Below are 461,373 nucleotides of genomic sequence, written 5' to 3'. Positions count from 1 at the left end.
CCGCGCAAGGAACTCGGCGGCAACGACGAACAAGCGCTGCTGGACTCCCGCGTCATCCTCTGGCACGGGTTCTGCTCAGTCCACAAGCGCTTCAACGTGGGCCAGATCGAAAAAGCCCGCTTGGACTTCCCGGGCGTCAAGGTGATCGTCCACCCCGAATGCCCCATGGAGGTAGTGGACGCCGCCGACTCCGCCGGTTCCACCGATTTCATCAAGAAGGCCATCGCTGCCGCCACCGAACCCACCACGTTTGCCATCGGCACCGAGATCAACATGGTGAACCGGCTCGCCGCTGAAAACCCGCAACACACCATCTTCTGCCTCGATCCCGTCATCTGCCCGTGCTCCACCATGTACCGCATCCACCCCGGCTACCTCGCCTGGGTCCTTGAGGAACTTGTGGAAGGACGCATCGTCAACCGCATTACCGTGGACGACTCAGTTCAGGAAAACGCCAAGATTGCGCTGGAGCGCATGCTGGCTGCCAAGCCCGCCTAAGCCAGCTGAGCACCCCACCAGAAAGATCACACCGCACTAGCCGAATCGAGCCTCACATGACTACAGCGAGCGTTGCTGGAGGACCCGCCCCCAAGCGGCTGATCGTCGTCGGAAGCGGAATTGCCGGACTGTACTCCGCGCTGCTTGCCGCAGAAGCCGGCGCGGAAGTGGTGCTGCTGACCAAGGGTGCGCTCGCGGACAGCAACACCTACTATGCCCAGGGTGGGATCTCTGCTGTGCTGGACGAGCCTGCCCCCGGTGACACGGTGGCTGCGCACATTGCTGACACCCTCAAAGCAGGGGCGGGCCACTGCAACGAAGAAGCAGTACAGGTGTTGTGCGCCGAGGCGCGGTTGGACATCGCGGGGCTGGGACGGTTCGGCGTGCAGTTCGACCTCGACGACGACGGCGACCCCGCCTTGGGTCTCGAAGCCGCCCATTCAGCTCCGCGCATCCTGCACGCCGGCGGCGACGCCACCGGCGCCGGGGTGGCGGCCGCGCTGATCAGGACAGTCCTGGATTTCCAAGCCGCGGGCAGGATCCAAGTCATCGGGCATGCCCAGGTTACGTCGCTCTCGCTGGGCGGACCACAGGGCGGCCGCGTTGTGGGAGCAAATTTCCTCCACGACGGACGCCACCTTGGCGTCCACGGCGACTCCGTCCTCCTCGCAACAGGCGGAGCCGGGCAGCTTTTTGCCCAAACCACCAATCCTGCTGTAGCCACGGCAGATGGCTTGGCGCTCGCATGGCGTGTAGGAGCGGCCGTTGCGGACCTTGAGTTCTTCCAGTTCCACCCCACGTGCATGGTGATCCCGGCCGCGGCAAGGGAAGCAGAAGGGAACACAGACCCGCTGCTGATCTCCGAAGCAGTGCGGGGCGAAGGTGCCATCCTGGTCGACGCCAACGGGCACCGGTTCATGCCCGACTACCACCCCGACTCAGAACTTGCGCCAAGGGACGTCGTCTCCCGCAGCATCGCCCTGCACCTGGCGGAACTCGGCGACCCCAACGGCCATGTCTTCCTCGACGCCACCGTGATCGAAGAACAGCGAGGCCAAGGCTTCCTGGCCAAGCGCTTCCCCACCCTCAGCAAACGGACGCGCCAGGCCGGCGTCGACTGGACCCGCCAACTTGTTCCCGTCGCACCAGCGGCCCACTACTGGATGGGCGGTGTGGTGACCGACCTTCACGGCCGGACATCTGTTCCTGGTTTGCTCGCTGCCGGTGAAGTCGCATGTACTGGTGTGCAAGGTGCAAACCGACTGGCCAGCAACTCCCTGCTTGAAGGCCTCGTTTTCGGGCGGCGGGCTGTGGAAGCGTTCCTCGGGGGTAGTTCCACAGGTCCCTTGGCGCCTGCGCTCGAGCCTCGTACCGGCGATCGCCTCGCAAGCTCGGCGGCCGGTTCGGGCGCTCACTCGACAACGGCGCTGTCGGGACCTCCGGAACTACCGGTTGTTGACAGCGGACGTCCGCTGTCGGGGCCTCCTGCGCCGCTGGATGATGTGGCTGGTTACGTGAGCGCTCAATCGGCAGAGTCCGGTGGGTTTTCGCGGCAGGCACTTCGCCGCCTCATGACGGCCAAGGCCGGCGTGCTCCGGAGCGGGGAGTTGTTGGGTGAGGCCGCCGAAGCTCTTGGCGAGTGGGAGAGTGGGGTGCTGCCATTGAATGTTCCGGACTCCGTTGATGCCCGGGAGCATGAGGACTCCAATTTGATGTTGGCGGCACAGTTGCTCGTCCATGCGGCCCGGGAGCGTCGGGAATCGCTGGGTGCGCACTACCGCAGTGACAGCGTAAGCGAACCAGCCGCCGTCGAGGATTTTGACAAGCGTTACACCATGAGTCGGAAAGCGAGCCTAGTCCATGACTAACCTGACCCTCCCCGCAGCCCCCGTCCGGGACATCCTGGAACGGGCATTCGCCGAGGACGCACCCAGCGGAGACATCACCTCGCAACTGCTGATCCCCGCCGACGCGCGGGCCGATGCCGTGCTGAATGCTCGCGTCCCGGGAATCTTCAGCGGCGGTACGGTTTTCCGCGACGCCATGAAGCTTGTGGACCCGGACACCCAGGTTGAGCTGCTGATCGCTGACGGTGATGCGTTCGACGCCGGAACCCACCTCGCGCGGGTCAGCGGCAGGGCCCGTTCAGTGTTGCTTGCCGAAAGAGTGGGCCTGAACCTGGTGCAGCGGATGAGTGCAATCGCCACCAAGACCGCGGAATTCGTGAGGCTCGTGGAAGGGACGCGTGCGCGGATCACTGATACCCGCAAGACGACGCCCGGACTTCGTGTCCTGGAACGCTACGCGGTTCGCTGCGGTGGGGGAGCGAACCACCGCTACAGCCTTTCCGATGCCGTTCTGGCCAAGGACAACCACTTGGCCGTCATGACCGGAGGCGATCCCACCAAGCTGACCGAGCTGCTGGTTGCCGCCAAAGCCCAGCTCGGCCACACCACACACTTCGAAGTCGAAGTGGACAGAGCCGAGCAGATCGAACCGGTGCTGGCGGCCGGTGTGGACACCATCATGCTGGACAACTTCTCCTTTGACGAGCTCCGGGCCGGAGTCAAGCAAGTGGACGGGCGGGCTATCGTGGAAGCCAGCGGCAACGTGAACATCAACACCGTCACCGAAATCGCTTCGACGGGCGTGGACGTCATCTCCATCGGAGGCCTGACCCACAGCGTGACCGCGCTCGACCTCGGACTCGACATCGAACTCAAAGCCACACAGAACTGAAGGCGTTTCCGCCATGATCTTCCTCGACGCCGCAGCCACCACTCCGGTCCGCCGCGAGGCCCTCGAAGCCATGTGGCCGTATCTGAGCGGCGAGTTCGGCAACCCCTCCAGCCATCACAGCCTGGGCGAAGCGGCAGCAGATGCGCTCGCAGAGGCGCGGTCCGGCGTCGCGAAGGTCCTGAACTGCCGTGCCGGTGAGGTGACCTTCACCTCGGGAGGCACGGAGGCGGACAACCTTGCCCTCAAAGGCATTGCTTTGGCCCGCCAGGCGTCCGACCCTTCGCTGAACAGGGTGGTCATCAGCGCAATCGAGCATCCCGCGGTGGAAGAGTCGGCCCGCTACCTGGAACGAGTGCACGGGTTCGCCGTGGACGTGCTTGCAGTCGATGGAGAAGGCCTGGTGTCGATCGACGACCTGAGAGCGACGATTAGGCCTGAAACCGCTTTGGTGAGCATCATGTACGCCAACAATGAGATCGGAACCATCCAGCCGATTGCCGCCTTGGTAAAGCTGTCGCGGGAGCACGGCGTGCCTTTCCATACTGACGCGGTTCAGGCCGCCGGATGGTTACCGCTGGACGTCAAAGCGCTTGGCGTGGACGCATTGAGTATGTCCGGACACAAACTTGGTGCGCCCAAGGGATCCGGTGTGCTGTTCACCAAGGGCCGTCTTCGCGTGGAACCACTGGTGCATGGCGGGGGCCAGGAGAGGTCAAGGCGCTCTGGCACAGAGAACGTGGCCGGGGCCGTGGCACTGTCCACGGCCCTCAGGCTTTCCCACGCCGAGCAACCCGAACAGGCCCCGCGGGTTTCCGCTCTGAGGAATCAGTTCATCGATCAGATCCTCGCCACCGTACCGGACGCCGTGCTCACGGGTCACCGTAGCCAACGGCTGCCCTCAGTGGCTTCTTTCTGCTTCCCGGGCACCAGCGGCGAGTCTGTGCTGCTTGAGCTTGAGCGGCTTGGTGTGCTGTGTTCCAGTGGCTCAGCCTGCGCGGCAGGATCGGACGCGCCCTCACCGGTGCTGGTTGCCCTCGGCATCGCCCCTGAAACGGCACAGACTGCGGTGCGTTTCAGCTTCACGTCAACTGTCACTGACGCCGAACTGGAACAGGCCGCTGTTGCCGTGGAAACCGCCGTCGGACGTGTCCGGAACCTGGCGGCACCGCAGCCAGGCTAGAACCGGCGGCCGGGCTGGCTATACGTGCCGGGCTCGCCGAAAAATCCAGTGCCGCAACAGGGTAAACCGTACGGCCGTGGCCACGAACCCGGACAAAGTCGTGGTCCAAAGCTCTTCCGTGACAGTGGCTTCGGGCCGGAGGAGATGCAGGACGCCCAAGCTCCCGCCGGTAATGATCAGCGCAATGCAGATCACGATCACTCCACTCAGGTGATCCTGCGTGCGCTTCTTGCGGCCCGTGATTTTGAAAGTCAGGCGGCGGTTCAGGGCCGTGTTCATCAGCGACGTCAGGATCAGTGCCACAGCGTTGGCCAGTTGGGGATCAATCCAAGGCCGCAGCAAAGCATAGATGGCCAGGGAGCTTGCCGTGCATACGACACCAACCCCGGTGAAGCGGATCAATTGCCGGACCACTGGGTATTTCAGGACGCCGCGATGCCGCTTGCGTGGGAGTTTAGGGGAGGGAGGCGGGCGCAGCTCAGTGGCTTCCGCAGCTATCTCCATGGAGTTAAGCCTGACACACTATGCAGTCAGGTCTTCCCAGGAAGCGCCTGTGACGGGGTTGTGAAGCTCGCCGATTCCTTCCACACGGCACACTACGGTGTCGCCGGGTTGGATTCGGGCACACTCTGCCGGGAACCCTGTGAGCACAAGGTCGCCGGGTCGGAGGGTCATGAACGAGGTCAGATAGACCATGATCTCGTCCACTTTCCAACCGAGATCCGCTGAACTGGCCGTCCTGAGGGAGTGGCCGTTGTGGATAATGCCGATTTCAAGGTTCGAGTCATCCAGGTCCGTGACCATCCACGGGCCGACGGGCGTGAACGTGTCCTGGCTTTTGGCGCTGATCCAGAGTTCGTCGGTCTTCTGGAGGTCTCGGGCGGAGACATCATTGCCGATGGTGTATCCAAGGATTGCGGACCGCGCCGTTTCCAGGGTCAAACCTCGCGCGGCACGCCCGACGACGACGGTCAGTTCAGCCTCCGGGTCCACATAGCCCACGGTGGAGCTCAGTTGGATTGCTTCACCGGGGCCGATGACGCTGGATGCTGCTTTGTGGAAGGCCTGGGGAGGCAGGTCCCTGCCAGGCTGCCCGGTGTTGTGGGCCATGCCGAAGACGTTGACAGGTAACGACGGGGCCAGGAAGTTGAACGAATCCTCGCTGACCACATCGCCAAGCTCCCATCCCTCCCTGTCAGGACTGTTCGCGTTCGCCCTCGATCCCGGGAAAGGGGACTCCACCACGGTCCACTGTGTTCCGGCGAACGAGTCGAACTCCGTAGCGTCATTGGCCACGAAGAACTGCTCGTCGGTTGCCTGGGGAGAGGTGGGCCGGACACGGGCGATGCGACGGGGAAGTGGTGAAGTCATGAGGACATCCTACGTCCTCCTTGGGCTTCACCCGACGTTGCGAGGCCTGTTTTACGCCCTTCGACACAACTTTGGCGCGCAGAGCGGGCCTTCCAGCGCGTCAGGTCAGTGGAGCCGATCCGAACGCAACGCTGAAGCGGTCGCACCATAGGACCACAGACATCAGCCCGGCGACGTCGGTCCCAGCAGGGATGGCGTAGTTGTGGTTGCCGTGCGTGGCTTTGATAGCACCCAGATCCACGTATCGTCCGGAACGGTACTTGAACCAGTCACCGCCGGCCTCCAGGCTGCTCAACCAGACTTTGACGTCCGGACCGTCGCTGCTGGCCAGGTTCTCGAGTCGCAGCAGATGGCTACCATCGGCGAGCTTCACCAGATGGGCCGTGCCATTGGTCTCATGCTCCTGGGATTGGAAAGTACCCGAGCTAAGAATCACCGGAGTTACAGGGGCGGGCGGTGTGGGAACCGGCGCCGCGGGAACGGACCCTGCGGACGGCGTTGAGCTTGAGGCTGCGGGTTTGTCGCTAGGTCCCGAGCCCGCAGAAAACGGTGCAGCGGGCAGCGCTTCATTGAGGCTGCTGCTGGTGAAGAGGCGCCACGGCTGGAACAACGCGGCTCCCGCCACCACCGCTAAAAGGATCACCAAACCTGCCACGGCCGCAAGGATCCTGTGGGCCCGGACCAGTCTCCGGAATCGGATCATGCTCCACAGTGTGTTCATGCTCCAAGGCTAGGCTTCGCAGGACCGATGCGGGTGCTCCAAGGCTTACGGTTCGATGACGCGTTGTCCTCGTGGCGCGGAGGAAGGACACAGGGGCCGGGCTTAGAATCCGTTCCATGCGTCTGGCGATCATTGGGTTGGTCCTCCTTGTGGCTGGTGGGATCACCGTGGCCACGGGTGTCCTGCCATGGCAGGAAGTGGCGGTGCTGGTGGACCGGGTGGCACCCATCCTTGGCTTCGTGGTTGCCATGACGGTGGTGACAGAACTCGTCAGTGAGGCCGGCGCCTTCCAGTGGATAGCCCGCCATCTGCGCGGTTGGGGGCGTGGGAGCAGCATCCTTCTGTGGTTGCTTTTGGCTTTGTTTGCGACCTTGAGCACTGTCTTCCTGTCGCTGGATACGACGGCGGTGCTCCTCACTCCCGTAGTGGTCACCGTTGCCCGCCAAGCGGGCCTGCCCGTCCTTCCCTTTGCCCTGACCACGGTGTGGCTCGCCAACACGGCCAGCTTGTTGCTTCCCATCTCCAACCTGACCAACCTCTTGGCGCAACACAACCTGGGCGGAATCAGTCCCGCAGAGTTCGCCCAACTGATGTGGGCGCCGTCGTTAGCAGCCGTCCTGGTCCCTTTGGTGTTCGTGGCCATCGTTTTTCGGCGCGAACTGCGCAAGACCTATGCGCGTGATTTCACCCGTCCAGCCCAAGGAACTTCGTCCACGGCAACCACCGACAGGGTCTTGCTGATCCTCAGCGCCGTGGTCCTGTTGCTGCTGTTGCCGGCTCTGGTATCCGGAGTTGCCATCTGGATTCCTGCCGGGGCAGCTGCGGCCACCCTCGCGGTAGCGTTCGCAGTCCGTAGGCCCAAGGTGCTCAGGGTGACGTTGATTCCGTGGTCGCTGTTGCTGTTTACCTGTGGCCTCTTCCTGGTAGTCGAGGCAGGCCAATACCTTGGAGCGTCACTGCTTCTTGGCCAAGTGGCCGGGCAGGGGGAGGGGTTCCTTGAACTACTGAGACTGGCCATGACGGGAGCCCTTGGCTCCAATGTGGTCAACAACCTCCCTGCCTACCTGCTGGCCGAGCCACTGGCAGGAAACCCCGAGAGGATGGCCGCCCTTTTGGTGGGAGTCAACGCGGGGCCCTTGATCACGCCCTGGGCATCACTGGCCACCCTGTTATGGCACGACAGGTTGGTGCGGATGAACGTGCTGATCAAGTGGAGGGGATACGCGCTCTTCGGCCTGATTGTGGCGCCCCTGACAATACTGGCCGCCGTTGCGGCGCTCGTATTTTTTGGCCCTGGTGGGCTGTTCGGCTAGCCCAGGTAAAGTTCCCCCACAGGTACTTCTGCCGCCAAGCGGTTGGCGGGTCCAGCCAGCGGGCACGCCCAAGCTTCGTTGTAGGCGCACGACGGGTTGTACGCAAAGTTGAAATCCAGCACGAGCTCTTGCCCGGCACCGGTTTCGCGCGTCCCATGGAACGAGCCCTTGACGGTGTCCAGCAGATATCTTCCCGCTCCGTAGCTTCCGCCGTCCCTGCCGGATGTCGAGTCACGGAAGGGCACGAAGATGCCGCCGCCATAGCTCCGTAGACGCCAGGCCGCCAAGGAGCCCAATCCAGGTAGCTCAAGGGTGCCGATCCTTGTGAACGGCACCACGCCGTCAGTCCCCGTTTCGACATTCATCTCCTGGCCGGCTCCTTCGGGCGACAAGGCGGCATACATGCGGAAGGAGGGATCGTAGTCAGCGGTCCGCAGCCCGGAAAATGAGGCTTTCATCTCTGCTGTGAGTGCTGACGCGGGATGGGTTGCGAACATCAGGTCCCGTTCCTGCCGCCAAAAGACATGCGCGTCGAACGGGTTGGTGGCTGCGAGTTGACGCACCTTGTCATAGAGAGCAAACGTCCTCAGGCGCCAGTCGGCAATATCAACCGCTGACATAGTGGGAATGTCGTCCTCGAAATAGTCATGCTGATCGGGAGCCATACCCTCAGCCTAGTCCTGTGCGTGTCGCGGGATCGCCGCAGCTAGGCTGTGCTCATGAAGGGCATCCTGAACCTGCGCCGCATTCCGATGCAGTTCGCTGCCGTGGTACTGGCGGGTTCCGTACTCGCGGCCACCACCTCCTGCTCCGCTGAAAACAAAGGCCCGCAAGTAACCTCCACGGCCAGCTCCCAGCCCAACAGTTCGGAATCAGGGACAGGCACTGCGGAAAGCACGACGCCGGCAACGGGCTCCGCGGCCGGCTCGCCGTCCGTATCCCCTGGCGCAGACGACAGCGCGTCGGCCAGCGCGGAACCCAGCCCGGCCGCAACGGCGGTGTCTTGGAAGACGTACACGGACTCCGCCAAAACCGTCAGCTTTGAGCTACCGCAGGAGTGGATAGCCCAATCGGTGACGCCGGAGGCCGGCTCTCTGGCCCACGCAGTGAAGGTGGAGGTCAAGGATGCTGAAGGACGCTATATCGCCACCCTCCAAACTGGCCTGCCCTCGGCTGCGCCCGTTGCCTGTCCCGCCGGGCGGGCCCGCCCGTACGTTGTGATCAGCAGCGTTCCCTTGGACGTCCCGCACTCGGATGGCCCGGACACCATTGATCCGCGAGTGGTTTTCCGCGTAGTCCAGGGTTACAAGTTTTTTGGCTCCTACGGCATCACCAATATGGTGGCTGGTGTGGACGGGCAGTCCTGCGAACTGAGGAACAGGGTGCTCGGCCCTGCCGGAAAGGGCGATATCTCCTTTGGTGACGTCCTGGCGATCCACGCCTTCGCCGCGGACGAGAAGGTGGCCCCGGCCAAGGCTTTCGATACTCTGGACCTGGCCGCGAAGTACGCGGTCCACGGATCTGAATTCGCCAATGTCCAGCGGATGCTACTGTCTCTGAAGGTCAATCTGTAGTCCTGCGATTGGCTGATTCACAAACACGGCGGCGATGGGGATGCCCGCCGAAACCCACCCCGGAGATCAATGGAACGCAATGTTGCTGCCTCGCTCGTTTTCAAGACTGCAGCCAACACCAAGGTGGCCATGGCCATAGCTGTGGCCAAAAACCATGGCTACGACGCAGTGGAGGAAACCCTGTCCATCACCCTGGACGGTGCTGAGGTTCCCTTTGCCGAACTCAGCGACCACCATGGCGGCCGCTTTCACTACCTGGAGTTCACTGAGCCCAGCGAGGTAACAGTGGACTATCGGGCAACGGTTCATGGCTTTGGAGAGCCGGATACATCCAGCCCGATGGAGCTCATCAGGTATGTCAGACCCAGCCGGTACGCGGAGTCAGACAGGCTGCTGCCTACTTCCTATGCCGAGTTCGGCAGCCTTCAAGGTCCCGAACTGCTCCAAGCTGTACGCAACTGGGTGAACGGGGAATTGCGGTACGTCAGCGGTTCGTCCCGGGGAACTGACGGAGCCGTGGAAACTTTGCTCCACCGTAAAGGCGTGTGCCGGGACTTCGCGCATCTGGCAATCGCCCTGTTGAGGTCCAAGGACGTTCCTGCGCGCCTGGCGGCGGTGTACGCTCCAGGGCTGAGTCCCATGGATTTCCATGCTGTTGCCGAGGCACACATTAACGGAGCCTGGCACATCATCGACCCCACCGGACTCGCTCCCCGTGAATCCATGCTCCGCATCACTGCCGGACGCGATTCATCGGATACCGCGTTCCTGTCCACCGTAGGCGGCAGCCTGACCTTGAAAACGCTCAAGGTCAGTGCGTCGGTAAACGGAGAGCTCCCGGTGGAGGACCCCCGGGAGCTCGTCAGCTTGCGTTAGTGCCGGGCGAATTGCGTCAGTGCCCCGCTACCGAGGCGCGGAGTTTCTCAGTCAGTCTTAGAAGCTCCCGCTGCTCCTCGGCCGTGAGCGCAGGCGCCACCAGGTGCGCGATGTCCCGCACATGTTCCCGGCCGATGGTTTTTTGAAGCTCACTGCCCGCTTCGGTGAGTGAGAGCAGGACTCCTCGACCGTCGTCGGGCGCTGTTGTTCTTTCCACCAAACCGCGCTTCTCCAAACGGTCCACCAAGCGGCTCAAACTGGATTGGCTCAGCAGGACTTTGTCGTTGATTTCATTTAGCCGAAGCTGGCCCGAAGGGCATTTGGACAACGTGAAGAGCACGTCGTATTCCTTGACGGGCAGGGTCTTGAATGCCGGTCCCGACTGTAGCTTCCGCATCACCGCCACCTGGGAGCGGAACAACGACTCCCAGGTTTCGGCGGCGAGGCGAACGGCGGAGGAGGCCGAAGGGCTGGACATCAGGCGTCCTGCCCCGCAGCACCAGCAGTGGCGGATTCGCTGACCGTGGCTTCCAACGCGGTGGCGACGCGTGAGGCGTGCGTCGGTGCGTCCGGCACGTGCGCCGGCTTCATGGCGGCGTATTCCTTACGGAGTACCGGCAGGACTTCTTCGCCAAAGAGGTCCAGCTGCTCCAGCACAGTCTTCAGGGGCAGGCCGGCGTGGTCGATCAGGAACAGCTGCCGCTGGTAGTCACCGAAGGCCTCGCGGAATGTCAGTGTCTTCTCGATGACTTCCTGCGGGCTGCCCACGGTCAGTGGAGTCTGCGAAGTGAAGTCCTCCAAGGACGGCCCGTGCCCGTAGACCGGCGCGTTGTCGAAGTACGGGCGGAACTCCTTGACCGCGTCCTGTGAGTTCTTCCTCATGAAGAACTGACCACCAAGGCCAACAATTGCCTGGTCTGCCTTGCCGTGTCCGTAGTGCTCGTAGCGCTCGCGGTACAGGCCGATCAGCTGCTGGTAGTGCTCCTTGGGCCAGAAGATGTTGTTGGCAAAGAACCCGTCGCCGTAGTAAGCGGCGACCTCTGCGATCTGCGGCGTCCGGATGGAGCCGTGCCACACGAAGGGGGCCACGCCGTCGAGCGGCCGCGGTGTTGAGGTGAAGTTCTGCAGGGGTGTGCGGAACTTGCCGGACCAGTTCACCGTGTCCTCATCCCACAGTTTGCGGAGCAGGCTGTAGTTCTCAATGGCCAGTTCGATGCCGTCCTGGATGTTCTTGCCGAACCAGGGGTAAACCGGTGCCGTGTTGCCACGACCGAGGACCAGATCCACGCGGCCATCGGAGAGATGCTGGAGCATGGCGAAGTCTTCGGCGATCTTGACCGGGTCATTGGTGGTGATCAGGGTGGTGGCCGTGGACAGCGTGATGCGCTCGGTCTGGGCTGCGATGTAAGCCAGGGTGGTGGTGGGGGAGGAGGAGAAGAAGGGCCGGTTGTGGTGCTCGCCCAGGGCGTAGACATCCATGCCGATTTCTTCCACCTTCTTGGCGATGGCGACGGAGGCCTTGATGCGTTCGTTCTCAGTAGGCGTGCGGCCCGTGGTGGGGTCGGTGGTGATGTCGCTGACGCTGAATACGCCGATCTGCATGATGTGCCTTTCTCCCTGCCCGAGGTCCCGGGCTCTGTAAACAGTGTACCTCAAACTAGATGCATTTGCATGTATCGATACCTGTAACAGGGCAGGGCCTGGAATTGTTCCCGGCCCTGCCTATCGAGGGGCTGATGCGTTGGGGAGCCCGTTATTCTCCGGGATTGTGCGCTGCACGGCGGCCCGTGACGCGCGGAATCATTCCAGTGGTCCAGTCCTGGAACTCGCCCGATCCGTTGCTGGAGCTACCGTTGCTGCTGCTGTCACTGCCGCCGGGTCGGTCGTCACGTGTCGTCGTCGGCTTGTCCTGCAGGGCTTTCAGTAAATCCTTCTTCTCGCGGCGACCCTCCACAAGCTTGTAAAGGACCGGGACCAGGACCAGCGTCAAGGCAGTGGATGAAACCAGTCCACCGATCACCACGATTGCCAGTGGTTGCGAAATGAACCCTCCGCCACCCGTGAGGCCCAGCGCCATGGGAGTCAGGGCGAATACGGTGGCCAGTGCAGTCATGAGGATGGGACGCAAGCGCTGGCGTGCACCTTGCGTGATGGCATCGGCAACATTCATGCCCGGACTGCCATCATGTGGTTTGCGGTATTGGTTGATGAGGTCGATCAACACGATGGCGTTGGTGACCACGATACCCACCAGCATCAGCATGCCGATCAGTGACGGCAGGCCCAACGGAACGCCTGTCACCAACAGCAGACCCACTGCACCGGTAGCAGCGAAGGGTACAGAGACCAACAGGATCAGCGGCTGTATGAGTGATTTGAACGCGGCCACCATGATCACGTAGACGATCGCGATGGCTGCCAGGAGGGCCAGGCCAAGCTGCCGAAAGGACTCAGCCTGCTGGGTGGTGGCACCGCCGATAGTTGCCGTGACCCCGGCGGGCAGTTCCACAGCTGCCAGCCGTTCCTGCACTGCGGCGCTGACGCTGCCAAGGTTGGAGCCGGAAGGCGTCACCGTCACCCTCGCGGTCCTCTGCCCATTGCTGCTGGTGATGGATACGGGGGTGTCAACCTGCTCGACGGCGGCAATCGTCTCCAGGGCGACGCCACCGCCGCCTGTGGGGAGCTGGAGCGCACGGACTGCGGCAATGCTGGTGAAGCGCGTGCCCTCGCCAATTTGCACCGGATAGTCGTTTGTTTCGATCCGCACCGTACCGGCGGGAATGGGGCTTACGGTGGATGCCAGGAAGGCGCCTACCTGCTCCTCCGTCAGTCCTGCTGCCACCGCCTTTGCCCGGTCAACGCGAACCTGGACCACCGACTGCTTTGAAGCGAGGTTCGTGGCGACTTCGGAGCTGCCGGGGACGCCTTCCATGGCTTTCACCATGGCATCGCTTGCTGTCTGTAGGTCTGCGGAGTTCGCTGCCCTGATGGTGATGTCCACAGTAGAGGAAGTACCGAATCCTCCCTGCTGGGATCCAACGGTGACTTTACCGGCGGCCCCCTCCAGCCTGGCGCGGACCTCGTCCTGGAGTTTGCCTTGGTTTACTTTCTCGTCGGTGACAATGGTGAACGTCGAGTTCGAGGAGCCGGTTGACGTAAGGGCGGCGAAGCCCGTTTGGGCATTCCCTGAAGTGACCTGCACGTCCTTGATGCCCTGAATGCCCTTGAGGGATTCCTCAATCTTGGACGCTTCATCGCTGGTGGCCTGCAGGCTGGTACCCGGCGGCAGGACTTGGCGCACCGTCATGCTGTTCTCTCCGGAACGGCCGAGCAGGTCGGTGGCCAGAAGTGGTGAGACGGCGATGGTCGCCACCAACACCAGCGCTGCCGCGGACAGGGTAATGACCGGATGCTTTTGAGTCTTCGCAAGAATGGGAAGGTAGCCGCGCTGGAGGCGAGTCCTCTGTTCGGCTTCACGGGCCTTCTCGGCAGCTTCCTTGGCAGATGCCTGTGCCTCAGCGCCTTTTCCGGGGGAGGACAGGAACCAGTAGGCCAGGACCGGAACGATCGTCAGGGAAACCAACAGTGACGACAACAGCGCAATGGTCACTGTCAAAGCGAAGGGACGGAACAGCTCTCCGGCGAGGTCGCCCACGAAAGCGATAGGGAGGAAAACGGCCACGGTGGTGAGGGTGGAAGCCGTGATGGCTCCGGCCACCTCGCGGATGGACGTCAGGATAGCTGTTAGCTTGTGTTCGCCGTAGCTGAGGTGCCGCTTGATGTTCTCGATGACCACGATGGAATCGTCCACCACGCGCCCGATCGCAATGGTGAGGGCACCCAGTGTAAGGATGTTCAGCGAATAGCCTGTGGCGGAGATGCCGATAAACGTGATCAACAGGGACAACGGGATGGATACGGCCGTGACCAGGGTGGAGCGCACGGACATCAGGAAAACCAGGATGACGGCGACAGCAAAGCCCAGGCCGAGGAGCCCTTCGGTAGTGAGATCCTTGATGGACTTCTCAATGAAGGGTGCTTGGTCGAAGACCGGCGTGAAGGTCGCGTTGTTGCCGAGCTCGTCTTCCATGGGGCCGACGGCGTCCCGCACCGCATGCGAAATCGCCACCGTATCGCCCTCGGGCTTCTTCGTGACGGACAGCGCCAGGGTTGGCTTGCCGTTGGTACGGGTGATGGAAGTAGCAGCGTCGTCTTCAATACTGACGTCGGCCACGGCTCCGATGGTTGCAGCACCCTTGGCGCCGGCCAAAGGCAGTCCCTTGATGATGTCCAGGGAATCCACGGGGCTGCCGAGCTGGAGGGACAGGGTCTTGCCTTGATCCTCGATGGTGCCGACAGGAACCAAGGTGCCGTTATTTTTCAACGCATTGCTGATGGACTGGAGCGAGGCTCCTGTTGTTGCGAGGTCCGCGGGGCGGGGCTGTATCAGGATGTGTTGGCTGGATCCGCCGGTCACATCGGCGCCGCGGACGCCGTCGATCTTCTGCAACCGGGGAACGCTGAGCCGCAGGAGGTCAGCGTTGAGTTCGCTGAGGGGTTTGTCTGAGGACACCGCCAAATAGACGATCGGGAAGTCGCTGATGTTGCCGGCAATGGACTGGGGTTCGACGTCGGCGGGCAGTACCCGCTTGGCATTGGAGATCGCCCGGTCAATCTGGTTGCGCGCCCGGTCCAGGTTGGATCCGTACGTGAACACCATGGTGATCTGCGAGACGCCGTTGCGGGACGTGGATGTGGTGGACTCCAGACCCTCAACGCTGTTCAGGGCGGTTTCCAATGGCTGGCTCAACTGCTTGTCCACAACCTCCGGGGAGGCTCCGGGCATGGAGGTCACCACGGTGATCTGCGGGAACTCGATGGACGGAATGAGTTCCTGCTTGAGCGACCCCATGGTGATCACGCCGAACACCGCCGCAAAGACGGTGATCAGCGCGATCAGGGCCCGGTTTCCCAGGGACAGTTTGGCCAAGCGGAACATTGCATTGACTCCTGCGGTCTACGTAGCGATTCGACTGACGGGAACCGGCCGCAGCCCCGGGTGTGGCCTAGCTTTGGATAGCGTTGGCCACTTCCAATTGCAGCGACCTGGCGGTGCTTGCTTCCAGTTCCACGGCCAGGTCCGGATTCTCGTTGAGCTTGACGCCGTAGCCCGGCATCATGTCCTTGAGCTTGGACTGCCATCCCTTGAAGTTCTTGGGGAACGACTTTTGCAACAGTTCGATCATGATGGGCACGGCGGTTGAAGCACCCGGGGAAGCGCCCAGCAGGGCGCCGATGGAACCATCGCGGGAAGCGATGACTTCAGTGCCGAACTGCAGGACGCCACCCTTCTGAGGGTGCTTCTTGATGATTTGTACACGCTGGCCGGCGGTGATCAGTTCCCAATTGCCTCCTGCTGCCTCGGGGTAGTACTCGCGCAGGGCCTCCACCTTGGCCTCGTGCCGCTTGGCAACCTCCTTGATGAGGTAGACGGTGAGGTCCATGTTGTCCTTGGCTACGGCCAACATGGGAATGATGTTTCCCGGTCGGATGGACAGTGGGAGGTCCAGGTAGCTGGAGGTCTTCAGGAAGTTGGTGGAGAAACCTGCATACGGGCCGAAGAGGAGGGAACGCTTGCCGTCCACGTAGCGGGTGTCCAGGTGCGGGACGGACATGGGCGGCGCGCCGACGGATGCCTGGCCGTAGACCTTGGCGCTGTGCTGGGAGGTGATGGCGTCATCGGTGCAGCGGAAGAACTGGCCGGAGACGGGGAACCCGCCGTATCCCTTACTTTCAGGAATACCTGACGCCTGAAGCAGGTGGAGGGCACCGCCGCCGGCTCCGACGAAAACGAACTTTGCATGGATACGGCCGTGTTCGCCGGACTTGGGGTGCTTGATGGAGAGGTCCCATCCACCACCTGCTGCGCGGTGGATGTTGGTGACGTCGTGTCCGTAGTTGACCTCGGCACCGCTGCTCTGCAGGTAGCCGGTCAGTTCGCGGGTCAAGGCCCCGAAGTCGACGTCGGTGCCTTCCGCCGCGCGGGTTGCGGCAACGCGCTGCTTGCGGTCGCGGCCCTTGACGATCAAGGGTGCCCATTTGGCGATGTGGTCCTGGTCCTCGGTGTATTCCATGCTGCGGAACAGCGTGTTGGGCTTCAGGGCCTCGTACCGGGTCTTCAGGAAGTCCGCGTGGTCATCACCAATGACGAAGCTCATGTGCGGGACGGTGTTGATGAAACCCTTGGGGGACCCGATCACGTTGCTGTCCACCAAGTGGGACCAGAACTGGCGGGACAGCTGGAACTGCTCGTTGATGTGCAGGGCCTTGGAGGGGTCTACGGAACCGTCTTTTGCTGCGGGAGAGTAGTTAAGCTCACACAGCGCAGCATGGCCGGTGCCGGCGTTGTTCCATGGTCCGGAACTTTCGAGCCCTGCTTCGTCGAGTCTTTCGAAGAGGGAGATGGTCCAGGTGGGTTCAAGTTGCTTGATGAACGCACCAAGGGTGGCACTCATGATTCCACCGCCAATAAGGACGACGTCGGCATGTTGAGTCTTGGAAATGAAGGTCACGATCAATCTCCGTTAGCGGCGGCACTGGCTGTCACAGAATATCCCCGCGCAGACTCAATACTGAAATTGCGGGGAATCGTCAAGGCTTTAGGCGGACGTTTGTGAAAACTTCGTTGAGGACGGGGGAAGCCGGGTAGCTTTCCACCTTGTTGGACAGCGCCAGGGCCGAGATGGGGAAGGCGATAGGCACAGCCGGTACCGACGCCGCGATCTCCGCGTTGATGGCTTGATATTGGGTGTTGCGGTCGTCACCTTCGGGCATGGCCCGCGCGCGTTCTATCTTGTGGAAGACTTCCGAGTCCGCGTAGCCGAACTCGGCCCGTGATTCGCCGAACAAGGGTCCCAGGAAGTTGTCCGCGTCCGCGTAGGAGCCATTCCAACCGAGCAAGTGCAGGCCGCGGTCACCGGCCGACTGGACCCGTTGGAGGTAGCCGTCTTCCCAATCGATGGGAACCGGCTTGATGTTGAAGCCGACGGCCACGAGTTGGCGACTAAGTTCGGCGTAGATCTTTTCCGGGGTGGGCATGTAGGCCCGTGTGGCGTTGAGCGGGTAGTAGAACTTCAGCTCTTCACCCTTGTAACCGGCCTTCTTCAAGAGCTCTTTTGCCTTCTCCGGGTTGTACCCCAAGGAGGGAGCATTGTTGTTGAAGCCACTCAGTTTGGGCGGCACGAACTGTGATGCCTGCGCAGTGTTGTCGATGAAGAACTTGCGGATCAACGCTTCCTTGTCGATCGCCATTTCTATCGCTTGGCGGACCTCGGGCTTCTCTAACGGCGCGACTGCCTGGTTGATGCCGAGGTACATCACCGAGAACGGATCGCGCTGGATGATCTGGACACCCTTCTTGACCAATTGGTCAAAGGTCCCGGAGGTCACAAGATCGTAGGCGTCAATTTTGCCGTCCAGCAATGCCTGTTGACGCGTTTCCGCGCGATCGTAAGGGATGAAATTGATGGTCGCTATCTGTCCTCTGTTGCCCCAATAGCCCTTGTAGCTGGACAAGGTGATCTTCTTCTCGTCCCAGCCAGTGAACTCATACGGACCCGTACCAACGGGATGACCGGCGTAGCTGGACATGGTTTGGCCATTCCGGACCTGGTCAAGGACGTTGGCCTTTTGTGCCTCCAGGGCGGCGGGAGAGGATATTGCGAAGGCAGGCAGTGTCAAAGCCTGGAGGAATCCCGTGAAGGGCCGCGTCAGATTGATCCGGACGTCGCTGGCCGAGACCACTTTGCAGTCTTTGAAAATGGAGAACACCGGCTGGTCGGAGTAGGCCTTGAACACGCTTTGGAAGGAGATTCCGGGTGCTTGCTTTCGGAGGTCCTCGGGGAAGGTGAACCAGCGGTTGAAGTTGGCGCATACTGCGGTTGCGTCCAGTGGAGTGCCGTCGTGAAATGTCACGTCGGACCGGAGCGTGAAGTCGTAGCTCAGCCCGTTGTTGTTGTCCTTCCACTCCGTGGCCAGGAGGGGAGTGGTTTGGCCTGTCTCGCCGTCTACCCCCACGAGTCCTTCGAGGACTTGACGGGTGACCCGGTAGGACTCGGAATCAGCGGTGACTGCAGGATCGAGGCCCAACGGCATGGACGCCGTACCGAAATTGAAAGTTGCCGAGGGTTCGACGGCGGGGGAGTTGCTGGCGGATGTGGACAGTGCGGGGCCTGGTGTTCCTGTGCATCCTGCCAGTCCCAAAGCCACTACGGCAGCTCCGAACTGAATGCTTAGGCGCCGCCTTTTGCTGCTTGCCACTCTTGTCCCCTCAAGCCGGTTGGAAGTGCTGTGGCCGGCTTCGGCCAGACCGCATTCCAGTCTAGTTGAACGTCCTGAGTGCACTTCCCAGCGCACCTTCAGGATGGCCCCGTCTGCTTGAGGAGAAAAATACCCCCGGTCCTGCAACCGGGGGTATTTGTGTATCTGTGCGCAAGGGGGGACTTGAACCCCCACGCCCGAAGGCACAGGAACCTAAATCCTGCGTGTCTGCCAATTTCACCACTCGCGCTGGCTGGCAACCAGACCGCCCGTTGGACGGTCGATCCCATATACCGGCCTCCAGTGTACCCGCTACTTGTCCAGCTTGAGGTCCCGCCGGAGCTTGGCAACGTGTCCCGTAGCGCGCACGTTGTATTGCGCCAAGGAGAGCCTTCCATCGGGATCAACCACAAAGGTGGATCGGATCAGCCCCATATAGGTGCGGCCGTAGTTCTTCTTCTCGCCCCAGGCGCCATACGCCTCGGCAACGGAGTGGTCCTCGTCCGAGAGCAGGCGGAACGTCAGTTGTTCTTCCGCGCTGAACTTGGCGAGTGCTTTGACGGGGTCGGGGGAGACGCCAACAACTTCATACCCCGCAGCTTGCAGGGACCCGAGCGTGTCGCGAAAATCGCAGGCCTCCTTGGTACATCCGGGAGTGGATGCCGCGGGGTAGAAATAGAGGATGGTTTTCCGTCCCCGGAGGTCCCTCAAGCTCATGCTTTTGCCGGTTTCGTCCTGAAGTGTGAAGTCCGGGGCGATGTCTCCCGGGATAAGTCGTTCAGCCAAAATGTGCTCCTTGCCAGTGATCGCGATTTCCCAGTTTAGTGGGAGAAGCCGCGTCCTCACCGCTTCCACGCATATACTGTCGGCATGCCAGATATGGAGAGATGGCCCACCACCCGATTGCTTTCGACAGCTGCACGCCTGGTGGAAATCTCGTGGAACGAAAAATTGAAGTCCATCGGCCTTACCCACGCCGGTGTCATTGCCATGCAGGTATTGGCTGCCAAGGGTGCCATTACGCAGGCGGCTTTGGCCGAAGTTGCGCGGGTCAAAGCCCAAACCATGGGAACCACGCTCGCGAGGCTTGAGCTGCACGGGCATGTCACCCGACAACGTAGTGATTCCGACCGCAGAAGTCACGTGGTGACCCTTACCGATGCGGGTATTGCCGCTCTTGCTGAAGCAGTAAAGCTTGAGCAGGATGTTCTGTCGCCTGTCGCCGTGGACACCGCACGCCTCCGGGAGGAACTTCGGATCGTTGTCCGGGGCCTTGCCGGGCTGCCGGCGCCGGAATCGCACCAGATGGACACCGACCTGCCTCAAGTCTGACCCAAGCCTGTGGCCGGGGTTTCCTTCGCGAAAGGAACCCCGGCAAGGAAACAGAAAGGCTCCGGATCGTAGATACGATCCGGAGCCTTTCCTGTATGGTGCACCCCCCGGGACTCGAACCCGGAACCCATTGATTAAGAGTCAATTGCTCTGCCAGTTGAGCTAGAGGTGCAGCTATTGTTTCGGCTTACCCGGGAAATTTACATTCCCCGTTGACCTCCGCAACGACAAATAACTCTACACCACTATTTGACTACCGGAGACCAAAAGGGACAATCCGTGATGCACGCCATTTGATTGACCTTGAAAGAGTATTGAACAACAAAAAAGGCCTTGGAGTGATATTCACTCCAAGGCCTTTTGCTTGGTGCACCCCCCGGGACTCGAACCCGGAACCCATTGATTAAGAGTCAATTGCTCTGCCAGTTGAGCTAGAGGTGCAGCTGTTGATTTTGATCAAACCCGGAAGCTTTTCTTTCTCCGGCGATCTCCGCAACGACATGTAACTCTACACGACTTCCCCCGAAGAGGGAAATCGGCGCCTTGTCGCCTGCGGCCTCACGGCCCAACCTTCAGAATCACCGCAAAATCAGGGTTTCTGTTGTTGCTGATGACCCAGAGGGTGCCGTCTGGAGCCCGGGTTACGTCCCTGAGTCGCCCGTATTGTCCTGTGAAATAGGCCACAGGGGTGCCCGCGTTCTCGCCCTCGAGCGGAACCGCCCATAGTCTTTGGCCACGAAGCGCACCTGTGTAGGCAATGCCGTCCACGATTTCGAGGCCGCTTGGTGAGGCGTCGGACGTTGATGGCCAGACGACCTTCGCATCGATCAGTCCGCTTCTGGCCGGCGCGCCGGTCACTGTAGGCCAACCGTAATTTCCGCCCGGGATGATCAGGTTCAGTTCGTCATCCACATCCGGCCCGAATTCGCTGGCCCAGAGGCGTCCGTCGCTGTCCCACGCGAGGCCCTGCACGTTCCGGTGCCCATAGCTGTAGACGGGGTTATCGCCGAAGGGATTTCCCGGCGCCGGGCGTCCTTCCGGTGTGAGCCGAAGGATTTTGCCTCCCAGGGCGTTTGTATCCTGGGGTTGTTCCCGGCGCTGTGAGTCCCCGGTGCCTACGTAGAGGAACCCATCGGGGCCAAAGCGGATACGACCACCGTTATGGGTTGACGCCTTGGACATTCCGGAAAAGATCACTTCAGCCTCGCCCAGGACCAATTGACCACCGGAGTCCTCGGTCAGCTTCATTCGTGCAATCCGGTTATCGCTTGGCGAGGTGAAGTATGCGTACAGCCAGCGGTCCGTTGTGAAGTCAGGCGAGAGGGCCAGGCCGAGTAATCCGCCTTCTCCGCCGGGGTCGACGCCGGACACCTCGCCAATGGTGGTGGCCTGGCCGTTGTGGATGCCCTTGATTCGGGCGGAGTCCCGCTCGGAGACCACAGCTGTGCCGTTTGGCAGGAAGACGACCGACCACGGCAGCTGCAATCCGACGTCGAGCTTTTGAGCGACTTCCGGGATCTGTGGCGCTGCGGGCATCGTTTGGGCGGTTCCGGGGGCGGACGTCGCTGGACTGGTTGTCCCCTGCCGGGTCGCTGACGCGTCGGGTGTTGCCGCGGTGCCCGGCGACGATGGACTGCCAGTGCATCCCGTTAGCGACAGGACAAGCACAAGCGCAGAGGCAGGCGCCAGTCGTCCATGCCGTTCCGGAGAGCGCCTGCCCATGTTCCTTCCCGCCTGTATTCCTGGCTGCGCGGGGTTTTTCTCAGTGCCTGCTGCGGCGGGGTGGGCGGAAACCGGCAGCCTCCGCGTGTGCGGATGATTCGAACCAGACATCGGCAGCAGCGTCGTCATACCCTGCTGTGTCTTCGTCGTGGTAAGTCATGGCCGAGGCGTCGGCCTTGACGGGATACGCATCCCCTGGCGCGCTGGATGATCCGGTGCCGTAGGGATGCTCGACTGCCAGGTGACCGGAGCCGGCCGAATCTTCGGCTGCTGCTGACTCTGCTCCCGGCAGGGTGGGGGATTGGGCATCGGTGTACTCGTGATGATGGACAGGGGCGCCGCTCTCGTCTGTCCAGGAAGACTCCCACTCGGCCTTATCTGCTGCCTCATCTGCTGCCTCGTTGGAGGCGGCGGCGGGAGAACCTGAGTCCCAGTCGTCAACGTCGCCAGCGTCGGGGCCACCGGCGTCGGCGGCATGGATCTTCGTGTCCGTGTCCACAACGGGTTCGTCCACAACGGGTTCGTCAATCACGGGCTCGGCCACCGCGGGGGGTGCGATGACTGGTTCGGCCACTGTCAATCCGGGTGTGGTGGCCGGCTGGACATCGGAGGCCGCAAGAGCTGGTGAATCGTCGACGGCGGTGCGGGGCCAGGCTTGCGTGTCATCAGTGACGGGGGAGGCGCCGTGGATTTCTTCAGATGGACCGGGCTCGGAACGGTGGGGTTCGGGGGTGCCGGGTTCGGCAATGTCTGGTTCGGCAATGTCTGGTTCGGCAATGTCTGGTTCGGCAACCCTTGGTTCGTCGACAGTCGGGCCGCTGCCTTCGGCGGCGGTCCTGCCCAGGTTGGTCACTCCAGCCAGGCCGGCCACCCCTGCCGCCGTTGCGGCGGGGTCCGGCATGGAAGCTGTGTTGCTGGGTTCCATCGCTGCCGGAGCAGTCGTGCTGGATGGCCCGGAAAGGCGATCATCCGCGGGAGCTTGGCTCGGGGTGGTATCTATGTTTCCTGTCTTGTTGCGGTTCATTAGCCACCAAACAATTGCGACGACCAAAACAATGACAATGACCCAAATTAACCAGTCCATGGTGGAGGCCCTTCTGCTCACTGGGGTGAAGCTCGTGGTAATCCCGACGTTACGTGCCTGCTTATGGGCTGTCCAGCGTTTGACCTGCTGCTTCGCCTAATTTGACAGTCCCCTTACTAATTTAGGGCCTCGGGAAATCATGGTCAGGTAATTCTCCGCGAGTCGCCTAGTCTGACTCCATGGACTTCAAAAGGCTGCAGATTCTGCGCGAATTAGCGGACCGGCAAAGTGTCGGCGCCACCGCCGAGGCCATGAATGTCACAGCCTCGGCCGTTTCACAGCAGCTGAAAACACTCCAGGCGGAGATCGGTGTTGTCCTTGTGGAGAAGGTGGGTCGGGGCGTTCAGTTGACCGAAGCAGGGATGGCCATGGCGGCAGCAGCATCGGATATAGCCACAGCCATGGCCCGGGCGGAGTCCACCATTGACACCTACCGGAAGGGTTGGCAAACACGCGTTACGGCTGCGTTCTTTCCCAGTGCAGCGGAAATGCTCCTTCCGGGAGTGCTGCACCGCGTCTCCTCCGTGGACGGGCTGACTTTCGATGCACATTTCGAGGATCCGGGAACCGCCCACTTCGCTCCCTTGGTAGCGGACTACGACATCGTGCTGGCCCACAGCGTGGACGGGCCGGAAGTTTTTGCCCGGCGGGGCCTGACTGTAGTGCCGCTTTTGGAGGAAGCCCTGGACGTTGCCATGCCGGCCGGCCATCCCCTGGCATCAAAAGCCCGGCTAAGCCCCCAGGATGTTGTTGATTACCCGTGGATCGGCGTCCCCGAGGGCTTCCCCTTCGACACCGTCCTCCGCCAGATCGAACTCCATGCTGGCCGGCAGGCCCTGAGGGGTCAGCGATATCCGGATCTGAGGGTGCTTGAGGCTTTGGTGGGCGCGGGGCATGGCATCTGCCTACTGCCTCGGTACACTGCCCGGGCAAGTGCGCGGCGGGGGCTCGTTCTTCGGCCTCTTACAGACGTTAAGGCAAGCAGAAGCATCGTGGCTTTGTCGCGGCAGGAAGTTGCCGCGCGGGCCACCATTGCCAGCGTCCTGGACATGCTCAAGAGCGAAGCTGAATCCATTGCCAGGGAACTCAATGAGTCACATCCCACCGCGTGAGATGCGGACCGCCTGGGCGCGGACCATTGCTTGCGGGCAGGATGGCCGGAAAATCGCAACATTCGGCAGTTTGGGCTTAACCCTGCGTGCGGCAACGTTCGCAGCCGCCCGGTGCACATAGACTTTGGACCATGAGTGACACCACCCGAATTGCGACAGACAATACGCCGGACATCAAACCACGCAGCCGGGTGGTGACCGACGGCATTCACGCGGCGCCCGCCCGTGGCATGTTCCGTGCTGTGGGCATGGGCGACGACGACTTCGCCAAGCCCCAAATTGGTGTTGCCAGTTCGTGGAACGAAATTACGCCCTGCAACCTTTCCTTGAACCGCCTGGCGCAAGGTGCCAAGGAAGGCGTCCACGCCGGTGGTGGCTTCCCGATGCAGTTCGGCACTATCTCGGTCTCGGACGGTATTTCCATGGGCCACGAGGGCATGCACTTTTCCCTGGTTTCCCGTGAGGTCATCGCCGATTCCGTGGAAACTGTGATGCAGGCCGAGCGCATCGACGGCTCCGTGCTCCTGGCCGGCTGTGACAAGTCCCTTCCGGGCATGCTCATGGCTGCTGCCCGCCTGGACCTCGCGTCGGTGTTCCTTTATGCGGGCTCCATCATGCCGGGCTGGGTCAAGCTGGAGGACGGCTCGGAGAAGGAAGTCACCCTCATTGATGCCTTCGAGGCCGTGGGTGCCTGTGCCGCCGGCAAAATGAGCATGGAAGATCTTACCCGCATTGAAAAAGCCATCTGTCCCGGCGAAGGTGCCTGTGGCGGCATGTACACGGCCAACACCATGGCCTGCATCGGCGAGGCTTTGGGTATGTCCCTTCCTGGTTCAGCCGCCCCGCCGTCGGCAGACCGCCGTCGTGATGATTTCGCCCGCAAGTCCGGCGAAGCGGTAGTAAACCTGCTGCGCTTGGGCATCACGGCCCGGGACATCATGACCAAAAAGGCGTTCGAGAACGCCATCGCCGTCACCATGGCCTTTGGTGGTTCCACCAACGCTGTACTGCACTTGCTGGCGATTGCCCGCGAAGCCGAAGTCGAGCTGACCCTGGACGATTTCAACCGCATCGGCGACAAAATCCCGCACTTGGGGGACCTTAAGCCCTTTGGGCGCTACGTTATGACCGACGTGGACAAGATCGGCGGCGTACCGGTCATCATGAAGGCGCTGCTCGATGCCGGACTGCTGCATGGTGACTGCCTCACCGTTACTGGCAAGACCCTTGCCGAAAACCTCGCCTCGATCAACCCGCCGGACCTTGATGGCAAGATCCTCCGCGCCTTGGACAACCCCATCCACAAAACCGGTGGCATCACCATCCTTCACGGTTCCATGGCCCCCGAAGGCGCCGTTGTGAAGAGTGCCGGCTTCGATGCTGACGTCTTCGAAGGAACTGCACGTGTCTTCGAGCGCGAGCAGGGCGCCCTCAGTGCGTTGGACAACGGCGAAATCAACAAAGGTGACGTCGTGGTCATCCGCTATGAAGGCCCCAAGGGCGGCCCCGGAATGCGCGAGATGTTGGCCATTACCGGAGCCATCAAGGGTGCAGGCCTTGGCAAGGATGTCCTGCTGCTTACCGATGGCCGCTTCTCCGGAGGCACAACGGGCCTGTGTATCGGCCACGTTGCGCCGGAAGCCGTCGACGGCGGGCCCATCGCCTTCGTGAAGGACGGCGACCGCATCCGCGTGGATATCGCTGCCCGGTCCTTCGACCTCCTGGTGGACGAAGCCGAGCTGGAGGCCCGCAAGCAGGGCTGGGAGCCGCTGCCAGCCAAATTCACCAAGGGTGTGCTTGCCAAGTACGCCAAGCTTGTCCACAGTGCCTCCACGGGGGCGTACTGCGGGTAGTTCCTGCTTTGGACTTCGGCTGCCGAGAGGCGGCCGGAGTCCGGCAGGCGGACATTGCTGTCCAAATAGTGAGATACGATAGTGGTCAATTGACACGTATCTCACTTTGAGGGAACACTGAACGCATGATCACATTCGTTACCGTCGGCATCGTCGTCCTTACCAAGCGCGTGGCTTAGCCCGACTGGTAACGAACCGTCACGCGCAAACCCCTCGAAGAGCCGGAAGGCTGAGGGGTTTTTTTATTCCCCGAAGCAAGACCCACCTATTGAAGATCCACTAAGGAAGAGTCCGATGAGCAAAGGATCGCCGATCAGCCCCTCGCTGATGGCTGCAAAGTCCGCTGGAGCCCACAAAGCTCCGGAAAAGGTCGACCGTACGGCTGAGTCCGTCGTCGTCGACGCTGCTGCACCTCTCTCTCCTGTACTTGGGCCGAACACCGTTGTACCCCCAACGGTGATGTCCGGCTCGCAAGCAATTGTCCGTTCGCTCGAAGAACTCGGCGTGGACGATATTTTCGGTTTGCCCGGTGGCGCGATCCTGCCCACCTACGACCCCTTGATGGCCTCCAGCATGAATCACATCCTGGTCCGTCACGAACAGGGAGCCGGCCACGCCGCGCAAGGCTACGCCATGGTTACCGGACGGGTTGGCGTTTGCATCGCCACCTCGGGACCCGGTGCCACCAACCTCGTTACCGCCATCATGGATGCCCACATGGATTCCGTGCCGATGGTGGCCATCACCGGCCAGGTCTCCAGCGGAGTCATCGGCACCGATGCCTTCCAGGAAGCGGACATCGTGGGTATCACGATGCCCATTACCAAGCACTCGTTCCTGGTGACCGACCCCAACGACATCCCGCATGTCATGGCAGAGGCTTTCCACCTCGCGTCCACTGGCCGCCCCGGCCCCGTCCTGGTGGACATCGCCAAAGACGCCCAGGTTGGCCAGATGACTTTCTCTTGGCCGCCGAAGGTGGATTTGCCGGGCTACCGCCCTGTAGTGCGTGGCCACAACAAGCAGGTCCGCGAAGCTGCAAAGCTGATCGCTGCCGCCAGCAAGCCGGTCCTCTATGTGGGAGGCGGCGTGGTCAAGGGCCATGCCTCCGCAGAGCTCATGGAGCTCGCGCTGGCTACCGGCGCTCCCGTGGTCACCACCTTGATGGCACGCGGCGCGTTCCCTGATTCGCATCCGCAGCATGTTGGCATGCCCGGCATGCATGGCTCTGTCTCCGCCGTGACCGCGCTTCAGCAGGCCGACCTCCTGATTACCCTCGGTGCGAGGTTCGATGACCGTGTTACCGGCGTGCTGAAGACCTTTGCCCCCTTTGCCAAGGTCATCCACGCTGACATCGATCCTGCGGAAATTTCCAAGAACCGCACCGCCGATGTCCCGATCGTTGGCTCGGTTAAGGAAATCATTCCCGAACTCACCGAGGCCGTGAAGACGCAGTTCGAATTGAGCGGGACCCCGGACCTGGACTCGTGGTGGGCCTTCCTGGGCAACCTTCGCGACACGTACCCACTGGGATGGACCGAGCCCGAGGACGGGCTCACCGCCCCGCAGCGCGTGATCAAGCGCATCGGCGAGCTCACGGGTCCCGAAGGTATCTACGTAGCCGGTGTGGGCCAGCACCAGATGTGGGCCGCCCAGTTCATCAAGTACGAACGGCCTCACGCCTGGCTGAACTCCGGTGGCGCAGGAACCATGGGATACTCGGTTCCGGCTGCCATGGGTGCCAAGGTCGGTGAACCGGACCGCGTGGTCTGGGCCATCGACGGTGACGGCTGTTTCCAAATGACCAATCAGGAGCTGGCCACCTGCGCCATCAACAACATCCCGATCAAGGTCGCCATCATCAACAACTCCTCGTTGGGCATGGTCCGCCAATGGCAGACGCTGTTCTACGAGGGCCGCTATTCGAACACGGATCTGAACACAGGCCACGACACCATCCGGATTCCGGACTTCGTGAAACTGGCCGATGCCTACGGTTGCGCTGCACTGCGTTGTGAGCGCGACGAAGACATCGATGCCACCATCCAGAAGGCACTCGAAATCAATGACCGTCCCGTGGTCATCGACTTCGTGGTCAGCCCCAACTCGATGGTGTGGCCGATGGTGCCTTCGGGCGTCAGCAACGACCAGATCCAGGTTGCCCGCAACATGACCCCGGAATGGGAAGAGGAGGACTAGGCATGAGCCGTCACACACTGTCCGTTCTGGTAGAAGACAAGCCCGGCGTGCTGACCCGCGTGGCCAGCCTCTTCGCCCGGCGCGCGTTCAACATCAATTCCCTGGCTGTGGGACCCACCGAGGTTCCTGGCATGTCCCGCATGACGGTTGTCGTCGACGCCGACGGCGACCTCATCGAGCAGGTCACCAAGCAGCTCAACAAGTTGGTCAACGTCATTAAGATTGTTGAGCTGACTTCTGAATCTTCCGTACAACGTGACCACATCCTGGTCAAAGTACGTGCGGATGCCGCGACACGTCTGCAGGTTACCCAGGCTGCAGACCTGTTCCGTGCCGCCGTCGTCGACGTGTCCACAGACTCGTTGGTGATTGAGGCAACCGGTACCCCCGAGAAGCTTGCTGCGCTGCTTTCAGTGCTCGAGCCGTTCGGCATCCGTGAAATCGTGCAGTCCGGCACCTTGGCCGTTGGACGGGGATCCCGCTCCATGAGTGACAGGGCGCTGCGCTCCGCGTGAGCGTTGCGTCCAGTACCGCAGCACCACTATCAATATCTAAGAAACCACTCAAGAGGAGTTACGCAAGTGACTGAAATGTTCTACGACGACGACGCAGACCTGTCGATCATCCAGGGCCGCAAGGTAGCCATCGTTGGCTACGGCTCCCAGGGCCACGCCCACGCACTTAACCTGCGCGATTCCGGCGTCGATGTTGTTATCGCGCTGAAGGACGGCTCCAAGTCGGCCGCCAAGGCACAGGACGCAGGCTTCACTGTCAAGAACGTTGCGGACGCCGCCGAATGGGCAGACGTCATCATGATCCTGGCACCGGACCAGCACCAGCGCTCCATCTACAACGACTCCATCAAGGACAAGCTGACCGAGGGCAAGGCACTGGCCTTCGCCCACGGCTTCAACATCCGTTTCGGCTACATCGAAGCTCCGGCAGGCGTTGACGTCATCCTGATCGCCCCGAAGGCTCCGGGCCACACCGTGCGCCGCGAATTCGAAGCCGGCCGCGGTATCCCGGACATCATCGCTGTTGAGCAGGACGCAACCGGTTCTGCTTGGGACCTGGCGAAGTCCTACGCCAAGGCCATCGGCGGAACCCGCGCCGGCGTCATCAAGACCACCTTCACGGAAGAGACCGAGACCGACCTCTTCGGCGAACAGTCCGTTCTCTGTGGCGGCGTTTCCCAGCTCGTCCAGTACGGCTTCGAAACCCTGACCGAAGCCGGCTACCAGCCGCAGATCGCCTACTTCGAGGTTCTCCACGAGCTCAAGCTCATCGTTGACCTCATGTGGGAAGGCGGCATTGCCAAGCAGCGCTGGAGCGTCTCCGACACCGCAGAGTACGGCGACTACGTCTCCGGCCCGCGCGTCATCACCCCCGAGGTGAAGGAAAACATGAAGGCTGTCCTCGCTGACATCCAGAGCGGTGCTTTCGCCAAGCGCTTCATCGACGATCAGGACAACGGTGGCACCGAGTTCAAGGAACTGCGTGCCAAAGCAGAGCAGCACCCGATCGAAGAGGTCGGCCGCGAACTGCGTTCCCTGTTCTCCTGGCAGCAGCAGGACGCTGACTACGTTGAAGGTTCCGCAGCACGCTGATCCTTCGGTGCCGGCCTAAACAGCCGGCGCACTACGACGCCCGTCCGGACAACATAGCCGGGCGGGCGTCGTCGTTTCTCCACCGACACCATTTTCTCCAGTGAATTGCCCAGCCTCTTGGGCTGTGAACTTCTTCACAACAGCTACCGGTCCGGCCGTAACATCCCTCCCCGGCACCGGAAACCCCGCCCGGATTCGATATTCTGGGCTGGTCCCGGCGCCGCGCCCCGGGCCACGCATCCGCTCCTTGTCCAGTTCTGTCCAAAGTTGTCCAAAGTAAGGTGCCACCCCGTGTCAGTCAGCAAACCCATTGTCCTCCTCGCCGAGGAACTTTCGCCCGCCACAGTCGAGGCATTGGGCCCGGACTTTGAAATCCGACAGACCGACGGCGCCGACCGTTCCCAGTTGCTGTCCGCCATTGCCGACGTCGACGCCATCCTGGTGCGTTCGGCCACCCAGGTGGATGCCGAAGCCATCGCTGCGGCCAAGAACCTCAAGGTCATCGCCCGCGCCGGCGTGGGGCTGGACAACGTTGACATCAAGTCCGCAACCCAAGCGGGCGTCATGGTGGTCAACGCCCCGACGTCCAACATCGTTTCTGCCGCAGAGCTCACTGTGGGCCACATCCTTAGCCTCGCCCGCCACATCCCGCAGGCCAGCTCTGCGCTGAAGAACGGCGAGTGGAAGCGCTCAAAGTACACCGGCATTGAACTATTCGAGAAGAAGATCGGAATCATCGGCCTTGGCCGTATCGGTGCACTGGTGGCGGCACGCCTGCAGGGATTCGAAACCGAAATCCTCGCCTATGACCCCTACATCACGGCTGCACGCGCAGCCCAGTTGGGCGTCAAGCTTGTCACCCTGGATGAACTGCTGGAAAACGCCGACTTCGTCACCATCCACATGCCCAAGACACCGGAGACGGTAGGCATGCTGGGTGCTGACGCCTTCCGGAAGATGAAGGAATCAGCGTATGTCATCAACGTGGCACGTGGTGGCCTGGTGGACGAGGAAGCGCTGTACACCGCTCTGAAAGAGGGCCAGATCGCCGGCGCCGGCGTGGACGTCTTCGTCAAGGAACCCAGCACCGACCTTCCGTTCTTCGAGCTCGATAACGTAGTTGTCACCCCGCACCTCGGTGCCTCCACGGATGAGGCTCAGGAGAAGGCCGGCGTGTCAGTGGCCAAGTCGGTTCGCCTTGCCCTTGCAGGCGAACTGGTGCCCGACGCCGTAAACGTTGCCGGGGGCGTCATCGCTCCGGATGTTCGTCCGGGTATCCCGCTGATCGAAAAGCTGGGCCGGATCTTCACGGCGCTAACCCACGCGTCCCTGACCCAGATCGACGTAGAGGTGGCCGGCGAAATTGCCGCGCTGGACGTCAAGGTACTCGAACTGGCCGCGCTGAAGGGCGTCTTCGCTGATGTGGTCACGGAGCAGGTCTCCTACGTGAATGCTCCGGTAATCGCTGAACAGCGCGGCATCAACACCCGTCTGATCACCACCCCGGACGCCGAGGACTACCGCAATGTCCTGACCATCCGTGGTGCCCTCAGCGATGGTTCGCAGATCTCCGTTGCCGGTACCCTCACGGGTCCCAAGCAGGTGGAGAAGCTCGTAGGCGTCAACGGATACGACGTCGAAATTCCCATCAGTGAGCACCTGGTTGTTGTGGCCTACGCGGACCGTCCGGGTGTGATTGGCACCATCGGACACATTCTTGGCATGAACAACATCAACATCGGCGGGATGCAGGTTGCCCGCCAGACCGAAGGCGGCCAGGTTCTCGCGCTCCTGACCATCGACAGTTCTGTTCCGCAGCAGGTGCTCGAAGCCATCAAGGCCGGTATCGGCGCAGAGATGGTTCGCGAAGTGGACCTGGAGGACTAGCACCGATCTTCATCAGCCAGGTTCGCGTGCCGGCGACACACCTGGCACGCAGGAGTGGCCGGTCTGCTTACAATGGCTGGGTCCGGGATTCGGACCCGGCAGCAGGCCGGCCACAACTTTTTGCACATACAGCCCGGTCTTCCTCTGTGTCTTTTGAGGAATCACGGTGCGTGTGTGCGCGCCCGCAATCAAGGTCTCAGGGAGCCCAATGAACGCCGTCCAAAGGTTCATCAGAAGCCGTGTGCTGCTGCTGACCGCGGCCATTTTGATCGTCGCCATGTGCTTGTCCGTCCTCGTCCAGAGCCAGTCGCAGGCGGCTCTGAACAGGACAGTGGACGAGAACTCGCGGGGACTCTACGACATCCTGGTCCAGGCAAAGCCTGACCAATCACAAGATGGCGACGGCGGTGCATTGATTCAGCCGGAAATCGCCAACGGCCAAGGCGGCATTAGCTTTGAGCAGCTGGAGAAGATCCGGACCATGGGCCAAACGGCCGTGGCCGCACCCATCAGCCTGGTCTCGCGTGTATCGCAGAACCTTGAAGCTCCGCGCCTCAACGCCATGGACTACCTGGGCTACAACGCGGGCCTTGCCGGCGCAGTGACTGCCGGGGATCCATCCGCCATGGATGCCAGCAAGTGGCCTGCAGCGGAATCGGTACTGCCTGATTCCCCCAAGAAGTACCGCCTGACCGCCTCGGCCACGAGTTCGGACGGAGCTAGCGAGAAAACCCTTTTCAAGACCAGCGCTGAAGGCACCTTGGGCAAGGGCCGACTGATCCAGGAACAGACGGCAGGTGGCACCAACGTTCGGATCGCCGGCCCCGAGGGCGAGACAGGCGTTAAGTTCCCGGCCCCGGCCCTGGGCTCGGAGCACAACCTTTTTAATCTCTCCGTTGCGCTTCCCTTGGCGCCTGAGGTGACAGAGTCCGTCGTCGCCGTCGACCCTGCCGCTGAGCGTGCGCTGCTGGGCTCGGCAGGAGACTTCCTGGCACCCTTGGAGAAGGCTCCTCCGGCGGACGCCCGTGACGCGGGCGCCATCGGACGCCACTTCGAGAGTCTCTTCACCACCGGCCTCAGCATGGACCAGTTGGAAGAAGGCCCTGATTTCCTGGGCGTCAAGCTCAAGCACTGGGCGCCGCTGATGACGCAGTACCAGCAGGCCAAGCGCGACGGCCTGTTGACTGAAGATTCCAAAGCCATTCCGCTGATTGTCCGTTCAGGCACATCCCTTGACCTGCAGTACTCGGTGAAGATCGAGGAACTTGACGCAAGCGGCAAGGTAGTCAACGAAGTGGGCACTGTAACGCGTTCCCTGGACAAGGACTACCTTCCGTTCGTGTCCAAGTCCCCGTTCGCCCTCGAATGGCCCGGATCCACCGATCACAGCAAATTGCTGGGCAGCACGGCCTCCTTCAGCCAGGGTTTGTACAACCCGGCCACGTGGAGCACCGCATTTGCCGCAGCACCTCAGTACAAGGACGGCGACGAAGCCTCCAACGGCGCGTCGGACAAGAGCGCCACACCGGGGGACTGGGTAACGGTGAACCGCCTGCCGGAGAAGTCGTCCTTCGGGGCCCCCGTAGACCAGACCCAGCGTAAGCCCGTTGACGAGCGCTCCTACCGGGAAGACCTGGAAACAGGCAAGAAGCCGGCCACGCCGCTGCCCATGGTGTACGGAACCTTCGACCCTGCCGCGGTGAAGTCAGCTGCCGGGGATGTCAATAAGCTGCCCCTGGGCGGGTACGATCCCACGCCGATGACTCTCACCAAGGACTCTGAGGGCAAAGAGGTTGAGGGCACGGAACTGAAGCCATCGCTGAGTGCTACAGGTTTGGTCAGCCAGTCCGCCGGCGCCATCACCGACTATTACGGTCTGGCAGCCGCACGTGGTTACGACACCAATGCGGACGTCATCGACGCTATCCGTGTCAAGGCGTCAGCAACCGGAAACTGGAAGACGGCACAGCCCGAGGTTGAGAAGTTGGCCACCCAGATCCGCGAGCTCGGCCTGGAGGCTACCGTCGTGGCTGGTTCCGCACGTGAAGATGCCAATATCTTTGTCCCCGGCTACAGCAAGGACGACGCCGGCAAGGAATCACCCCTGGGCACCGTGCAGCAGTCGTGGGTGCGCCAGGATGCGGCCGATGCCGTGTCGGGCTCCCTTACCGGAACCAACATCACCCTTCTTTTCCTCACGCTGCTTGGTGCAACTCTCCTGACAGGCGCTTCCACAGTCAGCTACATCCGACAACGCCGAAGCGAAGCCGGAATCCTCCGCGCCATGGGTTGGACCCAGAAACGGATCCGCTCCTGGGTCCTGGAAGAATTCGCTGTGGGAGCTGCAGCCCTCGCAGCAGCGGGAATCATCCTCAGCTTGCTGAGCTGGAACATTGCCACCGTGATCGTCTCGGTCACGATGCTGGTCATCTACAGCGCTGCCGCCTTGCTCGCCGCGCAGCAGCTGCGCCACCGCGTGGTGATTGATCAGGAACCGCAGCACGACGAACGCCTGGTGACCGTTGACTCGCCCCTGACGTTCGCCAACAGGCAGCTCACCACCAACCGCTTCAACTCCATCTCCCTGGCTGTGGCTGTGGGTGTGTTCGGCGCCGCAGTCGGTGCCCTGATCGCCCTCCTGATCGACATTCCCCGAGCAGCAGGCGCCAGCGCTTTGAGTGGTCTGGCCGCTGCCAGCATCGCCTTGCCGAGCGTCATCCTCGCTGTGTTCGGTGTGGTTGTTGGCCTCCTCCTGACCTTGGTCACTGGTCGCTTCGAACTGCATGCCAAACGGGAGTACCTCGGTACTTTGCGTGCCATGGGCTGGAACCCGGACATGCTTGGCCAGGTCCGCTTCTTCGAAAACGCACTTGTGGGCACAGTGGCACTTCCCTTGGGTGTCCTTGGTGCCCTGGGGCTGGGACTGCTCCTGGCTCCCTACGCGGCTCTTTGGGCCGGTCTGGCCGGTCTGCTGGCCGTAATTTGCTGGATTCCGATTGCAACGAAAGTAGTCAAATGACTGACAACCTCAACCCCGAGCTGAAGGCCACCCCGGAATCCGCGGACGAGTCGCTGCAGACCCGTGCCAACACCATCGTGAGGGCCACGGACCATGCAACTCCTTTGGAACTGAGCCGGGTCACCATTCATTACGGTGGCGACAAGGGCGGTGCCGAGGAAGTGGACGTCGTTGACGACTTCAACCTCACCCTTCACGCCGGCGAGATGCACTGCGTCGCCGGACGAAGTGGTTCCGGTAAGACCAGCATCCTGACGGTGAGCGCAGGACTGACGCTTCCGACGTCGGGCAAGGTCTTCTGGGAAGGCCAGCCGCTGGACACTATGGGCGACGACGAGATCGCGGACCGCCGACGGGCCCTGATTGGTTACGTGGATCAAGGCGGCGCCTTGATCGATGGCATGAGCGCCTTGGAGAACGTCCTGCTCCCCGCCGTACCCGATGGCGAAGTGGAACAGCGTACGGAGATGGCGAAAGACCTCCTGGACCTGGTGGGCCTCGGACGCCGTATGCGCCACCGTCCGGCGCAGCTGTCCGGTGGTGAACGCCAGCGTGTCGCCATTGCCCGTGCGCTGATTCTGGGCACCCGTGTTCTGGTGGTGGACGAGCCTACGGCCAGCCTTGACCGTGCAGCGGCCAACCGCATCATCGGCATTCTCAAGGACACCACCAGTGATGGCATTGCCGTTCTGGTTGCCTCCCACGACCATGAGTTGGTCCGGCTCAGCGATACGCTGACCGAACTTAACTAAGCTATTTCATCCCAAAAAAAGGTAACTTCTTAGAGTGACGTCTCCAGAGAAATCCCCGTTCTACATCACCACCGCAATCAGCTACCCCAATGGTGTGCCCCACATCGGCCACGCCTATGAGGTCATCGCGACTGATGCCATGGCGCGATTCAAGCGCCTTGACGGCCATGAGGTGTTCTTCATGACCGGAACGGACGAGCACGGACTCAAGATGCAGCAGTCCGCCGAGAAGGAAGGCATCACAGCCAAGCAGCTCGCGGACCGCAACTCGGCCGCCTTCAAACAGATGAGCCAGGACTTGGGGATTTCCCACGACCGCTTCATCCGCACCACGGATAAGGACCACTACACGGCTTCCCAGGCAATCTGGAAGAAAATGGAAGCCAACGGTGATATCTACCTGTCCAAGTACGAGGGCTGGTACTCCGTCCGCGACGAGGCATACTACGTCGAGGATGACACCGTTGTGAAGGATGACGGGCTCCGCTACTCCAAGGAGACGGACACCCTTGTCACTTGGACTGCCGAGGAAAGCTACTTCTTCCGGCTCTCCAACTACCAGGACAAACTCCTTGCCCTGTATGAGGAACAGCCTGAATTCGGGGCGCCGCAGTCCCGCTTCAATGAGGTCATCAGCTTTGTGCGGCGTGGTCTGGAGGACCTGTCCATCAGTCGCACGACCTTTGACTGGGGCGTCCCGGTCCCGGGCGACGAGAAGCACGTCATGTACGTCTGGGTTGACGCGCTCACCAACTACCTGACCGGCGTCGGCTACCCGGACATCGAGTCGGAATCCTTCAAGAAGTTCTGGCCCGCAGACGTCCATGTCATCGGCAAGGACATCTCACGCTTCCACGCCATCTACTGGCCCGCGTTCCTCATGAGCGCAGGGCTGGAACTGCCTAATCGCGTCATGATTCATGGCTTCCTCACCAATAACGGTGTGAAGATGTCAAAGTCCTTGGGGAACGTTGTGGCACCCCAGGATTTCGTGGCGCAGTACGGCCTGGACCAGTGCCGCTACTTTTTCCTCCGTGAAGTTCCGTTCGGGGCGGATGGCAACTACAACCACGAAGCGATCGTGGGTCGCATGAACTCGGACCTGGCCAACAACTTCGGCAACCTCGCCCAGCGTTCGCTGTCCATGGTCGCGAAAAACTGCGAAGGCAAGGTTCCCGTTCCAGGCGCGTTGTCACCTGAGGACAGCGCCTTGCTGGCCCAGGCGGGCGAATTGTTGGGCACTGCACGTGCTGCCTTCGATAAGCAGGAATTCAGCAGGGCCCTCGAGGCGATCTGGACTGTCCTCGGCGACACCAACGCCTACTTCGCGGAGCAGGCTCCGTGGGTGCTGCGCAAAACCGATCCGGTACGTATGAACACGGTCCTGTACGTCACCTTGGAGGTTGTCCGCATCGTGGCGATCCTCGCCCAGCCGGTCATGCCGTCGTCGTCCGCGAAGCTCCTTGAGGTGCTCGGGCAGCCTGAAGGCGAGTCGCGTCAGTTCGCCGCCGTCGCCACCCCGATTGTTGCCGGCACGCAATTGCCCGCACCGACGCCGGTTTTCCCGCGCTACGAAGAACCTGCCGAGGCATAGGCCCGCTTTCACATAAGAGCCATAAACACGAAACGCTCTCTCACTTCCTTCCGGTCCGTCCGGGAAAGTGAGAGAGCGTTTCCTGTTACAGGGCGACGATGTGGGAGAGGGTCTAGGCCGTGGCCAGTCCCTCCACCGGTGACAAGCGTGCCGCGCGCCGCGCAGGGACCACCGAAGCCAGGAGGCCGGCCACCACGGCGACCCCAAAGACAGCCGCCAACTGGAGCCACGGCACGGCCGGAACAACAGTGGCGACACCTCCCAGGCTTGCCTGCGCGCCGAGCCAGCCATAAACGATGCCCAAACCGGCCCCCATGATCGCAGCCACCCCGGCGACGAGCACGGCCTCGATGGCCAGCATGCCGCGGAGTTGACCCCGGGTCAGCCCCAGGGCACGGAGCAGCGAGTTCTCGCGCGTCCGTTCAAGGACCGAAAGCGACAATGTGTTGGCCACACCGATCAACGCGATCACTACCGCGACGCCAAGGAGCCCTGTGACTACCAGCAACAGGACATCGATGATGCTGTTGAAGGTCACCCGCTCAATCGCGGCACCGCTGACGGTGCGCTCATGTACGCCCAACTCTGCCGCGATCTCCTTTTGGATGGCCTGAACACGGTCCGCGGCTACGGAATCGTCCAGTTTCACCCACACCATGCCGGGCGTTTGGGGCAACGTACCGGCGGAGATGCTGGAGCTTTCCACGAAGGCAGGCACGTGGCGGGTACGCAGCACTATGGCATCGAGCGAAACGGTGCCGGCCGCCGTCGTGATGCTTGCCGGGCCTTCGGGGGAGTCCTCAGGCAGGTAAACGGTGCCCGTGGACGGCTTCAGGTGGTTATCACGAACCACGGATGCGGCGTCGGCGGCGGAGAGACCATAGATGGTCATGCCGGCGTCGGGCGTCGCATTGTCATTCATCGTTCCCACTGGCTGCAACAGCACCGCAGCGCTGACGCCGTCGAGCGCTTTGATCCGGGATACAGCCTGGGCGGGATCGTTCGCGTCCACTGCGGTCTGCGCGGACAGGTCCACCGGGTAGTTTTCTGCCAGGGTGTCGTTGAAGGCGTGCCTGGAGGTAGCCGCTCCGGTCATCATGAGGGAAACCAAGGTGACGCCGATCAGCAGCGCGGCGGCAGTAGCGGAGGTACGGGCAGGGTTTCGCATGGCATTGACCGCGGCAAGCTTGCCGGGAACACCCGCTGGTGCGGCCAGCCGGCCGGCCAAGGCCACCACGGAGGGGATGAACAGGGTGGAGCACAGCAGAATGCCCACAAACGAGACAGCACCACCGAGCAAAGCCACCAACAAGGAAACAGTCATGCTGCCGTACACCAGCAGGGCTGTTCCGCCCAGCAGGGCCACCAGGCCCAGGACAAGGCGGACCTGGCCACGGCGGTTGCTCACTGCGGCGTCGTCGGCGGGGCGGAGGGCGGCAAGTGGTGCGACGGCGGTGGCCGCTTTCGCGGGCACCAGCGCAGCGACTACGGTCAGTAGCGTTCCAGCCACCAAGCCGGCAATGATGGCCGACGGCGGCACCGCCAACGTAGCGAAGGCCTGCTCGGGCTGGGACTTGGCCCACGCGATCAATCCGGTCATCAGTCCTGTGGCAGCGAGGACACCCAACACTGAAGAGATGAAGCCAACCACGACGGCCTCCAGCATGACCGACCCGCGGATCTGTGCCCGGCCGGCGCCCAAGCATCGGAGCAACGCCAACTCCCTGGTCCGCTGAGCCACAAGGACGGAAAACGTGTTGGCCACCACCAGGGTGGAAACAAGGATGGCCACTCCTGCGAAGGCGAGAAGCACAACGGTCAGCTGGTCCTGGCCCGCACTGAGCATGGCCACGGTGGAGGTGACCTTCTCCTGTGCCGTTTCCAGCACGGGCGCAACAGCACCTGCCGATTCCATACGGTGTGCGATGTAGTCCTTGGCGGCGGTGTCGTCTTCGCCGGGCTTGAGTGCGAACTGTAGCCCGGAGTACCCGGCGCCCGCGTCCTGGACCGCATTCAATACCGACTCAGAAGCCACCAGCTGGGAAGCCGACGACGTGAAGGGATCATTGGTTGCCTTGGTCAGGCCCGAGATAGTCACTTTTGCAGTCTTGACGGGTCCTGCACCGCGCAACTCCAAAGTGCTGCCGACTGTGAGGCCCAGATGATCGGCCGTCTTGACGTCAACGACGACTTCCGAGGCACTCGATGGCATGGACCCGGAGGAAAGCACTGCACCCTCCAGGGAAGACGGCGCCGCATTGCGCAGCCGGCCGTATTGTTCACCGCCGCCAGCCTCGAACGTTACGTAGGTGGAGCGCTCGGCATAGCTGTCCTGCACGGCAGGCGAGGAAACCGCCGCGTCCACCGCTGCCTGGGTGAACGGCTCCCCGTTCTTGGACGTAGCCACAACATCGGCGTTGCGATACGCCTCGCCGATGCTCGCGCCCAATGATGCATTGGTGCTCGCGCCCACCATTAGCGTGGACGAGAGGAACATGACGGACAACATGACGGCAAGCCCGATAGCGAGGAAACGCCGGAAGTGGGTGGTTAACTGGGAAAGGGCAACACGCAACATGCTTCAGGCCCCCAGCTTGCCGAGGGCAGCGAGCACAGTGTCGGCAGTGGGATCGTGGATCTCGCCCACCAGGCCTCCGTCGCTCATCAGCACCACGCGGTCCGCGTAGCTCGCTGCCACGGGATCGTGGGTGACCATGATGATGGTTTGCCCCATCTCCTGGCTGCTCCTGCGCAGCAACGCCAGCACTTCACCGCCCGCCCGTGAGTCCAGGTTTCCGGTGGGTTCATCGCCGAAGACGACATCGGGACGCGTCAGCAACGCCCGGGCTACAGCCACGCGCTGCTGTTGGCCGCCCGAGAGCTCATGGGGCCGGTGCTTCAAACGGTCCTTGAGCCCAAGCGTTGTGACAACCGTGTCCAGCCACCCGGCGTCGGCGGTGGTTCCGGCCAAAGCGAGCGGAAGTGTGATGTTCTGCTCGGCGGTCAAAGTGGGCACCAGGTTGAACGCCTGGAAAACGAAGCCGATCCGCTCCCGGCGCAGAGCGGTGAGCTGACGGTCATTGAGCCCCGTCAATTCGGTGCCGCCCAGCAGAATTCGTCCGGAATCGGCCGTGTCCAAGCCGGCAAGGCAGTGCATCAAGGTGGACTTGCCGGAGCCGGATGGTCCCATGATGGCAGTGAACCTACCCGCGTCAAAGCTCACTGACACTTTGTTCAAGGCAGTGACGGTGGTGTCAGCACGGCCATAGCTCTTAGTTAGCTCATGCGCCTCCACGGCGGGACGGGCCTGGGCGTTTTCCGAGCCTGCGGGTCGATCGGTTCCTGACGGGTGGGGGAGAGGCGTGAATGTTGTCATGGTTCCACGCTATGTTTCCGGCCCGCCCTGCCGGATCGGGCTGCAGGCCCATTCTCCGGGAGGCTTGCTCATACCGTGGTCTGAGTTGCTAGGTACCCGGGGCTACAACGCCGGTCTCATAGGCGATGACCACCACCTGGACGCGGTCCCGTGCGCCAAGCTTGGCCAGGATGTGCCCCACGTGGGTCTTTACCGTGGCCTCGGATAGAAACAGCCCCGCAGCGATTTCCGGGTTTGATTGTCCCTGCGCGATCAGCTGGAACACCTCGCGCTCGCGGGTTGTCAGGCGCTCGACGGCGGCAGCATGTTCAGTCTGCTCCGGCGTCTGCGTCCGCAGGAGTGGCGCCACGTGGTCAAGCAAGCGTCGCGTGGTGGAAGGTGCGATCACGGCGTCCCCGCGGTAAACAGTGCGTATGGCCTCGAGCAATTCCTCCGGCGGTGCATCCTTCAGGAGGAATCCACTGGCACCGGCTTGGATGGCAGCTAGAGCGTACTCGTCAAGGTCAAAGGTGGTGAGGACCACGATTTTGACATCTGCCCGCTGTGAACCGACGGGCTGTACCGCTGCCTGTTCGAGGATGCGACGGGTGGCTTCAATCCCGTCCATCCCTGGCATGCGAACATCCATCAGGACCACGTCGGCAGCGGTGGCGCTCAGGGCTTGGACCGCCTCGATCCCATTGCCGGCCTCAGCAACTACTTCAAGGTCCGGCTGCGAATTGATGAGCATGCCAAAACCCGATCGGACCAACTGCTGGTCATCAACGAGAGCCACCCGGATGGGTGTTGGAACGTCAGGCATGGATCAGGCCTCCGAATACGGGATAAATGCGGACACGCGGAAACCGCCGCCCTGTTCAGGTCCCGCGGTCAAGGAACCATCGTAGAGGGAGACGCGCTCACCCATTCCCAAGAGTCCGTTACCGCCCCCTGCCGTGGGGGGATCGGCAGCGGCTCCCCGGCCGTCGTCGATGATGTCCAGCTGCAGGCCGCGGGCCTGCCACGTCAGGCTGACACTCGCCGTCGCCTTCGGTCCTGCGTGTTTCATCACGTTGGTCAAGGCTTCCTGGATGATTCGATAAGCCGTGAGTTCCGCGCCGGCTGGTAGGGCCCTGCGAGGCACACCGGTCTGTTCGAAAGCCACCTGCAGTGTGGCGGCGCGGAAGCCGAGCAGGAGTTCGTCCAAGTCGGAAAGCCGGGGTTGAGGGCGCGTAGGTGAGTCGTCGTCGGAGCGGAGGACGCCCAGCAGTCTTCGCATCTCGCCCAGCGAGTCACGGCCCGTGGCCGCAATTGTGGCCAATGCCTCGGTTGCGAGTTCGGGTTTGGCGGCCGCCGCATAACGGGCTCCGTCGGCCTGGGTGATGATGACGGACAGCGAATGCGCCACGATGTCGTGCATTTCCCGGGCAATGTGGGATCGTTCGTCGGCGGCCGCCAGCTTGCGCTCCTGCATCTGCTCCACTTCAAGCCTTCGCGTGCGGTCTTCAAGAGCCTGAAGCTGTAACCGGCGTACGCGTGTGAGGTCGCCCAGCGTCCAGCTCACCAGCACGAGCATCCATATCAGGACGGTATAGAGCGCACCGATGGTGAGGCCCAGGATGCCGGACTCAGCGGTGGTTGAAAAGAGCCGGGTAGTGAGCATGACCCCACCCAGCAGTCCGGCCAAAAGAACCGTCCGACTCGCCCACGCTGGGCCATAAGCAGCCGTCGCGTAGATGACAAGGGGGACGGCTATCTGTCCGGCTACGGGTTCGGCACCCACCGCCCACTGGATAAGGCACACAATGATGACGACGCCGGCCGCCACTGCCGGGCGAGTGCGTCGCCATGCGAGGGGAAGCAGGAGGCTGCAGGACAAAAGGAACAGCCAAGGCCGGTCCGCCACCAGATAAACGGGACCGAAGAGGAGGATAAGGAGGCACGTGGCCGTCATATCAACTTTGAAGCGGTTGATCCGGAACCATTCGTATATCTCGTGCCTTCTATCCACGCTATGACTCTATGTGCTCGCTCGCCGCGGGGGCATCATGCCGTGGTCTGAGTCCCACCCGGGCTGCAGTAGGGGCAGTGTTCGAAGAGTGAGACGATTTTGACCAGCATGTGGATTGCTTGGCTAGATAGAGCTATGAGTGCAACGTCCATCAATCTCGCTGTCATCCCTGGCGACGGCATTGGCCCTGAGGTCATCGCCGAAGCCGTCAAGGTCCTCGAAAAGGCTGTCGCCGCCGAAGGCGTTGCCCTCGAGCTGACCAACTACAAGCTTGGCGCCCAGCACTGGCTTGAGACCGGCGAGACCCTCCCGGACGCGGTCTTGGAAGACCTCCGCACGCGTGACGCCATCCTCTTCGGAGCAGTGGGCGCAGCTCCGGGAGATACCCGCATCCCTTCCGGAATTATCGAACGCGAGATGCTGCTCAAGCTCCGCTTCAGCCTGGACCACTACGTGAACCTGCGCCCGTCCCGCTTGTACGGCACCGTCGGCAGCCCCCTGGCAAACCCCGGCGCCATAGATTTCATCGTGGTCCGCGAAGGCACCGAAGGTCCGTATGTGGGAAACGGTGGCACCCTGCGCGGCGGAACACCACACGAAGTGGCCACGGAAGTTTCCCTCAACACAGCTCACGGTGTGGAGCGCGTCGTCCGCGATGCCTTCCGCCGCGCCAACGAGCGTCCGCGCAAGCACGTCACGCTCGTCCACAAGCACAATGTTCTGGTCTTCGCCGGCCACTTGTGGAAGCGCACAGTCGAGGCCGTAGCCCGGGAATTCCCCGAGGTTACCCACGACTACCTCCACATTGATGCCGCCACCATCTTCATGGTCACTGACCCCTCCCGCTTTGATGTCATCGTCACCGACAACCTGTTCGGCGACATCCTCACCGACCTCGCCGCTGCCGTCACTGGCGGCATCGGCCTGGCGGCATCAGGCAACATCAACATGGACCGCACCGCACCGTCCATGTTCGAGCCCGTCCACGGCTCAGCCCCGGACATCGCCGGACAGCAGAAAGCCGATCCCACCGCGGCCATCCTCTCCGCGGTGCTCCTCCTGGACCACCTTGGCTACACCACGGCGGCCCGCAAGATCGAAGCGGCTGTAGTCGCCGACGTCGAAAGCCGCACCGGTGAGCCACGCAGCACGGCTGCTATTGGCGATGCCATTGCGGCCGCACTTTAGGCCCATTTCTCAGGCGTAAGCTTGTGTTGAATTATTTACCTGCTTCCCTGGTCCATCGCTGAACCACACCCTTTTTTGGGGCCCGGTTCGCCCTGCCAGGTAGCTGACTGTGGAGGAAACATGACTCAGACTGCCCATGGCGTCGAATTCAGCCAGCAGCTTTCGGATACCCCGAAGTCTGCTGAGGAGCGTGCAGCCGTCCTGGCGAACCCGGGCTTCGGCGACTACTTCACCGACCACACCGCCGTCGTCGACTACAAAGTTGACGCCGATGGCAATGGTGGTTGGCAGAATGCCAGGATCGAGCCTTACGGACCCATCTCCCTGGACCCCTCGGCTGCTGTCCTGCATTACGGCCAGGAGATCTTCGAGGGCCTGAAGGCCTACCGTCACGCTGATGGTTCGGTTTGGACTTTCCGGCCCGAGGCCAACGCCGCGCGCTTGAACAAGTCCGCGCGTCGCCTTGCCCTCCCGGAGTTGCCCGAGGAGTACTTCCTGGGCGCCATCCGCGAACTGGTGCAGGCGGACAAGGAATGGGTTCCTTCCGGTGACGGTGAAGCCCTTTACCTGCGCCCGTTCATGATCGCCACGGAGGCGTTCCTGGGTGTGCGTGCTGCCCGTGAAGTGTCCTTCCGCGTCATTGCTTCTCCTGCCGGGAACTACTTCGGCGGCGAGCTCAAGCCCGTGTCCATCTGGATCTCCCGCGAATACGCCCGTGCCGGTCGTGGCGGTACTGGTGCTGCCAAGTGCGGCGGCAACTACGCAGCTTCCCTGATCGCTCAGCAGGAAGCCGAAGCGAACGGGTGCAAGCAGGTCCTTTTCCTGGACCACTTCAATGACGACGCCGTGGAAGAACTCGGCGGCATGAATGTCTTCTTCGTCATGAAGGACGGCTCCCTGGTCACTCCCGCCTTGAGCGGCACCATCCTCGAAGGCGTTACCCGCATGTCTGTTATCCAGGTGGCCAAGGACATGGGCCGAGAGGTGACCGAGCGCAAGATCACCCTGGACGAGTGGCGCGACGGCGTTGCCTCCGGTGAGATCACCGAGGTCTTCGCTTGCGGCACTGCAGCTGTGATCACGCCGATCGGTGTGCTCAAGGACGCTACCGAATTCATCGGCTCCGAGGACGCGAAGGCCGGGGAAACCACCATGGCTATCCGCCGGCAGCTCCTGGGCATCCAGACCGGAACTGTCGAGGACGCCCACGGCTGGCTGACCCGCCTGGTTTAAGTTTTCGGTTCAACAGAACGCACGACGGCGGCCCTTCCACTTGGCAACAAGCGGAAGGGCCGCCGTTCTGCTTCCTCGGACGCTCTATCACCTCCCTCGGGTTTGGGGCGGACGCTCTATCAGGTCCCTCGGGTTTGAGCCCTACGCTCTTTCACCGTCCGAGGGGAGGCTGTCGAGTGGCGACGACGGTGGGGGTGTGAGTGAGGGTTGGTGGGAAGGGCTTGGGGTGTGAGTGAGGGTTGGTGGGAAGGGCTTGGGGTGTGAGTGAGGGTTGGTTCAATGCCAAGATGGGACAGTGACTTCAGAATCAACGGCGACTTCCAATGGCAGTTCCCTGCAGCGCAGCAGCGAACTCACCCGCTTCCGATTGGCACCCAACCCCGGCCCAATGAGCCTGGACGGCACTAACTCGTACGTCATCGGCGCCCCGGGATCCCGTTATGTGGCGGTGGTAGACCCGGGCCCTGAAGACGAACAACATTTGGCTGAGTTGGCAGCGGCAGGTGTTGTGGATGTAGTTCTCATTACGCACCGGCACGCGGATCACACTGAGGCGTCGGCACGTTTTCACCAGATTACCGGGGCGCCTGTCCGTGCTGCATTACCGAAGCATTGCCACGGCGGCGAGCCGCTGATGGACGGCGAAGTCGTGACGGCGGGCGGCGTGGAAATCCGCGTAGTGGCCACCCCGGGTCATACATCGGACTCCGTCTGCTTCCATCTCCCGGATGACGGCCCCAGCGGATCCGTTCTCACCGGCGACACGATTCTGGGCCGTGGAACTACTGTGTTGGACTATCCGGATGGCCGGTTGGGCGACTATCTTGCAAGCTTGGACCGGCTGGAAGCGATAGGACCCGCAACACTGTTGCCCGCACACGGCCCTGTACTCCCGGCCCTGGACGAAAAGTGCCGTGAGTACCGTGATCATCGTGAGCAGCGCCTCGATCAAATCCGGACGGCGTTGAAACACCTCGGTACGGGTGCATCCATCGCTGCGGTTACGGATGCCGTTTATCCCGACGTCGACCCTTCCGTGAGGTGGGCGGCAGAGACTTCCGTTGCGGCCCAGTTGGATTACCTCCGAAGCTGAACCCGGACTGTAGGCTTGAGCCCATGCGTATCGCCCGGTTTGTAGTTGATTCTGATCCCCTTTACGGCGTTGTTGAAGGCGAGCCCGGCAGTGAAGAAATCACTGTCATCAACGGTGACCCCTTCTTCAACGGCGTCGAACGTACCCATGTGAAGCACAAGCTGGAGGACGTGCGGCTCCTCGCCCCGATCATTCCCCGCAGCAAAGTCATTGGCGTCGGCCGGAACTTCGCGGAGCACGCCGCCGAGCTCGGTAACGAGGTTCCCCAGCAACCGCTGCTCTTCCTGAAGCCCAACACTTCGGTGATCGGCCCGAACGATCCCATCATCCTTCCCGAGTTCTCCGAGGAAGTTTCCTTCGAAGCCGAGCTCTGCGTAGTCATCGGCCGGATCTGCAAGGACGTTCCCGAGGACCGGGCGGACGATGTGATCTTCGGCTATACCTGCGGCAACGACCTCACCGCCCGCGACGTCCAGAAGACCGATCTTCAGTGGGCACGGGCCAAGGGGTTTGATACCTCCGCGCCGCTGGGTCCGTGGATCGAAACCGAGCTCGACCATGAGGACCTCTCCATCCAGGGACGGCTCAACGGCGAACTCCGCCAGGATGGCAGCACCAACCAGATGATCCGCGGTGTACGCGAGCTCGTCTCGATCGTTTCGCACGCGTTCACCTTGCTTCCGGGTGACGTCATCATGACCGGCACCCCTGCCGGCGTCGGCCTGGTCAGCGAAGGCGACCGCTTTGAAGTGGAGATCGAAGGCATCGGCCGGCTCTCCAACCCGGTGGTTCGCCGCTAGGCTCCCAGCCATGCCTTGGACCTCGACGGCGGCACGCAGCTTTTGCACGAAAGGTGCGTGCCGCCGTCGAGCGTTCCCATGCGGGATTCCGTGGCAACGCCAAGCGGTAAAGTTGGAACCACTATGACTACTGCTTCTGCGTCGAACGCTGCCTCCAGCGCCATTCCTGCCGTCAACGCCGAGACCCCGGTCCGCGTCCGTTTTTGCCCGTCACCCACGGGAACGCCGCACGTTGGCCTGATCCGCACCGCCTTGTTCAACTGGGCCTATGCACGCCACACCGGCGGCAAGCTGATCTTCCGCATCGAGGACACGGACTCCGCCCGCGACAGCGAAGAGAGCTACCACCAGCTGCTGGACGCGCTCAAGTGGCTCGGCATCAATTGGGATGAGGGCGTGGAGGTTGGCGGACCGCATGAGCCGTACCGGCAGTCGCAGCGTGGCGACATTTACCAGGACGTTATCGCCAAGCTCAAGGCAGGGGGACACGTCTACGAGTCCTACTCCACGCCCGATGAGATTGAAGCCCGTCACAAGGCGGCCGGCCGCGACCCGAAGCTGGGCTATGACGGTTTCGACCGCCACCTGACGGATGAGCAGCTGGCACAGTTCAAGGCCGAGGGCCGCGAGGCCGTCCTGCGTCTCCGCATGCCGGACGAGGACCTGACATTCAACGACCTCGTCAGGGGCGAGATTACTTTCAAGGCAGGCTCGGTTCCCGACTTTGCCGTTGTCCGGGCCAACGGTGCTCCGCTCTATACGTTGGTGAACCCCGTTGACGATGCCCTCATGGGAATCACCCATGTCCTGCGTGGCGAGGACCTCTTGAGCTCCACTCCGCGTCAGATTGCGTTGTACCGGGCGCTTTACGCCATTGGCGTGGCCGAGTATATGCCGGAGTTCGGCCACCTTCCCTATGTCATTGGCCAGGGAAACAAGAAGCTTTCCAAGCGCGACCCGGAGTCGAGCCTCTTCCTGCACCGCGAGCGAGGGTTCATCCCAGAAGGCCTGCTCAACTACCTGTCGCTGCTTGGCTGGTCCCTGAGCGCGGACGAGGACATTTTCACCGTGGAACAGCTCGTGGCTAACTTCGACATTCATGATGTCCTGGGCAATCCCGCCCGTTTCGACATCAAGAAGGCCGAAGCCATCAACGGAACGCACGTGCGGATGCTCGCGCCCGAAGACTTCAAGGAACGTCTGGTTCCCTACCTCCGCGCTGCTGGTTTCGTTGGGGAAATCCTGACTCCGCGCCAGGAAGAAATCCTGGCTGAGGCAGCTCCTCTGGTCCAGGAGCGCATTACCCTCCTGGGTGAAGCTCCCGAGATGCTGGCTTTCCTGTTCAAGGCCGATGACGCCATCGATGTCGCGGACGATGCCCGCAAGGGTCTTCCGCAGAACCTGGAAGAAGTACTGGATGCTGCCTTGGCGGCGCTGGAACCCATCGGGGAGTGGACCGCGGAGAACATCCAGACGGCTCTCAAGCAGGCTCTGGTTGAGGACTTGGGTATCAAGCCGCGTGCGGCGTTCGGGCCAGTGCGCACTGCCATCTCAGGGCGACGCATCTCGCCGCCGCTTTTCGAGTCGATGGTGATCCTCGGCAAGGATTCCTCGCTCGCCCGCGTCCGCGCCTTCCGCGGCTAGCAACGGAAGCAGTCATGGCTATCTCAAGTACTTTCGGCACCATCCGCGGTGTCCTCTTCGACATTGATGACACCTTGGTGGACCTTGAGTACGCCATGACAACAGCGCTCCGCGATGTTAGCGAACATCTCCTGCCCGGCCTGGACCAGGCCGGGTGGGTGAAGTTCGGACGCATCTTTACCCACGAAACCACGCACTTCTACGACCGCTACCTGGCTGGTGAGCTGACATTCAACGAGCAACGCCTGCTGCGAGGCAGGGCTGCTTTGGGCCATTTTGGTGTGGAGCTTCAGGACGGCGAGGAGTCCCAGGCGTGGGTTGCCGAGTATCACCAACGCCAGACGGCGTATGTCCGGGCTTTTGACGACGTAGAAGGTGTATTGGACGCACTCGACGCTGCGGGCATCCCCTACGGCGCGGTCAGCAACAATGTGCATGATTATCAGCGGGCGAAGCTGGACGGTGCCGGGCTTTCAAGGATCAAGGTCCTCGTGGGTACGGACACGGTAGGGGTGCCGAAGCCGGATCCGGCGATCTACCTCGAAGGCGTGCGCCTGCTGGGCACCCGTCCGGGGGAGACCCTCTATGTGGGTGATAACAGGCTGCTTGATGCTGACGGCGCAACGGCAGCGGGCCTCATAGGTGTGTGGCTCAACAGGACGGCAGAAGTGGTGGAGGAGTTCACCGGCCGCCAAGTGGACTCACTGTCGCGGTTGCTGGTCAAGGCGGCTACCCCGGCGTAGGAACCGTGTGATGCAGGTAACGGCTTTCCGATTTGTGCAGGTGGCAAGACTCCGGTAGAGTCATTACTCGTGCTGAGGGGCACGGAGGGAAAAGCTGAGGGAAACCAAAGCGCTGAACTTCGGTCCGAAAGCCGCTTTGGGATATGGTGTAATTGGCAACACTACGGTTTCTGGTACCGTCATTCTAGGTTCGAGTCCTGGTATCCCAGCTCTGAAAATCCGCGTAAACACGCTGGAAATTCAGAAGTTTCAAGTCGCTGAGTCGATTTGGAGTGCAGCTGAAAGTATGAAATACTCATTCAGCTTGATCGCCGGAAACGGTGACAAAAAGTGCAAGGCCCCATCGTATAGCGGCCTAGTACGCCGCCCTCTCACGGCGGTAACGCGGGTTCGAATCCCGCTGGGGTCACAAACAAATCCCCCGGAACCATGGTTCCGGGGGATTTCTTTTTCCCCATTTCTGTCGTCTGTGCCTGCGCCGCACCTGTGATGGGGATCGGGCTGGCATGATGATGCTGTGACCGCAAATGATGATGAGACAACACCCCGGGCCACCCAAGCTGCCCAAGGTGCGGCAGCCGCCGTCGAGGCCTTGGAAGCTGCCCGCGCGGAACTCGCGGCCACAACCCTTCCGCTCGCGGTGCCGGAGGTCCGGGAAGCCCGCCAGTGGATCCGTGAGTCCCTGGCCCAGCTCGACGACTACGTGATTCCCCGTTACCGGAGCCTTGACGCTCCGCTGCTGGCGGTCGTAGGCGGTTCCACCGGCGCAGGCAAATCCACGCTGGTCAACGCGTTGGTCGGCTACCCGGTGACCCGTGCCGGCGCTATCAGGCCCACTACCCGCCAGCCCATCCTCCTGCATCATCCTCTGGACGCAGGGTGGTTTGAAGGTCACCGGATACTTCCCAGCCTGGACCGTATCCGTGGCACGGTGTCTGCGAGTCCTCTGCCGGCGCATCAGGCGGGGGCCGCTCCGGACGCGCAGGCCATCACGTCTTTGGTACTGGTGGGACACGAGTCAGTGCCCCAAGGCATCGCCCTGCTGGACGCGCCTGATGTCGACTCAATCTCCGATGACAACCGCAGGCTCGCCGGTCAGCTGCTTGCTGCCGCTGACCTCTGGGTGTTTGTCACCACGGCAAACCGCTATGCCGACGCCGTACCTTGGCGCCTGCTCCTTGATGCAGCTTCGCGGGATATCACCGTAGCGGTTGTCTTGGACCGCGTGCCCGCGGCTGCAGAGGATGAAGTCAGGACTGATCTCCAGGCGATGCTCGACCGACAGGGGCTGGCGGACGCGAAGCTCTTCGTCGTTCCAGAGAGTGCGTTGGATGGACTGGGCATGCTTCCTGAGGAGTCCGTGGTTGGCTTGCGTCAGTGGCTGGGTGCCTTGGCAGCCGATGCAGTCGGACGCGCGGAGGTGGCCAGGCGGACACTGAACGGCGCAGTGAAAGCCGTCAGCATCCGGTTGGAGGGTATCGCGGGTGCCGCTGCGGCCCAGGATGCGGCTGCCCACGACCTCCAGGCAACGTGCGTTGACGAGTATGAGCAAGCTCTCTCCCGCATTCTGGAGGCCACCAAGGACGGGGCGTTGCTCCGCGGTGAAGTGTTGGCGCGGTGGCAGGACTTCGTGGGAACAGGGGAGTTCTTCCGGGCACTCGAGCAGAACATTGGCCGCATGCGGGACCGTGTAGGGGCCTTCTTCCGAGGCGAGCCCGCTCCCGCTGTGAAGGTTGAAACCGCGATCGAGACCGGGTTGCAGGCGGTGATCCTGGACGAAGCCGCGAACGCGGCCGAAAACGTGGACAGGCGCTGGCGTTCGGACCCTGCTGGTCGGGAACTTCTTGGGTCCGAAGATCTTTCTGGCACCAGTGAGGGTTTCCATGCGAAGGCCGCAGCAGCTATTCGGTCCTGGCAGGAAGGACTGATGGAGATGATCCGCACACAGGGACAGGGAAAGCGCACCCAGGCCCGGTGGTTGTCCTTCGGCGTCAACGGGCTCGGCGCTGCGCTCATGGTGGTGGTGTTCTCCATGACCGCCGGCTTGAGTGGCTTGGAGATCGGTATTGCAGGCGGAACGGCCGTCGTTGGACAGAAGCTGCTGGAAGCCGTGTTCGGCGAGGATGCAGTACGCCGCTTGGCCCAGCAGGCCAGGGAGGATCTGCACACTCAGTGCCAACGGCTTCTGGACGACGAGAGGCAAAGGTTCCTGGACCGGCTTGAAGCGGCCCACCCGAACTCCGGAGACGACCTCGCCCGGCATGCCCAAGCCCTGCGCAGCCTGGCAGGGGTCGCATGAGCCGCCACGGCCAGGTTTGCGAGTCGTCCCAGCTGCAGCGCAGGCTTGAATCGCTGAACACTGCCAGGGAACTGGCCGAGGGCGTCCTGCCGGACCCCGATCTGCAGTCTGTGTATGACGTTTTGGAGCGTGCTACCTCGCGGCGGTCATTGTCAGCAGGGCATACCGTGGTGGGGTTTTTTGGGGCGACGGGTAGCGGAAAATCGTCGTTGTTCAATGCAGTATCAGGCAGCGAGCTCGCAACTGCCACTGCGCGGCGTCCCACAACGTCTGCACCTTTGGCAGGCATCTGGGGCGAAGAAGGCAGCGGCCCTTTGCTTGATTGGCTGGACGTCAAGGAGCGGCATGCCCTTCCGCCGGTTCCCGGGCTCGCAGACGAGAACAGCGGCCTGGTGCTGCTGGACCTACCCGACTTCGATTCCACCAAAGTGGAAAACCGGGAGATTGTTCAGCGCATGGTGGGCATGGTGGATGTGCTGGTGTGGGTCCTGGACCCGCAAAAGTACGCCGACGCTGCGGTGCATAACGACTTCCTTCGACCCATGGCCTCCCACGGTGCCGTCACGCTGGTTGTCCTGAACCAGGTGGACAAACTCAACGCAGCCGACGCAACTGCCGTGATGCAGTCCTTGGAAGGGATCCTGGCGCGGGATGGACTGGGCAAAGTCAAGGTCCTCAGTGCGTCGGCGCTAACCGGCGACGGAGTGCCGACTCTCCGCGGGGCCATACGGAACGTCGTGGTCCAACGGCAGGCAACAACACAGCGCCTATCTGCAGACGTCACCAAGGCCGCGGCGGAACTCGCCCGGGCCTCCGGCGAGGGCGAAGCCCGTGGCATCAAAGGAAGCGCGAAGGGCCGCCTGGCCTCTGAACTCTCGACGGCGGCAAACGTTCCAGTGGTGGTGGACGCCGTACAGCGATCTTTCGCGAGGGAGTCCGCCAAGAGGACCGGGTGGCCCGTCACCCGGTGGCTGTTGCGTTTCCGACCCGACCCATTACGGAGGCTTAACCTTGGCCGGGACGACACCAAGCCTGAGTTGAGCCGCACATCGCTGCCTCCCGCGGGTGCGCCGGAGAGGGCGCGGACAGATGCCGCCGTCAGGGACTTTGCCGATGAGGCTTCTGCCGGCGCCCCCGGTCCATGGCGTGCAGCCATACGCAGCGTGGCCAGGGACGGGCGGGAACAGCTGCCTGACGCGTTGGATCAAGCTATTGCAGGCACCGACCTAAAGACGGGCAAACGTCCCCTGTGGTGGGTTCTTTTCAATACCCTTCAATGGATTGCGCTTCTGCTCGCAGTGGGTGGCCTTGTGTGGCTGGGTGTGTTGGCCGTACTCGGCTACTTCCAAATGCCAGTGCCGGAGGTCCCTCGAACTGAAGGGTGGCCATGGCCTACGCTGATGGTCGCAGGGGGAGTCGTGCTGGGAATCGTCCTTGCCATCACCGGAAGGATTCTTGGAGGCTGGGCTGCCCGGGTCAGGGCATCTGGGGCAGCCAGGCGTTTGAAAGCTGCCGTGGCAACAGTTGCCGAGCAACGGATCGTGGAGCCTGTCGAGGTTGAAATTACGCGCTTGAAAGCGTTCAACGCGGCGCTGAAGGCCGCCCGCTCCGGCTAGGGCAGGTGCTGCTTGCCGAACGTGCAGTTTAGAGGGCCGCAGCAGCGTCCCTGACTTTGATGAGCGTGCGCAGGTTCCTTGTAGTAGTGCTGGCTTTGTAGCGTGCCTTGGCCGAGAGCTTGCTGAAGGGGCTGTCCAGCGTGCCGCCGGCGGGAGCCAGCCATGCGGAGGCTTCCGGGCCCAGCCGCACTTGTTCCACGCCTTCCAGCGCTTCGCCTGCCTGAAAAAGTTCATCGAGCATAGCTGTGTCGGAAGTGAGGGTGATGTAGCTGTGCGTGGTTTTGTCGTCCGCCGGGTACGGGCACGCGTCCACCAGTTCCGCTACCCGTTCGGCAGTGAGGACAACCACCCAGGCGTCGTAACCAAAGGTTTCCCGTAGGCACTTCTCGAACTGCGCCTTGACGTCCTTTGCGCTGAGTTCACTCTGAAGCACCACATTTCCACTGGCCAACAGGGTCTTGACCTTGGTAAATGGGCGGTCCTTGAGGGCTGATGCCAGATCGGCCATCTTGATATTGATGCCGCCCACATTGATGCCGCGGAGGAACACAGCGTAGTTGTGCACGCTAGTCATTGTTCTTGCGCAGGGCGTCGGTCAAAACCCGGGCGGCGTTGCAAACCACCTCGGCGTGGAGGCGGCCTGGCTGACGGGTGAGGCGCTCTATCGGACCTGAAATGGACACAGCCGCGATGACCCGGCCTGACGGTCCGCGAACGGGGGCTGAAACCGAGGCGACCCCGGGCTCGCGTTCGCCAAGGCTCTGGCCCCAGCCCCGGCGTCGTACGCCTGCAAGGACGGTGGGCGTAAAGCGGGCGTTTTGCAGCCCTTCGAGGAGGCGGTCGTGGTCTTCCCATGCCAGCAGGACCTGCGCGGCAGAGCCGGCCTTCATGGAGAGTTGAGTGCCCACCGGGATGGTGTCCCGCAAGCCGATGGGGCGTTCTGCGGAGGCCACGCAGACACGCCAGTCGCCTTGGCGGCGGAAGATCTGCGCGCTTTCGCCTGTGGCGTCCCGGAGCTGAATGAGAACGGGTCCTGCGGAGGCAATCAGTCGGTCTTCGCCGGCAGCGGATGCGAGCTCCACCAACCGGCTACCCAGGACGAAGCGTCCTTGGATGTCGCGGCTCACCAGTCGATGGTGAACCAGAGCAAGCGCAAGGCGGTGAACTGTGGGCCGGGCAAGGCCCGTGGCCGCTACAAGTTGCGCGAGAGTCGTGGGCCCTGCCTCAAGGGCATCAAGTACTTGGGCCGCTTTATCAATGACACCGACTCCACTAGAATTGTCCATGTAATGATATTGCCGTCTCAATATCTGAGATGCAAGTTGTTTCGCTGGCCTATTTTGCGGCGGTGCTGCTTCAGTGGAACAAGAACAACGCAACAAGCCAACCGCAGTGAAGGGAGCAAGGCCGTGGGAAAGACACTGGCCGAGAAAGTCTGGGACGCGCACGTAGTGCGCAAGGGTGAGGGCGAAGGAGCCAACGCCCAGCCAGACCTTCTCTTCATCGACCTGCACCTCGTCCATGAAGTGACGTCCCCACAGGCGTTCGAGGGCCTGCGCTTGGCTGGCCGGCAGCTACGACGCGTCGACCTGACCATCGCTACGGAGGACCACAACACTCCCACGCTGGACATCGACAAGCCAATCGCGGACCTGACCAGCCGCACGCAGATTGAGACCCTGCGTGCCAACTGCAAGGAATTCGGCGTCCGGCTGCACTCCCTGGGTGACAAGGAACAGGGGATCGTGCACGTCGTGGGGCCGCAGCTGGGACTGACGCAGCCGGGTATGACAGTGGTCTGCGGTGACTCGCACACCTCAACCCACGGCGCCTTTGGTGCGTTGGCCATGGGTATCGGCACATCCGAGGTGGAGCACGTCATGGCCACCCAAACCCTGTCCTTGAAGCCGTTCAAGACCATGGCCATCAATGTTGAAGGCACCCTGCGTCCCGGCGTCACCGCCAAGGACATCATCCTTGCCGTCATCGCCAAGATCGGGACAGGAGGCGGCCAGGGATATGTTCTCGAATACCGTGGTTCTGCCATCCGTGCCCTGTCGATGGACGCCCGTATGACCATTTGCAACATGTCCATCGAGGCCGGTGCACGCGCCGGCATGGTGGCTCCGGACCAGACCACGTACGACTACATGCAGGGCCGCCCCCACGCGCCGGAAGGCGCCGACTGGGATGCCGCCGTCGAGTACTGGAACACGCTCAACACGGACGCTGACGCAACCTTCGACGTCGAAGTTGACCTGGACGCCGATACCCTGGAGCCGTTCGTTACCTGGGGAACCAACCCGGGCCAAGGTGTGTCGCTGTCCTCAAAGGTACCGTCGCCGGAGGACTTCGGTGATGAGAATGCCAAGGCAGCTGCCGAGCGCGCCTTGCAGTACATGGGCTTGGAAGCCGGCACCCCCATGAAGGACATCCGCGTGGATACCGTCTTCCTGGGATCCTGCACCAATTCACGCATCGAGGATCTGCGCGCTGCTGCCGATATCATCCGTGGCCGCGAAAAGGACCCCAAAGTCCGCATGCTGGTGGTACCGGGCTCCGCACGTGTCCGCTTGGAGGCAGAGGCGGAAGGCCTGGACAAGGTCTTCAAGGAATTTGGTGCGGAATGGCGTTTTGCCGGCTGCTCCATGTGCTTGGGAATGAACCCGGACCAGTTGGAACCGGGGGAGCGCTGCGCTTCAACATCCAACCGCAACTTTGAGGGCCGCCAGGGCAAGGGCGGCCGGACGCACCTGGTCTCGCCTGTCGTGGCGGCGGCTACCGCTGTCAGGGGCACGCTGAGTTCACCGTCGGACCTCGAGTCCGCTGCCGCAGGCACACTGACCGGAATCGCAGTCTAGGAGGATCCCATGGAAGCATTCACTACCCACACCGGCATCGGCGTTCCACTGCGCCAGAGCAACGTGGACACCGACCAGATCATCCCCGCTGTGTACCTCAAGCGCATCACCCGCACCGGGTTCGAAGACGCCTTGTTCGCTGCTTGGCGGAAGGACGAGTCCTTCATCCTGAACCAGGCCCCGTTCAATGCCGGCTCCGTGCTGGTGGCCGGCCCTGATTTCGGTACCGGGTCATCCCGTGAGCACGCTGTCTGGGCGTTGAAGGACTATGGTTTCAAAGCCGTTCTGTCCTCCCGGTTCGCCGATATTTTCCGCGGCAACTCCGGTAAGCAGGGACTGTTGGCGGCCCAGGTGGCTCAGGATGACATTGAACTGATCTGGAAAGTGCTGGAAAACCATCCGGGCACCGAGGTCAAGGTTGACTTGGTCTCCAAGACGGTCGAGTGCGGCAATGTGGTAGCGCCGTTCGAGATTGACGACTACACCCGTTGGCGCCTCCTGGAAGGCCTCGATGACATCGGCCTGACCCTTCAGCATGAGTCGGACATCACGGCGTACGAGGCCACGCGCCCATCCTTCAAGCCGAAGACGCTTCCGGCGAAAGTTGATGCCCGATAACCCCTCATACCAGGCCGCAACGCTGCGGATAAAGGACCGGCAGGCCTCTCTTGGGAGCGTCTGCCGGTCCTTTTTCCTTTGAGAACATCGCATGCCGGATACGCGGGGTGTCGGGCGGTTCCATTTCGGATCGGTAAAGCGAGCTTCTATGCTTAGCTGGAGCCTTTGTAAGTTTGGGGGGCGAGTAGTCGTGAGGAAACCGGTATAGATGAGTAGTGTTCTGACAATCCGCGGTGGCGTCCCTTTGACCGGGCGAGTGACCGTTCGCGGTGCCAAGAACCTGGTGCCCAAGGCCATGGTGGCGGCGTTGCTGGGCAGCGAACCATCGGTGCTGAGGAACGTGCCGGAAATCAAGGACGTCGAGGTTGTCACCAGCCTGCTGCAGCTGCACGGGGTGACCGTTGTGAAGGATCCGGTATCGGGAGACCTCACCTTGGATCCCAAAGAGGCAAAGACAGCCTCCAGCACGGCAATTGATGCGCACGCCGGCGACTCACGGATTCCCATCCTGCTGTGCGGACCGCTGATTCACGCGATCGGCGAGGCCTTCATCCCGGATCTGGGTGGCTGCAAGATCGGTGACAGGCCCATCGACTATCACCTGAATGTCCTGCGGCAATTCGGCGCCGTGGTGGAAAAGCGCCCGGGTGGCATCCACATTTCTGCCCCGAACGGTCTGCATGGAGCCAAAATCTCGCTGCCGTATCCATCGGTTGGGGCCACCGAGCAGGTGCTCCTGAGTGCAACGCGTGCCGAGGGCATCACCGAACTCATTGGCGCGGCCACCGAACCCGAGATCATCGACCTCATTGCGGTCCTGCAGAAGATGGGCGCCATCATCAGCGTCCAGACTGACCGGACCATCCGGATTGAGGGCGTCAAGGACCTGCGTGGCTACAATCACCGGGCACTGCCGGACCGCAACGAGTCCGCGTCCTGGGCCTCTGCTGCATTGGTTACCCGCGGTGACATATTTGTTGAGGGTGCTTCGCAGCGCGACATGATGACGTTCCTGAATACCTACCGCAAAGTTGGTGGCGGCATGGATATCGGCGACGACGGTATCCGTTTCTACCACCAGGGCGGTAAGCTCTCCCCGCTCGTCCTGGAGACGGATGTCCACCCGGGATTCATGACGGACTGGCAGCAGCCGCTGGTGGTTGCCTTGACCCAGGCAGAGGGCGTTTCCATCGTCCATGAGACTGTCTATGAGAACCGCTTCGGATTCACGGAAGCCCTTGCACGGATGGGTGCGAACATTCAGGTACACCGCGAGTGCCTGGGTAGTGTTCCCTGCCGGTTCGGACAGCGGAACTTCCTGCACTCGGCAGTGATTTCGGGACCCACTCCGCTCAGGGGCACCGATATTGACATCCCCGACCTCCGGGGTGGTTTCAGCCACCTCATCGCAGCGCTGGCTGCTACGGGCACGTCACGCGTTACGGGCATCGACATCATCAACCGCGGTTACGAGCGCTTTACCGAGAAGCTGGCCGGCCTCGGCGCCGATTTCGATATCACCACCACCAAGTAGCGGGGGCTCCTTTGAAGGAATCGGCCAAGAGCCGTGCAACGTTCATGCTGCTGGCGGGCCTGGCGCGTCCCTTGATGAACATCCTGATGGCAAAAAAGTGGGAAGGTGTGGAAAACCTTCCGCCCGGCGGCTTCATCGCAGTACCAAACCACTGCACTGAAATAGACCCCATCGTCATCGGACACATGGTCTACAACCAGAAGCGGCCGCCGCACTTCCTGGCGAAGACGGGTCTCTTCAAAGTTCCCGTGCTGGGCGGCCTACTGCACGCCACCAGGCAGATTCCGGTTGAACGCTCGACGGCGGGTGCGAACCGCTCGCTTCAAGTGGCCAAAGAGGTGGTGGACGCCGGTGGTGCCATCATCATCTACCCTGAAGGCACTCTCACCCGCGACCCCGATCTTTGGCCGATGAAGGGCCACACCGGTGCCGCGAGACTCGCCCTGCAGACCGGAGCCCCTGTGGTGCCCATGGCGCATTGGGGTGCACAGGAAGTTTTCCCGCGATATGCCAAGCGGTTCCACATCTTCCCGCGTAAAACTGTTCGCGTACTTATTGGCAAGCCCGTTGATCTCAGTGCGTTCAGGGAGCGGCCGCTGGACCGTGCGACACTGACCGCGGCCACTGAAGTCATCATGGCCGCCATCACCGAACTCCTTGAAACCCTTCGAGGTGAACCTGCCCCTGCAGAACGCTGGGATCCGGCTGTCCACAAACAGTCCAAGCACGGCCGCTTCATTCAGGGTGGTTCTCCTGATGCCCGCGAAGGGGAGGACGGGAAATGACTGCAGCCGAAACGAGCGTGTCCACACCGAATATCGTGGCTGTTTTGGGCGCAGGTTCGTGGGGAACCACGTTCGCCAAGGTCCTGGCCGATGCCGCGACGGCGACCGGATCTGAACGTAGTATCCGGATCTGGGGTCGTCGGGCGGAAGTCGTGGAGCAGATAAACTCTTCCCACCGCAATGAGCAGTACCTTAAAGACATTGAGCTTCCACCGTCTGTAACAGCATCCACGGATGTGGAGGAGGTGCTCAAGGATGCCACCCTGGTGGTCCTCGCCGTGCCTGCCCAGTCGCTTCGGCCCCAGCTCGGGGAGTGGAAGGCCTTCCTCGCGCCCGACGCCGTGGTTGTTTCCCTGATGAAGGGCCTGGAACTGGGCACCGACGCCCGGATGAGCGAAGTCATTGCTCAGGAGTTGGGTCTTCCCGCTCCCCGCGTGGCAGTAGTGTCGGGCCCCAACCTGGCCATGGAGATAGCCCGGGAGCAACCAACAGCGTCAGTTGTTGCCTGCAGTGACGCAGACACTGCTGCTGCCATAGCGCTGTGCTGCACGGCGCCGTACTTCCGGCCATACACCAGCACTGATGTTGTGGGGGTGGAAATCGGCGGGATTGTGAAGAATGTGATTGCGCTTGCTGTAGGCATTTGTGAAGGCCGGCAGATGGGCGATAACACTAAAGCTTCGGTGATCACGCGCGGACTCGCTGAGACGTCCCGGCTTGCGCTTGCCCTGGGCGGAGAAGCCCACACCATGGCTGGACTTGCCGGACTCGGCGATCTCGTTGCCACCTGCTCTTCAGCACTCTCGCGTAATCACACCGCTGGCAGGTTGCTTGGTGAAGGCCTCAGCCTTGAGCAAGTGGCCGAACAGATGACGCAGACTGCGGAGGGCATAAAATCCGGCCCCGCTGTGCACGAGCTGGCCGGCAAGTTGAATGTTGAAATGCCCATTACGGCCGCCGTCGTGGCGGTGCTTGAAGGCAGAATGTCCGTTGATGACCTGGGGCCACGACTGTTGGCCCGGGCACTGAAGTCCGAAGGCGACTACTGATGGTGACTGACCAATCCACCCCTTTGACGGGCCGCCCCCGTGTAGCGATCCTCTTTGGGGGGCGCTCCAGCGAGCATGCCGTCAGCTGTGTCACCGCAGCTGGCGTCATGGGGGCGATCGACAAGAACAAGTACGAGGTCATACCGATTGGCATCGCCAAATCAGGGCAGTGGGTACTGGCCTCGGGCGACACCAGCGACTGGTCCTTGAGCTCTGCAGCGCTTCCCGAGGTGGCGCCGTCGGGCAAGACCGTGACCTTGGCTGAAGTGGGTGGTGAGCATCAACTCATCGTGACCGAGCCCAACGCCGTTCCCCAGGAACTTGGTTCCGTGGACGTTGTTTTCCCCCTGCTTCATGGGCCATGGGGCGAGGACGGAACCATCCAAGGCCTCCTGGAGCTTTCAGACACGCGCTATGTCGGCGCCGGTGTGCTGGCCTCGGCCGTGGGGATGGACAAGCATTACATGAAGGTGGTGTTTGAATCCGCCGGACTGAGCGTCGGACCGTACGTAGCTGTAACAGATCGCGAATGGACCACGGACGCCGAGGCTGTCCGTAAGCGGGTGGACAAGCTCGGATACCCTGTGTTCGTTAAGCCTGCCCGCGCGGGTTCGTCCATGGGTATCTCCAAGGTCGACTCGATGGAAGGGTTGGACGCTGCCATCGAGGAAGCCCGCCGCCATGACCTGAAGCTGGTCATTGAGGCCGGCATCGTGGGCCGCGAGATCGAGTGCGCTGTCCTGCAGGGCCGCGGCACGTCGGCCCCCCGTACTTCCATGCCGGGTGAGATCGCGGTGGCAGCCGGTGAGCACCAGTTCTATGACTTTGCTGCCAAATACGTTGAGGACGGCGCCGCCGCCCTGAGTTGCCCGGCTGACATGCCGGACGAGGCAATCGCACGCGTGCGTGAACTTGCCGCCGTCGCTTTCGACGCCGTCGGGGCCGAAGGCCTCAGCCGTGTTGATTTCTTCTACACCCCTGCGGGCGAGCTGATCATTAATGAGATCAACACCATGCCCGGCTTTACGCCCAAGAGTATGTACCCGCAGATGTGGGCGGCTTCCGGGCTGGCTTACGGGGACTTGATCGACGAACTGATCCATCTGGCTCTGACACGCAAGACGGGGCTGCGCTAAAGCACTACTGCGCGGATGGCAGGTTCTGCAGATCTTCCTGGCCCACGCACTTTCCGGTTGCCTTGATCTTGCCAACCGCGGCTGCCAACTCAGTCAGGACAGTTGCTGAACTGATATTCGCGGCCTCTAGTTTGACCGGATCTATCAGGATCTCCGTAGCTGGTTCGCGGCCGAATGTGGTCAGGGTGTAAACGGGATCGCCTTCCTTGATGACCCAGTCGATGTCGTTGACGCTCACACAGCGGTCCGTGGTGGGTCCGGGGACGTTCACTCCGCAGCGAAGGATGACCTGCGAAGGATCTCCCCAGGCAGCCGTCGCCTGGCTGTTGGTTTTGCGGAGGGCAGCATCCCCGATCTGGTCCGGCAGAGCCACCATCATTGGCGCGCAGGCAGGATTGGCGGCGTCGGAGGCTGCAGTGACGTCCACGGCTGGCGCGCAGGCCGATAAAGCGGTGACGGAGACGGAGGCCAAGGCGAACGCCAGGGCGGTCCGGGGAAGGGTCTTTTGGTGCATCTATCCAGCCTATCCCGCAAGCGCTGGCAGGCAGATTCGGGTTGCCCGGGTCACATTCCCGCCGAAACTGCCGTTGAGAGCCGCATTATTCTGTCGGTGGATCGCGATAGCGTAGAGCGGTGCCATGAGAAGACACGGGCGCCGTGCCAAGAGAAGAGTTGACAGCAGTGCCAGAAGAACCGTTGACCGTCCAACACCTGTCGGAGTCCGAGCTCCTCGCACGGATTTTTCCGCGCCTGCACCATAGCCCCGGCGTTTTGCTGGGACCCGGCGACGACGCCGCCCTGATAGCAGCGCCGGATGGCAGGGCGCTCATCTCCATCGACACCCAAACTCAGGACCAGGACTTCAGGCTTGAGTGGCGTAACGGCTACCGCACCACCGGATTCGACGTCGGCTGGAAGGCCGCAGCGCAAAACCTCAGTGACATCAACGCCATGGGTGGCAGCGCCACGAGTCTCGTGGTAAGCCTCACCATGCCGCCGGAGACGCCCGTCGAATGGGTTGAAGCGTTTGCTGATGGGCTCACTGCTGGAATTGTTGGCTTGGGCGCTTCGAATTGCTCGGTGGCCGGCGGAGACCTTGGAAGGGGCCGCGAGCTGGCGGTGACCGTCGCCGTCGTCGGAACGCTTGCCGGTATGGCGCCAGTGCTGAGGTCCGGTGCCAGACCCGGGGACGTCGTGGCAGTTGCGGGGACGCTGGGAAGAGCAGCTGCGGGCTGGGCGTTGCTGGAAAGCGACATTCCGTTCGGCAGCCTGTCTCCTGAGCTGCGGAGCTTGGTGGACAAGCAATGCCGGCCAATGCCACCACTGGCAGCCGGACCGCTGGCTGCGGCTGCGGGTGCCACAGCCATGATGGACATTTCCGATGGCCTGCTGCGTGATGGCAACCGCCTGGCCGGGGCCAGCAACGTGGTCCTCGATTTCGATCCCGTTGCTTTGAAGACGCACGCAGCCTCACTGGAACCAGCAGCTGCCCTTCTGGGAGGGGAAGCCATGCGGTGGGTGCTTGGCGGGGGAGAAGACCACGGTTTGCTTGCTACGTTCCCAGCAGGAATTCAGCTGCCGCAGGGCTTCACTGCGATAGGCTCGGTGCAAGCCGTTGTCGAGCCGCCAGGCAGTGGCGTCCGGATTGCCGGGCAAACTGCTGACACCGTTGGATGGGATCACTTTGCAGACTAAGATCGCCGCGAATGCACACGCCATGAAACGTTGGCTCGGCAAGGCGGAGGTGGTCCTCGGCAACCACAGCGACCGTCTCAATGCGATCAACATCTTCCCTGTCGCGGACGGTGATACCGGAACCAACCTTTATCTCACTGTTCGGGCAGCTGTTGCTGCCCTAGGCGGAACTGCGTCGGACTCTACAGAAACCGGCAACGACGTCGGCGCTGTACTGTCCAGCGCCGGGCAGGCCGCCATGGAGCAAGCCCGAGGCAATTCGGGCACACTCTTCGCAGTGTTCCTATGCGCCGCTGCCGAACCCCTGGCCGGAAAAACCCGCCTCAGCGCACCCCTGCTTGCCACCGCGCTGAACAGGGCACAGATCCGTGCCTGGTCTGCCTTGAGTGAACCTGTGGCAGGCACCATGCTTTCGGTTTTGGAAGCGGCCGCTCATGCCGCTCAAGCCGTCGACGCATCCCAAAGCGGCGACGACAGCAACCATGCATTGGGGCTCTCGCTCGACGCTGTGGTGGAGGCAGCCTACCAAGCCGTCGTCCGGACAGAAGATGAGCTGGCACAACTCCATGAAGCACATGTTGTGGACGCAGGGGGCGTCGGGATGCTGCTGGTGCTGGATTGCCTCCGTGCCGCAGTCCTCGGTGAGGAACTCCAGGAGGAGCTGCTTGACGGCCTCCACGGCTATAAATTGCAGGATCCCCACATCCATGAACACATGCCGGTCGATGACGGTGTGGAAGTCATGTGCACCATCAATCTCTCGCCCCTGAATGCGGCCATCCTTCGGCAACGCCTGGACGAGATGGGCGATTCCGTCATCATGAGCCAAGTTGGCGGTGCCCAAGGCACCGATGATGAAGACGACGAATCCATTGTGGAAATCAGCTACCGTTGGCGCGTTCATGTCCACGTCGCCGACCCGGAGCCGGCCGTGGCATTCATTCGCTCGCTGGGAGAACCGACTGATATAGCGGTAAGCCAGTTGGCAATACCCCGTGATGACGTGCAGCACCCGGCTGTCACACAGGAACCCGACGGCAGCGAATCCGCCAGCATCAGTGAAGCTTTCAATGTCTCAGGCCAGTCACGGCATGAATACTGAGCTGGACCTGCCCCTCGAACGCAGGATCGGCAAGCGGTCCGCGGCCGTCATAGACAAGCACTTGGGCCTAAAAACGGCCGGAGCCTTGCTGAACTACTTTCCTCGCAGGTACTTAAACCGCGGAGAGTTGACGCCCATCAGCAAGCTCCCGCTGGATGAAGAGGTCACGCTGATTGCCCGGGTGCTGTCCAACAGCACCCGCCAGATGAGGGCACGCCGGGGTTCGATCACAGATGTGGTGGTGACGGACGAAGCCGGTGGTGCCGGTGTTCCAGGTACGTTGAAGGTCAGCTTCTTCAACGGGTTCCGGGCAAAGGCTGAACTCCTTGCTGGTCGTCGGGCCATGTTTTCAGGCAAGGTGACCCGTTACGGCGGAGCCCTCGGCCTGACCAACCCGGACTTCCTTCTGCTGGACGAGGACCCGGAAGCGGAAGGGTCTGTAGACCCGGAAAAACTCGCAGCCATGCCCATCCCCATCTATCCGGCAACGGCCAAGCTGACCAGTTGGTCCATCCACAAAGTCATCACTGCCCTGATCCAGACCATGGACCTTGATTCCCTGGAAGATCCGCTTCCGGCAAGCATCGTCCGAAGGGACGGCCTGCTCAGTGTCGCTGAGGCCTACCGCTTAATCCATTCACCCGGGACTGCCAAGGACTGGCAACGCGCTCAGGAGCGCTTCCGATACCAGGAAGCCCTGGTGCTGCAAACGGCCCTCGCACGCCGGCGCGCCCAGCTGGCTGCTGAAGAAGCCACTGCGCGCCGTCCGCGCGTGGGAGGTTTGCTCACCAAGTTCGATCAAAACCTGCCCTTCACCCTGACTGCCGGCCAATCCGCCGTCGGAAAGACGCTGGCTGAAGAGCTCGGGCGCGACACTCCCATGAACCGGCTGCTGCAGGGCGAAGTGGGCTCGGGAAAGACGATCGTGGCCTTGCGGGCCATGTTGCAGGTAGTGGATGCAGGTGGCCAGGCAGCACTCCTGGCGCCCACGGAGGTCCTGGCGGCCCAGCATTTCCACTCCATCCGCAAGACGTTGGGTGCGCTCGCCGGCGACCACATCTTTGGCGGTGCCGGCATGCTTGGCGGCGACTCCACTCAGGAAGCCGTTCAAGTGACGCTCCTGACCGGTTCCATGCCCACCGCTGCGCGGAAACAGGCAATGCTGGACGCGGCCTCAGGAAATGCGGGAATTGTCATTGGCACGCACGCTTTGCTGAGCGACAAAACCAGCTTCCAAGACCTCGGGCTGATCGTGGTGGATGAGCAGCACCGCTTTGGCGTGGAACAGCGCGATGCCCTCCGGGCCAAGGCGCAGCGGCCTCCACACTTGCTGGTCATGACAGCCACACCGATTCCCCGCACGGTGGCCATGACGGTATTCGGGGACCTTGAGACCTCCATCCTTGATGAGCTTCCGGCCGGGCGTGCGCCGATTGCCACTCACGTAGTGGGGCTCGCGGAGAATCCGGGCTGGGTGGACCGAATATGGAAACGTTCCCGCGAAGAAGTCGATTCGGGTCACCAGGTTTATGTGGTGTGCCCCAAGATCGGCTCCGACGACGACGGCGACTTCAGTCCGGGCGAAGCGGAACCCAGCGATGCCGACCTGGCGGACGAAGGCCCGGCGCGGGAACTCGCCTCGGTGACCGCCGTCGTCGAAAGCCTCCTGCAGGAGCCTTCGCTGGCTGGTGTCCCGGTAGCGCCGCTCCATGGGCGGCAGGATCCGCAGGTGAAGTCAGAGACGATGGCCTCCTTCGCCTCCAACAACACCAAAGTGCTGGTGTCCACCACTGTCATTGAGGTGGGCGTCGATGTCCACAACGCCACCCTCATGGTGATTCTCGATGCCGACCGCTTTGGAATCTCACAGCTCCACCAGCTGCGCGGGCGGGTAGGCCGTGGAGGTTTGCCCGGCACTTGCCTGCTTGTGACAACGCTGGAACCCGGGCATCCGAGTCGTCGCCGGCTTGATGCCGTTGCTTCAACGACGGATGGATTTGAGCTGTCCCAGGAAGACTTGAAACTCCGCCGTGAAGGCGACATTCTCGGTGCTTCGCAATCCGGCGGACGCTCCACCCTGAAGTTGCTTCGTGTACTTGAACACGAAGACATCATTGCCCGGGCACGTACCGACGCCCAAGGCCTGGTGTCGGAAGATCCTGCCCTGCAACAACAGCCGGCACTTGCTGCTGCAATAGATGATTATTTGAACCCTGAGAAGGAGGCGTTCCTTGAACGCGGTTAGAGATCCATGGAAGCGCGTTCATGGGGAATCCCTGTGAGCCGGATCATCGCCGGGGTTGGTGGCGGGAACCCGCTGGCCAGCGTCCCCGGAACGGCGACGCGTCCCACCACGGACAGGGTCAAGGAGGCGCTCTTTTCCCGCCTGGAGTCCTTGGCAGTCATTGAAGATGCCCGGGTCCTGGACCTTTATGCAGGCTCTGGATCCTTGGGCATCGAAAGTGCCAGCCGAGGGGCCAGGACTGTGGATCTGGTGGAGTTCGATGCCAAGGCAAGCGATGTCTGCCAGCGCAATGCGGATTTGGTGAACCAACTCCTGGGCGGGAAGAGGGTCTCAGTCCATCGTTCCAAGGTGGAGTCATTCCTGGAGCGTGCGGCTGACGCGGACATCTGGGATCTCGTCTTCCTTGATCCGCCTTACCCCTTGGACGAGCCTGCCTTGAGTGCTGTGCTGGCAAAGTTAGGTCCCCATTTGGATGATGCGGCCGTTGTGGTGGTGGAGCGGAGTTCGCGGAGCCCTGAGCCTGAGTGGCCCGACGCCTTGGAATGTTTCGCCGACAAGAAGTACGGCGAGACCAAGCTGTGGTTCGCTGAGCCGGCCTAGCGGATCCTCTCTTCAGCCCGTAATGCTGTCGAGTTCCACGCCCGTGAGGACGGTTGCAGGATGGGGGCCACGCGCCAGCAGTTGCGCTGTCCAGTCCGGGGACCACGGTTTGCATGTGCCTACCAGGACGATGTTGCCCGGGTAGCGGCCACCGAACATTCCCGTTTCAGCGAAGGCTGCGACATCCGGCATGGCTTGGCGCAGCGCTGCCACCTGGCTGCGGACGAGCGTCAGCGCAGGTTCGTCACCCACGTTGATGATCAACACCCCATCCGGCCGGAGCCTACTTGCTGCTTCCTCATAGAATTCCCGGCAGGCAATATGGGCTGGGGCCTCCGGCCCGGAGAAGATATCGAGAATCACGACGTCGAACATCACCTGTGCGGGAAGCTCCGCCAGTGCGTCGCGGGCGTCACCGATGTGAGTCGTCAACGAGGTGCCGTCAGGCATGGGCAGCTTCTGAAGTACGAAGTCCAAGAGCTCACGCTCAAGCTCAACAGCGTATTGCTCCGAGCCCGGACGGGTGGCTTGGATGTACCGCGCCAAGGTGAGGGCACCGGCGCCCAAATGCAGGGCGCTGATGGGTACTCCGGGTTCTGCAGCCAAGTCCACCACATGCCCGATCCTGCGGAGGTATTCGTAGAAGATCTCCGAAGGATCAGCCAGGTTCACGTGCGATTGTTCGGCACCACCAATACTCAGGACGAAGCCGCCCTCAACGAGGGTGTCTTCCCCGATGGTCGCGTGTTGTCCTGTGGTTCGGAGGAATCGTGTGGCTTGGTGCTGGCCGGAGCCCCTGGCGTTCAGAGCCGGTCCTTCAGTGTGGCAAGGCGTTGGGCGGCTTCCTGCAGGACGCCGGTCTTTTTACAGAAGGCGAAACGCAGCAGGCTTCGCGTACGCTCGGCTCCCTCCGGATGGCAGAATACCGGGACCGGGATGGCTGCTACGCCTACGAGCCCTGGCAGGCGTCTTGCGAGGTCAACGGAGTCGCGGATGCCCAGGGGTGCCGTGTCCACGTTGATGAAGTAGGTGCCGCTCGGGTTATGAACGCCGAAGCCTGCGGCCCGGAGGCCTTGGGCGAGAATGTCCCGTTTGCGGCGCAGCTGATCGGCGATGCCTGTATAGAACTCATCGGGAAGGCCAAGGCCCACTGCGATGGCGCTCTGGAACGGGGTGCCTGAACTATAGGTAAGGAACTGCTTCACCGTACGCACTGCCGCCACCAAGTGTGCCGGACCAGTGAGCCAACCGATTTTCCAGCCGGTGAAGGAAAACGTCTTTCCGGCGGAGGAAATGGTGATGGTGCGTTCGGCAGCGCCAGGAAGCGACGTAATCGGTAGGTGCGGTACGCCGAAGGTGAGGTGCTCGTAGACTTCGTCGCTGACGATGATGGCGCCGTACTTCGCTGCCAATTCAACAATCTTGGTCAAGATGGATTCCGGAAAGACGGCGCCCGTGGGGTTGTGGGGGTTGTTCAGGAGGACAACTCTGGTGCGGGTGCTGAAGGAGTTTTCCAACGTCGCGAGGTCGGGTAGGAAATCCGGGGCCAACAGGGGAGCGGTGACGTGTTTGGCTCCAGCCATGCTGATAATGGCCCCGTAGGAGTCGTAGAAGGGTTCGAAGGTCAGGACTTCGTCGCCGGGTTGGATAAAGGCGAGCAGCGTCGCTGCGATCGCTTCTGTTGCGCCCGTAGTGACAAGGACTTCAGCATCTGGATCCGGGTTCAGTCCGTAAAAGCGCTGCTGGTGTGCGGCAATGGCTTCCCTCAACGCGGGAATGCCTTTGCCGGGCGCATATTGGTTTGCTCCAGCGGCGATGGCGGACTGGGCTGCCGCTTTGATTTCCGCGGGGCCGTCTTCATCGGGAAAACCCTGGCCGAGGTTGATGGCACCGGTGGACAGTGCCAAGGTGGTCATTTCCTCGAAAATGGTCACTCCCAGCGTTCCTTCGGGGGAGAGCAGGTTGGCACCCCTGGCCGCGCGCTCCCATGGTGTTGCGTCGGTACCTGCGGTGGTTCCCGCGCTCATATCAAGGGAAGAATTGCTGCCTGCGGATGCCATGTCAGACATGGTATCCCGGCGAAGCCATGGGGTAGGTTCGTCTCATGAGACGCGCGGTATGCCCTGGATCCTTTGACCCTATCCACAATGGACATCTCGAAGTCATCGCCCGGGCCGCCGGCCTGTTCGACGAAGTCATCGTGGCCGTGTCCACCAACTACGCCAAGAAGTACAGGTTCAGTCTTGAGGACCGAATGGAGATGGCGCGGGAAACCTTGGCCTCCTTGCGCGGCATCATCGTTGAGCCGATGGGTGAAGGCCTGCTGGCGGAGTACTGCCGCCACCGAGGTATCTCGGCCATAGTCAAGGGTCTTCGTTCATCGTCGGACTTCGATTACGAGTTGCCCATGGCCACCATGAACCGCCAGTTGGCCGGCGTCGAAACGGTCTTCCTGCCTGCGGAAGCGCATTACGTGCACCTTTCCTCCACCTTGATAAAAGAGGTCAACGTCCTCGGTGGAGATATCTCCGATTTTGTCCCCAAATCGGTGCTGAAGAGGCTCCTTGCTGGCGAGCCGCCAACAGAACCGCCGCGCAAGGGGTAGGCTTGTCGGGTACCTTGCGCCTTCGCGCAGAGTTCCCCAAGCTGAAACCACCGCGCATTCACGCGCGCCCGGCGTCGGTTTGAGTCCTCAAGCGTGATCAGGCTAAGATGGTACGTCGGTCATATGTTCTACAGGAGTTCTCATTAAGCGAGATGCAAGTTCGCCCTTGGCGCTGGTAGTCAAGGACCTTGGACGTAGTCCAGGGACCATGCGGACACTCAACGAGCATGTACCTGCGCCAAGTGACCTTGGTGTGGCGCTCATTGGCGTAAAGGAAGGCTCGGATATCGAGCTGGATCTTCGTCTTGAGGCCGTACACGAAGGAATTCTGGTATCCGGAACCGTAGTCGTCGAAGTAACCGGCGAATGCGGTCGATGCCTGGATCCCCTTGCGTATGACCTCGAGGTCAATGTGCAAGAACTTTTCTTCTATGAAGGCGTTGAGCTTTCAGGCGAAGAAGACGATGAAGAGCAACGTCGAGTCGAGTACGATCTAATCGATCTTGAGCCGGTGTTGCGGGACGCAGTTGTCACTATGCTGCCGTTCCAGCCGGTGTGCCGGGAAGACTGCCAGGGCCTGTGTTCCGAATGTGGAGCGCGCCTGGAAGACGAGCCGGGGCACCACCACGAGGTCATTGACCCTCGCTGGGCTGCCCTAGCTGATCTGGCTAAGACTGACCGGCAAACCGATTAGTAAGTGTTCGTCTAAGAGAGAAATGAGATAGCCGTGGCTGTTCCCAAGCGGAAAATGTCTCGCGCAAATACACGCGCCCGCCGTGCCCAGTGGAAGGCAACTGCCCCCAACTTGGTCAAGACCATCGAAAACGGTCAGGTTACTTACAGCCTGCCGCACCAGGCAAAGGTCGTCACTGACTCTGCCGGCACCGCGCTGTTCCTTGAATACAAGGGCCGCAAGGTCGCAGACGCCTAATCTGCCGTACAGGCTGACTAAGGATGTCTTCAACTGAAGAGCTTCTGAAGCGTCTCGGTGTCTCGATTGACACCGAGACGCTTCGTCTTGCTCTGACACATCGCTCATACGCGTATGAGAACGGCGGGATTCCCACCAACGAGCGCCTCGAGTTCCTCGGCGACTCCATACTGGGATTCTCCGTGACCGACTCTCTCTACCGTGAGAACCCCTCGCTGCCCGAAGGCGAGCTCGCAAAGCGACGCTCGGCCGTCGTCAGTACGCGCGCACTGGCCGGGATTGGCCGGCAGATTGGCGTGGGCGAGTTTATCTACCTCGGGCAAGGCGAGAAGCTTACCGATGGCAAGAACAAAGCCTCCATCCTGGCTGACACCATGGAAGCCCTGATCGGTGCCACGTATCTCTCGAACGATATCGAGACCGCACGCCAACTGGTCATGCGCCTGGTAGGACCGCTCCTCAAGGATGCAGGTGCACTTGGGGCGGGAACTGACTGGAAGACGAGCATCCAGGAACTTACGGCCAGTCGGCAGCTGGGCGCCATCCACTATGCTGTGGAAGGTTCAGGTCCGGACCATGCCCGGACGTTCGAGGCAGTACTGAACATCGGCGGAACTCCCTACGGCCGGGGCTCGGGTCACTCCAAGAAAGAAGCGGAGCAGGAAGCTGCAGCTGATGCGTGGCGTGCTCTGACCGCCCTGGATCCCACTACTGCCGGTCCTGCTTCCTCCTGAACCCGGATGCCTGAACTTCCAGAAGTAGAGGTAGTCCGACGCGGCTTGGCCCGTTGGGTCCGTGGCCGAACCATCACCGGCGTGGATGTCGTCGACCCGCGCTCCATCCGACGACACACACTCGGAACCGAAGACTTCATCGGCAATCTTGAGCAAGCGACTGTGATGGACGTCGTGCGGCGGGGGAAATTCCTTTGGATGCCCCTGGCCATGTCCGGCTCGCCCGAAACCGACCCAGGAATTTCGCCGGACCTCAGGGACGGCCTCCCGAAGGTCGCGTTGATGGCGCATCTGGGAATGAGCGGCCAATTGCTGATGCAGGACCCCGAAGTTCCGGATGAAAAGCACCTTAAAGTCAGGATCAGGCTCAGCCCCGTAGACGGTATGCCGGAGCAGTTGCGGTTCGTGGACCAAAGAATTTTCGGCGGCCTGTTCGTGACGTCCCTGGTGCGGACTGCCGACGGCGGCCCTGGCGGCTTGGGCGAAACGCCCCTGCCGGAAATCGCAGAAGAAGCATCACACATCGCCAGGGATCCGCTTGACCCCTACTTCTCGTTCGACGCGTTCTACCGCAAAGTCCGGGGCCGTAAAACCGGCCTTAAGCGGGCGCTGCTGGACCAGTCGATTATTTCAGGCATCGGCAACATCTACGCGGACGAAGCGTTGTGGCGCGCCCGCCTCCATTACGCCAGGGCCACGGACACACTTCGCCGCGCGGATGCTGAGCGGCTGGTAGAAGCAGTGAAAGACGTCATGAACGCTGCCCTTGCCGCGGGAGGGACTAGTTTCGACTCGCTTTACGTCAATGTAAACGGTGATTCCGGGTACTTCGCGCGGTCACTCAATGCCTACGGACGTGCTGGTGAATTGTGCGGTCGATGCGAGGCAATAGGCCTCCGCAGCACCATTAAGCGGGAACAGTTTATGAACCGTTCTTCCTATACCTGCCCCGTATGCCAAGCGCGGCCCCGGAATGGACGTTGGTAGGGGCAGTACTGTTCCAAAGATCGGGACCGGATCCAGCCGTGACCGAACAGAAGTTCAAGTCCAAACCGGATCACAGGAACGAATCCGCTAAGTATCCCTTTGCAGGCAGTAGATTTAGGGGATACAGACACCCGGGCCACCCAGGAGAACCGAAGCGCCTTGCACCTGAAAAGTTTGACTGTCCGAGGATTCAAGTCGTTTGCGTCGGCCACGACGTTCGACTTTGAGCCGGGCGTCACCGCCGTCGTCGGTCCCAACGGCTCGGGCAAATCCAACGTGGTGGATGCCCTGGCTTGGGTCATGGGAGAGCAGGGCGCAAAAACCCTCCGTGGCGGCAAGATGGAAGACGTCATCTTCGCAGGCACCTCAGGCCGGCCACCGCTGGGCCGAGCCCATGTAGCCCTGACAATCGACAATGCGGACAACGCGCTCCCCATCGAGTACAGCGAAGTCACCATCTCCCGGACCCTCTTCCGGACGGGTGGGTCCGAGTACGCCATCAACGGTGCACCCTGCAGGCTTCTGGATATCCAGGAACTCCTCTCCGATTCCGGCCTCGGCCGCGAAATGCACGTCATCGTTGGACAGGGCCAGCTGGACCGCGTCCTCCATGCCACCCCTGAGGACCGCCGCGGCTTCATCGAAGAAGCCGCAGGAATCCTTAAGCACCGTCGCCGCAAGGAAAAGACTGTCCGCAAGCTGGAAGCCATGCAGGCCAACCTCGCACGGCTCGGTGACCTCACTGCAGAGATACGGCGGCAATTAACCCCCTTGGGCAAGCAGGCAGAAATAGCCCGCCGTGCCCAAACAGTCCAGTTCGATGTCCGTGATGCCCGCGCCAGGCTTTTAGCAGATGACCTCGTGCAACTGACCACAACCCTTGAAAAGGACGTCGCCGACGAAGCAGCGCTCAAGGAGCGCCGCCAAGTGGTTGAGGCAGAGCTGGGTGTGGGGAGGCGACGCCAAGCTGCCTTGGAGCAACAGGCTGCCGAGGCCACACCACGGCTCAACGCCGCTCGCGACCATTGGTACCAGCTATCAGCGAACAGGGAACGACTCCGCTCACTAGGGTCACTGGCCACCGAGCGCAGGAGGCTCCTGGGATCCTCGGAGGTCCCCGCCGACACAGGACGCGACCCCGAGCAACTCGAACGCCAAGCCGCCAGGGTCCGTGAGGAACAGGCCGCACTTGAGCACGACATCCTTGCAAAGCAAGCGGCGCTCCTGGAAGCCACGGTTGCCAAGGACTCGGTCGAAGCACTCGCAGCTGCGGAGGACAAGCGCTTGACGGCCATGCTGAGGGCAGCCGCTGACCGACGGGAGGGGCTGGCCAGGCTGGCAGGGCAGGTGGCCGCGGCCAGGTCCAGGGCTGAAGCTGCCGAGGCCGAACGTGGTCGCCTCAGGGAATCTCTTGCTGCCGGTGATGAACGGCGCCGCAAAGCCCAGAGCGAGTTCACTGCCCTCGAGTCGCAAGTGGCCGGCGTTGAAGATGGGGAAGAGAGCCTTGACGCTGAGTACGAGGATGCCAATGACGTCCTGGACGCAGTCCTGGCGGAAATCGAGGAACTAAAAGCTTCTGAGCGGGAAGCCGTCCGTGAGCGGGACGCGCTGACGGCGCGACGCGATGCGCTTCAGCTTGGGCTCAACCGCAAGGACGGCTCCGGAAGTCTGCTCACGGCCGAGGGCGTGCTTGGACCTCTGGCCGCGCTGGTCTCCATTGAGCCGGGCTACGAGGCCGCCATTGCTGCTGCCTTGGAGAGTGCCTCCGACGCCTTGGTGGTTGCCGATACGGATATGGCTGTAGCCGCCATTCGATTGTTGAAGGAAGACGACGGCGGACGGGCAGCACTGCTTCTTGCAGGTGGTAACACCGCCGGTAAAGACGAGCAAGCCGACCCCGCGCTTCCCCGAGGTAGCCGCTGGGCGGCGGATGTTGTCACGATTGCTGATCCCGCTGCCCAAGGGGCGCTCAAGCTCCTGGCCCGAACCGCCGTCGTCGATGATCTGGAGGCGGCGGCAGCATTCATAGCGAAACAGCCTGACCTCAGGGCCGTCACCCGGGAAGGTGACATCCTCACCTCCCTGACCATCACAGGAGGATCGGCCAACGCGCCGTCGCTGCTTGAGGTCCAGGCAGCAGTTGACGACGCCGTTGCCCGGCTTCAGGAGGTCACAGCCCGTCTGGAACGTGGACGCTTCGCCCTGGCCGGGGCTCAATCGCGTCGCGCTGAAGCGCAGGACCGCGCCGACGCCGCGTTGGAGAGGCTGCACGAATCGGATGCGCGGCTTGCAGCGGTAGCCGAGCGCTTGGGCCACCTCAATTCGGTTCTTCGCAGTGCCGTTGGCGAAAGCGAACGGCTCGCAGCTTCCATGGCCAAGGCTGAGGCGAACATCGCCGAAGCTCAACTGGACCTCGAAGTTGCGGCGGAGCGCCTCGCCGCGGCCCAGGAAGCTCCGGACGAGGAACCGTCCACAGACCAACGGGACGAACTCGCCGCCAGGGCCAGAACCGCCCGGGCACTGGAAACGGAGGCCCGCCTCGCCCTCCGCACATCCGAGGAGCAGTTGGGGGCCATCAGCAACAGGGCCGCGTCGCTTGAGCGGGCAGCAGCGACCGAACGTCGCGCCCGTGAAGAAGCCGCACGGCGGGCTCAACGCCGACGCGCCCAGGCCCAGCGTGCCGCGGCAGTCGCGTCAGCTGTGGAACAGACCCTCCGGTTCATCGATATTTCGGTGGATTTGGCTGGTTATGATCGAGACCTTGCCGAGCAAAAGCGGGAGCACTTGGAAAAGGAACTCAGCGAGGTCCGCACGGTGAACGATGCCCTGGCCCGTGAGCTTGCCCAACTTACCGACTCCGTTCACCGGGACGAGATGGCCCGGACGCAGCAGCGGCTCCGCATCGAGGCCTTGGAGACGCGGTCCATCGAAGAACTGGGCCTCTCCGCTGAACAACTCATCGCAGACTACGGTCCCGATCGACCGGTGCCGCTGCCCCCTGGTGCCACCACCGACAAGTGGGCTGAACTTAGAGCGCCCGTTGATGAGAACGGCGAGGCCATCATTGAGGGAATTCCGTTCGTCCGGGCAGAGCAGGAGAAACGGCTGAAGAAGGCCGAACGGGAACTGGCGGCGCTGGGCAAAGTGAACCCCCTCGCGTTGGAAGAGTTCGCTGCTTTGGAAGAACGGCACCAGTTCCTCAGTTCGCAACTCGAGGACCTCAAGTCAAGCCGCAAAGACCTGCTGGACATCATCAAAGAGGTGGACAACCGTGTCCAGCAGGTATTCACTGAGGCATTTGCTGATACTTCAGCGCAGTTCGACCACGTCTTTGCCCGGCTTTTCCCCGGCGGCGAGGGCAGGCTGGTGCTTACTGATCCTGACGACATGCTCACCACCGGAATTGAAGTAGAAGCCCGGCCGGCGGGCAAGAAAATCAAGAGGCTCTCGCTGCTTTCCGGCGGGGAGCGCTCACTCACGGCAGTGGCGCTGCTGGTGGCCATCTTCAAAGCACGTCCATCGCCGTTCTATGTCATGGACGAAGTGGAGGCGGCCTTGGACGATACGAACCTGGGCCGGCTCATCACCATCTTCGAGGAACTGCGTGAGTCCAGCCAGTTGATCGTCATCACCCACCAGAAGCGCACCATGGAAGTGGCCGACGCGCTTTACGGAGTCACTATGAGGGGCGACGGCGTCTCTACGGTCATCAGCCAGAGGCTCGGTGCCGGGGCATAGCTTTATGAGAAGGTAGGGGAGTGAACGATTTCCTACCCATAATTCTGTCCATTCTCGCTGCGCTCGTAGTGGTCGGCGGACTCGTGCCGGTACTGATGAAAGCCCGGAAGACCGGAGCCAAGTACCCCGGAACACGCGACGCGAACGACCCCCTTCAGTCATCGGCAGCAGGCGGCGGAACCCTTGTGGAGGACCGCCCGGATGCGGTGCAGGTCCCGGCTCCGACCTTCGACGGGACCGTCGAGGATACGGACGTCCCGGATGACGCCGCCGGGCTCGAAACCATCGCGATTGACACTCCGGCGCCGGTGGAAGGCAGGCTCACCCGCCTCCGTGCCCGCTTGATCAAGTCCAATAACATCCTGGGCAAAGGCCTCCTGGCTCTGCTGTCGGGCGACAAGATCGATGAAAACGTCTGGGACGAGGTGGAGGAGACCCTTCTCCTGGCCGATCTCGGCACCGAACCCACCATGCAGCTGGTCGATGCCCTGCGTGAGCGCGTCAAGGTGCTGGGCACACGCAGCCCCGAGGACGTCAAGGCGATGTTGCGTGAGGAGCTCATCAAGCTGGTTGATCCTTCCATGGACCGATCCCTGAACGTCGAGCGCAAGGCTGACCGTCCCGCCGTCGTGCTTGTTGTTGGCGTGAACGGCGTGGGCAAGACCACCACAGTGGGCAAGCTGGCTCGTGTGCTGGTAGCCGAAGACAAGGACGTCCTGTTGGGCGCCGCTGATACTTTCCGCGCAGCTGCTGCGGAGCAGTTGGCCACGTGGGGTCAGCGCGTGGGCGTGCCCACCGTCAAGTCCGACATTGACGGCGCCGATCCCGCTTCCGTGGCCTATGAAGCAGTCAAGGCCGGCATCGATCAGGAAGTCGATGTGGTCATGGTCGACACCGCAGGACGCTTGCAGAACAAGACGGGCCTCATGGATGAGCTCGGCAAGGTCAAGCGGGTAATTGAGAAGCTGGCCGAGGTTGATGAGGTCCTGTTGGTCCTGGACGCCACCACCGGACAGAACGGCCTCAATCAAGCCCGCGTCTTCGCCGAGGTGGTGAACATCACGGGCATCGTGCTGACCAAGCTGGATGGAACCGCCAAGGGTGGCATCGTCGTGGCCATCCAAAAGTCACTGGGCGTTCCGGTGAAGCTCATTGGGTTGGGTGAAGGTCCGGACGACCTCGCACCGTTTGACGCTGAAAGCTTTGTGGACGCACTGCTCAACTAGCGTCGTCACCGGAGGGGGAGTGCTTCGAGGGCTCGCGTGCCGGCAGCCATGCCACTGCGGTGAGGATAAGCACCCCTCCGGTGATGCCGAACGCCCATCCGTAGCCGAGGCGGTCAGCGAGCAAGCCGGCAACAATTGGACCGACAATAGCACCCGTGTCGGCCGCCATCTGGAAGATGGCGAGTACTTTCCCTCCCGAGCGTCCGCGGCCGATAACATCAGCGACGGCCGCTTGTTGTGCCGGGCCCAGTAAGCCTGAACCGAAACCCGCTACCGCGGACGCGATGAGGAATGCCGTCAGGTCGGTGGTGAGCCCGATGACGCCGGTGGCTGCGCCCGTGATCAGCAGGCCCGGGATAAGCAGGGGCTTACGTCCCCAAGCGTCGGCGAGCCGCCCGCTGAAGGTCAGCGCCAAGGCGTTGCCCACGGCAAAGATGGCCAGCGCCCAAGCGGCGGTCTCCGGCGCTGACTGCAGGACCGCAACTGCGAAGAGCGGGATGGTGGCCATTCGGACACCGAAGGTCACCCAGCCGTTGCCGAAACTCGAAAATATGGCGGCGCGGTAAGCGGAGTCCGCCAAGGCTTCCTTGAGCGTCATGGCCGGGACCGGTGTAGCGTCCTCGGCTGCCTTGCCTTCCCCGCTGAGCATGGTGCGCACCACCAAAGCGGCCACCAGCAGTGCTCCAGCGTAGGCAAGGAACGGTACCCGGAGGCCGAAGCCTGCCAGCAAACCTCCCACGACTGGACCCAGGACGCTTCCGATCAGGAATGCGGAGGCGTAAGCCCCGGACACGCGGCCCCGACGCTCGGGCGGTGCGAGACGAATGAGGAGTCCCATGGCGGCAACGGTGAACATCACAGAGCCGGCCCCTCCAAGGCCCCGGAAGATTAGTAGTTGCCAATAGTCCTGCGCGAAAGCGCATGCCGCGGTGGAGACGGCCACGATCAACAAACCGGTGACGTAGACGTTCCGCTCACCGAACCGTCCAATCAAGGCGCCGCCGGCAGGGGCGAAGACCAACCGCATGAAGGCGAAAATGCTGACAATCACGGCGGCGGCCGTGGCCCCAACATCGAATGTCGTAGCGAACTGCGGCAGAACCGGGGCCACCAAGCCAAAGCCAAGCGCGATCAGGAATGCCGCGACCAACATCACCTTGATATCGCGCGGAAGGGGAGCTTTCTCGGGCCTGATCCTTGGGGCTTTGACGGATCTGGGCGACTCGGTCATACGGTGATGGTCCTTCTGGTGGGATTTCTGTTGATGCTTCTGGGGATATTGAGGTGTATGTGGTCGGAAACCGGGTATTTCCTGTGAAGTCCGACGCCTGAAACATATCCGTAACATCAGGGATATGCACCATTTACGTTGGGGAGGTTGTTGTAACGAGCCCGCAATGTAAAACCTGCGCAGGTGAAACACGGCGGCACAAAACTCTTAAGCAGGACGCAAACGGCGTCAGGACAGCGGTTGAACCGCAGATCTAGCAAGAGAGGAACGTGCACCATGGAACTTACCGCAGGTCACGTATGGGTCATGGTGGCGGCGGCGCTTGTGCTGTTCATGACACCTGGTCTGGCATTTTTCTACGGCGGCATGACACGCGCCAAGGCAGCCTTGAACATGATGATGATGAGCTTCATCTCCATCGGCATCGTGGGCGTCGTCTGGGTGCTGTGGGGCGCTTCGATGAGCTCCGGCGAAGGTTTCATGCAAATTGTGGGTAACCCGTTTGCTGCCTTCGGCCTTATGGGAGTTGAAACCACTCCGGACGCAATGATCAAGATCGGATACGCGGCAACGTTTGCCATCATCACCGTCGCCCTGATCAGCGGTGCGATCGCTGACCGCGCCAAGTTCGGTGCCTGGAGCATCTTTGTTCCGGTCTGGGTCACCTTGGTCTACTGCCCGCTGGCCTACATGGTCTGGGGAGGCGGACTTTTCGGCGCCGAAGGCGCCATTGGCAAGGCACTTGGCCCCGCCATCGACTTTGCCGGAGGCACTGTTGTCCACATCAACGCTGGTGTTGCGGCCCTGGTTCTGGTCCTCATCATCGGTAACCGCCGCGGCTTCGGCAAGGACCCGAACCACCGTCCCCACAACATCCCGTTCGTGATGCTCGGCGCTGCGATCCTCTGGTTCGGCTGGTTCGGATTCAACGGCGGCGCAGCAACCACCGCCGAGCAAGCGGGCCTCATTTGGATCAACACCTTGGCAGCCCCGGCAGCAGCCATGATCGGCTGGCTCATCACTGAACGCATTCGTGACGGCCACCCGACCTCGCTCGGCGCAGCATCAGGTGTCGTAGCCGGTCTCGTAGCCATCACCCCGGCTTGTGCAAACGTGGATCCCATTGGCGCCCTCGGCCTGGGTGTCGTTGCCGGTGTCGCCTCTGCCCTGGCAGTTGGCCTGAAGTTCCGTTGGGGATTCGATGACTCCTTGGACGTTGTAGGCGTCCACCTCGTCTCCGGCATCATCGGCACTGTGGCACTGGGCTTCATCGCCAAGTCCACTGACGGAGTCGGCGGCGGCCTCTTCTACGGCGGCGGCTGGACCCAGATGTGGGCACAGCTCGCAGCGGCAGGCATCGCGATCGCTTTCTCGGCCATCATGACGGCCATCATCGCCTTCGCCATCCACAAGACCATGGGCTTCCGGGTTTCCACGGAGCAGGAGAACGTGGGCGTCGATCTCAGCCTCCACGCTGAGACGGCCTACGAGTTCGGAGTCAACGGCCACGGTGGTAGCTTCCAGCCGCTGCACAATGCCGTGACAGGAAAGTCCGACCCCGCTGCAGCCAAGGCCCCCGCAGAAGGCAAGGAGAGTGTCCAGGCATGAAGCTCATCACAGCGATCGTCCGTCCCGAAAAGCTTGAAGCAGTCCGGGAAGGCCTCGAATCATACGGGGTCCAGGGCCTGACGGTCAGCGCAGCCAGTGGCTACGGCCGCCAGCGCGGCTACACCGAGGTGTATCGCGGGGCCGAGTACAACGTGGACCTCCTGCCAAAGATCCGCATCGAGGTCCTGGCTACCGACGAGCAGGCAGACGACATCCTGGATGTCCTCATCGCCAGCTCAAACACAGGCCGCGCCGGTGACGGCAAGGTGTGGACCGTGGATGTCTACGAAGCAGTTCGGGTCAGGACCGGAGAGCGCGGCGCAGCCGCAATCTAAGTCCTTCACGGAAACAAAAAGCGGGCCGGGTACCAGTCAAGGTACCCGGCCCGCTTGCGGTGCTGCAGTGCCTAATTCACACCTTCTTTAGTCCTCGACGACGGTGGGCCAGTCCGCCGGCCCCGCGCTGCCGGCGTCGTACTCCTCCAACGGGACGTCGCCACCCTCCCAGGCGCGAAGAACAGGCTCGATGATCCGCCAGCAATCCTCGGCTGTATCGCCGCGAACGGACAACAAAGGGTCTCCGTTGAGGATGCCTTCCAGCACTTCTCCATAGGGCAGCATTCCGGCTGCGTTGAGCTGGGCCACCAAACTAGCGCGGTCCAGCGTGAATATATCGCCTGGGCCATTCACATCGACGTCGAGTTGGAGCACGTCCGGACCGAAGCCGATCCGCAGCTGGTTGGGGGAGTCCACGCCCGAAAATCCCTTGGGAAGGTGGGGGACCGGACGGAAGGTAATCACGGCCTCCTTGCGCCGGCGTCCCATGGCTTTTCCTGAACGGAGGATGAACGGCACGCCCTTCCAACGCCAGTTGTCGATGTCCACCCGGACCTCGGCAAGCGTTTCAGTATTGCGGGCCGGGTCCACGCCGTCCTCGGCAGCGTAATCCGGCACTGCTCGTTCTCCGAGAGTTCCCGCAGCGTATCGGGCCCGGCGTGTGGAATCGGTGTACGGGGCTTTGATGCTGCTGGCCCGCAGGACCGTCGCCACGGCGTCACGTAGGTCCCTTTCCTCGATGGTGGCCGGGGCATCGATGGCAAGGAAGGCCATGATGTGCAGGAGGTGGCTTTGGATCATGTCGCGGAGCGCCCCGGCGGTGTCGTAGTACCGGGCGCGGCCCTCAAGTGCCAGGTCCTCGTCAAAGATGACCTCTACTTTTTCGATGTGATCGCGGTTCCACACCGGTTCAAGGAACCTGTTGGCAAAACGAAGACCCAGGATATTCAACACCGTGGCTTTGCCAAGGAAGTGGTCTACGCGGTGGATGTGGTCCTCGGGCACCAGTGCGGCGAGTGTCTTGTTCAGCTCATGCGCAGATTCTGTTCCCGAACCGAATGGCTTCTCCATCACCAAACGCGTTCCCGCGGGCAGCTGATCCCGGTGGAGAACCTCGCAGGCCTTCTGGCTGACGTGGGGCGGCAAAGCGAAGTAGATGGCTACCGGACCTTCCAACCTGGCCAGCAGTTCCGCCAAAGGCCCGTCTGCCGTGACATCCAGCTGATGGTATTCGGTTGCTCCGGCTACTGCAGCCAGAGCAGCGCGGCCTTCTACGTCGGCTGCATCCAGCGCCGCAGCAAAGGCGCCATGCACCCGTTCCTGCCACTGTTCAGGGGACCAAGGGTCAGAACCCGCCCCCACCAGTCGAAGCCCGGGCGCACGGCCGGAAGCCAGGAGCCCGGCTAGCCCGGGCAGGAGCAGCCTGCCTGTCAGGTCCCCGGACGCGCCGAGGATGAGCAACGTTTTTACAGTTGTTTTGCTGGTCACTGTGCCAGCATGCCATCTTGCAGGTGCGACTTGGTACCCTAGATAGTCGAGTCCCGTAGTTGAGACATATTTGCCGGGGCAAGAATCGTCAAGACTATGGCGTGCCGCATTGGCCGCCATTCGTAGACCATCGAAAGAAGTGCACGGCGCGTGTTCAATTCACTCTCTGACCGGTTGACAGCTACCTTCAAGAACCTTCGTGGCAAGGGCCGCCTCACCGAGGCTGATGTCGACGCCACCGTTCGCGAGATTCGCCGTGCCTTGTTGGATGCGGACGTTGCCGTATCCGTGGTCCGCGAGTTCACTGGCCGTATCCGTGAACGCGCTTTGGGTGCCGAAGTCTCGGGAGCACTGAACCCGAGCCAACAGATCGTGAAGATCGTCAACGAGGAACTCAAGGAGATCCTTGGTGGCGAAACCCGCCGCATCCGCCTGGCGAAGACCGGCCCCACCATCATCATGCTTGCCGGCCTCCAAGGTGCCGGTAAGACCACCCTCGCCGGCAAACTGTCCAAGTGGCTCAAAGCCCAGGGTCACAGCCCCATGCTGGTGGCATGTGACCTTCAGCGCCCCAATGCAGTCACCCAGCTTCAGGTTGTTGGTCAGCGCGCGGGCGTCCCCGTGTTCGCTCCGCACCCCGGTGCTACGTCCGAGCTCGAGCACCCTGCCGGTGACCCGGTAGCAGTGGCCAAGGCCGGCGTCGAGGAAGCGCGCCAGAAGCTGCACGACGTCGTGATCGTTGACACCGCCGGCCGCCTTGGCGTCGACGCCGAGATGATGGATCAGGCTCGCCGCATCCGTCAAGCGATCATCCCCAACGAAGTCCTTTTCGTCATCGACTCCATGATCGGCCAGGATGCCGTCAACACGGCGATGGCCTTCGATGAAGGCGTCAACTTCACGGGTATCGTGCTCTCCAAGCTCGACGGCGACGCCCGCGGTGGTGCCGCGCTTTCGGTAGCGTCCGTGACCGGTAAGCCGGTCATGTTCGCATCCACCGGTGAAGGCCTGGACGATTTCGAACTGTTCCACCCTGACCGCATGGCCTCCCGCATCCTGGACATGGGTGACGTACTCACCCTGATTGAACAGGCGGAGAAGGCGTGGGACAAGGACGAAGCCGCCCGGATGGCGAAGAAGTTCGCTGACCAGGAAGACTTCACCCTGGACGATTTCCTCGCCCAGATGCAGCAGATCCGCAACATGGGCTCCATGAAAAAGATGCTCATGATGATGCCGGGTGCGCAAAACATCCGGCAGCAACTGGAGAACTTCGACGAAAAAGAGATCGACCGCGTCGAAGCAATCGTCCGCTCCATGACACCGCACGAGCGTGTGGCTCCGAAGATCATCAACGGTTCCCGCCGCGCCCGTATCGCCAGGGGTTCCGGTGTGCACGTGTCTGAGGTCAATGGCCTGCTGGAGCGGTTTGCCCAGGCCCAGAAGATGATGAAAAAGCTCGCTCAGGGCGGTGGCATGCCGGGCATGCCCGGGATGCCCGGCCTTGGAGGCCCCGGCGGCGGACGCAAGGGAGGCAAGAACGCCCCCAAGAAGAAGGCGCGCTCGGGCAACCCTGCCAAGGCAGCCCAGGAGCTTCGTGATGCCGAAGCCAAACGGGCAAACGCAGCCTCGGCAGCCCCCACGGGCGCAGCGTTCGGGCAAGGGGCAGCAGACTTTGATCCCTCATCGCTCAACCTCCCCAAGGGCTTCGACAAGTTCCTGGGCAAGTAGTCCGTGGCTGACATCCCAACCGCGTCGCAGTTGGGATGTCATAGCCGTGGAATAGGCTGAACCAATGCATAAGCAGCGCGTAGTCTTCGTCCACGGCCTCGGAAGTTTCGGTGCTGCGGCATGGCCGAAGCAGCATGGTATGGCACTTGCATATGATGCACTCTTCCTTCGACGGCACGGCTTTGACGCCGTAGCCGAACCGGTGGAATCCAACGTGGCGGCCGACGTCGCAATCTTGATCAATGCCTTGGCCGATACCGGCGGCGGTCACATCGTTGCCCACGAGCAAGGCGCCATTTCCGCAATGCTGGCAGCCGTCGAGCGCCCGGATCTGGTGCACTCACTTTGTTTGGTAGAGCCTTCCTGCTTGTCCCTGACCGCTGAGCTTCCGGCGACCGCTTCCTATCGGGCCCTGATGGAACCGCTGTTCGACGTGCGAAGCCAGCTAAACGACGCCGATTACCAGCGTGAGTTTTACCGGCGTGCTTTTTCTGCCGAGACCGGCGGACTGGACAGTCCGGAGGCGCGGCGGTCAGCACGCAGGCTCCGGCTCCAAGCACCGCCATGGGAGGCCCCGCTTCACATTGTGCCGGGCGTTCCCACGCTTGTTCTTACGGGCGGTTGGGAGCCCTTGTACGAGGAAATCGCCGGCTACCTCCAGGAGACCGGCGCCCTACGCCGCGTGGCAGCGGGTGGACACCGGCCCCAGGATTCCGTTGATGGCGATCAGGCAATCCGCTCATTCATTGCGGACGTCGGACGAGCCATGTCAGCTCAGGCTTCCTGAACTGCTTCCGCTTCCACTCAGGTCCGTCGGGACCTGAAGTTCCGGCAGGTAGACCTTTCCACCTGAGGCAAGGAACTCCTGGCTCTTTTCCCGCATCCCGCTGTACATTCCGGCGATTGCGGCCTGCGATTCTGCCGAACCGTACTCGTCCCGGATGTCCTGGCTGATGCGCATCGAACAGAACTTGGGGCCGCACATGGAGCAGAAATGGGCGGTTTTCGCGGGTTCGGCGGGCAGGGTCTCGTCGTGGAAGGATTCTGCCGTGACCGGGTCAAGGGACAAAGCGAACTGGTCCCTCCAGCGGAACTCGAACCGTGCCTTTGAAAGAGCATCGTCACGCTCGTGGGCCCCCGGATGTCCTTTGGCGAGGTCAGCTGCATGAGCCGCGATCTTATACGTGATGACTCCCGTCTTGACGTCGTCCTTGTTGGGAAGCCCCAGGTGCTCTTTCGGGGTCACGTAGCAGAGCATTGCGGTGCCGTAGCGCGCAATTTCGGTGGCGCCGATTGCTGAAGTGATGTGGTCATAGCCAGGGGCGATATCCGTAACCAGCGGCCCCAAGGTGTAGAACGGCGCACCTTTGCACAGCTCCTGCTGACGCTCCACATTTTCCCGTACCAGATGGAAGGGAATGTGCCCGGGTCCCTCCACCATGACCTGGACGTCGAAATCCCACGCCCGCTGTGTCAGCTCCGCGAGCGTATCAAGCTCGGCGAACTGCGCGGCATCGTTGGCATCGGCGATGGAACCCGGGCGTAGACCGTCTCCCAGGGAGAACGCGACATCGTATTTGGCGAAGATTTCGCACAACTCGTCAAAGTGCGTGTAGAGGAAGTTCTCTTGGTGGTGTGCCAGGCACCATCCGGCCATGATCGAACCGCCGCGGGAAACGATGCCCGTGACTCGGTTGGCGGTCAAGGGCACGTACCTCAGCAGAACGCCAGCATGGATGGTCATATAGTCCACACCCTGCTCACATTGCTCGATCACGGTATCGCGGAAGATCTCCCACGTCAGCTGGTTGGCCTCCCCATTCACCTTCTCAAGTGCCTGGTAGATGGGCACCGTTCCGATCGGAACGGGCGAGTTGCGGATGATCCACTCGCGAGTGGTGTGTATGTCGTCTCCCGTGGAGAGGTCCATCACTGTGTCAGCGCCCCACTGGGCTGCCCACTGCAGTTTGTCCACTTCCTCTGCAATGGAGCTGGTGACTGCGGAATTGCCAATGTTGGCGTTGATCTTGACCAAGAATGCCTTGCCAATGATCATCGGCTCGGATTCAGGATGGTTGATATTGTTCGGGATAATTGCCTTTCCCGCGGCAACTTCGCTGCGGACCAGCTCAACGTCGCAGTTCTCCCGCAAAGCGACAAACTGCATCTCCGGAGTTACGACGCCTTGTTTCGCGTAGTGCATCTGCGTGACGGTCCTACCCACAACAGCGCGGCGCGGCACCGGTTGCGCGCCCTTCCACTCAGCTGACGCGGCTCCACGCCGAACCGCGGACTTGCCGTCGTCGAGCAGGTTCCGTTCCCGCCCATAATAGGCCTCCGTGTCTCCGCGGGCTTCGATCCATGGCGCGCGGAAAGGCTCCAGGCCAACCACGGGATCGCGGCCGGGGCCCGCTGTTCGGTAAACCTGCAGAGGCTTGTTGGCTTGGCCATTGGGGGAGGGCTCCAAGGCGATTTCCGTCACGGGGACCCGTATGCCGTTGTTTGGATCTTCCAGCCAAGCCAACGAATGCGACTTCAAGGATTGCGTTACGGCTTCCACGTCGGTCTGGTTTTGGCCCGTGTTGATCTGGTTTCGGCCCGCGTTGATCTGGTTTCGGACAGGGCTGTGCTGTGTTTCTGTGGTGCTCAAGGGAATACTCACTTCCTTCGCCGGCATTACCCGGACAGGTTCAACGGTCGCAGACTGCGTCAGTCCGATCTCAGCCCCTGCAGGGGCCCCCGTGTGGTCGTAGACGAAGCTACCACAGCTCCCAACGGGCTCCCAGTCACATGCATGCAGCAGGCTCCAATGCGCCGCCCCCCGCTACGCTTTTGCCATGGCCAACATCATCGAATTCAGCGGACCTGTGCTTGTATCGGCAGGCGAAGAGCGCCATGGGCTGTGGTCCGTAGACGGCAGACTGACGTTTGAGCGTCCTGTCGCGGCGCCGGACAGGGTGTTGGCTGGCTGGGTCCTGCCCGGTTTGGTTGATGCCCACTGTCACATCGGACTCGGCGTTGGAGGCGCGGTAGACGAGCAGGCCACACGTGCCCAGGCCCAAGCAGACCTCGACGCCGGCACGCTACTGATCCGCGATTGCGGTTCGCCCGCCGACACCCGCTGGGTGCAGCAACGAACGGGCCTGCCGCGACTGATCAGGGCCGGTCGGCATATCGCCCGGAGTCGGCGATATCTCCGCGGATTGGGTCATGAAATTGAGCCCCGGGAACTAGTGGAAACGGTGCGAAAGGAAGCCCGGGACGGCGACGGCTGGGTAAAACTCGTGGGTGATTGGATCGATCGCGGTGTTGGAGACCTCGCTGCCTCGTTCCCTGCAAAGACCGTCAAGGAAGCCATCTCCGCGGCCCACGATGAAGGTGCCCGGGTGACCGCCCACTGTTTCGGCGAGGACACCATAGATGACATGCTCGACGCCAATATCGACTGCATAGAGCACGCCACGGGCCTCCTTCCCCGCCACCTGCCGCGCTTGGTGGAACAGGCAGTGCCTATCGTGCCTACCTTGGTCAACATTGCTACCTTCCCGGATATCGCAGCCCAGGCGGGGCCTAAATTTCCGGAGTACGCGGCCCACATGATTCGTCTCTGGGAGCGTCGTCGGGAGCGTGTGCTGGAGGCCTTCGAAGCGGGGGTTTCCATCTATGCAGGTACTGATGCCGGCAGCGTGATCAAACACGGGCGGATTGCGGACGAAATGATGGAACTGCACGACGCCGGCCTTCCGCCGGTGGCGGTCCTGCACGCGGCAGCCTGGGGTGCCCGTGAGTGGCTGGGAGTCGAGGGCATCAGCGAAGGCGCAAGCACCGACGTCGTGCTGTGCAGTGACGATCCCCGCCGTCATCCGGGTACCGTCGCGGCGCTTAAGCACGTCGTGCTCAGGGGCAATGTCGTTCGTTAGGAATAAATTGAAGCTTCAAGTAATTTAGATAGGTAAGAAGGTGCCGATGCGCGGCCACCTCAGAACCGGGAGCTTCACATGACCTCATCATTCAGCCAGGATCTTCTGCCTGCCGAACTCACCATGGGCACTGTCATGCTCAAAGTGGGCGACATGAAAGTCATGAGTGACTACTATCAGCGAGCACTTGGCCTGGAGGTCGTGGCTGAGCAGGATGGTGGCCTGTACCTGGGGCGCGTAGCCAAGCCCGTGGTCCACCTTGCCCCCGCTGCCGGGCTGCAGATTCCCGGGCGCGGAGAGGCTGGTCTGTTCCACACGGCAATCCTGTTCCAGGATCAGCCGTCCCTGGCCGCGACTATTGCTACGGCTGCGGAGTACGAACCTCGCGCTTTCGCGGGCAGCGCCGACCACTTGGTTAGCGAAGCGTTCTACTTCACTGATCCCGAGGGCAACGGAATTGAGCTTTACTACGACAAGCCGCGCGAGCTTTGGCAGTGGGACGGCAAGAACGTTGTGATGGACAACGTGGCATTACCTCCGCAGCGATTCCTCCAGCAGCATCTGAGTGAAGCTGCCGTGGCGGGTCAACGCGGGGCTGCTGCCGGGATAGGGCACGTGCACCTGCAGGTGGGCGACGTTGAAACTGCGCAAAAGTTCTACGTGGAGACCCTCGGCTTCGAGCGAACCGCAGGCTGGCACGGCCAAGCACTCTTCGTTTCCGCCGGCGGCTACCACCATCACATGGCCATGAACGTCTGGAACAGCCGCGGAGCCGGCCCCCGAAAGGACACGCTCGGCCTCGGGGAGGTTCTGATTGAAGTCCCTGGCAATGATGACGTCGCAGCGCTGGCCGATCGCTTGAAGGTTGCAGGGGTGCAGAATCATCACACAGGGGCTGAGCTTCAGTTTGAGGACCCCTGGCGGAACAAGCTGCGGGTTGCCGTCCGCTAACGGCTTGCTGCTTCCCCTGTGGGGGCTTTCTCCTGCGCTGGCCTGCACTAGGCTGGGCAGTGACGGCGCGGAGTCATTCAGATTCGCGCCGCCGCCCCGTCAGCACGAAGGAATGAGAGTACTTTCCATGGGCTTTGCCGAAATTTTTGTAGCCACCCACGATGAAGCACTCAAGCGGGCAGCTGCCCTTGAAAAGGGGGCCGATGTAACCGGCCCCGCCGTGAGGATCGACGGCATCACCGACTTCGAAGTCGAACAGTTGGGCGACCTCGCGGGACAAGCTGTCCACGCTGCCGGAGCTGACTATGAGCTTGCCCTGGTTGATGTCACCAGTGATGCCCTTCTTGGCGTTCCTGAAGCCATGGTGCGGGCCTTGGCCGAACTGCTCACGTATGAGAGCGAAGGGGACGCGAATGTCCTCGATGACGTTGCTGCTGCCTGGGCTGCCCAGGACGATATGCCGTTCGACGCTGCCCAATCGCGCCAGTACGTTCAGCAGTTGGCCGCCTTGGCCACGGACGTTGAGAAGGCGGAGCGTTCCGGGCTCTTTGTCTGGTCTGAATGAGGCATTGACCCGCACAGCACGGCACGTTTAATCCGGCGCGTAGGCAAGAACACGCCGCTCGACGCGGGCCAAGTCGTATTTGCTCCGGGCATCTGGCACAATAGACAGGTACTCGATCAGTGCGGCCCCTCTCTCCGTGCTCGTATCTTGTCCTTCGAACCGTCAAGTATGGCCCGCCCCACGGGTGCAAAACGTCGGGTTCACCTCGTTTCAGAAACAGGAGTGACCACAAAAGTGGCCGTAAAGATTCGCCTTAAGCGCTTCGGTAAGATGCGCGCACCGTACTACCGCATTGTCGTCATGGATGCCCGCGCCAAGCGCGATGGCCGTGCCATTGAAGAAATCGGCAAGTACCACCCCACCGAAGAGCCGTCGTACATCGAGGTAGCTTCCGAGCGCGCCCAGTACTGGCTTTCCGTTGGTGCCCAGCCCACCGAGCAGGTTGCCGCGATCCTCAAGATCACCGGTGACTGGCAGAAGTTCAAGGGCCTGCCGGGCCAGGAAGGCACCCTGAAGACCAAAGCTCCGAAGGAAGCCTTCGTAACCCCGGAGAAGGGTTCCGTCATCATTCCGGAAGCCATCACCAAGAAGGCCAAGAAGGACGAAGCCGAAGCTCCGGCCGAGGCTGAAGCAGAGACCACCGAGGCTGAGTAAGTTGCTGGCAGAAGCGCTCGAGCACCTGGTCCGTGGGATCGTTGACAGCCCTGAGGATGTCAAGGTCAGTGCCAAGAACAACCGCCGCGGGGAATCCCTCGAGGTGCGCGTTCACCAGGAAGACCTCGGACGGGTGATCGGCCGTCAGGGACGCACCGCACGCGCATTGCGCACTGTGGTTGCAGCCTTGGCTGGTGGCGAGCAGGTCAGGGTCGACGTCGTCGACACCGACCGTCGCCGGTAAAGCGCTCAGCACTACTTGTCTTAGGTCCGGCCCCTTCACCGAATATGGTGGAGGGGCCGGATTGCTTTATCCACATTTTCCTGTCCGTTGCCGCCCGATGGCGCGGGCACTACAAGAATTCAGAGGAACCCATGCAGCTCCAGGTGGCCCGGATCGGCAAACCCCATGGCATCCGCGGCGAGGTTACAGTGCAGGTACTCACCGATGCCCCCTCCGAGCGCTTCGTCGCGGGAACGGAGTTCGTTGTCGAGCCCGCCTCCGCTGGACCTTTGACCATCCGCAGCGCCAGGTGGAACAAGGACATCCTCCTGCTTGGCTTCGAAGAAATCGCCGACCGTAATGCCGCCGAAGTCATCCGTGGTGCGAAGCTCTTCATCGAAACCGAGGAACTCGACGACGAAGATGACGACGAGGGCTGGTACGAGCACGAGCTAGTTGGCTTGGAGGCCAGGGTCGGTTCGCGAGTAGTGGGCAAGGTTGCCGCCCTCACCACACTGCCGGTCCAGGATCTGTTGACTGTTAAGACCGACGACGGCAAGGAAATCCTGGTTCCCTTCGTCGAGGAAATTGTGCCCGAGGTCAACGTCGAGGGCGGATACATCCTTATCACCCCGCCAACAGGGCTCTTTGAGATCAACGACGACAACCCCAAGGAGCCCAAGGATGATGCCGGGGATGATGTTGAATGAGGATCGATGTCGTCAGCATTTTTCCTGAATACCTCGCACCGCTGGAGCTCTCACTCATAGGCAAGGCCCGCCAGGACGGATTGTTGGAGCTCAACGTCCTCGATCTACGCACCTTCACCACGGACAAGCACCGTACTGTAGATGACACACCGTATGGCGGCGGCGCCGGAATGGTCATGAAGCCGGAGCCCTGGGCGCAGGCGCTCGAATCGGTCGCGGCCGCCCGCGAGGGCTCCAAGCCTGTGCTGATTGTCCCTTCGCCGGCAGGGGAGAAGTTCAACCAGGCTTTGGCTTATGAGCTAGCCGAAGAACAGCAGTTGGTCTTCGCCTGCGGACGCTACGAAGGCATCGACGAACGCGTCATCGATTGGGCGCAGGAACACTTCACGGTCCGGCCCGTAAGTCTCGGTGATTACGTCCTCAACGGCGGCGAGGTGGCCGTGTTGGCCATGGTCGAGGCCATTGGCCGCCTTCTTCCCGGCGTCGTTGGCAACCCTGAATCCTTGGTTGAGGAGTCCCACTCCGATGGCCTTTTGGAGTATCCCGTTTACACCAAGCCGTCAGCGTGGCGGGAACACGACGTTCCCCCGATCCTCCTCAGCGGTAACCACGGCAAGATTGCGCAGTGGCGGCGCCACGAGCAGTTCCGCCGGACCGCTGAGCGCAGGCCTGATCTTATGGAGGGGTTCGACGCCGGTGGGTTGAGCCGCGCGGACCGGAAGGCTCTCGCGGACCTCGGGTACGACGTCGTTGAGGGCCGCCTCCGGGCCAAGTCCGGCGGCGACGCCGAAAACTAAGTCCACTTCCCGCCGTCGAACGTCGCCGTAGCCATGGCAGTTGGCCGGATGGTGGCGACTATGGCAGAATTAACCCTTGTGTCTACTGGGCTGACACCTGCCACAGGGGGAGTTCAGCCAACAGTCGGACAACCCGGCGACGCCAATCAGTGGCGGAGCTGGACACTAAGAAACTTCGGCGGAGATTTCCGGTTGCTTTCATGCCCGGGCTTGTCTGCCGTAACCCAAAGTGAATGACCTGTGGCGTTCACCAGGAGTGGATTAATGCATATCCTCGATAGCGTAGATGCAGCCTCGCTGCGTAACGATGTTCCGGAGTTCCGCGCGGGCGACACCCTCAAGGTTCACGTCAACATCATCGAAGGCAAGAACTCCCGTGTCCAGGTATTCCAGGGCTTCGTCCTAGGCCGCCAGGGTGACGGCGTTCGCGAAACCTTCACCGTGCGCAAGGTTTCCTTCGGTGTCGGCGTAGAGCGTACCTTCCCGGTACACTCCCCGATCATCGACAAGATCGAGGTCGTCACCAAGGGTGACGTCCGCCGCGCGAAGCTTTACTACATGCGTGCACTGCGCGGTAAGGCTGCGAAGATCAAGGAAAAGCGCGACTTCGCCAAGTAAGTCCTGCGACTTACGCAACGGGTCCAGGATTCGTGCCCGGTAGTTCCGGAGCAATCCGCAACGCAACAGGGATACGAGTCATGGACACATCAGAACGCCAGCCCCGTAAACAGGGCTGGCGTTTTGTTTTGCTCGCACTGGTGCTGGCCGTGGCGATCAGCGGCTTGGTCCGATCCTTGTGGCTGGATGTTTACTACATTCCTTCCGAGTCCATGGAGCCCCTCCTGATTGAAGGGGACAGGATCCTGGTCTCGCGGACGGCATTCAACTCCGAGCCGATTCGCCGCGGGGACGTTGTGGTCTTCGATGGCCGCGGTTCCTTTGCACCCTTGAGCAGCGGTCAGAGCCCGTTCATTGACGCGGTGTCTGCCGCAAGCCAATGGTTTGGGCTGACCGGCAGTGACACGACATACGTCAAGCGGGTGATTGGGGTCGGGGGTGACCACGTCAAGTGCTGCGACGACGCTGGCCTTCTCACGGTCAATGGTCAGATTCTTGAGGAACCCTATCTGTATCCGGGGGATGAACCCAGCAAGCAGAAATTCGACGTCGTAGTTCCTGATGGCCGTCTATGGCTCATGGGTGACCACCGTTCGCGTTCTGCTGACTCCCGTGGACTATTGGGAGCACCGGGTGGCGGCATGGTTCCGGTCGATCGTGTTATCGGGCGACCGGTCCGGATTGTTTGGCCACTTGATAGATTTGCAGAGATGCCTCGCTCAGCGCAGGCCGAAACATCATCGAAGAACGGACAGTAAATGCCGGACAAAGCTCCTGAGAATCCCGAGCGGTACGACGACGACGCCCGGCTCTCGGACGGAACGGCAAGTGCTGCCGGTGTGGCTGAACCGCGCCAGGTTGACAGCGTTACCTCCGGTGCGGACGAGCCCCGCTCCCGTGATTCTGAAGGTGGCGCCCACGCCGCAGAGAAGCCGCGCAAAAACCCCGTGCTCGTGTGGGTCAAGGAGATCGTCACTGTGGTGGCGATTGCGCTGGTGCTGTCCTTCCTTCTTAAGACTTTCCTGTTCAGGGCGTTTTATATTCCGTCCGAGTCCATGGAGAGCACTTTGGACGTCAACGATCGCATCTTCATCAATCTCCTGGTTCCCGGGCCATTCGATCTTGAGCGCGGGGACGTCGTGGTCTTCAAGGATACTCAGGCTTGGTTGCCGCCAGTGGCCAAGAAGCCGGCCGGACCCATGGACTGGGTGGGTGACGGTCTGGAGTTCGTAGGTTTGGCTCCTGATGACAATGAGCAACACCTTGTTAAGCGCATCATCGGACTCCCGGGGGACAGGGTTTCCTGTTGTGATGCAGAGGGCCGTCTTTCGATTAATGGGGTCCCGGTCAACGAGACCTATGTCAACCCGGCAGAAGTGCCCTCGCCCACGACTTTCGACATCGTTGTTCCGGAAGGAAAGGTGTGGGTGATGGGCGATAACCGAAATCACTCAGAGGACTCCCGGGCGCACCAGGAAGTCAACGGTGGTTTCATTAACATTGAAGATGTTGAAGGTAAGGCCACCGTGATCGCTTGGCCGATCAACCGCTGGACCATCCTCGACAACTATCAGGACGTTTTCCGTGACGTCCCTGAAGGCACCTCCTCAAAGTAAGGCATCCCGGCAAAGTAATGGCGACAACGGCTACCGGTTCGAAGGGCAAGACGAAGGTCAAGGCCGCGTCCAAGACAACGGCGAAATCCACCACTAAAGCCAAGAACCCGGTGGGTTTCCCTACCCTTGACGTCGAACGATCCTTCTTGTCCTCCGGAGTACGCTTGTTGGCCGGTGTGGACGAGGTTGGACGGGGAGCATTGGCTGGTCCGGTGAGTGTGGGAATTGCGGTGGTCAACCTCGAAAGCCACGGCTTGTTGGCAGACGTCCGGGACAGCAAACTGCTCAAGCCCGAGGATCGCGACAGGCTGGAACCACTGGTTCGGGAGTGGGCCGTGGCCTCCGCCGTTGGTCACGCTTCGTCCCGGGAGATCGACCGGATCGGCATCATCGCGGCGCTCCGTTTGGCCGGAACGCGTGCCTGGTTCGAGATCCTGGCTGGCGGTGTTACGCCTGATGCTGTGCTGCTTGACGGCAGCCATAACTGGTTGTCGCCTGAGGCTCAGGCCTCTCTCTTCGAGGCATCCGACTCAGGACCGGGGTGCGAAGCGCCCGTCCATACCAGGGTGAAGGCCGATATGAGTTGCCTCAGTGTTGCCGCTGCAAGTGTTCTGGCCAAAGTTGCCAGGGACCGCATCATGGTGGATCTGCATTCGGAAATTCCTGCCTATGGGTGGAACGAGAACAAGGGCTACGCCACTTCTGCCCACCGGGATGTGATCCGGCTGCAGGGCCCAAGCGAGTATCACCGGACAAGCTGGAACCTCACTGGGCCGGAGCTCCTCTGACGTCACCCTGAGCGGTGCTGCCGGCTTCCATGGCGCGGGCCGACCGGCTGATAGTGCAAGATGGAACTATGAGCGCCGAGGACCTTGAGAACTATGAAACCGACATGGAGCTTCAGCTCTACCGCGAGTACCGGGATGTTGTCGGTCTGTTCAGTTATGTAGTGGAAACCGAGCGGCGGTTCTACTTGGCTAATCACGTGGACCTGCAGGCGCGCAGCGCGGACGGTGAAGTCTATTTTGACCTGACCCTGCAGGATGCATGGGTTTGGGACGTCTACCGCTCGGCCCGCTTTGTGAAGAATGTCCGGGTGATTACGTTCAAGGACGTGAACGTGGAAGAGTTGCCGCGAAATGAGGAACTGGCTCTGCCGAAGGATGGCGGCCTCGGGGATTTGGGAGATCTCGGTAACTAGCGCCTGCCGTTGCCGGGAGTAGTCCTCCACAGAATCCATTTGGCCACGTTTACCCACATAGCTTCATAGGCCTCTGCCGCCACTCTCCGCTACCCGGAAGGCTGGTGAGCGGAGGTGGTGGTCATGAGACCAAAAGACCTGCTTGGCCGAAACGGTGAAGCACTGGCGGCCGGTTTTCTGGAAAACCAGGGAATGCGGATCGTCGATCGCAATTGGCGGTGTCCGGACGGCGAGATAGACATCGTGGCAATCGAGGGCGACACCCTGGTTGTTGCCGAAGTGAAGACCCGGAGGAGCCTGGCTTACGGACATCCTTTTGAGGCGGTGGACGCGGCCAAACTGGCCCGACTCCACCGGCTCTCATCGGCATGGTGCCGGGAGCACGACCTCCATGCCCCGCGGAGGCGCATCGATGTCGTCTCCGTGATCGATAGCGGCGTCGGCGAACCGCAGCTGGAGCATCTGCGGGGTGTCTGCTGATGGGGGTCGGGCGCAGCTACTGCGTTGCCCTGGTAGGGCTCAACGGCTACATAGTGGAGGTCGAGGCTGACATCGGCCAAACTCTTCCGAACTTCGTGATCCTGGGGCTCCCTGATGCTTCCTTGAATGAGGCGAAGGAACGCATTCGATCTGCGGCGCAGAATTCCGGGATTCCCCTGAGCAGACGAAAGATCACGGCCAACCTGATTCCGGCGTCCCTCCCCAAGCGGGGTTCCGGATTCGATCTCGCCATCACCATGGCCGTGCTCCGCGCCGCCAACGACATCCGTGAAATTGGCGGAACCGTCTTCATTGCGGAGCTTGGCTTGGACGGCAGGTTGAGGCCGGTACGAGGCATACTTCCTGCGGTGATGGCTGCTGTTCAGGCTGGGTATCCGGAGATCGTGGTAGCCGAAGCAAACGTCGCCGAGGCAGCACTGGTGCCAGGGGCCCGGGTCAGGGGATACAGGACTCTCGCCCGGCTCGCCTACGACTTCGGTGCGGACCCCAAAGACCTCGCCCTTGACTACGACCCGCCCGGCGGTGATCCCGCGGATGAGAACGACGACGCCGTGGGCATCGTACCTGATCTTTCCGACGTTTCCGGGCAATCGGAGGCGCGACGTGCCCTGGAGGTAGCTGCCGCCGGGGGTCACCACATGTTGCTGACCGGGCCGCCGGGGGCCGGCAAGACCATGCTGGCAGAGCGCTTGCCGGGCTTGCTCCCGGATTTAGCCGATACCGCGGCAATGGAAGTTACGGCCATCCGATCGTTGGCCGCTGTCCAGTCGTCCACGGTGCGGCTCGTCCGCAGGCCGCCTTTCGAAAATCCCCACCACAGTGCCACCGCCGCCGCAATCATCGGGGGCGGCTCGGGGCTTCCTCGGCCCGGAGCGGCCTCGCGTGCACATCGCGGCGTGTTGTTTCTTGACGAAGCTCCGGAGTATGAGCGCCGGGTACTCGATGCCCTCCGTCAACCGTTGGAGAGCGGAGAGCTTGTCATACACCGCTCGGCGGGAACCGCGGCCTACCCGGCAAGGTTTCAGCTCATCCTTGCCGCAAATCCCTGCCCGTGCGGAAAAGCCTCCGGCAAAGGCATGGACTGCACTTGCACGGCCATGATGCGGCGCAGGTATTTCGGACGAATCTCAGGACCCCTGCTGGACCGCGTGGATATTCAGTTGCAGGTGGAGCGGGTGTCCTTGGCCGACTTCGGCCATGGGGGTGAAGAAGAAGATACCCGCATCGTCGCGGAACGTGTACAGGCTGCCAGGGAACGCCAACTCGAGCGGCTGCTGCCCATGGGGCTTGAAACGAATTCCCAGGTGCCAGGGCGAACCTTGCGGGGGGAATTGCGGCTGCCTCCCGGGACCACCCGGATTCTGGACACCGCGCTGGAACGAGGTACCCTCACTGCCCGCGGCTACGACCGCGTCCTCCGGCTGGCATGGACGCTGGCAGACCTCTCGCACAGCGATGCGCCGGACATGGATCACATAGGCCAAGCACTGGGCCTGCGCCAAGCTGCAGCTGCGACATGAGAAGCACCGACACGAAGGGAATCACCGCAGTGGCCGAATTGGGGAAGCAAGATAGAGAACGGATCGCCAGGGCAGCATTGGCCCGGCTAATGGAACCTCAGGACTCCGTAGGCCTCGCATTGGTGAGGGCAGTAGGCGCCCTGGATGCCTTGGGTGTTGCAAGCGGCGAGCTGAAATCAGGTCCAAACCTGGAACAGGAGATCTCGGCCTTGCTTGTTGAAGGAGGAGGAGTATCGTCGTGGGCCGGGCTCCCGGCAAGCCTTCGTCGATGGGCGCCGCGTGTCGCCGACCTCGCGCCGGACCGTGACTTGGAGACCATGCGCCGATTGGGTGGGAGATTGATCATCCCCGGTGATGACTTGTGGCCCGAGCAGCTGGAAGACTTAGGGCTCCAAGAGCCGCTTTGTTTATGGTGGCGGGGAAAGGAGCAGCAGTTTCCCTCTGCCCGCCAAACCATCGCCCTTGTGGGTTCCAGGGACAGCACAAACTACGGAGCATCCGTCACAGGGGATCTCGCCTACGGCTTGGCACAGCGGGGCTATACCGTGGTATCCGGTGGAGCTTATGGCATCGACGCTCACGCGCATCGCGGAGCCTTGAGCGGTGGAGTCGCCGACGTGCCCACCATCGCCGTCATGGCAGGAGGCGTGGACCGTTTCTACCCATCCGGTAACGAGGACCTTCTCCGCGCAGTGTCCGTGCAAGGCGCTGTCATCTCCGAGGTACCACCTGGATCCGCTCCCACCCGTTACAGGTTCCTTCAACGGAACCGGATCATTGCCGCCTTGGCATCAGTGACGGTGGTGGTGGAGGCACGTTGGAGATCGGGCGCCCTCAACACGGCCCACCATGCTGAAACCATTGGAAGGGTTGTTGCTGCTGTCCCGGGTTCCATCCACAGTGCAAACTCGGCAGGCTGCCACCGCCTACTCCGGGATGGGGGAGCAGTGTGTGTCACCGACGTCGGCGAAATTGCCGAGCTTGCCGGCGCCATAGGAGAAGCCACAAGCGAGGAAAAGGACTCCGGAGCAGCGGTGCACGATGGCCTGTCCTTGGAGGATCTCATTCTTCTGGACGCACTGCCTCTCCGGTCCACCAGCTCGGTGGAGAAGCTGACTGTGGTGGCAGGACTGAGCGCGGATTCCGTGCGGGCCGGGTTGGGTCGGCTGGGGTTGCTGGGTTTGGCCGGCTCGGAGCGGGGAGGGTGGAAACGGGTCAAAAATGCTTAGTCCGTTGGGTCAAGCATGTTGATACACCTTCTTTGTGCTGGCGACTGGCACAGTGGGAAGCGTGGACGGACAATCACTACCAGCACCCCTTCAAGATGCAGTCGATGGCTTTCGGCGGTATTTGGAGGGTGAACGTGCCAGGTCTGCTCACACAGTCCGTGCCTACCTTGCCGATGTCGAGAGTCTCCTTGGCTTTGCCGTGCAGGAAGGAATCCATGAACTGGGGCAACTGGAGTTAGGCTCCCTGCGTCGCTGGCTTGGGGCGCAGAGTGAGGCCGGCATGGCCAGGGCCACGTTGGCGCGCCGAGCCGCAACCGCCAGGTCGTTCACAGGCTGGGCGCTCCGGGAGGAACTGATCAGGACGGACCCCGCGGTTCGTCTGCAGGCTCCCAAACGGGACAAGTCCCTGCCCGGAGTTCTTCAGCAACAGCAGGTCACCCGGATGGTGGATGACCTGAATACTGCAGCTGCCGACGGGGGCGTCATGGCACTGCGCAACAGGGCCATGGTGGAACTCCTGTATGCAACGGGAGTCCGGGTTGGGGAACTAGTAGGGCTCGATATAGATGACCTTGATCCTGATCGTCGTACCCTCCGCGTGCTGGGTAAGGGCAACAAGGAGCGCACTGTTCCGTTCGGCGTACCCGCGGCGGTGGCGGTGGACGATTGGCTCAGGCGGGGTCGACCGGCAGTGGTAACAGCCACGAGCGGACCTGCCTTGTTCCTGGGCGTGCGTGGCAACCGCGTTGATCCCCGCCAAATCCGGACGGTGGTCAGCGAACTGCTGCAGGCGCTCGGAGACACATCTGCCACGGGGCCCCATGCGCTCAGGCACAGCGCGGCAACCCATCTGCTGGATGGTGGAGCAGACCTGCGGGCTGTGCAGGAAATTCTTGGTCACAGCAGCCTGGCAACCACTCAGATCTATACCCACGTATCCGTGGACCGACTCCGGAAGAGCTACCAACAAGCGCACCCGAGGGCCTGAGCATGACCCCTCAAGTACCGCACTGGCGGAAACGGGCAGCGTACGGCAAAATGAAAGCACCACGGGGAAACCTTCAATTCACGGTTGAGGGTTAGATCTGTGCCAATATCGTCTGTAGTACCAAAACTGAATAGCCTGTCAGGGCCCGCATGAGTTTCATGGCATCCGGCAGCAACAGCAGAGCATCCAGGCAGAGGTCGTTGGGGAAGACGTACCTACAGCTATGGAGGATGGAATGTCTGTTGCAACAACCCGCGGTGTCCTGTTTGTGCACTCGGCCCCTACGGCACTTTGCCCGCACGTCGAGTGGGCCATTGGATCGGTCGTGGATAAGCGGACCGATCTTGAGTGGACCCCTCAACCGGCTGCGCCTGGAATGTTCCGGGCTGAGTTGTCGTGGACCGGGACGCCCGGTACGGGCGCGCAATTGGCATCGGCCCTCAGGGGTTGGGCTCACTTGCGTTACGAGGTAACCGAGGAACCCAGTCAAGGGGTGGATGGAGCGCGCTGGTCGCACACCCCTGAGCTGGGTATTTTCCATGCCGTCACAGACGTTCACGGCAACATCATGGTGACCGAGGACCGCATCCGCTACGCCTATGAGTCGGGCGCAGGGGATCCCTCAGCCGTCTACCATGAGCTCTCATTAGCTCTCGGTGAAGCGTGGGATGAGGAACTCGAGCCCTTCCGCCACGCAGCTGAAGGTGCTCCCGTGCGCTGGTTGCACCAGGTCGGCTAACAACAATCGATTCAAAGCACTGACTCAAAAGCGTCTTCCATAGCAATGAGAAGGGCCCCACCTGCTGGTGGGGCCCTTCTCATGTCCCATTGGACAGCGGTATAAAAGCGGACCTAGACGTTCCGGACAGCGATGACGGCATTGTGACCGCCGAAGCCGAAGGAGTTGCTTAGTGCCACGATGTCGCCACTGGGCAAGTCACGGACGGACGTCACAACATCGAGGGGGATCTCTGGATCCTGGTTTTCGAGGTTGATGGTGACTGGTGCTTTGCGCTCGTAGACGGCCAGGACGGTCAGTACAGCTTCAACAGCCCCTGAGGCGCCCAGGAGGTGGCCCATTTGCGACTTGGTGGCGGAGACCGCCACGTTGTCTACGTGGGTCCCCAGAGCGGCGCGCAGAGCCGTGTACTCGGGCTTGTCGCCTACAGGAGTCGAGGTGGCGTGCGCGTTGACGTGGACTACGTCCTCCGCCTGGATCCGCCCATCGAACATGGCAGCCTTCAGTGCTCGGGTGGCGCCCAGACCCTCAGGGTCCGGTGCTGTGATGTGGTAAGCGTCTGCTGTCACGGACGTTCCGGCGAGCTCGGCATAAATGCGCGCGCCGCGGGCGATGGCGTGCTCCTCGGCTTCCAGTACCAACGCACCGGCACCTTCGCCCATGACGAAACCGTCGCGATCAATGTCGTAGGGGCGCGAGGCGCGCTCCGGCTCGTCATTGCGGCGGGACAAGGCCTGCATGGAAGAGAAGGCGGCCAGCGGCATCGGGTGGATGGCAGCTTCAGCGCCACCGCAAACCACAACGTCTGCTTTGCCGGACCGGATCAGGTCCAAGCCAAGGTGGAGGGCCTCGGTTCCGGAAGCGCAGGCCGAGACGGGAGTGTGCGCGCCGGCCCGGGCGCCGAGGTCGAGGCTGACTGCCGCTGCCACACCGTTGGGCATGAGCATGGGGACGGTCATCGGCAGGACCCTGCGGGGGCCCTTGTCCCTGAGCGTGTCCCAAGCATCGAGGAGAGTCCAGACACCGCCGATGCCAGTGGCGAATGCCACGGCGAGGCGGTCGTGGTCGATTTCTTCAATCCCCGAGTCGGCCCAAGCCTCACGGGCTGCAATGACACCAAACTGCGTGGAGGGGTCCATGCGCTTTGCCTCAACGCGGCTCAGGACCTCAAGTGCCGGCGTCGAGCACCGGGCAGCAAAGTGGACGGGGAGGTCGTACTTGGCCACCCACTCGTCACCGAGCGTGCGGGCGCCGGAGACCCCTTTCAGCGCGTTTTGCCACATTGTGGGTACGTCGCCGCCGATGGGAGTGGTGGCCCCCAGACCGGTTATGACTACTTTGCGTGCCATGCGATCACTCTCTGTCGGATAGCCGTCCCGCATGCGCGGTTCACAGGGGGAGGCAAGAAAATCTATGGGTGTTACTGCGGCTGTGCCGGGCGCAAGGATCGGAATCCTGGCCCGGCACAGCTGGTGTCAGGACTAGGCCTGTGCGTTGGCGATGAAGCTGACGGCGTCGCCGACGGTCTTGAGGTTCTTGACCTCTTCGTCCGGGATGCGAACGCCGAACTTCTCTTCAGCGTTGACGACGATGGTCATCATCGAGATGGAGTCGATGTCCAGGTCCTCGGTGAAGGACTTGTCCAGCTCAACGGCTTCGGTTGCAAGGCCTGTTTCTTCGTTGACGATTTCAGCCAGGCCGGCCAGGATCTCTTCGTTGCTAGCCATGATTGGCTCCTTTTCTTGTTGTACCGGCTGCTGCCGGAAAGGGGGGCAAACCGCGGGTTGCGGCTTGGGTTTGTAAGTCGTATTCAGTTGCTGATGGCAGCCGGGACGAGTCCCGATCTACGGCAGAACCACTACCTGGGCGCCGAAGACCAGTCCGGCGCCGAAACCGATCTGCAGGGCCAGGCCGCCGCTCAGCTCAGGGTTTTCCTGAAGCAAGCGGTGCGTTGCCAGTGGGATGGAAGCCGCGGAAGTGTTGCCCGCTTGGGCGATGTCACGGCCGATGACAACGGATTCGGGAAGCTTGAGCTTCTTCACCATCTCGTCGATGATGCGCATGTTCGCCTGGTGGGGAACGAAGGCAGCGAGGTCGCTGGCCTCGATGCCGGCGGCATCCAAGGCCTGCTGGGCTACCTTGGCCATCTCCCAGACGGCCCAGCGGAATACTGTCTGGCCGTCTTGCCGCAGGGTGGGCCAAACATCCTGGGTTGCCGAAAGAATGGCGGGATCGTCAATTTCGTCGGAGTGCCGCGCGGATTCGCCCAGCTTCTTAACGTCCTCAAGGGAGTGGGTCATGCCGATGGCGTCCCACTTGCTGCCGTCCGAGCCCCAGACGGAAGGTCCGATGCCAGGAGTGTCGGACGGGCCGACCACCACAGCGCCGGCGCCATCGCCGAGGAGGAAAGAGATGGTGCGCTCGTGGTTGTCAATGACGTCTGAGAGTTTTTCAGCGCCGACCACGAGCACGTACTCGGCAGCGCCGGAACGGACAAGGGCATCAGCTTGGGCCACGCCGTAGCAGTACCCTGCGCAGGCGGCCGAGATGTCGAAGGCCGGGGCCGGCGTCGCGCCCAATCGGTCGGTAAGCGCCGCGGCAGCGGAAGGAGTCGCGTAGGGGTGTGTCACGGTGGACACGATGACGGCGCCCAGCTGGGACGGTTCAATTCCCGCCTGCTTGAGCGCCTCGCGTGCGGCGCCTTCTGCCATGTCGATCACGCTGACATCCGCGGCTGCACGATGACGGGTGATGATGCCGGTGCGCTGGCGGATCCACTCGTCAGAGGAGTCAATCCACTGGCACACGTCGTCGTTGGTGACGATGACGTCCGGTCGGTAGGCGCCGATGCCCAGGATGCGTGCGTTCTCGTTGACAGCAGATTTGTTGAGTACTGGAGTGCTCATGCCTGCCCCTCCAATTCAGCAAAGAGTGCGAGAGCCGCGGAGAGATCCTCCGGGGTTTTGACAGCAACCGTCTTGACGCCGGGCATGCCGCGCTTGGCGAGCCCTGCGAGCGTGCCGGCAGGGGCAAGTTCGATCACACCGGTGACACCCCGTTCAACGAGGGTTTCCATGCACTGATCCCAGCGGACCGGGCGTGAAACTTGTGCGATCAGGCTTTCGACGGCGGCAGGCCCCGCTGTGACCTCCTTGCCATCGTAGTTCGACAACAGCGGAACTGCCGGGTTTTGCGGCGACAGGGACGGCTTCAGGGCCTCAAGGGCGCTGACTGCCGGTGCCATGTGGGAAGTATGGAAAGCACCGGCCACCTTGAGGGGTATGACGCGGGCCTTCGCTGGCGGGTTGTCCGCCAAGGCCTTGAGTTGCTCGAAGGTGCCTGCGGCTACTGTTTGTCCGGCTCCGTTGACATTGGCGGGTGTCGCGCCCGCGGCAGTAATGGCTGCCAAGACCTCGGCGGGGTCTCCTCCTACCACGGCGCTCATGCCCGTGGGAGTCACGGCGGCTGCTGCGGCCATGCTGTTGGCGCGCTCCCGAACGAAGCTCATTGCCTCAGACTCCGTGAGGACGCCTGCGAGGGCTGAAGCCGTGATTTCGCCCACGGAGTGCCCGGCGAGGATGACGGGAAGGGTGCTGAGTTCGACATCGAACAAGGACTTGGCAGCAACCAGGCCGGCGGCAACGATCAATGGCTGCGCCACGGCAGTGTCTTTGATGGTCTCTTCATCCGAGATGGTTCCGTGGGCCTTGAGGTCAATGCCTGCGATTTCGCTCAGTGCGGCCAATTGGCCTTCGACGGAGGGGAGTTCCAGCCAAGGGGCCAAAAATCCGGGGGTCTGGGAGCCCTGTCCAGGGCAGACGATTGCAAGCACGTATCCAGCTTTCCAAATTGCCACGTGATCCACTGGTGTTTTGGTACACCAAGCTCACTGGGTCAGTTTGTAGGAAGTCTACAACGGTTCAGTTCTGGGAACGTGACGCATGACGTTCGGCAGCGGCTTTTGGTTGGGCTGAAAGGCGGCCCACCACCAGCGCCGTTTGCAGCACAAACGCCTCCCTGGGGAGGAGCGGATCCCAGCCTGTCACATCGCAGACGCGCTTCAAACGGTAGCGCACGGTGTTGGCATGGACGAATAGTTCGCGCGCCGTGGCTTCCAGTGAGTGACCGAGCTCCAAGTACGTGCCCAAGGTCTCCACGAGCCCGTTTGAGGCCGCGAGCAGGGGCCTGTAAATGTTCTTGATCAATGACCTTCGCGCGGCGTCATCACCGGAAACGACGCGCTCGGGGAGGAGGTCGTCTGCAGCAACAGGCCGAGGCGCGGAAGGCCACGCACGGGCTGCGGTCAACCCTGCGAACGCCGCCTGGGCGGAGCTGCTCGCCTCAAGCAAGGAGCCTGCTTCCGGGCCGTAAACCACAGCCCCCGGCGCAAAGAGCTCGCTGAGTTTGACGTAGGCTGTGTCTCGGTCTTGCACTCCGCCAAGGATCAGTATGAGCCGGTCGCCCTGGATTCCCACCAGTGCGTCCTCGGCGAAGCGCCCGGCCGTACGGCGAAGTTCACTGACATAGCTGGCGCTAGGCTCCGACGGCGAATTTCCCACCATTACGGTGAATCGCTCCTGCGCTTTCCAGCCAAGGGCCGCGATCCTGGACCTTAGGGCATCGGTATTCTCGCCTCGCAAAATGGCGTCAACGATCAACGCCTCCAGGCGTGTGTCCCAGGAGCCGCGGGATTCAGCAGCCCGCGCATAAACATCAGCGGCTGCGAAGGCCACCTCCCTCGAATAGCGCAGTACGGCTTCCCGGAGTGATGGCTGGTCCGATTCAGGGGCGATCACGGGCACCTGGTCCTCCACCACTTCCACCACGATGCGGATCAGTTGCAGGGCCTTTTGCAGGCTGATGGAACGGGTCAGTTCCGTGGGGGCGTTGCCAAAGACGTCCGTGAGGATCCACGACGGCGAACTGGGCCGCTCGTACCAGGTCACGAAGGCTGCGATGCCGTTCTGGGCCACCAGGCCCAAGGCCGAGCGTTCATCGGAGCTCAGGCGGCCATACCAGGGCAGTGATTTCTCGAGCTGCCGCATGGTGCTGGTGGACAGCTGGCCCACGTTGGCGCGGAGTTGCCGCAGGGTTTCAGCCTTTTCGGGTGACAATGCCTGGGGTGCTGCCTTGCGTTTGGTGGTTGTTTTGCTCGGCTCTGCCATGGAACGAGCATACGGCCCATCACGGGCAAGCTCCATTTGTGAGAAGGCTACAACTCGTGTTGTTGCTGGTCACGTCCTTGGCACGCATGTCCCAACGCGCTTAACGCCCGACGGCGGCCCCCACCTTTCGGTGAAAGCCGCCGTCGCGGATATTGCTGTCGCTGATTTTTCGCGAATTACCCGACGAACAGTTAGGCGTCGCCGCCTGCTCCGCCGGTGGTGCCGGCGTTCACATCCAGAAGCCGGTACTTTTCGATCGCCTTTTCCAGCGCACCTGCTTCAACTTCTCCCTTGGCGGCGAGGAGTTGGAGGGTTTTGGCGACGATGGAGTGGGTGTCGTTTTTGAAGTAGCGGCGTGCGGCTTGGCGGGTGTCGGAGAAGCCAAAGCCGTCTGCTCCGAGGGAGGCGAAGTCGTTGGGGATGAATTGGCGGATTTGGTCGGGGACGGCTTTCATGTAGTCGGACACGGCGATGACGGGTCCGGTGGTGCCGGCGAGTTGTTCGGTGATGAACGGGGTGCGGGCGGGTTGGCCGGGGTTCAGGAAGGCGTGTTCTTCGGCGGCGAGTCCGTCGCGTCGGAGTTCGTTCCAGGAGGTTACGGAGTAGATGTCGGCGGCGACGTTCCAGTCTTCGGCGAGGATCCGTTGGGCTTCGAGGGCCCAGGGTACGGAGACGCCGGAGGCGAGGATGGTCGCGGTGGGCCGGTTCCCGGTGGTGCCGTCCGCTGCGGGGGCGGGGGCGAGGCGGTAGATGCCTTTGAGGAGCCCGTCGATGTCGAGGTTTTCGGGTTCGGCGGGTTGGGTGATGGGTTCGTTGTAGACGGTGAGGTAGTACATCACGTTACGGTCTTCACCGGTGCCGTCAGTGTTGTTCTCGCCGTACATTTCTTCGAGGCCGTGGCGGATGATGTGGCCGATTTCGTAGCCGTAGGCGGGGTCGTAGGTTTTCACGGCGGGGTTGGTGGAGGCCAGGATGGGGGAGTGCCCGTCGGCGTGTTGGAGTCCTTCGCCGGTGAGGGTGGTTCGTCCTGCGGTGGCGCCGATGATGAAGCCGCGGGTCATTTGGTCCGCGGCGGCCCAGAAGGAATCGCCGGTGCGTTGGAAGCCGAACATGGAGTAGAACACGTAGATCGGGACCAGGGGTTCGCCGTGGGTGGCGTACGCGGTGCCGGCGGCGGTGAACGCTGCGACGGCGCCGGCTTCGTTGATGCCGGGGTGGATCAGTTGGCCGGCGGGGGATTCTTTGTAGGCCAGGACGAGGTCGCGGTCCACGGAGAGGTAGTTCTGGCCTTTGGGGTTGTAGATTTTCGCGGTCGGGAAGAACGCGTCCATGCCGAAGGTCCGGGATTCGTCGGGGACGACGGGCACGAACCGGGCACCGAAGTTCTTATCCCGCATGAGGTCCTTCAACAAACGGACGAAGGCCATGGTGGTGGCGGCTTGTTGTTTCCCGGACCCGCGTTTGGCGACTTCGTAGGATTTCGCCTCGGGCAGGGTGACGGGGGTGTGGGTGCGGCGTCGTTCGGGCACGAACCCGCCGAGTTCGGCGCGGCGTTCCATCAGGTATTTGATTTCCGGGGCGTCCATGCCGGGGTGGTAGTACGGGGGCCGGTAAAGGTCAGCGTCGAGCTGGTCATCGCTGATCGGGATGCGGAGGTGGTCACGGAAGGCTTTGAGGTCTTCCATGGTCAGTTTCTTCATCTGGTGGGTGGCGTTGCGGCCTTCGAAGTGCGGGCCCAGGCCGTAGCCCTTGACCGTTTTGGCCAGGATCACGGTGGGTTTGCCCTTGAACTCGGTCGCTGCCTTGTACGCAGCGTAGACCTTGCGGTAGTCGTGACCGCCGCGTTTGAGGCCCCAGATCTGTTCGTCGTCCAGGTCCGCGACCATGTCCTTGGTCTGCGGGGACTTACCGAAGAAGTGTTCCCTCACGAACCCGCCGGACTCGGCCTTGTAGGTTTGGTAGTCACCATCGGGGGTTTCGTTCATGATCTTCACCAACGCCCCGTCCTTATCGGCTTCCAGGAGGGAGTCCCACTCACGGCCCCAGACGACCTTGATCACGTTCCAGCCCGCACCGCGGAAGAACGCCTCGAGTTCCTGCATGATCTTGCCGTTACCGCGGACCGGTCCGTCCAGGCGCTGGAGGTTGCAGTTGATCACGAAGTTCAGGTTGTCCAGGTTCTCGTTCGCGGCGAGCTGGAGCAGGCCACGGGACTCGGGCTCGTCCATTTCCCCGTCGCCCAGGAACGCCCAGACCTGCTGATCGGAGGTGTCTTTGATGCCACGGTTCTGCAGGTACCGGTTGGACTGGGCCTGGTAGATCGCGTTCATCGGGCCGATACCCATCGACACGGTCGGGAACTCCCAGAAATCCGGCATCAGGCGCGGGTGCGGGTAGGAGGACAGGGCATGACCGGCCTTGGACTTTTCCTGACGGAACCCGTCCAGATCCTCTTCCGTGAGGCGGCCTTCCATGAACGCCCTCGCGTACATGCCCGGCGAGGCGTGGCCCTGGAAGAACACCTGATCCCCGCCCGAAGGGTGGTCCTTGCCGCGGAAGAAGTGGTTGAAACCCACCTCATACAACGTCGCAGCACCGGCATAGGTGGAAATGTGCCCGCCGACACCAATATCGGAACGCTGCGCACGGTGGACCATCACCGCGGCATTCCACCGCATGTACGCCCGGTACCGGCGCTCGAACTCCTCGTTCCCCGGGAACGGCGCTTCCTGGTCCACCGGGATCGTGTTCACATAATCAGTGGTCGTCACCATCGGCACACCCACCGACCTCGCGCCAGCACGCTGGAGCAACGAACGCATAATGTACTGGGCACGCTCGGTACCCTGCTCCGCGATCAACGCATCAAGGGACTCAATCCACTCCGCGGTCTCTTCCGGATCACGATCAGGCAGCTGGGCAGTCAACCCGCTGAGGATGTGTGAGGTCTCTTCTCCTGCAGCCACGTCCAACCTTCCTTTAGGCGCATGCATCGGCGCCTCAAGTCCGGCAGGGTAACTGCCCGTCGTGAACGCGTCGTGTGCGACATCTCTGTTTCAACAGCCCGGTCGGATGCGCCGGGCAGGTCTTGTGAGCGCTTGGCTGCCTGTGGAACTTCTCGGGGCGGTCGCCCTGCAGCCGTAGCGCTCATGGCCACTCTAGCTTTCGCGGCGTCGCGATGCGTAGCCGTGGGCGCCTGGGGGCGTTGTATGTCACACTCCCGCGGCCTCCGTGACGCAAAGCACGCAATCCTCTTGGCGTCGAAACACCGTGTGGAATGCGGAATATGGCCGCTGGCTGGGACAATAGCTTGAAGCACACGCCCAAAGGGTGTTGGCTGTTAGTAATGGAAGTCACTGCAAAAGGAGGAAACGTGAGCGAGGCCGACGCCGCCACATCGGTAAATGTGGCGGAAAGAATGGGTTTCAAAGATGGGGATCTGATTCAGGAACGCGGCTACGACGACGACGTCGATTTCGACTTGCGTGACGACATCGAAGATGTCACAGGCTCCGAGTTGTTGGATGAAGATGATCATGACGTCGTGGATGCTGTTGTTTTCTGGTGGCGGGATGGCGACGGTGACCTTGTTGATGCCCTGATGGATTCGCTCACCAACCTGAAGGAAGGCGGGGTTGTTTGGGTACTGACGCCAAAGTCAGGCCGTGACAACTACGTTTCTCCTGCAGACATCCAGGATGCCGCCCCCACTTCAGGACTACACCTGACTACATCGGCAGGGGTCTCAAAGGACTGGAGCGCCACGCGTTTGGTGCCCAAGAAGAACAAGTGACAGCAGTCCAACAGGCTCCGGCCCAGGTGCTCGTTCCTGAAGCGGGGCAGCTTGCACCGGATTTTGAACTGCTGAATCAGTACGGCGAGCCTGTCCGTTTGGCGGACTACCGGGGCCGCAATGTTGTCCTCGTGTTCTTTCCCTTTGCTTTCTCCGGCATTTGCACCGGCGAACTCTGTGAGATTCGCGACAACATCGCGGACTTCAAGGATTCGAATGCCACGGTACTGGCGCTGTCCGTAGATAGTAAGTTCGCACAACGGGCCTACGCGGAGCATGAGAACTTTGGCTTCGACCTCTTGGCGGACTTCTGGCCGCATGGGGCCGTGGCACGGGACTACGGCGTCTTCGATGAAGCGAGTGGAATGGCCCTAAGGGGGACGTTCATCATTGACGCTACAGGTGTCATCCGCTATGTCGTTGTCAATCCCCGCGGCCAAGCGAGGGACTTTGCCGAGTATCGCCGGGCGTTGTCGTCTTTGGCGGACCAGCCGTCATGAACCATCCCAGGCCCGGAGTCGGCATGACTGGATTTGCCAGCATGCCACCCGCGCCCGTAGGGCAACTTGACCCCGAAGAGTTGCAGGCGCTCGAAGTTGCCGGGGATCTCCTAAGCGGGAAGCGCTTAGCTGTACTCACCGGAGCCGGGTTGAGCACTGATTCAGGGATTCCTGACTACCGTGGGCCCGGTTCTGCGCCCCGGAACCCCATGACCTACCAGGAGTTCGTGGGAAGTGAGGCAAACCGGCGGCGCTATTGGGCGCGGAACCACATCGGTTGGTCCCACCTCAGGCATGCCGATCCTAACGCCGGCCATAAGGCAGTCGCGGTTCTGGAACGTCGCGGCCTGTTGTCCGGTCTCATTACACAAAATGTTGACAGGCTCCATGAGGACGCCGGAAGCATCAACGTGGTGGACTTGCACGGCCGATTCGACCAGGTGGTTTGCCTCAGCAATGGACACACCTTCACCCGGCGCTTGATCGCAGCAATCCTTGAAGAAATCAATCCTGGTTTCCTGGAGGCGGCACTGGAGTCCGGTGTAGTAGAGATGGCTCCGGACGCTGACGCAACAGTTGAGGACCACGAGCTCATTACCTCGTTCGTGATGGCGGTCTGTCCCATTTGCGGTGGGACGTTGAAGCCGGACTTTGTCTACTTCGGTGAGAACGTCCCCAAGGATAGGGTGGCCCGCGCCTACGAGATGGTGGATAACGCGGACGCCCTCTTGGTAGCGGGATCGTCGCTGACGGTTCAGAGCGGACTGCGGTTCGTGCGCCACGCCGCAAAATCGGGAAAACCAGTGGTCATCATCAACCGGGGAACTACCCGCGGCGACGACTTTGCTCAAGTGAAATTGGAACTGGGAGTCAGCGGCGCATTGGACTACCTTGCGCGCTCCTTGCCGGATCTTCCACAAGCTCCTGCGCCGATTGGTGTTTCGGGCGGTTGATCATGTAGAGTCATTGTTCGTTGGTTGAAGCGCGGAGGAAGTTACGAAGCACGGAAGCCGCGGTTTGGGTCTTTAGCTCAGCTGGTAGAGCGCCACGTTTACACCGTGGATGTCATCGGTTCGATCCCGGTAGGACCCACCAGGAAAACCCCGTCATTCAAGTCGAAAGGCTTGGAGGGCGGGGTTTTTGTTTGCCTCCTTCCAGCTGCCCGCGATCTTGAATGTCAGACCTGCACCCTACGGTTTCTTCCATGGAGCACGTACACATCGTCACAGTTGAGCCAGGCGCCCCGGCGGTCATCATGAGGGGCGGCCGGGAGTGGCGCATGGTGGTGGAACCAGTGCGGTGGTTTGAGCGGGTTGCCTGGTGGGAGCTGTCCCGCCGGATGCCCAGGGGGCAAGGGCGGGTTGATATTGAAGTCTGGCAGGTCCAGGTCCGCCTGGGGAGCAACCCACGGTCCGCCATCGCTACCTGGGAACTGGTGAGGGACGGAACTGGTGGGGGCTGGCGCCTCCGGGGCGAGGAACTCGCTGCTGCTTAGGCTGACGCCGGAAATGGATGAGCTCTCCACCACGACTATTGGGGGATGCCGCGGTGGAGAGCTCGAAGATGAATATACAGAGAACTTTCGGGTTTGGAAAGTGCGGTCTCACCGGAGGCGCAGTGTGGGGTGCAACTCACCCTGCCGAGTCACCCCCATTCCACTATGATGAGTATTGTTCAGCAGAATGAACAGCCGAATTGCGATGTCGAAGGAGAATCATGGCCGATTCCCGCACCTCCCGTTCCGAAGGGCTGGGCGCTTCGTCGCCGGCGCCTGCCGTCACCCGCGCTGCAGCCGTGTTGGAGGTGCTGGCCGAGTCGCCTACGGGCCGACTGACGCTGAGCGATCTCTCGCGTGAACTCGGAATTCCCAAGTCCTCCACGTCCAACCTGCTATTGGCGCTGGAAGAAGCGCGGCTCATTACCCGCCAAGGTGCCGACTTTGCCTTGGGGAGGAAGCTTGTGGAACTGGGAGCTGCATACCTCAGTCGCCTGGACGAGGTGCAGGAGTTCTACAAGTACTGCGAGCAAGCGCCTACGCTCTCGGGAGAGACTGTGAGAATCGCGATGCTCGATGGCGACCATGTCATCTATTTGGCACGGTACGAGGGCCATCCAGCGGTCAGGTTGACGTCCAACATCGGCGACAAGATGCCTGTCTCGCTCTGCAGCGTCGGCAAGGCCCTGATTGCACAGCTTCACGATCACGATATCGACGCGATGTTCCCGGATGGCATGGAGTTGCCCACCATGACCGCGAACTCCCTCAAGACTGCGGAGGAGCTCAAGGCCCAGATTTCCACCATCCGCAAGCAGGGGTACGCCTTCGAGGATGAGGAGTCCACGGTAGGCGTAGTCTGCCTGGCCGTGCCGGTCCCTACCCACGGGGCGCATGGCCCAAGCCTTGGCCTGTCGGTGACAGCGCTTAAGGCCACCTACTCGGAGGAGCAGGGCGCCCTCATGGTCAAGGAACTTAAGGAATTGGCGCGTTCCCTGGGTAACCCGATGGGTTAGTTCTTTTCAAACGCGCTAAATAAATCTGATTACAACCTTGGCAGTGCGTTCAACAAGCTGTACGCTGTTCATTATAGTGATCTTGGCGGTGATGCCATCACTATCTCGCTGGGCCAACGGGGGCCCGGGGTGATTTTGAGGGAGTGCTTGTGATAACTCGTGCAAATGAAAAGCTCGCGGCCGAGGCCGGGGACGCTGTAGTTGAGCCGGAACAGCTCCGGCGGGCTACGCTGGCCAGCTCTGTCGGCTCCGCGCTGGAGTACTACGACTTCTACCTTTACGGCTTGGCTTCAGCTCTGATCTTCGGTCCGCTGTTCTTTTCACCGCTCGGCCCTGACGGTGCGTTGATTGCGTCGTTCGCCACCTACGGCGTTGGCTTTGCTGCCCGTCCGTTTGGCGGTTTGATCTTCGGCTACATCGGGGACAGGTTCGGAAGGAAAATGGTCCTCATCCTCACCATCGCTTTGATGGGAACAGCAAGCTTTGCCATTGGCCTTCTGCCCACCTTCGAGCAGGCAGGAATGCTCGGAGCGATTCTGCTGGTTACGCTGAGGATCATCCAGGGACTCGGCGCCGGCGCCGAGCAGGCCGGCGCCACCACCCTGATTTCAGAAGTGGCTCCGCGCCGCCGTCGTGGGTTCTTCGCTTCATTGCCGTTTGTCGGCATTCAGTTAGGCACACTCCTTGGAGCCGGCACCTTTACCGTGCTCATGATGGCGGACCAAACAGCCGTTCACGCTTGGCTTTGGCGAGTGCCGTTCCTGGCAAGTTTCGTTCTGATTGTGGTCGCTGTGCTGATTCGACTCAAACTGAAGGAAACGCCAGCTTTCCAAGAGTTGGAGAAGCACAAGAACGTGGTCAAAAGCCCCATCCGGGAGCTATGGAAGCACTCCAAGAAGAACGTGCTTGTGGGTATTGGACTACGCATGGGCGAGAACGGAAACTCTTCAATCTACTCCGCGTTGCTGGTGTCATTCTTGAGTATGCCTGCTGGTGGCGGGTTCGTAGGCAACACGCAGATTGGCTCGACGGGGCTTTTGATCGCTGCCGGTTTCTCCGCCATTTTGGTGGTTACGTTCGGTGCGTTGTCCGACAGGTTTGGTCGCGTCCCCGTCTACCGCTACGGCGCACTGTTCCAGGCAATCATCGCGGTTCCTGCCTTCTACTTGGTCACACTCGGCAATGTCACACTTGTATGGGTGGTTATGAGCGTCGGAATCGCAATTGGCGTCCAGTCGATGCTTGGCCCCCAGTGCCCCCTCCTTCCAGAATTGTTCGGCTCGCAGTACCGCTTCACCGGCGTGGCCATGAGCCGGGAGATCTCTGCAGTGCTGGCTGGTGGTGTAGCCCCCCTGCTCGGTGCAATCCTGCTGGCTGCGACCAATCAATCATGGCTGGTCCTGGCCATCTACTCCCTGGTCCTGGCGCTCATCTCCTTCGTGACCACGTTCTTTACCCCTGAGACGGCCGGCAGGGACCTCGTCAGTACCGAAGACGCAAAGTAGGTTCCGCAGAAGCACCTGCACCAGGAACACTCAAAACAGCGCGGCACCTCCTTCAAGAGGGTGCCGCGCTGTTTTGCGACTGAACACAAAAATGAGGGGCTCAGACTGTGGTGGAAATTCGCCGGTGGCAGTGCAGAATTGGTGCAGCGAAAGAGGAGCGTGTCGATGACGGCAACCAAGGGCCTTGCGTCACCGGAGAGTACCGGGCAGGTCCGGGCCGGGGAAGGGAAGACTACGTTTCGGCCTGAGATCCAAGGCCTGCGTTCCTTGGCCGTACTCATGGTCGTTTCATACCACATTTGGTTCGGCCGGGTTTCCGGTGGAGTGGACGTCTTCCTGCTGATTTCGGCGTTCCTGATGACGTTGCAATTCGTCAGCCGTTACGAGGACGCGCGGCCGGTATCACTGGTGCGGCACTGGCTGCACCTGTTCTGGCGGCTGCTGCCTGCCGTCGTCGTGGTCCTGCTTGGCACTCTCGCGGCCACGTATGTGTTCATTCCCCGCACACGCTGGATCGAAATAGTCAGCCAGGGATGGGCTTCGCTGTTCTACGTCGAAAATTGGCTGCTCCAGCGCCAGGTGGTCAATTACTACGCGGCAGACCATAGCTTGGCGAGTCCTTTTCAGCATTTCTGGTCGCTGTCCATCCAGGGGCAGGTCTTTATTCTCTGGCCGGCCATCTTCGTTGCCACGGCCTGGGTGTGCCGCCGTCTGAATCTGCGGTACCGGGCCGTGCTGCTTGGGGTTTTCGGGCTGATCTTCGCAGTATCGCTGGCGTATTCGATCTACTTCACGGCGGCCAATCAGGAATTGGCCTACTTCGATACCTTTGCCCGGTTGTGGGAGTTTGCCTTGGGCACGCTGGTGGCGCTGTTGCTTCCGTATCTTCGGCCCGGGCGGGGACTGCGAAGCGTGCTTGGCTGGGCAGGGGTGGCCGCCATGCTGAGCTGTGGCGCCCTTCTTCAGGTGCAGACCGCGTTTCCTGGGTTTGTGGCTTTGTGGCCGACCCTTGCGGCCGTGGCTGTCATTGTCGCGGGGCAATCGGGCAGCCGCTTCGGAGTTGACAGGATCCTTTCGTCCAAGCTGTTGGTGGGTCTGGGATCTACCTCCTATGCGCTCTACTTGTGGCATTGGCCGCTGTTGGTGATTACTTTGGTGTGGATCGGCCAAGACCATGCAGATGCGATCACCGGCACCTTGATCGTGGGTGCGTCGCTGCTGTTGGCGTTCCTCACTACCCGGTTTGTGGAGCAACCCTTGCGTGCATGGCGATGGCCGGAGGCCAAGCGCCGGCGTCTGGCGTTGGCTGTATTTGTTTGTCTTGCGGTCGCTGCCGCTCCGATGGTGCAGTTCGGATACCAGCAACAAATGGCGAAGAACATTATCGCTTCGCAGAATGCCGACGATAACCCGGGGGCGCGGGCGTTGCTACCCGGATATGTCGACCTTGTTAGCGAGGGCGCGCGGACGCTGCCCACCCCTGAGCAGCTGCCGGAAGATTGGGGAAGGCTCGACGGCGCATGTACCGGAGATCTTCGTCCAACGGATCCGGTGCTGTTTGCAGAGTGCCAGCAGAACGACGTCGGTGCTGACGCCGAGAGGACCGTCTTTGTGGTGGGTCAGTCCCATTCGCTGCAGTGGCTTGGAGCCATCGGCCCCCTGGCCAAGGAGCACCAGTGGCGTGTCCAGGCCATCACGTTCGGGGCCTGCCCGTTCATGACCGAAACGGACGAGGTAGGGGACGAATGCAACGCCTTCAACCGAAACGTCCGGGAACACATCCGTATCCATCAGCCCGATGCTGTCTTCCTTGTTGGGACGGCAGCAGTTACAGACTCGCCGGATGAGGACCTCACTTGGGGTCTTGACGAACTGGTTGGCGAGATCACTGACCAGGGCATTGAGGTCATCGCCATGAGGGACAACCCGCGCTTCTCATTCAGCCCGAGTGAGTGTGCGATGGCGTCAGGCGTAGAGGACCCACGCTGCCGTCCAGCCCAGTCGTCGGTGCTTGCCGAAAGCAATCCCTTGGATCAGTTGGAGGGTACTTTCACGGGTTTGTCCATCCTGGACATGACGGACCTGATCTGCGACGGATCTTCATGCCCGGGCATCGTTGGCAACGTGTATGTCTACCTCGACGACAACCACCTCTCGAGTACCTACGTCAGGACCATGACCGAGACGTTGTCCGAGAGGTGGTTTGACGCCACAGGATGGTAGTTTCCGGCCTAGTAGAAGTGGACCGGATCAACCAGGTGGGGGAGTTCGCCACCGTCCAGGAATGTGCGCAGGTTGCTGCAGAAGCGTTCCGTGATGAGCCGGTTTTCCGCTGTGCTTAATGCCGAGGTGTGCGGTGACACCAGGACTTTGGGATGATTCCACAAAGGGCTGTCCTGCGGAAGTGGCTCCACCGCGAATACGTCGAGGCAGGCGTATGAGATCTGGCCGTTGTTCAGGGCTTCCAGCAAAGCGACCTCATCCACTACGGTGCCGCGGCCGACGTTGACGAATACGGTTCCCGGCTTCATGGCGGAGAAAATGTCCTTGTTGAACAGCTTCTCCGTGTATGGGGTGCCGGGCAGTGTGTTCACCACCGCGTCGGCGTCCGCCAGCAGGCCGGGGAGGCCCTCATTGGTGGTGACCTCGTCGATCCCCTCCATCGGTTCCACAGTGCGCTTCGTTCCACTGACCTTCATCCCCAAGGCCCGGGCGATTCGAGCAGTCTCCATGCCAATCTCGCCGAGGCCTGCGATGACCACTTTGGAGCCGTTGACCAGCTTGGTGGGCGTCCTCAGCTCGGGCCAGTTTTTGGTGGCCTGGTCCTGCGCCATTTCGGCGCTGCGCTTGAACCCGTTGAGGATGCCGAAGGCTGAGAACTCTGCCAGGGGCAGCGCATGGACACCCGCGGATGTCGTCACGCGGAACTTTTGAAGGGTTTCCGTGTCCAGGCCGGATGCCTTGACGGCGCCACCCGCTCCGGCCGCCATGGCGTGGATCCATTGCAGGTGGGGGTTGCTGTCGGCTATGCGCGCCAGTCCGGCCGGGCTCTCGTTAGGGAAGCCGTACAGGACCTGGGCCCTATTAAGCATGGCCCAGTAGCGTTCCTCCTGCTCCGGCGTGCGCTTGAACTCCGGATCGCCAGCGTGATCGGCGGGGAACCTTTCCGGCGGAAGAAGTTCGGGATCGTATAAAACGGTTACAGAGGGATCTACAGCGCGGATCAGCTCTACGTGCTCTGCTTCGAGCGGCACAGCGATGGCGATGGTAAGTTCGTCAGTCGTCATGGTGTTCATCATACTGAATGGAGGCTAGGATATTGAACAGAAATCTCCTGGATGACCACAAAGAAGTGAGGTGTTACCTACCGTGACCAGCAAACGCGTGGGCTTCGTCGGCCTAGGACTCATGGGCGCGCCCATGGCTTCCAACATCGCCGGCGCAGGATGGAACGTCACCGCCTGGAACCGCTCAGACACCGTTTTTGAGAACCTCTCCGACGTCCGCCGCGCAGCCAGCGTCGCAGAGCTGCGCAACGAAAACACCATCATCTTCATGCTCCCTGACCTGCCCTTCATTGAGGAAGCGGCCACGGAATTGCTCGAGTCATGGCGGAACGATCCACCCGAGCCGGGCACCGCCGTCGTCATCATGAGCAGCGTCTCACCCACCGCAGTCCGGCTGTTCGGCGAGACTGTTCACCAGGCATCCGGTGGCAACGCCACGGTGGTTGATGCGCCGGTCAGCGGCGGCACCTCCGGGGCACAAAGGGGAAGCCTGGCCATCATGGTGGGCGCGACAGAAAGCCAGTTCGAAGCGCTCGAGCCGCTCCTGGGAACCATGGGGACCACCGTGCGGCGCATGGGTCCTCTGGGATCGGGGTCGCTCGCCAAAGCCTGCAATCAACTCATCGTGGGAACCACGACGGCGGCGCTTGCCGAAGCAGCCGAACTCGCGGAACGCTCTGGCATGGATGTGGTGGCGCTTTACGAGGTCCTCTCGGGAGGGCTGGCAGGAAGTCGGGTGCTGGACAACGTAGGCCCCCGCCTGGCTGCCAAGGACTATGCCCCGACAGGGCCGGCCAAGTTCATGCATAAGGACTTGGGATTCGTGCTCACCAGCGCTGAAGCAGTTGGCTCCGCCGTCCCCATGGCTTCGGCGGCAATCGATTTATACGACGAACTCAAGCGCCAAGGACTCGGAGACCAGGACCTCGCCGTGGTCCGCCAGGCCATCGCAAACCTGAGCGTGGCAGCCGCGGCGTCGCACAGCAACTGACCGGGGCAACTGAAGAAGAGACGGCCCGACCGAAGAAGAAATGACGTACAAACTATGAATGGACTTTTTGATCTGACCGGCCGGGTTGCGTTGGTCACTGGTTCAAGCCGGGGGATCGGTAACGCCCTGGCCAGGGGGCTTGCGGATGCCGGAGCTACCGTGGTGCTCAATGGCATCAATGCCGAAAGGCTGGAAGCAGCCCGGCAGGCCATGGCTGCTGACTACCCGGAGGGAAGGGTCCACAACCTGGCCTTCGACGTCACCGACGCCACGGCCGCCGCTGAAGGAATGGCCTGGGTGGAGGAGAACGTGGGTCCTCTTGACATCCTGGTGAACAATGCCGGAATCCAGCACCGTGTTCCCATGCTGGACCTTGATGTGAAGGACTGGGAGCGTGTGATTACCACCAATCTCACCAGCGCCTTCCTTGTGGGCCGGGAAGCGGCCCGGCACATGATCCCCCGGGGACAGGGGAAGATCATCAATATCTGCTCTGTCCAGACGGACCTGGCCCGTCCCACCATTGCACCCTATGTGGCGGCCAAGGGTGGACTTCGCAACCTGACCCGCGCCATGACTGCAGAGTGGGCTGCCTCCGGCTTGCAGATCAATGGCATAGCGCCCGGGTACATCCACACGGAAATGACCCAGAACCTGGTGGATGATGACGATTTCAACTCGTGGATCCTGGGCCGGACGCCGGCCAACCGGTGGGGGACAGTAGCCGATCTTGCCGGGCCAACTGTATGGCTCGCCTCGGCTGCATCCGATTTCGTGAACGGCCAGACGATCTTCGTCGACGGCGGAATGACGGTGGTGGTCTAATGAGCATGCATCTTCCGGCCTTTGGCCCCGCCGTAGTCGCCCACGGCAAAGGCGATCTCAGGATCGAAGACGTCCCGCTGACGGCACCGGCGACCCATGAGGCGGTGGTGGAGATCGCCTACGGCGGGATCTGCGGGTCAGACCTGCATTACTGGCTGCATGGTTCAGCAGGGGAATCCATCCTCAAAGAACCCATGGTCCTCGGGCACGAAATCGTAGGCGTGGTGGTACAGCAAGCTGTTGATGGTGCCGGCCCCGGCGTGGGAACGCCTGTGGCGGTCCATCCAGCAAACCCTGCACCCGGTGACGTCAGATACCCGGAGGATAGGCCCAACCTGTCCCCGGGCTGCACCTATCTGGGCAGCGCTGCACGGTACCCTCACACCGACGGCGCTTTTAGCCGCTACGCGAACCTGCCCACAAGGATGCTGCGTCCGCTGCCGGAAGCCTTGGACCTCCGCACCGCCGCCCTGGTGGAACCTGCCAGTGTTGCCTGGCACGCGGTAGGACGCGCAGGTGACGTCAAGGGTAAGACCACGCTTGTGATCGGTAGCGGCCCTATCGGTGCGCTTGTGGTCGCCGTTCTCAAGCGTGCCGGCGCGGCCAGGATCGTCGCCGTCGACATGCACGACAAGCCTTTGGAAATTGCCCGGGCAGTTGGCGCCCATGCGGTCCTCAAAGGCGATGATGCGGATGCCATCGCCGCCGTGGATGCGGATGTGGTTATCGAATCCTCGGGAAGCCATTTCGGATTGGCCTCGGCCATCAAGGGTGCCACCCGCGGCGGCAAAGTGGTGATGGTGGGGCTCCTGCCGTCCGGACCCCAGCCGGTGTTCATTTCACTGGCCATCACCCGCGAGTTGGAACTGCTTGGCTCGTTCCGCTTCAACGACGAAATCGACCAGGTCATTGACGCACTGGCTGACGGCTCGCTGTTTGTCGATCCGGTGGTGACGCACGAGTTCGGCCTCGCCCAAGGCTTGGAAGCCTTTGAAGTGGCGAGGAACTCCGCCGAATCCGGCAAGGTCCTGCTGAATTTTCGGCAATAGCTGGGTTTTACGACTGGTTCTTTGCGACGGGGACGAAGACGCGGGGCTGGTCATTCCAGCTGGGTGCCAACTCCGCGATGGTCTGCCGCATGATCTTGGCAGCGGCGTCGCGCGCGACGGAACCGTCGCCGGCGTCGATCGCGTGGGCAACATCCATGTGCCACTGAAGCGCCTGCTTCTGGGGGTGTTCCGGCATGAGCCCGTGGACTGTGCGCCCGGTGAGGGTTTCAGTGACCTGGCCAATAAGGTTGGCAAACATTTCGTTCCCGGAGCCGGAGAGGACCAGCGCATGGAACCGGATATCGAGGTCAAGGAAGCGGGCCATATCGCCGGCATCACCGGCTTCCTTCATGGCCAGCGAGATGCCCACCAGCTCCTGGCGAAGACTTTCGGGTGCGTTCCCTGCGGCCAGCTCTGCTGCAACAGGCTCGACGGCGGAACGGAGTTCGGCCAGCGACCTCAACTGGGCGCCACGCCCCTCGCCGGCCAGTCGCCAGCGGATCACCAGCGGATCGAATGGATTCCAACGGTGGGCCGGGAGGACCCTGATGCCCACTCGCTTAATGGTCTCCACCAGCCCCAACGACTGCAGCACACGCACAGCTTCACGGACAACGGAGCGCGACACTTTGAGTTCGTCTTCCAAATGCTCGGCCAGCATGACGTGGCCTGTAGGGAGGGCGCCACCGACGATCCTGGTGCCCAAATGCTCTACGGCGCGGTGGTGGAGGCTGGTTGACATAGAGGTAAGCATAGTGGCGCGGGGACGTCCCGTGCGCAGTCGGATCCGGGCCGGCATCATAGACTGTTTATGACGCGGCACCGTTCCAAAACGTGGGCGCCGCTTTCCCGCCCAAGGCTTAAATACGTATGGTTTATTACAGCCCCTGGTTTTGAAATCGCTTCCTGCGTACCCCCAGGGGGGTAGGTGGGACTGTTTGTACACGAACGAATTGGAGTTTTGATGTCAGCACACATCGGTGTCACCGGCCTTGCGGTGATGGGCGCCAACCTGGCCCGCAACCTCGCCCGCAACGGCTTCACCGTGGCTCTCCACAACCGCTCCGTGGAAAAGACTGACGCCCTGCTCGAAAAGCACGGCACGGACGGCGACTTCATCCGCACGGAAACCCTGCAGGAACTCGTCGACTCCCTCGAAAAGCCCCGCCGCGTCCTCATCATGGTCAAGGCAGGCGCTCCTGTTGACAACGTGATCGAGCAGCTCGAACCGCTGCTCGAAGCCGGTGACATCATCATCGACGCCGGTAACTCCCACTACGAGGACACCCGTCGCCGCGAAGCCGCGCTGGCCAAGAAGGACCTCCACTTCGTCGGTGTCGGTGTGTCCGGTGGCGAAGAGGGTGCACTGAACGGCCCGTCCATCATGCCCGGCGGCTCGCGTGAGTCCTACGACGCCCTCGGCCCGCTGCTGGAGAAGATCTCCGCGAAGGTCGACGGCGAACCGTGCTGCGCCTGGATCGGCACCGATGGCGCCGGCCACTTCGTCAAGATGGTCCACAACGGCATCGAATACGCTGACATGCAGGTCATCGGCGAAGCATTCGACCTCCTCCGCTCCGGCGCCGGCATTGAGCCTGCCGAGCAGTCCAAGATCTTCGCTGAATGGAACAAGGGCGATCTGTCCTCCTTCCTGATCGAAATCTCCGCTGAGGTCCTGGGCCACGTGGACGCCAAGACGGGCAAGCCGTTCGTGGACATCGTCGTGGACGCTGCAGGCCAGAAGGGTACGGGCCGCTGGACGGTCATCTCCGCACTGGAACTCGGTTCCCCGATCTCCGGCATCGCCGAGTCCGTCTTTGCCCGTGGTCTTTCCTCCCAGACCGAGCAGCGCAAGCTTGGCCAGGAACTGCTCGCCGGCGAAGAAGCCTCCGTGGAAATTCCCGAGACCTTTGTCGAGGACGTCCGGCAGGCACTGTATGCCTCCAAGCTGGTCTCTTACGCCCAGGGCCTGGACATGCTGACTTCCGCTGCCAAGGAATACGGCTGGGACCTCAAGCTGGACGAGATCGCTTCGCTCTGGCGCGCAGGCTGCATCATCCGGGCAGAACTGCTCAAGGACATCACCAAGGCCTACGCTGCCGACGAGAAGCCCGCCAACCTGCTGTTCGCGCCTGCATTCACCAAGGCCATCGCCGAGGCACTCCCGGCATGGCGCCGCGTGGTAGCCACCGCAGTCCAGCTGGGCATTCCGGTACCGGTGTTCTCCTCCTCGCTGGCCTACTACGACGGCCTGCGCCGCAGGCGCGTTGCCGCTGCCCTGATCCAGGGCCAGCGCGACCTCTTCGGGGCACACACTTACGGCCGCGTGGACACTGAGGGCACGTTCCACACCCTGTGGGGCGAAGACAAGTCCGAGATCCCGGCAGTCGACACCCACTAGCAGCAGCTTCCCGTCAGAGGCCGGTTCCTCCCAGTTACGCTGTGGAGACCGGCCTTTGCCGTACCCAACTGAAGGAGACCAGCCATGGCATCCCGTATCGCTTTTGTCACCGGGGCTTCAACGGGAATCGGTTTCGAAACTGCCGTCGCTCTCAGGTCCGCCGGTTTCACTGTCTACGCAGGGGCACGCCGTGTGGACAAGATGGAGCCGTTGAAGCAGCATGGCATCACTGTGCTGTCCTTGGACGTCACTTCGGAGGAATCGATGGCGTCGGCTGTTGGCCTGGTTGAAGCGGCACATGGGCGGATCGACCTGCTCGTCAACAACGCCGGCTACGGCTCCTACGGCTCACTCGAGGAAGTTCCACTGGCTGAGGGCAGGCGCCAGTTCGAAGTCAACGTCATGGGCCTGGCGAGGATGACCCAACTCGTCATTCCCGGGATGCGCCGCTCGCGTTCAGGCAGGATCATCAATGTGGCGTCGATTGGCGGCAAGATCCATGAGCCTTTGGGAGCGTGGTACCACGGCACCAAATTCGCCGTTGAGGGAATGAGTGATTCCCTGCGCCTGGAGCTGGGGCCGCACGGCATCGACGTCGTCATTATTGAGCCATCGGGAACGGACAGTGAATGGGGCACCATCGCGGGCGAGGGCCTGTTGGCTGCCTCCGGCGGAGGGCCCTACAGCGAGCAAGCGCACATAGTTGCTGCCGCACTGGCATCAACATCCGGAACCGGTCATGTGTTGTCGACACCGGCGCGGGTCGTAGCGAAAACGATAGTACGGGCCGCAACGGCAAAACGCCCCAGGACCCGCTACCCGGTAGGCAGGGGGGCCTGGAGCGTCCTGGCATTGCGAAGGGTTCTTCCGGACCGCGCCTTCGACGCTGTCTTTTGGAATTTCTACAGACGGCTCGCCGGCTAGATCCGGTATTCGATGTAATACTCCGCCGGATCCACAGCGGGTTTGGTTTCCGACCGTGCGTCGCGGTGACGCCATGTGGCCGGAATGCCTGTGATGATGGATTCCGCTGGCGCGTCCTTGACCACCACGGCATTGGCACCAATTGCGCTGCCGGCACCGATGGTGATGGGCCCAAGGACCTTTGCGCCTGCGCCGATGGTCACGCCGTCACCAATGGTGGGGTGCCGCTTGACCTTGGCCAGCGAGCGTCCGCCGAGCGTTACTCCGTGATAGATCATCACGTCCTCGCCGATCTCCGCGGTCTCACCGATGACTACCCCCATGCCGTGGTCGATGAAGAATCGGCGGCCGATGGTAGCACCGGGATGGATTTCGATTCCGGTAAGGAACCTGGCCAGCTGGGAAATCAGGCGCGCAGGAAAACGGAGCGCCGGATTCTGCCACAGCCGGTGCGTCACACGGTGTGCCCAGATGGCGTGCAGGCCGGAGTATGCGAAAAAGTTCTCAAAAGAGCCTCGAGCCGCCGGGTCATGGGACCGGGCGGCATCGAGGTCTTCCTTAAGCCTTGCGAAGAAGCTCACAAAGACCTTTCTACAGGAAATGAAGGCGTGCGGGCGAAGTGTTAGCCGCGGATGTCGTCGAACAGCACCGTGGAGATGTAACGCTCTCCAAAGTCACACACGACGGCGACGATCAGCTTGCCGGCGTTCTCGGGACGCTTGGCCAGTTCCAGTGCACCCCATACGATGGCGCCGGAGGAAATGCCGCCCAGGATACCTTCACGCGCGCCGAGTTCACGGGCTACGCGCACCGAATCCTCCAGGGTGGCGTCCAGGACTTCGTCGTAAACGTTGGTGTCCAGGATTTCCGGAACAAAGTTGGCACCGATTCCCTGGATCTTGTGCGGACCGGGCGCTCCACCATTGAGGATCGCGGAGTCCTTGGGCTCAATAGCGACAATCTGAACGCCGGGCTTGCGCTCCTTGAGGACCTGGCCAACACCTGTGATGGTGCCGCCAGTGCCTACGCCAGCAACAAAAATGTCTACTTCGCCATCGGTGTCTTCCCAGACTTCCTCGGCGGTAGTGGCGCGGTGGATCGCCGGGTTGGCCTCGTTGGCGAACTGCTGGGCCCAGATGGAGTTCTCCGTGTTGGCGACGATCTCCTGTGCCTTCTCGACGGCACCACGCATGCCCTCGGAACCGGGCGTCAGGACGATTTCCGCACCGTACGCACGCAGCATGACCCGGCGCTCAGTGGACATGGTCTCGGGCATGGTCAGGATGACTTTGTAACCGCGGGCTGCACCCACCAAGGCCAGTGCGATGCCGGTGTTGCCGGAGGTACCTTCGACGATGGTTCCACCGGGCTTCAGGGCGCCGGACTTCTCGGCAGCATCAATGATGGCCACACCGATGCGGTCCTTGACGCTGTTGGCCGGGTTGTAGAACTCAAGCTTGACTGCAACCGTGGCGTCGAGGCCTTCGGTCAGCCGGTTCAGACGGACCAGCGGGGTGCGGCCGACAAGCTGCGTGACGTCGTCGTAGATCCTTGCCATGAAAATTACGCCTATCTCTGAAGAGGGAATGCTGAGGTCAGCCTAACCAGCAGGATCGAAACCCTGCTAAGCAGTAAGCCACGCAGAGTAATATTTCCGGGCCTTAGCCAATTTCGGGTTAATGATCACCTGGCAGTACCCCTGATACGGGAACTTCGCATAGTAATTCTGGTGGACTTCCTCGGCCTCATGGAACTCGGGAAGGCGGCTGACCTCGGTCACAATCGGATCGGACCAGAGGGCTTGGGCGCGCTCGATGGCTTCCTCGAAGAGCACCTTCTCTTCCGTCGTTGTGTAGAACATCGATGATCGGTACTGGGTCCCTACGTCATAGCCCTGACGGTTCAGAGTGGTGGGGTCGTGCAGGGCGAAGAACATGTCCAGGATGACTTCCTCCGGAACCACGGTCTCATCGAATGTCACCGCGACAACTTCTGCATGGCCCGTAGTACCGGAGCACACTTCGTAGTAATCGGGATTGCGGACGTGGCCGCCGGTGTAACCGGATACAACCGAGCTGACGCCGCGGGTCTTCTGGTATACGGCATCAAGGCACCAGAAGCAGCCGCCGCCAAGTACGAAAGTTTTCATGTTCTCTTCAATGGATCGGAGGGCCTGATGATTCCCGCTTCACCTTACGGGAGAATTACGGCACCAGGGAGGTCCGGCCGGTGCGGCAACCGCCAGATCGGGCCCAGTAAGAAAGAAATCGGGCCCAGTAGGGAAGAATAAGAGCATGGAAGCAGTAAACACCGACATTTCTGATGCGGATTCCGTCGAAGAAGACGAAACAGTTGACGCCAGCGGTGATCCTACGCTCGGTCAGGTGTTGCTGGCTGTCGAGGAACTCTGGCCGGAGTCCCTGGCTGAAGACTGGGATGAGGTGGGCCTTGTTGTCGGCCGACCCAATGCCCCCGTCACCAAAATCCTCTTTGCCGTGGATCCCACACTGGCCGTGATCGATGAGGCCGTGGAGTGGGGAGCCGAACTACTCATCACCCACCACCCGCTGCTCCTCAAAGGGGTGAATTCTGTGGCAGCCACGTCCGCGAAGGGCCTCGCTGTCCACCGCTTGATAGAGGCTGGTACGGGGCTACTAACCGTGCACACCAATGGTGATTCAGCCGTTGGCGGGGTTTCCGATGTCCTGGCCGACGCTTTCGGATTGGAGAACGTCACGCCGCTGACGGCTGCAAGCAATGGCTTGCCGGAGGAGGGCATCGGCAGGGTAGGGGACCTTCCTGAACTTGAGACGCTCGGTGATTTCGCTGCGCGCGTCTTTGAGATGCTGCCCGCTGTTGCCGGGGGAGTCCGGGTGGCTGGAGACAAAGACGGTCTGGTCCGACGCGTCGCAGTCTGCGGTGGTGCGGGCGACAGCTTGTTCGACGCCGTTCGCGCCAGCCATGCGGATGTGTACGTCACGGCAGACATGCGTCACCACCCAGCATCGGAGGCCCGTGAAGGTGCCACTAACGGCCGGCCCTACCTGATTGATGTTTCGCACTTTGCCAGTGAATGGCTATGGCTGCCTGCAGCGGCTGAAGCGTTGGGCAACGTGCTCGCAGACCAGGGCTACGACGTAGGAATCCGCGTCAGCGGCACCAACAGCGACCCCTGGGACTTCATACTCACTCCCGGCGGGGACTAGAGTCTAGAAAGATACGGGCAGCCCTGACAGATAGTGGCGGTCCGGCCGGACCTGATCCTCAGGACCGGTGGCGATTAGCGGAGGTAAGCGTGGCGAAAGCAGCACCGGCAGAACAACTGAAATTGCTTGAACTGCAGGGGCTCGATGCCAAGCTCAGGTCGCTTGCCGGCCGACGGAAGGTTCTGGAAACAGATCCACGCATCACGGACCTTACGGACGCGTTGAACGTGGCCAACGGCGAACTTGGCGCTGCCAAGGTTGCCGTCCACGACGCCGAGGCCGAACTTCGCCGTGCGGAAGCCGACGTTGAGCAGGTAGCCACCCGCATTGAACGCGACGAAACCCGGCTCAACAGCGGCACCGGCCTGTCCAAGGACCTGGTGGCGCTACAGAGCGACATTGCCTCACTCAACAAGCGCCGTTCGGACCTTGAAGACGTGGAGCTTGAAATCCTGGAGCGCTTGGATACGCTGCGGGAGCGTCAGGCTGCCCAGCAGGCGATCGTGGACGACATCCAGGGCTCGTTCGGCAGCATCCGGGCGGAGCTGGACGAGGCCATTGCAGAAATTGCGGCAGAAGAAACGGTGGTTCGTGGACAACGTGCAGCCTTCGCGGAATCCCTGGACGCCGGAGTGCTGGCCATCTATGAGAAGACCATTGCCAAGCGGGGCGTCGGTGCAGCCCGGCTGTTCCACGGTAAGTCCGAAGGCTCAGGCATGATGCTCAGCCCCGGCGACCTTGCCGAAGTCAAAGCAGCCGCTGAGGACGATATTGTTTTTTGCCCGGACTCAGGTGTCATCCTGGTCCGTTCGACCGAGTGGAACTGACGCAGCCCGACCTCAGCCGGGCAGGAACAGCCAGGTGGACCGGTCCGTTCAGTTGGACAGGATGATGTTGAGCGCGTGCGGCTTGCGGGCCGTGCCCTCAACAAGTTCCGTTGTCCAGATTTCCCGCGCGGCCTTCAGGAGCTGATCCGGGGTTGCCGGCGCCTTGCCACGCCGGGTCAGCAGATGTCGCGCCAGTTCCCCGCGGGTGTGTTTTGCGAAGTGGCTGACAACTGTGCGCTTGCCGTTCGCCTCGTTGAAGACGTTGACGTTAACCGTGTGCGTCGCCGGGGGAGCCCAGGCTGCAGCGTAGGTGCTCGAGCGGCAATCCACCAGGAGCTCATTCTCGGCACGTGAGGCGAGGGCGGCATTGAGCTGCGGCTTCCAGTAGGAGGCGAGGCGTCCGACGTCGGGCAGCGCAGTTCCCATGGACAACCTGTAGGCGGGCACATGGTCGCCAAAGCCGATGGCGCCCCACAGGGCGGAAACCACCAGGATTGATTCGTTCGCCTTGCGGCGCTGTGTCGGGGTCATGCTGTTGTAGCCAAGGGCGTCATACAGAACCCCTGAATAGACCTGATGTGCAGGAGCGGCTGGTTCGGCGTGCAGCCGTGTATTACGTTCGACGTCGTCCCGCAGCGAGGCGCCGACCCCCAGCAGGGTGAGGGCATCCTCGTGCGCACTCACCGTACCGAGCGCTTCGAGCACCTTTGCCCGGTACGGGTTCAGTTCCGGAAAGCTGAGCGATTCCCAGTTGATGGAGGGACCGTTGGCAGCGGGGGTCTTGCCTTCGGAAGGCGGCAGCAGAATCAGCACCCGTCGATATTACCGGGGACTTTGGCCGGTCCCAACGCCGGTAGACTGGACGGCGGATGGGTCGACCAGGCGGTCGCGCGTCACGAAAGTGACTCGAGGAACGTCCGGGCTCCGCAGAGCAGGGTGGTGGGTAACGCCCACTCGGGGTAACCCGCAGGCCAGTGCCACAGAGAACAGACCGCCCGCGCGTCGCGATGTTCTGCATCGCGGGGTAGCAGGTAAGGGTGAAACGGTGGTGTAAGAGACCACCAGCTCCCTGGGTGACCAGGGAGGCTAGGTAAACCCCACCCGGAGCAAGGCCAGACAGGACACGCTTGAGGGCTGCTCGCCCGAGTGTCCGGGTAGGCTGCTGGAGGGCGTCGGCAACGGCGTTCGTAGATGGATGGCCGCCACTCCCTTGCCGGTAACGGCAGGGGATGACAGAACCCGGCGTATCGGTCGACCCATCCATTTATTACTCCCGGATTTCCGCCGTGTGAGTGATTTCACGCCCCGGGACGGCCTTCACCCCTCCCATCCGCCCTAGAATGGTTATTGAACGTAGATGTTCTGCCGCCGGGACTGCGTTCGCAGCCGGCGGATTTTCTTTGCTCTCGTTCAAGGCGCTGTGGGTGGACCGAAGCCCGCCGGCGCATGAGCCGCAGGACTACTCCGGGCGGCCGCTGCCATCTGCATACGAGGACGTATGTGGTTGACCCAAGGAAGGTAGTTCTGTGAGCCAGACGTCAGATTCTTGTCTTGATAAGTGGATGGGCCGGGAGGCTCTCGCCGAGGCCATGATTCCGGTGATCGGCCGGTTGTACCGGGAAAACAACGTGGTCACGAGCATCCACGGCCGGAGCCTGATCAACAAGTCCACCATGAACATCCTGAAGGCCCACCGCTTTGCGCGCCGGATGAGCAATCACGAGCTGCTGCTCGAAGAGACCGCACCGCTGCTGAACGCCCTGTCCGAGCTGGAACTCGGCGCAGCGGCCATTGACATTGCACGTTTGACCGAAAAGTTCCGGGCCGAAGGCAACGGCGCCTCGCTGGATGAGTACCTGCGTGCCGAGCTCGCCGAAATCGTGGGAAAGCGTGGCGCAGACGACCGCACCAGCACCGACGTCGTTCTTTACGGTTTTGGTCGCATCGGCCGTCTCCTGGCCCGCATCCTCATTGAGAAGGCCGGTGGCGGGCACGGCCTGCGACTCCGCGCGATCGTGGTGCGCAAGGGTGCCGAGAACGATCTTGTGAAGCGCGCCAGCCTGCTGCGTCGTGACTCCGTGCACGGTTCCTTTGAAGGCACCATTCGCGTGGACGAGGAAGCGAACACCATCACCGCCAACGGTGTGCAAATCCAGGTCATCTACTCGGACAACCCGGCCACTGTGGACTACACGGCCTTCGGCATCAAGGACGCCCTGGTAGTGGACAACACGGGTCGCTGGCGCGACGCCGAGGGCCTCTCGCAGCACCTGCAGAGCAAGGGGGCCTCCCGTGTGCTGTTGACTGCACCGGGCAAGGGTGACCTCAAGAACATCGTCCACGGCATCAACCACCGGGACATCTCCGATGATGACAAGATCGTCACCGCGGCATCCTGCACCACCAACGCCATTACGCCGGTGCTGAAAGCCATCAACGATAAATTCGGCATCATCCATGGGCACGTTGAGACCGTGCACTCGTTCACCAATGACCAGAACCTGATCGACAACTTCCACAAGGGCGATCGCCGCGGCCGTTCCGCAGCCCTGAACATGGTCATCACGGAGACTGGTGCCGCGAAGGCTGTAGCCAAGGCACTTCCGGAACTGCAGGGCAAGCTCACCGGCAATGCCATCCGCGTTCCTACGCCGGATGTTTCCATGGCCATCCTGAACCTCAACCTTGAGAAGGGCACCACCCGCGACGAAGTCAACGACTTCCTCCGTGAGATGTCCCTGCACTCGGATCTTCGGAAGCAGATCGATTACATCGACTCTCCCGATGTTGTTTCGACTGACTTCGTTGGCTCCCGGCGCGCGGGCATCGTCGATGGCCTCGCAACGATTTCCAACGATAAGAATCTCGTTCTGTACGTCTGGTACGACAACGAGTTTGGCTACTCCTGCCAAGTTGTACGTGTCATGGAAGAAATGGCCGGCGTGAACCCGCCGTCATTCCCGGCGCGTGACGTGGTTGCTCCCATCGCAGTGCTTGAAGGCGCTGGCGCCTAAGCACGCCGAAGTATTCCCGGGTTTCCCGGCTGAGTCACTGGTATCAGCCGGGAAACCTGACCAAAATGGGTTCATGGAAAACGAATCAACGTTGGAACATGAGACCACCTTGGAGCACGCTCTGGACGTGGCAAAGGCCAACCACAAACAGGCCCAAAAGCTTTTGGACCAAGCCATAGCAGCCAACGCTGCCGGTGACGTCCCGGATCAGCGCGTGGAACAGCTACGTGGGCTCCTCGCCTTGGCAACAGAGGACCTGCAGCGCGTAATGCGTGAGCAATAAACGTCTGAGCCCACTGGGGCACCCATCTCCGCAGTGACCTCCACAGTGTGACTTCTCCTACACACTGTGGATATCGACTCTGACTGTCGGGGCCTTGTCCTACGCTCGTAGGACATTGCTATTTCCCCACTGGATGGAGTCCCTTGAGTATCACTTGGTCTGCCTACAAACGCGCGCGGCGACGGTCACGTCAGGCGTGGGCCATTCTGGCATTGGCCGCCGCAACCGGGGTGGCAGGGCTTTCCTGGTATTTCACCACAGGGCAATTCAGTGCCGCTGAACCATGGGCCGCTGGCCCCAGTGAAGCACCCGTCTACAATCCAGGCTGGATGAAACCCCTCCGCGGCGGAGTGCCCGTTGCCCCGGAAAAGGCGAGCGACGCCTTGGAGCGACTCCCGGTCAAAGGGCGCGCCGCAAAGGCGGACTACGATAGGGCGGCATTCGGGCAAGCCTGGGCGGACGCCGACCGCAATGGCTGCGACACCAGAAACGACATTCTCCGGCGGGACCTCTCGGCGGTCGAATTCACGGAAGGTTCATCGTGCAAGGTTGCCGGTGGTAGCTTTCACGAACCATACACGGGGGCGCAGGTAACTTTCCGGAGAGGCCAGGACACCAGCGCTGCAGTTCAAATCGATCACGTGGTGGCCCTCGCCGACGCCTGGCAAAAGGGCGCCCAGCAACTCACTGTGCAGCAGCGGCAAATATTCGCGAACGATCCGCTGAACCTGATCGCCGCCGATGGTCCCGCCAATGTTAAGAAGGGCGCAGGTGACGCGGCCACGTGGCTGCCGGCCAACAAGAATTTCCGCTGCCACTACGTGGCCCGGCAGGTCTCCGTGAAAGTGGTCTATAAGCTCTGGATTACGCAGGCCGAAAAGGACGCCATGAAGAGGGTTTTGGCCTCGTGCCCTGAACAGCAAACCATCTACAGTGCCAGGTGACCGTGCCCCAGTTGCCAGATGCCGCCGTCGTCGATCCGCTCCAGAACCACGCGCTGGAGTGAGGTTTCCCGCGGGAGCTTATCCAAGTCACGGAGGCCCCGCTGCCTGAAGGTGAAGTAGATGGCATCGGTAGGGGCATCAGTGCAGCGGTCGAGCGTGAAACGTCGTGCAAACGAGGAGATGTTGCTGTCCGGTAGGCGCTCGACGAGATAGGGGTCCAGCATCCATGAATCACACGTGGCTTTGTGTGCGGGCTTGTCGGGAAAATACCGGGGAAAGAAAGATCTTGCCTCCGCCAAACTGGCATCCACCAGCGCAGGGGAGAGGCTTCCATCTTCGGGTATATGGACGCCAAGAACCCATTCTGAGCCCTGAGCATCGGCCGGAACCAAATGGAACTGCAGCCGGCCAAGCCGGAACAAATTGCCGGCCATGTGCAACGTCAGCCAGCTCCAGGTGTCCAGCCCAAAACGGCCATGGACCCGCCTGTTGATACGAAGTTGCAAACCCATGTCTGCCAAGGATGCAGCCGAGATAGCCGGACTGATTCCGAGCTCCAGATGGTAGGCGTGAACTGAAGGCGCGAAGCGGAGGAGTGCTTCGATCCACACAGTCTCCACGGCGCCGTCGGCCCGAATGCTGTCCACTGGAAAGGTCCCAAGCCTTTCCCGCATCGCCTTCATTGCCTGCAGAACAGGCTCGTCCGGAGGCGTCCCCAGAAGGTGCGCACAGTCATTAGCGTCTTCGCCGGTGATGTCCAAGAGCTCAAAAAGCTCTGCGTGGGGGCTGGTGGCCATGGCTTAGTGCCCGAACGGATCGGGATCGACGCCAGGCATCCAGGTCAGGCCTGGCACGCCCCAGCCATTTTTCTTGGCTTGCTTGAGGGCCTTCTTTGAGTACCTGTCCACGAGGCGGTTGACGTACAGTTTGCCGTCCAAATGGTCGAACTCGTGTTGCAGGATTCTGGCGAACCAGCCTGTCGCTTCGAAGTCAAGGGGATTGCCGTCGCCGTCAAAGCCCTGAACGCGTGTCCATTCAGCGCGCTGCAGCGGGTAGTACTCGCCAGGGAAGGACAAGCAGCCCTCAACGTGTTCATCGGGATCCGGAAGTGCGCCGGAGACTTTGGACAGTGTCAGCACCGGATTGACCACCACGCCCTGCTCGGGGACGCCGTCATCGTTGGCGTACTTGTAGACAAAAAGGCGTTTGCCCACGCCGATCTGGGGCGCGGCGAGCCCCACACCGTTGGCAGCGTCATTGGTCTCGAACATGTCCGCGATCAAGGCGCGGAGCTCGTCGTCGAAAACTTCGACTTCACTTGCCCGGCGGTGCAAAACAGGTTCGCCCCAGATTGTCACTGGCAGGACGGTCATCTCAGTTTTTCCTTCGTCTAGCGCTGCGGTCCGGAAGCGGCCTTGGTCCGCTTTTAGGTTAAAAGCAAAGGCCGCACCGGATAACCGGTGCGGCCTTTGTGGAAACCGGCTCTGGAGCCAATCTCGGTGGGGTGAGCTACGGGGGTTGAACCCGCGACCTCCTGGACCACAACCAGGCGCTCTGCCAACTGAGCTAAGCCCACCATGTGCCTTTTTGGGCTGAACCGTTTGACCGGCTTTCCTTCAAGGCAACGACAAATAGCTTACCTGCTGTTTTGGGGTGCAAAGTCCACTTTTGCCGCTTTTGGCGAAAAAACCTTGAAAAATGGTGCAGATCACACTTTTTCGCTGGACCCCAGGGTCTCTGCGGTAGCCATGATTTCCTTGGAAATGCGCTGTGCCGTTGCCGTGTCCGGTCCCGGCGCCGATACAAAGACAGCCTGGCGGTAGTAGCGGAGCTCGTCGATGGAGTCCTTGATGTCGCCCAGGGCGCGGTGACCGCCATGCTTGGCCGGGGACTGGAAGTACGCGCGCGGGAACCAGCGGCGTGAAAGCTCTTTGATGGTGCTGACGTCGATCACGCGGTAATGGAGGTGCTCTACGATGTTCGGCATGTCCCTGGCAAGGAACATACGGTCTGTTCCCACGGAGTTCCCACCCAGAGGAGCTTTGCGGGGATCCGGGACCCACTTCTCGATGTATTCAAGGACCTGTGCTTCTGCCTCCGCCATGGTCTTGCCCTGGGGGAGCTCGTCCAGGAGCTTGGAGCGGGTGTGCATGTCCCGCACGAAGTCGTTCATTTGTTCCAGGGCTGCGTCTTCCGGCTTGATGACGACGTCAACGCCGTCGCCAAGAATGTTGAGCTCGGAATCGGTCACCAACGCTGCAACCTCGATCAAGGCGTCGTTCGTGAGGTCCAGGCCGGTCATTTCGCAGTCGATCCAGACGATGCGTTCATTAGTAATAGGCACGCGCCAAGCCTATCCCTCAGTGGCTTCCAAGTGCTCCGATGGTACGATTTTTGAGCGCGGCAGTGTCGTTTCTTCCTGTTGCCGAAAGCCCCCATGACGCAGAATTTTGACCCGAACACAGCGGGTGAACGATTGGATGACGACCACATGACGGTGCCAGTACCCGCCGCCCAGTTGGCAGGGACAGCGACGCCGTCGGCTGACGCCGTTGCCGGCGAGGTAGATAACGCTCGTTCGCCACTGATCGCCGGGTTCGTTGGTTCCATGTTCATGGTGTTTGGCTCACTTGGGGTTGGGTGGCTTGCTCCGGTTTCGGAACTTCGCCGCCTCCCGCTTTTCATCTGGATGCGCACTGAAGGTGTAGGCGTCGGACTTTCCATTGTCTTACTGGCCATCGGCGGCATGTTGCTCGTCCGAGCCTGGCTTCGACTGGGCCAGAGGGTCCGGGTGTGGGGAATGGAAGCCCGAAAAGCCACGCTGCAGGCGGTGGTGGCCTGGGGTCTGCCCATGATGTTCACTGTTCCCCTCTTCAGCAGGGACGTTTACGCGTATATCGGCCAAGGCCGGTTGATGGTGGAGGGCATCAATCCCTATGAGAACGGTATATCGGCGCTGCCCAACTATTTCCAGTTGGGTGCTGACAAGCAGTGGACAGAGGCGCCGGTACCGTACGGACAACTGTTTCTTTGGATTGAACAGTTTGTGGTGTGGGTGACCAACGTCCAACCGGAAGCAAGCATCATGCTCTTCCGCCTCGTGGCTGCAGTGGGGGTGGTTCTCTGCATCATCTACGTGCCGAAGCTGGCCGAACTCCACGGTGTAAATCCCCACAGGGCACTATGGTTGACAGCTGCCAATCCGCTCTTTCTCACTAACTTCATTGCCAGCGTTCATAACGACGCCTTGATGATTGGGCTGGCACTGGCGGGCCTGTACTACTGCGCAACCCGCCGTGTCATTCGTGGACTGGTGCTGGTCACGCTCTCCATCTCAGTCAAACCGATCACGGTGGTATTCCTTCCCTTCATTGGGCTTCTGTGGGCCGGCAAGCATGCCACCTGGCCGCGCAGATTCCTCTACTGGTTCCTGACAGCGGCTCTGAGCTTCGGGCTCCTCTACGCACTCAGCCTGATCAACGGCTTCGGGTTCGGTTGGATCAACGGATTGTCGGCGCCCGGGAGTGTAGCGATTTGGTATGCGCCCGTTGGTCTTATCGGGATGGCTGTCGGATCGATTTCCAACGTCTTGGGGTTGGACGGCCAGGTCATGGCCAAGGTGGTATACGACGCCGGCAAGCTCCTCATGGTTGCTGCTGTTGCCTGGATGATCTTCCGGGGAGACTATGACCGACTTATGCGGAGGCTTACGTTGGCATTTGCTGCCATTGTCCTGCTGGCGCCAATGATCCAGTCCTGGTACGTGGTGTGGTTGATCCCACTGTTTGCCGTGACCGGCATCCGCAACGACTGGCAGGTCAAAGCACTGTACTTTGTTGTGTCGTTCTTCATGGTCTACGCCATCTCCGACCAGTTGGACGTATTCCCGTACCTTCAGAGTGAAGACTTGGGGTTGGCACTGTTGCTGGCACGGATTGGGGCGGCCGTTATTGCGCTGTTCTTCGCCGTTTACCTGATTTTCATGGATCCGAAGACCAAGGGCTTGTTCCGGGTGCGGGACGAAACCGGGCTGCGCCCTATTATCTGAAGGCTCGACCCTGTCCGGCCTGCTGCATTCCGCGTCAGTCGGATGGCAACAGCCGCAAAGCCTCGCGGGTAGACAGCGGACTCAAAGCCGCCGCGTTGTTGGCAGCGAACGCCTTGACCCATCCGGGTTCTGTTTTGCTGTACTCACGGAGCGCCCACCCGATGGCCTTGCGGATGAAGAATTCATTGTCGGCGAGGTTCGCGGAGATGACCGCTGCCAGGAGGCCGGTATCAGTCTTTGACTTGGCCCCCAGCTGCGCAGTGATTGCCGCCCGGCGAATCCACATGTCGTGGTCCGTGGACCACTGCAACAGCACCGGCGTCATGATGGGCCTGTGCGCAAGAAGGAGCGCGCAGATCCGATGTGAAACCCCGTCGACGAGGTCCCACCATGCGCCCGTCCGGATAATTTCCTCGTATATGGGGAGCATCTGCAGGTCATCTTTGACGATTCGCAGGCCAGTCAGGTCAATGGCTGCGTATCGCTCTTCACGCGCATCCGCGTTGCGCCACAGCTCAAGAACCGCATTTTGCAGCTCAGCCTGCGACGTCACCGGGAACTGCTTTGCAGCTTCTTTCACAATTCTGCGAACCTCGGGAACCCGGACACCCCAAGACGGCATTTCCGACTTCAAATAGGCCTGGGCTCCGGCACCCCGTTCGGCATCACCGGCTGATCGGAGCGTTGATCGAATCGACTCCACGAGGACATTGGGGCTCATGCCACAACTCTAGGTCGGTGACGGACGAAGATGTGTGTGCCGCTGTACGGGGAACTGTGGTCCCCGCTGTTCGCTCACCGTAGAGTGGGCATACTCGGCCGTCTGTTCCCTTGCAGGGCCAACGTCTCCTCAACTCAGGCCGGCAACAACCTACTTCACATCGGCCACAACGAAGGAATCTCGATGTCAATGCTGAAATCACCGGACCAAATCGCGATGATGCGGGAGGCAGGTCGCGTAGTGGCCAATGCACTATCCGCAGTCCGGGAGCAAGCTGAAGTGGGTGTTTCCCTTAAGGAACTCGACGACGTCGCTGCCGCTGTAATCTCCGATGCCGGCGCAAAACCTGCCTTCCTGAACTACCACCCACGGTGGGCGGCTGTGCCGTTCCCCGGAGTCATTTGTACCAGCGTCAACGACGCCGTGGTGCACGGGATCCCCAATGGATACGTACTGGCGGACGGAGATCTTCTCAGCGTTGATTGTGGTGCCTTCGTGGAAGGCTGGTGCGGTGATGCAGCCGTCAGCTTCGTCGTAGGGGTCGGAGACCCTGCGGATCATGAGTTGGTGAAGGCGACAGATGCCGCACTTGTCCGCGGCATCGACGCAGCCCGCATAGGAAACAAGATGGGTGACCTTGCCTATGCGATTGGTGGCGAGGCGAAGCGTGCAGGGTACGGGCTGTTGGCTGATCATGGCGGCCATGGCATAGGGCGGACAATGCACGCCGAACCTCCTGTTCCCAACCTTGGGCGGCCTGGCCGGGGTATGAAGCTCGAAGAAGGCTTGGTCATTGCCATTGAGCCCATGTTGATCCTGGGCGGCAAGGACGACTACTACCACGACGAGGACGAATGGACTCTTCGTTCGGCTAACGGGCGACGCGCTGCCCACAGCGAACACACCGTAGCCGTCACGGCTGACGGCCCGATGATCCTCACTTTGCCGTAATTGCCGGCCCTGCTTATCGAGCCGCCCCACGTTTTTTGAGGCGTACCACCGGCCGGCCGGGAACTGATTCGGACACGGAACTGAAGCCGGCAGCCTCGAAAAGAGAAAGTGTGCCGTGGAACAGGTCCGAGGCCGTCGCTTTGGTCCTATGATCCGTATCCACCGGATAGGCCTCGATGACGTTCGCACCGTTGTTGAAAGCGTGATCCATCGCGGCAGCAAGCAGAGCGGACGACACTCCGGTGCGCCTGTGGTTCGGTGCTACAACAAAGCAACTGACGGCCCAAAGATCGAGGCCGTCCTCCGACCGGAGACCTGCCTCTCTGAGGACCTGGGATCGTTTCAGGCGCGGATACTTGGCTCGTGGTTCCACTGCGCACCAGCCGACCGGACGGCCATCCCGGAACGCCAGTACGCCGGGCGCAGGACCTGTTTGGAACGATGACTTCAACAATTCCCTGCGGTCACCGGGCGATGTTCCGGCCCAATCATTGCCGGTAAGGGCGAACCACCGGCACCAGCACCGGGAGGGTTCGCCCTTGGTTCCGAACAATTCCTCAACAGCCGCCCAGGTGGCAGGAGCTGTCTCGATCTTCGAAGCAGGATGGCCGTGTTCCATGGACCCACAATAGGCCGGGCCCGCGTTGCTGGTCCCGTGGACGCCGGAATCGTGGTGCAACGATCACACGCCGGCACCCACCAGTTCGCCTGTTGTGGTGTTGACCAGTAGGGGACCGGTGCCATCAGGACCGTCAACGTCCCTCACGATGGACTCGTCTTCCGGTGGAACTTGTTCGTGGTCGTCCGAGTCCCAGTCATTGCTGCGGTCAGGGGTGCCGGGTGCCTCGACAGCAGGTGCTGCATCGGCAGGGGCTGAGGCGCCGGTCATTCGGGTGAAGTTGGCAGAGCCCCACATTAGGTCATGTCCCACTGATTCGGCGTCGATTTCGGCTACGTGGTAGATACGGCCCTCATGTTCCCATTGCCGCAACCGGAGCTTCCCAACGACGAGGACGCGCTGTCCCTTTTTCACGCTGCATCCAACGTGTCCGGCGAGGTAGCGGAATGACTGAACCGTGTACCAGTTGGTGTTCCCGTCCACCCAGGTGTTGGTGGCGCGGTCGTAGCGGCGTTCCGTGGTGCCCAGGCGGAACGATGCCGTGGACGTGCCCCGTGTTGTGGTGGAGCTCTTGACCTCCGAGGCCACGAAGCCCCGAACGGTGATCATGTCATTCATGGTGGTCCTTCTCGGTTTGGTGGAGTGCCTGTCCGGCTCTTTCAGCTTCATCCAGGGAAGTCAGTGAGGGCAGTGCCTCATGTGCCTATGTGGATAACGGCGGCTGTGGAGGAGTAGAGGCACCTTGCATGGGATGGCAAGCAGTTGGCTGATCGCACTGTAAACTCTTTGTGGCGCCAGCGGCCCGTGTGGTCTTGGCGCGAGTGCGCCCCAGTAGCTCAGGGGATAGAGCAGCGGCCTTCTAATCCGCCGGTCGGGGGTTCGATTCCCTCCTGGGGCACCGAAACATCCCCCTTGGAACAGCGTCCAAGGGGGATGTCCGCGTTAAAAGGCACTCACTCGTTAGCGCCCTTACTCGAGAAATTCCTTGAGGTTTCGGAGCACCAACTCCCAGGTCGCGGTGGACTGCTCCACTTCCTCCACACTCGAATTGTTGCCTTGAATGATGGTCACTCTTGTTCCGTCAGATTCGTCAGTCACGTTGTATTCCACAGTGTGGTGGTTCTCGGGAACGTCAGGGAGCCCCGAGGATGGACTGTAATGAGTGGTCTTCAGCAACTTCGGAGGATCGAAAGCAAGGATGGTGCCTCTGTCCTGGTACAGCTTGCCGTTGTACTCGCCGGCGTACGTAATCTCATCGCCCACCCGCCACGTGGTGGTGACATTGGTTCCCAGGAAATACTGCCGAATGAGGGCCGGATCAGTCAGGGCTTCCCATACCTTTTCAGGAGGGGCAGCAATGGTGGTCGATGCGACCGCATCAGGTATTGGCCCGCTTCTTGGTCCACGCATTATGCAACCACCTATCGATCTGCCCTGAAACGTCACTTGGAAGCGCTAAACCCTAACTGGGAAAACGCTACGCCCGTCAGCACGCCCTGTGAATGGCGCTCGCAGGTGAATGGCGCACTCGTTTGTGGATGGCAGAATGGCTAGGTGATAAGCAGGCGAACCGCACAGGCATATGGCAGGGCAGCAGACGCATCGAAAGTCCGCGTAGCCGGGTTGTCGCTGATGGTCGCGGCGGCATTGACGATCACCGCTTGCACGGCAACGCCCCCGTCATCCACCGTTCAGCCCGCGGTTACTCCCTCACCGTCCGCGAGTCCGGTGGCCACGGCCACCATTGATCCGGCTGTTGCAGCAACCACCTCTGCCGTGGAGTCAACGCTGAAAACCCTGGTAGCCAGCAACCCCAAGCCCGACCGCGAAACCCTGCGTGCGGCCCTGGTTGCTGCAGGCATCCCCAACGCCAACGTAGAGGTGTCCGTGAGCCGTACGCCCACGGGCCTTGACGTGGATGCGATGGAAGCCGCAGCGCTGACGGGGGAGAGCTGCATCATGGGGCAGATCCGCGACGGCGGGGTAGTGGTTACGGTGCTGCCGGTGCTGGCCACCGGAAAATGCTTCGTGGGAGACGCCCGCTAGCTCCACCGCAGGGCTCGAATGTGAGTTATGTACGCCTACCCATTAGATTTAAGGGCATGGCGGAATTCATTTACACGATGACCAAGGCTCGCAAGGCCGTTGGCGACAAACTTATTCTGGACGACGTCAGCATGTCGTTCTTCCCTGGCGCGAAGATCGGCGTCGTGGGTCCGAACGGTGCTGGTAAGTCCACCATCCTGAAGATCATGGCCGGACTGGACACCCCGTCAAACGGCGAGGCCCGCCTGAGCCCCGGCTACACCGTGGGCATCCTCCTGCAGGAACCGCCGCTGAACGAGGAAAAGACCGTCCTGGGCAATGTCCAGGAGGGTGTTGGCGAGATCTACGGCAAGATCCAGCGCTTCAATGAGATCTCCGAAGAAATGGCCAACCCGGATGCGGACTACGAGACGCTCCTGGACGAGATGGGCAAGCTTCAGGAAGCCATTGATGCTGCTGATGCCTGGGACATCGATTCCCAGCTCGAGCAGGCCATGGACGCACTGCGCTGCCCGCCGGCTGATTCCGATGTCACAGTCCTCTCCGGTGGTGAGCGCCGCCGCGTAGCACTGTGCAAGCTTCTCCTGCAGAAGCCCGACCTCCTGCTCCTTGATGAGCCCACCAACCACTTGGACGCCGAGAGCGTACTTTGGCTTGAGCAGCACCTGGCTCAGTACCCCGGCGCTGTCCTTGCCGTGACCCACGACCGTTACTTCCTTGACCACGTGGCTGAATGGATCGCAGAAGTCGACCGCGGCCACCTCTACCCGTATGAGGGCAACTACTCCACCTACCTGGAGAAGAAGAAAGCCCGCCTCGAGGTCCAGGGCAAGAAAGACGCGAAGCTCTCCAAGCGCCTTACCGAGGAACTTGAGTGGGTGCGCTCCAACGCCAAGGGCCGCCAGACCAAGTCCAAGGCCCGTCTGGCCCGCTACGAGGAAATGGCTGCCGAGGCCGAGCGCACCCGCAAGCTGGACTTCGAAGAGATCCAGATTCCGCCTGGACCGCGCCTGGGTTCTTTGGTCATCGAGGCCAAGAACCTGAAGAAGGGCTTCGACGATCGGGTGCTGATCGAAGACCTTTCCTTCTCGCTGCCCCGCAACGGCATCGTCGGCGTCATTGGACCCAACGGTGTGGGTAAGTCCACGCTGTTCAAGACGATCGTCGGTATGGAGCCTTTGGACGATGGTGAGCTCAAAATCGGCGAGTCCGTGAAGATCTCCTACGTGGACCAGTCCCGTGGCGGCATCGATCCCAACAAGTCCCTGTGGGAAGTTGTCTCCGAAGGCCATGACTTCATCCAGGTCGGCCAAGTTGAAATGCCTTCGCGTGCCTACGTTTCGGCGTTTGGTTTCAAAGGACCGGACCAGCAGAAGAAGGCGGGTGTCCTCTCCGGTGGTGAGCGCAACCGCCTGAACCTGGCCCTGACACTCAAGCAGGGTGGCAACCTCCTGCTCCTTGACGAACCTACTAACGACCTCGACGTCGAAACCCTGAGCAGCCTTGAGAACGCCCTTCTCGAGTTCCCGGGCTGCGCCGTAGTGGTATCGCACGACCGTTGGTTCCTGGACCGGGTTGCGACCCACATCCTCGCCTACGAAGGTGACGACGAGAACCCCTCCAAGTGGTACTGGTTCGAGGGCAACTTCGACTCCTACGAGGAGAACAAGGTGGAGCGCCTCGGCCCCGATGCCGCAAAGCCGCACCGGGTGACCCACCGCCGCCTGACCCGCGACTAGTAGTAAGCCGCAAACACAAGAGGCCGGTCCCAGCAGGGATCGGCCTCTTGGCTTTAAGGCAAGGCTACGGAATCCGGACCATGCCTTCTTGGGCCACCGTGGCAACGTGCTGCCCGTCCCGGTTGAAGATGCGTCCCGTGGCGAGTCCCCTGGCACCCTGGGCACTGGGGGATTCCTGCACGTACAGCATCCACTCGTCCACCCGCACGGGACGGTGCCACCACATGGCGTGATCGAGGCTGGCAACGCTCATGCCCGGCGTCATCCAGGCCAGGCCGTGCTTACGGAGGATGGGTTCCAGCAGCGTGTAGTCGCTCGCGTACGCCAAGGCGGCCCGGTGAAGGTTGGGGTCATCGGGAAGGGGGCCCATGGTCTTCATCCAGACAGCATTGGTAGCTACATGATCGGTGGGTGGGGACACGTAGAGCGCGGGGTCGATGTGGCGGACGTCGAAGGGACGCTCTGAAGACATGTGCCGTGCCATGGGGTGATCGTAGTGGGACAACAGCTCGGCGGTGCTGGGCAGGGTTTCCGGATCAGGGATGCCCTCGGGCATCTGTGCCTGATGGTCCAGGCCGCTGTCTTCCACCTGGAAGGAAGCGATCATTGAGAGAATCGGTACGCCGTCCTGGTAGGCATGTACGCGGCGGGCCGAGAAGGACCGGCCATCCCGCAGCCTCTCCACACCGAAGGTGATGGGTTTGTTGGCATCACCCGGACGGAGAAAGTATCCGTGCATGGAGTGCGCCACCCTGTCCGGCTCAACGGTCCTCATGCCGGCCATCATGGACTGCGCCAGCACCTGGCCACCAAAAACGCGGTGCCTGGGTTGCTTTTGGGACGGCCCCAGGAAAATGTCCTCGTTGGTGCGGGCTCCGTCAAAGTCACCAAGATCCAGCAGGCCAATCAGCACTTCCATGGGGTCTTCTACGGGTGCCTCCACCTCGAGGCCAGCGTTCGTGTCAGTCATGGTTCGACTTTAGACGGCACCCCAACCCCTCTCAACCGGGGACATGCCGGTAGAGTCGATGATGTGACAGACGTCTTGACCCAGTCCTTCCGCTTCGCCGATCCCCGCGACCTCGCTGACCTGCGAACCTTCGTTACGCGGGCAAAGAGCATCGACGACGGCGCTATCCGCCTTCAGGCCACGGGCAATGTCCTGGCTGCCTACGTGTGTGTGCTGAGGCCCCGCATCCTGGGCGAATCAACCCCTACGATTCTTGGCCTGCGAACCATGGCCCTGGCAGAGCCTGCGCAAGCCGACGTGACGGTGACGCTCGCGTCCGTTATGGACCGGCTGGCCCGCTCAGGGGCCGAAGATGTGGAACTGCCCATCCCGCCGTCGACAGTTTCTGAATCCTGGGCGGGCGTTGGCGCGCCGCGGACCGGCTGGGAAGCCCAAGGAACAGTTCCCGACGCCGACCTCAAGTCTGCGGCGGAGGCCGGCATTGCGGAGGTGGCGGGCGTCATTCCCGCTTTGGCGGGTGCCGCAGTGGTCAACACAGCCAGGGCCGCAGTGTGGGGCCGGGAACTACCCGGTCTGGACGGGTTGCCGGCAGGTGCGGCTTTCGCCGCTTTCGCTTTGGGTTTCCTGGGCGGGTCCGAGCAGAAGGTCTTCCGCAATGGCCGCTGGTTCCGCCTGAGCGGCCCTCGCGGCCATGTGCTGGTCCGGACCGGAGCAGGCCTGGGGCTCGGTTTCTAGGACCTAGGCCTCAGGGCCGGTCGAAGGGCTATTGACCATGGTCAGCGCTGCGCGCTCCATGTAGTCCCACAGCGTGCCCTCATGCAACGGCGAGAGCTCCAAAGAGTCCACGGCCGTGCGCATATGAAACAACCAGCGGTCCTTGGCTTCGGGGGTCACCCGGAACGGCATATGGCGCATGCGCAACCGTGGGTGGCCGCGTTCTTCGCCGTAGGTGGTTGGACCGCCCCAGTATTGCTCCAGGAACATGAGGAAGCGGCGCTTTGCCGGTTCGAGGTCCTCTTCGGGGTACATGGGTCGAAGCAACGGGTCCGTGGCTACGCCGTCGTAAAAGACGTCGATGAGCTTGACGAACGTCTCATGGCCGCCAATTGCCGCGTAGAAGCTGTCCGTGTAGGCGGGCTGGCTGAACGGATCGTTCTGCATCAGCTGGCGTCGGGGGCCCGCCTGCGGTGCTGGCGGTTGCCCACCTGCAGTGTTACTCATTGGACTTCTCCTCGGCTTTGGTGACGCGCGGTGCGCCTGCTGTGACGGGCGCAGCTGCAGCGCCTGGTTCGTCGCTGGTGTCAGGTGTCTCCAGCGGTACGTAGTCGCCCTGCGAACGGTTGCCCACGCGGAGGATTTCGCCGTTGCGAAGGTACCAGATGGCGCCGTCTTCAGCGCGGACCCGGGTAATGCGCAGGCCCACCGATTCAACGGTACCAATGACTTCGCTGGTAACGATCACGTCGCCGATTCCGTATTGGTCCTCAATGGTGATGAAGATTCCCGCGAGGAAGTCGCGGATCAACTGCTGGGCGCCGAAACCGATGGCAACACCGAGGATGCCCACGCTGGTCAGGAGCGGAGCGACGTCCACGTTCATGTATTTGAGGACGTAGATGATCACGATCACCACCACCACAACGCTTACAAGGCTTGTCAGCAACGAGCCGATGGTCTCGGCGCGCTGGGAGCGTCGTTCATGGTCCAATGCACGGATTGCGGGTTGCACCCACTTGAAGTGCGGCTTCTTGAAGAAAGAACTGCCCGCCGAGACTCGTCGCGTAATGCGCAGGATGATGAACCGCGCCACGATCCACACAGCCAGGCCTACGCCCACTGTGATGAGGATCGACATGAGGTCGATTTTTTCGGGTTCGATGTTGATGGTTTCCGCCAGGGGGATGGAGGTCAAGGTGGAATAGCTCCTTGTCGTCGGCCCGTGTTCGCCGGGCGCGGAACACTCTGTCCACCTACAACCCTAGCGCCGTAGCGTGACGGTATGCGCATCCTGGTCTTGGGCGGTACCGCCTTCTTGTCAGCAGAAATCGCCCGGCAGGCTGTTGAAGCCGGGCATGAGGTCACCTGTTTGGCGCGCGGCAGTTCAACAAGCCCGCCCGACGGCGTCACTTGGGTCAGGAGCGACCGCGCGGCGGGTGCAGCGGCCTTCGCGGAGATCGACGGACGCTGGGACGAAGTGGTGGATGTCTCCCGGGATCCGGTACAGGCGCGTGTGGCACTGGACGTGCTGGGCCCTTCCGCCGCTCATTGGACCTTTGTTTCAAGTTGCTCCGTGTACACGGACCACTCAGTGCCTGACGCGGATGAGAATGCGGCCCTCTTGGAGCCCTTGCCTGAAGGCCAGGCAGGCACCCCGGAAACGTATGGGGAGTCCAAGTCGGCCATCGAGCAAATGACGCTTGCCGCTGTGGGGGAAAAGGCGCATATCGTCCGGGCGGGACTCATTGGCGGACCCGGGGACGGCACCGACAGATACGGTTATTGGCCTGCCCGATTCGCTGCGAACACTGACACGGTACTGGTCCCGGACATCCCGGACGACGCCACCCAGATCATTGATGTCCGGGACCTCGCGGCGTGGATCCTGCAGTCCGCGGAGGAAGGGCTGACGGGAATTTACAACGCCTTGGGAGAGGTAGTGCGGTTCGAGGACTACATCGCTGAGTCCCAGCGTGCGGTTGGAACCCCGGACTTCGTCGTGCCTGACGTGGATTGGCTCGTGCAGCACGGTGTCGAGTACTGGTCCGGCCCGGATTCCCTGCCTCTGTGGCTCCCGTCAGGCCATGACGGCTTTCAGGCGCGGAGCAACCGGGCAGCACGTGAGCGCGGAATGGTCCTGCGGCCGTGGCAGGAAACCCTGGCGGCCACGCTCGAGGATGAACGGGCGCGAGGCCTGGACAGGGAACGAAAAGCCGGCCTGAGCCGTGAAACGGAACAAAGGCTGGTGGCACTCTGGCAGCTCGAACAGCGTTAGGCTGCTGCCGCCGTCGTGATCGGTTCGTGGAGTACCGGGAAGTTGACGCTGCGGGCGATGAAGCAGACCTGGTTGGCTTCATGGTGAAGCTGCGGGACCAAGCTTTCGTGGGCGGGATCGGCAATGATGACGTGAGGCTTCAGGGTGACGCTTTCGAACTGCCCGCTTCCATCCCGGTTGAGCTTCATGAGGCCTTCGGCGTTGTCCTCGTAGCCGGTGACTACCACCCCATGCTTGACGGCCACGTGCAGGAAGGACAACATGTGGCATTGCGAGAGGGCGGCGAGCAGCAACTGTTCCGGGTTGTAGCGTGTCCGGTCGCCGTGGAACGTCGGATCTGCCGAGCCCTTCAATATGGGAAGGCCACTGATTTCAATGTCGTGGTCCCTGGAATATCCCCGGTAGCTGGCAGTGCCGTCGCCGAGGTTTCCGGTCCAGCGGACGGTTAGCGCGTAATGGTGTTGGTGGAGGCCCATGCGGAAAGTTTAGCTGTGCAGCCATAACCGCCCGCACGGGCCTCACCAGGCAGGCTTAGACGTCTGCTGCCCGTGCGCGCAGGGCCCGGGCCACGCTGTCGCGGTTTTCCAGCATCATGCGGCGCAGTGCGGCGCTCTCCTCCGGAAGACCGGCCAGGAACTTGTCCGTTCGATCCACTGTCGCCTGACTGGTGAGCTGTGCCGGGTAGAGACCCACCACGATCTGCTGCGCCAAGGCATGCGTGCGTTCCTCGACGATGCCAGGTACAGCCTCGAAGTACTTCTCCGCGAAAGGTTCCAACAAGGCACTGTCCACCACACGCATGAAGCCGGCCACGGCTGAGGCTTGCAAGGCGTTGGAGAGTTCTCCCTTGACCACGATAGAGTCCCAAGCTGCTGCCTTGGCCTCCGGGGTGGGGATGGCTGCTTTGGCTTGGGCTGCTGCATTTTGGCCGTTGGAAGTGTTGTCCCGGGAAAGTTCCTCGTCAATCCGCACTTCGCCCTGCCGGCCTCCGGCAACAAGGGCTGTCAGCAGTTCCCATCGCATGTCTTGGTCGATGCTGAGTCCTTCGAGGCTCTCCGTACCGTCCAATAGGGCCTGAATACGGTCGAACTGCCCGCCGCTGCGCGCCAGCTGGGCGTACGACTTGGCGAACTGCAGCTGGGCATCCGAACCCGCGACGGCGGAAGATGCGAGCTCCCACAACTTGTCCGCAGCCGCGATCGTAGAGTCAAGCTTGTGATCGGCGGCCACGAAGTAGGTCAGGGTGGTGGCAAGCTGGCGCAGCTGGACCAGGATCACGGAGGAGTCTGTTTCCGAGGCGATGTTGGCCAGGATCAGTTCCACGTAACCGCGGGCCGGCGTTTCGCCGTCGCGGGCCGCGTCCCAGACCGAACCCCACACCAAAGTGCGGGGCAGGCTGGCCGCGAAGTCCTTAAGGTGGGCCTTGGCGGTGGCAAGGGAGTGCTCATCGAGGCGGACCTTGGCATACGCGAGGTCGTCGTCGTTCAACAGAATCAGGTCCGGCCGGGCTTTGCCAACCAAGGCAGGTACCTCGGTACGGGGGCCGTCGACGTCGAGTTCCTCGCGGTGGGTCCGTTCCAGCTTCCCTTCGCCCGAGAGCGAGTAGAAGCCGACGGCGAGGCGGTGCGGGCGGAGCGTAGGCTGTTCGTCGATCGCGGTCTGCAGGATCGCGAAATCGGCAATGGTGCCGTCCGCGGCAACGGACAGCTCCGGTGCGAGCGTGTTGACGCCGGCAGTTTCGAGCCAGAGTTTGCCCCACGCGTCCAGGTCGCGGCCGGAGGCAGCTTCGAGCTCCACCATGAGATCAGCAAGCTCGGTGTTCTTCCACGCGTGCTTGGCGAAGTAGGTGCGGACGCCCGCCATGAACTGTTCAGGTCCCACCCAGGCCACCAACTGCCGCAGCACGGAAGCGCCCTTGGCGTAGGTGATGCCGTCGAAGTTGACCTCGACGTCTTCGAGGTTGTTGATCTCGGCAAAGATCGGATGCGTGGTGGGCAACTGGTCCTGCTTGTAGGCCCAGGACTTTTCCACGGAGGCGAACGTCGTCCACGCCCGATCGAATTCAGTGTTCTCAACGGCGGCCAAGTGAGACATGTATTCGGCGAAGCTCTCGTTGAGCCAGAGGTCGTTCCACCAACGCATGGTCACCAGGTCCCCGAACCACATGTGCGCCAGTTCGTGCAGGACCGTGATGGCGCGCCGCTCAATTTGAGCGCCCGTGACCTTTCCACGGAAAACGTAGCCTTCCAGGATGGTCACGGCACCGGCATTCTCCATGGCTCCGGCATTGAACTCCGGGACGAACAGCTGGTCGTATTTCCCGAACGGGTACGGGAACCCGAATTGTGCCTCGAAGAACTCGAAGCCCTGGCGGGTCAGTTCAAAGATGTTGTCCGCGTCCAAGTACTGCATGAGTGACTTCCGGGCAAATACTCCCAGAGGGATGACGCGGCCGTCTGAGCTGGTGACCTCGGAGCGGAGCGATTGGTACGGCCCGGCGATCAAGGCCGTGACGTAGGAAGACAGCCGGGCAGTGGGAGCGAATTCCCACACTGAACGCTCAGTGCCATCCTCGCTGGCAGGAGCTTCAACTGGAACCGGCGTGGGGGAGTTGGAGATCACGTCCCAATGCGACGGCGCAGTAACGGTGAACGTGAAGCTGGCCTTCAGGTCGGGCTGTTCAAAAACGGCGAACATGCGCCGGGAGTCAGGAACTTCGAACTGCGTGTAGAGGTAAACCTCGCCATCAACAGGGTCTACGAATCTGTGGAGTCCCTCGCCCGTGTTCATGTAGGGAGCATCTGCCACCACCACGAGTTCGTTGTCCGCTGCCAGATCCGGGAGCTGGATGCGGACGCCGTCAGAGACTTCCGCAGGGTCCAGCTCGGTGCCGTTCAACGTCACGCTGTGGACCGCCGCAGTGATGGCATCGATGAAGGTGGACGATCCCGGCTCCGCGGAAAACTTCACAACAGTGGTGGAGCCGAAGGTCTCAGCGCCCTGGGTCAGGTCCAGGGTGACGTCGTACGACTCGACGTTGAGCAGTTCGGCGCGGGTGGCGGCTTCATCGCGCGTAAGGTTCAGGCCTGGCAAGTGGTGCCTCCGGAGATTTTGGGATGGCCGGCCCGTCATGGCCGGACGCTGGTGTGAAGTCATTCTTTCACTCCAAGCCGTGAAGGCAAGGAGCAGGCACCACAGTGTCGCGCCACGGAGTAGCGTTGGCTTATGGCATCCTTCCGGGACACCCTCGACTTCCGCGCACTGAGGTTTGCGGTCGCCTTTCCGTTGCTGCTCGCCGTCGGGTTTGTAGTGTGCGCCCAGATGCTGCGCAACGACCTCCCAAACCCGGTTGCCGTTATGTGGAGCGCCGACGGCGGCTCTTCGTTCGCTCCATTCGGCGCCTACGTGGCAGGCGGCGCTGCCCTCATCACCTTCTGCGGTTGGGCTGTCTTCCTCCAAGCGGTATCGATTTCCCGCCCCGTGGTCATGCGCCGGGTCATGATGGGCGTGGGCCTCATGGTCAGCCTTTTCATCACCACGGTGTTGGCGGCCGGCTTGGTCGGCCAGTCCGGACTGGCGGACGCGCGCGAATCCCACGTTGATCCGATTGTCCTGGCCATGGGCAGTGGCGCCGCAGTGGCGCTGGGTGTGGTCATGATGTTCGCCTTCAAACCGGACCCTCGATGGACCCGTGAGGATGACGTTGCGCTCGAAGAAGAGTTGCGTCTTCTGGAAGATCCGGATCTCGCCCGCGACACGCTCCGGCTGTGGGTGCACGCCCGGAGTTCCGTCTTCGTCATGATCATAGTCTCGGCACTGTTCCCCGCTGCGCTGATAGCGGTGGCAGTTCCATGGCTCGGTGCCTTGGTGGCAGCGGCGGCCCTGATCGGCGCAGGTTTCCTGTTCGCACGGGTGCGGGCGGACAGGGGAGGGCTGCAGGTATTCGCCGGCGGGATCGTCCGCGTACTGACCGTCCCCGCCGTCGACATCGCTGCCGCAGCCCCGGCGGAGGTAAAGGCGGCAGATTATGGCGGGTGGGGCTGGCGGCACCACGACGACGCCACCGCGATGCTGGTCAGCAGTGGACCTGCCGTCGTCGTAAGGAAACTTAACGGAGGCCGGGTGGCACTAAGCGCAGGTACCCAGGCTTCCGCAGACAAACTCGCCGGTGTCCTCAACAGGGCGGCGCATCGGGCCCATGGCGACGGGCAGGCCCAACAACCCGGGTAGCGGTACCCTAGGTAGCGCATCCCTCAACGCAGCGCCCGGCCATATGCCGTACCCGCGCGCCAGAAAGAATGGACTTCCTGTGACTACACCCCGCGTCCACATCGCTACGGACCACGCCGGCATGGAACTTAGTGCACACCTGGTCAGCCACCTCACGGCCAAAGGCTACGAAGTGGTGGATCACGGGCCCAAGGAGTACGACGCCTTGGATGACTACCCCTCCTTCTGCATCAATGCCGGACTCGCTGTAGTGGCAGACCAGAAAGCCGGTGTGCACGCTCTCGGCATCGTGCTGGGCGGCTCCGGCAACGGGGAACAAATTGCTGCCAACAAGGTCAACGGCGTCCGCGCTGCCCTGGCATGGAACCTCTCCACCGCGAAATTGGCCCGCGAACACAACGATGCCAACGTCGTGGCTGTTGGCGGACGCCAGCACACCGTTGAAGAGGCCACTGAGCTCATCGAAGCCTTTTTGCAGGAACCATTCAGCAACGACGAACGCCACGTTCGCCGGATCGGAAAAATTGCGGTGTACGAAAACACCGGCGAGATCGTCGAGTAGTGCCCGAGGGGCATTCGATCCATAGGCTGGCCCGCCAATTCCAGGATGTTTTTGGCGGCCGGCGTTTGGATGTTTCCAGCCCGCAGGGGAGGTTCGCCGCCGGCGCCGAGCTACTCACCGGGCACTCCATGGTTGAAGCTGCCGCCCACGGAAAACAGCTCTTTCTCAGGTTTGACCACGAGCTCTTCCTTCACGTCCACCTGGGCCTCTACGGGGCCTGGAGCTTTGGCGGCGATAGTTCCTTCACGGGCGCCTCCAGCATCGGAGCTCCGCGTCGTATCGGCGAACGGGAGGCGGGCCCCTCGTCCGACGACGGCGACTACGCCGGTCCGCCTCCTCCCGTGGGCGCAGTGCGTGTCCGGGTGGTGTCCGGACACGGCTGGGCGGATCTCCGTGGCGCCACCACCTGCGCCGCAATAACTGCAGCTGAGGCAGCGGCCGTATTGGCGCGCCTGGGCCCGGACCCGCTGCACAATCGGCAAGGAGACCGCGAGGAGTTCATCCGCCGCCTGCGGCGCCGCAAGACAGCGGTGGCCCTGCTCTTGATGGACCAGTCCGTCCTGGCCGGGGTCGGCAACATCTACAGGGCCGAGGTGTTGTTCCGGCAAGCAGTCGACCCCTGGACGCCGGGGAGCACCATAGATGCGGAAACCGCTGGTCGTCTATGGGACGACACCGTGGACACCATGTCCGACGGCGTCCGTGACGGACGGATTGTTACGACGCCTTCCACACTGTGGACCGGCGCCGGTGTTGTAGCGCCCGACGCCGATGCCCACTTTGTTTATAAGCGGGACGGCCTGCCCTGCCGGGCGTGCGGAACGCCGGTGGGGATGACGGAAATCGGTGCGCGCAAGCTGTATTGGTGTCCCGGCTGCCAGGTGTAGAAATTCATCTTTGGATGAAAAAAGGGCCCCGATCCGTTGATCGGGGCCCTTTTGCGTGGAGGGGACGACGGGAATCGAACCCGCGTAATCAGTTTGGAAGACTGAGGCTTTACCATTAAGCTACGTCCCCAGGCGGATATCCTTGTTCAGGACATCTTCCTGGTGGCTGTTGAAGCCGGGTACTACTAAACCTAATTCCGGCGGCAGTGTCAAATGTGCATTCTGGGCTCGCTTGCCCGTAGACTGTCCTGTGCATTCGGGGTGTAGCTCAGCTTGGCTAGAGCGCCTGCTTTGGGAGCAGGAAGTCGCAGGTTCAAATCCTGTCACCCCGACTCTGTGTTTGTGTCCGCTTCAGGGGCACGACAGAACCCCATACCCACAAAATCAGGAGTACTTAGACTGTGAAGAGCGCTGTCGAGAACCTCACCGCAACGCGGGTCAAGCTCAACGTTGAGGTTCCCTTTGAGGAACTGAAGCCGAGCATCGATGCCGCGTACAAGACCGTTGCTTCGCAGATCCAGGTTCCCGGATTCCGCAAGGGCAAAGTTCCCTCCAAGCTGATCGACCAGCGCGTTGGCCGTGGCTACGTTCTGGAGACTGCCATCAACGATGGCCTCAACGGCTGGTACCAGGCTGCAGTTCAGGAAACGGGCGTTCGCCCCCTGAGCCGTCCCGAGGTTGAAATCACCGAGGTTCCGGACCCGTCCGCAACCGATGGCGAACTCAAGTTCCAGGTGGAGATCGATGTCCGTCCCGAGATCGAACTGCCGGACTACGCCGGCATCAAGGTTGAGGTTGCTGCTGCTGAGTCTTCCGAAGCTGACGTCGACAAGGCGCTGGACGAACTGCGTGGCCGCTTCGGCACGCTGAAGTCCGTTGAGCGTCCTGCCAAGAACGATGACTTCCTGACCATCGACATCACCGCCACGATTGACGGCGAAGACATCGATTCCGCTTCCGGCCTTTCTTACCAGGTTGGTGCCGGCACCATGCTCGAAGGCCTCGACGAAGCCGTGACCGGCCTCTCCGCCGACGAGGAAGCAATCTTCGAGACCACGCTGGTTGGCGGCGACCACGCCGGCGAGTCCGCGCAGGTGAAGGTTGTTGTCAAGGCCGTCAAGGAACGCGAACTCCCCGAGGCAAATGACGACTTCGCACAGCTCGCCTCCGAGTTTGACACCCTTGCTGAACTCCGTGAAGACCTCGCCAAGCAGGCTTCGGACTCCAAGGTAGTCGAGCAGGGCGTTGAAGCACGCGACAAGGTCCTGGACAAGCTCGTTGAGCTCGTTGAGGTTCCCGTTCCGGATTCCGTCGTCGAGGAGCAGATCGAAGCTCACTTCAACCCGGAGAACGCACACGGCGAAGGTGACCACGACACCGAGGAACACCGCGCCGAGGTCAAGGCCAACACCGAGCGTGCCTTCCAGAACGAGATCATCCTCGACGCCATTGCGGACAAGGAAGAAGTAGACGTCAGCCAGAACGAGTTGATCGACTACATCGTCACCACCGCAAGCCAGTACGGCATGGATCCCAACCAGTTCGCCCAGATCATTGATCAGAGCGGCCAGGTTCCCATGATGGTTTCCGAGGTTCGCCGCCGCAAGGCCCTTGCCGTTGTGCTGGGTCAGGCTGAGGTAGTCGACTCCGAGGGCAACAAGGTTGACCTCACTGACTTCGTCCGCCCCGCCGGCGAAGCAGCAGCCGAAGAGGCTGCGGCAGTTGAAGCAACCGAAGAAGCTGACGTTGTCGCAAGCGACGACCCCGCAGCAGTGAAGTTCTAGTCAACGACTTCAACCGGCCCCGGATCTCTTGATCCGGGGCTGGTTTGCTTTAAGGCTGAACATTGGTCCTGAACGCAGACGTGCGCCGTCAGCGAACAGTGCGATTTCGGCGAACAAATCACCCGCGAAAACGGTTAGTGTCCAAGTAGTGAAGTTCAGTGAGGTCACTGGCACCAGCGAGAGGTAAGTACTTATGTCACAGCAATCAGAGGCTCCCCGGATGGCAACTGTCGATCCCGCAGCCCAGGACAACTACATCTACAACCGCCTGCTGAAAGAGCGCATCATCTGGCTCGGCTCTGAAGTCCGTGACGAGAATGCCAACGCCATCTGCTCGCAGCTCCTCCTCCTCTCAGCCGAAGACCCGGAGAAGGACATCTACCTGTACATCAACTCCCCGGGTGGCTCGGTGACGGCCGGCATGGCCATCTACGACACCATGCAGTTCATCCCGAACGACGTCGTCACCGTGGCAACCGGCCTGGCGGCGTCAATGGGCCAGTTCCTTCTTTCTTCCGGCACCAAGGGTAAGCGTTACGCGACACCCAACGCACGTATCCTGATGCACCAGCCCTCGGGCGGTATCGGCGGAACTGCGTCGGACATCAAGATTCAGGCAGAACTGATCCTGCACATGAAGAAAGTCATGGCCGAACTTACGGCAGAGCAGACCGGGCAGTCCGTGGAAACCATCCTCAAGGACAACGACCGCGACAAGTGGTTTACGGCTACTGAGGCCCTGGAGTACGGCTTCTTCGACAAGATCTCGGCGCACGCCGGTTCTGTTGCCGGTGGCGGCGGAACGGCCAACCAGTCGAGCTCCGAAAACTAACCGGCTCAAAGAACCACTGAAACCCCAGGAGTAAAGAACATGAACTACAACTTCGGATGGTCTGCCGGTAATCTCCCGTCCAGCCGTTACGTCCTGCCCCAGTTCGAGGAGCGCACACCTTACGGCTTCAAGCGCCAGGACCCGTACACCAAGCTGTTCGAGGACCGCATCATCTTCCTGGGTGTCCAGGTTGACGACGCATCCGCTGACGACATCATGGCCCAGCTGCTGGTCCTTGAATCGACTGACCCGGACCGCGACATCACCCTGTACATCAATTCGCCGGGTGGCTCGTTCACTGCCATGACGGCCATCTACGACACCATGCAGTACATTCGTCCGGAGATCCAGACGGTATGCCTTGGGCAGGCAGCCAGTGCGGCTGCGGTCCTGCTTGCTGCTGGTACGCCCGGGAAGCGCTTGGCCCTGCCGAACGCCCGCGTCCTGATTCACCAGCCGGCTCTTTCCGGTGGTCAAGGCGGGCAGGCCTCGGACCTCGAGATCCAGGCGGCTGAAGTCATGCGCATGCGTACCTGGCTTGAGGACACGCTGGCGCACCACTCGGGCCGTACGTCCGAGCAGGTCAACAACGACATCGAGCGAGACAAGATCCTCACTGCGGCGGACGCCCTGAGCTACGGTCTTATCGACCAGGTTTTGGACTCCCGCAAGATCAAGCCCCAGGCAATCGCCCGGTAGAGCACGGATTTCGACGCCGGTGCGGTTCACGAAATATGGACCGCACCGGCGTTCTGTTTCCACCCAAGCAGCCCATTGTGACCTAGAGTGGATGTTGTCACGGTGGTGCCAACCGCGGCGTGGCCGCACACTTGAGTACGGCGCGGAGCCGCATCACCCGCATGCAACGAAGGGATTCCCACATGGCTCGGATTGGCGAGAGCACGGATCTGCTGAAGTGTTCTTTCTGCGGAAAGAGCCAGAAGCAGGTACGGAAGCTGATTGCCGGGCCCGGTGTCTACATCTGCGATGAATGCATCGAGCTTTGCAACGAGATCATCGAAGAAGAACTCGCTGAAGTCTCAGATCTCGGTAGTTTCGAGCTGCCAAAGCCTCGTGAGATCTTCGACTTCCTGCAGGAATACGTCATCGGACAGGAACCTGCCAAACGATCGCTGGCAGTAGCGGTTTACAACCACTACAAGCGCATTCAGGCCGGCCACGCGCCTAAGGCCGGCAGCCTCGGCGAGGGATCGCACCACGAGGATGTCGAGATCGCCAAGTCCAATATCCTCCTGATCGGCCCTACGGGTTGCGGCAAGACTTATTTGGCACAGACACTGGCTCGTCGCCTGAATGTGCCCTTTGCCGTGGCTGACGCCACTGCGCTGACTGAAGCCGGCTATGTTGGCGAGGACGTCGAGAACATCCTGCTCAAGCTCATCCAAGCTGCTGACTATGACGTCAAGAAGGCCGAGCAAGGCATCATCTATATCGATGAGATCGACAAAATCTCCCGTAAGAGTGAGAATCCGTCGATCACCCGCGACGTCTCCGGCGAAGGTGTACAGCAAGCACTCTTGAAGATCCTGGAGGGCACAGTCGCCTCCGTTCCACCCCAAGGTGGCCGCAAACACCCGCACCAGGAATTCATCCAGATCGACACCACGAACGTTCTCTTCATTGTGGCCGGTGCATTTGCCGGTCTGGAAGACATCATCGGTTCGCGCTCCGGACGCAAGGGCATCGGGTTCGGTGCACCGCTCAACGAGGCCCGGGACAACGAGGATGCATACGGCGAAGTCATGCCGGAGGATTTGCTCAAGTTCGGCCTCATTCCGGAATTCATCGGCAGGCTCCCCGTCATCACCACGGTATCCAGCCTCGATCGGCCGGCGCTGATCCAGATCCTCTCGACCCCAAAGAACGCTTTGGTCAAGCAGTACCAGAAGATGTTCCAGTTGGACGGCGTAGAGCTGCAGTTCGACGACGACGCCTTGGACGCCATAGCGGACCAGGCCCTTGAACGTGGCACTGGCGCACGTGGCCTGCGGGCCATCATGGAAGATGTGCTGCTGCCCGTTATGTTCGATCTCCCCAGCAGGGACGACATCGCAACTGTGGTGATCACGGCGGACGTCGTGGCCAAGAAGGCCCAGCCCACCATGATCGCCCACGACGTCGTGGCCAAGCGCCGGAATAAGTCGGCTTAACCTCCTGTTGGCCTAAACAAGACATGGTTCCACTGGAACCTTCGTCATGCCGCTTTCACACCCTTCAGAGGAGTTCCCTGTGCCCGAACAGACTGTGCCCGAACAGCTTGTGTCCGAAGAGAACGTCAACAAGGCTGACTTCTGGTTCGACCCCGTATGCCCCTTCGCGTGGATCACGTCGCGCTGGATCGGTGAGGTGGAGCAGGTTCGGGGCATCGAGACCGAATGGCACGTCATGAGCCTTTCAGTACTCAATGAGGGCCGCGACCTCCCCGAGAATTACCGGACCATGATGGATGACAGCTGGGGTCCCGTTCGAGTGATCATTGCAGCCCAGGAGCTTCACGGCAGCAGCTACGTCAAGCCCCTGTATGACGCCATGGGGGAGCAGATCCACCACGAGGGTAACAAGGACCGCGCTTCGGTGATCCAGAAGGCCCTTGCCGAGACCGGACTGCCCGCTGAGCTGGCACGCTTTGCTGACTCAGATGAATACGATGCCCAGCTGCGCGCCAGCCACGAAGCCGGTATCTCACTGGTGGGCCAGGACGTCGGAACTCCCGTTGTAGCCGTCAACGGCACGGCGTTCTTCGGTCCTGTGCTGACACGGATTCCCCGGGGTGAAGACGCCGGAAAGCTCTGGGACGCCACGGTGACTTTGGCTGGCTACCCCAACTTCTTTGAACTGAAGCGCAGCCGAACTGAAAGCCCTGAATTCAACTAACGGCGCAGCCCTACTTCAAGAACCGTGAGGTCCTGCGGTCGGCGAGTATCTTCCCGTTGGTCTGGCATGTAGGGCAATACTGAAGTGAGGTGTCCGCGAAGGACACCTCACGGACGGTATCCCCACAGACCGGGCAGGGCAGGCCGGTCCTGGCATGCACCCGGAAGTTGCTGCGCTTAGTGTCCTTGAGTTCGTTGGACGGTTTGCCGGCTGCTGCGTTGACGGCGCCTACCAGGATCTCCTGCATGGCCTCATATAGCCTGGCCACCGTTGCCTGGTCCAAGGACTTGGCGGTGGCAAAGGGGGAAATTCTGGCGGCGTGGAGAATCTCGTCGCTGTAGGCATTGCCGATTCCAGCGATCACGCTCTGGCTTCGCAGGAGGCCTTTGATCTGTTGCGAACTTGAGCCGACAATTGCAGCCAGCGCTTCGAGATCAAAATCGGGGCTGAGTGGTTCGGGCCCAAGGGTGGCTATTCCCGGAACGTCCTGGGGATCTTTCACCACGTAGATGGCGAGGCTCTTTTTGGTCCCTGCTTCTGTCAGGTCCACGCCAATATGCGCGTCGTCGGCAGGGCGCCTGAGTAAGAGCCGTGCTGAGATGTTGCTTTTGCCCAGGCGCAGCCCGGCGGAGGACGGGTGTTCGGTGTACCTTACCCAGCCCGCCTTGGCTAAATGGAAGACGAAGAACAGGCCGTCAGCGTCAAGGCACACGAACTTCCCGATGCGCTTTGCGCCAAGAATGGTCCGTCCCTCAAGAGCCGTGTAGAGAGGATCTGCCGTCTTGAGTGCAGAGATGGAGTTGATGCGGACCTCGGTCAGCACGGCTCCATGGAGTTGGGTGTCCAAGTACATGCACAGGCCGTGCACTTCGGGGAGTTCCGGCATGGTCAATACTCTGCCACAGGTAGCCATCTTCCGGCAGGAAAACTACAGGTTTGTAGTTCTTTCGAACCCCTTGTGCATCGTCTTCAGCGGGACAACAATAGTTCTTACCCACTTCGAAAGAAGAGGGACACGGAAACCAAAGATTCAGTGATTGCAACCAACGCAGCCTTTGGCAAAGTTGGAAGCAACCTACCAGTGATGAGGTAGGAAGACCTGAAATTCCAAGGATTCCGCCAGACTGTCAAGACATCACCAGACAGCCGAAAAGTCGAAGCCCCACCAACGGCAAAACGCTGATGGGGCTTCCCCTTTGCCCTGAAACGGGCGGCTCACTATTTACTAGGACGCAGGCTGTTCCTCGGCGGGCGCCAGGACAACGTCGCTGACCGTCAGGTCGCCTTCACCGGACTGGAGAGTGATCTCCTGAGCGTTTGCGGCTGCCTTCAGGTCGCCAAGGCCGGCCTTGAGTTGGGCGACCAGTACCTCAGAGGCGGTAATGGATGCCGACAACACCTCGGTCCGCTGCTTCACCTTCGCCTCAGACTTGGCCTTCCGGATACCGCTGAGCGCTATCCCCACGGTGCCAAGCATCGTTGTGTCGCCATCGATGATTTCCAAGGCTGCAGGCCACTGGGCACGGTGAACTGATCCTGTGCGCCACCAGCCCCAGACCTCTTCGGTTGCGAAGGGAAGGAACGGTGCAAACAGGCGCAGGAGCGAGTCCAGTGTTGTTGCCAGGGCCGCCAGGACGGATGCCTGCTCTGTTGCGCCGGCGGCACCGTAGGCACGGTCCTTGATGAGCTCCACGTAGTCGTCCGTGAATTGCCAGAAGAACGACTCAGTGATCTGGAGTGCGCGGGCGTAGTCGTAGTTCTCGAACGCCTTGGTGGACTGCGCAACGACGTCGGACAGCTGCGCCAACAGCGCACGGTCCAAGGGGTTGGAAAGCACCGACAGGTCAGATGTCAGCACTGAGTTCTCGGTGGCGCCGAGGTTCAGCACGAACTTCGAAGCGTTCAGCAATTTGATGGCCAGGCGGCGGCCGATCTTCATCTGGGCGATCTCGTACGCCGTGTCAGCACCGAGCTTGGCCGAGGCTGCCCAATAGCGGACGGCGTCCGAACCGTACTCGTTCAGCACGTCCGTAGGCACCACAACGTTGCCCTTGGACTTGGACATCTTCTTGCGGTCCGGGTCCAGGATCCAGCCGGAGATGGCCGCGTGCTTCCACGGGGCGTTCTTCTGCAGGGCATCTGCGCGAACGGCCGAGGAGAACAGCCAAGTTCGGATGATGTCGTGTCCCTGCGGACGGAGGTCGAAGGGGTAGACCTTGGAGAACAATTCCTCGTCACGGCTCCACCCACCCACGATTTGCGGGGTCAGCGATGACGTTGCCCAGGTGTCCAGCACATCGGCGTCACCTGTGAAGCCGTTGGCCTGGTCGCGCTGGGATTCCTCGAAGCCGGGAGCAGCGTCTGCGGCCGGGTCCACGGGGAGCATCTCGTCCGAAGGCAGGATGGGGTTGTCGTAGCCCGGGTTGCCCTGGGCATCCAGCGGGTACCAAACAGGGATGGGCACGCCGAAGAAGCGCTGGCGGGATACGAGCCAGTCACCGTTCAGGCCCGCGATCCAGTTCTCGTAACGGGAACGCATGAACGCTGGGTGGAAGGTGATTTCCTGCCCACGGCCGATCAGGCGTTCGCGGCGTTCCTCATCGCGGCCACCGTTGCGGATGTACCACTGTCGGGAGGTAACAACTTCGAGGGGCTTGTCGCCCTTCTCGAAGAAGTTCACCGGGTGGGTGATCTTCTTTGGTTCGCCGTCCAGCAGCTCCGCTGCCTTGAGCAGGTCAACCACGGCTTCCTTGGCGGAGAACGCGGTCTTGCCGGCGATCGCAGCGTAGGCTTCCTTGCCGGCGTCGGTGGTGATCCATTCAGGGGTTTCCGCAATGATGCGGCCGTCGCGGCCCATGATGGCGCGGGTGGGCAGCTGCAGTTCGCGCCACCAGGTGACGTCGGTCAGGTCACCAAAGGTACACACCATGGCGATGCCGGAACCCTTGTCAGCTTTGGCTAGCGGGTGTGCCTTAACCTCGAGCTCCACGTCGAACAAGGGCGACTTTACAGTCTTGCCGAAGAGCGGCTGGTACCTCTCGTCGTCGGGGTTAGCCACCAGGGCCGCGCAGGCAGCAAGAAGTTCAGGGCGGGTGGTCTCGATAAAGATCTTTTCGCCGTCTTCCGTGAAGAAGGGGTAGCGGTAGTAGGCGCCGGCAACTTCGCGGTCTTCAAGCTCAGCTTGGGCCACAGCGGTGCGGAACGTCACATCCCAGAGTGTGGGTGCTTCGGCCATGTACGCGTCACCGGCCGAGAGGTTCGCGAGGAAGGCGCGCTGGGACACCGCACGCGAAGTGTCGTCAATGGTGCGGTAGGTGAGGTCCCAGTCCACGGACAAGCCAAGGGTCTGGAACAAGTTCTCAAAGACTTTCTCGTCCTCAACGGCGAGTTCTTCACACAGTTCGATGAAGTTCTGGCGCGAAACGACGTCGAAATCGCGTTGGTTCTTGGCAGGCTGGGCCGGGGGCGTGTAGTCAGCCTTGTAGGGGATGGCGGGATCGCAACGCACACCGTAGTAGTTCTGGACGCGGCGCTCAGTGGGCAGGCCGTTGTCGTCCCATCCCATGGGGTAGAAGACATTCTTGCCGGTCATGCGCATGTAGCGGGCCTGGACGTCAGTCTGGGTGAACGAGAACATGTGGCCCACGTGGAGCGAGCCTGATGCCGTGGGCGGGGGAGTGTCGATCGAGTAGACCTGCTCCCGGGTAGTGTCCGGATTGAACTTGTAGGTTCCTTCCTTCAGCCAGCGCTGCGTCAAGGCAGCCTCAAGGCCTTCAAGGGCCGGCTTGTCGGGAACGTTGATGGGGGCGGTGGCGGGCGTGTCTGTACCCTGCGTTGATTCAGCCATGGATCAATTGTTTCATGGCCTGGCGTTACCGCTCGCCCCTCGGCGGAGCCTGCACCCCCGATAAGGTAGTGCCATGACATTGGCAGCGCACAACACGCCTTTCGGACAGAATGCAGGCAACAACAAGACGGCAGTCGTGACCGGTGCGAGTACCGGCATCGGCGAGGCCACGGTGAAGGCGCTGGTTGCCTCCGGATGGAAGGTTTTCGCGGTGGCCCGCCGGGCTGACAGGCTGGACGCACTGGCCACCGAAACCGGCGCCGTGCCGTTCCCGGCTGACATCACGGACGACGACGACGTCTCGGCCTTGCTCTCGGCCGTCACCAACGAGGGGGGTGCAGACACCCTCATCAACATCGCCGGTGGTGCACGCGGCGCGGACACCATCGCGAACGCTGACACTGAGGACTGGGATTGGATGTACCAGGTGAACGTCCTGGGCACCATGAAAATCACCCGGGCCTTCCTGCCGATGCTGCGGGACAACGGCGAGGGAACCGTCCTCAACCTGACGTCCACGGCAGGGTTGTCCGCTTATGAAGGCGGCGCGGGCTACAACGCAGCCAAATTTGCCCAGCACGCCATGACCAATGCCCTGCGCTTGGAAGAGGTGGGCAACAACATCCGGGTCATCGAGGTGGCTCCGGGACTGGTGCAGACGGAGGAATTCGCCCTGAACCGACTCGGTGACAAGGACGCAGCCGCCAAAGTTTATGCCGGTGTGGAGAAGCCCCTCACCGCAGACGACGTGGCGGGCGTCGTGGCGTACTCAGTATCGCTACCGCACCACATCAACCTCGACCAGATCGTTATCCGCCCCGTGGCCCAGGCGGCGAACCACAAACTGATCCGCAAAGAGGCCTGAGACCCTCAGTTAGCCGGCAGGAATGAGCAGCCTGGCCGTGATGGCTGCATGATCCGAACCGGGAACACGGAGGACCGCGTAATCGCTGCTGCTGATGTTGGGCGAGGTGACTATATGGTCGATCACGATGCCCGGAAGCGGAGGTCCTTCCATAGGCCACGTGGGGGAGAGGCGTCCACCCGAGGCCGTGCCCACATCCACAAGCTTCCCACCGCCTGACAACGTGCCGCCGGGCCCCGGGTCCAGCAAAGCCCGGAACTCGGAGTGATCGTACGTGGCGTTGTAGTCGCCCATCAGCAGGTGGTTCCCGGATCCTGCTGCTTGGCGGGCAATCTTGCCGAGGTCGCTCCGCCATTGGTCAATCCGCTCATCCACCGGTGGGAGGGCGTGAACGTTGCTGAGGTTCAAGGAGGCCCTGGCGCCGGATTCCGGGTTTGAGACGAGTACCCGGGTAACGTCAATCCGGAATGGCGTATCAGGGAGGAGTCCGTTGGGCTCGAGCGGGAACACCGAATACACGGCACCGCCGGACGCGTCGTCATTGGGTTCGCTGACCCGGTTCGGAAGTACTTCCTCCATGCCCGCGAAGGTTAGGCGATCCTCCAGTCCCTGCGTATGTTCCTGGATGGTCAGCAGCTGAATCCCATTGTCCTTGACCAGCTTCACGATGGCGGCGGCGTCTGCTTCTCCGTATTCAGAGTTGAGGCTCATAACTTTCAGAGGGACCTTGGCAGTACCGGCAGGTAATGACTCCGGCTTTCCAACGTCCAACGGGAACAGCCAGAACAACTGGACCGCCAGCAAAGCCGCCGTCGTGATGATGACCCAACGCCGCCGACCTACCAAGGCAAGCATCAGGGCAAGCGCCGCCGGCAGCACCATCCACGGGGTGAAGGACAGCAGCTGCACCACGATCAAGGGCCACTCTGCGGGGATCGCGCGGAACATCGATACCCCCGCCACGGGCAGTGCAGCAAGCATCGCCACCACCGACCACGCCAAAGAAGCACGGCGCGGCGCAGGGCGGGTTCCCTTCACAGCATTCCGCGGGTGTGTCATGGGTTTGAGTCTATGCATCGCCCGGCAATCCGGACTCCATCCACAGGATGAACTCACAAGTAGAGCGGGGCGCTCCGCTGCCGCTAGACTTGGAAGACCAGCTTCGACCCGGCCATCACCGGTGAGCTTCCGGAAGAAAGGCACTGACCACCTGCAAAGGCGGCAAGCGCCCAGTAGAACCGGACGGGTAAGCCCGTCACAGCAGTAATGAGAGGCCGGAACATCGCGTTGCGGTAAGTGAGGTGGTACCGCGGTAACTGCGCAGCCGACAGGCAGCACAGACGCCGTCCTCGCATCCTGACAGTCAACCAGCTATCACAGGATATGAGATGACCCACTACCCCAAGGCCTCAGCGTCTTCGTCCGGCACGCACGGCGTGTCCGCTTCCGTGAAGTTCCCGGAAATCGAAGAGCGCATCCTCAAATACTGGGACGAAGACGGCACCTTCCAAGCCAGCATCGACCAACGTGATGCGGGCAAGGACGGCAGCAACGAGTTCGTCTTCTACGATGGCCCTCCCTTCGCCAACGGCCTCCCGCACTACGGCCATCTCCTGACCGGCTACGCCAAGGACCTTGTAGGCCGCTACCAGACCCAGCGCGGCAAGCGCGTGGAGCGCCGCTTCGGCTGGGATACCCACGGCCTCCCGGCAGAGCTCGAAGCCATGAAGCAACTGGGCATGACGGACAAAACCCAAATCGAAGCCATGGGCATCGACAAATTCAACGACGCCTGCCGCGCCTCGGTCATGAAGTACGCCAACGAGTGGAAGGCCTACGTCACCCGCCAGGCACGCTGGGTGGACTTCGAGAACGACTACAAGACGCTCAACGTCGAGTACATGGAGTCGGTCCTCTGGGCCTTCAAGCAGCTGCACGAGAAGGGCCTCACCTATAACGGCTACCGCGTCCTCCCATACTGCTGGAAGGACGAGACGCCGCTGTCCAACCACGAACTCCGCATGGACGACGACGTCTACAAGAACCGCCAGGACCAAACGGTCACTGTAACGTTCCCCGTCAAGGCAGGGGAGTCCGAGCTCTCCAAGGCACTCGCCGGTGTTCAGGCACTCGCCTGGACCACCACGCCCTGGACGTTGCCCACCAACCTGGCGCTCGCCGTCGGGCCGGACATCTCTTACGCAGTCCTGCCCGCCGGACCCAACGGCGTCAAGGCCGCTTCAGCTGAAGCGCCCGTCAAGGGCAGTTTCCTGCTGGCCGCTGACCTCGTGGGGGCGTACGCCAAGGACTTGGGGTACGACGACGCCGCTGCCGCGGCTGCCGCAGTCGTGTCCACCCACTCCGGCACCGAGTTGGCCGGGCTTGAGTACGAGCCACTCTGGAACGACTTTGCCGATGCTGAGAAGTACGGCACGCAGAACGCATGGCGCTTCCTTGTGGCCGATTACGTCACCACCACGGACGGTACGGGCATCGTCCACCAGGCTCCGGCCTACGGTGAGGATGACCAGAAGGTCTGTGAAGACGCCGGCATCCCCGTGGTCCTGTCCGTCGACGAAGGCGCCAAGTTCCTGCCGCTGTTCGCGCACGGCGAGCTTGCCTCGATCGTCGGCCTCCAGGTCTTCGACGCCAACAAGCCCATCACCCAGGTGCTCCGCGCCGACGGACGCTTGGTCCGCCAAGCCAGCTACGAGCACAGCTACCCGCACTGCTGGCGCTGCCGGAACCCGCTGATCTACCGTGCCGTGTCGTCCTGGTATGTGGAAGTCACCAAGTTCAAGGACCGCATGTCCGAGCTGAACCAGGAGATCAACTGGATCCCGGGCAACGTCAAGGACGGCCAGTTCGGCAAGTGGCTGGACAACGCCCGCGACTGGTCCATCAGCCGCAACCGGTATTGGGGTTCCCCCATCCCCGTGTGGCAGTCCGACGACCCCGAATACCCGCGCACCGACGTCTACGGTTCCCTGGCTGATCTCGAAGCCGACTTCGGCCGTCTTCCGATGAACAATGAGGGTCAAGTTGACCTCCACCGGCCGTTCATCGATGAACTGACACGTCCCAACCCGGACGATCCCACGGGTAAGTCCACCATGCGCCGGGTCGAAGACGTTTTGGACGTCTGGTTCGACTCCGGTTCCATGCCGTACGGCCAGGTGCACTACCCGTTCCAGAACGAGGAGTGGTTCGACACCCACAACCCGGCGGACTTCATCGTGGAGTACATCGGACAGACCCGCGGCTGGTTCTACATGTTGCACATCCTGTCCACCGCACTGTTTGACCGTCCGGCGTTCCGGAACGTGATCAGTCACGGCATCGTGCTTGGCTCTGACGGCCAGAAGATGTCCAAGAGCCTGCGCAACTACCCTGACGTGTCCGAGGTCCTGGATCGCGACGGTTCCGACGCCATGCGCTGGTTCCTCATGTCCAGCCCCATCTTGCGCGGCGGCAACCTTGTGGTCACCGAGCAGGGCATCCGCGACGGCGTACGCCAGGTCATCCTGCCGCTCTGGAACGTTTACAGCTTCTTCACGCTGTACACCAACGCTGCCAATGGCGGCTCGGGCTACGAGGCGAAGCTGCGCTACGACGGCTATGCCGACACCCTCGACCAATACCTCCTGGCCAACACCGGGGACCTGGTCCGCAATGTCACCACAAGCCTGGACAGCTACGACATCTCCGGTGCCTGCGATGAGCTGCGCAGCTACTTGGACATGCTCACCAACTGGTACGTACGCCGCAGCCGCCAGCGCTTCTTCGATGAAAACGTTGACGCCTTTGATGCGCTCTACACTGCCCTCGAAGCAGTGTGCCGGGTCTCTGCGTCCTTGCTGCCGCTGGTGACGGAAGAGATTTGGCGTGGGCTGACCGGTGGCCGTTCGGTCCACCTGGCCGACTGGCCCGACGCTTCGCTGTTCCCTTCCAACGCGGCATTGGTTGAAGCAATGGACCGTGTCCAGCAAATCTGCTCCACCGGCTCCAGCTTGCGGAAGGCCGCGAACCTGCGCGTTCGCTTGCCGCTGCAGGAACTGACTGTGGTGGCACCTGGTGCAGATGCGCTGGAAGGCTTTGCCGCCGTCGTCGCCGATGAACTGAACCTGCGTTCCGTCCGGCTCCTGGACGCTGCAACTGCCTCGCCTGAGGAGTTCGGCATTGAGCAGAAGCTCGTGGTCAACGCCCGGGCCGCTGGCCCGCGCCTGGGCAAGAACGTGCAGCAGGCCATCAAGGGATCCAAGTCCGGCGATTGGTCTGTCAATGACGCCGGTGTGGTAGTGGCCGGTGGACTTGAGCTTGAGCCGCAGGAGTACACGCTGGAGACCGTCGTGGCAGAAGCGGCCGACGGCGGAAGCTCTGCTGTTGCTGTGCTGCCTGGGGGTGGGTTTGTTGTCCTGAACACCGAGGTCACTCCAGAGCTTGCCGCCGAAGGTTTGGCTCGTGACATGGTCCGCGCCATCCAGCAGGCGCGCAAGGACGCTGGGCTGAACGTGAGCGACCGCATCCGAACTTCCGTGGAGGCCGCACAGGATGTGGTTGACGCCCTGGAAGCGAATTCAGAGCTCGTCAAGACTGAAACTCTGACGTTGGAACTGGAGGTTCTGCTGGCTAGCGTCGACGAACCGCAGGTCACCGTCGCAAAGGCAGGGGCCTGATCCATGACTGACGAATTCTCGGTTGAAAGCGTCTACGCCGAACTCCTGGGCCGCGCCCCGGAAAACAAGATGGAGCCGCGCCTTGCTCCGTTGTACCGTGCCATGGACGTGCTGGGGGAGCCGAACAAGGCTTACCCGATCATCCACATCACCGGCACCAACGGCAAAACGTCCACGGCCCGCATGATCGAGGCCGGACTGCGTGCCCACGGCCTGAGCACGGGCCGTTACACCAGCCCGCACTTGTCCAAAGTGACTGAGCGCATCAGCATTGATGGAGAGCCTGTGCCGGATGCGACGTTCGTGCGCATTTGGGACGAGATCCGCCCTTACCTGGAAATCGTGGACAGCGAGCTCGTTGCCGACAACCAACCGCGACTTACCTACTTCGAATGCCTGACTATTCTGGGCTTCGCGGTGTTCGCCGATCAGCCCGTTGATGTCGCCGTCATGGAAGTCGGCCTGGGCGGCGTCACCGACGCCACCAACGTTGGCGATGGCCAGGTTTCAGTCATTACACCGATTTCGCTGGACCACACGGATCTTCTGGGCGACACCACCGAGGACATCGCCTACGAGAAATCCGGCATCATCAAAGCTGGTGGCTTCCTGGTGAGCGCTGCCCAGCCTGTGGATGCTGCACAGGTCCTGTTGGAGAAAGCCCGCGAAGTGGACGTGCCGTTCCGTTTCGAAGGCGTCGAATTTGGTGTCGAGTCCCGCAGCGTTGCCGTGGGCGGACAGGTCCTCACCATTCAAGGACTCGCCGGGCGCTACGAAGACCTGTTGCTGCCATTGCATGGTGCCCACCAGGCTGAAAACGCAGCTGTCGCCGTCGCGGCTTTGGAAGCATTTTTCGGTGGGGGAGAGAAAGAGCTCGATGCCGAGGTGCTCAAGGAAGCCTTCGGCAACGTGACGTCCCCCGGCCGGCTCGAAGTCGTGCGCACTGCGCCCACAGTTGTGGTGGATGCTGCACACAACCCGGACGGCATCCGCGTCTCGTCGGAAGCTATCCAGGAGGCCTTCAGCTTCAGCAAACTGGTGGTTGTGGTTGGCGTTCTTCGGGAGAAGGACGCTGAAGAGATCCTGAAGACCCTCAAGGAATCACTGGGCGGCCTGGCTGAGGAGTTCTGCTTCACCCAGTCCAACTCGGCGCGTGCCGTTCCGGCAGCGGAACTGGCCGAACTCGCCGTCGACCTCGGCTTCGGCGAGGACAACGTCCACATCGCCGAGAAATTGGACGATGCCTTGGAATGGGCTGTGGAGCGCGCTGAGTCCAACGATGACCTGGCAGGCGGTGTCCTGGTAACGGGTTCCATCACGGTGGTGGCCGAGGCACGGATCCTGCTCGGAAAGGCGAGTGCCTAGCATGGCGAAAATGACCAAGGCGCAGCGCGAATGGCGACCCGGCATGCCCAGGAAGCGCCGATCCACCAAGGTGATGTTCGCTTCCACCGTGCTCCTGCTCGAAGCCTTCGTGGCGTTCTTTGGCACGCTGGCGGTCTTCGGCCTGAGGCGTGGAGAAGTTGACCCCGGCATCATTCTGGGAGTAGGCATCGCACTGACGGTGGTGCTGGTGTTGGCGTGCGCCGTACTGTCCAAGCCCTGGGGCATCGGAGTTGGCTGGGCACTGCAGCTTGTGCTGATTCTGACGGGCTTCGCTGAGCCCACCATGTTCATCGTGGGGATCCTGTTTGCTATCTGCTGGTGGTACGGGATCAGGGCCGGTATGCGGATTGACCGCGAGGTGGCCCAACGCGACCGTGAACAGGCGGAATGGGATGCAGCCCATGGTGACCAGGCTGGCCCGCAAACCCCGTAAACTGGCTGGGAAAACCACCGAACAACCACATTGGAGCAACTGTGAGCATTGAACGGACACTTGTCCTGGTCAAGCCCGACGGCGTCGCCCGCAACCTGGGTGGAAGCATCCTCGCCCGGATCGAAGCCAAGGGCTACACCCTGGCGGAACTGAAGAAGGTCAACGCGACCCGCGAACTTCTGGAGCAGCACTACGAGGAACACGTGGGCAAGCCGTTCTACGAGCCGCTGGTTGAGTTCATGCTCAGCGGACCCGTTATCGCTGCGGTCTTTGAGGGCCACCGCGTCATCGAAGGCTTCCGCTCGCTGGCCGGAACCACGGATCCGACGACGGCGGCACCGGGCACCATCCGCGGCGACTTCGGCCGCGACTGGGGACTGGCCGTCCAGCAGAACCTCGTTCACGGCTCAGATTCAGTCGACTCCGCAGAGCGTGAGATCAAGATCTGGTTCGAGGGCTAAAAACCCCGCCGAGATAACAGTTAAGGCCAATGTTCTTCGTGAACATTGGCCTTAACTGTTATCTCGCGAGGGGTGGTTCTACGCTGTGGACGCCACGAAGAGGTGGATGAAGGAGAAGAAGATCGTGGCGATCACGGCGATGTACAGCAGGGCGACGATGATCCATCCCGATCCGGACAAAAGCTTGACCAGTGCAGGCGGCGCCTTGATGACCCCGCTGGTGATGTTGCGGATGGTTACCCAGACAAACAGGGGGATCATGGCGGCCCACACCACCATGCAGAACGGGCACAGCACGTGAATGACGTAGAGGGCCTGCGACCACAGCCACACAACAAACGCGAAACCAAGGGTCACACCGGTTTGCAGGCCCAGCCAGTAACCCCGTGAATACTTGGCTCCCGCAAGAATGCCCATTGCTGTGGTGATGATGACAGCGAAGGCAACGATGCCGATGAACATGTTGGGAAATCCGAATACCGAGCTTTGCGGTGTCTGCATCACTTCGCCGCAGGAGACAAACGGATTAACATCGCACACTGTCACGTGGTTGGGATCCTTGAGCACCTCAAGTTTCTCCAGCACCAGGATTCCGGACGCCAGCCAACCAACCACACCGGTGATCAACAGCAGCCACGCGAAGGGCTTGTCACGGACCGTTTTGGGGAGGGAATCCTGCTGGCTGGATATGTCCTCCACAGGGCTTGTGGCTTTGTTGGCCAGGTTTTCCCTGGCGGTGCTTGGCATCGCGGATGTGATCCTTTTCGACAAATGGCCCGGCAGGCCGGGAACGGCTCTTGGGAGGATTGTAACTCCGAAGGCTGGACGCCGGCCCCCAGCTTGTGGGCGGACGTCCACGACACAGCGACCTACCTGGGGAACGTGCAGGGGTGTGAGAGAATGAACATGGCCGGGAGTCGATCCACATTCGAATTCCGGTCCGGTGACTTTGTTCCCAAGACCGCCAGTATGAGCTGGGCATGCCCGGATCGCGTGATCCTCGGTAGGCCCGCCATGACAATGGACGGCACCTGGTTGTGGCAGCAGAACAACGGGTTTCAGAATAAAGCCGCCGGCCTTCCAGGGCTGCCGCACCCCAATGCTGGTGCGAACCGGAAGGCATAATGCCGACTTCTGTCAACGCCTGCGGGTTTTGACAATATTTGCTCCACTGGGCGCCGGATGTGGCGGCGTCGCTGGGGCAGGAGTGTTGCCACATATGGATAATGACCAGGTTGTAGCCGTTAATGACGAGGCAGCTCCCGCGGAAACTGCGGAAGCGCCCAAGAAAGCCACCAGGACCCGGCGCAAGGCAGCGCCCAAGGTCGCTGCTGATGTAGAGGGACCTGCGGCCGAGACCCCAACCCCGGAAGCAGCCACTGAGGCCACCGCAGCACCAGTGCGCCGCACCCGTTCCCGCAAGAAGGCAGAGCCTGCCGAAACCCTGCCCGGTTTGGGCGACGAAGCTGCTGCCGTGGTCGATGACCCCGCTGCCGCCCCTGAAGCTGCCGAAGTCAAGCCCGAAGCGGCCGCCGCCGAGCCGGCCCCCGAAAAGCCGGTCCGCCGTCGTCGTACTACCAAGCCCAAGACTGAAGTCGTAGAGGCACCTGTTGCTGCGGAAGCCGCCCCGGAAACCACGACGCCGGATAAGGGCTCCCAGCCGGAGGAGCCGGTCGCTGAGGTAGCCACCGAGGTTCCTGCCCAAAGCCCGGAAGCCGAGGCCGCCGCGGAGGAACCTGCCGAAGAGGCTGCTCCTGCCGCGTCCACCTCGCTGTTCATGGAGCCGGTTTCCATCACGTCCATGATCTTCCAGGCCCCGGACCTCACCACAGTTCCCCGTGTTGCCGCGGTGGAGGAGAAGGCTGAGGAGCCCGAAGAAGAAATCGAAACCACCGCTGAAGGCGAGCTGGAAGATGCAGGTAGTCGCCGGCGTCGCAGGAGCCGAGGCCGCCGTGGTCGCCGTGGAACCGAGCGGGACGAGAACGAGACCGAGGACGGCGCAGAGTCCGAGGACGAGGAAGCGACGGTAGTAGAAGCCCTCGAAGAAGGCGTCACTTCGCGGCGCAGGCGTCGTCGCCGTCGTGGAGACCAGGATCTTGAACTGACCGGCGGCTCGGACGACGATCCGCCCAACACAGTCACCCGTGTCCGTGCGCCCCGCCCCATCACGGAAACAGCCCCCTCCAACCGGGTTACCGGCGTCAAGGGCTCCACCAGGCTGGAGGCCAAGAAGCAGCGCCGGCGCGAGTCCCGTGAAACCGGACGCCGCCGCCAGGTCATCACCGAGGCCGAGTTCCTTGCCCGCCGTGAGTCGGTGGACCGCCAAATGATCGTCCGCCAGCGCGACGACAGAATTCAGATTGGTGTCCTGGAAGACGGTGTGCTGGCTGAGCACTTCGTGTCCAAGACCCAGCAGGACTCCCTGATCGGCAACGTGTACTTGGGCAAGGTCCAGAACGTGCTGCCGTCCATGGAAGCTGCGTTCGTGGACATCGGACGCGGCCGTAACGCGGTCCTGTACGCCGGAGAAGTCAACTGGGACGCAGTTAACCTTGAAGGCCAACCGCGTCGCATCGAGAACGCCCTGAAGTCCGGCGACTCCGTCCTGGTCCAGGTCACCAAGGACCCCGTGGGACACAAGGGTGCCCGCCTCACCAGCCAGATCTCGCTGCCGGGCCGCTACCTGGTGTACGTACCGGGTGGCTCCATGACCGGCATCTCACGCAAGCTGCCCGACGTCGAGCGCAACCGCCTCAAGCGCATCCTGAAGGACCGTTTGCCGGAAAACGCGGGTGTCATTGTTCGCACAGCAGCTGAGGGCGCGTCCGAGGAAGAGCTCACCCACGACATCAACCGTCTGCGCGCGCAGTGGGAAGGCATCGAAGGACAGGCCTCGTCCACCAAGGTTTTGGCTCCCGAGCTGCTCTACGGCGAACCCGACCTCACCATCAAGGTGGTCCGTGACGTTTTCAACGAGGACTTCTCCAAGCTGATCGTCTCCGGTGACGACGCCTGGGACACCATCGAGGCCTACGTGACCTACGTTGCCCCTGATCTGGTGGGACGCCTCGAAAAGTGGACCAAGGATCAGGACATCTTCGCCGCGTGGCGTATCGACGAGCAGATCCACAAGGCCCTGGAGCGGAAGGTCTTCCTGCCGTCCGGCGGTTCGTTGGTCATCGATCGCACCGAGGCCATGACCGTGGTGGACGTCAACACCGGCAAGTTTACCGGCAGTGGCGGAAACCTTGAAGAAACGGTCACCAAGAACAACCTTGAAGCGGCCGAGGAAGTTGTTCGCCAGCTTCGTCTGCGCGATATCGGCGGCATTATCGTCATCGACTTCATTGACATGGTCCTTGAATCCAACCGCGACCTCGTCCTCCGCCGCATGGTGGAGTGCCTCGGCCGGGACCGCACCAAGCACCAGGTGGCTGAAGTGACGTCGCTGGGCTTGGTTCAGATGACGCGCAAGCGCATGGGAACCGGCCTTCTTGAGGTCTTCGGTGAGCAGTGCGAGCACTGCGCCGGCCGGGGTGTCGTCACGCACGACGAGCCCGTTGAACACCGTCGCGCCAACGTGGTGGCTGCTGAACATCACCGCCCGCACACGGAAGCGCAGCAGCCTGCTGCGCGGACCGAACGCAAACGCCGCCGCGGTAAGGGCGGGGGACCGGCCATTGCCGAAGCTCCCGCGCAGGTCCACACGACCACGTCCGCCCCGGTTACAGCATCCACCACGGCTGAACCGCAGGATCCTGCCCGGATAGCCAAAGCCGAGGCAACCAGGGCCGCCCTGGCGACAATTGCCGCTGCAGCTCACGCCGCACACCTGCACGACGACGAAGTTCACCGTGCAGAGGAGGAAGCCCGGGCGGCGGGCCGGCACGAACCAGACGTAAGCCCTGCATCCGGCACCTCCACTGGTAGTGAAGCCGCTACCGGCGAAGCACGGGCTTCAGCCCGCGATGCTGCAAGCAGGGAAGCAGCAGTCCAGGAAGCAAGATCTACTCCCGTCCTGCGCTTTGGTGGGGAAGAAGTTGCCCTGCCGTTCGTTGAGCACCACGAGGAACCGCAGGCAGCCAAGCCTGCCATGAGCCTGGATCTCCTGGCCGAAGCGTTTTCGCACCTCGGCGCAGCCCCGGCACCTGAGGAAGAAGCCGCGCCTGTTTCAGCCCCGAAGGCTGCTGCTTCTCCGGCACGGACTGCTGAGGAAGATCCCGAGGCTGCTTCAGCCTCGCGTGGACGTCGCGGTCGCCGTAACCGGAGTGCGAGCAGGGCCCAGGGAGCGGCCAATGAAACCAGTGTCGAGCACCATGACGTAACGGCATCGGCCACCCGGGGTTCGGCCCATGAGGCTAAGGCGACTGTGGAGCCGGCCAAAAAGGCGCCAAAGGATGAGCCCATCATCCTAGGCGTTGGAGTTCCTGCTTCCGAGCTCTAAGTTCCGGCGAACAAGTTGAAAAGGACCCTGCGCTATCTGCCACTCGGCGGGTAGTGCGGGGTCCTTTTGCATCCGGGCTGCAATCCACGCATGGGCTGCGTTCAGAGTCACATCCGGGCGTCGCCGTGGCCCGGTTCCCGCGCCGCGTTGCTTCCCGGCTACGCTTGGGGACTGACACGGGGTGCCGGGCGTTGGGCCGGGCTGAGATCCAAACCCGTTGAACCTGTCCGGTTAGCACCGGCGAAGGGATGTCCTCATGACTGCATCATCATATTCATCGGTGTACCCCCTCGACGCTTCGGCTTCGGGCCGTCCAACCCCACGCGTTCTGAGCATTGCCGGCTCGGACCCTTCAGGTGGCGCCGGAATCCAAGCGGACCTGAAGAGCATCGCCGCGTTCGGCGGGTACGGCATGGCTGCCATTACGGCTCTCACCGCGCAAAACACCAGGGGGGTCAGTGCCGTCCACGTCCCTCCCGCGCACTTCCTGCGTCAGCAGCTGGACGCCATTAGCGGTGACATCACCATTGACGCCGTGAAGATCGGAATGCTCGGCGACGCAGCCGTCATCGAAGAGGTCCGGAGCTGGCTCGAAGAGGTGCGTCCCGTCGTCGTGGTCCTTGATCCGGTGATGGTGGCCACCAGTGGTGACCGACTGCTCCGGGAGTCTGCTGAGACGGCATTGCGTTCGCTGATCCCTTCGGCCCACCTCATTACGCCGAACATTCCTGAACTGGCCATGTTGCTGGGGGAGCCGGAGGCAACAGACTGGGCTTCGGCGCTGGACCAGGGCAAGCGGTTGGCGGCGGAGTACGGAAACACGGTCCTGGTCAAGGGCGGACACCTGCCAGGGCCGGAGTGCCCCGATGCGCTGGTAAACACCAGCGGGCTATTGTCCCAGGATGTGATCGAAGTTGCGGGTCCCAAGCTTGCAACGCGGAACAGCCACGGTACCGGGTGCTCCCTGTCTTCCGCCTTGGCCACAGTCCAGGCACGAACTGGTGATTGGGAAGTTTCACTGCGGGAAGTCAAGCCGTGGTTGCTAGGGGCATTGATGGCCTCTGACACCCTGCACGTGGGTCAAGGCAACGGGCCCGTGGACCACTTCCACCACTTCCAGCAGGCATCCAAGCCGGGCGCTTTCGCTGCGGCGATGTGGAATGAAGCCGTCCCCGAACTCGAAGCGATTTACGGACTCCCGTTTATTCAAGGACTTCAATCCGGCGAACTGCCCGAACGTGACTTCAGTTACTACCTTGCCCAGGACGCCATCTATCTCAATGGGTATTCGAGGGTCCTGGCACGTGCGGGCGCCTTGGCCCCCACGGAGGAAGAACAACTGTTCTGGGCAAAGGCATCACAGCAGTGCCTGGAGGTTGAATCGGAGTTGCACAGGAACTGGTTGAGCACGCGGGAGGCCTCCACGGCAACCGGACCGGTCACCAAGTCCTACGTTGACCATTTACTGGCAACATCCGCTGCCGGCAGCTATGCCGTAGTGCTGGCGGCGATCCTGCCCTGCTACTGGTTGTATGCGGAGGTGGGTCAGCAGCTGCATGCGGCATACGTAAACGCCGGTGCGCCTGCGGACCACGCATATGCGGACTGGTTGAAGACCTACGCCGACGAGGATTTCGCTGAGGCCACACGGAAAGCGATCAACTTCACTGATGCTGCGGCCGTCGCGGCTTCCGGCATGGAGCGGGCTGCCATGATGGATGCTTTCACGCAGTCCTGCCGCTACGAGACGGCGTTCTTCGATGCTCCGAGGCTGTTTGCGCAGGTTTCGTCCACCCGCGTTCAGTAGCTTTCCACGCTCGTATTTGAGGCCGATAGCGGCGACACGTCCGCGCGTCGCTGGCTGGATCGCGTTAATCTCGCCCAAACCCTGTAGGCTGTATGGGCACGGTGCCGGGAGAGTCCGTTACAACTGGTGATGCAAGTCACGAGGTAGCCTCCGGACCCGGCCTCATTTGCAGCTGAAGGTCAAACTAGCGTAATCTTGATCTTCGGTGCTTACGCCAACACTTGGGTTATGCCCCTTGGAATTGTTCATGGGATGACTCGCGGACTTCGATCAGAAGTCCACGGCGTTGAGGCACAGCGCGAACCAGGGCTGATTCCGGTTCAAGGTTCCGCACGCAAATTTTGTAATAAACGTCGAGAGAAGTGAGTACCCAAGTGGTGTACGCGATTGTCCGCGCAGGCGGCCGCCAAGAAAAAGTTTCCGTTGGAGACTACGTAACGCTGAACCGCGTCCCCGGTGGAGCCGGTAGCACGCTTGAGCTGCCCGCATTGCTCCTGGTTGACGGCGAGAAGGTCACCTCCGCAGCTGCGGAACTGGCCAACGTCAAGGTCACGGCTGAGATCCTCGAGGACCTCCGTGGTCCGAAGATCGTCATCCAGAAGTTCAAGAACAAGACCGGCTACCGGAAGCGTCAGGGTCACCGTCAGGAACTGACCAAGATCAAGATCACCAGCATCGCGTAACTTTCGTTACCCGCTGTTCAGGTTTTTCAGTTTCCCCAGAAATTTAGAGGCAGGCATTTCACATGGCACACAAAAAAGGCGCGAGTTCCACTCGCAACGGTCGTGACTCCAACGCTCAGTACCTGGGCGTCAAGCGTTTCGGTGGTCAGGTAGTTTCCGCTGGCGAGATCATCGTTCGCCAGCGTGGAACCCACTTCCACCCCGGTGCAGGCGTCGGTCGCGGTGGCGACGACACCCTGTTCGCACTGCAGGCCGGTGCGGTTGAGTTTGGTACTCGCCGCGGCCGTCGCGTAGTGAACATTGTTGCTGCTGCAGCTGCAGAGTAACTACAAGTTCTGAACCGGTGGAGCGGGCCAAACGGCCCGCTCCACCGTTCTTTTAACCGCATTACAATCGACTAGGGCGCTTTAGCGCACTGGTTTTTGCAACAACGCTGGCAACAGCAACAAGCGCTGTAAGACAGCAACTGAGGAGATTCACGTGGCGAGCTTTGTAGACCGGGTAGTCCTGCACGTATCCGGCGGAACCGGCGGCCACGGCTGTGTCTCTGTCAAGCGGGAAAAGTTCAAGCCGCTCGGCGGCCCCGACGGCGGCAACGGCGGCAACGGCGGAGATGTCATCCTGCGCGTATCCGCCCAGACCACAACCCTGCTTGATTACCACCACGCTCCCCACCGCCACGCCACCAACGGTGGCCCCGGCATGGGTGACTGGCGTGGCGGCAAGAACGGTGAAACCCTGATTCTTCCCGTGCCCGATGGCACCGTGGTCAAGACCAAGGACGGCGACGTTCTGGCCGACCTCGTTGGCGAGGGTGCTGAGTACATTGCAGCTGCCGGCGGCCAGGGCGGCCTCGGCAACGCATCCCTTTCATCGCAGAAGCGTCGGGCTCCGGGCTTTGCCCTGCTTGGTATCGAAGGTGAATCCAGCGATATCGTCCTGGAACTGAAGTCCATCGCAGATATCGCCCTGGTTGGTTTCCCTTCTGCCGGTAAGTCGAGCCTCATTGCAGCCATGTCTGCTGCCCGGCCCAAGATTGCCGACTACCCGTTTACTACCCTCATTCCCAACCTCGGCGTGGTGCAGGCCGGCGATGTCCGCTTCACTATCGCCGACGTTCCCGGCCTGATCGAGGGCGCCAGCGAAGGCAAGGGCCTGGGCCACAACTTCCTGCGTCACGTAGAGCGTTGCGCTGCACTGGTTCACGTCCTTGATTGCGGAACCCTCGAATCTGACCGGGATCCTCTTTCCGACCTCGCCATCATCGAGGCCGAACTGGAGAAGTACGCCGTAGACATGAGCTACGCCGGTGTTGACGGCGAAGTTGTGCCCCTTAACGAGCGGCCCAAGCTGGTAGTCCTCAACAAGGTTGATCTTCCCGATGGCAAGGACATGGCCGAGTTCGTCCGTCCGGACCTCGAAGCCCGTGGCTACCGCGTTTTTGAAGTGTCGGCAACCAGCCACGAAGGTTTGCGTCAGCTCGGCTTTGCCATGGCTGAGATTGTCCAGGCAGCTCGTGACGCCGTTCAGGCCACGCCTCCCAAGGTGGCTGCTCCCGTGCTCCGGCCGCGTGCCGTCAACGAGTCCGGCTTCAAGATCCGCCGCGAGGAGAAAAACCTCGAGCCACTGTTCCGCGTCCTGGGCGAAAAGCCCGTGCGCTGGGTCAAGCAAACTGACTTCACCAACGAGGAAGCCATTGGCTACCTCGCCGACCGCCTTGCCAAGCTCGGTGTTGAAACCGAGCTCTTCAAGGTTGGCGCCAAGCCCGGCGACACCGTGGTCATCGGTGAAGACGATGGCGTGGTGTTCGATTGGGAGCCCACCATGATGGCCGGCGCCGAACTCCTGGCGACGCCCCGCGGTACCGACATTCGCGTTGCGGACATCGGCGACCGCCCCACGCGTTCACAAAAGCGTGACGAGCAGATCGAGCGCCGCGAAGCGAAGGCCGCCGCGAGGGCTGAGCTTGAAGCTGAACGCAAGGCTGGCATCTGGACTGAATCAGTCAGTGGTCGCCGTGCCCAGGCAGTGAAGGAAAGCCACTTGGATTCCGGTGATGACGACTAGGACTTTCGACGCTCCGGACATAGCTGAAGGACTTGAGCGCCAGGCCCTTGCCACCGCCAAGCGGATTGTTGTCAAAGTGGGGTCGTCCTCACTGACCAGCATCAAGGGGGGCATCTCCGAAAAGTCCCTCACCGGACTGGTCAATGCCCTTGCTGAGAAGCGCAATGCCGGGACGGAAATCATTTTGGTGTCTTCGGGTGCCATCGCTGCGGGACTTGCCCCCTTGGGGCTCGCCAAGCGCCCCAAGGACCTGGCCACCCAGCAGGCTGCCGCCAGCGTAGGACAGGGACTCCTGATGGCACGGTATACCCAGGCTTTCAGCGCCCACGGTGTAACTGTCAGCCAGGTCCTGTTGACCGCCGATGACCTGATGCGCCGGACGCAGCACACAAATGCCTTCCGTGCCCTGGACAGGCTGTTAAACCTTGGCGTCGTTCCGGTAGTTAATGAGAACGACACCGTGGCCACACATGAAATCCGCTTCGGTGACAACGATCGCCTCGCTGCCTTGGTAGCGCACTTGGTGCGCGCAGATGCGCTAGTGCTGTTGTCCGACGTCGACGCCCTCTACGACGGTCCGCCGTCCCAGGGCGCGCAACGCATTCCGCTGGTCCGTGGTCCGCAGGACCTCGAGGACGTGACCATCGGCAAGGCAGGTAAGGCCGGTGTCGGAACCGGCGGAATGATGACCAAGGTGGAAGCAGCGTCCATTGCTGCCGGCTCGGGTATACATGCCCTGGTCACGTCCACGGCCAATGCTGCGGCGGCTTTGGCGGGCGAGGACGTTGGAACGTGGTTTGCCGTGAACGGCAATCGCAAGCCGGTCCGACTCCTCTGGCTGGCACACTTGGCCACCGTTCAAGGCCGTTTAATACTCGACGACGGCGCAGTGAAGGCCGTGCGCGACCGGCACAGGTCACTCCTGCCCGCAGGCATTTCGGACATCAGCGGTGATTTCGAAGCAGGAGATCCTGTTGAGATGGTTGCCCATGACGGAACGGTGCTGGCACGCGGCTTGGTGAACTACTCTTCGGAGGAACTCCCGCGCATGTTGGGCCGTACAACGCAGGAACTTGGCCAAGCCATGGGCCGCGGCTATGACCGCGAAGTTGTTCATGTTGACGACCTGGTGCTCCTGAGGGCGCCGCGCTCATCTAAACTTGGAGCATGACTGAAGCGCTGACCCCTGACGCCCCTGTGATCTCCGACGTATCCGGTACCGCCGGCCAGACGCCGGAGAACCCTGCGTCAGGCGTCCCGTTGTCACCGGAAGACGTCCAGGCGGCCGTTCATGCCATCGCGGACCGTTCCCGTAAAGCAGCCCGCCGTATGGGACAGGCCAACCGTGCATGGAAGGACCGTGCGTTGCGTGCCATCGGCACTGCCTTGGTGGAGAACCGGAAGCATGTGTTGGAGGCCAACGCCAAGGATGTAGCCGTGGGCCGCGCCAACGGTACGTCAGCGGCTTTGTTGGACCGTTTGACCCTGACTCCTGCCCGCATAGACGGTTTGGTTGCTGCCTTGGAGAACCTGGCAGGTTTGCCCGACCCCGTGGGAAACGTGGTCCGTGGACAGACGCTGCCCAATGGACTGCGCTTGCGCCAAGTGAACGTCCCCATGGGTGTTGTCGCTGCCATTTATGAGGCCCGTCCGAACGTTACGGTGGATATCGCAGGCCTGGCATTGAAGAGCGGGAACGCAGTAATCCTCAGGGGAGGCTCCGCCGCTGCGAACACCAACGAGGCACTGGTTCAGATCCTTCGCGAAGCGCTGGATTCAGTCGGCCTGCCCGCGGATGCCGTGCAGACTGTGGACCAGTATGGTCGCGAAGGAGCCAACGTACTGATGCGCGCCCGCGGCCGGGTGGATGTCCTGATTCCCCGCGGTGGACGGGATCTCATCCAGACTGTTGTGACCAACTCCGCTGTACCCGTCATCGAAACCGGCGAAGGCAATGTCCATATCTTCATTGACGAGTCCGCGAATGAAGAGATGGCCGTGGAAATCCTCCTCAACGCCAAAACGCAACGCCCCAGCGTCTGCAACACAGTTGAAACCCTGCTGGTGCACTCCGGCGCCACTGTGCTGCCTGCTGTTGCCAAAGCACTGCGTTCAGCCGGCGTCACCCTCCACGTTGATGAGCGTATCGCTTCTGCCTTGGGCAAGGACGTTGAAACCGTTCCCGCCGACGATGACGATTGGGCCACCGAATACATGGACCTTGATCTCGCGGTTGCCATGGTGGACAGCCTGGATGAAGCGGTCAACCACATCCGCACCTGGACCACCGGTCACACGGAAGCGATCCTCACCAACAACCTGGCCAACGCTGAGAAGTTCATTGCGGACATTGACTCTGCTGCCGTGATCGTCAATGCCTCCACCCGGTTCACTGACGGAGGGGAGCTCGGACTCGGAGCCGAAGTGGGTATTTCCACCCAGAAGTTGCACGCCCGGGGTCCCATGGGCCTCACGGAGCTGACCACCACCAAGTGGATCGTCCAGGGCGAGGGCCAGATCCGCGCCTAGCAACGCGGTAACATAGAACAGAAGTCCGGAACGGTGGGGAGTCCCGCCGTCGAAAATCCTTTGAGAACCAATAGGGGAGAAGATGCTGTTTCAGCAGATCGCCACGTCCATTGCCGCCCAAACTGAAGGCGGCCACGAGGAACTCGCTCCACTGTGGGCAGAGCCGTGGGTTTTCGGCGTAGTGATGTTCGCCCTCATGCTGGTTCTCCTGTTCGTTACCCTCTCCTACACCAACCTTGGCAACCGTCACGAGGCCGTTGAAGAGCACTCCGATCCGCACCGCCAGCACCCGAACAAGCACACCCACGGCCAAGGCCACTAACATTATCGCCGCAACACCGCGTGGGGAGGCGGGGCGCAGGCTCCGGCTGGGCGTGATGGGTGGAACATTTGATCCCATTCATCACGGCCACCTTGTTGCTGCCAGCGAAGTCGCAGCCAAGTTCGGCCTTGACGAAGTGGTTTTCGTGCCCACCGGCCAGCCTTGGCAGAAGTCACACAAGCTGGTCAGCAGGCCTGAACACCGTTACCTGATGACCGTCATCGCCACGGCCTCCAATCCAAGGTTCACAGTAAGCCGGGTGGATGTTGATCGGCCGGGGCCGACGTTCACCATCGACACCCTCCGCGATCTCCGTGCAGAGCGTCCTGACGCTGACCTGTTTTTCATCACGGGTGCAGATGCCTTGGCGCAGATCCTTTCGTGGAAGGACGTTGACGAATTGTGGTCCTTGGCCCATTTCGTCGGCGTGACTCGTCCCGGCCATGAACTGCACGACATGGGCAGGGACGACGTCAGCCTGTTGGAAGTTCCCGCCATGGCCATCTCCTCCACGGATTGCCGGACCCGCGTTGGGGCCGGAAATCCTGTCTGGTACCTCGTGCCTGATGGAGTTGTGCAGTACATCGCAAAATATGGACTGTATGCGGCGCCGGCGAACGCAGCGGATCTGACACCAGCACTGTCCGGATCAGACGACCAAGCACGTACTGAATGAGTTTTGAATGAGCAGCCAGGACCAGCGACCCATCCGCAGCAGGCGCGAGCTTCGACGTGCCCGGGAAGAACACCCCGAGGCCGGGCAAATGGATACTTCCGCGCCTGCGGACGGAGAAAACCTTCCTCAAGCCGATCGCCCGAACGGCCGCAATCGTCGTGCCGCCGATGTCCCTGTGGACGCAGTGGGACCAGCAGCCCAGGAACGGTCTTCGCAAATCCGTGCCCGGGATCGTGCCGCCTTGCGCACTATCAAGGAGCTGGCTGACAAAGAGGAGCAGCTCTCCGGTGGGGGACCGCCCACTCGTCGCCAGCTGCGCCTCCAGCAACTTCAGGCCGAAGTTGCTACCTCCATGAATCCCATTGTTCCCGCGCCCGCGGCAAAGAACGCGGGTCAGCCGGAGGGTGCCAAGTCTTCCAAAGCGGAGTCTTCCAAGCCGGAGTCTTCCCAGCCGGAGGCTGCTGACAAGGCTTCGAAGGATAAGGCCCCGGGCGCTCCCAAACCCACACCGGAGGGCGCGGGAAGCAGCAAGGCTCCTGCGGAGTCCGATATGTCCGTGGAGCAGGCGCTTGCAGTCCGGCAGCTGATCGCCGCGCAGGTGGAAAACCAGACCGCCAAGCTGGAACACATTGCCGAGCAGGACCCATTGGCTGTAGATCCCGAGGTCCTGGCGCAGCAGATCGCCCTTGCCGAGCGTGCTGCCGTCCTGAACAAGCGCGCCGCCGCTAAGCAGAAGCTTGCCGAGAAGACTCAGGCGGAATCCGGCAAGAACACGTCGGAGCCCACCAAAAACGCGTCGGTTTCCCCGGGTGATGGGAAGTCGCCTTCCGCTACGGTGGGTCCTTCCACGGCTAACAACCTCGCGATGGTGACTCCGTTGGAGTTCGTCAAAATGCCGGGGATCGAACGGCCCGTCATGAAGCGCCCGAGCACCACGTTTGTACCGCTGATTACTTCTGCGGGGCCTAAGCTCGACGCCGAACCAGCTCAAGCAAAAAAGCCAGGAGCACGTGGCCGTGCCGGCGTTCTTGCCCGCGCAGAGGCGGTCGCGAAGTCAGGCGGGAAACGTCTTGTCACCTCCGCGGAGCCCGGCCAAGAGACCCAGCGCCCACCGGTTTCGGCCAGCGCGGCGTATGGCCTTGACCCCTTGGATGCCAGCACGGCCGGTTTGGCCCGGGCGCAACGGAACAGGTTGCTGCAGTTTGGCGTCCTGGGGTTGGGCATCGTGGCCCTAATCGTCGGCATCATCATGATCACCAGCGGCTAATTCCGCTGAACAATGGCTCACGCCAAACATAGGCCACTGGCCACAACAAGGAGTACCCGTGTCTGCACATGAACAATCCATCACCCTCGCCCGTCACGCTGCGCGTGCCGCGGCAGACAAGCTTGCTGAGGACATTGTTGCCCTGGACGTCAGCGAGCGTTTGGCGCTCACTGACGTCTTCCTGATTGCGTCCGCTCCCACCGAGCGCCAGGTCAACGCCATTGTTGACGGCATCGAGGAAGAACTGATGAAGCAGGACCTTCGTCCCGTGCGCCGCGAGGGCCGCTCTGAAGGCCGTTGGGTTCTCTTGGACTACGCCGACATCGTGATCCACGTCCAGCACTCCGAGGATCGCGTCTTCTACGCCTTGGAGCGCCTGTGGAAGGATTGCCCCGTAGTCGACCTCGAATTGGGCGACGACGCTTCCGCGAAAGCTGTTTCGGCGGAAGATTCCGAGCTCTAGGACCGGCCATCAGCCGAAATATGTCCGATTTGGAATTTTCGGAAATGCTGTTCTAAGATATTTGAGTTGCTTCGGCGCGGATGGTCCAAAAAACCAGACGCGAAGCAGCGAGAATATGGGGCTGTGGCGCAGCTGGTAGCGCACCTGCATGGCATGCAGGGGGTCAGGGGTTCGAGTCCCCTCAGCTCCACCATCAAGGTCCTGTCTACTTCATGAACCACATCAAGTAGGCAGGGCCTTTTTTCGTACCTTAAGGCAGCCGCTTGCAAAACTCGTGGCTATTTGGCCGTTGCCGGGCGTAAGGCCGGCAGCATGAACTCCCACATCTGTTCGATTCTTTGCAGCACGTCTTCACGTGAGGTCAATACGTCGGAGACCATTTGAACGCCGGTGAACGATGCAACCAGGTACCTGGCGAAGGCGGCAGCGTCCAACTCGGGACGTACGGCACCATCCGCTGTAGCTTGCCGCAGCAGTTGCTCTGCCGTGTTGATCCAGTCCTCGTAGGGACCTGAGACGTCGGCGTCGAAAGCGGAGGCTTCAAAAGTGAGCCGAATGCCGCCTTGGACCACCGGTTCGTCCAGAAGCTGCTGGCCGAACATCCTGCAAAGTCCTATGAGTCTGTCCAGGGCGGGGTCGTCAGAGTCTACTATGGCAGACCCCGCTGCCAACACCATTGCGTGTTGCTCCTCTATGACTGCTACCGCCAGCTCCCGCTTTGAGGTGAAGTGGAAGTAGAGCGCCCCTTTGGTCACCCCTGCACGTTTGGTGATGTCCGTCAGGCTGGCATTTCCGTAGCCGATCTCCGCGAATACCCGGGCAGCTCCTTCGATGACGGAAAGCCGGGTGTCTTTCGCACGTTGTTGCATCGGGAGTGGGTGGCCTCTCAGGTGGGTCAGGAGACGGAGGGGAGGGCCGCCGTCGTGACTCCACAACGCTATCATCGGTGGCCATGGCGGGTGCAGTGTGTTAAACCGACTGAACGGTTTGGTTTTGCTTCAAAGAGATTCTAGACTTCAGGGGGAGTCGCCGCGCATTGTTGGCGACCCCGGCGCAGCTGGTTTGGGGGGAGGTGCGGTGGATGAATCCGTCGCACCTCGGCTGGGTCTGTCGCCAGCATGGCAGCTGGGCGGGGTGACGCAGCTCATGTTCCGACGATTTCGCTTCTCACATGATTGTGGTTAGTATTGACGAGTTGCTTCGACGGGAAGAGAAATCAAACCGCTCGCAGGGAATGGTTTTCCAGTAACATCCGGGGCTGTGGCGCAGCTGGTAGCGCACCTGCATGGCATGCAGGGGGTCAGGGGTTCGAGTCCCCTCAGCTCCACCATGATGCTCTTACTCGGACCCTCGACAAGAGCAATGAGATTATTGGACAGTATGTCCTGGAAGAGCCCGCCGGCTTCGGCGGGCTCTTTCGTTTGCCCCGTACTGACTGGGATGGTGGCGCGCTAACTGCGTCGTGCCTCGTGGACAAGCGCTCGGCTGTCTGGGCCGTAGACGATTTCGAATGGTGCCTTGTAGGTCGCATCAATCTGCCGGCTGCCGTCGTTGTCGGTTGTGACGAGGAGTTTTTCGAAGAGGAGCTGGTTGAACATGCGTCGGATATGTTCGGGGGCTTGACGGTAAGTGGTGCCTGCGTGCTGGGCAATGTCGAGCGCGATTGTAATGAGCTCGTCGGCCTCGGTAAGGTCGGCATTGATGGTGTTGAGACTGCGGGTCGTGGCGGTGAGGTCGGTGTCGAGGCGTTTCTGCTCAGTGCCGAGCATGTCGATGGGGATCGCGTCGTTGTAGTGGGCTTTGAGGAGCTTGCACTGGCGACGTTCAATATTCTGCTTCGTGTTCTCGAGCTGTTCCCGCTCGGTATCTGTGTCGGTGCGAAGTTGCTTCAGCCCGTGCCGGAGGACTGTTTCGAGCTCACGGCGGGAGTCGGGTGCGAGACTGATGCGGTCGTAGAGATCCTGAATGAGGTTTTCGGCGTGCTCGATCTGGATGGAGTGATTCCGCATCATCCCACCCGAGGACGGCCACGAGCCAGAACGGATGATTCTTGGCAGCCGGGCGCTGCATCAACGGGCGCTACTTTTCACCACCCGCGTCGGATTTATCGGCGAGCTCCCCGCCAGTATCTGGAAGTTCGAGGGAACAAGCCCCTTCGCCCGGCTACACGCCGCCAACGAGTGCAGTCGCGTCCAGCTCAATTCCCGCGGCACCGCGACCCTCACCCTACGCCACGTTCACAGCGGACTCTGGGGTGGCGAGGTTTTCTCGAAAACCGTCGAACATGAGATAATCACAGATAGATCGCAGCGCCCGGTTGACGCGACACATGCTCCCGGCTGCATCCATGTTCCTACTCATGCCGCGCGTGGCAACCGACTGATGTCTGTGCCTGCCGCTAGGTTGAGATTATCCCGCACCCAAAACTAAAGACGCGCCTCGGCGCAGGAGACGAACCACATGGCACCGACCACCAAAGAAGGACAGCGCGCCGAACTGCACAAAACGATCTGGCGCATCGCGAACGACCTTCGCGGATCCGTTGACGGCTGGGACTTTAAGTCCTACGTGCTTGGCATGCTGTTTTACCGGTTCATCTCCGAAAACCTCACCGCCTACATCAATAAGAGCGAACACGAAGCAGGCGAGCAAAACTTCGACTACGCTGGGCTCGGGGACTCCCAGGCAGAGTTTGGACGCAAGGAAACCGTGGAGGAAAAGGGTTTCTACATCCTGCCATCCGAGCTGTTTCAGAACGTCCGCACGCAGGCAGCCAACGACGCGAACCTCAACGAAACCCTCGCCCGGGTGTTTAAGAACATTGAAGGCTCCGCGATTGGCACCGATGCCGAGGATGATCTCAAGGGTCTGTTTGATGATCTTGATGTAAACAGCTCGAAGCTTGGAGGTACGGTAGCTAAGCGCAACGAGAAGCTTGTGAAGCTGCTCGACGCGATCGGTGACCTGCCGCTGGGAAACTTCGAGGATAATTCGATCGACCTGTTCGGTGATGCTTACGAGTACCTCATGCAGATGTATGCCTCAAGTGCCGGTAAGTCCGGTGGTGAGTATTACACGCCGCAGGAGGTCTCCGAGCTTCTCGCTCGCATCACCGTGGTTGGCAAGACTCAGGTGAACAAGGTCTACGACCCGGCGGTCGGCTCTGGTTCGTTGCTGCTGAAGTTCGAGAAGGTACTCGGCAAAGGTGGCGTGCGTCAGGGCTACTATGGCCAGGAGATCAACCTGACCACGTACAACCTCGCTCGCATCAACATGTTCCTGCACGACGTGAACTACGAAAAGTTCAACCTAGCCCACGGCGACACCCTCACCGATCCCGCCCACTGGGACGACGAACCGTTCGAAGCGATCGTCTCTAACCCGCCCTACTCGATCAAGTGGGACGGTGACGCGAACCCACTGCTGATCAACGATCCACGATTCGCTCCAGCCGGTGTGCTGGCACCGAAATCGAAGGCCGACCTTGCCTTCACAATGCACATCCTGAGCTGGCTCGCCGTCAATGGCACGGCGGCGATCGTCGAGTTCCCTGGCGTGCTCTACAGAGGTGGCGCGGAACGCAAGATCCGGCAGTACCTCATCGACAACAACTTCGTTGATGCCGTGATCCAGCTCCCACCGGACCTGTTCTTCGGCACCACGATTGCGACCTGCATCATCGTGCTCAAGATGTCGAAAACCGACAACTCCGTGCTCTTTATTGACGCATCTGCCGAGTTCACACGTGTTGGCAACAAAAACAAGCTCACCGACACCCACCGACAGCACGTCCTCGACACCTTCATTACCCGAGAGAGCGTTGATCACGTCGCGACGCTTGTGTCGAACGAACGCATCGCGGCCAATGACTACAACATCGCCGTGTCCTCCTACGTCGAGCAAAAAGACACCCGCGAGGTCGTCGACATCACGGTACTCAACGCTGAGATCGCGCACATCGTCGCCCGCCAGCAGGAACTCCGAACCTCTATCGACGAGATCGTTGCTGACCTGGAGGGTACGAGGTGAGCAGCATTGACGATCTGATCGCAGAGCTTGCGCCGGAGGGTGTGGAGTCAAAAACACTGGGCGAAGTGCTGCGTATCAAGAATGGCAAGGACCATAAGTCGCTTGGGGACGGTGATATCCCTGTCTATGGAAGTGGCGGGATCATGCGCTACGTCGACGCTGCTGCAGCCGAAGGGCCGTCCGTGCTCATTCCCCGTAAGGGCTCTCTTGGCAACATATTCTATGTCGAGGGGCCGTTCTGGGTGGTTGATACGATTTTCCGAACCGAGATCGATACCTCTCAAGTTGAGCCGAAGTTTGTGTACCACCAGTTGCTCACGATGAAGCTCGGTGAGATGAACCAGGCGGGTGGGGTCCCGAGCCAAACGCAGACCGTCCTGAATTCATTGCGAATCCCCGTGCCGCCTCTCGAGGTGCAGCGAGAGATCGTGCGAGTATTGGATCAGTTCACTCAGCTGGAAGCGGAGCTGGAAGCGGAGCTGGAAGCCCGACGACGCCAGTACGAGCACTACCGAACAGAGTTGCTCGCTGACGCAGCAGCGCTTGGTCGGCTAGTTGAGCTAGGTGAGCTTGGTCGAATCGTAACCGGGCGAACACCCAAGTCCTCCGACTCTTCCGCGTGGGGGGACCACCTTGATTTCGTTACTCCGTCCGACATCAAGAACGGGATGAAACGGATTCATAGCCCCGCACGTCAACTTTCGATTTCGGGTGCAGAAGCACTTTCGAAAGCTATCGTTCCTGAAGGTTCATTGCTGGTTACCTGTATCGGTGCCGATATGGGCAAGACAGTTCTTAACGCAAATGCGTGTGCAACAAACCAGCAGATTAACTCTCTTACTCCCAACTCCGGAATCGCTACAGATTTCGTGTTCCACGTTCTCACCTCAATGCGTGACGAGATTCGTGCGCAGGGAGAGCGGGCTGGTGGAACAATGCCCATCATCAACAAGAGCGACTTCTCAAAGATCCGAATTGCACTTCCGCCACTTGAAGAGCAGCAGCGGGTTGCCAGAATCCTTGATCAATTTGATGCGCTCGTCAATGATCTCAGTGTTGGTCTCCCTGCTGAGCTTACCGCGCGTCGTAAGCAGTACGAGTACTACCGCGACAAGCTGCTGAGCTTCAGGGAGGCCGATTAGATGACGAGCCACCATGAAACAATCGCGAGCTTGGCGGACGAGGTGTTACAGAGCCTTGCCGATTCGCGTAGCGCCCTCATTTATGCCCCGAACACAATCGGTAAGACTCGGCTGGCTCAGCACCTTAAGGAGCGTGATCCGGAGGGCGTAGTCCTCTATAACTCCTTTGTTGAGGACGTATTCACCTGGGATAACCAGCGAGTCGTGCTCAAGATGAATCTGGAGTCAGAGCTACTGGAAACTATCGTGACGCAAGGTCTTGACAGTGCGATCATCGATAGTTTCCAAGCCTTCACGAGCGGCAGAATTGAACCAAGGCTTGACTTCGAGAGCGGCGAGATTAGCTTTGGCATACACAAGGGTGATGACAGTTCGACGGACGGTATCAAGATATCGAGAGCCGAGGAGAGTATATTTGTTTGGAGTGTCTATTATTCTGTTTTGAGCGAAGCAATTGAGACGCTTTGTGATAGCCCTGATCTGCGTTCAACATCTGACTATGACCAGCTAACGCTTGCGGTCATAGACGACCCGGTGTCATCCATGGACGATGTGCGCATCGTGTCAGTGGCGCTCGCTTTGGCGGAGCTTATAAAGCGAGCATCGGAACTGGGCCTGAGATTCGTCATCGCAACCCACCACGCCCTCTTCTTCAACGTTCTGTTCAACTCGCTACGTCGAAAAAAGAACCAAGCGTACGTTCTTAAGCATGAACTAGTTGCGGGATGGTCACTGAAGAAGCAATCGAATGACTCTCCTTTCAGTTACCACCTGGGGATCGTTGAAGATCTTCAATCGGCAATCTCTGCGAATGCGATTGAGCGAGGTCACTTCAATCAGTTCCGAGCTCTTCTCGAGAAAACGGCCAACTTCCTCGGGCACTCGGGAGGTTGGGGCGACCTGCTGACCGGACCTGATGCGGTCCTGTTGACGAAGGTCCTCAATCTGTATAGCCATGATCGTTTCTCAGATCTGGACAGTTCCGAGGTGGCCGAAGAATACAAAGACGCTCTAAAGAGTGAGTTTCAGGAGTTCCTAAAAGCGTTCAGGTGGGAGGCTGCGTCGTGAGCGACCTGACTCCGCGGACGTACGATCCGATCGCTGTCTCGTCTGAGAGCACGGTTGTTGCTGAGTACATCCCTGACGCGGCGGTCGCTGGCTCGTATCAGTCGGAGGCGGAACTTGAGCGTGAGTTGATCAGGCTGCTTGAGTCGCAAGCGTATGAGTACTTGCCCATCACGTCGGAGGCGCAGCTCGTTGCAAACCTCCGCAATCAGCTCGAAGCACTGAATGGAGTTATCTTCTCAGATGCGGAGTGGTGCCAGTTCTTCTCAGAGCGAATTGCTAGCGCGAACGATGGCATCGTGGAGAAGACGGTGCGGGTCCAGGAGGATCATGTTCAGCTGCTGAAGCGTGACGACGGTTCGATGAAGAACATCCTGCTGATCGACAAGCAGAACATTCACAACAATCGCTTGCAGGTGATCAACCAGTACGAGATTGGCCAGGGCGATGGCGGCTCTGCCCGATCGAATCGCTACGACGTGACGGTGCTGGTCAACGGGTTGCCGATGGTGCACGTTGAGCTGAAGCGCCGTGGCGTTGATATTCGTGAGGCGTTCAACCAGATCGACCGGTATCAGCGGGACAGTTTCTGGGCGGGGTCTGGACTGTTCGAGTACGTGCAGCTGTTCGTGATCTCGAATGGCACGTTGACGAAGTACTACTCGAACACCGCTCGTCGCCAGCACCTCAGCGAGGCCGCTGGGTCGAAGCGGGTGCGGAAGACGTCGAACAGTTTCGAGTTCACTTCGTGGTGGGCGGATGCGCAGAACAAGCCGATTCAGGATCTGCCAGCGTTTGCGAAGACGTTCTTCGCGAAGCATGCGTTGTTGAACATCCTGACGAAGTACTGCGTGCTCACGGCCGACCGGTTGCTGTTGGTGATGCGGCCCTACCAGATCGTGGCTACCGAGCGGATACTGCAGCGGGTCAACATATCGACAAACTACAAGCAGCTCGGCACGGTGGCTGCGGGTGGGTATGTGTGGCACACGACCGGGTCGGGCAAGACACTGACCTCGTTCAAGGCAGCGCAGCTCGCGTCGAAGCTTCCGAGCGTAGACAAGGTGCTGTTTGTTGTAGACCGCAAGGATCTCGACTACCAGACGATGCGTGAGTACGACCGGTTCGAGAAAGGTGCGGCGAACTCCAACACTTCGACGGCCGTGCTGAAGAAGCAGCTCGAGAATCCGGGTGCGCGGATTATCATCACGACGATCCAGAAGCTATCGACGTTCATCGGGGCGAACAAGGGTCACCCGATCTACGACGGGCACGTCGTGATCATCTTCGATGAGTGCCACCGTTCGCAGTTCGGTGACATGCACACGGCGATCACGAAGGCGTTCAAGCGGTACAACCTATTCGGGTTCACCGGCACCCCGATTTTCTCCGCTAACTCCGGCAGTGGCGGGAACCCGCAGCTGAACACCACGGAGCAGGCGTTCGGGGAGAAGCTGCACACGTACACGATCGTGGATGCGATCACCGACAAGAACGTGCTACCCTTCCGGATCGACTACGTCAACACGGTCAAGGTCGGCACCGTCATCGACAAGCAGGTCTCTGCGATCGATACCGAGAAGGCGCTGCTTGCCACGGAACGAATCAGCCAGATTGTTTCGTACACGCTGGAGCATTTTGATCAGAAGACGAAACGCTCGTCGATGTTTGAGCACTCCGTCGTCACGAACGTGGCCGAGTCCACACGCACACGGCGGCAGGCGGAGGCCGTACGAGAGCGGAAGCGGGTGCGTGGTTTCAACGCGATCTTCGCCACCGCCTCGATCGATGCCGCTCGCCGCTACTACAACCACTTCCAGATGCAGCAAGAACAGCTGCCACCGGATCGCCGGTTGAAGATCGGCCTCATCTATTCCTATGGCGCGAACTACGCCACCGATGACGGCATCCTTGATGACGAGGCATTCGACACCGACGCTCTGTCGACCGACGCCCGGAGCTTCCTTGAGGACGCTATCCAGGACTACAACGACATCTTCGGCACCAGCTACGACACGAGCGCCGACCGGTTCCAGAACTACTACAAAGACCTCTCGCAGCGGTTGAAGAACCGGGATCTCGATCTGGTCATCGTCGTGAACATGTTCCTCACCGGCTTCGATGCCACGACTCTCAATACGCTGTTCGTCGACAAGAACCTGCGTGCCCACGGGCTGATTCAGGCGTACTCGCGCACGAACCGCATCCTGAACTCGGTGAAGACGTACGGCAACATCGTCAGCTTCCGCGACCTTGAAGAGCAGACCAACGATGCCATCGCACTGTTCGGGAACAAGGATGCGCGCGGTGTCGTGCTCCTGAAGCCCTACGCCGAGTACTACAACGACTACGCGGAGAAGACCGCGGAGCTTTTGAGTGCTTTCCCGCTCGGCAAACCGATCGTCGGGGAATCAGCACAGAAGCAGTTCATTCAACTGTTCGGCGCGATCCTGCGCCTGCAAAATATCCTCACCTCCTTTGACGACTTCTTCGGCAACGAGATCCTCACGGAGCGACAGAGCCAGGACTACCGCAGCGTCTATCTCGACTTGTATGCGGAGTTCCGCAAAGACAAGGATGCAGATAAGGAGCGGATCAACGAGGACATCGTCTTCGAGATCGAGCTGATCAAGCAGGTCGAGATCAACGTCGACTACATCCTCATGCTCGTCCAGAAGTACCGCGACGAACGAGGAGACGGCGACGACAAAGAGATCCGCGCTGAGATCTCCCGCGCGATCGACGCCAGCCCGACACTGCGCAACAAGAAGGACCTCGTCGAAGACTTCGTCGACTCCCTCTCTGCCGATGGTGAGATCGATCAGGAATGGCGCGCGTTCATCACCGCCAAGCGCGAGGCTGAACTCGAGACGATCATCGCCAATGAGAACCTCCGACCCGACGAGACACACTCCTTCGTCGAGACCGCGTTCCGCGACGGCCAGATCCGCACCAGCGGCACCGCGATCACCAAGGTGCTGCCACCCGTCTCACGCTTCTCCGCCGACGGCGGCCACGGCGAGAAGAAGCAACGCGTGATCCAGAAACTCGGAGCGTTCTTTGAGCGGTTCTTCGGGCTGAGTTCTAGAGGTGACGAGTAGCCATGAGCCGAATGCGGCTGAGGGTTGCGGTGCAGGTCTTGTGGCTTATCGTGCTCGTTCTGGTCAATGCCCTGCCCCGATCGCTGACCTGGGACTTCTGGACCGTCCTCACCGCCGTTGGCGCCGTGCGCACTGGGCGAGCACGGTGCTGGCGTTCATGGCGAACTGCTCACCGATCCTTGCTAGCGACGGCCCGGATTCATAGAGGCGAACCATCTCGTCGATCTGTTCAGCGGTCGGCGAAGTGCGTCGGAGGGCGACGCCTTGCCGCTTCAGGGCACCGCTAATCGTCAGGCGATGACAGCCGTACTCGGCGGCGAGCTCATAGACCGTCTTCCCTGCTTCATAAGCTGTCGATCTGGCCGACTTTCTCGGCCGATAGTCGTGGCTGCATCTTGCGCGTGCTGCCTTGGATCGCCTGCGGCCGAGACTGCGAGCGATCTGTCGAAAGGTGCCGGTGGGCCGTACGCAGTTCGTTTGCATGCCAGGAGAACAGTCCCACTTCGGTTGAAAGACCCCGCTCATTGAGCGGGGTCTTTCTGTTATTCCGTCCTTGGTACCTGGGGACTATTGCGTAGGACGCGCGAATTCGGCGCCGCTGACGAACTCGACGCCTTGGAAGGGTTGATCGCCCACCACATGGGCGTTGTGACCCGGCGGGATAGTGTAGGAGTCACCGGCTGAAATGCTGATCTTGCCGCCGTCATTGGTTTCTACCTCCAAGTTGCCGGAAAGGCAGAACCCGACGTGGCTCAATTCGCAGGAGTCGGTGCCAACCACTGGCTTGATGCAGTCAGCCCAGGTCCACCCTGGTTCAAACGTCATACGGCCGATTGTGTAATCGCCCACGGTGACAAGGTCCAACACTGTCTTATCAGGGCGCCTCGTTTCATCGGGAGAGTTGTGGGACTTTACTTCAAGGTTCGTGACAACATTGACACTCATGGCTTCTCACAGGGGAAGGGGAGCCCGATGATGAGTGGATCCCGGTGCCTGGCTCCAGGGGTCGCCGTGACCTGTGCCTGCCGCCTTGGTGGTCTCCAACCGAAGGCATGACAGGTGTTTGTGTCGTGCAAGCACTAGGTTCCTCCCAAGCCACCCTAAAGTCGAGACAGTTAAGCATGAAAGTGAGAACCACACCGTGACGGCAATGGATGTTGAAGCGCTCTTAGGTACGTTGAGCAGGCTTCCCGACGTCGAAGCGGACAACCTGCAGGCCTTTGATGCCACAGACAGGCTCCTGTTGGACACGGCCGCGGACATGCTCGAGCCCGGTACAAAGGTGGTTGTCATTGGCGATCGCTATGGCGCGCTGACATTGGGCACCTTGGCTGGACTCGGCGTCGGGCATGTACGCGTTAGCCAAGACCTTTTCACTGGAAGGCTTGCGCTGAAACGCAATGCCGCGTCGGCCGGCTTGGAAGGGCGTTTCACCGAATACGAACTGGACCGTGACTTGCTGGACGGTGCAGGCGTTGTGCTTCTGCAGTTGCCTAAATCTTTGGCTGAGTTGGAGGAAATCGCCGACGCCGTAGCACGGTTTGCGGCACCGGATGCGGTCTTGCTGGCCGGAGGTCGCGTGAAGCACATGTCCCTGGGCATGAATGAGGTCCTGGAACGCTACTTCTCGGCGGTCCAACCGCAACTTGCCCGGCAGAAGTCCCGGGTCCTGGTGGCACGGGACCCCAAACCGACAGCCGGAAAGCGTCCCTTTCCCGTGGTGGAATCCCTGCCGGAGCTGGGAATCACCGTGTGCGCGCATGGTGCTGCTTTCTCCGGCGCCCGCCTGGACATAGGCACGCGCTACCTTCTGACGTTCCTGGACCGTATGCCGGCATCGCGGCGCGTGGTGGATCTGGGCTGCGGAACCGGTATTCTCGCCACGATGTATGCGCTTCGCCACCCTGACGCCCTCGTCGTCGCCACCGACCAGTCAGCGGCAGCCGTTGCTTCAGCCAAGGCTACGGCAGCTGCAAACGGGTTGGGGGAGCGGGTGGCAGTGATCCACGATGACGCTATGTCCGCCCTTGAGCCGGGCAGTGCTGACCTCATCTTGCTGAACCCGCCGTTCCACCTTGGGGCCAGTGTGCATGCCGGCGCTGCGCTCAAGATGTTTCAAGCGGCCGCCCGGGTTCTTGCGCCTGGGGGAGAGCTGTGGACCGTTTACAACAGCCATTTGCAGTACCGGGCTGCCTTGGAACGGAACATCGGGCCAACGGTGGAGGAAGGCCGGAACCCGAAGTTCACTGTGACTCGAAGCCGGAAGTCCTGAGGGCAATCGAAAGTGGTGGGAGCAGGCATCGGGGGTCTGCCGGAATAGCATTCGGACGTTAGGCAGCGTCATCGTTACCAAGCCCTGATGCCGGCATCAGCGTGTGCTCGTACCCGAAGCGGCGGCGGTATCGTACGATTCAGACAAAGACCATCTTCGACGAAGTTTTTCCCAATGACGAGGGGCATCAGTGACTGAGATCCGGCAGCCGACACCGAGGCGCGGAACCAACCTTCCCCGCATGGGGGACTTCAACCTCACCGTTATTCTGGAGGCGATCCGGCGGTCATCAGGCGGTCTCAGCCGCGTTGAGCTGGCCCAGATCGTGGGGCTTTCTCCGCAGACGATTTCGAATATTTCCCGACGCCTCCTGGATCAGCAACTGATTGTGGAGGCCGGTAAGGAAGGCTCGGGTCCCGGCAAGCCCAGGACCATCCTGCGTCTCAACCCCGCTGGCATGTACGCAGTGGGCGTTCATCTGGACCCGGCCGTCATCACCTTTGTTGTCCTCGACTTGCTGGGCGACGTCGTGAGGCATTCGCGGATGGCTACCCCCGGCGGTGACCCTGCCGACGTGATCACCAGCATCGCCGAACAGATCAATATCCTCATTGAAGAGTCAGGCGTGGATGCTTCCAAGATTGCCGGGCTTGGCGTTGCGGTTCCGGGCCCGATCGACCTCGACGAGGGCTCCGTGGTGGAGCCGCCCCTCCTGACGCGATGGAACCGTGTGCGCATCCGCGAGGCATTGGCTGAGGCCACAGGCATGGAAACGCTGGTGGACAAGGACGTGACAAGTGCCGCTGTGGCGGAAACCTGGGCTGGCGGTGCGAGTGGGGCCGGCAGCTTCGTGTTCATGTACATGGGAACAGGTATCGGCTGCGGCATTGTGCTCAATGATGAAGTAGTGCGCGGCACCTCGGGCAATGCCGGCGAAATCGGCCACATAGTGGTGGACCCAAACGGCCCCCAGTGTGATTGCGGGTTGCATGGCTGCGTCAAGTCTTCCTGCATTCCACAAGTGCTGGTGGCCGAGGCCGAAGCCGCCGGTTTGCTTGAAGGGCACCGGGCGGGTGCGGACGGCCCCGAAGTCCAGGAACGCTATGCCGCGTTGTGCGACAAAGCAGATGCAGGTGACGCAAAAGCCATTGCCATCCTGGACAAGTCCGCCACACTGGTGGCACGCGCCGTGTCCATAGTGACCAACACGTTGGACGTGGAGCGCGTTGTCTTTGGCGGTCCATTCTGGGGGCGGATGTCCCCTTACTTCCTGGAACGTGTACCGGATTTGCTGGACAAGAACAACGCAGCCCGTATGATCCATGACTTGGAAGTCGTGGGAACCGGTGTAGGTGAAGACGTTGGCGCCATTGGTGCCGCCTGCCTGGTTTTGGAGCACATGCTGGCTCCGCGCGCTCAAAGGCTCCTGCTGGAAGGTTAGTTCGAAGCAGGACAACTGAATATCCACAAGGCTCGGCCACGTCGCATGGGTGTCACGGTGAAGTATGGGGGCTGTAGCCACGTTCGACTGAATGGAGCAACATGCGCCGCACTGTGAAAAATAAGACAGTGACCAAAATGTCGGTGAAATCTGTCGCTGTCAGGTTCGCTGCCGTTATCTCCGTCGCTGCCGTTCTAACGGCAGCGACGTCGTGTTCGCCCACACCTGAGGCTGCTGAGGGCAAAACCCTGAAGATCGTCTATCAGAAGACTGACTCGTTCACGGCCTTGGACACCGTCATGCAGGACGCCAAGAAGGAATTCGAAGCTTCCAACTCCGGTGTGACCGTGGACCTTCAGCCCATCCAAGCCAATGACGACGACTATGGGACAAAGCTCGCACTGGCCCAGCGTTCCGCTGACACGGCGCCGGATGTTTTCTATGAGGACACCTTCAAGGTGCGGTCCGATGTCGACGCCGGCTACCTCCTCAAGCTAGACACTTACCTTGAGAAGTGGGACGACTGGGGGGCGTTCAACGAAGCAGCCAAGGCAGCCGGCCGCGCGGATGACGGCGGTATTTATGCCGTGCCGCTGGGCACTGATACCCGGGCCATTTGGTACAATAAGTCCGTCCTGCAGAAGGCGGGAATTTCCGTACCGTGGCAGCCGAAAACGTGGGAAGAGATTCTGACCGCCGCGCGTGCCATGAAAGCTGCGGATCCCAATGTGATCCCCTTCAACATGTATGCAGGCAAGGGGACCGGTGAGGGAACGGTCATGCAGGGCTTCTACGAACTGCTCTATGGCACAGACAGCAGCCTGTATGACGAGAACCAAAAGAAATGGGTGGTGGGCTCCCAAGGGTTCACCGACTCCTTGGCGTTCTTGAAAACCCTTTATGACGAGAAGCTCGCCGTGAGCCCTGCCGAAGCCCTGGACGCGAACGTCTGGAAGAAGGTTTTTGGCGAGTGGTTCCCGCAGGGCAAACTCGGGGCAACTGTGGAAGGTTCCTACACGCCGTCGTTCTGGCAGAAAGGCGGCGCGTATGAGTGGGCCGGCTATGAGCAGGAGATGGGCGTAGCAATGTTCCCCACACAGAAGGGACAGGACCCCGGCGGCGTGAGCATGTCCGGTGGTTGGACCTTGGCGGTGGGGGCGAAGAGTAAGAACCCTGAACTGGCCTTCCAGTTCCTTACCACAGCGCTGAACAAGAAGAACGCCCTGGCTTATGACATCAACAACTCCCAGATCGCTGTCCGTACCGATGTTGCATCGGAGCCTGAGTATTTGGCAGCCAACCCGTTCGTGAAGGACGTTTCAGACTTGGTGAAGGTAACGCATTACCGGCCGGCGACTGCCGATTACCCAAGGATTTCCACGGCCGTCCAGGTGGCTACTGAGTCTGTCATCACAGGTAAGCAGAGCCCTGAGGACGCCGCAGCTGAATATGATGCCACCGTCCGCAAGCTGGTAGGTGAGGACAAGGTACTGGAGAAATGAGAATGCGCCGCTTCCTGCGGCTGCTGCCCGTTGTCCCGTCCGTCCTCCTTCTCCTCTTGTTCCTGCTGGCTCCTGTTGCGTGGTCCTTCTACGCCTCGTTCACCGACGCCGCGTTGTCAGGGAGGGCGGCCAAAGACCCGCAGTGGGTGGGGGCGGAAAATTATGTCCGGATGTTTAGCGACGACTCTTTCCCTTTGGCGGCTTGGCTCACGGTAGTTTTCGTCGCCGCGTCGGCGGTGCTGGGACAGAATGTGTTGGGCTTGCTGATTGCCCTGTTAATGACGCGTTCGCGCCGGGCAACGGCTTCCTGGGTGGGGACCGCTGTAGTGGCGGCGTGGGTACTTCCGGAGATCGTGGCGGCGTTTGCCGCCTACGCCTACTTCAATCGTGAAGGAACGCTCAACCAGGTTGTGGGAGCCTTCGGCGGCGTGGGTCCGGATTGGCTGTACTCGTTTCCCCTGGTGGCCATCGTCTTGGCGAATACCTGGCGTGGAACTGCCTTCTCCATGTTGGTCTACCGGGCAGCGCTGGCTGACGTTCCCAGGGATATCGCGGAGGCGGCGCTCATGGATGGGGCACGAGGCTGGCAGCGGCTCGCCTTCATCACGCTGCCGCTCATCCGGAGCAGTATCGCCACCAACCTGATGCTCATCACTCTTCAAACGTTGGCCGTGTTCACCCTCATCTGGGTGATGACTGCCGGAGGCCCCGCCAATGCCAGTGCCACGTTGCCGGTATTGGCTTATCAAGAGGCATTCAAGTTCGGTGACATTGGCTACGGCACGGCTGTGGCGTCGGTGTTGATTCTCTTGGGCATGGTTTTCGGTGCAGTGTACGTGCGGCTGCTACGGGAGCAACGGTCATGACCACCAAGGCCAAGTTGGGCGCGGACATCGCCTTGACGGTCATCGGGATTTGCTTTGTTGCGCCGTTGCTCTGGTTGCTGTTGGCCGCCGTCGATCCCCAAGCCGGGTACCAGACCAAGGTTCCGTTGGCACCGTCCACTGAGAACTTCCGTGCGGTGATGACGCCCGAGTTGTTGTTCCAACCCTTGGCAAACAGCTTCCTGTTGTCCGCGGGCACCGCTGTGGTGAATGTGCTTGCTGCTGTGCTTGCCGCCTACCCGTTGTCCAGGTATCAGTCACGGTTCAATAAGCCCTTCATGTACACAGTCCTGTTTGGGACGTCGTTGCCCGTGACGGCCATCATGGTGCCCGTCTATGGCTTGTTTGTTCAGCTGAAATTTTTGGACTCAATGGCGGCCACTATCTTCTTCATGGCAACTACCACGTTGCCCATGGCGATCTGGATCACCAAGAACTTCATGGATTCCGTTCCTCTCGAGTTGGAGGAAGCGGCGTGGGTGGATGGGGCCTCCACCATGGCGGCCTTGCGGAGCATCGTCCTGCCTCTGATGAGGCAGGGGCTGGGAGTGGTGTTCATTTTCGTGTTCATCCAGGCATGGGGGAACTTCTTCGTCCCCTTCATCCTGTTGCTGTCCACAGCCAAGCAACCAGCCGCAGTATCCATCTTCAGCTTCTTTGGCCAGCACGGCGCTATCGCTTACGGCCAGCTGGCCGCGTTCTCCATTTTGTATTCGGTCCCTGTATTGGTGCTTTACGCGCTGGTATCCCGGGGCATGGGAAATTCGTTTGCCCTGTCCGGTGCTATGAAGGGTTAGTTCGCCGTCAGTCGATGTCCTCGATGATCTCCCCGTAGGGTATGGAATCGTCCAGATGGGCTTGGTGACCGGTTGGGCCCCTGTTGAAGGTGATGCGGACGCCGTGTCGTTGGTCTGCTGCAGACTGGAGGAGGACCGGCCGTACGGCGTCGATGACGTGCTGGTCCTGGGAGGCGAGGTACTTCTGATAGGCGGCTGGTAGCTGATGCATGGCAAAAGAATAGACCCAGGAAGACCACATGGGGAGGGGTCCCCATTGCGGCCTTGCTCCGGGAAGGCTTGGATGGAGTGGCCGTTTCACATCAGCGCCAGCAAGGGGACCACGAGTGCAACAGATCACAGCCGTAGCCGGAATCGATGCACCGGACATGGCCCGTGCCCAGCAACTCGTCGGGAGCATCGTACGCAGCTTCGAAAACAAAGTGGTGGGCCAGGCAAGGCTGCGTGAGACGTTGGTTATCGGCCTGTTGACCGGTGGCCACGTCCTGTTGGAAAGTGTGCCCGGCCTGGCAAAGACCACCGCTGCCCAAGCAATAGCGGAGTCGGTGAGTGCAGAGTTCCGCCGGATCCAGTGCACGCCGGACCTGCTGCCCAGCGACATCGCCGGTACGCAGATTTTCGACGCCGTCAAAGGCACGTTTGTCACCCAATTGGGCCCGGTCCACGCCAACATCGTCCTGCTGGATGAGATCAACCGATCCAGTGCCAAGACCCAGAGCGCCATGCTGGAAGCGATGCAGGAACGGCAGACGTCCATCGGCGGCGAGTCCTACCCTTTGCCCCAGCCCTTCCTGGTGCTCGCTACGCAGAACCCCATCGAGCAAGAAGGGACGTATCGTCTTCCCGAAGCCCAGATGGACCGGTTCATGCTCAAGGACGTACTGGACTATCCAAGTCCTGCCGAGGAAGCGGAAGTCATCCGGCGGATTGACGCCGGCGTCTTCAACGCGGACCAGAAGCCTCCGGCGGCCGCCTCCCTTGACGCCGTAGTCCAGGTCCAGGAATTGGTACGGCGGGTCTACATTGATCCGGCGATCGTCCGCTACATCGTGGGACTCGCGTACGTCACCCGCAACGCCTCACAGTATTTGGAGCCCAGGCTGGCCAACGTCGTGGAATTCGGCGCCAGCCCGCGGGCGAGCATCGCCTTCAGCCAGGCAGCCCGAGCCATGGCACTGCTCAAAGGGCGTGACCACGTCATACCTGAGGACGTCAAGAACCTCGCACATCGGATCTTGCGTCACCGGATCATTCTCGGATTTGATGCAGTGGTTGAGGGAATTTCAGTGGAAACCGTGATCGATGCCGTGCTGGCATCCGTCCAGACGCCGTAGCAGGGGCCTGCACGTGCCCAGCCTCCTCCGACGCGTCAAGTCGAAGATGTTCATCTTCGCCCACCATAGGACACTGACCCTCCTTGACGGCGAATACGGTTCGGTCTTCAAAGGACGGAGCCTGGACTTCGACGAGCTCCGGGCGTATGTCCCCGGCGACGAGGTCCGTGACATTGATTGGAAAGCCACAGCAAGGCACGGATCACCCTTGGTGAAGCGCTATGTCGCAGTTCGCCGCCACGCGGTCCTGTTACTGGTGGATACCGGCCGGAACATGGCAGCACAGGCTTTCTCCGGCGAGTCCAAGAAGGACATCGCCGTTCATGCGGCCGGCGTCCTGGGGTACCTCGCTTCCCGGCACGGTGACGACGTGGGTCTCCTTCACGGGAACGCCGTTGCGTCCAAGTACCTCCCGCCCCGCAGTGGCGAGGAGCATTTGGAACGGCTGCTCCGTGAAGTGGATGCGAGTGCTTCCCTGGACGGCCCAGCCAGTGGCATCGCAGCGCAGCTGGATTATGTGCTGAGGTACCTGAAGGGGCGCCTGCTCATTGTCGTAATTGCGGACGAGTTCCTGCCCGATGCCCGCACGGAGGGCCTGATGCGCAGGTTGCGCGGCCGGCACGAAGTCCTGTGGCTGACCGTTCGGGACGCCGAGCTAGCTGCTGAGGCAGGGAGCCAAATGCAAGACAGCACGGACGTGGGCACGGGACGTGGAATTCCCCTGTCCGTGGCCGTGGATGGCAAAGTACGTGCCGCCTACGCTGCGGCAATGCTTAAACGCGACCAGAGGCGGCGGGATGTGTTCCACAGGCTGGGAATCGCCGAGGAACACACAACCGGCAGCGAGAACGTCCTGACTGCAGTCTTCTCACTCCTGGAAAAGCACCGCTCCGGAACTTTCACCACAAGAACCTTTGCCCGGGGTGGCACTCGTGCAGGATGAAGCCGGCTTCTATTCGCCCCTGCAGTATCAGCCACAATGGTTGTGGCTTGGGCTCGTTCTGGTGCTCATCATCGGGGCTTGGTACGCATGGATCTTCCGGCCCGTCCGCAAGACGGTGCCGGTTTACGAAGATCCAGCCCGTCAGGTGACGGTGCCGGATCTTGAGACACTTCGGGCCACCTGCCTGGCCGCAATCCACGCCACAGCGCTGGACGCCGACGCCGGCCGCTTGCCAGCGCGCGACGCCCACCAAAGGCTCAGCTTCCTCGTGCGGGAGTTCGCCGGGGCGGCCACTGGCTTGCCCATGACCTACATGACCCTCGAGGACCTCCACCGCCACGACCTCAAGGAACTTGCGGCAGTTGTGGCTGGCATCTATCCCAACGAGTTCGCGCCGCTACCCGTCCATACGGTCAGGCAATCCGCGGAGACCGCACGTCAGGTGGTCTTGGCATGGAACTAAGCTACTGGTGGATACTTCCCCTGGCAGCAGCAGCCGTGACAGTCACAGCGTGTCTGTACCGCCGCCGTCGTCCGCAAAGTACCAGGCCAATCGCGCACAGTGGGCGGCTCACTGAGCTCCCCGAATACCAACAAGCGTTGCGCCGGCACCGCACCCGCTTGGCGCTCGCGGTGGTGTTGGGCGCAGTGTTCCTCGCTGCGACCGCCACGGCAGCGGCGAGGCCCATCCAACGAACAACAGAGCAGCCGGAAGTCAGGAACAGGGACATCGTGCTGTGCTTGGACGTCTCTGGGTCCATGACCAGCACAGATGCCGCCATCGCTGCAGTATTCGAAGACCTCGCCAAGGAGTTCGACGGCGAGAGAATCGGCATGGTCATCTTCGACAGCAGCAGTGTGCAACTCTTCCCGCTCACCGACGACTACCAGTACGCCGCCGAACAACTCACCCAAGCGAAGGAGGCTCTGGACAGCGGTAGCGGGTCCTTCTTCGACGGAACCTGGAACGGGGAAGGCTCCTCGCTCATTGGTGACGGACTGGCATCGTGCATACAGAGCTTCCCCGACACCGACGCAGTTGATGCCAAGCGAGGAAACAACAAGCGAGGAGACAACCAGCGCTCGCGGTCCGTGGTGCTGGCCACTGACAACTTCCTCTACGGGGAACCGATCTTTACCCTGGACGAGGCCGCAGCGCTGGCCGCCGGGAAAAACGTGAAGGTGTACGCGCTGAACCCCGGCGACATGGACTACGGCGAGCCCGGGCAGCCCGGCGCCCAGCTCAGGGCAGCAGCAGAACGAACCGGCGGCTCCTACTTCACCTTGGACAGCCCCACCGCCGTGCCGGGCATTGTCCAAAAAGTGCAGGAAACCGAGGCCACAAGCTACCTCGCAGCACCCCAGGCAGTAGTAGCCGATACACCCGCTTGGCCTCTGGGTATCGCCTTGCTTGCCGGCTCGGGAATGCTGCTGCTCGGATGGCGGCTGGAGCCATGACCTTCGCCCCCATCATTCCGTGGCCCCTACTGGCCTTGGCATTCATCGCCGTGCTGGGCTTCACTGCCTGGACCTGCATGAGGCGTGTTCGAAGCCAGCCGCTTCGAACCTGGAGGCCCGCAGCCCTGCGGAGCGCCGCCGTCGTACTTCTTCTGCTCGCCGCTTTGCGTCCCGGTTGGGCAGGTGGCCAAGCCCAAACCGCCACCGCTGACCTCGACGTCTACTTCGTGGTAGACACCAGCACCAGCATGGCAGCCGAAGACTACAACGGAACCGGCACCCGGCTTTCAGGGGTCAAACAGGACGTCATGGCCATCGCCAAGGAACTCGCCGGAGCCAAGTTCTCCCTCATCACCTTCGACAACAAAGCAACCGTCCGTATGCCGCTCACACAGGACGCAACAGCCCTCCAAACCGCCATGACCACCTTGCAACCCCAAAACAGCAGATACGCCAAGGGGAGCAGCGTCACGGGTGCGGCACAACTCCTGAAAGAAAGGCTCGCAGCCGCTAACCAGCAACATCCAGGTCGCCCGGCAGTCGTCTTCTACGCCGGCGACGGTGAGAACACCAGTGCCGAGGCCCCGGCCCGCATGGATGCCACCCATGTGGCCGGGGGAGCGGTACTGGGGTACGGCACCGGCGAGGGCGGCCCGATGAAGGAAACCGCAGACCCTGACGCTGGATACGTGAAGGACAAAACCTCCAACACCCCACAGGATGCCGTCTCACGAATTGACGAAGCGCAGTTGCGAACCATCGCAGAGCAACTCCACGTCCCCTACGCCCACAGAACAGGCGCCGAGCCAACATCGGACATGTTGGGCCAAGCGAACCCCGGCGCCACGACTGCCTTGGCACACGACGGCCCGGGGCGCGTAGAACTCTACTGGCTGCTCGCCTTGGCCGCTTTTCTCCTGGCAATCTACGAGCCCTTGCGGCACTTCACAGCTCTTCAAGCGCTTCGGCCCACCATGCGGAAGGAGCCCACCACATGACCGGCCACAAAGCACGACGGCGGCGAAGCAGTCTTGCACTCTGGTCTGCGCCACCTGCGCTCGTGGCGCTCGCAGTTGCGGCGAAGCTCCTGAGTGTTGGGGTCCTGGGTGCCTCCGCCGGGCAGTCCTTCGACGCCGGGCAGCAGCAGGGTGTGGCCAGCGCTGCATCGTGGTTGCAGATAGCCAACATCCTTGAGCCGCACAAGGCACATTTCGCCTCCGGGGATGCCCACGTTGTAGCGGGGGACTTCGCAGCTGCGCGGAAGGACTTTGAGTCCGCCCTGAAAGCCGGCTCCGGCGTTGATGAGTGCAAAGTGCGTGTCAATCTGGTCCTGAGCATCGAGAAGTTGGGGGATGCCGCCGGGGATCGGGATGCCGCCGCCCAACTGTTCAGGGAAGCCATGGCCGCAGCAAAAAGCGCACCGCCGCAATGCCACACGGCAGGTCCGGCAAACGCCGCCGGCGAGGGTGGCAGCCTGGTTGCGGCCCAGGACCGGCTGGCCGGCAAAATCACCGAGGGAGAGTCGCGGAACGATGATGCAACTACGCCTAACCAGGAAACGCCGTCGCCCCCGAAACAGGAACAACTTCAGCAACTTGAAGAGAGCGCGCAACAGGCCCAGCGGGAGCGTTCGGAAGGTCAGGAACGCGGCGAGTACCTGCGAGGACCGGACAAGGCCCCCGGTATGGACAGGCCATGGTGACTTGACGAAGCATCTGCTGTGATCGCGTCCCGCGCAACCTCTTCAAGCCAGCCATAACGACGGGCGGCCGGTCACCCGAAAGGTGACCGGCCGCCGTCGTTCGCGGTTAAAAGCTGTTTACGACTCCCACAGGATTTCGTCGTCCACCACGCCGTCCTCATCAGCGGCTACTACCAGCAGCTCGTCCGTGAAGTGCGAGCCGAGGGTGAAGTCCAGCACGAAGTACCGCTCCGGCTGACCCGGATAGATGGCCACATGGCCGAGTTTGAGGGCTTTCAGGAAGACGTCGTTGGTGAGCTGGCCCTTGTCGCTGACACCAAAGACCGATTCGAGTTGCTCTTCCTTGAGCTGCGAGCTGTGGAAGTGCAGGAACTGTTGGGGGTTGGTGCCGTCCTGGTCGAGTTCGTCGGCGATCATCTCCCGGACCTGGTCCACGAGTTCCGGCAGGAAGCGCAATCTATAGTCCACCTTGCGCATGGCCGCCTCATCGAAGTGGTCGTGCGCGGTGACGTTGAGGTCCAGCTCAAGCTGGTTGCCGCCAAGTTCGTGTCTCGCGACGAAGCAATGTTCACGCCCGTGGTTGAGCTCGATCTCCCCAAAATGTTTGCTCGCTACCTTGCCCATGTGATCAATCTAACCCCATCAACCGGCGGGTTCCAGCACTTCGCGGCAATTCACCTCTGGAGCTTGCGGCCCTTGACAGGAGTGGATTTCAGGGGGTGAAGACCACTCTTTCCCGACGTGTCCCTGAGGGTGTCCGCAAGCAGCTGTGTGAACAACTGCACTTGGGCTGTGCGCTTTTCGTTGATGAGAAGGGCGAACACGTTCCGGGCCAGCCGGATGTCCGGTACGTCAAGGACCACGACGCCGGGCGGACGGTTCCGCAGCGCCAGTTCCGGTACCAGCGAGGCACCGAGGCCGGCGGCAGTCATCTCCAGGCTCGCGTGGAAGTCGTCGCTGTAGGCCACCACCCGGGGGTGCAGGTTGCAGCTGGCGAACAGGCGTTCGATCACCAGGGCATCGCTGGTGCCCGGGTGGTGGACGATCCATGGCATGTCGGAGAGATGTGCTGCCTCGATCTCGGCGTCCTCGCGGATCTTCCAGGACGCCGGCAGTACTACCCGGAAGTCGTCGTCGCCAATCCACTGGCGTTCCAGTGAATGAGGCCACGCCAAGCCGGATTGCCCCACCTGGTAGACCAACGCCACATCCAGTTCGCCGCCGCTGCGCAGGCCTTGAATGGTTTGTGCCGGCTCGGCCACGGAGACCCGCAGCTCAATACCCAGTCCGCTCCATCGTTCATTCCGCAAAATGTCCGGCAGGACATAGGTTGCGAGGCTGGGGAAAATGCCCAGCCTGAGCTCCTGCGCGGGGGAGTCATTGGTCCTCGAGGCTGCTGCCATGAGGGCCTCGACGTCGGTCAGCACCTTCGACGCGTGCCGGGTCATGGTCAACGCGGCCTCTGTTGGAACAACGCTGCGGGCTGACCGTTGGAAGAGCTCGACGCCGGTATCGCGTTCCAGCGCAGCCATCTGTTGGGAGACTGCGGAAGCTGTGTAGCCGAGTTGGGCGGCAGCGGCTGCGAAGGAACCCAACCGGGTGACCTCCATCAACGTGCGGAGATGGAGAAGGTTGACCATCAGCCGATTTTAGCTGTTCGCCACGCCACATTTTCAAAGTGTCACGACACGCCGTATCCTGGCGACACGCTGAAGATTAAATGTGGCTAAGTAGTCCACAGGGTGTGGATGACATCTCTCAATTCGGCGGAATCACGGACATTTTGATGGCCTCTGCCTGTGGACGAGCGGTGGATTGAATGACATACTTGTAATACATCATCTTGGGGTTCCGGCGAGGCGCTTGCACTACATGTAGTATCGATTTACGGATTGAGCGGGAAACCAGCACAAGACTAAATAAGCGTGTTGGCTGCCACAGCAGCCCGCGGGCCGGTATCGGATTCAGAAACTAGTTCCGGTTGAGCCCGCCAGATACGAAGAGCGACAGACTTCAACTAAGGGGACAGGGATCATGACCGTTACGGTTTACACGAAGCCGGCCTGTGTTCAGTGCAACGCAACCTACCGTGCACTCGACAAGAAGGGCATTGCCTACCAGAGTGTCGACATCTCCCAGGATGCCGAGGCCCTCGAGCGCCTCAAGGCCTTGGGCTACATGCAGGCTCCGGTTGTCGTGACCGAGCAGGACCACTGGTCTGGTTTCCGCCCGGACAAGATCGAGGAACTGGCCCAGGCTGTTTCCTCCGTGGCCTAAGTTTCCATTCAAACTTCGCCACCACAGCACACTCAGAATTCCTATGTAGTCGAGGTGACTCCCATGGCACCGCTGGCAGCGGCAACCGTACGCGAAGCTGCGGAAGCTGTCACCACCAGGAGTCACCTCATCTACTTTTCCTCGACCTCCGAGAACACCAAACGATTCGTCCAAAAATTGGGCAGGGATGCGGCGCGCATCCCGCTCTATGCCCAGGATGCTCCGCTGCAGGCCCTCGAACCGTTCGTCCTTGTGCTGCCCACTTACGGCGGAACAAACGGCGAAGGTTCGGTGCCGAAACAGGTCATCAGGTTTTTGAATGATCCCCGGAACAGGAAACTGATCCGGGGTGTTATTGGAGCAGGGAACACCAATTTCGCGGATAACTACTGCGCAGCGGGAGACATCATCTCCGTTAAGTGCAAGGTGCCGCATCTTTACAAATTTGAACTCATGGGGACGCCGGAAGACGTTCAACGGGTCAACGAAGGGCTGGAAAAGTTTTGGACACAACTGTCGCAGAAACAGAAGTAACCGGGGGCGCTGTGGACACGGTCAAGAAGCCGCTGCCTGAGGCTTTCAAGGGCTTGGGTTATCACGAGCTCAACGCCATGCTGAACCTGTATGGCCCCAACGGTGAGATCCAGTTCGAAGCCGACCGTGAAGCTGCGCACCAGTACTTCCTGCAGCACGTGAACAACAACACGGTGTTCTTCCACGACCTGGAAGAGAAGCTCGACTACCTGGTGAAGAACCAGTACTACGAGCGCGAAACCCTCGACCAGTACACGATGAACTTCATCCGCGACCTCTTCAACCGCGCTTACAAAAAGAAGTTCCGCTTCGAGACCTTCCTCGGCGCCTTCAAGTTCTACACGTCCTACACGCTGAAGACTTTTGACGGCAAGCGTTTCCTCGAGCGCTACGAAGACCGCGTCTGCATGGTAGCCCTGCACCTGGCCCGCGGTAACGAAGAACTGGCCAACCGCCTCGTCGACGAAATCATTGATGGCCGCTTCCAGCCGGCCACCCCCACGTTCCTCAATGCCGGCAAGGCACAGCGCGGTGAGCTCGTCTCCTGCTTCCTGCTCCGCATCGAAGACAACATGGAGTCGATCGCCCGCGCCATCAACTCCGCCCTTCAGCTCTCCAAGCGCGGCGGCGGTGTAGCTCTTTCGCTCACCAACATCCGCGAGCACGGCGCCCCGATCAAGCAGATCGAGAACCAGTCCTCCGGCGTTATCCCCGTGATGAAGCTCCTCGAAGACAGCTTCTCCTACGCCAACCAGCTCGGTGCCCGCCAGGGCGCAGGTGCCGTGTACCTGCACGCCCACCACCCGGACATCCACCGCTTCCTGGACACCAAGCGTGAGAACGCTGACGAGAAAATCCGCATCAAGACGCTCTCCTTGGGCGTCGTGGTTCCGGACATCACGTTCGAGCTCGCCAAGAAGAACGAGGACATGTACCTCTTCTCCCCGTACGACGTCGAGAAGGTCTACGGCGTTCCGTTCTCCGATATTTCGGTGACCGAGAAGTACTACGAGATGGTTGATGATTCCCGGATCAAGAAGACCAAGATCAGCGCCCGCGAGTTCTTCCAGACCCTCGCGGAGATCCAGTTCGAATCCGGTTACCCGTACATCATGTTCGAGGACACCGTGAACCGGGCCAACCCGATCGACGGCAAGATCACCATGAGCAACCTGTGCTCGGAGATCCTGCAGGTTTCTTCGCCGTCCATCTACGCCGAGGACCTCAGCTACGAAACCGTTGGCAAGGACATTTCCTGCAACCTCGGTTCCATGAACATCGCCAAGACCATGGATTCGCCGGACTTTGGACTCTCCATTGAGACCTCCATCCGCGCCCTCAGCGCTGTTTCGGACATGTCGTACATCAACTCCGTGCCTTCCATCGCCCAGGGCAATGCCCAGAGCCACGCGATTGGCCTCGGCCAGATGAACCTCCACGGCTACCTTGCCCGTGAGCACGTCCACTACGGTTCCGAAGAGGGACTGGACTTCACCAACATCTACTTCTACACGGTGCTGTTCCACGCCCTGCGGGCTTCCAACCGCCTTGCCATCGAGACCGGCCAGAAGTTCGGCGGATTCGAGAAGTCCACCTACGCTTCCGGTGAGTTCTTCGACAAGTACACCGAGCAGGAATGGGTTCCGGAGACGGAGCGCGTCCGCGAGCTCTTCGCCGGCCACCACATCCCCACCCAGGATGACTGGCGCGAGCTGAAGGCTTCCGTTATGGAGCACGGTATCTACAACCAGAACCTGCAGGCCGTGCCGCCTACCGGTTCCATCAGCTACATCAACAACTCCACGTCCTCGATCCACCCGGTGGCCGCCAAGATCGAAATCCGCAAGGAAGGCAAGATCGGCCGCGTTTACTACCCGGCTCCGTACCTGACCAACGACAACCTGGAGTACTACCAGGATGCCTACGAAATCGGCTACGAGAAGATCATCGACACCTACGCCGCTGCCACGCAGCACGTGGACCAGGGCCTGTCCCTGACGCTGTTCTTCAAGGACACCGCCACCACGCGTGACATCAACAAGGCGCAGATCTACGCATGGCGCAAGGGCATCAAGACGCTCTACTACATCCGTCTCCGCCAGATGGCCCTCGAAGGGACCGAGGTTGAGGGCTGCGTAAGCTGCGCACTCTAATCAACTTAAATCGGTTGATTCCTTGCAGCGGGCTGCCGCGCTGAAAACTAAAGAGCACGACGGCGGGTTACCACCCGCCGTCGTAGGCTTATCTCAAGAAAACCATCGCTTTAAGGGGATGAAATGACCGAAAAGGTCAAGCTGCTGACACACGTCGAGGCCATCAACTGGAACAAGATCCAGGACGACAAGGACGTGGAAGTCTGGAACCGCCTGGTCAATAACTTCTGGCTCCCGGAGAAGGTGCCGCTGTCCAACGACGTCCAGTCGTGGCACACACTGACGCCGGACGAGCAGCAGCTCACCATGCGCGTGTTTACCGGCCTCACCCTTCTGGACACCATCCAAGGCACCGTCGGCGCCGTTTCGCTGATTCCGGACGCGATCACCCCGCACGAAGAAGCTGTGTACACCAACATCGCCTTCATGGAGTCGGTGCACGCCAAGTCCTACTCGTCCATCTTCTCCACCCTGTGCTCCACCAAGGAGATTGACGACGCTTTCCGCTGGTCCCTCGAAAACGAGAACCTGCAGAAGAAGGCTCAGATCGTCATGGACTACTACCAGGGCGACGATCCCTTGAAGCGCAAGGTTGCCTCCACTCTGCTGGAGAGCTTCCTGTTCTACTCGGGCTTCTACCTGCCCATGTACTGGTCCTCGCGCGCCAAGCTCACGAACACGGCCGACCTCATCCGCCTCATCATTCGCGATGAGGCCGTGCACGGCTACTACATCGGCTACAAGTTCCAGAAGGGCTTGGAGAAGGTTTCCGAGGCCCGTAAGCAGGAAATCAAGGACTACACGTTCGAGCTGCTCTTCGAGCTGTACGAAAACGAAGTCCAGTACACGCACGACCTCTACGACGGTGTCGGCCTGGCCGAGGACGTCAAGAAGTTCCTGCACTACAACGCCAACAAGGCCCTCATGAACCTCGGCTACGAGGCCATGTTCCCGGCTTCCGTCACCGACGTGAACCCGGCCATCCTGTCGGCCCTATCCCCGAACGCCGACGAGAACCACGACTTCTTCTCCGGCTCGGGCTCCTCCTACGTGATTGGCAAAGCTGTCAACACGGAGGATGAGGACTGGGAGTTCTAAGACCACGTCTAATACGCGACGATTAGGAGGCGGGCAGCGAGCAATCGCTGTCCGCCTTCTTGTGCGTAACTTGCGGCGTCGCAGCTCCCGCCGATGGGTGGTTACGTTCTGGAGGGGCGGTGTCCGGGCAGGGGTGGGGCTTTCGATTGGTAGGTGTGCCCGGTGGGGGTGCTGATTTCCAGGGTGTGCGTCCCCCCGTGCTCGTGGGCATGTACGGTTTTGCTGGTCCAGCCGGGGTTTTCCTTGGTGTGGTTGCACGCCTCGCACAGTCCTGCACCGTTGGTGAGGTGTGTTGTTCCTCCGGAACGCCACGGAAGCACATGGTCGATGTGCCGGATGGGCGCATCGCAGTACGGCGTGCGGCAGGTATCGTCGCGGGTTTCGATGAAACGCCGAAGCCTTGCAGGGAAGAGCCGGGCTTTGGAGTCCATGCTCAACAGCTCGCCACTGGCCGGCGCGGTGTAGAGCCGCCGAAGCCCGACAGAGAGCTCTGCATCCGGCGTTCCCGCGTGATCTTTGCCGGTTCGCCCCCGGCCGGAGGCCGGGTTCGCCACTGTCTGTCCCAAGGTTGCGGTCTGTTCCGGGGTTGCGGCTTGCCCGGAACCGAGAAGTTCCCTTGCCCATTCTGCCGGGACGATTCCGTAGCCCTTGAGCCGTGCCGGTTCGCTGTCACCTTGGAAGAGGGTGCGGTCGGTCATGACAAGGTCCAGGTTGATCCCCGAAATCCCACCGGGTGTACCCGTGACGCGTTCGACCAGGGTGTCGGCCATGACCTGGCCACGGGTCGGGACAACCCCGCCTGTCCCCGCATCACCGCTGGAACGGGCCGAATCAGCCGCGCGGCACAGAGCAGCGTAAACAGCCACCCCCTGGGCCACGGGAAGCAACGCGGTCAAGTACGTCATCGTGTCCGGCGCCGGGCGCAGGCTCACCATCCGTTCGGCGGCCGCACGGCTGGCACGCCCCGCCACCGATCGCGGGTCACGCCGATACGCGGCAGCCTTTGCTGCCGCGATGATCGTCTTATCCCCGGCACCATCAAAGGTCCCGGTATCGGCGGCGAGCTCCTCATCCACCGCGCCCCGGTCCTCAACAGACAAACACGCGGTCTCTTTCACCAGCAGCGTGGCCCGCCACTCATTCAACTGCCCCGACTTCAAAGCAGCCAACGTCCGCGGCATCTCCATCACAAGGGCCTTCGCCAAACCCAACAACCGGGACCCCCGATTCGGTGACTCCCGCCTCGCCAACGCCACCTGCGCACCCACACCCTGCCCCCGCTCCGCCGCTGGAACACCCGCCTCGGCCTGCTCGGCACGCTGGGCAAGATCAAAAGCCACGGCAACCCGCGCCTGCAACGCCGTAATGGCCGACTTCATCTCCTCCAACACCCGCAACTGCTCGATCAAGTCCCCACACACAGAGCCGGCCGGAACCGGACCCGCCGAAACCGCGCCGGGTTGAGACACGCCTCGGGATGTGGCACGAAGATGCGCAGCGGACACCGCTGTCTTCGTTTGCCTTTCCCGGATCTGCTCCATGTCCCTACTCTCGCAGGAGGCACTGACATTATTAGACGCTTCGCCCGGGACTGAGATTGAACCATCCCGCCCTTGTCCGCGTCTTCTCATCAGGAGAGGATAAGTGCCATCTTCGGGAGGACCACCATGACTCAGCTAGGCAAGTTTGAAAAGTACTTGATCGAAGAGTTCTACGACGACTTCCGGTCGGGGGACATGTCGCATAAGACATTCACCAGGCGGGTGGCGTTCATCATGGGAAGCATGACCGCGGCCGCGGCGGCCATGACTTTGGTCGGCTGTACGCCGGACGAGGTTCCCCAAACCACTGACCCCATGCCCACGCCTTCACCGACATCCGAGGCGGCAAGAACAGGGACTGCGACTACTGCAGTTCCCAACGCCAAGAGTCCGTTATCTGTCCCGGAGGGTGCTGCGGGCCTGACGACGGCAACAGTGACATTCCCCGCAAACGGGACGGAAATCAGCGCGTACTTGGCCAGGCCCGAGGGGAGCCAAAAGGGCCCCGGCGTCTTGATCTGCCACGAAAACCGAGGCCTCACACCGCACATCCAGGACGTCGCCCGGCGCTTCGCCAAGGAAGGGTACGCGGCGCTGGCGCTGGACCTCCTCAGCAGGGAAGGCGGCACCGCGAATATGGATCCGGACGCTGTCCCCGGCGCTCTGACGCAGGCGGGCGCCCAAAGGCACGTGGACGACTTCAAAGCAGCCTTGGAGTACCTCAACGGCCAGGATTTCGTCGAAGAGGGCCGGATCGCCATGGTGGGTTTTTGCTTCGGCGGCGGCATCACGTGGCAGGCAAGCACCGAGATCCAAGGACTCAAAGCAACATCCGCCTTCTACGGTCCCGCCCCGGACCTGGCCAAGGTGCCCACCATCAAACCGGCGGTCTTTGGCGTCTACGCGGAGAACGATGCACGCATCACCGGTGCAATGCCCCAGCTGCAGGCAGCCTTGGATGCCTCAACGGTCAAGCACCAGCTCAAGGTGTACCCCGGCGTGGATCACGCGTTCCACAACGACACGGCTGAGCGCTACGTGGAGGCTCAGGCAACGGCAGCGTGGAACGACACCCTGACTTGGTTCAAGGACAACGTCTAAGCCGCTGTATCCGTGAACTCAGCCCTGCAACCGCGCAGCCTCGCTCGCCAGTTCGGCCTCCAAGGTCTCGATACTCGGCAGGCTCGCCACCAACTCATCGGGCAAGGAGTCAGCAAGGGAGGTTTTCCACTCCGCGATGCCCACGGGAGCGTTGAACCCACGCAGTGCGTACTCGGCCACCACGCTGTTCTTCTCTTTGCACAACAGCAGGCCGATGGTGGGCTTGTCGTCGGGATGTGCCATGAGGTCGTCCACGGCCGCCATGTACATGCCCAATTGCCCGAGGAACCCAGGTTCGAACTTCACGGCCTTGAGTTCAATCACCATGTAGCAGCGCAGCTTCAGATGGTAGAAGAGAAGGTCCGCGAAGAACTCGTCCCCGGCGATCTCCAGCCGGACCTGCTCACCAACGAAGGCGAAACCCTGCCCCAGCTCCAGCAGGAATTTCTCCACGTGTTTCACCAACTGCAGCTCCAGGTCCCGTTCGGTGTGCCGATCACTCATGGACAGAAAGTCAAAGACGTAGGGGTCCTTGGTTGCCTGCTGGGCGAGGTCCGAATCGGCAGGGACCATGGTGGTTTTGAAGTTAGTGATGGCCTGCCCTGAGCGCTCGTGCAAGCGCGTTGAGATCTGGTGGGTCAGCACGTTGCGTGACCATCCGTGTTGGGCAGCTGCCGCGGCGTACCAAAGGCGCGTGGCGGCGTCGTCGAGCTTTTCCAACAGTGCGATCTGGTGGTACCAGGGCAATGTTGCAAGCGGCGCTTGCAACATTGGAAAGTCCGGCCATGCCTGGGCGAAGCTCTTCATGTACCTCAGGTTCCTGGGGGAGAAGCCTTTAGCTTCCGGGAACCGCGTCCGGATGTCGGCGGACAAGCGGGTGACCACCTTGGCTCCCCAGCCTTGCTCGGATTCACGGTCGGCGAGCTGCCGGCCGATGCTCCAGTAGGAATTCAACAACTCGCTATTGGCCGCTGCCAGCGCCCGGGTCCTGCCGACACGGACCTCTTGGGCCACGGTGTTGAGCAATGCGGGGTACCACTCGGGCATGGACGAAGCAGCGGGGACACCCGGAAAGGATGCTTCGGTGGCGAGCTCTTGGGACGGCATGTTGCTCCTGTCGGTTGCTGTTGTCATCACGCTAGGTGGAGGCACTGACAAAATAGACGGGTGAGTGAAGCTGGTGAATTCGTGGATTACACCCTGCAGATGGAATCGACCTGGGAGAAAGCTGCAGAGGCCACTGAGCGCCTGGGCGGGAGCATGAAAGTGTACGGCGCATCGGTGGGTGCAGTGCGGGGCACGGTGAGGGATGCACTGAAGCGGTACAAGAACCTCGGCCACGACGACATCACTGCCTTGAGCTCGGAGCTGTGGGCCGAGCCGGTCTTTGAACGGAGGCTTGCTGCCGTGGTTCTGCTGCAGACCAAGGTAGGTGTCCTGATCAACACCGACCTCACCCGTATGGAAGGTTTCATCAGACAGGCCGGCACACGGGAGCTGGTGGATCCCTTGGCCGCAGACGTTGTGAGGCCGTTGCTGGGACGGCTGGAGGGACTTGCGAAGGAACGCGCTGAACGCGTGCTGGAGCGTTGGGCCATGGATCCGGACCCCGAACTGCAGCATGCAGCTGCTGTGGCGAGAGGCGCCGCCACCTCTTGATAAGCATCAGCGACCCGCCTAGCGTTTCCCTCACCACATGCCAGTGAATTGAGAGGCAGGTTGATCGATGAAATCGCTGTGGTTGGACCGGGAATCCCGCTTCATGTCCGACTCAATCCCCGAGGAAAAGCACTTTGACACGATAGTGGTGGGCGCCGGGCTCACTGGAATGGTGACGGCCTTGCTGTTGTCCAGGTCCGGGCAGCGGGTAGTTGTTTTTGAAGCCCGAACACTCGGTGCAGTGACCACCGGAAACACCACCGGCAAGTTGAGCCTCCTGCAAGGTGGAGCTCTTTCAGCCTTGCGTAGCCAGTACTCCTTGAAAGTGGTGCAGGCCTATGTGGAGGCAAACAAGAGCGGCCAGGCCTGGCTGACGCAGTACATGGAGCAGCAGGGCATCCCGTTCCAGCGCCGGACAGCAGTCACGTTCGCAACCACGGACGACGGCGGCCAGCGGCTCCGTAAGGAGGCTGCAGTTTCGCGGGACGCAGGTTTGGACGTCCACTTCAGCCGTGACCCCGGATTGCCGTTCCCTGTTGTTGAAGCTTTGGAACTGGAAGGCCAGGCCCAAATCCACCCCATGGACGTGCTGGAAACACTCGCCAGGGACATCCGCGAGCATGGCGGCCTCATCGTTGAGGACATGCAGGTGCAGAACGTGGGCTCCGAGCAACCCATGGGGGTTTCCACCCGAAAGGGCACGTTCACTGCCGACACAGTGGTGATAGCTACGGGCATCCCCATCCTGGACCGCGGCCTGTACTTCGCCAAGCTTGAGCCCAACCGGTCCTATGCGGCCGCCCTCAAGGTATCGGGCGACATTCCTAAGGGAATGTATCTGTCCATCGATTCGCCCACGCGCTCCCAGCGCACGCAACCTACTCCCAACGGCGAGCTGCTCCTGGTCGGCGGCTATGGCCACACGGCTGGTCGGGCGAAGTCGCCCAAGGCGCACCTGGATGACCTGCTCGGATGGGCAACACAGCACTACCCCGGAGCTGAGGTCACCCACACGTGGTCAGCACAGGACTACCAAGCCACTAACCTGATGCCGTTCTTCGGCAAGCTTCCCCGCGGCCACGGACGGATCTTCTTCGGCACAGGCTACAACAAATGGGGGATGAGCAACGGGGTGGCGGCAGCGCTATCCATCACTTCGGACATCCTGGGCGGCCAGTCCGACTGGGCCAGCGTTATCCACCACCGGGTTTCCTCGCCCCAGGGCGGGCTTCAGGCGGTCCGCCTCAACGCCGGCACCACCAAGCGGATGGTGGAGGACAGGGCAAAAATCAAGGCTAATCCTGAAATAACTGATCAGACCCGTCCCGCCGAAGGAACCGGTGTGGTGGGGCTGTACAAAGGTGAACCGGCGGCAGTGTCCACCGTGGACGGCAACGTCTGCATGGTGTCCGCGAGCTGTGCGCACCTGGGCGGTATCGTGAGCTGGAACGACGCTGAAAAATCATGGGACTGCCCCTTGCACGGTTCGCGCTTCACCCCGGAGGGAAAGTACCTCGAAGGCCCGGCCACGCATCACCTGCAGAAGTCGCCGGTCAAGAAGAAGGACTAGCTCAGCCGATCGACGCGCCGCTGGGCTTGGTCCGCGGCGCGTCGTTGCTGGGTTGCGGCCCGCACTGCACGCTTCTTGTCTGATTCGGCGGATTCCGCATCACGGGTGATCCCAATGAGTTCGGCTTCAAGGGCGGCCAGACGCTTCTTGAGGTCTTCGATCTCGGATTTGAGGTTGGATTTTCGGTCCGCCAACTCTTTGACTGTTTCCCACGCGTCGGATGCTCCCGCTTCTGCTTCCTTGGCTTCCTTTTCGGCAGCCTCGAATTCACGGCGGGCCTCTTCCAGTGCTGCTTGTTGCTTGGCGGCGCGTCTATCGGCCAGGGACGTCGCTTCGTCTTTGGATGCTTTCTCCTTGGGTGCCTTCTCTTTGGAAGGCTTGTCTTTGTTAGGTGCCGGTTCGGCCTTGGCCGCACGCTTCGCTGGTGCCTTTCCAGTTTCAGGACCTGCCTCGTCATCCGGACCTGGCGCAGCGATGGCACCTGCAAGGTCCACTGCCTCGAAGCCGCTGCCGCTGAGCCCTCGCACCAAGCGGCCCGTTCCTACTGCGGCGGCGGCACCGGCATCGGCCATAGCTGCCCTGAATGTCTGCTCAACGTCGGCTGCTGCGGCAGCGCTGAGGGGAGCGCCCAGCTCGGATGCGAGATCCTTGGCCGAATGCACGGCAGATGTCAATTGTCCCTGGCGCTGCTGCCCGAGTTCGCGAAACGCTTCTGCGTCACCCTCCTCTTGGGCGGTTCGAAGCGAAACGCCAAAGCGCACGACGTCGTCAATCACCTCTGGCTTGTGGAGGGCCAGCATGTTGATGGCCCAGGCGCCGGCGGCCGGCTTTGGGAGGCTGCCGATCTCTTTGGCCAGGTCCTTGTTGCCGGCATCCTTCGCTTTGCGGACCAGCGCAGTTCGTTCCGCCGTGAAATCACGGGGTGTCACGGCGTACAGCTTCTGGGCGGCGTCGCGGAGATCCATGCACTCATCCTAGGGTTTGACCCGTCATACGGTTTGCAGGGCAGTCCCCGGGCTCGAGTCTTCATTGACCCGCTGCTTAGGGTAGCCTAAGTCGAGTGGAGCAGATCATGAGTTTGCCTTTCGGCGTCGCACTCGCGGCGCTCTTCGCGATTGTCATGATCCGCGTCAATGTGACCTACTGGATTGGGCGGGGAGCCGTTGCCGGACTCGCGCACACGCGCTTCGGTGATTCTTTGGAGCGGCCCAAAGCAGCCCGTTCCCAGGCCCTGATCCAGCGGTGGGGCCCGTACGCCGTCGTGCTTTCTTTCCTGACCATCGGCCTCCAAACGGCTATCAACCTGGCAGCGGGTGCAGCCCGCATGCCGCTCCGTCGGTACTTGCCCGCTGCTGTGGCAGGTTCTGTCATTTGGGCATTGCTTTACGCAACCATTGGTCTCGCTGCTTTGGAGGCGTGGCTTGCGGTAGCGGCAGCGTCGCCAGTAGGTGCTGCGGTGGGAGTTGCAGCCTTGGCGGCCATCGTCGTCTGGGTTGTCGTGTTCCGTCGGCGTCGGGCGAGGGCCAAATCAGCGGATACAGTGGTCTGAGTTCTACAGCTGGATCGGCGAAAGGCCTGGGTTGACTACTGCATTACCGGAACTGGCGGACGGCGATTTTTACTACGAATCACTGGGCGAGGGCCGCTACCGGTCCACCATCCATGCCCAAGGTGCGTGGAATCCCCACGAACAACACATGGCCCCCGCCTCGGGCATCATCGCCGATGCCCTGATGCGCCATGAACCCCGGGACGACGTCCGTCTGGCGCGGATCAGCTACGAAATCCTCGGGCTGATTCCAGGCGGCGATTTCCAGGTCACCACCTCGACGCTGAGGCCGGGAAGGACCATCGAGCTTATCCAGGCAGAGCTTTCGGCGGGAGGCCGCGTGGCTATCCGCGCTGCCGCGTGGCGCATGGTCACCAGCGACACCAACGCAGTAGCCGCGGTGGAAGACGAGCCCATGCCGGCCCCCGACGAGTGCAAGCCATGGGATGGCGCCAGCGTGTGGCCCGGGGGTTACATCCGGTCATTGGAGATGCGCATCGCCGAAGGCCACCGTCCAGGATCAGGAAAGGTGTGGATCCGGACGTCCCACCCGCTCACGGATCAAGGCGACAGCGCCGATCTCGCCCGCCTCACGGGCTTGGTGGACACCGCCAATGGGATCGCGGCCCGCGTTCCGCCGGGCGAAAACAGCTACATTTTTCCCAACGTCGATCTCCAGATCCACATGTATCGTGCTCCATCGGGTGAATGGTTGGGCCTGGACAACAAGGTCTCTTTCGGGGCTGACGGCATCGGCCTGACATCCACTGTGCTCCATGACGTCAACGGACCTTTCGGGCGGGCCGAACAGATCCTGACGTTGAGGAAGAGCTGATGGTCGCCTCGGACGCAGGGACCCGCCAGCTTACGGTTTATCGCCAGAAGGAATCGATGGGCGCGGCGGGAGACCTCGATTTCGCCTTGGAGCTGCTTCAGCGCGCCCGGAACGGCAAGCTCGGCCCGTCTCTCCGCCTCTATCGTCCGCAGCCTACCGTCGCTTTCGGCCAGCGCGATGCAAACCTGCCTGGTTTTCACGCAGCGGAGGAGGCCTGCCGGGAACTCGGTTTCGAGCCCCTGATACGAAAGGCAGGAGGCCGCGCCGCGGCGTATCACCAAGGGACCTTGGTGATAGATCACATTGAGCCGCATCCCGATGCGATCGTGCGCGCCAAAGCCCGTTTCTCGGAGTTTGGTGAGCTGCTTGCCGGGGCGCTTCGCAGCGTCGGAGTTCACGCAGCGGTCGGCGAAATTCCCGGGGAGTACTGTCCTGGAGAATTCAGCGTCCACGGTGAAGACCCTGATTTTCCTGCCCACCGCATTAAGCTCATCGGCACTGCCCAACGCGTCGTCTCCGGAGGCTGGCTGTTCAGCTCCGTGATCGTGGTGGAGGACTCCAAACCCATTCGCGAGGTCCTGACGGCGAGTTATGCTGCGCTGGGGCTCGAGTGGGACACCGCCACTGCCGGGGCTGCGAATGACCTGCTGCCGCATCTGGACGTAGCCACGGTGGAGGATGCCGTGATTGAGGCTTACCGCGGTTACGCAGACATCATCGACGGCGACTTCCGGACTTTGCTGGGCTAGTCACCGTAGCTTGCGTTGAGCGTCTTCCGTACCGGGTTTAGGCTGAAGGAATCAGCTACCCAATTCACGCGGATCGTGGTGGAGCAATGGGACGGAAAAAGCATCCATTGGAGGACACTGACGCTGAGCTCAGTGTCAGTCCGCCGAAGCGGTCTGCAGCCGGATTGCCGAGCCTCCTTCATTCGTTGCCGCTTTCCATGACTTCGATGGGACCGTCCAGGACGTGGAAAACGCTGGCCGCCCTCAACCAGAAGGACGGGTTCGATTGCCCGGGCTGTGCTTGGCCGGATCCTGAGAAGCGGAAGGCCGCAGAGTTCTGTGAGAACGGCGTCAAAGCCGTGGGCTGGGAGGCTGAAGCACTCAAGATTCCAAGGCAGTTCTGGGCTGATAACAGCTTGGGTGTTTTGGAGTCCCGGTCTGAGTTCTGGCTGGGTCAGCAAGGAAGGTTGGTGGAACCCGTCCACAAGGCTGCGGGGTCTGACCACTACGTACCTGTCAGTTGGGACCGGGCGTTTGAGGTCATCGCCCACGAGCTGAAAGGGCTTGAGACCCCGGACCAAGCGACGTTCTACACCAGCGGACGCACAAGCAACGAGGCTGCGTTCCTCTATCAACTTTTCGTGCGGGCATTCGGAACCAACAACCTCCCCGACTGCTCAAACATGTGCCACGAATCCACAGGTGCCGCGATGGGGGAAACCATCGGCGTGGGGAAGGCTGCCATCACCTATGCGGACTTTGCCAAGGCCGACCTGATCGTCATCATGGGCCAGAACCCGGGAACCTGCCATCCGCGGATGCTCACGGCCCTGGAGGAAGCGAAAGAAGCGGGCGCGGAGATTGTGGCCGTGAATCCGTTGCCCGAGGCTGGTTTGATCAACTTCCGGAACCCGCAACGTCCACGGGGTCTGGTAGGCAAGGGCACAGATCTGGCAGACCAGTTCCTGCAGATCCGCCTCGCCGGGGATATGGCGTTGTTGCAGGCACTTTCAAAGCGCGTCCTGGATGCCGAGAGGGCTGCTCCCGGAACAGTGCTGGACCGCACGTTCATAGATGAGCATTGCCAAGGCTTCGTTGGTTTTGCAGCCCATCTCGCCACGTTGAATGAACGCGATGTCCTCACTGCCACAGGGCTTGGCAGCGCGGACATTGATGAACTGGCCGCGAGGTACCTCCGTGCCGAAAAAGTCATCATCACGTGGGCAATGGGTATTACGCAGCATAAGAAGGCCGTGCCCACCATCAAGGAGATCATCAACCTGCTCCTGCTGCGCGGTAATATCGGAAAGCCCGGCGCAGGGCCGTGCCCCATCCGTGGACACAGCAACGTCCAGGGTGACCGGACCATGGGCATTTGGGAGAAGATGCCGCCACGGTTCCTGGAGGCAATCAAGCGGGAGTTCGGCTTTGCCCCGCCACAGCATCCCGGCGTCGATGCAGTGGACAGCATCAGGGGCATGCGTGATTGCAGGATCAAAGTCCTGATCGCGTTGGGCGGCAACCTGGTCCACGCGATTTCAGATACCAAGGTTGCTGAGGCGGCGGTGCGGAAAACGCGTCTGTCCGTGCAGATTTCAACCAAACTCAACCGCTCCCATGTGGTGGTAGGTGATCAGGCCCTGATCTTGCCGACGTTGGGGCGAACAGAGATCGACAGACAGGGCGGCGTGGAGCAGTTTGTCACCGTGGAGGACACTGTCTGCGCGGTACATCGCTCGGTGGGTCCGCTGGAGCCGATAGCTCCGGATGTGTTGTCCGAGGTGGCCATCGTCAGCCGCCTTGCCCAAGCTGTCCTGGGCGATAAAGTACCGGTCGATTGGGCCGGGCTGGGACGCAACTATGATGCCATTCGGGACCACATATCCCGGGTTGTGCCGGGGTTTGAGGATTTCAATGCCCGCATCCGCGAGAAGGATGGCTTCGTCTTGCCTCATGGGCCGAGGGACAGCAGGACATTCCCCACAGCAACAGGCAAAGCTCTGTTCTCCGTGAACGAGCTTGAGACAATTGCGATTCCCCAGGGCCGCTTGCTTCTCCAAACAATCCGGTCACATGATCAGTTCAACACCACCATGTATGCCATGAGCGATCGATACCGGGGCATAAAGAAAGGCCGCATGGTCCTCCTGGTGAATCCGTCGGACCTAACCGCGTTGGGTTTCGAGGACGGGGGCTACGTGGACGTACACAGCGAGGCCGACGACGGCGTTGACCGTGTTCTGCCTCAGTTGCGTTTGGTCGCGTACCCCAGTGCGCGGGGATGCGCCGCTGCGTATTATCCGGAGGCGAATGTCCTGGTGCCGTTGGATTCGACAGCGGAGGAGAGTAATACGCCAGCCTCAAAGTCGGTGATCATCAGGCTTGAGCCGGCCGCCGCCCCGGTATACGGGTCGGCAGCCGGCTGACGCGAACTAAACCGCGAAGCTGGCTCGCGCTGGAGCTAGTGGCCCCTTGCGATCCATTCATCCAGGTGCGGCTTCTCCGCGCCGATGGTGGTGGAATCGCCGTGTCCGGTGCGGACCACGGTTGCCTCGGGCAGGGGGAAGAGCTTGGTCTGGATGGACTCGATGATGGTGGGGAAGTCGCTGTAGGAGCGTCCGGTCGCACCGGGTCCGCCTTGGAAGAGTGTGTCTCCGCTGAAGAGTGTTTCTTCGCTGGGCAGGTGGAACGAGACAGACCCGGGCGAGTGTCCCGGAGTGTGGATCGCTTTCAGTGTTGCACCGGCAACGGTGAACTCGTCTCCGTCCTCGATTGCGACGTCGGGATCAATTTCGGGGAACACTGCCCGCCATAGCATCCAGTCGTCCTGGTGCAGGTGGATGGGAGCTTTGACGAGCTCCCAAAATTCGCCGGCGGAACTGATGTGGTCGTCATGGCCGTGTGTCAGCAAGATGGCTTTGACGGTGCGGCCGCCCACGGCCTCACGAATCGCTTCGGGGTTGTGGGCCGGGTCGATGACGATGCATTCGGAGTCGTCGCCGATGATCCAGACGTTGTTGTCAACGTCCCAGGTTCCGCCGTCCAGGGAGAATGTCCCGGAAGTAACAACGTGATCGATTGAGAGGTTGCCGGCGCTCACAGCTCAACCACCGATCGCAGGACAGCACCTTGATGCATTTTGTCGAACGCTTCTTCGACCTGGTTGATGGTGATGCGCTCGGTCACGAACGCGTCCAGGTCCAGTTTGCCCTGCTTGTAGAGGTCCACGAGCATGGGGAAGTCCCGGGAGGGCAGGCAGTCTCCGTACCAGGATGACTTGAGTGATCCGCCACGGCCAAAAACGTCCAGGAGTGGTAGTTCCAAGGTCATCTCCGGAGTGGGGACACCAACCAGGACCACGGTGCCTGCGAGGTCACGGGCGTAGAACGCCTGCTTGTAGGTTTCGGGACGTCCGACGGCGTCAATCACCACGTCTGCGCCGAAGCCACCTGTCAGGGCACGGATTTCTTCGACGGGGTCGCCTGCGGATGAATCCACGGTGTGTGTCGCACCGAGTTCCTTGGCGCGTTCGAGCTTCTTTGCGTCGATGTCAACGGCGATGATGGTGGTGGCTCCTGCGAGCGCGGCACCGGCGATGGCTGCTACGCCCACGCCGCCGCAACCAATGACGGCCACCGAGTCGCCTCGTTTGACGCCGCCGGTGTTCAGCGCCGCACCCAAGCCTGCCATGACGCCGCAGCCGAGCAGCCCTACAGCGGCGGCATCGGCGTCGGGGTCTACCTTGGTGCATTGCCCGGCGGCGACCAGGGTCTTTTCTGTGAAGGCCCCGATGCCCAGTGCAGGTGAGAGTTCCGTGCCGTCTTCGAGGGTCATCTTTTGCGTGGCGTTGTGGGTGTTGAAGCAGTACTGGGCTTGGCCTCGGTTGCAAGCTCGACAGTTACCGCAGACTGCGCGCCAGTTCAGGACGACGCGGTCGCCGGGGGCTACATCTGTGACGTCGGGGCCTACTGCACTGACGACGCCGGTGGCTTCGTGGCCGAGCAGGAACGGAAAATCGTCGCTGATGCCGCCCAGTTTGTAGTGGAGGTCTGTGTGGCAGACACCGCTGGTGAGGATGTCCACCAGCGCTTCCCCCGGACCGGGCTCGGGAACCAGGATGGTTTCTAGGGTTGCGGGCGCGCCTTTGGAGCGGACGACGACACCTTTGACTGCGTGGACCATGGAGATGTTCCCTTCGGGCTCTCGGAGAGCAGGCCCACTAATGCAGCAGGGCCCGCTACGGATTCCCATTCTGTCTATCACAGGTGACAGACAGTATGTGGATTGTTCCGTGCGGGCCCAGGCAGTAGCCGAGTGGACGCAGCTTAGGCGGCCAAGCGGTTTTCGACTTCGGAGGCTGAGGGGTTGGTGGCCGCGGTTCCGTCGGGGAACAGCACGGTGGGGACGGTTCGGTTGCCTCCGTTGAGCTGCTCGACGAGTTCGGCAGTGCCATCTACTTCTTCGATGTTGATCTCGGTGTAGCCGATGCCTTTGGCGTCCAGCTGCTTCTTCAGCCGGTTGCAGTAGCCGCACCAGGTGGTCGAGAACATGGTGATGGTGCCGGAGTCGGGAGTGAAGTCCACAGAGCTCTCCTCAGTAATTGATCGTTTGCACGGGATGGTTCGTTGTTATCAACGGTAACCCGCGTCGGAATAATTCCCGTTCGGTGGCGAAGCCGGGTTACGTCACATGCCTGCGCTGGTGCGTTCGGCGGGGAGGGGGCAGACTGTTGCCATGTGTGGACGTTATGTGATGGCCCGTGCGGTGGGGGATCTGCTTGCCGATTTTGACGCCGAGCTTGAGAACGAGATTGCCCTTGAGAAATCGTGGAATGTGGCTCCTACGGATGCTGTTCCCATTGTGTTGGAGAGGTTGATTGACGACGACGTCAAGAGGCAGCTTCACGTCGCGAAGTGGGGGCTGGTGCCCTCATGGGCGAAGGACCCCAAGGGCGGTGCGAGGCTTATCAACGCCCGCAGCGAAACCTTGTTGGAGAAGCCATCCTTCAAGAAAGCCGCTGTAGCCAGGCGTTGTGCGGTTCCGGCGGATGGCTACTACGAGTGGAAGAAGGGCGAGGGCAAGAACAAGCAACCGTATTATGTGCATCCGGCGGACGGCCACGGTCTGGTTTTTGCGGGGTTGTACGAGTGGTGGCGGGACCAGTCAGCTTCCCCTGATGATCCGGGCCGCTGGTTGCTGTCGATGTCCATCCTGACCGCCGACACCCCGACGGTGGAGGAGGCGCGAACCCGGCGCAGCGCTTCGGTATTTGACGAACTGACTGCCCTCCATGACCGGGTTCCGTTGCCCATGAGCACTGAGACGATGGAAGCGTGGTTGGATCCGCGGGAGAAGGACGCCCAGGGCTTGGTGGAAATGGTTCGATCCAAAGCACACGACGCCGCCGCAGCTTGGACGCTGGACCCGGTGGGGGCCGCGGTGGGTAACGTCCGCAACAACTCCCCGGAACTTATCGAACCGGTGGAAGGGCTCTTCTAGGAGTCAGAGGGCTTCGTTCACCGGCACGCCGGATTGGAACTCCCGGCCATCGGCTTCGCTGAAGCCCGTCATGACGTGGCCTTTGCTCAGGCCGTGGATGGCCGACATCGGGAAGTTCCCCGTGATGACATTGCCGGAATGCTCCACGCCCTTGATGTCGTAGTTCTCCTCTGCACTGAGGGAGTGGTTGAAGGAGTAGAACGAGATTGCCTCGCCGTTCATGAACTCGATGCCGAGCCGGCGCTGTGAGGAATAGTCCTCACTGGCAGCAACAAGGCCCACGACGTAAGCGCCGGAGCCTGGTATGTTGCCATCGATTTCGAACCGTGCCACGAGGTTGTCGTCTTCGGCGGAGATGCTGACCTGCTTCAGGAGTGCGTCATTGGTGCTCATGCCACAATCCTGCTCTGTGGACCGGCTGCCGTCCACCCCTTGGGTGTCATCCTTCCAGGAGCCGCCGGACGCTCCGCGCCACCGTAGCCCTGCTTACGTCCTGGCCTTTGCGGGCGGTCAGCAGGTGCATGGCCAAGCCGTCGCTGTAATCGGAAACAGCTTCCGCCCGGGCCCTTGCTTCGGGTATGCCCATGGCTTCAAGCAGTTGCGCCAAAGCCGATACCAGCCGCTCGTGCCCGGCGGCCACGACATCTGGCTGGTCAAGGGCAAAGGCGAAACGGGCCCGGGTCAGTTCCGCGTTCTCATGCGCGAGCCCCATGACCGCGCCGGCGATCTGATCGGCCAAGGTGGCTACCGACGTCGGAATTTCCATACCACCCTGCTGGAGCAGGAGGCGGTCCCGTTCTTCAACGCGGTCGACGGCGGCCGCCACCAGTGCTGCACGGTTGCGGAAGTAGTTCGAGGTAGTTCCGACGGCGGCACCTGCCTGGGCGTCGACGGCCCGGTGGGTCAGTCCCTTGAGGCCCTTGGTGGCAACGACTGCGAGCGCTGCGTCAGCAAGTTCTGTTCGTCGGTCAGGCATGGCGAAAGTCTAGCTTCAACCCCTATCTGTACTACAAATGTAGTAGTACAGTGTGGCCATGGAAAAAGTGGACATTATTGGTGGAGGAATCGCAGGGCTGGCACTCGCTGGCATGCTCGACCCCGGAAGGTTCGACGTCACTGTTTATGAGCAGCGGACCGAACTTCCTGCGGTCGGAACAACTCTGGCCATGTGGCCGGAAGCCCAGCAGGCGTTATCCAGGCTTGGGATACTCGGGGCCGTTCGGAGTCGAGGGGCCATCATCAAAGCCGGCGCACTTCGACGCCCCTCGGGAGAGGCCTTACTGTCCATGGAGGGAGAAGGGCTGCTGGGAGTATCCCGGCCCGAATTACTGAGACTGCTGGACACCGCGGTACCCGCCTCCGTACACCGGGTAGGTGGGAGGGCGGACAGCCTTTCAGGCGCAGCCGCGTTGACCGTGGGCGCCGATGGAGTCAACAGCATTGTCCGGAGGAATTCCTGGGGCAGGCGAAGTGCGGCAAAACCCACGCCCTTCCTGGCAGTCCGCGGAGTAGTTCCCGGAACCCCATCCCCACAGGACGTTGGAGAATACTGGGGACGCGGTGAAATTTTCGGCTTGGCCCCAGCCATCGGTGGAAGCAACTGGTACGCCTCCTTCCGTTCCGAGTTGGGCCCGGACAAGGTAGACGTCGCGGAGGCACTCGAAGTGACACGTCAACGCTATGCCAACTACTCGTCCGCAGTGCGGGACGTACTCTCGCAGGCAAACCCTGATACGTCACTGGCGCAACGCATCTGGACCACACCGCCCATGGGCCGTTACACGCATGGGAACCTTGCGCTGGTAGGGGATGCAGCACACGCCATGACCCCAAACCTGGGCCGTGGCGCCTGCGAAGCGCTCATCGATGCCGTAACCCTGGGCGGGCTGCTGAACAACCACTCTGTGGACCAAGCGCTCGCCGCCTACAACAGGAGGCGGGTCTTCCGCACTCAGCTACTCAGGTTGGCCTCTTCCGCCATGGGGACCGTTGCGCTCGCCCAGGGCGCGCAACTATGGCGCGATGCCTTGCTGACGCAGGTGGGTAAACGTGTAGGGGGAAACCGTGAGGGGGCTGGAACTTCGAAGTAGGTTTTGTCGGGGCGTCGGCGTAAACTGGATTTATTCGAACATACTTTCGAATAAGGTTTCCTGGTGTAAAGAGGTGAAGGCATGGGACTGTTCAGTGAATCCGTCGGAGTTAACTGCACTGACGCAGGCCAACCGCGGGAAGTCCACTGGAAAGGCACGCAGTACACCGTCACCAACGAACCTGTTCGATGGTACGAACGGCGCCAATGGTGGCTTGAAGAAAGCCGCGCCCCCCTTGGAAGCGGAGCTGGCCTGGTTGACCACGAGATCTGGCGTGTACAACTCCTGCCAACCTCACCTGACGCAGAAACCAGCCACTCCATCACCCTCGACCTGGTCCGGCACGTAGGAAGCGGACGCTGGAGGCTCCTGCGCATCCACGACGCCGCACCAGCACGCGCCGTGGAACCCGAAGAAGCGGCCTGAACGTTGAGCTTCACCCACCTGCACGTCTCCACAGCCTTCAGCGCACACTACGGCGTCTCCTGGCCGGAGGAGCTGGCCCAAACAGCCGCAGCAGACGGCGCCACCGCGCTCGCCTGCACGGACCGGGACGGCCTTTACGGCACCATAAAACACCTCAAAGCATGCATGGACGCAGGCATCGACCCCATCGTTGGGGTGGACCTGGCAATATTCGACGACGACGGCGACCAACGCACCCAAGTCGCGGGCCGCGTCGTCGTACTCGCCCACGGAAACAACAACGGCGCCGGGTACAGGGCACTGTGCCGCCTCATCTCCGACGCCCACGCGCGCACTTCAGGGAAAGCCGGGGGAGCAGTCCCCGCTGCAGTCACACGCGGCGAACTCGCCTCAAGGACCCTCGACCCCAAAACCCTCAAACCAGTCCTGACCGTGCTGATAGGACCCGACTCAGACGTCGGCCAAGCCATGGGAGGCCGCAAATACCTCAGGCCCAGAACCCTCTTCAAACAATGGATCGACGCCATGCCACCCGGCACAATGGTCGCTGAAGTCGTATCCCACCTCAGCGCCCCCGGAGAACCACTAAGCACAGCCCACGCCGTGCGCATGCTCAAGCTCGCACTCGAATACAACATTCCCGCAATCCTCAGCAACGCCGTCCGCTACTGCGCCCAGGACGGCGCCGCCACCGCAGACGTCCTCGACTCCGCACGAACCCTCAAATCCCTCCCGGAACTCTCAACGGCACCTCTGCCCCAACCAACAAGGATTCTTCAACCAACAGGGATGCTCCAACCAACAGGGCAGGGCTGGCTAAAGACGCCGCACCAAATGCTCCAACTCGGCAAAGAAATCATGAGCGCAGCAGGCCAAGGGAAATCCGACCTCACCAAACTCCTCGCAAACACAGAAGCGCTCGCAGACAAATGCCGCATCAATCCTGTACTTGATATGGGATGGAAAAAGCCGGTAGTTCCCGAAGCCTCCATCATTGGCATCGACGCTGACCCCATGATTGAACTCACCCAACGCTGCCAAGCCGGAATCAACCGACGGTTCCCGGGCATCAATGGAGATGCAGAAGAACATCTGCGCTCGCGGTTGGAGCACGAGCTGGGAATCATCGGCAGGCTCGGCTTTGCCTCGTATTTCCTTACGGTGGCCGAAGTTTCAAGGATGATCCTCGACATGGGGGTCAGGGTAGCTGCGAGGGGATCGGGTGCCTCAAGCCTGGTCAATTACTTGATCGATATCAGCCAGGTTGACCCTATCCGCCATGACCTCATCTTCGAGCGCTTCCTCTCTGGCCGCAGGTCAACACTTCCTGACATTGACATTGATGTGGAAAGCGCTGAAAGGCACAACGTCTACAGAAAGATTTTTGACCGCTTCGGTGCCGAACGCGTCACCCTGATGAGCATGCAAAACGGCTACAGGGCACGTGGTGCCGTTCGGGATGCAGGTATGGCCCTGGGAATGCCTGAAGAAGAAGTGGGTGAGATTGCCAAGCAACTGTGGAGATTCTCTGCACGTAAATTCCGTGAAGCCTTGGTGGAGAAGCCCGAGTTGCGCGATTTTGCCGGGCGCGTGGAACGGGGTGCCAAGGAAGAGAATCAGCAGTTGGATTTGTTGGTGGATCTCACCGAAAGGCTGGATCGGCTGCCCCGGCATATCTCCATGCATCCCTGTGGAGTGATTTTGGGAGATGCAACACTCCTGGACCGGACTCCCGTTCAACCCAGCGGCTTGGGCCTGCCCATGAGCCAGTTCGATAAACACGACATGGACCCCATGGGCATGCTCAAACTGGATGTTCTGGGAGTGAGAATGCAAAGCGCCATGGCCTTCGCCGTTCGGGAAGTAATCAGGCTGCATCCTTCCAAGGCTGAAGTTGTTGAAGCCGGGCGGCATCCAGTGGAGCCAGGGGGTGAAGGTCCCGACTACATAGCCCATGACGGCAGGATTGACCTCAACGCCGTGCCCTTCGACGATGAGCCCACCTATGAGTTGATCCGCAGCACCCACACACTTGGTTGCTTCCAGATTGAATCTCCGGGACAGCGAGAGCTCATTGGAAAGATGGCGCCCCGGGAATTCAACGACCTCATCATCGACATCTCACTTTTCAGGCCTGGACCCATGAAATCCGACATGGTGCGGCCCTTCCTGGAACATCGGCATGGCTTTGCTCCTGAGATCTATCCCCATCAGGACCTCAAACCGGTCTTGGAAGAAACCCACGGGGTCACGGTGTTCCATGAACAGATCCTGAAGACCTTCCACGTCATGACCAACTGCGGCTTGGACAGGGCTGATGAGTTTCGCAGAGCTTTGGGAGACGAAGTGCATGAGCCAGGGGTGGAGAAGTACTTCCGCAGGGAAGCAATCAAGAAATACTCTCCCGAAGTGGTGGACAAGGTCTGGGGAACCCTGAAAGCCTTCGGCAGTTTTGGTTTCTGCAAGGCCCACGGTGCTGCCTTTGCGGTGCCCACTTATCAATCTGCCTGGCTCAAGGCCCATCATCCCGAGGCCTTTCTGGCAGGCCTGTGGGAACACGATCCCGGGATGTATCCCAAACGCCTGCTGGTAGCTGAAGCCCGCAGACTCGGCATTCCCATCCTGCCTTTGGATATCAACAGGAGCCAAGCTGAATACAGAGTGGAGAAAATCCAACAGGGACCCGATCAGGGCAAGCTCGGAATCCGCTTGAGCCTCACAGGAATCTACGGACTTTCAGGTGCAGAGTTGAAGCGGATTGTGGCCGGGCAACCTTACGATTCCCTGGCGGACCTGCGGGCGCGGGCAAGGGTGAGCAAGCCGAATATCAAAAGACTTGCCCAACTCGGAGCTTTCGATGCTTTGCACAAAGACTCCGGTGGAAAAGCCAACCGGGCCGACCTCGTTCACCATTTGCAGGCGCTCCAAAGCAGCCCCTCAAAGAAAGCTGCGGATGTCATTGATGGTCAATTGTCATTTGCCCTGGGTGATATTGAGTTGAGGAACCTGGCTCCTGAACTTCCCGAGCCTTCCATGGTGGACAACGTCAGGGCGGAACTTGATCTCATGGCTGTGGATGTCAGCGAGCATCTGATGGATAGCCACAGGCCCCTGTTGGACAAACTGGGAGTTACAACTGCCGACAAACTCCTGGGCTTGCGCAACGGTACCGAAGTCCTTGTGGCAGGGGTCCGGATTGCGACCCAGACACCACCCATGCGAGGCGGGCGGCGCGTCGTCTTCATCAGCATCGACGACGGTACCGGTTGTGTGGATTCGGTCTTCTTCCATGAAGCGCAGGAAGAATCCGGGCCTCTGTTGTTTGGTACCCGCCTGCTGCTGATCCGTGGAACCACCAGAAGGACAGGTCCTAAGGGAATCAGCCTGAGCGCCAGTAAAGCCTGGGACCTCAGCCGGCCTGAAGCGTTACCATTTGCCCAACTCCTACCTGCCGAAACCGGGCTGCCGGAGGGATATACCCACCATGGGCCGCTCCACGGCATCTCCAGGAACCTTGCCATCACTGGCTTGGGAAGCTGAACCCGCGGCAGAATCACGCCTCCGCCAGCCCAATTCGGCCCCGGCGCGCTGCTTTGGCCGCGTTCGCTGAAGCGGATACGATTGACGGTGGCTGGCTGTGGTCCCCGTACGCCACAAGCTATGAAGCCTTAACTATGAATAGGAGACACCCGTGTCAGATGCCCAACAGATCACCCTCATCGTCGATGGCGAAGAGACCAAGGTGACGGAAGGGACTACCGGCGCGGAACTCTTCTTCGAGCGCCGCGATGTCGTTGTAGCCCGTGTCAATGGTGTGCTGAAGGACCTTGACCAGGTCCTCACCGAGGGCGCAGACGTCGAGGGCGTCACCATCGATTCCCCCGACGGGCTCAACGTTCTCCGCCACTCAACAGCCCACGTCATGGCACAGGCTGTCCAGCAGTTGCGCCCCGAAGCCAAGCTCGGCATCGGCCCGTACATCACTGACGGCTTCTATTTCGACTTCGACGTCGCTGAGCCGTTCACCCCGGAAGACCTCCGCACGCTGGAAAAGATGATGCAAAAGATCATCAACCAGAACCAAAAATTCGTTCGCCGCGTGGTCACCGAAGAAGAAGCCCGCGAAGCGATGGCCAACGAGCCCTACAAGCTGGAGCTGCTGGGCAAGAAGAACGACGCAAGCGACACGGCGGAAGGCGTCAACGTCGAGGTAGGCGCCGGCGACATCACGATCTACGACAATGTGGATCGAAAGAGCGGCGAGAGCATCTGGTGCGATCTTTGCCGTGGACCCCACCTGCAGAACACCAAAATCATCTCCAACGCCTTCGCGTTGACCCGCTCGTCAGCCGCATACTGGCTCGGCAACCAGAACAACCAGCAGTTGCAGCGCATTTACGGCACCGCGTGGCCCACCAAGGAAGCCCTCAAGGCTTACCAGGAACGCATTGCTGAAGCAGAGCGCCGCGATCACCGCAAGCTCGGCGTCGAACTTGACCTCTTCTCCTTCCCGGATGAGCTGGGCTCAGGCCTCCCTGTGTTCCACCCCAAAGGCGGCATCATCCGCAAGGCCATGGAGGATTACTCCCGCCAGCGCCACGTGGACGCTGGTTACGAGTTCGTCTACACCCCGCACATCACCAAGGGACACCTCTACGAGGTCTCCGGACACCTTGACTGGTACAAGGACGGCATGTTCCCCGCGATGCAGGTGGACGCCGAATACAACGAAGACGGCAGCGTGCGGAAGCCGGCGCAGGATTACTACCTGAAGCCGATGAACTGCCCCATGCACAACCTGATCTTCCGCTCCCGGGGCCGGTCCTACCGCGAACTTCCGCTGCGCCTCTTCGAGTTCGGCTCGGTGTACCGCTATGAAAAATCCGGGGTCGTGCACGGTCTGACCCGCGTCCGTGGCATGACACAGGACGACGCCCACATCTATTGCACCCGCGAGCAGATGAAGGACGAGCTCACCACCACGCTGAACTTCGTCCTGGGCCTGCTCAAGGACTATGGCCTGGATGACTTCTACCTGGAGCTCTCCACCAAGAACGAAGAGAAGTTCGTTGGTGACGATGCCGCCTGGGAGGAAGCTACCCGCACTCTTTCCGAAGTTGCTGCGGCCTCCGGCTTGGAGCTTGTACCGGACCCGGGTGGAGCAGCATTCTACGGACCCAAGATCTCCGTCCAGGCAAAGGACGCGCTCGGCAGGACCTGGCAGATGTCCACCATCCAGCTGGACTTCAACCTGCCTGAGCGTTTCGAACTGGAGTACCAGGCGGCTGACGGCACACGCCAGCGGCCAGTCATGATCCACCGCGCCCTTTTCGGTTCAGTGGAACGCTTCATGGGTGTGCTCACCGAGCACTACGCCGGGGCGTTCCCCGCCTGGCTCGCTCCAGTCCAGGTGGTGGGAATCCCTGTGGCGGAAACATTCAACGACTACATGTTCGACGTCGTTGGCCAGCTCAAAGCTGCAGGAATCCGTGCCGAGGTTGATATTTCCTCGGATCGGTTCCCGAAGAAAATCCGCACGGCCAGCAAAGACAAGATCCCGTTCGTCCTGATTGCCGGTGGTGAGGACGCAGAAGCCGGTGCGGTGTCGTTCCGCTTCCGGGACGGCAGCCAGGATAACGGGGTTCCCGTGGCCGAGGCGGTCCGCAGGATCGTAGACGCCGTCAAGAACCGCGAGAGCTGACGGAACGGACACATAGACGGTGCAGGAGAACACAGGCGCGGCAGCTGACCTTCCGGGCGACGCCAGCGTAACCGATGACTTCGGATTGGCGGGCGTACCGGACGCGTTTCAGCGCCTGTGGACTCCGCACCGTATGGCCTACATCAAGGGCGGGCAGGATCAATTCAAGAACAAGGATGACTGCCCGTTCTGTGTAGGACCCGCGCGCTCGGATGAGGAATCCCTCATCGTCCATAGGGGAAGGACCTGCTATGTGGTCCTGAATCTGTTCCCCTACAACCCCGGCCATCTGTTGATCTGTCCCTACCGGCACGTTCCCGACTACACGGATATCACAGTAGAGGAGACGGCAGAGTTCGCCGATCTCACCCAAACTGCCATGCGGGTGCTGCGGAAAGTTTCGAATCCGAGCGGCTTCAATTTGGGAATGAACCAAGGCGTCACCGGCGGTGCAGGCATCGCCGCGCACCTCCATCAGCACGTGGTTCCGCGCTGGGGCGGCGATGGAAACTTCTTCCCGATCATCGCCCAGACAAAGGCCATTACGCAGACCCTTGATGAGGTCCGCAAGCTTGTGGCCGAAGCCTGGCCGGGGGAGTCGAATGCTCAATAGGCATGCGCGCGGCTTTTTCACTTCACTTTTTACTCCTCTAGCGCGTTGGCTCCTCAGGATCGGTGTGTCTCCAGACGCCGTGACCATTGCAGGGACCGCAGGCGTCATCCTCGGGGGGCTTATCCTCTACCCGCTGGGCTTCTTGTGGTGGGGTTCAGTCGTGGTCGCCTTTTTTGCTTTCTCGGATGTAGTAGACGGAATCATGGCAAGGCTGCAGGGGCGGAGCGGTGGTTGGGGCAATTTCCTGGACTCCACTTTGGACCGTCTCGCCGATGGCGCGATTTTTGCCGGCATCACCATCTGGTTTTTCACCGGAGGTGAGGATCCGGCAATAGGCGCCGCCGCCGTCGTCTGCCTTGTTCTTGGCATGGTTGTTTCCTATGCGCGTGCCAAAGCGGAGTCCTTGGGCTACCAAGCCAGCGTGGGGATCGCAGAGCGCGCAGAACGCTTGGCTTCCGTGCTGCTCATCACAGGGCTCACGGGATTGGGGCTCCCCCCGGTTGTGTTGTTCGGGACCCTGATCCTGCTTGCCCTGGCCAGTCTGGTGACAATCGTCCAGCGAATGTCCGCAGTGCGTCGGCAAGCCATGGCTGAAGCCGATGGAACCACCGCAGCGTAAAAGACCAGCAGGCAATGCATGCCAGTGGAACTGGCAAGCGACCAAAGTGGCTCGTGCACGGTTGTGCACCTGCCCTACTACAGCCCCCTTTGTTGCCCGCTAAGGCAGTAATGAATGTACTGCCACCTTGCAAGGTGCGACTACTATTACTAGTACTTGGTCACCTTGACCTGAAACCCGGTGTGCGCTGATTGCGGTCGTGTGGCTGCGCGCGCCTCCGGCAAAAAGGTCGTTTATCTACCCATAGGGGTTTTTGTGTCTACACCAGATGTAAGCAACGAAGCCGGTTCGTCCGCGAACAGCGTCACGGGCAGCAGCCGTGTTAAGCGGGGCATGGCGGAGATGCTCAAGGGCGGCGTCATCATGGACGTCGTTAACGTCGAGCAGGCCCGCATCGCCGAGGATGCCGGTGCCGTGGCTGTCATGGCGCTCGAGCGTGTCCCGGCCGATATCCGCGCCCAGGGCGGCGTGTCCCGCATGTCCGATCCCGACATGATCGATGCGATCATCGCTGCCGTGTCCATCCCGGTCATGGCCAAGGCCCGCATCGGCCACTTCGTCGAAGCCCAGGTCCTCCAGTCCCTCGGTGTCGACTACATCGACGAGTCCGAGGTCCTGACCCCGGCCGACTACATCAACCACATCGACAAGTGGAACTTCACCGTTCCCTTCGTTTGTGGTGCCACCAACCTCGGTGAGGCCCTGCGCCGCATCAACGAGGGCGCAGCGATGATCCGTTCCAAGGGCGAGGCCGGAACCGGCGATGTTTCCAACGCCACCGGGCACATGCGCAAGATCCGTTCCGAGATCGCAAAGCTCGCAGCCCTTCCCGAGGACGAGCTCTATGTTGCGGCCAAGGAACTGCAGGCCCCGTACGAACTGGTCAAGGAAGTTGCCGCCACCGGCAAGCTCCCCGTAGTCCTGTTCACCGCCGGTGGCATCGCCACCCCGGCTGACGCTGCAATGATGATGCAGCTCGGCGCCGACGGTGTGTTCGTTGGTTCCGGGATCTTCAAGTCCGGAAACCCGGCAGAACGTGCCGCCGCCGTCGTCAAGGCCACCACGTTCCACGACGACCCCGATGTCATCGCCAAGGTCTCCCGTGGCCTCGGCGAAGCCATGGTGGGCATCAACGTCGACGACATCCCCCAGCCGCACCGCCTGGCTGAGCGCGGCTGGTAAGCCGCACTTAAGTCTCGGACAGCGGCAATCCTCTGCGTGCTATTCCCCGCGCCCCGTTGGCAGCTAAGTAGCTGCTCAGGGCGCGGGGCCCCTTTTACGCACACTGCCGGATCGCCCCTGCCCTCAGCTTGAGGTGCTTGAGGTTATGAACGACGCCGGACGGTCGCCTTATGAGGTGAGCGTCCGGCGTCGTTGTGTTTAGCTGAGACCTCGGCGCTTTAGTAGGGGGGCCAGCTCGGCGTCGCGGCCTCGGAATGAGCGGAAGGAGTCCAGCGGATCGCGGCTGTTACCCCTCGACAGCAGCTCGGATCTGAACCGGTCTCCGTTGGAGCGGGTAAGGCCGCCGTTTTCTTTGAACCACTCCACGGTGTCCGCATCCAGCACCTCGCTCCAAATGTAGGAGTAGTAACCGGCCGCGTAGCCCGCGCCAGCGAAGATGTGCTGGAAATAGCCTGTGCGGTACCGCGGCGGGATAAGTGGGTGCGCGATTCCCGCGTCCGCCAAAGCCTTGGCCTCGAAGGCGGGAATGTCGTCCGGAACTTCGGACTCGGACAGCACGTGCCAGGCCAGGTCAAGCAGTGCCGCGCCGAGGTATTCGGTAGTTGCGAAACCTTCTCCCCACAACAACGACTCATTGAGCTTGTCCACTGTTTCCTGGGGGAGAGCCTCCCCGGTGGAGTAATGCCGTGCGTAGTTGGCCAGTACCTCGGGCCACATGATCCACATTTCGTTGACCTGAGACGGGTACTCCACAAAGTCGCGCGGCACGGACGTACCGGAGAACCGTGGATAGGTGACGTCCGAAAAGAGCCCATGCAGGGCGTGGCCGAATTCATGGAAAACGGTACGGACCTCATCCAACGACAAAAGTGTAGGCTCACCGGGCGCTGGCTTGGTGATGTTGAGGTTGTTAACCACCACGGAGCGCGTTCCCAAGAGGCTGGACTGCTCCACGAGGGAATTCATCCAGGCACCTCCGCGCTTTGATTCCCGCGTGTAGTAGTCGCCCAGGAAGAGGCCGAGGCCGCTGCCGTCTTCATTCCGGACCTCCCAGATCCGGACGTCGGGGTGATAGCCTTCCAAATCACCGCGTTCATGGAAAGTGACCCCGTAAAGCCGCGTTGCCGCATGGAAGACACCGTCGTTGAGCACGGTGTCAAGGCTGAAGTAGGGCAGGAGTGCCTGTTCGTCCACCTCGAACCTCTCCTTTCGGACACGGGCAGAGTAGTACGCCCAATCCCACGGCTCGAGTTCGTGGCCGGCGTATTCGGCCAAGGCGTCTGCCTCCGAATGGGCGTTACGCATAGCAGCCGGTGCCAACCGACCCAGCATCGCCTGTACCTCGCTGAACCCTGGTGCGGTTTGCTGGTCCACCACCAACTCAGCGAAGTTGGCGAAGCCCAGGAGAGTTGCTTTCTCGGCCCGCAACCGTGCCGTTGCCTTCACCAGGTCGCGGACATCCAGGTCGCCGCCATCCGTGCCCCGCGCCAGGGACGCTTCGAATAGGCGACGGCGTATGGCACGGCTCTCCAAGGACGCCATGGCGGGTTGGTTGCTCGGTTGGATCAAGGTCAGCAAGTACTTGCCGTCCTGCCCGGCAAGCTTGGCTGCTTCTGCGGCGCCGGTGACCACTTCCGGCTGGAGACCGGCAAGATCATCGGCGTCGTCAAGAAGCAGGGCGGCGGTCTTCATGGCTTCCTTGACGCGCTGGCCAAACTCGGTGCCCAATCGGGACAGCTCGGCGTTAACTTCACGCAAGCGTTGTTGCCCGCTGTCATCCAGTTGAATTCCGGATTGCCGGAACTCCTTGAGGTACTCCTGCACCAGCCGGGACGATTCTTCATCCAGGCTGGCTGTGTCGATGTCGGCGAACCGTTGGTAGAGCGCGCGGTTCATGTACACAGCATCCTGGTGCGCCGAGAACTTGGGTGACAATTCTGTCTCCAGCGCCTTGATGGCGTCGGAAGCATCCGCAGAAACGAGTGTGAAGAATGCCGCAGCGGCCCTGTTGAGGAGAAGCCCTGACTGCTCCATGGCCATCGCCGTGTTTTCCCAAGTAGCTGGCTCCGGATTGGCCACGATCCGGGAAATTTCCTGAAGGTGCGATGCCAGCCCTGCCTCAACGGCCTCCGCATAGTGCTCTGCCGAGATGCCAGCGAAGGGTGGGAGCCCATAGGGGAGAGGGCTGGGGCTCAGGAGTGGGTTAGTCATGAAGTGACTCTTTCACGTAAGAATCGTGTCCTCAAGAGCGGCACGCCCGGCTTCCTCAAAGCTTCCGCCGTAGGATGAAAGCCATGGGCAAAATCACATTTTCCGGGAGATGGTTCCGTCCTCGCAAGGCGGCACTCGTGTTGAGCGCCGCGGCCATATCCCTACTGCTTAGCGCTTGCGGAGTCATAGCGGAAAATGATGACGCGAACCGCAGCAGCGCCACTTCCGTCCCGGCGATCGAGAGCCCAAGCCCAGCCCGAACACCCGCGCCGAACCCTACTCCAGGCAAGGGGCCCGCGTGCCCCGAGTTGCGCTGCACCTCCATCACGGTGACAGGCGACATGTTGGTGCATACCCAGCTCTGGCAACAAGCGAGAGCGGACGCTGCCGCAGCTGGTCAGCCCGGCTATACGTTCGTTCCGCTCCTCGAGGGGCAGCGTCGCTACATTCGTAACAGCGACCTCGCCATCTGCCATCAGGAAACCCCCGTTGCTACCCCGGAAGGGCCTTTCTCTGCCTACCCTTCCTTCAACGTCCCACCACAGATCATCACAGCCTCCAAGGAAGTTGGCTACCAGGCCTGCACAACGGCGAGCAACCACACCATTGATCGCGGTACCGAAGGTTTGCTCCGAACGCTGGACGCGTTGGACGCGGCGGGTTTGAAGCACACGGGTTCCTACCGGACGGAAGCGGAGTCCAAAGAGATACTCATGCTCCAAACGGACGCTGCCAAGGTGGCGGTGATCATTGGAACGTACGGCCATAACGGGCAGATCCCTGAGTACCCGTGGTTGGTTGACGAACTGGATCCAGCGGCCATGATTGCGAAGGCAACACAGGCGAAGGCGTTGGGAGCCGACATTGTCCTGGGCGTCATGCACGCCGGTGACGAGTACGCCAGCGAAGCCAATGCCCAGCAACAGGAAGTTGCTCACGCGTTGGTGGACAGCGGCCAGTTCACCATGATCTATGGGCACCACACCCACTCGGTGCTGCCGATCGAGAATTACAAGGGCACCTGGATTGTGTACGGGCTGGGCAACGGTGTCACCGAACTGTCCCCTTGGTACGTCCTCAATAATGAAGGCCTGCTGGTCAGGGCGCAGTTCAGCCAGAACGCCGCAGGTGTTTGGACTGCTTCGGACCTCGCCTGGGCACCGTCAGTGATCGTTCGCGATCCTTATCGTTGGTGCTCCGTGGCCAGCGATGCACCCCAGGGAGTCTGCGCCACCCCCGCGGCCGATGCCGAGACCTACCAGCGAACCAAAGCGGTGGTTGAGTCCATGGGCGCAGCAAGTGCCGGCGCCCATGAACTGCTGATCACCAAGGAAAAGTAGCGCCTACCGCGGCCGGCGTGCGGCGTGTTCGCGCGCAAGGCGGGCATAACCGTCGTCGGGCGTTCCCGGCACGAACGCTCCAAACTTGCGTTCGGCTGCCGTCCGGATCAGGAAGTCCGCAATGGCCGGATTCTTCGGCAGCAATGAACCGTGCAGGTAGCTCGCTACGATGTTGTTGTAGCGGGCGCCCTCATGCCCGTCCTTGCTGTTGTTGCCAGCGCCCTTGGTAACAGTGCCGAGGGGGTCGACGCCGGGACCCAAGGTTGTCTGCCCGCTGTGGTTTTCGTAGCCCAGGATGTCGCCGAATTCGGCAGATTTCATGGTTACGTTGCCGATGAGACGCTCGTCAGTTCCGTGGGTTTCGACGTCAAGAATGCCGATGCCGGGAATGACGGGCCCCGTGCTGGTCTTGAAGAACCTGCCGAAAAGCTGGTACAGCCCACAAATCACCAACATGGGGGCGCCCTCATCCGCGAGCTGCTTCAACTGCGCAGCACGGGCCTGCAGATCGTCCTGAATGACGAGCTGTCCACTGTCCTGCCCGCCTCCGCCCACAATAATGTCGACGTCGTCCGGGAACTCGTCGCCCACGTTGTACTCGAGCAACTCCGGCGTATAGCCGTGCCACTTGATCCGTTGCTTCAGGACAAGGGCGTTGCCCCAGTCGCCGTAGATGTTCATTTCCCGCGGGTAGAGCTGGAGGACGCGGATTGTTCCCTTGCTGGGCTGAGCGTCCAGTTGGGGCTGAGCGTCCGGGTGCGGCTGGGTTTCCGGCTGGGGCTGTGCTTCCGAGGTCATGAGACCACCTCAACTATGGTGATTTTGGCCAGTTCACGGCGTATGGCGAGCATGGAGGTGTAAGTGCAGAAAATGCGCTTGGGCTTGCCTCGCGAGCCGTCAATAAAAGTCCGCAGTGCTGCGGTGATGTCCGGTTCGACCACCCCGAAGGGCACGTCGTCGTATTGGAGGCGGAGCGCCATGTCGTACGCGCGGACTCCGGTGAGGACTTCCACGCCGTCTTCCCTCAGGGAATCGAACTCAACGTCCCAGAGCCAGGACATGTCCCTCCCGTCGGCGTAGTTGTCGTTGATGGCAATCATGGTGGCATACCCGCCGGCAGGGAAGGACTTAAGCCCTAGTCGGAAACCGCTGGGGTTCTTCACGAGCACCAATTCCAAGGGCTGGCCGTCCACCGTGAGGCTTTCGCCGCGGCCGAACGCGGGAGCAACTTCTCCCAAGGCCTTCACGAGTTTGGGCGTGTCCACCGGCCCGGTTCCCAGGATGGCCCGCGCCAGCGACAATGCTGCCGCAGCATTGAAGATGTTGTAGACACCACGCAGTTTCATGGATGTGGTGACGGTTTCGTCATCGAACTCAAAGTCAGCGTCCTGGGCACCTACCCGGCGGAGTACGACGTCGGCAGCCGGCAGGTCTACGTCGTCACCGGTTTCTGCGGCAACAGAGGTGCCTGACGGGGATGGACCAATGCCCGTTGTGCGCATTTCGTCGTCGTTCGGGAAAGTGCTGCGCAACGATTCATCGAGTCCGAAGTACCTGATTTCGGGGTGGTGAACGGCGTCTAGAGTGTTGAGGGCAGCGGCAATCCGGGCTACTCGGGGGTCTTCGCGGTTGAGGACCACGGTGTCTGTCGTCTTGGAGGCGATGTGCTCCAGCAAACGGGCCGTTTTGTCGATTTCGCCGAAGCGGTCCAGTTGGTCGCGCAGGACATTCAAAAGAAGGCTGAAGCGTGGCTCCACTTTGTTGACGAAGTGCACGGCGTGGGCTTCATCGAGTTCCAGGATGGCGATGTCCGCATCGAGTCGTCCACGCCAATCCACATCGCCCAGGAGCGATGCGGCCACACCTCGGGTGAAGTTGCTGCCGCTGCGGTTGGTGAAGACCTTCAAGCCTTGGCTTTCAAGGAGTTCCACCACCATCTTGGTAGTAGTCGTTTTACCGTTGGTGCCACTGACCACGGCTACACCGAGGGGGAGCGACGCCAGCGTTCGCTGCATGAAGCCGGGGTCAATTTTCTCGACCACCAGACCGGGAAAAGCTGAGCCTCCACCCCGGAGGCGGGACAGTGTGCGGACCAGCTTGCCGAGGGGAACGCTGAAGGAAAGCATGCTCTGTAATATATCCCAGTCGGGGCATGGAACCCTGCCTGACGGCAGCGCCCGACGGCCGGACACAGGGTTACTGAGGGCTTGGACCACTATGATGGACCAATGACCAACCCCCTTTCCGACGCTTCGTCACGCGTGGGTGCAGGACTCCGAATAGGCGTGCTGGCTCTCCAGGGCGACTTCCGCGAGCATATCCACGCTGTTGAGGCCGCTGGAGCCACCGGCGTGGGTATTCGCCGCCCGTCAGAGCTCGACGACATCGACGGCCTGATTATCCCCGGCGGCGAGTCCACCACCATAGACAAGCTTTCCCGGATCTTCGAAGTCCGTGACCCCCTTCAAAAGCGCATCGCGGAGGGCCTTCCGGTCTACGGCTCCTGCGCCGGCATGATCCTGCTGGCCAATGAAATTGCAGACCCGGCTACGGACCTTGACGGAAACCCCCAGCAGACTTTCGGCGGCCTGGATATTACGGTCCGCCGCAACGCTTTCGGAAGACAACGCGAATCCTTCGAAACCGACCTCGATTTCAAGGGCTTGGATTTCAGTGCCGGTGAATCCGGTGTGGATCCCGTTCACGCGGTATTCATCCGCGGCCCCTGGGTGGAACGTGTTGGTCCGGGCGTGGAAGTCCTTGCCCAGGTTGATCCCGACCACGCCAGCCACACGGCTACATTGCATGGAGTGGCTAGAATTGTTGCAGTGCGTTCCGGCCAACTGCTGGCCACCTCCTTCCACCCGGAAGTGACGGGAGAGAAACGCGTGCATGAACTCTTTATTCGAATGATCAGAGGAGAAGCGTAAAGCATGTCAGGCCACTCCAAATGGGCGACCACCAAGCACAAGAAAGCCATCATTGACGGCAGGCGTGCAAAGTCGTTCGCGAAACTGATCAAGAACATCGAAGTTGCTGCGCGCATGGGTGGACCGGACCTTGCCGGCAACCCTGGCCTTGAGCTCGCAGTCACGAAGGCGAAGAAAACTTCGGTACCCAACGACAACATCGATCGCGCCATCAAGCGTGGTGCGGGCCTCACCGGTGAAGTGGTGGACTACACCGAGATCATGTATGAAGCCCGCGGTCCCCAGGGTTCGGCTTTGTTGATTGAGTGTCTGACCGACAACAAGAACCGTGCCGCTTCCGAGGTGCGCCTGGCGATTTCGCGCAACGGTGGCACCATCGCCGATCCCGGTTCCGTGAGCTACCTCTTCGCGCGCAAGGGTGTTGTTGTCTTGCCCAAGAACGGCCTCAGCGAAGACGACATCCTGATGGCTGTCCTTGATGCCGGAGCCGAGGAAGTCAAGGACAGCGGTGAAAACTGGGAAATCCACTCGGAGCCCTCCGATCTCCAGGCCATCCGTGATGCCTTGAAGGAAGCCGGTATCGACTACGAGACTGACGAAGCCGAATTCGTTCCGTCCATGCAGGTGGACTTGGACGTTGACGGCGCCAAGAAATTCATGAAGCTCGTGGATGCGCTGGAAGACCTGGACGATGTCCAGAACGTTTACAGCAACGCGGACCTCAGCGAGGAAGTGCAGGCCGCCCTCGACGCCGAGTAATCGGGTGGGTGCAGCGCAACAACTTTGACAACCAGCAGGTTTACAGCCATCAGGAAGGCCCGGACTTGACTCTTCGCGTATTGGGAGTCGATCCGGGCCTTACCCGTTGCGGCATCGGTGTGGTGGACATTGAGCGGAACCGCCGGGCCACCATGGTGGCAGTCGGAGTGGTGGGCACCTCTGCCGAGCTGACCTTGGACAAGCGTTTGCTGGTCATTGCCCAGGCCATTGACGAATGGTTGGACCTGCACAAGCCGGATGTCGTCGCCGTCGAGCGTGTTTTCTCACAGATGAATGTGAGCACGGTGATGGGCGTAGCCCAGGCGTCGGGCGTCGTCATCGTGGCGGCAGCACGCCGCGGCATCCCGGTCGCATTGCACACACCTTCCGAGGTGAAAGCCGCGGTTACCGGCAGCGGGACTGCGAACAAGGATGCGGTCACCAAATTGGTGACCAAGATTCTGCGCCTGGATGCTCCACCCAAGCCGGCTGATGCTGCTGACGCCCTCGCACTGGCCCTCACCCACGCTTGGCGCGCAGGCAGTGGAATGGGCTCGGTTGGTGGCGCTAACGGAAAGGGCGGGCTCACTCCCGCGCAGAAAGCGTGGGCCGAAGCCGAAGCAAAAGCGCGCCGCAAACGGTGATTGTCAGCCGCCCTTGCTAGGGTATTCGTAGATATGTTCGGATAGTCCGCTTTGGCCGCAGTTTTCACGGTGACGGAGCAGGCAGTATTTCAGGAGCCGGGTCTTGATCAGTTTTCTCCGTGGAACCGTAGCCCACGTTGGTTTGTCCACCGCTGTAATCGACCTCAACGGTGCGGGTATGAGTGTCTTCGCCACTCCGCAGACCTTGAGCCACCTCAAAACAGGAACCGAAGCCAAGCTCTTCACTTCCATGATCGTCCGTGAAGATTCACTCACGCTGTTCGGGTTTGCCGACGACGACGAACGCGAAGTCTTCGACGTCCTGCTCAGTGTCAGCGGGGTTGGGCCGCGTTTGGCCTTGGCTGTTCTCGCCGTGCACGAACCGGAAGCCATCCGGGTGGCGGCCCACACTGGTGACAGCAAGGCATTTACCAAGGTGCCGGGCATTGGTCCCAAGGTTGCCGGCCGCATTGTCCTCGAGCTGGCCGGAAAGTTGGTTCCGCACGGAACCGGCGCGGGTACTGCTCCCGCCGCAGCCCCGAACGCGCAATGGAAGCCGCAGGTAGTCGCAGCCATGACCAGCTTGGGATGGTCCGAGAAGGACGCCAACGGCAGCATCGACAAAGCCATGGCGGACTCGCCGGAACTCGTGGACGCAGGAAACGTAGCCCAAATACTTCGGGCTACACTGCGCTGGCTTGGCCAGGACGGCGCGCGCGCAGGCAACCGCGTAGGCAGCCGTGGCTGAGCAGTCACTCGTCAGCGGGGGCGAGGAACCGGAAGAGCGGGTCATTGAAGCTGCTCTCCGTCCCAAGAACCTGCACGACTTCGTAGGACAGCATAGGGTCCGCAAGCAGTTGGCTTTGGTGCTTGAGGCTTCGAAGATGCGTGGCCGCAGCGCCGACCACGTGCTGATGTCCGGGCCTCCGGGACTCGGCAAGACCACCCTTGCCATGATCATCGCCGCGGAGATGAACGCACCGTTGCGTATCAGCAGCGGACCGGCCATCCAGCACGCCGGGGATCTCGCAGCCATCCTTTCCTCGCTCTCGGAGGGCGAGGTCCTGTTCCTTGACGAAATCCACCGCATGTCCAGGCCAGCAGAAGAAATGCTGTACATGGCCATGGAAGATTTCCGCGTGGACATCGTGGTGGGCAAAGGAGCAGGCGCAACTGCGATCCCGCTGGAGCTTCCTCCCTTCACCCTGGTAGGTGCCACCACACGCGCAGGACTTCTGCCGGGCCCCCTGCGGGACCGGTTCGGTTTCACCGGGCACCTTGAGTTCTATTCCGTGGCCGAACTCGAACTTGTCCTCCGCCGTTCTGCCGGGCTTCTGGACTTGAAGGTAAACTCCGCTGGTTTCACCGAGATCGCCGGTCGGTCACGGGGAACACCGCGTATAGCCAACCGGCTGCTGCGCCGTGTGCGTGACTGGGCGCTTGTGCATGGCATCGAGCAAATCGATGCCCGTTCGGCGTCAGCTGCCTTGGATATGTACGAAGTAGACGAACGCGGCTTGGACAGGCTGGACAGGTCCGTTCTTGAAGCCCTGATAACCAAGTTCAACGGTGGCCCTGTTGGCTTGTCCACGTTGGCTATTGCCGTCGGCGAAGAACCAGAAACGGTGGAGACCGTGGCTGAACCGTTCCTTGTACGTGAGGGACTTTTGGGACGGACTCCGAGGGGCCGAATCGCGATGGCGTCCGCCTGGACCCACCTCGGCTACGCAGTACCGGCCGGAGTCTTTGGCCAAGAGACCCTCGCCTTGTTCGGTGAGGACGAAAACCACGCCGAAAGCATAGATACGGTCGGTTAACACGCTCTGTTCAGCTTTTCCCACTAGACTGGTATGACGCTCGGCACGTTCGAGTCCTTGATCCATGCCCGCTATGCGGATCTGCCAGGGACGTTGCCGTGAACCAAAACGTAAGTACAGAACGGAACTTCCCTGTGGATCCAATGACCATATTGCTGTTCGTCATGCTTGGACTCTTTGTCTTCATGATGTTCCGCCGCAACAAGAAGACCCAGCAGCAGCAGGCTGAAATGCAGTCCAAGTTCGCTCCTGGTGTCGACGTCATGACCAGCTTCGGTCTCTTTGGCCGCATCGTGTCCATCGACGAAGCTGAGAACAAGGTCGTCATCGAACTTTCCCCGGGTAACCAGGCAACGGTTCACCGCCAGGCAGTCACCAAGGTGGTTGAAACCACCCCCGAGGAAGCACCGGTTGTCCCGGATGACGCTTCTTCCCTGACAGCCGCAGAGGCTGAGGCTCCTGCCGCCGTCGAGACACCGGAAGAAACCATCGCGCGCCTCAACAAAGAGGACAAGAAGGACAACTAGCACCGTCAGTCGCGGCGACACCGCGCAAGGCAACTTCTACGGCAGCGGAGAGCCGCCGGCAGACGCTTACCAGCGTTGGCCGGCGGCTGTCCGGCGATAACAGGAAGATCGATAATGGCACGGACCGGCCCCAAAAACTCAGCCCGCAGGGTGCTGACCTGGCTTGGCGCAATTTTCGTTGTATTAACCGCTGTCCTTGCTGGCGGAGTAGTGACTGGCAATGCCAGTTGGGCTCCGAAGCTTGCTCTGGACCTTGAAGGCGGAACCCAGATGATCCTGGCACCCCGGGTGGAGGGTTCCAGCGAGATCAATGAGGAGCAACTCAACCAGGCAGTTGCCATCATTCGGCAGCGAGTGGATGGCTCCGGTGTTGCTGAAGCCGAAATCAGCACGCAGTCCGGCCGCAACGTGGTGGTCAGCCTTCCGGGAACACCGTCGAAGGAAACCCGCGACCTGATTCAGGCTTCGGCCGACATGAACTTCCGCCCGGTCATCACCTATGGCGACCCTGCGGCTATACCGGCCGAGCAGCGCACTCCTGAGGATCAGCTGAACAAGCCGACGGCCGAGCCGGCCAACGCGAGTGATGTCAACTGGATCACCCCGGAAGTCCAGAAGGAATTTGAAGCGCTCGACTGCGTGAATCCGTCACCGGAAAAGCGCGACCGCTCAGATCCCGCCAAACCGCTTGTAACCTGCGAGGCGGCCACTGCCACGACTCCGGCGATCAAGTACATCCTCGGGCCCGTTGAGGTCAAAGGCCAGGACATCAGCGATTCCACCTTTACCCAGGTCCAGGGTGCCCAGGGCTCCGTGACGAATTCCTGGGGCGTCAACATTGTCTTCAACTCGGATGCAACGGCAAAGTTCAAGGCCGTCACCGAACGCCTCAACCAGTTCTACGCTGCAGCGCAGGCCCAGGGTAGTGACGATCCCAAGTCACAGTTCGCGATCGTCCTGGACGACAAAGTACTTTCCGCCCCGCGGGCCCTTGCTGTCATCACTGATGGCAAGCCGCAGATCACGGGTAACTTCACCCAGGCGTCTGCGAAGGCTTTGTCTGACCAGTTGCGGTATGGTGCACTGCCCATCAGCTTCGAGATCCAATCACAGGAGCAGATCTCGGCCACTCTCGGTGGCGACCAACTTCGCCTCGGCTTGCTGGCAGGCATGATCGGTCTGTTGCTGGTGGTCGTGTACTCCCTGTTCCAGTACCGCGCGTTGGGTCTTGTCACCATCGCGTCACTTGTGGTGGCCGGTGTGCTGACCTATCTAGCCATTGCCATCCTTGGATGGACGGAAAACTATCGTCTCTCCCTGGCAGGCGTCGCGGGTCTGATCGTGGCCATTGGCCAGACCGCTGACTCGTTTATCGTCTACTTCGAACGCATCAGGGATGAGCTGCGCGAGGGTCGTGGTCTGGTGTCCGCCGTCGAAAATGGCTGGAAGCGGGCCAAGCGCACCGTGCTGGCTTCCAAGGCCGTCAACCTCCTTGCCGCTCTGGTCCTCTACTTCGTAGCCGTGGGCAACGTACGTGGCTTTGCCTTCACCCTCGGCCTGACGGCGCTGGCTGACTTGCTAGTGGTCTTCATGTTTACCCACCCCATGTTGCAGGTACTTGCCCGCACCAAGTTCTTTGGCGAGGGCCACCGTTTCTCAGGGCTTTCTCCTGACCGTCTCGGCGCAGTTCCCCTTTACCGGGGCGCGGGCCGCCTCCGTACGCCGGAGGAAAAGCCTGCCGTAGTTCGCGCACGCAACACCGGCGCGGCAGCCGAAGCCGAACGACGCATGACCATCGCCGAGAGGCGCCTTGCCGAGAAGGGCCAGCTCACTGGTACTTCCAACGGCACCAAGGAGGAGAAGTAATGACCACGAGCTTCGCAACCTTCGGCCACGAGCTATACACGGGCAAGCGCTCGTACAACTTCGTCAATTCCAAAAAAATCTGGTTCATCATTGCGGCGGTCGCCGTGGCACTCTCCATCCTGATTCCGGTGGTCAAGGGCGGTTTCAACCTTGGAATCGAATTCCGTGGCGGCTCCGAGTTCACCGTTTCGAATGTGAGCACCACAGACGCAAGCCTGGGCGAAAAGGCCGTCCACGACATCGTGCCCGATGCCATTCCCCGCGTTGCCAACGTGGCAGGCAACACCATGCGGATTCAAACGGATCAGCTCACCGATGACGAAACCAAACGGATCAAGGATGGCCTCACCAGCGCCTACGGCGTGACGGAGAACGAAGTGACGTCCAACTTCGTTGGCCCAACCTGGGGTCAGGATGTCACTCGCCAGGCCCTCATCGGCCTGGTGGTCTTCGTTGCCTTGGCAGCTGTCCTGATGGCGCTGTACTTCAGGACCTGGAAGATGTCCTTGTCGGCACTAGTCGGAATGCTGGTCACTATGTTTACCACGGCGGGCGTGTACGCCTTGAGCGACTTCGAAGTCACGCCCTCGGCAATCATTGGCTTCCTCACGGTCCTCAGCTACTCGCTTTATGACACCGTGGTGGTCTTCGACAAGATCCGTGAGAACACCTCGGACATCGCCACGTCCACCCGCCGCACGTTCAGTGAAGAGGTCAACCTGGCCGTCAACCAAACCTTGGTCCGCTCCATCAACACCATGATGGTGGCAGTCCTCCCGGTGGCGGCAATCCTCTTCATTGGTGCCGGGCTCCTGGGCGCTGGCACCCTTCGCGATCTTTCCCTGGCGTTGTTCGTGGGGATCCTCATTGGTACGGCGGCCACGATCTTCATTGCGGCACCGCTGTACGCGTGGCTCCGCCAGAGCGAGCCTGACCTCGTCAAGCAAGCCAAGAAGGTTGCCCACCGCAGGACTGAAGCCACGGTCTAGGGCTGTTCAGTACCGTTGTTTGGCCAAGAGCCGGCCTCCGCACCACTGCGGAGGCCGGCTCTTTGACTTGCCTGCGTCATCGTCATGTGCAGCCCGGTTGCAGAAGCATTCGCCAGCGGGAATAGACTGGGAGAATTAAATCGGTTGTGAGGGGTACTTCTGTGGAAGAACGTGCGACGTCGGCACCACCGGCGGGCGGGGATGACGGCCGCAAGACTGTGGCAGTTCCGGCAACGAGTGTGCCCGGACGAACTGCGGCTGCGGTTCCAGTCGATGCTCCCGGTGCGCGTCCCACCTTCCCGGGACGGAGGGAGCGTACGCGCTCCCGGCTTGCCCGCCTGACGGGGCGGGGCATCGCTCCGTACTCGCCGATCCTGGAGCCACTGCTGCGGACGGTCCGGGCGAACAATCCCAAAGAGGACTTCGACCTGATCCAACGCGCCTTCGCAGTGGCGGAGCAGAGCCACCAAGGGCAGAAGCGCAAGAGCGGTGATCCGTACATCACCCATCCCGTGGCTGTGGCCACCATCCTGGCTGAACTCGGCATGACCGGGACTACCCTGGCAGCAGCGTTGCTTCACGACACCGTGGAGGACACTCCGTACACCCTGGCTGACCTGACGCGGGACTTCGGACCCGAAGTTGCCATGTTGGTGGATGGCGTTACCAAGCTGGATAAGGTCAGTTTTGGCGAGGCTGCGCAATCGGAAACCGTCCGCAAGATGGTGGTTGCGATGGCCAAGGACATCCGTGTCCTGATGATCAAGCTCGCAGACCGCCTCCACAATGCGCGCACTTGGCGGTTTGTTTCCGCGGAGTCTTCATCGCGCAAAGCCCGTGAAACCCTGGAGATCTTTGCACCGCTGGCGCATCGCCTGGGTATGAACACCATCAAGTGGGAACTGGAAGATCTCTCCTTCGCTGCGCTGTACCCCAAGGTGTACGAGGAAATCGTGCGCATGGTGGGCGACCGCACGCCGGAGCGGGAAAAGAGCCTCAGCGTCATCCGCAACCAGATAGCGGATGACCTTCGGACAGCACGAATCAAGGCGACCATCACTGGCCGGCCCAAGCATTACTACTCGATTTACCAGAAGATGATCGTCCGGGACAAAGACTTCGACGACATCAACGACCTCATGGGCGTGCGTGTCCTGGTGGATTCAGTTCGTGACTGTTACGCAGCCCTGGGGACGCTGCATTCACGGTGGAACCCCCTCCCGGGGCGGTTCAAGGACTACATCGCGATGCCCAAATTCAACATGTACCAGTCGCTGCATACAACGGTGATTGGCCCCGGCGGCAAGCCTGTGGAGATCCAAATCCGCACCCACGAGATGCACCGCCGTGCAGAATACGGTGTGGCAGCCCACTGGAAGTACAAGGACCAGCCCAACCGGACGGCGCAAGGCCCGGGCAGCCCGCGTGACGGGGACATGGGCTGGTTGCGGTCGCTGGTGGACTGGCAGCAGGAGACATCGGATCCCGGAGAGTTCCTGGATTCGCTCCGCTACGAGATCAATGCCCGGGAAGTGTTCGTTTTCACTCCCAAGGGTGAAGTCATGGCACTTCCGGCCGGATCCACCCCTGTGGACTTCGCGTACGCCGTGCACACGGAGGTCGGCCACCGAACCATCGGTGCCCGCGTCAATGGCAAGTTGGTCCCGCTCAACAGCGAGCTGAACCATGGCGACTGGGTAGAGATCTTCACCTCCAAGGCTGAAGGCGCCGGGCCCAGCCAGGACTGGCAGCACTTCGTCAAGTCGGCACGGGCACGCAACAAGATCCGCCAATGGTTCACCAAAGAACGCCGCGAGGAAGCCATAGAACGCGGCAAGGACATGCTGACGCGGGCTATGCGGAAGCAGAACCTGCCTCTGCAACGCCTGATGACGCATGACGCTTTGTCTGCAGTGGCGGAGGACTTCCACTATGTAGACATCTCCGGGCTGTATGCGGGCGTTGGCGACGGGCATACCTCGGCCCAGTCCGTCATGGAAAAGCTCGTCGAGCACCTGGGTGGTCATGAAACACCCGATGAGGACCTCGATGAAGTCAGTATTCCAACCCAGGTTGCGAAGTCGAAGTTCTCGGATTCGGGCGTCATCGTGCGCGGCGTCGGCGATGTCTGGGTCAAGCTGGCCCGGTGCTGCACGCCCGTACCCCCGGACCCCATCCTGGGCTTTGTAACGCGTGGATCAGGAGTTTCTGTCCACCGGACGGACTGCACCAATGTCTCGGGTCTTCGTGACCAGCCGGACAGAATTGTTGAGGTTGAGTGGGCACCCACGCAGTCGAGTGTGTTCCTTGTGGAGATTCAAGTGGAAGCTTTGGACAGGAAGTCCCTGCTGTCCGACGTGACCCGTATCTTGTCCGAGAACCACGTCAACATCCTGGCCGCCTCGGTTCACACGTCGAGTGACAGAGTCGCGATCTCGAAGTTTGCCTTCGAAATGGGCGATCCGAAGTACCTGCATCACGTCTTGAACGCGGTTCGCCGCATTGATGGAGTTTTTGACGTGTATCGGACTACTGGCAACCGCCGTCGCAGCTAGCCTGGATCCGAGGAAGCCAGCTGGCCCAATGTTGCCAAGGCGCGCTTCTTGTGTGGCACCCGGGGAGCCGACTCCACGGCCAGGGTAAGTAGCCGCAGCCTGATGCCAAGTTCTTCCCGCTCCAGAAGGCGCTTCAACGCCGGCAGAGCGCGTTCGGCTTCGACATGGAGGGCGATGTCCGCCGCGGTACGTAGAGGGCTGCTGACGAGCATTCCTCCGAGGCTGACGACGTCCATCTGACCCAAACGGACCTCATGGAGGCTGCATGCCGTGGATCCCCGCAGGCTGGAAATGCGATGTTTTGAATCGACAAGCAGTGACAGGTGCTCAGGTGGGTTCGCGCAACCGTAGATCCATGCTGCTGTGAGCCGGCCGGCGACCACCTTGGTCCGGATTCTTTCCGGGACGGTGAGGGCCGCTGCGCGGGCTCGCAGGCGATGGGTAACAGCGACACCCGGGGAAGCGTAACTCTTCCCGTACAGGGGCAGCAGGATGCCATCGAACGCCATACTTTGCAGTTCGTTCCACGTAAAGATGCGACTGGGGGAGTAGAGCTCGGAAATGACCGGCTCCAGCAAATGCGGGGCGTTGACAGCGGGGACCATTCATTGATCATTCCGTGCGGCCATCATACGAGTACAGGCTCCGTTCCGGTTATGTGGATAACCGGAACGGAGCCTGCACGAAAGATCTTGGCTTGGGGTCCTCTAGGCGAGGTCGCTTGCCGAGCGCTGGATCTGGTCAAGCCATGCCTGACGGGCTTCCAGAGCCTCGCGGGCCGCCTTGATACGGCGCTGGTCACCGGCCTTCTCGGCTTTCTCCAGATCCTCCTTGAGACCTGCAATAGCCGATTCAAGCTGTGACAAGGCGCTGTTGGTGCGGGCCTTGGTTTCCGGGTTGCTCCGGCGCCACTTCTCTTCCTCGGCTTCACGGACCGCATCTTCAACCTTGCGAAGCCCTGCCTCAATCCGACCCATGTCGGCGCGGGGAACCTTGCCGGCATCTTCCCAACGGTCCCTGATGGACTGAAGGGACTTCTTGGCGGCGTTGAGATCATTGATGGGAAGAAGCGCCTGCGCCTCAGCCACCAACTGTTCCTTGACGGCGAGGTTCGCAGTGTATTCCTGGTCGATTTGCTCGTTAGCGGCCTGGCGGTTGCTGAAGAAGACGTCCTGGGCGGCGCGGAACCGGCCCCAGAGAGCGTCATCGTCCTTGCGGCTTGCACGAGGCGTCGTCTTCCACTGGTCCATCAGCCTGCGGTACTCGCCGGCTGCGAATCCCCAGTCGGTAGACGTTGAAAGCGCCTCGGCCTCCGCGATCAGGGCCTCCTTGGCTGACTTTGCAGCGGAGTTATTGCTGTCAAGCTGCGAGAAGTATGCGCGGCGGTGGCGATCAAATACCGTCCGTGCCGAGCGGAAACGCTTCCACAGCGCGTCTTCGTTACTGCGGCCAAGCCTGACACCACTCTTTTGCGCAGCCTTCCACGTTTCAAACAGCTCGTTCATACGTGCGCTTGAGGTCTTCCACTGGATCTGCGCGGGGTCCTGGCCGGCAATGGTCTCAGCTTCAGCAACAATTGCTTCGCGCGCTGCGAGTTCATTGGCGCGCACCGCCTCGTGAGCAGCCTTCTCGGACTTCTCGAGTTCTACAATCTGGGCTGACAGGGCGTCCAAGCGGGCCTCAGCAGCACGAACGTCACCCACCATATTGCGCTCGGCGAGTTGCTCGCGGAGGTGCGTGACCGTCTTCTGCATGTCTGTGGCAGGAGCCTTGGACTCCACGCGGTGTTCCAGGAGAACCACCTGCGCGATGATGTCGTCGAACTTACGGGCAAAGTAGCCAAGTGCCTCGTCAGCGCTGACGCCCGGGTACTGACCAACGGGGATCTCTTCACCATCCAGCGTCAGGAAGACGTGGCCATCACCTTCAGCGCGTCCCCATTTGGCTGCCTCAGCGAGTGAGGCAGCGGACACCGCCGGGGCCGCAGGCACGACGGCGGCAGGGGCCTTGGGACGGGCAGCGAAGGCCGCAGGGGAGGGCGCTGCGGACGGCGTCGGACGAGGAGCGGCCGGGGCTGCAGGCTCTTCTGCCGGCGCTTCTTCCGGTGTTTCCGCGGCAGCCGGAGCTGTTTCGACGGCCGAGGCGGCCTCCACCGGAGCTGATTCGGCAGCCGGAGTTGCTTCGTTGGCTGGAGTGGGCTCCGCCGGAGCCGGTGCCTCGGAGCCGTTGGTGCCGGCTGCCTCGACTGCGTCTTGGTTGGCCACTACTGCTGTTTCGTCGGATTTCTGACTGTCTGTCACCGCTAAAAGTCTTTCGCTTGGAGGGAACTGCTCAGGTAATGCACCGCAGGCCGGGCCCGGGGCTGGTTACTTCAGAGAAAACGAGTCTATCGTGACAGGTGCCACAGGGGCGCCGTCGCTGGCGTTTTCACCGGGTTTAAGGCCTGCCGCGGCGATCTTGGTGACCACGTCAAGGCCACTGGTCACCTTGCCCACCACGGTGTATCCGCCTGCGGTATCAGCCGGGATGGTGGTGTCTTTGTAGACGATGAAAAATTGGTGGCCGTTGCCGTAGGCGTCGTTGCCGGTGCGGGCAACTGCAATGGTTCCCGCAGGGTACTTGTTGTCTGCGGGAGTATTTTCCAGTGGCCCCCACCGATAATTTGCGTCGTCCGCGCCGTCTTCGGATTTGGCTCCGCATTGGAGGAGCCCGAACGTTTCGGACGTTGTCAGCCGGTGACAGAACGCCCCGTTGTAGTAGCTGGCGTCGCTCAGGGACTTGAACACGGCAGCAGCTTGCGGCGCGGCAGTCCCGTTGAGCTCTACGCCGACAACGCCGCTGTTCAACGCGAGCTCGCCGGTGAATGTCTTTCCAGCGGCCGTGTCCGGGCTGGGAATATCGGCGCTGTTGGAAGCGGATGGGGACGCCGACGGCGAACCGAGCCCCGCCTCGGCGGCGGCGAACTCGGCCTCTGTGGGGTTGGAAGCAAAGACCGTCAGTTGCAGCACGACGGCCAGGACCACGGTCACGGCAGCTGCACTCACGGCGATGGTGTTGTCACGTTTGCGTCGCTTGCCCTGTTCCTGCCGCAGGGCACGCTTGGCTTCCATCTGCCTGATGCGCCGTTTCGCTTCGCGGTCATCCCGCGACCTTGTTGCCAAGAGTCCTCCTGATTGTGTCCACTTTCGATGGCTGCCGACAGGAACCGGGCATGCTGCATTAGATGTGCACGCGCGGAAAGCATAAACTGGCTGCCGCACATAGTTTATGCATGACCGGCTGGACGCCCGCCCTGTAAACGCCGAAAGGGTGTTTAAAGCTGCGGTGCAATGCCAGCGTCAGCTTTCTTCGAGGAGACTTTTCCACCATGGCACGTACCGCCTCCCTGTCCGGATTCCCCGAGTGGCTTCCCCAGGAGCGGTTGGTGGAGCTCCATGTGCTGGATACGCTCCGGAAGACATTTGAACTGCACGGTTTTTCTTCCATCGAGACCCGCGCTGTTGAAACAGTGGGCCAGCTGCTCCGCAAAGGCGAAATAGACAAAGAGGTCTATGGCCTGAGCAGGCTCCAGGACGATGAGGGCGAGGCTGCGGAGCAGACGCAACCCGACAAGGCGGACCCGAACGCGTTGGCCCTTCACTTTGACCTGACTGTCCCCTTCGCCCGCTACGTGGTGGAGAACGCCGGGTACCTGGCATTCCCCTTCCGCCGGTACCAGATCCAGAAAGTCTGGCGGGGCGAGCGGCCGCAGGAAGGCCGGGCACGTGAGTTCACGCAGGCAGACATCGATGTTGTGGGCGACGGCGAACTGCCGTTCCGCTACGACGTCGAAATCGCGCTGGTCATCGCTGAGGCCCTTAGCGCCCTGCCGATCCCGGACTTCAGGCTCCGGATCAATAACCGCAAGCTGGCCGAGGGCTTCTATCGCGGCATTGGACTGACGGACACGGCCGGTGTGCTGCGTAGCATCGATAAATTGGAAAAAATCGGCGCCGCGAAGGTGGCCGAGCTGTTGAAGAGCGAGCTGGGGGCTACCGATGAACAGGCTGGCCTTGCCCTTGAATTGGCCACCATCCGCACGGAAGACACTTCATTCGTGGACCAGGTCCGCGCACTCGGAGTGAAGGACGATCTCCTTGAAGAAGGCCTCAACGAGCTTGAGCAGGTCATTCAGGCGGCAGTCCAGCGCGCACCCGGCAAGGTCGTGGCAGACCTCAGCATCGCCCGCGGCCTCGATTACTACACTGGGACTGTAGTTGAGACGGTGCTGGTGGGCCACGAGCAGCTGGGTTCCATTTGCTCCGGTGGCCGCTACGACGCACTGGCCAGCAAGGGCAACCGCAAGTTCCCCGGCGTCGGACTTTCCATTGGCGTGACGCGGCTTGTTTCCCGCATCCTCAGCCAGGAACTGGCCGCAGCTTCGCGTTCTGTGCCCACGGCCGTACTGGTCGCCCTGAACTCTGACGACAGCTGGTCCGCGGCGCAGGACATCGCAGCCCAGTTGCGGGGCCGGGGGATTGCGACGGAAGTGGCAGCCAAGGCCGAGAAGTTTGGAAAGCAGATCAAGTTCGCTGATCGCCGCGGCATCCCCTTCGTATGGTTCACCGACGACGACGGCAATCACCAGGTCAAGGACATCCGTTCCGGCGAGCAGGTTGACGCCGATCCGGCCAGTTGGACGCCCGCTGAAGAGGATTTGTACGTCCGCATTACCACCGTGGGCTAGGCAACATCCATTGTTCCGTCCTCGTGGCATGAGCTGTGGCGGGGGCGGGTAAACTCGGACGGGATCGTCTTTGCAACGATCCCCCTATATTTCATGCTGAAAGGAATGCTGTGCTGCGCACACATGACCTCGGATCTCTTCGCTCCGAGCACATTGGACAAACCGTTACCCTGGCCGGCTGGGTGGGGCGCCGCCGTGATCACGGTGGCGTTGCATTCGTTGACCTGCGTGATGCGTCCGGTGTAGCCCAGGTGGTTGTCCGTGAGGAAGAGGTCTTCCACGGCTTGCGGAACGAGTATGTCCTGCAGGTGACAGGTACTGTCAACAAGCGTCCTGAAGGCAATGAGAACCCTGCGTTGGCTACGGGTGAGATCGAGGTCATCGCGGACAAGGTGGTCATCCTCAACACCTCCGAACCCCTGCCGTTCCAGATTGACGAACACGTGGAGGTTGGCGAGGAAGCCCGTCTTAAGCACCGCTACCTTGACCTCCGCCGTCCCGGCCCCGCCCGCAACATGCGCCTGCGTTCCGAGGCGAACCGTGTGGCCCGCGAACTTCTGCACCAGCGGGGCTACGTTGAAATCGAAACCCCCACGCTGACGCGTTCGACGCCGGAAGGCGCCCGTGACTTCGTGGTCCCGGCACGTCTGGCGCCAGGTTCCTGGTACGCCCTCCCGCAGTCGCCGCAGCTTTTCAAGCAGCTCCTCCAAGTGGGCGGCTTCGAGAAGTACTACCAGATTGCCCGCTGCTACCGCGACGAGGATTTCCGCGCGGACCGCCAGCCGGAATTCACCCAGCTGGACATCGAAGCCAGCTTCGTGGACCAGGACGACGTCATTGAGCTCGGCGAGGCGATCGTCAAGGCCTTGTGGCAGCTGATCGACGTCGAGATCCCCACCCCGATCCGTCGCATGACGTACTTGGACGCCATGGCCAAGTACGGCTCGGACAAGCCGGACTTGCGTTTCGGAGTTGAACTGACTGAGCTCACTGAGTTCTTCAAGGACACCAACTTCGGTGTCTTCAAGGCGCCGTACGTGGGCGCCGTCGTGATGCCTGGTGGTGCTTCACAGCCGCGCCGTACTTTGGACGGCTGGCAGGAATTTGCCAAGCAGCGCGGCCACAAGGGCCTGGCCTATGTCCTCTTCAAGGAAGACGGCGAGTTGGCTGGCCCGGTGGCCAAGAACCTTACCGAGGCCGAGCGCGAAGGCCTGGCGGACGCCGTTGGCGCCAAGCCCGGCGACTGCATCTTCTTCGCTGCCGGTGAGAAGTCCGCAGCCCGCGCCCTGCTCGGTGCTGCCCGCGTCGAAATCGGTCACCGCACCGGCTTGATCGACCCCAAGGACTGGGCTTTCGTCTGGATCGTGGACGCTCCCATGTTCGAGCCCGCTGCTGCCGCTGTTGCCTCCGGTGACGTTGCAGTGGGCGCTGGCCAGTGGACGGCTGTGCACCACGCTTTCACCTCGCCAAAGCCTGAGTTCCTGGACACCTTCGACACGGACCCGGAATCGGCGCTCTCTTACGCCTACGACATTGTCTGCAACGGCAACGAGATCGGCGGCGGGTCCATCCGTATCCATGAGCGCGAAGTACAGGAACGCGTCTTCCAGCTCATGGGCCTGGACAAGGAAGACGCTGAAACCAAGTTCGGCTTCCTGCTTGAAGGTTTCAAGTACGGCGCACCTCCGCACGGCGGAATGGCACTGGGCTGGGACCGTGTGGTTGCTTTGTTGGCCGGCGTCGAGTCGATCCGCGACGTCATTGCCTTCCCGAAGTCGGGCAACGGCTACGACCCCCTGACCGCGGCACCGGCACCGATCACGCCGCAGCAGCGCAAGGAAGCGGGCGTCGACTTCAAACCGGAGGTCAAGCCCGCAGCCAAGCCGGAAACGAAGTCTGAATAAGTTTCTGCCCAAAAGGCTCCTCACTACGGTGGGGAGCTTTTTGCGTTCCAGCCACAAAAGGAGCCTCGCATGATGGAACAAACATTCCTGGAATCGCTCATGGATAAGGCCTGGCCTGCCCTTGAGCGCGAAGATACGGGGGCGTGGGTCCTCCGCGCTTCGGGCGGAGTGACCCAGAGGGCTAATTCAGTGTGGCCAAGGAACTCGGGCGGCCCGAACGGCGATCCGGGCATCCCGCGATCCGTGCGAGCGGCGGCGGAGTGGTATAGGCTCCGTCGCCTTCCCCTGATTTTCCAAGTGTTCGATGACTCCCGCAGCTCCGGACTCAATGCTGTCCTTGATGAGCAACGCTTCACGAGGCAATCGGCAACAAGGATCATGGTCCGCGGCATGGAAGGGCTACCGGTCAGCAAGTCGGGCCGGAGCGTTGAAATGGCTGACGAACTCTCCGAAGAATGGCTGCGCGTGTGGTGGTCCGTGGACGGCCGTGGTGGTGACGCAGAGCAGTCCGTAGCTCATAAGATTCTCACCGGCTGTCCGGCGCTTTACGCAATGGTGAGGGGCGACGACGGCGTGCCCGCCGCCGTCGGACGCCTCGCCCTGGTGGACGGTTGGGGCGGCATCTACAGCATGGCGACGTCGGCCGGCCACCGCAGGCGCGGATACGGCACGGAGGTACTGACTGCGTTGTTGAATGCCGGAGCCCAGCGGAATCTTGAGGGATTCTGGCTCCTTGTCACTGAGGCCAATCGTGGAGCCCGGTTACTTTACTCACAAGCTGGCTTCGCCGACTACGGCACTTACCTGTACCGGCAGGCACCCTTGAGGCGCGCGTCCAGCGGCTGCTAGAAGGGCGGATCAGTCACTGTGATGCGAACAGAGCAGGCGTCGGCAGCCGCCTTCGCCAGCACGGCAGTCTTTGGCTCTTGAAGGTCAAGGAAGGCTAAGCGGGTCCGTCCTGCTACGGCTCTGAGTAGCGGCTGGGCAAGAACTTGATCCACCAGCACGCGGTCGCCGCCCGGGACGATGTACTCAATGCGGTGTTCGTTGAAGATACGGAGGGCCTGTTCTGCTGTGGCTTTGGCATCGTTGAAGCGACTGCCGCTCTTCGAAGCAAGGATCACGGAACCGCTGGCAGCAGCTATGGCGTAGCCGCCCCTGCGAACAAGGAGCAGGCCAAGCCCCCGTTCCTGGTTCGCAAGCGAAGCCAGGCGTTCAAGCTCAGTTGCTCCCCGTCCCGGGCGTCCGTCAGCCGGCCAGGGGGCCCTCAACAGTGCAGTCGCACCGTCGGCTGCACCCAGGAGCAGCCCACCGTCCTCGAGGTCTTCAACAACGGTGCCGTGGCTCGCCGCGAACCGGTCGGCCCAACCCTGCAACCTGCCCGCGGGCACCAAAGCGGTCCGCCTGCCGGAAGACCGGTGCGGGGCAGATGCTCGGCGATCCACGTCAATGTCTCCTTTGCTGAAACTATGAGTAGCCTATCCATGTGGAAGATCTCTTTGGTGCGGGTGCAGTTGATGACGACGAGTCGGAGGACCTGCCCGCGTCAGGGGGTCCCTCCGATGCTCATTGGATGGCTTCCCAACGCAGTCCACTGGCGGTAAGAATGCGTCCCCGGTCGCTGGACGAGGTGGTGGGACAGCAGCATCTACTGGGGCAAGGTTCGCCTTTGCGGCAACTGGCAGCAGGTGCTGAGGCTGCCGGCCCGGCGGGTCCCAGCTCGGTGATACTTTGGGGGCCTCCCGGGACAGGGAAGACCACGCTCGCCCACGTGATCGCGCGCGGACCCGGACGTAAGTTCGTTGAGTTGTCGGCAATCACCGCCGGAGTCAAGGACGTCCGGCGCGTCATGGACGAGGCCTTGACGGCCCGGGACCTGTACAAGAAGACCACGGTTCTCTTCCTCGACGAGATTCATCGCTTCAACAAGGCCCAACAGGATGCCCTGCTGCCCGGTGTCGAAAACCGCTGGGTTGTGCTGGTAGCTGCAACCACGGAAAATCCTTCGTTCTCCGTGGTGTCGCCGCTCCTGTCACGCTCCCTCCTTCTCACCCTGAAGCCGCTCACCGATGACGACATTTCGGGTCTGCTGCAGAGGGCTGTGCTCGACGCCCGCGGCCTGGCCGGTCGTGTGGAGCTTAGTCCTGAGGCATTGGACCACCTGGTTCGGCTGTCCGGGGGTGATGCCCGACGGGCGCTGACAGCTCTGGAAGCAGCTGCCGGCGTCGCCTTCGGTGACTCTGCCGCCGTCGACATTCCGGCCGACGCCCCAACAACAGGCGAGGGGGAGAGTGACGCTGACGACGGCGAACCCGGACTCGTGAACGATGGCCTGCCTGACGCGCCGGTGCTGGTGGAACTCCGCCACACCGAGCGCGCCTTGGATGCGGCGGCCGTTCGCTACGACCGCGCCGGGGACCAGCACTACGATGTGGCCAGTGCGTTCATCAAGTCCATCCGGGGCTCCGACGTGGATGCTGCCTTGCACTATCTGGCACGCATGCTCGAGGCCGGGGAGGATCCAAGGTTCGTGGCGAGGCGGATCGTGATCTCGGCGGCCGAGGATATCGGCATGGCCGATCCCACGGCGTTGCAGACCGCAGTGGCCGCCGCGCAGGCAGTGCAGTTGATCGGTATGCCGGAGGGGCGCATTGTTTTGGCCGAAGCCGTGGTTCATCTGGCCACAGCACCCAAGTCCAATGCCGCCTACATGGGTTTGAATAAAGCTGTGGCCGACGTTCGTGCCGGTTTTGGTGGTGGCATTCCCATGCATTTGCGTGACGCGCACTACCCCGGTGCAAAGCAGTTGGGCCACGGCAAGAGCTATAGGTACGCACACGACGAACCCCATGGTGTGGCAACCCAGCAATATCCTCCGGATGACTTGGTGGGTAAGGACTATTACCAGCCCACCAATAATGGAGCTGAACGGGATATTGCCGCCAGGCTGGAACGGCTCCGCAAGATCGTCCGCGGGGAGTAGCCTGCAGGATCATGCCAGCTGCAGATGGCGGTCCTGCGCGTGGTAGGATAGTTGCTTGTCTGGCATGGCCCGACGCACAATCCCTCTGAAGATTTCTTCAATAGTGCTGTGCGCCCGGGCTAGTAGCAAGAGGCAGCGGTTGGCCGATGCTCTCCCTGATGGAGGCCAGTAACACTGACACACCGCAGTAATTGGAAGGACACAAGTGGCTAACAACACTCGTGCTCGCCGTACCGCACGCCTTTCGCGTGCACTCGGCATTGCTCTGACCCCCAAGGCCGCCAAGTACATGGAGCGCCGTCCGTACGGCCCCGGCGAGCATGGCCGTGCCCGCAAGAAGCAGGACTCCGACTACGCCGTACGTCTGCGCGAAAAGCAGCGTCTGCGCGCCCAGTACGGTATCCGCGAAGCCCAGATGACCCGTGCCTTCGAAGAAGCACGCCGCACCAAGGGCCTCACCGGTGAAAACCTGGTTGAGCTGCTCGAAATGCGTTTGGACGCCCTCGTGCTCCGTGCAGGCTTCGCCCGCACCATCGCACAGGCCCGCCAGCTGGTTGTGCACCGCCACATCATGGTTGACGGCATCCGCGTGGACCGCCCGTCCTTCCGCGTTGGCGAAGGCCAGCTCATCCACGTTCACAGCCGCTCCGAGGTTATGCCCCCGTTCCAGGTGGCAGCCGCTGGCGCACACGTTCTCAACAACGTGCCGGCATACTTGGACGTCAAGATTGACGCACTTCAGGCCCGCCTGGTTCGTCGCCCGAAGCGCTCCGAGGTCCCCGTGATCTGCGAAGAGCAGCTCGTCGTCGAATTCTACGCTCGCTAAATTCAAGCAGCGCATACAAAGAAGCCCGTGGCACACGCCGCGGGCTTCTTTGTATGTAAGGTACCGGTCCAAAATAGGTAAGGTACTTGGGGAGGCTTCGGCCAAAGCCGTGAACCGGCTGGTGCGAGGCAGCGAAACGATCCAAGGAGAAGAATTCTATGTCTGGTGGCGACATCGCCGGCCTCATCGCAGCAGGAGTCTTCGCGCTCCTCGTCTTGCTTTTGGCCGTGCCCATTTTGAAGCTCGGCGGCGTCTTTGACGAAGTGCGGACCTCCATACGTTCCCTCAGCGATGGCGCCACGCCCCTGATGGATGAAGTGACTGCAACGGTCACCACCACCAACCAGCAGTTGAAAAAGGTTGACGGCATCGCCTCCAACGTCTCCGATGCATCGGCCAACATCTCCGCGTTGTCCTCGCTCGTGGCAGCCACGGTAGGCTCCCCGCTGATCAAGGTGGCTGCCTTCAGCTATGGCGTCCGTTCAGCCTTCGCTGGACGCCGGACGCCTTCCTCCGGCCGCCGCAGCCGTTGATCAAGCCGGCCGCTGAGCAAGCCAACTGCTGAATACCAAGGAGACTGGAACCCCATGAAGAGAATTGTCTGGATGGGCATCGGCGTCGCCATCGGCGTCATTGCCTTCCGTAAGATCACCGAAGCGCAAGCAAACCTTGGGCCCGAGGGCCTTAACCGCGCCGTCGGCCGGATGGCGGACGGACTGTTCGACTTTGCCGACGCCGTTCGTACAGGGATGCATCAACGGGAAGAGGATTTGCGGGCAGCGTTGGGGATCGACGACGCCGGAGCCGCCCGGCGCTAGTGGGAGCGGTTCGCCCCCACGCCCTCAACAGGGCAGAATGGAAAGCTGCGGAACGGCACCAGCCGGTACCGCGCACATCGTGTGCAGTGAATTGAGAAGGGTAAGTAATCAGCTAATGAAGTCGCAGGAGATCACCAAGCGCTGGGTGGACTTTTTTGTCAACAAGGGCCACACCGCCGTTCCCTCCGCGTCGCTCGTTTCCAGCGACCCGTCACTTCTCTTCACTGTGGCCGGAATGGTGCCTTTCATTCCTTACCTGACCGCGCGCGAAGAGCCTCCCTACAGCCGTGCAACGAGCGTCCAGAAGTGCATCCGCACCGGCGACATCGAGGAAGTGGGCAAGACCGCCCGCCACGGCACGTTCTTCCAGATGTGCGGCAACTTCTCGTTTGGCGATTACTTCAAGGAAGACGCCATCAAGTTCGCTTTCGAGCTGCTCACCACCAGTGTTGACGACGGCGGCTACGGCCTTCCGGCCGAACGTCTCTGGGTGACTGTTTACGAAGAGGACGACGAAGCCAAGGAACTGTGGCTCAAGAACACCGGAATTCCTGCCGAGCGCATCCAGCGCATGGGCAAGGCTGACAACTACTGGTCCACAGGCCAGCCGGGCCCCGCCGGGCCCTGCTCGGAGATCTACTACGACCGAGGCCCTGCCTACGGAATCGAAGGCGGCCCGCTGGCCGACGAGACCCGCTACATCGAAATCTGGAACCTCGTGTTCATGCAGTACCAGATTGAGAACGTCCGCTCCAAGGTGGACTTCGACATCGTTGGTGAGCTGCCGCAGAAGAACATCGACACCGGCCTGGGCATGGAACGTCTCGCGATGATCCTCCAGGGCGTCGAAAACATGTATGAGACCGATCAGGTCCGTCCGGTCATCGACAAAGCTGCTGAATTGTCAGGGCGCGAATACACCTCGGCTGAATCGCCGGAAGACCCGCACCACACGGACGATGTCCGCATGCGCGTCGTTGGCGACCACATTCGTTCTGCTTTGATGCTCATCGCTGACGGCGTCGCACCTTCCAATGAGGGCCGTGGCTACGTGCTGCGCCGGCTTATCCGCCGCGCTGTACGCGCCATGCGCCTGCTCGGTGTTGAAAAAGCTTGCCTGCCTGACCTCCTTCCTGCCTCCCGCGACGCCATGAAGGGTGTCTATCCGGTGGTGGAGACTGACTTTGCCCGCATCAGCCGTATTGCCTACGCCGAAGAAAAGGCGTTTTTGCGCACTATTGCTTCCGGCACGGCCCGCCTGGAGGATGCAGTAGCCGAATCGAAGGCCGCCGGCGTTCCCTTGTCCGGCGCGGACGCATTCGCCTTGCACGACACGTACGGCTTCCCGATTGACCTGACCTTGGAGATGGCAGAAGAGGCCGGCCTCAAGGTGGACGAGGCAGGCTTCCGTGCGCTCATGCTTGAGCAGCGCCAACGTGCCCAGGCCGATGCCAAGGGCAAGAAGGGCGGGCACGCCGACCTCAGCGCCTACCAGGAGCTCCTGGGCAAGGGCGAGACTGTCTTTACGGGTTACGACGAACTTGAGGGCGAGGCCAAGGTTCGCGGCATCGTCAGCGGCGGCCGCGCTGTAGCGCACGCATCTACCGGCGAAGAGGTTGAGTTGGTCCTCAACGAAACCCCGTTCTATGCAGAGGCAGGCGGTCAGTCAGCTGACACGGGCCTCATCACCGGCGATGGTTTCGTGGTGGAGGTACTGGACGTGCAGCGTCCCATCAAGGGCCTGAGCGTTCACAAGGCAATTGTCCGTGAAGGTGAGATCGCTTCCGACGCACTGGTGCGCGCCGCCGTCGACCGTGAACGTCGGCACGCTGCCGAGCAGGCCCACACCGGCACGCACATTGTGCATGCCGCGTTGCACCAGATCCTCGGGCCGGAAGCCACCCAGCGCGGTTCCTACAACAAGGCCGGATACCTTCGCTTCGACTTCGCCTGGGGCGAAGGATTGAGCACTGCCACACGGTCTGAAATCGAAGAGGTCTCAAACATTGCCATCCGGAACAACTTCCGGGTGGATACCAAGGTGATGGGGCTCGCTGAAGCCAAGGCCCTGGGCGCTATGGCCCTGTTCGGCGAGAACTACGGCAGCGAAGTCCGCGTCGTGGAGATCGACGGCGCATGGTCCCGCGAATTGTGCGGTGGCACCCACGTTTCCAACACTTCCCTGATCGGCAGCCTCTCTTTGCTGGGCGAACAGTCTGTTGGTTCCGGCAACCGCCGTGTCGAGGCCTTTGTTGGCTTGGACGCATTCCGTCATTTGGCAGCCGAGCGCGCTCTGGTTTCCGAGCTGACGGAACTGTTGAAAGTTCCGTCCGGACAACTTGCTGACCGCATTTCCAGCACCCTGAACAAGCTCAAGGCCACGGAGAAGGAACTCGATCGCCTCCGTAAGGAACAGCTTGCAGCAGCGGCAGAAAACCTCGTCGGTACCGCCAAGGATGCCGCTGGTGTCCGGGTTGTAGCTCACGACGCCGGTCAGGTGGGTGGAGCTGACGATCTACGTAACCTCGCCCTCGATCTGCGCAATCGCCTTGGTTCGGAAGCCTCCACCGTGGCTGTTGCGGGTGTGAGCAATGACCGGCCCGTTATTCTGATCGCTACCAACGAGGCTGCCCGTGAAGCAGGCGTAAAGGCGGGTGTGCTTGTCCGCCTGGCTGCGGGGATCCTCGGTGGCGGCGGTGGCGGCAAGGACGACGTCGCCCAAGGCGGCGGCACCGACGCTGGGAAGGTCTCCGAGGCCCTCACAGCGGTGGTGGATGCGATAGCCAAGCGCTGACGGTGAATTCCAGTACTAACAGTGGCGTCTACCCCCACGGCATCAAGCTGGGGGTAGACGTCGGTACCGTCCGGGTGGGCCTGGCCATTTGTGATCCCGACGGGATTTTGGCCACGCCGTTCAAGACGGTAGGGCGGGACAACAAGAAAAACTCCGATGTCCGGGTAGTGGTCAAGCACGCGGCGGAGCTGCCGGCGGTCCAGATTTTTGTGGGTCTTCCACGAACCATGAAGGGCGAGGAACGCGCGTCTGCGCAAATGGCGATGGACTACGCGGACCTTCTTACCAGTGAGCTTCTGCGCGTCGGTTTGGACGTTCCCGTAAACCTCGTCGATGAGCGACTTTCCACTGTTACGGCACACCGCAACCTGCACGAAGCTGGCATGAGCAGCAAGAACCACCGTAAAGTGGTTGATCAGGTTGCCGCTGCTGGAATACTTCAGCACGCAATCGACATGCAAAAAGCCAGAGGAACGGACGTTGGCCGCCGAGTGCAGGCACCGGCGCAGTCCGAGAAACCCAGCAGTGCCCCAACGCTGCGGGCTGCCTCAGGCCGTGAATCCGATTCTTCTAAGAGGGGACTGCAACTGTGAGCCCGGTCAACAACGACCCCTCCAGCGGTACCGCCGGCGGCGGTATGTCGCTAACCCGCAAAGAGCTGCGGGCGCGTGAACGATTCCTCGCCACGCAGAACCACAATGTGGTACCCGTTCCTGAAGCGACTCCGGGAGAGGCGGCTCCCTCAGCGGAAGTTGAGCCGGAACTGCCCCGACCAGTCCCGGCCGTTCAACCTGCGCCCGCGACGCCACCGACTCCTGTGGCACCCCCAACTCCTGTGGCACCCCCGACCCCTGTGGCACCCCCAACTCCCGCGGCAACCCCGTCAACTGCCGCTGCGCCTGTGGCCGAAACCCGGCACGAGAGCCCGGCCCGGCCGGAGGCTCCTGCCGATGAGCCCGTCGATGCCGAGGTGCACGCAGCTGAAGTCCTTGGTCAGCCGGAAGGTCATCACGAGGGCCTGCACGAGGAAAACGTCCACGGCGATGAAGTCCACGCCCACAAGGTCAGTGAATACGCCGCGCCTGGTCACGGTGGTATTCACGACGGTCATAACCAGCACGAGTTCGCTGCGCATGATGACCACTACCATCTGGACATCCATGAAGAACTTCACGATGACGTTCATCCCCATGATGAACACCACCATGATGATCACCACCATGACCTTATTGCCCCTGCTGCCAGTCCGGCGTCCAAGGCCGCCGCGAAGAAGGCCCGCCGTCGTCGTCGTGTTGTGGCTCTCCTGATCACGTTGGGTGTCTTCGTCGCCGCCATCGCCATAGGTGCGCAATTCCTGAAGCCCTTGCTGGGCATGGACCGGGTTACCGATTACCCAGGCCCCGGAACGGGGTCGGTGACCATCACCGTACCCGAGGGATCCGGTCCCAAAGCCGTAGCTAACGAGCTCGTACAAAACCGCGTGGTTGCAGACTCCGATGCCTTTGTTGAGGCGTTCCTTAGTGAAGGCGGGGAACTGTCTCCGGGCGACTTCACGTTCCGTACCGAAATGAAGAACTCCGACGCCGTGGCTGTCCTCGTCAATAAGGACGCCGGCAAAGTGATGTACTTTGCGCTGAGTGCCGGCTTGCGCATCAATGAGTCGCTGGAGGCCATTTCCAAGGGTTCGGGCATTTCGGTGCAAGAGCTCAATGCCTTGAACCAGGCACCCGGACAGTTCGGGGTTCCTGCCAAGGCTAAAAACCTGGAAGGCTTCCTCGCCCCGGGCGAATATCGATTTGAACTGGGTACGCCTGCGAAGGACATCATCCAGAAGTTGGTAAGCACCACCCTTGATGAACTCAAAGCCCAGGGTGTTACAGACCCCGCCAAGCAGTACGACACCGTGACCATCGCCAGCATCGTGCAGGCCGAAGGTGGTCAGGCAGACTATGGGAACGTGGCCGGAGCCATCTACAACAGGCTCAAGCCCAACAACGTTGAGACCAGCGGTTTGATCCAGTCCGATGCCACTGTGACCTATGGCTTGGGCAAGAAGTCGTTCCACCTCACTGAGGAAGAAAAGGCCGACAAATCCAACGCCTACAACACGTACGCCAATGTCGGGCTACCGGTAGGACCTATTGGCTCGCCGGGAAAGACAGCAATTGATGCTGCAGCCAAGCCGACACAGAATGAATACCTCTACTGGGTGACTATTAATCTGGACACCAAGGAAACCAAGTTCTCCAAGACGTTGGCTGAGCACAACACCTACGTTGAGCAGTACAACGCGTGGTGCCAGGCCAACGCTGGACGGTGTGTGTGAGTCGTCGCGCCGCAGTTCTCGGGCACCCGATCTCTCATTCGAAATCTCCGGCACTGCACTCTGCGGCCTACGCCAAGTTGGGTGTGGATATCGAGTACTCGGCCATCGACGTCACTGTGGAACAGCTTCCTTCGTTCATGGACTCGCTCCGCGGAGATGACGCTTGGTGCGGCCTCTCGGTGACCATGCCGCTGAAGTCAGCCATGGTCAAGGAAGTGGACGAAGTCCGTGGCGCCGGCGCGCATCTGGGCGTTATCAACACCGTGGTTTTCGAGAACGACGCCGGAGGGGTCCGTCGGGTGGGCTACAACACTGATGTTGCCGGCATCGTGGAAGCGGTCCGCTACGCGGGCGTCGCCGCCGCACCCCACGCAGCGATCCTGGGTGGCGGTGGCACTTCGGCTGCGGCCGTCGCCGCTGCACAGGAACTTGGTGCGCGTCACGTCGATGTGTTCGTTCGCGACGCGGGACGTGCCGGCGATGCGCAAGCCGCCGCGGCCGCCGTCGGAATTTCCCTTGCCGTCCGACCCCTGACGGAAGCGGCAACTGCTGTGGCCGGCACGGATCTGGTGATCTCCACGTTTCCACCTCGCGCCGCCGATTCATTGGCGGAGGAACTTACAGCGTTGCCCGCCACCGGGGCTGGAGTCCTGTTGGACGTCGCCTACGATCCTTGGCCCAGCCGGCTCGCGGAAGTGTGGCATGGCCACGGGGGAGCGGTGGTTCCGGGCTTGGAGATGCTGATGTATCAGGCAGCCGAGCAGATCAGGCGCTTCAGCGGCTGTGACGTAGATGCCGCCGTCATAGATGTGATGTGCGACTCAGTCGGGCTTCCCCGGCGAGTGTTCTAGAAGCCTTACATGGCAGGATTGGTTATATGTTGCGTTGGTTGACTGCCGGTGAATCCCATGGCCCGGCCCTGATCGGAATTGTTGAAGGCGTGCCTGCCGGTGTTGAACTCACCAGTGGGCAGATTCGTGACGCGTTGGCGCGTCGCCGCCTGGGCTATGGACGTGGTGCCCGCATGAAGTTTGAGCAGGACGAGGTCACCATCATGGGTGGCGTCCGGCATGGACTTACCCAAGGTGGTCCCGTGGCCATCCAGGTCGGCAACACCGAGTGGCCCAAATGGGAGCAGATTATGTCTGCTGATCCCGTTGACCCTGAGGTCCTCGCCGACCAAGCCCGAAATGCACCTCTGACGCGTCCGCGTCCGGGTCACGCCGATTTCACGGGCATGCAGAAGTATGGCTTCGACGAAGCCCGTCCGGTCCTTGAGCGTGCCAGCGCGCGCGAGACCGCCACACGCGTGGCCCTTGGTACCGTAGCTGCACAGTTCCTGAAGCAACTGGGCATTGAGTTGGTAAGCCACACTGTTTCCATTGCCAGCGTGACCGTTCCTGAAGGCCGGCCTTTGCCATTGCCGAACGACGTCATAGCCCTCGACGCCGATCCCTTGCGCTGTTTTGACAGGGAAACGTCCAATGCCATGGTGGCCGAGGTGGATGCCGCCCACAAGGAAGGCGAAACCCTGGGCGGCGTGGTAGAGGTCCTGGCATATGGACTTCCCCCGGGACTCGGCAGCTACGTCCACTGGGATCGCCGCCTCGACTCACGTCTCGCGGCCGCCCTTATGGGCATCCAGGCCATTAAGGGCGTAGAAGTGGGCGACGGCTTCCTTACGGCTGCGCGCCGTGGATCTGCTGCCCACGATGAGATCCTCAAGGACGGCAATGGCAAGATCGTTCGCCAGACCAATCGGGCCGGTGGCATCGAAGGTGGCATGAGCATCGGTGAGGTTCTTCGTGTTCGGGCTGCCATGAAGCCGATTGCGACCGTCCCACGGGCGCTTCGCACCATTGATGTCAGCACCGGAGAGCCGGCCAAGGCACATCACCAGCGCTCGGATGTTTGCGCGGTTCCGGCAGCAGGCGTTGTGGCCGAAGCCATGGTGGCTTTGGTCCTCGCCGAGGCTGTAGCCGAGAAATTCGGCGGCGACTCCGTCGCGGAGACCCAACGGAACCTGCAGGGCTACCTCGAGAACATCCCGGCCACCCTGGACTCGGTCGGCCGGTAGTGGTCCGCGCTATCCCGGATGGCCGCCCCGTTGTTCTCGTAGGCCCCATGGCCGTCGGAAAATCGGCGATCGGCCAGCAACTGGCCCACCAGCTCCGTGTCCCGTTCGTGGACACTGACGCAGTGGTGGTAGCTGCCCACGGCAGCATCGCAGACATCTTCGCCGGCAGGGGAGAGCACGCGTTCCGCGAGATTGAAGCGCGGGCAGTGGCGAAGGCCATCGAGTCTGCCAAGGCAGAGCCGGCCATCATTTCCTTGGGCGGCGGGGCTGTGCTTGACTCCGGGACCCAGCAGTTGCTGGGGGAGTGCACCGTTGTCTATTTGGAATGCGATGCGGAAACCGTCGCAGACAGGATTGCGCGGAACACCGGGCGGCCGCTGCTGCAGGGTGACGCCATGACCCGCTGGGAAGCTTTGTTTGCCACTCGTCGTCCCGTTTATGAGCGTCTCGCGGACATTGTTATGGATGTCCGTTCCGGATCCGTGGCAGAAATCGGCCTCCATTTGGAGGAGCGGCTGCTCCAGCATGCAGCCTTGAAAGAGGAAGTTGAAAAGTGAGCAACGAAGCAACTGTCATCAAGGTGACCGGCCAGTCCGTTAATGAGAACTACGACGTCGTGGTGGGCCGTGGGCTGTTGGACACCCTGCCTGCCAAGCTTGGCGAACGCGTACGACGAGTTCTGGTGATCCACCCGAGGGCCCTTCGCCTTACCGGCGATACCGTCCGGGACGAGCTGGAGGCTGCCGGGTTCACGGCACTCACAGCCGAAATCCCGGATGCTGAAGAGGGCAAGCACATCCAGGTTGCCGCGTTCTGTTGGCAAGTGCTGGGACAGAACGATTTCACTCGGTCTGACGCCATTGTGGCAGTTGGTGGCGGCGCTGTAACGGACCTCGCCGGCTTCGTGGCCGCCACCTGGCTCCGTGGCGTCAAAGTAATCCACATGCCCACGAGTTTGCTCGGCATGGTGGATGCTTCAGTGGGTGGCAAGACCGGCATCAACACAGCCGAAGGCAAGAACCTTGTGGGTTCGTTCCACCCCCCGGCCGCAGTCCTGGCTGACTTGGACACGCTCCAGACCCTGCCCAAGAATGAGCTCATTTCAGGGATGGCCGAGGTCATCAAGTGTGGCTTCATTGCTGATCCGGCAATCCTGGACCTCGTGGAAAAGAACACAGACGCAGTCATGGATCCGGGATCCGATGTAGTTCGGGAGCTCATTGAACGCGCGATTACCGTGAAGGCCGAAGTCGTTTCACAGGACCTCAAGGAATCCGGCCTCCGCGAAATCCTGAACTACGGTCACACGCTGGGCCACGCGATCGAGCTCGTGGAACGCTACTCATGGCGTCACGGTGCCGCCGTTTCCGTTGGAATGATGTTCGCTGCCGAGTTGTCGCGAAGCGTCGGGCGTTTGTCCGATGCTGATGCGGACAGGCACCGCACCATCCTGGAGAGCCTTGGGCTGCCCATCACGTATCGCAGGGACCGCTGGCAGGGTCTTTTGGATGGAATGCGCCGGGACAAGAAGTCACGCGGCGATCTCCTCCGGTTCGTAGTCCTCGACGGCGTTGCCAAGCCCGGCATTCTTGAGGTCCCTGACACGTCACTCCTGTTTGCCGCCTACCAGGAGATCGCATCATGACCGTCACTCTTCGGGAAGGCGTCAGCGACTGGCCGACTGCAGGCTTCCCAGGAGTCCGGATGAACCCGGACACTTTGCTTCCTGTTGTTGTCAATGAGGAAGCCATGGAGTCCGCCCTCGCTGCGTCGGAAGACCCTGCGGATCGCATCATGGCCCTGCTGCTGGACAACCAGCCCAACGAGGCGGCCGAGCTGTTGGCCGAGGCACGCTATAAGGATCCGGAGTCCTTCCGGTTGAGGATTTTTGAAGCGGAAGTACACCGGGCAACCAACCGGCTGGACCGAGCCGTGCAGTTGTTCCGGCACCTGTTGCAGGATGTCCAGGGCAGCTCCAAGGAAGCGATCGTGCACCAGTATCTGGGCAGGGCATACTTCGTCAGCGGCAATGCGCTGGCAGCATCAGAGGAATTCGCAAAGGCACTGGACCTGCGCGTAGCCATGGCCGCCGATGCGGCGCTGATCTACTCCTCGGCTGTTGCCCTGCAGAGGGCCCGGAATGTACTTGAACTGGCTTCCTGAGGGCCCGGGAGACGCAGCTCGCAAGCCATAACCGTATTTGCCGGTAGAATGGTTCTTGGATTTTTGATAAATACGCGCTGGCCGGCCGTTTGGCATGCCTGCTTGGCATAGACAAACTGGCAGCTTGAACCAGTGAGAGAAACCAGAGGATACGAGTGGCAACCACAAACGACATCAAGAACGGGACCGTACTGAAGCTCGAGGGCCAGCTCTGGAACATCATTGAGTTCCAGCACGTCAAGCCGGGCAAGGGCGGCGCCTTTGTCCGCACCAAGATGCGCAACGTCATGTCCGGCAAGGTGGTCGATAAGACCTTCAACGCCGGCCTGAAGATCGAAACCGCAACGGTTGACCGCCGTGACTACCAGTACCTGTACCAGGACGGCGAAGATTTCGTCTTCATGGACACCCAGGACTACGACCAGATCACCGTGTCCGGTGCCACCGTAGGTGACGCCACCAATTTCATGCTCGAGAACCAGATGGTTAACATTGCCATCCACGAGGGCACGCCGCTGTACATCGAATTGCCCCCGAGCGTTGTCCTCGAAATCACCTACACGGAGCCGGGTCTTCAGGGCGACCGCTCCTCGGCAGGCACCAAGCCCGCAACTGTGGAGACGGGCTACGAAATCCAGGTTCCACTGTTCGTTGAGCAGGGCACCAAGGTCAAAGTAGATACCCGCGACGGCAGCTACTTGGGCCGGGTCAACGACTAGTGAGCGCACGCGGTAAAGCCCGTAGCAGGGCGCTCGAAGTACTTTTCGAGGCGGAGCAGCGCTCCGTTTCGGCTTTCGACGCGATGACAGCGCGCCGGGAGAAGACCGATCTTGTCATCAACCCGTACACGGTGGAAATCGTGGAGGGTGTTGTTTCCATGCAGGCAACCATCGATGAATTCCTGGAGACCTACGCCCAGGGCTGGACGCTGGAGCGTATGCCGTCCGTAGACCGCATCATCCTTCGTATCGGTGCGTGGGAACTTCTCTACAATGATGAAGTTCCGGACGGCGTAGCTGTCAGCGAAGCTGTGGCCCTTGCCAAGACAATGTCCACTGACGAGTCCCCGGCCTTCATCAACGGACTGCTTGGCCGCTTGCAGAAGCTCAAGCCGTCACTTCTCGCATAAGCAGACATGTGTAAATAGGACCCGCATCCACAGGATGCGGGTCCTTTTTACTGCTGGTAGGTCTTCTGCGCTACTGAAGCACCGCCGCCCTGAGAGAGGGGATGCTGCGCAGGTGCTCCAGTTCATCGTGCTGGTGGACGTGGACGTCGCGGCCGCTGAGGATGCGCTGCCGGGTAAACGCCAATGCTGTGGCCTCTTTGATGAACGATTTCATCTGGTTCCCACGGCCGCGCGACGACGCCCAACGAACAGCCTGCCGCCTGCCTCGGGACGTGGCCAGCATTTCCACCTCGGCTGGCGTGAACCAGCCTGCCCGTGCATACTCGAGGAGCCGTTGGCGGGTGAGTTTTCCTTCAGCAACGCGGAGAAGAATGATGCCTGCAGCCGCGATCAGGAAGATCGGCACCTGGACCACGAAGTACTCCACCAGGAAGTTCTGCCCCATGCTGTTCCAGCGGTTGTGCAGGAACATTGCGGGTAGCAAACCGATGAAGAAGGCCAGGACGGCATAGCCCGAGTGCCATTTCCGGGCTGCGAAGCCCATGATCAGTCCGGTTGTCCCCGTGAACACGGCGTGGGCGAACGGTGACATGACGCCGCGGAGGATAAATATTCGGACCAAGTCGGTGCCTGGATCGGTGGAGGAGGCTATCTCGCGTCCAAAGTAGAGGATGTTCTCCGTGAAGGCAAAGCCCGCGGCAATGGTGAATGCGAAGACCACCCCGTCTACCGGTCCATCAAAGTACTTGCGTGCTGCCAGGATCAGGACCAACAACCCCAGGGACTTGGTGAACTCTTCAACGATGGGGGCTTGGACCGTGGCCATGAAGTAGGCGAAAGCTTCTTCGCTGGACGTTGGGGCTGCAAGCGCAAAGACGGGCTGGATGAGCAGCGTCCCGGCAATGGAGACCGCGGCACCCCAGGTGAACGCGAACCACAGGAGCCTCTTTGGCTCCGGTTCCCAGCGATCGATCAGGCGTACGGTCAACAGCACCACGGACAGCGGAATGAGGGAGGCGATGAACCCGATCACGAAACCGGCAATGCCCGTGTTGCCTAGAAGGAACGGCACCACCAGCAACAGGCTGCCGAGGACCAGTACGGTTCCCACAATGAGCAGTGGCAGCATGCCCCAGGACTTCCGACCCTGCGGTGCGGGTGGCATCGCCCATGTTTGCCGGGGGAGGGATGTGGGATTACCAGGTGCCGGTTGATAGTTCCCCGGCTGCACACGGCCAATCCATGTGGGGTTGGCGCCAGGTTCCAGATATGGCCGCGGATAGGGCTGGCCGTGGTGGTTCATGGTCATGGGCAAGAGCCTATTCCACAGCGCGGAGTGTGAGCTTAAACTCGCGCTTCGGTATCGTCCCCGGTGAGGCGGGAAAGAGTCCCTGTGGTAGCTTGGAAAAGCAAATATTCCTTTTTTAATTCCGTCCCGTGAGGCGGGGAAAGGGGAGACGAGCGATGACTGAAGTCACTTCAGCGCATGTGCCGTCGCGGGTTGTTCTCAATCAGGCGGACATTGATCGTGCGCTCACTCGTATCGCCCACGAGATCCTCGAAGCCAACAAAGGCTCCCAGGACCTTGTCCTGTTGGGCATTCCCAGTCGCGGCTATCCTTTGGCAGTGCGGCTTGCCAACAAAATCGCAGCCGCCGACCCCACGGTGAACGCCGAGACGATGGTCGGCCAGCTGGATGTCACCATGTTCCGTGACGACCTCTCCCATCAGCCCACGCGTCCCCCACGCCACACACGGCTTCCGTTGTCCGGGATCGACAACAAGGTTGTTGTCCTGATCGACGACGTTCTCTATTCGGGCCGGACCATTCGCGCCGCGTTGGACGCTTTGGTTGACCTTGGCCGCCCGCGGATCGTCCGCTTGGCTGTGCTGGTGGACCGCGGCCACCGCGAGCTTCCCATCCGTGCAGACCACGTGGGCAAGAACCTGCCCACTTCTTCATCCGAAAAGGTCCGCGTCCACCTCGAAGAGATTGACACCGTGGACGGCATGCCCGTCAACGAGGTAGTAATTGAGGCCGGCAAGTGAAGCACCTCCTTTCCACCGAAAACCTCAGCCTCTTCGACGCCATTCGTGTTCTGGACACGGCTGAGGAAATGTCCGCAGTCGGCGAGCGTGAAGTAAAGAAGCTACCGGCTCTGCGCGGCCGCACCGTGGTTAACCTTTTCTTCGAAGACTCCACCCGTACCCGTATCTCTTTTGAAGCCGCGGCCAAACGCCTGTCGGCTGATGTCATCAACTTCGCCGCCAAGGGATCCTCGGTTTCCAAAGGTGAGTCCCTCAAGGACACGGCGCAGACACTCGCAGCCATGGGGGCGGATGCCGTCGTCATCCGCCACTGGGCTTCCGGCGCGCCACACCGGCTCGCTGCCACTGACTGGATTGACGCAGCTGTCATCAATGCTGGCGACGGCACCCACGAGCACCCGACCCAGGCACTGCTGGACGCTTTCACCATGCGTCGGCATTGGTCCCAGGTCAACGGCATCGAATCCACGGGAGCAGCCCTCAAGGGCATGCGGGTAGCAATTGCCGGGGATGTCCTGCACTCCCGCGTCGCCCGATCCAACGTTTGGTTGCTTAAGACCCTTGGCGCCGAGGTCACCCTGGTAGCGCCGCCCACCCTACTGCCCATCGGCGTCGAGCACTGGCCTTGCAAGGTCAGTTACAACCTGGACGAGACGCTGGAAGCAGGCATCGACGCCATGATGATGCTGCGTGTCCAGGGTGAGCGCATGAACGCCTCGTTCTTCCCCTCGACCCGCGAGTACTCGCGCCGCTGGGGTTTCGATGACGCCAGGCTCCGGACGCTGGACGACCTCGGTATGAAGGACACCATCATCATGCATCCCGGCCCCATGAACCGGGGGTTGGAGATATCTTCTGCGGCTGCCGATTCACCGCGTTCCACCGTGCTCGCGCAGGTGCGCAATGGTGTCTCGGTCCGAATGGCCGCCCTCTACCTGCTGCTCTCCGGGGACACCCGCGAAGCCGCCCCGAACGTAAGCCAGTCCAGCAAGGAGACCAACTGATGGCCGAGAACACCTACCTGATTCGTGGGGCCGCCATCCTCGGCGGCGAAGCTGAAGACCTCTTGATCCGTGACGGCGTTATCGAAGCACGCGGCAAGGATCTGACAGCTGACGACGCAACAGTCATCGATGCTCACGGCCTCGTCGCCCTGCCCGGCATGGTGGACGTTCACACCCACTTGCGTGAACCCGGCCGCGAAGACGCCGAAACCGTGGAAACCGGTACTCGGGCCGCTGCACTTGGTGGCTTCACTGCGGTCCACGCCATGGCCAACAGCAACCCCGTGGCAGACACCGCGGGCGTCGTGGAGCAGGTTCACAGCCTGGGCCGCGCCTCCGGTTGGGTTGATGTGCGCCCTGTCGGTGCAGTGACGGTGGGCTTGGCGGGGGAGCAGCTCGCCGAGCTGGGGGCCATGGCGGACTCCCGTGCCCAGGTTCGGATGTTCTCCGACGACGGCATCTGCGTCCACGATCCCGTACTCATGCGCAGGGCTTTGGAATACGTCAAAGCGTTCGACGGCGTGGTGGCCCAGCACGCTCAGGAGCCGCGCCTCACCGCTGGTGCACAGATGAACGAAGGTGCTGTTTCCGCGGTGCTGGGACTCACCGGCTGGCCGGCTGTCGCTGAGGAAAGCATCATTGCCCGCGATGTCCTGCTTGCCCAGCATGTTGGTTCCCGTCTCCACGTATGCCACGTCTCTACGGCGGGTTCCGTGGAAATCGTTCGCTGGGCGAAGGCGCGTGGAATCAACGTCACTGCCGAGGTCACCCCTCACCACTTGCTCCTCACTGATGAGCTGGTCCGTAGCTACGACCCCGTCTACAAGGTCAACCCGCCGCTGCGTACAGACGCCGACGTTCAAGCGCTCCGTGAGGGCTTGGCAGACGGCACCATCGACGTCGTGGGAACCGATCACGCTCCGCACCCCAGCGAGCACAAGGAATGTGAATGGGCGCAGGCAGCCATGGGCATGACCGGCCTTGAAACCGCCCTGTCCGTGGTCCAGGAGACCATGATCGAAACCGGCCTCATGACCTGGGCCGACTTCGCCAGGGTTACCTCCTTCACGCCGGCAGCCATTGGCCGTGTGGCTGATCAGGGCCGTCCGCTTGAGGCTGGCGAGCCTGCCAACGTCATCCTGGTGGACCCGGCTGCGCGTTGGACCGTTGACCCCCATAAAATGGCAACCATGGGCCGCAATTCACCGTTCAAGGGCAAAGAGCTGCCCGGCTCCGTGGTGGCTACTTTCTTCAAGGGCCACCCAACCGTACTCGGCGGACAGCTCAACACGCCGTACAGGTACCCGGCAGTCAGCAGCAGCTAATGGACAACCAAACACTGACCGTGCTCATCACGGTGCCGCTGATCGTCGTCGTCCTGGCGATGATCTGGTTGGGATGGCGCAACCGGCTGAGGCGACAAGCCGACGTCGAGCGCCTTCCCGAGGTGCCGGAGCAGCTGACGCCGGCAACCGTGGTCGCAGACGGCCAATACGTGGCCACCACCACGGCGGGCGACTGGCTGGACCGAATCGCAGTGCAAGGCCTGGGCATCCGGACCAATGCCGAACTGAGCATCCACACAGAAGGCGTGCTGTTCGACCGATCCGGTGCCGCCCCTGTGTTCATCCCGCGAGCCGCCCTGATGGACAGCCGCGAAGCCAACGGTATGGCCGGGAAATTCGTCGAAAAGGACGGACTCCTGGTTATCAACTGGAAGCTTGGAGCCCGGGAACTCGACACCGGGTTCCGTTCCAGGCACGCAACCGACAAGCAGCTCCTCCTCGAAGCCCTCCAGGATTTGATCTCCGCAGCCCCTCAGGCAGATGCCGATAGTGGAAAGTAATAAAGTGACGGATAGTAAAGCAGCCACCACACCCACCCCCTCAGCAGCAGTACTCGTGCTCGAAGACGGCCGCATGTTCCGCGGCCGCAGTTACGGAGCCCAGGGAACCGCTCTTGGTGAGGCCGTCTTCGCCACCGGCATGACCGGCTACCAGGAGACCATCACTGACCCCTCCTATGCGCGCCAGCTGGTGGTCCAGACTGCGCCGCACATCGGCAACACGGGCGTCAACAGCGAAGACGCTGAGTCCCGCCGCATCTGGGTAGCCGGATACATTGTGCGCGACGCCGCCCGCCGCCCCTCAAACTGGCGCTCTGAACGAAGCCTCGATGATGAACTGGTGGAGCAGGGAATCGTTGGCATCCAGGGCGTAGACACCCGCGCCATCACGCGCCACCTCCGCGAGCACAAGACCATGCGCGCAGGTATTTTCTCCGGCGAGGCCGCGCAGGCCACCGACAAGGAACTGCTGGACGCCGTCCTGGCCAGCGCGCCCATGGAAGGCGCAGCACTGGCTGAGGAAGTCTCCATTGACGAGGCCTACGTCGTGGAGCCCAAGGACCACGGCTGGGAAGGCGAGCCCCGCTTCTCCATCGCTGCCGTTGACCTTGGTATCAAGGCAATGACTCCGGTGCGCTTCGCTGAGCGCGGCGTGCGCGTGCACGTTTTGCCAGCCACTTCCACCCTGGAGGACGTCAACGCGGTCAAGCCTGACGGCTTCTTCATGTCCAACGGACCCGGCGACCCCGCTACGGCAGACCACCAGGTTTCGCTGCTGCGCTCGGTGCTCGACGAGAAACTCCCGTACTTCGGCATCTGCTTCGGTAACCAGATCCTGGGACGTGCCCTGGGCTTCGGCACCTACAAGCTCCGTTACGGCCACCGGGGCATCAACCAGCCGGTGATGGACCGCCGGACCGGCAAGGTGGAAATCACCTCGCAGAACCACGGCTTCGCTGTTGACGCGCCGCTGAACGGTTCCACCGTGGCGCCGGAAGAGCGCTTCGGTCGCGTGGAAGTCAGCCACGTTTCGTTGAACGACGACGTCGTTGAAGGACTCGCCTGCCTCGACATCCCGGCGTTCTCGGTCCAGTACCACCCCGAAGCTGCGGCCGGACCGCACGATGCTGCCTACCTCTTCGACCGCTTCATCGACCTCATGGCCGATACCAAGTCCAAGGCCACAGGCGCCAACTCCACCGACTCCAAGACTGAGGACAAGAAGTAATGCCCAAGCGTACAGATCTCAAGAGCGTCCTTGTCATCGGTTCCGGCCCCATCGTCATTGGCCAGGCGGCCGAGTTCGACTACTCCGGTACCCAGGCACTTCGCGTCCTCAAGGAGGAGGGCCTGCGGGTCATCCTCGTAAACTCCAACCCGGCCACCATCATGACGGACCCCGAGTTCGCCGATGCCACCTACGTTGAGCCCATCACCCCTGAGGTGGTGGAGAAGATCATCGCCAAGGAGCGTCCGGACGCCATCCTGCCCACCTTGGGTGGCCAGACGGCCCTGAACACTGCCATCGCATTGGACAAGAACGGTGTGCTGGAGAAGTACAACGTGGAACTCATTGGCGCGAACATTGCTGCCATTGAGCTCGGGGAAGACCGCGAGAAGTTCAAGGGTGTTGTGGAGCGTTGTGGCGCGGAGTCCGCACGCAGCCACATCATCCACACCATGGAAGAGGCCTTCGCTGCTGCTGAGGACCTCGGCTACCCCATGGTGGTCCGGCCGTCCTTCACCATGGGTGGCCTGGGCTCAGGTCTGGCTTACAACGAGGACGACCTTCGCCGTATCGTCGGCCAGGGCCTCCAGTACAGCCCCACCACCGAGGTCCTGCTCGAAGAGAGCATTCTCGGCTGGAAAGAGTACGAGCTTGAAATGATGCGCGACAAGAACGATAACGTCGTTGTTGTCTGCTCCATCGAGAACTTCGACCCCGTGGGCGTCCACACCGGTGACTCCATCACGGTTGCTCCGGCACTAACCCTCACGGACCGCGAGTACCAGAAGCTCCGCGACGTTTCCATCGCCGTTATCCGTGAAGTAGGCGTGGACACCGGTGGCTGCAACATCCAGTTCGCCATCGACCCAGCCACGGGCCGCGTAGTGGTCATCGAAATGAACCCGCGCGTATCCCGTTCCTCCGCGCTGGCATCCAAGGCAACGGGCTTCGCCATTGCCAAGATCGCAACCAAGCTCTCCCTCGGTTACACACTGGACGAGATCCCGAACGACATCACCCAGAAGACGCCGGCTTCCTTCGAGCCCACGTTGGACTACGTAGTGGTCAAGGTTCCGCGTTTTGCCTTCGAGAAGTTCCCGGCAGCCGACAACACGCTAACAACCACCATGAAGTCCGTTGGCGAAGCCATGGCAATGGGCCGCAACTTCACAGAAGCCCTGCAGAAAGCCCTTCGCTCATTGGAGCAGAAAGGCTCGCAGTTGGACTTCAGCTCCGTGCCGGAGTACGAGGTTGCCGAACTCATCGAGAAGGCCAAGCGACCCACGACGGACCGCCTGCACCAGGTGCAGCGTGCGCTCCTGGGTGGCGCCACGGTGGAAGACGTTTTCGAAGCTACCAAGATCGACCCCTGGTTCCTGGACCAGCTGCAGCTCCTCAACGAGACCGCGCAGGAGATCCGCAAGGCCGGCGTGCTCACCGAAGAAATGCTGCGCAACGCCAAACGCCACGGCTTCTCCGACGAGCAGATCGGTGCCTTGACGCACAACAACGAGGCAGTGGTCCGCGGCGTCCGCCAGGCCCTGGGCATTCGTCCGGTCTACAAGACGGTGGACACCTGTGCCGCTGAGTTTGCCGCTTACACCCCGTACCACTACTCGTCCTACGACGAGGAAGATGAGGTAGGCCTGCACGCCAAGCCCTCCGTCATCATCCTGGGTTCAGGGCCGAACCGCATTGGCCAGGGCATCGAGTTCGACTACTCCTGCGTCCACGCCTCCATGGCGCTCCGCAAGGCCGGCTACGAAACCGTCATGGTCAACTGCAACCCCGAGACCGTCTCCACCGACTACGACGTTTCCACGCGCCTTTACTTCGAGCCGCTGACCCTTGAGGACGTCCTCGAGGTCATCGCCGCTGAGGAGCGCACCGGTGGCGTCATGGGTGTCTTCGTGCAGCTCGGCGGCCAGACCCCGCTGAAGCTCGCGCAGCAGCTCGCCGACGCCGGTGTTCCGATCCTGGGCACCTCACCGGAAGCAATCGACCTCGCCGAGCACCGAGGCGCTTTCGCCCGGGTCCTGGACGAAGCCGGCCTGACTTCCCCGAAGAACGGCACCGCCGTTTCCTTCGAGGACGCCAAAAAGATCGCCGACGAAATCGGCTATCCGGTGCTGGTCCGCCCGTCTTACGTCCTGGGCGGCCGTGGCATGGAGATCGTGTACGACGAAGCGAACCTCTCCCGCTACATCGCCAACGCTACGGAAATCACCACGGACCACCCGGTGCTGATTGACCGCTTCCTCGAAGATGCGGTTGAAATCGACGTCGACGCTCTCTTCGACGGCACTGACATGTACCTCGGCGGCATCATGGAACACATCGAAGAAGCCGGTATCCACTCGGGTGACTCCGCTTGTGTGCTTCCTCCGATTACGTTGGGCAACAACGTGATCGAGCGCGTGCGCACGGCAACCCGTGCCATCGCTGAAGGTGTGGGTGTCCGCGGCCTCATCAACATCCAGTTCGCACTGGCTTCCGACGTCTTGTACGTCCTTGAAGCCAACCCGCGCGCTTCCCGCACAGTTCCGTTCGTTTCCAAGGCAACGGGTGTGCAGATGGCCAAGGCGGCTGCCCTTATCGGTACGGGTGTGACCATCAACCAGCTCCGCGGCGCCTACAAGATGCTTCCGGAAACGGGTGACGGCTCCACCCTCCCGTTGGACGCCCCGGTTGCCGTCAAGGAAGCGGTCCTTCCCTTCAGCCGCTTCCGTACTCCTGAAGGCAAGGTTGTAGATTCCCTGCTCGGCCCGGAAATGCGCTCCACTGGTGAAGTCATGGGCATCGACAAGCACTTTGACACCGCCTTCGCCAAGAGCCAGGCGGCTGCGAACAACGCGCTGCCCACCGAGGGCAAGATCTTCGTCTCCGTAGCCAACCGTGACAAGCGCTCGGTAATCATGGGCGTCAAGCGCCTGTCGGACCTGGGCTTCGAGATCGTCTCCACCGGTGGCACGGCTGACGTCCTGCGGCGCAACGGCATCCAGGCGACTCCGGTCCGCAAGGTTGCCGAAGGCAGCAGTGCCGAAGGCGAAGGCACCATTGCGGATCTGGTCATCGCCGGCGAGATCGACATGGTCTTCAACACGCCCTCCGGCGGCGAAGCCCGCAGCGACGGATACGAACTCCGTGCCGCGGCAACGTCCATCGGCATTCCCTGCATCACCACCGTTGCCGAGTTCAACGCCGCAGTGCAGGCCATTGAGGCACTGCGCACCTACGAATGGTCCGTGACCAGCCTGCAGGAGCACGCAGCCAACCTGGCAGCCGCAATGGAAGCAGCCAATGCCTGAGTCTGCTTCACCACAGCAAGAGCAGCAGCCGGCCGGGGAGTCCTTTGGCTCCCGGCTGGCTGCGGCCATGGCCTCGCGCGGTCCGCTGTGCGTTGGAATCGATCCGCACCCGCAGCTTTTGGCTGAATGGGGATTGAACGACGACGCCGCGGGACTGGAACGCTTTTCGCTCACAGTAGTGGAGGCCGTGGCTTCCCTCGCTGCCGCGGTCAAGCCGCAGGTGGCACTCTATGAGCGTCACGGCTCCGCCGGCATGGCAGTCCTGGAGCGCATCCTGACAGCCTGCACGGAGGCAGGCGTGCTCAGCATCGCTGATGCGAAGCGCGGGGACATCGGCTCAACCATGGCGGCGTATGCCGATGCCTGGCTGCGGGATGGTTCCTCCTTGGCTGCTGACTCCGTGACACTGAGCCCTTATCTTGGCTTTGAGTCGCTGCGCCCCGCTTTGGATCTTGCTGCGCAATACGGCAGGGGAGTATTTGTGCTTGCACTGACATCGAACCCTGAAGGAAAGTCTGTCCAGCATGTTGGCGGAGGCGACTCCGTGGCGCGCAGGATCGTGGCCGCAGCTGCAGCCGAGAACCAGCGGTACGAGGGCTCCCTTGGCTCTGTTGGCTTGGTTGTGGGAGCCACTATCGGTTCCGCGCTTGAGGATCTGGACATCCACCTCGACCCTGTCCGCGGGGCGATCCTTGCTCCGGGCCTGGGTGCCCAGGGCGCAACTCCGGCCGATCTTCGGGCGACGTTTGGCGCCGCATACCCGAGTGTCCTGGCGACCTCCAGCCGGGGGATCCTGTCCGCTGGTCCGTCCCTGGCCGGCCTTCGTGCCGCAACGGAAGAGACGCTGGCCGGGCTTCGCTCAGAGTAAGTTGGCTACCCTCATTGCGCAACGCGGCCCCTGCCGGTAGGTTCAGGATCAGTCCGCGTGATCTGGATCACAATTGCGATCTGACAGGGGTTTGGCAGTGGGCCTTAAAGAGCTGACACCGCAGGAACGTTCCGATGCGCTTGAAAAGGCTGCCAAGGCGCGGGCCGTGCGTGCTGCTGCCAAGGAAAAACTCAAGCGCGGTGAAGTGAGCGTTGCGGAGCTGATTTCTTCCGGTTCAACGGATGAAGCGATTGCGCGAATGCGGGTAGTGGAGTTGCTGGAGGCCCTGCCGGGTATTGGGCCCGTCAGGGCTGCGGGGATTATGGCGGAAATTGGCATTGCAGGATCCCGGCGTATCAGGGGCCTGGGAATTCATCAGGCCCGGGCGCTGGTAGATTTTATGGATACCCAGCAAAGCGTTTGACGCATCTCCCCGAAGGAATCCGTGAGCAAGAAACCCGGACTGACTGTCCTTGCAGGCCCCACCGCCGTTGGCAAGGGAACCGTATCCACCTACATCAGGGACAACTATCCAGAGGTTTGGCTCTCGGTCTCGGCAACCACCCGGGCTGCGCGTCCGGGTGAAAAGGATGGCGTTCACTACTTCTTCAAATCCGCCGAGGAGTTTGACTCGCTGGTGGCTGAAGGTGAATTGCTGGAGTGGGCTGTTGTTCATGGGCAGAACCGCTATGGGACACTTCGCAGTACCGTTGACGCGGCCATTGCCGACGGGAAGTCAGTGTTGCTGGAGATCGACCTCCAAGGCGCGCGACAAGTCAAAGCTGCCGTTCCGGACGCGAATTTCGTGTTCCTGGCACCGCCCAGCTGGGACGAAATGGTCCGTCGCCTGGTGGGCCGCGGCACGGAAACTCCCGAGGAACAGCAGCGCAGGCTGGAAACCGCTAAACTGGAACTTGCTGCTGAACCGGAGTTTGACCACACCGTCATCAATGACGACGTTCGCCGGGCAGCGGACGAGCTTGTTTCACTCATGGGGCTTACCCCGCACCAGCGCTAAGCGCTTGCATTTGTTGGCCCGCTAAAATTTGGAGAATTCGTGTCCACGAACCTTGAAGGCATCATCAACCCGCCGATCGATTCGCTGCTTGAGGCTGCTGATTCCAAGTACGGCCTGGTCATCTTCGGCGCCAAGCGCGCCCGCCAGATCAACGCCTACTATGCACAGCTGCACGAGGGCCTGTTCGAGTATGTCGGCCCGCTGGTCGACACCAAGCTGAACGAGAAGTCGCTGTCCATCGCACTCCGCGAGATCAACGAAGGCCTTCTGGTTTCCACGCCGATCGAGCCCGCCGAATAACAAAGACTGCCTGTTGACGGAGGTCACGTGCGCATAGTCCTCGGAGTCGGGGGAGGGATCGCAGCCTACAAGGTTGCATCGCTCCTCCGGCTTTTTACTGAAGCCGGTCACAAGGTGACGGTCATTCCTACGGAAGCCGCAACCCGATTCGTCGGAGTGGCCACGTGGGAAGCCCTCTCCGGAAATCCCGTGAGCAATAGCGTCTTCGACGACGTTGAGAAGGTCAACCATGTCCGTTTGGGACACGAGGCTGACCTGATCGTGGTTGCTCCTGCCACGGCCGACCTCCTGGCTAAGGCAGCAACCGGACAAGCTGGAGACCTCCTCACCAACACGCTCCTCATGGCCCATGGGCCTGTTCTGTTCGCTCCTGCGATGCACACTGAAATGTGGCAGCATGCCGCCACCCAGGCCAATGCTGAGACGTTGCGCAGCCGTGGCGTGACGGTGCTCGAGCCTGCCTCGGGTCGCCTGACGGGTACTGACTCGGGTCCCGGCCGATTGCCCGAGCCGGAAGCAATCTTTGCCGCTGCCATGGCGCTGGCCGAGGCCTCCGTGGGCGAAGCGAAGGCTCAGCCCGCCGCAAACGCATCCTTGGCCGGCCGTACCTTCACCATTTCCGCAGGCGGGACCAGGGAGGCGCTGGACCCTGTCCGTTTCCTGGGCAACCGGTCCTCGGGAAAGCAGGGGGTCGCTCTCGCTGCTGCAGCCCTGGCTGCCGGGGCAACTGTGAGATTCCTCGCAGCCCACATGGACGTCGAGCCGCCTGCCGGCGTCGAGCTGGTTCGCGTTGAATCAGCTTTGGAACTGCGGGAGGCTGCGCTGGAAGCGGCCGTTGACTCCGACGTCGTCATTATGGCCGCTGCCGTGGCTGACTTCCGTCCGGCACAAGTTTCGGACACAAAGATCAAGAAGGTCGACGGCGAGGATGCGCCCGTTGTGCGGTTGATCCGTAACCCGGACATCCTGCATGAGCTCGTGGAACGCCGCAACGCCGAGGGCAGCCACCAGCTGATTGTTGGTTTCGCGGCCGAAACGGGCGACGCCCAGGGCGATGTCCTGGAACACGCGGCGGCCAAGCTCAAGCGCAAGGGCTGCGACCTCCTCGTGGTTAATCAGGTGGGCGTTGGCCGGGTATTCGGGCAGGATGACAATTCCGTGGTCATCCTTTCCGGCCACGGAGCTGAACCGCAGTCGACTGCCGGCTCCAAAGCCGACGTCGCCGCGGCCGTCATTGACAGGGTGGGCGCCGAACTCACACGGGTCTTTCCTGCTTTGTAACTGAGCCCACACCCGAATTCTTAGCAAAGGGACACACGGCAGATGCCGCCGTCCCGCAACCCAGTAAGGTGGTCGAGTGACTTTACCGCTGCACCATGAACACCATGGCACCCCGTCCAAGCTCCGGCTCTTCACTTCCGAGTCGGTCACTGAAGGGCACCCGGACAAGATCTGCGACCAAATCAGCGATGCCATTCTGGACGCGCTGCTGGCCGCTGATCCCGAATCCCGCGTGGCTGTTGAAACCATGGCCACCACCGGCCTGGTGCACGTGGCGGGCGAGGTCACCACCGACGCTTATGTGGAAATTCCGCAGATTGTCCGCGAGACCATCCTTGGCATTGGGTACGACTCGTCCGCCAACGGCTTTGACGGAGCCCGCTGTGGCGTGTCCGTTTCAATCGGGCAGCAGTCCAACGACATCGCCGGCGGCGTGTTCAACTCTCTCGAGGCCCGCGAGGGCCGCCAGGAGGACGACTACGACCTCCAGGGCGCAGGCGATCAGGGCATCATGTTTGGTTACGCCAGCGACGAGACGGCGTCCTACATGCCCACTCCCATCTGGCTGGCACACCGTTTGTCCGAACGCCTCACCGAAGTCCGCAAGAACGGCGAGCTGGCTTACCTCCGCCCGGATGGCAAGACACAGGTTACGGTAGGGTACGACGGCGACAGGCCGGTTTCCGTGGAAACTGTGGTCATCTCCAGCCAGCACGCAGAAGAAGCAAGCCTTGAGCAGCTTCGCGCGGACCTCGCCAGCTACGTGATTGACCCTGTGATGTCGGCGTCCAACTTGGACATTGCCCGCACGGCAAATATTCTCAACCCTGCCGGCGCCTTCGTTATCGGCGGTCCGGTAGGCGACGCCGGCCTCACTGGCCGCAAGATCATCGTGGACACCTACGGTGGCTTCTCCCGCCACGGCGGTGGCGCCTTCTCCGGCAAGGATCCGTCCAAGGTGGACCGCTCAGCCGCCTACGCCATGCGCTGGGTTGCCAAGAACGTGGTAGCCGCGGGACTGGCCAAGCGCGCTGAAATTCAGATTGCTTACGCGATCGGCCAGGCACGCCCTGTTGGAACATACGTTGAGACCTTCGGCACCGAAACTGTTGACCCGGCGCGCATCAGCGAAGCCATTGACGAACTGTTCGACCTCCGTCCCCGCGCCATCATTGATGCCCTTGACCTCAAGCGGCCCATTTACACCAAGACGGCGGCGCACGGTCACTTTGGTCGCGACGAACCCGACTTCACGTGGGAACGCCTGGACCGGGTGGCCGACCTGAAGGAATACTTCAACGCCTGACTTGTTGTGTCGTTGGCCGCTGTTTTTGTCGGTGGCCCGTGATTGGCTGGTGCCAGAGAGATGCCCGCAGCGGGTCGATCCCGCTGTGGGCATCCTGCGTTGAGGTGTGTAGAAGCGTTCCCTTGGAATGAGTTTGTGCAATGACCGGGAGGTGAAGAGCATGGCAGGACACGAGGCCCAACAGTCCTTGCTTCAGCCTTCGCTGCTTCAGGGATTTCCAGATAGGGCACCGGTCAACGGACCGCCCTTGGCGTCGGAGAATCCGGTGGCCCGTGTGGTGCTGGAGTCATCCGTGCCGCACCTCGACAGGCCCTTTGATTACAGTGTTCCTGCCGATCTCGCTGAAACTGCGGTCCCCGGCGTCCGGGTGAAAGTGAAGTTCAATGGCCAGGAACTTAACGGTTACATTGCTGAGCGCCGCGCGGGTTCCGATGCGGCCCACCCCCTGACTCCGCTCCATAAGCTGGTTTCCTCCGTAGCCGTCCTGACTCCGGCCACTATGGAGCTTGCCGGGACTGTCGCTGCCCGTTACGCCGGAACGTTGAGCGATGTCCTCAGGACGGCGATCCCTCCACGGGTAGCGAAGGTTGAGAAGGAACTGCTGGCTGGAGATTTCGATGCCGGCATAGTGGACCTGAAGCCAGCCACGGATGCCCATGCCTGGGCCTCCTACGCGAACGGGGCGGCTTACCTGCAGCACCTGGCCAGCGGAGGTTCGCCCAAAGCAGTCCTCACTGCTCTGCAGGGTTTCGGACGTGATGGTTGGCCGGCCCTCGTGGCCTCTGCTGTGGCTGTTGTGCGGGCCTCCGGGCGCGGAGCAGTGGTGGTGGTACCGGATTATCGGGATCTTGAGCAGTTGGAGGCTGCACTGGCCAAGGTCCTGCCCGCGTCCGACGTTGCGCGGCTAACGGCGGATGATGGACAAACTCCCCGTTACAGGAATTTCCTGCGGCTTCTAAGCGGCTCCGCAGGAGTTGCTATCGGCACTCGTTCGGCGGCATATGCTCCTGTGCGTGACCTTGGCTTGGTGGTGTGCTGGGACGACGGCGACGACCTCCACATTGAGCAAAGGGCTCCCTATGCCCACAGCAGGGAGGTCCTTCTGCTTCGGGCCGAGCAGGAGAACGCCGCCTGCCTTATGGCCTCCCATAGCCGCAGCACCGAACTCCAACGCCTCGTTGAAATGAAGTGGGCGGTGCCCATCGAAGCGCCGCGCACTACAGTCCGCGCCACGGCGCCCAGGGTTCTCAACACGGCTGACAGCTTCGAGCAAGAACGTGATCCGCTGGCCCGCATTGCCCGTTTGCCCGGAGCAGCGTGGCGGGCGGCCAAGGACGGCCTGGAACGCGGGCCTGTCCTGGTTCAGGTGGCCAGGGCCGGGTACGCCCCGTCCTTGGTGTGCGAGACGTGCCGGGAACTGGCGCGCTGCAACGCCTGCCAGGGGCCCCTGGCCGTGTCCAGCAGTTCCGCGATGCCGGCATGTCGGTGGTGCTCCACCCCCGCTCCTCAATGGCGTTGCACCCACTGCAGTGGGACAAAGCTGCGCCGTGGTGCGGCTGGAGTCATGCGGACTGCCGAGGAGCTGGGGCGGGCTTTCCCCGGCAAGGCCGTGGTGACGTCCTCCGGCGAACACATCAAGGCAACAGTCCCGGATGCACCCGCACTGGTAGTCGCTACGGTGGGTGCCGAGCCGGTGGCACCAAACGGTTACGCGGCTGCCCTGCTGTTGGACGGCAACTCGCTGCTCCGGCGGGAGAACCTGCGGGCGGGAGAGGACACTGTTCGCCGGTGGTTCAATGCCGCCTCCCTCGTGAAGCCGGCGGGCCAAGGCGGACTCGTGGTGATTACCGCGGACGATACCGCGGCGACGGGAGCACTGGTGCGGTGGGACGCCTCCGGCTACGCATCACGCGAACTGGCCCTTCGGAAGGAACTCCAGTTACCCCCGGCGGTCAGGGTGGCCTCCGTCACGGGCGCAAGGGCCGACGTCGTGCATTTCGCAGAAGCGTTCGAGGCCAGCGCCGCGCTCGACACCAAACTCCGTAGCGCCGGGCCTGCACCCGTGCAGCTGTTCGGCGGTGCCCAGTTGTCAGCTGCTGAGAGCGAAGCAGAGGTCAGGACGCTCTACTTCATTCCCTACGCTGACGCCGCGGAAACCACGCGTGCCATGCGGGCCGTGAAGGTAGCAAATGCCGCCAAACGGTCGTCGGGCCCGGTGCAGCTGCGACTGGATGGGGTTGACGTCCTCTAAGGCAGGGTTGACGTCCTTTATCCAAGTCCGTCCGGGGCCCGGGGCTAGACCTTCCGTTTACGCCGGGCCACGACTTCTTCCGCCGCAGCCAGGAGCTGCCGTGCCGATTCGTCCCAGTTGAATTCTGCAGCGCGCTCCACTGATTTGCGGGAGCGTTGCTGCCAAAGCGCGTCGTCGGCAAGTGCCGTGACAGCGGCGGCGAATTCCGTGTGCGACTCAGGTTGTACGTAGCTGACGGCGTCACCACCCACCTCCCGGAAAATCGGAATATCGCTTGCGATAACGGGGGTACCCAGGGCCATGGCCTCCACCAACGGCAAACCGTACCCTTCGGCCCGGGACAGGCTGATTAGCGCGGTGGCCCGCAGCAAGAGTTCGTCGTACTCGGCGTCAGTGACACCGTTGTGGAACAGGACTTTGGCTCCGTCGGGGACCAACGCCTCCAACTCAGCTTTGCGCTCAGGGGTAATCCGGCTAAGCAAATGCAACGTGTAATCGTGCAGTCCGGACATGCCCCGGATCATGGTTTCCACGTTCTTGTAGGGCATGAACGAACCCATATAGAGGAGGGACTTGTCTGCGCCGGCTCCAGGATCGCGGGGCGTTTGGCCGGGTTGGGGTGCGTTGCCCACAATGCGCACGGGACGTTTGGTGAGTTTGTACTTGGCCATGAGGGCTTCAGTGGTGCGGCTGATGGTGGCCACGATGTCCGCGCGATTCAGGAGGACACGCTGCGGCCAGAACGCCTTGTGGTAAAGCCTCCAGAGAAGGCGCACAGGGGCTGGCAGGAAGCCCGGGGGAGTTGGGTGCTCATAGTAAATGAGGTCGTGGAGGGTAAGCACGAGTCCGTAGCGGCGCCCCAGGGTGCCCATGGTCTGCATGGGACACACCACCACGTCAGCACCAAGGGGGTTGACTTTGCGGGAGACGAACAATTCCATGGGGGACAGCGGGCTGTTGAGCATCACATACGGGACGTCCGGCAGAAGTGCCAGTTGACGCTTGTCACTGATGAGCATGGTGACATCGGCAATTTTGGACGTTGCGGCTATGAGGCTGGAACCGTAGCGGCTAATGCCATCGTGATGGTCCGTTCGGGTAAAGCGGGCGTCGATGACAATTTTCACGCGGGATGTTCCTCCAGGAAGGTACGGATTGCTTCAGCGGCCGGAACCGGCGTCTCATAGTGGATGAGATGTCCGACGTCAGGAATTACTTCCAGCTTGGCGTCAGGTAGTCGCTTCATGAGTTTGTGCTGGTTGGGAAGAGTGGCGATCTCGTCTTTTTCTCCGGCGATCAGCAGCACGGGAAGTGTTAGTTTCCCGGCCACTTCCGCCACGTTGCCCGAGACTGAGGCCTTGAACGATTCGAGCAGGCTTTTCCTGTCGGCGAAGGCGCTGAAATAGGCATCGTGCTGGCCGTGGATGAAACGGCGCAGGGCTTTGTCCTTGGTTTTGGCCATGGTGATGCTCATGATGCGAACGATCACCCGATTCCGAAGGACCGCTAGTCCAAGCCGGCGGGGAAGCTTGGCAGACGCCTGGTAGTACAGCACCGCAAGCTTGGTCATGATGCCCTTGGGGCCTTCCAAAGCGGGCGCAGCAATGGGGTTGATCAGGATCAGCGGATAGATGGCTCCGGGGTTCGCGGCGGCAAAGTGACTGGCGACGATTGAGCCGAAGGAGTGGCCCAGCAGCACAGTCTCGTCATCCAAGTCGAGCGCGGCCATGAAACCGGAGATGAACTTTCCATATCGCTCAACGCTGTGTTCGTCCTGGACGAAAGGCTCCGAGCTTCCGAAGGCCGGCAAGTCCGGCATGATGATCCGCATCCCGGGTAGTTGGTCGGCTACGCGCAGTAACCCGTGGTGGTCACCCCGAAAACCATGGACCACCAGGATGGTGCGGGTCATGGGACTGCGGGTGACCGGTTCATAGGTCCAGTACGCCACCTTGCTGCCATCCACCTCAACCTCCGATGCATGCGTCCGCCCCGGCAAGGAATCGCTGAAGAATTCGCTGGGGGCCTGCGCACCCTGCGGGGAGTGAGCGGTGTCCACATTGTCCATTCGTTTATTCCTAGTTCACGTTGTCCGGGTGGGACCCGGTCCGATGGTGGCGTTCGAGTGCTGCTATGCCGTCCATATCCCCGGCTTCCAATTCAAAATCGAAGACGGCGATGTTTTCCTTGATCCGTCCCGCCGAGCTTGCCTTGGGAATGACCAGGTTCCCCAGCTGAAGATGCCACCGCAAAATGACCTGGGCCGGAGTCCGGCCGTACTTTTCTGATAGCGAGACGATTGCGGGGTCAGCCAGGACTTGGCCGCGGCCGAGGGGGCTCCACGCCTCGGTACGGATTCCGAGTTGCTCGTGCAGTGTCCGCAATCTGGTCTGCTGCAACCAGGGGTGCAGTTCTATCTGGTTCACTGCCGGAACAACCTCTGCTTTTTGCATAAGCTCATCGAGGTGTCCGGGCTGGAAATTTGAAACACCTATGGCCCGGACTTTCCCCTCCCTGTAAAGGGTTTCCATAGCCTTGTAGCTTTCCACGAACAATCCCCGGCCGGCACACGGCCAATGGATGAGGTAGAGGTCCACGTAATCAAGTCCGAGGTTCGCGATTGACGTGTCGAACGCCCGTAGTGTCGCGTCGTAGCCCTGATCATCGTTCCAGACCTTGGTGGTAACGAAGAGGTCTTCGCGCGCCAGCGCGTGTACCGACTCGCCGGAACCACCGGTACCTCTGTTGGCTTCCGCGGCATCACCGATGGCACCGCCGAGGGCGCGGCCCACCCCGACTTCGTTGCCGTACATCGCGGCAGTATCAAACCGGCGGTAGCCCTCACCCAAAGCTGTTGCTACCAAGGCTTCTGCGTCTTTGGCGGGAACTTTGTAGAGCCCGTATCCCACGCGATCCATCTGAACGCCGTTGTTTAGTGCCAGCCTGTTCGATGTCAGCTTGGATGGGGATCTCATAGCAACGACTCTACCCATTCCTTGCACGATTGCTTCAGGAATGGCCATTGAAACTCACCAGGCGTCGGGCTGAGGCTTCGTCCAGAATGAGGTCCGTCGCAAGTCCCGCAGCCAGGGCTCCTTGGAGGCCATTGATCTTGGATGCCCCGGAGACCACGCAGATCCGTCGCCTGACCTGCCGCAATTGTTCATGGCTGGGACCAGTTGACCTCTCATTCAAGGTGATGCCGTCAGAGGAACCATCACTCCGGAAGAAGACCGTCGCTACATCGCCCACAACATCGTCTGCGGCCAGCATGGAGAGGTCGTGTTCATCGAGGTAACCGCCGGCATAGACATGGCTCGGGTAGTCAGAGTCCACAGATCCGACGCCGAAGATAGCGATGCTCATCCGGGCCTGCAGGTCCAGGATGCGTTGAACGCTGCGCTCATTCCACATGGCGGTCTTGGTGGAGGCATGATCAAAAAACGCCGGAACAGGGAACTGTTCCACGCGGGCGCCGTACGCACTGCCGAAGCGGCGCATGATGTCACTGGCATACGTAATGCCGGTGGTTTGCATGTTGCCGGCGCCATTGAGCTGGACCACGATGCTGTCGTGGGTCACCTTACGCGTGAGGTGCCTGCTGACCGCGCTGAGCGTCGCACCCCAGGCCACTCCTATGATGGCATTCGAGTCCACCAAGGGTCCGATTGTCCGTGCAGCCTGCATGGCTACGCGGTCCAGGGTCTCTGCTTCGTTGAGTGTGTCCAGTACCGGAACCACGTGGACATCCACGCCGTACTGGTTTCGGATCTGGCTTTCCAGCTCAGGACCGGTATCGAAAGGGCTTCGAATCTGGACCTGAACCAGACCCGTTTCCCTCGCGGAAGACAACAGCCTGGACACCGTGGACCGGGATGTCCTCAGCTCCCGGGCAATCGCATCCATGGTCAGGTCCTGCAGGTAGTACATCTGTGCAGCCCGGAGTGCATCCGAATGACGTGATCGTCCCATCTCATTTCCTTACTGCACGTTTGTGCAAATAGCTTGACTCCATTTTCCACCTTCGCCAGATTAGTGGTGAACGGTGCAGCAGCGAGTGGCGCGGCGCACGAACCAAGCCCAAGGGAGCAGTTTTGGGACACAACAGGATTTCCGGTACCTCACAGCGCGACTCCGTCGTTGCACTGCAGGAGCGGCCTTCGGCCAAGGTACTCATCATCGGCGGTGGCATCAATGGTGTCGGAACGTTCCGCGATCTCGCCCTCCAGGGTGTCGACGTCGCACTTGTTGAACGCGGTGACTACTGCCAAGGTGCCAGTGGCGCCTCCTCCCACATGATCCATGGCGGCATCCGCTACCTCGAAAACGGCGAATTCCGCCTGGTCCAGGAATCCGTGGTCGAGCGCAACAGGCTCCTGAAGATCGCGCCGCACTACGTGAAGCCACTGCAGACCACCATTCCGATCTTCAGCACTTTCTCCGGCATCCTGTCAGCACCCATGCGCTTCCTCACCCACAAGCAAGGCAAGCCCAAGGAGCGCGGCGCGTTCCTGATTAAGGTTGGCCTGAGCATGTACGACTTCTTCTCCCGCGACGGCGGCAGCGTACCCCGCCACCAGTTCCGTGGCCGGACCAAGGCCCTGGCCGAGCTTCCCAAACTCCACTCCGGTATCAAGTATGCAGCTACATACTTCGATGCCTCGGTCCATAACCCGGAGCGCCTCACCCTCGATGTCCTGCAGGACGGCGAGAAAGCAGGCCGTGGCGGGGGACTGCCGGGAGGCAGCGCCCGCGCCAGCAACTACGTCTCGCTCGTGTCCACGGGATCGGATGGAGTCCGGCTTCGTGACGAATTGACCGGCAAGGAATTCGACTTCCAGGCTGACGTCATCGTCAATACCACGGGCGCCTGGGTGGACCTCACCAACCAGGCTATGGGCGCCGTGAGCAAGTTCATGGGCGGCACCAAGGGATCGCACATCGTCCTGGACCATCCGGAACTGCTGGCAGCGTGCAACGGCCGCGAAATCTTCTTTGAACACACAGACGGACGCATTGTCCTTATCTACCCCATGGGCGACCGGGTGTTGGTAGGCACCACGGACGTGGACGCTGACATGTCCGAAGACGCCGTGTGCACTGAAGAAGAAATCGACTACTTCTTCGACCTGGTCGGCCACGTGTTTCCCACCATCAAGGTGGAGCGCGAACAGATCGTCTACAGTTTCGCCGGCGTCCGTCCGTTGCCCCGCCACGACGAAACGCAGCCGGGATTCGTCTCACGCGACTATCGCATCGAACGCAGCGTCCGCACCGGCAGTGACTCCGTCGCAACGCCAGGCGGTAAGGCCGCCGTCGTCCTCAGCTTGGTGGGTGGCAAGTGGACCACGTTCCGCGCCCTGGCCGAGCACATGACCAATGACGTCCTCCGCGAACTAGGCATGGAGCGCAAGGTCTCGACGGCGAAACTCGCCATCGGCGGCGGCGCGGGCTTCCCTGCCACTGAGCAGGGCGAGCAGGAATGGATCAAGAAGCACATGGGGCCGGGCCTGGACGCTGACCGCGTAGCCGTGCTGCTGACCCGGTACGGAACGCGCGCAGACGCCGTCATCGATTACCTGAATGCCGGACACGACACTCCGCTGCGTTCCACCCGCGAACTGAGCGTCCGGGAACTGGCGTTCATGGCCGAGCATGAGCAGATCGGGCACCTGGTTGATGTCCTCATCCGCAGGACGTCGCTGGCGTTCCGTGGGCTCGTCACCGGGGAGTTGCTCAATGAAATAGCAGCAGCGTTGGCCGAGCCGCTCGGCTGGGATGCTGCTGCCCGCGAAGCGGAAATCCGCCACGCCCAGGAAGTACTGCAACGGTTCCACAAGGTTGACGTGCACAGTCTCGTAGCCTGACACCAAGCAGCGGAAACAGCTTGACCGTCCCAATGTGCGGCAGGGGCGGAATGGGGTAGGTGGGCCCGCCAGGGGACCACCACACCGGGACGGTTCCGGAGACAACGGAACCGTCCCAACAGCCTCTTCACCCGCGAGGAGGCTGACAACAGAAAATGAGGAGTCAAAGATGTCTCTTGGAATTGTTTTCCTTTCCGAAGTATTCGGAACCATGATGCTGACCCTGCTGGGTTGTGGCGTCGTGGCAAACGTTGCGCTCAAAGGCACCAAGGGCAACAACGGTGGATTCTTGATGGTGACGTGGGGCTGGGGTATTGCGGTCTTCGCGGGCGTTTTCGTGGCCGCAAAGTCCGGTGCGCACCTTAACCCGGCCGTCACCCTTGGCCTGTTGGTCAACGGAAAAGCAGAATACGCCCCCGGCGTTCCCGTGGATTTCGCATCCACCCTGACGTACTTCGGCGCTGAACTGCTCGGCGCTTTCCTGGGTGCAGTTGTTTGCTGGCTCGCCTACAAGCAGCACTTCGATGAAGAGCCCCTCGCAGCGAACAAGCTGGGCACCTTCTCCACCGGTCCGGCCATCCGCTCCACCCCGTGGAACCTCATCACGGAAATCATCGGCACGTTCGTCCTGGTCTTCGTCATCCTGACCTTCGGCGGGACCCCCTCGGGCCTCGGCCCGCTGGCAGTCGCACTGCTCGTTGTTGGTATCGGTGTTTCCCTCGGTGGCCCCACCGGTTACGCCATCAACCCTGCACGTGACCTCGGTCCCCGCATCGCCCACGCCATCCTTCCCATCAAGGGCAAGGGCACCAGCGACTGGGCCTACTCCTGGATCCCCGTCGTCGGACCGTTGGTTGGCGGCGCGCTGGCAGGCGTGGTGGCCCTCTGGGTACCGGACATCATGCCTGCAATCGCCGGCTAGTCCTGCAATACCTCGCATCACCTCTCCACACGTTGTAGACAAACCAATTGAGTAGCTAACAACAAAGACAAGGACGTCACCATGAATCAATACGTCATCGCCATCGACCAAGGCACCACCAGCTCCCGCGCCATCGTTTTCGATCACACGGGCAACATTGTCTCCACTGGCCAGATGGAGCACGAGCAGATCTTCCCGCAGGCCGGCTGGGTGGAGCACAACCCTGCCGAAATCTGGAACAACACCCGCGAAGTCATCGCCTCCGCCCTGTCCAAGGCAAACCTGACACGGCACGACATTGCCGCCGTCGGCATTACCAACCAGCGCGAAACCGCTGTCGTTTGGGACAAGAACACCGGTGAGGCCGTTTACAACGCCATCGTCTGGCAGGACACCCGAACCCAGCCCATCGTGGATGAACTGGCCCAGGATGGAGGAGTGGAGCGCTTCAAACAGAAGGTCGGCCTGCCTTTGGCCACATACTTCTCGGGAACCAAGATCAAATGGATTCTGGACAACGTGGAAGGCGCCCGCGAACGTGCCGAAGCCGGCGACCTCCTGTTCGGCAACACCGATGCCTGGGTTCTCTGGAACCTGACCGGCGGTGTTGACGGTGGCGTGCACGTCACCGACGTCACCAACGCTTCCAGGACTCTGTTCATGGACCTCGAAACACTGCAATGGGACCAGGAAATCCTGGACGTCTTCGGCGTCCCGGCCTCCATGATGCCTGCCATCAAATCGTCCTCCGAGGTGTACGGCCACGTTCACACCTCGCAGCTGCTTCGCGAAACGCCGGTAGCCGGCATCCTTGGAGACCAGCAGGCAGCAACCTTCGGGCAGGCCGCTTTCCAGCCCGGCGAAGCCAAAAACACTTACGGCACCGGCTGCTTCCTGATCTTCAACACCGGCGAAGAAATCGTTCACTCCAAGAACGGCCTGCTCACCACCCTCGGATACAAGCTGGGCGACGCCAAGCCGCACTACGCCCTCGAAGGCTCCATCGCCGTCACCGGGTCCCTGATCCAGTGGCTCCGCGACAACCTCGGCATGATCAGCTCCGCACCTGAGGTAGAGGACTTGGCTGCCGCCGTCGAGGACAATGGCGGCGTCTACATCGTGCCGGCCTTCTCCGGGCTGTTCGCACCGTATTGGCGTGCAGACGCACGCGGTGCAATCGTCGGACTCACCCGTTTCGCCAACAAGGGCCACATTGCCCGCGCCGCACTGGAAGCAACTGCATTCCAGACTCGTGAAGTACTCGACGCCGTCAACGCCGACTCGGGTGTTCCGCTCACCGAGTTGAAGGTCGACGGCGGCATGGTTGCCAACGAGGCACTCATGCAGTTCCAGGCAGACATCCTGGGCGTGCCCGTAGTCCGCCCGAAGGTGGTGGAAACCACGGCCCTCGGTGCTGCCTACGCGGCCGGCCTCGCCGTCGGATTCTGGAAAGACCTCGGCGAGCTCAGTGCAAACTGGAACGAAGACAAGCGCTGGGAACCGCAGCTGCCGGCAGAGGAGCAGGAGCGTCAGCTGCGGCTCTGGAAGAAGGCCGTAACCAAATCCATGGATTGGGTCGACGAAGACGTTAAGTAGTTCAAAAAAGGGGCCGATGACTCCCGCCCGCCCGCTTCGCGGTGCCCACCACACCATGGCGGGGAGTCATCGGCCCCTTTTTCGACGCTGTGCGCCGCGCCGCCCACCATGATTTGCCGGTGAGTGGAAGGTTGATCGTGCGCTATTGTAGATCTATGCGTGCGATCCTTCTGCTTAGCTAGCCGCTCGGCTTTCACTAGCCGTGCGGCCGCCCCTCCATTGTTGAGGGGCTTTTGTGTGTCCGGGACTTTCCGGTGCCATAGCAGGAGTCAAAACCGCCATCGAAGAACAGAAGAGGGCAGCAGTGAGCGTTCAGCCGGAGACAGAGACCGGAACAGCACAAACAGCCGCAGCCGAAGCGCCCGAAGAAGGCGTCTACAGCTTCGCTGCGATGGAAGCCAAGTGGCCGCAGGTCTGGGAGGACCTCAAAGTCTTCACGCCTGCCGACGACGGTTCGCGGGAACGCCGCTACGTGCTGGACATGTTCCCGTACCCCTCCGGCGACCTCCACATGGGCCACGCTGAAGCCTTCGCGATGGGCGACGTCGTGGCACGGTACCTGCGCCAGAAGGGCTTCGATGTCCTGCACCCCATCGGCTGGGACTCCTTCGGACTTCCTGCTGAGAACGCTGCAATCAAGCGCAACGCCCACCCCAGCGAGTGGACCTACGCCAACATCGACACCCAGGCGGCGTCCTTCAAGCGCTACGCAATTTCCGCCGACTGGTCCCGGCGCCTCCACACCTCCGACCCCGAGTACTACCGGTGGACCCAATGGCTGTTCAAGCGCTTCTACGAGCGCGGCTTGGCATACCGCAAGGACTCGCCCGTCAACTGGTGCCCCAAGGACCTGACTGTGCTCGCCAACGAGCAGGTAGTCAACGGCGCTTGTGAGCGTTGCGGCACGCCTGTTACCAAGAAGTCCCTGAATCAGTGGTACTTCAAGATCACGGACTACGCAGACCGTTTGCTGGAGGACATGGACCAGCTCCAAGGTCACTGGCCCGAACGCGTTCTGGCGATGCAACGCAACTGGATTGGCCGCTCCGAAGGCGCCCACGTGCGTTTTGTCATCGAAGCTACGGATGACCGTGCCGAGCGCGAAGTGACCGTGTTCACCACCCGGCCTGACACCCTCTACGGTGCTACCTTCTTCGTTGTTGCAGCGGATGCTCATTTGGCGTTGGATTTGGTGACCCCTGAACACCACGATGAACTCATGGACTACCGCGAAAAGGTCAAAGCACTCTCGGAAATTGAGCGCCAGTCCACGGAGCGCGAGAAGACGGGCGTCTTCACCGGCCGCTACGCCATCAACCCGCTCAACGGAGAAAAGCTGCCGGTGTGGGCCGCTGACTACGTACTGGCCGACTACGGTACGGGCGCCATCATGGCCGTGCCGGCGCATGACCAGCGCGACCTCGACTTTGCCAAGACCTTCGGGCTGCCCGTCCGGGCGGTACTGGATACCGGTGACGAAGATCCCGCAGAGACCGGCGTTGCCACTGCAGGTGAAGGCACGCTCAACTCCGGTGAGTTGGACGGCCTGTCCAAATCCGAAGGCATTCCTGCGGCGATCGAGATTCTCGAGAAGCTCGGAACCGGCGAGAAATTCGTCAACTTCCGCTTGCGTGACTGGCTGCTGAGCCGCCAGCGCTTCTGGGGCACGCCCATCCCCATCATCCACTGCGGCGAGTGTGGCGAAGTACCCGTTCCGGATGACCAGCTGCCCGTCAGGTTGCCGGACAACCTGCGCGGCGAGGCGTTGTCGCCGAAGGGGACCTCCCCGCTGGCCGCCGCCGTCGAGTGGGTAAACGTTGAGTGCCCCAACTGTGGCCGTGCGGCGCAGCGTGATACTGACACCATGGATACGTTCGTGGACTCGTCCTGGTACTTCCTGCGGTTCGTTTCGCCGGACTACACCGAAGGCCCGTTCGATCCCGAAAAGATCAACAACTGGATGCCGGTGGGGCAGTACGTGGGCGGCGTCGAACACGCCATCCTGCACTTGCTGTACGCACGTTTCTTCACCAAGGTCATCAAGGACATCGGCCTGATCGAAGCCAACGAGCCGTTCTCTGCGCTGCTCAACCAGGGCCAAGTACTCAACGGCGGCAAGGCCATGAGCAAGTCCCTCGGCAACGGCGTGGATTTGGGCGAGCAGTTGGATAAGTTCGGTGTCGACGCCGTTCGCCTCACCATGGTCTTCGCCTCTCCACCTGAGGACGACGTCGACTGGGCGGACGTTTCGCCGTCGGGTTCGGCCAAGTTCCTGGCCCGCGCCTGGCGCCTGGGCCAGGACGTCAGCAGCGACCCGGGCGTTGATCCTGCCACTGGTGACCGTGCCTTGCGCACCGTGACGCACAAGACCATCTCAGATGCCGCTGAACTGCTTGATAACAACAAGTTCAACGTCGTGGTTGCCCGCCTCATGGAGTTGGTCAATGCCACGCGCAAAACCATCGACTCGGGTGCAGGCGCCGCAGATCCCGCTGTTCGTGAAGCGGTGGAAGCCGTAGCCGTGATCCTGAGCCTCTTTGCGCCCTACACGGCCGAAGACCTTTGGAACACGCTCGGCCACCCTGCTTCCGTTGCGAATGCGGGCTGGCCGAAACACGACGATGCACTGCTGGTGCAGGACACCGTCACTGCCGTGGTCCAGGTGCAGGGCAAGGTTCGCGACCGTCTTGAAGTTTCGCCGGACATCACCGAGGACGCGCTGCGCGAGCTCGCCTTGGCCTCGGAAAACGTCCAGCGTGCCTTGGACGGCCGCGGCATCCGCACCGTCATCGTGCGGGCACCTAAACTGGTGAACATCGTTCCTGCCTAGCAGGGATAGTGCGGCCGCCGGCATTCTGTCGGCGGCCAGCCATCATCTTTGGAGGTTGCGTGCCTGAGCGAGAACCACCCGCATGGATATGGCTTAAGGAACGAGTGGCGCGCCTCCGGCAGCCCACGGCGCCGGTGCCTGTCGCTGACGTGCCGCTGGCCGCCGTCGTCAAAACTGCGGTCGTCACCGATTCCGCAGCTGCGCTTCCGCCGGATTGGGTGTCTGCCTTTACCGCCGACGGCCGCCTTGCCGTTGTTCCCATGCCAGTCATGGTGGGAAGCGAAATTTACGGCGAAGGCGAAGACGACATCACGCAAACCCTGTCCTTGGCCCTTGCCTCAGGCGCCTCGGTGAAAACTTCACGGCCGTCGCCTGGCCAGTTTGAACAGGCGTACCTCGCCGCACAGCGCCACGGGTTCGAGGCTGTAGTGTCCATCCACATTTCTTCCGAGCTCTCAGGAACAGCTGATGCCGCAAGGTTGGCGGCCGCACGCGTCACCATCCCCGTTGAAGTCGTGGACTCGCGCACTGTGGGGATGGCGCAAGGCATGGGAGTCCAGAGTGCTGTGGTGGCAGCAGCCGATGGCCAAGGAGCCGCAGAAGTCCGCGGCTTTGCTGAGAAGCGCATGGAGCGCACCAAGGTCTACTTCTACGTGCCCAGCCTCGAACAATTGAGGCGGGGTGGGCGCATTGGGGCGGCAGCGTCGGTGCTCGGTACCGTTTTGGCTATTAAGCCCATCCTGGCGGTCGACGGCGGGAGGATCGTGCCGCTGGAGAAGGTCCGTTCCGCTGTGCGAGCCGTGGCCCGCTTGGAGGAGATCGTCGCCGCTGATGTCGCCTCCCGCCCGACCGGCCAGCAACGCTTGGCTGTTCACCACTTTGGCAATCAGCTGGAGGCCGAAGCCTTGGCAGCCCGCCTGAAGGAAAAATGCCCTGACTGTCCGGCACCCCAGATCAGTGCGCTACCAGCTGTGTTGGCTGCACATGCGGGATTGGGCGTTCTTGCAGTCATCGTGGGGGAGAGCAGTACACCAACGGATTGATGGTTGGCCGCCCGTCTTATCCACATAGAGCACCTCGTCCGCGCTGTGACAGCAGCGGCAGCCATAGGCTCGTTCTATGCCACGCCGGAACCGGGATGCCTCCCCAGATGCCGCAGCGCAGGCAGTCCGGCAGCGTTTCGCATCCCGCCTGGGTACGGACGCCCAGACCATTCCGCTTTTGCAGTTGCCCGTCGAACCAGGACCGACGCCTGATGATGCGGACTTCGAATCCGGGACGCATTATGCGCGGACCCGCTGGCGAACTCCATGGCGTGTTGCTGCGCTCCTTGCCGCTGTAGGAGTTGGCATCATTGCCTGGCACTTGTGGCAATCGGCCGTGGGGCAGCCAACGGCAGAACCCCTCGCTTCTTCCTCGACTGCGGGGCCGGTCCTGCCTGTTACTTCAGAATCCCCTCAGTCAGAGGCCAGGGAGGCTGGGGGGAGCGTGCTCGTGCACGTGGCGGGTGCGGTACAGAAACCCGGTGTTGTTTCCTTGCCGGTGGGCAGCCGGGTTTTCCAAGCGATTGAGGCAGCGGGCGGAGTTGTTTCCAACGCGGAACTCAACGGCCTCAACCTCGCTGAGGTTGTGAGCGACGGGGCCAAGATTCAGGTCCCGGTGGTCGGGGAGGTGCCGCAGCCTGCTCCACTTGCTGGCAGCTCCGGCGCCGCTGGAGGTCCCGGAGGTGACGCGGCAGGGGCCAAGGTCAACATCAACACTGCGTCCCTGGAAGAACTGGGAACGCTGCCGAGAGTTGGGCCGGTGACTGCGCAAGGAATCATTGACTGGCGGAAAGAACACGGACCTTTTGCCTCTGTAGACGAACTTGACGCTGTTGACGGCGTAGGACCCAAGCTCATGGAGTCACTCAAAGACCTTGTCACGGTCCACGGTGGCTAAGTCGGAAGAGCAGACGAGGCTTGCAGGCGTCCCGGTGTCGACGAGGCGCACGGATCTGAGGCTGGTTCCCACTGTGCTGGTGACCTGGTCCGTTGCGCTGGCCGGGGCCTATATCGATGCAGTTTGGTCCGCAACAGTAGCGGGGGTTTTGGCCTCGGCTGCGGGTCTGCTTTTGGTAGGGGCGCGGCGTCATCGGCCAGCCCTGCACCGTACCAGAACGATCCCCGCCACCATTGCCCTTGCCTGCATCATGGGTGCCGCAGTGGCTGTTCATTGTGCTGTCATGGCCAACACCCGCGAAGACGGGCCGCTCGCTGAGGCGGTAGCAGAAGGAAGCGGCGTCCTTATCCAAGTGTTAATCACAGAGGCTCCTACCGAGGTTCGCGGGCCGGGCCAGTCAAGCGGAACCAGGTGGTCGGTAGCTGCAACCTTGGTTGAGGTCACCTCCAAGGGTTCCGTCATTCGAGGTTCCGCAGGCTTGATGGTTATGGGTGGGAACGGCTGGCAAGACGTGCGGCCCGGGCAACGTGTCAGAACTTCGGGAACGCTGAAGGCTGTGCGGGAGGGACAAACGCAGGCAGCTCTTTTGTCGGCGTCCTCCGCGCCCGTTCTCGTCGCGTCGACTCTTGATCTGCGAGAATCCTCCGCCGACGTACGGAGGCACTTCATCGAAGTTTCGAGTTGGTTGCCGCCCGACCCGGCCGGGCTGATGCCGGGCATGGTCACAGGAGACACTAGTGCTCTTCCGGAAAGTCTGGAGGCGGATATGAAGACAACCGGAATGACACACCTGACCGCGGTCAGCGGTGCCAATTGCAGCTTGGTGCTGGGAGGCTTCATTTTGTTGGCGCGGTGCCTGGGGCTGACACGACCGGTAGCCGGCGCTTTTGCTGCGTGCGGTCTGGCGGCTTTTGTTGTGATGGTAGGTCCGGATCCGAGTGTGCTCCGGGCTGCTGTGATGGGGACCGTGGGGCTGGCGGCCTTGATTGGGGGCCTGCGGGGTCGATCCTTGACGTTCCTCTGCCTGGCCACCATTGTTCTCTTGCTGCTTGATCCCAGCATGGCGGCGAATGTCGGGTTCCTGCTGTCCGTGCTGGCGACCTTGGGTATTGTCCTGCTTGCCACTCGCGTTGCGTCATGGATCCCTGTATGGGTGCCCCGATGGTTGGCCGCGGGTGTTGCCGTTCCGTTGTCTGCGCAGCTGCTGTGCGGCCCGGTGATAGTGGCCCTTCAACCGCAGTTCACTCCTTATGCCCTCATCGCTAACGTGGTGGCCGGCATTATGGTGGCGCCCGTGACGATGTTCGGGACTCTTGCCGTTCCGCTGGCGGTGGGTTTGCCATGGTTGGCAGCAGTTCCCATAGCCGTCGCTGGAACATGCGCGGGAGTGGTGGCTGCCGTGGCCAGGTTCTTCGCGCATTTGCCCGGGGCAGCCCTGCCTTGGGCCGAAGGTCCGGCGGGGATTGTTTCCATGGTGGCCTTCTCGATGATGACCCTCCTGATTGTCTGGGCAGCGCTTCACCCGAGGCAAGCTGCGGCATGCGTTCTTGTGCTGCATGGTGTCGTGGTGGTGCTCCTCGGTCGTTGGCCCCGGATTCTTGCTCGCTGGCCCGGGAATCGGGCTGGGGGAGACGGGCCAGGACAGGAAGCGCAAGGAGGGCTCCAAGCGCAGCCGTGGTTAGCCCAGAGTCCTAGGCGGAAAGTGCCCCCGCAGAAGTGAATTGTCCTCGGACGGCGCTGAACTGCCTGGCTTCGCGACGTCGGGTTCGCTGCGAGCACTCTTGAAAGAAACATAACAAATTTAAAGAAACTAGTGACTTTGAACGATTTATAACGCATGATTGATTCAGCCGATCCCGAGGACGTGAACGGCACGAACCGGAAGGGAGCGCAGATGACGCGCTTTGTTGATGTAAGCAACATGATCCGCTGGGTGAGATCCCAAGGCCCCGAAACGATCATCAAAGACCTGATTCAGTACATGGAAGAGGACTTCCGACGCTGGGCGCGGTTTGATAAGACGCCGCGCGTCGCCAGCCATACGCCCTACGGCGTTATCGAACTCATGCCCACGAGTGATCACGAGACCTACGGCTTCAAATATGTGAACGGGCACCCCTCCAATCCAACCCGTGGCTACCAAACCGTCACGGCTTTCGGCGTCTTGGCAGATGTCCACAACGGCTACCCGACGTTCCTGGCGGAAATGACGATCCTCACTGCGCTACGCACCGCAGCCACATCCGCCATGGTCGCCAAGGCCTTGGCTCGACCCGATTCCCGCGTCATGGCCATGATTGGAACGGGCAGTCAGGCAGAATTCCAAGCACTGGCAATGAGGACGGCACTGGGCGTAGCGAAGCTTCAGGTTTGGGACACCGATGCCGCGGCTGTGAACAAGTTCATCCGCAACATGGTTCCCCTTGGATTCGAAATAGATTTCGCTTCATCTGCTCTCGAAGCAGTTCAGGGCGCCGACATCATTACAACGTGCACGGCAGACAAAACCCAAGCAACGATCCTCAGCATTCAGCACATTGCTCCTGGAATCCATCTCAACGCGATCGGCGGAGATTGTCCCGGAAAGACGGAACTGGACCCGTCGATCCTGGAGATCGGTGACGTCTTTGTTGAGTATGAGAGCCAGACGCGTATTGAAGGTGAAATTCAGCAGATGCCCGCCGACTTCGCCGTCACAGAATTCTGGAAGGTCCTCCTCGGCGCGGCCCCCGGGCGTACATCAGAAGATCAAATCACCATCTTCGATTCCGTTGGATTTGCTGTGGAAGACTTCTCAGCCCTGCGATACGTGCGGGACGCCGTGGACGGTTCCGAGTTCTTTGAAGATATAGACCTCGTTGCCAATCCGGACGATCCCAAGGACCTGTTCGGTCTTGTCGGTGCTTTATCGCCCGTCGGATAGACGACTTACCCCATCGTCGTCACCATCCACCAAATGTCTTCAGATATGAATTCCAAACCCGGACCAAAATCCCCATCTCCTACGGAGCGCTATGTCCACCTCAACCAAGCCCCGATTACGTTCTTCACTTCTACTTTCCGTAGCCACCCTCATGGCCATCTCGTTGGTGAGTTGTACCGTCCCCACCGGCGAAGGCGGTGACTCCGGGGGATCCGGAGAGGCCATCACGCTCGGTCTTTTGGCCCCGCTCACGGGTGTGGCAGCTGCCGACGGCAAGCTCATGGAACAGGGCGCTCGACTTGCAGTCGACGAAATCAATGCCAAAGGCGGCATCGATGGCAGGAAGATTGAACTCAAAGCCCTTGACGTACGGGACCAGAAATCGGATGCGGTCTCGGCCGCTGTGACGCAACTGACCTCAGACCCCGATGTTGCTGCAGTGCTCACCGGCTACGCCAGCACCACCAACTTTGAAATTGATCAACTGGCAGAAGCGGGAATTCCGTACCTGCTGAGCGGCAACAGTGCCCAGACACAGGACATCATTTCCAAGGATCCCGAAAAGTATCCTGGAGTTTGGTCGCTTGCCCCTTCTTATGAGGGCTACAGCACCGGCATCCCTGAACAATTGGAGGCATGGAACGTCGATGGCACGTTCCCGCTCACTAGCCGCCGCGTTTACATCATCTCCAGCGACAATGCGTACTCCAATGGCATAGCTTCCGGGTTGGACAAGAACTTCAGGGCGAAGGGGTGGGAAGTTACCGGGCCCGACACTGTTCCTTTTGGGGAAGTGGACGACTGGACCACCCAGATAACCAAAATCCGGCAGGTCGATCCGGCCGTGATCATCAACCTCGATTACCTGACTGCAAATGCGTCAAAGTTCCTCACCCAATTCCGTCAGAATCCTACTCAGTCATTGGTGTTTTCGCAGTACGCTCCAAGCGTGCCGGAGTTCACTGAGCTTGCAGGCAAGAACGCTGATGGCGTGCTTTACAACCTTCCGTTCGCTCCGTTGCCGGCATTGCCGGAAACCAAGGACCTCACCCGGCAGCTCAGTGAGGCATACGAGAACGAACCTAGCTTGTATAGCTACGGCCTCTACGAACAGGTCCATTTGTGGGCCGACGCCGTCAAGGAAGTCGGTGATCCTGACAAGCGCGAGGAAGTCGGGGCTGCGTTGGGCAAGCTGGATAAGCAAACCACGCTCGGTCGTGTCCATTTTGATCCCAAAACGCATCTGGCCGTCGCTGGCAAGGACGGCATCCCGATGACGTACTACCAAATCCAAGCCGGCCAACGCCTGAACATCGCTCCCCAAGAGTTCGCCGACGGCACGTTCCACAGACCTGAGTGGATGAAATGAGAATCGCCAAGTCATCTGCCCCCGGCACTTCCAACGGTCACCTTCTGGAAGTACGTCAGGTCAGTCGCCGCTTCGGTGGATTCGTGGCCGTGGACAACGTCACGCTGAACGTTGACGAGGGGGAGATCCTGGGGATTGCCGGTCCTAACGGTGCCGGAAAGAGTACTCTCTTCAATTTGATCTCCGGGGTCCCGTTCGGCCCCACAGACGGAGGGATTCTCTTCGACGGAATACGGATCGACAAGCTCCCTGCGCACAAAATCGCTCGTTTGGGAATGCGTCGAACCTTCCAAGCAGAACAGCTGTTCCCGTCGTTGAGCGTTTCGGACAACATCGCCGTGGCCAACCACTACCTCGGCGGGCGCGGGGGCACCAAGGACGTGGAAACTGCCTTGGAAACCGTAGGAATAACCAGATACAGGGACGATAAGGCGGCGGGTATACCACTGCTGGCAAAAAAGAAACTGATGATAGCGAGCGCCCTTGTCTCACAGCCGCGGCTCCTGATGCTGGATGAACCGGCCGGTGGCCTCAACGATGAGGACCAGGCTGAACTCATCCTGCTACTGAGGAAACTTCAGAAGGGCGGCCTGACATTGCTGATCATCGAGCACGTACTCAGCCTTATCCGCGATCTCGCCAAGAGGATGATCATCATGTCATCCGGTGAAGTCCTGGTCGAAGGAACCCCCGACGCTGTTCTTTCGGATCCGCGGGTGATGGAGGCATATCTGGGGAAGGCCGCAGCATGAACCAGCATCAGCAGACGGTTAGTCCACTGCTCAGAGTGGATGACCTGCAGGCAGGATATGGCCGCCTGCCTGTGGTCCGGTCATTTTCCATCGAGGTCTTGCCCGGTGAAGCACTGGCCCTGTTGGGTCCCAACGGTCATGGAAAGACGACCGCCCTGCGCGCCATCTCAGGCCTGGGCAGGACCTCGTCAGGTCGGGTGGTCTTCGATGGCAGCGATATCACGGGGATGCCCGCCTACAGGATAGTCAACCAGGGAATGATGCATGTGCCCCAAGGCAATCAGCTCTTTCCGAGGCTCACTGTCAGGGAGAACCTGGCATTAGCAGGCGGGATCCCGGCAGCGAGGGGTCAGCGGGAAGAGACTCTGGAAATGGTCCAGGGACTGTTTCCCAAGCTCCGGCAACGTCGCGGTCAACTTGTGGGCACGTTGTCCGGAGGTGAACGCCAAATGGTGGCCATCGGAATGGGCGTGATGGCCAAGCCCAAACTTCTGGTGCTGGATGAGCCGACTCTCGGGCTGGCTCCAAAGATCCGATACGAGATCCTTGAGACACTCCACGAAGTCCGCCGATCGGGTCTTTCGCTAATAGTCGCCGATGGCGATATTGAGTTCCTCTTCGAACTCGCGGACCGCTGGCATCTTGTGGAGCTCGGTCGGATCGTCTCCAGCGGAACCACAGACGTCAAGCCCAGCCATGAGGAAGTCATGGACATGTACGTCGGCTCCCACGCGTCAACATCCACCAACACCATTGAAGGAGGCAAGCATGTCTGACGCGCTCCTTTCCATCCTCGTCTCAGCCCTCGTGCTCGGGTCGCTTTACTCTTTGATGGCCAGCGGACTGTCGCTCATATGGTCCACGTTGGGAGTGTTCAACTACGCTCACGGTGCGCTCCTGCTGATGGGTGCGTACTTCATTTGGACGTTCTCAGAGAAGGTCGGGCTTCCGGTTCTCCTCGCTTTCGCCGTTGCGGTTCCCTTGCTGGCTTTACTCGGCATGCTCCTGGACCTCGTAGCGGTCCGGCCATTCATTAGCAGGCCAAACGGAACACTCTTGGTCATGGTTTCCACCCTCGCAATTGCCAATGCAGTGGAGGGTGCAGCACAACTGATCTGGGGTCCGCAGAACAAGCAGATAAAGTCTGTGAGCACCTCAACGTTTGCCCTGGGTGATGTAAAAATCTCAAGCTCCACCCTCATCGCGCTGGGCCTGGCCTTAGTCCTGGTCATAGGACTGATTACGTTGCTCCGCAAGACGGAGTGGGGGATGGCCGTCCGGGCAGTGGAACAAAACAGGGACATGGCGATGCTCGTCGGAATCAGGCCAGCGCGCATCTACGCCGGAGTCTTTGCCGTGGCATCGATTCTGGCCTGTGCCGCTGCCTTCGTCTACGGAACGACCACCACTATTACTCCCACGAAAGGCTTTGAACCCCTGCTGACTGCCTTTGTCGTTCTGGTCTTCGGCGGGTCGGCCACTTTGTGGGGAACTTTGGTCGGCGCTTTCACCATAGGCCTGTTGGAAGCGGGCACGACGTACTGGCTCGGACTGCAATGGAGCCCTGTCGCCGTCTTCCTCGTCCTGGTCCTCATCATGCTGGTCCGCCCCCAAGGCCTAGTGAAAGGACGTTCGTGATGAACAGTCTTGGAACCCTCAAGCGCTTCGCTACGTGGCCGTTACTCTTGCTTGCTGCCGCCTTATTGCCGTATGTCGTCATCAGCGGCTCTGCGCGCTTGCTGGCGGCGACAGCGCTCATTTACGCGCTGCTAGCCGCCAGTTGGAACCTGACGCTTGGCATCGGCGGTATCTTCAACTTCGCCCACATTGGCTTCTTCGGAGTCGGAGGCTACACGATGGCCGTTGCCACAGTTACATGGGATGTAAATCCGTGGTTGGGCCTCCTTCTGGCAACGGTTGCGGGAGGGCTGGCGGGTGCCCTTGCTTACATTCCAGTGATACGCATGCGCGGCATCTACATCGCACTTATCACCTTCGTCTTCGTGCAGTTGTGCTACTACCTGGTTCTGGCCATTCCCGGGATCACCGGCGGATCCAGCGGTCTGACAGGCGTGCCAGCACTGACCATAGGAGATTTTTCTTTCGCCAAGTATTCGGGGTTGGGTTACTTATGGTTGCTCGGCGGGGCAGTGGTCCTGCTCCTCGTCCTGCTTCGGGCGTCCCTACGCAGCCCGTTCGGCAAGAGCCTTATTGCACTGCGTGACAATGAAAGCCTCGCAGTGAGTCGCGGTATGAACCGCATCAGGCAGCATCTTTTGGCCTTCATCCTCAGCGGTGCCGTTGCTGGCGTTACAGGAGCCCTCTATGTTGCCTACTTCCGCGTTGCGGACGTCACGCTCTTCAGCTTCGGATTCGTCACCCTTGGCTTGAGCATGATCTTCCTCGGCGGCACCGGTCATATCTGGGGTCCGGTCTTGGGGGCGCTGATAGTCACAATCATCGACCGCCAACTCACGGACCTGGGTCCTGCGCGTGCGATCATCATCGGCGTCGGGACCTTGCTGGTTCTTATTTTCCTTCCGAGCGGCATCTCGGGCCTCCTCGAAGACGCACTGGACAGAACGCGGAGGCTTCTTCGAAGAAACCGGAACGAATCCGCCGAGAGAGCGAACCAGTTACCCGCAAGCCAACATTCGGAAGTCGAGGAAAACACACATGTCCGTTGATGCCATGGCTACAACTGAGGAGAACCAGCGTAGGGCAGTCCTTGACGCAGTGGATCGTTTGGCACCCAGGATCGTCCAGTCTGTCGCGGACGCCGTCAAGATCCCGAGCATAAACCCTAAGTATCCGGGGCAGGACTACGGGAAGCTTGCGGGCGGCGAGGGTGAGGTCAGCGCTCTTATGAATGATCTTCATCGCGAAGCGGGGGCCTCGACGGAACTCGTGGCAGTTGAGAAGGGCCGGGACAATGCTTGCGGGCGGATTGCCGGTACAGGTGGTGTCCGCTCGCTCCTGCTCAACGGGCACGTGGATGTGGTGCCGCCAAACCGGGAAGGTCTTTGGGACAAAGCGCCGTTCTCTGGCCTGATCACCGATGAGGCCGTCCATGGCAGAGGAGCTACGGATAATAAAGCCGGCACAGTCGCCGCGGCATACGCCGCCATCGCGTTAGCCGCCGCAGGTATCCGGCTCCAAGGAGATCTTGTACTGCAGGCGGTCGTCGGAGAAGAAGTGGGTGACCACCTTTCGGGCACAACGGCGGCCTTACAGGCAGGATACGGGGCCGATGCGGCAATCGTCTGCGAACCGTCGAACTTCTCCGACGCATCCCCGAATCTGGTTCCCACCACCCCCGGCCTGTTGTGGTTCTCGCTGTCCCTCGTCGGCAAAGCCGCGCACTCCGGTTTGCGGGGTCTTACCATTCACCCCACCCTTGAAGGCGAAGCCTTGGGCGTCAACACCATCGACAAGTTCTGGATCATTTATCACGCCCTTCGGCAATTGGAAGATTCGTGGGCGCTGCGTGACAGGCACCCCCTGTTTCAGCCGGGCTACTTCAATCTCTTGCCAGGGGTGATCCGTGGAAACCCGGAGGGCGTCCTGGTCCCGTTCTTCCTTGCCGACACACTCACAGTCGAATACTGCGTCTATCACCATCCTGAGCGAAGCAACCACGAAGTCATCGATGAGATCGAGAAAACCGTGCGTCAAGCTTGCGCCAACGATCCTTGGCTGAGCGCCCACCGTCCCGAATTTGACTGGAAGCTCCTATGGCCGCCATATACTGCGCCAGCCAGCCATGAACTCATCCCCGCGGTCATGAAAGCGCACAGTGATTCTGTCGGCGGGTTTGACCTCGCCACGCCACCCAAACAAGAGGGGTTCCTCGGTGTTTGCGATCTCACATGGATGGATGCCCAAGGCATCGACGGGCTCGTTTACGGTCCCGGGGTTGGCCGAACCGCGCACGCGGAAAATGAGTACGTGCCGATCCACCAGATCATCACCGCAGTAAAGACATACGCCCTATCTGCAATGGACTATTGCGGCGTCTCGGGTACTGAATCCAGCATCAACTCACCAACGACTGGCCGGAGGCGCCCGTGAACACCCCCGACATATTTATTGCTACCTGCGATCTCGCTGGGCAGGTCAAGGGGCGGGGTGCTCCTGGCGAAGCCTACGGGTCTGTTCTTCGCTCCGGGCTGGGTTGGGTGCCGGCGAACCTTGGTATTTCGGCTTTCGGCAGCATTGCGCCGGGCAGCGCCTTCGGCTCAACCGGAGACTTGCGCTTGATGCCTGACGAGGCAACGGAAATCACTATTGCCGACGGACCCGACACGGCTCGACTCAGGGTTTTGATGGCGGACCAAACACAAGCTGACGGAACCGACTGGGACTGCTGTCCCAGGACCTTCCTGCGCCGGGCCATCAGCGACTTTCGGGAGCAAACGGGCCTGCGCGTTATTGCCACTTTTGAGCACGAGTTCGTTTTGGAGGGCCTGCCACAATCGGCTCCGTTTTCCTTGCGAAGGCACCTCGACGCCGATCCGTTCGGACCAGACCTGCTGCGTCTCTTAACGGATTGTGGTCTGGCACCGGAGAACTGGTTGCCCGAATACGGGGCGAACCAGTTTGAAATAACGGTGGAACCGAGCGATCCGCTCACTGCCGCAGACAGGGCGGTGCTCTTACGCGAATTGGTCCGCGATTTGGCAATCCGACGCGGCCTCAGAGCATCTTTCGCGCCGCTTCAGGAACCACGCGGTACAGGTACCGGTGTCCATGTCCACATCAGTCTGGTGGACGACGGCGGCAATCCGGTTCTGTTCGACGCCACCCGTCCGAGCCGCCTCTCCGAGGTTGGAAGCAGATTCAGCGCAGGTATCCTGCGTCATGCCGAAGCGCTGACGGCGTGGACAGCGCCGAGCCCGGTTTCCTTCATGCGCCTGGCTCCGGATCGATGGAGTGTAGGCGGCATCTTCCTGGCGGAGCGAAACAGGGAAGCCCTTCTCCGAATCTGTCCAACCAGCTCGGCAGGTGGATCTGCTCCGGAGCACCAGTTCAACCTTGAGTACAGGGCGGCCGACGCAACCGCCAACCCGTGGCTCACGCTTGGTGTCCTGCTGAGGGCCGGTATGTCCGGGATAGTAGGCGGTGAGGAGTATCCAGAACCTCACGTTTTTCCGGAGGCGGCCGGGCCGGCTGAATTAAACGACGTGCCTCGGCTTCCAGCTACACTCCAGGACGCACTTTTGGCCTTGGAAAAAGACCAAAGGGTGACGTCGTGGTTCCATCCGGATTTGTTGGCAACCTACTTGGCGGTCAAACGGCATGAACTCGCCCATGTGGCTGCCCTCGACGATGCTGCCCGAATCAAAGCGGTATCTGATGTCTACTAACCCCATCGAAGGGCTCCTATCCACCATCGCGGAAATGCCTTTGGTGGACCACCACGTCCATGGAGCGCTAAAGGATGACGTTGATCGATCCTCGCTGGAAGAACTGTTGACGGAATCCGACAGGCCTATTCCTGAATGGATGACGCAATTTGATTCCCAGTTGGGCTTTGCGATTCGTCGTTGGTGTGCGCCGTTGCTGGGCCTTCCTGCCCATGCGAGCGCCGACGCGTACTTTGAACGGCGTGTGGAGCTCGGGACGCCCGAAGTAACCTCACGCCTGCTCAAATCTGCGGGGATAGGCCATTTCCTGATTGAAACCGGATACCGGGGTGATCAGATCCACGGCCTTTCGGGGATGGAAAGCATCAGCTCAGCCCCGGTGGGCGAGATTGTCCGGCTCGAATCCGTAGCGGAGTCTCTGGCTTGGGAAGGCGTATCAGCCGCCGAATTCGCAGACGCCTATACGGCCCGGCTTGCGCTGGCGACTCAGAACGCGGTGGGTGTCAAGAGCATCATCGCCTACCGCCACGGGTTCGACTTTGATCCGATCCGACCGTCCAAGGAAGAAGTGGGGAAGGCAGCTGCTTCCTGGCTCCGGCTCGTAGCGGCCGGTTACTCGCTCCGTGTCTCGGATCCTGTGCTTTTGCGTTTCTTTCTCTGGTCGGGCGTCGACCTCGGCCTGCCCATACAAATGCACACTGGCTACGGCGATCCAGACTTGCGTCTGGACCGCTGCGACCCGCTGCTGTTGGTTCCCTGGTTGAAGCTGATTGAATCTTTGAAAGTGGACGTACTTCTCCTCCACTGCTATCCGTTCCATCGGCACGCAGGCTATCTTGCGCAGGTATTCCCGCACGTCTACTTCGACGTCGGGCTTGGGACCAACTACACAGGCGTTCAGTCTCTGGAACTGATCAAAGAGTCCTTCGAGCTGGCACCGTTTTCCAAGATCCTGTTTTCCACGGATGCATGGGGACCTCCTGAACTGCATTTCCTCGGGGCGCGACTATGGCGTGAAGGAATGAGGAAGGTCCTGGGAGCCTGGGTTCGTGATGGAGACTGGGCTGAGGAGGACGCCATTCGAGTAGTTCACATGGTCGGACGGGATAACGCGATTCGCGTTTATGAGCTGGGGGAGAAGTGAACGCTGAACTGTTTGAAGTGCTCAGGAGTCGCATTGACCAGGAAATCCCGCGTGCAATAGAACTGCGCCATAAACTGCACAGTATGCCGGATCTATCAGGTTCCGAGGGCCCCACTCTTGATCTGGTCTTGAACGCATTGCCTGGGGACCTGCAAGCCAGGTTTGTGGCCGGAACGGGTGCAGTTCTGCGAATTGGCGGGCCGGGCAAAGCGATCGCTATCCGGGCTGAGCTGGACGCGCTGCCTGCCTTGGAGGAGTCCGAACTCGATTGGGCTTCTAAAAGGCAAGGTGTCATGCACGCCTGTGGGCATGATATCCACCTGGCCGCGGTCGTTGCCTTGGCCAGGGCCGTTCACTCAACAGCGGGCGCAGCCCCCATGGCTCTGGTCTTCCAACCCAGGGAAGAAACGTACCCTTCCGGGGCGAAGGACATCTGCGCCACAGGGATACTCGCGGAGGAAGATGTGCGGGCCACAGTCGCCGCCCATGTTCAGCCTCTGCTGCCCGGAGGGACAGTGGCGTGCACACCGGGGGCGGTGAATGCCTCATCGGACGAGTTCGTCATCAACATTCATGGACGAGGTGGACACGCTGCCTACCCGCACATCGCAGCGGATCCTGTTGTGGCGCTATCCCACGTTGTGGTCTCGTTGCAAAACATTGTGAGCCGGAACGTGGATCCCATGGATTCGGTCGTCCTCACCATTGCCACCCTTCAGGCCGGTACCGCGGCTAACGTCATACCCGGTACTGCCGCTGCCCGCGGAACGGTCCGCACCATGTCCACACCAGTGAGGGCGGAAGTGCTGCGGCGACTTGCCGAGACGGTCCGCTTGGTTGCAGCGGCCCACGGCTGCAGTGGTGAAGTTACCGTCACCGAAGGCGAACCCGTTTTGGAAAATGATGCACATATCGTCAAGGCGACTGCTCCTCTCCTGCTGGCTCTCGGCATGGAAGTGGACAGTAATCTCAGGTCTGCGGGTTCCGATGATTTTTCGTATTTTTCGGAAAAGATGCCGTCATTGATGATGTTCGTGGGTACCACCGGCGCCGGGGAACGGTTGCACTCAAGCACTTTCGTGCCCCACGACTCTCACGTCCATGATGTGGCGCATGCGCTCCTGGCTGGATACGTTGGCGCCGCCAAAACGTTAATGCCCGCCCATGAATTGCCGCTGGTTGTCGCCCCAACAAGCTGACAGCATGCTACCGGTCAAGCCGTTTTAGGTTTCCTGATTGAATGGGGATCAAAAGCGGAGGCCTTCACAACTACTTCCAGCTTTGCCGCTTATGCAAGAAAGGAATGCCATGTCGCAGTCCGGACAATTTGAACAGTCTGAGAACCAATCTGCCCGGTTGACCCTGGCGGACCGAATCCGTCAAATTCAGGGTTCGCTCTCCCCGGCAGAGCACAAGCTCTCGCGAGTATTCCTCGCCAACTACCCGACTGCAGGGTTGGAGTCCACGGTAGAATTTGCGAAAAAGGGCAATGTCAGTGCCCCCACCGTGCTCAGGTTCGTCAGCAGACTGGGCTTCAACAAGTACCGGGACTTCCAGGATGCCCTCCGCGAAGAAGTACAGGCGCGGAGGGCATCCCCGCTGACCCTTCAAGGAAAAATTCGCGCTGATTCAGCTGCTCCGGAACTGGCGCGGTCAGTGGCGGAAACGGCTGTCGAGGGCATCGAGAGCACGGTCGCTTCGCTGCCGGAGCATGAGTTCGACCGTGCCGTTGCACTTCTATGCAATACCTCACTTCAAATCACTTCGATCGGCGGCCGGTTCTCTAACGTCTTGGCCACCTACTTGGACTTACACCTTCGTCTTATGCGGGCCAACACCTTGGTGCACGCCCAGCATCCGAACAATGACTCCACATTCATAGCTGACCTCAGCAAGCGCGATGTCTGCGTTTTCTTTGATTTTCGTCGCTACCAGAAAGACACCGTTGACCTGGCTAAGGCAGCCCGGGCTAGTGGGGCCAAGATAATCCTCATCACGGATCCCTGGCTCTCGCCGGTTTCATTTACCGCGGACGTTGTTCTGCCGGCACGGGTTGAGTCTGCGGGTTCGTTCGACAGCATCGTTCCGGCGACCGTTTTGGTGGAAGCCCTCATCGCAGCGGTTCACGTCAAACTTGGGCCGGCGGCCGAAGACCGTATGCGGACTTTGGAAGCCGGCTATGGCACAGTGCTCGCCGATTAAGCCCGGTTTCCTTCCCGCCGGCCATCTTGCCCAAGGTGAAAGTGATGCAGAACTTGTCGAGCAAGTACGCTCCGGACAATTACCCTCTTTCGAGAAATTGTACGATCGACATCGTTCGGCAGCCCGCCACGTAGCCTCAGCGCAGGCCGACAACGCGGCCGATGTTGACGACGTTGTTGCAGACGCCTTTGCGTATATTCTCCATTCGCTCGCTGCTGGTAAGGGGCCGGATACATTCTTCCGGGCATATTTGCTGACGGCAGTTCGTCGCATAGCCCATAAGCACAACCAGGCGGCGACCCGCGCGAGTGTCACAGGTGACAACTTCGTGCTGGATAGCACGCATGTGGATATCGATCAGGTGATCTCGGAATTCGAATCTTCAGCTATCGCCGGTGCCTTCGCGACGTTACCGACACGTTGGCAGGAGGTTCTTTGGTATGTCGATATTGAGGGGATGAAACCTGCTGCGGCGTCTCCACTGCTTGGTGTGACGCCTAATGCCATATCCTCCCTGGTCCTGAGGGCCCGCGAACGACTTCGCCAGGCCTATCTGCAGAACCACGTTGGTTCCGCGGTGGGCGAGGTCTGCGAGGAATATTCAAACCAACTGGGCGCCTACGCACGCAACGGGCTGGGTTCGCGGTCGATGGGCAAAGTTCGGGCTCACCTGGACACCTGCGCGAAGTGCACGGCACTTTTGCTGGACCTCAACGACATGCAGTCTGCGATGCGGGGTGTGATCTTTCCCTTAGTTGCCGGCATAGCGTTCACAGGGGCCATACCGGATCTGTCCGTAGGTGTGGGAGTGACCGCTACCAGCGCGGTTACGACTCACAGCGCCCACGGAAGCATGCCCCTGTTGCTGAAGGTGGGTGCCGGCGTGCTGGCGGCATCAGTTGTTGCTGTTGGAGCTGCCGTCGCAGTGGGCGGGACCGGTGCACCGACCGCCGATGTTCCTGTCGCGGTGGCATCACTGGCATCCGGGCCCACCATTGTGCCTAGCCAACCGACGGCGACTGCGGAGCCATCGCCGATGGTCCCGGCCGCGGAGGGGACTGTCGGGCGGCAGAAACGGTTGCATTCAACGGTTCCAGCCTTGGTCAGGCCGTCGAGTCCTGGGCAGGTTAGTCCTGGTCCGATCCTGTCGCCGCGGCAAGCTTCTCAGGCGCACCGCAGCTCGCCCGTGGTGTCAACGCCGCCGCTGTTCCCGGGGTTTCCGGTTCCTGTCGACCCGATCCCGACTACAGCTCCGTCCGTGTTGCCGACACCCGGAGCTACACCAACCGTCACAGGTGTACCTTCGCCAGGGACAGAGGTTGCTGCGACATTTCGCGTAGACCCGGGCACCACCGCCTCGGAAGTGATCATCATCATCACCTTCAGCCTTCGAAAAGGAACAGCACCTGCCACAGCTGAAGCTGTCTTCAGTATCTCTGCCGGAGCTCAGATGATCCCCGGAAAGCTGATTGAGCCGGCCGGGTGGACATGCAGAACCGACAACGAAGTGAATGATCAGTTCCGCTGCACCAGCGACAACATTGATCCGGACAGGTTGGTCTTCTCCATGGGCGTGTACAAATCAGACTCCTCTCGGACGCGGACCATGGACTATACGTTCAGTGGCGGGGGCATGGAAACAGCCCACTTCTCCAACGACTTCTAGCATGCGTGGACTGAGCTTGTGAGTTGATGTGTTGGATCCAATGAGCCTCTGATCCATAGGGCAGTCCGACACGCTGAGCCACCTCAACTGCACTTGTCGGTGATCTGAATAGGTTGTGCGAAGACGGCGGAGCGGCGGGCATCGAGCAGACCCTCAACGACCAGCTCGAGGGTGCCAATGGCCAGGGACGTTCGAGATTAGCGCTGACGGAATCATCATCCCTACGGCTACAAACCGAGTCTCTCCGGCGGCCGTCGGTGACATAATCAAGCTCACCATCGACAGCGATCTGCAGTTCCATTAGCAGAATGCCGTCGAGAAAAGGGTGAAAACGCAGAACGCCGAGTACGGCAACATCATCGTGTTGGAAGCCAGGACCGGCAAGATCCAAGTGGCGGCCGAGACGCCGCGGGGCAACCGAACCGAGGCCTGTAGTGCGCAGCCGCGGTGCGGCGACGTCCACCACTGCGCCGGATACTTTCTAGTGTTCCAGTCCTGGCTTGTCGCGGACATCGCGAGCAGTTTCTGTGGCGAGGTGCTCGGCAGTACGGCGTTCGAGTCTGGCTTTGTAGGTCTCTTTACTCCTAATGAGCCTTGCCCGTGGACGACAGCATCGGCACTTTCGGGTGCCTGCTTTCATGTTGGCTGCTTTGGGGGTTCTTCGGTGTCTGCGCTCGGCGGCGCCCAGCTCTTTCTTATGGTCCGAATCGCCCAGCTAGCAGTTGAGGTCCAGTGCTGTTCGCGCGGCTCTGTGCAGTACTTCCACACTCAGAGGATTGGCCGGATCGTAATCAACAGGATCCCAGGACTCCGGCGGATATGTCATGGTCATCGCTATCTGACGTTTGGCGTCCGCGCTTGTGAGCACCACGGTGCGGTATCCTGCCCACTCGCCGCCGTGTCCGTAGTAAAAACCACCGCAGACGTCAACCCACCGCAGCAGCCCCATCCCGAATAGACCAAAAGGGGCTTCCTGCATCTGTTTGACCGTTGCTGGTTTGATGAGGCGTCCCTCCATGAGAGCTGCGTAGAAGATGTTGAGGTCTCCGAGAGTTGAGACCACGCCGCCGGCTGGATTGGCGACTATCGCTCCCAAGTATGCAGAGTCAATCCGTTCGCCATCAACGACGACGTGGCCGTGGAGCATTGAGGGTGGGGGCGGGCCGGCGCCGGTCATTTGCGTGTTCTTCATTCCCAGCGGCTCAAACACTTCGTTTTCCAGTACCTTTGCCACAGGTAATCCGCGAAGGCGTTCCACTAGAAGACCTAGCACCAAATAGTTTGAGTTCGAGTATTCTGCTCCGCTGCCGGGTTTCATCACCCAAGGTAGGGCAGTTGTGAGAGCCAAGCTCTCGCCCAAAGTCATTTGTTGTGTCAATGCTTGCCGGATTGGTCTGGAGCTGAACAGCACCTCGTCGTAGCTGGGTATTCCGCTTTCGTGTCGCAATAGATGTGCCACGGTGACGGTCTCGGGCGGATTCACCAGAGTGTTGAATTCGGGTATGTGTTTTGCAACTGGATCTTCAAGCTTTACTAGGTCTTCTTCCACGAGTTTTAGAACAGAGGCGGCCAGCATGGACTTGGTTATGCTGGCGATGTGTGTAGGGTCCGTGGCTGTAGCTATGTCCGGGCTGCCGAAGATGCGGACTCCGGCGCCGTGTGACCAGACTTCGCCTTTGATTCGTGTCTCGATCAAGACGGCAGAGGCGCCGAGTTTCAGCATTGTTCGGCTGAAGTCCTCCAAATCGGACTTGTATTTCGTGGAGGCCGGGGTGGTCTGCGCGGGCGAAGGAGGGGCCGCAGTGCAGGCGCTAAGCGCCGCCCCTACGATTGCCGCTGAAACCAGGATCCTTTGAATGACTTGCCGGAGTTTCCATGAAGAGAATTTCTTGCGCTCCGACATGTCAGCACTTCTCTTGTTGTAGTGGAGGCGCCGGGAGCAGACGGGCAACCTGCGTCGTTACACTCCATGCTCCTCACGCCTTCAAGTGACGTCAAGGCGCCGATAGGGTGCAGCCTTTGGGATCCCTAGTCGTCGGGTGCCTGAGTTAGGGATGCTCGCGATAGTGCTAATGAAGGCATCGGCGTTTACTTCTCGTCAGGTGAATAGGGATATCCCTAGTATTCAGAGGTCACGGCTGATTAGCTTGAGAGTGGCAACGCTTCGGGCACGGGCCTGCGTGTTCAGCGGGCTTCGGGACGGAGAGCGCCATGCTTAGGAAGCTGATGTGCAAACTAAATCTTGGCCATCATTGGCACGTAGAGAGCACGGATGACGGCAGCCGCTACAGGCGCTGCACTCGCTGCGGAAAATACGACAGCGGCGGTGACCCTGGTGGCCATGGGGTAATTATGGATATGGGTGGTGGTGGCTGACACTCGCCGCCTTTGCCCGGTATTCAGCACGATCCAACGCTGGTGCTGCCGATTTGTTCTCTTAATCGCGCCTCTTGGCAGGATAGCCACTGTCATAATCACTGGCGTCCAGGGGAGTGGCACTACTGGCTCACGCCCAGCCGTCCCCGGCGGCCCGCCATCCTTGCCGCAGCGAAGAAAACGCTTGTACATTATCGTGCTGCTGAGAACGACTGATCATAACCGGGCAATAAACGTGACCTCGGGCTTCGGCGTCTTTGGCAGCCTACTGAAGCAACCTTGCTTCTATTGCGGCTTGTAAGACGAGAGCTGCCTGATTCTCTGTCGGGCAGCGGCTATCAGTGGACGTGCCGCCAGAGATCCTGCCTTCAGAGAACCAAGAACTTTAGTGATACTGCCCCTGAATAGTTCGTTGCTACGCCTGTTTTGCGTCAGTTCCCAGGTTATGCGGGTGAAGTGGACAGCCAGCACGACGATAAAGAGGGAGATCACCAGGCCAGCAATTGAGGCGGCCACGATCATCACCCCTGTCATGTGCACCAGGAGGACGGCAGAGATCACGACTGTGTGTGCGTCAAGAAGTTCCATATTCATTTTCTCGTTTGATGCGGGCTGGTGAGCTGGCTTGCGTAGCTCGTTGAGACTGAAGGGCAACAATCACCGGGTGATAAGGCGGTCAGGAGTAATCGGGGGAATCGTCACATTGTTCCCCCGGGTACGTCGTCACGAGGGCAGCATATCTGCGATGGAGCCGGGTGCGCACAGCGTTACGGGGCCGTGGCACGTTTTGTCGGGGGAGTCTTTGCATCTAGCCTGTGCAACATGTCCTATGACCTCGCTGTGTACCTTCCCGAAGCTCTGGATGCCGAGGTTCTGTCTTCTCTCGTGGATGCTTCGCCGGGCTTGCAACTGGAGGAAAGTACCAGAGGAAGCGGTGATGGCTCGCACAACTGGCACATCCTCCGGGGTAAGCAGGCCGCGTACTGTTTCACGCTCGAAGGTCCGTACTTGGTGGAGCCTGAGGATGTTCCTCATGAGGTGACGGCTGCTGTGCTGGGCGCCGGCGTCATGTACAGCATCGTGGTTGAAGGCAGTGACGCAGCGTCCATCCCGCACGCCGTCAGGTTTGCCAAACGCCTGGCCAAGGAAGGCAACGGGGCAGCGCAAGACCTCCAGACCGATGAGATCTGGCCCAAGACCAGCACCCGCGGGGCATCCAAGCCAGAACGCAACACCAATATCAACGTCGTCGAAGTGACTTGGTATCACCTCATGGATGAGGTGAGGGACGACTTCCCCCAGCGGTACTTGGATCTTGCCCGGAAGTATTTGCCAGAGGCTTTGCCGAAGCGGTTCGGTGCGTACGAACCAGCCCAAGGAAACTTAGCAAGGGACGGGGACCAAGCCTTCACCGACGCGTTTGCGACTGAGTATGGGTCCAGTATTTTCGGCGTCGGCACATTCCCGGTCTTCAACTCCAACTTCTACGGCATCTTCGGCGGCAACATGAAGCACGACCATTGGAACCGCCAGGGCGATGTACAGAGCGTCTCTATCAGCATCCACCGGGATGTCCTCAACGACCCGCAGTGGCGGGATACCTTCCAGCGGTTTTTCCTTGCCGTGGCCCGGGAACTACCCAGCTTCTATGCCTCAGCCGAGGTGAACCCCGGATACCTCTGGAACGGACGGACGCTGTGGTCCGGGAAGTCCGAGTGGTTCTACACTCAGTCCGGTGGCGGGTGCTGGAAAGGCCTCACTGACCGGCCTGTCTGGTGGGCGTGGTTCACACCCATGTACGCCGAGCTGCTTCGCTCACATCTCAAAGGCACCATCACCGAGTACACGGACGGGCTGTTCCATAGCTTCGGCGACAAGCCCCTTCATCGTCTTGAGATTATTGAGCGTTGGCCGGACGCCTACCCTTGGGTCCCTGCGGAGTTCATTTCTGAGGCGACGCCGGACACTCAGGATGAGGTCGCCGAGGTCAGACCTGGAAGACTCGCCCAGATGCTGGTCCCGCCCCCGTCAAAGCCCGATTGGCTATAGGAACATAGAGCAGATTTTGCCAGCAACCCCCGTTGTATAGGACTTGCCCTCGACGCCGACCCAAGAACCTGGATCATGCAGTGTCACATCGGTCGATATAAGCGGTGCGCTTGAATCCCCGGAGGCGGAAGGTAGCGGCTAAGTTGAGCCGGCCAGACTGGTGTATCGTTGGCCATTTCCTACGTCACTGCCTGCTCGGCGCGGGCAAGATCAGTTTGAGAAGCACGATTCCGGACCAACCTTGCCGACATAAGGCTTCCACCAGAACGCCCCGTAGCAGGTCCTCTTAGGGACGGCGGCGAGCATCGAGTGTTCCGGTTTATGTGATGAGACACGTCGCCGAACCAAGCGCGCCAAAGTAGCGGCCGTCAAGTGGCGTCATTCGTGATCGAAGTTTTGACCGCTGTCCGGGCCGTCATGGTGCCGGCAGGGACCGTGGCGTTTCCTGTTTCGTTGACGGTGCGCATGCCGATGAAGAGCCCGCTTTCTGGGTCCAGGATGACGTCAGTCCTCACTCCGTCCTCTGTTCTGCCGATAGCCGTGCCGGTGCGCCCGTCCAGTGTTGCCTGCTGTTCGGTGGTGGTAGCTCCAGGGACTAGGGCTGCCGTCCGGTAGAGGTCTGCCCTCCATTCGGCTGGACGACTCCCGTGGCTAATTGCTCTGCGAAAAAGCTCCTGGCGTTGTCGTCTGTACCGTGGATCTCGGTTTTGATCCACTCAAGCAGCGCCTTTGGTTCTTTGGGAATGGCCGCGGCCTCTTCTTGGCTTAGATTCCCGAATGACAGGGAGTTTCCGCTTAAGAGGAACTGTGCGCCCCGCGGCGCATTTGCCGTCTAGGTTCTGAAGAAGTCGGGTGACCTTGGGTGGCATAGTATTCCTGGACTTTTTCCTTCGTCGTGCTGCCGAAGTACTCGGATGGTTCGAGAGGTCCAATGTTTAGGACCCATTCGCCATTTCTGTCGTGGGGAACAAAGAGTTCACTGGTGGAGCGGGCGCTCCAGGCTAGCCCCCTTCGGGACTGATGGTTGTTGATTCGGTCATTTCGAGCTTCAGCTATTGGGGAAGTCCTCAATGACCTTGCCTGTTGATGTGTCGATGATGACGATCGAGCTGGCTGGCCAGGTCGGATCCGGAACGACGTTGTAGGTGGCATCTGCGGCCGTCAGCACTTGTCCGGCTGCGTTCTTGGCCCAGTTGGTCTTTCCGGTGTTCGTGTTTACGGCCACGGTCTCCTCCGGGCCTGCCGGGGTTCCGTCCAAGTGCGATGAGTTCCACCATCCTTCATAGCCGCCAATGGGTCGGTCTGCCACCGGTCCCTTGTATGAAAAGGCGTCATCGTGCGGCGTTGTTGCGTTGGCTTGAACGCTTACTGCGACTGCACCAGCCAGAACCACTGCCGTGCCGAATGCACCTAGTAAGAGTTTCATGTTTTCCCCCTTGGTAATTTGCGACAGGATGATTCCACCGCGATGTGGGAGGTCGTAAAACCTAGACGCTGCGGATCATGCAGCGCCCATCAGCAGAGTGGTGGTGGATATGCCCATGCCCGGACCGTCCACGAGGTCAGCTCGCCACTGTTCTTCCCGGATCGGCCGAAGCCGTGCGGGGGTCAAAGCGAGGCATACAGCAAGCAGTGCCTCTTGCGGCTTCATAGAGCGCTCCATGCACTATCGCTGAAAGCGGGCGATGGGCGCTCAGCACGAGAAGTTCTTGATTTTTGCGCTCTCACAAACTCCTGCGCCAGCGGACGGGCGTCGGCAAGGAGACGGTAGTAACGCCGTCGTGGTCCTTTGCGTTCTAACGAAGTTTCCCATTCCCCTTGCACCCAGCCAGCGGCTTCGAGGCGCTCCAGGATGGGATAAACCGTACCGGGCTTTTTGCCCGTATCTTTGACGATCTGCAGCCCCCACACGCTCTCAGCCGACAAAAGCGCTTCGAGGACGAGTGCAGTGGCCGGCGTGATTCGTCCCAAGTTCTCCATGCGCCTAATCTAGCTATATAGATTTAGAAGTCAAGTCGACGGTGGTTGGCGGGCTGCCGGGTGAGCTGGATTCCGGCCCAATGGTTAGCGCCGTGATTTTCTTATGGAACACCAGTGTTGCCAGCGGTACTGTCAGCAGGAAAACACAGACGATGAGGAAAGCCGCCAGGGCAGTCGCCAGGACAATCAAGCACATCAGGCCAATGTGCATTTCGGTGGAGCCGATGTCGCCTATGTCATCCACCGTTTGAAGGCTGGCCAAATGGACGCTGAGCAAGGGGATTGCCATCTTTCGCTCCTGTGGATGTTGATTTACGAGTCAGAAGTAAGTACGGAGCAGGTTCATCCTGTGCCGCCGGTTGTGGAGAAGTTATGCTCTTGTGATCCAACTCATGCGCCGCGGCAACGGAGAGGGTTCTACGGTGGCAATATTTGGGCTTCCCGGAGTCCGGGGAGGTAAGGGACATTAGCGTCATTAGCCGTGGGGGAAATGATGAAGCGTAGGCATCTGACCGACATTGCAATTGCGATCACGATTCTCGTGGTCCCGCTCACGGGATGCGCGGGGCAGCAATCAGCAAGCAAGGACCTGCCGACTTTCAGCTCCATCGATGAGGCGTACGCTGCCGTCGATGAGATCCTGGAATGCGATTCTGAAGCCGCTGGCAACCCGGTTGTTCCTATGGGCGATGGCGGCCGACTCGCTTCCGCGCAGAGAGTCTGTTCAGCCAATGTGCAGATAGACCTGTACCCGAATCCGGGCGCCCTTGATGAAAGCTACCAAACGTGGGCTGACTCAAGTCAGGGCAAAATCCCCCTGGTTCGCGGCGCCAACTGGATGGTTGTCGATCTCAGCAGAATCGCGGGTGGCCAGTCGTCAACTATGGACCTCCAAGGCCTGGCCGACAAGCTGAGCGGCGTGTACGCCGTCGTCGGCTCATAGCTCCAAGCAGCCGCACGGTCACCAAACATGGCAGACTTGAACCCTGCAAAGAACCGTCCGGAAGGAACTACCAGTGGCTGCTGCCCAAAACACCCGGGCCAAGAGCGTCGCGGCGAACACTGTCAGCTGGCGTGACGCCGCACCCGCCGCCGTAGTCCTGATCATGGGACCGGAAGAGTACCTCGGAATCCGCGCGATGGTTGGGATCCGATCCCAGGTGCGGTCCAGTACTCCGGACGTTGAGCTCAGTCGACTGAACGCTGGCGCCTACGAGGCCGGGTCTTTGGCGATGACGGTCACCCCGTCGCTCTTCGGCGAGGGCAAGCTTATTGAGGTCGAGGGCCTCGAAGCTATGAATGATGCCTTCCTGGCGGACGGGTTGTCCTATCTCCAGCATCCGGATCAGGACGTTGTCCTTGTCCTGCGTCATGCCGGGGGAGTGCGTGGCAAGAAGCTGCTTGACGCCGTGAAGTCTGCTGGCTGGCCCGTCATTGATTGCCAGCCACTGAAGAAGGAATCGGACAAGACGGCGTTTGTCGTCTCTGAGTTCAGGGCTGCGGGACGTCGCATTGAAGGCGAAGCCGTCCAAGCGTTGGTGAATGCGGTGGGTGCCAATCTCTCAGAACTCGCGGCGGCATGCAGCCAGTTGATTGCCGACGCCACCACAGCTGTCACAGCTGAAACCGTGGAGCGTTACTACGGGGGCAGGGTGGAAGCTACGGCTTTCAAAGTGGCCGATGCTGCCATGGCCGGTAACGGACCGGTGGCGCTGTCCACCCTGAGGCACGCCCTGGCCACGGGCGTGGATCCGGTTCCTTTGGTTGCGGCACTGGCGGCAAAATTGAGGACACTCGCAAAGGTTGCGGGAGCCAACGGTTCGCCGGCCACCATCGCCAAGAACTTGGGAATGCAGCCCTGGCTTGTGGAGCAGGCCCAGCGTGACGTCCGACGCTGGACCCCGGAAGGCCTGATCCGCTCCATTCAAGTCATCGCCGAGGCGGATGCGCAGGTGAAGGGCGAATCGCGTGACCCTATCTACGCGGTGGAGCACGCGGTCACGGTTATCGCCACCTCGTCCAGCCGCCGCTGAAGCTAACCCGTTCACCGCGGCTTCCGGTTAAACCCAAAGGCCGGCACCCAATGGGCGCCGGCCTTTTGATCAGCTCAGTCGAACTGGAAAACCTTAGAGTGCGTTGACCTTCTTGGAGATCGCCGACTTGCGGTTTGCAGCGTTGTTCTTGTGAATAACGCCCTTGCTGACAGCCTTGTCCAGCTTGCGGCTGGCAGCAACAAGTGCAGTTCCAGCAGCATCCTTGTCGGCAGACTCAACGGCGGTGTTGACGGCGCGGATGGCCGTCTTCAGCTCAGACTTGACTGCGTTGTTACGCAGGCGAGCCTTCTCGTTGGTGAGGATGCGCTTCTTCTGGGACTTGATATTAGCCACGTATGAACTCTCTTTTTAATGCGGAAATGGTCTAGAGGGTTTTCAGGTTGGCCATCGACTGAGCGGCGTGGGGATGCCTATGGCAGCCAACCATGCATGGCCGTCGACCTGCACGGACACACAGCTATAAAGGATAGCAGAAACTCATGGGTCACGCAGAACCGGGCGCTAAGTCCGGCTAGTTTCGGGCTTGGAGAGCCCGGACCACTTCGTGGAATTGCGACTTTCCCAGAATGGCGCCTTCCCGTCGGATCGCATCGGGATTCAGCCGGATAACCCGCCCTACGTTGATTTCGCTGGGCCTGCCTTGCCGATCCCAGGCGCCGGTTCCGATGTCGACGTACTCGCCCGCCCGCGCGCCCTTGTCGTGGTCCTTGGACGTCAGCATGAGCCCCAACAGCCACTCGCGGTCCCGACCAACCAGAAGTACGGGTCGGTCCTTGCCTTGCGTATGGTCCTCTTCATAGGGAACCCAGCTCCACACAATCTCACCAGGGTCTGGCTGACCATCGGGCTTGGGGGAGTAGCTGACCTTAACTGAACCGCGAAAGTCGCCGGGGTAGCGGCCAGGTTGATGCACGACGTCGGATCGCCGGGTCTGCGTCGTTCGGACACCTGCCGGGGTGGCCGTCTTGGTGCTGTTGCCTCCCAGCGACTTGAGGGACCGCAGGATCAGTTTGCCCAAAGGGCGTAAGTCGAAAGCCATGTGACAACGCTACAGCTGGCTCCTGTAAATGCCCGGCATGCAATGTACGGCGAAGCGCCGGTTCATGGGAGACTAGAGGATCAGATGCGCGGCGTGTTCCGGCTGGCCTATGCCCAGTGGCGGGAATTACCGCGCGAGTGTCGACAGTAAGGATCCTGCGTGTCTCCCATGGCCCGCACCGCACCGGTGCCCGCCGCAACAGATCCGGCCATCATCCGGAACTTCTGCATCATTGCCCATATCGACCACGGTAAATCCACCTTGGCCGACCGCATGCTGCAGTACACCGGCGTCGTTAAGCAACGCGACATGAAGGCCCAGTATCTGGACCGTATGGATATCGAACGTGAGCGCGGCATCACCATCAAATCCCAGGCTGTTCGTATGCCGTGGGAACTTGATGGCAACAGCTACGCCCTGAACATGATCGATACTCCTGGCCACGTCGACTTCACCTATGAGGTGTCCCGGTCCCTGGCTGCCTGTGAAGGTGCAGTGCTGCTGGTGGATGCTGCCCAAGGCATCGAGGCCCAAACCCTTGCCAACCTGTACTTGGCGATGGAAAACAACCTCACCATCATTCCTGTTTTGAACAAGATCGACCTCCCGGCCGCGCAGCCCGAGAAGTACGCGGCTGAGCTTGCCAACCTGATTGGTGGCGACCCGGATGATGTGCTCAAGGTTTCCGGTAAAACCGGTGTAGGCGTAGAAGCGCTGCTGGACAAAATTGTCCGCGACCTCCCCGCCCCCGTTGGCGATCCCAATGCTCCCGCCCGCGCCATGATCTTCGACTCCGTCTATGACACCTATCGCGGCGTGGTCACCTATGTCCGCGTGGTTGACGGCATGTTGCACCCCCGCGAACGCATCCAGATGATGTCCACCCGGGCCACGCACGAGCTCTTGGAGATTGGTGTCAGCTCCCCGGAGCCCACCCCGTCAAAGGGCTTGGGCGTCGGTGAGGTGGGATACCTGATCACCGGTGTGAAGGACGTCCGCCAGTCCAAGGTCGGCGATACGGTCACCAACCTGGCCAAGCCGGCATCGGAGTCGCTCAGCGGCTACGCAGACGCCAAGCCTATGGTCTTCTCCGGTCTATACCCTCTGGACGGAACGGACTACCCGGTACTCCGCGACGCCCTCGAAAAGCTGATGCTCAATGACGCCGCGCTGGTTTACGAGCCCGAGACGTCTGCAGCACTGGGCTTTGGTTTCCGTGTTGGGTTCCTTGGGTTGCTTCACCTCGAGATCACGCGTGAGCGCCTCGAGCGCGAATACAACCTGGACCTTATCTCCACGGCTCCCAACGTTGAGTACGAGGTGACCTTGGAGGACAAGAAGGTCATCCACGTCACCAACCCCAGCGAGTACCCCACGGGCAAGATCTCCGAGGTCCGCGAACCCATGGTGTCCGCCACCATCCTGGCACCCAACGAATTTGTTGGTTCCATCATGGAACTCTGCCAAAGCCGCCGCGGCCAGATGCGCGGCATGGACTACTTGTCCGAGGATCGGGTGGAGCTCCGCTACTGGATTCCGCTGGCCGAAATCGTCTTCGACTTCTTCGACCTCCTGAAGTCCAAGACACGCGGCTACGCCTCGCTGGACTGGAAAGCCGACGGCGAACAGGTGGCCGACCTCGTCAAGGTGGACATCCTGCTCCAAGGTGAACAAGTGGACGCGTTCAGCGCCATCACCCACCGTGACAAGGCCTACGCCTACGGTGTGATGATGACGGGGAAGCTCCGCGAGCTTATTCCCAGGCAGCAATTCGAGGTGCCCATTCAGGCCGCCATCGGATCACGCATCATTGCCCGCGAGAGCATCCGGGCCATCCGCAAGGACGTTCTTGCCAAGTGCTACGGCGGTGACATCACCCGTAAGCGCAAACTTCTGGAAAAGCAGAAGGAAGGTAAGAAGCGCATGAAGATGGTGGGACGCGTGGAGGTGCCTCAGGAGGCATTCATCGCAGCGCTGACCACTGACGAGTCCAAGGACAAGGCCAAGAAGTAAATGCCCAGCGTCCTACCTTTGGGCGACCCTGCACCTGCGGATGGCATGTTGCCTCCGCAGGTGTTGGCCGGCGTCGAGCACCGTAAGTTCGGGCTCTACGTCCATATCCCGTTTTGCGCCGTTCGCTGCGGCTACTGTGACTTCAATACCTATACGGCTACCGAGCTTGGCGGTGGGGCCTCGCAGGACGCTTACGCTTCTACGGCGGTATCTGAGCTCGATTTCGCGGCGTTGGCATTGGACGCTTCCGGTTTGCCTCGGCGTCCCCTCAGCACTGTTTTCTTTGGTGGTGGTACTCCCACGCTCCTTCCGGCGGAAGACCTGGCGCGGATCCTGCGCGCCGCCGTCGGCCACTGGGGCTTGGAACCCGGCGCTGAGGTGACAACTGAGGCTAACCCCGATTCGGTGACCCCCGAATCCCTGAAGGTGCTGGCTGATGCCGGATTCACCCGTGTCTCGTTCGGCATGCAATCCGCGGTCCCGCACGTTCTGAAAGTACTGGACCGCACCCATACTCCAAGCCGCGTGCCACTGGTGGTGCAATGGGCACGCGAGGCCGGCCTTGCAGTGAGCCTGGACCTCATCTACGGCACGCCGGGGGAATCCATGGCGGACTGGCAGCTTTCACTTGAAACTGCGCTCTCGTACCAGCCGGATCACATCAGTGCTTATGCACTGATCGTCGAAGACGGCACCAAACTTGCTGCCCAGATCCGACGCGGCGAAGTACCCGGCATCGATGACGACGACCACGCGGCCAAGTACGAGCTGGCAGACAAAATGATCTCCCAAGCAGGCTTGAACTGGTACGAGGTCAGCAATTGGTCCCGGACACCGGACCAGGCTTGCCGGCACAATCTTGCCTACTGGCGCGGGGATGACTGGTGGGGCATCGGACCCGGAGCCCACTCCCACGTTGGAGGCGTCCGATGGTGGAACGTCAAGCACCCCACTGCCTATGCAGGACGGTTGGCTGCAGGAAGCTCGCCGGCGGCCGGCAGGGAAACCCTCGACGCCGAAACCCGCGAAGTTGAGCGCATCATGCTCGAAGCGCGTCTCGGAACAGGGTTGTCGGTGGATGCCTTGGACGCGATTGGACGGCACGCAATGGCCGGGTTGATTGCTGACGAACTGGTGGACCCCGTTCAGGCATTCAAAGGTCGGCTTGTCCTAACGCTGAAGGGGCGGCTGCTGGCTGACGCCGTAGTCCGCAGGATTCTTCCCGACTAACTGCAGTGCCCGCCGGAAAGGGCAGGCGAGGGCTACTTAATCCAGCGCAGGTTGACCTTGTACCGGTGGGGTTGCCCGTGGTTTACGCGGATTCCCGCGGAGACGGAGAAGCATGTCAGGGCCACCCAGATGGCTGTGGCGATGACGGCGAAGATGTTGCCCACGACGGGTAGCAGCACCAGGATGTTGGCCAGCACTGCGGCGATAGTAGGAGGCAGCGTGAAGTTCAGTGCTTCCTTGGATTCCTGGGCGGTGAACGGTCCGCGGTCCCGAAAAATCAAGTAGATCAGAAGGGATGGCAGGCATCCCAGGATGCCGCCAAAGTGGGCCAATGTAGCCCACTGCCTGTCTTCGCTGGCCGTTAACGGGAGTGCGTTGGCAGGCGCGCCATGGTACTGGGGCCGGCCTGCGGCGCTACCCGGTTCTTCAGGAGCGTTATCTGCCACGGTGTCTTCCCTTTGCTTTAAAGATGCTGCGGTATTGCTGTCCCAGAATACCGGCCCCAACGTACTTCGCGGGACCAACGCCCCGTTGACACGGTAGTTGCTGTTCCGTCATGGGCCTGGCCTCAAGGAACTGTCAGGAAATCGATGACTTCTTCAACACGGCCCAGCAGTGATGCTTCAAGGTCGGCATAAGATCGAACTGCCCCGAGTAGCCGCTGCCAGCCCAAGCCTATGTCCTCCGCGGTCTCGTGGGGCCAGCCGAAGGCCGTGAGGATTCCTGTCTTCCAATCGATCCCCCGGGGTACGGCGGGCCACGCCTCGATGCCCAGGACCTTTGGCCGGATGGCCTGCCAGACGTCCACATAGGGGTGGCCGACAATCAAAACGTTTCCTGCTGCTCCGGGCACCGTCATTGCCTCGGCTGCGATGCGCGATTCTTTGGACCCGGTGACAAGGTGGTCCACCAGGATGCCAAGGCGGCGACCCGGCCCCGGGTTGAAGGCAGCGATGGCCGACTTCAGGTCGTCAACGCCATGCAATGGCTCCACGACGATGCCCTCCACGCGGAGATCGTCACCCCAGACCTTCTCGACGAGCTCGGCGTCGTGCTTTCCTTCCACCCAGATGCGGCTGGCTTTGGCCACCTGGGCACGTTGGCCTTGTACCCTCACGGATCCGGACGCTGTTCGGGTGGAAGGAGCGGCAGAGGCGGCAGGGCGCGCGGCAGGAGGCATCAGCCGGATGGCTTGCCCTTCCAGAAGGAAACCGAATCCCAACTGAAAAGATTTGGTCTTTCCACGCCTGTCTTCAAGGGAGACAACGTGCATTCCGCCTGATTTCTCAACACGGGTGACTTCGCCCACCCATCCCGACTGCACGTCTTCGAGGACCATTCCCCGCTGTACGGCCACTTCCGGCAACTGCTTTTTGCCGGGAGCGGACAGATCCTGCGGGCCCCAATTGTCGAAAGCCAAGGGATTCCTACCTTTTGTGCTGGTTTATGGCGCGGGCGGAAGCCGGCCACGGGAGGTTTCAATGCTAGCAACGGGGTGGCTCATACTAGACTTGTTAGCACTTGGGCATGTTGAGTGCTAAGTGTGGTGGTCGGATGAGGATCCCGCGTAGACCGGTCGTAGGGGCCATGGCAGTCGTCAGGAGGTGGAGCAATGAGTGAGCCGCGCAAGCTTGAGGTGCTGCGTGCCATCGTTGAGGATTACGTGCATTCCAGGGAACCTGTTGGATCGAAGGCCCTCGTGGAGCGACACCATCTCGGCGTTTCCAGTGCCACCATCAGGAACGACATGGCTGTTCTGGAAGAGGAAGGCCTGATTGCAGCACCCCACACCAGCGCGGGCCGCATCCCAACGGACAAGGGCTACCGCTTATTCGTTGACCGCATTTCCCAGGTCAAACCGCTTTCCGCGGCCGAACGCAGGGCGATCCACTCTCTGCTTGAGGGACCGGATGATGTTGATGACATCCTGGAACGCACTGTAAGGCTCCTGTCGCAGCTGACCAACCAAGTTGCCGTCGTGCAGTATCCGCATTCCAATCGTGCTTTGGTCCGCCACGTGGAATTCGTCTTGTTGGCCCCAAAGCAGGTGCTTGTGGTCCTCATTGCGGATACGGGCAGCGTTGGGCAGAAGGTCATCGACGCCGGCTCCGACGTGAGCAACGAGGCGCTGATGCTCCTGAGGTCCCGTTTCCTGGGCAGCATTGCCGCCACCCAGATGGCCCTTTTGCCGCAAGTGCTTCCATCGGTAGTCGCCCTGTGTCCGCCGGAGCTCCGCAGCTTGGCGCAGACGTTGGCTCAGGGGCTGCAATCACTCAGTGACACCAGCCGCGAGGAGCGCATCCTGATGGCAGGAACGGCCAATCTTGCCCGCTCCAATGTCGACTTCCCGCTGAGCATCGGTCCTGTGCTGGAGGCACTCGAGGAACAAGTTGTCATGCTTCGGTTGTTGTCCGACATGGGGGATGATCCCCGCGGCGTCACCGTCAGCATTGGACGCGAAAATCCCTACGATGGTCTGGCTGAGGCGTCTGTCGTGGCTACCGGCTATGGCTCCGGGGCCAAGGTGGGGATTCTCGGTCCGACACGCATGGACTACCCCACCACCATGGCAGCTGTACGCGCTGTGGCCCGTTACCTTTCCCGCATTCTCGGCGGCTGAAAACCGGTCCGAGGAAAAATCCGCAGTACAACAAGGAAGAGATACCGACTTTGAGCAGCCACTATGACGTTTTGGGAGTCTCGCCGGAAGCCACCGGGGAAGAGATCAAAAAGGCGTACCGCAAGTTGGCGCGGAAACTGCACCCCGACGTAAACCCCGGTGAAGATGTCGCGGAACAGTTCAAGGCCGTGACCCACGCTTACGAAGTGTTGTCCGACCCCCAGAAGCGCCGGGTCTACGATGCCACTGGCAATGAGAACGGCACCGACAACGGTTTCGGTGGCGGCTACTCCGGCCAGGGTTTCGCGTTCCAGGACATCTTCGACACCTTCTTTGGTGGCGGTGGCGGCCACGGTGGACCGGCCTCCCGGGTCCGCCGCGGCCAGGATGCGCTCATCAGCGTCCGAATCGACCTGAAGGACGCCGTGTTCGGCGTTAACAAGAAGCTTGAAGTGGACACCGCCGTGGTTTGCCCCACCTGTGATGGCAGTTGCTGCCGCCCGGGCACCCACCCGGAACGTTGCGACATTTGCGGTGGCAGCGGCCAGGTGCAGCGGGCTGTACGATCCATTCTCGGACAGGTAATGACCACCGCGCCTTGTGGTTCCTGCGAAGGCTTCGGAACAGTCATCAAGGACCCCTGCAACGAGTGCAATGGGCAGGGCCGGATCCGCAGCCGCCGTTCCCTCACCATCAAGGTCCCGGCGGGTGTCGCAACCGGTACGCGCATCCAGTTGTCCGGGCAGGGCGAAGCAGGTCCCGCGGGTGGTCCCGCCGGTGACCTCTATGTAGAAATCCGGGTCAACAACGATTCCATGTTCATGCGTGAGGGCGACGACCTTCATGCCACCCTGAGCGTTCCCATGACGGCGGCGGCACTTGGCACGGAGCTGCAACTGGACACCTTTGATGGCGCGCAGGATATCGACGTCAAGGCCGGCACTCAGTCGGGAGAAGTCATTACCCTCCGCGGCCTGGGCGTCACGCACCTCCGTGGTTACGGACGAGGCGACCTCAAGGTGCACCTGCACGTGGAGACGCCAAGCAAGCTCGACCCCGCCCAGGAAGAACTCTTGCAGCAACTCGCCAAGCTGCGCGGTGAGCAGTTCACCGAAGGAAAGCTTGTGGCAAGCGGCGGCATGTTCGCGAAGCTGCGGGACAAGCTCGGTAACCTGTAGCGGTGAGCAACCCCGTTTTCTTCACAGCGCCGGGCAGCCTCGGCCAGGTGACCCCCGGTTCCACTTTCGTGCTCGAGGGTCCTGAGGCCCGGCATGCTGTAACGGTCAAACGCCTGGCCGCGGGCGAACCCGTGGATATAGCGGATGGATCGGGCGTGCGGCTGATTGGCACCGTAATCGACGCCGAATCCGGCAGCTTGACCGTCAAGGCATCCGAGGTGGTCCATGAGGAGCAGCCCGACATCCGGTTGGTGCTGGTTCAGGCGCTGGCTAAAGGCGACCGCGATGAACTTGCCATCGAAACGGCCACGGAGCTAGGCATTGACGCTGTCATTCCATGGCAGTCTGAGCGCGCAATCGTGCGTTGGAAGGGCGAAAGGGCCGCCAAAGCCCACGCGAAGTGGCAGTCGGTGGTCACTGCGGCAGCCAAGCAGGCACGGCGGGCCTGGATTCCCGAGGTCCGTTCCATCGTGGACACCTCCGGTTTGGCGAGGGCTGTCGCGGCTGCTGACCTGGCTATCATCCTGCATGAAGACGCCAAGAACCCGTTGCGGACGGTCCTTGAACAGTCGGACGCACTGCCACACGACGCTACGGGGTCACCGCGGGAGGTCCTTTTGATCGTTGGACCGGAGGGCGGAATCTCACCGCGTGAAGTAACACGCCTCAGCGACGCGGGTGCCACAACGGCCCTGTTGGGTCACCATGTTTTGCGGTCGTCGACGGCGGGACCTGCCGCCGTCGTTCTTGCCAGTGACGTTCTGGGCCGCTGGTAGCCAGCCTCGATGGCTATTCGACCCCGCGCGCTATCCGACGTTGAACAGGCGGGTGTCGGTGCTTGTTTCGATGGTGGCGCCGGCTTCATCTACCTGTGAAACCCGCAACTCATACTTTCCGGTCTTCAACGTCGCGCTGAACGTGAAAAGTCCGTATTGGCCGGGTTCACCAGTCGCCTTGGTTTGGCCGGTGAGCAGGCCGGTCTTTTCGCCCTTGCCGTTCTCTTGGAGGATTTGCCAACTCACGGGCCTGGAGCTGTCGGTGCTGCGGCCATTGAACTTGACAACGCCGGCCGGCAAGGACGTTTCTTCCTGGGGATCGATAATCCAGAGCGGCGCAACCAAGGAGGCATTCCGTTCCATGGGTTGGCCGAGCTGCACCTGCCCGAACGCCATGTAGTCCTTGTGTCCATCAACCAAAATGACAACCTGGATTTGCTGGCCCGAGTTTATGAGGCCCGAGGAGGAGGCTGCTGCCGTTGCCGTGTAGACCAATTGTTGGACGGCGCGATGCGCCATTCCGGCGTCGAGGTTTGAATTGAAGGCGTCCCGCGAAATATCAACAGTGATCACATTTTTGCCTGAGATGGACGTAGCAAGACTCTCAGGGTCCTGCCACGGCGTGAAGAAGTCGTGGTCCAAGGGTTTTTCGGCCATCATGATCCGAAGCGCCGTCGTCACAGGATTTTCGTCACTCGAAATGTCCCTGAACTCGCGGTAGAGGTAGACCTCCTCCTTGCTGCGTCCAATCCAGTACACGGGGATTTTGGTGGAAGCCTGCGTGGTCTCCAGCGGGGCGTGGCTGGCCGGGGCGTCCTGTACGGTGACCGGTGGCGAACTAACGCTTGCTTGGCTACCGCCGCCGTTGGCGATGCAACCGGTCAGTAAGAGGACAGCAAACATCGCCGGCACGGCGATGACGGACCTCGTCCGCCTGCGCGCGCCATTCCCGATGATTACTGGCGTCGTGATGGGCTTCCTGCCTTAACGTGTCTCTTGGTGACCGCAGCCACCGGGCCGGACCACAGGGTGCTGATCCACCCGCTATGCCAGCTTGGCACATCGTCGACGGCGGTCGGCCGGGTTCGGGCTGCAAGGCGCCAACTGAAACATGATTGATACCGGCTTGATGCAGAGTTGAGACAAAATGTATGACATGACGGGGGAGGCCTTGGTGATGCCGTCCGTTAGGTTCATCAGGGGCCGGGCTGGCGTAGGATTGAAGACATTCCGGCATCCGGACGGGCGTCTTTCAGCGGCCACGAATGTCGAATCGATGGCGTAATACGACCCAACCGGAGGAGAAAAGGCCCTAAGGCCAGCACTATGAGTGAATCTTTGAACGGGCGGCTCAGGACCGGAAACGGCAACCAGCCGCCCACCGAGTTCCCGCACACACTACCGGGTACGCGCACGGAAGTTGTCACGTTCGACAACTCCGACCAAATGGTTCACTCGTTGGGCAGCCACGATGAAGCCTTGCGATACATCGAGGAACAGTTCCAGGACGTCAATTTCCACGTCCGCGGCAACGAACTCTCCATGACCGGGCCTTCCACAGTCATTCCACGCATCATGCGTCTCCTGGAGGAAGTCAGGGGGCTCGTGGCGAAGGGGACGGTGGTCACTCCGGACATACTGCAGCAGCTTGTGTCCCTGTTGAGGACGCAGTCCGTGCAGAATCCGGCGGATGTCCTGACGCACAACATCCTGTCCAGCAGGGGTAAGACCATACGGCCAAAGACGCTGAACCAGAAGAACTATGTTGACGCCATTGACGACAACACCGTGATTTTTGGAATTGGTCCGGCAGGTACTGGAAAGACGTACCTGGCAATGGCCAAAGCAGTGCAGGCCCTGCAGACGAAGGAAGTCAGCCGGATCATCCTGACCCGCCCTGCGGTGGAAGCAGGGGAGAGGCTGGGCTTCCTCCCAGGTACGCTGAGCGACAAAATCGACCCCTATCTTCGCCCGCTCTATGACGCTCTGCACGACATGATGGATCCCGAATCCATCCCACGTTTGATGGCTGCGGGGACCATCGAGGTCGCTCCTTTGGCCTATATGCGAGGGCGGACACTGAACGACGCCTTCATCATTCTCGATGAAGCGCAGAACACCACTCCGGAGCAGATGAAAATGTTCCTCACCCGCCTCGGTTTCGGATCGAAAATGGTGGTCACAGGCGATGTCACCCAGATTGACCTGCCTTCCGGTTCAACATCGGGCCTGAGGATCGTCAGGGAGATCCTGAAGGGGATTGACGACGTCAATTTCTCCATCCTGGAGGCCGCTGACGTGGTGCGGCACCGCTTGGTTGCCGACATCGTCTCTGCCTACAGCACATGGGACGACGCACACCGCACCGACGCCGCTGGCGCACAGTACCAACGTGGAGAACGTAAATGAGCATTGAAGTAAACAACGAGTCCGGTGTAGCGGTGGACGAAGCGCAGCTGGTGACGTTGTCACGCTTCATCTTTGAGCGTCTGTACATCCACCCCCAGGCCGAACTGTCCATTCTCCTTGTCGATGAACCGGCCATGGAAAAGCTGCACATCGAACTCATGGACGAGCCCGGAGCTACGGACGTGTTGTCGGTACCCATGGACGAATTGACGCCGGGCACTCCGGACAAGCCCACGCCGCAGGGCATGCTGGGTGATATCGCCATCTGCCCGCAGGTGGCCGAGGTGCAGGCACGCAACGCCGGGCATGCCACGCAGGATGAAATGCTGCTCCTGACCACCCATGGCATCCTCCACCTGCTTGGTTTTGACCATGCGGAGCCGGAGGAAAAGGAAGAGATGTTCGGCTTGCAGCGGGAACTGCTGTCTGAATTCCTGGGCAAGGATGCCCCCATGGAGACCATGCAGTGACCTCGATCATCCTGGTCGGCATGGCGCTGGTTTTCCTCAGCTTCGTTGCCCTGCTGACCGCAGCCGAGGCTGCGTTCAACTTCCTGCCCCGGCATGAGGCCGAACAATCAATAGTCCGCAGCAAGGGCAAAGCGCTGGGGGGCATTCTCAAGAACCCGATTGCCCACATGCGCGCCCTGCGCTTTTGGCGCGTCTGGTTCGAGATGGCGGCAGCAGTTGCCGTGGCCGTCGTCCTGCACAGTTTGCTGGACAACGTATGGCTGGCCGGGCTCGCAGCTACGGGCATCATGGCGGTGATTGGCTTCGTACTGGTGGGTGTGTCTCCCCGGCAGCTGGGCAGGGCCCACTCCGGACCCGTCGTTCGTTTCACTGCACCGCTGATCAGGTTCCTGTGCTGGATATTGGGCCCCATCCCCGGCTGGCTGGTGGCCTTGGGGCAGGCAGTCGCACCCGGCGCCCCGAGCGGGGACGACGCGTTTGTCAGCGAAGAAGAGTTCCGTGAGTTCGTGGATCGAGCCGCCGAGTCGGACATGATCGAAGACAATGAAGCTGAACTCATTCATTCAGTCTTCGACTTCGGCGACACTTTGGTCCGTTCCGTGATGGTTCCCCGCACGGATATTGTCAGCATCGGTACGGGCTCGGACCTCGAGACTGCAATGGGCCTTTTCCTGCGATCGGGCTATTCAAGGATCCCTGTCATCGGTGAGAATACGGATCAGATCCGTGGAATTCTTTACCTCAAGGATGTGGCTGCAGCAATGCATCGCAGCGAACCTGGATTGCAAGCCCATGATGTTGACTCACTTGCAAGGGAAGTCCGTTATGTTCCGGAGTCCAAGCCAGTGAGCGACCTCCTGAGGGAACTGCAAAAGGAGTCCACGCACGTAGCGATCGTGATCGACGAGTACGGCGGCACCGCCGGACTGGTCACCCTTGAGGACCTCATTGAGGAGATCGTCGGCGAGATTGTGGATGAATACGACGCCGCCGCCGAGGAAGCGGTCGACCTTGGCGATGGCACCTACCGCGTGAGCGCCCGTATGAGCATCGATGACCTCGGCGAGTTGTTCGACATCGACCTCGACGACGACGAAGTGGATACGGTGGGTGGCCTTCTGGCGAAAGCCCTTGGTCAGGTTCCCATTGTTGGGAGCTCCGTAGAAGTGAACGGTATATCGCTCCGGGCAGATAGGCTGGAGGGTCGCCGAAACCGGGTCAGCCACATCATTGCGGCAGCCATGCCAAAGGAAGACACTGACTTTGAAGACCTACTCGATGACGCCGACTCAACGCAACAGGGAGTTCCACGTGAGCAAGCAAAATAAGAAATTCGATGCCGATGCCGATTTCGGTGGCTTCCACGCTGGTTTCTCGGTGCTTGTCGGCCGACCCAACGCGGGAAAGTCGACTTTGACCAATGCTTTGGTTGGCCAGAAGGTTGCCATCACCTCGGCCAAGCCGCAGACTACACGTCACACGATCCGCGGGATCGTTCACCGCGATGATGCCCAGCTCATCCTTGTGGACACGCCGGGCCTCCACCGTCCCCGGACCCTCCTGGGAAAGCGTCTCAATGAGCTTGTGGCAGACACCCTGGCGGAAGTCGATGCTATTGGCTTTTGCCTGCCGGCGAACGAAAAAATCGGTCCCGGTGACAAATACATCGCGGCGCAACTGGCCGCCGTCGGACGTAAGCCGATCGTGGCGCTGGTGACTAAAACGGACCTTGTGGACCGTCAGGCGTTAACGGAGCAACTGCTCGCAGTGGCCGCACTGGGACGCGACGTCCTTGGTGAGCAGGGCTGGGCTGACATCGTGCCGGTTTCCGCTGCCGATGGTTTCCAGGTTTCAACTGTGGCAGATGTGCTGATCAGCCACATGCCGTCGTCGCCGCCGCTTTATCCTGATGGCGAGCTGACTGACGAGCCGGAGGCCGTCATGATCGCTGAGCTAATTCGCGAAGCGGCCCTTGAGGGCGTACGTGATGAGCTCCCGCACTCCCTGGCAGTGGTGGTGGAGGAAATTGTTCCCCGCGAAGGCCGGACCGAGGACAACCCGCTCTTGGATGTTCGAGTCAATCTTTATGTCGAGCGTCCTTCGCAGAAGGCCATCATCATCGGTAAAGGGGGAAGCCGGTTGCGTGAGGTAGGAACCAACGCCCGCAAAGGAATTGAAACGCTGCTCGGTACTCGGATTTACCTTGATCTCCACGTAAAAGTAGCTAAAGACTGGCAGCGGGACCCCAAGCAACTGGTCAAACTCGGGTTCTGATTCGCGTCAATGGATCCGGCGTGGCTTCGGGCCCGATAAGGAACTTCCCAGAAACGGCAACTATGATTGCGGGGATCCAGCTGTTTGATGAAAGGTAAACCAAATAGTGCGACGTCGTGACGCCCGCCCGCAGGGCACCGGCACCGCTGGCCCCGCTGGGGCACGCCATGGAGAGGATGCCGACGGTACCCCTCGCCATATGAAGGCGCCCAAAGGCCTGCCGCTTTGGTTGAAAATCGGTGCCGCAGTGGTCTCAGTTGCCTTGGTTGCAGGCGTTGCCTTTGCTGCTTTTTGGTTTATCCGATTGCAGACCAATATCACCAAAGCGCCGTTAAGCGCCGGCGAAACACGCAATGCCGGTGATCCGCTGGTTGATGACAAGACGGATCGACTACAGATCCTGATCCTTGGCTCCGACACCCGCGACGGAAAGAACGCCGCATACGGCAGTGTTGAAGACTCCACCGGCTATGGCCACTCCGATGTCATGATGCTCCTGGATATCTCCGCGGACAACAAACGGGTCAACGTCTTGAGTTTCCCGCGGGACCTGTTGGTGGATGTGCCACAGTGCACGGACCGCACCAATAACCAGACTTTCCCTGCCCGGAGCGGGGTGATGATCAATGAAGCCATGGCCGAGGCTGGAATCGGTTGCGCCGTGGATACCGTCAACCAGTTGACTGGCTTGGAGATTGACCACTTCATGATGGCTGATTTCAACGCGGTCAAGGAGCTTTCCCACGCTGTGGGCGGCGTCAACGTTTGCGTCAGTGATCCCGTCTTTGACCCGGATTCCAGGCTCCGTCTGGCCAAGGGTGATTCCTTGGTGGAAGGCGAACAGGCTTTGGCATTCCTCCGGACCAGGCATGCCTTCGGTGACGGAGGCGACCTCGGCCGCATCAAGGGGCAGCAAGCGTTCCTCTCATCCCTCACCAGGAAGCTCAAGGACGAGGGGACGTTGGGCAACCCGCAGAGGCTGTTGCAGATTGCGGATGTGGTCACGCAGAACCTGACAGTAGACGAGGGCCTGGCGTCAGTTCCATCGCTGTTGACCATCGGTGGGCGGCTGAAGGACATTGACGTTTCCAAAGTGGCGTTTGTGGCTGTGCCCACCCAAGCGGCCGCGGCTGACCCCAACAGATTGGAACTCGTCGAGCCTCAGGCATCACAGCTGTTCGCAGCACTTCGTGCAGACCTCGACCTCACAACACCCGGTGCGACGTCCACGCCTGCGCCCAGTGAAAGCCCGGCTCCTCAGCCAACGGCCCCCGCGCCTGCCGCGCCCGCATACGACAAAGCGATCCAGCCGGTAGCCGTTGCCAACGGCAGCGGCGTCGCTAGCCGGGCACAGGAGCTCATGACTGTGCTTACCGGGAACGGATTTGCCCAGACGGTGTCCTACTTGGCCAATCCTGTGGATCAGACTGTGCTTTACTACGGGCCGGGTTTTGCGGATGTGGCTGCCGACGTTGCCACACTGTTCGGCATACCGGCCGCCCAGGTTCAGGAGGCCCCGGGTGTCGCTGGCGTGCAGCTGTACGTTGGCACGGATTTCGGCACCGGAACCGCCTACGGTGCAGCCTCGGTACCGTCAGATGTTGTCAACCAAACGGCCAGTGATGCCGTTTGCCAACAGGTTAATCCGCTCTACATAGACCAGTAGTAGATTCCCTGCTTTAGCGGAACACAGCAACGGCCGGCCAGTTCTTTCAACTGGCCGGCCGTTGTGCTTCCGGGTACTACCAGATGCTGACGCGTTCCCCGGGTTCCATCCACATCCCATCGGCTTCCGTCACGGAGAACGCTTCATGGAAGGCATCGAGGTTGCGGGCAATGGCGTTGGTACGGAATTCATTGGGGGAGTGGGGGTCCGTAGCCAGTCTCCGGATCGCTTCTTCGGTGCGGATTACCTGGCGCCAACCTGCAGCCCACGACATGAAGAATCGCTGGAAGCCCGTGAAGCCGTCAAGGACCTCCGGCTCGGCTCCGTTCAGGCTCAGGAGATAGGCCTTATAGGCAATAGTGAGGCCTCCGAGGTCGCCGATGTTCTCGCCCAGAGTGAGCTTGCCGTTGACCTTATGGTCCGGCGCAGCGTAGGGGGACAGGGCGTCGTACTGGGCAACCAGTTTCGCCGTCAGGGCCTCGAAGGCTGTTCGGTCGTCCTCCGTCCACCAATTCCGGAGCGCCCCGCTGCCATCGAACTGGGACCCTTGGTCGTCGAAACCATGGCCGATTTCGTGACCGATCACCGCGCCGATGCCGCCATAATTCACAGCGTCATCCGCGTCTGCGTTAAAGAAGGGAGGCTGAAGGATAGCTGCCGGGAAGACGATCTCGTTGAGCATTGGATGGTAGTAAGCATTTACGGTCTGAGGTGTCATAAGCCACTTGGTGAGATCGACAGGCTTGCCGATCTCATCCAGGTGCCTGTCCACATCGGCATCATGGGCACGCTCCACGTTGCCGATGAGATCCGTCGGGTCAATTTCAACAGAGGAGTAATCGATCCACTTGTCCGGGAAACCGATCTTGGGACGGAACGCGTCCAGTTTCTTCAGTGCCTCTTTCTTGGTCTCCTCGCCCATCCAGCCAAGGGACGAGATACTCTCCCGATACGCTTCGATCAGGTTTGAGACCAGAGTCTCCATCCTTGCTTTGTGTCCGGCAGGGAAGTGCCTTTCAACATAGATCTGGCCTACTGCCTCGCCGAGGGCCGCTTCGACCACGGCCACCCCGCGCTTCCACCGCTCCTTGTTCTGCGGCGTACCGCTGAGCGTGGTGCCGTAAAAGTCGAAGTTCGTGGAAACGAAGGCGGACGAAAGATAGGGCGCCGCCGAACTGAGAACCCGGAGCGTCAGCCACTCTTTCCACGTCTCCAAGGGCTCGGATTCCAGCAAAGCTGCCGCGCCCGCAAAGAAGTCCGGCGTGCTCACCACAATTTCGCTTCGCTTGGCTGGTTCCACCCTTGCCGCCTGGAACCAGGTGTCGAGCAGGGGGAACAATTCCACGGCTTCAGCCGCGGTCTTGAGGTTGTAGGTCTTCTGGGGATCCCGCAGCGTGACGTTGTCCCAATGATGGGATGCCAAGGCGGTTTCGAGTGCGACGATGCGCTTGGAGGCAGCTTGTGCGTCGGGGATGCCCGCGAGGTTGAACAGCTTGGCAATGTAGTCGCCATAGGCCGCGACGATGGCCGCGAACTTTTCTTCGCGGTAGTAGGACTCGTCCGGCAATCCCAAGCCACCTTGTCCGATATAGAGGAGAATACGTTCCGGGTTGCCTGCGTCCGGCGCGGGGTAGATCGAGAACAGTCCGGAGACGTCCGAGCGGAACAATCGCCCGATCAGGGCAGCCAGTTCCGCTGGGGAGCCCGCCTCGCGAACCTCGTCAAGACGGCCCCGCACGGGCTCCATCCCTTTCGCCTCGGCTGCTTCTTCGTCCATGAAGCTGGCGTAGAGTCCGCCAACTTTCTGTTCGACGCCGGTGGCTGACCCGCCTTTGGCGGACGCCTCTTCGATGATCGCCTTCACGGCCAATTCCGCGCCATCGCGCAAAGCCGTGAAAGTGCCTTCAAGCGGCCTGTCGTCCGGAATCGTTGTGCTGTTGAGCCACGCGCCATTGACGTGCTGATAGAGGTCGTCCTGGGGCCGGACGCTGTGATCGATGTTGGAAAGAGAGATCCCCGACTGTGGCACTGTGGCTCCTTGTGTGGACACTGCAGTCGGCGTTTCCACCGTCGCGGCGTCTGCATAGTGGACGTTGCATGAGGTGTTGCACTGTCATCATACGCATCGTGTTAGTGTGAATTTGTGCGTACGGCGATGCTTCTTCTTAGCTGCCGCGGCGAGGCCTGAAAGCTATCTGAAGCTGGGCCATCCTCGCCGCGGAGTTCCGTTGTGTCCGGCTAAGCTTTCATTTAGTTCTTAGAGAAAAGGCCACACGTCATGCGTAATGCACAAAAGCCCTCCGGTATGCCGATTCACCGCTACCTGCCGTTTCAGGATCAAATCACTGTCGAGGTCCCGGACCGCACTTGGCCGGACAAGGTCATCACCAAGGCTCCGCGTTGGTGCGCAGTTGACCTGCGCGATGGCAATCAGGCACTGATTGATCCCATGAGCCCGGCCCGCAAGCTGAAGATGTTCCAGCTGCTCGTCAAGATGGGCTATAAGGAAATCGAGGTTGGCTTCCCCTCAGCGTCGCAGACTGACTTCGACTTTGTTCGCCAGCTCATCGAGGGCGGTCATATTCCGGACGACGTCAGTATCCAGGTTCTGACGCAGGCGCGCGAACACTTGATCGAACGCACCTACGAATCCCTGGTCGGCGCCAAGCAGGCTATCGTCCACCTCTACAACTCCACGTCCGTATTGCAGCGTCGCGTTGTATTCAACCAGGACGAAGACGGCATTCTGGATATTGCCCTGCAGGGTGCACGTCTGTGCAAGAAGTATGAAGAGACCCTGACAGACACGCACATCACGTATGAGTACTCACCGGAGTCATTCACGGGAACCGAACTCGAGTATGCCGCCCGCGTCTGCAACGCCATTGCAGATGTCTTTGAGGCATCTGCCGACAAGCAGGTCATCATCAACCTGCCGGCCACGGTGGAAATGGCAACCCCCAACGTCTATGCAGATTCCATCGAGTGGATGCACAGGAACCTGCACCCCCGCGAGGGAATCATCATCTCCCTCCACCCGCACAACGACCGCGGCACCGGCGTAGCTGCAGCTGAGCTGGGTTACCTGGCAGGCGCCGACCGCATTGAAGGTTGCTTGTTCGGCAACGGCGAACGTACCGGCAACGTCGACTTGGTGACGCTGGGGCTCAACATGTTCGTGCAGGGTGTAGACCCCATGATTGATTTCTCAGATATCGATGAGATACGCCGAACTGTGGAGTACTGCAACCAGCTGCCGGTCCCGGAGCGTTCGCCCTACGGTGGCGACCTCGTCTTTACGGCCTTCTCCGGTTCGCACCAGGATGCCATCAAGAAGGGCTTTGAGGCGCTCGAGAAGGACGCTGCTGCTGCCGGGAAGTCGGTTGACGACTTCACCTGGCAGGTTCCGTACCTGCCCATCGACCCCAAGGACCTCGGCCGCAGCTATGAAGCTGTTATCCGGGTTAACTCGCAGTCCGGCAAGGGAGGCGTGGCCTACCTGCTGAAGAACGAGCACAACCTGGATTTGCCCCGCCGGGCGCAGATCGAGTTCTCCGGAGTCATCCAGCGTCGTACCGACGCCGTGGGCGGCGAGGTCAGCGGTGCCCAGCTGTGGCAGATCTTCCAGGATGAGTACTTGCCTTCCGAAGAAGAGCAGGCTCAGTGGGGTCGCTATGGGCTGGGTAGCGTGAGCACCGAGACGGATGAATCGGGCGCCATGACCATGAACGCAAACCTGCGGATCGACGGCGTCGAAGTCCGCCGCACCGGCCACGGCAATGGTCCCATTGCAGCCCTGTTGGACATACTCCACCACGACGGCGTTGACGTGCGGGTGCTCGATTACAGCGAGCACGCTCTGTCCGAAGGCGGCAGTGCCAGTGCTGCGGCATACGTTGAATGTGCTGTCGGAGAACGCGTTTTGTGGGGTGTCGGAATTGACCCCAGCACCACCACGTCCTCCCTCAAGGCATTGATCTCGGCAGTGAACCGGGCCGTCCGGGACGCCCAGGCCTAAGCCCACCGTGTGGTGACGGGAAATACCGTCACCACACGGTCCGGAGAACACTGCCGGACCAGGCATAGTGGGAAGATTAGTTGTGGCCAATCCGTCGTTTGCAGCGCGGTCCTATCGGGACGATGCCGTGGTGCTTCGTACCCACAAGTTGGGCGAGGCGGATCGAATCATCACCTTGCTGACCAAGCACCATGGTCAGGTTCGTGCCGTTGCCAAGGGTGTTCGCAGGACCAGTAGCCGCTTCGGGGCGCGACTGGAGCCCTTCATGGTGGCGGACCTGCAACTGGTCTCGGGCCGGACCTTGGACATTGTGACCCAGGCCGTGGCGAAGGGCGCGTACGGAAGTAGCATCGCGGCCGATTATGGGCGGTTCACTGTGGCTGCAGCCATGACGGAGACTGCCGAGAAACTCACGGATGCTGATACCGAATCAGGGACCGCCCAATATAATCTGCTGGTTGGTGCGCTTGCTGCCTTGAGCCGTTCGGACCATCCACCTGAGCTCATTCTCGATTCTTATCTTTTGAGGGCGTTGGCCACCGGCGGCTGGGCGCCCAGCTTCACTGATTGCGCGCGTTGTGGCCGTCCCGGTCCTCATACAGCCTTTGCCGCCCCCGTTGGTGGCATGGTTTGCGGCGACTGCAGGCCCCCGGGCTCTCCGGCTCCGGCGCCGGAGACAGTGCTGTTGCTGGGCGCCTTGCTAACTGGCAATTGGAGCGTCGCTGATGCTTCGGATCCGCGACACAGGAGGGAAGCTGCCGGTTTGGTGGCCAGTTACCTCCAGTGGCATCTTGAACGGGCCCTGAAATCACTCAAACACGTGGAGCGAAGCTGACAGTGGTACTTGGAAAGAAGAGTAAATCAACAGCGGCGAGGACTGCCCCCGTGGTTGCCCCTTACGGACACCCTTCCGGAGCCTTGCCGCCGAGTATTCCAAGTGAGCTCATTCCGCAGCACGTGGCCATAGTCATGGACGGCAACGGGCGTTGGGCTAATCAGCGGGGCCTCCCTCGGATAGAGGGACACAAGGCCGGCGAGCCTGCGCTCTTGGACGTCATGGCAGGAGCGATCGAACTCGGGATCAAGTACGTCAGCGTTTACGCGTTCTCCACCGAGAACTGGCGCCGGTCACCGGAAGAAGTTCGATTCCTCATGGGATTTAACAAGGATGTACTACGACGCCAACGTAACCAACTCGATGAGTGGGGTGTCCGCATCCGTTGGGCAGGCCGCCGGCCCCGTCTCTGGGGATCGGTCATCAAGGAGCTGGAAGAGGCAGAGGACTACACCCGGGCCAATGACACCTGCACGCTGACCATGTGTGTTAATTACGGTGGACGTGCAGAAATTGCCGACGCCGTTTCCGCCATTGCGCACGACGTCGCCGCCGGCCGGTTGAAGCCAGGGTCGGTGTCGGAGAAGACCATTCAGAAGTACTTGGATGAGCCGGATCTTCCCGATGTGGATCTTTTCCTGCGCAGTTCAGGGGAGCAGAGGCTATCCAACTTCCTTCTGTGGCAGTCCGCTTACGCGGAGTTCGTCTTCATGGACACGTTATGGCCGGACGTGGATCGGCGGACCCTTTGGGACGCCGTCGAAATTTATGCCAAACGCGACCGTCGCTATGGAGGGGCCGTGGACGCAGCGCCCGCTGTCAAATAGCACACGCACGTTAAGTCAGTACGGATAAGCCGCCAGCCACACGGCAACGTCACGGTATGCCTGTTGGCGGACTGTGCGTCTTGACAGAAACACGTCGTGCAGGGCGCCGGGATAGCGGAAAACAGCGGTCCTTCGGGCAAGCCCAAGCGCCCGCCGCGACGTTTCTTCAACGTCGATGACTGCATCGGCACGCATGAGGTCGGCAGTCCATTCGGCCTGGATCCTGGTCCTCCCGGACAAGAGCACAAGCACGGGGGCGTCTATGTTGAGCTTGCGCTCCACCGCGGCGTGGCCTGCTAGAACCGCTTTCGTCCATCCAGCCCGGATAGGAAACGAAGCCCGCGGACGCCACACCGTATCCAGCATCCACTCGCCATGCGCCTCGTTGCTGACACTTTCCCAATATGCGGGCATTTCCGGGAACCTGAAAGGACGTTTTGGATCGGTCCGGGCAAAGGGTTCCACCAGATGCATGGCGATGCTTCGGACAAGGCTGCTTCCCTGCAGTTCAAGCCATGGAGAATTAAGGACCAACGTCCCCACCCGGCCGGGATTACGGTCGGCCCAAAGGGCTGCGATCAAGCCGCCCAAGGAATGGGCAAGCAGGTGGATAGTGGGCGGCGTCGCGTTATTGGTCCTTGTTGCCACGTCCCGTTCGATCTCACGTAATGCGGCGGCGAGGTCTTCGTCGTAAACGCCAAGATCGGTTGTGTAGCCTGGTGTCTGTCCCGGTAGTAGGCTGCGACCGAATTTCCGGAGGTCCAGGGCATAGAAGTGAAATCCAGACGCCGTTAGGTACTCGGCCAGCTCCGTCTGAAGAAAGTAGTCCGCCCATCCGTGCAGGTAAAGGACCACCTTCGGGGCTCCGCCGGGATCAGATGGGGCTGGGCGTGGTTTGCGCTTGGCAAAGGAAGCCAAGAAGTCAAGCACGCCTTGCTGGGACGTATGGGCCACAGGCGGTGCATGCCTGACGAGGGTCGCTTTTACCGGCCCCTCCTCGTCGGGTTTCAAGCGCAAATCCATACGCTCATAGCCGTGGCCGAGGACATCAGGCTGCCATAGTGAAACCGACTCCTCCGTGGTGGTCATGCGTCCCCTTCCCACCGACGATCCGGCTCATTGTTGGCCATAAATCCGTTGACCCACCGGGCAAGTCGTGAATAAGCGTCCTTCCTTACCGCCGGCGCTGAAAGGAAGACGTCATGGAGGGCTCCGTCGATGCGTTCCAAGGTAACTGTCCGGCCCAGGGTCATCGCCCGCAGTGCAATGACGCTGACGTCCAGTACGGCGTCCGATCGGCGCATCGATTCCTGCCACACCATGCCATTGGCGCTGGTGGTGGAAGTCAGCACGAGGACAGGCATCTCCAGCTTCAAACCACGGGCAACTTGCGAATGGCCTGCGAACACAGCGCTCAACCAACCTGCGCGAACAGGGAAAGCGAGCGGGGGCCTATAGTTCTCATCCAAGGTCCATTCCCCTTCAGCAGTGCTGCTGATGCTCCGGAAGTAGAAGCCCCGCTCCGGCAACCTCAAAACCATCTCCGGGCGGATCTTCGCGATCGGCGATACCATGGCTTGCGCGGCGCGCCGCACCAATGAACTACCATGCATCTCCAGCCACGGACTGTCGAGAATCAGGTATTGGATGTCGTCCGGGTGGCGGCTGGCCCAAAGCGCTGCAACCAGTCCTCCGGTTGAATGGCCCATCAGGGTCAGGCTTCCCGGTGAGTAGGCAGCGTGATCGTGGCCAATGATTTCGATGGCCTTCTCAATCTCACCGTCGTAGTCGGCCAGGTCGGCTACGTAGCCACCGGGCATATCCGCCTGTAGGCTCCGGCCGTGGTTGTGCATGTCAAGGGCATAGAAGTCGTAGCCTTGCTGTGCCCAGAAGCGGGCCAGCTCGGTATTGAAAAAGTAATCGCTCCAACCGTGCAGGAAAAGAACGGCACCGTAGCGCTTCGGAGTTGTATCAGCGTCGCTGTCGGCTTGGTCTTTGGACTGGACCCTGTGGCGAATCAAAGTAGCGCGCCGGACCATGCCATCCGGCCCCGGGGCGTCTACCCTGCAGGACTGGAAGTCGGTTCCCAGAATGTCAGCCGTCCACTCCATGGCTTTAGCTTAGACACTGGCAGCGGCGTCACGGCCCGCGGCCCGCCCAGTGAAGAGGCAACCGCCGAGGAATGTTCCTTCCAAAGCCCGGTACCCGTGGATACCGCCTCCACCGAATCCGGCAGCTTCTCCGGCCGCATAGAGGCCCGGGATGTAGTTCCCCTCGTCGTCCAGCACCCTCGAGCGCATATCGGTTCTGAGACCGCCCAAGCTCTTACGTGTCAGCACAGACAGCCGAATGGCTATCAAGGGTCCGTGCGCAGGGTCCGTCAAACGATGCGGGGGAGCCACCCGGATGAGCCTGTCGGTTGCAAACCGCCGTGCTGTCCTGATTGCTGACAACTGCGGATCCTTGCCTAGTCCGCTGGAGACCTGGCTATCCCTTGCCCGGATCAGAGACTCAAGCCCGTCGCCGTCGATCAAGGAACTTCCTGTGAGGTGGTTCATGCGTGAAGCAAGCTCCACAGGCGTTGCCGCATGGAGAAAATCAACACCCTTGTCCATGAAACGCTGAATAGGCGAGTCGCTGTTAGGCCGGAGCCGCGTTGCGAGCAGCCGAAGATCTTTGCCTGTGAGATCGGGGTTCTGCTCCGACCCGGAGAGTGCGAGTTCCTTGAGCGCAATGGTGCGGTTGAGGACAAACCACGAATATCCATGTCCCGTCCCGACTATGTGCCGAAGCGCACCCTGTGAGTCAAAGCCAGGGAAGAGCGGCGCCGGCAACTGACGTCCTTCGGCGTCGAGCCAAAGTGAGGATGGACCGGGCAGGATGCGGATTCCATGGTTGGGCCACACCGGATCATAGTTGTGGATACCTTCGGGGTAGTGCCACATGCGGTCGCCGTTGACCAGGGCAGCGCCCGCGGATTCCACGGCGGACAGGAACTCGCCGTCAACTGAAGCTGGTACTCCACTGAGCATGTAGTCGGGAGCCTTGTCGTCCGGCCATTGCCGGCGCACTTTGGCGTGATCGCCGCCGATGCCGCCAGTGGTTACCACCACAGCCCCTGCCCTTGCCTCAAAACTCGCGACGACCACGCGGCCGCATGCTTGGCCCCTGACCGCCGTCGACGGTTCCAGTACCTCGCCGGAAACGCCGGTGACCCTCCCCGACGTCGTCGTCAGCGATAAGGCCCGATGCCTGAAGTGAAGGCTGACCCTTCCGGTATCAACGCCCTCCAGCACCTTAGCGAGGAACGGTTCAACCAGCGCCGGTCCCGTGCCCCACGTGACGTGGAACCGGGGGACGGTATTGCCGTGGCCCTGCGGCCCGTAGCCGCCGCGTTCAGCCCACTGCACCAAAGGAAAAAAGCGTACGCCCAGGCTCCGTAGCCATGCCCGCTTCTCGCCTGCTGCGAAGTGGACATAGGCCTCTGCCCACTCCCGGGCCTCCTGGTCCGCGGAGCGGTCAAATGCGGCCGATGCCAGCCAGTCCGAAAGCGCGAGTTCTGTGCTGTCCCTTACCCCCAGGCGCTGTTGCTCAGGCGTGTTGACCATGAAAAGGCCGCCAAAGGACCAGTGCGCCTGACCGCCCATGGATGCCCCCGGTTCCTGATCCAGGACAGCCACTGTCTTGCCAGCGGCATAGGCGGTAGCCGCGGCAACCATCCCGGACAACCCGGCTCCCACGACTACGACGTCGGCAGTGACCTTTTGGCTTCCGTGATCTGCGTCACGATTTTCCAGCGTCATGCCTACATGCTAGCGGCAGGCTGGGTCATGGGTTTGGTGAGTTGTCAGTAAGCGGGAAAACTAGGACCATGCGTGTTTACCCCACATTCTTCAACTTGGCCTTCTCCTGGATGGATGCCGAGAAGGCCCACAAGATCGGCTTCCAAGGGATCCGGGCGGCCCACCGTTCCGGTGCCGGCCGGATTCTCTCCAGGATTACAGCTCCTGATGCTTCCCTTCGGACGGAGGCGCTGGGGCTTACTTTTCCGTCACCGTTCGGCCTTGCAGCAGGCTTCGATAAGGAGGGGCACGGCATTGAAGCCTTGTCTGAGCTCGGGTTCGGACATGTGGAGGTGGGTACCATCACCGGCCAGGCCCAGCCAGGCAATGAAAAGCCCCGCCTGTTCCGTTTGATTGAGGACAAAGCGGTGATCAACCGTATGGGATTCAACAACGACGGCGCCGCAGCAGTCGCGCCGAGACTCAAGTCAGCACGGGCTGCTTTGCAGCGGAAACACCCGGACGTCCGGCCCGTTATTGGAGTGAACATCGGCAAGACCAAGCTGGTGGAGCTCGACGACGCCACCGAGGACTACTTGGTGAGCGCACGCAGCCTGGCGCCGGCAGCCGACTACCTTGTGGTCAACGTTAGTTCTCCGAATACGCCGGGGCTGCGCTTGCTGCAGAATGTGGAGACATTGCGTCCCTTGCTGCGGGCTGTTGGCGATGCTGCCGACGAAGCCGCCGGGCGGCATGTACCCCTTCTGGTCAAGATCGCGCCGGACCTGTCTGATGACGATGTTGACGACGTCGCACGACTTGCGCTGGACCTGAAGCTCGATGGGATTATTGCCACCAACACCACGATTTCCCGTGAGGCGCTCGTCTCCGACGCCGCGAAGGTGGAGTCCCTGGGTGCGGGCGGCTTGTCGGGAGCACCCCTGAAGCAGCGGTCCCTGGAAGTTTTGCGCAGGCTCAAGGACGCTGTGGGGGACCGGCTCGTGCTCATTGCGGTGGGTGGCGTGGAGACGCCGCAGGATGTTCAGGACCGCTTGGATGCTGGCGCAACTTTGGTGCAGGGCTATACAGCCTTCCTTTATGAAGGACCTTTTTGGGCTTCGCGCATCAACAAGGGCCTCGTGAAACTTCGTCAGCGGGCAGCTCGCTGATACCGGCTACAAGAAGACCCCGGACCAATGGTCCGGGGTCTTCTTTATTGCAAAGCTTGTGGCGCTGGGTTGGGGTACCCGGGTTTCCGGCGGCTAGGCGGGGAATTGGCCGCGCTTTACCTGAGGTTTGGGAAGGCGGAGTTTGCGGAACTGGAGGGCACGCATGCACCCGTACCAGATGGAGCCCCGTTCCACTTCACCGAACTTCTCGGTAAGACGCTTGCGAAGCTTGCGCGACAGGATGAACACGTCCACAAAGACAGCGAGGAACATGATCCAGAATCCAATAAGGACGTAGCTGATGCCTGCGCTGGTGGGCGGAATGATCAGGGAGATTACGACGAACAGCAGTGCGCCGAACATGAGGTACTCGCCCAAGCTGAAGCGTGCGTCGACGTAGTCACGCGTGTAACGCTTTTGCGGTCCCTTGTCGCGAAGGGGGAGGAACCTCTCGTCACCTGTGTCGAGAGCCTGCCGCATCTTCTGCCGCTGGTCCTGGATGGCTACCCTTTCCGCTGCTTTGGAGGCCTTACGGTCATTGGGAACCAACGGGCGCTTGCGGGCCGCTTCCTGGTCCTTCCGCTTGGGCGTTGGGGCGCCTTTTCCCGCACCGGACTCCGGTGCCGTGGCGTAGGCCTGATCTACTACTGATTGAGCGCTGGGCTCTTCCTTTTTGCGTCCGAACACCCATACAGAATACCCCTCAAGAAGGTGGCGCACGTTACGTGTCCGGTTGCTGAAGCCCTTTGCCCCGCTTGAAGCCCCGTGGCCTGGGGTGCACGTTCGACGGCGGGAGAATCCCCGGCGGTAAAGTGTGGCCCATGACTTCAGCAAATGCGGAGATCCCGCAGAACAAGCAAAGGCACTCAGGCTCCACCCCGATAGAGACGTTGACCATGGCGGTCAACGATTCCTTCGAGAGCACACTCGCGTCACTGAAAGAACTGGTGGGTATTCCGGGGATTGCATGGCCAAGCTTCGATCCCCGGGAACTGGATCGAAGCGCTGAGGCCGTGGCTACCTTGGTTAGGGAAGCCGGCATGGACGACGTCCGCATCCTTCGCTGCAACAAGTCCGACGGTACGCCCGGTGGTCCCGCCGTGGTCGCGCGTCGACCAGCCGCCGAAGGCAAACCGACCATCTTGCTCTACGCGCACCATGACGTCCAGCCGCCGGGGGATCGAAGCCTCTGGGACTCCGAACCGTTTGTCGCCCAAGAGCGCGACGGTCGGTTGTACGGCCGGGGCGCCGCCGACGACAAAGCAGGAATCATGGCGCACCTTGCCGCATACAGTGCCGTCACCAAGGTCCTGGGCGAGGATTTCGGGCTCGGTGTGACCTTCTTCTTCGAAGGTGAGGAAGAAGCGGGGTCGCCCACTTTCCGGACGTTCCTTGAGGAGCACCAGGAACTTCTCCGGGCAGATGTGATAGTTGTCGCCGACTCCAGTAACTGGAAAGTGGGTGTTCCCGCCCTGACCACCAGCCTTCGAGGTTTGGTGGACGGCACCTTCGAGGTGCGTGTCCTGGAGCATGCCGTCCACTCGGGAATGTTCGGCGGCCCGGTGCTCGATGCTCCTACTCTCTTGTCCCGGCTCATCGCCACACTTCATGACGACGACGGTAACGTTGCGGTGGCCGGCCTCGTGGGCCGGGACGAGGTGGGCGTAGACCTCACCGAAGCGGACTACCGCGCCGATGCCTCAGTGCTCGACGGCGTGAGGCTCGCCGGGAGCGGAACCATCGCCTCGCGCCTGTGGACCAAGCCGGCACTGTCCATCATCGGCATGGACGTCCCGGCCGTGGACGTCGCCTCGAACACCCTCATACCGGCGGCCCGCGCAAAATTCAGCATGCGGTTGGCTCCCGGGCAGGATCCCGAAGCGGCAATGGCCGCCCTGAAGCAGCACGTTGAAGCCAATGCGCCCTTTGGTGCAAAGGTGACGTTCACGCCGGGGGAGAGGGGCAATGCCTTTTCCACCGATACGACTTCCGCTGCGGCGCGGGTGGCCCTGTGGGCGCTGGGTGAATCATGGGGCGTCAAACCTGTGGAAATGGGCATCGGTGGCTCCATTCCGTTTATTGCAGACCTCTTGGAAATGTACCCGGACGTCCAGATCCTCGTGACAGGTGTGGAGGACCCCGATTCCCGCGCGCACAGCGCCAACGAATCGTTGCACATCGGAGACTTCCAGCATGCCGTGTTGGCCGAAGCCCTGATGCTGGCCCGCCTCAACGCCGAGGGCTTGGTGGCCTAAGCTCCCACGGCGCGCCGGGAACAACGAAATGCTGTCCGTGGTTACGTCAGGAGTTATAGCTAAGCGTCTGCGCGACGTAGCATTAGCTATAACCCGTACGTAATTGGGTAAGGGCAGGCAGCGTTCCGGCGCCGCCGCCAGGAGCTTCATAAGAAGGTAGGCCAATGAGCACTGCAACCAACGAAAACAGCACCGGAGCACAGCTCGTCACCAACAACGACGAACTGGCCACGCACGAGGTCAATCTGACCGACGTCGCCGCAGGCAAGGTCCGCAGCCTCCTCGAACAGGAAGGGCGCACAGACCTTCGGCTGCGCGTTGCAGTCCAGCCTGGAGGCTGCTCGGGCCTGATCTACCAGCTTTACTTCGATGAGCGCCTGCTTGACGGAGACGCTGTCCGCGACTACGACGGCGTTGAGGTCGTAGTGGACAAGATGAGCGTTCCTTACCTCAGTGGCGCAAGCATTGACTTCGAAGACACCATTTCGAAGCAGGGCTTCACCATCGACAACCCGAACGCCGGCGGGTCTTGCGCCTGCGGCGATTCATTCCACTGATGTGAGCCATCGCCGCATGTCGGCGCCTCTTCGTGCGGTTTGAAACCGTTCGGAGCCACGGCGCCGACATGTGCGCGAAAACCGCGTGATAGCGGTAAGCTCTACATCGGGTAGTAAAACTTTTAGTGTGCCCGGTGAGCCTTCGGCCTGCCGGGAGACAGCAACAAGAGGAAGGGCCGTCTGTGAGTTCGCAGAACCGAACCGGCAGCCGACGCATAAAGATCACATCGATCACTGGCTTGGCACTAGCCGGCGCGTTGGTTTTGACCGGATGTTCACCAGAGGTAGAGAAGGGTTGGCTGCCTACAGAGCGCGGCACGACCAACCACACTGACCGGATCATGGACCTCTGGGTCAACTCATGGATCGCCGCCTTGGCAGTCGGTATTATCACGTGGGGCCTTCTGGTCTGGTGCATCATTGCTTACCGCCGCCGCAAGGGCACCACGGGTTTCCCCAAGCAGCTCAGCTACAACCTGCCGCTTGAGGTCTTCTACTTGACCATCCCGCTGTTCATGGTGCTGGTGTTCTTCTACTTCACCGACCAGGACCAGCGTGCGATCGATGACCGCTCGCAGCCTGCCGACGTCGTTGTTGACGTCCGCGGCAAGCAGTGGGCCTGGGACTTCAACTACAAAAAGGGTGAGGTCATCAACGAGGACCTCCACGAGGCCGGCGTTCAAGCCCACCTGACCGGTGCCGAGGTCAACAAGGAACTGCTCCCCACCCTGTACTTGCCGGTTGGCAAGTCAGTGGACCTGGAGCTGAACTCCCGCGATGTCATCCACTCCTTCTGGGTTCCCGCCTTCCTTCAGAAGCGCGACATGATTCCCGGCAAGACGAACTACATCAGGTTCACCCCCACCAAGGAGGGCACTTTCGATGGCAAGTGCGCTGAACTCTGCGGTGAATACCACTCCGAAATGCTCTTCCGCGTCAAGGTTGTCTCCGAGACTGAATTCCAGGCTCACATGGAGAAGCTGCGCCAGGATGGCAACACGGGCTTGCTCGGTGCGGAATATGACCGCAACCCGAACCTGAACGAAACCAAGTAAGGGGAGCGACGTGGCTACGTACACTCAATCCGCACCGGGGGTCCTAGAAGCTCCCGTAGTTCCTAAATCCAAGGGACGCATCGTCGTCAACTGGATCACCTCCACGGACCACAAGACCATCGGGTACATGTACCTGATTGCGTCGTTCGTGTTCTTCTGCCTCGGCGGCGTTATGGCGCTGTTGATCCGCGCTGAATTGTTCGAGCCTGGTATGCAGATCCTGCAGACCAAAGAGCAGTACAACCAGATGTTCACGATGCACGGCACCGTGATGCTCCTGATGTTTGCTACACCGCTGTTTGCCGGTTTTGCCAACGTCATCATGCCGCTGCAGATTGGCGCCCCCGATGTTGCCTTCCCGCGTCTGAACGCCCTGGCTTTCTGGTTCTTCCTCTTTGGTTCAACCATCGCCGTGTCCGGGTTCATCACACCCCAGGGTGCTGCATCGTTCGGTTGGTTTGCGTACGCGCCGCTCTCGAACACAACGTTCAGTCCCGGCGTCGGTGGTGACCTGTGGGTCTTCGGCCTGGCTCTGTCCGGCTTCGGCACCATCCTTGGTGCCGTCAACTTCATCACCACCATCATCTGCATGCGTGCACCCGGCATGACCATGTGGCGCATGCCCATCTTCACCTGGAACACGCTGGTTACGGCCATCCTGGTACTGATGGCGTTCCCGCCGCTGGCTGCAGCCCTGTTCGCACTCGGTGCGGATCGACGGTTTGGTGCCCACATCTTTGACCCGGAAAATGGCGGTGCAGTTCTCTGGCAGCACCTGTTCTGGTTCTTCGGCCACCCCGAGGTGTACATTATCGCGTTGCCGTTCTTCGGCATCGTGTCCGAGATCTTCCCGGTCTTCAGCCGCAAGCCGATCTTTGGCTACAAGGGTCTGGTTTACGCGACGATCGCTATCGCTGCACTGTCCGTCACCGTGTGGGCCCACCACATGTACGTAACCGGATCCGTGCTGCTGCCGTTCTTCGCGTTCATGACCATGCTCATCGCAGTTCCAACCGGCGTGAAGTTCTTCAACTGGATCGGAACACTGTGGCAGGGCTCCATTACGTTTGAAACGCCCATGCTCTGGAGCATCGGCTTCCTGGTGACCTTCCTCTTCGGTGGTCTCACCGGCATCATCCTGGCCTCACCGCCGCTGGACTTCCACGTATCCGACTCATACTTCGTGGTGGCGCACTTCCACTACGTGGTGTTCGGTACCGTGGTGTTCGCCATGTTCGCAGGGTTCTACTTCTGGTGGCCCAAGTGGACGGGCAAGATGCTCAACGAGCGCCTCGGCAAGATCCACTTCTGGTTGCTGTTCCTCGGCTTCCACGGCACATTCCTCATCCAGCACTGGTTGGGTGTAGAAGGTATGCCGCGTCGTTACGCCGACTACATGCCGCAGGATAACTTCACGTGGATGAACCAGTTCTCCACTATTTCTTCCTTCGTCCTGGGTGCGTCCCTCCTGCCGTTCTTCTGGAACGTCTACATCACCTGGCGCAGCAACAAGAAGGTAGAAGTGGATGATCCGTGGGGCTTTGGTGCCTCCCTGGAGTGGGCAACGTCCTGCCCGCCGCCGCGCCACAACTTCACTTCCTTGCCCCGTATCCGCTCCGAGCGCCCGGCCCTGGACCTTCACCACCCGGAGTTGGCCCAGGTTCACACCGCCGAGGCCCCGTCACCCGCAGCAGCCGTTTTGGGTAACGCCGACCAAAGGGACGTCAGCAAATGAAAATCGAATCGTGGCTCTTCGGAGCCGGAGTCTTCTTCTTCGTTCCCGTAGCCATCGCCTATGGCTTCCTGACGGAATGGAATGAGTGGGTCGGTGTCCTGGGCATCCTCCTCGTAGGTGGGCTTGCCGGCATGATCGGTGCCTACCTCGGATTCACGGGTAAGCGCATTGGTCTGCGACCCGAAGACCGTCCCGACGCAGAAATCCACGAGGGCGCCGGCGAGCAGGGGCACTTCAGCCCCTGGAGCTGGTGGCCGCTGGTTCTCGGTTTGGCTTGTGCGGGTGGCTTCCTCGGCCTCGCCATTGGCTTCTGGGTGACGTACGTCGCCGGCGGTCTCGCCTTGATTGCCTTGGTTGGCTGGGTGTTTGAGTACAGCCGCGGCGATCACGCCCACTAATTAACTGATGACACAACGATGGGCCCCACCTTTGGTGGGGCCCATCGTCGTTAAGTCCTCAAGGTTGCTGGAAGGCGAATGTCAGCCTCTGAGGGTCATCAATGAAGCTGGGAGTGCTGTCAGCGGGCTTGTGTGCCCTCCAGAACGGCGGAAAGAGCAATGAGCGCACTCTCAGCCTCCGGAACGCTCTGATCGTCGCTGAGTGCATCTGGAGCTACTGCTAGGAGGACCTCGCACCCATGACCAAAATCCTCTGTCATAACCTCCAGGAGGGAACGGGCGTCCACGGGAAGGCCGTTGGGCTTGCGGATGGTCACCGGAAGTCCCGTCTCGGTAACAGCACGGACAAATACGGCGGCGGCCCGTGCGTGCAGCCCGATTTCAGCGGCAACGAAGGCTTTCTGCTCCGGCAACCCAGCTCCTTTGATACGACGGAACCTCCGTCTGAAAAATGATCCATACCAGCGTAGCCGCCGCGGCGGAACCCATTCCACCTTTCGTCCCGGTGGTCTAGACCTCCGACTCAGCTGAATTATCCTTGAATCATGACTCAATTGCTGGAAGTCCGCCGTGGCTGAGGCAGCAAGCATCGCCGGTGAGATCGACCGTGCCAGCGGTACTCCCATCTACGTTCAGCTGCGCGAGATCCTACGAACGTTTATTGCTCAGTCCTGCCCACCAGGCTCTGCCCTTCCATCGGAGCGGGATCTGTCGGAACGTTTCGGACTGGCCAGAATGACCGTCCGCCAGGCCATTGATGCTCTGGTTGGCGAAGAAGTCATAGAGCGAGTGGTGGGTCTTGGAACCTTCGTCAGGAAGCCAAAGCTGGATCTGCAGGTGAAGTTGACCTCTTACAGCGAAGAAATGCAGCGTCGAGGCATGGTGCCTGCTGCAAAGGTTCTGAGCTTCGAGCAAATCGCGGCAAGTGCGTTCCTGGCCAGGGAGCTGCAACTGGACGAGGGAACGCCCTTGGTGCGGTTCAGGCGTCTGCTGCTGGCTGACAACGAACCCATGAGCGTAGATGAGAACTTCATTCCGGCCCACCGGGTGCCCGGGCTTCTCGACGAGGCCCCCCCAACATCGCTGTACAACGTTCTGAGCGAACGGTTCGGCCTGGTGATGGAGTGGGGTGAGGACATGATTGAAGCTACTGCGGCGTCGCCATCAACTGCCCGGCTTCTCAATGTTGATGTCGGCGCCCCGCTACTCAAGATTCAGCGGCACGCGTTCGTTGCCCGCGCAATGGTTGACTACTCTGTCTCTTACTACCGCGCGGACCGCTATAAACTCTGGGTTCCCTTGCAGCGCCCCGGAATTCGTCCCACCCGCAACTACTCGTCGGGGTATCGCACTCACTAGACCGTGAGCTGTCGAAGGCATCCTGGGTGGAAAAGGAACAGACATAAAGGAAGGACCCGGTCCATGCGAACCGGGTCCTTCCTTTATGTCAACTTCTAAGCGCTAGTGGCTCAGGCTCTTCTGGTCTTCACCAGCTGCGATGGCTTCGTGATGGCCATGTGCGTGTGCTGCTTCGAGCTCCGCAGGCGTTGCGGGGGCAACACGGTCTTCGAAGAACCAGCGGGAGAGTGCAGCGCGCTGCTTTTCCTTGCGGGTGACTACGCCATGCTCGTTCGGCTGGGCCGGGATCGGAGCTGGTGATTCGAACCCGACGAGCTTGTAACGCTTGTACTCATCCAGCGGGGCGTGAACCTCGATGAACTCGCCGTGGGGGAGTCGGACGATGCGGCCTGTCTCGCGACCATGAAGTGCAATTTCGCGGTCCTTGCGCTGGAGGGCCAGTGCAATTCGCTTGGTCACGATGAAAGCGATGACAGGGCCGATGAAGAACAGTGTCCGCAGCCAGTAAGTGACATCGTTCAACGACACATGGAAGTGCGTTGCGATGAGGTCAGAACCAGCAGCTGCCCACATCACGCAGTACCACGTGAAGCCTGCAACACCGATCGCTGTACGGGTCGGAGCGTTGCGCGGACGGTCCAGGACGTGGTGTTCGCGGTTGTCCTTGGTCACCCAGCGCTCGATCCACGGGTACATGAACAGCACCGTGAAGATGACGCCGGCCGGCACGAGCGCGGGAAGCAGGACGTTCAGCGTCAGGGTGTATCCGAAGATGACCCACTCGAAGTGGAAGTCGTTGATGACACCCGGCATAAGACGCAGGGCGCCGTCGACGAAACCGATGTACCAGTCAGGCTGGGTACCAGCCGAAACCGGGGAGGGATCGTAGGGGCCGTAGTTCCAGATCGGGTTGATCGTGAACGCTGCCGCCATGAGCGCCAGGACGCCGAAGACGATGAAGAAGAATCCTCCAGCCTTAGCGGCATATACCGGGCCGAGGGGGTAGCCGACGACGTTGCCGTCATTGCGTCCCGGGCCGGGGTACTGGGTGTGCTTGTGAACAACCACCATGAAGAGGTGGATGACAATCATCAGGAGGATGAGCGCCGGAACCAGGAGGATGTGCAGGACGTACAAACGGCCGATGATGGCCGTACCCGGGAACTCTCCACCGAAGAGGAAGAACGAGGTGTACGTTCCGATAACCGGAATGGACTTGATCACGCCGTCGATGATGCGCAGTCCGTTGCCGGACAGCAGGTCATCGGGGAGGGAGTAGCCGGTGAAGCCTGCAGCCATTGCCAGGATGAGCAGCACGCCGCCCACTACCCAGTTCATTTCGCGGGGCTTGCGGAAAGCGCCCGTGAAGAAGACGCGCAGCATGTGCACACCGAGGGACGCTACGAACAACAGCGCTGCCCAGTGGTGAACCTGGCGCATGAACAGACCGCCACGAACGTCAAACGAGATGTTCAGTGACGAGCTGTAGGCAACCGACATTTCGACGTTGTACAGCGGCGTGTAGGAACCCTGGTAATGGGTTTCCGCCATGGACGGGTCGAAGAAGAAGGTCAGGAAGGTACCTGACATCAGCAAGATGACGAAGGAATACAGCGCCACCTCACCGAACATGAACGACCAGTGGTCGGGGAAGACCTTCCGGCCGAACTCGCGCAGGATGCCGGAGCCGCCAACACGCTCGTCCACGAAGTTGGTGAAACTACCAACCTTGGTCTTCGGAACGAAGGGGGCTTCAGCTGTTGATGAGGCGCTCATGCTCGTCACGCTCCCAGTAACTCGGTCCTACAGGTTCTCTGAAGTCGCTGGTTGCGACGAGGTAGCCCTCTGCATCAACTGCGATGGGCAGTTGGGGGAGCGGACGGCTTGCCGGTCCGAAGATGACCTTGCATTCCTGCGTGAGGTCAAAAGTGGACTGGTGGCAGGGGCACAGGAGGTGGTGCGTCTGCTGCTCGTAGAGAGCAACCGGGCAACCGACGTGCGTGCAGATCTTGGAGTAAGCAACGATGCCGTTGTAGCTCCAGTCTTCGCGGCCTGCTGAGGGGTTCAACGAATCCGGGTCCAGGCGCATCAGGAGAACGACGGCTTTTGCCTTCTCGTTCAGCTTGCCTTCGTGGAGTTCGTTGAGGCCTTCGGGGATCACGTGGAAGGCCGAACCGATGGTGACATCCGAAGCCTTGATGGGGGTGCCATCAGGGTCGCGGGTCAGTCGCTTGAGCTTGTTGCCCTCAGGCGCCCACATGGTGTGTGCCAAAGCGTTGTCCGGCCGCGGACCCAGATCGCCGAAGATGGCGAGGGCCGGCAGGGGAGCAAGTGCAACGGCACCAAGAAGGGTGTTGCGGATCAGCGGGCGACGCTTGATGCCGGTCTCGTCGACGATGTCATCGACGATACGGACTGCAGCCTGGCGATCTTCTTCAGTGCGGATAGCGTGGCGCTCTTCGGACACTTCGTGGTCGGGCATCAGGGCCTTGGCCCAGTGCACGATGCCGGTCCCGATTCCCAGCATTGCAAACGCAGTACCGAGCCCCAGAAGGAGGTTCTGGGTGCGGATGGTTGCAATAGAGGTATCGTCGCCCAAGTCGATGGCAAAGTATGCCACCAGGAACACCAGCGTACCGATTACAGAGGTGCCAAACAGAATGGCTACCTGACGCTCGGCGCGCTTTGCGGCTACCGGGTCCGTGTCAGCCAGGCGCAAACGATGCGGAGGCAGTCCAGGATCCTGGAACTTCTCCACCTCATTCTGACCAGCCGTAGCTACGGTGCCCGAGTGGTTCGGACTGCCGTCACTATGGTTGCCCATAATTCGCCTCATCCTTCTCTCGTTGTCTCGGCCGGGGCCGAGTTATTTTCAGTTTCAAACTGCTGACCGTGCAGCAGAAGTTTTGTCGTGTCCGGGCTAGGACGTGCGGGACGTCAACCAGATCGTGAATGCGATGATGACACCCAAGCCGGCAACCCAAACAAACAGACCTTCAGATACCGGGCCAAGTGCGCCCAGGTCTGCGCCACCGGGGGACCCGTTGGCTTCGATGGTCTTCAGGAAGGTGATGATGTCGCGCTTGTCCTCAGGGGTGACGTTGGAGTCACTGAAGACGGGCATGTTCTGGGGACCGGTAACCATGGCTTCGTAGATGTGCTCCGCGCTCACACCTGCCAAGGCCGGGGCGAACTTACCGCGGGTCAGGGCGCCACCGGCAGCAGCGGCATTGTGGCACATTGCGCAGTTGACACGGAAGAGTTCGCCACCGTTGGCTGCGTCTCCCTTTCCGTCGAGGAGGTTCTGTTCGGGAATAGCCGGACCTGCACCCAGGGATGCAACGTAAGCAGAGAGCTGCTTGGTCTGTTCCGCGTTGAACTGGGCGGGCTTCTGCTGGGCCTGCGGTCCGCTCATCTGCATGGGCATACGGCCGGTGCCAACCTGGAAGTCAACTGCAGCAGCGCCCACGCCGACCAGCGAGGGGCCGTCCTGGGTTCCGCTTGCACCCATGCCGTGGCAGGTGGCGCAGTTGGCGGCAAAAAGCTTGCCGCCTTCTTCTACGTCACTTGCGCTGAAGCTTGTGGTGCTGGCCTTGGCCTGGTTGACAGTTGTGGCAACGGCGTACAGCCCACCAGTGAGGAGGAGGCCCATCAGCAACAGCGCAATGGCTGCCAGTGGGTGACGTCGCTTCTGCGAGAGTGCCTTCACGTGGTGGTTCCTTTATTCGATCCTGCGTCGGCTCCGAGAGCCGCTTCTTGAAATTCTGCCTCTTGTAGAAAAAGAGTCAAAGCCGGGCTTACTTGAGAACGTAGATGACCAGGAAGAGGCCGATCCACACAACGTCAACGAAGTGCCAGTAGTACGAGGTGACGATCGCCGACGTCGCTTCAAAGTGTCCGAACTTCTTGGCTGCGAATGCGCGGCCAATGATGAACAGGAACGCGATCAGGCCGCCGATGACGTGGAGGCCGTGGAAGCCAGTGGTCATGTAGAAGGCGGAGCCGTAAGCGTTGGACGACAGGGAGACATGCTCGGAAACGAGCATGGCGTATTCCATGGTCTGGCCGGCTACGAAGAAGGCACCCATGACGAACGTGAGGGAGAACCATTCGGTCATGCCCCAACGCGTGAACTGCAGGAGCCCACCGGTGCGGCGCGGCTCGAGCCGCTCGGCGGCAAAGACGCCCATCTGGCAAGTAAAGGAACTTGCCACAAGGACGATGGTGTTGACGAGCGCAAACGGGAAGTTGAGCTTGGCCGTCTCCTCGGCCCACATCGTTCCTGATGTGGAGCGCAGGGTGAAGTACATGGCAAAGAGGCCGGCGAAGAACATCAACTCACTGGACAGCCAAACAACGGTTCCAACAGAAACCAGGTTGGGGCGGTTCAGCGTCGGGTGCGCCGGGGTACTGGGGGCATGGGTCGCAGATGTCACAAGGACATTATGTCTGTAAAAGTCCAGACTTCCCAATGCAAACCACCGATTCGGGAGACTTTTTCTACAAAGACGCGAATTCGCGCGGAAAAGTTCCCGGCCTCGTTCACATTGGTCATCGGCGTGGCTGGCTCGATAGCATCGGGGAGTGACTTCTCCGGCATCGGCACCTGCAGCCAGTAATACGTGGCCAGGGCTCATCTCTGCACTGATCAACGGCGACGACCTTGCGGTGGGCAACACAGAGTGGGCCATGAACACGATCATGTCAGGAGAAGCGTCACCGGCTCAGATCGCCGGCTTCCTGGTGGCGCTTCGTGCCAAGGGCGAGACCGTGGAAGAGTTGGCCGGCTTGGTTGCGGCCATGGTTCAGCACGCAAATCCGATCGACATTTCCGGTGAGAAGCTGGATATCGTCGGAACGGGTGGCGACCGGTTGAACACCGTCAACATCTCCACCATGGCCGCACTCGTGGCCGCTGGAGCCGGGGCCAAAGTGGTGAAGCACGGCAATCGGGCTGCTTCGTCCACATCAGGATCGGCCGATGTTCTGGAAGCATTGGGCGTCCGCTTGGATCTGTCGATCGAGCAGGTGGCGCGGAACGCCGAAGAGGCGGGAATCACTTTTTGTTTTGCCCAGGTCTTCCACCCCTCGTTCCGGCATACAGCTGTTCCGCGCCGCGAACTGGCTGTACCCACGGCTTTCAACTTCCTGGGGCCGATGACCAATCCTGCGCATGTGCAGGCCTCTGCGGTGGGGGTGGCGAATGCCCGCATGGCGCCGTTGGTGGCAGGAGTTCTGGCCCGCCGGGGCAGCCGGGGCCTGGTGTTCCGTGGTGACGATGGACTGGATGAGTTGACCCCCACAGGGCCATCCACCGTCTGGGAGATTAGAAACGGAGCAGTCAGGGAACAGGTGTTTTCCCCTGAAGAGCTAGGAATCCGCCCCTCGACAGTTGCGGACCTTCGCGGTGGGGACGCTGCTGCCAATGCGGCAGTGGTGCGCGAAATCCTGGATGGTAGGACGGGTCCGGTACGCGACGCCGTTCTGCTGAATGCCGCGGCTGGATTGGTGTCAATCGACCTCGAGGCAGAGGGGAGCCTTGAAGAGCGGATGCGCAGCGCTTTTGCAAGAGCAGCTGAGTCCGTTGACTCCGGCAAGGCAGCCGAAGTACTCGCCAAGTGGATAGCCCTCAGCCAAAGCTGACGAACTGCGGCTCCCCGGTTATACGGAGTTTTTACTCGAATCCGAGTGCGAAAGCTGCGTCAAGGTCGTGCTGCGAATAAGCCCGAAAAGCGATGTGGGTAGTGGTGTGGACCACTGAAGCGACCTTGGACAGTCGATCGGCGATCACATCGGCGAGTTCGTCGTGCTTGGTCACCCTGGCAACCGCAATGAGGTCCCATTCGCCGGTGACGGAGTAGACCTCACTGATGCCCTGGATGGCCGAGATTTGTTCGGCGGTCTCCGGTATGCGTGAGGCATCGGTCTTGATCAGGACGAAAGCGGTGATCACGTGGGGCCTTTCCGGAAATGCATCGTTGCGGACGATTTCCAGCCTAGTGCATTACCGCTGGGCGGGGCTTGATCACGCCCGGCGTTGCCGCTTACGCGACGCCCGCAGAAGCAGCGTCGCTAGGGCGCGGTATCCGAGAAGGAATACGCCTAGGCTGATCAGCGCCACGAGGACAAAGGGCAGCACGACCGTTTGGCCTGTGACAGCCCTCAGCAACATTCCCACCAGCACCGCCCCGATCCAGATGCAGACGCCTGACGGCCATGCAGCCAAGGGTGCCCGCCATGCGCGTGTGACCACCCAGGCAAGTGCCGCCCCGGCCAGAAACGGCCAGGCTGTGGCGAAGGCTCCCGAAATGATGTCTCCGCGGGCGTGTGCGTCGCGGCCGATGGCGGCGAAGACAAGAATGAGCAGAAGGTCGGCAATAGCTGCGGGGATCCACAGTCGAGATGGTGAAGACATACCGCCGACACTATCGGGGCCTTCCGTCATGCGCGAAGCCCGCTCCCACGCTGAAAGCCCTTGCGCGTGGTCCGATGGGCCGTCACCATGAGGGCAGGTGCCCGCGTGACAACCCAGTTTTGGAGGATGCCGTGCGATTTGTTCAGGTGGCCCAGCATGCCGAAGATCTTCAAAGGGCAGCGGCATTCTATGCTTCGCTGTTGAATGCTGATCCGAGTGCAATCTTTGATCCGCCCGGCCTTCTGTTCTTTGATGTTGGTGGGGTTCGCCTCCTGTTGGAGAAAGGCGCGCCGTCGGCGCTCATGTACTTCGAGGTGGCAGACCTTGAAGGAACCGTGGCAGATCTTCGGCGCAGGGGAGTGCGAATCATCGCCGGGCCGCACGTGATCCATATGCATGAAGACAGCACCTTAGGACCTGCCGGCTCGGAAGAGTGGATGGCCTTCATCGAGGACAGTGAGGCCAACACTGTGGGATTGGTGAGTCGGATACGCACGTCGGGGGACTGACAAGCAGTGACCAATCCAACACCACGGCGCGTGGTTCCAGGTATGCGATACGCCGTTTTCGCCGTCGGGCGTTGTGTGGGCAATCTCACGGTACTAACCTCTGACGGGGGACAAGCAGTTCCCGCCGATCCTGGAGGAGCAGCAGATGCAGAAGATATCCACCTGTTTATGGTTCGACGGGCGAGCGGCCGAAGCCGCCGAGTTCTACACATCGACTTTCGATCATTCATCCATGGGGCAAATCATGCAAGGACCCGATGGAAAGGCACTCACTGTTGAGTTTGAGATCGAGGGCAGGCAGTTCATGGGTCTCAACGGGGGATCGGCATTCTCCTTCAACGAGGCTGTCTCGCTGGTGGTCAATTGCGACTCTCAAGAGGAGGTGGACAGGTACTGGGACGCCCTGCTTGTTGGCGGTCAGGAGAGTCAATGCGGATGGTTGAAGGACAAGTTCGGGCTGTCGTGGCAGATCGTTCCCGAGGCTATGAACGGACTGTTGGCTGGCCCGGATCCCGAAGGTTCACAGCGTGCCTTCGAGGCCATGATGAAGATGCGAAAGCTTGACATCAACGTTCTGCAAAGGGCGTACGACGGTGACTGAAGCAGTGGGGGACAGGTGCCGGTTGGCGCTGTTAGCATTGCCGCACGGTGACGTGTGACCATCACAACAATGAGGAGAACTGACCAATGACAACCCGCCTCAACCCGTACATTTCATTTCGGGATAACGCACGCGATGCAATCACTTTCTACGAATCAGTCTTCGGCGGCGAACTTAACATCAGCACTTTCGGCGACTACCAGGCCAGCGAAGATCCAGCGGAAGCCAACAAGGTGATGCACGCCATGCTGGAAACTCCAAGTGGATTGACCTTGATGGCCGCTGACACGCCAAACGGCATGGAGTACAACCCCGGCGACAACATTTCGGTCTCCCTGAGCGGAGACTCAGCGGATGAAGCGGAACTCCGGGGGTACTGGGACAAGCTGATCGACGGCGGCACTGCTACAGTCCCGCTGGAGATGGCGCCTTGGGGTGACACCTTCGGAATGTTGGTCGATAAGTTCGGCATCGGCTGGCTGGTCAACATCGCAGGAGAACAACAGGCCCAATAACCGCTTGGCGCGCATCCGCTGCGAAGGGACGAAGAGGCCGCTGAAGGCGGTCGAGGGCGGGTCGTTTCCAACGTTACTTTACATAATGTAGATTATCGGCGTTATTGGAGTGACTCGGGAACCGGTTGGGGCTTGCTGGTGTGGTCGCTACGAATGCCTTCCGGAGCGACCACACCAATGGACGTTATCCGGAGACGTAGGCAGCCAAGTGCTTGCCTGTGAGCGTTGGCTTATCCGCCACGAGCTCAGCCGGCGTTCCAGCGAAAACGATCTTGCCGCCGTCGTGTCCGGCGCCCGGTCCAAGATCAATGATCCAGTCCGCATGTGCCATGACGGCTTGGTGGTGTTCGATCACAATCACCGATTTTCCGGACTCGACCAGACGATCCAGCATGCCCAGCAGGTTTTGGACATCAGCCAGGTGCAGGCCGGTGGTCGGTTCGTCCAGGATGTAAATGTCTCCCTTTTCGGACATCTGCGTTGCCAGCTTGAGCCGCTGGCGCTCACCACCGGACAATGTGGTGAGTGGCTGACCCAGCGTAAGGTAGCCCAGGCCAACATCGGCGAGGCGATCGAGAATCTTGTGGGCAGCCGGGGTCCTGGCTTCGCCCTCACTGAAGAAGACTTCAGCCTCGTCCACAGACATTGCAAGCACCTCTGCAATATTGCATCCGCCCAGCCGGTACTCCAGCACAGATGCCTGGAAGCGCTTTCCTTCGCACTCTTCACAGGGTGACTCAACGGTGGCCATCACGCCTAGATCCGTGTAGATCACACCCGCTCCGTTGCACGTTGGGCATGCGCCCTCGGAGTTCGAGCTGAACAGTGCCGGCTTCACTCCGTTGGCCTTGGCAAACGCCTTGCGAATGGGTTCCAGCAGTCCTGTATACGTGGCAGGGTTACTTCTGCGGGATCCGCGAATGGCGCCCTGATCGATCACCAGGACACCGTCACGCTTGGCTACGGAGCCGTGAATCAGCGAACTCTTGCCTGACCCGGCCACGCCGGTGAGGACGCAGAGAACGCCAAGGGGGATGTCTACGTCGACGTTCTTGAGGTTATTTGTTGAGGCGCCCCGGATTTCCAAGTGACCGGAGGCGGAACGCACGCTGTCTTTAATGGACGCCCGATCGTCCAGATGCCGTCCGGTGATGGTGTCGCTCCCCCGCAAGCCCTCCAGATCGCCCTCGAAGCAGACTGTGCCACCTCCGGTACCGGCGCCTGGGCCCAGGTCAACAACGTGGTCAGCGATCGCAATGGTTTCCGGCTTGTGTTCCACTACAAGCACTGTGTTGCCTTTATCGCGGAGCTGCAGCAGCAGCTGGTTCATTCGCTCGATGTCGTGTGGGTGCAGGCCAATGGTCGGTTCATCAAAGACGTAGGTAATATCCGTGAGCGATGACCCCAAGTGCCGGATCATCTTTGTCCGCTGGGCCTCTCCCCCGGACAAAGTTCCCGCAGGCCGGTCCAGGGACAGGTAACCCAATCCGATTCCGGAAAATGAATCAAGGAGATGCTGGAGTCCCTTAAGCAGAGGAGCTACGGAAGGCTCATCAAGTTCGCGAACCCAGTCTGCGAGGTCGCTGATTTGCATGGTGCACACGTCAGCGATGCTCTTGCCCTTGATTTTGGAGGCCCTTGCCTCGGGGCTCAGCCTTGTGCCTTCGCATTCGGGGCAGGTGGTGAAGGTTATGGCCCGTTCCACGAAGGCGCGAATGTGCGGCTGCAAGGCGTCTACATCCTTGCTAAGCATCGACTTCTGTATCTTGGGGATAACGCCTTCATAAGTGAGGTTTATCCCTTCCACCTTGATTTTGGTGGGCTCACGGTAGAGGAGGTCGTGGAGTTCCTTCTTGGTGAACTTCGCGATGGGCTTGTCCATGTTGAAGAACCCTGAGCCGCTGAAGATGCGTCCATACCAGCCGTCCATGGTGTAGCCGGGGATGGTGAGGGCGCCTTCGCTGAGGGATTTGGTGTCGTCGTAGAGAGCGGTGAGATCAAAGTCGTTGACCGAGCCCATGCCCTCACAGCGTGAACACATGCCGCCCAAGCGATTGAACGTGGCCTTCTCGGTCTTGGATTTGCCTTCGCCGCGTTCCACCGTGATGGCGCCGCTGGCCTTTACCGTGGGCACGTTGAATGAGTAGGCGTTAGGCGAACCAATGTGGGGCTGGCCAAGGCGGCTGAACAAAATCCGCAGCATGGCATTGGCGTCTGTTGCGGTGCCCACGGTCGAGCGCGGGTTGGAGCCCATTCGCTCCTGGTCCACGATGATCGCCGTCGTCAATCCTTCAAGCACGTCGACGTCGGGCCGCGCCAAGGTTGGCATGAAGCCCTGTACAAAGGCACTGTAGGTTTCGTTGATCATGCGCTGCGACTCTGCGGCGATGGTCGCGAAGACCAGTGAACTCTTTCCTGAACCGGACACACCCGTGAACACCGTGAGCCGGCGCTTCGGGATTTCGATGCTGATGTCCTTCAAGTTGTTTTCACGTGCACCCTGCACGCGGATCAAATCGTGGGTGTCGGCAACATGGGACCCGGGAGATTGCGTGTCCGTGCTCGCGGCAATAGTCATGATTTCTCCATCTGTTAGGCGGCGCAGCCCAACAGTCCCCCGTTGGCGTCGCCTGGCTCCTACTGACCGGCAACGGTCAGTACGTTTGATTCTGCCATTGTCTTCCTCGGTTTACTCGCTAAGAATGAAGCATGCCGGTATACATGAGGTCCCTTGAAACCGCCGTTCCCCAAACCATCCTTGTCCAGCAGCAAGCCCGTGACGTTTTCGCAGCCCAACCGGGGCTCACAAGGCTGGGAACGCGGCTCGTGAGCACCTGCTTCGACTCAGCAGCAATAGATACCCGGTATACCGCTGTAGCGGAGCTCAGCCTCGATGCTCATCCTGAGAATCCGCAGTTTTTCGATCCCGAAACAAATCGTGTCCTTAGCCCCAGTACGAAAGTCCGGAACGAAATCTTTGCAACTGAAGCCACTAAGTTGTTCGTGGAGGCCGGCAAAGCCGCAGTGGCTCAGGCGCCGGGGATCGACCTGGATGACATCACCCACGTCATCACCGTGTCCTGCACAGGATTCTTCAATCCTGGTCCGGACTACAAGGTGGTCAGGGCTCTGGGCCTCAACCCCGCCGTCCAGCGGTACCACCTTGGCTTCATGGGTTGCTATGCAGCTTTCCCCGCGCTGAAGGCAGCCAAGCAATTCTGTATTGCTGACCCTGCGGCGGTAGTCCTGGTGATCTGTGTTGAACTCTGCTCCTTGCATGTGAGGACCTCAAACGACCCGGACACGATCATGGGGTCCGCGATATTCGGTGACGGTGCGGCAGCCGCCGTCGTAAGTGCGCGGGAACTGCAGGGACCGGAACCGGCCATTCGCCTGGACCACTTTGAGACGGTCCTGACGCCTGTAGGTGAGGAAGCCATGGCTTGGAACATCGGCGACGAAGGATTTGAAATGGTCCTTGGCTCGTACGTCCCCCATATCATCGAGGAACACATCACCGGTGCCCTGGAGCCGCTGCTCGCCAAGGAGCCTTCCGTAGCTGGCCTCCCCTACCGCGACATTACCCACTGGGCCATCCATCCCGGCGGTCGCAGCATCCTGGACAAAGTGGAGTCCAAATTGGAACTCAGCAAAGAGCAGTTGGTTCCGGCGCGGGAAACACTGAGGGAATACGGGAATATGAGCAGCGCTACTGTGCTGTTCGTCCTGAAGTACATGCTGGAGCAGCCGGTCAGTGAACGTGAGGAGCGTATATGTTCCATGGCGTTCGGCCCCGGCCTGACGGTGGAGACAGGACTCTTTACGCTGGTCTCCCCTGCCCTGTGAGGCCTTGGGGATCCCTTCAGGAGAGGGACCTGCACGCCGTCGAGGAGATGGACAGAGCTGATTGCGATCCCAGGCGCCTCAACAGGACTTACGCTCGTTTTCCCGTGGTGAACCGGCTGCTATCCGGCTGGCGCGGGACGTATCGTCGACGACTCCGTCCGCTGTTGGCAACGAACGGCGCAGTGACCCTTCTGGACATCGGAAGCGGCAGCGGGGATGTGGCAAGGAGCCTTGCGCGGTGGGCCCGGCGGGATGGCTTCAGGCTCACCGTGACAGCTATTGACCCGGATGAGCGAGCCTTCGCGTTTGCCTCCAAGGTGCCTCGCGTGGAGGGTGTCAGCTACCGTAAGGCACACAGCTCCGAGTTGGTCGCTGAAGGCCGGAAGTTCGACGTCGTCATCTCCAACCACATCCTTCATCACCTCGATCCGGGACAGCTTGCGGCGGTCCTCCACGATTCGGAGTTGCTGAACCGGGGCCTTTGCCTCCATAACGACCTCAACCGCAGCAACATCGCGTACCTTCTGTTCCTGGCGGGCTTTTGGCCGTTGGGCGTAGGCTCCTACATTTGCGGGGACGGTTTGACGTCCATCAGGCGCAGTTTCACCGCGGCGGAACTAACAGCAGTTGTTCCGTCCTCATGGTCAGTAGAACGAAACGGGCCGTGGCACCATCTCCTTGTGCATGATGCTGAGCACCGATTGGAGGACCGTGCCTGACGTTGTGATCGTTGGTGCCGGCCCGGTGGGGCTGTTCATGGGGGTTCTGTTGCTTCAGCGAGGGCACCAGGTACGCATACTGGAGCGCCGGAGCAACAGGAGCAACAGGAGCAACAGTTCGCGGGCCATTGGAATCCACCCCCCGGCATTAGCGGAACTGGCGCGCGCTGGAGTTGCCGGGCCGCTGGTAACTGCCGGGGTGCACATCACCCGGGGTGTCGCTTACAGCCGGCGACGACGAGTGGCCGAGCTCTCGTTCGACGGCGATCCAGCCTTTCCCTTCATCCTTGCCGTTCCGCAGATGGTCACCGAGGAACTCCTGGAGTCTGCGGTAAAGGAATTGGATGCGGACGCGGTCGTCCGGGGTGCCTGCGTCCAGGAGATCGACGACGCCGGCGGCACCTTGCGCGTCCGGTCAGATTCGCCTTCCGGCAGCTCGGAAGCAGCAGCCCGTTTGGTGATAGCCGCCGACGGGGCGCATTCAACCATCCGTAAGCGCTACCTGCCGGGTGTACCCTCCCGCACCTATCCGGACTGCTACATCATGGGCGATTTCCCGGATAGCACCGGGCATGGCTCCGACGCCGTCTTGTACTTGGAACCCGAAGGAATCGTAGAGTCGTTTCCCCTGCCAGGAGGCGTCCGGAGGTGGGTTGTCAGGCTGGGCGCACCGCATAAGAATCCGACACCGGCGGGACTGGCTGAGCTGATCACGGCCAGGACCGGTGAGGTGGTGGACATAGCTGGAAACTCGATGCTGAGTGCTTTTGAAGTACGGTCGAGGCTGACTCAGCGCATGGTTCACGGCAGGGTGGTGCTTCTTGGGGATGCGGCGCACGAAATCAGCCCCATCGGCGGGCAGGGAATGAACCTCGGCTGGTTGGATGCCGCAGCTCTGGCGCCCATCATGGATGCATCCCTGCGGGGGGCCAACGTAGGACGCGATGTGGCTAATTTCGAGAAGTCACGCAGGAAAGCGGCGCTTCGCGCTTCACGTCAGGCCGGGCTCAACATGGCACTGGGCAGACCGCTGCCGCCTCCCGCCATGTCAGCAAGGAACACGCTCTTTGCAAGCGCCCTGGCTATACCGGCAGTTTCAGAACTGGTGGAGCGTCGCTTCACTATGCGCTAATGATTCCAAGGCGCTAGCTATTCCGGCGTCGTGTAGTAGCAGTCGTACGTGTCCTGGCTGATGATCAGGCCGTCCCGCAACTCGAAGACCGCAGTGCTCCTTGCTCGGATGGTATCGCCCCGGTCCCAGTGCGGAAGGTCAAGAAGCAGCGTGGCTGTCCAGTTCATCTCCAGCACCACCCGGTTGTCCTGGCTCGTTGTGCGGACCACCTCAAAGCGCTGATCGGAGACGATGTCCTTGCTGTGGTCGGCGCCAGCCAACGTTTCGGCCAGGTTCCGCGTGGAACCCGCTTTGGACAAGGCGTGCGGCCACTCCGTGAGCTTGAAATCGTCGGCCAGGAAAGGCCGCAGTTCAGCAGCCCCGCCGCCGGCTTCAACCGTTCGAACAAACCCGAGTACACAATCCAGAGGCGTGGAATCGATCATTCGTCGAGCCTAGCCCACACTCTCGAATGCCTTCATCGCGTTAGGCTCACTGTATGACGCACCAACCTCACCCTGAGGCTACGAGCCCTGCCACGGACTACAACCCCACCCGGATACGTGACGCTGTCCGTCGCTTGCTTGATGCACAAGGGCTTCCACCAATTGTGCAGGCCGGGCACCCCGTATTGCGCCAGCAGGCCGCCCCCTATGACGGCCAGGTTGATGATGCTGAGTTGGTGGCTTTCATCGAGCGGATGAAGGACGTCATGCATGACGCCCCGGGCGTGGGACTGGCTGCCCCGCAGCTGGGTATCCCGCTGCAGCTGGCTGTCTTGGAGGACAAATATGAGGTGGACCCTGAGTCGGCCGCGGTACGTCACAGGGAACAGCTGGAATTCTTCGCTATCATCAACCCGGAGTACCGTCCGCTGGGCACTGAGACTGCCTCGTTTTATGAAGGGTGCCTCTCCGTTAGCGGGTATCAGGCAGTTGTGACACGCCACCGGAACGTGGAACTGCGCTACACCAATCCCGCGGGCGAACCCGTGGAAGAGTGGTTCTCGGGGTGGCAGGCCCGCATTGTGCAACACGAAACGGACCACCTCCACGGCGTCCTGTATCTGGACCGGGCCGAACTTCGCTCCCTGTCCAGCAATGCTGAACACTCGGCCCGGTGGTTTGCGCCGGAGATTGACGAGGCTCGCCGGGCTCTTGGATTCCTTCGCTGACGCCGAATCCGGCCAGTACGGCTACGGCTGGTCCTCCGAGTGATTGGCATCCGTTGGAAGGTACTGAGCCCACCAGCGAAGGATGTGATCAAAGCGCTGCTTCCGGTGATGAGGCGTCCCGGACCGTGACAATTCGTGGTCTTCCCCGGGGAAGACCAGCAGGGAAGTGTCCACGCCCTGGGCCTTCAGGTGCGCGTAGTACCGCTGACCCTGTTCAATGGGGCACCGCAGATCGTTCTCGCTGTGAATCACCAGGGTAGGTGTTTCGACACGGGAAACCACGGCCATGGGACTTTGGGCAGCCATCTGCTCCGGTGTTCCTCCGGTGTATTCTGCCCCGAAGAACCAGCCGATGTCAGCTGAACCCAGAAAGCTGACCGGGTCCAGGAAGCCGCGCTCCACAATCGCACCCTTAAACCTGTGATCGTGGGCGATGGTCCAAGCGGTCAGGTAGCCACCATAGGAACCTCCCATGATCCCCACACGGTCTTTATCCAAGGCGTCAAAAGAGGCCAACACTGAGTCGAGAAACGCCAGCACGTCCTGCATATCCAGCGTCCCCATGCGTTCCTTAATGGCGCGCCCATGGGCTTGGCCGTAGCCGGCAGACCCTCGTGGATTGCACATCACGACGGCGTACCCTGCAGCGGCGTAAACCTGCGCTTCATCGAAGAATGCGCCGGTGTACTGGGCGAACGGGCCGCCATGGATGGTGAGTAGGACCGGGTGCGGGCCTGGGCCATCGGGCAGGACGACCCAACCGTGAACGGGGTGTCCGTCGGTGGATTCGGCGTCGAAGTCCAGAGGTTCCGTTACCCGTGAGTTGTTGCGCAGATTGGCGGAGAAATCCGTAAGGAGGCGTATCTCTCCCTGTTCAAGTGACGCCACATCTCCCGCCGTTGAGGAATCGGAGAAACTTACGGCAATTTCCCCGTTGGCAGCCATCGTCGACCCGATGACTACCCGGGCACCGTGGACCAGGGGTGTGATCCCACCTTCCGCTGTGACGTCCAGCAGTTCGACACTTCCCAAGGCTGTGTTCAGCACCAGCACACTGGCGGGTCCGCTGGGTTCCAGCGGACCGGACACGTCCAGATGTTCCTCGTCGGTTAGCGCTACGGCCTCTCCCCCTGCGACGGGCATGACATACAGGACAGAATTCCGAGCCACAAAGTCCTTGCCGGTGTGTCCTAAGTCCTGGGCCACGTAGAACAGCCAACGGCCGTCCGTGGAGGTGCGGACAGCAGTGACAGTCTGCAACTTCCTGTTGGAAGGTTCGACGACGGTCGGCTGGCCCCCGCCGGCGCCGATCCGATAGACGGAGGTGACCAGATCGTCGTCGTGTCCTTCATGGAAGGCGGCAACGAAGTACAGGAGGGAGCCGTCAGCTGAAAAGCACGGTGACTCATGGTCGGAGTCACCAAACGTGACCTGCTGTGCGGGAGGAACACCGGTAACCTTCGCACTCGGCTGTTCGTGGGCAGCCCGCCCACGCGGAACGACTACCGGTTCGCCGCCCAACTCCGGGACCTCAACAACAAACAGCTGTTGACGCTGGTCCGCGGTATATCCGAGGCCGTTCATCCTGTATTGGTTGGTAGTGATCAGTCGGGCATCTTCATCGCCGGATGTGACTCCATCAACGGTTCCGTAACGGCCTTGCTCGGGCACGCGGGACTCGAACGCGATGCGATGGGAATCCGGCGCCCACACGAACCCACCCACCCCGGCTTGCTGATCCGTGATCCGTTGTGGCTCGCCGCCTGCGGCCTCCACGACGAATAGTTGCGGCTTTCCGTCCGGGTCGTTCCTGAGGAACGCCAAAACCAGGCCATCGGGAGAGAAGGCCGGAGAACTGTCCCGGAAGCCTCGCGTGATGCGTCGCGGATACTTGGTGGTGTCCAAGGGAATGCTCCACAGCTGGCCGACGTAGCTGTCAGCGTCAAAGTCCGGTCTCACGACAGAAACCACCGCCTTGCTGCCATCGGGGTGGATTGCCGGGGCGGAGACAGAGTTCAGCAGGTGCAATTGCTCGGGTTTCACGTTGGTGAGCCTAGCCCGGCGGTTCAGTACCCGGCACCTGACACTCCGTCCGCCGTAGGATTGAAGCCATGTTGTCCCACGCTGTTGCTGCCCTCCGCTGTCCCGTTTGCCAAGGGTCATTCCAGCTCAGGGAAGGCCAGCCACGGACTCTCGCTTGTGAGGCCGGTCATCTCTTCGACGCCGCGAAACAGGGCTACTTCAACCTGCTGACGGGAAAAGGCACGGTGTTCGAAGCGGATTCTGCAGACATGGTGGCAGCCCGGCACAGGTTCCTGGACGCCGGTCATTACTCCGGGCTTTCCCAAGCCCTTGCCCTGGCAGCCGCCGGACCACTTCAACGTCCTGACGCGCTGGTTCTGGACGCCGGCACCGGCACCGGGCACTACCTGCACGCGGTCCTTCAGATGTCAGGGGCTACGGGAATTGCTGTGGACATTTCCAAGTTCGCATTGAGGCGCGCCGCCCGGCTCAATCCACATGCCGCCAACCTTGTTTGGGACGTTTGGCGTCCGCTCCCCATGGCGGACAACAGTGCGGACGTGGTCACAGTAGTCTTTGCCCCGCGCAACCCCGCCGAGTTTGCCCGTGTGCTGCGGCCAGGGGGCTCGTTGATTGTTGTGACACCCAGGCCAGGTCACCTTGCTGAGATCGCGGCCCGGACAGGGATGCTTGGCATTGAAGAGGGCAAAGAAGAACGGTTGGCGGAATCCATGAAGGGTTATTTTGACTCAGGCTCCAGCCAAAGCCTGGATCTTCCCTTGCTGCTGAGTGGTCAGGAGGTAGCCGACTTGGCCTATATGGGTCCGGCGGGGCACCACCTGCAGCGTGAAGAGTTGGCGGAGCTGGCTGCATGGGTGGGCCCCGTGTCCACCACCGCGAAGTTCCGGATCACTGAATTCGCAGCGTCCTGACGTGGGACGGAACGTCGGGCTAGGATGGAGGAACAGTGACTGTGATCCCGCTCGCGGGATCCGGGACCAAGGGGGAAATGATGTTTGAATGGCTCGGCGAGAATTGGTGGGCCCTCTGGCTCACGGTCTTCCTCGCGTTTGCGGTGGTGGAGATGCTCACCCTCGACCTCTTCTTCATCATGCTGGGCGGCGGTGCCCTTGCCGGGCTGATTGCTGACTTCGCGGGGGCTGACTTCTGGCTCCAGATCGTGATCTTCTCCGTGGTCTCCCTCCTGATGATTGTCTTTGTCCGTCCTGTCGCCATGAAGCACCTGCACAAGGGGCCAGCGGAACAGCGCAGCAATATCGACCGGCTCATCGGTCAGTCCGCTCTCGTCATCGAAGCGGTGAGTGGAACCAGTGGATTGGTCAAGATTGGCGGCGACGTGTGGAGCGCCCGCAGCACCGCCGGTGTTCTCGACGCCGGTTCGACAGTTCAGGTAACCAGGATCGACGGCGCGACGGCGGTAGTAGACTCGCCTGCCGGGAACAGCCCGCGCTAGGCGCACCCTTGAATTTCTGCGGTTGCCAATCCGGGCAGCCTGCCCGGGTCCAGTCGCATCAACCACGCAATTGGGGAATGAAGGAGATGTATGGACGGCTTAGGAGGAACAGCAGCGGCAATTGTGCTGATTGTTCTCGTCATTTTTGTGATCATCGTGTTGGTCCGTTCGGTGAGGATCATCCCGCAGGCACGTGCCGGCGTCGTTGAACGCCTTGGCAAGTACCAGCGGACGCTTAACCCGGGACTAACCATTCTGATCCCGTTCGTCGACCGGCTGCTGCCCTTGCTCGACCTGCGCGAACAGGTGGTGTCGTTCCCGCCTCAGCCGGTCATCACCGAGGACAACCTGGTGGTCTCGATTGACACAGTTGTCTACTTCCAAGTCACCGATCCCAGGGCAGCAACCTACGAGATCGCCAACTACATCCAGGCCGTAGAGCAGTTGACCACCACCACGCTTCGTAACGTGGTGGGCGGGCTCAATCTCGAAGAAGCCCTTACATCCCGCGACCAAATCAATGGCCAGCTACGTGGTGTCTTGGACGAAGCTACGGGCCGCTGGGGAATCCGCGTGTCCCGCGTCGAGCTGAAGGCGATTGATCCGCCCCACTCCATTCAGGACTCGATGGAGAAGCAGATGCGCGCCGAACGGGATCGCCGTGCGGCCATCCTGACCGCTGAAGGCACCAAGCAGTCGCAGATTCTCACCGCCGAAGGCCAGCGGCAGGCAGCCATCCTTGCTGCTGAAGGTGACGCGAAAGCGGCTATCCTCCGGGCAGACGGTGAAGCCCAAGCCATTCAGAAGGTCTTCGACGCTATTCACAAGGGCAACCCGGATCAAAAGCTCCTTGCCTACCAGTACTTGCAGACCCTTCCCAAGATCGCGGAGGGAAGTTCGAACAAGCTCTGGATCATCCCGAGTGAAGTCGGCGAGGCACTCAAGGGCATTGGCGGCGCCCTTGGCGGCAATACCGGGGACTCCCCCGTGGGGCTTTTCGGAAACAGTGAACAGCCCAGGACTTCAGAGCCGGCAGCAGCAGCCCCGCAGCCTCGGCCAGCTGAATAACTCACTGTTGCAAGGTCACCGAGCGGTCAGCCATTCAGGCTGGCCGCTCGCTTGTTTATGGCCCTTTTGAGTACTGGGCGTTGAACCGCGTATAATGGGATATTTGTCCGGCTGGTTCAGCGTGGATGGAACATTAAAGCTTGGCCAAGCGTTGCAATTAGTGATGCAAGGTGTGCAGAAGTAGTCCGTAAGGATCGTGAAAACGGCTTGCGGCTAGCGCGGAGTTCCTGCTCCGCGAACAGACAGAGGGAGTAATCATGAGCGATCGCAGCCTGCGGGGTATGCGTCTTGGCGCCCAAAGCATGGAAACAGAATCCGGCGTTGAACCGGCACCGCGCCAGCGGGTCGAGTACCGTTGCGAGGATGGCGAGCAGGTCTTCGTGACCTTCTCCTCCGAAGCCGAAATTCCCCCCGTATGGGTTTCCAAGACCGGCAAGGAAGCACTGCTGGTTGATGGCGAGCGACCTGTGGATGCCAACGAGAAAGCCGTCCGCACCCACTGGGACATGCTCCTGGAGCGCCGCAGCCTTCCCGAGTTGGAGCAGATCCTTGAGGATCGTCTGAACATCCTGCGTGAGCGCCGTGGAGAGCGCCGCTCCGCATAGTCGGCTACTGATTCAAAGACAAAGGCCGGGTCCGGTTCCTTAGGGGAACCAGACCCGGCCTTTCTGCTTGCAAAGGTCCTGGGTTACTTAGCTACTGCGGGCGACTTGCGGGTGAGTTTTTCCCAACGTGCTGCCAGTCCCCATTTGGTGACGTTGATCATGGCTTCCACAACAATGTTGCCGCTCATCTTCGATGCCCCGAGCTCACGCTCGACAAAGGTAATGGGGCGCTCCTCGATGCGGAGGCCAAGCTTTGCCACGCGCCACGCGAGGTCAACCTGGAAGCCGTAGCCAACCGACTCGACTTCGTCCAGGTTCAGCGCCTCCAGGGTGCTGCGGCGGAATGCCCGGTAGCCGCCGGTTACGTCCTTGATCTTGACGCCCAGCATGATGCGGGCGTAGGTGCTGCCGATGCGGGAGATCGCCTGGCGGTAGAGCGGCCAGTTAACCACACTGCCACCGGGAACCCACCGGGAACCCATGGCGAGGTCTGCTCCCTCTTTGACGGCGTCGAGGAGAAGCGGCAGTTGCTCCGGCTTATGCGAACCGTCGGCGTCCATTTCAACCAGGACGTCATAGCCCGCGGCTAGTCCCCATTTGAAGCCGGCGATGTAGGCGGCCCCCAGGCCTTCCTTGCCCTTGCGATGCAGGACATGCACCTGGCTGTCCTCTGCCGCGAAGCCGTCGGCAAGCTTTCCCGTGCCGTCAGGGCTGTTGTCGTCGACCACCAGGACATCGGAGTGGGGTACTGCTGCGCGCAGCCGTCCCAATGTCACGGGGAGCGATTCCAGCTCGTTGTAGGTGGGAATGATCGTCAGGACACGCAAGAAGAGGCCTTTCCTTGATGGAGCGGTCAGTGTGCCGGAGCAGCCTGGCGGCTGGCGTTCTGGCGCAACTCTCCATTATAGGACGACGGCAGGGATTCATTTGGCTGGTGTGGCCCCGGACACATGGTCCGGGTAGTGGCTGAACGTTGATGGGCAGGTCCACAAGCCCGGGACCAGTGGCGCTAAGCGACTAACATCGCCATCGAACTGTTTTCCGGATCTGTGTGGACCTGCCCACTAATCTGCCGCCACCACGAACACGCTCCGGCCGCGACCGGACCACCACGCCACGGCCACAGCCCCTGCGTTGATTGTCCGTTGAGCCTCAATGCTACGGACTCACCCTAAGCTGTCAATCAGCCAATGACCTGCGGCGTCGTGCATTGCCCCAGTTCAGACCGCTCATCCGAGCGGGAAAATAATGCTTCACACCCTCAGCGACTCGTGCGCGAACAACTCGTGGCCCTCGCGCACTGTCTGAAGGCACCTTGGATCGCTGCCGGTGTCCAGGGCTGGCAAAAGCGGGGTCCTCGCCCGCGGATCAGTGCTCCACGACTGCACCCGGCTATCAGCAACCTGGACCATCAATTCGTCGACTTCCCACACAGCAAAACTCGCGGGTGCGCCGGGGACCAATTGGCCCATGAGCGGGTTCCGGTGTTTGGTAGCCCGCCACCCCGCACGCGTATGGCCTAAGAACGCGGCACGAGCCGAGATCCTTTGCTCAGGGTTGCTGTGCTCCAGGCAAGCACGCACGCTCGACCACGGGCGGAGAGGGGTGACCGGGCTGTCACTGCCGAAAGCAATGGGGACACCGCTGGCGTAGAAAGAAGCAAAGGGGTTCATCGTTTGCCTGCGGCCACCCAACCGCTGTTCGTAGAGCCCGCCTGGTTGACCCCAGGCGGCATCGAAACCGGGCTGTACGCTGACCGACACCGAGTACTTGGCCAGCCGGTCGATGGCGGACTGGTCAGCCATCTCCACGTGTTCAAGCCGATGGCTGGCGGCCCGGATGCGCTGCTCCCCCACCTCTGCGGCCGCTGCGTCCAATGCGTCCAGCACTGCCCCGAGGCCAGCGTCACCTATGACATGAAAGCCAGCCTGGACTCCCAGGAGAGACGTGGCCACAAGATGTTTGGTGGCGTCGTCCACTGACAGGTACAAACTGCCGCGTTGGCCCGGTGCATCCGTATAGTCGTCCACGAGGGCAGCCGTGCGGGAGCCGATTGAACCATCAATATTCAGGTCACCGGCAAGGCCCAGGACCCGCGTGCCCAGACTGTCCAGAATCGACTGGGCGTGCGCCTCCGAGGTCGCCAGCTCACCCCAGTAGGGAAGCACCTCAGGTAAGTTCCAATCTTCGTTCCAGGACGTGGCCATTTGCAGGTCTTCGGACCCGCAAATGTGAGGTGCAGACATCTCGGCCACGGCTACATAGCCACGGGAAGCCGCTTCCCGCAGGGCCGTTTCCTGGTATCCGCGCCTTTCGTGCTTCGGGAACGTCCGGGCCGTCAGCCGGGCGGCAGTGTGTGCCGCACGAACAACGCGGGCGGTGCCGGAAAAACCATCGACGCCGTCCAGCCCTGCCGCTGCAGCCAACGACGATGAAACCAGGGCGGAGTGGACGTCGATGCGGGACAGGTAGACAGCCCGCCCGGCAGACGCCCTTTCGATTTCCTCCAAGGTAGGGAGCGCGGGATCGTGCCACGTCGTTTCATCCCAACCGTGACCCAGGAGTGTACCTGTGCCGCTGGCGGAGGCAACGGCGTCGAGCAGTTCCGCGGCTGAACGCACCCCGGAGAGCTGAAGGCCTGACAGGGCAAGGCCTGTCTCTGTCAGGTGTGCATGCGAGTCCACGAATCCCGGTGCCAGGAGGGCTCCGCGGAGGTCGATGACCTCCATGGATGAGTCAACTATTGAAGTAGCTGCCTGTTCAGAGCCGACCCAAGCCACGGTATCGCCGTCCACCACCAGCGCGGTGGCAAAAGGATCTGCGGCGGTGTAGATCGAACCGTTGCGGTACATGGTGACCCTGCGGTCCTGGCCGGCGGGCACGCCTGGCTGATTCATGCGTTGTGCTCCTCGAGCGTTGAAAACATTCAATGAGAGTAGGGTGCGCTAAGCCACTGTGGAGTAGGCCACGACGCCGCGTCGCACCAAGTCGATGCACTCGCGGCAAATGCGGGCCAAGCGTGGGTCGAGTTGAGGGATCTTGGCCAGCTGGTCAAGGAGGTCCACCACTTGCTTGGCCCAGCGGACAAAGTCGCCGGCCGCGAGGTCGGTTCCGCTGAGCACGTCCTGAAGATGACGTCCCTTGGCCCATTTGTACATGGGCCACATCAGTCCAAGTTCGGGTTCCCCGGTCAAAGGCAGCCTGTTGCGTTCCTCGGTGTCCTCCAGCTGGGACCATTCGCGGATAACTATGTCTATGGCTGATTCCAAGGCAACGCTGGGCATCCTGGGTCGCAGGCCGCGGTCTTCCCGTTTGGCTTGGTAAACCAGGGTGCTGGCAAGCGAGGCCAGTTCGGCGGCGTCGAGGTCGTTGATGGCACCGCGACGCACCGTCTGGGAAATGAGCAGGTCCTTCTCACCGTAGATCCGCCGCAGCCGCTGCCCGTCGGTGCTGATGGTGACATGGCCGGCGTCGTTGGTTTCCAGGTAACCGTAGGCCGACAGAACATCACAAACGCGGTCGAACGTCTTGGCTATGGTGTTCGTCCTGCCTTGGATTTGCCTGACCAGCCCATCGGTTTCCCTGCGCAACTTCCACCAACGCTCCGACCATCTCGCATGGTCTTCGCGTTCGCTGCAGCCGTGGCAGGGATGAGCCCGGAGGGCCCGCCGTAGGTCCGCGATCTTCTTCTCCTGATCCGGCAGCCGCGCCCCGAGGCCAAAGTCTTCGTGCCTGCTGTTGCGACGGCTGTGGGGGGCGTCCTCACTGATGGCATGCCGCATGGACGAAGCGAGGTCCCGGCGGGATTTGGGGACCTTGGCATTGAAGGATTTCGGAATACGGATACGTGTCACTGGCGACACCGGACCATCGAGGTCGTGGACACCGATGCGCCGCAATTGGTTATCAGAGGTGAGGACGGAGGGCCTTGGTTCCCGGGCGTTGCGGTCTACCTCCAACACCACGGCATGTCCTGCCAGCCGGCCGCTGTAGATACTAATGACGTCACCGGGGATCAGACGTGCAAGGGAATCCGCTACATGCGATTTACGGGCCCGCTGATGGTCGCGGGCAGCGAAATTCTCGGCATCGCTGAGTTCACGCCGCAGCTTTGCGTATTCGGAGAAATCACCCAGATGGCACTGCATGGACTTGGCGTAGCCGGCAAGCGATTCTTCGCGACCCCGCACCTGACGGGCAAGGCCTACCACCGAGCGGTCAGCTTGGAATTGGGCAAACGAGGATTCCAGGATTTCACGGGCTCGGACGCGTCCGAACTGGGCAATCAGATTGATGCTCATGTTGTACGTAGGCCTGAAACTGGAGTTCAGGGGGTAAGTGCGTCGGGAGGCAAGGCCAGCTACGGCAGCCGGATCAGTTCCCGGCTGCCACAGCACAACGGCATGGCCTTCGACGTCGATACCACGACGTCCGGCGCGACCAGTGAGTTGGGTGTACTCCCCCGCCGTGATGTTGACGTGCGCTTCACCGTTGAACTTTTCCAGCTTTTCAAGCACGACGCAGCGTGCGGGCATATTAACGCCTAGAGCCAGTGTTTCGGTGGCGAAGACTGCCTTGACCAGGCCGTCGGCAAAGAGCTTTTCCACTACTTCCTTGAACGTGGGAAGCATGCCTGCATGGTGGGCAGCAAAGCCCCTGATGAGACCGTCGCGCCAACCCCAGAAACCGAGGACGTCGAGGTCGTCCGCTGGAATTTCGTGGCTCGCCTCGTCCACCCGCTGGGCAATGACCTGTTGTTCGCGTTCGGTGGTCAGCCAAAGTCCCGACGCTGCGCACTGAGCGACGGCAGCGTCACAGCCGGCCCGCGAGAAGATGAAGGTGATGGCAGGCAGCAGATCCTGACGCCTGAGGCTCTCAATGACTTGGGGACGGCTGGCTTTCCGCACAGGACTGCGCTGCTCGGGCTGCTGCCGCTCGTCGCGATAACGGTCCTGACGACGCCGGCTCCGGCCACCGTGGCCGAACCGGCCGTTCATGTTCATCCGGCTCTCGGAGCGGGCCATGGCCAACAGGTCAGGATTGACCTCGAACTCGGGGCCGGTGACTGCCTGGCGGACTGTGTCTGCAGACGAGCGCTTGGCGGAGGCGCGCCGGTGGTCAGTGGTGACAGGCTCGGCCACCACCTCATGGGCCTCGGAAAGGTCCGGCGCCTCAGCTTCCTGCATTCCCGGGGCTTGGGGCGCAATTTCGTCGAACGTTGTGTCGCCGGCAAAGAGATCCACTATTTCACGGCCCACCATGACGTGCTGCCAAAGCGGAACGGGACGGTGTTCGGAGACGATGACGTCGGTATCGCCCCTCACCGTATCCAGCCAGGCGCCGAACTCTTCCGCGTTGGAAACCGTGGCACTCAGCGAGGCAACCTGCACTTCGCTGGGCAGGTGGATAATGACTTCTTCCCATACGGCACCACGGAAGCGGTCGGCCAGGTAATGAACCTCGTCCATGACCACAAACCCAAGATCGCCGAGGGTTTCGGAATCGGCGTAAAGCATGTTCCGAAGAACTTCGGTGGTCATGACCACCACGGGAGCTTCGCCGTTGATGGTGGTGTCACCTGTTAGCAAGCCAACGTTCGCTGACCCGTATTTTGCTGCCAACTCCGAGTACTTCTGGTTGCTCAAAGCCTTGATGGGAGTGGTGTAAAACGCCTTGAGTCCACGTTCCAAGGCCAGATAGATGGCGAACTCGCCAACGATCGTCTTACCAGCACCGGTGGGGGCTGCTACCAGAACGCCGCGGCCTTCCTGGAGCGACCTGCACGCCTCACGTTGGAAGTCATCCAGTTCAAAGTCCAGGGAACGTGCGAATGCGCCCAGATAAGTTTTTGACTCAGCCGCCCGCTGGGCAGCCGCCTGATAACGGTCTGATGGAGATGAAGACCCGGAAATGGAGGACATGCATCAAGCCTAGTGGCCCAAGGTCTAGAGATTCTCCAGATCCGTGGCCGGGGTTGCGATGTCTGCAGTGGCTTCAGTCTCAGCTGCCCGCTTGATGGCCCGGCGCTCACGGCGGCGGTCATTCAGGACGCAGACACCGATCGCCGCGAAGAACAGAAGGAGCATGGGTGCTGCAAGGTAGAACATACTCATGGCGTCAGCGCCTGGAGCGGCCATCGCAGCGAAAAGGCACACCAGGAAGATGGTGATTCGCCAGCTCTTGATGAGCTGCTTGCCCTTAATGATTCCGGCCAGGTTCAGTCCCACCAGCACCACTGGGACGAGGAAGGCGATTCCGAAGGCCAAGAGGAGCCGGAGGACAAATGCCAGGTACACCTGAGCGGTGATGAAGTTTGAGGCACCTATGGGAGTGAAATCCGTCAGCACCCTGACGGCGTTGGGCAGCACGAGCCACGCAAGTAGAACACCACCGATAAACAAAGGAACGGCCGCCGCTACGAAGGCTAGAGCCAGGCGTCGCTCCTTCTTGTGGAGCCCGGGAACGATGAAGGCCCACAGCTGGTAGATCCATACAGGGCAAGAAATTATTACGCCGAGAAAGACGGACACCTGCACCATGAGGTCGAACGAACTGGCGACGCCGTCAAAGTTCAGCGTGGCAGCGCGTCCCTCTTTTTCGTTGAGGTCCTTGATCGGCTTGATCAGTGCTTCCAGCAGGGGCTGGTAAACAATGAAGCCTGCCACAGTCCCTACGATGACGCCGATTGCAGCCTTGAAGAGCCGGTTTCGCAGCTCCTTGAGGTGATCCAGGAGCGCCATCCGGGCTTCGGGGTTGGCCTTGCGCCCCTTCGTCTCTACCACTTCTCTTTAGACGCGGTTGGCGGGCGGTACGTCAGTCTCGCCGTTGTTCTTGGCCTTGACGTCCGGGTGGCCCACTACTTTGCCTTCCACGGCGTCGGAACCGTCCTGCGAGTCCTTGGCTTCGGAAGAACCATCCTTCTTCATTTCCCGGACCTCAGACTTGAAAATGCGCATCGACTGCCCAATGCTGCGCGCCATGGACGGCAGCTTCGGCGCTGCAAAGAGCACCAGAGCCAGGACGATGATGATGATGAGATGCCAGCCTTCGAGCCTCATGTGGGGAGGTCCTTTCCTTTTGGATACATCCTACGTCTATCTGAATTCAATGTCGTGCAGGGATTGGGGTTGACCCCGCTCGGCTTTGCGCTTGACGCGTCGTTGACGACGAACTTCCTGACGGAAGGCTTTGGCCGTCAGGTAATCATGACGCATCTGTTCCGGTGTGGCAAAAATTGCGGACCCCGGCGCGGGCCGTGGTTCGGCGGTTTCAACGTCGGAGGTTTCGCGGGAAGGAGGAAGGTTGCTGAAACGTTTACCCGCGGCAGCCAAATCATGAACAGTTGACATGAATTTCTTGTACAGGCGATAGCCCAGTGTTAGGTGCAAGAGCAACGACAGGGCTATAAGCGCGATCCACAACAGGATCCAGAACCACCAAGGCATCTGAGTAGTCTAGCCAGCCTTCGTACTCGAAGGTGAGTTGTACTGCGCCAGGGCCGCGTCGACCCACGCGCGGCTTTCCTGCCGAAGGTGCTCCGGATCGAGGATCCGAACAGTGCCGCCATGCTGCGAAACGAACATAGGAAGCCACTTCGCGTTGCCGAACCGAACTTCGGCGAGCAGGCCGCCGTCGGGCAGTGGAGCGATGCGTTCGGCGTAGTAGTCATCAGCCAATCCGGCCCCCTGTCGGGTTAGCTGGAGCACAACTTGAACGTCATCGTCGCTGGGCGTGAACAGCCGGGCCGGAAAATCCTGCCCGGCCGTTGCCGGCATGGACACGGCTCGGCCGTTGGTTTCCAACGCTTCCACCCTGTCCAGCCGGAAGTTCCTGATTCCCGCCTTGTTGTGGCAGTACGCCTCGAAGTACCACGTATTGTCCAGCGAGTAGAGCCGCAGGGGGTCCACGTCACGCTCAGTCACTTCGTCGCGTTGCAGTGAGAAGTACCTGAGCCGCAATTGCCGGCCTTCACGGATTGCCCGCGTTATGGTGGCGAACGCCTGTGACTGTTCCGGCGCCACCGATTGGCCGGAGACCGAGCCCGCCAATCGTGCAGCCTGTCCGGCAGCGCCTGTCAGCTTGATGGTGACGGATTCCAGGGCGCTTCCCGACTCCTCCTCAAGCATTCCGGCCAGTGCCGGAAGATCGCCCAGCATGGCCAGCCCGGTCAGCAGTGCAGCCGCTTCGTCTTCGCTGAAGCGCACTGGCCGGTTCAAATCGAGGTGTTCGGAGATGTAAACGTGATCGTTCTCCCATTGAATGTCCAGCAGATCGTCAGGGTACCCCTCGGGCAGCCCGGAGCAGATGAGGATCTTCAGGTCATCAATCAGCGCCTTGCGGCTGATGCCAAAGTGGTCGGCCACCTGCTGGATGTGCAGGCCTTGGTGGTGAACCAGGAAAGGTACCAACTGGAGCATTCTGGCGAGTTGGTCTTCAGAGGTGCGCTTGCGCGTGCGGGGCGCACGGCCGGCTTCGGGAAATTCAATGGGGACGGGCGGAGCGTCATCGAAGTCTGCGGCAGCTTTGAGGCGACGTTCGACGGCGGTGCGCAACTCTGCTGGTCCCGTCACCTTGACGTGGGGGCCGTAGGATGCCAACTCCTCAGCCAGCTGCTCGGGATCCCGGAATTCCACAGTGATGCGGTCACGACTGCTTGCATCCGGGGCTGCCTCAACAGACACGGCCCTTTTGCGCAAGGCAAGCAGCCTGTCCTTATCTACGTCCAGGGTGGCTTGTTGGACGGGCAGTTCATTGAGGGCGTCCAACTCCGCCCTGGCGCTGAAACCCTCGGGTGGTTGGAAACTGTTCGAGGTTACAACGCTCACTGCAGTAGTCATCCGTGAGAGCCTGAAGAGCCTTTTGGCCCCTCTCCCCCGATCCCAGCCAGCGAGGTACCACTGACCAAAGCGGCTGCCCAGCCCCCATGGCTCGACTTCACGGACTTCTTCCCGGCCGGTACTGACCGCGAGGTAGCCGAAGCGGACAGGGTGCTTGCCGTGCATGGCCGCAACGACGTCGTCGAAGGCTTGCCCGGCGGGTTTAATCCTTGGCTGGACGCCTGCAGGGAGGTCTACGTCCGTGAAGCCTCCTGCCGCCTGCAGCTTGCGGACGGCGTTAGCGGCTGCAGTTCCCAGAGCAGCGCGTTCCCACAGCTGAGCCGCCAGCAAAAGCACGGTGCTCTCCGCCGTAGTCAGGCTCACTTCAGGAAGCCGGTTGGAGTCCTTGCCGATCCGGTATCGAGTCGAGGCGGGGTCATCCGCGCCGAAGTTGCGCGGGTCTGTCAGGGTCTCGATCTCAAAGCCAAACTGCTTCAGGTCCACTTTATCGCGCTCGAACATACGTCCAAAGGCGACATCATTGTCCGCTGAATCGTGGTAGACCTTTTCGCGCAGCACGGCACGTGGAAGGCCCACTTTGGTATTGAGCAAAGCCAAGAGCAGGTTCAGTAGACGTTCAGTGCGGGATGCGGACACGGTTGCTACGTTACTAAAAACCAGCGGGAAAGCAGCAAGGCGCGTCACCTGCCGGCAAAACCGGAAGGTAACGCGCCTTGAAAGAAGCCTGAGTCCTAGCGAACAGCCACGAGGTCGACCACGAAGATCAAGGCCTCGTTGGGCTTAATTGCTCCACCAGCGCCACGTGAGCCATAGGCGAGCTCCGAGGGGATCTCCAGGCGACGGCGGCCGCCCACCTTCATGCCCAGCAGGCCCTGATCCCAACCCTGGATGACCTGGCCGACGCCGACGCGGAAGTCGAGCGGAGCGCCACGGCCCCAGGAAGCGTCGAATTCTTCGCCAGTGGACCAGGCAACGCCGACGTAGTGGGTGGAAACAGTGTCGCCGGCCTTGGCCTCGGGGCCGGTGCCCTCAATGAGGTCCGTGATAACGAGGTCCGTGGGGACGTCGCCTTCAGGGAAGTCGATTTCAGGCTTGGTGCGGTCGAAGTCACGCTGACCAAATGACATGGTTGCTCCTTAGTGAAAGGGACGGAGAAGTTTCAGGAACCAGCTTAGCCAGAACCTGGCTGGGATCTACTTTTTGCCGGTGATCTCGACGACGAAGACCAGCGGACCGGCGGGCTTACCCTGTGCAGCTGCGTTCGCCCCATAGGCGAGATCCGTGGGAATCGTCAAAAGAACCTTGGAACCCACCTTTTGGCCCGTAAGGCCAAGCGTCCAGCCCTTGATGACCTGGTTCAGGCCAAAGGTAGCGGCCTCCCCACGGTCATAGCTGGAGTCGAACTTGGTGCTGTCTTCCCAGCGCCAGCCACTGTAGTTGGCATCGATTGTGTCAGAGCTCGTCAGCTCCTCGCCGGTGCCCTCGGACAGGACCTTGACTGAAAGACCGGCAGGCACATCAGTTTTGGGGATCTCCACGGAAGGCACGCCCTTGTCGTCAAAGGTCACCTTGGGAAGCTTGCCGTCTTTGTCCAGCTGCTCGGTTTCTTCCTTGCTCAACAGGCCGGGTGCGTCCTTGGCCGAGGCGATCTTGAATACCACCAGTTGTGTGGACGCCGGTGCCGTTGCCGAGGAGTTGCCCGGAGCCGCGATAGCAACGTGGCTGCCGACTTTGGCGCCAATGATGGCGTCGAAGATCAGCTCATTGCCGGTTTTCATCTGCTCGGAGAGCTCAATCGGCTGGGGTCCTTTGGTGTAACCGTCCTCAAGCATCTTGCCGTCAGTACCATCCACTGCGACGAACACCAGTTCGGCAATTTGACCCATCTTTACGGGCTCACCTTCGCCTTCACTGACAACCTTGACGGTGGGTCCCGTCACAGCCAGCGGCTTGGAGAATTCAAGGGCGGGCGCCTTGTCGTTGCCGTTGTCCGTCACTTTCAGGGAGTCGAGCTTGGAGACGTCACCAACTGACTTGCTGGTGGGCTCGGCGGCCGGAGTGCTTTCCCCACCGCAGGCGGTAATGAGCAGGAGGGCGGGAAGAAGTATTGCTAGGAGTCGGCGCACAAAAAGACACTTTCGTCGGGGCAAAGGGACACTCGGAAAGGCGCGTAGCGCATCCAAGCAAGGTGGATCTCGGGAAGAGACCACTATCCAGAATAGCCCGTGAAGCTGGGAGCCAGCTTAAAGAGGCCGTCAGCCCATTGAGTCCAGGAGTGCATCCACTCGTTCGTCCACGCTGCGGAAAGGATCTTTGCACAGGATCGTTTGGTGGGCGCGGTCGTTAAGTTTCAGGTGCACCCAGTCCACTGTGTAGTCGCGGCCAAGCTCCTGCGCTCTCCGCACAAAGTCTCCCCGAAGTTTTGCCCGAGTCGTCTGCGGAGGTGCGTCCACCGCATCCTTGACGTCGGTTTCCGTGACCAGCCTGCGTGCTGCGCCGCGCGCCTGCAGGAGGAAAAAGATGCCGCGCTGGCGCGAAATATCGTGGTAAGTGAGGTCCAGTTGGGCAATACGGGGTGAATCCAGGCTGAGGTCATGGCGGCGCATGTAGCCGTCCATGAGCTTTTTCTTGATGGCCCAATCCACTTCGGTGTCGATGGTGCTGGTGTCGCCGCTCTCGATGGCATTCAAAGTCCGCTCCCACAAGTCCAGGATGAGCGGTACGTGGGCGTTGTGCGCGCCGTTCGTGGCCACGAAGTCCGTGACCTTGTTCAGGTACTCCCGCTGAATATCAAGTGCAGTGAGTTGCCGTCCGTTAGCCAATCGGACCAGTGCGCGGCCCGTAAGGTCGTGGGAAATTTCGCGGATGCTGCGGATGGGGTTCTCCATGCGCATGTCCCGCATGATGACGCCCGCCTCGATCATGCGGAGGATAAGGTCCACTGTGCCTACCTTGAGCAGCGCGGACGTCTCGGACATGTTGGAGTCGCCCACGATCACGTGGAGGCGGCGGTAGAACTCCGCATCCGCATGCGGTTCATCGCGTGTGTTGATAATGGGCCGGGACCGTGTGGTGGCCGAGGAAACGCCTTCCCAGATGTGGTCGGCGCGCTGGGAGAAAGCGAACGTGGCACCATGCGGGGTCTTCAAAACCTTGCCGGCGCCGGCGATCAGCTGCCGTGTGACCAGGAAGGGAATCAGGATCTCGGCCAAGCGGGAGAATTCCCCGCGCCTCGGTATGAGGTAGTTCTCGTGGCTGCCGTAGGAGTTCCCGGCTGAATCCGTGTTGTTCTTGAAGAGGTAGACCGTGCCATTGAAGCCCTCTGCCGCTAGCCTCGCCTGGGCCTCGTCCACGAGGTCGTCCAGGATAAGTTCGCCCGCCCGGTCATGGGCGATGAGCTGGGCAAGGTCGTCGCACTCGGCCGTGGCGTACTCAGGGTGGGAGCCCACATCAAGGTACAGCCGTGAACCGTTGGTGAGGAATACGTTGGAGGACCTCCCCCAACTGACCACCTTGCGGAACAGGTACCTGGCAACTTCCTCAGGAGCCAGCGGGCGTGAATCCGGACTGGAATAGGAGATTCCAAATTCCGTTTCGATGCCAAAAATCCGTTTATCCATCTCAGCTCTCCTCTGTGAGCAACCGGGTCATATCATCCGGCAGCAGCCGCCGGAACGCCCTGCGGGATCCGCGGTTGCTTTCCGAAGCCCGGTAGAGCACGGCGGCTTCGACGGCAGTAGCGGGCAGTTCTTCCACTTCCTTATTCGTGGCCAAGGCACGCAGTGCCAATTGCATGGCCCCCGCCAAGCTGAGCTCCGGCTCCCAGGCCCCGCTGACGACGTCGGAAATTTGGTCGGCAAGCCCGCCCATGACCACGAAGCCGTTCTCATCGGCGATTGATCCATCAAAGGTCAGCCGATAGAGGTGGTCCTGTTCCTGGGTGAAGCCGACCTCGGCCACCGCCAACTCCACTTCGAACGGTTTCTGCTCGGCCGTGAACACAGCTCCGAGGCTCTGTGCATAAACGCTGGCAAGGCCGCGCGCGGTCACGTCCTCGCGATCATAGGAATAACCGCGGACATCGGCGTAGCGAACGCCGGCTTGCCTGAGGCTTTCAAATTCGTTGTACTTACCCACTGCCGCGAAGGCGATTTTGTCGTAGATTTCACCGATTTTATGCAAGGACGGTGAAGGGTTTTCGGCGATCAATGCGATGCCGTCGGCGCAGCTGATGACCACAACAGAACGTCCGCGGGCGATGCCCTTCCGCGCGAAGTCCGCACGGTCCTTCATCAGCTGCTCGGGAGAGACATAGAACTGCTGTGTCATGTCAGGCCTCCCGTCCTGCGGCAGCCCGCGATTCGACAATCGTGCCGGCTATCGCGGCCAGGTCCCGTTCGGGGACGCGCCGGTTGCCGGCACGGTCGACGGTATACACCACCGGCCACAGTTGCCGGACAGGGTCAGGTCCACCGGTGGCGGAGTCGTCATCGGCGGCATCGTAGAGGGCTTCAACAGCCACTGCCACGGCGTTTTCTTCTGACAAGTTGGGCTTCCACAGTTTCTTCAGGGCACCCCGAGCGAATACGGAACCGGAACCAACGGAGTGATGCTCCTGTTCTTCGTAGCGGCCGCCTGTGACGTCGTAGGAGAACAAGCGGCCGACGCCGGAGACGTGGTCGAAGCCTGCAAACAGTGGAACGACTGCCATGCCCTGCATTGCCATGGGCAGGTTTCCGCGGATCATAGCGCCCAGTCGGTTGGCCTTGCCGACGAGGCTGAGGAGGGTGCCCTCGATCTTTTCGTAGTGCTCCAGCTCCACTTGGAAAAGCCGCGTGATATCGATTGCCAAGCCGGCAGTTCCGGCAATGCCGAGGACTGAATACTGGTCCGCCGGAAATACCTTTTCGATGTGCCGGCTGGCGATGATGTTGCCCATGGTGGCGCGGCGATCCCCGGCCATCAGCACACCACCGGCGTACGTCAAGGCCACGATCGTGGTGGCGTGCGGCGAGGCCGGGACCATGCCGGCGGGTAACGATTGAGTGAATGGAAGGAGTTCGGGACGCGAGCGTTGAAGATGCTCCGTGAAAGAAGACGTTGCCTGGGTGGCCAGGGGGCCGGTTGATGGGTCCTGCATTGCTGCACTCCTTCGACTCTGCATTCCGATGCCCGGCGGCCTCACGCCGGCCGGGCAGTACATCCTCTGGCGGGTCCGCCTACTGGCCGCCCTTTTGGACAAACGCCCTGACGAACTCTTCAGCGTTCGATTCGAGAACGCCGTCGATTTCGTCGAGGAGGTCATCCACGCCCTGCGTCGCTTCCGAAGCCTGCGCTTCGGGTGCTGCCGGGGGTGCCTCCGGTACGTCCACTTCGGTCTCGGTGTCCCGTGACTGCGGTTGTTGCTGCTCCTGTGCTGCCATTTTCTTTCTCCCTACTGTCAGTCTCCTGAAGACGGAGACCTCCTAATGCAATATTGCCACGCGGACCGGTGCTGCGGACGGCTTTGACCCGGCACGAATAGTCCTGTGGCGGGGCATCCGTCAACCCCGCACCGGCGGTGGCGTCTGACCCAACAATTCGGCCAGGAATGAAGCAGCATCCGTGTGGCGGTCAAAAAGTGCGCCGGTCAGAGCCTGTGTGCCCCTCAAGGGTTCACGTGTAGGCACTCGCTGCAATTTCCCCAGCCCTGGAACATCGAAGATCACTGAGTCCCAGCTGGCGCCAACGACGTCCTTGCCGAAACTGGATACGCACCGGCCGCGGAAGTAAGCCCGGGTGTCCGACGGCGGTTCGGTGACTGCCCGGGTGATGTCGCCGTCGTCGACAATACGCTTCATCCTGTCCCTGGAAAGCAACCTGTAGTAGAGGCCTTTCTCGGGCCGGATGTCGGACCATTGAAGATCCACCAGGCCGAGACGGGCATCGTCCCACGCCAGCCCGTCGCGGTTCCGGTAGCCTTCCAGCAATGATTTTTTGGCCACCCACTCAACCGAGGAGGCGGCAGCATCAGGATCTGTACCGAGAGTTGTCAACGTGGACTCCCAATGGGACAAAACCTGATGGGTATGACCGTCTCCAGTGACTGAATCTGCTACGCCTGTTTCCTGGGCCAGCTTGGCGGCTGCCTCGAAATACATCCATTGGAGGTCGAGTGCTGTCACGCGTCTTCCGTCGAGGAGCCTTACGGTGACGGCCAAGGTGGTGTCGTGGCTGATGGCTTGGAGGGCCTGGACGGGCTCATGAACTTCGATCCGGGGAGCCTGTCCCGCCTCAATAAGGCTCAGCACCATGGCGGTGGTTCCGAACTTCAGGAAATTCGAAGCCTGGCTGAGGTTGGCATCACCAATGATCACGTGGAGGCGACGATACTTGTCCGCTGTGGCGTGTGGCTCGTCCCTGGTGTTGATGATGGGCCGGCGGATGGTTGTTTCCAGCCCCACCTCTGCTTCAAAGAAGTCCGCGCGCTGGCTGATCTGGTAGCCGGGGGTTGAGCTGTCCTGCCCTATCCCCACCCTGCCTGCACCACAGATGACCTGCCGGGAAATGAAGAACGGTGTCAGTCCTCGGATGATGTCACCGAAGGGAACCGAGCGCGGCATGAGGTAGTTCTCATGCGAGCCATAGGACACAGACTTGTTATCGGTGTTGTTCTTGTACAGGTTGATAGGGGGAAGCGCGGTGTCGGACGCGACCTTCCGGACTGTGGCCAGCGCAACCAAGTCACCCGCCGCATCCCAGGCCACGGCATCGCGCGGGTTGGTGACCTCCGGACTGGAGTACTCAGGATGCGCATGGTCGACGTAAAGGCGGGCCCCATTGCCGAGTACCATGTTCATCAGCAGGGAACCGGACTCGTCAGCGCCGTCCAGTTCCAACTCCTGCCGGCCGTAGGCCAAGGCGACCGCTTCGGCGTCGAGCACTGGCGGCTGGTCCGTTAGCTGGCTGGGATCCGCTGCTGCCCTATCCAGTGTCCAGCCGCGGGCATCGTGCAGCGGTTCCTCGTCCGTGTAGTCCCACCGCGTTTCCGCGCCGCCCGCCGCGCGTTGGCGGGTAACGGTCGCATACGCCTGAATGATCCTTGCGGACATCATGGTGGCGTTAGCTCCCGGAGCTGACGGTGCGTGGATCCCATATTCAGTTTCCGAACCCATGACGCGCATGGCGCCGCCTGCGGGAAGCTTCTCTGCGGGTGAAGCCTCGGGCCTTGCCGTCACAGGTACTGACCTGTGTTGGCGGTGGTTTCGATGGACTTGCCAGGCTCCTGGCCTGCCTTGCCCTGAACAATGGTCCGGATGTAGGTGATCCTCTCGCCCTTCTTGCCCGAAATCCGTGCCCAGTCGTCCGGGTTGGTGGTGTTTGGCATGTCCTCATGCTCACGGAATTCATCCACCACGGCCCGAAGCAGGTGATCGATCCGAAGACCTTTTTGATGGCTCGTCAGCAAATCCTTGATGGCATACTTCTTGGCCCGATCCACCACATTCTGGACTACGGCGCCGGAGTTGAAGTCCTTGAAGTACAGCATTTCGGTGTCGCCGTTGGCATAGGTGACCTCGAGGTACTCGTTGGACTTCTCCGTGGAGTACATGGCCTCCACGGTGCGCTGGACCATGGCATCCACGGTGGCCTGCACGTCGCCTCCATATTCAGCCAAATCCTGAGGGTGGAAGGGCAGGTCAGTGGTGATGTACTTTGCGAAGATGTCGGCTGCGGCTTCGGCGTCGGGTCGTTGGATCTTAACCTTCACGTCAAGGCGACCGGGACGGAGGATCGCGGGATCGATCATGTCCTCACGGTTTGAGGCTCCAATCACGATCACGTTATCCAAGCGCTCCACACCGTCGATTTCACTAAGAAGCTGCGGCACGATGGTGGTTTCGACGTCGGACGACACCCCCGTACCGCGGGTGCGGAACAAGGAATCCATTTCGTCGAAGAAGACCACCACGGGGCTGCCATCTGAAGCCTTTTCCCGGGCGCGGGAGAAGATCAGCCGGATGTGGCGCTCGGTCTCACCCACGTACTTGTCAAGGAGCTCCGGGCCCTTGATGTTCAGGAAGTAACTCTTGAGATCGGTGTTGCCCGCCCGTTCCGCAGCCCGGGCAGCGAGCGAATTCGCTACTGCCTTGGCAATCAGGGTTTTGCCGCAGCCCGGAGGGCCGTAGAGCAAGATGCCCTTGGGGGCCTTCAGACCATGCTCACGGTAGAGGTCCGGATGGAGGAATGGCAGCTCAACGGCGTCGCGGATCTGCTCGATCTGCGGTCCAAGGCCACCGATGTCCTGGTAGGTGATGTCCGGAACTTCTTCGAGGACGAGGTTCTCCACCTCGGCGCGCGGGACTTTTTCCAGTGCATAGCCGGTCCGTGAATCGAGCGACAACGCGTCGCCCACTTTCAAATGAACGCTTTGGAGCGCGCCGGACAGCCTCACTACACGCTCTTCGTCGGCTCGGCCGACCACCAATGCCCGGTCCTTGCCCAGCATTTCCTTAAGGGTGACCAACTCGCCGGCGCGTTCGTAACCGAGCCCGGCCACTACCAGGAGTGCCTCGTTCAGCAGGACTTCCTGTCCTACAGCGAGCTGGTTGAGGTTCACGAGCGGGCTGACTCCCACGCGCATCTTGCGGCCGGCGTTGAAGATATCCACGGACTCTTCGGTGGCCGCCTGCCCTGAACTGCCGGCTGACGGTTGCTTCCGTGGGTTGATCTGAACCACGGTACCGAAGCTGTAAGGAGGCTGGCCCTCCTGCTCCAGGGCGCCCTTCAAACGAAGAATTTCAGCTTTGGCCGTTTCCAGCATGCTGACCAGTTTGCCGTTGTTCTGGGTCGCGGCTGCCAACTGGCGGTCGATGTGGCGAAGCTTGTCCCGGAGGATGTTGATTTGCCGTTCAGCAACAGTCAGCTCACTCGAGGTCTCTGGCGGTTGAACAGCGCCAATCCCCCGGTTTGCCGTATTCTCCGCTGCGTCGTTTGCTTCTTCCGGCGACGGCCGTCCAAGGTCATTGTTTGACGTATCCACGATTCATCAGCCCCTTCCTGCGCTTAACAAGACCTTAGTCCCGAAAAGCTCAGGGTGCTTGGTGACATTCGGAATGCGAACCCTATTGTGACCTTTTCAGTTTGTGACTGAGGGATCATCCTGGACGTTGGTCCCGGCGATAGCATCACGTGCTGCACGGCGCAGTTTCTTGTCCGAGACGGAACGCTCCCCCACTGCAGCAGGGGTCCAGGCGTTGAGGTCCTCTTCGCTGAATTCGGTCTTGGAAGGACGGCGCTTCACGGAAATTCCTGTGACGCCATCAGCAAGGCGGCGGGCGACCAGCAGGAATCCGGTGTGGGCGACCATTCGGTGGTCCGGACGGACAGCAAGGCCTTCGAGGTGCCAGCCACGAACCATCGATTCCCAAGCGTCCGGCTCGGTGAAGCGGCCGTCAGCGCGGATGGCTTCGGCAGTACGGGACAACTGGGTGACGGTTGCTACGTAGTTGATCCAGACACCGCCTGGAGCCAGGACAGTAGCTACGGCGTCCAAGCACTCCCACGGCGCCAGCATGTCCAGCACAACCCGGTCCACGGACCCCGGTGCCTCGGCCTTGACTACCTCTTCCTGGAAATCTCCCAGGGAGATCTGCCATGCAGGGTGCGGTCCGCCGAAGATGGTCTCAACGTTTCCCCTGGCGATGTCGGCGAACTCTTCGCGACGCTCGAAGGAATGGAGGTATCCGCCGTCGCCGACTGCACGCAGCAGGGAGATGGAGAGTGCGCCGGAGCCCACTCCGGCTTCCACAACACGAGCGCCAGGGAAGATATCGGCCATGGTGACGATCTGGGCTGCATCTTTGGGATAAACCACAGCGGCACCACGGGGCATGGACAGAACGAAGTCTGAGAGCAACGGCCGCAACGTCTGATACTGCTGGCCGACGTTGTTGCTAACCACCGAGCCATCCACCTTGCCGATGATTTCATCGTGGTTCAAGAAGCCGCGGTGCGTATGGAAAGCTCCGCCCACCTCCAAGGTGATGGTGTTCATGCGCCCACGCTCGTCCGTGAGCTGGACCCGCTCGCCCACACGGAAAGGCCCGCGGCGTCGTGCAGCGCCCGTCGGCTGACCTGTTGAGCCGGTACCGGGCTCGTCAGTGCCTGTGGTTGCTGCGGGGGCGGCGGTTTCGCTGCTCATGTGGTGTTCCTCGCTCCTGTACGGCTGGGCCGCGGTGTGTAACCGGCTGGTGGGCGCCAAAAAATCAATGGGTTTGTTTGTATATCCGCCGGCATGTAACTCTACCGGCAAGGCAGTCAGGCGCGGCCGCGCTTACGTGCTTCTTTACCTGTTATGGCCGTCACTACGGCCTGCTGGCGGAGCAGCCCGGTGACGATTCCGTTGTGATCAACCACAGCGTATTCTCCGCCCTCCAGCCGAGCCAAGTACTGGATCAATTCCTGCCCCTTGGACCATTCGGGGACGTACGCCCCGGCGGCCAGGGCATGCGCCACTGCGGTGACAGGCGTCGTCGTGGCAGCTGCTGCCGGCACGGCGAGTGTTGCGCTGAAATCCACAACTCCCTGCGGTTTGCCGTCAGGACCGCAAATCACGACCGCGGGAGTGCCTGCCGGCGAAATGTCCAGGACATCTGATACCGAGGCTGAGTTCGGCACGCCCACTGCGGGCTCAGCCAACCCGGCGGCACTGACCAAGTACAGGCGACTGCGGAGCTTCGCATGGTGGATGGAGCTCGAGGCGCCCATCCAGAGGAAACCGCAGACGAGCACGGTAATGAGTATGAGGCTGAGGTCCAGGGGTGTGCCTTGGATGAGCGGCAGTCCAATGAACCAGATAACCAACGCGGCGACAATAGCGCGCCCGGACCAGCCAGCGGCTATGGTGCCTTTGTCCTGGCTACCAGTGGCTTTCCATACTGCGGATTCCACGAGGCGGCCCCCATCCAAGGGCAATCCGGGAAGGACGTTGAACAACCCGATCAGGAGGTTGGCCCACATCAGGATGTTCGCGAGGGTGTCCGGGACGCCGCTCAGAACGCCGGTGGAAATCACGGCCCACATCCCGGCAGCCAAGACAAAGTTGGAGGCAGGTCCAGCCAGGGCGACTACTACTGATCGACCCGGTGAGGCGGTGAAGTTCTCAAATTGGGTGTGGCCGCCCCAAAGGTTGAGCACAATTTTTTCTGACGGCCAGTTGAAGGCCTTTGCGCTAAGCGCATGCGCCAATTCGTGGACAAGCACGGAAACAGCAAGGAGTAGGGCGTATCCCAAGGCGACGAAGTACGCTCCGATGCCGAGTTCGGGCGTCCGAACCAGCAGCGCCGGGCCGTAAACGATGACCGTGAAGGCAGCGATAATGAACCACGAATAAGCCAAGTAGACCGGAATGCCGGCGATTCGTCCGAGGGGGATGCCGTCCTTCTTTTTGGTTTGCGAGTGCTGCTGTGTGGAGGGGCTGCTCACCTAGTTAGCCCCTTCGAGCAGGTTTGCTGCGGCGAAACGGTCAGCCACGAGCTGCTGAAGATCGGGCGCGGTACGGCCCGCCAACGTGGGCCACACGATCATCCGGGGGTCTTCCGGGAGGGGAACCTGATGGGGAATTCCTACTGTCACAACACCGGATGCGATGGCGGCTGTGGCGCCTGGAATGGAATCCTCCAAGGCAACACAGTGGTCAATGGTGACGGACGGGTCATCCAGCCTGAGCCGTTCTACGGCGGTGAGGTAGGCCTCCGGGTGCGGCTTGCCGTTGGTGACGGTGTCGCCTGTCACCATGAATTCGAAGTAGGGCTTGGGAAGGCTTTCCACCACGACGCCGGCCAAAGGGCCCTCCGACATTGTCACCAAGGCACAGCGGATGCCCGCAAGGTGGAGTTCATCCAGCAGTTCGCGTGCTCCGGGCCGCCACGGAACTTCCTTGCGGACCTGCTCGATGACTTCTGCGCTCAGCGTGTCCACGATGTCACGGGCTTCGAGCCTTACGCCTGCGGCCTGCAAAACGGCAGCCGAGTGAAGCAGGGACTGCCCCACCAATTGCATGGCCTGCTGGTGGGACCATGTGCCGCCGTGCGATTCCACCAGCGCGCGCTCCGCGGCGATCCAGTAGGGTTCGGTGTCCACGAGTGTGCCATCCATATCCCAGAGCACGGCTTTGAGGAGGGGCTGGCTGGGTAACGAATGCATGGTTTCCAGTCTACGTGGAACCTGGCGGGCGCCTGTTCGTCCGTTGCGCTCTGGGCGAATCCCGGACACGCTTCGGTGTGAAATGCCATGCATCCACGAGGGTCTTGGACGTAGGGTGAGTGGATGAACAGTGTGGACGGGACCCCCGAAGGACAGGACATCACCGCGGAGCCCGAGCGTTTCCTCAAGGAACCCGCGGACGGCCAGCGTGTCACCGTAATGCTCGCCGCGTTTGAGGGCTGGAATGACGCCGGTGAGGCCGCTAGCGATGCGCTGCACTATTTGAACAAGCTCTGGGACGGCAAGAAGGTCGCCACTGTGGACGCCGAGGAGTACTACGACTTCCAGTTCACGCGGCCAACCGTGCGGCGCACGTCCTCAGGTGCCCGGAAGGTGAAATGGCCGTCGACGCGCATTTACAAGGCTGAAGTTCCCGACAGCAACGTTGACGTGGTCCTGGTGCTCGGTACCGAACCTTCATACCGCTGGCGCGCCTACACCACCGAATTACTGGTCCATGCCGAAGCACTCAAGGTGGACTCCGTGATTTTGGTGGGGGCCCTGCTGGCCGATGTGCCTCACAGTCGTCCAATTCCGGTCAGCACCACCACCGAGGACAGTTCCCTGCGGGAGCGCCTCAACCTGGAGGCGTCCCAGTACGAAGGGCCTGTGGGCATCGTGGGTGTGCTCGCAGAGTTCGCAATGCTGGCAGGGCTGCCCACGGTCTCCCTGTGGGCAGCAGTTCCGCACTACGTTGCCCAGCCGCCCTCCCCCAAGGCGCAGCTCGCGATCCTGCACAGGATCGAGGATCTGCTCCAGGTTCCCTTGGACAGCCAGGCGTTGGCTGAAGAATCGGAGGCTTGGGAGCGCGGAGTGGACGAGCTCGCCACGGAAGACCCTGAGATTGCTGCTTATGTGCGGCAACTGGAGGAAGCGAAGGACACCGCTGATCTCCCGGAGGCGTCCGGTGAATCGATTGCCCGCGAGTTCGAGCGGTATTTGAAGCGACGCGGAAAAGAGCGTCCCTAAGGTTCAGAAAACCAACAACGGCCCTGACGCGATGTCAGGGCCGTTGCTGGTTTTCCGGGTAGCTTAGAGCTCAATCCCGAGCAAAGCATCAATGGCGTCGGTAACAAGGGCGGTATCCTGCTCCGACTTCTCAGCGGCAGTGCGAATCGCTTCCTTCGCCCAAGAGTCGACGGCGGCGATTGCGCCAGGAGCGTTGAGGTCGTTTGCAAGTTCATCGCGCATGGCAGATATGAGTCCTGCAGCGGATCCGGCCGGCGCGCAGTCCAAGGCAGCACGCCACTGTGTGAGCCGGTCCTTGGCTTCGGCGAACTCCGCATCGGTCCAAGACCAGTCCGAGCGGTAGTGGTGGGCAAGGATGGCAAGGCGGATCGCCGCCGGCTCCTCCCCTGCAGCGCGCAGCTTTGAGACAAGTACCAGGTTGCCCTTGGACTTGCTCATCTTCTCGCCGTCCAAGCCCACCATGCCGGCGTGTGAGTAGTGGCGCGCCAGCGGAACGCCGGACAAGGAGTAGGCATGGCCTGCGCCCATTTCATGGTGCGGGAAGACCAGATCAGAGCCGCCGCCCTGAACAGTGAAGGGGGCGGGAAGGTACTTTTGCGCGATCACCGTACATTCGATGTGCCAACCCGGCCGGCCATCGCCCAAGGTAGCTCCGGGCCAGCTCGGTTCGCCGTCCCGTGCAACGCGCCAGAGCAAGGGATCCAAGGCATGCCGCTTGCCCGCCCTGGCTGGGTCGCCACCGCGCTCTGCGAAGAGTTCCAGCATTTCCGTTTCGCCGAGCCCGGAGACATCGCCCAGTGTCCAGGCGTCTGTGGCATCCGAGCGCTTACCGGCAGTTTCGACGTCGTAGTAGACATCGCCGTCGGGTTCTCCTCCGGAACCGGCAACGCGGTAGGCAACGCCATCGGCAATAAGCTGCTCGATGGCGGGCACGATGTCCGGGATCGCCTCGACTGCCCCGATGTAGTGGTTCGGTGCGAGGACATTCAAGGCGTCCATGTCTGACTGGAACAGCTCGATCTGGCTCTGGGCCAAGTCACGCCAGTCCACGCCTGTTGCCGTGGCGCGTTCCAGGAGGGGATCATCGATGTCCGTGACGTTCTGGACGTAGGACACCCGGACGCCGGCATCGCGCCAGGCACGATTCAGGAGGTCGAATGCCACGTAACTGGCTGCGTGTCCCATATGGGTAGCGTCATACGGCGTGATGCCACAGACGTACATTGACTGTTCCGGCTGTCTCTCGACATCCACCACACGGCCGAGGGCTGTGTCGTACAGCCGTAGTTGCGGCATGCTGCCGGGCAGCTCAGGAACAGGGCGGGAGGTCCACGATTTCACGACTCAACCTTAGTGCTAGGCACTGATCACATTGAAACCGAGCAGGACATACAAGGCCAGGCCCAGGAGTATCCGGTACCAAACGAACAGCCTGTAGCTGCGGGTGGAGACAAACTTCAGGAACCAACCAATGATGATGTAACCCACCACGAAAGCGATCACTGTGGCCAACGCAGTCTCCGGGAGGCCGTAGGGACCAGCAATGCCCTCGTTCGTCACGGTCTTATAGAGCTGGTAGAGGCCACTGCCGAACACTGCTGGAATGGCCAGGAGGAAGGAATACCGGGCAGCTGCTTCACGGGTGTAGCCCATGAGGAGGCCGGCTGTGATGGTGCCGCCGGAGCGGGAAACGCCCGGAATCAACGCCATGGCTTGCGCGAAGCCGTAGAGGATGCCGTGCTTATAGCTCAGTTGCGTGAGGTCCCGCTCTTGCCGGCCGATGGCATCGGCAACAGCAAGAATCATGCCGAAGACAATCAGCATGGTGGCAACGATCCACATACTGCGCAACACCGACTCGATCTGGTCCTGGAACAGTAAGCCCAGGATAATGATCGGCAAGCTGCCCAGGATGACCAGCCAACCCATGCGGGCATCCGGATTATTGCGCTCGACCTTGCCACTGAGGGAGCCGAACCAAGCCCTGACGATCCGCACGATGTCACGCCAGAAATAGACGATGACGGCGGTTTCAGTTCCCAACTGCGTAATGGCCGTGAATGCTGCACCTGGGTCTGCGGCATTCGGAAGGAACGAGCCGACAATGCGCAGGTGTGCACTCGAGGAAATCGGGAGGAATTCGGTAAGGCCCTGTACCAGGCCCAGCAAAGCTGCTTCTATCCAGTTCACGTGAATAGACCCTACGTCATGAAGTCCGCAAACTCCCCGTAAGCTAACTGCTATGCAGCAGCGTTATGTCGGAAACAGTGGGTTCCGCGTGTCCTCTTTATCCCTTGGCACCATGTCCTGGGCCCAGGAAACCGACGAGCAGGATGCGGCTGAACTGCTCCATGAATTCGTTGCCGCCGGCGGCACTGTTGTGGACACTGCAGCGTCCTATGCGCAAGGCCGGGCAGAAGCCATGCTGGGATCCATGCTGGGCGACGTCGTGGCCCGTTCCGAGATTGTGATTTCCACCAAAGCCGGCGTGTCGTCTTCGGACTCCAGGCGCAGCGTCAACGCTTCCCGGGGAGCGATGCTCTCCGCACTTGATGCCAGCCTCGCCAGGCTCGGCACCGACTACATCGACATATGGTTCGCCCACGATTGGGATCCGAACGTGCCCCTGGAGGAGACTCTTTCGGCTTTGGAAATTGCACAGCGGAGCGGACGTGCCCGCTACGTAGGGGTCTCCAATTACAACGGTTGGCAGACGGCCAAGGCAGCCGCCGTAGCCGGCTTCACGCTCGTGGCCAACCAGTCCGAATACTCCATGGTTCAGCGTAAAGCCGAGGAAGAACTCATCCCTGCGGTGGAAGACGCCGGACTGGGGCTCATGACGTGGGCGCCTTTGGGCCGCGGAGTGCTCAGCGGTAAATACCGTGGCCAGATTCCTGCCGATTCACGTGCAGCACAGAGCCGCTTGGCCGGTTACGTCGAGCCGTATCTCGAGTCGCGGCCGTCCCGTGTGGTGGAGGCCGTGGCAATGGCAGCCCGCGGATTGGGCCGGACACCAATGGACGTGTCCCTCAGTTGGCTGCTCTCCCGGCCGGGCGTGGCCACCGCAATTGTTGGTCCGAGGAACGCCGTTCAGCTCAAGGAGCTACTGGACGCTCAATTGACAGCGCTGCCGGCTGAGATTGCACGCGCTCTCGAGGACGTTTCAGCTTAGTTCACAGCCTCTGTGAACCTTCGCAGACGCAAGCGGGCAGCAGTCAGGCGCTGCCTGCCGGAGGCTGCTGCAGAATGGCTTACGATGGTGCGTTCGCGTCGAGAGGCACGCAATATGTCGGCCTGGAGCGCGTTTGCCTTGTGGATATTTCCAGGCACCGTATGAAGCGCCTCGATAAAGCGCCGGAGTTCGGTGGCTGCGTTCAAGCCTCCCTGCGAGATCTCATGGCGAGCCAGTCTCAAGGCTTCTTCGCTCAGAGCCTGCTCCGCCCGACGCAGATGCCTAAGGCGGACTTCAACCGGTATCGCCACGGCACTGCCCTCCAGCACGCGGAACGCGGCGAGCTGATCTTTTAGGTTCTCAGTCGGCTCAGAGCTCAGCAGCAAATGGTTCGCGTAGAGTTCGCCGTAGTGAGCTTGTAGGGGGCCCTTGATTTCTCCTACGTCCCAGGTCGCGGCCATTCGGAGCCAAAATTCCAAGGTCGCGCTGTTGGTCAGGGCTGAATTGAATGCTCCCGTATGAAGTACGGCTTCCATCCGCATCATCACTGCTGAAGAAGGAATGATGGAACGCCCCCTGGCACAGGCCAGGCGGAGCCAAACAGTCCCGGCCCACACCGACCACCTTGCTCGTGGACGGGAGCCGTGAGATGTTTGCGGGCCTGTGAAGTGGCCAAAGCGTCCGTGGACCATCCCTACCCTTGGGTTCGACTCCATCAACCTTGCTGCACGCGCCAAGGACCCGAGTGCCAGGCACTCCCCCGGCGCCACAATCGTCACATAGCGGCCAGTGGCTCTGGACAGTCCGTCGTTCCAGGTCGCGATGCGCCCCCAATGAACAGTATGGAAAACCGCTGTGATGCGTTCATCGCCGGCTACCAGGCAGGACACCAGCCGATCCGTACCGTCGGTCGAGGCGTCGTCAACAAGGATGACGTCAACGTCCACCCCCTCCTGGGACAGTGCGCTGGCAACTGTGTCCTCCAGGCGGTGGCCGTCATTGAAGGCCGAAACCACCACAGTCACCTTGATCGGGGTTTCCAGAGGAGGGGGATGCATCGTGGTCATTGCATATCCTCCAGCTCTAGGTTTGTTGAGCTTCTTTGAATAACGCGGGCCGGAACACCCGCCCAGCTCTCGCCCGCCGGAACGTCATTCAGCACGGCCGCACCCATTCCGATCGTTGCACCAGCCCCAACAGTCCTGTGTTCGCGGATGCTGGCGTTCATGCCCAAGTGCGCGCCCCGGCCAATCGAGACGTTTCCGCCCAGGGAAACACCAGCGGAGAAGGTGGCGAAGTCGGCCACCACGTCGTCATGGGTGAACGTAACCCCGGGCATGGCAACTACGTGCTGACCCAAGGACACAGAAGCTGTCATAGTAACGTTGGCGAGGAGGACGCTCCCCACTCCGATGTGACATCCATCCGGGCGGTGCACGGACGGGTCGATGGCTGTGGCGTACCGGTCCTCGTCCAAGCCCAGGTTGCGCAGCCTCATCACAACGTTTTCGCGCGCTCTCCCAGAGCTAATACAGACAAGAAGTTTGGCGTGCGGAAACTCCAAGGCGTCGCGTATCGGTCCAAGGACATGCGCCCCATCCACCACGCGGCCATTCCTGTCTTCGTCATCATCGAGGATCCCTATGACGTCATACAGTCCAAAGCTCCGGACCATGGCAAGCACCTCACGTGCCAGCCCTCCGGCCGCAATCACCAGAAGTTCGCTCATCGGGACGCTCCCACGGCGGAAGAAGCCCCAAGAGTGTTTCCGGACCTGGTGAAGGGGGAACCCTGCAGTGGCCCGGACAGTGTGTTAGCCATGTGTGCCTTCTTCGAGGACCAGTCCTTGCGTTCCCCCAATCCAATCGGGTGCCCGGCTGTGGCGCACCAGTAGTCAGTACTCAGATTTCTGCGGGGCAACCTCTGAGGCCTACGTGCGGGTACCTAGCAGACCCGACCGCGACTACGTGTTTTCTGCCTCAGCGACCCGGGAAGGCACAAAAAACCGGCCACCCCAAGGTGGCCGGTCTTCCGGGCAGTTAGTCCTCTACGATCTCCATGTCTTCGTCCAGGACTTCCTCGTCTTCTTCATCTTCGTCGTCAAAGACTTGGAGCGGAGTAACTTCGGAGTAAGCCTCGTACAACGCATCTTCATAAACTTCGAAGGCATCGGCGACGGCGAAAAAAGCAGCTTCGACGTTGGGGTCACCTTCGCCCCGGCGCGCTGATGCGGCAGCCAGATGTTCTTCCAAGGCGGCGGTCAGTGATTGAAGCGCGACACGCGGATCGATGCTCATGACTTCACGTTAGCCGGAAAAGGACGAAAATGGAGAGGGATGAGAGAACAATTTCCGGGCAGCTCCGTTGAGCGCCAACGAGACTACGCACGTCAGTACGAATACCTCGTACTGACGGTGGGACCTGACGACTCACTGCCTGAAGCCCGACGCAGACTCGCCGAGCATTCCGAATACGGCAAGTGGGAACTCGAGCGCAGCGTGCTCTACCTCGGAGGCGGGCGCCGCTTCTGGTTGCGCCGCAAAGTCTATTCCGTGCAGCGAACCGTCTGAACACAGCGGCTTAACCCATCCAGGTGCTACCGCTGGTCCTCCAACGGACCCAACCATGCATTCGCCACAGTGTTATGGGCGGATTCATCGTTGGAAGGATGGAAGATGCCTGCCAGCACATCCCTGTAGAGCCGCTCCATCTCAGACCCACGGAAGTAGCTGGATCCTCCTGTAACGCGAATCGCCAAGTCCACTACATGGCGGGCGTTCTCCGTAGCCCGGGATTTCAGCCCCACAAGTTTGGGGAACCACTGGGCTTCGTGGTCCACCAGGTTGTCCACATCGCGGGCAAGGGAAGAAATTTGAGGTGCAATTCCGTCCATGGCCAAGGCAGCGTCCGCAACCTTCCAACGGATATCCGGGTCTTGGGCGTAGCTCCGTCCACCGTGTTTGGCTGAAACCCGACGCTTGACATTCGCCACGCCAAGGGTGAATGCGCGCTCGGCGACCCCCGTGTAGACAGCGGCGAGCAACGTCTCGAAGCACGCGAAGATCGCGAAGATCAACAGGTCCTTGTTGGGTCCCACGGGGAGCTTGCGGAAGATCCGTTCCGGTGGAATCACGGCTCCGTGCAGGAGCGTGGTGTTGGACGCGCTGGCGCGCATGCCCAGGGTGTCCCAGTCGCTCAGGGTTTCGTGGCCCGATTCATCGCGACGGAGAAAGCCAAAGACCAGCTCGCCCTCACCATCCCTGGCGTCGGCATCCTTGCCGAATGTTCCCAGCCGGGTCCAGCCGCGGGAGAGGCTGGTAAAGATTTTCCGACCAGTGAACCTGTAGCTCCCGTCTGGCAGCGGCTCGGCAACCGTGCCCGAATCGAACAACATGGAATCATTGCCGGCCTCGGAAATGCCGAAGGCAAAGACCTCCCCCTGTCCCGCCTCTTTCAACACAAAATCCAGGGAACTGTCCCCTCGGGCCGTCAAGACCTGCGCGACGCCGGTCCAGACCAAGTGCATGTTCACCGCCAGCGCTGTGGCCGGGGCGGCCGTGGCGAGACGCTGCTGCAACGCAGCCACCGATTCGAGCCCGAGCCCGAAACCGCCGTCGGCCTCCGGGACGAACAGCTTCAGGTAACCGGCGGCTGCCAGCTCCTCCAGGTCCTCGTGGAAGAACTGGTTGTTCTGGTCGTAGCCTGCGGCGCGGCCACGGAGCCGCTCAAGGAGTTCGTCGGGAAGGATTTCTTCGGGAGTCATGGCGGTCCTTCTTGCGCTGGCTTTAGTAGTTGCTGAGCAGGGTGTTCAGGACCCGGGCGCCGAACTGGAGGGACTCGGCCGGCACGCGCTCGTCAACGCCGTGGAACATCCCTGTGAAATCGAGTTCGTCGGGCAGCATCAGGGGAGCGAAGCCGTATCCGGTGATGCCGATCTTGCTCAGCGACTTATTGTCCGTGCCCCCGGAGAGCGTATACGGGAGGACCTTAGCGCCCGGGTCCTCGGAGTGCAGGGCATCGATCATGGAGTCCACCAGGTTCCCTGCAAAGGGCACCTCCAAGGAAACATCCTTGTTCACGTAGCTGATCTCGATGCCGTCTCCGGCGAGTTCCTTGATGGTCTCGAACACCAGTTCCTGCTGCCCCGGCAACGTGCGGCAGTCAACGAACGCCTCAGCCGACTCGGGAATGACGTTGTGCTTGTAGCCGGAGCGCAGGAACGTGGGATTGGATGTGTTCTGAAGGGTGGCACCGACGAACCGGGCCACAGTACCAAGTTCCTTGAGGAGGATGTCCGGGTTGTCGGCGTCGAACTCGACGCCGGTGAGTTCGGTGACGCCGTCCAGGAACTGTCGCGTGGTTGGCGTCAATTCCACGGGCCACTTGTGTTCGCCGATCCTGGCCACTGCGGCGGCAAGTCGGGTGACGGCGTTGTCAGTGTTGATCTGGGAGCCATGGCCGGCCCGGCCGTGCGCTACCAGCCGCAACCAGGACAACCCCTTCTCGGCAGTCTGCAGGAGGTAGGTACGTTGTCCGCCAATAGTGGCGGAGAATCCGCCGACTTCCGAGATCGCCTCGGTGGCGCCGTCGAAAAGTTCGCGTCGGTGCTCGACGGCGTACCTGGCACCGTAGGTGCCGCCGGCCTCTTCATCTGCGAAGAAAGCGAAGATGATGTCGCGTTTGGGCTTTCGTCCCGTCCTTGCAAAGTTACGCATGACTGAAAGGATCATGGCGTCCATGTCCTTCATGTCCACGGCGCCGCGACCCCAGACCAAGCCGTCTTTGAGTTCCCCGCTGAACGGATCAACACTCCATTGGTCCTTGAGGGCAGGGACAACGTCCAAGTGCCCATGTACTACCAAGGCGTCCGCCGAGGGGTCCTCGCCGGTCATGCGGGTCACCACGTTGGCGCGGCCAGGGGCGGACTCGAAGATCTCGGCTTCGAGTCCGACTTCGGTGATCAGCCCGGCCGTGTACTCGGCTGCCGCGCGCTCCCCCGGACCCGAGTCGTCTCCAAAGTTGGAGGAGTCGATGCGGATGAGCTCCTGGCAGATCCGGACAACTTCGTCTTCGGGACGGATGACAGACATGGAAACTCTCCTTGCGTAGCTGGGCTGCAGGTTCCGGTGACGCGCGCTGTGTTTTTTCCAACGTTTCCGTCCCGTGTCCCTTCAGCCTACCCATCAGTGGCGGGAGGCGTCCGGAATGTGTATCTGCGCACGCGCCCGGGGCGGGATCGGATAGTGCCCGGACCAGGGTCGATTTTTCAGCAACCTGAAACCGTGTTAGAGTTTTTCTCGCTGCTTCGGAGGAAAGTGAAGCACCGCAAGGTGCAAAATGGACCATCTGAACACCACCTGCGCGGGTGGCGGAATGGCAGACGCGCTAGCTTGAGGTGCTAGTCCTCGAAAGGGGGTGGGGGTTCAAGTCCCCCTCCGCGCACCATCGCAAGGCCTGAAATCCACGGATTTCGGGCCTTGTTTTGTTTATCCTGATCTGCTTTGGCAAGAACAGCATGCGAGCTTCGTCACAACTGTTTCCTTACTTGTCTTTAACGAAGAAATGGCGGCAGTCACCTGGTGGTGGCCGCCGCCATTTGTCGTTGAGGCACCCTATGCCAAAGAAACAACACTTCCTGCAAAGTGCCGCCTACCGCTGCGTGGATTCCATGCCACGTAGTCCGAGCGTTCCCACGTGCCCGCCTCCGCCTGGACAGTAGCGATGTCCAAGGCAACACGTGCTGGAAGGAACACAGGGGCTTCGAAGGTGACATCCCAGGCGAACGAGTCCGACTTGACCGCTCCCACGTCCGCCAGCGCCCGGGAGGCCAAGTACATGCCGTGGGCAATGGATCCCCGAAGCCCCAAGGCCTTGGCCGACAGGACGCTCAAATGAATCGGATTGAAATCACCGGAAACCGCTGCGTAGCTTCGGCCGGTGTCCAGATTCAGCTGCCAGAGTGCGGTGGGATTGGGTGGGACAAAGTCGCCCGCCCCGGTGGCGCCGTTCGAACTGCCTGGCTTGTCGATGCCCGGCAGGAAGACCCCTTTGGCCAAGTAGGTGGACACGCCGCGCCAAAGTAGGTCACCACTGGAAGCGGAACGGACCTCGGCTACTACATCCAGTTGGGTTCCGGCCCTGTGGCCGGCAAGATTCTCAGCCCACGAGCGGATGTCCAGTTCCTCGGAGAACTGGATGGGTACCAGTTGTTCGATACGGTTCTTCAGATGAATCATGCCAAGGAGCGGCAGCGGAAAGTCTTCACGGTTCATGACGCTCATGGATACGGGAAAAGCCAAAGCATGAACGTAGCCGGCAGGGAGGGTGTCGCTGGCGGTCTCACCCACCAAATGTTGGTAGGCGGTCAGATTTTCGACGTCGGCCCGCACCCCCCTGACCTCGTGGCTGACCGCAGGAAGCCGCTTCTTCCCGGAGGATGCTCCCAAAACCCGACGGCGGGCTGCGGCGGTAGCGGCGTTGACATACAACTTGGAGAGCGACGGAAGCTCGCCAAGGACAACCGGCTGGGGATGGTTCATGCTCCCACCAGTTGTTGCCCGCACACGCGCAGTACCTCACCGGAGATTCCACCGGCAGCATCGCTGGAAAGGAACGCGATGGCCTCTGCCACATCCTGGGGCTGGCCGCCCTGCTTGAGGGAGTTGAGCCTGCGAGCCGCCTCGCGGATTGCGAAGGGCATCTTGGCCGTCATCTCAGTTTCGATGAAACCGGGAGCTACCGCGTTAATGGTCCCGCCGAAAGGTTCCATCAGGGCAGCTGTGGATCTCACCATACCTATGACGCCACCCTTGGATGCGCCGTAGTTGGTCTGGCCCCTGTTTCCGGCAATGCCACTTGTGGATGCGACCGACACAATGCGCGGCGATTCCTTGAAATGCTCGGAAGCCAGAAGAGCCTCGTTGATTCTCAGTTGGGCCGCGATGTTGACAGCTATGACTGATTGCCAGCGGCCCTCATCCATGTTGGCTAAGAGCCGGTCGCGGGTGATCCCGGCATTGTGCACCACGATGTCGAGACGGCCATGGCGTTCCACGGCGTGTTCAATGATGCGGTGGCCAGCGTCGTCCCGGCTGATATCAAGCTGCAGGGCAGTCCCGCGTACCTCGTTGGCCACAGCTGCCAGGTGGTCCCCTGCAGCCGGGATGTCCACGGCCACGATCTTGGCCCCGTCGCGGTGCAGGGTACGGGCGATGGCTGCACCGATCCCCCGCGCTGCGCCCGTAACAACTGCTACTTTGCCGGCGAGGGGCTTGTCGGCGTCGTTCGGCAAGCTGCCTGACGTTGAGCGGACGGTCAGGAACTGTCCATCCACATAAGCAGAGCGGCCCGAGAGGAAGAACCTCAGGGCCCCCAGAGCCGACGGGCTGGTGGTCGCGAGCTGGTCGTCCAGGAGAATGCCGTTGGCCGTCGCTCCCGCGCGGAGTTCCTTGGCAAGCGACCGCAGGAATCCGTCAATGCCTTGCCGCGCAGCAGCAGACGCAGGAGTCCGGGCAGACTGCGAAGTCCGCGACATGCTGATAACACGGCCGTTGGGCGAGAGGTCCCGCAGGGATGCGCCAGCGGTGAGGACTGATTTTCCCAGGTCCCCGGGGTGCTGGACTGCATCAAGTACCAGGATGATTGCCCCAAGTTTCTCCTTGGGCAGCGCGTTGCGGCGGACGTCCAAACCCCAACCAAGCAGGGTGGTGGCAATGTCATCTGCCCCTGCACTGTCACCACTGACCAACACCGGACCCGTGATGAGCGGCGCGCCGGTTTGGTGGCGTCGGAGCACTACGGGCTGTGGCAGGCCCAGCTTCCTGGCTACGTCCTTCCCCAGTCCCTGACTTACCAGTTGTGTGTACTTGTCTGTCATCGCACTCCCCCTATGCTGCTTCGAGAATGGCAACAACGCCCTGGCCGCCGGCGGCGCACACGGAAATCAGGCCCCGCGCAGGGCGGCCATTAACGGTGCCCTTCTCATGCAGCATCTTCGCAAGTGAAGCTACGATCCTGCCACCCGTGGCCGCAAACGGGTGGCCTGCAGCCAACGACGAACCGTTGACGTTGAGCTTGGCCCGGTCCACCTTTCCCAGTGCGCCGTCGAGTCCCAATCGCGTCCGGCCGAACTCCTCGTCTTCCCACGCGGCCAAGGTACTGAGGACGGTTCCGGCGAAGGCTTCATGAATTTCGAAGAAGTCGATGTCTTCGAAAGTGAGGCCGTGCCGAGCCAGCAAGCGGGGAACCGCGAAGACCGGCGCCATGAGGAGGCCGTCTTTGCCGTGAACGAAGTCGACGGCGGCCGCTTCACCGTCCAGGACTGTGGCGAGTTTCGGCAGGCCGTGCGAGTCTGCCCATTCCTCGGTGGCTAGGAGGACGGTTGATGCACCGTCTGTCAGGGGTGTGGAGTTGCCCGCGGTCATGGTTGCTTCGGAGCCAAGGTTCTTGCCGAAGACGGGCTTGAGGGTGGCGAGCTTCTCCAGTGTGGTGTCCGCGCGCAGGTTGGAGTCCCTGGTAAGCCCGCGGTACGGGGTGATCAGGTCATCGAAGAAGCCCCGCTCGTAAGCGGCAGCCAGGTTGCGGTGGCTGTTAAAGGCAAGCTCGTCCTGCGCTTCCCGGGAGATTTTCCACTGAGCAGTAGTGAGGGCCTGGTGTTCGCCCATGGACAGCCCCGTGCGGGGCTCCCCGGTGTTGGGGGCATCGGGTGCCAGATCCTTGGGTCGGATCCGGCCGATGATCTTCAGCTTCTGCACGGTGGTCTTTGCCCTGTTCAGGTCAAGCAGTATCTCTCGAAGTCCCTCACTGACGGCGATGGGGGCATCCGATGCCGAGTCCACGCCACCGGCGATCCCCGAGTCAATTTGGCCCAACTTGATCTTGTTGGACAACCCAAGAACAGTCTCCAGTCCCGTTGCGCAGGCTTGTTGGAGGTCGTAAGCGGGGGTTTCGGGCGACAAGGCAGAGCCGAGTACTGCTTCCCGGGTGAGGTTGAAGTCCCTCGAGTGCTTAAGCACTGCCCCGGCCGCCACCTCTCCGATGCGTTCGTCCTGGAGTCCGAACCTTGCCACCAGCCCCTCCAAGGCCGCCGTCAGCATGTCCTGGTTGGAGGACTTTACGTAGGCGCCGCCGGTTCGTGCGAACGGGATGCGGTTGCCGCCCACGATGAGCGCCGCGCGTGTTGATTGCGGGCCAGAGGTCGGTTCCAGGGGCCCGTCCGTAGTCACGTCTGCTGTAGCCATGCTTGTCTCCTTCGATCAACGCCAGTTACTGATACCCAGCGTACCTGATACGCTGGGTATCGTGAACAGTCGCGATGAAGAATCCGCCAGCGCCGCAGGCATGGCGGGGGTTGCCGTTGATGTCCCTGCATCCTCGGAAGAAGAAGCTTTGGTAGATGGACGTGCGGCCCGGTGGCAGTCCCATCGTGAGGAGCGTCGCCGCGAACTCATCAAAGCCGCCCGAAAAGCTGTTCACAGGCTCGGAAGCGACGCCTCCATGGAGGACATAGCCGGCTCCGCGGGTACATCCAAGTCGGTCTTCTACCGGTACTTCGGGGACAAGGCAGGTCTTCAGCAGGCAATGGGTGAAGTGGTGCTGGCGCAGATGCAACGCCGCATGCAGGAGGCCGCACAATTGGCGCAAACCCCGCGGGAGGGACTCTTTGCCATGGTTTCCGCCTATCTGCAGATGGCCGAATCCAGCCCCAACGTCTACGCGTTCATTACCCGGCTCACCCCCGGGGAGGCCTCGGCTCAGGACGCTATCGCGGCCTCGGGCGCATTGGGCAACTTCTTCGAACAAATTACGGACATGATTGCGACTCCCATGCGGGAGCACCTGGGCGAAGAGAAAGAAGCGGTCATCGTTTACTGGCCCACGGCCGCTATCGGACTCGTAAGGAACGCCGGAGAAATGTGGCTGGGAAGTCCTGCCGGCAGCACCAAGCCAGATCAGGCAACCATGGCCGCGCAGATTACGGATTGGCTGTGCCTCGGGATCGCCCCGGAGCTCAAAAGCAGCACGTGACACCAGTAATGACTCATCAGTTGTCGGAACCAAAGAAGGAAGCAACATGACTGAAGTAGTGGATCGGGCCTCATCCGCCCAACAACCCTCCGGCCGCGAAGAGGCTGCCACCGGCGGAGACCCGGTGGTCGACGTCGCTGCCCTCGGGGAGCAGCTCCTTGGCAAATGGGCTCACATCCGCCACGAAGCCCGCAAGGTGGCAGGCAACCCAGTGGTGCAAAAAATCGAGGGCCTGCACCACACCGAGCATCGTGCCCGGGTGTTTGAACAGTTGAAGTTCCTGGTGGACAACAACACCGTCCACCGCGCCTTCCCCACCCGGCTGGGCGGCTCCGATGATCACGGCGGCAACATTGCAGGCTTCGAAGAGATCGTTACAGCCGACCCTTCCCTTCAGATCAAGGCCGGCGTCCAGTGGGGCCTCTTCGGCTCCGCTGTCATGCACCTCGGCACGGCGGAACATCAGGACAAGTGGCTTCCCGGCATCATGAGCCTCGAGATTCCCGGCTGCTTTGCCATGACCGAGACGGGCCACGGCTCCGACGTCGCCAGCATTGCCACCACGGCGACCTACGATCAAACCAGCCAGGAATTCGTCATTACCACCCCCTTCCGGGCGGCGTGGAAGGACTACATCGGCAATGCGGCCAACGACGGCCTCGCTGCTGTGGTGTTTGCCCAATTGATCACCAAGAACGTGAATCATGGTGTCCACGCCTTTTATGTGGAACTCCGTGATCCCGCCACCAAGGAGTTCCTACCGGGAATCGGCGGTGAAGATGACGGCATCAAGGGCGGCCTGAACGGCATTGACAACGGCCGGCTGCACTTCACGAACGTACGTATCCCCCGGACCAACCTCCTGAACCGTTACGGCGACGTCGCTGAGGACGGCACGTACTCCTCCACCATTGAGAGCCCGGGGCGCCGCTTCTTTACCATGCTCGGCACGCTGGTCCAGGGCCGCGTTTCCCTCGATGGGGCCGCTGTTGCTGCCAGCAAGCTGGCCCTCAAGACAGCTATTCAGTACGCCACCGAGCGCCGGCAGTTCAATGCTTCGTCCAGCACCGATGAAGAGGTCCTGCTGGACTATCAGCGGCACCAGCGCCGGTTGTTCACCCGCTTGGCCACCACCTACGCGGCCAGCTTCGCCCACGAACAGCTCCTGCAGAAATTCGACGACGTCTTCTCCGGCGCACACGATACAGATGCCGACCGACAGGACCTGGAAACGCTGGCGGCCGCGCTCAAGCCCCTTAGCACCTGGCATGCCTTGGACACTTTGCAGGAGTGCCGCGAAGCCTGTGGCGGAGCCGGCTTCCTGATCGAGAACCGCTTTGCCTCCTTGCGTGCGGACCTCGACGTGTATGTCACGTTTGAAGGTGATAACACCGTGCTGCTGCAGCTGGTAGCCAAGCGGCTCCTGGCTGACTACGCCAAGGAATTCCGGAGCGCCGACTTTGGTGTTCTTGCCCGTTATGTAGTTGATCAGGCCGCCGGTGTGGCTCTGCACCGGACGGGCCTCCGGCAGGTTGCCCAGTTCGTGGCTGATACCGGCTCAGTCCAGAAGGCGGCTTTGGCGTTGCGCGACGAGGAAGGCCAGCGCACGCTCTTGGCTGACCGCGTTCAGTCAATGGTCGCCGACGTCGGTGCTGCACTGAAGGGAGCCAACAAACTTCCACAGCACCAGGCCGCAGCCCTGTTCAACCAGCACCAACACGAACTCATTGAAGCCGCCCAGGCGCATGCGGAACTTCTTCAGTGGGAGGCCTTCACCGAGGCCCTCACCCATGTATCGGATGAGGGAACCAAACGCGTCTTGACCTGGCTGCGCGACCTGTTCGGATTGTCCCTGATCGAGAAGCACCTCTCCTGGTACCTGATGAACGGAAGGCTTTCGATGCAGCGTGGCCGGACCGTTGGCACCTACATCAACCGACTCCTGGTCAAGATCCGTCCACACGCCGTAGACCTCGTGGACGCCTTCGGCTACGGCCCGGAGCACCTTCGCGCCTCCATCGCAACCGGCGCAGAAGCTACCCGTCAGGATGCTGCCCGCAAACATTTCCGCGAACAGCGGGCCAGCGGCAGTGCACCGGCGGATGAGAAAACGCTCCTGGCGCTGAAGGCATCCAAGGCCCGTTAGCAGGAGTTCGCTGCCACGCGGTGAACAATTGCGGAACTCTTGAAAACCTCGACGGCGCCGTCCCCACCAAAGGGGGGCGGCGCCGTCGTGATTTGGCCTTTCTACCGGGAGGCTAGGGATTTAGCGCAGGACTGAGCGGTAGACCTCAAGCGTTGTCTCAGTGATGGACTCCCAGGAGAAGTGCTCCTCCGCCCGGCGTCGTCCGGCAATACCCATCTCACGGGCCCGCGCAGGATCCGCCACAACTTCGTTCAGCGCCGCAGCGAAGTCGCTGACGAACTTCTCGGGATCCAATGGCGTCCCGGTCCCGTCAGTGACCTGCTCCAGTTGGACGAGGAGCCCGGTTTCGCCATGCTGGACCACTTCCGGAATGCCGCCTGTGGCACTTGCCACCACTGCTGCACCGCATGCCATGGCTTCGAGGTTCACGATGCCCAGGGGCTCGTAAATCGAGGGGCACGCGAACGCGGTGGCATGGCTGAGGACCTGGATAAGCTCCTTCCGGGGCAGCATCCGCTCGATGAGGATGACACCCTCCCGCTTGGCCTGCAGTTCTTCAATAAGGCGTGCAGTTTCAGCGGCAAGTTCGGGGGTGTCCGCAGCCCCGAGGCACAGCACCAACTGGACACCTTCCGGCAGGCTTGACGCAGCACGGAGCAGATACGGCACCCCCTTCTGGCGGGTGTTGCGGCCCACGAAGACCACGCTGGGCTTGGCGGGATCGATACCAAGCGCACGGATCGCGTCATCCTCTTCATCGCGCTCCCACAGGGAGACATCGATGCCGTTGTGGACAACGCGGACCTTGTCGGGATCCACGTTGGGGTAGCTGCGGAGGATATCCTGACGCATGCCATCGGAAACGGCGATGATTGCGGCGGCTGCCTCATACGCTGTTTTCTCCACCCAGGAGGACAGCGCATAGCCGCCTCCAAGCTGCTCAGCTTTCCAAGGGCGCAGGGGCTCCAGGCTGTGAGCGCTGAGCACGTGCGGTATGCCGTGCAGCAGCGAGGCGAGATGGCCGGCCATGTTGGCGTACCAGGTGTGCGAGTGGACGAGGTCCGCTCCCGCAATGTCCGGAACTATCCTCAGGTCCACGCCGAGGGTTTGGATGGCGGCGTTGGCATCGCCGAGGTCTTCGGGCGTGGCGTAGGACGCCACGGAAGCCCCATGATAGTCGGCATCACGGGGCGCACCGAACGCCCGGACGTGAAGGTCGACGTGCTTTGCCAGCACCCGGCTGAGCTCGGCAACGTGGACACCGGCACCGCCATAAATTTCCGGAGGGAATTCTTTAGTCACAATGTCTATTCGCACGCTAACCAACGTAGTCGTTCCGGCGTATGTGTTCTAGTGTGAAAGAGTCCGGAAAATCGGACTTTTGGGGGATACGAAGACGTACGGGGAGCTGTGACCATGGCGTTGAAGAAAGTTCTGGCAATCGTATTGGCAGGCGGAGAAGGCAACCGACTCATGCCGCTGACGGCGGATCGGGCCAAGCCCGCTGTTCCGTTCGCAGGCGGCTACAGGCTAATTGACTTTGCACTATCCAATCTCGTTAATTCGGGATATTTGAAAATCGTCGTGCTGACGCAGTATAAATCGCACAGCCTTGACCGGCACATCTCGGAAACCTGGCGTATGTCCACGCAACTGGGCCGCTACGTAGCTTCTGTTCCGGCGCAGCAGCGCGTGGGCAAGAGCTGGTTCCTGGGTAGTGCAAACGCAATCTATCAATCGCTGAACCTCATCCATGACGACGCCCCGGACATCGTGGTAGTGGTCGGCGCTGATCACGTGTACCGCATGGACTTCTCCCAAATGGTGGAGCAGCACATTGCCAGCGGGGCCAAAGCGACAGTTGCTGCAGTGCGGCAGCCACTGAACATGGCCAACCAGTTCGGTGTCATTGAGGTGGACCAGAACGATCCCCAAAAGATTGCGGCCTTCGTGGAAAAGCCGGCCAGCACCCCCGGACTGGCAGCCGACCCCACGCAGTTCCTCGCGTCCATGGGCAACTATGTCTTCAATGCAGACGCCCTCGTGGAAGCCTTGCATGTGGACGCAGAAAGACTGGATACCAAGCACGATATGGGCGGGGACATCATTCCCTACTTCGTGGACCAAGGCGAAGCCGGCGTGTACGACTTCACGCTCAACGACATCCCGGGTGCCACCGAACGGGACCGGACCTACTGGCGCGATGTCGGTACCATCGACTCGTTCTACGACGCACATATGGACCTCATCTCCCCTGTGCCGATCTTCAACCTCTACAACTCCGAGTGGCCTATCTACACGCGCCAGAGCATCTCGCCCCCGGCAAAATTTGTCCGTGGCGAGAACAACACAGTGGGAACGGCCCTCGATTCCATTGTTGCCAGCGGAGTGGTGGTTTCCGGTGGCATCGTTGAAGGTTCCGTGCTCTCCAACGACGCCTATGTGGCGGCAGGCAGCCGTGTTCAGGACTCTGTTTTGATGGACAAGGTCCGAGTCGGCGAAGGTGCCGTGATCAAGCGCGCAATCCTGGACAAGAACGTCAAGGTCCCCGCTGGCGCGGCCATCGGTTTGGACCCGGCCTTGGATAAGGCACGAGGCTATAAGGTCACTGAGTCGGGCATTACCGTGCTTGCGAAGGGCCAGGTTGTACCAGAGCCCGGCGAGGCAGAGCTGGCGCTTTCGGCGCAGCATCGCCGTGGGCTGCCGGAAGCTGTCAAGGCGGCCACCCACGATGATCCCGACATCCGTGACTCCGCCGAAAAGGTAGCGGCGGGCATCCAGTCACGCGTAGCCGATGCCGCAGCCCAGGGTGCCTCACATTAGCCCGAACGTACCCGGCTGACGTTGGCAGAACCCGAGGCAGGCCTCAGGCTCCCAAGGCTGTAAAATCAGGTCAATGAGCTCCACCGATCTGACGCCTGAAGAGATCCAGGCCTGCCTCAAGGTTCTGACCACGATCCACGTCTACGACGAAGAGCATCCGGACTACGTTGCTGTCCGCCGTGCCACCGGCAAGATGTTCAAAGCCGTCAAACGCCACCGCCGTGTCACCAAACGTGACTCCATTGCCGAGGCTGACCGCGCTGTCCTCGCTCTGACGGCTACCGCCGCGCCGGATCGCATTGACGACGAAACCCGCGGCAACAAGCTGGCGCCTTCAGCCACCGGCGAGATCGCCGGGCACCTCATTCGCTCGCGTCCTTGCTACATCTGTAAGAAGCACTACACGCAGGTTGACGCCTTCTACCACCAGCTCTGCCCTGAATGCGCGGCCTTCAGCCACAGCAAGCGCGATGCCCGCACGGATCTCACGGGACGGCGGGCACTGCTGACCGGCGGACGCGCCAAGATCGGCATGTACATCGCGTTACGTTTGCTCAGGGACGGCGCCCACACCACCATCACTACCCGTTTCCCCAAGGACGCCGCGCGACGTTTTGCAGCCATGGAAGACAGCGGAGAGTGGCTCCACCGGCTCAGGATCGTTGGCATAGACCTCCGTGACCCGGCACAGGTCATGGCGTTGACCGACTCGCTCAACGAGGCGGGCCCGTTGGACATCATCATTAACAACGCAGCCCAGACCGTGCGGCGCTCCGGCAATGCATACAAGCCTTTGGTTGACGCAGAGGACGAGCCGCTGCCAGCGGCCCTTGAGGCTGCCAACGGAGGTCCCGAGCTGGTGACCTTCGGTCATGCGCATGACAAGCACCCGCTTGCCCTGGCCAGCAGCGTCACCGAACACCCTGTCTTGGCAGGGGACGCGATCACCTCGCTGGCGCTCTCCACCGGATCGGCATCCTTGGAGCGAATTGAGTCAGGGACAGCGATCGATGCGGGCGGCTTGGTTCCGGATCTCGCGTCCATCAACAGTTGGACCCAGGTGGTCGACGAGGTGGATCCCTTGGAGATGCTCGAGGTCCAGCTGTGCAACGTTACGGCACCCTTCCTGCTGGTAAGCCGCCTTCGCGATGCCATGAAGCGATCCACAGCCCACAGGAAGTACATCGTCAACGTCTCAGCCATGGAAGGGCAGTTCTCCCGTGCCTACAAGGGCCCCGGGCACCCTCACACGAACATGGCCAAGGCCGCGTTGAACATGATGACCCGGACCAGCGCCCAGGAAATGCTGGATTCCGATGGCATTCTCATGACCGCAGTGGACACTGGGTGGATCACCGACGAACGTCCGCACTACACCAAAGTCCGGCTCATGGAAGAAGGATTCCACGCTCCGTTGGACCTGGTGGACGGCGCTGCGCGTGTCTACGACCCCATTGTGATGGGCGAAAAGGGCGAGGACCAGTATGGAGTCTTCCTCAAGGACTACAAGCCCTCCCCTTGGTAGAAAGCCTGAGTACAGATAAGGCCCTTAAGATCGACTCTTAAGGGCCTTATCTGTAGAAAAACCTTACGCGAGGCGGGTGATCTCCACCGAAACGGAGAGCCCCGAGCCGCCTCCACCGGACAGGATCCCCTTCAGCGGGGGAACATCGCGATAGTCACGGCCCCGAGCCACGGTTACATGGTAATCACCTGCCGGCTTGTGGTTGGTGGGGTCCCAGCTGCGCCATTCGCCATCCCACCATTCCAACCAGGCGTGTGACTGGCCGGCAACAGTTTCGCCGATGTCTGCGGAGGAACGGGGGTGGATGTATCCCGAGACGTAGCGGGCAGGAATGCCGCTGCAGCGCAGGGCGCCGATGGCCAAATGGGCAAGATCCTGGCACACGCCTTGGCGCTGGGACCACGCCTGTTCGGCATTCGTTGTGACCCCGGTGGTGCCCTTCATGTAGGTCATTTCGCCGGCCATCCATGCGAATACGGCCAGCGCGGCCTCATGGGGATTCTTTCCCCTGACGATATCCGGAACGATCTCCAGGACTTCTTCACCGGGTCCGCTGAGCCGGGACTGGGGCAACCAGTCGCTGAATTCGTCCTGGACCTTGTCCGAAGCTATGACGTCCCATCCCACAATGTCATCTTCGGTTGCCACCCGTTCGGTGCGGTGCACTTCAACGGTGGCCGTCGCGAGGACCTCAAGGCTCTCATGCGGCATTTGCATATCGAACGCGGTGACCCGCGTCCCCCAGTAGTCACGGTAGTTACTTACGGAGGCCTGGTTCGGTGAGACCTTCAGTGAGGCTTCCAAGACAACTTGCTGGCCGTCAGTCAGAGGAGTCATCCGGGCCTCGTTGTAGGACAAGGTCACACGGCGGTTGTACTTGTAGGCAGTCTTGTGAACAATGCTCAGCCGGGTCATGAAACTTCTCCCACCCAGGCGTGCTCATCAGCCTGATTGAAGTACTTACGGGAAATTGCGTCCGAGGCCTGTGTTACGGCCTTTTGAACACGTTCCATATGTTCAGGCAGTTCGGACATGAGATCGTCTGTGCGGTGGAATTCAAGGAATGTCCGGGCTTGACCCACAATTCGCCGGGCGTCGTTGATGAAACCCACACGCTGCGCTGACGGATCCAACTTGGCGAGGCAATCATCGGCATCGCGCAGAGCATAGACAATGGAACGCGGGAACAACCGGTCCAGGAGCAGGAATTCTGCCGCGTGCTGGTCCCCGAACGCTGCCCTGCGGGTTCGGATGAAGGATTCATACGCTCCCGCACACCGCAGCATGTTGACCCACGACATTCCAGCGGACTGAACGTCGCGGGTGGACAACATGCGGGCTGTCATGTCGGCCCGTTCCAGGGAGCGACCGAGCACCATGAACAACCAGCTCTCGTCATGGCTGACTGTGGTGTCCGCCAGACCCCGGACCATGGCGGTCCGCTCCAAAACCCAGTTGCAGAAACGATAGGTCCCCACAACGTCCTTGCGGTGTTGGTTGAGGCCGTAGTAGGTGGTGTTAAGGCTTTCCCACAGGGATTGGGAGACAGTTTCGCGGGCGCGCCGCGCATTCTCTCGGGCTGCACCCAGTGAACCGGCAATGGAGGACGCGCTGTGCTTGTCATAGGCCAAGGCATGCAGGAGTTCGGGAAGGCCGAATTCTTCGCTCTGCGGCTTGGCCCCCATTACGGCAAGGAGCTCCCGGGCGACGCTGCGCTGTTCCTCCAAGGGCAAGTGGTTCAGGCGCTCAAGGTGCACATCCAAAATCCTTGAAGTACCGTCGGCGCGCTCTACGTAGCGTCCGATCCAGAAGAGTGACTCAGCAATGCGGCTCAGCATGGAACTGCCTCCTTCGCGTGGTGCATGTCGAAGTTCAAGTGTTGACGGAGCGCGTTCACTGCTGCTGCTCCGTTTGGCGGTCCCGCCAGTTGCTTTCCACCGGCCATACGGATACCTGCTCGCGGAGTGTGACGGATTGGCGGGGAATGACCTCGGCCGGCAGTTGCGGAGAGTCGGCCAAAACCCACGTGTCCTTGGAACCGCCGCCTTGGCTGGAGTTCACTATCAGGGACCCTTCCTTGAGCGCCACCCGGGTGAGGCCTCCCGGCAGGACCCAGACGTCGTCGCCGTCGTTTACTGCAAAAGGACGCAGGTCCACGTGGCGGGGGCCGAACTTGTCTCCGGAGAGCGTCGGCACCGTGGAGAGCTGCAGGACGGGCTGTGCGATCCATCCGCGGGGATCGGCAATGACGCGCTTGCGCAGGGCGTCGAGCTCGTCCTTCGTGGCGTCCGGCCCGATGACCAATCCCTTGCCACCTGAACCGTCCACGGGCTTGACCACCAGCTCGTCGAGACGGTCAAGAACGTGCTCCCTGGCTTCCTTTTCCTCAAGCCGGAAAGTGTCGACGTTGGCGATGATTGGCTCTTCGTGGAGGTAGTACCGGATGAGGTCAGGCACGTAACTGTACACGAGCTTGTCGTCGGCTACACCGTTACCCACAGCGTTGGCGATGGTCACTCCCCCGGCGCGTGCGGCGTTAACCAATCCGGGGCAGCCGAGCATGGAATCCGAGCGGAACTGCAGCGGATCAAGGAAGTCGTCATCGATGCGTTTGTAGATGACATCCACGCGCTGCTCACCGGCAGTGGTCCGCATATACACGCGGTTACCGCGGCAGATGAGGTCCCGGCCTTCCACCAGTTCCACGCCCATGAGCCCTGCAAGGAGGGTGTGCTCAAAGTAGGCGCTGTTGAAGACGCCCGGTGTCAGGACAACAACGGTTGGATCGTCCACGCCCGAGGGAGCCGTCTTGCGTAGTGCGGAGAGGAGCCGCCGGGGGTACTCCTCCACAGGCCGGATGTGCTGCTGGCCGAAAGCCTCAGGCAAACCCTTGGCCATGGCTCGACGGTTCTCCAAAACGTAGCTGACGCCCGAAGGAACGCGGACGTTGTCCTCCAGCACGCGGAAGGTTCCAGCCGCATCCCGGACGACGTCGATGCCCGACACATGGACACGAACACCGCCTGAGGGCTCGAAACCGTGGACCGCGCGGTGGAAATGTGCACTTGTGGTCACAAGCTGCCGCGGAATCACGCCATCCGTGACTACTGCCATGCGCCCGTAGACATCGTTCAGGAATGCTTCAAGGGCCTTGACGCGCTGGGCAACGCCACGCTCCAGTACATCCCACTCGTCGGCGGGAATGACGCGCGGGACGATGTCCAAGGGAAACGGCCGCTCCTCCCCCGCGTAGTCGAACGTGACGCCACGGTCCAGGAACGTTCGGGCCATGGAATCGGCCCGGGCGGTGACATCGGCCAAGGAAAGCTCGCGGAGAGCCCCGGAAACCTGACCATAGGATCTTCTGGCAACGTGGCCCTGGGCAAACATCTCGTCATAGGCACCACTGCGCGCGGCGGCCTCGGAGTAATCCTGAAATAGGTCAGACATGGGATTCAGGTAATCACCTTTTTGAGTCGAGCGCATTTCGCGCTGGTTGTGTGGCCGTTTCCGGGTACTCCCGGTTCGCCTTCCGTGCCCCCATCCGGCAGGGTTGAGGCATGCCCTTCAACAGTTTTGCGCCCCAGCTGTCCCGGCTGGGGCCCGGGTTGGTCCTGAGCATCGCCGCAACGGGTCTTGCCTTCGCCATTCATACTGTCTTACCGGCGGTTCCGGCCATGACACTTGCTGTTGCCTTGGGCCTGCTTTCAGCAAATATACCGGGCACGGCCGTGTTGACCGCGGGGCGCGCCCGACCAGGCCTGGACTTCGCTGGAAAGCACCTTATGCGTGCCGGAATCGTGCTTTTGGGCCTCAAAGTCAGCATCGGCGACGTCCTTGGCCTGGGTTGGCTATCCCTGCTCCTGATCAGCGGTGTCGTGCTGCTGAGCTTCGCTGGAACTTATGGGCTGGCGCGGCTGCTGCGCCTCCCCGGATCAGCTGCCCTCCTTATCGCTACTGGTTTCTCCATCTGCGGAGCCTCCGCAATCGGCGCAATGGCAGCTGTGCGCCGTATCAAGCATCAAGACACCGTGCTCCCTGTGGCGCTTGTGACACTGTGCGGCACCCTTGCAATCGGCGTCCTCCCGCTTCTTATGCACCCGTTGAACCTCAATCCTGAACAGTTCGGGGCCTGGACCGGCGCCTCAGTGCATGACGTCGGCCAGGTGGTGGCCACGGCGCAAACCGCGGGTACCTCGGCATTGGCGATCGCCGTCGTCGTGAAATTGACCCGCGTGGTCCTGCTTGCGCCTGTTGCGGCAGCAGCCGGGGTGCACCAGCGGATAATCCATGTGAAACAACACAGCAACGGGACGGGCAAGGCAGCTAATGGCGTGGACGGGCGGTTCCCGCCCATTGTCCCGCTGTTTGTGATCGGTTTCCTGTCCATGGTGGTAGTCCGCTCCCTGGGTTGGGCGCCGGCGGCGGGACTGGAGATCGCGGCGACTCTTCAGGACATCCTCTTGGCAACAGCACTGTTCGGGCTTGGTTCGGCGGTGCGGGTGCGCACCCTGATTCATACGGGAGGGCGCGCAATTCTGGTGGCGTTGGGGTCCTGGCTGCTCATCGCATCGTTGGGCCTGGGGGCCGCCTGGATCATGATTAGATAGCTGTGTGTCGAATCACAATTTGTCGCGCGATGAAGCCGCCATCCGTTCAGCCCTGATCACCACCCATAGCTACGACGTCACGCTTGATGTCCGCGACGCGGCAGATCCCGCCGTCGCCGGATACCCGAGCACCAGTACCATCACCTTCTCAGCCGACCCCGGCTCCTCCACCTTTATGGATTTCATCAGCGGCGGCGTCGAGTCTGTGCTGTTGAACGGCCGGTCTCTTGACGTCGGATTAGTGGTGGACCGGGACAGGATCATTCTGGAAGGCCTCGAGGCCGAGAACACCGTGACTGTGGCGGGGAGGGCGCTCTACAGCCGCTCCGGCGAGGGCATGCACCGCTTTGTGGATCCCGCAGACGGCGAGTGCTATCTCTACACGCAATACGAACCGGCCGACAGCCGCCGCGTCTTCGCCAACTTCGAACAGCCCGACCTCAAAGCTGAATTTACGTTCCACGTCATCGCTCCCGCTGCTTGGAAAGTCGCGTCCAACGGAGTGGAAGAGGCCCGCACGCCTGTGCCGGACGATCCCCGTGCCGCGCAATGGGATTTCGCTACCACCAAGCGAATGTCCACCTACATCACTACTGTGCTGGCCGGCCCTTACTTCAAGGCAGAAGATCACTGGGCAACAACTCTCGACGACGGAACCCGCCTTGACGTCCCGCTGGCACTTTTCTGCCGGGCCTCCTTAGCGGAGTCGTTCGATGCCGAACAACTGTTCCGGTTGACCAAGAGTGGACTGGCATTCTTTAACGAGCTCTTCGCCTACCCCTATCCGTGGGGCAAGTATGATCAGGCGTTCGTGCCCGAGTACAACCTCGGAGCCATGGAGAATCCCGGGCTGGTGACGTTCACGGAAAAGTACGTTTACGCTTCCCGCGCCACAGATGCCCAGTACCAAGCGCGAGCCAATACGCTGATGCACGAGATGGCACACATGTGGTTCGGCGACCTCGTCACCATGAACTGGTGGGATGACCTCTGGCTCAAGGAGTCGTTCGCCGACTACATGGGGACCCTTGGTGTGGACCGCGCTACGGACTGGGACACCGCATGGGTGAATTTCGCCAGCAAACGCAAAGCCTGGGCCTATGTGCAGGACCAGCTGCCCACCACCCATCCTATTGTGGCGGACATCCCGGACCTTGAGGCCGCCAAGCAGAACTTTGACGGCATAACGTATGCCAAGGGTGCTTCGGTACTGAAGCAGTTGGTGGCCTATGTCGGTTTTGATGCTTTCATCAAGGGGTCCCGTCAGTATTTTCGGGATCATGAATTTGGTAATACGTCCCTCCAGGACCTCCTGCAAGCACTTGGCGTTGCCTCGGGCCGGGACTTGGCTGACTGGGCACGCCAGTGGCTGCAGACATCCGGTATCTCCACCATTGCCGCTGAGATCGTGGAGGACGGTGGGGTCTTTGGGGCCGTGACCCTCCAGCAAGAGGCCATAGATCCCCTGACCGGGCACCAGGAACTCCGTCCACACCGTATGCGGCTGGGCTTGTATGACGCCGATCCGGCTGGTGCCTTGGTGAGGACCGAAAACATCGAGGTGGACGTTGCCGGCCCAAGTACGCTGGTAAGTGCTTTGAACGGAAAGCGCCGTCCAGCGCTGCTGCTGGTCAATGATGACGACCTGAGCTACGTCAAAGTGCGGCTGGACCCCGAGTCCGAACACACTGTAAGGACCTCCCTGGACAAAATTTCGGATCCCATGGCGCGCGCCCTTTGCTGGACCGCGCTCTGGGATTCGGCCCGGGATGGAGTTACCCCAGCGGCCCGCTACGTGTCCGCCGTCGAGCAGTTCGCGCCTGCCGAAGCGGGCATAGGTGTCCTGCTGAACGTGTTGGGCAATGCTGCCAGCGCCATCGAGCGTTATGTCCCCTCGGCGACACGCGAAGGCGTGCGAAAAGATTTCCTGGCGGTGGCCGCTGAGCAGCTGATGTCTGCTGATCCCGGCTCAGACCCGCAACTCGCGTGGGCTAGAACTGTGGCCGACGTATCCAGACACGGTGACAGCCAGTTAACCCTTCTGCGGGGAATCCTTGACGGCAGCACCGTGGTGGAGGGCCTGGCCGTGGACGCCGAACTGCGTTGGAGCCTCTGGCAGGCGCTGGCGGCCCACGGGCAAGCGACCCTGGCCGAACTGGACCGGGAGCTTGGGGCTGATACGACAGCATCGGGCAGGGAGGGGCATGCCCTGGCCTCAGCTGCCCGACCGGACGCATCAGTCAAAGCAGCTGCCTGGGATTCTGCCGTGAACAGCACGGGCCTTTCCAACGAGATCCTCAGCGCCACCATAGCCGGTTTCGTTACTGCTCCCGGAGACCTTCTGGAACGCTACGTTGAGCCCTACTTCGAGTGCCTTGAGCGTGTGTGGACCGAACGCAGCATTGAAATCGCGGGCCGGATTGTCCGTGGCCTCTTCCCCGGAGCCCAGGACCTGCCGGAAGGCGTGCGGCCAGCTGATCACGCGGTGCTGGTACGAACCGACCATTGGCTTCGTGACCACCAGAATGCTCCCCGTGCCTTGCGCCGCATCGTCATTGAGCAACGGAGCCACCTGCTGCGGGCTTTGACGGCGCAAGCGGCCGGCTGACCGCAAGGGCAAGCGACCGGAAAGAACCTAAGGAACCCGGTTCAGCCACTCCTCAGTACCGAACTTCGCGGCTACGCGCCGCCTTGCTTCGGCGAGCTCGTTGTCGGTGAGCCGGGTTTCCACAGCACCGTAACGTTCAGTAAAGACATCCTGCATGGCCTGAAGGATTGCCGAGCGTGGAAGACCTGTCTGGCGCCGCAACGGGTCCACCCGCTTCTTGGCACTCCGGGTTCCCTTGTCTGAGAGTTTCTCCTTGCCGATGCGCAGGACGTCCACCATCTTGTCTGCGTCAATGTCGTAGCTCATGGTGACGTGATGGAGCATGCCGCCGTTGGCAAGGCGCTTTTGTGCTGCGCCTCCGATCTTGCCCTGATCGGTGGCAATGTCATTCAAGGGCACATAGAAGGCGGTAATGCCCAGCTTCTCCAGTGCGGCCATTACCCAGGCATCCAGGAAGGCGTAGGAGTCAGCGAAGCTGATTCCATCGACCAGCGTTTGCGGTAGGTAGAGCGAATACGTGATGCAGTTGCCGGCTTCCATGAACATGGCGCCGCCACCACTGATGCGGCGTACCACCGTAATTCCGTGCCTGTTGACGCCTTCCGGATCCACCTCATTCCGTACCGACTGGAAGCTGCCGATGACAACGGACGGCTCTTCCCAGTCCCAGAACCGCAGCGTGGGGTTCCGCCGCCCTGCTCCGACTTCCTCCGTGAGGACCTCATCCAACGCCACGTTCACCTGCGTGGGCAGTACAGAAGGTGGAATGACTTCCCATTGGTGGTCCGCCCAGCCCGTCGCCTTGGAGAGCGCACGGCGGACCGTTACCGCCACAGCCTCGGCGGAGAACCCGAACAGTACGGCGTCCTCGCGCAATCCGGCGTTGACGGCTGCGGCGATGTCGGCCGCTGTTGAGTTCTCCTGGAGGCCGGTCAGGGCTCGGTTGATGTCTGTAAGGGCTTCATCGGGCTCCAGGAAAAAGTCACCGCTCAGCGATACCTTGGAAAACCGGCCATTAGCCACTTCCAAATCCACCACCACAAGTTTGCCGCCGGGGACTTTATATTCGCCGTGAAGGCGCGTGTCGTCGTCGTAGGTGTGCGGTTCCGGATTCGGATGGGAAGTCATGGTGTCCATCTTGCCGGAAAACGCAAAGGCCCGCATCGCCGGAAAACCAGCGATACGGACCTTTGATAAGCCTTGGGGTGAAGTGGGTTACTTCTTGCCGCCGAAGCCCTTGAAGCGAGCGTTGAAGCGCTCGACGCGGCCAGCGGAGTCCATGATGCGCTGCTTGCCCGTGTAGAACGGGTGGGACTCCGAAGAGATTTCGACGTCGATAACCGGGTAGGTGTTTCCGTCTTCCCACTCGATGGTCTTCGAGGAAGACACGGTGGACTTGGTCAGGAACTGCGTACCGGAAGCCAGGTCGTTGAAAACAACAGCTTCGTACTTCGGGTGGATATCAGACTTCATAATGGGACCTTTTGTTCGCGCAACTGGATTTTGCCAGCTGCCAGGTATGAATGGAGGTGGACCTTTGCTGCAATGCGGACATTCCAGCGGCCGGGCCAACAACCAATCATAGCCGAAACGGCCATCCCGTACGAACTCCGTTCAGTTGCGTGGGCGGAGTTCCCAAAACGCCACTGCCGAGGCCGCTGCGACGTTAAGCGAATCGACGCCTGCACGCATGGGAATCTTGACGGCGAGATCGACGGCGGTCAACGTCTCCTCGCTCATGCCTGCCCCTTCGGTTCCAAGCACCAGGGCCAGTTTGGGGATGTTCCTTGCCGCCAGATCGTCCAAGTCCAAGGCATCATCGGTCAGCTCCATGGCCGCCACTGTGAAGCCCTGTTCCTTCAGCTCGGCCAGGTCGCCCGGCCAGCTCTCCAGGCGCGCCCACGGAACCTGGAACACCGTGCCCATGCTGACGCGAACACTGCGCCTGTACAGGGGGTCCCCGCACCTTGGCGACACGAGGACCGCGTCCACTCCGAGTGCAGCGGCAGAGCGGAAGATGGCACCCACGTTGGTGTGGTCCACAATGTCCTCCAAGACGGCGATCCGCTGCGCGTTGGCCAAGAGGTCCGACAAAGGTACGGGCGCTGGCCGGTGCATTGCAGCCATGGCTCCGCGGTGCAGGTGGAACCCGGTGATTTCTTCCAGCAAGGAGGCTTTGCCAATGAAGACCGGAACATCAGGATGAGCCCGGAAGACGTCCTCGAGGTCCTCCAGCCACTTCTCAGCCAGAAAAAAGGAACGTGGCTGGTGGCCTGCAGCCAGTGCCCTACGGAGGACCTTGGAGGATTCGGCGATGTACATGCCCTCCCGGGGCTCACGCAGCTTCCTCAGGTGTACATCGGTGAGCGTGGTGTAGTCCGTCACGCGGGGATCATTGGCGGACTCAAGATAGTGGAATGTCACCGGGTGATTATTTCAGCAGGTTGGCTACCATGAAGCCCAAGGCCACCATGCCGAGGGTGAAGATCACTGCCCGGAGGACCTTGGGAGACAGCTTCCGGCCTACCTTGGAACCGACGAGTCCGCCAATGGTGGAGCTGACTGCGATGAGTAGGACAACCAGCCAGTTGATGCGGTCGAAGGCGAAGATCAGGTAAGAGATTGCCGCCACCATGTTGACGCCCAGTACCAGGATGTTCTTCATGGCATTGGCATTTTGCATGGTTCCGGTGAGGAATACCCCGAGGATGCCCACCAGGAGAATTCCCTGCGCAGCTACGAAGTAGCCGCCATACACACCGGCCAAGTACACAAGGACCACCAGCAGGAATCCGTGGCTGCGGTCCCGGATGGCGTGTTCCGGATTCTCTTCCCTGCTGCGGACCCATGCCTGCAGTTTGGGCTGGAACAGCACCATGAGGAGGGCCAGGACCAGAAGGACGGGAGCTACGTAGTGGAAGACCTTCTCCGGCAGGTGCAGCAGCAGCCATGCGCCGGTGATACCACCCAGCAAGGAGGCCGGCAGGAGTTTCATCAGCTGCCTGCCACGGCCTGCCAGTTCGCGTCGGTAGCCCCAGGCACCCGCGGCCGTGCCGGCCACGAGTCCCATCGCGTTGCTCATGGAAGCGACCACCGGGGTGACACCAAGGGCTATGAGCACGGGGAAGGTTACCAGCGTGCCGGAACCGACTACTGCGTTGATGGTGCCGGCCCACAGGCCCGCGAAAAAGACCAGGATGCTGCTAAGGATTTCCATTGTTGGCTACGCGACCCGTCTAGCGTCGGGCGGTGGCCGTGTAACGGCCACCGTTTTCCGAAACGTCCAGCGCCAGGCCGAAGGTTTTGCTGAGGTGTTCGTCCGTAAGGACTTCCTTGATGGGACCAGCAGCCACCACTCCGCCTTCGCGAAGCAGCATGGCGTGCGTGAATCCAGGCGGTACTTCCTCAAGATGATGCGTGACAAGGACCATAGCCGGAGCGGCTTCGTCGCTGGCGAGCTCACCGAGCTTGTGGACCAGTTCTTCACGCCCGCCGAGGTCAAGGCCTGCGGCAGGCTCGTCCAGCAGTAGCAGTTCAGGGTCGGTCATCAGCGCGCGGGCAATTTGGACGCGCTTGCGCTCCCCCTCGGACAGGGTGGCAAAGGTGCGGTTCAACAACGGACCCATCCCCCAGTCGTTGAGCAAGCCGAAGGCGCGGCGTTCGTCGTCGCGTTCGTATCCCTCACGCCAACGACCAGTGACGCCGTAGGCTGCCGTGACCACAACGTTCAGCACGTTCTCGTGTTCGGGAATCTGGGTAGCGAGCGCTGCCGAAGAAAGGCCGATGCGGGGGCGGAGTTCAAAGACATCAACGCGCCCCAAGGTTTCATCGAGGATCCCGGCCCTGCCGCTGCTTGGGTGCATGCGGGCGGCAGCTATCTGGAGCAGGGTGGTCTTGCCAGCGCCGTTCGGTCCCAGGATGACCCAGCGTTCGCCTTCATTGACTTCCCAGTCGACCTTGTCCAGCAGGGTCTTTTTGCCTCGGACAACGCTGACGGCAGCCAATTCCAGAACATCACTCATAGCAGTAGACACTAGGACAAAAATAGGTGTGACTGATAACCGGACATTCTGCTCGTTTACGAGGGGAAACGAATTCGGATGGACGAAGCACCCCTCAGTAGGATTGAGGCCATGACTTCGAACTTGGCTGCAGTCAGCTACGGCGTGAATTTGTCCCCCGAATCACTGGAAAATGTGCTCAAAGTGCTGGCTGACGCCGGCGCATCAGTGTCATCTGAGTCACAGGGCGGCGACGAGCGCTTCGGTGTGCACACGGCCGATCTTATGGTGGACTCCGACACGGACGCGGGCCTTTTGACAGTGAGGCGGCTGGTGGCCGAAGCTGCCGAGGCAGGGGTGGACACAGCCATTGTTCCGGGGAGCCTGCGCCAAGCCCCCCGGAAGTTCCTGATCATGGATGTGGATTCAACCCTGATCCAGCAGGAGGTCATTGAGTTGCTGGCAGCTCATGCCGGCAAACGTGAGGAAGTCGCTGCCGTCACAGAGGCTGCCATGCGCGGTGAGTTGGACTTCGCCCAGAGCTTGCACGCCCGCGTTGCCGTCCTCGCCGGGCTGCCTGCCGCCGTCGTTGATGACGTTCGCGAAGAGGTGCGCCTTAGCCTGGGTGCGGCAGAACTGGTTGCCGCGTTCAAAGAGGCAGGGCACGTGGTTGCTGTTGTCTCCGGAGGGTTCAATCAGATTTTGGGGCCCATCGCCGAAGAACTTGGTTTGGACTACTGGATTGCCAACGAGCTCGAGATCGTCGACGGCGTGTTGACCGGCAAGGTTCTCGGCGCAGTTGTCGATCGGGCCGCCAAAGAGAAGTACTTGCGTCAGTGGGCGGCTGCGGAAGGCATCAGCCTTGAGCACACCATCGCGGTGGGCGACGGCGCCAACGACCTGGACATGCTGGGTGCGGCCGGCATCGGCGTCGCCTTCAATGCCAAACCAGCAGTGCGCGCAGTGGCCGACGCCGTCATCTCGATGCCGTATCTGGACGCAGTGCGGCATATCGCCAACGTCTGAAATCAGGCGACGTCGCCTGCGCGACGTCGCTTCGCGTTATCCTGACCCGGCACCGGTGGAGTTTCTCCGCCGGTGCTTTAGTTTGCCCGGACAGGCGGGCTATTCGGGAGAAGTGCGGCAGCCGAATGAAGAGTCAACGCGAAACAGGGACACCAATTTCGTGACGCTGAATAGGCAACAATTTATCAAGTTGTCATTATTCGCTGTAATGAATAGCACTTTCGGGCTACTGCATGAATGCGATGCTTTGGTGCAGAAGTTCTTGTGTAAAGTGAAGGCTTCCATCAATATCTCCGCATAGCAGGCGGCAGTCCGGAACGAGGGAAGTGCGGGGGCAGGAAGTGAACCGTTCGGAACGCACGTGGAAATGGTGGAAACGCGGCTACGTATTCGAATCGACTGAATATGATGAGGAAATACCGGACGAGCGCTTAACACCGCTCCACGAGATTTTGACCACGAATCACTTCGACGTTCACACCACCCGAACTGCCATTTCCAAAGACACTGCGGATGACACAACAGAACAGGAACAACCCGATATGAGCACACTTGATGAAGCCATAAAGCAACTGCTGGCCATCGAAGGAGCCACCGGCGCGGCCGTGGTGGACTATTCCAGTGGCATGGCCTTGGCCCAAGGCGGAAACCCGGGCTTCGATCTCGGCGTTGCTGCCGCGGGTAACTCAAATGTGGTGAGCGCCAAGCTGCGTACCATGGCCGAGCTAAGCGTTGACAGCGACATTGAAGACATCCTGATTACGCTGGGCACCCAGTACCACCTGATAAACGTCTTGAATTCAAGCGGTTCCAAGGGACTCTTCGTCTACCTGGTACTCGACCGCACCTACGCAAACCTGGCCCTGGCCCGGCACAAGCTAAAGAACCTTGCCAAGGACATCACCATCTGATTTCCGAGGGAAGACGAAGGGGACGGTGGTGCAAGCGCCACCGTCCCCTTCGTTGTCTCACAGCAGGAATTATTCTGGTGCAGAACGAAGAAGTACCGTCAATTTCGCACGCGGCGTGCCTCGCCGCTACCGGATTCGAACTTCACACCCAGCATGTGGTGTACCAAGACGTCCTCATTGGTGTTGGCGTTGGCCTCGATAGTCACAAGTTCGCCGGCACGCATCACCCCTACCCGGTGGCACCAGCCGATCAGTTCGGACAAGTCGGAAGACAAGAGGATGATGGCAACCCCTGTTTGGCTGAGCTCGCTCAGCATTTTGTAGACCGTCTCCTTTGCGCCAATGTCGATGCCCCGGCTGGGATGGCTGAGGATCAGCACATCGCAGTCCGTGCCTGTCCATTTGGCGAGTTGTACCTTCTGCCTGTCCCCGCCGGAGAGGGTGGTGATGTTGCCGTGGATGTTAGTGGTGCTGATGCGCAGGCGTCGAATGACCTCAGTTACTCCACGGAGCTGGGAGATTTCGTCCCGAAGATTTGCCCCGCCCGCGCCCGGTTCGGGCTGAAGGCCGTCAACGATGCTGCCCGCATCATCACTATCCTCCGTGGCATCGGACAAGTAGCCTATTTTTAAGCGGGAGGCATCCTGGACCCCCCGGATCTGAACCGGTTGACCGTGCAAAAGGATGTGCCCGGAGGTGCTGGGGCGGACTCCCGCAAGCGCTTCGACCAACTCGTAGACACCTGACCGATGTGTTCCGACCAAGCCAAAAATCTCGCCTTTGGACACGCTGAAGGTGACCTCCCGAACCTTGTCTTCCATGCTGAGGTTCACCACCCGCAGGGCTTCATCACCCACGGCCGGGTCAGTGGGCCTGGCGCCACCTTCAAGTTCCTGCTGCAGCAAAAGATAGGCCAGTTCGTCGACGTCGGTATGGCTGGCTTCCAATATCTTGTGCACACGGCCTTCCCGGAGCACGGCAATACGGTGTGCAATGGATCGGACCTCATCCAGTCGATGCGTGATGTAGATGATGGCGCGGCCTTGCCTGACCAGCATTCGCAACACCTGATGCAGCACAGCGACATCGTGGTCCGGCAGGGAAGCGGCAACCTCGTCCATAATGACCAACTGGGCCTCTTCGGCAACCATCCGCAGCACTTCCACAAGGGCCTGCTCAGCACGAATCAGCGTTCCGACCTTCATGTCGGGGTCCAAGCTGATGCCGATGTCCCGGATTAACTTGCTTGCCTGATCACGGAGCTCGTCATGGGTCTTATCTGCTTGGAAGGTACCTCGAAAAATGGCCCTTGCAATGGTTAGTTGGGGATCGATCCGGAAGTTCTGAGGAATGAGACCGACCCCGCAGGCCTGCGCTTCCTCTATGGAGTCCGGACCATACTTTTCTCCGGCCAGCGTCATCGTTCCGGTGTCATGCCTGTGGGATCCGGCCAGTACGCCCATCAGGGTGGTCTTTCCCGCGCCATTGGTTCCTATCAACCCCAGTATCTCGCCGCGTTGTACCGAGAGTTCGACGCCTTTAAGGATGCGCCGATGATCGTACGACGCATGTATATCATCAGCGTGCAATAACAGGTCCAAAGAAAGCTCCTAAAACAAAGGGACAGTAGCCGTCCCCGTGAGTCAACCGCGAAGCTTCCACCTGTCGCCCGAGTGGGTGATTTAGCATAAAGTCCCCATCTGGGTTTATGCGTCTGCTTACAAACAAGGACGAGGGCGCCTTGGAGAGTTAATCAGAAAAGTCCAATTAAAGCAAAGCAAAAACGGCGAAACACGAATCAGTAATTCGTGACGCGAGAATTTGAACAATTTATTGAAGTGTTATGTACCGAGAGTGCTGGCTGATTAAACAGCAGCGGCCCGGGACGCTGGTCCCGGGCCGCTGCTGATTTGCTGTGCTGGTTACTCGGCAGTCTTGCCGAAGTAGTCTGCGCCACCCACATACTCGGTATGGCCGGATTCCACATCGGCGGTCGCCATCTTGGCAACCTCGGCCGCAAACTCCTGTACGGAGTACAGCTTGCCTGCTTCCGCGCGGCGGGCTTCAATGGCTCCCGGGTTGGAGCGATCCAGCAAGGTGGCCGTCACGGTGCCCTCGATCATGTCGCCGGATACGACCACCAGTGAGATGCCCTTGTCTGCGAGGTTGGGCAGGAGGGCGCGCAGGGCGTCCTCACCAGCGCGCTTGCTCTTGGCAACGGGCTCGTACTCGGGCATGGTGGGCACGGTTTCAACAAAGTGCGCCTGATGGCTGGTGACAAAAACCACGCGCGAGCCCTCGGGCATGAGCGGAACGGCTGCGTTGAGCATATTCACCTGGGCATCGCGGTTCAGCTTGAGTGCATACCCTTCCTCCATGCCCGATTCCATACCGCCGGAGGCGTTGAGTACCAGGATATCGAGGGAGCCGAACTCCTCCATGGCTGTGCTTGCCAGTGCGTGTACACCCTCATCAGTGGTGAGGTCTGCTCCTACAGCAGCGGCGCGGCCGCCTGCTGCCTGGATCTCTGTCACTACCTTGTTGGCACGTGGCGCCTTCTGACGGTAGTTGACGACGACGGCGGCACCCTCGCCTGCGAGGATCTTGGCAACTTCGGCGCCGATTCCCCGGGAAGACCCCGTGACGATGGCGGTCTTGTTATCCAGCGTTCCCATTCGTGCTCCTTTTGTTCACTTCATCCAAATTCCGTGGGCTCGGTTTCCATCATGCCAGCGGCAGGAAGGAAATCCGTTGTTGGCCTCGGACAAAAACAGCCGTGCAGGCTAGTTTCCTAGTGGCCCATCCCGAGGCCGCCATCAACCGGGATCACGGCGCCGGAGATGTACGCGGCTTCGTCGCTCGCAACCCAGCGCACCACGTCGGCTACTTCGGAGGCCTCGGCAAAGCGTCCCGCCGGAACATTGGCCAAGTAGGACTTCTGGGTTTCTTCGGGCAGTTCGGCCGTCATGTCGGTATTGATGAAACCAGGCGCTACAACATTCGCGGTGATGCCTCGGCTCCCGAGTTCACGGGTCAGGGAACGTGCAATGCCGACCATTCCGGCCTTGGATGCGGAATAGTTGATTTGACCAGGCGCGCCGTAGAGGCCCGACACCGAGGAAATCAGTACAACGCGCCCCTTCCGCAGGCGGATCATGCCCTTGGACGCCCTCTTGATGACACGGAAGGCCCCGGTCAGGTTGGTGTCGAGAACTGACGTGAAGTCGTCCTCGCTCATTCGGAGGAGCAGCGTGTCCTTGGTGATGCCTGCGTTGGCTACCAGCACCTCCACAGGTCCGTGCGCCTCTTCGACGACCTTGAAGGCGGCGTCGATTGATGCCTCGTCCGTGACGTCGGCTTTGACGCCCAGGATGCCCTCAGGCAGTTCTGTTTCACTGCGGTACGTGACAGCTACCTTGTCACCGTTGGCAAGGAACGATTCGGCGATGGCGAGGCCGATGCCCCGATTGCCGCCGGTAATGAGGACACTGCGGCCGGTGGATACTGCTTCAGACATGCTTTAGCTCCAGTTCCGCGGCATTCGTTTGCCGCTGTGAAGGGGGATTTTCCTGTTTCGATCCTATCCGCAGCCCGCTGCAACCCGCGGGTAACCGGCAACCAGCGCGGTTTGGGCCGGTACAGCCTTGGTGAGAGAATTGAGAGAAGCCTTTGGAGCGTGATGATTCAGTTGTGACACGAGAAGACAGTCCCCTGCAGGGAGTGCCCGGGGAACCGGACGCTGTTTCCAGTGACCCCGAAGTCCACAGCATCACAGATGCCGCTGCCGCGCACTCCGAAGACATGCGTGATCGCATGATCAAATATGCGGTGGCCATGGGTATCCGCATGGTCTGCATCATCCTGATTTTTGTGGTTGACGGCTGGTTCAAAATCATTGCCATCGCTGGTGCCGTGTTCCTTCCTTGGATCGCTGTGGTCATAGCCAATGGCAACGACAAAGCGGAGGACCACAGTGAGTCCCTGCTGGACTACGTGGCAGTTCCTGAGATCGAACGTTCCCCGGAGCCGGAAGAAGCTCCTGCGGACGCGCCAACAGTGCTTCAAGGAGAACTGGTGGATGACGAACCACCGAGCAAACAAGCGGGCCCCGCAATGGGCCATGCAAGCGAGGCCGGGTATCCCGGCGACGAACGGGCGGCTTCATGAATATCTTTAATCTTGGCGGTCCGGGTGCGGCCGGCCAGGAGTCCGAACGTGCCACGGGTCCGGCTTTGTGCTCCCGGAAAGGCTGCAGAGCCGGCGCCCAGTGGCAACTCCTGTGGAATAATCCCCGCATCCACACGCCGGATCGACGCAAGGTGTGGCTATCGTGCGGCGACCACCGGGACTGGCTGGAGGACTACCTGCAGACGCGTGGCCTCTGGAAAGAAACTGTGCCGTTCACGGCCAGTCAAGAAGCAGCAAATGAGGCCGGCTGAATGTATCGTTTCCTCTTCTCCAGCAAGTGGCTGGGATACTTCGTGCTGGCTGTTATCTTCGCCACGGCCTGCGTTTTCCTGGGCCGTTGGCAAATGGACCGCAGGGCTGAAACGCTGGCCGAGATCAATCGCGTGGTGAGCAATTACTCTGCAACTCCCATCCCCTACGCGGAAATTAAGGAACAGTTCGACGCCCTGGACCCAGAGCGGGAATGGACCCAGGTTGAATTGCGTGGAAGCTACGACGTCGATGGTCAGCGGGTTGTGCGCAACCGGCCGCTGAACGGCCAGCCCGGTTACGACGTCGTGGTTCCTTTTCGGCTGACGACAGGCGAAGCAGTGGTTATTGACAGGGGTTGGTTGCCGATCGGCAACAACACCCCGGGCCGTCCTGACGTCGTTCCCGCTCCACCCACCGGCGAGGTCACGGTAGTGGCGCGGCTTAAGCCCGCCGAACCCAAGCTGGACCGCGGCGCGGTGGACGGTCAGTTGGCCTCCATTGACCTCGCCGGCTTTGCCGGGGAACTACCCTATCCCATCGCCACGGGGGCGTACGGGCAGCTCGCCAACGAAGATCCCGCTGTGCAGCCAATGCCCACTCCCTTCCCCAAACCTGCCACCGAAGAAGGAACACACCTTTCCTACTCATTGCAGTGGTTCGCTTTTGGCGTCTTGATGTTTATCGGGTTCGGTTACGCAGCGCGGCAACAAGCCCGGAACGCGGCCATCGATGCTGAAGAGGAAGAAGATGAACAAATCCTCGCCGCCGGTGGCACCCCCAGGAAGCGAACCCCTGCTCCCCGTAAAAACAGGCGGCCCACGGCCGAAGAAGAGGAAGACGCCATCCTGGATGCCCAAGGCTACTGATTCAATCCCTGGTGCCGTGCTGAACGTTAAGTCGGCGCTGACCACCGCCGGCGCTCAGGACACGGTTCGGATTTTCGAGGACAAAGTCCCGACGGCGGCCACCGCTGCGTCGGTCCTGGGATGCGAGGTGGCCGCGATCACTAACAGCCTGATCTTCGAGCTCGACGGCGCACCTTTGCTCATCCTTGCCAGTGGAGCAGCGAGGGTGGATACGGGGCTCGTGGCGGATCAGCTGGGGACCGGCAGGATACGCCGCGCAAAGCCCGACTTCGTGCTGGAACACACCGGCCAGGAAGTGGGAGGAGTCGCGCCAGTGGGGCATCCCCGGAAGATCAGGACACTCCTGGACGTCTCACTCCAAGTGCATCCTGTCCTTTGGGCCGGCGCCGGAGACCACAATTCCATGTTCTCCATCAGCTACGAAGAACTGGCGCGCATCACCGGCGCCGAACCCCTGCAGGTCCGTTAGGCAAACCCTTACGCGAGGGTAATAAGATCCAGGTAGTCTTCGTTCCAGTGGTCTTCGACACCGTCCGGGAGCAATACAACGCGCTCCGGGTTCAACGCTGACACAGCACCTTCGTCGTGACTGACCATGACGACGGCACCACTGTAGTTCTTGAGCGCACCCAGGATTTCGGCGCGGCTGGCGGGATCCAGGTTGTTGGTGGGCTCATCAAGGAGCAGCACATTCGCGCTGGAGGCCACGATTGTGGCCAAGGCCAAACGGGTCTTCTCACCGCCGGAAAGGACGCCTGCGGGCTTGTCGACGTCGTCACCGGAGAACAGGAACGAACCCAGGATGCCGCGGACTTCGGCGTCTTTCATGTCCGGAGCTGAAGACCGCATATTCTCCAAGACCGTGCGGTCGACGTCGAGCGTCTCATGCTCCTGTGCGTAGTAGCCCACCTTGAGGCCGTGCCCGGGGATGATGTCGCCAGTGTCAGGTTTATCGACACCGGCCAGCATGCGCAAAAGGGTGGTCTTGCCGGCACCATTGAGGCCAAGGATGACCACCTTGGAGCCGCGATCAATTGCCAGGTCCACATCCGTGAAAATTTCCAACGAGCCATAGGACTTGCTCAGGCCCTCCGCGGTCAGGGGAGTCTTGCCGCACGGAGAAGGATCCGGGAAACGCAATGCTGCCACGCGGTCGTTCTCGCGCACGGCCTCCAACCCACTCAGGAGCCTCTCAGCGCGCTTGGCCATGTTCTGGGCCGCCACGGCCTTGGTGGCCTTGGCGCGCATCTTGTTGGCTTGGTCAATAAGGACCTGAGCCTTCTTTTCGGCATTGGCGCGTTCGCGCTTCCGGGCGCGCTCATCCGTTTCGCGCTGGAGCAAGTAGCGCTTCCAGTCCATGTTGTAGAAGTCGATCTGGGCGCGGTTGGCATCCAACAGGAATACCTTGTTCACCGTTGCTTCCAGCAGGTCCGTGTCGTGACTGATCACGATCAAGCCGCCCTGGTGGTTCTTCAGGAAGTCGCGCAGCCACGTAATGGAGTCGGCGTCAAGGTGGTTGGTGGGCTCGTCGAGGAGCAGGGTTTCCGCGTCCGAGTAAAGGATGCGCGCCAACTCGACACGGCGCCGCTGGCCACCTGAGAGAGTCTTCAACGGTTGGTTGAGGAGCCGATCCGGCAGCGCGAGATTGGAGGAGATCGCAGCGGCTTCGGCTTCCGCAGCGTAACCGCCACCGGAGAGGAATTCAGCTTCGAGGCGGTCATAGCGGTTCATGGCTTTGCGCTGCACAGCCGCATCGTCGCTTGCCATGTCCTCGTGGGCCTTCTTAAGTTTGCCCACCACAACGTCCAAGCCGCGGGCGGACAGGATGCGGTCGCGGGCGAGCTGCTCCATGTCCGGCGTCCGCGGGTCCTGCGGCAAGTAGCCGATCTCACCGCTCCGGGTGACTTTGCCCCCCGCGGGAAGGCCCTCGCCGGCAAGGACCCGGGTGAGGGTTGTCTTGCCGGCGCCGTTACGTCCGACGAGACCAATCTTGTCCCCTTTGTCCACCCTGAAGTTGACCTGGTCCATGAGCAGGCGTGCGCCGGCGCGGAGTTCGAGGTCCTGGACGGTAATCAATTCGGGTGATGCCTTTCAATGGGGAACGCTCGCGGGGACCGGTGGGTCCGATAAGTGCGGCGGGGTGTGGCCGTGAGAACAGCCTGTTCAAGTCTACCGGTACCCTGGCCGCTGGTTGACATTGGGCTCCAAAGACAAAACTGTGCCAACGGCCAAACAATTCCCGGAAGGCTTTGTGGGAAGGCTCCAAAATCCCGGTCTGCTTCCGACCGTACCCTCGACATCAGGGGAAACAACTTTCATTGCACCGCACCCGATAGGACCGTCATGAGCCAGACCCAACCTGAGACTGCTGCCACCGATAAGGCAGCGGCCCAGCGCACCGCCTCCTCCCGCAAACGCTGGACCGCCACCGACCTCGGCCTCATCGCCGTTTTCGCTGCCCTCGTCGCCGCTTCCGCGATCGTCCCCGGTATCCCGGTAGGCGCGCTAGGTGTTCCCATCACCTTGGTGACCCTGACAGTGATGCTCAGCGGGTTGGTGCTGGGCGCCGGGCGCGGTTTCGCCGCCGTCGGGCTTTATGTGTTGCTCGGCTTCGCCGGGCTGCCGATCTTCAGCGGCGGCCGCAGCGGACTGGGGATTCTCGCGACGCCCTCCGCCGGTTACATCATTGCGTTCCCCTTGGCCGCAGCGGCGACAGGCTACCTTGCAGGGGTGGTCATCCGTCGGACGGTCAAGTTCCGTGCGCTGTGGCTCTTCGCCGGGGCAATGGTAAGCAGCATCGTGGTCATCCACGCGCTGGGCATCCTTGGAATGATGGTCAATGCCAAATTGGACTTCCCCAAGGCTTTCCTCGCAGACCTCCCCTTCGTCCCAGGTGACATCCTCAAGAACATCCTGGCTGTGATCATCGCCATGGCCATTCACAAGGCGTTCCCGGACGTCCTGGTGCGTCGGGTCAAGTAAAGCAGGAACAATCAGTAGATGAACTCCATCAGCTTCAGCAATGTCTCGGTGCGCGTCCCGGTTGATGGCAGCGACGAGCCCAAGGCCCTCCTGCGCGACATTTTCCTGGACCTGACCGAGCGCAGGATCGGGGTGATCGGCGCTAACGGATCCGGGAAATCCACCCTTCTCCGTCTCGTGAACGGTTTGGTTGAACCGAGCGCTGGAACTGTTGTGGTCCACGGTGATGACACAGTTGCCCACGTCAGACGCGTCCGCCGCAATGTGGGTTTCGTCTTTACCGATCCCCTGTCCCAGTTAGTGATGCCTACGGGTCGGGAAGATGTTGAACTTTCCCTGCGCCGTTCCATCAAGAACTCCAGGGAGCGGGCAGCGCGGGCAGAAGCAGTCCTGGATCGTTTTGGCTTACTGCACCTTGCCGATCAAAGCATCTACGAACTTTCCGGTGGTGAAAGGCAGTTGTTGGCACTGGCGGCAGTCCTGGCCGTTGATCCAGCTGTCCTGGTCCTTGACGAACCGTCCACCCTCCTGGACCTCCGGAACCGTGAACTCCTGCGTCGTACCGTAGCCGAACTGGACCAGCAGGTGATCATGTCCACGCACGATCTTGACCTCGCGCTCGACATGGACCGGGTGCTGGTGGTGGAGTCCGGACGAATTGTGTTCGACGGCGGTGCTTCCGATGGCGTCGCACGTTACCGTGCGCTGTGCGCGGCTGCCCTGCCCAGCGGCCCCCTAGGCGATGTGTCGACGTGAGGGGCCATGGATTCCTGATTGCGAATTACGTTCGCGGAAACTCGATCATCCACCGTACTCCCCTGTGGTTGAAATTCCTTGTGGTTGCCGCCTGCGGAACGGCGTCTTTCCTGATTGTGGATTGGACCGTTTCCCTTGTGGTCTTTGCCATCATGTGCGGCATGTTCATCCTCACCGGAGCTGGACTACGGAGACTTCTGAGGGCCATCTGGATGGTGGCGCCCATCCTGCTGGTCATCGGCCTCTTCCAGTGGTGGCAGCTCGGCGGACCCACTGCCGCTCGCATCGTGCTGAACGTGCTTGTTTGTGTGGTGGCAGCATCCGTATTGACAGCCACCACCCCCGTGCAGAAGCTGCTGGACGGCGTGGCTGCACTGGCAAAACCGTTCAGGCGTTTCGGCGCCGATCCTGAACGATTCGCTTTGACCATCGCAGTAATGCTCAGGAGCATTCCGTTCATTGCGGGCACTTTCTCTGACGTACGGGACTCCGCGCGGGCACGTGGGCTTGAACGCAATCCCCGAGCACTGATCCTCCCCGTCTTCATCACTACTGTGGCGTACGCCCGTCAAACCGGCGACGCGTTGGCAGCCCGCGGGCTGGGCGAACCGGAAAGGGACTAAAGCCTGGTGTACTGCACCAGAGCTGCGGTTCCCATGCCGCCTGCAATGCTGATCATTGCCAACGCCAACGGACTCTCTCCATCCGTTGCATATCGGCTGCGTGCCTGGGCCATCAACCGCGTCACCAAGACCGCTCCCGAGGCGCCGTAGCCGTGGCCCAAAGCCAAGGCTCCGCCGTCGAGGTTGGCGCGCTCAGGATCTACGCCTAAATAATCCAGGCACGCAATGGTTTGGGAGGCGAACGCTTCGTTGAACTCAATCAGATCAAGGTCTCCTGCGGCCACCTCGTGGCGGTTCAGGAGCCGTTCGGCGGCCTGGGCGGCTCCGATACCAAGGACTTCCGGCTCAACGCCAGCGGTGTCACTCCCCAGTACCAGCAATCCGTCCACGACTCCCATTTCGCGGGCCCGCTCGAGTGACGTTACGACCACAGCGGAGGCTGCGTCTGCATCGAAGCAGGAGTTTGCCGCTGTGACCGTTCCACCCGGTACGAACGCAGCAGGGAACCTCGACATCAGCGAAGCCCTCAGGGTAGCCCGGGGGCCGTCATCGGAATCGACCAGTTTTTCGTTGCTCTTGAGCGGAACGATTTCATCTGCAAAGGAGCCCGCGCTTGCCGCCTCAACCGCGCGCCGATGGCTCCGGAGTGCATACTCATCCTGCCTCTCCCGGGCCACGCCAAACGCGCGGGCCACGTTCTCCGCAGCAACACCCATGTCAGGGTCACCGAACTGTGGAGGCACAAAGCTGGCCCTCGAGTAAAACTCGAGTTCGCCGTCGTCGGTTCTGTTGGCCCGCGCCGGTGCGGTACTGATGCTCTCAACGCCGCCGGCAAGATACAGCGGATTACCCCCGGCAGTCACGAGCCGTGATGCCAGCACGATGGCGTCCAGGCCTGAACCGCACTGCCGGTCAACGGTAAGGCCCGGTACGGTGACAGGTAATCCTGCCTGGAGTGAAGCGAACCGGGCCACATTCCCTCCCCCGCCCACGGCGTTTCCGATGATGACATCATCCACATCCGCAGGGTCCGCATCTAATTTCTGCAGTAGGGCACCGAGCACGGGTGCCAGGAGATCCGGCGCGCGGAGGTGCTTCAGTTGCCCGTTGGCACGACAAATCGGAGACCGGAGCGCGGCGATGATTACGGGTTGCCGGGATTCGGTGGATCCGTGTGGCAACACTTCGACGCCAGGCTTGCCGCTACCCAAGGGCTTGCCGCTACCCAAGGGGCTGTGCCCGGGGGTCATGATTTTTGATCCAGTCCAGCAGGACTTTCCTGCTGACCTTGCCCCGGTCCGTCATGGGCAACTCCGCCAATAAGTAGTACTGCAACGGCCATTTATCGCGTGCCAGCAGACCATCCAGGCCCGTGCGCAGCTGCGTGGCGGTGACCGCTCCGTACGCAGGCACGACGCCGGCAATCACCTTTTGGCCGCGGATATCGTCAGGTGCCCCGGCGGCAATCGCAACGTCCACACCGGGCACGGAGGCAACTGCAAGCTCGACCTCGTGCGGATAGACGTTCTTTCCAGAGGTGATGATCATGTCCGAGCGGCGGCCGAGAATGTGAAGGGTTCCGTTTTCCAGGAAGCCTTGATCCCCCACGGTGTACCAACCGTCAAGGCACCGCAGGGCTTGACCATCGTCTCCCCAGAGGTAGCCATTGCTGACCATTCCGCTGCGGACGCTGATATTTCCGTGTTCGCCGTCCGGCAGGGGCTTGCCAGTGTCATCGAGGATGCTCAATTCAACACCCGGGAAAGGCATGCCAATGCCGGTGCCACCCATGTCCAGTGGTTCACCAGCGGCCAGGCGTGTGCCGGAAACAAAGCTCAACTCGGAGGCGCCGTAGTACTCGTAGATGGCGGCTCGCGGCGCCCACCGCCGAGCTGCCTCCAAGGTCCGGGCGTCCAACTTGGAACCAGCGCAAATGATGCTGCGGATGCCGGAAGCATCGACGTCGCCGGCGAGTCCACGTTCGCTAAGCAGACGCAATGCAGTGGGTGCCAGGACCAGCCGGGTGATGCCGTCGTGACTGATGGCAGCATGGGCGTCGCCGACGTCGAATGACTCAAGCGTGTGGAACGCGGCCCCGGCGTAGAGGCATTCCGAGAGTGCATACAGGTTCAGGCTGGCTGACAGGGGCCCCGGCGCAAGGGTGCAATCATCCTGCGAAAGGCCAAAAAATTCGATGGAGGCTTCGAACGACACTTGCCAGGAACGGCGTGACCTGGTGAACGCTTTGGGAACCGAAGTGGTGCCGGACGTGAGGCCTATGAGGAAGGTACTTGACGGGTCTCCGTCTACCAGCCCGGCATCACTGGAGGTGGTGGTCCCGGTAACGCGTGATGAGACTTCCTCGATCATGGGAAGCGGCCATTCGGGATCCAGCACCGCGCAGCGACGCTCCCCCGCCACCGCAGCCGCGTAGCGCTCAACAAATCGAACGGAGTTGGGTTCGGCAAGAACAGTAGTGGCAGTCGCGTTGACCAGCAGCCCTGCTGCAGCATCGCGAAGTCCCGCCCAGGTGAGCCGGCTGCTGCCCACAACGACGGCGGTGTCGTGGGGGCGCTCTTCGGCCCAGAGCTGAAGTTTGTCCAGGAAAGGCATCCACACAATTTTACGGCAGTGTCCCGCGCCGGGCACCAATAGTGACGTCTATTCTGGCTGTATGAGTTTCAATGACGGCGCGCAGCTTGACCCCTCGCAAGTAGAAGACCGACGTGGCGGTGGCATGGGCCGCGGCACCAAGATCGGCGGTGGCATCGGTGGCGGAATAGTGGTGCTGCTGCTGGCACTCTTCGGTATAAATCCCAATATTCTCGGGGACCTCACCGGCAGCGGAAGCCAGCCGCCCGCCGTCGAAAGTGGTGGTGGGGCCGGAGGTGTCCAGGAATGCCAGACCGGTGCCGATGCCGACAAGCGCCTGGACTGCCGGATCACAGGGACAGTGAACAGCCTCAATGCCTTCTGGCCTGACTATCTGGCGGATTACAACGTGGAATATCCCCGTCCCAAGACCGTCATTTTCAGCCAAGCCACCAACACCGGTTGCGGTGCGGCCACGAGTGCAGTGGGTCCGTTCTACTGCCCTGCGGACACCACCGCATACTTTGATCCTGGATTCTTTGATGACCTGGTCACCCGGTTCGGCTCGTCAGGAGGTCCCCTGGCTCAGGAATATGTAGTGGCCCACGAATTCGGACACCATGTCCAGAACATCCTCGGCAACCTTGACCAGGCTCAGCAGGACCCGCAAGGTCCCCAGTCCGGCGCGGTCAGGGTGGAACTCCAGGCTGATTGTTATGCGGGACTGTGGGTTCGGCACGCCACCACCCAAACCGACGCCAGTGGAAAGCCCTTCCTTGATCCCCTGACCCAGCAAGACCTGCAGGATGCGCTCTCGGCCGCTTCCGCCGTTGGTGATGACCGGATCCAGGAGGCGGCCACCGGCCGGGTGTCACCCGAATCCTGGACCCACGGGTCCAGTGAGCAGCGGCAGAAGTGGTTCTATCAGGGATACACCACGGGCGACATCAACAAGTGCGACACCTTCGGGGTGGCTGCGCCATAAGCCTGTGTCGAGTGCAAGGACGACATAAAAAAGGAAGGGTTCCGGGCGGCAAGCCCGGAACCCTTCCTTGTGCCCGCCGAAGCGAGCGAAAACTGCTGATCAGATGTTGAAGCCGAGGGCGCGCATCTGGTCCTTGCCGTCGTCGGTGATCCGCTCGGGACCCCATGGCGGCATCCATACCCAGTTCAGGCGCCAATCATCAACTACGCCGTCGAGGGACTTGCCCACCTGCTCTTCAAGCACGTCCGTCAGCGGGCAGGCCGCCGTGGTCAGTGTCATGTCGATCAGGAGCGCGCCGTCTTCGTCGGAGTACTTGAGCCCGTAAAGAAGACCCAGGTCAACCACGTTAACCCCGAGTTCCGGGTCAATGACGTCCTTGAGCGCTTCCTCGACGTCCTCGAGGCTGGTTCGCGCCGTGTTGATTTCGGTCATGGAACGATCCTAACTAGGCCTGCACGGCAGGAGCAACGGCAACGCCGGCACCTGGGGCGTAGCGGTCGTAGCCCTCTTCTTCAAGACGGTCCGCAAGTTCGGGTCCGCCCTCTTCAACAACCTTGCCATCAACGAACACGTGGACGAAGTCCGGCTTGATGTAGCGCAGGATACGGGTGTAGTGGGTGATAAGCAGGGTGCCCATGTTGCCCTCTTCGTGCGCACGGTTGACGCCCTCGGAGACAACCTTCAAAGCGTCGACGTCCAGGCCGGAGTCGGTCTCGTCGAGGATGGCGAACTTCGGCTTGAAGAGTTCGAGCTGAAGGATTTCAACGCGCTTCTTCTCACCACCGGAGAAGCCTTCGTTGACATTGCGCTGTGCGAAGTCGGCGTCGATACGGAGCTGCTGCATCGCTGCCTTGACGTCCTTGGTCCACGTGCGCAGGGCCGGTGCTTCGCCGTCGATCGCGGTTTTGGCGGTCCGCAGGAAGTTGGTCATGGTGACGCCGGGGACCTCTACCGGGTACTGCATGGCGAGGAAGACGCCTGCGCGGGCGCGCTCGTCGACGCTCATCTCCAGCACGTCTTCGCCGTCCAGCGTGATGGTACCGCTGGTGACGTTGTAGCGCGGGTGGCCGGCGATGGTGGAAGCAAGCGTGGACTTGCCCGAGCCGTTGGGTCCCATGATGGCGTGTGTTTCACCGGTCTTGATGGTGAGGCTGACGCCCTTCAGGATCTCCTTGGTGCCCTGCTCCGTCTCGATGCTGACGTGCAGGTCCTTGATTTCAAGAGTTGACATGCTCTTCTTTCTTTCCGTTCGTAAGTCTGGCGGTACTGGGCGCTCAGTAGTGATCTACCGAGGCGCCGTTCACAACGTTGGTCACGTCCACGTAAACGTCGTCTCCGTCGATGGTGACGGCGAAAACGGGGACGGGGTCGTAAGCAGGCAGCTGGAGAGGCTGTCCACTGCGGAGGTCGAATTGGGAACCATGTCCCCAGCATTCAATCGCGCAGCCTTCAACCTCACCCTCGGACAACGAGATGTCCGCGTGCGAGCAGGTATCGGCGATGGCGTGGATCTCGCCCATCGAATCCTTGACAATGGCTACGGGGTAGTCATCAATCAGGACGCGCAGCGCTTGTTTGACCTGGATGTCATTGGCGTTGCATACCAGTTCGCCCTTGGTTTCTTCACTCATTGTTGCTCTGCCTGGCCTGTCTTAGTTGTCGGTCGCGGCGAGTTCGCGCTCAACGGCTGCGGTCAGGCGCTCTTCGATTGCCGGAACCTTGATCTGCTGGATGATCTCGTTGAGGAAGCCTCGGACCACCAGGCGGCGTGCAACCTTTTCCGGGATGCCACGGGCCATGAGGTAGAACAGGTGCTCGTCATCAAAACGGCCGGTGGCGCTGGCGTGGCCCGCACCTTCGATCAAACCGGTTTCGATTTCGAGGTTGGGAACTGAGTCCGCGCGGGCACCATCGGTGAGGACCAGGTTACGGTTGGCCTCGTAGGTATCCGTGCCCTCGGCTTCCTTGCGGATCAGGACGTCGCCTACCCACACGCTGTGGGCATTGCGGCCCTGGAGGGCACCCTTGTACAGAACGCGTGACTTGCAGTTAGCCACTGCGTGGTCGACGAAGAGTCGCTGCTCAAGGTGCTGGCCGGCGTCGGCGAAGTACAGGCCGAACATTTCGACGTCGGCACCCGGCGCGGTGAAGCGCGTGGACGGCGTAACGCGCACGAGGTCGCCGCCAAGGCTGACCACGATGTGCTTGAACTTGGCATCGCGACCGATCTTTGCCTGCTGCGATGACGCGTGGACAGCGTTATCTGCCCACTCCTGCAATGACACAACGGTCAGTTCAGCGCCGTCTTCAACGATGATTTCCACGTTCTCGGAGACAACTGCGGAACCCTGGTGGTCCAGAACCACAACGGCCTTGGAGAAGCGTTCTGCCACAATCACGATGTGCTGGGCCGACGGCGCCTCTCCAGCGCCGGTAATCAGGACGGAAACTTCACTTTCGGCCTGCAGTTCGGCGGGCACGGTGACGACAGTGGCCTCGGCGAAGTTCTCCCAGGCGTTTGCAGAGACGAGGTCTTCCGGGATAGCGGCCTGGCCAATGCGCTTGTCATCGCGGCCAACGGTCTCAACAACGACGCCGGTCGGTGCAGTGACGCTGACAGCCGGAGCTGCGCCGTTGAGGACTTCGGTGTGGAGGCCACGCAGGCGCTTCAGCGGCGTGAAGCGCCAGTCTTCCTCAAGGCCGTTCAACGGCTTGAAGTCCGCCAGCTTGTAGGAGGTGAGACGACCCGCACGGGAGCTGTCCGGAATCCCCACGCCGCCACCATGTGAGTGGCTCTTGGCCGAAGCACCCGCGAGCGGACCAGCGGAAGGCTGCTCCGACGTCGTGCTGGTGTTCGTTCCGGTGTTGACGGGCGAAAGGTTCTCGCCTTCCTCGGTGAAGCCGTTGATAAACGGCTGGGCCGAGGGCGCGCCGATGCGCGCCTTTTCAGTAGTGATATCAGTCATTGTTAACCGACGGACCCTTCCATCTGCAGTTCAATCAGGCGGTTCAGCTCAAGAGCGTATTCCATGGGCAATTCACGGGCGATCGGCTCGATGAAGCCGCGCACGATCATGGCCATGGCCTCGTCCTCGGGCATGCCGCGGGACATCAGATAGAAGAGCTGCTCTTCGCTGACGCGTGAAACGGTGGCCTCGTGGCCCATGACAACGTCATCCTCGCGGATGTCGATGTACGGGTACGTGTCCGAACGGGAAATGGTGTCCACCAGGAGGGCGTCACAACGAACCGTGTTGGCCGAGTGCTTGGCGCCTTCACGGACCTGCACCAGGCCACGGTAAGCAGCGCGTCCGCCACCGCGGGCCACGGACTTGGAAATGATGGAGCTCTTGGTGTTCGGTGCGATGTGCACCATCTTGGACCCGGTGTCCTGGTGCTGGCCCTCGCCCGCGAAAGCGATGGACAGCGTCTCGCCCTTGGCGTGCTCGCCTACAAGGTAGACGGCCGGGTACTTCATGGTCACCTTGGAACCGATGTTGCCATCGATCCACTCCATGGTGGCGCCCTCTTCACAGATTGCGCGCTTGGTAACCAGGTTGTACACGTTGGTGGACCAGTTCTGGATGGTCGTGTAGCGGACGCGGGCGCCCTTCTTCACGATGATCTCCACAACGGCCGAGTGCAGCGAGTCCGAGGTGTAGATCGGAGCGGTGCAGCCCTCGATGTAGTGAACGTAGGAGTCCTCGTCGGCGATGATCAGCGTGCGCTCGAACTGGCCCATGTTCTCAGTGTTGATACGGAAGTATGCCTGGAGGGGGATATCCACGTGCACGCCCTTGGGCACGTACACGAACGATCCGCCGGACCACACGGCCGTGTTCAACGACGCGAACTTGTTGTCGCCCACCGGGATGATGGTGCCGAAGTACTCCTGGAAGATCTCCGGGTGCTCCCGCAGCGCGGTGTCAGTGTCCAGGAAGATGACGCCCTGGGCTTCCAGGTCCTCGCGGATCTGGTGGTACACCACCTCGGACTCGTACTGTGCTGCGACGCCTGAGACCAAGCGGCTGCGCTCAGCTTCCGGGATGCCCAGCTTTTCGTACGTGTTCCGGATGTCTTCCGGAAGGTCTTCCCACGTTGCCGCCTGCTTCTCGGTGGAGCGCACGAAGTATTTGATGTTGTCGAAGTCGATGCCGGAGAGGTCTGCACCCCAGGTAGGCATGGGCTTGCGGTCGAAGTACTTGAGGCCCTTGAGCCGCAGATCGAGCATCCATTCGGGCTCGTTCTTCTTCGAGGAGATGTCGCGGACGACCTCCTCGTTGAGGCCACGACGGGCGTTGGCGCCTACGTCGTTCTTGTCGGCCCAGCCGTACTCGTAGTTTCCGATACCGTGCAGTTCGGGATTCTTCTCCAGAATCTCCGAGATCACAGTGCCGTCAGCTACCGCTTTCTCTGCTATTTGGTCCGTCATCACGGCCTTTCTTGCTGGTTGTTTGATTCCTGGTACGGGTTCCCGGGCTGCTCTGCGACATCCGGGGATGCCGTGGCAGCCGGGCGCCCGGTAGGTATGTGGGTGGTGCAGACATGTCCGCCCTGCGCGAGCGTGGAGAGGCGCCGGACATCGACACCCACCAAGCGCGAGAAGACCTTGGTCTCCGTGTCGCAAAACACGGGAAATTCTGCGGCGAGCCGCTGAATCGGGCAGTGACCCTGACAAAGCTGGACACTGGACAACGCCGCTGGCAAAGGTGCCTTGGCTTCTATGGAGTGGGCTGAGGCAACAAAACCATCACGACTAAGGGCCTTTGACAGAGCCATGGCGCGGGCCGTGATGTCATCACCGGCGGCTTCCACCTCGGGGGCGTAGCGGCGTTCCATGTCCGAGAAGCGTTCTTCCGCATACTCCCGGACTGCATCCTCGCCGGCAAGTTCCTGAAGGCGCCTGAGCGCGGAGCTGGCGATATTCAAGTAATCGTCGCCGAGCTTGGACTGGCCCTGTGAGCTGAGGACGTAACGGCGCGCGGGGCGGCCTGCGCCGGAACCGGCTTTGGCCACTCTTTTGACCTCGATAACGCCGCTGCGTTCCAGATGATCAAGGTGCCGACGAACTGCAGCCGGTGTGAATCCCAGAAGGTCGCCCAGTTCCGCGGCGCTTACCGGACCGTTCTCCAGTACAGCGCTCAAGACCCGGTCCCGTGTACGGTCATCCGCGTCCGGCAGCACAGGCGAGGCGCCGAAGGCCTCTGCCGCTGCAGCATGCCGCGTTGAAGGCATGGAAGTTGGACTGCTCATGGAATACACAACACAATCATGTCGTAATTTGTTTCATGCATCCAGTAAGGCAAGACTGACCTTAGCCAGCCGCCAAGTGTGACCGTACTACTTCCCGTAGAATACTCTGGTGCGATCCCCCGATTCCCCTGTCCTCACTATAGATGGACTCATTAAGGATGTAGGCCCCCTGGCCTCCCTTGACGGCAAAATGCTCAGGGTGGTCAGTGGCCTGTCCCTTGTGGCCGAACGCGGCCAGGTAACCGCCCTGCTGGGTGCCAATGGCGCTGGCAAAACCACCACCTTGGAGTGCGCCCAAGGCTTGCAGAAGCGAACTGGCGGAAGCATTTCCCTGCTGGGAGCGGATCCCGATACGGCAAGTGCCCACCTGAGGTCCCGCGTAGGTGTGATGCTCCAGGATGGTGGCCTCCCGCCGTCGGCCCGTCCCATCCCACTGTTGCGGCACGTCGCCGGTATGTACCAAAAGCCCATGAACGTTGACGCCCTGGTGGAACGGCTGGGAATCAATCAGTTCAGCAGGACAAGCGTGCGTCGCCTTTCCGGAGGCCAGAAGCAGCGGTTGGCGCTGGCGGCCGCGTTGGTGGGCAATCCTGAAATCCTGTTTCTCGACGAACCCAGCGCCGGGCTGGATCCGCAGTCGCGGCAAATGGTTTTTGAGCTCATTGCCGAGCTTAGGGACGCCGGCATGGGCATAGTGCTGACAACGCACCTGATGGATGACGCGGAGCGCCTGGCGGACTACGTGTACATCATCGACGGCGGTCACAACGTGGTGGAGGGAACTGTCGCCGAGCTGCTCCGGCACGATCATGCCGCAGACTCCGCCGTCACGGATCGGACGCTCTACTTCGATGCTCCCGGAGGATTGAATTTCACCAGTGTTGTCAGTGGCGGCCTTCAGATATCGGAGACCCGCTCGGGAAGTTACTCAATCACCGGTGCCATCACGCCGAAAGACCTTGCATCACTGACTGCTTGGTGGGCTGAACGAAACATCATGCCCGCCTCGCTGCGATTGGAAGCGCGTAGCCTGGAAGACGTGTTCCTGGACATTTCCGGAAGGGACCTCCGATGAGCAAGCTCCTCTCCCCGAACGCCGGACCGGCATCCCTGCCACGCAGGATCATGCAGCAGGGCCGCTACGAAACCATCACCATGCTGCGGAACGGTGAGCAACTCATCCTCGCTGTCGTCCTGCCCCTGATGGCCCTCGTGGGCTTGGTTGTTACCCCGCTACTTGACGGCCTCGGCGGCTCCCGCGTGGACGTGGCCACACCCGGGATTCTGGCGCTGTGCGCCATGTCCACGGCCTTCACCGGCCAGGGCATCGCCACCGGTTTTGATCGCCGCTACGGAGTACTCCGCTTCCTGTCCACTACTCCCCTTGGCAGAGGCGGGCTCATCGCGGGCAAGATTCTCGCCGTGCTGGTGGTCCTGTTCCTTCAGGTACTGGTAGTCGGTGCAGTTGCCGGACTGCTGGGATGGCAACCCCGGCTCGAGGCTTGGCTTCCCGGAGTGGGCCTTCTGGTTCTTGGCGCTGCTGCCTTCACCGCCTTGGGCTTGCTGGTGGCGGGCACCGTGCGGCCGGAAGCTACCCTGGCGATTACCAACCTGCTGTGGATCCTCCTCGGGGCATTAGGCGGCATTGTGGTGCCTGCCGAACGGCTTCCGTCGTTGCTTCAAGGGATCGTTCAATTCCTTCCTTCCGGGGCCTTGGGCCAAGCGCTTAGGGATGTCTTCCTGCTGGGCGCGGTTCCTTTCCCCGCCGTAGCAGTCCTCCTGCTGTGGACCGTATTGGCTGGCGCCGCGGCCATCCGATGGTTCAAGTGGAACTAACCCGACCAGGCACCAACCACCAACGCAGAACTGAGAAGTGAGAAAACTGTGAGCACGGCATCGCGCCTACCAAAAACCGTCCAACGATTGACCTCCAAGTTGCCAACCGAGGTCAATAAGGCCGTGCGCCGCCTGGCATTGTTGTCGCTCATTGGGCAGACCGTTCTGGTGGTAACCGGCGGTGCGGTACGACTCACCGCCTCCGGCCTGGGCTGCCCGACATGGCCGCGCTGCACCAGCGATTCGTTGGTTAACACGCCGGAGATGGGCATTCACGGGTTCATTGAATTCGGCAACCGCCTGCTCACCTTCGCCCTCGCCGCGGTGGCCGCCATGATGTTGGTTTACTTGTGGAATCTTCGCAAGGAGCGTCGCGACCTCTTCATGCTTGCCTTGGGACTCTTGGCCAGCATCCCGGCACAGGCAGTGATCGGTGGAATCACCGTACTGTCAGGCCTCAACCCTTGGGTTGTGGGACTGCACTTCCTTGTGTCCATGGCGCTGGTGGTCTTTGCCACCCTGCTGGTCAACAGGGCATACGGGCGCACGGGACGCTTCATGAACCGCACCCTGCCTGCCCTCCCCTCGCTAGCCCGCCCCGTGATGCTCGCCGTTGCCGTTTTCTCCGCGCTCTCGGTGATGCTGGGCGTCGTAGTTACAGGTGCCGGACCCCATGCCGGAGACGCAGACGCTCCCCGCAACGACCTCGACTGGGACCTCTTCTCGCACATCCATGCGGTCCCTGCGTACCTCATCACTGCCGGAACGCTTTTCGCGGTGTACCTGGTGATCCGGCACAAGATCGGCGGGCCGTTCCGTTCGGCGTCGTATCTTCTGCTGGGTGTCACATTGCTGCAGGCTGTCATCGGCTTCACCCAGTACTACAACGGAATCCCTGCTCTCCTGGTTGGTGCACATATGTTCGGCGCAGCCGTACTGATGAGCGCAGCCACCAACGCTGCCGACCTAGCGAAGCACAGCCCAGCCAACTAGCTTTTCTATGCCCGGATGAGCTGCGCGGGGTCGGATCTCGAAGCCACCAGGGCCGGGTATAGTGCGGACAGGGTTCCGCTGGCCAGGCCCGCTCCGATTCCCCACAGCGCTGCATACCAAGGGATCGCCGCCGCCCAACCTTCAGTGGACGCGTATAACAGGACTGCCCCCATGCCCACTGCCGCTCCGGCAGTGCCGCCTAGCACTCCCACCACGGCGCCTTCCAGCAGGAACATCCCGGCCAGTGGCCCCCTCCGCATGCCCAGTGCCAGTCGAAGGGCTATTTCGCTCGACCGGGCCAGGACACCGAGGTACATCGTGGTTCCGGCACTCAAACAGGCGATGGCCAGGAGCACAATGGAGACGATGCCCACCAGCCTCCCCAGATCAGCGTCAATCCCGTGCTTGAGGTCCCGTAGGTCGGCCACGGTCTGCACCGTCACGGCGCCTGTCTCAGCGGGACTCAGCGTCTTAGGCAGCGCCTCCGCGATGGCCGCCGGCATGCCCGGATCTGTCCGTAAGACCAGGCTGGCTGCGACTCTGCTGGTCACGGGGTATGAACCGGCTCCCACCACCACCGACCCTGGAAGCATCGGATCCCTCCCCGGGTTCTCGATGATGCCCACCACCGGAACCGGCTCACCATACAGCCAGATGACGACGCCGGGACCCGGCCTTGCGATACCCAGTTGAATGGCGGCATCCTGACCAAGGACCGCGACCGGGCCACCGAAAGATTGATCAAGCAGGCTGGCATCGCCGAAGGAAATGGTGGCCCCTTGGAGTCGGAGATAGGCCGAATCAGCCACTCGGACTGCTCCGGTGAAGACAGGCTGTTCGGGAAAGGACCCAGGGCGGAAGGTCGAGGGCTGGACTATCGACGCCGATAGCTCAGCAAGAACTCCGGCTTCGAGGACGCTGGAGAGCTCCTTTGACCGCTGAAGATCCTCTGTCACGGCGTCCCACGAGGCGTATCCGCCCTCACGCGTAGCCCGCACTTCGTCGCTGGCGGCTGCGTCGATCCTTGCGGACACCTTGACGGCTGCACTCTCGCTCAGCCCCATGGCGGCTACAAGCCCGCCGCTCCCCAGCAGGAATGCCAGTACCAGCAGCAGGGCCTTGGCCGGGCGGACCGTCAGCGCAGACAACGCATCCGCAACCACGTCTGCAGCTTCATGGTGGATGCGCCGGGCAAGGTGATAGGAAGCGGAACTGTCGCCTGGTGTTACTGGCGCGTCGCTGTGGACCGTAGCGGAGCCGGTGTCACCCACGATCAGCCCGTCCCGCATTGTGATGACCCGATCAGCAGCAGCAGCGATGCCTGGGTCATGGGTGACCAGGACGACGGTGGTTCCTGTGGCGTGAAGCTCGCGGAGATGGACCAGGACCAGCCCGCCATTGACGGTGTCCAGGCTGCCTGTCGGTTCATCAGCGAGCACGATTCCCGGGGCTCCGATGACGGCACGTGCAATTGCCAGCCGCTGTCGTTCGCCCCCGGAGAGCAAGGAAGCGGGGGTGGCCGCCTTATGCGCAAGGCCAAGCTTGTGAAGTGCGGGCATCACTAGTCGCTTTTGGACGGACAGGGCAATCCCCCTTGCACGCAGTCCGAGGACGGCATTGCGTGCGGCAGCATCGCGTCCCACCATGTGCGAGTCCTGGAAGACGAAACCGAAGAGACTGGCGCGCAGCTCGGCTCTCTGTCGCTCGCTGAGGCCCGACACGTCCGTACCCTGCACCGAGTACGTTCCTGCCGAAGCTGTGTCCAAAAGGCCGAGGACGTTGAGAAGCGTCGACTTTCCCGAGCCGGAGGGGCCAACGATAGCCACGAACTCGCCCTGATGGATGTCGAGGCGCAAACCGGCCAGGGCGGGCGCGCCGGAAAAGTCTCGCCGGATGTCCCGCATGCTAAGTATCGGACGGTGTGATGGCGGATCGGTCGCTTCCGGGACATGCCAGTGTGAAGTCATTGCAACTTGACCTCGTCGCCTGGAGCCAACCCGTCCATGTCGGCAATGGCCGCCCACCCGTCCGCCTGTGCCATGACCTTTACGTTCACCCGCCGCGGCTCACCGTTCTTTTCCAGCAGCACGTAAGGGACACCTTCCTCCTGGCGAACCGCGATCAGGGGTACGGCCAAGGACTCCGCGGCGGCGCTGCCAGCAGTTACAGTCACGGACTGGTCCGCGGCGAATCCTTGCGTGCCGGGTGGCACAGCAAACGTGATGTCCTTTCCGGGGATTTCGTTTTTGCTTTGGTCACCTTCCAAAAAGTCGCTGACAAGCACTACCTTGGTTTCGAGGACTGCGGAGCCAGCGCGAACAGTAACGGCCCCACCCACGGGAAAACTCTCGGACTGGACAACGTCCGCCCGGGCAACAATGGAGTCGTCAGCAATCTTCACCTGGGCAACGATGCCATCCTCACCGAGAACCGATCCGTTGCCGGCCATGGCGGCGATTGTCCCCGTGTCTCCGGGAACTTGAACGAATTCCTTCCACCGAAAAACCACCGCGTCGGGGGCCTGCTTGGTCGAAAGGGGGTGGGAGTCCACGTCCCCGGGTTTGATCGCTTTCGGCGAAGGTGTTGAGGTTGGGGCTTCGTGACCGGCTGCCTTGTACCAGTCGATCAAGGCGCGTTGCGTGCCGGTTTCGAAGGTATCCGCCGAAGAAACGGCGTAGCCAAAGCCAGCCAATGCGCCGTGCAACGCCGCGACGTCGGGGCCCGAATCACCCAGTTCGATATCGCGGTACAGGGGCACGCCGCTGGGGAGTACGAGTAACGGCCTCCCGGACACAGCGGCCAGCAGTTCACCTGGAGCCACCATGCTCCCTACCGTTTTGGCAGCTGATGTCATCACCAGCCTGTCAATACCTTCGGAGGGACTCGCTTTGATTGCGTGTGCCGCACCCGCCAGGACCTTGCCTGAGAGCACTACCTGTTTGATGACCGCGCGACGCTCCACGGTTGCCGAAACAGGGATTACCTCAGGCGTTGACGACGAGGGCCCCGCGCTGGCAACGCTGTTGGCACCTGTCCAGTAAGCGGCACCCAGGCCTGCCAACACCATCACCAGCACCGTTGGAATAAGCCACCACCGGGGAACGCGCCTCATGGCTCGACCCGCCGGGATCGCCTCAGAGTCGTGCATCAGCCACACCGTGGTCCCTCAGTATTTGCTTTGCCCGTTCCACGGCAGCCGTCTTTTCTTCTGCCAAGGCGTTTAGCTCGGCCTGATGGTCCTTCATTTGAGCCGCCTGATACTCAGCAAGAATGTCATAAGGTTTCCGGGCACCACCAACTGTCTCTTTGCACTCGAGATCCAGCAAAGCGACACGGATTTCGTCTGCTTTTGACCCGGTTGATTGCAGGTTCCAGGAGCCTGCTTCAGTGAGCTTCAGGCCTCTCCCTGCCAAGCAGTCTTCCCAGTCCTGGCGGAAGGCAACGAACTCCGGGTCACGCTCCGTCAGTCCCACCGCGATCTCGGAGATCTGGTTCTGGATGGATGTATCGCCAACCAATCCCTCCAAAAGTTCAGGCAAGCCAGCGCGCCCTACAGACTTGGTGCACTTGAATTCCGCTTCTTGTTGCCTGGCGCTAAGTGCCGGGCGCTCCGGTTGCTCCTCCATCAAGCCAGGAATTTTCCGGATCTCCGGCAGGCCGCCGTTCTTTGCGGCCAAGGCACGTGACCACTGACCATATCTACTGTCCTGAAGTGCCTTGCCGTCGCCGTCCCACGGAGCCACAGTGAATCCAGCCTCTTCAACACAGTCGAAAATGAGAAACGCGACCGCGGAATTGACCATGACGTTTTCCCTGTCGGAGTACCAGTAGGCGCTCATGGGGAGGACAACTTCGCCGGTGATCTCGTTGAGGGAGGCCCGCGCGTTCGCTCCGGCGCTCCGATCAATCGCAGGCAGGCTGAGGGTGGGCCCCGGTTCCGACGGACGGTGGGGGTTGCTGGAGCACGACGTGCCGGCGATAGCGACCAGCATCGCCAGCACGCCAAGTGCCGCGGACGGCAGCCTTGTAATCGTGAACGCCAAGAGACTAGCCCCAGACGCTCGTGATTTCGTCGTCCCAGTTCCGGGTGGACGTCATGTAGAGTCCGCGCAGGTCATTTGAGGCATTGCCGGCCCGGAAAACCACATTGTTACCAACAAAATTGCTGTCAACATAGAAATAGACATAGGGCGAAGCTGGATCTGCGGCGGGTCCAACCACTAAGGAACTCCCCTTGTCATTGGCGTCCACGCCCACGTTGTACGTGACCCAACCAAAGGACCTGGAGGTGCCGGTGAACCAGTAGTTGTCGTAAAGGCATACTCGTGCGGTGGAGCACGCCGGTGCGGCCTGGGCTGCAGAAACCCCGGTCAACACCGAGGCCGAAGCAACTGCAAGCACTCCGGCTGTGCGCAGGATGTTTTTCATGAGAATCCCCAATGCTCGTGTGAAGTGGAACAGCTCTGTTCCAACTCGCACGCTAAGTCGCTTTGGGCACCACCTAGGCCGTTTTTTGAGATCTAAGTGGTGTTATGGCAAAAGATGAGTGTTCAGGGGCTCCAAACTAGGTGCTGCTATGAGGCTCCTAGGTGTTGAGGATGGAACGCGTTTCGATCGTGCCGATGAATGGTGCCACGAGCATCGTGTACTTCGTCGACCGCTGTGCGCCCGATGGTCGGGTCACCGATTCTTGGGTCTGTGCGATTTCGGCGAAGTCGCGGGCATTGCCGTGCCCTCATGCGGGCTGGCATAGGGTCCGGCCCGCTGGAAGACCAAGGCCTCCAAGTCTGTAACGCCGATGTGGAGGACGAACTCATCCGCTGCCTTGGCATTGATGCCGTGCTCAACGTCATCGCGGACCGAGGGGAGCTAGCGTCATGTGAGCTCTGCAACGCCAGCCCTCATTGCGGGACCGGTCTGCGGAAGGGCAGTCACGGCGGTTCTTCGCGGGGGCGCAGCGGGAATAAGATCCGATACGCCGACCTGCTTGTCAGCGCTCTACCGGAAGGACGGGCGCCTCTTCCACTAGCTCGACTGGTTGCATCTTTGGAGTCGTGACGTGAGAGAGCGTTGGGATCAAGCCCGTGGGACGTGAGAGAGCGTTGGGATCAAGCCCGTGGGACGTGAGAGAGCGTTGGTGGGCTAGCCCGTGGGACGTGAGAGAGCGTTGGTGGGCTAGCCGCCGACGATCGCTGAGCCGATGAAGGGATCAACGGCCAGCGCGATGAAGAGCAACGTCAGGTAGCTGATGGAGCCATGGAACACCTTCATGGCACCCTTGTTGGAAACATCGCCACCCTGCGCACGCTTGTACAAGGCATGGCTCTCGTAGAGGAACCAGGCTCCGGCAGCAACAGCCACGATCGTGTAGACCCATCCGGCCCCGCCCACCGGGATCATCAGCAGCGAGCAGGCAACCATGGCCCAGGCGTAAAGAACTACCTGCACGGAGACCACCTTCGCGCCGGCAATGGCGCCGAGCATCGGTACCTTGGCGTTGCGGTAGTCCTCGCCGTAACGCATGGACAACGGCCAGTAGTGAGGAGGCGTCCAGAGGAAAATCACCATGAAGAGCACGATGGCGGGCCACTCGACAGTGTTGGTGACGGCTGCCCAGGCAATGAGCACCGGGAAGCATCCGGCAGCGCCGCCCCAGACGATGTTCTGGGCAGTGCGGCGTTTGAGGATCATGGTGTAGATCACCACGTAGAAGACGATCGCACCGAGGCCCAACCAAGCAGACAGCGGGTTGGCGCCGAACCACAGGATTGCGATGGAGGCGGCGCCCAGGATCCAAGCGAAGATCAGTGCTTCACGTGGAGTCACTTCACCGGTGACCAGCGGACGTTTCTCCGTGCGGTGCATCAATTTGTCGATGTCACGGTCGATGTAGCAGTTGAAGACGCCGGCGCTGCCCGCAGCGAACGCCCCACCAACGAGCGTGGCAAGGATCAGGCCGATGGACGGGAATCCGCGCTGCGCAAATATCATGGTGGGAAGCGTGCTGACCAGGAGCAATTCAATGACACGGGGTTTCGTCAGAGCCAGATACGCCTTGAACTTACG

Annotated in this window: 420 protein-coding genes, 13 tRNA genes, 1 other RNA gene and 2 riboswitches (2 of these 436 cut by a window edge); of the genes, 270 read left to right on the top strand and 164 right to left on the bottom strand. The window is 61.2% G+C overall.

Annotation, left to right across the window (positions count from 1 at the left end; genetic code table 11):
- The 4 genes in view from nadA to ACIQTW_RS02910 are tightly spaced (at most 56 nt apart) and all read left to right on the top strand, a layout consistent with a single transcriptional unit that may run on beyond the window.
- A protein-coding gene (gene nadA / locus ACIQTW_RS02925; protein WP_402933533.1) for a quinolinate synthase NadA crosses the window boundary here: on the top strand, nt 1–498 show its 3' end. Its footprint begins 810 nt before the window's first position; the window shows 498 of its 1,308 coding nt (coding positions 811–1,308); its start codon lies off the left edge, out of view; it ends in the stop codon at nt 496–498.
- 56 nt (nt 499–554) lie between these two features.
- Entirely contained in the window at nt 555–2,366 is a 1,812-nt protein-coding gene (locus ACIQTW_RS02920; protein ID WP_402933530.1) for an L-aspartate oxidase, read from the top strand.
- A complete protein-coding gene (nadC, locus tag ACIQTW_RS02915; protein ID WP_402933528.1) occupies nt 2,359–3,237 on the top strand; it encodes a carboxylating nicotinate-nucleotide diphosphorylase in 879 nt (292 codons plus the stop codon). Before ACIQTW_RS02920 ends, nadC begins: the two co-directional genes overlap by 8 nt.
- A 13-nt stretch (nt 3,238–3,250) precedes the next feature.
- Nucleotides 3,251–4,417, top strand: a complete 1,167-nt coding sequence (locus tag ACIQTW_RS02910; RefSeq protein ID WP_402933526.1) for a cysteine desulfurase family protein — start codon at nt 3,251–3,253, stop codon at nt 4,415–4,417.
- An 18-nt stretch (nt 4,418–4,435) separates the two neighbouring features.
- Here ACIQTW_RS02910 and ACIQTW_RS02905 read toward each other — a convergent pair whose 3' ends face one another.
- From ACIQTW_RS02905 to ACIQTW_RS02895, 3 genes are all read right to left on the bottom strand, one after another.
- Nucleotides 4,436–4,921: a GtrA family protein gene (locus ACIQTW_RS02905; protein WP_402933523.1), complete on the bottom strand. Its 486-nt coding sequence runs from the start codon at nt 4,919–4,921 to the stop codon at nt 4,436–4,438.
- Between the two features lie 18 nt (nt 4,922–4,939).
- Nucleotides 4,940–5,788 (bottom strand): fumarylacetoacetate hydrolase family protein, encoded by an 849-nt coding sequence (locus tag ACIQTW_RS02900; protein ID WP_402933521.1) that lies wholly within the window; start codon nt 5,786–5,788, stop codon nt 4,940–4,942.
- Between the two features lie 100 nt (nt 5,789–5,888).
- Complete coding sequence (locus tag ACIQTW_RS02895) at nt 5,889–6,509, bottom strand: DM13 domain-containing protein (protein WP_402933519.1); 621 nt, start codon at nt 6,507–6,509, stop codon at nt 5,889–5,891.
- A gap of 116 nt (nt 6,510–6,625) precedes the next feature.
- Here ACIQTW_RS02895 and ACIQTW_RS02890 point away from each other — a divergent pair, with 116 nt between their 5' ends.
- The gene (locus tag ACIQTW_RS02890) at nt 6,626–7,822 is read left to right on the top strand and encodes an SLC13 family permease (RefSeq protein WP_402933517.1); all 1,197 of its coding nucleotides are present in this window, start codon (nt 6,626–6,628) and stop codon (nt 7,820–7,822) included.
- Here ACIQTW_RS02890 and ACIQTW_RS02885 read toward each other — a convergent pair.
- Nucleotides 7,819–8,487, bottom strand: coding sequence for a DUF1684 domain-containing protein (locus ACIQTW_RS02885; RefSeq protein WP_402933514.1), 669 nt, complete (start codon nt 8,485–8,487; stop codon nt 7,819–7,821). The genes ACIQTW_RS02890 and ACIQTW_RS02885 overlap by 4 nt on opposite strands.
- A gap of 54 nt (nt 8,488–8,541) precedes the next feature.
- Between ACIQTW_RS02885 and ACIQTW_RS02880 the strand changes: the two genes are divergently transcribed.
- Nucleotides 8,542–9,396 (top strand): hypothetical protein, encoded by an 855-nt coding sequence (locus ACIQTW_RS02880; protein WP_402933512.1) that lies wholly within the window; start codon nt 8,542–8,544, stop codon nt 9,394–9,396.
- Nucleotides 9,397–9,465: 69 nt separating this feature from the next.
- The gene (locus tag ACIQTW_RS02875; RefSeq protein ID WP_402933510.1) at nt 9,466–10,272 is read left to right on the top strand and encodes a transglutaminase family protein; all 807 of its coding nucleotides are present in this window, start codon (nt 9,466–9,468) and stop codon (nt 10,270–10,272) included.
- A 16-nt stretch (nt 10,273–10,288) separates the two neighbouring features.
- On the opposite strand, the gene ACIQTW_RS02870 is transcribed toward ACIQTW_RS02875, so the two are convergent.
- The 7 genes from ACIQTW_RS02870 to bcp all read right to left on the bottom strand — a co-directional run bounded on the left by ACIQTW_RS02870 (nt 10,289) and on the right by bcp (nt 19,377).
- A complete protein-coding gene (locus tag ACIQTW_RS02870; protein ID WP_054808488.1) occupies nt 10,289–10,750 on the bottom strand; it encodes a MarR family winged helix-turn-helix transcriptional regulator in 462 nt (153 codons plus the stop codon).
- The gene (locus ACIQTW_RS02865; RefSeq protein ID WP_402933506.1) at nt 10,750–11,874 is read right to left on the bottom strand and encodes an LLM class flavin-dependent oxidoreductase; all 1,125 of its coding nucleotides are present in this window, start codon (nt 11,872–11,874) and stop codon (nt 10,750–10,752) included. Before ACIQTW_RS02865 ends, ACIQTW_RS02870 begins: the two co-directional genes overlap by 1 nt.
- 151 nt (nt 11,875–12,025) lie before the next feature.
- Nucleotides 12,026–15,271 (bottom strand): efflux RND transporter permease subunit, encoded by a 3,246-nt coding sequence (locus ACIQTW_RS02860; protein WP_402933504.1) that lies wholly within the window; start codon nt 15,269–15,271, stop codon nt 12,026–12,028.
- A gap of 67 nt (nt 15,272–15,338) precedes the next feature.
- Nucleotides 15,339–16,844, bottom strand: a complete 1,506-nt coding sequence (locus ACIQTW_RS02855) for a malate:quinone oxidoreductase (protein ID WP_402933502.1) — start codon at nt 16,842–16,844, stop codon at nt 15,339–15,341.
- Nucleotides 16,845–16,923: 79 nt separating this feature from the next.
- A complete protein-coding gene (locus tag ACIQTW_RS02850; protein WP_402933500.1) occupies nt 16,924–18,591 on the bottom strand; it encodes an ABC transporter substrate-binding protein in 1,668 nt (555 codons plus the stop codon).
- A 168-nt stretch (nt 18,592–18,759) separates the two neighbouring features.
- Nucleotides 18,760–18,841, bottom strand: a tRNA-Leu gene (locus tag ACIQTW_RS02845).
- A 62-nt stretch (nt 18,842–18,903) separates the two neighbouring features.
- Nucleotides 18,904–19,377, bottom strand: a complete 474-nt coding sequence (bcp, locus tag ACIQTW_RS02840) for a thioredoxin-dependent thiol peroxidase (protein WP_402933498.1) — start codon at nt 19,375–19,377, stop codon at nt 18,904–18,906.
- 84 nt (nt 19,378–19,461) lie between these two features.
- Between bcp and ACIQTW_RS02835 the strand changes: the two genes are divergently transcribed.
- The gene (locus ACIQTW_RS02835; protein ID WP_402933496.1) at nt 19,462–19,923 is read left to right on the top strand and encodes a MarR family winged helix-turn-helix transcriptional regulator; all 462 of its coding nucleotides are present in this window, start codon (nt 19,462–19,464) and stop codon (nt 19,921–19,923) included.
- A gap of 96 nt (nt 19,924–20,019) precedes the next feature.
- Here ACIQTW_RS02835 and ACIQTW_RS02830 read toward each other — a convergent pair.
- The 4 genes from ACIQTW_RS02830 to ACIQTW_RS02815 all read right to left on the bottom strand — a co-directional run bounded on the left by ACIQTW_RS02830 (nt 20,020) and on the right by ACIQTW_RS02815 (nt 22,729).
- Nucleotides 20,020–20,095 (bottom strand) — tRNA-Lys (locus tag ACIQTW_RS02830).
- A 193-nt stretch (nt 20,096–20,288) separates the two neighbouring features.
- Nucleotides 20,289–20,364, bottom strand: a tRNA-Lys gene (locus tag ACIQTW_RS02825).
- A gap of 117 nt (nt 20,365–20,481) precedes the next feature.
- Complete coding sequence (locus ACIQTW_RS02820; protein ID WP_402933494.1) at nt 20,482–21,645, bottom strand: PQQ-dependent sugar dehydrogenase; 1,164 nt, start codon at nt 21,643–21,645, stop codon at nt 20,482–20,484.
- 40 nt (nt 21,646–21,685) lie between these two features.
- Nucleotides 21,686–22,729: a hypothetical protein gene (locus ACIQTW_RS02815; RefSeq protein ID WP_402933492.1), complete on the bottom strand. Its 1,044-nt coding sequence runs from the start codon at nt 22,727–22,729 to the stop codon at nt 21,686–21,688.
- Nucleotides 22,730–22,908: 179 nt separating this feature from the next.
- Here ACIQTW_RS02815 and ACIQTW_RS02810 point away from each other — a divergent pair, with 179 nt between their 5' ends.
- The 9 genes from ACIQTW_RS02810 to metG all read left to right on the top strand — a co-directional run bounded on the left by ACIQTW_RS02810 (nt 22,909) and on the right by metG (nt 36,752).
- A complete protein-coding gene (locus ACIQTW_RS02810) occupies nt 22,909–23,841 on the top strand; it encodes a LysR family transcriptional regulator (RefSeq protein WP_402933491.1) in 933 nt (310 codons plus the stop codon).
- A 131-nt stretch (nt 23,842–23,972) separates the two neighbouring features.
- On the top strand, nt 23,973–25,694 hold the full coding sequence (gene ilvD / locus ACIQTW_RS02805; protein ID WP_402933489.1) for a dihydroxy-acid dehydratase: 1,722 nt from the start codon (nt 23,973–23,975) through the stop codon (nt 25,692–25,694).
- Between the two features lie 294 nt (nt 25,695–25,988).
- Nucleotides 25,989–27,893: an acetolactate synthase large subunit gene (locus tag ACIQTW_RS02800; protein ID WP_402933487.1), complete on the top strand. Its 1,905-nt coding sequence runs from the start codon at nt 25,989–25,991 to the stop codon at nt 27,891–27,893.
- 2 nt (nt 27,894–27,895) lie between these two features.
- Nucleotides 27,896–28,408: an acetolactate synthase small subunit gene (gene ilvN / locus ACIQTW_RS02795; RefSeq protein ID WP_011775174.1), complete on the top strand. Its 513-nt coding sequence runs from the start codon at nt 27,896–27,898 to the stop codon at nt 28,406–28,408.
- 66 nt (nt 28,409–28,474) lie between these two features.
- Nucleotides 28,475–29,500, top strand: a complete 1,026-nt coding sequence (gene ilvC, locus ACIQTW_RS02790; protein ID WP_402933484.1) for a ketol-acid reductoisomerase — start codon at nt 28,475–28,477, stop codon at nt 29,498–29,500.
- A 291-nt stretch (nt 29,501–29,791) separates the two neighbouring features.
- Nucleotides 29,792–31,387 carry a phosphoglycerate dehydrogenase gene (gene serA / locus ACIQTW_RS02785; RefSeq protein ID WP_402933483.1) on the top strand — a complete coding sequence of 532 codons (1,596 nt, stop codon included), beginning with the start codon at nt 29,792–29,794 and terminating at the stop codon, nt 31,385–31,387.
- A 208-nt stretch (nt 31,388–31,595) separates the two neighbouring features.
- Nucleotides 31,596–34,406 carry an FtsX-like permease family protein gene (locus ACIQTW_RS02780; RefSeq protein ID WP_402933480.1) on the top strand — a complete coding sequence of 937 codons (2,811 nt, stop codon included), beginning with the start codon at nt 31,596–31,598 and terminating at the stop codon, nt 34,404–34,406.
- On the top strand, nt 34,403–35,158 hold the full coding sequence (locus ACIQTW_RS02775) for an ABC transporter ATP-binding protein (RefSeq protein WP_402933478.1): 756 nt from the start codon (nt 34,403–34,405) through the stop codon (nt 35,156–35,158). The genes ACIQTW_RS02780 and ACIQTW_RS02775 overlap by 4 nt, the downstream gene beginning before the upstream one ends.
- Nucleotides 35,159–35,192: 34 nt before the next feature.
- Entirely contained in the window at nt 35,193–36,752 is a 1,560-nt protein-coding gene (metG, locus tag ACIQTW_RS02770; RefSeq protein WP_402933475.1) for a methionine--tRNA ligase, read from the top strand.
- A gap of 112 nt (nt 36,753–36,864) precedes the next feature.
- On the opposite strand, the gene ACIQTW_RS02765 is transcribed toward metG, so the two are convergent.
- From ACIQTW_RS02765 to ACIQTW_RS02750, 4 genes are all read right to left on the bottom strand, one after another.
- On the bottom strand, nt 36,865–39,330 hold the full coding sequence (locus tag ACIQTW_RS02765; RefSeq protein WP_402933472.1) for an ABC transporter permease: 2,466 nt from the start codon (nt 39,328–39,330) through the stop codon (nt 36,865–36,867).
- Between the two features lie 3 nt (nt 39,331–39,333).
- Nucleotides 39,334–40,128: an ABC transporter ATP-binding protein gene (locus ACIQTW_RS02760; RefSeq protein WP_402933469.1), complete on the bottom strand. Its 795-nt coding sequence runs from the start codon at nt 40,126–40,128 to the stop codon at nt 39,334–39,336.
- Nucleotides 40,129–40,216: 88 nt separating this feature from the next.
- The gene (locus tag ACIQTW_RS02755) at nt 40,217–40,930 is read right to left on the bottom strand and encodes a response regulator (RefSeq protein ID WP_402933466.1); all 714 of its coding nucleotides are present in this window, start codon (nt 40,928–40,930) and stop codon (nt 40,217–40,219) included.
- 3 nt (nt 40,931–40,933) lie between these two features.
- Nucleotides 40,934–42,061, bottom strand: a complete 1,128-nt coding sequence (locus ACIQTW_RS02750) for a sensor histidine kinase (RefSeq protein WP_402936187.1) — start codon at nt 42,059–42,061, stop codon at nt 40,934–40,936.
- Between the two features lie 192 nt (nt 42,062–42,253).
- Between ACIQTW_RS02750 and ACIQTW_RS02745 the strand changes: the two genes are divergently transcribed.
- From ACIQTW_RS02745 to ACIQTW_RS02700, 10 genes are all read left to right on the top strand, one after another.
- On the top strand, nt 42,254–43,306 hold the full coding sequence (locus ACIQTW_RS02745) for a 3-isopropylmalate dehydrogenase (protein WP_402933463.1): 1,053 nt from the start codon (nt 42,254–42,256) through the stop codon (nt 43,304–43,306).
- 120 nt (nt 43,307–43,426) lie between these two features.
- The gene (locus ACIQTW_RS02740) at nt 43,427–44,539 is read left to right on the top strand and encodes a branched-chain amino acid aminotransferase (RefSeq protein WP_402933461.1); all 1,113 of its coding nucleotides are present in this window, start codon (nt 43,427–43,429) and stop codon (nt 44,537–44,539) included.
- A gap of 295 nt (nt 44,540–44,834) precedes the next feature.
- On the top strand, nt 44,835–45,632 hold the full coding sequence (locus ACIQTW_RS02735) for an MBL fold metallo-hydrolase (RefSeq protein WP_402933458.1): 798 nt from the start codon (nt 44,835–44,837) through the stop codon (nt 45,630–45,632).
- 23 nt (nt 45,633–45,655) lie between these two features.
- On the top strand, nt 45,656–46,432 hold the full coding sequence (locus ACIQTW_RS02730; RefSeq protein ID WP_011775161.1) for a fumarylacetoacetate hydrolase family protein: 777 nt from the start codon (nt 45,656–45,658) through the stop codon (nt 46,430–46,432).
- A 123-nt stretch (nt 46,433–46,555) separates the two neighbouring features.
- Complete coding sequence (gene gltX, locus ACIQTW_RS02725; RefSeq protein ID WP_402933455.1) at nt 46,556–48,076, top strand: glutamate--tRNA ligase; 1,521 nt, start codon at nt 46,556–46,558, stop codon at nt 48,074–48,076.
- Nucleotides 48,077–48,090: 14 nt separating this feature from the next.
- Nucleotides 48,091–48,819 (top strand): HAD family hydrolase, encoded by a 729-nt coding sequence (locus ACIQTW_RS02720; protein WP_402933452.1) that lies wholly within the window; start codon nt 48,091–48,093, stop codon nt 48,817–48,819.
- 137 nt (nt 48,820–48,956) lie between these two features.
- Nucleotides 48,957–49,028: transfer RNA gene (locus ACIQTW_RS02715), tRNA-Gln, on the top strand.
- 127 nt (nt 49,029–49,155) lie between these two features.
- Nucleotides 49,156–49,228, top strand: a tRNA-Glu gene (locus ACIQTW_RS02710).
- A 108-nt stretch (nt 49,229–49,336) separates the two neighbouring features.
- Complete coding sequence (locus ACIQTW_RS02705; protein WP_402933450.1) at nt 49,337–51,118, top strand: dynamin family protein; 1,782 nt, start codon at nt 49,337–49,339, stop codon at nt 51,116–51,118.
- Entirely contained in the window at nt 51,115–52,734 is a 1,620-nt protein-coding gene (locus ACIQTW_RS02700; protein WP_402933447.1) for a GTPase, read from the top strand. The genes ACIQTW_RS02705 and ACIQTW_RS02700 overlap by 4 nt, the downstream gene beginning before the upstream one ends.
- A 28-nt stretch (nt 52,735–52,762) precedes the next feature.
- Here ACIQTW_RS02700 and ACIQTW_RS02695 read toward each other — a convergent pair whose 3' ends face one another.
- Entirely contained in the window at nt 52,763–53,299 is a 537-nt protein-coding gene (locus ACIQTW_RS02695; protein WP_402933444.1) for a DUF1697 domain-containing protein, read from the bottom strand.
- 1 nt (nt 53,300) lies between these two features.
- Nucleotides 53,301–54,020 (bottom strand): IclR family transcriptional regulator, encoded by a 720-nt coding sequence (locus ACIQTW_RS02690; protein ID WP_402933441.1) that lies wholly within the window; start codon nt 54,018–54,020, stop codon nt 53,301–53,303.
- A 123-nt stretch (nt 54,021–54,143) separates the two neighbouring features.
- Between ACIQTW_RS02690 and leuC the strand changes: the two genes are divergently transcribed.
- The 6 genes from leuC (at nt 54,144) to ACIQTW_RS02660 (ending at nt 60,717) form a co-directional block, all read left to right on the top strand.
- Nucleotides 54,144–55,595, top strand: coding sequence for a 3-isopropylmalate dehydratase large subunit (gene leuC, locus ACIQTW_RS02685; protein ID WP_402933438.1), 1,452 nt, complete (start codon nt 54,144–54,146; stop codon nt 55,593–55,595).
- A gap of 9 nt (nt 55,596–55,604) precedes the next feature.
- Nucleotides 55,605–56,213: a 3-isopropylmalate dehydratase small subunit gene (gene leuD / locus ACIQTW_RS02680; RefSeq protein WP_402933435.1), complete on the top strand. Its 609-nt coding sequence runs from the start codon at nt 55,605–55,607 to the stop codon at nt 56,211–56,213.
- 208 nt (nt 56,214–56,421) lie between these two features.
- On the top strand, nt 56,422–57,747 hold the full coding sequence (murA, locus tag ACIQTW_RS02675; protein ID WP_402933432.1) for a UDP-N-acetylglucosamine 1-carboxyvinyltransferase: 1,326 nt from the start codon (nt 56,422–56,424) through the stop codon (nt 57,745–57,747).
- Between the two features lie 11 nt (nt 57,748–57,758).
- Nucleotides 57,759–58,532: a lysophospholipid acyltransferase family protein gene (locus ACIQTW_RS02670; protein ID WP_402933429.1), complete on the top strand. Its 774-nt coding sequence runs from the start codon at nt 57,759–57,761 to the stop codon at nt 58,530–58,532.
- Nucleotides 58,529–59,581: an NAD(P)H-dependent glycerol-3-phosphate dehydrogenase gene (locus tag ACIQTW_RS02665; RefSeq protein WP_402933426.1), complete on the top strand. Its 1,053-nt coding sequence runs from the start codon at nt 58,529–58,531 to the stop codon at nt 59,579–59,581. The genes ACIQTW_RS02670 and ACIQTW_RS02665 overlap by 4 nt, the downstream gene beginning before the upstream one ends.
- Nucleotides 59,581–60,717, top strand: coding sequence for a D-alanine--D-alanine ligase family protein (locus ACIQTW_RS02660; protein ID WP_402933423.1), 1,137 nt, complete (start codon nt 59,581–59,583; stop codon nt 60,715–60,717). Before ACIQTW_RS02665 ends, ACIQTW_RS02660 begins: the two co-directional genes overlap by 1 nt.
- 4 nt (nt 60,718–60,721) lie before the next feature.
- On the opposite strand, the gene ACIQTW_RS02655 is transcribed toward ACIQTW_RS02660, so the two are convergent.
- Nucleotides 60,722–61,231, bottom strand: a complete 510-nt coding sequence (locus ACIQTW_RS02655; protein ID WP_402933420.1) for a DUF3515 family protein — start codon at nt 61,229–61,231, stop codon at nt 60,722–60,724.
- A 167-nt stretch (nt 61,232–61,398) separates the two neighbouring features.
- Here ACIQTW_RS02655 and ACIQTW_RS02650 point away from each other — a divergent pair, with 167 nt between their 5' ends.
- Genes ACIQTW_RS02650 through rsmD form a run of 4 tightly spaced genes read left to right on the top strand, consistent with a single transcriptional unit; the run spans nt 61,399 to nt 66,359 of the window.
- The gene (locus ACIQTW_RS02650; protein ID WP_402936185.1) at nt 61,399–62,412 is read left to right on the top strand and encodes a thiamine-phosphate kinase; all 1,014 of its coding nucleotides are present in this window, start codon (nt 61,399–61,401) and stop codon (nt 62,410–62,412) included.
- A 22-nt stretch (nt 62,413–62,434) separates the two neighbouring features.
- The gene (locus ACIQTW_RS02645; RefSeq protein ID WP_402933417.1) at nt 62,435–63,514 is read left to right on the top strand and encodes a DAK2 domain-containing protein; all 1,080 of its coding nucleotides are present in this window, start codon (nt 62,435–62,437) and stop codon (nt 63,512–63,514) included.
- The gene (locus ACIQTW_RS02640; protein ID WP_402933414.1) at nt 63,504–65,759 is read left to right on the top strand and encodes an ATP-dependent DNA helicase RecG; all 2,256 of its coding nucleotides are present in this window, start codon (nt 63,504–63,506) and stop codon (nt 65,757–65,759) included. The genes ACIQTW_RS02645 and ACIQTW_RS02640 overlap by 11 nt, the downstream gene beginning before the upstream one ends.
- Nucleotides 65,760–65,792: 33 nt before the next feature.
- A complete protein-coding gene (gene rsmD, locus ACIQTW_RS02635; RefSeq protein ID WP_402933411.1) occupies nt 65,793–66,359 on the top strand; it encodes a 16S rRNA (guanine(966)-N(2))-methyltransferase RsmD in 567 nt (188 codons plus the stop codon).
- A gap of 12 nt (nt 66,360–66,371) precedes the next feature.
- Here the strand turns inward: rsmD and ACIQTW_RS02630 are convergent, their stop codons facing one another.
- Both ACIQTW_RS02630 and ACIQTW_RS02625 read right to left on the bottom strand, forming a co-directional pair.
- On the bottom strand, nt 66,372–67,031 hold the full coding sequence (locus ACIQTW_RS02630; RefSeq protein WP_402933408.1) for a spermidine synthase: 660 nt from the start codon (nt 67,029–67,031) through the stop codon (nt 66,372–66,374).
- A 131-nt stretch (nt 67,032–67,162) separates the two neighbouring features.
- The gene (locus ACIQTW_RS02625; protein WP_402936183.1) at nt 67,163–68,386 is read right to left on the bottom strand and encodes an aminotransferase class I/II-fold pyridoxal phosphate-dependent enzyme; all 1,224 of its coding nucleotides are present in this window, start codon (nt 68,384–68,386) and stop codon (nt 67,163–67,165) included.
- Between the two features lie 77 nt (nt 68,387–68,463).
- Here ACIQTW_RS02625 and coaD point away from each other — a divergent pair, with 77 nt between their 5' ends.
- The 7 genes from coaD (at nt 68,464) to ftsY (ending at nt 76,580) form a co-directional block, all read left to right on the top strand.
- Nucleotides 68,464–68,964 carry a pantetheine-phosphate adenylyltransferase gene (gene coaD, locus ACIQTW_RS02620; RefSeq protein ID WP_402933404.1) on the top strand — a complete coding sequence of 167 codons (501 nt, stop codon included), beginning with the start codon at nt 68,464–68,466 and terminating at the stop codon, nt 68,962–68,964.
- A gap of 166 nt (nt 68,965–69,130) precedes the next feature.
- Nucleotides 69,131–69,658 (top strand): DUF177 domain-containing protein, encoded by a 528-nt coding sequence (locus ACIQTW_RS02615; protein ID WP_017199628.1) that lies wholly within the window; start codon nt 69,131–69,133, stop codon nt 69,656–69,658.
- A 33-nt stretch (nt 69,659–69,691) separates the two neighbouring features.
- Nucleotides 69,692–69,895 carry a 50S ribosomal protein L32 gene (gene rpmF / locus ACIQTW_RS02610; protein WP_011775139.1) on the top strand — a complete coding sequence of 68 codons (204 nt, stop codon included), beginning with the start codon at nt 69,692–69,694 and terminating at the stop codon, nt 69,893–69,895.
- A 23-nt stretch (nt 69,896–69,918) separates the two neighbouring features.
- Entirely contained in the window at nt 69,919–70,629 is a 711-nt protein-coding gene (rnc, locus tag ACIQTW_RS02605; RefSeq protein ID WP_017199629.1) for a ribonuclease III, read from the top strand.
- Between the two features lie 6 nt (nt 70,630–70,635).
- Nucleotides 70,636–71,616, top strand: coding sequence for a bifunctional DNA-formamidopyrimidine glycosylase/DNA-(apurinic or apyrimidinic site) lyase (gene mutM / locus ACIQTW_RS02600; RefSeq protein WP_402933399.1), 981 nt, complete (start codon nt 70,636–70,638; stop codon nt 71,614–71,616).
- A 159-nt stretch (nt 71,617–71,775) separates the two neighbouring features.
- A complete protein-coding gene (gene smc / locus ACIQTW_RS02595; RefSeq protein ID WP_402933396.1) occupies nt 71,776–75,354 on the top strand; it encodes a chromosome segregation protein SMC in 3,579 nt (1,192 codons plus the stop codon).
- A 20-nt stretch (nt 75,355–75,374) separates the two neighbouring features.
- Nucleotides 75,375–76,580: a signal recognition particle-docking protein FtsY gene (gene ftsY, locus ACIQTW_RS02590; RefSeq protein ID WP_402933393.1), complete on the top strand. Its 1,206-nt coding sequence runs from the start codon at nt 75,375–75,377 to the stop codon at nt 76,578–76,580.
- On the opposite strand, the gene ACIQTW_RS02585 is transcribed toward ftsY, so the two are convergent.
- Nucleotides 76,573–77,811 carry an MFS transporter gene (locus ACIQTW_RS02585; RefSeq protein WP_402933390.1) on the bottom strand — a complete coding sequence of 413 codons (1,239 nt, stop codon included), beginning with the start codon at nt 77,809–77,811 and terminating at the stop codon, nt 76,573–76,575. The two genes, ftsY and ACIQTW_RS02585, sit on opposite strands and share 8 nt — an antisense overlap.
- A 276-nt stretch (nt 77,812–78,087) precedes the next feature.
- Here ACIQTW_RS02585 and ACIQTW_RS02580 point away from each other — a divergent pair, with 276 nt between their 5' ends.
- Entirely contained in the window at nt 78,088–79,419 is a 1,332-nt protein-coding gene (locus tag ACIQTW_RS02580; protein WP_402933387.1) for an ammonium transporter, read from the top strand.
- Complete coding sequence (locus tag ACIQTW_RS02575; RefSeq protein ID WP_011775128.1) at nt 79,416–79,754, top strand: P-II family nitrogen regulator; 339 nt, start codon at nt 79,416–79,418, stop codon at nt 79,752–79,754. The genes ACIQTW_RS02580 and ACIQTW_RS02575 overlap by 4 nt, the downstream gene beginning before the upstream one ends.
- 87 nt (nt 79,755–79,841) lie before the next feature.
- Here the strand turns inward: ACIQTW_RS02575 and ACIQTW_RS02570 are convergent, their stop codons facing one another.
- The gene (locus ACIQTW_RS02570; protein WP_402933384.1) at nt 79,842–81,362 is read right to left on the bottom strand and encodes a glucose-6-phosphate dehydrogenase; all 1,521 of its coding nucleotides are present in this window, start codon (nt 81,360–81,362) and stop codon (nt 79,842–79,844) included.
- 30 nt (nt 81,363–81,392) lie between these two features.
- Here ACIQTW_RS02570 and ffh point away from each other — a divergent pair, with 30 nt between their 5' ends.
- Both ffh and ACIQTW_RS02560 read left to right on the top strand, forming a co-directional pair.
- Complete coding sequence (gene ffh, locus ACIQTW_RS02565; protein WP_011775126.1) at nt 81,393–82,973, top strand: signal recognition particle protein; 1,581 nt, start codon at nt 81,393–81,395, stop codon at nt 82,971–82,973.
- A gap of 64 nt (nt 82,974–83,037) precedes the next feature.
- Complete coding sequence (locus tag ACIQTW_RS02560) at nt 83,038–83,760, top strand: alpha/beta fold hydrolase (RefSeq protein ID WP_402933381.1); 723 nt, start codon at nt 83,038–83,040, stop codon at nt 83,758–83,760.
- Here the strand turns inward: ACIQTW_RS02560 and thiC are convergent.
- The gene (gene thiC, locus ACIQTW_RS02555) at nt 83,743–85,623 is read right to left on the bottom strand and encodes a phosphomethylpyrimidine synthase ThiC (RefSeq protein ID WP_402933378.1); all 1,881 of its coding nucleotides are present in this window, start codon (nt 85,621–85,623) and stop codon (nt 83,743–83,745) included. The genes ACIQTW_RS02560 and thiC overlap by 18 nt on opposite strands.
- Nucleotides 85,619–85,726, bottom strand: a riboswitch (TPP riboswitch). It overlaps the preceding gene by 5 nt.
- Nucleotides 85,727–85,810: 84 nt before the next feature.
- Here thiC and ACIQTW_RS02550 point away from each other — a divergent pair.
- The 17 genes from ACIQTW_RS02550 (at nt 85,811) to ACIQTW_RS02470 (ending at nt 99,205) form a co-directional block, all read left to right on the top strand.
- On the top strand, nt 85,811–86,893 hold the full coding sequence (locus ACIQTW_RS02550) for an amidohydrolase family protein (protein WP_402933375.1): 1,083 nt from the start codon (nt 85,811–85,813) through the stop codon (nt 86,891–86,893).
- Between the two features lie 78 nt (nt 86,894–86,971).
- On the top strand, nt 86,972–87,844 hold the full coding sequence (locus ACIQTW_RS02545) for a VOC family protein (protein ID WP_402933372.1): 873 nt from the start codon (nt 86,972–86,974) through the stop codon (nt 87,842–87,844).
- Between the two features lie 127 nt (nt 87,845–87,971).
- Entirely contained in the window at nt 87,972–88,409 is a 438-nt protein-coding gene (locus tag ACIQTW_RS02540; RefSeq protein ID WP_402933369.1) for a hypothetical protein, read from the top strand.
- Nucleotides 88,410–88,643: 234 nt separating this feature from the next.
- Nucleotides 88,644–89,063 (top strand): 30S ribosomal protein S16, encoded by a 420-nt coding sequence (gene rpsP / locus ACIQTW_RS02535; protein WP_402936181.1) that lies wholly within the window; start codon nt 88,644–88,646, stop codon nt 89,061–89,063.
- 1 nt (nt 89,064) lies between these two features.
- On the top strand, nt 89,065–89,307 hold the full coding sequence (locus ACIQTW_RS02530; RefSeq protein ID WP_011775119.1) for an RNA-binding protein: 243 nt from the start codon (nt 89,065–89,067) through the stop codon (nt 89,305–89,307).
- 131 nt (nt 89,308–89,438) lie between these two features.
- Entirely contained in the window at nt 89,439–89,996 is a 558-nt protein-coding gene (gene rimM / locus ACIQTW_RS02525) for a ribosome maturation factor RimM (protein ID WP_402933365.1), read from the top strand.
- Entirely contained in the window at nt 89,993–90,793 is an 801-nt protein-coding gene (gene trmD, locus ACIQTW_RS02520) for a tRNA (guanosine(37)-N1)-methyltransferase TrmD (RefSeq protein ID WP_402933362.1), read from the top strand. The genes rimM and trmD overlap by 4 nt, the downstream gene beginning before the upstream one ends.
- Before the next feature lie 264 nt (nt 90,794–91,057).
- Nucleotides 91,058–91,411: a 50S ribosomal protein L19 gene (gene rplS, locus ACIQTW_RS02515; RefSeq protein WP_014922079.1), complete on the top strand. Its 354-nt coding sequence runs from the start codon at nt 91,058–91,060 to the stop codon at nt 91,409–91,411.
- A gap of 80 nt (nt 91,412–91,491) precedes the next feature.
- Nucleotides 91,492–92,169 carry a signal peptidase I gene (gene lepB, locus ACIQTW_RS02510; RefSeq protein WP_402933357.1) on the top strand — a complete coding sequence of 226 codons (678 nt, stop codon included), beginning with the start codon at nt 91,492–91,494 and terminating at the stop codon, nt 92,167–92,169.
- The gene (gene lepB, locus ACIQTW_RS02505; protein ID WP_402933354.1) at nt 92,170–93,027 is read left to right on the top strand and encodes a signal peptidase I; all 858 of its coding nucleotides are present in this window, start codon (nt 92,170–92,172) and stop codon (nt 93,025–93,027) included.
- Nucleotides 93,028–93,044: 17 nt separating this feature from the next.
- Nucleotides 93,045–93,815: a ribonuclease HII gene (locus ACIQTW_RS02500; RefSeq protein WP_402933351.1), complete on the top strand. Its 771-nt coding sequence runs from the start codon at nt 93,045–93,047 to the stop codon at nt 93,813–93,815.
- Between the two features lie 68 nt (nt 93,816–93,883).
- Nucleotides 93,884–94,228, top strand: a complete 345-nt coding sequence (locus ACIQTW_RS02495) for a DUF2469 domain-containing protein (protein ID WP_026005632.1) — start codon at nt 93,884–93,886, stop codon at nt 94,226–94,228.
- 114 nt (nt 94,229–94,342) lie between these two features.
- The gene (locus ACIQTW_RS02490; protein ID WP_402933346.1) at nt 94,343–94,708 is read left to right on the top strand and encodes a YraN family protein; all 366 of its coding nucleotides are present in this window, start codon (nt 94,343–94,345) and stop codon (nt 94,706–94,708) included.
- Nucleotides 94,708–96,249, top strand: coding sequence for a YifB family Mg chelatase-like AAA ATPase (locus ACIQTW_RS02485; RefSeq protein WP_402933343.1), 1,542 nt, complete (start codon nt 94,708–94,710; stop codon nt 96,247–96,249). The genes ACIQTW_RS02490 and ACIQTW_RS02485 overlap by 1 nt, the downstream gene beginning before the upstream one ends.
- Nucleotides 96,246–97,478: a DNA-processing protein DprA gene (gene dprA, locus ACIQTW_RS02480; RefSeq protein WP_402933340.1), complete on the top strand. Its 1,233-nt coding sequence runs from the start codon at nt 96,246–96,248 to the stop codon at nt 97,476–97,478. Before ACIQTW_RS02485 ends, dprA begins: the two co-directional genes overlap by 4 nt.
- A 61-nt stretch (nt 97,479–97,539) precedes the next feature.
- Nucleotides 97,540–98,466, top strand: coding sequence for a tyrosine recombinase XerC (locus ACIQTW_RS02475; RefSeq protein WP_402933337.1), 927 nt, complete (start codon nt 97,540–97,542; stop codon nt 98,464–98,466).
- Nucleotides 98,467–98,701: 235 nt separating this feature from the next.
- The gene (locus tag ACIQTW_RS02470; protein ID WP_026005636.1) at nt 98,702–99,205 is read left to right on the top strand and encodes a DUF3145 domain-containing protein; all 504 of its coding nucleotides are present in this window, start codon (nt 98,702–98,704) and stop codon (nt 99,203–99,205) included.
- Nucleotides 99,206–99,318: 113 nt separating this feature from the next.
- On the opposite strand, the gene ACIQTW_RS02465 is transcribed toward ACIQTW_RS02470, so the two are convergent.
- The 6 genes from ACIQTW_RS02465 to aceE all read right to left on the bottom strand — a co-directional run bounded on the left by ACIQTW_RS02465 (nt 99,319) and on the right by aceE (nt 107,363).
- A complete protein-coding gene (locus ACIQTW_RS02465; protein ID WP_402933334.1) occupies nt 99,319–100,554 on the bottom strand; it encodes a beta-ketoacyl-[acyl-carrier-protein] synthase family protein in 1,236 nt (411 codons plus the stop codon).
- A gap of 132 nt (nt 100,555–100,686) precedes the next feature.
- Nucleotides 100,687–100,932, bottom strand: coding sequence for an acyl carrier protein (locus ACIQTW_RS02460; protein WP_011692310.1), 246 nt, complete (start codon nt 100,930–100,932; stop codon nt 100,687–100,689).
- Nucleotides 100,933–101,049: 117 nt separating this feature from the next.
- Nucleotides 101,050–102,111, bottom strand: coding sequence for a beta-ketoacyl-ACP synthase III (locus tag ACIQTW_RS02455; RefSeq protein ID WP_402933331.1), 1,062 nt, complete (start codon nt 102,109–102,111; stop codon nt 101,050–101,052).
- Nucleotides 102,108–103,037 (bottom strand): ACP S-malonyltransferase, encoded by a 930-nt coding sequence (locus ACIQTW_RS02450; protein ID WP_402933328.1) that lies wholly within the window; start codon nt 103,035–103,037, stop codon nt 102,108–102,110. The genes ACIQTW_RS02455 and ACIQTW_RS02450 overlap by 4 nt, the downstream gene beginning before the upstream one ends.
- A gap of 88 nt (nt 103,038–103,125) precedes the next feature.
- Nucleotides 103,126–104,370, bottom strand: coding sequence for a CdaR family transcriptional regulator (locus ACIQTW_RS02445; RefSeq protein WP_017199662.1), 1,245 nt, complete (start codon nt 104,368–104,370; stop codon nt 103,126–103,128).
- 191 nt (nt 104,371–104,561) lie between these two features.
- Nucleotides 104,562–107,363: a pyruvate dehydrogenase (acetyl-transferring), homodimeric type gene (gene aceE / locus ACIQTW_RS02440; RefSeq protein ID WP_402933324.1), complete on the bottom strand. Its 2,802-nt coding sequence runs from the start codon at nt 107,361–107,363 to the stop codon at nt 104,562–104,564.
- 380 nt (nt 107,364–107,743) lie between these two features.
- Here aceE and ACIQTW_RS02435 point away from each other — a divergent pair, with 380 nt between their 5' ends.
- The 8 genes from ACIQTW_RS02435 to ACIQTW_RS02400 all read left to right on the top strand — a co-directional run bounded on the left by ACIQTW_RS02435 (nt 107,744) and on the right by ACIQTW_RS02400 (nt 114,902).
- Nucleotides 107,744–108,163 carry a DUF3052 domain-containing protein gene (locus ACIQTW_RS02435; protein ID WP_026005795.1) on the top strand — a complete coding sequence of 140 codons (420 nt, stop codon included), beginning with the start codon at nt 107,744–107,746 and terminating at the stop codon, nt 108,161–108,163.
- The gene (locus tag ACIQTW_RS02430; RefSeq protein ID WP_402933320.1) at nt 108,160–108,663 is read left to right on the top strand and encodes a peroxiredoxin; all 504 of its coding nucleotides are present in this window, start codon (nt 108,160–108,162) and stop codon (nt 108,661–108,663) included. The genes ACIQTW_RS02435 and ACIQTW_RS02430 overlap by 4 nt, the downstream gene beginning before the upstream one ends.
- Nucleotides 108,660–109,616 carry an NAD-dependent protein deacetylase gene (locus tag ACIQTW_RS02425; protein ID WP_402933317.1) on the top strand — a complete coding sequence of 319 codons (957 nt, stop codon included), beginning with the start codon at nt 108,660–108,662 and terminating at the stop codon, nt 109,614–109,616. The genes ACIQTW_RS02430 and ACIQTW_RS02425 overlap by 4 nt, the downstream gene beginning before the upstream one ends.
- A 66-nt stretch (nt 109,617–109,682) precedes the next feature.
- A tRNA-Val gene (locus ACIQTW_RS02420) sits at nt 109,683–109,758 on the top strand.
- 109 nt (nt 109,759–109,867) lie between these two features.
- Nucleotides 109,868–110,158, top strand: a complete 291-nt coding sequence (locus ACIQTW_RS02415; protein WP_402933314.1) for a hypothetical protein — start codon at nt 109,868–109,870, stop codon at nt 110,156–110,158.
- 221 nt (nt 110,159–110,379) lie between these two features.
- Nucleotides 110,380–111,174 (top strand): IclR family transcriptional regulator, encoded by a 795-nt coding sequence (locus ACIQTW_RS02410; RefSeq protein ID WP_091468065.1) that lies wholly within the window; start codon nt 110,380–110,382, stop codon nt 111,172–111,174.
- Nucleotides 111,175–111,317: 143 nt separating this feature from the next.
- Complete coding sequence (locus tag ACIQTW_RS02405; RefSeq protein ID WP_091468062.1) at nt 111,318–112,679, top strand: MFS transporter; 1,362 nt, start codon at nt 111,318–111,320, stop codon at nt 112,677–112,679.
- A 165-nt stretch (nt 112,680–112,844) separates the two neighbouring features.
- On the top strand, nt 112,845–114,902 hold the full coding sequence (locus ACIQTW_RS02400) for an acyltransferase family protein (protein WP_402933309.1): 2,058 nt from the start codon (nt 112,845–112,847) through the stop codon (nt 114,900–114,902).
- 8 nt (nt 114,903–114,910) lie between these two features.
- Here the strand turns inward: ACIQTW_RS02400 and ACIQTW_RS02395 are convergent, their stop codons facing one another.
- Nucleotides 114,911–115,978, bottom strand: a complete 1,068-nt coding sequence (locus ACIQTW_RS02395; RefSeq protein ID WP_402933306.1) for a D-2-hydroxyacid dehydrogenase — start codon at nt 115,976–115,978, stop codon at nt 114,911–114,913.
- Between the two features lie 70 nt (nt 115,979–116,048).
- On the opposite strand from ACIQTW_RS02395, the gene ACIQTW_RS02390 reads away from it, so the two are divergent.
- Genes ACIQTW_RS02390 through ACIQTW_RS02380 form a run of 3 tightly spaced genes read left to right on the top strand, consistent with a single transcriptional unit; the run spans nt 116,049 to nt 118,831 of the window.
- Nucleotides 116,049–116,957 (top strand): NAD(P)-dependent oxidoreductase, encoded by a 909-nt coding sequence (locus tag ACIQTW_RS02390; protein WP_402933303.1) that lies wholly within the window; start codon nt 116,049–116,051, stop codon nt 116,955–116,957.
- Nucleotides 116,958–117,011: 54 nt separating this feature from the next.
- The gene (locus ACIQTW_RS02385) at nt 117,012–117,782 is read left to right on the top strand and encodes an SDR family oxidoreductase (protein ID WP_402933301.1); all 771 of its coding nucleotides are present in this window, start codon (nt 117,012–117,014) and stop codon (nt 117,780–117,782) included.
- Nucleotides 117,782–118,831: an L-idonate 5-dehydrogenase gene (locus ACIQTW_RS02380; protein WP_402933298.1), complete on the top strand. Its 1,050-nt coding sequence runs from the start codon at nt 117,782–117,784 to the stop codon at nt 118,829–118,831. The genes ACIQTW_RS02385 and ACIQTW_RS02380 overlap by 1 nt, the downstream gene beginning before the upstream one ends.
- 7 nt (nt 118,832–118,838) lie before the next feature.
- Here ACIQTW_RS02380 and ACIQTW_RS02375 read toward each other — a convergent pair whose 3' ends face one another.
- Nucleotides 118,839–119,573, bottom strand: a complete 735-nt coding sequence (locus tag ACIQTW_RS02375; protein WP_402933295.1) for a FadR/GntR family transcriptional regulator — start codon at nt 119,571–119,573, stop codon at nt 118,839–118,841.
- Nucleotides 119,574–119,795: 222 nt separating this feature from the next.
- On the opposite strand from ACIQTW_RS02375, the gene gndA reads away from it, so the two are divergent.
- A complete protein-coding gene (gene gndA / locus ACIQTW_RS02370) occupies nt 119,796–121,232 on the top strand; it encodes an NADP-dependent phosphogluconate dehydrogenase (RefSeq protein WP_402933292.1) in 1,437 nt (478 codons plus the stop codon).
- 84 nt (nt 121,233–121,316) lie between these two features.
- The gene (locus tag ACIQTW_RS02365) at nt 121,317–122,156 is read left to right on the top strand and encodes an oxidoreductase (protein ID WP_402933289.1); all 840 of its coding nucleotides are present in this window, start codon (nt 121,317–121,319) and stop codon (nt 122,154–122,156) included.
- Here ACIQTW_RS02365 and epsC read toward each other — a convergent pair.
- From epsC to msrA, 3 genes are all read right to left on the bottom strand, one after another.
- Entirely contained in the window at nt 122,153–122,737 is a 585-nt protein-coding gene (gene epsC / locus ACIQTW_RS02360) for a serine O-acetyltransferase EpsC (RefSeq protein ID WP_091468037.1), read from the bottom strand. The genes ACIQTW_RS02365 and epsC overlap by 4 nt on opposite strands.
- Before the next feature lie 41 nt (nt 122,738–122,778).
- Entirely contained in the window at nt 122,779–123,714 is a 936-nt protein-coding gene (gene cysK / locus ACIQTW_RS02355) for a cysteine synthase A (RefSeq protein ID WP_024817121.1), read from the bottom strand.
- Nucleotides 123,715–123,780: 66 nt separating this feature from the next.
- A complete protein-coding gene (gene msrA, locus ACIQTW_RS02350; RefSeq protein WP_011775087.1) occupies nt 123,781–124,305 on the bottom strand; it encodes a peptide-methionine (S)-S-oxide reductase MsrA in 525 nt (174 codons plus the stop codon).
- A gap of 145 nt (nt 124,306–124,450) precedes the next feature.
- Here msrA and ACIQTW_RS02345 point away from each other — a divergent pair, with 145 nt between their 5' ends.
- Together ACIQTW_RS02345 and ACIQTW_RS02340 are read left to right on the top strand one after the other, a co-directional pair.
- The gene (locus ACIQTW_RS02345; protein WP_017200617.1) at nt 124,451–125,362 is read left to right on the top strand and encodes a Nif3-like dinuclear metal center hexameric protein; all 912 of its coding nucleotides are present in this window, start codon (nt 124,451–124,453) and stop codon (nt 125,360–125,362) included.
- An 89-nt stretch (nt 125,363–125,451) separates the two neighbouring features.
- Nucleotides 125,452–126,189 (top strand): zinc ribbon domain-containing protein, encoded by a 738-nt coding sequence (locus tag ACIQTW_RS02340; RefSeq protein WP_402933283.1) that lies wholly within the window; start codon nt 125,452–125,454, stop codon nt 126,187–126,189.
- 48 nt (nt 126,190–126,237) lie between these two features.
- On the opposite strand, the gene ACIQTW_RS02335 is transcribed toward ACIQTW_RS02340, so the two are convergent.
- Entirely contained in the window at nt 126,238–127,002 is a 765-nt protein-coding gene (locus tag ACIQTW_RS02335) for a YaaA family protein (protein WP_402933280.1), read from the bottom strand.
- A 57-nt stretch (nt 127,003–127,059) separates the two neighbouring features.
- Between ACIQTW_RS02335 and rnpB the strand changes: the two genes are divergently transcribed.
- From rnpB to ACIQTW_RS02315, 4 genes are all read left to right on the top strand, one after another.
- Nucleotides 127,060–127,452: RNase P RNA component class A (gene rnpB, locus ACIQTW_RS02330), an RNA gene on the top strand.
- Between the two features lie 263 nt (nt 127,453–127,715).
- On the top strand, nt 127,716–129,203 hold the full coding sequence (locus ACIQTW_RS02325; RefSeq protein ID WP_402933277.1) for a glyceraldehyde-3-phosphate dehydrogenase: 1,488 nt from the start codon (nt 127,716–127,718) through the stop codon (nt 129,201–129,203).
- Between the two features lie 73 nt (nt 129,204–129,276).
- A complete protein-coding gene (locus tag ACIQTW_RS02320) occupies nt 129,277–129,486 on the top strand; it encodes a hypothetical protein (RefSeq protein ID WP_017200613.1) in 210 nt (69 codons plus the stop codon).
- A 143-nt stretch (nt 129,487–129,629) separates the two neighbouring features.
- The gene (locus tag ACIQTW_RS02315) at nt 129,630–130,430 is read left to right on the top strand and encodes an HNH endonuclease family protein (RefSeq protein ID WP_402933274.1); all 801 of its coding nucleotides are present in this window, start codon (nt 129,630–129,632) and stop codon (nt 130,428–130,430) included.
- Here ACIQTW_RS02315 and ACIQTW_RS02310 read toward each other — a convergent pair.
- From ACIQTW_RS02310 to orn, 4 genes are all read right to left on the bottom strand, one after another.
- On the bottom strand, nt 130,415–131,227 hold the full coding sequence (locus ACIQTW_RS02310; RefSeq protein WP_402933271.1) for an acyltransferase domain-containing protein: 813 nt from the start codon (nt 131,225–131,227) through the stop codon (nt 130,415–130,417). The two genes, ACIQTW_RS02315 and ACIQTW_RS02310, sit on opposite strands and share 16 nt — an antisense overlap.
- 3 nt (nt 131,228–131,230) lie before the next feature.
- Nucleotides 131,231–131,803: a peptide deformylase gene (gene def / locus ACIQTW_RS02305; RefSeq protein WP_402933268.1), complete on the bottom strand. Its 573-nt coding sequence runs from the start codon at nt 131,801–131,803 to the stop codon at nt 131,231–131,233.
- Between the two features lie 127 nt (nt 131,804–131,930).
- Nucleotides 131,931–132,006 (bottom strand) — tRNA-His (locus ACIQTW_RS02300).
- Between the two features lie 132 nt (nt 132,007–132,138).
- A complete protein-coding gene (orn, locus tag ACIQTW_RS02295) occupies nt 132,139–132,774 on the bottom strand; it encodes an oligoribonuclease (RefSeq protein WP_402933265.1) in 636 nt (211 codons plus the stop codon).
- 147 nt (nt 132,775–132,921) lie between these two features.
- Between orn and mptB the strand changes: the two genes are divergently transcribed.
- Nucleotides 132,922–134,478, top strand: coding sequence for a polyprenol phosphomannose-dependent alpha 1,6 mannosyltransferase MptB (mptB, locus tag ACIQTW_RS02290; protein ID WP_402936179.1), 1,557 nt, complete (start codon nt 132,922–132,924; stop codon nt 134,476–134,478).
- A gap of 34 nt (nt 134,479–134,512) precedes the next feature.
- Here mptB and ACIQTW_RS02285 read toward each other — a convergent pair whose 3' ends face one another.
- Nucleotides 134,513–135,199, bottom strand: a complete 687-nt coding sequence (locus ACIQTW_RS02285; RefSeq protein ID WP_402933262.1) for a DNA alkylation repair protein — start codon at nt 135,197–135,199, stop codon at nt 134,513–134,515.
- 183 nt (nt 135,200–135,382) lie between these two features.
- Between ACIQTW_RS02285 and map the strand changes: the two genes are divergently transcribed.
- Complete coding sequence (map, locus tag ACIQTW_RS02280) at nt 135,383–136,150, top strand: type I methionyl aminopeptidase (RefSeq protein WP_402933259.1); 768 nt, start codon at nt 135,383–135,385, stop codon at nt 136,148–136,150.
- A 13-nt stretch (nt 136,151–136,163) separates the two neighbouring features.
- Here the strand turns inward: map and ACIQTW_RS02275 are convergent, their stop codons facing one another.
- The gene (locus ACIQTW_RS02275) at nt 136,164–136,769 is read right to left on the bottom strand and encodes a GNAT family N-acetyltransferase (protein ID WP_402933256.1); all 606 of its coding nucleotides are present in this window, start codon (nt 136,767–136,769) and stop codon (nt 136,164–136,166) included.
- A 63-nt stretch (nt 136,770–136,832) separates the two neighbouring features.
- Complete coding sequence (locus ACIQTW_RS02270; RefSeq protein WP_402933253.1) at nt 136,833–137,387, bottom strand: single-stranded DNA-binding protein; 555 nt, start codon at nt 137,385–137,387, stop codon at nt 136,833–136,835.
- A gap of 207 nt (nt 137,388–137,594) precedes the next feature.
- Between ACIQTW_RS02270 and ACIQTW_RS02265 the strand changes: the two genes are divergently transcribed.
- Nucleotides 137,595–137,667 (top strand) — tRNA-Arg (locus tag ACIQTW_RS02265).
- Between the two features lie 71 nt (nt 137,668–137,738).
- On the opposite strand, the gene ACIQTW_RS02260 is transcribed toward ACIQTW_RS02265, so the two are convergent.
- On the bottom strand, nt 137,739–138,179 hold the full coding sequence (locus ACIQTW_RS02260; RefSeq protein WP_364305939.1) for an SRPBCC domain-containing protein: 441 nt from the start codon (nt 138,177–138,179) through the stop codon (nt 137,739–137,741).
- A 144-nt stretch (nt 138,180–138,323) separates the two neighbouring features.
- Between ACIQTW_RS02260 and ACIQTW_RS02255 the strand changes: the two genes are divergently transcribed.
- Both ACIQTW_RS02255 and ettA read left to right on the top strand, forming a co-directional pair.
- Nucleotides 138,324–138,815, top strand: a complete 492-nt coding sequence (locus ACIQTW_RS02255; protein WP_364305941.1) for a DUF6993 domain-containing protein — start codon at nt 138,324–138,326, stop codon at nt 138,813–138,815.
- A 56-nt stretch (nt 138,816–138,871) separates the two neighbouring features.
- Entirely contained in the window at nt 138,872–140,554 is a 1,683-nt protein-coding gene (ettA, locus tag ACIQTW_RS02250; protein WP_011775070.1) for an energy-dependent translational throttle protein EttA, read from the top strand.
- 64 nt (nt 140,555–140,618) lie between these two features.
- On the opposite strand, the gene ACIQTW_RS02245 is transcribed toward ettA, so the two are convergent.
- Entirely contained in the window at nt 140,619–141,524 is a 906-nt protein-coding gene (locus ACIQTW_RS02245) for an acyl-CoA thioesterase II (protein ID WP_091468004.1), read from the bottom strand.
- Between the two features lie 63 nt (nt 141,525–141,587).
- Between ACIQTW_RS02245 and ACIQTW_RS02240 the strand changes: the two genes are divergently transcribed.
- Complete coding sequence (locus ACIQTW_RS02240; RefSeq protein WP_178994848.1) at nt 141,588–142,259, top strand: hypothetical protein; 672 nt, start codon at nt 141,588–141,590, stop codon at nt 142,257–142,259.
- A 3-nt stretch (nt 142,260–142,262) separates the two neighbouring features.
- On the opposite strand, the gene ACIQTW_RS02235 is transcribed toward ACIQTW_RS02240, so the two are convergent.
- Nucleotides 142,263–142,745 (bottom strand): globin, encoded by a 483-nt coding sequence (locus ACIQTW_RS02235; RefSeq protein ID WP_091468000.1) that lies wholly within the window; start codon nt 142,743–142,745, stop codon nt 142,263–142,265.
- A complete protein-coding gene (locus tag ACIQTW_RS02230; RefSeq protein WP_017200600.1) occupies nt 142,738–143,436 on the bottom strand; it encodes a mechanosensitive ion channel family protein in 699 nt (232 codons plus the stop codon). Before ACIQTW_RS02230 ends, ACIQTW_RS02235 begins: the two co-directional genes overlap by 8 nt.
- 87 nt (nt 143,437–143,523) lie before the next feature.
- Here ACIQTW_RS02230 and ACIQTW_RS02225 point away from each other — a divergent pair, with 87 nt between their 5' ends.
- Complete coding sequence (locus tag ACIQTW_RS02225) at nt 143,524–144,516, top strand: NAD-dependent epimerase/dehydratase family protein (protein ID WP_402933245.1); 993 nt, start codon at nt 143,524–143,526, stop codon at nt 144,514–144,516.
- Here ACIQTW_RS02225 and ACIQTW_RS02220 read toward each other — a convergent pair.
- Entirely contained in the window at nt 144,513–144,992 is a 480-nt protein-coding gene (locus ACIQTW_RS02220; protein WP_402933242.1) for an OsmC family protein, read from the bottom strand. The genes ACIQTW_RS02225 and ACIQTW_RS02220 overlap by 4 nt on opposite strands.
- 55 nt (nt 144,993–145,047) lie before the next feature.
- On the bottom strand, nt 145,048–147,648 hold the full coding sequence (gene pepN, locus ACIQTW_RS02215) for an aminopeptidase N (protein ID WP_402936177.1): 2,601 nt from the start codon (nt 147,646–147,648) through the stop codon (nt 145,048–145,050).
- Between the two features lie 93 nt (nt 147,649–147,741).
- Between pepN (ACIQTW_RS02215) and ACIQTW_RS02210 the strand changes: the two genes are divergently transcribed.
- The 3 genes from ACIQTW_RS02210 (at nt 147,742) to ACIQTW_RS02200 (ending at nt 150,195) form a co-directional block, all read left to right on the top strand.
- On the top strand, nt 147,742–148,746 hold the full coding sequence (locus tag ACIQTW_RS02210; protein ID WP_402933239.1) for a hypothetical protein: 1,005 nt from the start codon (nt 147,742–147,744) through the stop codon (nt 148,744–148,746).
- Nucleotides 148,747–148,825: 79 nt separating this feature from the next.
- A complete protein-coding gene (locus ACIQTW_RS02205) occupies nt 148,826–149,308 on the top strand; it encodes a ribose-5-phosphate isomerase (protein WP_402933236.1) in 483 nt (160 codons plus the stop codon).
- Nucleotides 149,308–150,195, top strand: a complete 888-nt coding sequence (locus ACIQTW_RS02200; RefSeq protein WP_402933234.1) for an Fpg/Nei family DNA glycosylase — start codon at nt 149,308–149,310, stop codon at nt 150,193–150,195. The genes ACIQTW_RS02205 and ACIQTW_RS02200 overlap by 1 nt, the downstream gene beginning before the upstream one ends.
- 56 nt (nt 150,196–150,251) lie before the next feature.
- On the opposite strand, the gene ACIQTW_RS02195 is transcribed toward ACIQTW_RS02200, so the two are convergent.
- Nucleotides 150,252–150,325: transfer RNA gene (locus tag ACIQTW_RS02195), tRNA-Gly, on the bottom strand.
- 127 nt (nt 150,326–150,452) lie between these two features.
- On the opposite strand from ACIQTW_RS02195, the gene ACIQTW_RS02190 reads away from it, so the two are divergent.
- From ACIQTW_RS02190 to ACIQTW_RS02165, 6 genes are all read left to right on the top strand, one after another.
- Nucleotides 150,453–150,527: transfer RNA gene (locus ACIQTW_RS02190), tRNA-Pro, on the top strand.
- Nucleotides 150,528–150,596: 69 nt separating this feature from the next.
- Nucleotides 150,597–151,979: a trigger factor gene (tig, locus tag ACIQTW_RS02185; RefSeq protein WP_402933231.1), complete on the top strand. Its 1,383-nt coding sequence runs from the start codon at nt 150,597–150,599 to the stop codon at nt 151,977–151,979.
- 220 nt (nt 151,980–152,199) lie between these two features.
- A complete protein-coding gene (locus tag ACIQTW_RS02180) occupies nt 152,200–152,811 on the top strand; it encodes an ATP-dependent Clp protease proteolytic subunit (RefSeq protein WP_402936175.1) in 612 nt (203 codons plus the stop codon).
- A gap of 39 nt (nt 152,812–152,850) precedes the next feature.
- Nucleotides 152,851–153,510, top strand: coding sequence for an ATP-dependent Clp protease proteolytic subunit (locus ACIQTW_RS02175; RefSeq protein ID WP_011775058.1), 660 nt, complete (start codon nt 152,851–152,853; stop codon nt 153,508–153,510).
- A gap of 182 nt (nt 153,511–153,692) precedes the next feature.
- A complete protein-coding gene (gene clpX / locus ACIQTW_RS02170; protein ID WP_402933227.1) occupies nt 153,693–154,982 on the top strand; it encodes an ATP-dependent Clp protease ATP-binding subunit ClpX in 1,290 nt (429 codons plus the stop codon).
- A gap of 79 nt (nt 154,983–155,061) precedes the next feature.
- Nucleotides 155,062–155,706 carry a DsbA family protein gene (locus ACIQTW_RS02165; protein ID WP_402933224.1) on the top strand — a complete coding sequence of 215 codons (645 nt, stop codon included), beginning with the start codon at nt 155,062–155,064 and terminating at the stop codon, nt 155,704–155,706.
- 10 nt (nt 155,707–155,716) lie between these two features.
- Here ACIQTW_RS02165 and ACIQTW_RS02160 read toward each other — a convergent pair whose 3' ends face one another.
- Nucleotides 155,717–156,592 (bottom strand): Fpg/Nei family DNA glycosylase, encoded by an 876-nt coding sequence (locus ACIQTW_RS02160; RefSeq protein ID WP_402933221.1) that lies wholly within the window; start codon nt 156,590–156,592, stop codon nt 155,717–155,719.
- Nucleotides 156,593–156,931: 339 nt separating this feature from the next.
- Nucleotides 156,932–159,553, bottom strand: a complete 2,622-nt coding sequence (valS, locus tag ACIQTW_RS02155; RefSeq protein ID WP_402933218.1) for a valine--tRNA ligase — start codon at nt 159,551–159,553, stop codon at nt 156,932–156,934.
- A gap of 73 nt (nt 159,554–159,626) precedes the next feature.
- Here valS and ACIQTW_RS02150 point away from each other — a divergent pair, with 73 nt between their 5' ends.
- Complete coding sequence (locus ACIQTW_RS02150; RefSeq protein ID WP_402933215.1) at nt 159,627–160,418, top strand: SDR family oxidoreductase; 792 nt, start codon at nt 159,627–159,629, stop codon at nt 160,416–160,418.
- A gap of 9 nt (nt 160,419–160,427) precedes the next feature.
- On the opposite strand, the gene ACIQTW_RS02145 is transcribed toward ACIQTW_RS02150, so the two are convergent.
- Nucleotides 160,428–161,477: an endonuclease/exonuclease/phosphatase family protein gene (locus ACIQTW_RS02145; protein ID WP_402933212.1), complete on the bottom strand. Its 1,050-nt coding sequence runs from the start codon at nt 161,475–161,477 to the stop codon at nt 160,428–160,430.
- 329 nt (nt 161,478–161,806) lie between these two features.
- Here ACIQTW_RS02145 and ileS point away from each other — a divergent pair, with 329 nt between their 5' ends.
- The 4 genes from ileS to ndk are packed head-to-tail and all read left to right on the top strand — an operon-like array spanning nt 161,807 to nt 167,374.
- On the top strand, nt 161,807–165,094 hold the full coding sequence (ileS, locus tag ACIQTW_RS02140; RefSeq protein WP_402933209.1) for an isoleucine--tRNA ligase: 3,288 nt from the start codon (nt 161,807–161,809) through the stop codon (nt 165,092–165,094).
- A gap of 3 nt (nt 165,095–165,097) precedes the next feature.
- Nucleotides 165,098–166,459, top strand: coding sequence for a bifunctional folylpolyglutamate synthase/dihydrofolate synthase (locus ACIQTW_RS02135; RefSeq protein ID WP_402933206.1), 1,362 nt, complete (start codon nt 165,098–165,100; stop codon nt 166,457–166,459).
- 1 nt (nt 166,460) lies between these two features.
- Nucleotides 166,461–166,913, top strand: coding sequence for a DUF4233 domain-containing protein (locus ACIQTW_RS02130; protein WP_402933203.1), 453 nt, complete (start codon nt 166,461–166,463; stop codon nt 166,911–166,913).
- Between the two features lie 41 nt (nt 166,914–166,954).
- Entirely contained in the window at nt 166,955–167,374 is a 420-nt protein-coding gene (gene ndk, locus ACIQTW_RS02125; protein WP_014922034.1) for a nucleoside-diphosphate kinase, read from the top strand.
- A 78-nt stretch (nt 167,375–167,452) separates the two neighbouring features.
- On the opposite strand, the gene ACIQTW_RS02120 is transcribed toward ndk, so the two are convergent.
- Nucleotides 167,453–168,121, bottom strand: a complete 669-nt coding sequence (locus ACIQTW_RS02120; protein WP_402933199.1) for a vitamin K epoxide reductase family protein — start codon at nt 168,119–168,121, stop codon at nt 167,453–167,455.
- A gap of 472 nt (nt 168,122–168,593) precedes the next feature.
- Here ACIQTW_RS02120 and ACIQTW_RS02115 point away from each other — a divergent pair, with 472 nt between their 5' ends.
- From ACIQTW_RS02115 to ACIQTW_RS02060, 12 genes are all read left to right on the top strand, one after another.
- Nucleotides 168,594–171,818, top strand: a complete 3,225-nt coding sequence (locus ACIQTW_RS02115) for an Rne/Rng family ribonuclease (protein ID WP_402933196.1) — start codon at nt 168,594–168,596, stop codon at nt 171,816–171,818.
- A gap of 167 nt (nt 171,819–171,985) precedes the next feature.
- Nucleotides 171,986–172,084: riboswitch (TPP riboswitch) on the top strand.
- Nucleotides 172,075–173,625: a bifunctional hydroxymethylpyrimidine kinase/phosphomethylpyrimidine kinase gene (gene thiD, locus ACIQTW_RS02110; RefSeq protein ID WP_402933193.1), complete on the top strand. Its 1,551-nt coding sequence runs from the start codon at nt 172,075–172,077 to the stop codon at nt 173,623–173,625. (Overlaps the previous riboswitch by 10 nt.)
- Before the next feature lie 374 nt (nt 173,626–173,999).
- Nucleotides 174,000–174,308, top strand: coding sequence for a 50S ribosomal protein L21 (rplU, locus tag ACIQTW_RS02105; protein WP_024816904.1), 309 nt, complete (start codon nt 174,000–174,002; stop codon nt 174,306–174,308).
- Between the two features lie 62 nt (nt 174,309–174,370).
- Nucleotides 174,371–174,634, top strand: coding sequence for a 50S ribosomal protein L27 (gene rpmA / locus ACIQTW_RS02100; RefSeq protein ID WP_003803426.1), 264 nt, complete (start codon nt 174,371–174,373; stop codon nt 174,632–174,634).
- Nucleotides 174,635–174,788: 154 nt separating this feature from the next.
- A complete protein-coding gene (gene obgE, locus ACIQTW_RS02095; protein ID WP_402933190.1) occupies nt 174,789–176,375 on the top strand; it encodes a GTPase ObgE in 1,587 nt (528 codons plus the stop codon).
- Entirely contained in the window at nt 176,365–177,546 is a 1,182-nt protein-coding gene (gene proB, locus ACIQTW_RS02090; RefSeq protein ID WP_402933187.1) for a glutamate 5-kinase, read from the top strand. The genes obgE and proB overlap by 11 nt, the downstream gene beginning before the upstream one ends.
- Nucleotides 177,543–178,904 carry a glutamate-5-semialdehyde dehydrogenase gene (locus tag ACIQTW_RS02085; RefSeq protein WP_402933185.1) on the top strand — a complete coding sequence of 454 codons (1,362 nt, stop codon included), beginning with the start codon at nt 177,543–177,545 and terminating at the stop codon, nt 178,902–178,904. Before proB ends, ACIQTW_RS02085 begins: the two co-directional genes overlap by 4 nt.
- Before the next feature lie 82 nt (nt 178,905–178,986).
- Nucleotides 178,987–179,226 (top strand): hypothetical protein, encoded by a 240-nt coding sequence (locus tag ACIQTW_RS02080; protein ID WP_011775040.1) that lies wholly within the window; start codon nt 178,987–178,989, stop codon nt 179,224–179,226.
- 55 nt (nt 179,227–179,281) lie between these two features.
- Nucleotides 179,282–179,902, top strand: a complete 621-nt coding sequence (gene nadD, locus ACIQTW_RS02075) for a nicotinate-nucleotide adenylyltransferase (protein ID WP_011775039.1) — start codon at nt 179,282–179,284, stop codon at nt 179,900–179,902.
- 7 nt (nt 179,903–179,909) lie between these two features.
- Nucleotides 179,910–181,169, top strand: a complete 1,260-nt coding sequence (locus ACIQTW_RS02070) for a hypothetical protein (protein WP_402933179.1) — start codon at nt 179,910–179,912, stop codon at nt 181,167–181,169.
- Nucleotides 181,170–181,227: 58 nt separating this feature from the next.
- Nucleotides 181,228–181,632: a ribosome silencing factor gene (gene rsfS / locus ACIQTW_RS02065; RefSeq protein WP_402933176.1), complete on the top strand. Its 405-nt coding sequence runs from the start codon at nt 181,228–181,230 to the stop codon at nt 181,630–181,632.
- Between the two features lie 117 nt (nt 181,633–181,749).
- Nucleotides 181,750–181,825: transfer RNA gene (locus ACIQTW_RS02060), tRNA-Ala, on the top strand.
- An 85-nt stretch (nt 181,826–181,910) separates the two neighbouring features.
- On the opposite strand, the gene ACIQTW_RS02055 is transcribed toward ACIQTW_RS02060, so the two are convergent.
- Complete coding sequence (locus ACIQTW_RS02055) at nt 181,911–182,501, bottom strand: ScbR family autoregulator-binding transcription factor (RefSeq protein WP_402933173.1); 591 nt, start codon at nt 182,499–182,501, stop codon at nt 181,911–181,913.
- Nucleotides 182,502–182,886: 385 nt separating this feature from the next.
- On the opposite strand from ACIQTW_RS02055, the gene ACIQTW_RS02050 reads away from it, so the two are divergent.
- Nucleotides 182,887–182,962, top strand: a tRNA-Ala gene (locus ACIQTW_RS02050).
- A 121-nt stretch (nt 182,963–183,083) separates the two neighbouring features.
- Here the strand turns inward: ACIQTW_RS02050 and ACIQTW_RS02045 are convergent.
- A complete protein-coding gene (locus ACIQTW_RS02045) occupies nt 183,084–183,641 on the bottom strand; it encodes a hypothetical protein (protein WP_402933170.1) in 558 nt (185 codons plus the stop codon).
- A gap of 451 nt (nt 183,642–184,092) precedes the next feature.
- On the opposite strand from ACIQTW_RS02045, the gene ACIQTW_RS02040 reads away from it, so the two are divergent.
- The 4 genes from ACIQTW_RS02040 to ACIQTW_RS02025 are packed head-to-tail and all read left to right on the top strand — an operon-like array spanning nt 184,093 to nt 190,969.
- Entirely contained in the window at nt 184,093–185,661 is a 1,569-nt protein-coding gene (locus ACIQTW_RS02040) for a type I restriction-modification system subunit M (protein ID WP_402933167.1), read from the top strand.
- Nucleotides 185,658–186,803: a restriction endonuclease subunit S gene (locus tag ACIQTW_RS02035; RefSeq protein ID WP_402933164.1), complete on the top strand. Its 1,146-nt coding sequence runs from the start codon at nt 185,658–185,660 to the stop codon at nt 186,801–186,803. The genes ACIQTW_RS02040 and ACIQTW_RS02035 overlap by 4 nt, the downstream gene beginning before the upstream one ends.
- Nucleotides 186,804–187,871 carry a hypothetical protein gene (locus ACIQTW_RS02030; protein WP_402933161.1) on the top strand — a complete coding sequence of 356 codons (1,068 nt, stop codon included), beginning with the start codon at nt 186,804–186,806 and terminating at the stop codon, nt 187,869–187,871. It abuts the gene before it with no gap.
- Nucleotides 187,868–190,969 carry a type I restriction endonuclease subunit R gene (locus ACIQTW_RS02025; protein WP_402933158.1) on the top strand — a complete coding sequence of 1,034 codons (3,102 nt, stop codon included), beginning with the start codon at nt 187,868–187,870 and terminating at the stop codon, nt 190,967–190,969. The genes ACIQTW_RS02030 and ACIQTW_RS02025 overlap by 4 nt, the downstream gene beginning before the upstream one ends.
- 567 nt (nt 190,970–191,536) lie before the next feature.
- Here the strand turns inward: ACIQTW_RS02025 and ACIQTW_RS02020 are convergent.
- The gene (locus tag ACIQTW_RS02020; protein ID WP_402933155.1) at nt 191,537–191,914 is read right to left on the bottom strand and encodes a cupin domain-containing protein; all 378 of its coding nucleotides are present in this window, start codon (nt 191,912–191,914) and stop codon (nt 191,537–191,539) included.
- 73 nt (nt 191,915–191,987) lie between these two features.
- Between ACIQTW_RS02020 and ACIQTW_RS02015 the strand changes: the two genes are divergently transcribed.
- The 5 genes from ACIQTW_RS02015 (at nt 191,988) to ACIQTW_RS01995 (ending at nt 197,865) form a co-directional block, all read left to right on the top strand.
- Nucleotides 191,988–193,241 (top strand): class I SAM-dependent methyltransferase, encoded by a 1,254-nt coding sequence (locus ACIQTW_RS02015; protein WP_402933152.1) that lies wholly within the window; start codon nt 191,988–191,990, stop codon nt 193,239–193,241.
- 190 nt (nt 193,242–193,431) lie between these two features.
- Nucleotides 193,432–194,682, top strand: a complete 1,251-nt coding sequence (locus ACIQTW_RS02010) for an ROK family transcriptional regulator (RefSeq protein WP_402933149.1) — start codon at nt 193,432–193,434, stop codon at nt 194,680–194,682.
- Between the two features lie 137 nt (nt 194,683–194,819).
- Nucleotides 194,820–196,184: an extracellular solute-binding protein gene (locus ACIQTW_RS02005; RefSeq protein WP_402936173.1), complete on the top strand. Its 1,365-nt coding sequence runs from the start codon at nt 194,820–194,822 to the stop codon at nt 196,182–196,184.
- Entirely contained in the window at nt 196,181–197,050 is an 870-nt protein-coding gene (locus ACIQTW_RS02000) for a carbohydrate ABC transporter permease (RefSeq protein WP_402933146.1), read from the top strand. The genes ACIQTW_RS02005 and ACIQTW_RS02000 overlap by 4 nt, the downstream gene beginning before the upstream one ends.
- Nucleotides 197,047–197,865, top strand: a complete 819-nt coding sequence (locus ACIQTW_RS01995) for a carbohydrate ABC transporter permease (protein ID WP_402933144.1) — start codon at nt 197,047–197,049, stop codon at nt 197,863–197,865. The genes ACIQTW_RS02000 and ACIQTW_RS01995 overlap by 4 nt, the downstream gene beginning before the upstream one ends.
- 7 nt (nt 197,866–197,872) lie before the next feature.
- On the opposite strand, the gene ACIQTW_RS01990 is transcribed toward ACIQTW_RS01995, so the two are convergent.
- On the bottom strand, nt 197,873–198,076 hold the full coding sequence (locus ACIQTW_RS01990) for a hypothetical protein (protein ID WP_402933141.1): 204 nt from the start codon (nt 198,074–198,076) through the stop codon (nt 197,873–197,875).
- 115 nt (nt 198,077–198,191) lie between these two features.
- On the opposite strand from ACIQTW_RS01990, the gene ACIQTW_RS01985 reads away from it, so the two are divergent.
- From ACIQTW_RS01985 to ACIQTW_RS01960, 6 genes are read left to right on the top strand one after another with little or no spacing between them, the layout of a single operon-like run.
- Nucleotides 198,192–199,199: an AAA family ATPase gene (locus tag ACIQTW_RS01985; protein WP_402933139.1), complete on the top strand. Its 1,008-nt coding sequence runs from the start codon at nt 198,192–198,194 to the stop codon at nt 199,197–199,199.
- 13 nt (nt 199,200–199,212) lie between these two features.
- Nucleotides 199,213–200,142, top strand: coding sequence for a DUF58 domain-containing protein (locus ACIQTW_RS01980; protein ID WP_402933136.1), 930 nt, complete (start codon nt 199,213–199,215; stop codon nt 200,140–200,142).
- A complete protein-coding gene (locus ACIQTW_RS01975; RefSeq protein WP_402933133.1) occupies nt 200,132–200,605 on the top strand; it encodes a hypothetical protein in 474 nt (157 codons plus the stop codon). Before ACIQTW_RS01980 ends, ACIQTW_RS01975 begins: the two co-directional genes overlap by 11 nt.
- Nucleotides 200,596–201,600 (top strand): VWA domain-containing protein, encoded by a 1,005-nt coding sequence (locus ACIQTW_RS01970; RefSeq protein ID WP_402933131.1) that lies wholly within the window; start codon nt 200,596–200,598, stop codon nt 201,598–201,600. Before ACIQTW_RS01975 ends, ACIQTW_RS01970 begins: the two co-directional genes overlap by 10 nt.
- Nucleotides 201,582–202,598 (top strand): VWA domain-containing protein, encoded by a 1,017-nt coding sequence (locus ACIQTW_RS01965; protein WP_402933128.1) that lies wholly within the window; start codon nt 201,582–201,584, stop codon nt 202,596–202,598. Before ACIQTW_RS01970 ends, ACIQTW_RS01965 begins: the two co-directional genes overlap by 19 nt.
- Entirely contained in the window at nt 202,595–203,302 is a 708-nt protein-coding gene (locus tag ACIQTW_RS01960) for a hypothetical protein (RefSeq protein ID WP_402933125.1), read from the top strand. Before ACIQTW_RS01965 ends, ACIQTW_RS01960 begins: the two co-directional genes overlap by 4 nt.
- Nucleotides 203,303–203,419: 117 nt before the next feature.
- Here the strand turns inward: ACIQTW_RS01960 and ACIQTW_RS01955 are convergent, their stop codons facing one another.
- Complete coding sequence (locus ACIQTW_RS01955) at nt 203,420–203,926, bottom strand: DUF2004 domain-containing protein (protein WP_011775024.1); 507 nt, start codon at nt 203,924–203,926, stop codon at nt 203,420–203,422.
- A 50-nt stretch (nt 203,927–203,976) separates the two neighbouring features.
- Complete coding sequence (locus tag ACIQTW_RS01950; protein WP_402933121.1) at nt 203,977–204,942, bottom strand: LysR family transcriptional regulator; 966 nt, start codon at nt 204,940–204,942, stop codon at nt 203,977–203,979.
- A 394-nt stretch (nt 204,943–205,336) separates the two neighbouring features.
- Between ACIQTW_RS01950 and nrdH the strand changes: the two genes are divergently transcribed.
- The 4 genes from nrdH (at nt 205,337) to nrdF (ending at nt 209,364) form a co-directional block, all read left to right on the top strand.
- Nucleotides 205,337–205,579, top strand: coding sequence for a glutaredoxin-like protein NrdH (nrdH, locus tag ACIQTW_RS01945; protein WP_011775022.1), 243 nt, complete (start codon nt 205,337–205,339; stop codon nt 205,577–205,579).
- Nucleotides 205,580–205,642: 63 nt separating this feature from the next.
- Nucleotides 205,643–206,113, top strand: a complete 471-nt coding sequence (nrdI, locus tag ACIQTW_RS01940; protein WP_017200557.1) for a class Ib ribonucleoside-diphosphate reductase assembly flavoprotein NrdI — start codon at nt 205,643–205,645, stop codon at nt 206,111–206,113.
- A gap of 11 nt (nt 206,114–206,124) precedes the next feature.
- Complete coding sequence (gene nrdE, locus ACIQTW_RS01935; RefSeq protein ID WP_402936171.1) at nt 206,125–208,266, top strand: class 1b ribonucleoside-diphosphate reductase subunit alpha; 2,142 nt, start codon at nt 206,125–206,127, stop codon at nt 208,264–208,266.
- Between the two features lie 123 nt (nt 208,267–208,389).
- Nucleotides 208,390–209,364, top strand: coding sequence for a class 1b ribonucleoside-diphosphate reductase subunit beta (gene nrdF / locus ACIQTW_RS01930; RefSeq protein WP_011775019.1), 975 nt, complete (start codon nt 208,390–208,392; stop codon nt 209,362–209,364).
- Nucleotides 209,365–209,465: 101 nt separating this feature from the next.
- Here the strand turns inward: nrdF and ACIQTW_RS01925 are convergent, their stop codons facing one another.
- On the bottom strand, nt 209,466–210,905 hold the full coding sequence (locus ACIQTW_RS01925) for an HNH endonuclease (RefSeq protein WP_402933115.1): 1,440 nt from the start codon (nt 210,903–210,905) through the stop codon (nt 209,466–209,468).
- A 126-nt stretch (nt 210,906–211,031) separates the two neighbouring features.
- On the opposite strand from ACIQTW_RS01925, the gene ACIQTW_RS01920 reads away from it, so the two are divergent.
- A complete protein-coding gene (locus ACIQTW_RS01920; RefSeq protein ID WP_402933112.1) occupies nt 211,032–212,006 on the top strand; it encodes a dienelactone hydrolase family protein in 975 nt (324 codons plus the stop codon).
- An 18-nt stretch (nt 212,007–212,024) separates the two neighbouring features.
- Here the strand turns inward: ACIQTW_RS01920 and ACIQTW_RS01915 are convergent, their stop codons facing one another.
- The gene (locus ACIQTW_RS01915) at nt 212,025–213,140 is read right to left on the bottom strand and encodes a YhcG family protein (protein WP_402933109.1); all 1,116 of its coding nucleotides are present in this window, start codon (nt 213,138–213,140) and stop codon (nt 212,025–212,027) included.
- 33 nt (nt 213,141–213,173) lie between these two features.
- On the opposite strand from ACIQTW_RS01915, the gene ACIQTW_RS01910 reads away from it, so the two are divergent.
- Together ACIQTW_RS01910 and ACIQTW_RS01905 are read left to right on the top strand one after the other, a co-directional pair.
- Nucleotides 213,174–213,665: a DNA alkylation repair protein gene (locus ACIQTW_RS01910; RefSeq protein WP_402933106.1), complete on the top strand. Its 492-nt coding sequence runs from the start codon at nt 213,174–213,176 to the stop codon at nt 213,663–213,665.
- A 67-nt stretch (nt 213,666–213,732) separates the two neighbouring features.
- Nucleotides 213,733–215,235: an FAD-dependent oxidoreductase gene (locus ACIQTW_RS01905; protein WP_402933103.1), complete on the top strand. Its 1,503-nt coding sequence runs from the start codon at nt 213,733–213,735 to the stop codon at nt 215,233–215,235.
- On the opposite strand, the gene ACIQTW_RS01900 is transcribed toward ACIQTW_RS01905, so the two are convergent.
- Nucleotides 215,232–216,200, bottom strand: a complete 969-nt coding sequence (locus ACIQTW_RS01900; protein WP_402933100.1) for a hypothetical protein — start codon at nt 216,198–216,200, stop codon at nt 215,232–215,234. The genes ACIQTW_RS01905 and ACIQTW_RS01900 overlap by 4 nt on opposite strands.
- A gap of 95 nt (nt 216,201–216,295) precedes the next feature.
- Between ACIQTW_RS01900 and ACIQTW_RS01895 the strand changes: the two genes are divergently transcribed.
- The 4 genes from ACIQTW_RS01895 to ACIQTW_RS01880 all read left to right on the top strand — a co-directional run bounded on the left by ACIQTW_RS01895 (nt 216,296) and on the right by ACIQTW_RS01880 (nt 220,773).
- Nucleotides 216,296–216,784: a DedA family protein gene (locus ACIQTW_RS01895; RefSeq protein ID WP_402933097.1), complete on the top strand. Its 489-nt coding sequence runs from the start codon at nt 216,296–216,298 to the stop codon at nt 216,782–216,784.
- Nucleotides 216,785–216,815: 31 nt separating this feature from the next.
- Nucleotides 216,816–217,619 carry a thioesterase family protein gene (locus ACIQTW_RS01890; RefSeq protein ID WP_402933094.1) on the top strand — a complete coding sequence of 268 codons (804 nt, stop codon included), beginning with the start codon at nt 216,816–216,818 and terminating at the stop codon, nt 217,617–217,619.
- The gene (locus tag ACIQTW_RS01885) at nt 217,619–218,368 is read left to right on the top strand and encodes a biotin/lipoate A/B protein ligase family protein (RefSeq protein WP_402933093.1); all 750 of its coding nucleotides are present in this window, start codon (nt 217,619–217,621) and stop codon (nt 218,366–218,368) included. The genes ACIQTW_RS01890 and ACIQTW_RS01885 overlap by 1 nt, the downstream gene beginning before the upstream one ends.
- An 86-nt stretch (nt 218,369–218,454) precedes the next feature.
- Complete coding sequence (locus ACIQTW_RS01880) at nt 218,455–220,773, top strand: FdhF/YdeP family oxidoreductase (protein ID WP_402933090.1); 2,319 nt, start codon at nt 218,455–218,457, stop codon at nt 220,771–220,773.
- 35 nt (nt 220,774–220,808) lie between these two features.
- On the opposite strand, the gene ACIQTW_RS01875 is transcribed toward ACIQTW_RS01880, so the two are convergent.
- From ACIQTW_RS01875 to ACIQTW_RS01865, 3 genes are all read right to left on the bottom strand, one after another.
- Complete coding sequence (locus ACIQTW_RS01875) at nt 220,809–221,447, bottom strand: MBL fold metallo-hydrolase (protein WP_402933087.1); 639 nt, start codon at nt 221,445–221,447, stop codon at nt 220,809–220,811.
- Nucleotides 221,444–222,529: an S-(hydroxymethyl)mycothiol dehydrogenase gene (locus ACIQTW_RS01870; protein WP_309076292.1), complete on the bottom strand. Its 1,086-nt coding sequence runs from the start codon at nt 222,527–222,529 to the stop codon at nt 221,444–221,446. Before ACIQTW_RS01870 ends, ACIQTW_RS01875 begins: the two co-directional genes overlap by 4 nt.
- A gap of 143 nt (nt 222,530–222,672) precedes the next feature.
- On the bottom strand, nt 222,673–222,930 hold the full coding sequence (locus tag ACIQTW_RS01865) for a mycoredoxin (protein ID WP_017197512.1): 258 nt from the start codon (nt 222,928–222,930) through the stop codon (nt 222,673–222,675).
- A 169-nt stretch (nt 222,931–223,099) separates the two neighbouring features.
- Here ACIQTW_RS01865 and ACIQTW_RS01860 point away from each other — a divergent pair, with 169 nt between their 5' ends.
- Nucleotides 223,100–223,846: an SOS response-associated peptidase gene (locus tag ACIQTW_RS01860; protein ID WP_402936169.1), complete on the top strand. Its 747-nt coding sequence runs from the start codon at nt 223,100–223,102 to the stop codon at nt 223,844–223,846.
- A 3-nt stretch (nt 223,847–223,849) separates the two neighbouring features.
- On the opposite strand, the gene ACIQTW_RS01855 is transcribed toward ACIQTW_RS01860, so the two are convergent.
- Nucleotides 223,850–224,239: a hypothetical protein gene (locus ACIQTW_RS01855; RefSeq protein ID WP_017197513.1), complete on the bottom strand. Its 390-nt coding sequence runs from the start codon at nt 224,237–224,239 to the stop codon at nt 223,850–223,852.
- 46 nt (nt 224,240–224,285) lie between these two features.
- Nucleotides 224,286–224,822, bottom strand: coding sequence for a TetR/AcrR family transcriptional regulator (locus ACIQTW_RS01850; protein ID WP_402933083.1), 537 nt, complete (start codon nt 224,820–224,822; stop codon nt 224,286–224,288).
- 52 nt (nt 224,823–224,874) lie between these two features.
- Here ACIQTW_RS01850 and ACIQTW_RS01845 point away from each other — a divergent pair, with 52 nt between their 5' ends.
- From ACIQTW_RS01845 to pdxS, 7 genes are all read left to right on the top strand, one after another.
- Nucleotides 224,875–225,936 carry an FAD-dependent monooxygenase gene (locus ACIQTW_RS01845; RefSeq protein ID WP_402933080.1) on the top strand — a complete coding sequence of 354 codons (1,062 nt, stop codon included), beginning with the start codon at nt 224,875–224,877 and terminating at the stop codon, nt 225,934–225,936.
- An 81-nt stretch (nt 225,937–226,017) separates the two neighbouring features.
- On the top strand, nt 226,018–226,362 hold the full coding sequence (locus ACIQTW_RS01840) for a DUF6504 family protein (protein ID WP_402933077.1): 345 nt from the start codon (nt 226,018–226,020) through the stop codon (nt 226,360–226,362).
- A gap of 3 nt (nt 226,363–226,365) precedes the next feature.
- Entirely contained in the window at nt 226,366–229,902 is a 3,537-nt protein-coding gene (locus ACIQTW_RS01835) for a DNA polymerase III subunit alpha (protein WP_402933074.1), read from the top strand.
- 151 nt (nt 229,903–230,053) lie between these two features.
- Entirely contained in the window at nt 230,054–232,063 is a 2,010-nt protein-coding gene (gene thrS / locus ACIQTW_RS01830; protein WP_402933071.1) for a threonine--tRNA ligase, read from the top strand.
- A gap of 19 nt (nt 232,064–232,082) precedes the next feature.
- The gene (locus tag ACIQTW_RS01825) at nt 232,083–232,676 is read left to right on the top strand and encodes an HIT family protein (RefSeq protein ID WP_402933068.1); all 594 of its coding nucleotides are present in this window, start codon (nt 232,083–232,085) and stop codon (nt 232,674–232,676) included.
- Nucleotides 232,666–233,295, top strand: a complete 630-nt coding sequence (pgsA, locus tag ACIQTW_RS01820; protein ID WP_402933065.1) for a phosphatidylinositol phosphate synthase — start codon at nt 232,666–232,668, stop codon at nt 233,293–233,295. The genes ACIQTW_RS01825 and pgsA overlap by 11 nt, the downstream gene beginning before the upstream one ends.
- Before the next feature lie 255 nt (nt 233,296–233,550).
- Nucleotides 233,551–234,477: a pyridoxal 5'-phosphate synthase lyase subunit PdxS gene (gene pdxS / locus ACIQTW_RS01815; RefSeq protein ID WP_017197521.1), complete on the top strand. Its 927-nt coding sequence runs from the start codon at nt 233,551–233,553 to the stop codon at nt 234,475–234,477.
- A gap of 198 nt (nt 234,478–234,675) precedes the next feature.
- On the opposite strand, the gene ACIQTW_RS01810 is transcribed toward pdxS, so the two are convergent.
- Nucleotides 234,676–236,688 carry a M3 family metallopeptidase gene (locus ACIQTW_RS01810; RefSeq protein ID WP_402933062.1) on the bottom strand — a complete coding sequence of 671 codons (2,013 nt, stop codon included), beginning with the start codon at nt 236,686–236,688 and terminating at the stop codon, nt 234,676–234,678.
- Nucleotides 236,689–236,762: 74 nt separating this feature from the next.
- Here ACIQTW_RS01810 and ACIQTW_RS01805 point away from each other — a divergent pair, with 74 nt between their 5' ends.
- Nucleotides 236,763–238,028 (top strand): CapA family protein, encoded by a 1,266-nt coding sequence (locus tag ACIQTW_RS01805; RefSeq protein WP_402933059.1) that lies wholly within the window; start codon nt 236,763–236,765, stop codon nt 238,026–238,028.
- 3 nt (nt 238,029–238,031) lie between these two features.
- Here the strand turns inward: ACIQTW_RS01805 and ACIQTW_RS01800 are convergent, their stop codons facing one another.
- Both ACIQTW_RS01800 and ACIQTW_RS01795 read right to left on the bottom strand, forming a co-directional pair.
- Complete coding sequence (locus tag ACIQTW_RS01800; protein ID WP_402933056.1) at nt 238,032–238,826, bottom strand: type 1 glutamine amidotransferase; 795 nt, start codon at nt 238,824–238,826, stop codon at nt 238,032–238,034.
- Nucleotides 238,823–240,154 carry a Mur ligase family protein gene (locus tag ACIQTW_RS01795; protein ID WP_026005304.1) on the bottom strand — a complete coding sequence of 444 codons (1,332 nt, stop codon included), beginning with the start codon at nt 240,152–240,154 and terminating at the stop codon, nt 238,823–238,825. Before ACIQTW_RS01795 ends, ACIQTW_RS01800 begins: the two co-directional genes overlap by 4 nt.
- Nucleotides 240,155–240,256: 102 nt before the next feature.
- On the opposite strand from ACIQTW_RS01795, the gene pdxT reads away from it, so the two are divergent.
- The 9 genes from pdxT (at nt 240,257) to ACIQTW_RS01750 (ending at nt 250,115) form a co-directional block, all read left to right on the top strand.
- Nucleotides 240,257–240,958 carry a pyridoxal 5'-phosphate synthase glutaminase subunit PdxT gene (gene pdxT / locus ACIQTW_RS01790; protein WP_091467855.1) on the top strand — a complete coding sequence of 234 codons (702 nt, stop codon included), beginning with the start codon at nt 240,257–240,259 and terminating at the stop codon, nt 240,956–240,958.
- Between the two features lie 3 nt (nt 240,959–240,961).
- Entirely contained in the window at nt 240,962–241,717 is a 756-nt protein-coding gene (locus ACIQTW_RS01785) for a YebC/PmpR family DNA-binding transcriptional regulator (protein WP_091467853.1), read from the top strand.
- A 65-nt stretch (nt 241,718–241,782) separates the two neighbouring features.
- On the top strand, nt 241,783–242,361 hold the full coding sequence (gene ruvC / locus ACIQTW_RS01780; protein ID WP_026005305.1) for a crossover junction endodeoxyribonuclease RuvC: 579 nt from the start codon (nt 241,783–241,785) through the stop codon (nt 242,359–242,361).
- A gap of 103 nt (nt 242,362–242,464) precedes the next feature.
- Complete coding sequence (gene ruvA / locus ACIQTW_RS01775; RefSeq protein ID WP_402933050.1) at nt 242,465–243,109, top strand: Holliday junction branch migration protein RuvA; 645 nt, start codon at nt 242,465–242,467, stop codon at nt 243,107–243,109.
- Nucleotides 243,102–244,178, top strand: coding sequence for a Holliday junction branch migration DNA helicase RuvB (gene ruvB / locus ACIQTW_RS01770; RefSeq protein ID WP_402933048.1), 1,077 nt, complete (start codon nt 243,102–243,104; stop codon nt 244,176–244,178). The genes ruvA and ruvB overlap by 8 nt, the downstream gene beginning before the upstream one ends.
- A 143-nt stretch (nt 244,179–244,321) precedes the next feature.
- Nucleotides 244,322–244,705, top strand: a complete 384-nt coding sequence (yajC, locus tag ACIQTW_RS01765; protein WP_402936167.1) for a preprotein translocase subunit YajC — start codon at nt 244,322–244,324, stop codon at nt 244,703–244,705.
- Between the two features lie 114 nt (nt 244,706–244,819).
- A complete protein-coding gene (gene secD / locus ACIQTW_RS01760) occupies nt 244,820–246,571 on the top strand; it encodes a protein translocase subunit SecD (protein WP_402933045.1) in 1,752 nt (583 codons plus the stop codon).
- Nucleotides 246,571–247,560, top strand: a complete 990-nt coding sequence (gene secF, locus ACIQTW_RS01755) for a protein translocase subunit SecF (protein WP_402933042.1) — start codon at nt 246,571–246,573, stop codon at nt 247,558–247,560. The genes secD and secF overlap by 1 nt, the downstream gene beginning before the upstream one ends.
- Nucleotides 247,561–247,721: 161 nt before the next feature.
- Nucleotides 247,722–250,115, top strand: a complete 2,394-nt coding sequence (locus ACIQTW_RS01750) for a bifunctional (p)ppGpp synthetase/guanosine-3',5'-bis(diphosphate) 3'-pyrophosphohydrolase (RefSeq protein WP_017197534.1) — start codon at nt 247,722–247,724, stop codon at nt 250,113–250,115.
- Here the strand turns inward: ACIQTW_RS01750 and ACIQTW_RS01745 are convergent.
- From ACIQTW_RS01745 to ACIQTW_RS01735, 3 genes are all read right to left on the bottom strand, one after another.
- Nucleotides 250,112–250,720: a hypothetical protein gene (locus ACIQTW_RS01745; RefSeq protein ID WP_402933039.1), complete on the bottom strand. Its 609-nt coding sequence runs from the start codon at nt 250,718–250,720 to the stop codon at nt 250,112–250,114. The genes ACIQTW_RS01750 and ACIQTW_RS01745 overlap by 4 nt on opposite strands.
- A gap of 102 nt (nt 250,721–250,822) precedes the next feature.
- Nucleotides 250,823–252,415: a DUF349 domain-containing protein gene (locus tag ACIQTW_RS01740; protein WP_402933036.1), complete on the bottom strand. Its 1,593-nt coding sequence runs from the start codon at nt 252,413–252,415 to the stop codon at nt 250,823–250,825.
- A 66-nt stretch (nt 252,416–252,481) separates the two neighbouring features.
- Nucleotides 252,482–253,276 (bottom strand): peptidylprolyl isomerase, encoded by a 795-nt coding sequence (locus ACIQTW_RS01735; RefSeq protein ID WP_402933033.1) that lies wholly within the window; start codon nt 253,274–253,276, stop codon nt 252,482–252,484.
- A 206-nt stretch (nt 253,277–253,482) separates the two neighbouring features.
- Between ACIQTW_RS01735 and hisS the strand changes: the two genes are divergently transcribed.
- The 3 genes from hisS to ACIQTW_RS01720 all read left to right on the top strand — a co-directional run bounded on the left by hisS (nt 253,483) and on the right by ACIQTW_RS01720 (nt 257,594).
- Nucleotides 253,483–254,841 (top strand): histidine--tRNA ligase, encoded by a 1,359-nt coding sequence (gene hisS / locus ACIQTW_RS01730; RefSeq protein WP_402933030.1) that lies wholly within the window; start codon nt 253,483–253,485, stop codon nt 254,839–254,841.
- A 110-nt stretch (nt 254,842–254,951) separates the two neighbouring features.
- Nucleotides 254,952–256,745, top strand: coding sequence for an aspartate--tRNA ligase (aspS, locus tag ACIQTW_RS01725; RefSeq protein ID WP_402933028.1), 1,794 nt, complete (start codon nt 254,952–254,954; stop codon nt 256,743–256,745).
- Between the two features lie 69 nt (nt 256,746–256,814).
- Nucleotides 256,815–257,594 (top strand): GNAT family N-acetyltransferase, encoded by a 780-nt coding sequence (locus ACIQTW_RS01720; protein ID WP_402933026.1) that lies wholly within the window; start codon nt 256,815–256,817, stop codon nt 257,592–257,594.
- Here ACIQTW_RS01720 and ACIQTW_RS01715 read toward each other — a convergent pair.
- Nucleotides 257,591–258,190: a Vms1/Ankzf1 family peptidyl-tRNA hydrolase gene (locus ACIQTW_RS01715; RefSeq protein WP_402933023.1), complete on the bottom strand. Its 600-nt coding sequence runs from the start codon at nt 258,188–258,190 to the stop codon at nt 257,591–257,593. The two genes, ACIQTW_RS01720 and ACIQTW_RS01715, sit on opposite strands and share 4 nt — an antisense overlap.
- A 41-nt stretch (nt 258,191–258,231) precedes the next feature.
- Between ACIQTW_RS01715 and ACIQTW_RS01710 the strand changes: the two genes are divergently transcribed.
- From ACIQTW_RS01710 to nusB, 14 genes are all read left to right on the top strand, one after another.
- Complete coding sequence (locus ACIQTW_RS01710) at nt 258,232–259,728, top strand: replication-associated recombination protein A (RefSeq protein ID WP_402933020.1); 1,497 nt, start codon at nt 258,232–258,234, stop codon at nt 259,726–259,728.
- A 205-nt stretch (nt 259,729–259,933) separates the two neighbouring features.
- On the top strand, nt 259,934–260,554 hold the full coding sequence (gene rpsD, locus ACIQTW_RS01705) for a 30S ribosomal protein S4 (protein ID WP_011774968.1): 621 nt from the start codon (nt 259,934–259,936) through the stop codon (nt 260,552–260,554).
- 158 nt (nt 260,555–260,712) lie between these two features.
- Entirely contained in the window at nt 260,713–261,087 is a 375-nt protein-coding gene (locus ACIQTW_RS01700; protein ID WP_402933017.1) for a DUF948 domain-containing protein, read from the top strand.
- A 54-nt stretch (nt 261,088–261,141) separates the two neighbouring features.
- A complete protein-coding gene (locus ACIQTW_RS01695) occupies nt 261,142–261,372 on the top strand; it encodes a hypothetical protein (protein ID WP_208295800.1) in 231 nt (76 codons plus the stop codon).
- Between the two features lie 115 nt (nt 261,373–261,487).
- Nucleotides 261,488–264,166: an alanine--tRNA ligase gene (gene alaS / locus ACIQTW_RS01690; RefSeq protein WP_402933012.1), complete on the top strand. Its 2,679-nt coding sequence runs from the start codon at nt 261,488–261,490 to the stop codon at nt 264,164–264,166.
- 2 nt (nt 264,167–264,168) lie between these two features.
- Entirely contained in the window at nt 264,169–264,759 is a 591-nt protein-coding gene (gene ruvX, locus ACIQTW_RS01685; RefSeq protein ID WP_402933009.1) for a Holliday junction resolvase RuvX, read from the top strand.
- Nucleotides 264,756–266,492, top strand: coding sequence for an endolytic transglycosylase MltG (gene mltG, locus ACIQTW_RS01680; RefSeq protein WP_402933006.1), 1,737 nt, complete (start codon nt 264,756–264,758; stop codon nt 266,490–266,492). The genes ruvX and mltG overlap by 4 nt, the downstream gene beginning before the upstream one ends.
- Entirely contained in the window at nt 266,489–267,343 is an 855-nt protein-coding gene (locus ACIQTW_RS01675) for a shikimate dehydrogenase (protein ID WP_402933003.1), read from the top strand. The genes mltG and ACIQTW_RS01675 overlap by 4 nt, the downstream gene beginning before the upstream one ends.
- A 26-nt stretch (nt 267,344–267,369) precedes the next feature.
- On the top strand, nt 267,370–268,569 hold the full coding sequence (gene aroC, locus ACIQTW_RS01670) for a chorismate synthase (RefSeq protein ID WP_402933000.1): 1,200 nt from the start codon (nt 267,370–267,372) through the stop codon (nt 268,567–268,569).
- Nucleotides 268,569–269,126: a shikimate kinase gene (locus ACIQTW_RS01665; RefSeq protein ID WP_402932998.1), complete on the top strand. Its 558-nt coding sequence runs from the start codon at nt 268,569–268,571 to the stop codon at nt 269,124–269,126. The genes aroC and ACIQTW_RS01665 overlap by 1 nt, the downstream gene beginning before the upstream one ends.
- A complete protein-coding gene (gene aroB, locus ACIQTW_RS01660) occupies nt 269,123–270,214 on the top strand; it encodes a 3-dehydroquinate synthase (RefSeq protein WP_402932997.1) in 1,092 nt (363 codons plus the stop codon). The genes ACIQTW_RS01665 and aroB overlap by 4 nt, the downstream gene beginning before the upstream one ends.
- A complete protein-coding gene (locus ACIQTW_RS01655) occupies nt 270,211–270,732 on the top strand; it encodes a tetratricopeptide repeat protein (RefSeq protein ID WP_402932994.1) in 522 nt (173 codons plus the stop codon). Before aroB ends, ACIQTW_RS01655 begins: the two co-directional genes overlap by 4 nt.
- A 155-nt stretch (nt 270,733–270,887) precedes the next feature.
- The gene (gene efp, locus ACIQTW_RS01650; RefSeq protein WP_011774957.1) at nt 270,888–271,451 is read left to right on the top strand and encodes an elongation factor P; all 564 of its coding nucleotides are present in this window, start codon (nt 270,888–270,890) and stop codon (nt 271,449–271,451) included.
- Complete coding sequence (nusB, locus tag ACIQTW_RS01645) at nt 271,451–271,861, top strand: transcription antitermination factor NusB (protein WP_018777735.1); 411 nt, start codon at nt 271,451–271,453, stop codon at nt 271,859–271,861. The genes efp and nusB overlap by 1 nt, the downstream gene beginning before the upstream one ends.
- A gap of 70 nt (nt 271,862–271,931) precedes the next feature.
- Here the strand turns inward: nusB and ACIQTW_RS01640 are convergent, their stop codons facing one another.
- On the bottom strand, nt 271,932–273,170 hold the full coding sequence (locus tag ACIQTW_RS01640; protein WP_402932989.1) for a PrsW family intramembrane metalloprotease: 1,239 nt from the start codon (nt 273,168–273,170) through the stop codon (nt 271,932–271,934).
- A gap of 155 nt (nt 273,171–273,325) precedes the next feature.
- Between ACIQTW_RS01640 and pyrR the strand changes: the two genes are divergently transcribed.
- The 13 genes from pyrR to ACIQTW_RS01575 all read left to right on the top strand — a co-directional run bounded on the left by pyrR (nt 273,326) and on the right by ACIQTW_RS01575 (nt 288,320).
- Nucleotides 273,326–273,910, top strand: a complete 585-nt coding sequence (gene pyrR, locus ACIQTW_RS01635; protein ID WP_402932986.1) for a bifunctional pyr operon transcriptional regulator/uracil phosphoribosyltransferase PyrR — start codon at nt 273,326–273,328, stop codon at nt 273,908–273,910.
- Nucleotides 273,907–274,914, top strand: a complete 1,008-nt coding sequence (locus tag ACIQTW_RS01630; RefSeq protein WP_402932984.1) for an aspartate carbamoyltransferase catalytic subunit — start codon at nt 273,907–273,909, stop codon at nt 274,912–274,914. Before pyrR ends, ACIQTW_RS01630 begins: the two co-directional genes overlap by 4 nt.
- Entirely contained in the window at nt 274,914–276,239 is a 1,326-nt protein-coding gene (locus ACIQTW_RS01625) for a dihydroorotase (RefSeq protein ID WP_402932981.1), read from the top strand. The genes ACIQTW_RS01630 and ACIQTW_RS01625 overlap by 1 nt, the downstream gene beginning before the upstream one ends.
- Complete coding sequence (locus ACIQTW_RS01620; protein ID WP_402932979.1) at nt 276,239–276,760, top strand: hypothetical protein; 522 nt, start codon at nt 276,239–276,241, stop codon at nt 276,758–276,760. The genes ACIQTW_RS01625 and ACIQTW_RS01620 overlap by 1 nt, the downstream gene beginning before the upstream one ends.
- On the top strand, nt 276,741–277,988 hold the full coding sequence (carA, locus tag ACIQTW_RS01615) for a glutamine-hydrolyzing carbamoyl-phosphate synthase small subunit (RefSeq protein WP_091467809.1): 1,248 nt from the start codon (nt 276,741–276,743) through the stop codon (nt 277,986–277,988). The genes ACIQTW_RS01620 and carA overlap by 20 nt, the downstream gene beginning before the upstream one ends.
- On the top strand, nt 277,988–281,296 hold the full coding sequence (gene carB / locus ACIQTW_RS01610) for a carbamoyl-phosphate synthase large subunit (protein ID WP_402932975.1): 3,309 nt from the start codon (nt 277,988–277,990) through the stop codon (nt 281,294–281,296). The genes carA and carB overlap by 1 nt, the downstream gene beginning before the upstream one ends.
- Nucleotides 281,289–282,164: an orotidine-5'-phosphate decarboxylase gene (pyrF, locus tag ACIQTW_RS01605; protein ID WP_402932972.1), complete on the top strand. Its 876-nt coding sequence runs from the start codon at nt 281,289–281,291 to the stop codon at nt 282,162–282,164. The genes carB and pyrF overlap by 8 nt, the downstream gene beginning before the upstream one ends.
- Before the next feature lie 97 nt (nt 282,165–282,261).
- Nucleotides 282,262–282,588 (top strand): integration host factor, actinobacterial type, encoded by a 327-nt coding sequence (gene mihF / locus ACIQTW_RS01600; RefSeq protein ID WP_309075522.1) that lies wholly within the window; start codon nt 282,262–282,264, stop codon nt 282,586–282,588.
- A gap of 21 nt (nt 282,589–282,609) precedes the next feature.
- Nucleotides 282,610–283,182, top strand: coding sequence for a guanylate kinase (gene gmk, locus ACIQTW_RS01595; RefSeq protein ID WP_011774946.1), 573 nt, complete (start codon nt 282,610–282,612; stop codon nt 283,180–283,182).
- A 39-nt stretch (nt 283,183–283,221) separates the two neighbouring features.
- Entirely contained in the window at nt 283,222–283,482 is a 261-nt protein-coding gene (gene rpoZ, locus ACIQTW_RS01590; RefSeq protein ID WP_017197559.1) for a DNA-directed RNA polymerase subunit omega, read from the top strand.
- A gap of 27 nt (nt 283,483–283,509) precedes the next feature.
- Nucleotides 283,510–284,763, top strand: coding sequence for a bifunctional phosphopantothenoylcysteine decarboxylase/phosphopantothenate--cysteine ligase CoaBC (coaBC, locus tag ACIQTW_RS01585; RefSeq protein ID WP_402932966.1), 1,254 nt, complete (start codon nt 283,510–283,512; stop codon nt 284,761–284,763).
- A gap of 76 nt (nt 284,764–284,839) precedes the next feature.
- Nucleotides 284,840–286,069, top strand: coding sequence for a methionine adenosyltransferase (metK, locus tag ACIQTW_RS01580; RefSeq protein ID WP_017197561.1), 1,230 nt, complete (start codon nt 284,840–284,842; stop codon nt 286,067–286,069).
- Between the two features lie 160 nt (nt 286,070–286,229).
- Nucleotides 286,230–288,320 (top strand): primosomal protein N', encoded by a 2,091-nt coding sequence (locus ACIQTW_RS01575; RefSeq protein ID WP_402932961.1) that lies wholly within the window; start codon nt 286,230–286,232, stop codon nt 288,318–288,320.
- A 44-nt stretch (nt 288,321–288,364) separates the two neighbouring features.
- On the opposite strand, the gene ACIQTW_RS01570 is transcribed toward ACIQTW_RS01575, so the two are convergent.
- The 4 genes from ACIQTW_RS01570 to ACIQTW_RS01555 are packed head-to-tail and all read right to left on the bottom strand — an operon-like array spanning nt 288,365 to nt 292,292.
- Nucleotides 288,365–289,447, bottom strand: coding sequence for a glycosyltransferase family 4 protein (locus ACIQTW_RS01570; protein WP_402932958.1), 1,083 nt, complete (start codon nt 289,445–289,447; stop codon nt 288,365–288,367).
- Complete coding sequence (locus tag ACIQTW_RS01565; RefSeq protein WP_402932955.1) at nt 289,444–290,388, bottom strand: alpha/beta fold hydrolase; 945 nt, start codon at nt 290,386–290,388, stop codon at nt 289,444–289,446. The genes ACIQTW_RS01570 and ACIQTW_RS01565 overlap by 4 nt, the downstream gene beginning before the upstream one ends.
- A gap of 10 nt (nt 290,389–290,398) precedes the next feature.
- The gene (locus ACIQTW_RS01560) at nt 290,399–291,295 is read right to left on the bottom strand and encodes an aldo/keto reductase (RefSeq protein ID WP_402932952.1); all 897 of its coding nucleotides are present in this window, start codon (nt 291,293–291,295) and stop codon (nt 290,399–290,401) included.
- Between the two features lie 34 nt (nt 291,296–291,329).
- On the bottom strand, nt 291,330–292,292 hold the full coding sequence (locus ACIQTW_RS01555; RefSeq protein WP_402932949.1) for a sugar-binding transcriptional regulator: 963 nt from the start codon (nt 292,290–292,292) through the stop codon (nt 291,330–291,332).
- Between the two features lie 122 nt (nt 292,293–292,414).
- On the opposite strand from ACIQTW_RS01555, the gene ACIQTW_RS01550 reads away from it, so the two are divergent.
- From ACIQTW_RS01550 to ACIQTW_RS01460, 19 genes are all read left to right on the top strand, one after another.
- Nucleotides 292,415–294,187 carry a glycerol-3-phosphate dehydrogenase/oxidase gene (locus ACIQTW_RS01550; RefSeq protein WP_402932947.1) on the top strand — a complete coding sequence of 591 codons (1,773 nt, stop codon included), beginning with the start codon at nt 292,415–292,417 and terminating at the stop codon, nt 294,185–294,187.
- A gap of 169 nt (nt 294,188–294,356) precedes the next feature.
- Nucleotides 294,357–295,109 carry an MIP/aquaporin family protein gene (locus ACIQTW_RS01545; RefSeq protein WP_402932944.1) on the top strand — a complete coding sequence of 251 codons (753 nt, stop codon included), beginning with the start codon at nt 294,357–294,359 and terminating at the stop codon, nt 295,107–295,109.
- Between the two features lie 81 nt (nt 295,110–295,190).
- Nucleotides 295,191–296,705, top strand: a complete 1,515-nt coding sequence (gene glpK, locus ACIQTW_RS01540) for a glycerol kinase GlpK (RefSeq protein ID WP_402932941.1) — start codon at nt 295,191–295,193, stop codon at nt 296,703–296,705.
- A 304-nt stretch (nt 296,706–297,009) separates the two neighbouring features.
- Entirely contained in the window at nt 297,010–299,535 is a 2,526-nt protein-coding gene (gene leuS, locus ACIQTW_RS01535) for a leucine--tRNA ligase (RefSeq protein WP_402932938.1), read from the top strand.
- A 59-nt stretch (nt 299,536–299,594) separates the two neighbouring features.
- A complete protein-coding gene (locus ACIQTW_RS01530) occupies nt 299,595–300,578 on the top strand; it encodes a DegV family protein (protein ID WP_402932937.1) in 984 nt (327 codons plus the stop codon).
- Nucleotides 300,579–300,654: 76 nt separating this feature from the next.
- Nucleotides 300,655–301,476 (top strand): helix-hairpin-helix domain-containing protein, encoded by an 822-nt coding sequence (locus ACIQTW_RS01525; protein ID WP_402932934.1) that lies wholly within the window; start codon nt 300,655–300,657, stop codon nt 301,474–301,476.
- A 34-nt stretch (nt 301,477–301,510) separates the two neighbouring features.
- Complete coding sequence (locus ACIQTW_RS01520; protein WP_402932931.1) at nt 301,511–303,196, top strand: ComEC/Rec2 family competence protein; 1,686 nt, start codon at nt 301,511–301,513, stop codon at nt 303,194–303,196.
- A 174-nt stretch (nt 303,197–303,370) separates the two neighbouring features.
- Nucleotides 303,371–304,399: an ornithine cyclodeaminase gene (locus ACIQTW_RS01515; protein WP_402936165.1), complete on the top strand. Its 1,029-nt coding sequence runs from the start codon at nt 303,371–303,373 to the stop codon at nt 304,397–304,399.
- A 91-nt stretch (nt 304,400–304,490) separates the two neighbouring features.
- Entirely contained in the window at nt 304,491–305,768 is a 1,278-nt protein-coding gene (locus ACIQTW_RS01510; RefSeq protein ID WP_402932928.1) for an ABC transporter substrate-binding protein, read from the top strand.
- A complete protein-coding gene (locus tag ACIQTW_RS01505; RefSeq protein ID WP_402936163.1) occupies nt 305,765–306,520 on the top strand; it encodes an ABC transporter ATP-binding protein in 756 nt (251 codons plus the stop codon). Before ACIQTW_RS01510 ends, ACIQTW_RS01505 begins: the two co-directional genes overlap by 4 nt.
- A complete protein-coding gene (locus ACIQTW_RS01500; RefSeq protein ID WP_402932925.1) occupies nt 306,517–307,296 on the top strand; it encodes an ABC transporter ATP-binding protein in 780 nt (259 codons plus the stop codon). The genes ACIQTW_RS01505 and ACIQTW_RS01500 overlap by 4 nt, the downstream gene beginning before the upstream one ends.
- On the top strand, nt 307,289–308,158 hold the full coding sequence (locus tag ACIQTW_RS01495; protein WP_402932923.1) for a branched-chain amino acid ABC transporter permease: 870 nt from the start codon (nt 307,289–307,291) through the stop codon (nt 308,156–308,158). The genes ACIQTW_RS01500 and ACIQTW_RS01495 overlap by 8 nt, the downstream gene beginning before the upstream one ends.
- Complete coding sequence (locus ACIQTW_RS01490; RefSeq protein WP_402932921.1) at nt 308,158–309,207, top strand: branched-chain amino acid ABC transporter permease; 1,050 nt, start codon at nt 308,158–308,160, stop codon at nt 309,205–309,207. The genes ACIQTW_RS01495 and ACIQTW_RS01490 overlap by 1 nt, the downstream gene beginning before the upstream one ends.
- Nucleotides 309,197–310,591, top strand: a complete 1,395-nt coding sequence (locus tag ACIQTW_RS01485; RefSeq protein WP_402932918.1) for a M20 family metallopeptidase — start codon at nt 309,197–309,199, stop codon at nt 310,589–310,591. The genes ACIQTW_RS01490 and ACIQTW_RS01485 overlap by 11 nt, the downstream gene beginning before the upstream one ends.
- Nucleotides 310,588–311,886, top strand: coding sequence for a glutamine synthetase (locus tag ACIQTW_RS01480; RefSeq protein WP_402932916.1), 1,299 nt, complete (start codon nt 310,588–310,590; stop codon nt 311,884–311,886). The genes ACIQTW_RS01485 and ACIQTW_RS01480 overlap by 4 nt, the downstream gene beginning before the upstream one ends.
- Nucleotides 311,876–313,030 carry an amidohydrolase family protein gene (locus ACIQTW_RS01475; RefSeq protein ID WP_402932913.1) on the top strand — a complete coding sequence of 385 codons (1,155 nt, stop codon included), beginning with the start codon at nt 311,876–311,878 and terminating at the stop codon, nt 313,028–313,030. The genes ACIQTW_RS01480 and ACIQTW_RS01475 overlap by 11 nt, the downstream gene beginning before the upstream one ends.
- Nucleotides 313,027–314,229: a M20 family metallopeptidase gene (locus tag ACIQTW_RS01470; RefSeq protein WP_402932910.1), complete on the top strand. Its 1,203-nt coding sequence runs from the start codon at nt 313,027–313,029 to the stop codon at nt 314,227–314,229. The genes ACIQTW_RS01475 and ACIQTW_RS01470 overlap by 4 nt, the downstream gene beginning before the upstream one ends.
- Nucleotides 314,230–314,338: 109 nt before the next feature.
- Nucleotides 314,339–315,232, top strand: a complete 894-nt coding sequence (locus ACIQTW_RS01465; protein WP_402932908.1) for a MurR/RpiR family transcriptional regulator — start codon at nt 314,339–314,341, stop codon at nt 315,230–315,232.
- Nucleotides 315,233–315,329: 97 nt separating this feature from the next.
- On the top strand, nt 315,330–316,898 hold the full coding sequence (locus ACIQTW_RS01460; RefSeq protein WP_402932906.1) for a zf-HC2 domain-containing protein: 1,569 nt from the start codon (nt 315,330–315,332) through the stop codon (nt 316,896–316,898).
- Between the two features lie 715 nt (nt 316,899–317,613).
- Here ACIQTW_RS01460 and ACIQTW_RS01455 read toward each other — a convergent pair.
- Nucleotides 317,614–318,621 carry a serine hydrolase domain-containing protein gene (locus ACIQTW_RS01455; RefSeq protein ID WP_402932904.1) on the bottom strand — a complete coding sequence of 336 codons (1,008 nt, stop codon included), beginning with the start codon at nt 318,619–318,621 and terminating at the stop codon, nt 317,614–317,616.
- A gap of 488 nt (nt 318,622–319,109) precedes the next feature.
- On the opposite strand from ACIQTW_RS01455, the gene ACIQTW_RS01450 reads away from it, so the two are divergent.
- A complete protein-coding gene (locus ACIQTW_RS01450; protein WP_402932902.1) occupies nt 319,110–319,274 on the top strand; it encodes a DUF1660 family phage protein in 165 nt (54 codons plus the stop codon).
- Nucleotides 319,275–319,559: 285 nt separating this feature from the next.
- Here the strand turns inward: ACIQTW_RS01450 and ACIQTW_RS01445 are convergent, their stop codons facing one another.
- A complete protein-coding gene (locus ACIQTW_RS01445) occupies nt 319,560–319,862 on the bottom strand; it encodes a hypothetical protein (RefSeq protein WP_402932900.1) in 303 nt (100 codons plus the stop codon).
- A gap of 234 nt (nt 319,863–320,096) precedes the next feature.
- Here ACIQTW_RS01445 and ACIQTW_RS01440 point away from each other — a divergent pair, with 234 nt between their 5' ends.
- The gene (locus ACIQTW_RS01440) at nt 320,097–321,323 is read left to right on the top strand and encodes a hypothetical protein (RefSeq protein WP_402932899.1); all 1,227 of its coding nucleotides are present in this window, start codon (nt 320,097–320,099) and stop codon (nt 321,321–321,323) included.
- A 368-nt stretch (nt 321,324–321,691) separates the two neighbouring features.
- On the opposite strand, the gene ACIQTW_RS01435 is transcribed toward ACIQTW_RS01440, so the two are convergent.
- The 5 genes from ACIQTW_RS01435 to ACIQTW_RS01415 all read right to left on the bottom strand — a co-directional run bounded on the left by ACIQTW_RS01435 (nt 321,692) and on the right by ACIQTW_RS01415 (nt 323,592).
- Nucleotides 321,692–321,838: a hypothetical protein gene (locus ACIQTW_RS01435; RefSeq protein ID WP_402932897.1), complete on the bottom strand. Its 147-nt coding sequence runs from the start codon at nt 321,836–321,838 to the stop codon at nt 321,692–321,694.
- A gap of 533 nt (nt 321,839–322,371) precedes the next feature.
- Nucleotides 322,372–322,749: a hypothetical protein gene (locus tag ACIQTW_RS01430; RefSeq protein ID WP_402932895.1), complete on the bottom strand. Its 378-nt coding sequence runs from the start codon at nt 322,747–322,749 to the stop codon at nt 322,372–322,374.
- Nucleotides 322,750–322,824: 75 nt separating this feature from the next.
- A complete protein-coding gene (locus tag ACIQTW_RS01425; protein WP_402932893.1) occupies nt 322,825–322,974 on the bottom strand; it encodes a hypothetical protein in 150 nt (49 codons plus the stop codon).
- A complete protein-coding gene (locus tag ACIQTW_RS01420) occupies nt 322,971–323,303 on the bottom strand; it encodes a PadR family transcriptional regulator (RefSeq protein ID WP_402932892.1) in 333 nt (110 codons plus the stop codon). The genes ACIQTW_RS01425 and ACIQTW_RS01420 overlap by 4 nt, the downstream gene beginning before the upstream one ends.
- 13 nt (nt 323,304–323,316) lie before the next feature.
- Complete coding sequence (locus tag ACIQTW_RS01415; protein ID WP_402932890.1) at nt 323,317–323,592, bottom strand: hypothetical protein; 276 nt, start codon at nt 323,590–323,592, stop codon at nt 323,317–323,319.
- A 204-nt stretch (nt 323,593–323,796) separates the two neighbouring features.
- On the opposite strand from ACIQTW_RS01415, the gene ACIQTW_RS01410 reads away from it, so the two are divergent.
- Both ACIQTW_RS01410 and holA read left to right on the top strand, forming a co-directional pair.
- Complete coding sequence (locus ACIQTW_RS01410) at nt 323,797–324,246, top strand: hypothetical protein (protein WP_402932888.1); 450 nt, start codon at nt 323,797–323,799, stop codon at nt 324,244–324,246.
- A gap of 73 nt (nt 324,247–324,319) precedes the next feature.
- Nucleotides 324,320–325,336, top strand: coding sequence for a DNA polymerase III subunit delta (holA, locus tag ACIQTW_RS01405; protein ID WP_402932886.1), 1,017 nt, complete (start codon nt 324,320–324,322; stop codon nt 325,334–325,336).
- Between the two features lie 93 nt (nt 325,337–325,429).
- Here holA and rpsT read toward each other — a convergent pair whose 3' ends face one another.
- Together rpsT and ACIQTW_RS01395 are read right to left on the bottom strand one after the other, a co-directional pair.
- On the bottom strand, nt 325,430–325,690 hold the full coding sequence (rpsT, locus tag ACIQTW_RS01400; RefSeq protein WP_011774926.1) for a 30S ribosomal protein S20: 261 nt from the start codon (nt 325,688–325,690) through the stop codon (nt 325,430–325,432).
- Between the two features lie 178 nt (nt 325,691–325,868).
- Nucleotides 325,869–326,396 (bottom strand): type II toxin-antitoxin system PemK/MazF family toxin, encoded by a 528-nt coding sequence (locus ACIQTW_RS01395; RefSeq protein WP_402932880.1) that lies wholly within the window; start codon nt 326,394–326,396, stop codon nt 325,869–325,871.
- A 159-nt stretch (nt 326,397–326,555) separates the two neighbouring features.
- Here ACIQTW_RS01395 and lepA point away from each other — a divergent pair, with 159 nt between their 5' ends.
- Together lepA and hemW are read left to right on the top strand one after the other, a co-directional pair.
- Complete coding sequence (gene lepA / locus ACIQTW_RS01390) at nt 326,556–328,409, top strand: translation elongation factor 4 (RefSeq protein WP_026005317.1); 1,854 nt, start codon at nt 326,556–326,558, stop codon at nt 328,407–328,409.
- Nucleotides 328,410–329,639, top strand: a complete 1,230-nt coding sequence (gene hemW / locus ACIQTW_RS01385; RefSeq protein WP_402932877.1) for a radical SAM family heme chaperone HemW — start codon at nt 328,410–328,412, stop codon at nt 329,637–329,639.
- A gap of 32 nt (nt 329,640–329,671) precedes the next feature.
- Here hemW and ACIQTW_RS01380 read toward each other — a convergent pair whose 3' ends face one another.
- Together ACIQTW_RS01380 and ACIQTW_RS01375 are read right to left on the bottom strand one after the other, a co-directional pair.
- Entirely contained in the window at nt 329,672–330,085 is a 414-nt protein-coding gene (locus tag ACIQTW_RS01380; RefSeq protein ID WP_026005318.1) for a DUF4870 domain-containing protein, read from the bottom strand.
- A gap of 122 nt (nt 330,086–330,207) precedes the next feature.
- On the bottom strand, nt 330,208–331,059 hold the full coding sequence (locus ACIQTW_RS01375; protein WP_402932874.1) for a DUF3097 domain-containing protein: 852 nt from the start codon (nt 331,057–331,059) through the stop codon (nt 330,208–330,210).
- Between the two features lie 192 nt (nt 331,060–331,251).
- Between ACIQTW_RS01375 and hrcA the strand changes: the two genes are divergently transcribed.
- Genes hrcA through ACIQTW_RS01360 form a run of 3 tightly spaced genes read left to right on the top strand, consistent with a single transcriptional unit; the run spans nt 331,252 to nt 334,213 of the window.
- Nucleotides 331,252–332,259 carry a heat-inducible transcriptional repressor HrcA gene (hrcA, locus tag ACIQTW_RS01370; RefSeq protein ID WP_091467740.1) on the top strand — a complete coding sequence of 336 codons (1,008 nt, stop codon included), beginning with the start codon at nt 331,252–331,254 and terminating at the stop codon, nt 332,257–332,259.
- Nucleotides 332,260–332,309: 50 nt separating this feature from the next.
- Complete coding sequence (gene dnaJ / locus ACIQTW_RS01365) at nt 332,310–333,437, top strand: molecular chaperone DnaJ (RefSeq protein ID WP_017197584.1); 1,128 nt, start codon at nt 332,310–332,312, stop codon at nt 333,435–333,437.
- A 2-nt stretch (nt 333,438–333,439) separates the two neighbouring features.
- Nucleotides 333,440–334,213: a 16S rRNA (uracil(1498)-N(3))-methyltransferase gene (locus tag ACIQTW_RS01360; protein ID WP_402932871.1), complete on the top strand. Its 774-nt coding sequence runs from the start codon at nt 333,440–333,442 to the stop codon at nt 334,211–334,213.
- A 30-nt stretch (nt 334,214–334,243) separates the two neighbouring features.
- On the opposite strand, the gene ACIQTW_RS01355 is transcribed toward ACIQTW_RS01360, so the two are convergent.
- Complete coding sequence (locus tag ACIQTW_RS01355) at nt 334,244–335,116, bottom strand: GerMN domain-containing protein (protein ID WP_402936161.1); 873 nt, start codon at nt 335,114–335,116, stop codon at nt 334,244–334,246.
- A gap of 423 nt (nt 335,117–335,539) precedes the next feature.
- On the opposite strand from ACIQTW_RS01355, the gene ACIQTW_RS01350 reads away from it, so the two are divergent.
- From ACIQTW_RS01350 to ACIQTW_RS01330, 5 genes are all read left to right on the top strand, one after another.
- Complete coding sequence (locus ACIQTW_RS01350; RefSeq protein WP_402932868.1) at nt 335,540–336,622, top strand: PhoH family protein; 1,083 nt, start codon at nt 335,540–335,542, stop codon at nt 336,620–336,622.
- Entirely contained in the window at nt 336,619–337,092 is a 474-nt protein-coding gene (gene ybeY, locus ACIQTW_RS01345) for an rRNA maturation RNase YbeY (protein WP_017197588.1), read from the top strand. The genes ACIQTW_RS01350 and ybeY overlap by 4 nt, the downstream gene beginning before the upstream one ends.
- Entirely contained in the window at nt 337,089–338,420 is a 1,332-nt protein-coding gene (locus ACIQTW_RS01340; protein WP_402932866.1) for a hemolysin family protein, read from the top strand. The genes ybeY and ACIQTW_RS01340 overlap by 4 nt, the downstream gene beginning before the upstream one ends.
- Nucleotides 338,404–339,366, top strand: a complete 963-nt coding sequence (gene era, locus ACIQTW_RS01335) for a GTPase Era (RefSeq protein WP_017197589.1) — start codon at nt 338,404–338,406, stop codon at nt 339,364–339,366. Before ACIQTW_RS01340 ends, era begins: the two co-directional genes overlap by 17 nt.
- Before the next feature lie 106 nt (nt 339,367–339,472).
- Nucleotides 339,473–341,032 carry an LCP family protein gene (locus tag ACIQTW_RS01330; RefSeq protein WP_402932863.1) on the top strand — a complete coding sequence of 520 codons (1,560 nt, stop codon included), beginning with the start codon at nt 339,473–339,475 and terminating at the stop codon, nt 341,030–341,032.
- Nucleotides 341,033–341,108: 76 nt separating this feature from the next.
- Here the strand turns inward: ACIQTW_RS01330 and ACIQTW_RS01325 are convergent, their stop codons facing one another.
- Nucleotides 341,109–343,061 carry a M13 family metallopeptidase gene (locus tag ACIQTW_RS01325; RefSeq protein ID WP_402932861.1) on the bottom strand — a complete coding sequence of 651 codons (1,953 nt, stop codon included), beginning with the start codon at nt 343,059–343,061 and terminating at the stop codon, nt 341,109–341,111.
- A gap of 249 nt (nt 343,062–343,310) precedes the next feature.
- Between ACIQTW_RS01325 and leuA the strand changes: the two genes are divergently transcribed.
- The 3 genes from leuA to ACIQTW_RS01310 all read left to right on the top strand — a co-directional run bounded on the left by leuA (nt 343,311) and on the right by ACIQTW_RS01310 (nt 346,712).
- Complete coding sequence (gene leuA, locus ACIQTW_RS01320) at nt 343,311–345,050, top strand: 2-isopropylmalate synthase (protein ID WP_402932859.1); 1,740 nt, start codon at nt 343,311–343,313, stop codon at nt 345,048–345,050.
- Nucleotides 345,051–345,132: 82 nt separating this feature from the next.
- On the top strand, nt 345,133–345,885 hold the full coding sequence (gene recO, locus ACIQTW_RS01315) for a DNA repair protein RecO (protein WP_091467725.1): 753 nt from the start codon (nt 345,133–345,135) through the stop codon (nt 345,883–345,885).
- 2 nt (nt 345,886–345,887) lie between these two features.
- Entirely contained in the window at nt 345,888–346,712 is an 825-nt protein-coding gene (locus ACIQTW_RS01310; RefSeq protein WP_017197593.1) for an isoprenyl transferase, read from the top strand.
- Nucleotides 346,713–346,727: 15 nt separating this feature from the next.
- On the opposite strand, the gene ACIQTW_RS01305 is transcribed toward ACIQTW_RS01310, so the two are convergent.
- Genes ACIQTW_RS01305 through ACIQTW_RS01295 form a run of 3 tightly spaced genes read right to left on the bottom strand, consistent with a single transcriptional unit; the run spans nt 346,728 to nt 350,515 of the window.
- Entirely contained in the window at nt 346,728–347,801 is a 1,074-nt protein-coding gene (locus tag ACIQTW_RS01305) for an alpha/beta hydrolase (RefSeq protein WP_402932855.1), read from the bottom strand.
- The gene (locus ACIQTW_RS01300; protein WP_402932852.1) at nt 347,798–348,823 is read right to left on the bottom strand and encodes an alpha/beta hydrolase; all 1,026 of its coding nucleotides are present in this window, start codon (nt 348,821–348,823) and stop codon (nt 347,798–347,800) included. Before ACIQTW_RS01300 ends, ACIQTW_RS01305 begins: the two co-directional genes overlap by 4 nt.
- A gap of 9 nt (nt 348,824–348,832) precedes the next feature.
- Nucleotides 348,833–350,515, bottom strand: a complete 1,683-nt coding sequence (locus tag ACIQTW_RS01295) for an FAD-binding dehydrogenase (RefSeq protein WP_402932849.1) — start codon at nt 350,513–350,515, stop codon at nt 348,833–348,835.
- 68 nt (nt 350,516–350,583) lie between these two features.
- Here ACIQTW_RS01295 and ACIQTW_RS01290 point away from each other — a divergent pair, with 68 nt between their 5' ends.
- A complete protein-coding gene (locus tag ACIQTW_RS01290; RefSeq protein WP_402932847.1) occupies nt 350,584–351,663 on the top strand; it encodes a quinone-dependent dihydroorotate dehydrogenase in 1,080 nt (359 codons plus the stop codon).
- A 93-nt stretch (nt 351,664–351,756) separates the two neighbouring features.
- Here the strand turns inward: ACIQTW_RS01290 and ACIQTW_RS01285 are convergent, their stop codons facing one another.
- The gene (locus ACIQTW_RS01285) at nt 351,757–352,350 is read right to left on the bottom strand and encodes a DUF3043 domain-containing protein (RefSeq protein ID WP_402932844.1); all 594 of its coding nucleotides are present in this window, start codon (nt 352,348–352,350) and stop codon (nt 351,757–351,759) included.
- 134 nt (nt 352,351–352,484) lie between these two features.
- Here ACIQTW_RS01285 and ACIQTW_RS01280 point away from each other — a divergent pair, with 134 nt between their 5' ends.
- From ACIQTW_RS01280 to ACIQTW_RS01260, 5 genes are all read left to right on the top strand, one after another.
- A complete protein-coding gene (locus tag ACIQTW_RS01280; RefSeq protein WP_402932842.1) occupies nt 352,485–353,918 on the top strand; it encodes a dipeptidase in 1,434 nt (477 codons plus the stop codon).
- A 164-nt stretch (nt 353,919–354,082) separates the two neighbouring features.
- Complete coding sequence (locus tag ACIQTW_RS01275) at nt 354,083–354,475, top strand: HesB/IscA family protein (protein WP_402932840.1); 393 nt, start codon at nt 354,083–354,085, stop codon at nt 354,473–354,475.
- A gap of 182 nt (nt 354,476–354,657) precedes the next feature.
- Nucleotides 354,658–355,530 (top strand): cytochrome c oxidase subunit II, encoded by an 873-nt coding sequence (gene coxB, locus ACIQTW_RS01270; protein WP_091467712.1) that lies wholly within the window; start codon nt 354,658–354,660, stop codon nt 355,528–355,530.
- A gap of 10 nt (nt 355,531–355,540) precedes the next feature.
- Nucleotides 355,541–357,265, top strand: coding sequence for a cytochrome c oxidase subunit I (gene ctaD, locus ACIQTW_RS01265; RefSeq protein ID WP_011774899.1), 1,725 nt, complete (start codon nt 355,541–355,543; stop codon nt 357,263–357,265).
- On the top strand, nt 357,262–357,663 hold the full coding sequence (locus tag ACIQTW_RS01260) for a cytochrome c oxidase subunit 4 (RefSeq protein WP_017197598.1): 402 nt from the start codon (nt 357,262–357,264) through the stop codon (nt 357,661–357,663). The genes ctaD and ACIQTW_RS01260 overlap by 4 nt, the downstream gene beginning before the upstream one ends.
- A gap of 119 nt (nt 357,664–357,782) precedes the next feature.
- On the opposite strand, the gene ACIQTW_RS01255 is transcribed toward ACIQTW_RS01260, so the two are convergent.
- On the bottom strand, nt 357,783–358,076 hold the full coding sequence (locus ACIQTW_RS01255) for an HPr family phosphocarrier protein (protein ID WP_402932836.1): 294 nt from the start codon (nt 358,074–358,076) through the stop codon (nt 357,783–357,785).
- A 157-nt stretch (nt 358,077–358,233) separates the two neighbouring features.
- Between ACIQTW_RS01255 and ACIQTW_RS01250 the strand changes: the two genes are divergently transcribed.
- Complete coding sequence (locus ACIQTW_RS01250) at nt 358,234–359,022, top strand: GntR family transcriptional regulator (protein WP_402932834.1); 789 nt, start codon at nt 358,234–358,236, stop codon at nt 359,020–359,022.
- Between the two features lie 102 nt (nt 359,023–359,124).
- Here the strand turns inward: ACIQTW_RS01250 and ACIQTW_RS01245 are convergent, their stop codons facing one another.
- From ACIQTW_RS01245 to ACIQTW_RS01230, 4 genes are all read right to left on the bottom strand, one after another.
- Complete coding sequence (locus ACIQTW_RS01245) at nt 359,125–360,798, bottom strand: cytochrome bc complex cytochrome b subunit (protein ID WP_402932831.1); 1,674 nt, start codon at nt 360,796–360,798, stop codon at nt 359,125–359,127.
- Nucleotides 360,776–361,846, bottom strand: a complete 1,071-nt coding sequence (locus ACIQTW_RS01240) for a Rieske 2Fe-2S domain-containing protein (RefSeq protein WP_402932829.1) — start codon at nt 361,844–361,846, stop codon at nt 360,776–360,778. The genes ACIQTW_RS01245 and ACIQTW_RS01240 overlap by 23 nt, the downstream gene beginning before the upstream one ends.
- A 96-nt stretch (nt 361,847–361,942) precedes the next feature.
- Nucleotides 361,943–362,731 carry a c-type cytochrome gene (locus ACIQTW_RS01235; RefSeq protein WP_091467705.1) on the bottom strand — a complete coding sequence of 263 codons (789 nt, stop codon included), beginning with the start codon at nt 362,729–362,731 and terminating at the stop codon, nt 361,943–361,945.
- 88 nt (nt 362,732–362,819) lie between these two features.
- Nucleotides 362,820–363,458: a heme-copper oxidase subunit III gene (locus ACIQTW_RS01230; protein WP_081589141.1), complete on the bottom strand. Its 639-nt coding sequence runs from the start codon at nt 363,456–363,458 to the stop codon at nt 362,820–362,822.
- Between the two features lie 148 nt (nt 363,459–363,606).
- Here ACIQTW_RS01230 and trpD point away from each other — a divergent pair, with 148 nt between their 5' ends.
- Nucleotides 363,607–364,665, top strand: coding sequence for an anthranilate phosphoribosyltransferase (gene trpD / locus ACIQTW_RS01225; protein WP_402932826.1), 1,059 nt, complete (start codon nt 363,607–363,609; stop codon nt 364,663–364,665).
- A 31-nt stretch (nt 364,666–364,696) separates the two neighbouring features.
- Here trpD and ACIQTW_RS01220 read toward each other — a convergent pair whose 3' ends face one another.
- Nucleotides 364,697–364,975 carry an Lrp/AsnC family transcriptional regulator gene (locus tag ACIQTW_RS01220; protein WP_017197606.1) on the bottom strand — a complete coding sequence of 93 codons (279 nt, stop codon included), beginning with the start codon at nt 364,973–364,975 and terminating at the stop codon, nt 364,697–364,699.
- Between the two features lie 72 nt (nt 364,976–365,047).
- On the bottom strand, nt 365,048–365,437 hold the full coding sequence (locus ACIQTW_RS01215) for a DUF3054 domain-containing protein (RefSeq protein ID WP_402932822.1): 390 nt from the start codon (nt 365,435–365,437) through the stop codon (nt 365,048–365,050).
- A gap of 131 nt (nt 365,438–365,568) precedes the next feature.
- Here ACIQTW_RS01215 and ACIQTW_RS01210 point away from each other — a divergent pair, with 131 nt between their 5' ends.
- The 3 genes from ACIQTW_RS01210 to ACIQTW_RS01200 all read left to right on the top strand — a co-directional run bounded on the left by ACIQTW_RS01210 (nt 365,569) and on the right by ACIQTW_RS01200 (nt 367,062).
- Nucleotides 365,569–365,946, top strand: coding sequence for a VOC family protein (locus ACIQTW_RS01210; RefSeq protein ID WP_402932820.1), 378 nt, complete (start codon nt 365,569–365,571; stop codon nt 365,944–365,946).
- Between the two features lie 145 nt (nt 365,947–366,091).
- Complete coding sequence (locus tag ACIQTW_RS01205; protein ID WP_402932817.1) at nt 366,092–366,547, top strand: VOC family protein; 456 nt, start codon at nt 366,092–366,094, stop codon at nt 366,545–366,547.
- A gap of 86 nt (nt 366,548–366,633) precedes the next feature.
- A complete protein-coding gene (locus ACIQTW_RS01200; RefSeq protein WP_402932815.1) occupies nt 366,634–367,062 on the top strand; it encodes a VOC family protein in 429 nt (142 codons plus the stop codon).
- Between the two features lie 184 nt (nt 367,063–367,246).
- Here ACIQTW_RS01200 and ACIQTW_RS01195 read toward each other — a convergent pair whose 3' ends face one another.
- Nucleotides 367,247–369,640, bottom strand: a complete 2,394-nt coding sequence (locus tag ACIQTW_RS01195; protein WP_402932813.1) for an ATP-binding cassette domain-containing protein — start codon at nt 369,638–369,640, stop codon at nt 367,247–367,249.
- Nucleotides 369,641–369,771: 131 nt separating this feature from the next.
- Here ACIQTW_RS01195 and ACIQTW_RS01190 point away from each other — a divergent pair, with 131 nt between their 5' ends.
- The 3 genes from ACIQTW_RS01190 to ACIQTW_RS01180 are packed head-to-tail and all read left to right on the top strand — an operon-like array spanning nt 369,772 to nt 372,759.
- Nucleotides 369,772–370,908: a type III polyketide synthase gene (locus ACIQTW_RS01190; protein ID WP_402932811.1), complete on the top strand. Its 1,137-nt coding sequence runs from the start codon at nt 369,772–369,774 to the stop codon at nt 370,906–370,908.
- Nucleotides 370,905–371,627, top strand: coding sequence for a class I SAM-dependent methyltransferase (locus tag ACIQTW_RS01185; RefSeq protein ID WP_402932809.1), 723 nt, complete (start codon nt 370,905–370,907; stop codon nt 371,625–371,627). Before ACIQTW_RS01190 ends, ACIQTW_RS01185 begins: the two co-directional genes overlap by 4 nt.
- Nucleotides 371,620–372,759, top strand: coding sequence for an FAD-dependent oxidoreductase (locus tag ACIQTW_RS01180; RefSeq protein WP_402932807.1), 1,140 nt, complete (start codon nt 371,620–371,622; stop codon nt 372,757–372,759). Before ACIQTW_RS01185 ends, ACIQTW_RS01180 begins: the two co-directional genes overlap by 8 nt.
- 17 nt (nt 372,760–372,776) lie before the next feature.
- On the opposite strand, the gene ACIQTW_RS01175 is transcribed toward ACIQTW_RS01180, so the two are convergent.
- Nucleotides 372,777–373,184, bottom strand: a complete 408-nt coding sequence (locus ACIQTW_RS01175; RefSeq protein ID WP_402932805.1) for a nuclear transport factor 2 family protein — start codon at nt 373,182–373,184, stop codon at nt 372,777–372,779.
- 53 nt (nt 373,185–373,237) lie between these two features.
- Between ACIQTW_RS01175 and ACIQTW_RS01170 the strand changes: the two genes are divergently transcribed.
- Entirely contained in the window at nt 373,238–373,912 is a 675-nt protein-coding gene (locus tag ACIQTW_RS01170) for a peptide deformylase (protein ID WP_402932803.1), read from the top strand.
- Between the two features lie 21 nt (nt 373,913–373,933).
- Here the strand turns inward: ACIQTW_RS01170 and ACIQTW_RS01165 are convergent, their stop codons facing one another.
- The gene (locus tag ACIQTW_RS01165) at nt 373,934–375,955 is read right to left on the bottom strand and encodes a S9 family peptidase (RefSeq protein WP_402932801.1); all 2,022 of its coding nucleotides are present in this window, start codon (nt 375,953–375,955) and stop codon (nt 373,934–373,936) included.
- A 68-nt stretch (nt 375,956–376,023) separates the two neighbouring features.
- Here ACIQTW_RS01165 and ACIQTW_RS01160 point away from each other — a divergent pair, with 68 nt between their 5' ends.
- The 4 genes from ACIQTW_RS01160 (at nt 376,024) to ACIQTW_RS01145 (ending at nt 379,081) form a co-directional block, all read left to right on the top strand.
- Nucleotides 376,024–376,866, top strand: a complete 843-nt coding sequence (locus ACIQTW_RS01160; protein WP_402932799.1) for a methyltransferase domain-containing protein — start codon at nt 376,024–376,026, stop codon at nt 376,864–376,866.
- A gap of 80 nt (nt 376,867–376,946) precedes the next feature.
- Nucleotides 376,947–377,408 (top strand): NfeD family protein, encoded by a 462-nt coding sequence (locus ACIQTW_RS01155; protein WP_402936159.1) that lies wholly within the window; start codon nt 376,947–376,949, stop codon nt 377,406–377,408.
- 90 nt (nt 377,409–377,498) lie between these two features.
- On the top strand, nt 377,499–378,476 hold the full coding sequence (locus ACIQTW_RS01150; RefSeq protein ID WP_402932797.1) for an SPFH domain-containing protein: 978 nt from the start codon (nt 377,499–377,501) through the stop codon (nt 378,474–378,476).
- 257 nt (nt 378,477–378,733) lie between these two features.
- Nucleotides 378,734–379,081 carry an RNA polymerase-binding protein RbpA gene (locus tag ACIQTW_RS01145; RefSeq protein ID WP_011774875.1) on the top strand — a complete coding sequence of 116 codons (348 nt, stop codon included), beginning with the start codon at nt 378,734–378,736 and terminating at the stop codon, nt 379,079–379,081.
- Between the two features lie 83 nt (nt 379,082–379,164).
- Here ACIQTW_RS01145 and ACIQTW_RS01140 read toward each other — a convergent pair whose 3' ends face one another.
- The 18 genes from ACIQTW_RS01140 to ACIQTW_RS01055 all read right to left on the bottom strand — a co-directional run bounded on the left by ACIQTW_RS01140 (nt 379,165) and on the right by ACIQTW_RS01055 (nt 400,197).
- On the bottom strand, nt 379,165–379,908 hold the full coding sequence (locus ACIQTW_RS01140; protein WP_402932794.1) for a polyprenol monophosphomannose synthase: 744 nt from the start codon (nt 379,906–379,908) through the stop codon (nt 379,165–379,167).
- Between the two features lie 426 nt (nt 379,909–380,334).
- On the bottom strand, nt 380,335–381,978 hold the full coding sequence (locus ACIQTW_RS01135; protein WP_402932792.1) for an amidohydrolase: 1,644 nt from the start codon (nt 381,976–381,978) through the stop codon (nt 380,335–380,337).
- A 48-nt stretch (nt 381,979–382,026) separates the two neighbouring features.
- Entirely contained in the window at nt 382,027–385,002 is a 2,976-nt protein-coding gene (locus tag ACIQTW_RS01130; protein WP_402932790.1) for a DEAD/DEAH box helicase, read from the bottom strand.
- A gap of 24 nt (nt 385,003–385,026) precedes the next feature.
- The gene (tatC, locus tag ACIQTW_RS01125; protein WP_402932788.1) at nt 385,027–385,863 is read right to left on the bottom strand and encodes a twin-arginine translocase subunit TatC; all 837 of its coding nucleotides are present in this window, start codon (nt 385,861–385,863) and stop codon (nt 385,027–385,029) included.
- Nucleotides 385,864–385,869: 6 nt separating this feature from the next.
- Nucleotides 385,870–386,139, bottom strand: coding sequence for a Sec-independent protein translocase subunit TatA (tatA, locus tag ACIQTW_RS01120; RefSeq protein WP_402932786.1), 270 nt, complete (start codon nt 386,137–386,139; stop codon nt 385,870–385,872).
- Between the two features lie 36 nt (nt 386,140–386,175).
- Complete coding sequence (locus ACIQTW_RS01115) at nt 386,176–386,526, bottom strand: hypothetical protein (protein ID WP_402932785.1); 351 nt, start codon at nt 386,524–386,526, stop codon at nt 386,176–386,178.
- A 9-nt stretch (nt 386,527–386,535) separates the two neighbouring features.
- On the bottom strand, nt 386,536–388,554 hold the full coding sequence (locus tag ACIQTW_RS01110) for a helix-turn-helix transcriptional regulator (RefSeq protein WP_402932782.1): 2,019 nt from the start codon (nt 388,552–388,554) through the stop codon (nt 386,536–386,538).
- A 95-nt stretch (nt 388,555–388,649) separates the two neighbouring features.
- Nucleotides 388,650–389,045, bottom strand: a complete 396-nt coding sequence (locus tag ACIQTW_RS01105) for an FKBP-type peptidyl-prolyl cis-trans isomerase (protein ID WP_017200957.1) — start codon at nt 389,043–389,045, stop codon at nt 388,650–388,652.
- 66 nt (nt 389,046–389,111) lie between these two features.
- Entirely contained in the window at nt 389,112–390,044 is a 933-nt protein-coding gene (locus ACIQTW_RS01100; RefSeq protein ID WP_402932779.1) for an FKBP-type peptidyl-prolyl cis-trans isomerase, read from the bottom strand.
- Between the two features lie 129 nt (nt 390,045–390,173).
- Nucleotides 390,174–391,538, bottom strand: coding sequence for a Pup--protein ligase (pafA, locus tag ACIQTW_RS01095; RefSeq protein WP_091470747.1), 1,365 nt, complete (start codon nt 391,536–391,538; stop codon nt 390,174–390,176).
- A 1-nt stretch (nt 391,539) separates the two neighbouring features.
- Nucleotides 391,540–392,247 (bottom strand): proteasome subunit alpha, encoded by a 708-nt coding sequence (gene prcA, locus ACIQTW_RS01090; RefSeq protein ID WP_402932777.1) that lies wholly within the window; start codon nt 392,245–392,247, stop codon nt 391,540–391,542.
- 1 nt (nt 392,248) lies between these two features.
- The gene (prcB, locus tag ACIQTW_RS01085; RefSeq protein ID WP_402932775.1) at nt 392,249–393,058 is read right to left on the bottom strand and encodes a proteasome subunit beta; all 810 of its coding nucleotides are present in this window, start codon (nt 393,056–393,058) and stop codon (nt 392,249–392,251) included.
- A gap of 79 nt (nt 393,059–393,137) precedes the next feature.
- The gene (locus ACIQTW_RS01080) at nt 393,138–393,341 is read right to left on the bottom strand and encodes a ubiquitin-like protein Pup (protein ID WP_017200952.1); all 204 of its coding nucleotides are present in this window, start codon (nt 393,339–393,341) and stop codon (nt 393,138–393,140) included.
- Between the two features lie 120 nt (nt 393,342–393,461).
- Nucleotides 393,462–395,081 (bottom strand): depupylase/deamidase Dop, encoded by a 1,620-nt coding sequence (dop, locus tag ACIQTW_RS01075; RefSeq protein WP_402936157.1) that lies wholly within the window; start codon nt 395,079–395,081, stop codon nt 393,462–393,464.
- Between the two features lie 50 nt (nt 395,082–395,131).
- Nucleotides 395,132–396,940 (bottom strand): proteasome ATPase, encoded by a 1,809-nt coding sequence (gene arc / locus ACIQTW_RS01070; RefSeq protein ID WP_402932772.1) that lies wholly within the window; start codon nt 396,938–396,940, stop codon nt 395,132–395,134.
- A 96-nt stretch (nt 396,941–397,036) separates the two neighbouring features.
- The gene (locus ACIQTW_RS01065) at nt 397,037–398,101 is read right to left on the bottom strand and encodes a tRNA (adenine-N1)-methyltransferase (RefSeq protein WP_402932770.1); all 1,065 of its coding nucleotides are present in this window, start codon (nt 398,099–398,101) and stop codon (nt 397,037–397,039) included.
- Between the two features lie 116 nt (nt 398,102–398,217).
- Nucleotides 398,218–399,384, bottom strand: coding sequence for a site-2 protease family protein (locus tag ACIQTW_RS01060; protein ID WP_402932768.1), 1,167 nt, complete (start codon nt 399,382–399,384; stop codon nt 398,218–398,220).
- A complete protein-coding gene (locus tag ACIQTW_RS01055; RefSeq protein WP_402932766.1) occupies nt 399,385–400,197 on the bottom strand; it encodes an HAD family hydrolase in 813 nt (270 codons plus the stop codon).
- Nucleotides 400,198–400,227: 30 nt separating this feature from the next.
- Between ACIQTW_RS01055 and ACIQTW_RS01050 the strand changes: the two genes are divergently transcribed.
- Nucleotides 400,228–401,133 (top strand): PAC2 family protein, encoded by a 906-nt coding sequence (locus tag ACIQTW_RS01050; protein WP_054808090.1) that lies wholly within the window; start codon nt 400,228–400,230, stop codon nt 401,131–401,133.
- Between the two features lie 63 nt (nt 401,134–401,196).
- Here ACIQTW_RS01050 and mshC read toward each other — a convergent pair whose 3' ends face one another.
- Together mshC and ACIQTW_RS01040 are read right to left on the bottom strand one after the other, a co-directional pair.
- Nucleotides 401,197–402,474: a cysteine--1-D-myo-inosityl 2-amino-2-deoxy-alpha-D-glucopyranoside ligase gene (gene mshC, locus ACIQTW_RS01045; protein WP_402932764.1), complete on the bottom strand. Its 1,278-nt coding sequence runs from the start codon at nt 402,472–402,474 to the stop codon at nt 401,197–401,199.
- Nucleotides 402,475–402,489: 15 nt separating this feature from the next.
- Nucleotides 402,490–403,323: an undecaprenyl-diphosphate phosphatase gene (locus ACIQTW_RS01040; protein ID WP_402932762.1), complete on the bottom strand. Its 834-nt coding sequence runs from the start codon at nt 403,321–403,323 to the stop codon at nt 402,490–402,492.
- A 52-nt stretch (nt 403,324–403,375) separates the two neighbouring features.
- On the opposite strand from ACIQTW_RS01040, the gene ACIQTW_RS01035 reads away from it, so the two are divergent.
- Nucleotides 403,376–404,305, top strand: coding sequence for an aldo/keto reductase (locus ACIQTW_RS01035; protein WP_402932760.1), 930 nt, complete (start codon nt 403,376–403,378; stop codon nt 404,303–404,305).
- Here ACIQTW_RS01035 and ACIQTW_RS01030 read toward each other — a convergent pair.
- The 3 genes from ACIQTW_RS01030 to ACIQTW_RS01020 form a co-directional block, all read right to left on the bottom strand.
- Nucleotides 404,302–405,372, bottom strand: a complete 1,071-nt coding sequence (locus ACIQTW_RS01030) for a glycosyltransferase family 2 protein (RefSeq protein ID WP_402932758.1) — start codon at nt 405,370–405,372, stop codon at nt 404,302–404,304. The two genes, ACIQTW_RS01035 and ACIQTW_RS01030, sit on opposite strands and share 4 nt — an antisense overlap.
- Nucleotides 405,369–406,034, bottom strand: coding sequence for an acetyltransferase (locus tag ACIQTW_RS01025; protein WP_402932756.1), 666 nt, complete (start codon nt 406,032–406,034; stop codon nt 405,369–405,371). Before ACIQTW_RS01025 ends, ACIQTW_RS01030 begins: the two co-directional genes overlap by 4 nt.
- A gap of 310 nt (nt 406,035–406,344) precedes the next feature.
- Nucleotides 406,345–406,602 (bottom strand): hypothetical protein, encoded by a 258-nt coding sequence (locus tag ACIQTW_RS01020; protein WP_017200924.1) that lies wholly within the window; start codon nt 406,600–406,602, stop codon nt 406,345–406,347.
- A gap of 39 nt (nt 406,603–406,641) precedes the next feature.
- On the opposite strand from ACIQTW_RS01020, the gene ACIQTW_RS01015 reads away from it, so the two are divergent.
- Nucleotides 406,642–406,875, top strand: coding sequence for a DUF5703 family protein (locus ACIQTW_RS01015; protein ID WP_017200923.1), 234 nt, complete (start codon nt 406,642–406,644; stop codon nt 406,873–406,875).
- Nucleotides 406,876–406,901: 26 nt separating this feature from the next.
- Here the strand turns inward: ACIQTW_RS01015 and ACIQTW_RS01010 are convergent, their stop codons facing one another.
- Both ACIQTW_RS01010 and ACIQTW_RS01005 read right to left on the bottom strand, forming a co-directional pair.
- The gene (locus ACIQTW_RS01010) at nt 406,902–408,068 is read right to left on the bottom strand and encodes an acyl-CoA dehydrogenase family protein (protein ID WP_402932752.1); all 1,167 of its coding nucleotides are present in this window, start codon (nt 408,066–408,068) and stop codon (nt 406,902–406,904) included.
- 22 nt (nt 408,069–408,090) lie between these two features.
- A complete protein-coding gene (locus ACIQTW_RS01005; RefSeq protein ID WP_402932749.1) occupies nt 408,091–409,395 on the bottom strand; it encodes a M20/M25/M40 family metallo-hydrolase in 1,305 nt (434 codons plus the stop codon).
- A gap of 269 nt (nt 409,396–409,664) precedes the next feature.
- Here ACIQTW_RS01005 and ACIQTW_RS01000 point away from each other — a divergent pair.
- A tRNA-Leu gene (locus ACIQTW_RS01000) sits at nt 409,665–409,750 on the top strand.
- 167 nt (nt 409,751–409,917) lie between these two features.
- On the opposite strand, the gene ACIQTW_RS00995 is transcribed toward ACIQTW_RS01000, so the two are convergent.
- Genes ACIQTW_RS00995 through ACIQTW_RS00985 form a run of 3 tightly spaced genes read right to left on the bottom strand, consistent with a single transcriptional unit; the run spans nt 409,918 to nt 413,544 of the window.
- Nucleotides 409,918–410,844, bottom strand: a complete 927-nt coding sequence (locus ACIQTW_RS00995) for a MaoC/PaaZ C-terminal domain-containing protein (RefSeq protein WP_402932747.1) — start codon at nt 410,842–410,844, stop codon at nt 409,918–409,920.
- A complete protein-coding gene (locus tag ACIQTW_RS00990; protein ID WP_402932745.1) occupies nt 410,841–412,181 on the bottom strand; it encodes a 3-oxoacyl-ACP reductase in 1,341 nt (446 codons plus the stop codon). The genes ACIQTW_RS00995 and ACIQTW_RS00990 overlap by 4 nt, the downstream gene beginning before the upstream one ends.
- Before the next feature lie 10 nt (nt 412,182–412,191).
- On the bottom strand, nt 412,192–413,544 hold the full coding sequence (locus ACIQTW_RS00985) for an acetyl-CoA C-acetyltransferase (RefSeq protein WP_402932743.1): 1,353 nt from the start codon (nt 413,542–413,544) through the stop codon (nt 412,192–412,194).
- A gap of 100 nt (nt 413,545–413,644) precedes the next feature.
- Here ACIQTW_RS00985 and ACIQTW_RS00980 point away from each other — a divergent pair, with 100 nt between their 5' ends.
- Nucleotides 413,645–414,331: a TetR family transcriptional regulator gene (locus ACIQTW_RS00980; RefSeq protein WP_402936155.1), complete on the top strand. Its 687-nt coding sequence runs from the start codon at nt 413,645–413,647 to the stop codon at nt 414,329–414,331.
- Nucleotides 414,332–414,377: 46 nt separating this feature from the next.
- Nucleotides 414,378–416,477 carry an acyl-CoA dehydrogenase gene (locus ACIQTW_RS00975; RefSeq protein WP_402932741.1) on the top strand — a complete coding sequence of 700 codons (2,100 nt, stop codon included), beginning with the start codon at nt 414,378–414,380 and terminating at the stop codon, nt 416,475–416,477.
- A 120-nt stretch (nt 416,478–416,597) separates the two neighbouring features.
- Here the strand turns inward: ACIQTW_RS00975 and glgA are convergent, their stop codons facing one another.
- Nucleotides 416,598–417,794, bottom strand: coding sequence for a glycogen synthase (gene glgA / locus ACIQTW_RS00970; RefSeq protein WP_402932739.1), 1,197 nt, complete (start codon nt 417,792–417,794; stop codon nt 416,598–416,600).
- A 93-nt stretch (nt 417,795–417,887) separates the two neighbouring features.
- Between glgA and glgC the strand changes: the two genes are divergently transcribed.
- Together glgC and ACIQTW_RS00960 are read left to right on the top strand one after the other, a co-directional pair.
- A complete protein-coding gene (glgC, locus tag ACIQTW_RS00965) occupies nt 417,888–419,300 on the top strand; it encodes a glucose-1-phosphate adenylyltransferase (protein WP_309074955.1) in 1,413 nt (470 codons plus the stop codon).
- 73 nt (nt 419,301–419,373) lie between these two features.
- Nucleotides 419,374–420,825, top strand: coding sequence for an SDR family NAD(P)-dependent oxidoreductase (locus tag ACIQTW_RS00960; protein WP_402932737.1), 1,452 nt, complete (start codon nt 419,374–419,376; stop codon nt 420,823–420,825).
- Between the two features lie 63 nt (nt 420,826–420,888).
- Here ACIQTW_RS00960 and ACIQTW_RS00955 read toward each other — a convergent pair whose 3' ends face one another.
- The 3 genes from ACIQTW_RS00955 to ACIQTW_RS00945 are packed head-to-tail and all read right to left on the bottom strand — an operon-like array spanning nt 420,889 to nt 424,275.
- Nucleotides 420,889–421,740, bottom strand: coding sequence for a transglutaminase N-terminal domain-containing protein (locus tag ACIQTW_RS00955; protein ID WP_402932735.1), 852 nt, complete (start codon nt 421,738–421,740; stop codon nt 420,889–420,891).
- Nucleotides 421,737–422,663, bottom strand: a complete 927-nt coding sequence (locus ACIQTW_RS00950; RefSeq protein WP_402932733.1) for an alpha-E domain-containing protein — start codon at nt 422,661–422,663, stop codon at nt 421,737–421,739. The genes ACIQTW_RS00955 and ACIQTW_RS00950 overlap by 4 nt, the downstream gene beginning before the upstream one ends.
- 55 nt (nt 422,664–422,718) lie before the next feature.
- Nucleotides 422,719–424,275: a circularly permuted type 2 ATP-grasp protein gene (locus ACIQTW_RS00945; protein WP_402932730.1), complete on the bottom strand. Its 1,557-nt coding sequence runs from the start codon at nt 424,273–424,275 to the stop codon at nt 422,719–422,721.
- A gap of 110 nt (nt 424,276–424,385) precedes the next feature.
- On the opposite strand from ACIQTW_RS00945, the gene ACIQTW_RS00940 reads away from it, so the two are divergent.
- Complete coding sequence (locus ACIQTW_RS00940; RefSeq protein WP_402932728.1) at nt 424,386–425,435, top strand: YeiH family protein; 1,050 nt, start codon at nt 424,386–424,388, stop codon at nt 425,433–425,435.
- A 4-nt stretch (nt 425,436–425,439) separates the two neighbouring features.
- Complete coding sequence (gene pepN / locus ACIQTW_RS00935) at nt 425,440–428,043, top strand: aminopeptidase N (protein WP_402932727.1); 2,604 nt, start codon at nt 425,440–425,442, stop codon at nt 428,041–428,043.
- Between the two features lie 27 nt (nt 428,044–428,070).
- On the opposite strand, the gene ACIQTW_RS00930 is transcribed toward pepN (ACIQTW_RS00935), so the two are convergent.
- From ACIQTW_RS00930 to ACIQTW_RS00910, 5 genes are all read right to left on the bottom strand, one after another.
- Entirely contained in the window at nt 428,071–429,171 is a 1,101-nt protein-coding gene (locus ACIQTW_RS00930; RefSeq protein ID WP_402932725.1) for a biotin/lipoate A/B protein ligase family protein, read from the bottom strand.
- A gap of 87 nt (nt 429,172–429,258) precedes the next feature.
- Nucleotides 429,259–429,516: a type B 50S ribosomal protein L31 gene (locus ACIQTW_RS00925; protein ID WP_017200906.1), complete on the bottom strand. Its 258-nt coding sequence runs from the start codon at nt 429,514–429,516 to the stop codon at nt 429,259–429,261.
- 141 nt (nt 429,517–429,657) lie between these two features.
- A complete protein-coding gene (locus ACIQTW_RS00920) occupies nt 429,658–430,467 on the bottom strand; it encodes a TrmH family RNA methyltransferase (RefSeq protein WP_402932723.1) in 810 nt (269 codons plus the stop codon).
- Nucleotides 430,468–430,474: 7 nt separating this feature from the next.
- Complete coding sequence (locus ACIQTW_RS00915) at nt 430,475–431,260, bottom strand: sulfite exporter TauE/SafE family protein (protein WP_402932721.1); 786 nt, start codon at nt 431,258–431,260, stop codon at nt 430,475–430,477.
- A 19-nt stretch (nt 431,261–431,279) separates the two neighbouring features.
- A complete protein-coding gene (locus ACIQTW_RS00910; RefSeq protein WP_402932719.1) occupies nt 431,280–432,065 on the bottom strand; it encodes an ABC transporter ATP-binding protein in 786 nt (261 codons plus the stop codon).
- 111 nt (nt 432,066–432,176) lie between these two features.
- Between ACIQTW_RS00910 and serB the strand changes: the two genes are divergently transcribed.
- Entirely contained in the window at nt 432,177–433,070 is an 894-nt protein-coding gene (gene serB, locus ACIQTW_RS00905; protein WP_402932716.1) for a phosphoserine phosphatase SerB, read from the top strand.
- Nucleotides 433,071–433,612: 542 nt separating this feature from the next.
- Nucleotides 433,613–433,981, top strand: a complete 369-nt coding sequence (locus ACIQTW_RS00900) for a hypothetical protein (protein ID WP_402932714.1) — start codon at nt 433,613–433,615, stop codon at nt 433,979–433,981.
- Nucleotides 433,982–434,079: 98 nt separating this feature from the next.
- Here ACIQTW_RS00900 and ACIQTW_RS00895 read toward each other — a convergent pair whose 3' ends face one another.
- The 3 genes from ACIQTW_RS00895 to ACIQTW_RS00885 all read right to left on the bottom strand — a co-directional run bounded on the left by ACIQTW_RS00895 (nt 434,080) and on the right by ACIQTW_RS00885 (nt 437,498).
- Nucleotides 434,080–435,582, bottom strand: a complete 1,503-nt coding sequence (locus ACIQTW_RS00895; protein WP_402932712.1) for a sugar ABC transporter ATP-binding protein — start codon at nt 435,580–435,582, stop codon at nt 434,080–434,082.
- A 321-nt stretch (nt 435,583–435,903) separates the two neighbouring features.
- Nucleotides 435,904–436,656: an SDR family oxidoreductase gene (locus ACIQTW_RS00890; RefSeq protein ID WP_402932710.1), complete on the bottom strand. Its 753-nt coding sequence runs from the start codon at nt 436,654–436,656 to the stop codon at nt 435,904–435,906.
- A 116-nt stretch (nt 436,657–436,772) separates the two neighbouring features.
- Nucleotides 436,773–437,498, bottom strand: coding sequence for a beta-ketoacyl-ACP reductase (locus ACIQTW_RS00885; RefSeq protein ID WP_363931978.1), 726 nt, complete (start codon nt 437,496–437,498; stop codon nt 436,773–436,775).
- Between the two features lie 152 nt (nt 437,499–437,650).
- Between ACIQTW_RS00885 and ACIQTW_RS00880 the strand changes: the two genes are divergently transcribed.
- The 4 genes from ACIQTW_RS00880 to ACIQTW_RS00865 are packed head-to-tail and all read left to right on the top strand — an operon-like array spanning nt 437,651 to nt 439,756.
- On the top strand, nt 437,651–438,148 hold the full coding sequence (locus ACIQTW_RS00880) for a DUF3099 domain-containing protein (protein ID WP_402932707.1): 498 nt from the start codon (nt 437,651–437,653) through the stop codon (nt 438,146–438,148).
- On the top strand, nt 438,145–438,420 hold the full coding sequence (locus ACIQTW_RS00875) for a hypothetical protein (RefSeq protein ID WP_402932705.1): 276 nt from the start codon (nt 438,145–438,147) through the stop codon (nt 438,418–438,420). The genes ACIQTW_RS00880 and ACIQTW_RS00875 overlap by 4 nt, the downstream gene beginning before the upstream one ends.
- Complete coding sequence (locus tag ACIQTW_RS00870) at nt 438,421–439,287, top strand: SURF1 family protein (RefSeq protein WP_402932702.1); 867 nt, start codon at nt 438,421–438,423, stop codon at nt 439,285–439,287.
- Nucleotides 439,271–439,756 carry a YbaK/EbsC family protein gene (locus ACIQTW_RS00865; RefSeq protein WP_402932699.1) on the top strand — a complete coding sequence of 162 codons (486 nt, stop codon included), beginning with the start codon at nt 439,271–439,273 and terminating at the stop codon, nt 439,754–439,756. Before ACIQTW_RS00870 ends, ACIQTW_RS00865 begins: the two co-directional genes overlap by 17 nt.
- 8 nt (nt 439,757–439,764) lie before the next feature.
- Here ACIQTW_RS00865 and ACIQTW_RS00860 read toward each other — a convergent pair whose 3' ends face one another.
- Complete coding sequence (locus ACIQTW_RS00860; protein ID WP_011774803.1) at nt 439,765–441,363, bottom strand: ABC-F family ATP-binding cassette domain-containing protein; 1,599 nt, start codon at nt 441,361–441,363, stop codon at nt 439,765–439,767.
- A gap of 267 nt (nt 441,364–441,630) precedes the next feature.
- On the opposite strand from ACIQTW_RS00860, the gene ACIQTW_RS00855 reads away from it, so the two are divergent.
- From ACIQTW_RS00855 to ACIQTW_RS00845, 3 genes are read left to right on the top strand one after another with little or no spacing between them, the layout of a single operon-like run.
- On the top strand, nt 441,631–442,269 hold the full coding sequence (locus ACIQTW_RS00855; RefSeq protein WP_402932695.1) for a biotin transporter BioY: 639 nt from the start codon (nt 441,631–441,633) through the stop codon (nt 442,267–442,269).
- Nucleotides 442,270–442,287: 18 nt separating this feature from the next.
- Entirely contained in the window at nt 442,288–443,025 is a 738-nt protein-coding gene (locus tag ACIQTW_RS00850) for an energy-coupling factor ABC transporter ATP-binding protein (RefSeq protein WP_402932693.1), read from the top strand.
- Complete coding sequence (locus tag ACIQTW_RS00845) at nt 443,022–443,648, top strand: energy-coupling factor transporter transmembrane component T family protein (RefSeq protein ID WP_402932690.1); 627 nt, start codon at nt 443,022–443,024, stop codon at nt 443,646–443,648. The genes ACIQTW_RS00850 and ACIQTW_RS00845 overlap by 4 nt, the downstream gene beginning before the upstream one ends.
- Here ACIQTW_RS00845 and ACIQTW_RS00840 read toward each other — a convergent pair.
- Nucleotides 443,645–444,898: a thiolase family protein gene (locus ACIQTW_RS00840; protein ID WP_402932687.1), complete on the bottom strand. Its 1,254-nt coding sequence runs from the start codon at nt 444,896–444,898 to the stop codon at nt 443,645–443,647. The genes ACIQTW_RS00845 and ACIQTW_RS00840 overlap by 4 nt on opposite strands.
- Entirely contained in the window at nt 444,870–446,261 is a 1,392-nt protein-coding gene (locus ACIQTW_RS00835) for a class I adenylate-forming enzyme family protein (protein ID WP_402932684.1), read from the bottom strand. Before ACIQTW_RS00835 ends, ACIQTW_RS00840 begins: the two co-directional genes overlap by 29 nt.
- Nucleotides 446,262–446,322: 61 nt before the next feature.
- Between ACIQTW_RS00835 and ACIQTW_RS00830 the strand changes: the two genes are divergently transcribed.
- Complete coding sequence (locus ACIQTW_RS00830) at nt 446,323–447,225, top strand: neutral zinc metallopeptidase (RefSeq protein ID WP_402932681.1); 903 nt, start codon at nt 446,323–446,325, stop codon at nt 447,223–447,225.
- A 99-nt stretch (nt 447,226–447,324) separates the two neighbouring features.
- Here ACIQTW_RS00830 and ACIQTW_RS00825 read toward each other — a convergent pair whose 3' ends face one another.
- The 6 genes from ACIQTW_RS00825 to ACIQTW_RS00800 are packed head-to-tail and all read right to left on the bottom strand — an operon-like array spanning nt 447,325 to nt 452,478.
- Nucleotides 447,325–447,657: a metal-sulfur cluster assembly factor gene (locus ACIQTW_RS00825; protein ID WP_011774796.1), complete on the bottom strand. Its 333-nt coding sequence runs from the start codon at nt 447,655–447,657 to the stop codon at nt 447,325–447,327.
- A gap of 13 nt (nt 447,658–447,670) precedes the next feature.
- Nucleotides 447,671–448,456: a Fe-S cluster assembly ATPase SufC gene (gene sufC, locus ACIQTW_RS00820; protein WP_011774795.1), complete on the bottom strand. Its 786-nt coding sequence runs from the start codon at nt 448,454–448,456 to the stop codon at nt 447,671–447,673.
- Between the two features lie 43 nt (nt 448,457–448,499).
- Nucleotides 448,500–448,856 carry a non-heme iron oxygenase ferredoxin subunit gene (locus ACIQTW_RS00815; RefSeq protein WP_089595076.1) on the bottom strand — a complete coding sequence of 119 codons (357 nt, stop codon included), beginning with the start codon at nt 448,854–448,856 and terminating at the stop codon, nt 448,500–448,502.
- 21 nt (nt 448,857–448,877) lie between these two features.
- Entirely contained in the window at nt 448,878–450,191 is a 1,314-nt protein-coding gene (sufD, locus tag ACIQTW_RS00810; RefSeq protein WP_402932676.1) for a Fe-S cluster assembly protein SufD, read from the bottom strand.
- A gap of 2 nt (nt 450,192–450,193) precedes the next feature.
- Nucleotides 450,194–451,657, bottom strand: coding sequence for a Fe-S cluster assembly protein SufB (sufB, locus tag ACIQTW_RS00805; RefSeq protein ID WP_011774792.1), 1,464 nt, complete (start codon nt 451,655–451,657; stop codon nt 450,194–450,196).
- On the bottom strand, nt 451,657–452,478 hold the full coding sequence (locus ACIQTW_RS00800; protein WP_402932673.1) for a helix-turn-helix transcriptional regulator: 822 nt from the start codon (nt 452,476–452,478) through the stop codon (nt 451,657–451,659). Before ACIQTW_RS00800 ends, sufB begins: the two co-directional genes overlap by 1 nt.
- Nucleotides 452,479–452,587: 109 nt before the next feature.
- Between ACIQTW_RS00800 and ACIQTW_RS00795 the strand changes: the two genes are divergently transcribed.
- Genes ACIQTW_RS00795 through ACIQTW_RS00785 form a run of 3 tightly spaced genes read left to right on the top strand, consistent with a single transcriptional unit; the run spans nt 452,588 to nt 455,307 of the window.
- Nucleotides 452,588–453,553, top strand: a complete 966-nt coding sequence (locus ACIQTW_RS00795) for an ABC transporter ATP-binding protein (RefSeq protein ID WP_402932670.1) — start codon at nt 452,588–452,590, stop codon at nt 453,551–453,553.
- Nucleotides 453,550–454,314 carry an ABC transporter permease gene (locus tag ACIQTW_RS00790; RefSeq protein ID WP_402932667.1) on the top strand — a complete coding sequence of 255 codons (765 nt, stop codon included), beginning with the start codon at nt 453,550–453,552 and terminating at the stop codon, nt 454,312–454,314. Before ACIQTW_RS00795 ends, ACIQTW_RS00790 begins: the two co-directional genes overlap by 4 nt.
- A gap of 48 nt (nt 454,315–454,362) precedes the next feature.
- Nucleotides 454,363–455,307 (top strand): heme A synthase, encoded by a 945-nt coding sequence (locus ACIQTW_RS00785; RefSeq protein WP_402932665.1) that lies wholly within the window; start codon nt 454,363–454,365, stop codon nt 455,305–455,307.
- A 5-nt stretch (nt 455,308–455,312) separates the two neighbouring features.
- Here ACIQTW_RS00785 and ACIQTW_RS00780 read toward each other — a convergent pair whose 3' ends face one another.
- From ACIQTW_RS00780 to ACIQTW_RS00760, 5 genes are all read right to left on the bottom strand, one after another.
- The gene (locus ACIQTW_RS00780) at nt 455,313–457,211 is read right to left on the bottom strand and encodes an ATP-binding cassette domain-containing protein (RefSeq protein ID WP_402932662.1); all 1,899 of its coding nucleotides are present in this window, start codon (nt 457,209–457,211) and stop codon (nt 455,313–455,315) included.
- A 59-nt stretch (nt 457,212–457,270) separates the two neighbouring features.
- Nucleotides 457,271–458,455 carry a hypothetical protein gene (locus ACIQTW_RS00775; protein WP_402932659.1) on the bottom strand — a complete coding sequence of 395 codons (1,185 nt, stop codon included), beginning with the start codon at nt 458,453–458,455 and terminating at the stop codon, nt 457,271–457,273.
- Nucleotides 458,442–459,350 (bottom strand): hypothetical protein, encoded by a 909-nt coding sequence (locus tag ACIQTW_RS00770; RefSeq protein WP_402932656.1) that lies wholly within the window; start codon nt 459,348–459,350, stop codon nt 458,442–458,444. Before ACIQTW_RS00770 ends, ACIQTW_RS00775 begins: the two co-directional genes overlap by 14 nt.
- Nucleotides 459,351–459,354: 4 nt before the next feature.
- A complete protein-coding gene (locus ACIQTW_RS00765) occupies nt 459,355–459,735 on the bottom strand; it encodes a peptidase inhibitor family I36 protein (protein WP_402932653.1) in 381 nt (126 codons plus the stop codon).
- Between the two features lie 747 nt (nt 459,736–460,482).
- Nucleotides 460,483–461,373, bottom strand: partial view of a heme o synthase gene (locus ACIQTW_RS00760; RefSeq protein ID WP_091470646.1) — the 3' portion only. The gene runs 72 nt beyond the window's last position; only the last 891 of its 963 coding nucleotides appear in the window; the start codon falls outside the window, past its right edge — the gene reads right to left on this strand; its stop codon occupies nt 460,483–460,485.

It is taken from the genome of Paenarthrobacter sp. NPDC090517, from assembly GCF_044769165.1.
In the GTDB taxonomy this organism is placed as follows: Bacteria; Actinomycetota; Actinomycetes; order Actinomycetales; family Micrococcaceae; genus Arthrobacter.
This window is presented reverse-complemented; position numbering and strand designations above follow the sequence as displayed.

Bases quoted from the DNA above. Each gene is read 5' to 3' on its own strand.
- ACIQTW_RS01965 (WP_402933128.1), top strand. From the start codon at position 201,582: ATGGCGGCTGGAGCCATGACCTTCGCCCCCATCATTCCGTGGCCCCTA.
- ACIQTW_RS00890 (WP_402932710.1), bottom strand. From the start codon at position 436,656: ATGGGAACGCTGGATAACAAGACCGCCATCGTCACGGGGTCTTCCCGG.
- ACIQTW_RS02275 (WP_402933256.1), bottom strand. From the start codon at position 136,769: ATGGAACACGGCCATCCTGCTTCGAAGATCGAGACAGCTCCTGCCACC.
- dop (WP_402936157.1), bottom strand. From the start codon at position 395,081: ATGCGCGTCATGGGTTCGGAAACTGAATATGGGATCCACGCACCGTCA.
- lepB (WP_402933354.1), top strand. From the start codon at position 92,170: ATGCCGGACAAAGCTCCTGAGAATCCCGAGCGGTACGACGACGACGCC.
- ACIQTW_RS02895 (WP_402933519.1), bottom strand. From the start codon at position 6,509: ATGAACACACTGTGGAGCATGATCCGATTCCGGAGACTGGTCCGGGCC.
- ACIQTW_RS02860 (WP_402933504.1), bottom strand. From the start codon at position 15,271: ATGTTCCGCTTGGCCAAACTGTCCCTGGGAAACCGGGCCCTGATCGCG.
- ACIQTW_RS01800 (WP_402933056.1), bottom strand. From the start codon at position 238,826: ATGACCTCGGAAGCACAGCCCCAGCCGGAAACCCAGCCGCACCCGGAC.
- ACIQTW_RS02400 (WP_402933309.1), top strand. From the start codon at position 112,845: ATGACGGCAACCAAGGGCCTTGCGTCACCGGAGAGTACCGGGCAGGTC.
- ACIQTW_RS02150 (WP_402933215.1), top strand. From the start codon at position 159,627: ATGACATTGGCAGCGCACAACACGCCTTTCGGACAGAATGCAGGCAAC.
- ACIQTW_RS02285 (WP_402933262.1), bottom strand. From the start codon at position 135,199: ATGAGCCCCAATGTCCTCGTGGAGTCGATTCGATCAACGCTCCGATCA.
- ACIQTW_RS00765 (WP_402932653.1), bottom strand. From the start codon at position 459,735: ATGAAAAACATCCTGCGCACAGCCGGAGTGCTTGCAGTTGCTTCGGCC.
- ACIQTW_RS00775 (WP_402932659.1), bottom strand. From the start codon at position 458,455: ATGCACGACTCTGAGGCGATCCCGGCGGGTCGAGCCATGAGGCGCGTT.
- valS (WP_402933218.1), bottom strand. From the start codon at position 159,553: ATGGCTGAATCAACGCAGGGTACAGACACGCCCGCCACCGCCCCCATC.
- sufC (WP_011774795.1), bottom strand. From the start codon at position 448,456: ATGTCAACTCTTGAAATCAAGGACCTGCACGTCAGCATCGAGACGGAG.
- nrdI (WP_017200557.1), top strand. From the start codon at position 205,643: ATGGCACCGCTGGCAGCGGCAACCGTACGCGAAGCTGCGGAAGCTGTC.
- ACIQTW_RS00915 (WP_402932721.1), bottom strand. From the start codon at position 431,260: ATGGAAATCCTTAGCAGCATCCTGGTCTTTTTCGCGGGCCTGTGGGCC.
- ACIQTW_RS01700 (WP_402933017.1), top strand. From the start codon at position 260,713: ATGTCTGGTGGCGACATCGCCGGCCTCATCGCAGCAGGAGTCTTCGCG.
- ACIQTW_RS01170 (WP_402932803.1), top strand. From the start codon at position 373,238: ATGACGCACCAACCTCACCCTGAGGCTACGAGCCCTGCCACGGACTAC.
- ACIQTW_RS02495 (WP_026005632.1), top strand. From the start codon at position 93,884: ATGAGCGCCGAGGACCTTGAGAACTATGAAACCGACATGGAGCTTCAG.
- ACIQTW_RS01695 (WP_208295800.1), top strand. From the start codon at position 261,142: ATGAAGAGAATTGTCTGGATGGGCATCGGCGTCGCCATCGGCGTCATT.
- ACIQTW_RS01870 (WP_309076292.1), bottom strand. From the start codon at position 222,529: ATGGTCCACGCAGTCAAAGGTGTCGTCGTCCGCTCCAAAGGCGCGCCC.
- ACIQTW_RS02765 (WP_402933472.1), bottom strand. From the start codon at position 39,330: ATGTTGCGTGTTGCCCTTTCCCAGTTAACCACCCACTTCCGGCGTTTC.
- alaS (WP_402933012.1), top strand. From the start codon at position 261,488: ATGAAGTCGCAGGAGATCACCAAGCGCTGGGTGGACTTTTTTGTCAAC.
- ACIQTW_RS00980 (WP_402936155.1), top strand. From the start codon at position 413,645: ATGGCGGGGGTTGCCGTTGATGTCCCTGCATCCTCGGAAGAAGAAGCT.
- nadC (WP_402933528.1), top strand. From the start codon at position 2,359: ATGACTAACCTGACCCTCCCCGCAGCCCCCGTCCGGGACATCCTGGAA.
- ACIQTW_RS02880 (WP_402933512.1), top strand. From the start codon at position 8,542: ATGAAGGGCATCCTGAACCTGCGCCGCATTCCGATGCAGTTCGCTGCC.
- glpK (WP_402932941.1), top strand. From the start codon at position 295,191: ATGAATCAATACGTCATCGCCATCGACCAAGGCACCACCAGCTCCCGC.
- ACIQTW_RS02070 (WP_402933179.1), top strand. From the start codon at position 179,910: ATGAGCAGCCAGGACCAGCGACCCATCCGCAGCAGGCGCGAGCTTCGA.
- ACIQTW_RS01020 (WP_017200924.1), bottom strand. From the start codon at position 406,602: ATGAGCATCGATCCGCGTGTCGCGCTTCAATCACTGACCGCCGCCTTG.
- ACIQTW_RS02585 (WP_402933390.1), bottom strand. From the start codon at position 77,811: ATGACCGAGTCGCCCAGATCCGTCAAAGCCCCAAGGATCAGGCCCGAG.
- clpX (WP_402933227.1), top strand. From the start codon at position 153,693: ATGGCTCGGATTGGCGAGAGCACGGATCTGCTGAAGTGTTCTTTCTGC.
- ACIQTW_RS01395 (WP_402932880.1), bottom strand. From the start codon at position 326,396: ATGGCTTTCGACTTACGCCCTTTGGGCAAACTGATCCTGCGGTCCCTC.
- sufD (WP_402932676.1), bottom strand. From the start codon at position 450,191: ATGACTGATATCACTACTGAAAAGGCGCGCATCGGCGCGCCCTCGGCC.
- ACIQTW_RS02225 (WP_402933245.1), top strand. From the start codon at position 143,524: ATGCGCATCCTGGTCTTGGGCGGTACCGCCTTCTTGTCAGCAGAAATC.
- ACIQTW_RS00985 (WP_402932743.1), bottom strand. From the start codon at position 413,544: ATGGCTACAGCAGACGTGACTACGGACGGGCCCCTGGAACCGACCTCT.
- ACIQTW_RS02375 (WP_402933295.1), bottom strand. From the start codon at position 119,573: ATGTCAACCAGCCTCCACCACCGCGCCGTAGAGCATTTGGGCACCAGG.
- ACIQTW_RS02760 (WP_402933469.1), bottom strand. From the start codon at position 40,128: ATGACAACATTCACGCCTCTCCCCCACCCGTCAGGAACCGATCGACCC.
- ACIQTW_RS01555 (WP_402932949.1), bottom strand. From the start codon at position 292,292: ATGGGACGATCACGTCATTCGGATGCACTCCGGGCTGCACAGATGTAC.
- ACIQTW_RS01260 (WP_017197598.1), top strand. From the start codon at position 357,262: ATGAAAATCGAATCGTGGCTCTTCGGAGCCGGAGTCTTCTTCTTCGTT.
- nadD (WP_011775039.1), top strand. From the start codon at position 179,282: ATGGGTGGAACATTTGATCCCATTCATCACGGCCACCTTGTTGCTGCC.
- ACIQTW_RS02570 (WP_402933384.1), bottom strand. From the start codon at position 81,362: ATGGCGGCCAATGCGGCACGCCATAGTCTTGACGATTCTTGCCCCGGC.
- ACIQTW_RS00830 (WP_402932681.1), top strand. From the start codon at position 446,323: ATGAGTTTCAATGACGGCGCGCAGCTTGACCCCTCGCAAGTAGAAGAC.
- leuD (WP_402933435.1), top strand. From the start codon at position 55,605: ATGGAAGCATTCACTACCCACACCGGCATCGGCGTTCCACTGCGCCAG.
- ACIQTW_RS01885 (WP_402933093.1), top strand. From the start codon at position 217,619: ATGGTCGCCTCGGACGCAGGGACCCGCCAGCTTACGGTTTATCGCCAG.
- ACIQTW_RS01280 (WP_402932842.1), top strand. From the start codon at position 352,485: ATGACTTCAGCAAATGCGGAGATCCCGCAGAACAAGCAAAGGCACTCA.
- ACIQTW_RS00790 (WP_402932667.1), top strand. From the start codon at position 453,550: ATGAGCAAGCTCCTCTCCCCGAACGCCGGACCGGCATCCCTGCCACGC.
- ACIQTW_RS00900 (WP_402932714.1), top strand. From the start codon at position 433,613: ATGAGCACACTTGATGAAGCCATAAAGCAACTGCTGGCCATCGAAGGA.
- ACIQTW_RS02815 (WP_402933492.1), bottom strand. From the start codon at position 22,729: ATGGACTGGTTAATTTGGGTCATTGTCATTGTTTTGGTCGTCGCAATT.
- ACIQTW_RS02780 (WP_402933480.1), top strand. From the start codon at position 31,596: ATGAACGCCGTCCAAAGGTTCATCAGAAGCCGTGTGCTGCTGCTGACC.
- ACIQTW_RS02395 (WP_402933306.1), bottom strand. From the start codon at position 115,978: ATGATGAACACCATGACGACTGACGAACTTACCATCGCCATCGCTGTG.
- ACIQTW_RS02900 (WP_402933521.1), bottom strand. From the start codon at position 5,788: ATGACTTCACCACTTCCCCGTCGCATCGCCCGTGTCCGGCCCACCTCT.
- ACIQTW_RS01795 (WP_026005304.1), bottom strand. From the start codon at position 240,154: ATGCTTTCCTTCAGCGTTCCCCTCGGCAAGCTGGTCCGCACACTGTCC.
- ACIQTW_RS01145 (WP_011774875.1), top strand. From the start codon at position 378,734: ATGAGCGATCGCAGCCTGCGGGGTATGCGTCTTGGCGCCCAAAGCATG.
- ACIQTW_RS01785 (WP_091467853.1), top strand. From the start codon at position 240,962: ATGTCAGGCCACTCCAAATGGGCGACCACCAAGCACAAGAAAGCCATC.
- ACIQTW_RS02870 (WP_054808488.1), bottom strand. From the start codon at position 10,750: ATGTCCAGCCCTTCGGCCTCCTCCGCCGTTCGCCTCGCCGCCGAAACC.
- leuA (WP_402932859.1), top strand. From the start codon at position 343,311: ATGCGTAATGCACAAAAGCCCTCCGGTATGCCGATTCACCGCTACCTG.
- ACIQTW_RS02660 (WP_402933423.1), top strand. From the start codon at position 59,581: ATGGTGACTGACCAATCCACCCCTTTGACGGGCCGCCCCCGTGTAGCG.
- ACIQTW_RS02000 (WP_402933146.1), top strand. From the start codon at position 196,181: ATGAGAATGCGCCGCTTCCTGCGGCTGCTGCCCGTTGTCCCGTCCGTC.
- ACIQTW_RS02740 (WP_402933461.1), top strand. From the start codon at position 43,427: ATGACTCAGACTGCCCATGGCGTCGAATTCAGCCAGCAGCTTTCGGAT.
- ilvN (WP_011775174.1), top strand. From the start codon at position 27,896: ATGAGCCGTCACACACTGTCCGTTCTGGTAGAAGACAAGCCCGGCGTG.
- ettA (WP_011775070.1), top strand. From the start codon at position 138,872: ATGGCGGAATTCATTTACACGATGACCAAGGCTCGCAAGGCCGTTGGC.
- ACIQTW_RS00925 (WP_017200906.1), bottom strand. From the start codon at position 429,516: ATGAAGTCTGATATCCACCCGAAGTACGAAGCTGTTGTTTTCAACGAC.
- rpmA (WP_003803426.1), top strand. From the start codon at position 174,371: ATGGCACACAAAAAAGGCGCGAGTTCCACTCGCAACGGTCGTGACTCC.
- ACIQTW_RS00955 (WP_402932735.1), bottom strand. From the start codon at position 421,740: ATGACCCGGCTGAGCATTGTTCACAAGACTGCCTACAAGTACAACCGC.
- ACIQTW_RS02310 (WP_402933271.1), bottom strand. From the start codon at position 131,227: ATGGCCACCAGCCCCCACGCAGAGCTTTTTGAGCTCTTGGACATCACC.
- ACIQTW_RS00835 (WP_402932684.1), bottom strand. From the start codon at position 446,261: ATGCCTTTCCTGGACAAACTTCAGCTCTGGGCCGAAGAGCGCCCCCAC.
- ACIQTW_RS00960 (WP_402932737.1), top strand. From the start codon at position 419,374: ATGAGCTCCACCGATCTGACGCCTGAAGAGATCCAGGCCTGCCTCAAG.
- coaD (WP_402933404.1), top strand. From the start codon at position 68,464: ATGAGACGCGCGGTATGCCCTGGATCCTTTGACCCTATCCACAATGGA.
- ACIQTW_RS01015 (WP_017200923.1), top strand. From the start codon at position 406,642: ATGAGAGAACAATTTCCGGGCAGCTCCGTTGAGCGCCAACGAGACTAC.
- ACIQTW_RS01565 (WP_402932955.1), bottom strand. From the start codon at position 290,388: ATGGACAATGTGGACACCGCTCACTCCCCGCAGGGTGCGCAGGCCCCC.
- mptB (WP_402936179.1), top strand. From the start codon at position 132,922: ATGACGGTGCCAGTACCCGCCGCCCAGTTGGCAGGGACAGCGACGCCG.
- pyrR (WP_402932986.1), top strand. From the start codon at position 273,326: ATGACTGAAGTCACTTCAGCGCATGTGCCGTCGCGGGTTGTTCTCAAT.
- pdxT (WP_091467855.1), top strand. From the start codon at position 240,257: ATGACCAACCCCCTTTCCGACGCTTCGTCACGCGTGGGTGCAGGACTC.
- ACIQTW_RS01415 (WP_402932890.1), bottom strand. From the start codon at position 323,592: ATGGCAATCCCCTTGCTCAGCGTCCATTTGGCCAGCCTTCAAACGGTG.
- ACIQTW_RS02800 (WP_402933487.1), top strand. From the start codon at position 25,989: ATGAGCAAAGGATCGCCGATCAGCCCCTCGCTGATGGCTGCAAAGTCC.
- ACIQTW_RS02345 (WP_017200617.1), top strand. From the start codon at position 124,451: ATGGAAGCAGTAAACACCGACATTTCTGATGCGGATTCCGTCGAAGAA.
- ACIQTW_RS01855 (WP_017197513.1), bottom strand. From the start codon at position 224,239: ATGAGCACCAATGACGCACTCCTGAAGCAGGTCAGCATCTCCGCCGAA.
- ACIQTW_RS02425 (WP_402933317.1), top strand. From the start codon at position 108,660: ATGAACCATCCCAGGCCCGGAGTCGGCATGACTGGATTTGCCAGCATG.
- ACIQTW_RS02810 (WP_402933491.1), top strand. From the start codon at position 22,909: ATGGACTTCAAAAGGCTGCAGATTCTGCGCGAATTAGCGGACCGGCAA.
- ACIQTW_RS00840 (WP_402932687.1), bottom strand. From the start codon at position 444,898: ATGACCCCCGGGCACAGCCCCTTGGGTAGCGGCAAGCCCTTGGGTAGC.
- ACIQTW_RS02745 (WP_402933463.1), top strand. From the start codon at position 42,254: ATGAGTGCAACGTCCATCAATCTCGCTGTCATCCCTGGCGACGGCATT.
- ACIQTW_RS00875 (WP_402932705.1), top strand. From the start codon at position 438,145: ATGAATATCTTTAATCTTGGCGGTCCGGGTGCGGCCGGCCAGGAGTCC.
- ACIQTW_RS01500 (WP_402932925.1), top strand. From the start codon at position 306,517: ATGAACCAGCATCAGCAGACGGTTAGTCCACTGCTCAGAGTGGATGAC.
- ACIQTW_RS02920 (WP_402933530.1), top strand. From the start codon at position 555: ATGACTACAGCGAGCGTTGCTGGAGGACCCGCCCCCAAGCGGCTGATC.
- ACIQTW_RS01215 (WP_402932822.1), bottom strand. From the start codon at position 365,437: ATGTCTTCACCATCTCGACTGTGGATCCCCGCAGCTATTGCCGACCTT.
- ACIQTW_RS02700 (WP_402933447.1), top strand. From the start codon at position 51,115: ATGAGCCGCCACGGCCAGGTTTGCGAGTCGTCCCAGCTGCAGCGCAGG.
- ACIQTW_RS01410 (WP_402932888.1), top strand. From the start codon at position 323,797: ATGAAGCGTAGGCATCTGACCGACATTGCAATTGCGATCACGATTCTC.
- ACIQTW_RS01150 (WP_402932797.1), top strand. From the start codon at position 377,499: ATGGACGGCTTAGGAGGAACAGCAGCGGCAATTGTGCTGATTGTTCTC.
- nrdH (WP_011775022.1), top strand. From the start codon at position 205,337: ATGACCGTTACGGTTTACACGAAGCCGGCCTGTGTTCAGTGCAACGCA.
- ACIQTW_RS02690 (WP_402933441.1), bottom strand. From the start codon at position 54,020: ATGGACAATTCTAGTGGAGTCGGTGTCATTGATAAAGCGGCCCAAGTA.
- ACIQTW_RS02045 (WP_402933170.1), bottom strand. From the start codon at position 183,641: ATGCGGAATCACTCCATCCAGATCGAGCACGCCGAAAACCTCATTCAG.
- ACIQTW_RS02385 (WP_402933301.1), top strand. From the start codon at position 117,012: ATGAATGGACTTTTTGATCTGACCGGCCGGGTTGCGTTGGTCACTGGT.
- def (WP_402933268.1), bottom strand. From the start codon at position 131,803: ATGACCGTCCTGCCAGTGACAATCTGGGGCGAACCTGTTTTGCACCGC.
- ACIQTW_RS02175 (WP_011775058.1), top strand. From the start codon at position 152,851: ATGAACTACAACTTCGGATGGTCTGCCGGTAATCTCCCGTCCAGCCGT.
- carB (WP_402932975.1), top strand. From the start codon at position 277,988: ATGCCCAAGCGTACAGATCTCAAGAGCGTCCTTGTCATCGGTTCCGGC.
- ACIQTW_RS02160 (WP_402933221.1), bottom strand. From the start codon at position 156,592: ATGCCGGAACTCCCCGAAGTGCACGGCCTGTGCATGTACTTGGACACC.
- ACIQTW_RS02120 (WP_402933199.1), bottom strand. From the start codon at position 168,121: ATGCCAAGCACCGCCAGGGAAAACCTGGCCAACAAAGCCACAAGCCCT.
- ACIQTW_RS02410 (WP_091468065.1), top strand. From the start codon at position 110,380: ATGGCCGATTCCCGCACCTCCCGTTCCGAAGGGCTGGGCGCTTCGTCG.
- ACIQTW_RS01995 (WP_402933144.1), top strand. From the start codon at position 197,047: ATGACCACCAAGGCCAAGTTGGGCGCGGACATCGCCTTGACGGTCATC.
- ACIQTW_RS02235 (WP_091468000.1), bottom strand. From the start codon at position 142,745: ATGAGTAACACTGCAGGTGGGCAACCGCCAGCACCGCAGGCGGGCCCC.
- ACIQTW_RS01155 (WP_402936159.1), top strand. From the start codon at position 376,947: ATGTTTGAATGGCTCGGCGAGAATTGGTGGGCCCTCTGGCTCACGGTC.
- ACIQTW_RS02875 (WP_402933510.1), top strand. From the start codon at position 9,466: ATGGAACGCAATGTTGCTGCCTCGCTCGTTTTCAAGACTGCAGCCAAC.
- ileS (WP_402933209.1), top strand. From the start codon at position 161,807: ATGACCCACTACCCCAAGGCCTCAGCGTCTTCGTCCGGCACGCACGGC.
- ACIQTW_RS00815 (WP_089595076.1), bottom strand. From the start codon at position 448,856: ATGAGTGAAGAAACCAAGGGCGAACTGGTATGCAACGCCAATGACATC.
- ACIQTW_RS00870 (WP_402932702.1), top strand. From the start codon at position 438,421: ATGTATCGTTTCCTCTTCTCCAGCAAGTGGCTGGGATACTTCGTGCTG.
- ACIQTW_RS01720 (WP_402933026.1), top strand. From the start codon at position 256,815: ATGATGGAACAAACATTCCTGGAATCGCTCATGGATAAGGCCTGGCCT.
- ACIQTW_RS02180 (WP_402936175.1), top strand. From the start codon at position 152,200: ATGGCAACTGTCGATCCCGCAGCCCAGGACAACTACATCTACAACCGC.
- ACIQTW_RS01960 (WP_402933125.1), top strand. From the start codon at position 202,595: ATGACCGGCCACAAAGCACGACGGCGGCGAAGCAGTCTTGCACTCTGG.
- ACIQTW_RS01950 (WP_402933121.1), bottom strand. From the start codon at position 204,942: ATGGTCAACCTTCTCCATCTCCGCACGTTGATGGAGGTCACCCGGTTG.
- ACIQTW_RS00855 (WP_402932695.1), top strand. From the start codon at position 441,631: ATGAGCCAGACCCAACCTGAGACTGCTGCCACCGATAAGGCAGCGGCC.
- msrA (WP_011775087.1), bottom strand. From the start codon at position 124,305: ATGAAAACTTTCGTACTTGGCGGCGGCTGCTTCTGGTGCCTTGATGCC.
- ACIQTW_RS01305 (WP_402932855.1), bottom strand. From the start codon at position 347,801: ATGACCACCACGGAGGAGTCGGTTTCACTATGGCAGCCTGATGTCCTC.
- ACIQTW_RS02030 (WP_402933161.1), top strand. From the start codon at position 186,804: ATGACGAGCCACCATGAAACAATCGCGAGCTTGGCGGACGAGGTGTTA.
- proB (WP_402933187.1), top strand. From the start codon at position 176,365: ATGACGACTAGGACTTTCGACGCTCCGGACATAGCTGAAGGACTTGAG.
- ACIQTW_RS00945 (WP_402932730.1), bottom strand. From the start codon at position 424,275: ATGTCTGACCTATTTCAGGATTACTCCGAGGCCGCCGCGCGCAGTGGT.
- hisS (WP_402933030.1), top strand. From the start codon at position 253,483: ATGGCACGTACCGCCTCCCTGTCCGGATTCCCCGAGTGGCTTCCCCAG.
- ACIQTW_RS02040 (WP_402933167.1), top strand. From the start codon at position 184,093: ATGGCACCGACCACCAAAGAAGGACAGCGCGCCGAACTGCACAAAACG.
- ACIQTW_RS01105 (WP_017200957.1), bottom strand. From the start codon at position 389,045: ATGTCATTTGGTCAGCGTGACTTCGACCGCACCAAGCCTGAAATCGAC.
- ACIQTW_RS01290 (WP_402932847.1), top strand. From the start codon at position 350,584: ATGCGTGTTTACCCCACATTCTTCAACTTGGCCTTCTCCTGGATGGAT.
- ACIQTW_RS01880 (WP_402933090.1), top strand. From the start codon at position 218,455: ATGGGACGGAAAAAGCATCCATTGGAGGACACTGACGCTGAGCTCAGT.
- ACIQTW_RS02645 (WP_402933417.1), top strand. From the start codon at position 62,435: ATGAAACGTTGGCTCGGCAAGGCGGAGGTGGTCCTCGGCAACCACAGC.
- ACIQTW_RS02465 (WP_402933334.1), bottom strand. From the start codon at position 100,554: ATGGCACGCAAAGTAGTCATAACCGGTCTGGGGGCCACCACTCCCATC.
- ACIQTW_RS00975 (WP_402932741.1), top strand. From the start codon at position 414,378: ATGACTGAAGTAGTGGATCGGGCCTCATCCGCCCAACAACCCTCCGGC.
- ACIQTW_RS02625 (WP_402936183.1), bottom strand. From the start codon at position 68,386: ATGAGCGCGGGAACCACCGCAGGTACCGACGCAACACCATGGGAGCGC.
- ACIQTW_RS00930 (WP_402932725.1), bottom strand. From the start codon at position 429,171: ATGACTTCCCATCCGAATCCGGAACCGCACACCTACGACGACGACACG.
- ACIQTW_RS01575 (WP_402932961.1), top strand. From the start codon at position 286,230: ATGGCAGGACACGAGGCCCAACAGTCCTTGCTTCAGCCTTCGCTGCTT.
- ACIQTW_RS01430 (WP_402932895.1), bottom strand. From the start codon at position 322,749: ATGAAACTCTTACTAGGTGCATTCGGCACGGCAGTGGTTCTGGCTGGT.
- ACIQTW_RS02210 (WP_402933239.1), top strand. From the start codon at position 147,742: ATGGCATCCTTCCGGGACACCCTCGACTTCCGCGCACTGAGGTTTGCG.
- ACIQTW_RS01005 (WP_402932749.1), bottom strand. From the start codon at position 409,395: ATGTCTGTCATCCGTCCCGAAGACGAAGTTGTCCGGATCTGCCAGGAG.
- rimM (WP_402933365.1), top strand. From the start codon at position 89,439: ATGCAGCTCCAGGTGGCCCGGATCGGCAAACCCCATGGCATCCGCGGC.
- ACIQTW_RS02055 (WP_402933173.1), bottom strand. From the start codon at position 182,501: ATGCAACAACGTGCGAAAGACACCCGGCTTTCCGTCATCGAAGGAGCT.
- ACIQTW_RS01350 (WP_402932868.1), top strand. From the start codon at position 335,540: ATGAGTGAATCTTTGAACGGGCGGCTCAGGACCGGAAACGGCAACCAG.
- ACIQTW_RS01900 (WP_402933100.1), bottom strand. From the start codon at position 216,200: ATGGATCTCCGCGACGCCGCCCAGAAGCTGTACGCCGTGACACCCCGT.
- ACIQTW_RS01115 (WP_402932785.1), bottom strand. From the start codon at position 386,526: ATGCCTTGGTGGTTCTGGATCCTGTTGTGGATCGCGCTTATAGCCCTG.
- ACIQTW_RS01920 (WP_402933112.1), top strand. From the start codon at position 211,032: ATGACTCAGCTAGGCAAGTTTGAAAAGTACTTGATCGAAGAGTTCTAC.
- ACIQTW_RS01495 (WP_402932923.1), top strand. From the start codon at position 307,289: ATGTCTGACGCGCTCCTTTCCATCCTCGTCTCAGCCCTCGTGCTCGGG.
- ACIQTW_RS02455 (WP_402933331.1), bottom strand. From the start codon at position 102,111: ATGAGCACTCCAGTACTCAACAAATCTGCTGTCAACGAGAACGCACGC.
- ACIQTW_RS01525 (WP_402932934.1), top strand. From the start codon at position 300,655: ATGCCACGCCGGAACCGGGATGCCTCCCCAGATGCCGCAGCGCAGGCA.
- ACIQTW_RS01195 (WP_402932813.1), bottom strand. From the start codon at position 369,640: ATGACTATTGCCGCGAGCACGGACACGCAATCTCCCGGGTCCCATGTT.
- hrcA (WP_091467740.1), top strand. From the start codon at position 331,252: ATGAGTGAGCCGCGCAAGCTTGAGGTGCTGCGTGCCATCGTTGAGGAT.
- ACIQTW_RS02890 (WP_402933517.1), top strand. From the start codon at position 6,626: ATGCGTCTGGCGATCATTGGGTTGGTCCTCCTTGTGGCTGGTGGGATC.
- ACIQTW_RS01840 (WP_402933077.1), top strand. From the start codon at position 226,018: ATGGGACTGTTCAGTGAATCCGTCGGAGTTAACTGCACTGACGCAGGC.
- prcA (WP_402932777.1), bottom strand. From the start codon at position 392,247: ATGACACAGCAGTTCTATGTCTCTCCCGAGCAGCTGATGAAGGACCGT.
- ACIQTW_RS02135 (WP_402933206.1), top strand. From the start codon at position 165,098: ATGACTGACGAATTCTCGGTTGAAAGCGTCTACGCCGAACTCCTGGGC.
- ACIQTW_RS01205 (WP_402932817.1), top strand. From the start codon at position 366,092: ATGCAGAAGATATCCACCTGTTTATGGTTCGACGGGCGAGCGGCCGAA.
- ACIQTW_RS01485 (WP_402932918.1), top strand. From the start codon at position 309,197: ATGTCCGTTGATGCCATGGCTACAACTGAGGAGAACCAGCGTAGGGCA.
- ACIQTW_RS02910 (WP_402933526.1), top strand. From the start codon at position 3,251: ATGATCTTCCTCGACGCCGCAGCCACCACTCCGGTCCGCCGCGAGGCC.
- secF (WP_402933042.1), top strand. From the start codon at position 246,571: ATGACCACGAGCTTCGCAACCTTCGGCCACGAGCTATACACGGGCAAG.
- ACIQTW_RS02500 (WP_402933351.1), top strand. From the start codon at position 93,045: ATGGCGACAACGGCTACCGGTTCGAAGGGCAAGACGAAGGTCAAGGCC.
- ACIQTW_RS02365 (WP_402933289.1), top strand. From the start codon at position 121,317: ATGGCATCCCGTATCGCTTTTGTCACCGGGGCTTCAACGGGAATCGGT.
- ACIQTW_RS02005 (WP_402936173.1), top strand. From the start codon at position 194,820: ATGTCGGTGAAATCTGTCGCTGTCAGGTTCGCTGCCGTTATCTCCGTC.
- ACIQTW_RS01200 (WP_402932815.1), top strand. From the start codon at position 366,634: ATGACAACCCGCCTCAACCCGTACATTTCATTTCGGGATAACGCACGC.
- ACIQTW_RS01850 (WP_402933083.1), bottom strand. From the start codon at position 224,822: ATGCCTGACCGACGAACAGAACTTGCTGACGCAGCGCTCGCAGTCGTT.
- ACIQTW_RS01510 (WP_402932928.1), top strand. From the start codon at position 304,491: ATGTCCACCTCAACCAAGCCCCGATTACGTTCTTCACTTCTACTTTCC.
- ACIQTW_RS01465 (WP_402932908.1), top strand. From the start codon at position 314,339: ATGTCGCAGTCCGGACAATTTGAACAGTCTGAGAACCAATCTGCCCGG.
- ACIQTW_RS02320 (WP_017200613.1), top strand. From the start codon at position 129,277: ATGGAAAACGAATCAACGTTGGAACATGAGACCACCTTGGAGCACGCT.
- ACIQTW_RS02270 (WP_402933253.1), bottom strand. From the start codon at position 137,387: ATGAATGACATGATCACCGTTCGGGGCTTCGTGGCCTCGGAGGTCAAG.
- ACIQTW_RS01640 (WP_402932989.1), bottom strand. From the start codon at position 273,170: ATGACCATGAACCACCACGGCCAGCCCTATCCGCGGCCATATCTGGAA.
- ACIQTW_RS02775 (WP_402933478.1), top strand. From the start codon at position 34,403: ATGACTGACAACCTCAACCCCGAGCTGAAGGCCACCCCGGAATCCGCG.
- ACIQTW_RS02720 (WP_402933452.1), top strand. From the start codon at position 48,091: ATGGCTATCTCAAGTACTTTCGGCACCATCCGCGGTGTCCTCTTCGAC.
- ACIQTW_RS01860 (WP_402936169.1), top strand. From the start codon at position 223,100: ATGGCCCGTGCGGTGGGGGATCTGCTTGCCGATTTTGACGCCGAGCTT.
- ACIQTW_RS01440 (WP_402932899.1), top strand. From the start codon at position 320,097: ATGTCCTATGACCTCGCTGTGTACCTTCCCGAAGCTCTGGATGCCGAG.
- trmD (WP_402933362.1), top strand. From the start codon at position 89,993: ATGAGGATCGATGTCGTCAGCATTTTTCCTGAATACCTCGCACCGCTG.
- ACIQTW_RS01300 (WP_402932852.1), bottom strand. From the start codon at position 348,823: ATGGAGTGGACGGCTGACATTCTGGGAACCGACTTCCAGTCCTGCAGG.
- ACIQTW_RS01420 (WP_402932892.1), bottom strand. From the start codon at position 323,303: ATGGAGAACTTGGGACGAATCACGCCGGCCACTGCACTCGTCCTCGAA.
- ACIQTW_RS02540 (WP_402933369.1), top strand. From the start codon at position 87,972: ATGGGCTTTGCCGAAATTTTTGTAGCCACCCACGATGAAGCACTCAAG.
- ACIQTW_RS00995 (WP_402932747.1), bottom strand. From the start codon at position 410,844: ATGAACCATCCCCAGCCGGTTGTCCTTGGCGAGCTTCCGTCGCTCTCC.
- ACIQTW_RS01050 (WP_054808090.1), top strand. From the start codon at position 400,228: ATGAACAGTGTGGACGGGACCCCCGAAGGACAGGACATCACCGCGGAG.
- dprA (WP_402933340.1), top strand. From the start codon at position 96,246: ATGAGAAGCACCGACACGAAGGGAATCACCGCAGTGGCCGAATTGGGG.
- rnc (WP_017199629.1), top strand. From the start codon at position 69,919: ATGTCTTCAACTGAAGAGCTTCTGAAGCGTCTCGGTGTCTCGATTGAC.
- ACIQTW_RS00850 (WP_402932693.1), top strand. From the start codon at position 442,288: ATGAACTCCATCAGCTTCAGCAATGTCTCGGTGCGCGTCCCGGTTGAT.
- ACIQTW_RS02460 (WP_011692310.1), bottom strand. From the start codon at position 100,932: ATGGCTAGCAACGAAGAGATCCTGGCCGGCCTGGCTGAAATCGTCAAC.
- ACIQTW_RS02575 (WP_011775128.1), top strand. From the start codon at position 79,416: ATGAAGCTCATCACAGCGATCGTCCGTCCCGAAAAGCTTGAAGCAGTC.
- ACIQTW_RS02560 (WP_402933381.1), top strand. From the start codon at position 83,038: ATGCATAAGCAGCGCGTAGTCTTCGTCCACGGCCTCGGAAGTTTCGGT.
- ACIQTW_RS02445 (WP_017199662.1), bottom strand. From the start codon at position 104,370: ATGGCAGAGCCGAGCAAAACAACCACCAAACGCAAGGCAGCACCCCAG.
- ACIQTW_RS02550 (WP_402933375.1), top strand. From the start codon at position 85,811: ATGGCCAACATCATCGAATTCAGCGGACCTGTGCTTGTATCGGCAGGC.
- map (WP_402933259.1), top strand. From the start codon at position 135,383: ATGTCAATGCTGAAATCACCGGACCAAATCGCGATGATGCGGGAGGCA.
- ACIQTW_RS01425 (WP_402932893.1), bottom strand. From the start codon at position 322,974: ATGAAGCCGCAAGAGGCACTGCTTGCTGTATGCCTCGCTTTGACCCCC.
- prcB (WP_402932775.1), bottom strand. From the start codon at position 393,058: ATGCAGGACCCATCAACCGGCCCCCTGGCCACCCAGGCAACGTCTTCT.
- secD (WP_402933045.1), top strand. From the start codon at position 244,820: ATGGCACGGACCGGCCCCAAAAACTCAGCCCGCAGGGTGCTGACCTGG.
- pepN (WP_402936177.1), bottom strand. From the start codon at position 147,648: ATGACGGGCCGGCCATCCCAAAATCTCCGGAGGCACCACTTGCCAGGC.
- ACIQTW_RS01160 (WP_402932799.1), top strand. From the start codon at position 376,024: ATGTTGTCCCACGCTGTTGCTGCCCTCCGCTGTCCCGTTTGCCAAGGG.
- gltX (WP_402933455.1), top strand. From the start codon at position 46,556: ATGACTACTGCTTCTGCGTCGAACGCTGCCTCCAGCGCCATTCCTGCC.
- nrdF (WP_011775019.1), top strand. From the start codon at position 208,390: ATGACCGAAAAGGTCAAGCTGCTGACACACGTCGAGGCCATCAACTGG.
- ACIQTW_RS01990 (WP_402933141.1), bottom strand. From the start codon at position 198,076: ATGCATCAGCTACCAGCCGCCTATCAGAAGTACCTCGCCTCCCAGGAC.
- ACIQTW_RS01175 (WP_402932805.1), bottom strand. From the start codon at position 373,184: ATGATCGATTCCACGCCTCTGGATTGTGTACTCGGGTTTGTTCGAACG.
- ACIQTW_RS01275 (WP_402932840.1), top strand. From the start codon at position 354,083: ATGAGCACTGCAACCAACGAAAACAGCACCGGAGCACAGCTCGTCACC.
- ACIQTW_RS01560 (WP_402932952.1), bottom strand. From the start codon at position 291,295: ATGAGATCCCCATCCAAGCTGACATCGAACAGGCTGGCACTAAACAAC.
- ACIQTW_RS01010 (WP_402932752.1), bottom strand. From the start codon at position 408,068: ATGACTCCCGAAGAAATCCTTCCCGACGAACTCCTTGAGCGGCTCCGT.
- ACIQTW_RS01450 (WP_402932902.1), top strand. From the start codon at position 319,110: ATGCTTAGGAAGCTGATGTGCAAACTAAATCTTGGCCATCATTGGCAC.
- ACIQTW_RS01475 (WP_402932913.1), top strand. From the start codon at position 311,876: ATGTCTACTAACCCCATCGAAGGGCTCCTATCCACCATCGCGGAAATG.
- ACIQTW_RS02820 (WP_402933494.1), bottom strand. From the start codon at position 21,645: ATGGGCAGGCGCTCTCCGGAACGGCATGGACGACTGGCGCCTGCCTCT.
- gndA (WP_402933292.1), top strand. From the start codon at position 119,796: ATGTCAGCACACATCGGTGTCACCGGCCTTGCGGTGATGGGCGCCAAC.
- ACIQTW_RS01490 (WP_402932921.1), top strand. From the start codon at position 308,158: ATGAACAGTCTTGGAACCCTCAAGCGCTTCGCTACGTGGCCGTTACTC.
- pgsA (WP_402933065.1), top strand. From the start codon at position 232,666: ATGCTCAATAGGCATGCGCGCGGCTTTTTCACTTCACTTTTTACTCCT.
- ACIQTW_RS00885 (WP_363931978.1), bottom strand. From the start codon at position 437,498: ATGTCTGAAGCAGTATCCACCGGCCGCAGTGTCCTCATTACCGGCGGC.
- tatA (WP_402932786.1), bottom strand. From the start codon at position 386,139: ATGAGGCTCGAAGGCTGGCATCTCATCATCATCATCGTCCTGGCTCTG.
- aceE (WP_402933324.1), bottom strand. From the start codon at position 107,363: ATGCATGCGCCTAAAGGAAGGTTGGACGTGGCTGCAGGAGAAGAGACC.
- ACIQTW_RS02665 (WP_402933426.1), top strand. From the start codon at position 58,529: ATGACTGCAGCCGAAACGAGCGTGTCCACACCGAATATCGTGGCTGTT.
- ACIQTW_RS01130 (WP_402932790.1), bottom strand. From the start codon at position 385,002: ATGTCCTCCATTTCCGGGTCTTCATCTCCATCAGACCGTTATCAGGCG.
- ACIQTW_RS01655 (WP_402932994.1), top strand. From the start codon at position 270,211: ATGACCGTCACTCTTCGGGAAGGCGTCAGCGACTGGCCGACTGCAGGC.
- mutM (WP_402933399.1), top strand. From the start codon at position 70,636: ATGCCTGAACTTCCAGAAGTAGAGGTAGTCCGACGCGGCTTGGCCCGT.
- ACIQTW_RS01035 (WP_402932760.1), top strand. From the start codon at position 403,376: ATGCAGCAGCGTTATGTCGGAAACAGTGGGTTCCGCGTGTCCTCTTTA.
- ybeY (WP_017197588.1), top strand. From the start codon at position 336,619: ATGAGCATTGAAGTAAACAACGAGTCCGGTGTAGCGGTGGACGAAGCG.
- ACIQTW_RS01545 (WP_402932944.1), top strand. From the start codon at position 294,357: ATGTCTCTTGGAATTGTTTTCCTTTCCGAAGTATTCGGAACCATGATG.
- ACIQTW_RS00865 (WP_402932699.1), top strand. From the start codon at position 439,271: ATGCCCAAGGCTACTGATTCAATCCCTGGTGCCGTGCTGAACGTTAAG.
- ACIQTW_RS01745 (WP_402933039.1), bottom strand. From the start codon at position 250,720: ATGGTCCCCGCTGTCAACGCCCCGCATTTGCTGGAGCCGGTCATTTCC.
- ACIQTW_RS01515 (WP_402936165.1), top strand. From the start codon at position 303,371: ATGACGCGCTTTGTTGATGTAAGCAACATGATCCGCTGGGTGAGATCC.
- ACIQTW_RS02485 (WP_402933343.1), top strand. From the start codon at position 94,708: ATGGGGGTCGGGCGCAGCTACTGCGTTGCCCTGGTAGGGCTCAACGGC.
- ACIQTW_RS02130 (WP_402933203.1), top strand. From the start codon at position 166,461: ATGGCGAAAATGACCAAGGCGCAGCGCGAATGGCGACCCGGCATGCCC.
- ACIQTW_RS01240 (WP_402932829.1), bottom strand. From the start codon at position 361,846: ATGGGCAACCATAGTGACGGCAGTCCGAACCACTCGGGCACCGTAGCT.
- ACIQTW_RS02885 (WP_402933514.1), bottom strand. From the start codon at position 8,487: ATGGCTCCCGATCAGCATGACTATTTCGAGGACGACATTCCCACTATG.
- ACIQTW_RS00800 (WP_402932673.1), bottom strand. From the start codon at position 452,478: ATGAGCAGTCCAACTTCCATGCCTTCAACGCGGCATGCTGCAGCGGCA.
- ACIQTW_RS00825 (WP_011774796.1), bottom strand. From the start codon at position 447,657: ATGACCGAAATCAACACGGCGCGAACCAGCCTCGAGGACGTCGAGGAA.
- ACIQTW_RS02220 (WP_402933242.1), bottom strand. From the start codon at position 144,992: ATGGGCCTCCACCAACACCATTACGCGCTAACCGTCCGCTGGACCGGA.
- hemW (WP_402932877.1), top strand. From the start codon at position 328,410: ATGCCCAGCGTCCTACCTTTGGGCGACCCTGCACCTGCGGATGGCATG.
- ACIQTW_RS01080 (WP_017200952.1), bottom strand. From the start codon at position 393,341: ATGGCAGCACAGGAGCAGCAACAACCGCAGTCACGGGACACCGAGACC.
- ACIQTW_RS02640 (WP_402933414.1), top strand. From the start codon at position 63,504: ATGAATACTGAGCTGGACCTGCCCCTCGAACGCAGGATCGGCAAGCGG.
- lepB (WP_402933357.1), top strand. From the start codon at position 91,492: ATGGACACATCAGAACGCCAGCCCCGTAAACAGGGCTGGCGTTTTGTT.
- aroC (WP_402933000.1), top strand. From the start codon at position 267,370: ATGTTGCGTTGGTTGACTGCCGGTGAATCCCATGGCCCGGCCCTGATC.
- ACIQTW_RS02865 (WP_402933506.1), bottom strand. From the start codon at position 11,874: ATGCAGATCGGCGTATTCAGCGTCAGCGACATCACCACCGACCCCACC.
- ACIQTW_RS01955 (WP_011775024.1), bottom strand. From the start codon at position 203,926: ATGGGCAAGGTAGCGAGCAAACATTTTGGGGAGATCGAGCTCAACCAC.
- ACIQTW_RS01445 (WP_402932900.1), bottom strand. From the start codon at position 319,862: ATGGAACTTCTTGACGCACACACAGTCGTGATCTCTGCCGTCCTCCTG.
- ACIQTW_RS01925 (WP_402933115.1), bottom strand. From the start codon at position 210,905: ATGGAGCAGATCCGGGAAAGGCAAACGAAGACAGCGGTGTCCGCTGCG.
- ACIQTW_RS02470 (WP_026005636.1), top strand. From the start codon at position 98,702: ATGTCTGTTGCAACAACCCGCGGTGTCCTGTTTGTGCACTCGGCCCCT.
- ACIQTW_RS00950 (WP_402932733.1), bottom strand. From the start codon at position 422,663: ATGCTGAGCCGCATTGCTGAGTCACTCTTCTGGATCGGACGCTACGTA.
- sufB (WP_011774792.1), bottom strand. From the start codon at position 451,657: ATGACGGACCAAATAGCAGAGAAAGCGGTAGCTGACGGCACTGTGATC.
- ACIQTW_RS00910 (WP_402932719.1), bottom strand. From the start codon at position 432,065: ATGAGTGATGTTCTGGAATTGGCTGCCGTCAGCGTTGTCCGAGGCAAA.
- ACIQTW_RS00990 (WP_402932745.1), bottom strand. From the start codon at position 412,181: ATGACAGACAAGTACACACAACTGGTAAGTCAGGGACTGGGGAAGGAC.
- ACIQTW_RS01620 (WP_402932979.1), top strand. From the start codon at position 276,239: ATGGACAACCAAACACTGACCGTGCTCATCACGGTGCCGCTGATCGTC.
- ACIQTW_RS02755 (WP_402933466.1), bottom strand. From the start codon at position 40,930: ATGCCTGACGTTCCAACACCCATCCGGGTGGCTCTCGTTGATGACCAG.
- ACIQTW_RS02835 (WP_402933496.1), top strand. From the start codon at position 19,462: ATGCCAGATATGGAGAGATGGCCCACCACCCGATTGCTTTCGACAGCT.
- ACIQTW_RS01190 (WP_402932811.1), top strand. From the start codon at position 369,772: ATGCCGGTATACATGAGGTCCCTTGAAACCGCCGTTCCCCAAACCATC.
- yajC (WP_402936167.1), top strand. From the start codon at position 244,322: ATGACCATATTGCTGTTCGTCATGCTTGGACTCTTTGTCTTCATGATG.
- ACIQTW_RS01805 (WP_402933059.1), top strand. From the start codon at position 236,763: ATGAAAGCCATGGGCAAAATCACATTTTCCGGGAGATGGTTCCGTCCT.
- ACIQTW_RS02380 (WP_402933298.1), top strand. From the start codon at position 117,782: ATGAGCATGCATCTTCCGGCCTTTGGCCCCGCCGTAGTCGCCCACGGC.
- serB (WP_402932716.1), top strand. From the start codon at position 432,177: ATGACTTCGAACTTGGCTGCAGTCAGCTACGGCGTGAATTTGTCCCCC.
- ACIQTW_RS01245 (WP_402932831.1), bottom strand. From the start codon at position 360,798: ATGAGCGCCTCATCAACAGCTGAAGCCCCCTTCGTTCCGAAGACCAAG.
- cysK (WP_024817121.1), bottom strand. From the start codon at position 123,714: ATGGCAAGGATCTACGACGACGTCACGCAGCTTGTCGGCCGCACCCCG.
- ACIQTW_RS00780 (WP_402932662.1), bottom strand. From the start codon at position 457,211: ATGCGGGACATCCGGCGAGACTTTTCCGGCGCGCCCGCCCTGGCCGGT.
- ACIQTW_RS01915 (WP_402933109.1), bottom strand. From the start codon at position 213,140: ATGACAACAGCAACCGACAGGAGCAACATGCCGTCCCAAGAGCTCGCC.
- ACIQTW_RS02905 (WP_402933523.1), bottom strand. From the start codon at position 4,921: ATGGAGATAGCTGCGGAAGCCACTGAGCTGCGCCCGCCTCCCTCCCCT.
- ACIQTW_RS02085 (WP_402933185.1), top strand. From the start codon at position 177,543: ATGACTGAAGCGCTGACCCCTGACGCCCCTGTGATCTCCGACGTATCC.
- ilvD (WP_402933489.1), top strand. From the start codon at position 23,973: ATGAGTGACACCACCCGAATTGCGACAGACAATACGCCGGACATCAAA.
- ACIQTW_RS01810 (WP_402933062.1), bottom strand. From the start codon at position 236,688: ATGACTAACCCACTCCTGAGCCCCAGCCCTCTCCCCTATGGGCTCCCA.
- ACIQTW_RS01295 (WP_402932849.1), bottom strand. From the start codon at position 350,515: ATGACGCTGGAAAATCGTGACGCAGATCACGGAAGCCAAAAGGTCACT.
- ACIQTW_RS01030 (WP_402932758.1), bottom strand. From the start codon at position 405,372: ATGACCACGATGCATCCCCCTCCTCTGGAAACCCCGATCAAGGTGACT.
- ACIQTW_RS02655 (WP_402933420.1), bottom strand. From the start codon at position 61,231: ATGCACCAAAAGACCCTTCCCCGGACCGCCCTGGCGTTCGCCTTGGCC.
- rplS (WP_014922079.1), top strand. From the start codon at position 91,058: ATGCATATCCTCGATAGCGTAGATGCAGCCTCGCTGCGTAACGATGTT.
- thiD (WP_402933193.1), top strand. From the start codon at position 172,075: ATGACTGCATCATCATATTCATCGGTGTACCCCCTCGACGCTTCGGCT.
- murA (WP_402933432.1), top strand. From the start codon at position 56,422: ATGAGTAGTGTTCTGACAATCCGCGGTGGCGTCCCTTTGACCGGGCGA.
- pafA (WP_091470747.1), bottom strand. From the start codon at position 391,538: ATGGATAAACGGATTTTTGGCATCGAAACGGAATTTGGAATCTCCTAT.
- ACIQTW_RS01055 (WP_402932766.1), bottom strand. From the start codon at position 400,197: ATGCATGGCATTTCACACCGAAGCGTGTCCGGGATTCGCCCAGAGCGC.
- ACIQTW_RS01135 (WP_402932792.1), bottom strand. From the start codon at position 381,978: ATGAATCAGCCAGGCGTGCCCGCCGGCCAGGACCGCAGGGTCACCATG.
- ACIQTW_RS02580 (WP_402933387.1), top strand. From the start codon at position 78,088: ATGGAACTTACCGCAGGTCACGTATGGGTCATGGTGGCGGCGGCGCTT.
- ACIQTW_RS02260 (WP_364305939.1), bottom strand. From the start codon at position 138,179: ATGCGTGGACCAAGAAGCGGGCCAATACCTGATGCGGTCGCATCGACC.
- carA (WP_091467809.1), top strand. From the start codon at position 276,741: ATGCCGATAGTGGAAAGTAATAAAGTGACGGATAGTAAAGCAGCCACC.
- ACIQTW_RS02415 (WP_402933314.1), top strand. From the start codon at position 109,868: ATGGAGCACGTACACATCGTCACAGTTGAGCCAGGCGCCCCGGCGGTC.
- ACIQTW_RS02020 (WP_402933155.1), bottom strand. From the start codon at position 191,914: ATGAGTGTCAATGTTGTCACGAACCTTGAAGTAAAGTCCCACAACTCT.
- ACIQTW_RS02730 (WP_011775161.1), top strand. From the start codon at position 45,656: ATGCGTATCGCCCGGTTTGTAGTTGATTCTGATCCCCTTTACGGCGTT.
- ACIQTW_RS01455 (WP_402932904.1), bottom strand. From the start codon at position 318,621: ATGCTGAAACTCGGCGCCTCTGCCGTCTTGATCGAGACACGAATCAAA.
- ACIQTW_RS02245 (WP_091468004.1), bottom strand. From the start codon at position 141,524: ATGACTGACACGAACGCTGGCCTCGAGGTGGAGGCACCCGTAGAAGAC.
- ACIQTW_RS01025 (WP_402932756.1), bottom strand. From the start codon at position 406,034: ATGAGCGAACTTCTGGTGATTGCGGCCGGAGGGCTGGCACGTGAGGTG.
- pyrF (WP_402932972.1), top strand. From the start codon at position 281,289: ATGCCTGAGTCTGCTTCACCACAGCAAGAGCAGCAGCCGGCCGGGGAG.
- ACIQTW_RS02080 (WP_011775040.1), top strand. From the start codon at position 178,987: ATGCTGTTTCAGCAGATCGCCACGTCCATTGCCGCCCAAACTGAAGGC.
- ACIQTW_RS02545 (WP_402933372.1), top strand. From the start codon at position 86,972: ATGACCTCATCATTCAGCCAGGATCTTCTGCCTGCCGAACTCACCATG.
- ACIQTW_RS00940 (WP_402932728.1), top strand. From the start codon at position 424,386: ATGCCCTTCAACAGTTTTGCGCCCCAGCTGTCCCGGCTGGGGCCCGGG.
- ACIQTW_RS02115 (WP_402933196.1), top strand. From the start codon at position 168,594: ATGGATAATGACCAGGTTGTAGCCGTTAATGACGAGGCAGCTCCCGCG.
- ACIQTW_RS02750 (WP_402936187.1), bottom strand. From the start codon at position 42,061: ATGACGGCCACGTGCCTCCTTATCCTCCTCTTCGGTCCCGTTTATCTG.
- ACIQTW_RS01065 (WP_402932770.1), bottom strand. From the start codon at position 398,101: ATGAGCAGCGAAACCGCCGCCCCCGCAGCAACCACAGGCACTGACGAG.
- ACIQTW_RS01625 (WP_402932981.1), top strand. From the start codon at position 274,914: ATGGCCGAGAACACCTACCTGATTCGTGGGGCCGCCATCCTCGGCGGC.
- ACIQTW_RS01970 (WP_402933131.1), top strand. From the start codon at position 200,596: ATGGAACTAAGCTACTGGTGGATACTTCCCCTGGCAGCAGCAGCCGTG.
- ACIQTW_RS01505 (WP_402936163.1), top strand. From the start codon at position 305,765: ATGAGAATCGCCAAGTCATCTGCCCCCGGCACTTCCAACGGTCACCTT.
- ACIQTW_RS01905 (WP_402933103.1), top strand. From the start codon at position 213,733: ATGAAATCGCTGTGGTTGGACCGGGAATCCCGCTTCATGTCCGACTCA.
- ACIQTW_RS02145 (WP_402933212.1), bottom strand. From the start codon at position 161,477: ATGACACACCCGCGGAATGCTGTGAAGGGAACCCGCCCTGCGCCGCGC.
- ACIQTW_RS01355 (WP_402936161.1), bottom strand. From the start codon at position 335,116: ATGTTTGCTGTCCTCTTACTGACCGGTTGCATCGCCAACGGCGGCGGT.